At 68.9% G+C, this 445193-nt stretch carries 408 protein-coding genes, 5 tRNA genes, 1 other RNA gene, 9 pseudogenes, 2 riboswitches and 1 other annotated feature (1 of these 426 cut by a window edge); of the genes and pseudogenes, 204 read left to right on the plus strand and 219 right to left on the minus strand.

Features of this window, described 5'->3' with window-relative positions:
• Positions 1-25 precede the first annotated feature (25 nt).
• Genes ACO07H_RS11125 through ACO07H_RS11140 form a run of 4 tightly spaced genes read left to right on the plus strand, consistent with a single transcriptional unit; the run spans position 26 to position 3576 of the window.
• On the plus strand, positions 26-949 hold the full coding sequence (locus ACO07H_RS11125) for a branched-chain amino acid ABC transporter permease (RefSeq protein WP_422014045.1): 924 nt from the start codon (positions 26-28) through the stop codon (positions 947-949).
• A gap of 11 nt (positions 950-960) precedes the next feature.
• Positions 961-2040 carry a branched-chain amino acid ABC transporter permease gene (locus ACO07H_RS11130; protein ID WP_422014047.1) on the plus strand — a complete coding sequence of 360 codons (1080 nt, stop codon included), beginning with the start codon at positions 961-963 and terminating at the stop codon, positions 2038-2040.
• A gap of 13 nt (positions 2041-2053) precedes the next feature.
• Positions 2054-2839 (plus strand): ABC transporter ATP-binding protein, encoded by a 786-nt coding sequence (locus ACO07H_RS11135; RefSeq protein ID WP_422014049.1) that lies wholly within the window; start codon positions 2054-2056, stop codon positions 2837-2839.
• Between the two features lie 14 nt (positions 2840-2853).
• The gene (locus tag ACO07H_RS11140) at positions 2854-3576 is read left to right on the plus strand and encodes an ABC transporter ATP-binding protein (protein WP_422014051.1); all 723 of its coding nucleotides are present in this window, start codon (positions 2854-2856) and stop codon (positions 3574-3576) included.
• A 65-nt stretch (positions 3577-3641) separates the two neighbouring features.
• Here ACO07H_RS11140 and ACO07H_RS11145 read toward each other — a convergent pair whose 3' ends face one another.
• From ACO07H_RS11145 to ACO07H_RS11155, 3 genes are all read right to left on the minus strand, one after another.
• Positions 3642-4697 carry a Leu/Phe/Val dehydrogenase gene (locus tag ACO07H_RS11145; RefSeq protein ID WP_422014053.1) on the minus strand — a complete coding sequence of 352 codons (1056 nt, stop codon included), beginning with the start codon at positions 4695-4697 and terminating at the stop codon, positions 3642-3644.
• Between the two features lie 83 nt (positions 4698-4780).
• The gene (locus ACO07H_RS11150; RefSeq protein WP_422014055.1) at positions 4781-5509 is read right to left on the minus strand and encodes a 2OG-Fe dioxygenase family protein; all 729 of its coding nucleotides are present in this window, start codon (positions 5507-5509) and stop codon (positions 4781-4783) included.
• Positions 5510-5683: 174 nt separating this feature from the next.
• Positions 5684-6706: a CDP-6-deoxy-delta-3,4-glucoseen reductase gene (locus tag ACO07H_RS11155; RefSeq protein WP_422014057.1), complete on the minus strand. Its 1023-nt coding sequence runs from the start codon at positions 6704-6706 to the stop codon at positions 5684-5686.
• Positions 6707-6774: 68 nt separating this feature from the next.
• Between ACO07H_RS11155 and ACO07H_RS11160 the strand changes: the two genes are divergently transcribed.
• Positions 6775-7641, plus strand: coding sequence for an NAD-dependent epimerase/dehydratase family protein (locus tag ACO07H_RS11160; RefSeq protein WP_422014059.1), 867 nt, complete (start codon positions 6775-6777; stop codon positions 7639-7641).
• 168 nt (positions 7642-7809) lie between these two features.
• Here ACO07H_RS11160 and ACO07H_RS11165 read toward each other — a convergent pair whose 3' ends face one another.
• The 4 genes from ACO07H_RS11165 to ACO07H_RS11180 form a co-directional block, all read right to left on the minus strand.
• Positions 7810-8439 carry an ROK family protein gene (locus ACO07H_RS11165; RefSeq protein WP_422014061.1) on the minus strand — a complete coding sequence of 210 codons (630 nt, stop codon included), beginning with the start codon at positions 8437-8439 and terminating at the stop codon, positions 7810-7812.
• 7 nt (positions 8440-8446) lie between these two features.
• Positions 8447-9028, minus strand: coding sequence for a rhomboid family intramembrane serine protease (locus ACO07H_RS11170; protein WP_422014063.1), 582 nt, complete (start codon positions 9026-9028; stop codon positions 8447-8449).
• Positions 9029-9203: 175 nt separating this feature from the next.
• Positions 9204-10013, minus strand: coding sequence for a hypothetical protein (locus ACO07H_RS11175; RefSeq protein ID WP_422014065.1), 810 nt, complete (start codon positions 10011-10013; stop codon positions 9204-9206).
• A gap of 314 nt (positions 10014-10327) precedes the next feature.
• Positions 10328-10735 (minus strand): LysR substrate-binding domain-containing protein, encoded by a 408-nt coding sequence (locus ACO07H_RS11180; protein ID WP_422018631.1) that lies wholly within the window; start codon positions 10733-10735, stop codon positions 10328-10330.
• Here ACO07H_RS11180 and ACO07H_RS11185 point away from each other — a divergent pair.
• Positions 10625-11233 (plus strand): annotated as a pseudogene (locus tag ACO07H_RS11185) (enolase C-terminal domain-like protein); the annotation flags it as partial. The gene ACO07H_RS11180 and the pseudogene ACO07H_RS11185 overlap by 111 nt on opposite strands.
• Positions 11234-11369: 136 nt before the next feature.
• Here ACO07H_RS11185 and ACO07H_RS11190 read toward each other — a convergent pair.
• The 5 genes from ACO07H_RS11190 to ACO07H_RS11210 form a co-directional block, all read right to left on the minus strand.
• A tRNA-Ala gene (locus ACO07H_RS11190) sits at positions 11370-11445 on the minus strand.
• A gap of 48 nt (positions 11446-11493) precedes the next feature.
• On the minus strand, positions 11494-12561 hold the full coding sequence (gene mnmH, locus ACO07H_RS11195; protein WP_422014067.1) for a tRNA 2-selenouridine(34) synthase MnmH: 1068 nt from the start codon (positions 12559-12561) through the stop codon (positions 11494-11496).
• Between the two features lie 28 nt (positions 12562-12589).
• A complete protein-coding gene (locus ACO07H_RS11200; protein ID WP_422014068.1) occupies positions 12590-15187 on the minus strand; it encodes a [protein-PII] uridylyltransferase in 2598 nt (865 codons plus the stop codon).
• Between the two features lie 4 nt (positions 15188-15191).
• Positions 15192-16025: a type I methionyl aminopeptidase gene (gene map, locus ACO07H_RS11205; protein WP_422014069.1), complete on the minus strand. Its 834-nt coding sequence runs from the start codon at positions 16023-16025 to the stop codon at positions 15192-15194.
• Between the two features lie 12 nt (positions 16026-16037).
• Positions 16038-16862 (minus strand): undecaprenyl-diphosphate phosphatase, encoded by an 825-nt coding sequence (locus tag ACO07H_RS11210; RefSeq protein ID WP_422014070.1) that lies wholly within the window; start codon positions 16860-16862, stop codon positions 16038-16040.
• A gap of 125 nt (positions 16863-16987) precedes the next feature.
• Between ACO07H_RS11210 and ACO07H_RS11215 the strand changes: the two genes are divergently transcribed.
• From ACO07H_RS11215 to ACO07H_RS11225, 3 genes are all read left to right on the plus strand, one after another.
• A complete protein-coding gene (locus tag ACO07H_RS11215; protein WP_422014072.1) occupies positions 16988-17623 on the plus strand; it encodes a TetR/AcrR family transcriptional regulator in 636 nt (211 codons plus the stop codon).
• Positions 17624-17676: 53 nt separating this feature from the next.
• Entirely contained in the window at positions 17677-18330 is a 654-nt protein-coding gene (locus ACO07H_RS11220) for a protein-L-isoaspartate O-methyltransferase family protein (RefSeq protein ID WP_422014074.1), read from the plus strand.
• 132 nt (positions 18331-18462) lie between these two features.
• The gene (locus ACO07H_RS11225) at positions 18463-19809 is read left to right on the plus strand and encodes a TolC family outer membrane protein (RefSeq protein WP_422014076.1); all 1347 of its coding nucleotides are present in this window, start codon (positions 18463-18465) and stop codon (positions 19807-19809) included.
• A 76-nt stretch (positions 19810-19885) separates the two neighbouring features.
• Here the strand turns inward: ACO07H_RS11225 and ACO07H_RS11230 are convergent, their stop codons facing one another.
• On the minus strand, positions 19886-20761 hold the full coding sequence (locus ACO07H_RS11230; protein ID WP_422014078.1) for an MBL fold metallo-hydrolase: 876 nt from the start codon (positions 20759-20761) through the stop codon (positions 19886-19888).
• A 24-nt stretch (positions 20762-20785) separates the two neighbouring features.
• Between ACO07H_RS11230 and ACO07H_RS11235 the strand changes: the two genes are divergently transcribed.
• Genes ACO07H_RS11235 through ACO07H_RS11255 form a run of 5 tightly spaced genes read left to right on the plus strand, consistent with a single transcriptional unit; the run spans position 20786 to position 23621 of the window.
• Positions 20786-21109, plus strand: a complete 324-nt coding sequence (locus ACO07H_RS11235; RefSeq protein WP_422014080.1) for a metalloregulator ArsR/SmtB family transcription factor — start codon at positions 20786-20788, stop codon at positions 21107-21109.
• Positions 21106-21528 (plus strand): YeeE/YedE family protein, encoded by a 423-nt coding sequence (locus ACO07H_RS11240; RefSeq protein ID WP_422014082.1) that lies wholly within the window; start codon positions 21106-21108, stop codon positions 21526-21528. Before ACO07H_RS11235 ends, ACO07H_RS11240 begins: the two co-directional genes overlap by 4 nt.
• Positions 21529-21539: 11 nt before the next feature.
• Positions 21540-21962 (plus strand): DUF6691 family protein, encoded by a 423-nt coding sequence (locus tag ACO07H_RS11245; protein ID WP_422014084.1) that lies wholly within the window; start codon positions 21540-21542, stop codon positions 21960-21962.
• A 22-nt stretch (positions 21963-21984) separates the two neighbouring features.
• Positions 21985-22770 carry a peroxide stress protein YaaA gene (gene yaaA / locus ACO07H_RS11250; RefSeq protein WP_422014086.1) on the plus strand — a complete coding sequence of 262 codons (786 nt, stop codon included), beginning with the start codon at positions 21985-21987 and terminating at the stop codon, positions 22768-22770.
• Positions 22767-23621, plus strand: a complete 855-nt coding sequence (locus ACO07H_RS11255; RefSeq protein ID WP_422014088.1) for a 2OG-Fe(II) oxygenase — start codon at positions 22767-22769, stop codon at positions 23619-23621. Before yaaA ends, ACO07H_RS11255 begins: the two co-directional genes overlap by 4 nt.
• Here the strand turns inward: ACO07H_RS11255 and ACO07H_RS11260 are convergent, their stop codons facing one another.
• Together ACO07H_RS11260 and ACO07H_RS11265 are read right to left on the minus strand one after the other, a co-directional pair.
• Complete coding sequence (locus tag ACO07H_RS11260; RefSeq protein WP_422014090.1) at positions 23622-24536, minus strand: DUF3667 domain-containing protein; 915 nt, start codon at positions 24534-24536, stop codon at positions 23622-23624.
• Positions 24533-25096 (minus strand): LuxR C-terminal-related transcriptional regulator, encoded by a 564-nt coding sequence (locus tag ACO07H_RS11265; RefSeq protein ID WP_422014092.1) that lies wholly within the window; start codon positions 25094-25096, stop codon positions 24533-24535. The genes ACO07H_RS11260 and ACO07H_RS11265 overlap by 4 nt, the downstream gene beginning before the upstream one ends.
• 79 nt (positions 25097-25175) lie before the next feature.
• Here ACO07H_RS11265 and ACO07H_RS11270 point away from each other — a divergent pair, with 79 nt between their 5' ends.
• From ACO07H_RS11270 to paoC, 8 genes are all read left to right on the plus strand, one after another.
• Positions 25176-25883, plus strand: a complete 708-nt coding sequence (locus ACO07H_RS11270) for a CoA transferase subunit A (RefSeq protein ID WP_422014094.1) — start codon at positions 25176-25178, stop codon at positions 25881-25883.
• Positions 25884-25886: 3 nt separating this feature from the next.
• Positions 25887-26525 (plus strand): 3-oxoacid CoA-transferase subunit B, encoded by a 639-nt coding sequence (locus ACO07H_RS11275; RefSeq protein WP_422014096.1) that lies wholly within the window; start codon positions 25887-25889, stop codon positions 26523-26525.
• Between the two features lie 222 nt (positions 26526-26747).
• On the plus strand, positions 26748-28514 hold the full coding sequence (locus ACO07H_RS11280; protein ID WP_422014098.1) for a DUF1800 domain-containing protein: 1767 nt from the start codon (positions 26748-26750) through the stop codon (positions 28512-28514).
• Between the two features lie 7 nt (positions 28515-28521).
• On the plus strand, positions 28522-29898 hold the full coding sequence (locus tag ACO07H_RS11285; protein ID WP_422014100.1) for a DUF1501 domain-containing protein: 1377 nt from the start codon (positions 28522-28524) through the stop codon (positions 29896-29898).
• 26 nt (positions 29899-29924) lie between these two features.
• On the plus strand, positions 29925-31661 hold the full coding sequence (locus ACO07H_RS11290; protein ID WP_422014102.1) for a gamma-glutamyltransferase family protein: 1737 nt from the start codon (positions 29925-29927) through the stop codon (positions 31659-31661).
• A 123-nt stretch (positions 31662-31784) separates the two neighbouring features.
• On the plus strand, positions 31785-32429 hold the full coding sequence (paoA, locus tag ACO07H_RS11295) for an aldehyde dehydrogenase iron-sulfur subunit PaoA (protein WP_422014104.1): 645 nt from the start codon (positions 31785-31787) through the stop codon (positions 32427-32429).
• Positions 32426-33385, plus strand: coding sequence for an FAD binding domain-containing protein (locus tag ACO07H_RS11300; protein WP_422014106.1), 960 nt, complete (start codon positions 32426-32428; stop codon positions 33383-33385). Before paoA ends, ACO07H_RS11300 begins: the two co-directional genes overlap by 4 nt.
• 14 nt (positions 33386-33399) lie before the next feature.
• Positions 33400-35598, plus strand: a complete 2199-nt coding sequence (gene paoC, locus ACO07H_RS11305) for an aldehyde oxidoreductase molybdenum-binding subunit PaoC (RefSeq protein ID WP_422014108.1) — start codon at positions 33400-33402, stop codon at positions 35596-35598.
• A 516-nt stretch (positions 35599-36114) separates the two neighbouring features.
• Here the strand turns inward: paoC and ACO07H_RS11310 are convergent.
• The gene (locus ACO07H_RS11310; protein ID WP_422014110.1) at positions 36115-36561 is read right to left on the minus strand and encodes a disulfide bond formation protein B; all 447 of its coding nucleotides are present in this window, start codon (positions 36559-36561) and stop codon (positions 36115-36117) included.
• A 44-nt stretch (positions 36562-36605) separates the two neighbouring features.
• Entirely contained in the window at positions 36606-37073 is a 468-nt protein-coding gene (locus tag ACO07H_RS11315; protein ID WP_422014112.1) for a RidA family protein, read from the minus strand.
• Between the two features lie 137 nt (positions 37074-37210).
• Here ACO07H_RS11315 and ACO07H_RS11320 point away from each other — a divergent pair, with 137 nt between their 5' ends.
• Complete coding sequence (locus ACO07H_RS11320) at positions 37211-39640, plus strand: DNA internalization-related competence protein ComEC/Rec2 (protein ID WP_422014114.1); 2430 nt, start codon at positions 37211-37213, stop codon at positions 39638-39640.
• Positions 39641-39658: 18 nt separating this feature from the next.
• On the opposite strand, the gene mltB is transcribed toward ACO07H_RS11320, so the two are convergent.
• The 5 genes from mltB to ACO07H_RS11345 form a co-directional block, all read right to left on the minus strand.
• On the minus strand, positions 39659-40663 hold the full coding sequence (gene mltB / locus ACO07H_RS11325) for a lytic murein transglycosylase B (RefSeq protein WP_422014116.1): 1005 nt from the start codon (positions 40661-40663) through the stop codon (positions 39659-39661).
• 89 nt (positions 40664-40752) lie between these two features.
• Positions 40753-41835: a hypothetical protein gene (locus ACO07H_RS11330; RefSeq protein WP_422014118.1), complete on the minus strand. Its 1083-nt coding sequence runs from the start codon at positions 41833-41835 to the stop codon at positions 40753-40755.
• A gap of 30 nt (positions 41836-41865) precedes the next feature.
• Positions 41866-43926, minus strand: coding sequence for a transglutaminaseTgpA domain-containing protein (locus ACO07H_RS11335; RefSeq protein WP_422014120.1), 2061 nt, complete (start codon positions 43924-43926; stop codon positions 41866-41868).
• Positions 43923-44897 (minus strand): DUF58 domain-containing protein, encoded by a 975-nt coding sequence (locus ACO07H_RS11340; RefSeq protein ID WP_422014122.1) that lies wholly within the window; start codon positions 44895-44897, stop codon positions 43923-43925. Before ACO07H_RS11340 ends, ACO07H_RS11335 begins: the two co-directional genes overlap by 4 nt.
• Positions 44898-44909: 12 nt before the next feature.
• Positions 44910-45848, minus strand: a complete 939-nt coding sequence (locus tag ACO07H_RS11345; RefSeq protein WP_422014124.1) for an AAA family ATPase — start codon at positions 45846-45848, stop codon at positions 44910-44912.
• A gap of 35 nt (positions 45849-45883) precedes the next feature.
• On the opposite strand from ACO07H_RS11345, the gene ACO07H_RS11350 reads away from it, so the two are divergent.
• The 3 genes from ACO07H_RS11350 to ACO07H_RS11360 all read left to right on the plus strand — a co-directional run bounded on the left by ACO07H_RS11350 (position 45884) and on the right by ACO07H_RS11360 (position 49895).
• Positions 45884-46831: a histone deacetylase family protein gene (locus ACO07H_RS11350; RefSeq protein WP_422014126.1), complete on the plus strand. Its 948-nt coding sequence runs from the start codon at positions 45884-45886 to the stop codon at positions 46829-46831.
• Positions 46832-46903: 72 nt separating this feature from the next.
• Entirely contained in the window at positions 46904-48202 is a 1299-nt protein-coding gene (locus tag ACO07H_RS11355; protein ID WP_422014128.1) for a mechanosensitive ion channel family protein, read from the plus strand.
• 187 nt (positions 48203-48389) lie between these two features.
• On the plus strand, positions 48390-49895 hold the full coding sequence (locus ACO07H_RS11360) for a methyl-accepting chemotaxis protein (RefSeq protein WP_422014130.1): 1506 nt from the start codon (positions 48390-48392) through the stop codon (positions 49893-49895).
• On the opposite strand, the gene ahr is transcribed toward ACO07H_RS11360, so the two are convergent.
• The 4 genes from ahr to ACO07H_RS11380 are packed head-to-tail and all read right to left on the minus strand — an operon-like array spanning position 49896 to position 53890.
• Positions 49896-50909: an NADPH-dependent aldehyde reductase Ahr gene (ahr, locus tag ACO07H_RS11365; protein WP_422014132.1), complete on the minus strand. Its 1014-nt coding sequence runs from the start codon at positions 50907-50909 to the stop codon at positions 49896-49898.
• Positions 50910-50932: 23 nt separating this feature from the next.
• On the minus strand, positions 50933-51790 hold the full coding sequence (locus ACO07H_RS11370) for an alpha/beta hydrolase family esterase (protein ID WP_422014134.1): 858 nt from the start codon (positions 51788-51790) through the stop codon (positions 50933-50935).
• 54 nt (positions 51791-51844) lie between these two features.
• Positions 51845-52303, minus strand: a complete 459-nt coding sequence (locus ACO07H_RS11375) for a GNAT family N-acetyltransferase (RefSeq protein WP_422014136.1) — start codon at positions 52301-52303, stop codon at positions 51845-51847.
• A 48-nt stretch (positions 52304-52351) separates the two neighbouring features.
• Entirely contained in the window at positions 52352-53890 is a 1539-nt protein-coding gene (locus ACO07H_RS11380; RefSeq protein ID WP_422014138.1) for a fumarate hydratase, read from the minus strand.
• A 112-nt stretch (positions 53891-54002) separates the two neighbouring features.
• Here ACO07H_RS11380 and fumC point away from each other — a divergent pair, with 112 nt between their 5' ends.
• Entirely contained in the window at positions 54003-55391 is a 1389-nt protein-coding gene (gene fumC, locus ACO07H_RS11385) for a class II fumarate hydratase (protein WP_422014140.1), read from the plus strand.
• 10 nt (positions 55392-55401) lie between these two features.
• Here fumC and ACO07H_RS11390 read toward each other — a convergent pair whose 3' ends face one another.
• The gene (locus tag ACO07H_RS11390; protein ID WP_422014142.1) at positions 55402-55986 is read right to left on the minus strand and encodes a TIGR00645 family protein; all 585 of its coding nucleotides are present in this window, start codon (positions 55984-55986) and stop codon (positions 55402-55404) included.
• Positions 55987-56104: 118 nt separating this feature from the next.
• Between ACO07H_RS11390 and acs the strand changes: the two genes are divergently transcribed.
• Entirely contained in the window at positions 56105-58066 is a 1962-nt protein-coding gene (acs, locus tag ACO07H_RS11395; protein ID WP_422014144.1) for an acetate--CoA ligase, read from the plus strand.
• Positions 58067-58273: 207 nt separating this feature from the next.
• Here the strand turns inward: acs and ACO07H_RS11400 are convergent, their stop codons facing one another.
• Positions 58274-58570: a c-type cytochrome gene (locus tag ACO07H_RS11400; RefSeq protein ID WP_422014146.1), complete on the minus strand. Its 297-nt coding sequence runs from the start codon at positions 58568-58570 to the stop codon at positions 58274-58276.
• A gap of 60 nt (positions 58571-58630) precedes the next feature.
• On the opposite strand from ACO07H_RS11400, the gene ACO07H_RS11405 reads away from it, so the two are divergent.
• The 7 genes from ACO07H_RS11405 to ACO07H_RS11435 all read left to right on the plus strand — a co-directional run bounded on the left by ACO07H_RS11405 (position 58631) and on the right by ACO07H_RS11435 (position 62690).
• Complete coding sequence (locus tag ACO07H_RS11405) at positions 58631-58891, plus strand: TIGR04438 family Trp-rich protein (protein ID WP_422014148.1); 261 nt, start codon at positions 58631-58633, stop codon at positions 58889-58891.
• Between the two features lie 110 nt (positions 58892-59001).
• Positions 59002-59985, plus strand: a complete 984-nt coding sequence (locus ACO07H_RS11410) for a tetratricopeptide repeat protein (protein ID WP_422014150.1) — start codon at positions 59002-59004, stop codon at positions 59983-59985.
• 103 nt (positions 59986-60088) lie between these two features.
• Positions 60089-60910: a prolipoprotein diacylglyceryl transferase gene (lgt, locus tag ACO07H_RS11415; RefSeq protein ID WP_422014152.1), complete on the plus strand. Its 822-nt coding sequence runs from the start codon at positions 60089-60091 to the stop codon at positions 60908-60910.
• Positions 60911-60912: 2 nt separating this feature from the next.
• Positions 60913-61641 (plus strand): DNA polymerase III subunit epsilon, encoded by a 729-nt coding sequence (gene dnaQ / locus ACO07H_RS11420; RefSeq protein ID WP_422014154.1) that lies wholly within the window; start codon positions 60913-60915, stop codon positions 61639-61641.
• A 32-nt stretch (positions 61642-61673) separates the two neighbouring features.
• Positions 61674-61748: transfer RNA gene (locus ACO07H_RS11425), tRNA-Val, on the plus strand.
• Positions 61749-61848: 100 nt separating this feature from the next.
• Positions 61849-61923 (plus strand) — tRNA-Val (locus tag ACO07H_RS11430).
• A gap of 203 nt (positions 61924-62126) precedes the next feature.
• Entirely contained in the window at positions 62127-62690 is a 564-nt protein-coding gene (locus tag ACO07H_RS11435) for a YSC84-related protein (protein WP_422014156.1), read from the plus strand.
• Between the two features lie 98 nt (positions 62691-62788).
• Here ACO07H_RS11435 and ACO07H_RS11440 read toward each other — a convergent pair whose 3' ends face one another.
• The 9 genes from ACO07H_RS11440 to ACO07H_RS11480 form a co-directional block, all read right to left on the minus strand.
• Positions 62789-63367: a DUF4337 domain-containing protein gene (locus ACO07H_RS11440; protein WP_422014158.1), complete on the minus strand. Its 579-nt coding sequence runs from the start codon at positions 63365-63367 to the stop codon at positions 62789-62791.
• A gap of 5 nt (positions 63368-63372) precedes the next feature.
• The gene (locus ACO07H_RS11445; RefSeq protein WP_422014160.1) at positions 63373-63867 is read right to left on the minus strand and encodes a dihydrofolate reductase; all 495 of its coding nucleotides are present in this window, start codon (positions 63865-63867) and stop codon (positions 63373-63375) included.
• On the minus strand, positions 63864-64679 hold the full coding sequence (locus ACO07H_RS11450; protein WP_422014162.1) for a thymidylate synthase: 816 nt from the start codon (positions 64677-64679) through the stop codon (positions 63864-63866). Before ACO07H_RS11450 ends, ACO07H_RS11445 begins: the two co-directional genes overlap by 4 nt.
• Before the next feature lie 31 nt (positions 64680-64710).
• Complete coding sequence (locus tag ACO07H_RS11455) at positions 64711-65319, minus strand: TetR/AcrR family transcriptional regulator (RefSeq protein WP_422014164.1); 609 nt, start codon at positions 65317-65319, stop codon at positions 64711-64713.
• A complete protein-coding gene (gene adeC, locus ACO07H_RS11460; RefSeq protein WP_422014166.1) occupies positions 65316-66770 on the minus strand; it encodes an AdeC/AdeK/OprM family multidrug efflux complex outer membrane factor in 1455 nt (484 codons plus the stop codon). Before adeC ends, ACO07H_RS11455 begins: the two co-directional genes overlap by 4 nt.
• Before the next feature lies 1 nt (position 66771).
• A complete protein-coding gene (locus ACO07H_RS11465; RefSeq protein ID WP_422014168.1) occupies positions 66772-69921 on the minus strand; it encodes an efflux RND transporter permease subunit in 3150 nt (1049 codons plus the stop codon).
• Between the two features lie 15 nt (positions 69922-69936).
• Positions 69937-71142, minus strand: a complete 1206-nt coding sequence (locus ACO07H_RS11470; RefSeq protein ID WP_422014170.1) for an efflux RND transporter periplasmic adaptor subunit — start codon at positions 71140-71142, stop codon at positions 69937-69939.
• 257 nt (positions 71143-71399) lie between these two features.
• A complete protein-coding gene (locus tag ACO07H_RS11475; protein ID WP_422014172.1) occupies positions 71400-72077 on the minus strand; it encodes a hypothetical protein in 678 nt (225 codons plus the stop codon).
• A 238-nt stretch (positions 72078-72315) separates the two neighbouring features.
• Positions 72316-72855, minus strand: coding sequence for a hypothetical protein (locus ACO07H_RS11480; protein WP_422014173.1), 540 nt, complete (start codon positions 72853-72855; stop codon positions 72316-72318).
• 145 nt (positions 72856-73000) lie between these two features.
• On the opposite strand from ACO07H_RS11480, the gene ACO07H_RS11485 reads away from it, so the two are divergent.
• Both ACO07H_RS11485 and ACO07H_RS11490 read left to right on the plus strand, forming a co-directional pair.
• Positions 73001-73426, plus strand: coding sequence for a PH domain-containing protein (locus ACO07H_RS11485; RefSeq protein ID WP_422014175.1), 426 nt, complete (start codon positions 73001-73003; stop codon positions 73424-73426).
• Between the two features lie 59 nt (positions 73427-73485).
• Positions 73486-74022, plus strand: a complete 537-nt coding sequence (locus tag ACO07H_RS11490) for a CbrC family protein (RefSeq protein ID WP_422014177.1) — start codon at positions 73486-73488, stop codon at positions 74020-74022.
• Positions 74023-74079: 57 nt separating this feature from the next.
• On the opposite strand, the gene ACO07H_RS11495 is transcribed toward ACO07H_RS11490, so the two are convergent.
• Together ACO07H_RS11495 and ACO07H_RS11500 are read right to left on the minus strand one after the other, a co-directional pair.
• Entirely contained in the window at positions 74080-75093 is a 1014-nt protein-coding gene (locus tag ACO07H_RS11495) for an SdiA-regulated domain-containing protein (RefSeq protein ID WP_422014179.1), read from the minus strand.
• A 6-nt stretch (positions 75094-75099) separates the two neighbouring features.
• A complete protein-coding gene (locus ACO07H_RS11500) occupies positions 75100-75795 on the minus strand; it encodes a lamin tail domain-containing protein (RefSeq protein WP_422014181.1) in 696 nt (231 codons plus the stop codon).
• Between the two features lie 230 nt (positions 75796-76025).
• Here ACO07H_RS11500 and ACO07H_RS11505 point away from each other — a divergent pair, with 230 nt between their 5' ends.
• A complete protein-coding gene (locus tag ACO07H_RS11505; RefSeq protein ID WP_422014183.1) occupies positions 76026-76526 on the plus strand; it encodes an endonuclease V in 501 nt (166 codons plus the stop codon).
• Between the two features lie 83 nt (positions 76527-76609).
• Here ACO07H_RS11505 and ACO07H_RS11510 read toward each other — a convergent pair whose 3' ends face one another.
• From ACO07H_RS11510 to mutL, 7 genes are all read right to left on the minus strand, one after another.
• Positions 76610-78415 carry an ABC transporter transmembrane domain-containing protein gene (locus ACO07H_RS11510; RefSeq protein ID WP_422014185.1) on the minus strand — a complete coding sequence of 602 codons (1806 nt, stop codon included), beginning with the start codon at positions 78413-78415 and terminating at the stop codon, positions 76610-76612.
• Positions 78416-78473: 58 nt separating this feature from the next.
• Positions 78474-79526 (minus strand): lipocalin-like domain-containing protein, encoded by a 1053-nt coding sequence (locus tag ACO07H_RS11515; RefSeq protein WP_422014187.1) that lies wholly within the window; start codon positions 79524-79526, stop codon positions 78474-78476.
• On the minus strand, positions 79526-82078 hold the full coding sequence (locus ACO07H_RS11520; protein ID WP_422014189.1) for an FtsX-like permease family protein: 2553 nt from the start codon (positions 82076-82078) through the stop codon (positions 79526-79528). Before ACO07H_RS11520 ends, ACO07H_RS11515 begins: the two co-directional genes overlap by 1 nt.
• 136 nt (positions 82079-82214) lie before the next feature.
• Entirely contained in the window at positions 82215-82868 is a 654-nt protein-coding gene (locus tag ACO07H_RS11525; protein WP_422014191.1) for an ABC transporter ATP-binding protein, read from the minus strand.
• The gene (miaA, locus tag ACO07H_RS11530; protein ID WP_422014193.1) at positions 82865-83824 is read right to left on the minus strand and encodes a tRNA (adenosine(37)-N6)-dimethylallyltransferase MiaA; all 960 of its coding nucleotides are present in this window, start codon (positions 83822-83824) and stop codon (positions 82865-82867) included. The genes ACO07H_RS11525 and miaA overlap by 4 nt, the downstream gene beginning before the upstream one ends.
• A complete protein-coding gene (locus tag ACO07H_RS11535) occupies positions 83791-85122 on the minus strand; it encodes a pseudouridine synthase (RefSeq protein WP_422014195.1) in 1332 nt (443 codons plus the stop codon). The genes miaA and ACO07H_RS11535 overlap by 34 nt, the downstream gene beginning before the upstream one ends.
• 1 nt (position 85123) lies before the next feature.
• Positions 85124-86968: a DNA mismatch repair endonuclease MutL gene (mutL, locus tag ACO07H_RS11540; protein ID WP_422014197.1), complete on the minus strand. Its 1845-nt coding sequence runs from the start codon at positions 86966-86968 to the stop codon at positions 85124-85126.
• 58 nt (positions 86969-87026) lie between these two features.
• Here mutL and ACO07H_RS11545 point away from each other — a divergent pair, with 58 nt between their 5' ends.
• Positions 87027-87674 (plus strand): DedA family protein, encoded by a 648-nt coding sequence (locus ACO07H_RS11545; RefSeq protein WP_422014199.1) that lies wholly within the window; start codon positions 87027-87029, stop codon positions 87672-87674.
• A gap of 1 nt (position 87675) precedes the next feature.
• Here ACO07H_RS11545 and ACO07H_RS11550 read toward each other — a convergent pair whose 3' ends face one another.
• Positions 87676-88350 (minus strand): glycosyltransferase, encoded by a 675-nt coding sequence (locus ACO07H_RS11550; RefSeq protein ID WP_422014201.1) that lies wholly within the window; start codon positions 88348-88350, stop codon positions 87676-87678.
• Between the two features lie 110 nt (positions 88351-88460).
• Here ACO07H_RS11550 and ACO07H_RS11555 point away from each other — a divergent pair, with 110 nt between their 5' ends.
• From ACO07H_RS11555 to ACO07H_RS11570, 4 genes are read left to right on the plus strand one after another with little or no spacing between them, the layout of a single operon-like run.
• Entirely contained in the window at positions 88461-91814 is a 3354-nt protein-coding gene (locus tag ACO07H_RS11555; RefSeq protein ID WP_422014203.1) for a S41 family peptidase, read from the plus strand.
• Positions 91814-92560 carry a hypothetical protein gene (locus tag ACO07H_RS11560; protein ID WP_422014205.1) on the plus strand — a complete coding sequence of 249 codons (747 nt, stop codon included), beginning with the start codon at positions 91814-91816 and terminating at the stop codon, positions 92558-92560. Before ACO07H_RS11555 ends, ACO07H_RS11560 begins: the two co-directional genes overlap by 1 nt.
• Positions 92557-93918, plus strand: coding sequence for a cache domain-containing protein (locus tag ACO07H_RS11565; RefSeq protein WP_422014207.1), 1362 nt, complete (start codon positions 92557-92559; stop codon positions 93916-93918). Before ACO07H_RS11560 ends, ACO07H_RS11565 begins: the two co-directional genes overlap by 4 nt.
• Positions 93919-93928: 10 nt before the next feature.
• Complete coding sequence (locus tag ACO07H_RS11570) at positions 93929-94552, plus strand: response regulator transcription factor (protein WP_422014209.1); 624 nt, start codon at positions 93929-93931, stop codon at positions 94550-94552.
• A 29-nt stretch (positions 94553-94581) separates the two neighbouring features.
• Here ACO07H_RS11570 and ACO07H_RS11575 read toward each other — a convergent pair whose 3' ends face one another.
• Both ACO07H_RS11575 and ACO07H_RS11580 read right to left on the minus strand, forming a co-directional pair.
• Complete coding sequence (locus ACO07H_RS11575) at positions 94582-94953, minus strand: hypothetical protein (protein ID WP_422014211.1); 372 nt, start codon at positions 94951-94953, stop codon at positions 94582-94584.
• A gap of 120 nt (positions 94954-95073) precedes the next feature.
• Positions 95074-95937 (minus strand): aldo/keto reductase family oxidoreductase, encoded by an 864-nt coding sequence (locus tag ACO07H_RS11580; protein ID WP_422014212.1) that lies wholly within the window; start codon positions 95935-95937, stop codon positions 95074-95076.
• A 99-nt stretch (positions 95938-96036) separates the two neighbouring features.
• Here ACO07H_RS11580 and ACO07H_RS11585 point away from each other — a divergent pair.
• From ACO07H_RS11585 to ACO07H_RS11600, 4 genes and pseudogenes are all read left to right on the plus strand, one after another.
• Positions 96037-96921 (plus strand): annotated as a pseudogene (locus ACO07H_RS11585) (LysR substrate-binding domain-containing protein); the annotation flags it as partial.
• 376 nt (positions 96922-97297) lie between these two features.
• Positions 97298-99361 (plus strand): carbon starvation CstA family protein, encoded by a 2064-nt coding sequence (locus tag ACO07H_RS11590; RefSeq protein WP_422014214.1) that lies wholly within the window; start codon positions 97298-97300, stop codon positions 99359-99361.
• Positions 99354-99554, plus strand: a complete 201-nt coding sequence (locus ACO07H_RS11595; RefSeq protein ID WP_422014216.1) for a YbdD/YjiX family protein — start codon at positions 99354-99356, stop codon at positions 99552-99554. Before ACO07H_RS11590 ends, ACO07H_RS11595 begins: the two co-directional genes overlap by 8 nt.
• A gap of 21 nt (positions 99555-99575) precedes the next feature.
• On the plus strand, positions 99576-100259 hold the full coding sequence (locus ACO07H_RS11600) for a phytanoyl-CoA dioxygenase family protein (RefSeq protein ID WP_422014218.1): 684 nt from the start codon (positions 99576-99578) through the stop codon (positions 100257-100259).
• A 362-nt stretch (positions 100260-100621) separates the two neighbouring features.
• Here ACO07H_RS11600 and ACO07H_RS11605 read toward each other — a convergent pair whose 3' ends face one another.
• Together ACO07H_RS11605 and tsaE are read right to left on the minus strand one after the other, a co-directional pair.
• On the minus strand, positions 100622-102031 hold the full coding sequence (locus ACO07H_RS11605; protein ID WP_422014220.1) for an N-acetylmuramoyl-L-alanine amidase: 1410 nt from the start codon (positions 102029-102031) through the stop codon (positions 100622-100624).
• Positions 102028-102504: a tRNA (adenosine(37)-N6)-threonylcarbamoyltransferase complex ATPase subunit type 1 TsaE gene (tsaE, locus tag ACO07H_RS11610; RefSeq protein WP_422014222.1), complete on the minus strand. Its 477-nt coding sequence runs from the start codon at positions 102502-102504 to the stop codon at positions 102028-102030. The genes ACO07H_RS11605 and tsaE overlap by 4 nt, the downstream gene beginning before the upstream one ends.
• Here tsaE and queG point away from each other — a divergent pair, their 5' ends adjacent.
• The 6 genes from queG to ACO07H_RS11640 all read left to right on the plus strand — a co-directional run bounded on the left by queG (position 102505) and on the right by ACO07H_RS11640 (position 109428).
• Positions 102505-103653, plus strand: coding sequence for a tRNA epoxyqueuosine(34) reductase QueG (queG, locus tag ACO07H_RS11615; RefSeq protein WP_422014224.1), 1149 nt, complete (start codon positions 102505-102507; stop codon positions 103651-103653).
• On the plus strand, positions 103650-104252 hold the full coding sequence (locus ACO07H_RS11620; RefSeq protein WP_422014226.1) for a chalcone isomerase family protein: 603 nt from the start codon (positions 103650-103652) through the stop codon (positions 104250-104252). The genes queG and ACO07H_RS11620 overlap by 4 nt, the downstream gene beginning before the upstream one ends.
• 36 nt (positions 104253-104288) lie before the next feature.
• Positions 104289-105254 carry a tripartite tricarboxylate transporter substrate binding protein BugE gene (locus tag ACO07H_RS11625; RefSeq protein ID WP_422014228.1) on the plus strand — a complete coding sequence of 322 codons (966 nt, stop codon included), beginning with the start codon at positions 104289-104291 and terminating at the stop codon, positions 105252-105254.
• Between the two features lie 140 nt (positions 105255-105394).
• Positions 105395-106282: a site-specific tyrosine recombinase XerD gene (gene xerD, locus ACO07H_RS11630; protein WP_422014230.1), complete on the plus strand. Its 888-nt coding sequence runs from the start codon at positions 105395-105397 to the stop codon at positions 106280-106282.
• 98 nt (positions 106283-106380) lie between these two features.
• Positions 106381-108753, plus strand: coding sequence for a TonB-dependent receptor plug domain-containing protein (locus ACO07H_RS11635; protein ID WP_422014232.1), 2373 nt, complete (start codon positions 106381-106383; stop codon positions 108751-108753).
• 72 nt (positions 108754-108825) lie between these two features.
• Entirely contained in the window at positions 108826-109428 is a 603-nt protein-coding gene (locus tag ACO07H_RS11640) for a MarC family protein (protein WP_422014234.1), read from the plus strand.
• 67 nt (positions 109429-109495) lie between these two features.
• Here ACO07H_RS11640 and ACO07H_RS11645 read toward each other — a convergent pair whose 3' ends face one another.
• Positions 109496-109645, minus strand: a complete 150-nt coding sequence (locus tag ACO07H_RS11645; RefSeq protein WP_422014236.1) for a hypothetical protein — start codon at positions 109643-109645, stop codon at positions 109496-109498.
• 35 nt (positions 109646-109680) lie between these two features.
• The gene (locus ACO07H_RS11650) at positions 109681-110232 is read right to left on the minus strand and encodes a GNAT family N-acetyltransferase (protein ID WP_422014238.1); all 552 of its coding nucleotides are present in this window, start codon (positions 110230-110232) and stop codon (positions 109681-109683) included.
• 276 nt (positions 110233-110508) lie between these two features.
• On the opposite strand from ACO07H_RS11650, the gene aceA reads away from it, so the two are divergent.
• Entirely contained in the window at positions 110509-111807 is a 1299-nt protein-coding gene (gene aceA / locus ACO07H_RS11655; RefSeq protein WP_422014240.1) for an isocitrate lyase, read from the plus strand.
• An 81-nt stretch (positions 111808-111888) separates the two neighbouring features.
• Here the strand turns inward: aceA and ACO07H_RS11660 are convergent, their stop codons facing one another.
• Together ACO07H_RS11660 and ACO07H_RS11665 are read right to left on the minus strand one after the other, a co-directional pair.
• On the minus strand, positions 111889-113439 hold the full coding sequence (locus ACO07H_RS11660; RefSeq protein WP_422014242.1) for a methyl-accepting chemotaxis protein: 1551 nt from the start codon (positions 113437-113439) through the stop codon (positions 111889-111891).
• A 162-nt stretch (positions 113440-113601) separates the two neighbouring features.
• The gene (locus tag ACO07H_RS11665; protein ID WP_422014244.1) at positions 113602-114741 is read right to left on the minus strand and encodes an iron-containing alcohol dehydrogenase; all 1140 of its coding nucleotides are present in this window, start codon (positions 114739-114741) and stop codon (positions 113602-113604) included.
• A 110-nt stretch (positions 114742-114851) separates the two neighbouring features.
• Between ACO07H_RS11665 and ACO07H_RS11670 the strand changes: the two genes are divergently transcribed.
• Positions 114852-115796, plus strand: coding sequence for an alpha/beta hydrolase (locus tag ACO07H_RS11670; protein ID WP_422014246.1), 945 nt, complete (start codon positions 114852-114854; stop codon positions 115794-115796).
• The gene (locus tag ACO07H_RS11675) at positions 115793-116650 is read left to right on the plus strand and encodes a YbgC/FadM family acyl-CoA thioesterase (protein ID WP_422014248.1); all 858 of its coding nucleotides are present in this window, start codon (positions 115793-115795) and stop codon (positions 116648-116650) included. Before ACO07H_RS11670 ends, ACO07H_RS11675 begins: the two co-directional genes overlap by 4 nt.
• Positions 116651-116658: 8 nt before the next feature.
• Here the strand turns inward: ACO07H_RS11675 and ACO07H_RS11680 are convergent, their stop codons facing one another.
• Together ACO07H_RS11680 and ACO07H_RS11685 are read right to left on the minus strand one after the other, a co-directional pair.
• Positions 116659-116913: a DUF4936 family protein gene (locus tag ACO07H_RS11680; protein WP_422014250.1), complete on the minus strand. Its 255-nt coding sequence runs from the start codon at positions 116911-116913 to the stop codon at positions 116659-116661.
• A complete protein-coding gene (locus ACO07H_RS11685; protein ID WP_422014252.1) occupies positions 116910-117809 on the minus strand; it encodes a YgfZ/GcvT domain-containing protein in 900 nt (299 codons plus the stop codon). Before ACO07H_RS11685 ends, ACO07H_RS11680 begins: the two co-directional genes overlap by 4 nt.
• 47 nt (positions 117810-117856) lie before the next feature.
• On the opposite strand from ACO07H_RS11685, the gene mltG reads away from it, so the two are divergent.
• The 7 genes from mltG to ACO07H_RS11720 all read left to right on the plus strand — a co-directional run bounded on the left by mltG (position 117857) and on the right by ACO07H_RS11720 (position 122727).
• Complete coding sequence (gene mltG / locus ACO07H_RS11690) at positions 117857-118849, plus strand: endolytic transglycosylase MltG (protein ID WP_422014254.1); 993 nt, start codon at positions 117857-117859, stop codon at positions 118847-118849.
• Positions 118846-119460, plus strand: a complete 615-nt coding sequence (tmk, locus tag ACO07H_RS11695; RefSeq protein WP_422014256.1) for a dTMP kinase — start codon at positions 118846-118848, stop codon at positions 119458-119460. The genes mltG and tmk overlap by 4 nt, the downstream gene beginning before the upstream one ends.
• Positions 119454-120458: a DNA polymerase III subunit delta' gene (locus ACO07H_RS11700; RefSeq protein ID WP_422014258.1), complete on the plus strand. Its 1005-nt coding sequence runs from the start codon at positions 119454-119456 to the stop codon at positions 120456-120458. Before tmk ends, ACO07H_RS11700 begins: the two co-directional genes overlap by 7 nt.
• Before the next feature lie 13 nt (positions 120459-120471).
• A complete protein-coding gene (locus ACO07H_RS11705; protein ID WP_422014260.1) occupies positions 120472-120912 on the plus strand; it encodes a PilZ domain-containing protein in 441 nt (146 codons plus the stop codon).
• A 16-nt stretch (positions 120913-120928) separates the two neighbouring features.
• Complete coding sequence (locus ACO07H_RS11710; protein WP_422014262.1) at positions 120929-121717, plus strand: TatD family hydrolase; 789 nt, start codon at positions 120929-120931, stop codon at positions 121715-121717.
• The gene (locus tag ACO07H_RS11715; protein ID WP_422014264.1) at positions 121714-122376 is read left to right on the plus strand and encodes an ankyrin repeat domain-containing protein; all 663 of its coding nucleotides are present in this window, start codon (positions 121714-121716) and stop codon (positions 122374-122376) included. Before ACO07H_RS11710 ends, ACO07H_RS11715 begins: the two co-directional genes overlap by 4 nt.
• A gap of 129 nt (positions 122377-122505) precedes the next feature.
• The gene (locus tag ACO07H_RS11720; RefSeq protein ID WP_422014266.1) at positions 122506-122727 is read left to right on the plus strand and encodes a hypothetical protein; all 222 of its coding nucleotides are present in this window, start codon (positions 122506-122508) and stop codon (positions 122725-122727) included.
• A gap of 60 nt (positions 122728-122787) precedes the next feature.
• On the opposite strand, the gene efp is transcribed toward ACO07H_RS11720, so the two are convergent.
• Both efp and earP read right to left on the minus strand, forming a co-directional pair.
• Positions 122788-123342, minus strand: coding sequence for an elongation factor P (gene efp, locus ACO07H_RS11725; protein ID WP_422014268.1), 555 nt, complete (start codon positions 123340-123342; stop codon positions 122788-122790).
• Positions 123343-123432: 90 nt separating this feature from the next.
• Positions 123433-124470, minus strand: coding sequence for an elongation factor P maturation arginine rhamnosyltransferase EarP (gene earP, locus ACO07H_RS11730; RefSeq protein ID WP_422014270.1), 1038 nt, complete (start codon positions 124468-124470; stop codon positions 123433-123435).
• A gap of 32 nt (positions 124471-124502) precedes the next feature.
• On the opposite strand from earP, the gene uvrC reads away from it, so the two are divergent.
• The 7 genes from uvrC to ACO07H_RS11765 all read left to right on the plus strand — a co-directional run bounded on the left by uvrC (position 124503) and on the right by ACO07H_RS11765 (position 130474).
• The gene (uvrC, locus tag ACO07H_RS11735; RefSeq protein WP_422014272.1) at positions 124503-126461 is read left to right on the plus strand and encodes an excinuclease ABC subunit UvrC; all 1959 of its coding nucleotides are present in this window, start codon (positions 124503-124505) and stop codon (positions 126459-126461) included.
• Between the two features lie 100 nt (positions 126462-126561).
• The gene (locus ACO07H_RS11740; RefSeq protein WP_422014274.1) at positions 126562-127095 is read left to right on the plus strand and encodes a hypothetical protein; all 534 of its coding nucleotides are present in this window, start codon (positions 126562-126564) and stop codon (positions 127093-127095) included.
• Between the two features lie 68 nt (positions 127096-127163).
• Positions 127164-127730 (plus strand): CDP-diacylglycerol--glycerol-3-phosphate 3-phosphatidyltransferase, encoded by a 567-nt coding sequence (pgsA, locus tag ACO07H_RS11745; RefSeq protein ID WP_422014276.1) that lies wholly within the window; start codon positions 127164-127166, stop codon positions 127728-127730.
• A 176-nt stretch (positions 127731-127906) separates the two neighbouring features.
• Positions 127907-128230, plus strand: a complete 324-nt coding sequence (locus ACO07H_RS11750; RefSeq protein ID WP_422018632.1) for an HU family DNA-binding protein — start codon at positions 127907-127909, stop codon at positions 128228-128230.
• Between the two features lie 29 nt (positions 128231-128259).
• Positions 128260-128335 (plus strand) — tRNA-Val (locus ACO07H_RS11755).
• Between the two features lie 121 nt (positions 128336-128456).
• The gene (locus tag ACO07H_RS11760; RefSeq protein ID WP_422014278.1) at positions 128457-130370 is read left to right on the plus strand and encodes a SurA N-terminal domain-containing protein; all 1914 of its coding nucleotides are present in this window, start codon (positions 128457-128459) and stop codon (positions 130368-130370) included.
• 28 nt (positions 130371-130398) lie between these two features.
• Positions 130399-130474 (plus strand) — tRNA-His (locus tag ACO07H_RS11765).
• 271 nt (positions 130475-130745) lie between these two features.
• Here the strand turns inward: ACO07H_RS11765 and ACO07H_RS11770 are convergent.
• Positions 130746-131420: a hypothetical protein gene (locus ACO07H_RS11770; RefSeq protein WP_422014280.1), complete on the minus strand. Its 675-nt coding sequence runs from the start codon at positions 131418-131420 to the stop codon at positions 130746-130748.
• Between the two features lie 196 nt (positions 131421-131616).
• On the opposite strand from ACO07H_RS11770, the gene ACO07H_RS11775 reads away from it, so the two are divergent.
• On the plus strand, positions 131617-134262 hold the full coding sequence (locus ACO07H_RS11775; RefSeq protein WP_422014282.1) for an ATP-binding protein: 2646 nt from the start codon (positions 131617-131619) through the stop codon (positions 134260-134262).
• On the opposite strand, the gene ACO07H_RS11780 is transcribed toward ACO07H_RS11775, so the two are convergent.
• Positions 134216-134692 (minus strand): Lrp/AsnC family transcriptional regulator, encoded by a 477-nt coding sequence (locus tag ACO07H_RS11780; RefSeq protein ID WP_422014284.1) that lies wholly within the window; start codon positions 134690-134692, stop codon positions 134216-134218. The genes ACO07H_RS11775 and ACO07H_RS11780 overlap by 47 nt on opposite strands.
• A 138-nt stretch (positions 134693-134830) precedes the next feature.
• On the opposite strand from ACO07H_RS11780, the gene ACO07H_RS11785 reads away from it, so the two are divergent.
• The 5 genes from ACO07H_RS11785 to ACO07H_RS11805 all read left to right on the plus strand — a co-directional run bounded on the left by ACO07H_RS11785 (position 134831) and on the right by ACO07H_RS11805 (position 141861).
• The gene (locus ACO07H_RS11785) at positions 134831-137074 is read left to right on the plus strand and encodes an aminotransferase class V-fold PLP-dependent enzyme (RefSeq protein WP_422014286.1); all 2244 of its coding nucleotides are present in this window, start codon (positions 134831-134833) and stop codon (positions 137072-137074) included.
• A 133-nt stretch (positions 137075-137207) separates the two neighbouring features.
• Entirely contained in the window at positions 137208-137642 is a 435-nt protein-coding gene (locus tag ACO07H_RS11790) for a MarR family winged helix-turn-helix transcriptional regulator (protein ID WP_422014288.1), read from the plus strand.
• An 11-nt stretch (positions 137643-137653) separates the two neighbouring features.
• Positions 137654-139201, plus strand: a complete 1548-nt coding sequence (locus ACO07H_RS11795; RefSeq protein ID WP_422014290.1) for a DHA2 family efflux MFS transporter permease subunit — start codon at positions 137654-137656, stop codon at positions 139199-139201.
• 5 nt (positions 139202-139206) lie between these two features.
• Entirely contained in the window at positions 139207-140691 is a 1485-nt protein-coding gene (locus ACO07H_RS11800; protein WP_422014292.1) for an efflux transporter outer membrane subunit, read from the plus strand.
• Between the two features lie 3 nt (positions 140692-140694).
• Positions 140695-141861 (plus strand): HlyD family efflux transporter periplasmic adaptor subunit, encoded by a 1167-nt coding sequence (locus ACO07H_RS11805; protein WP_422014294.1) that lies wholly within the window; start codon positions 140695-140697, stop codon positions 141859-141861.
• Between the two features lie 7 nt (positions 141862-141868).
• On the opposite strand, the pseudogene ACO07H_RS11810 reads toward ACO07H_RS11805, so the two are convergent.
• The 3 genes and pseudogenes from ACO07H_RS11810 to ACO07H_RS11820 all read right to left on the minus strand — a co-directional run.
• Positions 141869-141958 (minus strand): annotated as a pseudogene (locus ACO07H_RS11810) (PEPxxWA-CTERM sorting domain-containing protein); the annotation flags it as partial.
• Between the two features lie 1182 nt (positions 141959-143140).
• Positions 143141-144163, minus strand: coding sequence for an AraC family transcriptional regulator (locus ACO07H_RS11815; RefSeq protein ID WP_422014296.1), 1023 nt, complete (start codon positions 144161-144163; stop codon positions 143141-143143).
• Positions 144164-144182: 19 nt separating this feature from the next.
• Positions 144183-145283, minus strand: coding sequence for an NAD(P)/FAD-dependent oxidoreductase (locus ACO07H_RS11820; RefSeq protein ID WP_422014298.1), 1101 nt, complete (start codon positions 145281-145283; stop codon positions 144183-144185).
• Between the two features lie 65 nt (positions 145284-145348).
• Positions 145349-145429: riboswitch (S-adenosyl-L-homocysteine riboswitch) on the plus strand.
• 12 nt (positions 145430-145441) lie between these two features.
• On the opposite strand from ACO07H_RS11820, the gene ACO07H_RS11825 reads away from it, so the two are divergent.
• Positions 145442-146656, plus strand: coding sequence for an MFS transporter (locus tag ACO07H_RS11825; protein ID WP_422014300.1), 1215 nt, complete (start codon positions 145442-145444; stop codon positions 146654-146656).
• Positions 146657-146724: 68 nt separating this feature from the next.
• Entirely contained in the window at positions 146725-148434 is a 1710-nt protein-coding gene (locus ACO07H_RS11830) for a hypothetical protein (protein WP_422014302.1), read from the plus strand.
• 3 nt (positions 148435-148437) lie between these two features.
• Here ACO07H_RS11830 and ACO07H_RS11835 read toward each other — a convergent pair whose 3' ends face one another.
• From ACO07H_RS11835 to kynB, 6 genes are all read right to left on the minus strand, one after another.
• A complete protein-coding gene (locus ACO07H_RS11835) occupies positions 148438-150255 on the minus strand; it encodes an aminopeptidase P family protein (RefSeq protein WP_422014304.1) in 1818 nt (605 codons plus the stop codon).
• An 85-nt stretch (positions 150256-150340) separates the two neighbouring features.
• Positions 150341-151552, minus strand: a complete 1212-nt coding sequence (locus ACO07H_RS11840) for an NAD(P)H-dependent flavin oxidoreductase (protein ID WP_422014306.1) — start codon at positions 151550-151552, stop codon at positions 150341-150343.
• Between the two features lie 94 nt (positions 151553-151646).
• On the minus strand, positions 151647-151943 hold the full coding sequence (locus ACO07H_RS11845) for a DUF7684 family protein (protein WP_422014308.1): 297 nt from the start codon (positions 151941-151943) through the stop codon (positions 151647-151649).
• A 17-nt stretch (positions 151944-151960) separates the two neighbouring features.
• Positions 151961-152791: a tryptophan 2,3-dioxygenase gene (gene kynA / locus ACO07H_RS11850; RefSeq protein WP_422014310.1), complete on the minus strand. Its 831-nt coding sequence runs from the start codon at positions 152789-152791 to the stop codon at positions 151961-151963.
• Entirely contained in the window at positions 152791-154044 is a 1254-nt protein-coding gene (gene kynU / locus ACO07H_RS11855) for a kynureninase (protein ID WP_422014312.1), read from the minus strand. Before kynU ends, kynA begins: the two co-directional genes overlap by 1 nt.
• Positions 154041-154700, minus strand: a complete 660-nt coding sequence (gene kynB / locus ACO07H_RS11860) for an arylformamidase (protein WP_422014314.1) — start codon at positions 154698-154700, stop codon at positions 154041-154043. Before kynB ends, kynU begins: the two co-directional genes overlap by 4 nt.
• 244 nt (positions 154701-154944) lie before the next feature.
• Here kynB and ACO07H_RS11865 point away from each other — a divergent pair, with 244 nt between their 5' ends.
• The gene (locus ACO07H_RS11865) at positions 154945-156945 is read left to right on the plus strand and encodes an ATP-binding protein (protein ID WP_422014316.1); all 2001 of its coding nucleotides are present in this window, start codon (positions 154945-154947) and stop codon (positions 156943-156945) included.
• 66 nt (positions 156946-157011) lie between these two features.
• Here the strand turns inward: ACO07H_RS11865 and ACO07H_RS11870 are convergent, their stop codons facing one another.
• Entirely contained in the window at positions 157012-157914 is a 903-nt protein-coding gene (locus tag ACO07H_RS11870; protein ID WP_422014318.1) for a LysR family transcriptional regulator, read from the minus strand.
• Between the two features lie 114 nt (positions 157915-158028).
• Between ACO07H_RS11870 and ACO07H_RS11875 the strand changes: the two genes are divergently transcribed.
• On the plus strand, positions 158029-159207 hold the full coding sequence (locus tag ACO07H_RS11875; protein WP_422014320.1) for an acyl-CoA dehydrogenase: 1179 nt from the start codon (positions 158029-158031) through the stop codon (positions 159205-159207).
• Positions 159208-159275: 68 nt separating this feature from the next.
• Entirely contained in the window at positions 159276-159734 is a 459-nt protein-coding gene (locus ACO07H_RS11880; protein WP_422014322.1) for a YybH family protein, read from the plus strand.
• 12 nt (positions 159735-159746) lie between these two features.
• Here the strand turns inward: ACO07H_RS11880 and ACO07H_RS11885 are convergent, their stop codons facing one another.
• Complete coding sequence (locus ACO07H_RS11885; protein ID WP_422014324.1) at positions 159747-160067, minus strand: low molecular weight protein tyrosine phosphatase family protein; 321 nt, start codon at positions 160065-160067, stop codon at positions 159747-159749.
• A 26-nt stretch (positions 160068-160093) separates the two neighbouring features.
• A complete protein-coding gene (locus ACO07H_RS11890; RefSeq protein WP_422014326.1) occupies positions 160094-162007 on the minus strand; it encodes a glucokinase in 1914 nt (637 codons plus the stop codon).
• Positions 162008-162318: 311 nt separating this feature from the next.
• On the opposite strand from ACO07H_RS11890, the gene glk reads away from it, so the two are divergent.
• From glk to ACO07H_RS11925, 7 genes are all read left to right on the plus strand, one after another.
• A complete protein-coding gene (gene glk / locus ACO07H_RS11895) occupies positions 162319-163311 on the plus strand; it encodes a glucokinase (RefSeq protein WP_422014328.1) in 993 nt (330 codons plus the stop codon).
• A 394-nt stretch (positions 163312-163705) separates the two neighbouring features.
• Complete coding sequence (locus ACO07H_RS11900; protein WP_422014330.1) at positions 163706-166516, plus strand: TonB-dependent receptor; 2811 nt, start codon at positions 163706-163708, stop codon at positions 166514-166516.
• Between the two features lie 130 nt (positions 166517-166646).
• On the plus strand, positions 166647-168926 hold the full coding sequence (locus tag ACO07H_RS11905; protein ID WP_422014332.1) for an alpha-amylase family glycosyl hydrolase: 2280 nt from the start codon (positions 166647-166649) through the stop codon (positions 168924-168926).
• Positions 168927-168994: 68 nt separating this feature from the next.
• The gene (locus ACO07H_RS11910; RefSeq protein ID WP_422014334.1) at positions 168995-170509 is read left to right on the plus strand and encodes a tryptophan halogenase family protein; all 1515 of its coding nucleotides are present in this window, start codon (positions 168995-168997) and stop codon (positions 170507-170509) included.
• Between the two features lie 72 nt (positions 170510-170581).
• Positions 170582-171874, plus strand: coding sequence for an alpha-amylase family glycosyl hydrolase (locus ACO07H_RS11915; RefSeq protein ID WP_422014336.1), 1293 nt, complete (start codon positions 170582-170584; stop codon positions 171872-171874).
• Positions 171871-172617 carry a sugar nucleotide-binding protein gene (locus ACO07H_RS11920; RefSeq protein WP_422014338.1) on the plus strand — a complete coding sequence of 249 codons (747 nt, stop codon included), beginning with the start codon at positions 171871-171873 and terminating at the stop codon, positions 172615-172617. The genes ACO07H_RS11915 and ACO07H_RS11920 overlap by 4 nt, the downstream gene beginning before the upstream one ends.
• A 29-nt stretch (positions 172618-172646) precedes the next feature.
• The gene (locus tag ACO07H_RS11925) at positions 172647-173486 is read left to right on the plus strand and encodes a PA4780 family RIO1-like protein kinase (RefSeq protein WP_422014340.1); all 840 of its coding nucleotides are present in this window, start codon (positions 172647-172649) and stop codon (positions 173484-173486) included.
• A 32-nt stretch (positions 173487-173518) separates the two neighbouring features.
• On the opposite strand, the gene ACO07H_RS11930 is transcribed toward ACO07H_RS11925, so the two are convergent.
• From ACO07H_RS11930 to ACO07H_RS11950, 5 genes are all read right to left on the minus strand, one after another.
• Positions 173519-175984: an alpha-amylase family glycosyl hydrolase gene (locus tag ACO07H_RS11930; RefSeq protein ID WP_422014342.1), complete on the minus strand. Its 2466-nt coding sequence runs from the start codon at positions 175982-175984 to the stop codon at positions 173519-173521.
• 7 nt (positions 175985-175991) lie between these two features.
• Positions 175992-176882: a maltose ABC transporter permease MalG gene (gene malG / locus ACO07H_RS11935; RefSeq protein WP_422014344.1), complete on the minus strand. Its 891-nt coding sequence runs from the start codon at positions 176880-176882 to the stop codon at positions 175992-175994.
• Positions 176883-177173: 291 nt separating this feature from the next.
• Positions 177174-178769, minus strand: a complete 1596-nt coding sequence (malF, locus tag ACO07H_RS11940) for a maltose ABC transporter permease MalF (protein ID WP_422014346.1) — start codon at positions 178767-178769, stop codon at positions 177174-177176.
• Positions 178766-179935 (minus strand): maltose/maltodextrin ABC transporter substrate-binding protein MalE, encoded by a 1170-nt coding sequence (gene malE / locus ACO07H_RS11945; RefSeq protein ID WP_422014348.1) that lies wholly within the window; start codon positions 179933-179935, stop codon positions 178766-178768. The genes malF and malE overlap by 4 nt, the downstream gene beginning before the upstream one ends.
• Positions 179932-181053 carry an ABC transporter ATP-binding protein gene (locus ACO07H_RS11950; RefSeq protein WP_422014350.1) on the minus strand — a complete coding sequence of 374 codons (1122 nt, stop codon included), beginning with the start codon at positions 181051-181053 and terminating at the stop codon, positions 179932-179934. The genes malE and ACO07H_RS11950 overlap by 4 nt, the downstream gene beginning before the upstream one ends.
• Before the next feature lie 357 nt (positions 181054-181410).
• Between ACO07H_RS11950 and ACO07H_RS11955 the strand changes: the two genes are divergently transcribed.
• Genes ACO07H_RS11955 through malQ form a run of 4 tightly spaced genes read left to right on the plus strand, consistent with a single transcriptional unit; the run spans position 181411 to position 189680 of the window.
• On the plus strand, positions 181411-183864 hold the full coding sequence (locus ACO07H_RS11955) for a glycogen/starch/alpha-glucan phosphorylase (RefSeq protein ID WP_422014352.1): 2454 nt from the start codon (positions 181411-181413) through the stop codon (positions 183862-183864).
• Positions 183865-183874: 10 nt separating this feature from the next.
• Positions 183875-186067 carry a 1,4-alpha-glucan branching protein GlgB gene (gene glgB, locus ACO07H_RS11960; protein ID WP_422014354.1) on the plus strand — a complete coding sequence of 731 codons (2193 nt, stop codon included), beginning with the start codon at positions 183875-183877 and terminating at the stop codon, positions 186065-186067.
• 8 nt (positions 186068-186075) lie between these two features.
• Complete coding sequence (gene glgX / locus ACO07H_RS11965; RefSeq protein WP_422014356.1) at positions 186076-188172, plus strand: glycogen debranching protein GlgX; 2097 nt, start codon at positions 186076-186078, stop codon at positions 188170-188172.
• A complete protein-coding gene (gene malQ / locus ACO07H_RS11970; RefSeq protein WP_422014358.1) occupies positions 188169-189680 on the plus strand; it encodes a 4-alpha-glucanotransferase in 1512 nt (503 codons plus the stop codon). Before glgX ends, malQ begins: the two co-directional genes overlap by 4 nt.
• Before the next feature lie 105 nt (positions 189681-189785).
• Here the strand turns inward: malQ and ACO07H_RS11975 are convergent, their stop codons facing one another.
• Complete coding sequence (locus tag ACO07H_RS11975) at positions 189786-190886, minus strand: integron integrase (RefSeq protein ID WP_422014360.1); 1101 nt, start codon at positions 190884-190886, stop codon at positions 189786-189788.
• A gap of 1171 nt (positions 190887-192057) precedes the next feature.
• Here ACO07H_RS11975 and ACO07H_RS11980 point away from each other — a divergent pair.
• Complete coding sequence (locus ACO07H_RS11980) at positions 192058-192471, plus strand: hypothetical protein (RefSeq protein WP_422014362.1); 414 nt, start codon at positions 192058-192060, stop codon at positions 192469-192471.
• Positions 192472-192825: 354 nt separating this feature from the next.
• On the opposite strand, the gene ACO07H_RS11985 is transcribed toward ACO07H_RS11980, so the two are convergent.
• Both ACO07H_RS11985 and ACO07H_RS11990 read right to left on the minus strand, forming a co-directional pair.
• Complete coding sequence (locus tag ACO07H_RS11985) at positions 192826-194655, minus strand: glycoside hydrolase family 13 protein (protein WP_422014364.1); 1830 nt, start codon at positions 194653-194655, stop codon at positions 192826-192828.
• Positions 194652-196283 (minus strand): alpha-amylase family glycosyl hydrolase, encoded by a 1632-nt coding sequence (locus tag ACO07H_RS11990; RefSeq protein WP_422014366.1) that lies wholly within the window; start codon positions 196281-196283, stop codon positions 194652-194654. Before ACO07H_RS11990 ends, ACO07H_RS11985 begins: the two co-directional genes overlap by 4 nt.
• 119 nt (positions 196284-196402) lie before the next feature.
• Here ACO07H_RS11990 and ACO07H_RS11995 point away from each other — a divergent pair, with 119 nt between their 5' ends.
• Complete coding sequence (locus tag ACO07H_RS11995; RefSeq protein WP_422014368.1) at positions 196403-199129, plus strand: alpha-1,6-glucosidase domain-containing protein; 2727 nt, start codon at positions 196403-196405, stop codon at positions 199127-199129.
• On the opposite strand, the gene ACO07H_RS12000 is transcribed toward ACO07H_RS11995, so the two are convergent.
• Positions 199093-199866, minus strand: a complete 774-nt coding sequence (locus tag ACO07H_RS12000) for a substrate-binding periplasmic protein (RefSeq protein WP_422014370.1) — start codon at positions 199864-199866, stop codon at positions 199093-199095. The genes ACO07H_RS11995 and ACO07H_RS12000 overlap by 37 nt on opposite strands.
• A 238-nt stretch (positions 199867-200104) precedes the next feature.
• Here ACO07H_RS12000 and ACO07H_RS12005 point away from each other — a divergent pair, with 238 nt between their 5' ends.
• Both ACO07H_RS12005 and ACO07H_RS12010 read left to right on the plus strand, forming a co-directional pair.
• Entirely contained in the window at positions 200105-203623 is a 3519-nt protein-coding gene (locus ACO07H_RS12005; protein WP_422014372.1) for an alpha-1,6-glucosidase domain-containing protein, read from the plus strand.
• A gap of 70 nt (positions 203624-203693) precedes the next feature.
• The gene (locus tag ACO07H_RS12010) at positions 203694-204878 is read left to right on the plus strand and encodes a tetratricopeptide repeat protein (protein ID WP_422014374.1); all 1185 of its coding nucleotides are present in this window, start codon (positions 203694-203696) and stop codon (positions 204876-204878) included.
• Between the two features lie 12 nt (positions 204879-204890).
• Here ACO07H_RS12010 and ACO07H_RS12015 read toward each other — a convergent pair whose 3' ends face one another.
• The 9 genes from ACO07H_RS12015 to ACO07H_RS12055 all read right to left on the minus strand — a co-directional run bounded on the left by ACO07H_RS12015 (position 204891) and on the right by ACO07H_RS12055 (position 215457).
• Positions 204891-205217 (minus strand): YkgJ family cysteine cluster protein, encoded by a 327-nt coding sequence (locus ACO07H_RS12015; protein WP_422014376.1) that lies wholly within the window; start codon positions 205215-205217, stop codon positions 204891-204893.
• A gap of 62 nt (positions 205218-205279) precedes the next feature.
• Positions 205280-206722, minus strand: a complete 1443-nt coding sequence (locus ACO07H_RS12020; RefSeq protein WP_422014378.1) for a bifunctional serine/threonine-protein kinase/universal stress protein — start codon at positions 206720-206722, stop codon at positions 205280-205282.
• Positions 206722-207498, minus strand: a complete 777-nt coding sequence (locus ACO07H_RS12025; RefSeq protein WP_422014380.1) for a metallophosphoesterase family protein — start codon at positions 207496-207498, stop codon at positions 206722-206724. The genes ACO07H_RS12020 and ACO07H_RS12025 overlap by 1 nt, the downstream gene beginning before the upstream one ends.
• A 56-nt stretch (positions 207499-207554) precedes the next feature.
• Positions 207555-209990, minus strand: coding sequence for a spermidine synthase (locus tag ACO07H_RS12030; RefSeq protein ID WP_422014382.1), 2436 nt, complete (start codon positions 209988-209990; stop codon positions 207555-207557).
• Entirely contained in the window at positions 209987-210619 is a 633-nt protein-coding gene (locus tag ACO07H_RS12035) for a putative 2OG-Fe(II) oxygenase (RefSeq protein ID WP_422014384.1), read from the minus strand. Before ACO07H_RS12035 ends, ACO07H_RS12030 begins: the two co-directional genes overlap by 4 nt.
• Positions 210619-211578 carry a HupE/UreJ family protein gene (locus ACO07H_RS12040; protein ID WP_422014386.1) on the minus strand — a complete coding sequence of 320 codons (960 nt, stop codon included), beginning with the start codon at positions 211576-211578 and terminating at the stop codon, positions 210619-210621. The genes ACO07H_RS12035 and ACO07H_RS12040 overlap by 1 nt, the downstream gene beginning before the upstream one ends.
• Complete coding sequence (locus ACO07H_RS12045; RefSeq protein WP_422014388.1) at positions 211575-212405, minus strand: peptidyl-prolyl cis-trans isomerase; 831 nt, start codon at positions 212403-212405, stop codon at positions 211575-211577. The genes ACO07H_RS12040 and ACO07H_RS12045 overlap by 4 nt, the downstream gene beginning before the upstream one ends.
• Positions 212406-212606: 201 nt before the next feature.
• Positions 212607-214886 carry a hypothetical protein gene (locus tag ACO07H_RS12050; protein ID WP_422014390.1) on the minus strand — a complete coding sequence of 760 codons (2280 nt, stop codon included), beginning with the start codon at positions 214884-214886 and terminating at the stop codon, positions 212607-212609.
• Between the two features lie 106 nt (positions 214887-214992).
• Positions 214993-215457, minus strand: a complete 465-nt coding sequence (locus ACO07H_RS12055; RefSeq protein WP_422014392.1) for a copper chaperone PCu(A)C — start codon at positions 215455-215457, stop codon at positions 214993-214995.
• 192 nt (positions 215458-215649) lie between these two features.
• Between ACO07H_RS12055 and ACO07H_RS12060 the strand changes: the two genes are divergently transcribed.
• Positions 215650-216246: a PEP-CTERM sorting domain-containing protein gene (locus ACO07H_RS12060; protein WP_422014394.1), complete on the plus strand. Its 597-nt coding sequence runs from the start codon at positions 215650-215652 to the stop codon at positions 216244-216246.
• Positions 216247-216307: 61 nt separating this feature from the next.
• Here the strand turns inward: ACO07H_RS12060 and argF are convergent, their stop codons facing one another.
• Positions 216308-217270: an ornithine carbamoyltransferase gene (gene argF, locus ACO07H_RS12065; protein WP_422014396.1), complete on the minus strand. Its 963-nt coding sequence runs from the start codon at positions 217268-217270 to the stop codon at positions 216308-216310.
• Complete coding sequence (locus ACO07H_RS12070) at positions 217267-218472, minus strand: aspartate aminotransferase family protein (RefSeq protein WP_422014398.1); 1206 nt, start codon at positions 218470-218472, stop codon at positions 217267-217269. Before ACO07H_RS12070 ends, argF begins: the two co-directional genes overlap by 4 nt.
• 159 nt (positions 218473-218631) lie before the next feature.
• Here ACO07H_RS12070 and ACO07H_RS12075 point away from each other — a divergent pair, with 159 nt between their 5' ends.
• Both ACO07H_RS12075 and ACO07H_RS12080 read left to right on the plus strand, forming a co-directional pair.
• On the plus strand, positions 218632-218961 hold the full coding sequence (locus tag ACO07H_RS12075; RefSeq protein WP_422014400.1) for a DUF3579 domain-containing protein: 330 nt from the start codon (positions 218632-218634) through the stop codon (positions 218959-218961).
• A gap of 111 nt (positions 218962-219072) precedes the next feature.
• Positions 219073-219906 carry an alpha/beta fold hydrolase gene (locus ACO07H_RS12080; RefSeq protein WP_422014402.1) on the plus strand — a complete coding sequence of 278 codons (834 nt, stop codon included), beginning with the start codon at positions 219073-219075 and terminating at the stop codon, positions 219904-219906.
• A gap of 69 nt (positions 219907-219975) precedes the next feature.
• Here ACO07H_RS12080 and rpsT read toward each other — a convergent pair whose 3' ends face one another.
• Positions 219976-220272, minus strand: a complete 297-nt coding sequence (rpsT, locus tag ACO07H_RS12085; RefSeq protein ID WP_422014404.1) for a 30S ribosomal protein S20 — start codon at positions 220270-220272, stop codon at positions 219976-219978.
• A gap of 120 nt (positions 220273-220392) precedes the next feature.
• On the opposite strand from rpsT, the gene murJ reads away from it, so the two are divergent.
• From murJ to ACO07H_RS12135, 10 genes are all read left to right on the plus strand, one after another.
• Positions 220393-221955: a murein biosynthesis integral membrane protein MurJ gene (gene murJ / locus ACO07H_RS12090; RefSeq protein ID WP_422014406.1), complete on the plus strand. Its 1563-nt coding sequence runs from the start codon at positions 220393-220395 to the stop codon at positions 221953-221955.
• A 13-nt stretch (positions 221956-221968) separates the two neighbouring features.
• Positions 221969-222826, plus strand: coding sequence for a SirB1 family protein (locus ACO07H_RS12095; RefSeq protein ID WP_422014408.1), 858 nt, complete (start codon positions 221969-221971; stop codon positions 222824-222826).
• A 33-nt stretch (positions 222827-222859) separates the two neighbouring features.
• A complete protein-coding gene (locus ACO07H_RS12100) occupies positions 222860-223921 on the plus strand; it encodes an AI-2E family transporter (RefSeq protein WP_422014410.1) in 1062 nt (353 codons plus the stop codon).
• An 84-nt stretch (positions 223922-224005) separates the two neighbouring features.
• Entirely contained in the window at positions 224006-224722 is a 717-nt protein-coding gene (locus ACO07H_RS12105; protein ID WP_422014412.1) for an HdaA/DnaA family protein, read from the plus strand.
• Entirely contained in the window at positions 224719-225387 is a 669-nt protein-coding gene (locus ACO07H_RS12110) for an HAD family hydrolase (RefSeq protein WP_422014414.1), read from the plus strand. Before ACO07H_RS12105 ends, ACO07H_RS12110 begins: the two co-directional genes overlap by 4 nt.
• Entirely contained in the window at positions 225384-226979 is a 1596-nt protein-coding gene (gene pcnB, locus ACO07H_RS12115; protein WP_422014416.1) for a polynucleotide adenylyltransferase PcnB, read from the plus strand. Before ACO07H_RS12110 ends, pcnB begins: the two co-directional genes overlap by 4 nt.
• Positions 226976-227503 carry a 2-amino-4-hydroxy-6-hydroxymethyldihydropteridine diphosphokinase gene (gene folK, locus ACO07H_RS12120; RefSeq protein WP_422014418.1) on the plus strand — a complete coding sequence of 176 codons (528 nt, stop codon included), beginning with the start codon at positions 226976-226978 and terminating at the stop codon, positions 227501-227503. The genes pcnB and folK overlap by 4 nt, the downstream gene beginning before the upstream one ends.
• Positions 227500-228615 (plus strand): SLC13 family permease, encoded by a 1116-nt coding sequence (locus ACO07H_RS12125; RefSeq protein WP_422014420.1) that lies wholly within the window; start codon positions 227500-227502, stop codon positions 228613-228615. Before folK ends, ACO07H_RS12125 begins: the two co-directional genes overlap by 4 nt.
• Positions 228616-228746: 131 nt before the next feature.
• A complete protein-coding gene (locus ACO07H_RS12130) occupies positions 228747-229394 on the plus strand; it encodes a DUF47 domain-containing protein (protein WP_422014422.1) in 648 nt (215 codons plus the stop codon).
• 14 nt (positions 229395-229408) lie between these two features.
• Positions 229409-230419, plus strand: coding sequence for an inorganic phosphate transporter (locus ACO07H_RS12135; protein ID WP_422014424.1), 1011 nt, complete (start codon positions 229409-229411; stop codon positions 230417-230419).
• A gap of 116 nt (positions 230420-230535) precedes the next feature.
• On the opposite strand, the gene ACO07H_RS12140 is transcribed toward ACO07H_RS12135, so the two are convergent.
• Both ACO07H_RS12140 and ACO07H_RS12145 read right to left on the minus strand, forming a co-directional pair.
• Positions 230536-230970: a hypothetical protein gene (locus ACO07H_RS12140; protein WP_422014426.1), complete on the minus strand. Its 435-nt coding sequence runs from the start codon at positions 230968-230970 to the stop codon at positions 230536-230538.
• Positions 230967-231515: a GNAT family N-acetyltransferase gene (locus ACO07H_RS12145; protein ID WP_422014428.1), complete on the minus strand. Its 549-nt coding sequence runs from the start codon at positions 231513-231515 to the stop codon at positions 230967-230969. Before ACO07H_RS12145 ends, ACO07H_RS12140 begins: the two co-directional genes overlap by 4 nt.
• A 190-nt stretch (positions 231516-231705) precedes the next feature.
• Between ACO07H_RS12145 and rpsP the strand changes: the two genes are divergently transcribed.
• From rpsP to ACO07H_RS12190, 9 genes are all read left to right on the plus strand, one after another.
• Positions 231706-231966 carry a 30S ribosomal protein S16 gene (gene rpsP, locus ACO07H_RS12150; RefSeq protein WP_422014430.1) on the plus strand — a complete coding sequence of 87 codons (261 nt, stop codon included), beginning with the start codon at positions 231706-231708 and terminating at the stop codon, positions 231964-231966.
• Between the two features lie 6 nt (positions 231967-231972).
• Positions 231973-232563 carry a ribosome maturation factor RimM gene (gene rimM / locus ACO07H_RS12155; RefSeq protein ID WP_422014432.1) on the plus strand — a complete coding sequence of 197 codons (591 nt, stop codon included), beginning with the start codon at positions 231973-231975 and terminating at the stop codon, positions 232561-232563.
• Between the two features lie 10 nt (positions 232564-232573).
• Entirely contained in the window at positions 232574-233326 is a 753-nt protein-coding gene (gene trmD, locus ACO07H_RS12160) for a tRNA (guanosine(37)-N1)-methyltransferase TrmD (RefSeq protein ID WP_422014434.1), read from the plus strand.
• A 144-nt stretch (positions 233327-233470) separates the two neighbouring features.
• On the plus strand, positions 233471-233824 hold the full coding sequence (gene rplS / locus ACO07H_RS12165; RefSeq protein WP_422014435.1) for a 50S ribosomal protein L19: 354 nt from the start codon (positions 233471-233473) through the stop codon (positions 233822-233824).
• 64 nt (positions 233825-233888) lie between these two features.
• Complete coding sequence (locus ACO07H_RS12170; protein ID WP_422014437.1) at positions 233889-234572, plus strand: CoA pyrophosphatase; 684 nt, start codon at positions 233889-233891, stop codon at positions 234570-234572.
• Positions 234573-234605: 33 nt separating this feature from the next.
• Positions 234606-235595: a CobD/CbiB family protein gene (locus tag ACO07H_RS12175; RefSeq protein ID WP_422014439.1), complete on the plus strand. Its 990-nt coding sequence runs from the start codon at positions 234606-234608 to the stop codon at positions 235593-235595.
• 10 nt (positions 235596-235605) lie between these two features.
• On the plus strand, positions 235606-236631 hold the full coding sequence (gene cobT / locus ACO07H_RS12180) for a nicotinate-nucleotide--dimethylbenzimidazole phosphoribosyltransferase (RefSeq protein ID WP_422014441.1): 1026 nt from the start codon (positions 235606-235608) through the stop codon (positions 236629-236631).
• Positions 236632-236635: 4 nt separating this feature from the next.
• Positions 236636-237397: an adenosylcobinamide-GDP ribazoletransferase gene (cobS, locus tag ACO07H_RS12185; protein WP_422014443.1), complete on the plus strand. Its 762-nt coding sequence runs from the start codon at positions 236636-236638 to the stop codon at positions 237395-237397.
• Positions 237397-237936, plus strand: coding sequence for a histidine phosphatase family protein (locus ACO07H_RS12190; protein WP_422014445.1), 540 nt, complete (start codon positions 237397-237399; stop codon positions 237934-237936). Before cobS ends, ACO07H_RS12190 begins: the two co-directional genes overlap by 1 nt.
• Here the strand turns inward: ACO07H_RS12190 and ACO07H_RS12195 are convergent.
• From ACO07H_RS12195 to ACO07H_RS12215, 5 genes are all read right to left on the minus strand, one after another.
• Positions 237911-239923: a prolyl oligopeptidase family serine peptidase gene (locus ACO07H_RS12195; protein ID WP_422014447.1), complete on the minus strand. Its 2013-nt coding sequence runs from the start codon at positions 239921-239923 to the stop codon at positions 237911-237913. The two genes, ACO07H_RS12190 and ACO07H_RS12195, sit on opposite strands and share 26 nt — an antisense overlap.
• Positions 239924-240006: 83 nt before the next feature.
• On the minus strand, positions 240007-240891 hold the full coding sequence (locus ACO07H_RS12200; RefSeq protein WP_422014449.1) for a Tim44 domain-containing protein: 885 nt from the start codon (positions 240889-240891) through the stop codon (positions 240007-240009).
• A 57-nt stretch (positions 240892-240948) separates the two neighbouring features.
• Positions 240949-241665, minus strand: coding sequence for an SDR family NAD(P)-dependent oxidoreductase (locus ACO07H_RS12205; RefSeq protein WP_422014451.1), 717 nt, complete (start codon positions 241663-241665; stop codon positions 240949-240951).
• 80 nt (positions 241666-241745) lie between these two features.
• Positions 241746-242342, minus strand: a complete 597-nt coding sequence (locus ACO07H_RS12210) for a pseudouridine synthase (protein ID WP_422014453.1) — start codon at positions 242340-242342, stop codon at positions 241746-241748.
• A gap of 72 nt (positions 242343-242414) precedes the next feature.
• Positions 242415-243317, minus strand: a complete 903-nt coding sequence (locus ACO07H_RS12215; RefSeq protein WP_422014455.1) for a DMT family transporter — start codon at positions 243315-243317, stop codon at positions 242415-242417.
• 63 nt (positions 243318-243380) lie between these two features.
• Here ACO07H_RS12215 and ACO07H_RS12220 point away from each other — a divergent pair, with 63 nt between their 5' ends.
• A complete protein-coding gene (locus ACO07H_RS12220; protein WP_422014457.1) occupies positions 243381-244370 on the plus strand; it encodes a quinone oxidoreductase family protein in 990 nt (329 codons plus the stop codon).
• Between the two features lie 49 nt (positions 244371-244419).
• Here ACO07H_RS12220 and ACO07H_RS12225 read toward each other — a convergent pair.
• From ACO07H_RS12225 to ACO07H_RS12290, 14 genes and pseudogenes are all read right to left on the minus strand, one after another.
• Positions 244420-244902 (minus strand): annotated as a pseudogene (locus tag ACO07H_RS12225) (FxDxF family PEP-CTERM protein); the annotation flags it as partial.
• A gap of 155 nt (positions 244903-245057) precedes the next feature.
• Positions 245058-246524: an ATP-binding protein gene (locus ACO07H_RS12230; RefSeq protein WP_422014459.1), complete on the minus strand. Its 1467-nt coding sequence runs from the start codon at positions 246522-246524 to the stop codon at positions 245058-245060.
• 38 nt (positions 246525-246562) lie between these two features.
• Positions 246563-247258: a LamG-like jellyroll fold domain-containing protein gene (locus ACO07H_RS12235; RefSeq protein WP_422014461.1), complete on the minus strand. Its 696-nt coding sequence runs from the start codon at positions 247256-247258 to the stop codon at positions 246563-246565.
• Between the two features lie 106 nt (positions 247259-247364).
• The gene (gene lspA, locus ACO07H_RS12240) at positions 247365-247856 is read right to left on the minus strand and encodes a signal peptidase II (RefSeq protein WP_422014463.1); all 492 of its coding nucleotides are present in this window, start codon (positions 247854-247856) and stop codon (positions 247365-247367) included.
• A gap of 94 nt (positions 247857-247950) precedes the next feature.
• A complete protein-coding gene (gene ileS, locus ACO07H_RS12245) occupies positions 247951-250773 on the minus strand; it encodes an isoleucine--tRNA ligase (protein ID WP_422014465.1) in 2823 nt (940 codons plus the stop codon).
• 73 nt (positions 250774-250846) lie between these two features.
• Positions 250847-251875, minus strand: a complete 1029-nt coding sequence (locus ACO07H_RS12250) for a bifunctional riboflavin kinase/FAD synthetase (protein WP_422014467.1) — start codon at positions 251873-251875, stop codon at positions 250847-250849.
• A 22-nt stretch (positions 251876-251897) separates the two neighbouring features.
• Positions 251898-252635, minus strand: coding sequence for a pseudouridine synthase (locus ACO07H_RS12255; RefSeq protein WP_422014469.1), 738 nt, complete (start codon positions 252633-252635; stop codon positions 251898-251900).
• Positions 252632-253174 carry a DUF3617 domain-containing protein gene (locus ACO07H_RS12260; protein WP_422014471.1) on the minus strand — a complete coding sequence of 181 codons (543 nt, stop codon included), beginning with the start codon at positions 253172-253174 and terminating at the stop codon, positions 252632-252634. Before ACO07H_RS12260 ends, ACO07H_RS12255 begins: the two co-directional genes overlap by 4 nt.
• Positions 253175-253190: 16 nt before the next feature.
• Complete coding sequence (locus ACO07H_RS12265) at positions 253191-254318, minus strand: acyl-CoA dehydrogenase family protein (protein ID WP_422014473.1); 1128 nt, start codon at positions 254316-254318, stop codon at positions 253191-253193.
• Between the two features lie 21 nt (positions 254319-254339).
• Complete coding sequence (locus ACO07H_RS12270) at positions 254340-255539, minus strand: acyl-CoA dehydrogenase family protein (RefSeq protein WP_422014475.1); 1200 nt, start codon at positions 255537-255539, stop codon at positions 254340-254342.
• 158 nt (positions 255540-255697) lie between these two features.
• Positions 255698-256654 (minus strand): PEP-CTERM sorting domain-containing protein, encoded by a 957-nt coding sequence (locus ACO07H_RS12275; RefSeq protein WP_422014477.1) that lies wholly within the window; start codon positions 256652-256654, stop codon positions 255698-255700.
• Between the two features lie 135 nt (positions 256655-256789).
• On the minus strand, positions 256790-259597 hold the full coding sequence (prsT, locus tag ACO07H_RS12280; protein ID WP_422014479.1) for an XrtA/PEP-CTERM system TPR-repeat protein PrsT: 2808 nt from the start codon (positions 259595-259597) through the stop codon (positions 256790-256792).
• A gap of 72 nt (positions 259598-259669) precedes the next feature.
• Positions 259670-260320, minus strand: coding sequence for a retropepsin-like aspartic protease family protein (locus ACO07H_RS12285; protein ID WP_422014481.1), 651 nt, complete (start codon positions 260318-260320; stop codon positions 259670-259672).
• A 2-nt stretch (positions 260321-260322) separates the two neighbouring features.
• The gene (locus ACO07H_RS12290; protein WP_422014483.1) at positions 260323-260811 is read right to left on the minus strand and encodes a YajQ family cyclic di-GMP-binding protein; all 489 of its coding nucleotides are present in this window, start codon (positions 260809-260811) and stop codon (positions 260323-260325) included.
• A gap of 71 nt (positions 260812-260882) precedes the next feature.
• Between ACO07H_RS12290 and murB the strand changes: the two genes are divergently transcribed.
• Together murB and ACO07H_RS12300 are read left to right on the plus strand one after the other, a co-directional pair.
• Positions 260883-261953, plus strand: a complete 1071-nt coding sequence (gene murB, locus ACO07H_RS12295; RefSeq protein ID WP_422014485.1) for a UDP-N-acetylmuramate dehydrogenase — start codon at positions 260883-260885, stop codon at positions 261951-261953.
• Entirely contained in the window at positions 261953-262768 is an 816-nt protein-coding gene (locus ACO07H_RS12300; protein ID WP_422014487.1) for a DNA ligase, read from the plus strand. Before murB ends, ACO07H_RS12300 begins: the two co-directional genes overlap by 1 nt.
• 176 nt (positions 262769-262944) lie before the next feature.
• Here the strand turns inward: ACO07H_RS12300 and argG are convergent, their stop codons facing one another.
• Genes argG through ACO07H_RS12315 form a run of 3 tightly spaced genes read right to left on the minus strand, consistent with a single transcriptional unit; the run spans position 262945 to position 265101 of the window.
• On the minus strand, positions 262945-264258 hold the full coding sequence (gene argG / locus ACO07H_RS12305) for an argininosuccinate synthase (RefSeq protein ID WP_422014489.1): 1314 nt from the start codon (positions 264256-264258) through the stop codon (positions 262945-262947).
• 19 nt (positions 264259-264277) lie between these two features.
• The gene (locus ACO07H_RS12310; protein WP_422014491.1) at positions 264278-264544 is read right to left on the minus strand and encodes a GNAT family N-acetyltransferase; all 267 of its coding nucleotides are present in this window, start codon (positions 264542-264544) and stop codon (positions 264278-264280) included.
• Entirely contained in the window at positions 264541-265101 is a 561-nt protein-coding gene (locus tag ACO07H_RS12315) for a YaeQ family protein (RefSeq protein WP_422014493.1), read from the minus strand. The genes ACO07H_RS12310 and ACO07H_RS12315 overlap by 4 nt, the downstream gene beginning before the upstream one ends.
• Before the next feature lie 110 nt (positions 265102-265211).
• Between ACO07H_RS12315 and ACO07H_RS12320 the strand changes: the two genes are divergently transcribed.
• Positions 265212-265877, plus strand: a complete 666-nt coding sequence (locus ACO07H_RS12320; RefSeq protein WP_422014495.1) for a hypothetical protein — start codon at positions 265212-265214, stop codon at positions 265875-265877.
• Positions 265878-265952: 75 nt separating this feature from the next.
• Entirely contained in the window at positions 265953-268085 is a 2133-nt protein-coding gene (locus tag ACO07H_RS12325; RefSeq protein ID WP_422014497.1) for a M3 family metallopeptidase, read from the plus strand.
• Here the strand turns inward: ACO07H_RS12325 and ACO07H_RS12330 are convergent.
• The 8 genes from ACO07H_RS12330 to ACO07H_RS12365 all read right to left on the minus strand — a co-directional run bounded on the left by ACO07H_RS12330 (position 268082) and on the right by ACO07H_RS12365 (position 274472).
• Entirely contained in the window at positions 268082-268447 is a 366-nt protein-coding gene (locus tag ACO07H_RS12330; protein WP_422014499.1) for a YbaN family protein, read from the minus strand. The genes ACO07H_RS12325 and ACO07H_RS12330 overlap by 4 nt on opposite strands.
• 3 nt (positions 268448-268450) lie before the next feature.
• Positions 268451-269221 carry an ABC transporter ATP-binding protein gene (locus tag ACO07H_RS12335; protein WP_422014501.1) on the minus strand — a complete coding sequence of 257 codons (771 nt, stop codon included), beginning with the start codon at positions 269219-269221 and terminating at the stop codon, positions 268451-268453.
• Positions 269218-270345 carry a succinylglutamate desuccinylase/aspartoacylase family protein gene (locus tag ACO07H_RS12340; protein WP_422014503.1) on the minus strand — a complete coding sequence of 376 codons (1128 nt, stop codon included), beginning with the start codon at positions 270343-270345 and terminating at the stop codon, positions 269218-269220. The genes ACO07H_RS12335 and ACO07H_RS12340 overlap by 4 nt, the downstream gene beginning before the upstream one ends.
• A gap of 10 nt (positions 270346-270355) precedes the next feature.
• Positions 270356-271042 carry an ABC transporter permease gene (locus ACO07H_RS12345; protein ID WP_422014505.1) on the minus strand — a complete coding sequence of 229 codons (687 nt, stop codon included), beginning with the start codon at positions 271040-271042 and terminating at the stop codon, positions 270356-270358.
• Entirely contained in the window at positions 271039-271728 is a 690-nt protein-coding gene (locus ACO07H_RS12350; RefSeq protein ID WP_422014507.1) for an ABC transporter permease, read from the minus strand. The genes ACO07H_RS12345 and ACO07H_RS12350 overlap by 4 nt, the downstream gene beginning before the upstream one ends.
• Before the next feature lie 83 nt (positions 271729-271811).
• Positions 271812-272609: an ABC transporter substrate-binding protein gene (locus tag ACO07H_RS12355; RefSeq protein WP_422014509.1), complete on the minus strand. Its 798-nt coding sequence runs from the start codon at positions 272607-272609 to the stop codon at positions 271812-271814.
• Positions 272610-272635: 26 nt separating this feature from the next.
• Positions 272636-273586 (minus strand): alpha/beta fold hydrolase, encoded by a 951-nt coding sequence (locus tag ACO07H_RS12360; RefSeq protein ID WP_422014511.1) that lies wholly within the window; start codon positions 273584-273586, stop codon positions 272636-272638.
• Positions 273587-273734: 148 nt separating this feature from the next.
• A complete protein-coding gene (locus ACO07H_RS12365; protein ID WP_422014513.1) occupies positions 273735-274472 on the minus strand; it encodes a sulfurtransferase in 738 nt (245 codons plus the stop codon).
• A gap of 133 nt (positions 274473-274605) precedes the next feature.
• On the opposite strand from ACO07H_RS12365, the gene ACO07H_RS12370 reads away from it, so the two are divergent.
• The 5 genes from ACO07H_RS12370 to feoB all read left to right on the plus strand — a co-directional run bounded on the left by ACO07H_RS12370 (position 274606) and on the right by feoB (position 283124).
• Complete coding sequence (locus ACO07H_RS12370; protein ID WP_422014515.1) at positions 274606-275769, plus strand: ATP-binding protein; 1164 nt, start codon at positions 274606-274608, stop codon at positions 275767-275769.
• Between the two features lie 10 nt (positions 275770-275779).
• Positions 275780-277024, plus strand: a complete 1245-nt coding sequence (locus tag ACO07H_RS12375; protein WP_422014517.1) for an urea ABC transporter substrate-binding protein — start codon at positions 275780-275782, stop codon at positions 277022-277024.
• A gap of 28 nt (positions 277025-277052) precedes the next feature.
• On the plus strand, positions 277053-280907 hold the full coding sequence (locus ACO07H_RS12380) for a response regulator (protein ID WP_422014519.1): 3855 nt from the start codon (positions 277053-277055) through the stop codon (positions 280905-280907).
• Between the two features lie 92 nt (positions 280908-280999).
• Positions 281000-281263 carry a FeoA family protein gene (locus ACO07H_RS12385; RefSeq protein WP_422014521.1) on the plus strand — a complete coding sequence of 88 codons (264 nt, stop codon included), beginning with the start codon at positions 281000-281002 and terminating at the stop codon, positions 281261-281263.
• Positions 281256-283124: a ferrous iron transporter B gene (feoB, locus tag ACO07H_RS12390; protein WP_422014523.1), complete on the plus strand. Its 1869-nt coding sequence runs from the start codon at positions 281256-281258 to the stop codon at positions 283122-283124. Before ACO07H_RS12385 ends, feoB begins: the two co-directional genes overlap by 8 nt.
• A gap of 149 nt (positions 283125-283273) precedes the next feature.
• On the opposite strand, the gene ACO07H_RS12395 is transcribed toward feoB, so the two are convergent.
• Entirely contained in the window at positions 283274-284233 is a 960-nt protein-coding gene (locus ACO07H_RS12395; protein WP_422014525.1) for a peptidylprolyl isomerase, read from the minus strand.
• 36 nt (positions 284234-284269) lie between these two features.
• Here ACO07H_RS12395 and dnaE point away from each other — a divergent pair, with 36 nt between their 5' ends.
• Together dnaE and ACO07H_RS12405 are read left to right on the plus strand one after the other, a co-directional pair.
• Positions 284270-287824 carry a DNA polymerase III subunit alpha gene (gene dnaE, locus ACO07H_RS12400; RefSeq protein WP_422014527.1) on the plus strand — a complete coding sequence of 1185 codons (3555 nt, stop codon included), beginning with the start codon at positions 284270-284272 and terminating at the stop codon, positions 287822-287824.
• 32 nt (positions 287825-287856) lie between these two features.
• Entirely contained in the window at positions 287857-289155 is a 1299-nt protein-coding gene (locus ACO07H_RS12405) for a patatin-like phospholipase family protein (protein ID WP_422018633.1), read from the plus strand.
• A gap of 13 nt (positions 289156-289168) precedes the next feature.
• On the opposite strand, the gene ACO07H_RS12410 is transcribed toward ACO07H_RS12405, so the two are convergent.
• The gene (locus tag ACO07H_RS12410) at positions 289169-289459 is read right to left on the minus strand and encodes a ComEA family DNA-binding protein (RefSeq protein ID WP_422014529.1); all 291 of its coding nucleotides are present in this window, start codon (positions 289457-289459) and stop codon (positions 289169-289171) included.
• The gene (gene msbA / locus ACO07H_RS12415) at positions 289459-291198 is read right to left on the minus strand and encodes a lipid A export permease/ATP-binding protein MsbA (protein ID WP_422014531.1); all 1740 of its coding nucleotides are present in this window, start codon (positions 291196-291198) and stop codon (positions 289459-289461) included. Before msbA ends, ACO07H_RS12410 begins: the two co-directional genes overlap by 1 nt.
• 193 nt (positions 291199-291391) lie before the next feature.
• Between msbA and ACO07H_RS12420 the strand changes: the two genes are divergently transcribed.
• Complete coding sequence (locus tag ACO07H_RS12420) at positions 291392-292435, plus strand: glycosyltransferase family 9 protein (RefSeq protein ID WP_422014533.1); 1044 nt, start codon at positions 291392-291394, stop codon at positions 292433-292435.
• Positions 292432-293445, plus strand: a complete 1014-nt coding sequence (locus ACO07H_RS12425) for a glycosyltransferase family 9 protein (protein ID WP_422014535.1) — start codon at positions 292432-292434, stop codon at positions 293443-293445. Before ACO07H_RS12420 ends, ACO07H_RS12425 begins: the two co-directional genes overlap by 4 nt.
• Here the strand turns inward: ACO07H_RS12425 and ACO07H_RS12430 are convergent.
• The 18 genes from ACO07H_RS12430 to gyrA form a co-directional block, all read right to left on the minus strand.
• Complete coding sequence (locus ACO07H_RS12430) at positions 293428-294531, minus strand: glycosyltransferase family 4 protein (RefSeq protein ID WP_422014537.1); 1104 nt, start codon at positions 294529-294531, stop codon at positions 293428-293430. The genes ACO07H_RS12425 and ACO07H_RS12430 overlap by 18 nt on opposite strands.
• 1 nt (position 294532) lies before the next feature.
• Positions 294533-295093: a D-glycero-beta-D-manno-heptose 1,7-bisphosphate 7-phosphatase gene (gene gmhB, locus ACO07H_RS12435; RefSeq protein ID WP_422014539.1), complete on the minus strand. Its 561-nt coding sequence runs from the start codon at positions 295091-295093 to the stop codon at positions 294533-294535.
• A gap of 2 nt (positions 295094-295095) precedes the next feature.
• Positions 295096-295851 (minus strand): hypothetical protein, encoded by a 756-nt coding sequence (locus tag ACO07H_RS12440; protein ID WP_422014541.1) that lies wholly within the window; start codon positions 295849-295851, stop codon positions 295096-295098.
• The gene (locus ACO07H_RS12445; RefSeq protein WP_422014543.1) at positions 295848-296357 is read right to left on the minus strand and encodes an adenylyltransferase/cytidyltransferase family protein; all 510 of its coding nucleotides are present in this window, start codon (positions 296355-296357) and stop codon (positions 295848-295850) included. The genes ACO07H_RS12440 and ACO07H_RS12445 overlap by 4 nt, the downstream gene beginning before the upstream one ends.
• Positions 296354-297307, minus strand: a complete 954-nt coding sequence (rfaE1, locus tag ACO07H_RS12450; RefSeq protein WP_422014545.1) for a D-glycero-beta-D-manno-heptose-7-phosphate kinase — start codon at positions 297305-297307, stop codon at positions 296354-296356. The genes ACO07H_RS12445 and rfaE1 overlap by 4 nt, the downstream gene beginning before the upstream one ends.
• Positions 297307-297876 carry a D-sedoheptulose-7-phosphate isomerase gene (locus tag ACO07H_RS12455; RefSeq protein WP_422014547.1) on the minus strand — a complete coding sequence of 190 codons (570 nt, stop codon included), beginning with the start codon at positions 297874-297876 and terminating at the stop codon, positions 297307-297309. Before ACO07H_RS12455 ends, rfaE1 begins: the two co-directional genes overlap by 1 nt.
• A 33-nt stretch (positions 297877-297909) precedes the next feature.
• Entirely contained in the window at positions 297910-298773 is an 864-nt protein-coding gene (locus tag ACO07H_RS12460) for a Kdo hydroxylase family protein (RefSeq protein ID WP_422014549.1), read from the minus strand.
• 10 nt (positions 298774-298783) lie between these two features.
• Positions 298784-299515: a glycosyltransferase gene (locus ACO07H_RS12465; protein WP_422014551.1), complete on the minus strand. Its 732-nt coding sequence runs from the start codon at positions 299513-299515 to the stop codon at positions 298784-298786.
• Positions 299515-300660, minus strand: coding sequence for a lipopolysaccharide assembly protein LapB (gene lapB, locus ACO07H_RS12470; protein WP_422018634.1), 1146 nt, complete (start codon positions 300658-300660; stop codon positions 299515-299517). The genes ACO07H_RS12465 and lapB overlap by 1 nt, the downstream gene beginning before the upstream one ends.
• Positions 300650-300949: a LapA family protein gene (locus tag ACO07H_RS12475; RefSeq protein ID WP_422014553.1), complete on the minus strand. Its 300-nt coding sequence runs from the start codon at positions 300947-300949 to the stop codon at positions 300650-300652. Before ACO07H_RS12475 ends, lapB begins: the two co-directional genes overlap by 11 nt.
• 26 nt (positions 300950-300975) lie before the next feature.
• A complete protein-coding gene (locus tag ACO07H_RS12480; RefSeq protein ID WP_422014555.1) occupies positions 300976-301275 on the minus strand; it encodes an integration host factor subunit beta in 300 nt (99 codons plus the stop codon).
• A 119-nt stretch (positions 301276-301394) separates the two neighbouring features.
• A complete protein-coding gene (gene rpsA / locus ACO07H_RS12485; protein WP_422014557.1) occupies positions 301395-303110 on the minus strand; it encodes a 30S ribosomal protein S1 in 1716 nt (571 codons plus the stop codon).
• Positions 303111-303270: 160 nt separating this feature from the next.
• Positions 303271-305271 carry a bifunctional 3-phosphoshikimate 1-carboxyvinyltransferase/cytidylate kinase gene (locus ACO07H_RS12490; protein WP_422014559.1) on the minus strand — a complete coding sequence of 667 codons (2001 nt, stop codon included), beginning with the start codon at positions 305269-305271 and terminating at the stop codon, positions 303271-303273.
• Positions 305271-306167, minus strand: a complete 897-nt coding sequence (locus ACO07H_RS12495) for a prephenate dehydrogenase (RefSeq protein ID WP_422014561.1) — start codon at positions 306165-306167, stop codon at positions 305271-305273. The genes ACO07H_RS12490 and ACO07H_RS12495 overlap by 1 nt, the downstream gene beginning before the upstream one ends.
• 9 nt (positions 306168-306176) lie before the next feature.
• On the minus strand, positions 306177-307352 hold the full coding sequence (pheA, locus tag ACO07H_RS12500; RefSeq protein ID WP_422014563.1) for a chorismate mutase: 1176 nt from the start codon (positions 307350-307352) through the stop codon (positions 306177-306179).
• Positions 307345-308442, minus strand: coding sequence for a 3-phosphoserine/phosphohydroxythreonine transaminase (serC, locus tag ACO07H_RS12505; protein ID WP_422014565.1), 1098 nt, complete (start codon positions 308440-308442; stop codon positions 307345-307347). Before serC ends, pheA begins: the two co-directional genes overlap by 8 nt.
• A gap of 6 nt (positions 308443-308448) precedes the next feature.
• Positions 308449-309051: a DUF2059 domain-containing protein gene (locus ACO07H_RS12510; RefSeq protein WP_422014567.1), complete on the minus strand. Its 603-nt coding sequence runs from the start codon at positions 309049-309051 to the stop codon at positions 308449-308451.
• A gap of 1 nt (position 309052) precedes the next feature.
• Positions 309053-311707 (minus strand): DNA gyrase subunit A, encoded by a 2655-nt coding sequence (gene gyrA, locus ACO07H_RS12515; RefSeq protein WP_422014569.1) that lies wholly within the window; start codon positions 311705-311707, stop codon positions 309053-309055.
• A 267-nt stretch (positions 311708-311974) separates the two neighbouring features.
• On the opposite strand from gyrA, the gene ompA reads away from it, so the two are divergent.
• The 5 genes from ompA to ACO07H_RS12540 all read left to right on the plus strand — a co-directional run bounded on the left by ompA (position 311975) and on the right by ACO07H_RS12540 (position 315957).
• The gene (gene ompA / locus ACO07H_RS12520) at positions 311975-312631 is read left to right on the plus strand and encodes an outer membrane protein OmpA (protein ID WP_422014571.1); all 657 of its coding nucleotides are present in this window, start codon (positions 311975-311977) and stop codon (positions 312629-312631) included.
• A gap of 84 nt (positions 312632-312715) precedes the next feature.
• Positions 312716-313417, plus strand: a complete 702-nt coding sequence (ubiG, locus tag ACO07H_RS12525; RefSeq protein WP_422014573.1) for a bifunctional 2-polyprenyl-6-hydroxyphenol methylase/3-demethylubiquinol 3-O-methyltransferase UbiG — start codon at positions 312716-312718, stop codon at positions 313415-313417.
• A complete protein-coding gene (locus tag ACO07H_RS12530; protein WP_422014575.1) occupies positions 313414-314091 on the plus strand; it encodes an HAD family hydrolase in 678 nt (225 codons plus the stop codon). The genes ubiG and ACO07H_RS12530 overlap by 4 nt, the downstream gene beginning before the upstream one ends.
• 13 nt (positions 314092-314104) lie before the next feature.
• Positions 314105-314477: a transfer-messenger RNA gene (gene ssrA / locus ACO07H_RS12535) on the plus strand.
• 172 nt (positions 314478-314649) lie between these two features.
• Positions 314650-315957 carry a tyrosine-type recombinase/integrase gene (locus ACO07H_RS12540; RefSeq protein WP_422014577.1) on the plus strand — a complete coding sequence of 436 codons (1308 nt, stop codon included), beginning with the start codon at positions 314650-314652 and terminating at the stop codon, positions 315955-315957.
• A 597-nt stretch (positions 315958-316554) separates the two neighbouring features.
• Here the strand turns inward: ACO07H_RS12540 and ACO07H_RS12545 are convergent.
• Positions 316555-316815 carry a hypothetical protein gene (locus ACO07H_RS12545; protein WP_422014579.1) on the minus strand — a complete coding sequence of 87 codons (261 nt, stop codon included), beginning with the start codon at positions 316813-316815 and terminating at the stop codon, positions 316555-316557.
• Positions 316816-317154: 339 nt separating this feature from the next.
• A complete protein-coding gene (locus ACO07H_RS12550; protein WP_422014581.1) occupies positions 317155-317409 on the minus strand; it encodes a hypothetical protein in 255 nt (84 codons plus the stop codon).
• A gap of 141 nt (positions 317410-317550) precedes the next feature.
• Here ACO07H_RS12550 and ACO07H_RS12555 point away from each other — a divergent pair, with 141 nt between their 5' ends.
• The 6 genes from ACO07H_RS12555 to ACO07H_RS12580 all read left to right on the plus strand — a co-directional run bounded on the left by ACO07H_RS12555 (position 317551) and on the right by ACO07H_RS12580 (position 321407).
• Complete coding sequence (locus tag ACO07H_RS12555; RefSeq protein WP_422014583.1) at positions 317551-318174, plus strand: hypothetical protein; 624 nt, start codon at positions 317551-317553, stop codon at positions 318172-318174.
• A 720-nt stretch (positions 318175-318894) separates the two neighbouring features.
• The gene (locus ACO07H_RS12560) at positions 318895-319323 is read left to right on the plus strand and encodes a single-stranded DNA-binding protein (protein WP_422014585.1); all 429 of its coding nucleotides are present in this window, start codon (positions 318895-318897) and stop codon (positions 319321-319323) included.
• 72 nt (positions 319324-319395) lie between these two features.
• Positions 319396-320274, plus strand: a complete 879-nt coding sequence (locus tag ACO07H_RS12565) for a DUF932 domain-containing protein (protein ID WP_422018635.1) — start codon at positions 319396-319398, stop codon at positions 320272-320274.
• 112 nt (positions 320275-320386) lie between these two features.
• A complete protein-coding gene (locus ACO07H_RS12570; protein WP_422014587.1) occupies positions 320387-320734 on the plus strand; it encodes a DUF7673 family protein in 348 nt (115 codons plus the stop codon).
• A 77-nt stretch (positions 320735-320811) separates the two neighbouring features.
• The gene (locus ACO07H_RS12575) at positions 320812-321093 is read left to right on the plus strand and encodes a YlcI/YnfO family protein (protein WP_422014589.1); all 282 of its coding nucleotides are present in this window, start codon (positions 320812-320814) and stop codon (positions 321091-321093) included.
• A complete protein-coding gene (locus ACO07H_RS12580) occupies positions 321090-321407 on the plus strand; it encodes a type II toxin-antitoxin system RelE/ParE family toxin (protein ID WP_422014591.1) in 318 nt (105 codons plus the stop codon). The genes ACO07H_RS12575 and ACO07H_RS12580 overlap by 4 nt, the downstream gene beginning before the upstream one ends.
• Positions 321408-321998: 591 nt before the next feature.
• Here ACO07H_RS12580 and ACO07H_RS12585 read toward each other — a convergent pair.
• The 3 genes from ACO07H_RS12585 to ACO07H_RS12595 are packed head-to-tail and all read right to left on the minus strand — an operon-like array spanning position 321999 to position 323333.
• Complete coding sequence (locus ACO07H_RS12585; RefSeq protein ID WP_422014593.1) at positions 321999-322379, minus strand: hypothetical protein; 381 nt, start codon at positions 322377-322379, stop codon at positions 321999-322001.
• A 59-nt stretch (positions 322380-322438) separates the two neighbouring features.
• Positions 322439-322681 carry a hypothetical protein gene (locus tag ACO07H_RS12590; RefSeq protein ID WP_422014595.1) on the minus strand — a complete coding sequence of 81 codons (243 nt, stop codon included), beginning with the start codon at positions 322679-322681 and terminating at the stop codon, positions 322439-322441.
• Positions 322682-322700: 19 nt separating this feature from the next.
• Entirely contained in the window at positions 322701-323333 is a 633-nt protein-coding gene (locus tag ACO07H_RS12595) for a Mu transposase domain-containing protein (protein ID WP_422014597.1), read from the minus strand.
• A 107-nt stretch (positions 323334-323440) separates the two neighbouring features.
• On the opposite strand from ACO07H_RS12595, the pseudogene ACO07H_RS12600 reads away from it, so the two are divergent.
• Positions 323441-324228, plus strand: a pseudogene (locus ACO07H_RS12600) (IS3 family transposase); the annotation flags it as partial.
• A gap of 552 nt (positions 324229-324780) precedes the next feature.
• Here the strand turns inward: ACO07H_RS12600 and ACO07H_RS12605 are convergent.
• A complete protein-coding gene (locus ACO07H_RS12605) occupies positions 324781-325410 on the minus strand; it encodes an H-NS family nucleoid-associated regulatory protein (protein ID WP_422014599.1) in 630 nt (209 codons plus the stop codon).
• Between the two features lie 187 nt (positions 325411-325597).
• Here ACO07H_RS12605 and ACO07H_RS12610 point away from each other — a divergent pair, with 187 nt between their 5' ends.
• Positions 325598-325867: a hypothetical protein gene (locus ACO07H_RS12610; protein WP_422014601.1), complete on the plus strand. Its 270-nt coding sequence runs from the start codon at positions 325598-325600 to the stop codon at positions 325865-325867.
• A gap of 282 nt (positions 325868-326149) precedes the next feature.
• On the opposite strand, the gene ACO07H_RS12615 is transcribed toward ACO07H_RS12610, so the two are convergent.
• Positions 326150-326932, minus strand: a complete 783-nt coding sequence (locus ACO07H_RS12615; RefSeq protein ID WP_422014603.1) for an AraC family transcriptional regulator — start codon at positions 326930-326932, stop codon at positions 326150-326152.
• Between the two features lie 102 nt (positions 326933-327034).
• On the opposite strand from ACO07H_RS12615, the gene ACO07H_RS12620 reads away from it, so the two are divergent.
• Positions 327035-327694: an MSMEG_1061 family FMN-dependent PPOX-type flavoprotein gene (locus ACO07H_RS12620; protein WP_422014605.1), complete on the plus strand. Its 660-nt coding sequence runs from the start codon at positions 327035-327037 to the stop codon at positions 327692-327694.
• Between the two features lie 131 nt (positions 327695-327825).
• Here ACO07H_RS12620 and ACO07H_RS12625 read toward each other — a convergent pair whose 3' ends face one another.
• Positions 327826-328605: a LuxR C-terminal-related transcriptional regulator gene (locus tag ACO07H_RS12625; protein ID WP_422014607.1), complete on the minus strand. Its 780-nt coding sequence runs from the start codon at positions 328603-328605 to the stop codon at positions 327826-327828.
• Positions 328580-329023, minus strand: a complete 444-nt coding sequence (locus ACO07H_RS12630; protein ID WP_422014609.1) for a hypothetical protein — start codon at positions 329021-329023, stop codon at positions 328580-328582. The genes ACO07H_RS12625 and ACO07H_RS12630 overlap by 26 nt, the downstream gene beginning before the upstream one ends.
• Before the next feature lie 409 nt (positions 329024-329432).
• Here ACO07H_RS12630 and ACO07H_RS12635 point away from each other — a divergent pair, with 409 nt between their 5' ends.
• Positions 329433-329735, plus strand: a complete 303-nt coding sequence (locus tag ACO07H_RS12635; protein ID WP_422014611.1) for a hypothetical protein — start codon at positions 329433-329435, stop codon at positions 329733-329735.
• A 29-nt stretch (positions 329736-329764) separates the two neighbouring features.
• On the opposite strand, the gene ACO07H_RS12640 is transcribed toward ACO07H_RS12635, so the two are convergent.
• Positions 329765-329995, minus strand: coding sequence for a helix-turn-helix transcriptional regulator (locus ACO07H_RS12640; protein ID WP_422014613.1), 231 nt, complete (start codon positions 329993-329995; stop codon positions 329765-329767).
• A gap of 352 nt (positions 329996-330347) precedes the next feature.
• On the opposite strand from ACO07H_RS12640, the gene ACO07H_RS12645 reads away from it, so the two are divergent.
• Genes ACO07H_RS12645 through ACO07H_RS12655 form a run of 3 tightly spaced genes read left to right on the plus strand, consistent with a single transcriptional unit; the run spans position 330348 to position 334311 of the window.
• On the plus strand, positions 330348-331664 hold the full coding sequence (locus tag ACO07H_RS12645) for an HD domain-containing phosphohydrolase (RefSeq protein WP_422014615.1): 1317 nt from the start codon (positions 330348-330350) through the stop codon (positions 331662-331664).
• On the plus strand, positions 331661-332224 hold the full coding sequence (locus ACO07H_RS12650) for a response regulator (RefSeq protein WP_422014617.1): 564 nt from the start codon (positions 331661-331663) through the stop codon (positions 332222-332224). Before ACO07H_RS12645 ends, ACO07H_RS12650 begins: the two co-directional genes overlap by 4 nt.
• On the plus strand, positions 332221-334311 hold the full coding sequence (locus tag ACO07H_RS12655; protein WP_422014619.1) for a PAS domain-containing sensor histidine kinase: 2091 nt from the start codon (positions 332221-332223) through the stop codon (positions 334309-334311). The genes ACO07H_RS12650 and ACO07H_RS12655 overlap by 4 nt, the downstream gene beginning before the upstream one ends.
• Before the next feature lie 578 nt (positions 334312-334889).
• Here ACO07H_RS12655 and ACO07H_RS12660 read toward each other — a convergent pair.
• Entirely contained in the window at positions 334890-335273 is a 384-nt protein-coding gene (locus ACO07H_RS12660) for a DUF6880 family protein (RefSeq protein ID WP_422014621.1), read from the minus strand.
• 71 nt (positions 335274-335344) lie between these two features.
• Between ACO07H_RS12660 and istA the strand changes: the two genes are divergently transcribed.
• Positions 335345-336880, plus strand: a complete 1536-nt coding sequence (istA, locus tag ACO07H_RS12665; RefSeq protein WP_422014623.1) for an IS21 family transposase — start codon at positions 335345-335347, stop codon at positions 336878-336880.
• Positions 336873-337376: pseudogene (locus tag ACO07H_RS12670) on the plus strand (ATP-binding protein); the annotation flags it as partial. The gene istA and the pseudogene ACO07H_RS12670, both read left to right, overlap by 8 nt.
• A 226-nt stretch (positions 337377-337602) precedes the next feature.
• Here the strand turns inward: ACO07H_RS12670 and ACO07H_RS12675 are convergent.
• From ACO07H_RS12675 to ACO07H_RS12690, 4 genes are all read right to left on the minus strand, one after another.
• Positions 337603-338550: an IS481 family transposase gene (locus ACO07H_RS12675; protein WP_422014625.1), complete on the minus strand. Its 948-nt coding sequence runs from the start codon at positions 338548-338550 to the stop codon at positions 337603-337605.
• Between the two features lie 364 nt (positions 338551-338914).
• Complete coding sequence (locus ACO07H_RS12680; protein ID WP_422014627.1) at positions 338915-341032, minus strand: putative bifunctional diguanylate cyclase/phosphodiesterase; 2118 nt, start codon at positions 341030-341032, stop codon at positions 338915-338917.
• A gap of 404 nt (positions 341033-341436) precedes the next feature.
• A complete protein-coding gene (locus ACO07H_RS12685) occupies positions 341437-341658 on the minus strand; it encodes a transposase (protein ID WP_422014629.1) in 222 nt (73 codons plus the stop codon).
• A gap of 57 nt (positions 341659-341715) precedes the next feature.
• Positions 341716-342369, minus strand: a complete 654-nt coding sequence (locus tag ACO07H_RS12690; RefSeq protein WP_422014631.1) for a BON domain-containing protein — start codon at positions 342367-342369, stop codon at positions 341716-341718.
• Between the two features lie 199 nt (positions 342370-342568).
• Between ACO07H_RS12690 and ACO07H_RS12695 the strand changes: the two genes are divergently transcribed.
• Positions 342569-343045, plus strand: coding sequence for a hypothetical protein (locus ACO07H_RS12695; RefSeq protein WP_422014633.1), 477 nt, complete (start codon positions 342569-342571; stop codon positions 343043-343045).
• A gap of 329 nt (positions 343046-343374) precedes the next feature.
• Here ACO07H_RS12695 and ACO07H_RS12700 read toward each other — a convergent pair whose 3' ends face one another.
• Positions 343375-344664, minus strand: a complete 1290-nt coding sequence (locus ACO07H_RS12700; protein WP_422014635.1) for an acetyl-CoA hydrolase/transferase family protein — start codon at positions 344662-344664, stop codon at positions 343375-343377.
• A gap of 86 nt (positions 344665-344750) precedes the next feature.
• Here ACO07H_RS12700 and ACO07H_RS12705 point away from each other — a divergent pair, with 86 nt between their 5' ends.
• Positions 344751-345164: a universal stress protein gene (locus ACO07H_RS12705; RefSeq protein ID WP_422014637.1), complete on the plus strand. Its 414-nt coding sequence runs from the start codon at positions 344751-344753 to the stop codon at positions 345162-345164.
• A 139-nt stretch (positions 345165-345303) separates the two neighbouring features.
• On the plus strand, positions 345304-345954 hold the full coding sequence (locus tag ACO07H_RS12710) for a GNAT family N-acetyltransferase (RefSeq protein WP_422014639.1): 651 nt from the start codon (positions 345304-345306) through the stop codon (positions 345952-345954).
• A gap of 224 nt (positions 345955-346178) precedes the next feature.
• On the opposite strand, the gene ACO07H_RS12715 is transcribed toward ACO07H_RS12710, so the two are convergent.
• Both ACO07H_RS12715 and ACO07H_RS12720 read right to left on the minus strand, forming a co-directional pair.
• Positions 346179-346457, minus strand: a complete 279-nt coding sequence (locus ACO07H_RS12715; RefSeq protein ID WP_422014641.1) for a hypothetical protein — start codon at positions 346455-346457, stop codon at positions 346179-346181.
• The gene (locus ACO07H_RS12720) at positions 346448-347050 is read right to left on the minus strand and encodes a hypothetical protein (protein ID WP_422014643.1); all 603 of its coding nucleotides are present in this window, start codon (positions 347048-347050) and stop codon (positions 346448-346450) included. Before ACO07H_RS12720 ends, ACO07H_RS12715 begins: the two co-directional genes overlap by 10 nt.
• Positions 347051-347619: 569 nt before the next feature.
• Between ACO07H_RS12720 and ACO07H_RS12725 the strand changes: the two genes are divergently transcribed.
• The gene (locus ACO07H_RS12725) at positions 347620-347814 is read left to right on the plus strand and encodes a hypothetical protein (protein WP_422014645.1); all 195 of its coding nucleotides are present in this window, start codon (positions 347620-347622) and stop codon (positions 347812-347814) included.
• A gap of 424 nt (positions 347815-348238) precedes the next feature.
• Here ACO07H_RS12725 and lexA read toward each other — a convergent pair whose 3' ends face one another.
• Positions 348239-348910, minus strand: a complete 672-nt coding sequence (lexA, locus tag ACO07H_RS12730; protein WP_422014647.1) for a transcriptional repressor LexA — start codon at positions 348908-348910, stop codon at positions 348239-348241.
• Between the two features lie 77 nt (positions 348911-348987).
• Here lexA and ACO07H_RS12735 point away from each other — a divergent pair, with 77 nt between their 5' ends.
• Complete coding sequence (locus ACO07H_RS12735) at positions 348988-349929, plus strand: asparaginase (protein WP_422014649.1); 942 nt, start codon at positions 348988-348990, stop codon at positions 349927-349929.
• Here ACO07H_RS12735 and ACO07H_RS12740 read toward each other — a convergent pair.
• The gene (locus tag ACO07H_RS12740; RefSeq protein ID WP_422014651.1) at positions 349926-350360 is read right to left on the minus strand and encodes an organic hydroperoxide resistance protein; all 435 of its coding nucleotides are present in this window, start codon (positions 350358-350360) and stop codon (positions 349926-349928) included. The genes ACO07H_RS12735 and ACO07H_RS12740 overlap by 4 nt on opposite strands.
• 50 nt (positions 350361-350410) lie before the next feature.
• Positions 350411-350902: a MarR family winged helix-turn-helix transcriptional regulator gene (locus ACO07H_RS12745; RefSeq protein WP_422014653.1), complete on the minus strand. Its 492-nt coding sequence runs from the start codon at positions 350900-350902 to the stop codon at positions 350411-350413.
• Between the two features lie 125 nt (positions 350903-351027).
• On the opposite strand from ACO07H_RS12745, the gene ACO07H_RS12750 reads away from it, so the two are divergent.
• Entirely contained in the window at positions 351028-351390 is a 363-nt protein-coding gene (locus tag ACO07H_RS12750) for a DUF1304 domain-containing protein (RefSeq protein ID WP_422014655.1), read from the plus strand.
• A 148-nt stretch (positions 351391-351538) separates the two neighbouring features.
• On the opposite strand, the gene ACO07H_RS12755 is transcribed toward ACO07H_RS12750, so the two are convergent.
• The 8 genes from ACO07H_RS12755 to queF form a co-directional block, all read right to left on the minus strand.
• Entirely contained in the window at positions 351539-351925 is a 387-nt protein-coding gene (locus ACO07H_RS12755; protein WP_422014657.1) for a hypothetical protein, read from the minus strand.
• 333 nt (positions 351926-352258) lie between these two features.
• A complete protein-coding gene (locus tag ACO07H_RS12760; RefSeq protein ID WP_422014659.1) occupies positions 352259-354193 on the minus strand; it encodes an ATP-binding cassette domain-containing protein in 1935 nt (644 codons plus the stop codon).
• Entirely contained in the window at positions 354190-355050 is an 861-nt protein-coding gene (prmB, locus tag ACO07H_RS12765) for a 50S ribosomal protein L3 N(5)-glutamine methyltransferase (protein WP_422014661.1), read from the minus strand. Before prmB ends, ACO07H_RS12760 begins: the two co-directional genes overlap by 4 nt.
• Entirely contained in the window at positions 355047-356192 is a 1146-nt protein-coding gene (locus tag ACO07H_RS12770) for a PilT/PilU family type 4a pilus ATPase (RefSeq protein WP_422014663.1), read from the minus strand. Before ACO07H_RS12770 ends, prmB begins: the two co-directional genes overlap by 4 nt.
• A gap of 20 nt (positions 356193-356212) precedes the next feature.
• Positions 356213-357037 (minus strand): 2,3,4,5-tetrahydropyridine-2,6-dicarboxylate N-succinyltransferase, encoded by an 825-nt coding sequence (gene dapD, locus ACO07H_RS12775; protein WP_422014665.1) that lies wholly within the window; start codon positions 357035-357037, stop codon positions 356213-356215.
• Positions 357024-358238, minus strand: coding sequence for a succinyldiaminopimelate transaminase (gene dapC, locus ACO07H_RS12780; protein ID WP_422014667.1), 1215 nt, complete (start codon positions 358236-358238; stop codon positions 357024-357026). Before dapC ends, dapD begins: the two co-directional genes overlap by 14 nt.
• On the minus strand, positions 358235-359599 hold the full coding sequence (locus tag ACO07H_RS12785) for a hypothetical protein (RefSeq protein ID WP_422014669.1): 1365 nt from the start codon (positions 359597-359599) through the stop codon (positions 358235-358237). The genes dapC and ACO07H_RS12785 overlap by 4 nt, the downstream gene beginning before the upstream one ends.
• Positions 359600-359668: 69 nt before the next feature.
• Entirely contained in the window at positions 359669-360100 is a 432-nt protein-coding gene (queF, locus tag ACO07H_RS12790; protein WP_422018636.1) for a preQ(1) synthase, read from the minus strand.
• Positions 360101-360276: 176 nt separating this feature from the next.
• On the opposite strand from queF, the gene smc reads away from it, so the two are divergent.
• From smc to ACO07H_RS12805, 3 genes are read left to right on the plus strand one after another with little or no spacing between them, the layout of a single operon-like run.
• Positions 360277-363792: a chromosome segregation protein SMC gene (gene smc, locus ACO07H_RS12795; RefSeq protein ID WP_422014671.1), complete on the plus strand. Its 3516-nt coding sequence runs from the start codon at positions 360277-360279 to the stop codon at positions 363790-363792.
• On the plus strand, positions 363789-364835 hold the full coding sequence (locus tag ACO07H_RS12800; protein ID WP_422014673.1) for a cell division protein ZipA C-terminal FtsZ-binding domain-containing protein: 1047 nt from the start codon (positions 363789-363791) through the stop codon (positions 364833-364835). Before smc ends, ACO07H_RS12800 begins: the two co-directional genes overlap by 4 nt.
• On the plus strand, positions 364831-366129 hold the full coding sequence (locus ACO07H_RS12805) for a hemolysin family protein (protein ID WP_422018637.1): 1299 nt from the start codon (positions 364831-364833) through the stop codon (positions 366127-366129). Before ACO07H_RS12800 ends, ACO07H_RS12805 begins: the two co-directional genes overlap by 5 nt.
• Positions 366130-366147: 18 nt before the next feature.
• Here the strand turns inward: ACO07H_RS12805 and ACO07H_RS12810 are convergent, their stop codons facing one another.
• A complete protein-coding gene (locus ACO07H_RS12810) occupies positions 366148-367692 on the minus strand; it encodes a methyl-accepting chemotaxis protein (RefSeq protein ID WP_422014675.1) in 1545 nt (514 codons plus the stop codon).
• A 64-nt stretch (positions 367693-367756) separates the two neighbouring features.
• Between ACO07H_RS12810 and ligA the strand changes: the two genes are divergently transcribed.
• Both ligA and ACO07H_RS12820 read left to right on the plus strand, forming a co-directional pair.
• The gene (gene ligA, locus ACO07H_RS12815) at positions 367757-369808 is read left to right on the plus strand and encodes an NAD-dependent DNA ligase LigA (protein ID WP_422014677.1); all 2052 of its coding nucleotides are present in this window, start codon (positions 367757-367759) and stop codon (positions 369806-369808) included.
• A 25-nt stretch (positions 369809-369833) separates the two neighbouring features.
• Positions 369834-370658: a substrate-binding periplasmic protein gene (locus ACO07H_RS12820; RefSeq protein ID WP_422014679.1), complete on the plus strand. Its 825-nt coding sequence runs from the start codon at positions 369834-369836 to the stop codon at positions 370656-370658.
• A 13-nt stretch (positions 370659-370671) separates the two neighbouring features.
• On the opposite strand, the gene ACO07H_RS12825 is transcribed toward ACO07H_RS12820, so the two are convergent.
• Positions 370672-371601, minus strand: a complete 930-nt coding sequence (locus ACO07H_RS12825) for a LysR substrate-binding domain-containing protein (RefSeq protein ID WP_422014681.1) — start codon at positions 371599-371601, stop codon at positions 370672-370674.
• A 116-nt stretch (positions 371602-371717) separates the two neighbouring features.
• Between ACO07H_RS12825 and ACO07H_RS12830 the strand changes: the two genes are divergently transcribed.
• The 4 genes from ACO07H_RS12830 (at position 371718) to ACO07H_RS12845 (ending at position 376746) form a co-directional block, all read left to right on the plus strand.
• Positions 371718-372554 (plus strand): pirin family protein, encoded by an 837-nt coding sequence (locus ACO07H_RS12830; RefSeq protein WP_422014683.1) that lies wholly within the window; start codon positions 371718-371720, stop codon positions 372552-372554.
• On the plus strand, positions 372551-373648 hold the full coding sequence (locus ACO07H_RS12835; protein ID WP_422014685.1) for an HlyD family secretion protein: 1098 nt from the start codon (positions 372551-372553) through the stop codon (positions 373646-373648). The genes ACO07H_RS12830 and ACO07H_RS12835 overlap by 4 nt, the downstream gene beginning before the upstream one ends.
• A 129-nt stretch (positions 373649-373777) precedes the next feature.
• Entirely contained in the window at positions 373778-375313 is a 1536-nt protein-coding gene (locus tag ACO07H_RS12840; protein ID WP_422014687.1) for a DHA2 family efflux MFS transporter permease subunit, read from the plus strand.
• Between the two features lie 17 nt (positions 375314-375330).
• Positions 375331-376746, plus strand: a complete 1416-nt coding sequence (locus ACO07H_RS12845; RefSeq protein WP_422014689.1) for an efflux transporter outer membrane subunit — start codon at positions 375331-375333, stop codon at positions 376744-376746.
• Positions 376747-376749: 3 nt separating this feature from the next.
• On the opposite strand, the gene ACO07H_RS12850 is transcribed toward ACO07H_RS12845, so the two are convergent.
• From ACO07H_RS12850 to ACO07H_RS12865, 4 genes are all read right to left on the minus strand, one after another.
• Positions 376750-378201, minus strand: coding sequence for a S41 family peptidase (locus tag ACO07H_RS12850; RefSeq protein WP_422014691.1), 1452 nt, complete (start codon positions 378199-378201; stop codon positions 376750-376752).
• Between the two features lie 21 nt (positions 378202-378222).
• Positions 378223-379500, minus strand: a complete 1278-nt coding sequence (locus ACO07H_RS12855) for a 3-deoxy-D-manno-octulosonic acid transferase (protein ID WP_422014693.1) — start codon at positions 379498-379500, stop codon at positions 378223-378225.
• Positions 379500-380255, minus strand: coding sequence for a tetratricopeptide repeat protein (locus ACO07H_RS12860; protein WP_422014695.1), 756 nt, complete (start codon positions 380253-380255; stop codon positions 379500-379502). Before ACO07H_RS12860 ends, ACO07H_RS12855 begins: the two co-directional genes overlap by 1 nt.
• A gap of 147 nt (positions 380256-380402) precedes the next feature.
• Positions 380403-381800 (minus strand): phosphomannomutase/phosphoglucomutase, encoded by a 1398-nt coding sequence (locus tag ACO07H_RS12865; protein WP_422014697.1) that lies wholly within the window; start codon positions 381798-381800, stop codon positions 380403-380405.
• Between the two features lie 134 nt (positions 381801-381934).
• On the opposite strand from ACO07H_RS12865, the gene ACO07H_RS12870 reads away from it, so the two are divergent.
• Positions 381935-383059: a sensor histidine kinase gene (locus ACO07H_RS12870; protein WP_422014699.1), complete on the plus strand. Its 1125-nt coding sequence runs from the start codon at positions 381935-381937 to the stop codon at positions 383057-383059.
• A gap of 5 nt (positions 383060-383064) precedes the next feature.
• Positions 383065-383820 (plus strand): LytR/AlgR family response regulator transcription factor, encoded by a 756-nt coding sequence (locus tag ACO07H_RS12875; protein WP_422014701.1) that lies wholly within the window; start codon positions 383065-383067, stop codon positions 383818-383820.
• A gap of 27 nt (positions 383821-383847) precedes the next feature.
• Here ACO07H_RS12875 and ACO07H_RS12880 read toward each other — a convergent pair.
• Both ACO07H_RS12880 and ACO07H_RS12885 read right to left on the minus strand, forming a co-directional pair.
• Positions 383848-385083 (minus strand): annotated as a pseudogene (locus ACO07H_RS12880) (methyl-accepting chemotaxis protein); the annotation flags it as partial.
• A gap of 268 nt (positions 385084-385351) precedes the next feature.
• Positions 385352-385879 (minus strand): hypothetical protein, encoded by a 528-nt coding sequence (locus tag ACO07H_RS12885; RefSeq protein ID WP_422014703.1) that lies wholly within the window; start codon positions 385877-385879, stop codon positions 385352-385354.
• A gap of 141 nt (positions 385880-386020) precedes the next feature.
• Between ACO07H_RS12885 and ACO07H_RS12890 the strand changes: the two genes are divergently transcribed.
• Both ACO07H_RS12890 and ACO07H_RS12895 read left to right on the plus strand, forming a co-directional pair.
• Entirely contained in the window at positions 386021-386413 is a 393-nt protein-coding gene (locus tag ACO07H_RS12890) for a helix-turn-helix domain-containing protein (protein ID WP_422014705.1), read from the plus strand.
• Positions 386410-386709, plus strand: coding sequence for a BPSL0761 family protein (locus tag ACO07H_RS12895; protein ID WP_422014707.1), 300 nt, complete (start codon positions 386410-386412; stop codon positions 386707-386709). The genes ACO07H_RS12890 and ACO07H_RS12895 overlap by 4 nt, the downstream gene beginning before the upstream one ends.
• Here the strand turns inward: ACO07H_RS12895 and ACO07H_RS12900 are convergent.
• The 3 genes and pseudogenes from ACO07H_RS12900 to ACO07H_RS12910 all read right to left on the minus strand — a co-directional run.
• Positions 386703-386951: a helix-turn-helix domain-containing protein gene (locus tag ACO07H_RS12900; protein ID WP_422014709.1), complete on the minus strand. Its 249-nt coding sequence runs from the start codon at positions 386949-386951 to the stop codon at positions 386703-386705. The two genes, ACO07H_RS12895 and ACO07H_RS12900, sit on opposite strands and share 7 nt — an antisense overlap.
• The gene (locus ACO07H_RS12905) at positions 386948-387277 is read right to left on the minus strand and encodes a helix-turn-helix domain-containing protein (RefSeq protein ID WP_422014711.1); all 330 of its coding nucleotides are present in this window, start codon (positions 387275-387277) and stop codon (positions 386948-386950) included. The genes ACO07H_RS12900 and ACO07H_RS12905 overlap by 4 nt, the downstream gene beginning before the upstream one ends.
• Before the next feature lie 187 nt (positions 387278-387464).
• Positions 387465-387898, minus strand: a pseudogene (locus tag ACO07H_RS12910) (transposase); the annotation flags it as partial.
• Positions 387504-387620, minus strand: a sequence feature (AL1L pseudoknot). (Overlaps the previous pseudogene by 117 nt.)
• 368 nt (positions 387899-388266) lie before the next feature.
• Between ACO07H_RS12910 and ACO07H_RS12915 the strand changes: the two are divergent.
• The 7 genes and pseudogenes from ACO07H_RS12915 (at position 388267) to ACO07H_RS12945 (ending at position 394591) form a co-directional block, all read left to right on the plus strand.
• Positions 388267-388524, plus strand: a complete 258-nt coding sequence (locus ACO07H_RS12915; RefSeq protein ID WP_422014713.1) for a hypothetical protein — start codon at positions 388267-388269, stop codon at positions 388522-388524.
• An 8-nt stretch (positions 388525-388532) separates the two neighbouring features.
• Positions 388533-392672 (plus strand): RHS repeat-associated core domain-containing protein, encoded by a 4140-nt coding sequence (locus ACO07H_RS12920; RefSeq protein ID WP_422014715.1) that lies wholly within the window; start codon positions 388533-388535, stop codon positions 392670-392672.
• Positions 392662-393126 carry a hypothetical protein gene (locus tag ACO07H_RS12925; RefSeq protein WP_422014717.1) on the plus strand — a complete coding sequence of 155 codons (465 nt, stop codon included), beginning with the start codon at positions 392662-392664 and terminating at the stop codon, positions 393124-393126. Before ACO07H_RS12920 ends, ACO07H_RS12925 begins: the two co-directional genes overlap by 11 nt.
• A 168-nt stretch (positions 393127-393294) precedes the next feature.
• Positions 393295-393618 (plus strand): hypothetical protein, encoded by a 324-nt coding sequence (locus ACO07H_RS12930; protein WP_422014719.1) that lies wholly within the window; start codon positions 393295-393297, stop codon positions 393616-393618.
• 121 nt (positions 393619-393739) lie between these two features.
• Positions 393740-394030, plus strand: a pseudogene (locus ACO07H_RS12935) (DUF4365 domain-containing protein); the annotation flags it as partial.
• A 28-nt stretch (positions 394031-394058) separates the two neighbouring features.
• On the plus strand, positions 394059-394241 hold the full coding sequence (locus ACO07H_RS12940) for a hypothetical protein (protein WP_422018681.1): 183 nt from the start codon (positions 394059-394061) through the stop codon (positions 394239-394241).
• A 2-nt stretch (positions 394242-394243) separates the two neighbouring features.
• On the plus strand, positions 394244-394591 hold the full coding sequence (locus ACO07H_RS12945; protein ID WP_422018682.1) for a hypothetical protein: 348 nt from the start codon (positions 394244-394246) through the stop codon (positions 394589-394591).
• A gap of 3 nt (positions 394592-394594) precedes the next feature.
• Here the strand turns inward: ACO07H_RS12945 and ACO07H_RS12950 are convergent, their stop codons facing one another.
• The 3 genes from ACO07H_RS12950 to ACO07H_RS12960 are packed head-to-tail and all read right to left on the minus strand — an operon-like array spanning position 394595 to position 395993.
• The gene (locus ACO07H_RS12950) at positions 394595-395176 is read right to left on the minus strand and encodes an RES family NAD+ phosphorylase (RefSeq protein WP_422014721.1); all 582 of its coding nucleotides are present in this window, start codon (positions 395174-395176) and stop codon (positions 394595-394597) included.
• A 9-nt stretch (positions 395177-395185) separates the two neighbouring features.
• Positions 395186-395656 (minus strand): hypothetical protein, encoded by a 471-nt coding sequence (locus tag ACO07H_RS12955; protein ID WP_422014723.1) that lies wholly within the window; start codon positions 395654-395656, stop codon positions 395186-395188.
• 19 nt (positions 395657-395675) lie between these two features.
• Complete coding sequence (locus tag ACO07H_RS12960; RefSeq protein WP_422014725.1) at positions 395676-395993, minus strand: hypothetical protein; 318 nt, start codon at positions 395991-395993, stop codon at positions 395676-395678.
• Positions 395994-396283: 290 nt separating this feature from the next.
• Between ACO07H_RS12960 and ACO07H_RS12965 the strand changes: the two genes are divergently transcribed.
• Complete coding sequence (locus ACO07H_RS12965) at positions 396284-397690, plus strand: RES family NAD+ phosphorylase (RefSeq protein ID WP_422014727.1); 1407 nt, start codon at positions 396284-396286, stop codon at positions 397688-397690.
• A 72-nt stretch (positions 397691-397762) separates the two neighbouring features.
• Here the strand turns inward: ACO07H_RS12965 and ACO07H_RS12970 are convergent, their stop codons facing one another.
• Positions 397763-398404: a hypothetical protein gene (locus tag ACO07H_RS12970; protein ID WP_422014729.1), complete on the minus strand. Its 642-nt coding sequence runs from the start codon at positions 398402-398404 to the stop codon at positions 397763-397765.
• 495 nt (positions 398405-398899) lie between these two features.
• Between ACO07H_RS12970 and ACO07H_RS12975 the strand changes: the two genes are divergently transcribed.
• The 5 genes from ACO07H_RS12975 to ACO07H_RS12995 all read left to right on the plus strand — a co-directional run bounded on the left by ACO07H_RS12975 (position 398900) and on the right by ACO07H_RS12995 (position 404369).
• A complete protein-coding gene (locus tag ACO07H_RS12975) occupies positions 398900-400453 on the plus strand; it encodes a DUF4209 domain-containing protein (RefSeq protein WP_422014731.1) in 1554 nt (517 codons plus the stop codon).
• A gap of 118 nt (positions 400454-400571) precedes the next feature.
• The gene (locus ACO07H_RS12980) at positions 400572-401474 is read left to right on the plus strand and encodes a helix-turn-helix domain-containing protein (RefSeq protein WP_422014733.1); all 903 of its coding nucleotides are present in this window, start codon (positions 400572-400574) and stop codon (positions 401472-401474) included.
• Between the two features lie 92 nt (positions 401475-401566).
• Entirely contained in the window at positions 401567-403009 is a 1443-nt protein-coding gene (locus tag ACO07H_RS12985) for an Ada metal-binding domain-containing protein (RefSeq protein WP_422014735.1), read from the plus strand.
• Positions 403006-403494, plus strand: coding sequence for a methylated-DNA--[protein]-cysteine S-methyltransferase (locus ACO07H_RS12990; RefSeq protein WP_422014737.1), 489 nt, complete (start codon positions 403006-403008; stop codon positions 403492-403494). Before ACO07H_RS12985 ends, ACO07H_RS12990 begins: the two co-directional genes overlap by 4 nt.
• Positions 403491-404369: a DMT family transporter gene (locus ACO07H_RS12995; RefSeq protein WP_422014739.1), complete on the plus strand. Its 879-nt coding sequence runs from the start codon at positions 403491-403493 to the stop codon at positions 404367-404369. Before ACO07H_RS12990 ends, ACO07H_RS12995 begins: the two co-directional genes overlap by 4 nt.
• 48 nt (positions 404370-404417) lie before the next feature.
• Here ACO07H_RS12995 and ACO07H_RS13000 read toward each other — a convergent pair whose 3' ends face one another.
• Both ACO07H_RS13000 and ACO07H_RS13005 read right to left on the minus strand, forming a co-directional pair.
• Positions 404418-404810 carry a type II secretion system protein gene (locus ACO07H_RS13000; protein WP_422014741.1) on the minus strand — a complete coding sequence of 131 codons (393 nt, stop codon included), beginning with the start codon at positions 404808-404810 and terminating at the stop codon, positions 404418-404420.
• Between the two features lie 169 nt (positions 404811-404979).
• Entirely contained in the window at positions 404980-407514 is a 2535-nt protein-coding gene (locus tag ACO07H_RS13005; protein ID WP_422014743.1) for an ATPase, T2SS/T4P/T4SS family, read from the minus strand.
• 135 nt (positions 407515-407649) lie between these two features.
• Between ACO07H_RS13005 and pcp the strand changes: the two genes are divergently transcribed.
• Complete coding sequence (gene pcp, locus ACO07H_RS13010) at positions 407650-408300, plus strand: pyroglutamyl-peptidase I (RefSeq protein ID WP_422014745.1); 651 nt, start codon at positions 407650-407652, stop codon at positions 408298-408300.
• On the opposite strand, the gene ACO07H_RS13015 is transcribed toward pcp, so the two are convergent.
• The gene (locus ACO07H_RS13015; protein ID WP_422014747.1) at positions 408301-408495 is read right to left on the minus strand and encodes a zf-HC2 domain-containing protein; all 195 of its coding nucleotides are present in this window, start codon (positions 408493-408495) and stop codon (positions 408301-408303) included.
• Positions 408492-409076, minus strand: a complete 585-nt coding sequence (locus ACO07H_RS13020; RefSeq protein WP_422014749.1) for a sigma-70 family RNA polymerase sigma factor — start codon at positions 409074-409076, stop codon at positions 408492-408494. The genes ACO07H_RS13015 and ACO07H_RS13020 overlap by 4 nt, the downstream gene beginning before the upstream one ends.
• 112 nt (positions 409077-409188) lie before the next feature.
• Here ACO07H_RS13020 and ACO07H_RS13025 point away from each other — a divergent pair, with 112 nt between their 5' ends.
• From ACO07H_RS13025 to ACO07H_RS13040, 4 genes are read left to right on the plus strand one after another with little or no spacing between them, the layout of a single operon-like run.
• The gene (locus tag ACO07H_RS13025; protein ID WP_422014751.1) at positions 409189-409452 is read left to right on the plus strand and encodes a DUF2282 domain-containing protein; all 264 of its coding nucleotides are present in this window, start codon (positions 409189-409191) and stop codon (positions 409450-409452) included.
• A gap of 4 nt (positions 409453-409456) precedes the next feature.
• Complete coding sequence (locus ACO07H_RS13030) at positions 409457-410296, plus strand: DUF692 domain-containing protein (RefSeq protein WP_422014753.1); 840 nt, start codon at positions 409457-409459, stop codon at positions 410294-410296.
• The gene (locus ACO07H_RS13035; RefSeq protein ID WP_422014755.1) at positions 410293-410991 is read left to right on the plus strand and encodes a DNA-binding domain-containing protein; all 699 of its coding nucleotides are present in this window, start codon (positions 410293-410295) and stop codon (positions 410989-410991) included. The genes ACO07H_RS13030 and ACO07H_RS13035 overlap by 4 nt, the downstream gene beginning before the upstream one ends.
• Entirely contained in the window at positions 410988-411470 is a 483-nt protein-coding gene (locus tag ACO07H_RS13040) for a DoxX family protein (protein WP_422014757.1), read from the plus strand. The genes ACO07H_RS13035 and ACO07H_RS13040 overlap by 4 nt, the downstream gene beginning before the upstream one ends.
• Here ACO07H_RS13040 and tolA read toward each other — a convergent pair.
• The 18 genes from tolA to ACO07H_RS13130 all read right to left on the minus strand — a co-directional run bounded on the left by tolA (position 411454) and on the right by ACO07H_RS13130 (position 426221).
• A complete protein-coding gene (tolA, locus tag ACO07H_RS13045; RefSeq protein WP_422014759.1) occupies positions 411454-412299 on the minus strand; it encodes a cell envelope integrity protein TolA in 846 nt (281 codons plus the stop codon). The genes ACO07H_RS13040 and tolA overlap by 17 nt on opposite strands.
• A 38-nt stretch (positions 412300-412337) precedes the next feature.
• A complete protein-coding gene (gene tolR / locus ACO07H_RS13050; RefSeq protein ID WP_422014761.1) occupies positions 412338-412772 on the minus strand; it encodes a protein TolR in 435 nt (144 codons plus the stop codon).
• Positions 412772-413449 carry a protein TolQ gene (gene tolQ, locus ACO07H_RS13055; RefSeq protein ID WP_422014763.1) on the minus strand — a complete coding sequence of 226 codons (678 nt, stop codon included), beginning with the start codon at positions 413447-413449 and terminating at the stop codon, positions 412772-412774. The genes tolR and tolQ overlap by 1 nt, the downstream gene beginning before the upstream one ends.
• Positions 413446-413844 (minus strand): tol-pal system-associated acyl-CoA thioesterase, encoded by a 399-nt coding sequence (gene ybgC, locus ACO07H_RS13060; RefSeq protein ID WP_422014765.1) that lies wholly within the window; start codon positions 413842-413844, stop codon positions 413446-413448. The genes tolQ and ybgC overlap by 4 nt, the downstream gene beginning before the upstream one ends.
• Complete coding sequence (locus ACO07H_RS13065) at positions 413841-415028, minus strand: pyridoxal phosphate-dependent aminotransferase (RefSeq protein ID WP_422014767.1); 1188 nt, start codon at positions 415026-415028, stop codon at positions 413841-413843. The genes ybgC and ACO07H_RS13065 overlap by 4 nt, the downstream gene beginning before the upstream one ends.
• 10 nt (positions 415029-415038) lie before the next feature.
• The gene (nusB, locus tag ACO07H_RS13070) at positions 415039-415539 is read right to left on the minus strand and encodes a transcription antitermination factor NusB (protein WP_422014769.1); all 501 of its coding nucleotides are present in this window, start codon (positions 415537-415539) and stop codon (positions 415039-415041) included.
• Complete coding sequence (ribH, locus tag ACO07H_RS13075; protein WP_422014771.1) at positions 415536-416009, minus strand: 6,7-dimethyl-8-ribityllumazine synthase; 474 nt, start codon at positions 416007-416009, stop codon at positions 415536-415538. The genes nusB and ribH overlap by 4 nt, the downstream gene beginning before the upstream one ends.
• Before the next feature lie 16 nt (positions 416010-416025).
• Positions 416026-417126: a bifunctional 3,4-dihydroxy-2-butanone-4-phosphate synthase/GTP cyclohydrolase II gene (gene ribBA / locus ACO07H_RS13080; protein ID WP_422014773.1), complete on the minus strand. Its 1101-nt coding sequence runs from the start codon at positions 417124-417126 to the stop codon at positions 416026-416028.
• Positions 417127-417150: 24 nt separating this feature from the next.
• Positions 417151-418176: a bifunctional diaminohydroxyphosphoribosylaminopyrimidine deaminase/5-amino-6-(5-phosphoribosylamino)uracil reductase RibD gene (gene ribD / locus ACO07H_RS13085; protein WP_422014775.1), complete on the minus strand. Its 1026-nt coding sequence runs from the start codon at positions 418174-418176 to the stop codon at positions 417151-417153.
• Between the two features lie 33 nt (positions 418177-418209).
• Positions 418210-419511 carry a type IV pilus modification PilV family protein gene (locus ACO07H_RS13090; RefSeq protein WP_422014777.1) on the minus strand — a complete coding sequence of 434 codons (1302 nt, stop codon included), beginning with the start codon at positions 419509-419511 and terminating at the stop codon, positions 418210-418212.
• Positions 419512-419526: 15 nt separating this feature from the next.
• On the minus strand, positions 419527-420834 hold the full coding sequence (locus tag ACO07H_RS13095) for a pilus assembly PilX family protein (RefSeq protein ID WP_422014779.1): 1308 nt from the start codon (positions 420832-420834) through the stop codon (positions 419527-419529).
• The gene (locus tag ACO07H_RS13100) at positions 420831-421583 is read right to left on the minus strand and encodes a PilW family protein (protein ID WP_422014781.1); all 753 of its coding nucleotides are present in this window, start codon (positions 421581-421583) and stop codon (positions 420831-420833) included. Before ACO07H_RS13100 ends, ACO07H_RS13095 begins: the two co-directional genes overlap by 4 nt.
• A complete protein-coding gene (locus tag ACO07H_RS13105) occupies positions 421577-422206 on the minus strand; it encodes a pilus assembly FimT family protein (RefSeq protein WP_422014783.1) in 630 nt (209 codons plus the stop codon). Before ACO07H_RS13105 ends, ACO07H_RS13100 begins: the two co-directional genes overlap by 7 nt.
• On the minus strand, positions 422191-422655 hold the full coding sequence (locus ACO07H_RS13110; protein ID WP_422014785.1) for a type IV pilin protein: 465 nt from the start codon (positions 422653-422655) through the stop codon (positions 422191-422193). Before ACO07H_RS13110 ends, ACO07H_RS13105 begins: the two co-directional genes overlap by 16 nt.
• A 104-nt stretch (positions 422656-422759) precedes the next feature.
• Entirely contained in the window at positions 422760-423308 is a 549-nt protein-coding gene (locus tag ACO07H_RS13115) for a GspH/FimT family pseudopilin (protein ID WP_422014787.1), read from the minus strand.
• A 144-nt stretch (positions 423309-423452) separates the two neighbouring features.
• Positions 423453-423896 carry a transcriptional regulator NrdR gene (gene nrdR, locus ACO07H_RS13120; RefSeq protein ID WP_422014789.1) on the minus strand — a complete coding sequence of 148 codons (444 nt, stop codon included), beginning with the start codon at positions 423894-423896 and terminating at the stop codon, positions 423453-423455.
• A 34-nt stretch (positions 423897-423930) separates the two neighbouring features.
• A complete protein-coding gene (gene glyA / locus ACO07H_RS13125; RefSeq protein WP_422014791.1) occupies positions 423931-425184 on the minus strand; it encodes a serine hydroxymethyltransferase in 1254 nt (417 codons plus the stop codon).
• A 57-nt stretch (positions 425185-425241) separates the two neighbouring features.
• Positions 425242-425367: riboswitch (ZMP/ZTP riboswitch) on the minus strand.
• 8 nt (positions 425368-425375) lie between these two features.
• Positions 425376-426221: a transglycosylase SLT domain-containing protein gene (locus ACO07H_RS13130; protein ID WP_422014793.1), complete on the minus strand. Its 846-nt coding sequence runs from the start codon at positions 426219-426221 to the stop codon at positions 425376-425378.
• A 218-nt stretch (positions 426222-426439) separates the two neighbouring features.
• Between ACO07H_RS13130 and ubiD the strand changes: the two genes are divergently transcribed.
• On the plus strand, positions 426440-427999 hold the full coding sequence (gene ubiD / locus ACO07H_RS13135) for a 4-hydroxy-3-polyprenylbenzoate decarboxylase (RefSeq protein WP_422014795.1): 1560 nt from the start codon (positions 426440-426442) through the stop codon (positions 427997-427999).
• Positions 428000-428143: 144 nt separating this feature from the next.
• Here the strand turns inward: ubiD and ACO07H_RS13140 are convergent, their stop codons facing one another.
• Positions 428144-428935, minus strand: a complete 792-nt coding sequence (locus tag ACO07H_RS13140; RefSeq protein WP_422014797.1) for a YdcF family protein — start codon at positions 428933-428935, stop codon at positions 428144-428146.
• Positions 428936-429034: 99 nt separating this feature from the next.
• Between ACO07H_RS13140 and msrA the strand changes: the two genes are divergently transcribed.
• From msrA to ACO07H_RS13155, 3 genes are read left to right on the plus strand one after another with little or no spacing between them, the layout of a single operon-like run.
• Complete coding sequence (msrA, locus tag ACO07H_RS13145) at positions 429035-429571, plus strand: peptide-methionine (S)-S-oxide reductase MsrA (protein WP_422014799.1); 537 nt, start codon at positions 429035-429037, stop codon at positions 429569-429571.
• On the plus strand, positions 429571-430266 hold the full coding sequence (locus tag ACO07H_RS13150) for an ABC transporter ATP-binding protein (RefSeq protein ID WP_422014801.1): 696 nt from the start codon (positions 429571-429573) through the stop codon (positions 430264-430266). The genes msrA and ACO07H_RS13150 overlap by 1 nt, the downstream gene beginning before the upstream one ends.
• Positions 430263-431456: an ABC transporter permease gene (locus tag ACO07H_RS13155; protein ID WP_422014803.1), complete on the plus strand. Its 1194-nt coding sequence runs from the start codon at positions 430263-430265 to the stop codon at positions 431454-431456. The genes ACO07H_RS13150 and ACO07H_RS13155 overlap by 4 nt, the downstream gene beginning before the upstream one ends.
• Here the strand turns inward: ACO07H_RS13155 and ACO07H_RS13160 are convergent.
• Positions 431428-431856 carry a VOC family protein gene (locus tag ACO07H_RS13160; RefSeq protein ID WP_422014805.1) on the minus strand — a complete coding sequence of 143 codons (429 nt, stop codon included), beginning with the start codon at positions 431854-431856 and terminating at the stop codon, positions 431428-431430. The two genes, ACO07H_RS13155 and ACO07H_RS13160, sit on opposite strands and share 29 nt — an antisense overlap.
• A 125-nt stretch (positions 431857-431981) precedes the next feature.
• Here ACO07H_RS13160 and ACO07H_RS13165 point away from each other — a divergent pair, with 125 nt between their 5' ends.
• Entirely contained in the window at positions 431982-432674 is a 693-nt protein-coding gene (locus ACO07H_RS13165; RefSeq protein WP_422014807.1) for a helix-turn-helix transcriptional regulator, read from the plus strand.
• A gap of 51 nt (positions 432675-432725) precedes the next feature.
• On the plus strand, positions 432726-433208 hold the full coding sequence (locus ACO07H_RS13170; protein WP_422014809.1) for a DUF3299 domain-containing protein: 483 nt from the start codon (positions 432726-432728) through the stop codon (positions 433206-433208).
• Here ACO07H_RS13170 and pdxH read toward each other — a convergent pair.
• On the minus strand, positions 433205-433840 hold the full coding sequence (gene pdxH, locus ACO07H_RS13175) for a pyridoxamine 5'-phosphate oxidase (RefSeq protein WP_422014811.1): 636 nt from the start codon (positions 433838-433840) through the stop codon (positions 433205-433207). The two genes, ACO07H_RS13170 and pdxH, sit on opposite strands and share 4 nt — an antisense overlap.
• Before the next feature lie 133 nt (positions 433841-433973).
• Between pdxH and ACO07H_RS13180 the strand changes: the two genes are divergently transcribed.
• From ACO07H_RS13180 to ACO07H_RS13195, 4 genes are all read left to right on the plus strand, one after another.
• Positions 433974-434597 carry a nucleotidyltransferase family protein gene (locus ACO07H_RS13180; RefSeq protein WP_422014813.1) on the plus strand — a complete coding sequence of 208 codons (624 nt, stop codon included), beginning with the start codon at positions 433974-433976 and terminating at the stop codon, positions 434595-434597.
• Between the two features lie 246 nt (positions 434598-434843).
• On the plus strand, positions 434844-435500 hold the full coding sequence (locus ACO07H_RS13185) for a PEP-CTERM sorting domain-containing protein (protein ID WP_422014815.1): 657 nt from the start codon (positions 434844-434846) through the stop codon (positions 435498-435500).
• A gap of 157 nt (positions 435501-435657) precedes the next feature.
• The gene (locus tag ACO07H_RS13190; RefSeq protein ID WP_422014817.1) at positions 435658-437673 is read left to right on the plus strand and encodes an alkaline phosphatase family protein; all 2016 of its coding nucleotides are present in this window, start codon (positions 435658-435660) and stop codon (positions 437671-437673) included.
• A gap of 7 nt (positions 437674-437680) precedes the next feature.
• Positions 437681-438274 carry a hypothetical protein gene (locus ACO07H_RS13195; protein ID WP_422014819.1) on the plus strand — a complete coding sequence of 198 codons (594 nt, stop codon included), beginning with the start codon at positions 437681-437683 and terminating at the stop codon, positions 438272-438274.
• A gap of 61 nt (positions 438275-438335) precedes the next feature.
• Here the strand turns inward: ACO07H_RS13195 and ACO07H_RS13200 are convergent, their stop codons facing one another.
• Positions 438336-438959, minus strand: coding sequence for a gamma-glutamylcyclotransferase (locus ACO07H_RS13200; RefSeq protein WP_422014821.1), 624 nt, complete (start codon positions 438957-438959; stop codon positions 438336-438338).
• Between the two features lie 136 nt (positions 438960-439095).
• Here ACO07H_RS13200 and edd point away from each other — a divergent pair, with 136 nt between their 5' ends.
• Entirely contained in the window at positions 439096-440925 is a 1830-nt protein-coding gene (gene edd / locus ACO07H_RS13205; protein WP_422014823.1) for a phosphogluconate dehydratase, read from the plus strand.
• A 165-nt stretch (positions 440926-441090) separates the two neighbouring features.
• A complete protein-coding gene (gene eda, locus ACO07H_RS13210; protein WP_422014825.1) occupies positions 441091-441714 on the plus strand; it encodes a bifunctional 4-hydroxy-2-oxoglutarate aldolase/2-dehydro-3-deoxy-phosphogluconate aldolase in 624 nt (207 codons plus the stop codon).
• A gap of 6 nt (positions 441715-441720) precedes the next feature.
• On the opposite strand, the gene ACO07H_RS13215 is transcribed toward eda, so the two are convergent.
• Positions 441721-442140 (minus strand): hypothetical protein, encoded by a 420-nt coding sequence (locus ACO07H_RS13215; protein ID WP_422014827.1) that lies wholly within the window; start codon positions 442138-442140, stop codon positions 441721-441723.
• An 86-nt stretch (positions 442141-442226) separates the two neighbouring features.
• Here ACO07H_RS13215 and ACO07H_RS13220 point away from each other — a divergent pair, with 86 nt between their 5' ends.
• The 3 genes from ACO07H_RS13220 (at position 442227) to ACO07H_RS13230 (ending at position 444395) form a co-directional block, all read left to right on the plus strand.
• Positions 442227-442955: a helix-turn-helix transcriptional regulator gene (locus ACO07H_RS13220; RefSeq protein WP_422014829.1), complete on the plus strand. Its 729-nt coding sequence runs from the start codon at positions 442227-442229 to the stop codon at positions 442953-442955.
• Between the two features lie 293 nt (positions 442956-443248).
• A complete protein-coding gene (locus tag ACO07H_RS13225) occupies positions 443249-443500 on the plus strand; it encodes a hypothetical protein (RefSeq protein ID WP_422014831.1) in 252 nt (83 codons plus the stop codon).
• Positions 443501-443747: 247 nt separating this feature from the next.
• Entirely contained in the window at positions 443748-444395 is a 648-nt protein-coding gene (locus ACO07H_RS13230) for a CatA-like O-acetyltransferase (protein WP_422014833.1), read from the plus strand.
• On the opposite strand, the gene ACO07H_RS13235 is transcribed toward ACO07H_RS13230, so the two are convergent.
• A protein-coding gene (locus tag ACO07H_RS13235) for a DNA topoisomerase IB (RefSeq protein ID WP_422014835.1) crosses the window boundary here: on the minus strand, positions 444392-445193 show its 3' portion. The gene runs 275 nt beyond the window's last position; 802 of the gene's 1077 nt are visible here — the last part of the coding sequence; the start codon falls outside the window, past its right edge; its stop codon occupies positions 444392-444394. The genes ACO07H_RS13230 and ACO07H_RS13235 overlap by 4 nt on opposite strands.

The raw sequence follows: 445193 nt of genomic DNA on the forward strand, positions 1-445193 counted from the left end.
CCAACAAAGCTAAAGAGGGCCCCTCATGGAGACTCTGATTCAACAGATCATCAACGGCTTGGTGCTGGGGAGCATGTATGCCCTCGTCGCACTGGGCTACACGATGGTCTACGGCATCATCAACCTCATCAATTTCGCGCACGGCGAGATCCTGATGGTCGGCGCGATGGTGAGCTGGACGGTGGTGTCGGCGCTGGCCGATTCGGGCCTGCCGGGCTGGGCGCTGATGCTCGTGGGCCTGGCCTGCGCGGTGGTCGTCTGCGCGGTGCTGAACTACTCGGTCGAGAAGATCGCCTACCGGCCGCTGCGCAACGCGCCGCGGCTGGCGCCGCTGATCACCGCCATGGGCATGTCGCTGCTGCTGCAGGTGCTGGCGATGATCATCTGGAAGCCCAACCCCAAGCCCTTCCCATTGCTGCTGCCGACGACGCCCATCGACCTGGGCGGGCCGGTCATCACGGTCACGCAGTGCCTGATCCTGGGCCTGACCGTCTGCATCCTCGCGGCGCTGATGTACCTGGTGAACTACACGCGGCTGGGCCGCGCGATGCGCGCCACCGCCGAGAACCCGCGCGTGGCCGGCCTGATGGGCGTGAAGCCGGACTTCATCATCTCCACCACCTTCGTCATCGGCGCCGCGCTGGCCGCGGTGGCCGGCCTGATGTGGGCCGCCAACTACGGCACCGTGCAGCACACGATGGGCTTCATGCCCGGGCTGAAGGCCTTCACGGCGGCCGTGCTGGGCGGCATCGGCAACCTGGCCGGCGCGGTGGTGGGCGGCGTGCTGCTGGGCCTCATCGAGGCCATCGGCGCAGGCTACCTGGGCGACCTGACCGGCGGCGTGCTGGGCAGCCACTACGCCGACATCTTCGCCTTCGTGGCGCTCATCCTCGTGCTGACGCTGCGGCCTTCGGGCCTGCTTGGCGAACGTGTGGCAGACCGCGCCTGAGGAGACAAGACATGCAAGCCAAGAAACTCATCACCTTCCTCGCCTGCGCCATCGGTCTACTGGTCGTGCCGCTGTTCGCGCAGCAGCTCGGCAACGGCCCCGTGCGCATCATCGACCTGGCGCTGCTGTACGTGCTGCTGGCGCTGGGCCTGAACATCGTCGTGGGCTATGCCGGCCTGCTGGACCTGGGCTACGTGGCCTTCTACGCGGTCGGCGCCTACATGTTCGCGCTGCTGGCCAGCCCGCACCTGAGCGAGAACTTCGAGGCCTTCCAGGCCGCGTTCCCCACGGGCCTGCACTCGCCGCTCTGGCTGGTCATCCCGGCGGCGGCGCTGCTGGCGGCGTTCTTCGGCGTGATGCTGGGCGCGCCAACGCTGAAGCTGCGCGGCGACTACCTCGCCATCGTCACGCTGGGCTTCGGCGAAATCATCCGCGTGTTCCTGAACAACCTGGAATACCCGCTCAACATCACCAACGGCCCGCGCGGCATCGGCCAGATCGACTCGTTCCGCATCTTCGGCGTGGACCTCGGCAAGTCGCTGCAGATCGGCGACTACACGCTGCCGTCGGTGACGCTGTACTACTACCTGTTCCTCGCGCTCGTGGTGGCGGGCGTGGTGATCTGCTATCGCCTGGAGAACTCCCGCATCGGCCGCGCCTGGATGGCCATTCGCGAGGACGAGATCGCCGCCAAGGCCATGGGCATCAACACCCGCAACCTGAAGCTGCTGGCCTTCGGCATGGGCGCCACCTTCGGCGGTGTGTCGGGCGCAATGTTCGCGAGCTTCCAGGGCTTCGTGTCCCCCGAGTCCTTCAGCCTGCAGGAGTCGGTCATGATCGTCGCGATGGTCGTGCTGGGCGGCATCGGCCACATCCCGGGCGTCATCCTGGGCGCGCTGATGCTGTCGGCCCTGCCCGAGGTGCTGCGCTACGTCGCCGGCCCGCTGCAGCAGATGACTGACGGCCGCCTGGACGCCTCCATCCTGCGCCAGCTGCTGGTGGCGCTGGCCATGATCGGCATCATGCTGGCCCGCCCGCGCGGCCTGTGGCCCGCGCCCGAGCACGGCAAGTCGGCTCCGGCAGCCAAGTGAGGGAAGGCACACCATGACCACTCACGACAACATCGTTCTCAACGTCAGCGGCGCGTCCAAGCGCTTCGGCGGCGTGCAGGCCCTGTCCGACGTCGGCATCCAGATCCAGCGCGGCCAGGTCTACGGCCTGATCGGCCCCAACGGCGCCGGCAAGACGACCTTCTTCAACGTCATCACCGGGCTTTACGTGCCGGACGGCGGCAGCTTTGCGCTGGGCGGCACGCCCTACGCGCCGCAGGCGGTGCATCAGGTCGCCAAGGCCGGCATCGCGCGCACCTTCCAGAACATCCGCCTGTTCGCCGACATGACGGCGCTGGAGAACGTCATGGTGGGGCGACACGTCCGCACCAAGTCCGGCCTGTTCGGCGCCGTGTTCCGCACGCCCAAGTTCAAGGCCGAGGAGGCCGCCATCAAGGCGCGCGCCCAGGAACTGCTGGACTACGTCGGCATCGGCAAGTACGCCGAGTTCAAGGCCCGCACGCTGAGCTACGGCGACCAGCGCCGGCTGGAGATTGCGCGGGCGCTGGCGACCGACCCTCAGCTCATCGCGCTGGACGAGCCCGCCGCCGGCATGAACGCGACCGAGAAGGTCGTGCTGCGCGAGCTGATCGACCGCATCCGCAAGGACGGCCGCACCATCCTGCTCATCGAGCACGACGTGAAGCTGGTCATGGGCCTGTGCGACCGTGTGACGGTGCTGGACTACGGCAAGCAGATCGCCGAGGGCACGCCGGCCGAGGTGCAGAACAACGAGAAGGTCATCGAGGCCTACCTGGGCGCTGGCCACAAGCCCCACTGAGAGGGAAGAAGAACATGGCACAACCAAATCAAACCCTGCTCAAGGTCAGCGACCTGAAGGTCGCCTACGGCGGCATCCAGGCCGTCAAGGGCGTCAGCTTCGAGGTGCGCGAGGGCGAACTGGTGTCGCTGATCGGCGCCAACGGCGCCGGCAAGACGACGACGCTGAAGGCCATCACCGGCCTGCAGCCGGTGGCCGCCGGCAGCGTCGAGTACCTGGGCAAGGCCATCAAGGGCCAGGGCGCCTGGGACCTGGCCAAGCAAGGCCTGGTGATGGTGCCCGAGGGCCGCGGCACGTTCACGCGCATGACCATCATCGAGAACCTGCAGATGGGCGCCTACAACCGCAAGGACGGCGAGATCCAGGCCGACATGGACAAGGTCTTCGGCCTGTTCCCGCGGCTGAAGGAGCGCGCCAAGCAGCTCGCCGGCACGATGTCCGGCGGTGAGCAGCAGATGCTGGCCATGGGCCGCGCGCTGATGGCGCGCCCCAAGGTGCTGCTGCTGGACGAGCCGTCCATGGGGCTGTCGCCCATCATGGTGGACAAGATCTTCGAGGTCGTGAACGACATCCACAAGCAGGGCGTGACCGTGCTGCTCGTCGAGCAGAACGCCAGCCGCGCGCTGCAGCTCGCCAACCGCGGCTACGTGATGGAGTCCGGCGAGGTGACGATGGAGGGCGAGGGCAGCGCGTTGCTGAACGACCCCAAGGTTCGCGCCGCATATCTGGGCGAATAAGCGCGCGAGCGCCCATAAAAAACGCCCGGCGGTGCCGGGCGTTTTGCTTTGGAGTCGCAAGAGGTTCAACCCAGGCGAACGAGCTTGGAACGCGCCCAGTCGTCAGCCACGCGGGCCGGCGTGGAATCGGCCGTCTGCACGCGCTGCAGCAGCTCGTCGACCCGCTCGGCGATCTTGCTGACTTCGGCCATCACCTTGGCCTCTTCGCCCTCGCCGCGATACTCGCGGGCCACGCTGATGATGCCGCCGGCATTCACGAGGTAGTCCGGCAGGTAGCAGATGCCGCGGCGCTGCAGCGCGTCGCCGTCGCCAGCGGTGGCGAGTTGGTTGTTGGCGGCGCCGGCAATCAGCTTGGCGCGCACGGTGGGCACGGTCTGCTCGTTCAGCGAGGCGCCCAGCGCGCAGGGCGCCAGCACGTCGACGTCGGCCGCCAGGATCTCCGCGACGTTCGCGGGCACCGCACCGAACTGCGCGATGGCGCGTTCGACCTTGGCCTGGTCTACGTCGGCCACCACCAGCCTGGCGCCGGCCTGGTGCAGGAACTCGGCCAGGTGCCAGCCCACGGCGCCCAGGCCCTGCAGCGCGACGCGCACGCCGTCCAGCGAGGTGCGGCCCAGCACGAGGCGCGCGCCGGCCTGGATGGCCACGAACACGCCCCAGGCCGTCTTCGGGCTGGGGTCGCCGCCGAAAGCGCCTTCGCGCGGGATGCCGCTGACGAAGGACGTCTCGGCCTGCATGCCGCGCATGTCGGCGGTGGTGGTGCCCACGTCCTCGGCGGTGATGTAGGCGCCGTTCAACGACTGCACGGCGCGGCCGAAGGCGGCGAACAGCGCAGCGCGGTCGAACTGGCCTTGCGGCTTCAAGATCACGGCCTTACCGCCGCCGAAGGGCAGGTCGGCCAGCGCGTTCTTCAGGCTCATGCCTTGCGACAGGCGCAGCGCGTCGTTCAGCGCGGCGCCTTCGGATTCGTAATGCCACAGCCGGCAGCCGCCGAAGGCGGGGCCGCGTGCGGTGCTGTGCACGGCCAGGATGGCCTTGAGGCCGGTGGCCGGGTCGGTGGCGAGCAGCACGCGCTCGTGGGCGGCTTGCTCGGGCAGGCCGAAGAGGGAAGTCGGGTTCATGTCGGTCAGGCGCTTGTGGCGCGGCAGTGAAAGAGAAACGGCCGCGCTTGTGGCGCGGCCGTTCGGGATTCTACGGAGCCGCGTCAGGGGCCCTGGAAGCCGCCGCTTCGCAAGGTGATGACCAAGGTATCGCGCCAGCCGCGCTCGCCGCTGGCCAGCGGCTGGATGGGCGTGGTTTCGTGGATGACGCGCTCGTCGTCCAGCAGCAGCGTGGTCCACGGCAGGGTCATCGTGAAGCGCTGGCCCGCCGGGCCATGCGCGTCGAACACGCGGGACTCGCCGCCCTTGATGCCGTGCCGGCCCACGAACAGCACAGCCACGAGGTCCACGCCGTCGCGGTGCGCACCCTCGGGCGTGGGGCGGCCGATGCCGTCGCTGGTGTCGATGCGGAAGGGGTGGGCCTCGATGAACCAGCGCTGCTCACCCTTCAGGGCCGACGCGACCCGGGCCAGACCCAGCAGCAGCGCCTTCCAAGCGGGCGACTCGCTCATCTCCGGCGCCAGCGGCACGAACCAGCGCTGGATGCCGCCGTGCAGTGCGTTGTAGTCCAGGGGCTGCCAGTGGGCGCGGTGGGCGCTGAGCGTCAGCGTGTCGCCGTCTGCCACGAAGCAGCCGTGGCGGCGGAAGCGGTAGCGGCCGCCATCGCGCAGGTAGCCGTCGGGCGGCAGGTCGTTCCAGCAGGACTTGAGCGCGTCGAGTTCGGCCGCCGACACGCCCAGCACGCCCAGCGAGGTCGGCGCCACCACGGCCTCGCCATCGCGCCTGAGCGCATCGACGATCTCGGTGGGCGCGGTCCAGGGGGGTTCGAACATCTCAGGTGTCCATTCCGCAGTTGGTGTTGACGGGCCGAGCGCCGGGCCGCTCCCAAGCCGGCCCGCCATGGCGATGTGCTCGCGGCTCAAAGCCGCGGGCATCGCCGTCCCCTCGGGGGACCGACCAGACACGCCCGCGTTCAGCGAAGCGAGCCTGGGCGAGGGGTCGACGCTTCATGCGTGCTTGTCGGCTTCGGACGTGAACGCGTCGGCGTAGAACTCTTCGGCCGGCAGGTTGCACTGCGACACGAAATCGCGCTGCGCCGACTCGACCATGATGGGTGCGCCGCAGGCATAGACCTGATGGCCCGCCATGCCGGGCAGGTCTTCCATGACCGCGCGGTGGACGAAGCCGGTGCGACCCGTCCAGCCCTCGTCGGGCTCGGACAGCACGGGCACGTAGGTCAGCTGCGGCCACTCGGCAGCGACCTGCGCGGCCCAGCCGTTCAGGTACAGGTCGGCCTGTTTGCGAGCGCCCCAGTACAACACCATGGGGCGCGTGGCGCCGATGTGGCGGGCGCGCTCGATGATGGCCTTGATGGGCGCGAAGCCGGTACCGCTGGCCAGCAGCACGATGGGTTTGTCGCTGTCCTCGCGCAGGAAGAAGCTGCCGAACGGGCCTTCCATGCGCAGGATGTCCTTCTCCTTGAGCGCGCCGAACACATGGTCGGTGAACTTGCCGCCGGGCATGTGGCGGATGTGCAGTTCGATCTGGCCGGGCAGCGCGTGCGGCGCGTTGGCCATCGAGTAGCTGCGGCGCACGCCGTCGCGCAGGATGAACTCGACGTACTGGCCGGCGCGGAACTGGAAGTTCTGGTTGGCCGCGAGCTGCATCGTCAGCACGGCGACATCGGAGGCCGGCCGGGCGATGGCGGCCACGCGCGTCGGCAGCTTCAGCACCGGGAACTCGCCGGCGCCGGGCACCGTGCGCGCCTCGACGACGCAGTCCGTCTGCGGTCGCGCGCAGCAGGTCAGCACGTAGCCGGCGGCTTCCTCTTCGGTGGACAGTGCCTTGGGCTGGTGGCTGCCGTGCACGACCGTGCCTTCGAGCAGCTTGCTCTTGCAGGAGCCACAGGCGCCGTCCTTGCAGCCGTAGGGCAGGCCCACGCCGTTGCGGATGGCGGCGGCGAGCAGGGTGTCGTCGCCCTCGGTCGTGTAGACGCGGCCGGCGGGCTGGATGGTGATCTGATGACTCATGCGCTCAAAAAGCAAGCGGCCCCGCTGCAGAGTCCGGGGCCGTAGACTGGCCGCCATTTTGCCCGACCATGACATCACCCCCACGATTGCTGATCATCGGCTGCGGCGACGTCGGCCTGCGTGTGCTGAAGCTGCTGGCCGGGCGCTGGCGCGTGTTCGCGCTGACCTCGTCGCCTGCGCGGGCCTCGGCGCTGCGGCAGGCGGGCGCCGTGCCGCTGCTGGGCAACCTGGACCAGCCCGCGACGCTGGGCCGCCTGGCCGGGCTGGCTGACCTGGTGCTGCACCTCGCCCCGCCAGCCTTGGCGGGCGCCACGGACGAGCGCACGCGGCACCTGCTGGCGGCGCTCGCCCGCCACCCGCCCACGGCGCTGGTCTACGTGAGCACCACCGGCGTCTACGGCGACTGCGGCGGTGACCGCATCGACGAGACGCGTGCGGTGAACCCTGCGACGGACCGGGCGCGCCGCCGTGTCCATGCCGAGTCGCAGCTGCGCACCTTCGGCCGCCGCCACGGCGTGCGCGCGGGCATCCTGCGCGTGCCCGGCATCTACGCGAGCGACCGCGAGGGCGGCCACCCGCGCGAGCGGCTGGCGCGCGGCACGCCCGTGCTGCGCCGCGAGGACGATGTGTTCACCAACCACATCCACGCGGACGACCTGGCGCAAGCCTGCCTGCTCGCCTTGCTGCGCGGCCGGCCGCAGCGCGTCGTGAATGCCTGCGATGACAGCGAGTTGCTGATGGGCGACTACTTCGACCTGGCGGCCGACCTGGCCGGGCTGCCGCGGCCCGAGCGCATCACGCGCGCCCAGGCCGCCGAGCGCATGAGCCCGATGCAGCTGAGCTTCTGGAGCGAATCGCGCCGGCTGGCCAACAAGCGGCTCAGGCGCGAGCTGCGGCTGAGCCTGCGCTACCCGACGCCGCGAGAAGGGCTGTAGCGGCCCGCGCCGCGCCCCGCGCGACGAGGCGCTTGCCATCGGCCACGCGTTCCAAGCGGCAGCCCGCCCACAGCGGCGGCAGCGCAAAGGCCTCGGCCTGGGCCAGCGCCTCGGGCCACAAGCCGTCGAACTCCAGCGTGCCGCCACCGACGACCAGGCGGCCCGGGTTCAGCACGTTGATGAGCCAGGCCAGCGCCCAGCCCAGCCCAGGTGACGGCCCGCGTCGCGCACGGCGGCATGGGCGTTCGCGTCGCCGGCCGCCAGCGCGGCGGCCAGGTCGGCGGCTTCGAGGCCGGTGCGGGCCAGCAGCGCGCGGCCACCGGCCAGGTCGTTCAGCAGGCGCGGGCCGTCGGGCGTCGGCACGGGCGCGTGGCCCAACTCGCCGGCAAAACCGCCCGCACCCTGCAGCCGCCGGCCCTGGGTCACGAACGCCGCGCCCAGACAACTGCCGACCATGACCATGCCGGCCGTTTCAAACTCGCCCGTGGCGGGCAGTGCTTCGGCGAGTGCCGCGTCCACGTCGTTGAGCAGCGTGACCGGCACGCCGAACGACGGCAGCCAGCCGTTGAGCCCGGGCAGCACGTGGGACAGCACGACGCGGTGCCCGTCCACCAGGCCCGGCACGGCGATGCCGAGGGCGCGCACGGGCGTTGCCTGGCGGTCGATGAAGCTGCGGATCAGCCGTTGTGCGTTGTCAGCATTGAAGGCCAGGCCGGTCGCCGCGGATTGCTCGCCGTCAGCGCTGAGCAGGTGGATGCCGGTGCCGCCGATGTCGACGCCGATGACGCCGGGCGTCATCAGGCGGTCAGCCGCGACGGCGCGGCGAGCGCCAGTGGCGGATCAGTAGCCACGCGCCCAGCATGCCGCCCAGGTGGGCGAAATGGGCCACGCCGCTGCCGCCATTGAAGCCCAGGATCAGCTCCAGGCCACCGTAGATGGCGACGAAGACCTTGGCCTTCATCGGGATGGGCGGGATCAGCGGCACGATGATGCGGTTGGGGAACAGCATGCCGAAGGACAGCAGCAGGCCGAACAGCGCCCCGGAGGCGCCGACCGTCGGCGAGTTGGAGCCGATCACGAACGTGAACGCCAGTTGCACGGCCGCGGCGCTCAGCGTGCTGGCCAGCAGCATCTGCGTGTAGCGCCGCGGGCCCCAGACCCGTTCCAGCTCGCCGCCGAACATCCACAGGCCCAGCATGTTGAACAGCAGGTGCGTGAAGTTGGCGTGCAGGAAGGCGTAGCTCAGCAACTGCCACGGCAGGAACGCGCCAGATTGCACCGGCCACAGCTCGAACCAGAAGGCCAGCGCGGGGAACAGTTCGAAGAAACAGAAGGCACCAACGCAAGCCAGCAGGAAGGCTCTGGTGACGGGAGGCAACGGGGGCATGTGGCGCGGCTGTGCGCCCGGCGAGGGCGTCTGCACCGGAGGGGCCGATGCTTGCCAATCGAGTGTATGCCAGGGGTTTGCCATTGCGCCCGTTGCCCGACTTGGGCTTGGCACGTTCGGCTTTTTCTCGGCCCTTCAGTCTTGACCGGGTGTCCAGAACGCCCGGCGACAGGGTTCAGGGTTTTGCTTCGCAGCTGTGCATCAACCACAGTTCTGTCGGGCTGGTTTTGCCATCTTCGCGCTGAACCAGTTTCGCGGTGAGGGTCGGCAGAGGGCAGCCCAGTTTGGCAAACGTGTCCTGGGCAATGCTTGCGACCTTGGCCGCGGCCGCACGTTCGAAGTCCGTGTTGGCGAAATAGCGGACCTCGTTGGTTTGATTCTTGTTGATACGCTGGGCGCCCGGCGCATTGAAGCCGCTGGCGTTGAGGGCCTGCAGCAGTGGCTTGATGGTCGCGTCCCGGTTCAACGATCCCGCAAACTGCACAAAGACAATCGGCTTGGACGCTTGCGTCAGCTCATCCTTGAGGGCTTGCTTGCCCTTGCCAGGCGCCGCAGGCGACAGTTGCTGAGAGCCGTCGTTGATGTGTCTGACGGTCGTCTGCAATCGAGAGTATTCGTCCGCCAGAAGCGCCTTGCGCGCATCGAGATCAGTGAGCTCCTTCTGCTTCTCTTCGATCTCTGCCGATCGTCTATGGAGCTCAGTCGTCTGCATGGCCAGTTTGTTGGCCTGATCGGTGAGTTCGGCGTTCTTCGCGACCAGCTTCTCGCGCGTGTCGATCAGATCGAGCTGCGCCTTGATCGCCCCGCTACCCACTGCCCAGGACGCGGCGACGATCCCCAGCACAGCGACCGACAGCTTGGCCAGAGACTCGAAGGTCAGGCCTCGCAGCTGGCGGATTTCGCGCTGCAGCTTCTCACGCTGGAGCTCCTTGATCTGATCGTCCAGCGATTTTGCGGGATCGTTCGGCGAAGTCTCTACACCCACACAGCCTCCACGAGCGGCACGTCTGCCAGAGTACGAGGCCGCGTTTTAGGTTCTCTCAGGGTGGCGCGCATCCCTACTATTGCGGTTGAGTCTGCGCTCGTGAGCTCTGAAACGACCGCCGGCAAGGTTATGCGGCGCCTGTCGTGTCGGCAGCCAAGTTATGCCAACGAGGTGCCAGGCTAGCTGTGGTTCTGCCCCCGCTTCGGCTCATGCATGCCTATGTAGATTGGGCGAGCTCGACCTGCGCTCGCAGCGGCATGAACGGAGGACAGGTAAGCCTTTCTACCGGCGCCGCCCGTCGAACTGCACGGCCTTCAACACCAAGAAAAACGCCGGCGATGGTTGGCGCCGGCTCGGGTAGTAGAGGTGGTAGCCGGCGAACGGAGGGCACCAATCCTCGACACGCGCACGAGGCGCCCCTCGTCGATCTGTGAACCCAGTTCGTCCTCCGGCAACAGGGCAACACCGGCACCAGCCAGCGCGGCATCGACCTGAGGCGGGGCGGTATTGAAGATCAAGGGACCGTCCACGCGGACATTGACCTGCTTGCCCTTCTTGGCGAAGTCCCAGACGTACAGCCCGCCTGACGTGGGCATGCGCTGGTTGATGCAGCGATGCATCATCAGGTCGTGCGGAGTCTTCGGGACTGGGTTCACTGCGAAGTAGCCTGGCGAGGCTACGACAGCCATGCGCAGTGGCGGCCCAATGGGCACGGCGATCATGTCCTTGTCGATGGTGTTGCCGAGGCGAACGCCAGCATCAAAGCGGTCAGCCAGCTGCGTTGGATCGGGCCCGACAAGGGCGCCATGCACCTGGCCACCGGCGCGGTGGTGAACGCCGTGTGGGACCTTTGGGCCAAGTCGGTCGGCAAGCCCTTATGGCGCCTGGTGGCTGATATGAGCCCGGCGGAACTGGTGCGTTGCATCGACTTCCGTTACATCACCGACTGCATCACGCCCGAACAGGCGCTGGCCCTGCTGCGCAAGCGCGCTGAAGGCAAGGCTGCGTGTGCGCAGACATTGCTGACCGAAGGCTACCCCTGCTACACGACGTCGGTGGGCTGTGACGACGAGAAGCTGCGCCACCTGTGCCAAGAGGCGGTAGACGCAGGCTTCAACCACATCAAGCTCAAGGTCGGCCGGGACCGGGCCGACGACGTCCGCCGCCTGCGCATCGCACGCGAGGTGCTGGGTCCCGATCGACAACTGATGATCGATGCAAAACCAGGTGTGAGAAGTCTGAAGGGGCTTGGACGTACATCTCGGCGCACGAACTTGGATATGGAGTTGGACATCCCATCTGAGTTGACCGCGCCAAAAAGAAAAGTCCTTGAAGATCAAGGCCTTAGGGCACGTTTGGTGGAGAGGAGGAGGATCGAACTCCCGACCTCCGCATTGCGAACGCGGCGCTCTCCCAGCTGAGCTACCCCCCCACTTGCGCTGGAAGTATAGGCCGGCATCGGTGTGGGTTGCAGACCGGGTCAAACCCTGCTGGCATGCTGCTCCATGAGCTCGCGAGCAACCAGCCGGACGCACGCTGGCGAACCGTTGGCAAGCGTCAGCTCGCGGGCGTGCGCGAGCGCCGGGAAATATCCCCGCAGTGATCGTTCGTAACCTGGGTCGTAGTGCTCGCGCATCAGCTCGGCGAACACGCCGGCCCAGTCGCCCGCATGGGCGCGGGACTGCCAGTCGGTCACGCGCGCACGGCCGCGCAGTTCGATGAGGCCGTCCAGCGCGCGGCAGAAGCCGTCGGGGTCGGCGCTGAAGTGGGCATAGTCCTGCAGCAGCAGCGCCACGCGTTCGGCCTCGGGCATGGCGATCCAGATGCAGTCGCCGTGGCTGCGCATTGCGCCCAGCAGCGCTTCGGTCACGGTGATGCGGCCGATCTTGCGGCTCTCGCTCTCGACGAACACCGGCCGCGCGGTGTCCAGCGCGCGCAGCGCGGCCCACAGCGCGCTGTCGAAGGACTTCTGGGTGGGCTGAGCGGAGCCGGGCAGGGCGCCGAGCACGGAGCCGCGGTGGGCAGCCAGTGCTTCGAGGTCCAGCACCTGGGCGCCTTCGGCGGCCAAGGCGTGCAGCAGCCGCGTCTTGCCGCTGCCGGTGCGGCCGCACAGCACCTGCCAGTTGAAACGCGCGGGCCAGGCGTCGAGGTCGTCGCGCACCTGCGTGCGGTAGGCCTTGTAGCCGCCCACGAGCTGGCGTGATCGAAAGCCGATCTGGCCGAGAAACCAGTGCAGCGACAGCGACCGCTGCCCGCCGCGCCAGCAGTAGACGAGTGGGCGCCAGGTCTTGCCCTTGTCGCCGGTGCGCTCGTCCAGCAGCCGCGACACGTTGCGCGCAACGAGCGATGCGCCCAGTCGCCGCGCGGCCAGCGGGTCTTGCGCGTAGAGCGTGCCGACGATGCGGCGCTCGTCGTCGTCCAGCACCGGCCAGTTCTCGGCGCCGGGGATGTGGTCTTCGGCGAATTCCGCAGGCGAGCGCACGTCGAGGATGGCGTCGAAGCGGCCCAACTGGGCGCTCGCGTCCGCGATGCCGATGGTGTAGTTCATGCGCGCGCCCCTGTCTGCCGTGCGGCGATCATGCGGGCAGCGACACCGCGTCCAGCAGCTCGCTCTCGATCTGCAACTGCGCCTTGTTCTGCTGCAGCGCCGGGCCGTCGAGCAGGAAGGTGTCTTCCACGCGCTCGCCCAGCGTCGAGATCTTGGCGAGCTGCAGGTTGATGCCGTGGCGCGCCAGCACGCGGGCGATGGCGTAGAGCAGGCCGGCGCGGTCGCTGGTGGAGATGGTCAGCAGCCAGGCGGTGGCGCGCTCGTCGGGGCGCAGCGAGATCCGTGGCGAATAGGGGAAGCTCTTGACGCGGCGCGACAGGCGCCCGCGCCTGGGCTCAGGCAGCGGGCCGTCGGCCTGCAGCGCGATGGACAGTTTCTGCTCCACCAGCGGCACCAGGTCGCGGTGGTGCACGTCGGCCTCCGGGCGGATGACCTGGAAGGTGTCGAGCGCGTAGCCGTCGCGCGTGGTGTGGACCTTGGCGTCCAGGATGCTGAAGCCCGCGCCGTCGAAGTAGCCGCAGATGCGGGCGAACAGGTCGGGCTGGTCGGGCGCGTAGACCAGCACCTGCAGCCCCTCGCCGATGGGCGAGGGGCGGGCGCGCACGACGGGCACCGGGCTCTCGACATGGCGCCACAGCGAGCGCGCGTGCCAGGCGAGTTCGGCGCCGTCGTGCCGCGCGAAGTAGCTCAGCGCCAGCTTCTTCCACAGCGGCTCCTCGGTGCCGGGCAGCTGCGAGTGCAGGGCCAGGTCTTGCCGGGCCTCCTGCTTGCGCGCCTCGATCTCGGCGTCGACGTTGATCTTGGCGCCACCCAGCGCCCGCAGCGTGATGCGGTACAGATCCTCCAGCAGCTTGCCCTTCCAGGCGTTCCAGACCTTGGGGCTGGTGCCGCGGATGTCGGCCACCGTCAGCAGGTACAGCGCCGTGAGGTGGCGCACGTCCCCCACCTTGGCGGCGAAGGCGGCGATGACGTCGGGGTCGGACAGGTCCTCCTTCTGCGCCACGCGGGACATCGTCAGGTGGTGTTCCACGAGGAAGACGCACATGGCCGTGTCGGCGGCATTCATCCCGTGCTGGCGGCAGAAGCGCCGCACCTCGGTGGCGCCCAGTTCGGAGTGGTCGCCGCCGCGGCCCTTGGCCACGTCGTGGAACAGGGCGGCGATGTAGAGCAGCTCGGGCTGCGCCCACTGCGAGGCGAGCTGCGAGCAGAACGGGTACTCGTGCGCGTGCTCCGGCACGAAGAAGCGGCGCACGTTGCGCAGCACCATCAGGATGTGCTGGTCCACCGTGTAGACGTGGAACAGGTCATGCTGCATCTGCCCGACGATGGCGCGGAACACCCACAGGTAGCGGCCCAGCACGGACGTCTGGTTCATGAGCCGGAACGCATGCGTCTGACCTTCCGGCGCACGCAGCATGGTCATGAAGGTGGCGCGGTTGACCGGGTCGCGCCGCCAGGCCGTGTCCATCAGGCCGCGCGCGTTGTACAGCGCCCGCAGCGTGCGCGCCGAAAAGCCCTTGATGCCGGGCGTCTGCTGGTAGATGAGGAAGGTGCGCAGGATGGCGTGCGGGTCGCGCTGGTAAAGGTCGTCGCTGGCGACCTCCAGCATGCGGCCGCGGTCCAGGAAGTCCGGCTGGCCTTCGATCTCGCGCAGCAGGTTCTGCTGCGAGCCGTTGATCTGCTCCTCCAGGTTCAGCAGCAGGATCTGGTGCAGCTGCGTGACGGCCTTGGCAGCCCAGTAGTAGCGCCGCATCAGCACCTCGGACGCGCGCTGGGCGACGGTGCTCTTGAAGCCGAAGCTCTGCGCCACCGCCGTCTGCAGGTCGAACACCAGCCGGTCTTCGCGCCGGCCGGCGATCGCATGCAGCCGCGCGCGGATCAGCCGCAGCTGCCCCTCGTTGCGCTGCAGCTGGCGGCTCTCGAACGGGGTGATGAGGCCGCGCGCGCTCAAGGCCTTCCAGGTCTTGCCCAGGCCCGCCGCGCGCGCGATCCAGATCAGCATCTGCAGGTCGCGCAGGCCGCCGGGGCTTTCCTTGCAGTTGGGCTCCAGCGCATAGGGCGTGTCATCGAACTTGGTGTGGCGCTGCAGCATCTCCAGCGTCTTGGCGCGGAAGAAGGCCTTGGCGTCCATGGCCTGCATGAAGCGCCTGGCCATCAGCTTGAACAGCTTCGCGTCGCCGGCCAGCGGGCGCGCTTCGAGCAGCGCGGTCTGTACCGTCACGTCGCCCTGCGATTCGGACAGGCATTCGCCCAGCGTGCGCACCGAGGAGCCGATCTCCAGCCCGACATCCCAGCAGGACGTGATGAAGCCCTCGATGGCCGTCTTGACGGCGCCAGGCACATGGGCCTCGACGCCGTCGGGCAGCAGCACGAGGACGTCCACGTCGGAGTGCGGGTAAAGCTCGCCGCGGCCGTAGCCGCCCACGGCCGCCAGGCACGCGCCCGCAGGCATGCCGTTCTGCTCTGCCTGCACCCAAAGGCCGCGCAGCGTGTCGTCGACATGGCGGGCGAGCCGGCGCAGCAGCGTCAGCGCGCCGGCCTGCGTGGGCCGCGCGGCGAGGAAGTCGTCGATGAGCGTCTGCTTGCCGGCCTTGAACTGCTGGCGGAGCTCGGCGAGCGTTGCCACGGCCTCAGGCCGCAGTGGTGGCAGGGGCCGCCGCCGTCTGCGTGATGAACGCCGGCGGCGGCGGGCTGCCGGCCGACAGCGTCATCACCTCGTAGCCGGTGTCGGTGACGAGGATGGTGTGCTCCCACTGCGCGGACAGCGACCGGTCCTTGGTGACGATGGTCCAGCCATCGCCCAGCTCCTTGATCTCGCGCCGGCCGGCGTTGATCATGGGCTCGATGGTGAACATCATGCCGGGCACCAGTTCGTCCAGCGTGCCGGGGCGGCCGTAGTGCAGCACCTGCGGCTCCTCGTGGAAGACCTGGCCGATGCCGTGGCCGCAGAACTCGCGCACGATGGAAAAGCCCGCGTTCTCGGCGAAGGTCTGGATGGCGTGGCCGATGTCGCCCAGGCGCGCGCCTGGCCTGACCTTGGCGATGCCCTTCCACATGGCTTCGTACGTGAACGCGCACAGCCGCCTGGCGGCGATGGAGCCCTCGCCGACGACGAACATGCGGCTGGTGTCGCCGTGCCAGCCGTCCTTGATGACGGTGACGTCGATGTTGACGATGTCGCCGTTCTTCAGCGGCTTGTCGTTCGGGATGCCGTGGCAGACCTGCGCGTTGACCGACGTGCAGATCGACTTGGGGTAGGGGATGTAGCCCGGCGGGCAGTAGTTCAGCGGTGCGGGGATGGCCTGCTGCACGTGGACGATGTGGTCGTGCGCGAGCCGGTCCAGCTCGTTGGTGGTGACGCCCGGCTTGACGTGCGCCGTGAGCATGTCCAGGACTTCGGACGCCAGGCGTCCGGCGATGCGCATACCCTCGACATCGGCTGCGGTCTTGATCGTGATGGCCATGCCCGAATTATCTCAGTCCGCCCAGATGACCGTACCCGTCGCCCAGGTGATGAGCACGACGATGCCGAAGGCGATGCGGTACCAGGCGAACGGCACGAAGGTGTGGCTGGACACGTAGCGCAGCAGCCAGCGCACGCACGCCCAGGCGGCCAGGAAGCTGACGACGAAGCCGACGATGAACATCGGCGCATCGGCCATGGACAGGGCGTGGCGCTCCTTCCACATGCTGTAGCCGCCGGCCGCCACCAGCGTCGGGATGGCCAGGAAGAAGGAGAAGTCGGTCGCCGCCTTGCGCGACAGGCCCAGCAGCATGCCGCCGATGATGGTGGCGCCCGAGCGGCTGGTGCCGGGGATCATGCCCAGGCACTGCACCAGGCCGACCTTGAGCGCGTCCAGCGGGCTCATGTCGTCCACGCTCTGCACGCGGGGCACCGGCTGGGAGCGCTTCTCGGCCCACAGGATGATGAGCGCGCCGACGATGAAGGCGCCGGCCACCACCGGCGCGTTGAACAGATGCGCCTTGATCATCTTGTAGACCGTCAGGCCCACGAGCGCGGCCGGCAGGAAGCCGATGAACACGTTCGCCACGAAGCGGCGCTGCTTCTCGCTGTGGCCGATGCCCATCAGCGCCTCGCGCAGGCGGGCCCAGTAGACGATGAAGACGGCGAGGATCGCGCCGCTCTGGATGGCGATGTCGAACACCTTGGACTTGGCGTCGGTCAGGCCCAGCAGGCTGCCGGTGAGGATGAGATGGCCGGTCGACGAGATCGGCAGGAACTCGGTCAGCCCCTCGACGATGCCCATGATGGCGGCTTTGATCAGCAGGATGACATCCACGAAACGACTCCGGCGCAAACGAGAAAAATGGCGGCGCAGTGTAGCCAGCGGGGTGGGCGCGCGACTTGCGGGGCGCTGGCCGGCCCCGGTACATTACTGACCCTTCGGTCATTAACTTCGCTCCCTTGGCCACCGCCACCCCCCGCCAACGCCGCAAGGACGCCCGCCCGCAGGAGCTGCTGGACGCCGCGCTGGCGCTGTTCGTCGAGAAAGGCTTCGCCGCCACGCGCAGCGAGGAGGTCGCCGCGCGCGCCGGTGTCGCCAAGGGCACGCTGTACCGCTACTACCCGAGCAAGGAAGAGCTGCTCAAGGCCGTCGTGCACGAGAACCTGGGCGTGCACATCGCCGAGTCGGCCGCGCAGGCGGCACAGCACGAAGGCGCCATTGCGTGCCTGCTGCGCGAGATGATGCAGGCCTGGTGGGCCAAGGTCGGCCACGGCAACGCCGGTGTGGTCTGCAAGATCATGATGATCGAGGCGCGTCACTTCCCGGACCTGGCGCAGTTCTACCTGGACGAGGTCGTCACGCCGTCGCAGAACCTGATCGGCGGCCTCATCGAGCGTGGCATCCGCAGCGGCGAATTCCGGGCCGTGCCCGTCGAGGCGACCGTGCACCTGCTGATCGCGCCCATGCTGCACATGCTGCTGCACGAGCACTCGTTCGGCGAGCACGACCTCTGCCACCACAGCATGAGTGCCGAGGAACTGCTGGACGCCCAGATGTCGCTGCTGTTGCACGGCCTGCTCGCCAACCCGGCCTGACCTCCTAGAATTTTGGTTTTTCAGCCTGCCGCACCGCGCCCCCGGAGAACAAGATGAACCTCGAACAAGCCCGCTTCAACATGATCGAGCAGCAGATCCGCCCCTGGGACGTGCTCGACGCCAGCGTGCTGGAGTTGCTGCACGTCGTCCACCGCGAGGATTTCGTGCCCGAGGCGCACCGCATCCAGGCCTTCGTCGACACCGAACTGCCGTTGACGGCCACGCGCCGCATGCTGGCGCCCCGCGTCGAGGCGCGGCTGCTGCAGGAGCTGAAGCTGCAGCGCCACGAGACGGTGCTGGAGATCGGCGCCGCCACCGGCCACCTGGCCGCGCTGCTGGGCCACAAGGCGCAGCGCGTCATCGCGCTGGAGGCCGATGCGGGCCTGGCCGCGCAGGCGCAAGCCAACCTCAAGCGCGCCGGCGTGCTGAACGTGACCGTGCTGAACCAGGATGGCGCTGCCGGCCTGTCGTCCGAGGCGCCGTTCGACGCCATCCTGCTGTCCGGCTCCGTCGCGTTCGTGCCGCAGGTGCTGCTGGACCAGTTGAAGGTGGGCGGCCGCCTGCTGGGCATCGTCGGCGACGAACCGGTGATGCGTGCCGTGCTGGTCACGCGCGTCGGCGCCAGCGATTTCCAGTCCGTCGAGCTGTTCGACACGGTGGCCGGCCGGCTGCCGGGGTTTGCGGAGTCCCCGGCGTTCAGCTTCTGAAGCAGCCCATCGCCTCAAAACGCCGTTTGCCACCGCCCGGCGTGCAGGTCGTCACATGGCTTCAGTCATCGGGGTGCTTTGCCTCTATAACCTCGGCCGCTGCCTAACTCTCCATTCCAGCCAAGGAATTCCATGCCCTTCGTCACAGCCCCTCGCCTGATCCTGCAACCGCTGGCCGCCGCGGCCTGCCTTCTGCTCGCCGGCGTGGTCCAGGCCCAGAGCCTGCAAGAGCTCTATGACGCCGCCCGGGGCTATGACGCCACCTACCTGGCCACCCGCGCCGCCGCGGACGCGGCCGCCGCCCGCGCCGCGCAGGCCGAAGCGCTGGTGCGCCCCACGCTGGGCCTGTCGGCGTCCGGCACGGCGACGCAGTACGACCCGGCCGCGACCGGCAACTACAACACCCGCGTGCTGTCCGCCGGCCTGCAAGGCAGTTACTCGGTCTTCAACGCGACCAACGGCCCCACCATCGACAAGGCCCGGCGCGGCTATGCCGTCGCGCAGGCGGACCTGGAAACCGCCGAGCAGGACCTCATCGTCCGCCTGGCCACGGCCTATTTCGACGTGCTGTCCGCCAAGGACACGCTGACCACCTCGCAGGCCAACAAGGCGGCCATCTCCGAGCAGCTCGCGTCCGCCAAGCGCAACTTCGAAGTCGGCACCGCCACCATCACCGACACGCGTGAAGCGCAGGCCCGCTATGACCTGGCCGTGGCGCAGGAACTGGCCGCCGACAACGACCTGCGCGTCAAGCGCGTGACGCTGGACCAGTTCGTCGGTCGCGTGGGCGTGGAGCCCAAGAGCCTGGCCGTGCCTGTCGCGCTGCCGGCGCTGCCCAGCGACAACGTGGACACCTGGGTCGCCACCGCCGATGACCAGCACCCCAGCGTGCGCAAGGCCCGCCTGGGCCTGGAAGTGGCGCAGCTGGACACGCAGATCGCGCGCGCCAGCGCGCTGCCCACGGTCAGCGCCAACGCCACGCTGGGGGGGCAGAACCAGCAGAACAGCCTGGGCGGCGCTGCGGCCATCGCGGCCGGTGCCGGCACGGCCAAGACCGCCAGCGTGGGCCTGACGCTGAGCTACCCGATCTACACCGGCGGCCTGACGCAGAACCGCATCAAGGAAACGCTGGTGCTGGAAGACAAGGCCCGCAACGACCTCGACTACGCGCGCCGCAGCGTCGCCGAGGCCACGCGCCGCGCCTTCTTCGGCGTGCAGTCGCTGAAGGCGCAGGTCAACGCCTACGAGGCCGCCGAGTCGTCCACCAAGCTCGCGCTGGAAGCCACGCAGCTCGGCTACAAGGTCGGCGTGCGCGTGAACCTGGACGTGCTGAACGCGCAGACGCAGCTCTACACGACCCAGCGCGACCTGGCCAAGGCCCGCTATGACGTGGTCGTCAACGGCCTGCGGCTGCGCCAGGCTTCGGGCCAGTTGCGCCCGGAGGACGTGGCTGCCGCCAACGCGCTTCTGACGCGCTGAGCCGGCGTCGCGCGCCCCCAGGCCCCCATGCCCCGCTTCGGCGGGGTTTCTTTTTTGGGAGCGCTGCTTGGGGACGCTACAGCGCGTTGATCGGGATGCGAAGGTAGGCCACGCCGTTGCTGTCTGCGGGCGGCAGCTGGCCGGCGCGGATGTTCACCTGCAGCGACGGCAGCATCAGCGCCGGCACGGCCAGCGTGGCGTCGCGCGTGCGGCGCATCGCGACGAACTCGGCCTCGCCGACGCCGTCGCGGACGTGGATGTTGGCGGCGCGCTGCTCGGCCACCGTCGTCTGCCAGCGGGCCTCGCGGCCCACGGGATAGTCGTGGCAGACGAACAGGCGAGTCTCGGGTGGCAGCGCCAGCAGCCGGTGCATGGAGCGGTAGAGCTGGGCCGCGTCGCCGCCGGGGAAGTCGCAGCGGGCACTGCCCAGGTCGGGCATGAAGAGGGTGTCGCCGACGAAGACGGCATCCTCGATGCGGTACGCCATGTCGGCGGGTGTGTGGCCGGGAACGAGCAGGGCGGTGGCCTCGATGCCGCCGATGCGAAAGCGCTCGCCGTCGCCCAGCAGCCGGTCGAAGCCGTCGTCTTGCACCGGCTGGTTGTAGAGCCGGCCAAAGGCGGCCTGCACCTCGCGGATGTGCGCGCCGATCGCGATCAGGCCACCGGCCTGCCGCTGCAGGTGGTGCGCGGCGGAGAGGTGGTCCGCATGGGCATGGGTTTCCAGGATCCACTGCAGCGTGAGGCCCAGCGCCTGCAGGTGGGCCAGCAGCGCATCGGCGCTGCGCGTGGCCGTGCGGCCCGAGGCGAGGTCGAAGTCCAGCACGGGGTCGATGACCGCGGCCTGGCGCGTGGCGGGGTCGTGCACGACGTAGCTGACGGTGCCCGTCACCGGGTCATGGAAGCCTTGGATGGCGATGGGCATGGCGTCGCTGGGTCGATGGGGTGCAGTCATTATATTGATCAATATAATGAGCCCATGTCCCAGCCGCCCGCCCTCGACATCCACACGCTGCGCGAAGCGGCCGGGGAGGCCGTGGCCGCGCTGAAGGCGCTGGCCAACACGGAGCGGCTGTTGCTGCTGTGCCAGATGTCGCAGGGCGAGGTCAGCGTCGGCGAACTGGAAGAGGCGCTCGGCATCCACCAGCCGACGCTCTCGCAGCAGCTCGGCGTGCTGCGCCGCGAGGGCCTGGTCGACACGCGGCGCGACGGCAAGCGCGTCATCTACCGCGTGGCGGACCCGCGGCTGCTGGCGCTGCTGCGTACGCTCTACACCTTGTACTGCCCGACGGAGGACGCATGACGGTGGACTGGCAAGCCTTCACGCCCGCGCCGGCGCTGGCCGGCGGGTTGCTGATCGGCATCGCGGTGGCGATGCTGCTGCTGCTGGGTGGCCGCATCGCCGGCATCAGCGGCATCCTGGGCGGCCTGCTGCGCGCGGGAGACAGGCGCTGGCGGCTGGCCTTCATCGGCGGGCTGCTGGCGTCGCCGTGGGTGCTGGCGCTGGTGAGCCCGGCCGCGCGTGCGTCCATCGACGCCGACTGGGTCACGCTGATCGCGGCCGGCCTGCTCGTGGGCGTCGGCACGCGATACGGGGCCGGCTGCACCAGCGGCCACGGTGTCTGCGGCCTGTCGCGGCTGTCGCCGCGCTCGGCGGTGGCGACGCTGGCCTTCATGGCCGCCGGCTTTGCGACCGTCTTCGTCGTCCGCCATCTGCTGTGAAGGAGGCGCGCATGGCTGCCTGGATCGCCTTCGCCTCGGGCCTGCTGTTCGGCCTGGGCCTCATCGTCTCGGGCATGGTGGCGCCGGCCAAGGTGCTGGGCTTCCTGGATGTCACTGGCGCCTGGGACCCATCGCTGGCCCTGGTGATGGCCGGCGCCATCGCCGTGGCGCTGCCGGCCTTCACGCTGGCGCGGCAGCGGCGTGCATCCCTCGCCGGCCTGCCCATGCAGTGGCCCAAGCAGATCGGCATCGACCGCCGGCTCATCGGCGGCAGCCTGCTGTTTGGCATCGGCTGGGGGCTGGCCGGCCTGTGCCCCGGCCCGGCGCTGGTGGTGCTGGGCATGGGCAGCGTCAAGGCGCTGGGCTTCGTGTTGGCGATGGGCGCCGGCATGGCCCTGCATGCAGGCCTGGAGCGACGCGCCGCCGCAGCTTGAGCCTGGGCCAAAATCCGCGCCCATGCTGTTCCTGCTCTCGCCCGCCAAGTCGCTCGACTACGACACGCCCACGCCACCCGAACTGGCGCCGGCGCTGACCCGCCCGCAGTTCCTCGATGACACGGCTGCGCTCATCGACATCCTGCGCACCAAGACCGTGGCCGACGTGCGCGCGCTGATGGACCTGTCCGAGCCGCTGGCGCAGCTCAACGTGGACCGCTATGCGGCGTACCGCCCGCGCTTCACCGAGCACAACAGCAAGCCGGCCGTGCTGGCCTTCAACGGCGACGTCTACGACGGGCTGGACGCGAAGACGCTGTCGGCCGACGACCTGGCCTGGGCGCAGCAGCGCGTGCGCATGCTGTCGGGCCTGTACGGTCTGCTGCGTCCGCTGGACCGCATGCAGCCCTACCGCCTGGAGATGGGCACGCGGCTGGCCACGCCGGCCGGCGCCAGCCTCTACGACTGGTGGGGCGACCGCCTGGCGCTGCACCTGAACAAGCTGGCCCGTGGCGAGCAGGCGCCGGTCATCGTCAACCTGGCCTCGCAGGAGTACTTCCGCGCGGCGGACCGCCGGGCCCTCAAGCCGCGCGTCGTCGACTGCCAGTTCGAGGACTGGAAGAACGGCGAGTACAAGATCATCAGCTTCTTCGCCAAGCGCGCCCGCGGCCTGATGGCGCGCTACGCCATCCAGCAGCGGCTGGAGGCGCCGGAGAGCCTGAAGGGCTTCGACCTGGACGGCTATCGTTTCGCTCCCGCCGCGTCGTCCGCCGACACCTTCGTCTTCCGTCGCCAAGCATCAGCATGAGCCAGCAAGTCATCACGCCCGAACTCTGTGAATGGATTTCCGAGCAGTCGCGTGCCGGGCATCCGGCCGACAGCATCCTCGCCGCCATGCTGGGCAGCGGCTGGAACGACACCATCGCCCGTCAGGCGCTGGCGCGCGTGCTGGGCCCGTCCGCCGCGCCGACGTCGTCCCCCGGATCGGCGCCTGGCACCACGGCCGGCCTGCCCGAGCCCGACCTGAGTCGCTTCGCGCCCGTCATCGACGCGGGTGACCGCCAGGTCCAGGTGGTGATGGCGCTGCGCCAGCCGCGCGTGGTGGTGTTCGGCAACCTGCTGTCGGACGAGGAATGCGACGGCATCACCGCGCTCGCCGGCCGCCGCCTGGCGCGCTCCGAGACGGTGGCCACCGGCAGCGAGGGCAGCGAGGTGAACGCCGCGCGCACCAGCGACGGCATGTTCTTCGAGCGCGGCGAGACCGACCTGATCCGCCGCATCGAGTCGCGCATCGCGACGCTGCTGCGCTGGCCGCTGGACCACGGCGAAGGCCTGCAGGTGCTGCGCTACCGCCCGGGCGCCGAGTACCAGCCGCACTACGACTACTTCGAGCCCGCCCATGCCAGCACGCCGGGCATCCTCAAGCGTGGCGGCCAGCGTGTCGCCACGCTGGTCATGTACCTGAACACGCCGGTGGCGGGCGGCTCCACCATCTTCCCGGACATCGGCCTGGACGTCGCGCCCGTCAAGGGCAATGCGGTGTTCTTCAGCTACGACCGCCCGCACCCGTCCACGCAGACGCTGCATGGCGGCTCGCCCGTGCTGGACGGCGAGAAGTGGGTCGCCACCAAGTGGCTGCGCCAGGGCGTGTTCACCTGATCAGGCCGCGGTGATGGCGCTGGCGGCGATGCCGGCCGCCAGCAGCGCCAGCCCCAGGCTCAGCAACAGCAGGTAGGCCAGGCTGAGCAGGACGCCGCGCCAGATCGCCGCCCACCAGCCCAGCCCGTAGACGTTGCGCATCGCCAGCAGGCCCTGGCAGAAAACGGCGAGCTGCATCTGGCCGACGGCGTCGGTTGCCAGGGCCAGCAGCAGCGCCAGGAACCACAGGCTGTGGCAGTGCAGCGAAAACACGAAATGCTCGGCATAGCGCCGGCCGCTGCCGGCGAACATGAGCAGCAGCAGGGCCGCGAACACCGGCTGCATGGCCAGCATGCCGTACGGCGCCAGCGCGGTCAGCCGCCCGGTCCACTGCGCGCGGCTCATGGCATTGGCGGCGTGGACGAGGCGGGACAGGAAGGCCTCGGCCGGGCTGCAGTCGGCGCGAGGCGGTGATGCGGCGCAGCGCTCGACCGACTGGTCGAAACTGCGGCGCTCGCCCACCGCTGGCGCGCCGGTCGCGCCTGACGCGGCCGGCTCCGGCTTGTCGAGCTGCACGATGGGTGCGTCACCCATGCTGCCCTCCCAGGGCGAATGCGGCAGCAGATGCGAGCCGACGAAGAACACGAAGCTGGCGCTCAGGTAGACCCGCAGCGGCAGCACGTAGCGGCGCCGCTGGCCGCGGAAGTAGGCATTCGTCAGGTGGCCGGGCAGGCAGACCAGTGCCCACAGCGTGCGCCACAGCGGGCCGTCGAAGGCGACGTAGTGGCCGACGTACTCGGTGAACATCTCGCGCACCGACGGCGGATGCAGGTCGGTCTCCTGGCCGCAATGGCCGCAGTGGACCGGGCGCGGTGTCGCCAGCGTGTAGTGGCAGTTGCGGCAGTAGGGCAGCTCGGGGGCGTGATGGGAACTCATGCGCTCAGCAATTTATGGATCAGTTCGGGCGTGCTGCCCGCCTGGTATTTCTTCATCAGCCGGCCCCGGTAGATGTCCACCGTGCGCGGGCTCACGCCCAGGTTGCGGCCGATCAGCTTGCTGGTCTGGCCCTCGACGAGCAGTGCGGCGATCTCGCGCTCGCGCGGGGTCAGTTCGGCGGTGATCTGCCGGCGCGCCGACAAGTCCTCGAAGCTCCAGATGCCGCGCGCATGCGGGTCGGCCGGATCCAGCGCGCGCCCGGTCACGTGGCACCAGAACAGTTCGCCGCTGCCCAGCCGACGCATGACGCGGTCGTCGGCGTAATTTGCCATGGGGCCTTCCGCGTCCAGGCGGGCGACGATGCGCGCGCCGGTGCGTTCGAACTCCACGGCGCTGGGGTACATGACGGCAAAGCTCTGGCCGACGAGTTGCTCGCGCGTGGCCGAGAACATCTGCAACACCCGCTCGTTGCAGTCCACGATCTGGCGCCGGGCCGACAGCACCAGGCCGATGGGAGCGAGCTGGAAGGCGCTGCGGTAATCGGGGGCGGCAGGGTCCACTTAGGCGAATTCGCGTAATCGACTTCGGAAGGCGCGCGATAGTACCCTTCGCACTTCACCCGAAAAGGCAGGAGACGGCATGAACAAGGTGTACCCGAGCGCTGACGAGGCGCTGCGCGGCGTCGTGAAGGACGGGCAGTTGCTGGCCGTGGGCGGCTTCGGCCTGTGCGGCATTCCGGAGGCGCTGATCGCAGCCCTTCGCGACAGCGGCGTCAAGGACCTGACGGTCATCTCCAACAACGCCGGCGTCGATGGCTTCGGCCTGGGCCAGTTGCTGGAGACGCGCCAGATCAGGAAGATGATTTCCAGCTACGTGGGCGAGAACAAGGAGTTCGAGCGGCAGTACCTGGCCAAGGAGCTGGAGCTGGAGTTCACGCCGCAGGGCACGCTGGCCGAGAAGCTGCGTGCCGGTGGCGCCGGCATTCCGGCGTTTTTCGTGCGCACCGGCGTGGGCACACTGATCGCCGAGGGCAAGGAGGTCCGCGAGTTCGACGGCGAGACCTACATCCTGGAAAAGGCCCTGGTGCCCGACGTGTCCCTGGTCAAGGCCTACAAGGCCGACAAGAGCGGCAACCTGGTGTTCCGCCGCACCGCGCGCAACTTCAACCCGGCCGTGGCGATGGCCGGCAAGCTGACGGTGGTGGAGGTGGAGCAGATCGTCGAGACCGGCGAGATCGACCCCGACGACGTGCACCTGCCCGGCATCTACGTGCACCGCATCGTGCTCAATGCGAACCCCGAGAAGCGCATCGAGAAGAAGACCCTCAGCCCGAAGAAGGAGGCCTGAGCCATGGCCTGGACGCAAGACCAAATGGCCGCGCGCGCGGCCCAGGAGCTGGAAGACGGCTTCTACGTGAACCTCGGCATCGGCATCCCGACGCTGGTGGCCAACCATGTGCCGGCGACGAAGGAAGTCTGGCTGCAGAGCGAGAACGGCATGCTGGGCATCGGCCCGTTCCCGACCGAGGACGAGGTGGACGCCGACCTCATCAACGCTGGCAAGCAGACCGTCACCACCTTGCCGGGCAGCAGCATCTTCGGCAGCCACGACAGCTTCGCGATGATCCGTGCCGGCAAGATCAACCTGTCCATCCTGGGCGCCATGCAGGTCAGCGGCGGCGGCGACCTGGCGAACTGGATGATCCCCGGCAAGATGGTCAAGGGCATGGGCGGGGCCATGGACCTGGTGGCGGGCGTCAAGCGCGTCATCGTGCTGATGGAACACGTGGCCCGCAAGAAGGACGGCACCGAGGACCTGAAGATCATCCCCGCATGCACGCTGCCGCTGACGGGCGTGGGCGTGGTGGACCGCATCATCACGGACCTGGGCGTTTTCGACGTGGTGCCGGAAGGCCTGAAGCTCGTCGAGCTGGCCGAGGGCGTGACGCGCGAATTCGCGCAGAGCAAGACGGGCGTGCCGCTGCTCTGACGGCCCGCGGCAGGCGCCGCCCGGCGCATCGATCAAGGAGCCCCGCAGTGCGGGGCTTTTTCGTTGGGCCGCAGGCGCTGGCTGTCGCTGGGCTTGCGGTCAGCCGTCCAAGCATGTTTCTGCTGGTAAGCGCCAGGGCGTTTGTCACGACTCCGTTGTGACAGCCGCGCCAGCAGGGCCGGGGTTGGCCATCATTCGCGCCGCACCTCACGGACGCCGCCCATGCCCGCTCTTTCCGCTCTGCCCGCTCTTTCCGAACTGCCCGAGTTGTTCAGGGCGCCGTCGCCGCCGCTCCCCGAGCCCGCCGACGCGCTTGCGGCCGGCCTGCCTGCCGCACTGACGCCAGCCGCCGCCGCGCTCTCTTCGGCAGCGCTTCTGAGCGCCTGCGGGGGCGGGGGCGGGGGCAGCAGCGACACCACGCCGGCCTCGCCGCCGCCCGCGCCAACCCCGCCGCCCACGCCAACCGCGGCGCCCACCGACGCCCAGGCCGCGCGCTTCTTGGCACAGGCGGGCTTCGCCGCGCTGCCGGCCGACATCGCCAGCGTCAAGGCCAATGGCTATGCGGCCTGGCTGGACGCCCAGCTGGCCATGCCCGTCACCGACGGCCACTACGACTGGATGGTGGCCAAAGGCTACGCGGTCGAGGCCAACCGCAACAGCTTCGCGGGGCTGGACAACACGCTGTGGCGCAAGCTCATGACCGCGCCTGACACGCTGCGCCAGCGCGTGGTGCTGGCGCTGTCGGAGATCTTCGTCATCTCGATGAACGGGCTGCCGGTGCAATGGCCGGGCTTCGTCGGCGCCGCCTACCTGGACATGCTGGAGCAGAACGCCTTCGGCACCTACCGCGCGCTGCTGGAGGGGGTGACGCTGTCGACCGGCATGGGGGTGTACCTCAACATGCGTGGCAACCAGAAGGAAGACACCAAGACCGGCCGGGTGCCCGACGAGAACTACGCGCGCGAGGTCATGCAGCTGATGTCCATCGGCCTGGTGCAACTGAACGCCGACGGCAGCGCCAAGGTCGGCAGCGACGGCAAGCCGCTGGAGACCTACACGCAGACGCAGATCACCGACCTGGCGCGTGTCTTCACCGGCTGGGACTACGGCGCCGCCACCAGCACCACCGACCCGGCCTATGTCAGGAAGCCCATGGCCAACATCGCCGCGCGCTTCTCCACCGGCGCCAAGCGCGTGCTGGATGTGGACATCCCCGCCAGCGCGGACGGACCGGCTGCGATGAAGACGGCGCTGGACACGCTGGCCAGCCATGCCAACGTCGGCCCGTTCCTCGGCCGGCAGCTCATCCAGCGGCTGGTGACGTCCAACCCCAGCGCCGCCTACGTGGCGCGCGTGTCGGCCGTGTGGGCGAACAACGGCGCGGGCGTGCGCGGCGACCTGAAGGCGGTCATCCGCGCGGTGCTGCTGGACACCGAGGCCCGCAGCGCCGCGACGACGCCGTCCAGCGGCAAGCTGCGCGAGCCCGTGCAGCGGCTGCTGCAGTGGGGACGCAGCTTTGGCGTCACGTCGGCCACCGAGGCCTGGAACATCGGCGATACCAGCAACCCGGCCACGCGGCTGGGCCAGAGCCCGCTGCGCAGCGGGTCGGTGTTCAACTTCTTCCGCCCCGGCTACGTGCCGCCGGGCTCCGCGCTCGGCAGCAGCGGCATCACGGCGCCCGAGTTCCAGCTCTGCAACGAGAGCACGGTGGCGGGCTATCTCAACTTCCTGCAGACGGCCATCGCCAGCGGCATCGGCGAGGTCAAGGCCGACTACACCGCCGAACTGGCCCTGGCCACCGATGCGCCCGCGCTGGTGGCCAGCCTGGCCCTGCGGCTGGGCGGCGGCGGCGTCTCGGCCATCACCGAGAACACCGTGGCGACAGCCATTGCCACCATGAGCGCGAGCACCGATGCCGGCAAGCTCAACCGCGTGCAGGCCGCCATCCTGATGCTGATGGCCTGCCCCGAGTACCTCATCCAGAAGTGACGACGCCATGAAGCTCAACAAGCTCCCCCAACTGCAGCGTCGCGAGTTCCTGCGCCGCGCCAGTGCGCTCGGCGTTGCCGGCACGGCCGCGCCCTGGGCGCTGTCGCTGGCCGGCATCGGCGAGGCGGCTGCGGCCACCGCGCCGGGCGACTACAAGGCGCTGGTGTGCGTGTTCCTGTACGGCGGCAACGACTACGGCAACACGCTGATCCCGTACGACTCGGCCAGCTACACCGCCTATGCCGGCATCCGCCAGTCGCTGGCCATCTCGCGTGACGCATTGGCCGCCACCGCGCTGCCCGTCGCGGCCGGCGGCCGGCAGATGGCGCTGGCACCGCAGCTCGGCAAGCTCAAGGGCCTGTGGGACGCCGGCACGCTGGCCGTGCAGCTCAACGTCGGCACGCTGGTGCAGCCCACCACGCTGGCCCAGTACAAGGCCCAGAGCGTGCCGCTGCCGCCCAAGCTGTTCTCGCACAACGACCAGCAGTCGACCTGGCAGGCCAGCTCGCCCGAGGGGGCCACGTCCGGCTGGGGCGGGCGCATCGGCGACCTGTTCCTGAACAGCAACGCCACGTCCAGCTTCACCTGCATCAACGTGTCCGGCAACGCCGTGTTCATGGCGGGCCGGCAGGCGGCGCAGTACCAGGTGTCCACCAACGGCGCGGTGGCCGTCAACGGCATCACCAAGCCGCTGTTCGGCTCGCAGGCCTGCGCCACCGCGCTGCGCTCGCTGATCACCGCGGACCGCAGCCACTGGATGGAAGCAGAGCTGAACCGCGTCGTGCGCCGCTCGGTGGACGCGCAGGTCACGCTGGGCGCGGCGCTGGCCGGGCTGCCGGCAATGGGCACCGCGTTCGGCACGGCCTCGTTGTCCGCCCAACTGCAGATGGTGGCCAAGCTCATCGCCGCACGGCAGAGCCTGGGCGCGACACGGCAGGTGTACTTCGTCTCCATCGGCGGCTTCGACCTGCACGACCTGCTCGTCGCCCAGCACCCGCTGCTGCTGACGCAGGTCAACGATGCGCTGGCCAGCTTCCACGCCGCCACCGTGGAGCTGGGCGTGGCGCAGCAGGTCACGACCTTCACCGCCAGCGACTTCGGCCGCACGCTGACCAGCAACGGCGACGGCAGCGACCACGGCTGGGGCAGCCATCACTTCGTCATGGGCGGCGCCGTCAAGGGCGGGCGTTTCTACGGCACGCTGCCGTCGGTCAGCGTCAACGGGCCGGACGACGTGGGCCAGGGCCGGCTGCTGCCCACCACCTCGGTGGACCAGCTCGCGGCGACACTTGCGACCTGGATGGGCGTGCCGGCGACCGATTTGCCGACGGTGCTGCCCCAGATCGGCAACTACACGACCCGAGACCTCGGCTACTTCACATGACCTTGCGGCTGCTTCCCGTTGCGCTTTTGTTCGCCCTTCAGGTGCCGTCGGCCGGGGCGGTCGAGCAACCGGAAGCGGCCACCACCCGCACCGCCAAGCAGGGCAGCCTGACAGCGCCGGCCCGGCGCTTCGCCGTGACGGCGGCCAACCCGCTGGCGGTGGACGCCGGCGTCGAGATGCTGAAGGCGGGCGGCTCGGCCTTGGACGCGGCCGTGGCCGTGCAGGCCGTGCTGGGGCTGGTCGAGCCGCAGTCCAGCGGCATCGCCGGTGGCGCCTTCCTGATGCACTGGGACGGCCGGCAGGTGCAGTCCTTCGATGGGCGCGAGACGGCGCCCGCCGCCGCCACGCCGCAGATGTTCCTGAAGCCCGACGGCAAGCCGCTGCCGATGCGCGAGGCCGTCATGAGCGGCCTGTCCACCGGCACGCCCGGCGTGCTGGCCATGCTGGCCGAAGGCCACCGCCAGCACGGCCGGCTGCCGTGGGCGCGGCTGTTCGAGCCCGCCATCCGGCTGGCCGAGCGGGGCTTCGCGATCAGCCCGCGGCTGTTCGAGCTGTTCAGCGCCGAACCCGCGCTGCGCCACGACCCGCAGGCCGCCCCGTACTTCTTCGACGCCGCCGGCCAGCCCAAGCCGGTGGGCACCGTGCTGAAGAACCCGGCCTACGCCGCCGTGCTGCGCGGTATCGCCAGACAGGGCGCCAAGGGCTTCTACGAGGGCCCGGTGGCCGAGGACATCGTGCGCCGCGTGCAGGGCCATGTGCGACCGGGGCTGCTGACGGTCGCCGACCTCGCGGGCTACAAGCCCGTCGTGCGCCCGCCGCTGTGCAACGACTGGCGCAGTTGGCGCGTCTGCGGCTTCGGCCCACCGACGTCCGGGCACCTGACGCTGATGCAGATCCTCGGCCTGCTGGACACCCAGCCCGCCGCCGTCGCCGCCCAGGGGATCACGGCGGACTGGATGCACGCCTATGCCGAGTCCGCCAAGCTCGCATTCGCCGACCGCGCCCAGTTCATCGGCGACCCGGCCTTCGTCACCGCGCCGGGCGGGGACTGGCAGAGCCTGCTTGCACCGGCCTACCTGAAGCAGCGGGGCGCGTTGATCGGCCCCACGGCGATGGGCACGGCCACGGCCGGCCAGCCGGGTGACGTGAAGCAGGCGTGGGCGCCGCAGGCCGCGCAGCTCGAGGCGGGCACCAGCCAGGTCAGCGTCGTCGACGCCCAGGGCCACGCGGTGTCCATGACCACCAGCGTCGAGTCCGCCTTCGGCAACCGCGTCATGAGCGACGGCGGCACGGGCCTGGCCGGCGGCTTCATGCTGAACAACCAGCTCACCGACTTCTCGCTGAACCCGGTGGGCGCCGACGGCAAACCGGTGGCCAACCGCGTCGAGGCGGGCAAGCGGCCGCGCTCCAGCATGGCGCCCACGCTGGTGTTCGACCGCGCCGGCCAGCTCGTGCTGGTGGCCGGCTCACCGGGCGGGCCGGTCATCATCCATTACGTGGCCAAGGTCATCACCGGCGCGCTGGCCTGGGGGCTGCCGGTGCAGCAGGCGGTGGACCTGCCCAACTTCGGCCACTTCAACTCGGGCGTGCTCATCGTCGAGCACGGCACGCTGACGGACGCGCAGCTCGCGGACCTGCGCGGCCGCGGCCACCAGGTCAGCGAGACCGACCTGACGAGCGGCCTGCAGGTGCTGATGCGGGTGAAGGGCGGCTGGGTCGGCGGCGCCGACCCGCGGCGCGAGGGCGTCGTCAAGGGCGAGTAGCCCGCGCGAACCCGGCGGCCGCGGTAACGGTCGAGGCGTCCGGCGCCGCGACGGCACGCTGTCCGACACGGGCTGCGGGGGTGGACCGCCTAGGCTGCATCACCACCAGCTCGGAGCTTTGCCATGGATGATGGGCGGACCAGTCTTTCCCGTCGTGACGTGCTGATCGCCAGCGCGGGCACGGCCACGATCATGGCGGCCGATGCCGCACCACCCGCCGCAACGGCGGCGTCCCGCATGAAGGACAGTGCCATGGGCCCCGTGAGCCTCGAGGTCAACGGCCAGCCGCACACGCTGGACCTGGACACCCGCACCACGCTGCTGGACGCCTTGCGCGAACACCTGCGGCTGACCGGCACCAAGAAGGGATGCGACCACGGCCAGTGCGGTGCGTGCACCGTGCTGCTGGACGGGCGGCGTGTCAACAGCTGCCTGACCTTCGTCGTCATGCTCGACGGTGCCAAGGTCACCACCATCGAGGGCCTGGGCACACCGCAGCGCATGCACCCGCTGCAGGCGGCTTTCGTCGCCCAAGACGGCTACCAGTGCGGCTACTGCACGCCGGGCCAGATCTGTTCGGCCGCGGGCATGCTGGACGAGCTCCTGCGCGGCGTGCCCAGCCACGTGACGGCCGACCTGACCGCCAGGCCGCTGCTGTCCGCCGAAGAGCTGCGCGAGCGCATGAGCGGCAACCTGTGCCGCTGTGGTGCCTACTCCAACATCGCCGACGCGATCACCAGCGTCGGCGTGAACGGCGGTGCCGCATGAAGGCCTTCACCTACGAGCGCGCCCGCACACCGGCCGAAGCGGCCGATGCGGTCGCACGCCGGCCGGACGCCAAGTTCATCGCCGGCGGCACCAACCTCATCGACCTGATGAAGCTGCAGATCGAGGCGCCCGCGCACCTGGTGGACGTCAACGCGCTGGGGCTGGACCGCATCGAGCCCGTGGCATCGAGCGAAGGTGGCGGCCTGCGCGTGGGCGCGCTGGTGCGCAACACCGACCTCGCCGCCGATGCCCGCGTGCGCAAGGACTACGCCGTGCTGTCGCGCGCGCTGCTGTCCGGCGCCTCCGCGCAGTTGCGCAACCGCGCCACCACGGCGGGGAACCTGCTGCAGCGCACGCGCTGCCCCTACTTCTACGACACGCAGCAGCCCTGCAACAAGCGCCAGCCCGGCAGTGGCTGCAGCGCGGTGGGCGGCGTGGCTCGCTCGCTGGCCGTCATCGGCGCCAGCACCGCCTGCATCGCCACGCACCCGAGCGACATGGCCGTGGCGATGCGCGTGCTGGACGCGCAGGTCGAGACCGTGCAGCCCGACGGGCACACGCGCCGCATCCCGATCGCGGACTTCCACCGCCTGCCGGGCGACACGCCGCATGTGGAGAACGCGCTGGCGCAGGGCGAGCTGGTCACGTCGGTCTGGCTGCCGCCGCCGGTGGGCGGCGAGCACGTCTACCGCAAGGTGCGCGACCGCGCGTCGTATGCGTTCGCGCTGGTGTCCGTCGCTGCCATCCGCCAGCGCGACGGCAGCGCACGCGTGGCTTTCGGCGGCGTGGCGCCCCGGCCCTGGCGCGTCGAGGCCGCCGAATCGCAACTCGCCAAGGGCGTGCACACCTTCTTCGCCCAGGCCTTCGCAGGCGCCGCGCCGCAGCACGACAACGCGTTCAAGCTGCAGCTGGCCGAGCGCCTGCTGGGCGACGTCCTCCACCCTGCCCGCAGCTGAAAGGACGGCCGACCATGCGATTCGACAAGCCCGCCACCACCAACCCCATCGACCAGGGCAAGGCCATCGGCCGCGCCACGCCGCGCATCGACGGCCCGATGAAGACCACCGGCACGGCGCCCTACGCCTACGAGCACCACGACGCCACGCCCACGCCCGCGGTGGGCTTCATCGTCGGCGCCGGCATCGCCAAGGGCCGGGTCAAGTCCCTGGACCTGCGCGCGGCCCGCGCGGCACCCGGCGTGATCGCCATCGTCACCGCGCAGAATGCCGGCAAGCTGGGCAAGGGCAGCAAGAACACCGCGCCGCTGCTGGGCGGCCCGCAGGTGGACCACTACCACCAGGCGCTGGCCGTCGTGGTGGCCGAGAGCTTCGAGCAGGCGCGCGCCGCGGCGCAGCTCGTCGAGATCCGCTACGACGCGGCGCCCGGCCGCTTCGACCTGGCCGCCGAGCAGCCGCATGCGCCCCTGGCCAAGGGCGACGGCATGGGCGGCAAGTCGGAAACGCGCGTCGGCCAGTTCGAGACCGCGTTCGCCGCAGCTCCTGTGCAGCTCGATGCCCGCTACACCACCCCCGACCAGAGCCACGCGATGATGGAGCCGCACGCCACCATCGCCGCCTGGGAGGGGCGCAAGCTGACGGTGTGGACGTCCAACCAGATGATCGACTGGGCCGTGACGGACCTGGCCAAGACGCTGGGCATCCCGAAGCAGGACGTGCACGTGAAGTCGCCCTACATCGGCGGCGGCTTCGGCGGCAAGCTGTTCCTGCGCGCCGATGTGGTGCTGGCCGCGCTGGGCGCCAAGGCCGCCGGCCGGCCGGTGAAGATCGCACTGCCGCGCCCCTTCATCTTCAACAACACGACGCACCGGCCTGCCACCCTGCAGCGTGTGCGCCTGGGCGCGGACCGCGACGGGCGCATCACGGCCATCGGCCACGAGAGCTGGTCCGGCGACCTGCCCGGCGGCGGGCCCGAGACGGCGGTGGCGCAGACGCGGTTGCTGTACGCCGGCGAGCACCGCTACACCGCGATGCGCCTGGCCGTGCTGGACCTGCCCGAGGGCAACGCGATGCGTGCGCCGGGCGAGGCCCCGGGCCTGATGGCGCTGGAGATCGCGATGGACGAGATGGCCGAGAAGCTGGGCCTGGACCCCATCGAGTTCCGCCTGCGCAACGACACGCAGGTGGACCCCGAGAAGCCGCAGCGCCCGTTCTCGCAGCGCCGCCTGGCCGAGTGCCTGAAGACCGGCGCCGAGCGCTTCGGCTGGCAGCGCCGCAATGCCAGGCCGGCCCAGGTGCGCGACGGCCGCTGGCTGGTGGGCATGGGCGTGGCGGCGGCGTTTCGCAACAACATGCTGATGAAGTCCAGGGCGCGCGTGCGGCTGGACGCGCAGGGCCGCGTCACCGTCGAGACGGACATGACGGACATCGGCACCGGCACCTACACCATCCTCGCGCAGACGGCGGCCGAGACGATGGGCGTGCCGCTGGCGCAGGTCATCGTGCGGCTGGGCGATTCGGCGTTCCCCGTCTCCTGCGGTTCGGGCGGGCAGTGGGGCGCCAACAACTCGACGTCGGGCGTCTATGCGGCCTGCATGAAGCTGCGCGGCCTGGTGGTCCAACAGGCTGGCCTGGGCGATGACGCGGCGTTCGCCGACGGCCAGGTGCGTGGCGGCGGCAAGGCCGTGCCGTTGTCGTCCTTCGCGGGCCTGGTGGCCGAGGACGGCATCGAGTACGGCGACCTCGACAAGCGTTACCAGCAGTCCACCTTCGGCGGGCATTTCGTCGAGGTGGCCGTGGACGCGGTGAGCGGCGAGATCCGCGTGCGGCGCATGCTGGCGGTCTGCGCGGCGGGGCGCATCCTGAACCCCATGTCGGCGCGCAGCCAGATCATCGGCGCGATGACGATGGGCGTGGGCGCGGCGCTGATGGAAGCGCTGCATGTCGATGTGCGGCGCGGGTTCTTCGTGAACCACGACCTCGCGGGCTACGAGGTGCCAGTGCACGCGGACATCCCGCACCAGGACGTGGTGTTCCTGGACGAGACCGACCCCATCTCCTCGCCGATGAAGGCCAAGGGCGTGGGCGAGCTGGGCATCTGCGGCGCGGCGGCGGCGGTCGCGAACGCGGTCTACAACGCCACGGGGGTGCGGGTGCGGGACTACCCGCTGACGCTGGACAAGCTGTTGAAGGGGTTGCCGGCGGTGGTTTGAGCCACGCTTGGTGGATGGTGAGTGGGGTGCCCTGCGCTGCTCGAACAGCGAGGCCCGCGTGCAACTCGCGCCGCTGCGCTCTGCTCAAACAGTCGCGCGGAGTCAGATGTTGAAGTGCGCTGCACGCACGCCTCGCTGTTCTGCGCTGCTCGGCGGTTTTTAAGGGGAGTTTCTTACCAGCCCAACAGACAAACCCGGAAGCCGGCTGGCGCCGGCTGTTCCTGGGTCCCCCTAGTAGTCCGCCGAGCAGCGGAAGGTCTTGAGGCCGCGAGCGAAGCTCGCTTCAAGAACTGACTTCGCGAAGATGTTTGAGCAGAGCGTAGCGGCGCGAGTTCTTCGCGGGGCCTCAAGACCTGAGCAGCGCAGGGCAGCCCGCTGCGAAGCAAAGGGCCGGGCGGATCGGGGGCGCTTTCTTTGCCTACTTTCGTGTGCGTACAAGAAAGTAGGTCGCCCGCCGGGGCGAACTCCCGGCACCACAGCAGGCGCCAGGCAGGAGTCAATCAAACCACCGTGTCCTCAGCGCTTGCCGAGAACAACAAGCCCAGCCGCGCCAATCGCCACGAACAGCAGCCCGCTCCAGACCTCATACGGCAACCCGATCAACCGGTAAGCCGCAGCTTCCGCGCAGTTCGCCGTGATCATGAACACCGACGGCCATAGCTCCTCCAGGTTCAGCGCCGTGACGATCTGGTCCGCCAGGCCCATCGCACAGGTGGCCGTCTGCGATGCCACCTCATGCTGGAAGACGGCGGCCGCCACGCCCGCCACGCACAGCAGCAGCACGGCGACCACGGCCGACTGACGCAGCGCGCGCGTGGCTTGCACCAGCCAGCCCAGCAGCGAGAACGCCCCGATCAACAGGAAGATGCCCCGCTGCAGCACGCACCACGGGCAGGGTTTCACGCCGAACTGGTGCTGGGCGATGAGGGCGATGCCGACGGCGGCGAAGCTCGCCGCGGCCATGCCTGCCAGCGCGCGGGCCGGCAGCTTGGAAGGCCGCCTGAACATCAGTCGCTGACTTCCGCGATCAACTCGATCTCGACGCAGGCGCCCATCGGGATCTGCGCCACGCCGAACGCGCTGCGTGCATGCTTGCCCGCGTCGCCCAGCACGGCGGCCAGCAGCTCGGAGCAGCCGTTGGTGACGAGATGCTGCTCGGTGAAGTCCGGCGTGCTGTTGACCAGGCTCATGACCTTGACGATGCGCACCACCTTGCCCAGGTCGCCCGTGGCGGCCTGCAGCGTGCCGAGCAGGTCGATGGCGATGGCGCGCGCGGCCTGCTGGCCGGTCGCGGTGTCGGTGTCCTTGCCGAGCTGGCCGACCCAGGCCTTGCCGTCCTTCTTGGCGATGTGGCCCGAGACGAACAGCAGGTTGCCGGTGCGCACGAACGGCTGGTAGGCCGCGGCGGGCACGGCGAGCGGGGGCAGGGTGATGCCGAGCTCGGCGAGCTTGGCCTGGATGGCGGATGAGTTCATGGGAAGGTCTCGGGCTCTGCCCGCCGGGTTCGCCCTGGGGCGGCCCGGCGGGCGCATGCGGGGTCGCGCGGTGGCGCGGGAACAAAACGGCGGCATGCTACACCCCGAGACCCGACCGGATCGGGCAGGGAGGCAAGGTGGCGAAGCGGCCCTGGGGCATGCGCGAGCTGGTGGCGATGGGCCTGGCCTGGCTGGCCGGGCTGGCGCTCGTGCAGCGCTGCGAGCGGCTACCGACGGGGGCCGAATACGCGGCCCTGGCGCTGGCCTTCCTGCTGCTGTGGCTGTGGCGCCGCCGGCACTGGCTGGCGTTGGCCGGCGGCGTGGCGGTGCTGGCCTTCATGCAGACGGCCGTACGGGCCGACCTGCGGCTGATGCCCGAGCTGCATCCGGCCTGGGAAGGCCGCGACCTCGTGTTGACCGGCCGCGTCGATTCGCTGCCCGTGGCGCTGACGGGGCAGGGCGGCGTGCCGGGCTGGCGGTTCGAATTCGCCGTCGAGGGCGTGGGCCCGACCGGCACCGCGCTGCCGCCCGAGGTGCCCGCGCGGCTGATGCTGCTGTCGTACCAGGGCCTGCAGGGGACCCAGCAAACCAGGGACGCACCTTCCATCACGGCCGGCGAGCGCTGGCGCTTCACGGCGCGGCTCAAGCGGGCGCACGGGCTGGCGAACCCGGGCGGCTTCGACGCGGAGCTGTGGCTGTTCGAACAGGGCTTGCGCGCCAGTGGCGTGGTGCGCGCAGCTGAACGGCTGCAGGCCGCGCCGTGGTGGTCCATCGACGCGGCCCGGCAGCGGCTGCGCACGGCCATCCGCGAGCACGTGGCCGACCCCGGCATGGCCGGTGTGCTGGCCGCGCTGACGCTGGGCGACCAGAACGCCATCACCCATACCGACTGGGCGCTGTTCCGTGATACGGCGGTGGCGCATCTGTTGTCGGTCAGCGGCCTGCACGTGACGCTGTTCGCCTGGCTCGCCGCCGCGCTCGTCGCGCCGCTGTGGCGTCGCAGCACGCGGCTGTGCCTGCGTGTGCCGGGGCCGCTGGCCGCGCGCTGGATCGGCGTGGCTGCGGCGCTGGGCTATGCGCTGTTCTCGGGCTGGGGCGTGCCGGCGCAGCGCACGGTGGTCATGCTGGCGGCCGTGGCCGGGCTGCAGACGCTGGGCCTGCGCTGGCCCTGGCCGCTGGTGCTGCTGGGCGCGGCGGTCGTCGTCACGGCCGTGGACCCGTGGGCGCTGATGCAGCCGGGGTTCTGGCTGTCGTTCGGTGCGGTGGGCCTGCTGATGGCCGGTGGTGGCGAGACGGGGCCGACGTGGCGGGCGCGGCTGAAGGCGGCGCTGCACACCCAGGCCATCGCGACGGTCGGACTCGCGCCGCTGGGCCTGATCTGCTTTGCGCAGCTGTCGGCGGTGGGCCTGCTGGCCAACCTCGTCGCCATCCCGCTCATCAGCTTCGTCGTCACGCCGTTGGCGCTGCTGGGCGGCGTGTTCGCGCCGCTGTGGACGCTCGCGGCCTGGCTGATGCACGCCCTGATGGCTTGGCTCAGGCTGCTGGCCTCGCTGCCTGGCGCCGTCTGGTGGCCGCCGGCCGCGCCGCTGTGGGCGCAGGGGCTGGCGTTGCTCGGGGCTGTGCTGATGATCCTGCGGCTGCCGTGGCGCCTGCGCCTGGCGGGCCTCGCGATGGCGCTGCCGTTGCTGTGGCCGGCCGTGACGCGGCCGCCCGCCGGCGAGTTCGAGCTGATCGCGCCCGACATCGGCCAGGGCAACGCGGTGCTGGTGCGCACGCGCGACCATGCGCTGCTGTTCGACAGCGGCCCGGCGTACGCGCCCGGTGCGGATGCCGGCGAGCGCGTGCTGTTGCCACTGCTGCGTCGCCTGGGCGTGCACCGGCTGGACATGCTGGTGCTGAGCCACCGCGATGGCGACCACGTTGGCGGCGCCGTGACGCTGATGCAGGCGCTGCCGGTGGGCGAGTTGCGCAGCTCGCTCGAAGACAGCCACCCGCTGCGACGCGCCGGCCCGCCGGCCCTGCGCTGCGAAGCCGGCCAGGCCTGGGCCTGGGACGGCGTGCGCTTCGAGCTGCTGCACCCGACGCCGGCACACTACGACGCCGCGCTCAAGTCCAACGACATGTCGTGCGTGCTGCGCATCACGTCGAGCGCGGGCCGGCGTGCGCTGCTGGCCGGTGACCTGGAGGCCGAGCAGGAGCGGCGCCTCGTGCGCCGTGAGCCCGATCTGCGCGCCGATGTGCTGCTGGTGCCGCACCATGGCAGCAAGACGTCGTCCAGCGCCGAGTTCCTGGCCGCCGTGCAGCCCCGGGTCGGCCTGGTGCAGGCCGGCTACCGCAGCCGTTTCGGCCACCCGGCGCCGCCGGTGCTGGCGCGCTACCAGGCGGCCGGCGTGCCGGTCGTGGCGAGCCCCGCGTGCGGCGCGTGGCGCTGGCAGAGCGACGCGCCGTTGTCGGCCGCCACCTGCGAGCGCGAGCTGAGTCGCCGCTATTGGAGCGACCGCGTCGCGCCGCCGCTGCCGCAGGCGGAGGTCGCCGGACCCGAGTGGCCGGGCGAAGAGGGCTGGTAGGCGTCGTCGCCGACGGGATCAGCGCTGCGCCTGCAGCCGCCGCGCCCGCACGGCCTGGCCCAGTTCGATGACGGCCAGCGCGTAGTAGGCCGACCAGTTGTAGCGCGTGACGACCCAGAAGTTCTGCGTGCCCAGCAGCACGGTGGTCGGCTTCTTCGGGCCATTCTGCAGCTCGATGACGGCCATGGGACCGTCGTGGTCGCGTGCCGCCTCGGACGGCTGGGCGCCGGCAGTGGTGAGTTCGGCGGCGGTGAAGGTCGGCTTGATGTCGGGTGCCAGCAGCCGCGCGCGCTGCAGCCGGTCCGCCGGCAGGGTCACGCTGTAGTGCGTGGCCTCGCCGGGCTTCCAGCCGTACTCGGACAGGTAATGCGCCACGCTGCCGATGGCGTCCACCGGGCTGGCGATCAGGTCGACGCGGCCGTCGCCGTCGAAGTCCACCGCGTGCCTGCGCCAACTGCCCGGCATGAACTGCGGCCAGCCCAGCGCGCCCGCATAGCTGCCACGCACGTCGGCGGCGTCCAGCCCGTTCTCGCGGCACAGCTTCAGGAACTCGGCCAGTTCATCGCGGAAGAACGCCTGCCGGTCCGCGGCCCGCGGATGCTCGGCGGGGAAGTCGAACGCCAGCGTCGCCAGCGCGTCCAGCACCTTGAAGCCGCCGGTGATGCGGCCGTAGAAGGTCTCCACGCCGATGATGCCGACGATGACCTCGGCGGGTACGCCGTACTGGCTCTCGGCCCGCGTGAGTGCGGCTTCGTGCTCGTTCCAGAACGCGACGCCGGCCTCCAGCCGCCTGGGCTCGATGAAGCGGTCGCGGTAGGCCGTCCAGTTCTTGGCCGTGCCGGTGGCGGCCGGCAGGATCAGCTGCTTCACGCGCGGCAGGTCCAGCGCCTGCGAGAGCTGCTCACGCAGCGCGGCGGCGTCCCAGTTCTGGGCGGCAGCGAGGTCGTCGGCGAAGGTGATGACGGCGGGGCGAGAGCCCAGCGGCTGGGGCGGCGCAGTTGGCTGCGCGGCAGGCTTCGACACGGCCGCATGCCGTTTGGGAGACGCCGCGTGTGATGCTTGGGTGAGCAGCAGGCCGGCGATGACGAGCGCCGGGATCCGGCTGTAACGGTTCATCTGTAGTCGAACTGGAACTCTTGGTGGAACAGATGGTCGCCTGCGCAACGGTAGGTGCCCAGTGTCCGGTACACCGCAGCGCGGAAGAACATGGCGACCTCCGGGGGGACGGCCGGCCTGCTGCTCAACACCGTGATCGCAGCGGCGACGGGCACGCTGTCCTGAACTTCGGCCACCACCTTGAACAACACATTGCCCGACCACTCCAGCGCGCCGATGGCGCCCACATCCGGCCTGGGCATTTGCGCGCAGGTCATGGATTCGCGACTCGCTGCGGCGGGCGGCTGCTCGCGTGGCGGGGTCGGCTTTCGTTCGGGGAACTGCGGTTGGTCAGGCAACTGGCGTGGCGGCCGGGGCTTGGGCAGGTCCTGGATTTCCTTGAGGAAGGCCTGCAGTCGCGGATTGCTGTCGGCCATCAGCGTGTCAAGGAGGTCTTCCGATGCGGCGATCTTCGCGGTCAGCGCAGGATCGCGCCCCGGGCACTGTTCAAGCCAGTAGCGCTTGGCCTCGTCCAGGTCGGGCTTGGCCCCGGCAGACGCCAGCGCCGTGCGAATGCGGTCAAACGGCAGCGGCGACTGTTGCGCGAAGTACGAGATGCGACGCAGGTTGGCGCCCCACAAGCCGACAGCCTCGCGGATCAGCACCTGCGGGTGGCATGCCGCTAGCGTCAGAGGGCGTGCGAACTGGGCCGCCATCCAAGCCGAGAGGCCATCATGGGCTTTCGCGTCGATCGCTCCCTTGACGCTGGCGTCCAACAGCAATGCGTCGACCACCTGCGCATAACCCCGCAAGGCGGCGCGGATCAGCGGTGTCTGTCCTTGTGGGTCGGCAGCGGTCAGTTCTTGCGCATGGGGCGTGGCCACGATCAATTCGCGAATCTTGCGTGCCACATCGGCCTCGGCCTGCCGTTGTGCGGTCCAGTCGTCGGTTGCTCCGGCCTGCGTGGCTGCGCCCAATGAGTCGATGAGCTGGGCAACTGAAGCGGCTTGTGTCTGCGCATGAGACGCCGCGCTGCCAAAAGCCAGCGCTGCCGCCAGCAGGGACGCTTGCGTGAGCCGTGTGTTGATCGTCAATTTCATGACCCGGAAGCTGGTGGAGGAGTGGCGATGCTAACGGTCCGGCGCGAGTGGGCGTGCTGACCGCCGCAGCTCGGCCAGCAGCCGGCGATGCCGGCCTTGATGGCGCTGATGATCCGGCTTGGCGTAGCGGATCTGTTCGAGCCGGTGGAGCACGGCAACCAGGTCTGCGGCGCGAGGGCCGAAGCGCTGTTCAGCCAGCCGCGCCCAGGTCAACGGTGCCTGTGCGGAGGTGGCTGGCAGCCCGATGCGCTGCAACTCCTCGACCGCCGCCAGGCGCAGCCGGCTCCACGCATCACGCGGCCGGCTGCTCCAGCGTATCCACGCCCCGCCCGCCAGCGCCAGTGCCAGGATCACACCCGCCAGCGCCTGCCCCAGCCCCGTCCAGTCGGCGCGTTCGAAGCCCAGGCGCTTGAGCAGGTCGAACTGGTTCTGGCGCGAATAGTTCAGCACCAGTTGCTGCCAGCGGTTGTTGACGGTCTCCCAGCCGTTGCGCATGGCGCGCCACAAGGTCGGGTTGAACTGGCCCAGCACGCCCGGCTGTGGCCGCAGCGCCTGGCCCTGGATGACACGGTTGGGCGCGACGGCCGAGGTGGGGTCGCTGCGCACCCAGCCGCGGCCTTCGACCCAGTACTCGGCCCAAGCGTGCGCGTTGGCGTTGCGCACCACGTAGTAGCCGTCCTGCGGTTCGGCGTCCCAGCCCTGGAAGCCGGTGACGATGCGGGCGGGCACGTCCATGGCGCGCATCAGCACGACGAAGGCGGAGGCGAAGTGCTCGCAGAAGCCCAGGCGGCGGTCCAGCCAGAACTCGTCGATGACGTGGGGCGACTCCACGCCGTAGCGGCCCGGGGTGAGGGTGTAGGTGAAGTCCTGGGTGCGGATGTGCTCCAGCAGCGCGGCCGCCAGGGCTTGCGCGCGCGGCCCTGGGGCCAGGTCGGCAAAGCGCGGCTCGGCGGCCAGCCGGGTGGCCCAGGCGAGCGTGCGCGGGTTGGCGCTGGGCGGCAGGTCGACATCCAGCGCCAGCTGCAGGCGGTTGCGCCGCTCGCCGGCCTGCCAGGCCAGGTGGGCGCTGGTGTTGAAGCGCAGCCGCTCGGTGATGGGCCGCGGCGACAGCCACTGCAGCTCCGTGCCGCGCACGAGCACGAGGTCGGTCAGCGGCAGTTCGCTGCCAACCCTGCCGGGGCTCATCTCCAGCAGCGGCAGCACCGAGATGCGCAGCGGCTCCAGCGTCACCTCGTAGCGCAGCGCGGGTCCGGTGGTGACGAGCTCGTCGCGGCCGAGCAGCCAGCTCTGGCTGGGGCGCGGGTCGGGCGCGCGCCAGGTCTTGCCGTCGAAGCGCGTCAGCACGGGGCCACGGAAGTAGCGCTGGTCGGGCGGCGGCGGCGGGCCGTCGAACTTCAGCCGCATCGCGATGCTGTCGTCGTTGGCGATCTCGTTCATCGCGCCGAATTCGAGCTGGTTGGACAGGCCCGTCTTGCCGATGGCCTCGGTCGGCACGCCCCACAGCGGCGCGATACGCGGGAACAGCACGAACAGCAGCACCATCACCGGCAGGCCCAGCGCTGTCGTGCCCGCGGCGTGTCGGGCGGCGACAGCGATGCTGGGCACGCCCTGGGCTTCGGTGGACGGCATCTGCGCCAGCACCACGGCCGCCAGCAGCCCCCACAACGCGATGAGCGACCACGCGGCCGTCAGCAGCGACTGCGAGTACAGGAACTGCGTCAGCACCAGGAAGAAGCCGAGGAAGAACACGACGAAGGCATCGCGGCGGGCGCGCAGCTCCATCGTCTTCAGCGCCATCAGCATGACGAGCAGCGTGATGCCCGCCTCGCGGCCGACCAGCGTGCGGTAGCTGAGCCAGGTGAGCGCCGTGTACGGCACGACGATGGCGAGCAGCCACCAGCGGCTGGGCAGCGGCCGCTGGCGCCAGGCCAGCAGGCCGCGCCAGCCGAGCACGAGCAGGGTCAGCGCGCTGCTCCACCACGGCAGATGGTCGGCATGCGGGGCGATGACGGCGGCGATGACGCCGAGCAGGAAGAGGCTGTCGCGGGTGTCGCGCGGCAGGCGGCGCCAGCCGTCACCGACGCGGCTCATGCGCCGAACCCCGCGAGCTGCTCCAGGCAGCTTCGGGCATGGGCCGGGCCGAGTGCGGGTGCGGTGTCGCGGCCGCCCAGGCGCAGTCCATAGGGCTGGCCCAGCCGCTCGGCGGCCAGCACCCAGGCGGTCAGCCGGGACAGGCGCGCCTCCACGTCGCGCCCCTGGGTGTCGCGCCAGTCCAGCCACAAATCCCGGGCCATCGGCGCGTCGGTCTCGCGCACCCAGGGCGGCAGGCCCTGGTCCAGCGCGAGCACCGACTTGCGCCACAGGATCTGCTTCATGGCGTCGCCGCGCCGGTAGCTGCGCACGCCCGAGAAGTCCGTGCCGCTGCGCGACTGGCGCGTCGAGACGGCCTCGCCGGCGCCGGCATCCGCCTGCACCGGAAACGGGGCTGTCACGGCCTCGGGCCGGGGATAGATCCAGATGCGGCTGGCGGGCCGCCAGTAGCTCCAGGCGCGGAAGAAGCCGAGCGGGAAGCGCGTCGTGATGACCAGGCGGCGCAGGTCGCGCAGCCCGCGCCGCTCGGCGGGCAGGCGCAGCTTGAGGATGGCATGCCCGAGGGCGGGCACGTCCACCCAGGCGGGCTCGGTCGTGCCGCCGTCCAGCTGGGCGCTGACGGCGATGCCGAAGCGCGCGCGGGCGCTGTTGTGCAGGCGCAGCTCCAGCGTGTAGTCGTCACCCGCATGCACGCCGTCGGGCACGCGCAAATCCATCTGCAGGCCGCGCAGGTTGGCGTGCGTGGTGTGCATGGAGGCCAGGCCGGCGCCGGTCAGCGCGAAGGTGAGGGCGTAGCCCAGGCTCAACTGCTCATTGATGCTGGCCAGCAGCAGCACGCCCAGCGTGCCGCAGAAGGCCAGGCCGGCCAGCGTGGGCACGATGTAGACGTTGCGCTGCGTGGTCTGGTGCGTGTCGGCCTGCGGCTGGCGGCCTTGCCACCAGCGCTGCCAGCGACGTTGGAGGGCAATCATCGGTGCGTGGTGTCAGGGCAGCGGGATGGCCTCGACCATGGCGCGCACCTGCTCGCGCGCGCCCCGGCCCGCACCGGCGCGCGGCTGCAGCCGGTGCGCGATGGTCTGCGGCAGGATGGCCTGCACGTCGTCGGGCGACACGTAGTCGCGCCCCTGCAGCAGCGCCCGGGCGCGTGACGCGCGCAGCACGGCCAGGCCGGCACGCGGCGACAGGCCCTCGACGAACCACTGGCCCGAGCGGGTGGCAGCGATCAGCGCCTGCAGGTAGTCCAGCAGGGGCGGCGCGGCGTGGATCTGGCGCAGCGCGTCGCGGGCCTGCAGCAGTTCGGCCGGCGTCATGACCGGCTGCAGCGCGCGCAGCAGCGCGCGGCTGTCCTCGCCCATCAGCAGCTCGCGCTCCGCGGCGGCATCGGGGTAGCCCAGCGAGATGCACATCAGGAAGCGGTCCAGCTGCGACTCGGGCAGCGGGAAGGTGCCCAACTGCTCGCTCGGGTTCTGCGTGGCGATGACGAAGAACGGCGCCGGCAGCGGGTGGCTGATGCCCTCGATGCTGACCTGATGCTCCTCCATCGCCTCCAGCAGCGCGCTCTGCGTCTTGGGGCCGGCGCGGTTGATCTCGTCGGCCAGCAGCACCTGCGCGAACACCGGCCCGGGATGGAAGGCGAAACCGTTCCTCTCGCGTTCATAGACCGACACGCCCAGCAGGTCGCTGGGCAGCAGGTCGGCCGTGAACTGCAGGCGCGAGAACTTCAGCCCCAGCGAGATCGCCAGCGCGTGCGCGAGCGTCGTCTTGCCGACGCCGGGCAGGTCTTCGATGAGCAGGTGGCCGCCGGCCACCAGGCAGGCCAGGGAATCGGCGATCTGGTCCGGCTTGCCCTTGATGACCGTGCTAATCTGGTTTTGCAGCGCCAGCAGTTGCGCCGCCAGCGTTCGTGATTGGGCTTGCGTCATGAGGCTGGACCATAGCAAGAGACAGACCGCCCTTCATGCCAACCGCGTATTTCAATCCCCCCGAATGCCGCCGCCACGACATGGGCGAGGGCCACCCCGAATGCCCCGCGCGGCTGGCCGCCATCGATGACTGGCTGATCGCCTCCGGCCTGGATCAGGCGCTGGCGCATGTCGATGCCGGCCCCGTGGACATGAAGGACGTGGAGCTGGCGCACACGCACGGCTACGTCGCCGAAATCGGCGCCCGGCTGCGCGACTGCGCCGAGACCGGCGAGCGCTGCGCCATCGACCCCGACACGTCGGCCAATGCGTACACCTGGGCTGCCGCGCTGCATGCGGCCGGTGCCGCGGTGAAGGCGACCGACCTCGTCATCGATGGCGGTGCCGACAACGCGTTCTGCGCCGTGCGCCCGCCGGGCCACCATGCCACGCGCGACCAGAGCATGGGCTTCTGTTTCTTCAACAACGTCGCCATTGCCGCGCGCCACGCGCTGGACGTGCGCGGCAAGGCCGCCGGGATTGAGCGCGTGGCCATCGTCGACTTCGACGTCCACCACGGCAACGGCACCGAGGACATCATCGCCGGCGACGACCGCGTGCTGATGGTCAGCCTGTTCCAGCACCCGCTGTATCCCTACAGCGGCGCCGTGCCCAAGGGGCCGAACATGGTCAACGTGCCGCTGCCGGCCTACACGCGCGGCGGCGAGGTGCGCGAGATCGTCGAAGCCATGTGGCTGCCGGCGCTGGAGCGCTTCAAGCCGCAGATGATCTTCATCTCGGCCGGCTTCGACGCGCACCGTGACGACGAGCTGGGGCAGCTCGGCCTGGTGGAGGCCGACTACGAGTGGATCACGCTCAAGATCAAGGCCGTGGCGGAGCGCCATGCCCAGGGGCGCATCGTCTCGGTGCTGGAGGGCGGCTACGACTTGCGCGCGCTGTCGCGCAGCGTCGCGGTGCACCTGCGGGCCCTGGCGGACGTGTGATCGTTTTTGCCTGAACAATCGGGCCGCCTCCCCTCACGGCCCGCACACAGGGCTGGACAACCGATCTGACACATGCATGAACCTTTGAGCCTGAATGAACTGCAGGCCTTGCTGGGCCGCGCCTTCAGCACCAACGCCTGGGGCGAATGGGCGGTGCTGCTGGGCTGCCTGCTGCTGGCCGCGCTGGTCAGCCTGGGGCTGTCGCGCACGGCGCAGCAGCGGCGCTTCAGCGTGCTGTTCGGCCGGCGCGTCGTCGATGGCGCGCTGTTCCCGCTGCTGGCGGTGGCGTTCGCCTTCGCGGCGCGGCGGCTGCTGCCGCTGTGGGGCATCGCGCCCGCCGTGTTCAAGCTCGTGCTGCCGCTCTTGGTGTCGCTGGCCGCCATCCGGCTGGTGGCGCGGGTGCTGGCGGCGGCGTGGCCCGAGTCGGCCGTCATCAAGGCGGTCGAGCGCATCGGCTCGTGGCTGATCTGGATCGGTGCGGTGCTGTGGATCATGGGCCTGCTGCCGCTGATGCTGGACGGCATGGACGACATCGGCTGGAAGGTCGGCAACGTCCACATGACGCTGCGCAACCTCGTCGAAGGCGGGCTGACGGCCGTGCTGGTGCTGGTGCTGGCGTTGTGGCTGTCCTCCGCCATCGAGGCGCAGTTGCTGCGGCGCGAGTCGCTGGACATGTCCATGCGCAAGATCGCCGCCAACGCGGTGCGCGCGCTGCTGCTGTTCATCGGCCTGCTGTTCGCGCTGTCGGCCGCAGGCATCGACCTGACCGCCCTGGGCGTGCTGGGCGGCGCGCTCGGCGTGGGCCTGGGCTTCGGCCTGCAGAAGCTCGCGGCCAACTACGTCAGCGGCTTCGTCATCCTGGCCGAGCGTTCGCTGCGCATCGGCGACATGGTCAAGGTCGACGGCTTCGAGGGCCGCGTGACGGACATCAAGACGCGCTACACGGTGATCCGCTCGCTGGGCGGCAAGGAAGCCATCGTGCCGAACGAGATGCTGATCACGCAGCGGGTCGAGAACTCCTCGCTGGCCGACCCGCGCGTGCTGTTGTCGACCCTCGTGCAGGTGGATTACGACTGCGATGTCGAGGCGGTCATGAAGGCGCTGGCCGAAGCGCTCGCCGCGGTGCCGCGCGTGTTGAGCGATCCGGGCCCGTCCGTGCAACTGAGCAGGTTCGCCGACAGCGGCCTGGAGCTGACGGTGTATTTCTGGATCATGGACCCGGAGAACGGCAGCGGTGGCGTGCGCTCGGAGGCCAACCTCGCCATCTGGCGCACGCTCAAGCACCTGGGGGTGGACATTCCCTATCCGCAGCAGGTGCAGCGCCAGCCCAAATCGGCGCTTACCGCCCAGGAGAGCCCGCCAGCGTTGTGAACCGGGGCGACGCCGGCCCCTGTGGCTGAGGCGTTGCCGGCAAGTGCAAGTGTCCGGTGCGCCGCAAAATTTTCCCGTTTCCCGTCGTCCACTCGGTGGCGAAGTCAGCATGGTTCTCAGTCAACACCCCTAGCATCCGCCGACTTGGTGTCCTAAGGGGGCGGTGATGGGTTTCATGCGGCGGGTGATGTTGACTCAACTGGTGCCGGCGGGCCTTGTGGCCGTGCTGGGAATCTTCGTGCTGGTGGGGACATCGAGCATGGAGTCGCAACTGGCCAACTACTTCAACAAGCAGGATGCGCTGGCCACCCAGGTGGCGGAGATGTACGCCCAGGGGCTGCAGATGGGCCAGGCACTGCGCAACGTGGTGCTGGACCCGGCCAACAAGAAGGCCTACGAGAACCTCGAGAACGCAGGCACGGACTACGACAAGGCGGCCCGGGCAGCAGCCGAGGCCGCGGACTCCGCCGAGGAGAAGAAACGGCTCGACGCGATGGGCCCCATGCGGGCCAAGCTGGCCCAGGTGCAGGCCGAGGTCGTGAAGCTGACCGCGCAGGACGGTGCGGCGGCCGTACAGCTGCTCAACAAACAGGAAACGCCGGCCTGGCGCGAACTGCGCGGCGCGCTGCTGGAGCTGAAGAAGAGCAGCATCGCCGACAAGGAGGTCGCACGCACCGAGGCGGGTGCGGCCATGGCCAAGGCCCGTTGGTGGGTGATCGGCCTGGTGGCCGTCTGTCTCGTCGTCTGCGCCGTGCTGCTGCAGCGGTTGCGCGTCGTGCTGCGGCGCGAACTGGGGGGTGACCCGGCCGTTGCGCGCAAGGTGTTGCAGCGCGTGGCCGAGGGCGACCTCCTGGCCGAGGTGCCCCTCGCGCCGGGCGACCAGCACAGCATGATGGCGGCGCTGGTGCGCACGCAGGCAGCGTTGCGGGCGCTGGTGGCCGACGTGGGCCAGAGCGCGCAGGCCATCACCGGCGCGACGGGTGAGATCGCGGCGGGCAACCAGGATTTGTCCAATCGCACCGAGCAGCAGGCCGGCAGCCTGCAGCAGACGGCGTCGTCGATGGAGCAGCTGGCCTCGACCGTGCGGTTGAACGCCGACACCGCCGCCGAGGCCAACAAGGTGGCCCAGCAGGCCAGCAGCCTGGCCACCGCCGGCGGCACGGTCGTGCAGCAGGTGGTGCAGACCATGGAAGCCATCAGCGGTCAGGGCCGCAAGATCGCCGACATCACGTCGGTCATCGACGGCATCGCCTTCCAGACCAATATCCTCGCCTTGAACGCAGCCGTCGAGGCGGCTCGGGCGGGCGAGCAGGGGCGTGGTTTTGCCGTCGTCGCCAGCGAGGTGCGGTCGCTGGCGCAGCGCAGCGCCACGGCGGCGCGTGAGATCAAGCAACTGATCGCTGAAAACATCGAGAAGATTTCCGGCGGCAGCCAGCAGGTCGAGCAGGCGGGCCAGACCATGGCCGACCTGGTCCGTCACGTGCAGCGTGTCGGCGGCCTCATCGGCGAGATCTCGACGGCCACGCGCGAACAGAGCGGCGGCATCGGCGAGGTCAGCGACGCCATGGGCCGCCTGGATGAAGTGACCCAGCAGAACGCCGCGCTGGTGGAAGAGAGCACCGCTGCGGCCATGAGCCTGAACGAGCAGGCGGCACGGCTGGAGGGCCTGGTTGGCGTGTTCCGGGTGCGCTGATCAGAAGTCCGCGTCCAGCACCACGCGGTAGCGCGCGCGGCCGCTGCGCAGGTGGTCCAGCGCGTCGTTGACGCGGCTCATCGGGAAGCGCTCCACCTGCGGCAGGATCTGGTGGCGGGCCGCGAACTGCAGCATCGTCGCCAGCACCGACGGCGGCGGCGTGGGCGAGGCCGACAAGCCCTTCTGCCAGCTCAGCAGGCCGCCGCTCTTCAGGCTCAGCGCGTCGGTCACGACGCCCACCAGGTGCATGCGGCCCTTGGGCGCCAGCGTGCCCAGCAGCGCGTCCCAGTTCAGCGCGGCACCGACCGTGATGAGCAGGAAGTCCAGGCTGCCCGCTGCCGCCTTCAGCTCGGCCTTGTCGACGCTGGACACGGTCTTGTGCGCGCCCAGCGCCAGCGCCTCGTCGCGCTTGGACGGCGACGACGTGAACGCCGTCACCTCGCAGCCCCAGGCGCGCGCGAACTTGACGGCCAGGTGGCCCAGGCCGCCGATGCCGACGACGCCGACGCGGTCGGTCGGTTTGACGGCGTGCAGCACGAAGGGCAGGAACACCGTGCCGCCGCCGCACATCAGCGGGCCGGCGGCGGCCGGGTCCAGCGCGTCGGGCAGCGGGATGGCCCAGCTCCAGTGCGCACGCAGCCGGTCGGCAAAGCCGCCGTGGCGGCCGATCAGCGTCGGCTGGCGCTGGCCGCACAGGTGCTGCTCGCCGCCGACGCAGAAGTTGCAATGCGTGCAGCTGCCGGCATGCCAGCCCACGCCCACGCGCTGGCCGATCTGTCGGCCCTTGGCGTGCGGGCCCAGCGCCGTGATGCGGCCCACCACCTCATGGCCGGGCACGACCGGGTAGCTGGCCGGGAACCACTCGCTGTCGATCATGGCGAGGTCGGAGTGGCAGATGCCGCAGTGCTCGACGGCGATCTCGACATCCTCGCTGCCCAGCGGGCCGGGGTCGAAGTCGAAGGCTTGCAGCGGGCCGCCAGCGGTGTGGGCGGCGTAGGCGCGGATGTTGGACATGCGGGTCTCCTGAGGTGTTCGAGCTACTGCAGCGGGTGGGCCTTGAAGAACTGCCAGGCCGTCTCGGCCGCGTCGACCTCGGTGCGTGGCCAGATGTGGCCCATGCCGTCGATGCGCAGCAGCCGCACCTCGGTGCCGGCGCTGCAGCCCGCGTAGCGGAGCATCTGCAGCGGCCCGGGGCGCGCTTCCTGCACCAGCTTGGGCTGGCAATGGTTGTGCGAGGCCCAGCCGGCCAGCGCCTCCGGCACGCTCTCGACCCATTCGGCACCGCGGTCGGCATGGCCTTCGTAGGGGTTGGTCGTGTCGGCCAGGCCGTGGATGGTGAGCACAGGCACGGCGCGACCCGGGCACGGGCCGCTCCAGCGCAGCCCGCCCACCGGCGCGATGGCTGCGATGCGGTGGTTCAGCCGGCAGCCCAGCAGCGACGACATGCGCCCGCCGCCCGAGAAGCCGGTGGCGTAGACGCGCGCCGGGTCGATGCAGACGCGGGCGGCCACGTGGTCGATGACGTCGGACACGTACTGCACGTCGTCGGCGCGGCCGCTCACGACCGGTACGTTCCAGCGTGCGTCCTCGCCCTGCAGCGTGGCGACCGCGAAGCCCTCGCGCGCGGCCAGCGCCTCGAAGCCGCTCTTGCCGGCGCGGCCGGCGGCGTCGCCGCCCGTGCCATGCAGGTCGAAGACCAGCGGCAGCGCCGTGCTGCCGGCAGCGGCCGGTGGCACGAAGAGCCGGTAGGTGCGCGTGCGGCCGCCCGAGGTCAGTTCGCGCATCTCGCCGGCGACCGGCGCGAGCGAGCAGGCGCTGGCCGGCGTCTGTGCCTGGGTGAGCGGCGACAGGGTGCACAGCAGCGACAGCAGGGCGAGGGCAGGGAACAGGCGCACGAGGGTCCTCCAAGGGGCCGCCAGCTTACCGCCGCCGTGCCGGCCATCGCGGCGTCAACCGACGTCGTGCGCGTAGACGATGAAGCCGAAGTGCCGCGCAACCTGGTCGTACAGCGCCCGCGCGGTGGCGTTGCCTTCCTGCGTGTGCCAGTAGACACGCCGCGAGCCGGCGGCCAGCGCGGCGGTGTAGACGGCCTCGATCAGCGCCCGACCCACGCCGCGGCCGCGCGCGGCCGGCGCAGTGAACAAGTCCTGCAGGTAGCAGACCGGTTCGATGCGGTTGGTGCTGCGGTGGAAGACGTGGTGCACCAGGCCCAGCAGCGTGCCGGCCTCATCGACCGCGACGAGCGCATGCAGGGGCTCGTTCGCGTCGAGGAAACGCGCCCAGGTCGTGTCGGTGATCTCGGCCGGCAGCGCGGTGGCGCCCTCGCGGCCGTAGAAGGCGTTGTAGCCGTCCCAGAGCGCTTGCCAGGCGGCGCGGTCGGTGGGCTGGAGGGGGCGGACTTGGATCATGTCGGGGGGGCGGTTGGACCCCCCGATTGTGGCGACCCGCTCGTGCAGTCAGGCCGTGGCAACCGGAATGCCGATGGCCTTGCCCGAGGCGATGCGCTGCTTCCACTCGGCCGGGCCGGTGATGTGCGCGCTGGTGCCGCTGGCGTCCACGGCGACCGTCACTGGCATGTCCACCACGTCGAACTCGTAGATGGCTTCCATGCCCAGGTCCTCGAAGCCCACGACCTTGGCGCCCTTGATGGCCTTGCTGACCAGGTAGGCGGAGCCGCCCACGGCCATCAGGTAGGCGCTCTTGTGGTTCTTGATGGACTCGATGGCCAACGGGCCGCGTTCGGCCTTGCCGACCATCGCGATGAGGCCGGTTTGGCTGAGCATCATGTCGGTGAACTTGTCCATGCGCGTGGCGGTGGTCGGGCCGGCCGGGCCGACGACTTCGTCGCGCACCGGGTCCACCGGGCCGACGTAATAGATGACGCGGTTGGTGAAGTCCACCGGCAGCTTCTCGCCCTTGGCCAGCATGTCCTGGATGCGCTTGTGCGCGGCGTCGCGGCCGGTGAGCATCTTGCCGTTCAGCAGCAGCGTGTCGCCGGGCTTCCAGGTCGCCACCTCGGCCGGCGTCAGCGCGTTCAGGTCGACGCGACGGCTCTTGTTGTAGTCGGGCGCCCAGTGCACGTCGGGCCACAGGTCCAGGCTGGGCGCCTCCAGATAGGTCGGGCCGCTGCCGTCCAGCACGAAGTGCGCATGGCGCGTGGCCGCGCAGTTGGGGATCATCGCGATGGGCTTGCTGGCCGCGTGCGTGGGGAAGGTCTTGATCTTCACGTCCAGCACGGTGGTCAGGCCACCCAGGCCCTGTGCGCCGATGCCCAGGGCGTTGACCTTCTCGTACAGCTCGATGCGCATCTCCTCGAGCTTGTTTTGCGGGCCGCGCTGCAGCAGCTCGTACATGTCGATGTCTTCCATCAGCGCCTGCTTGGCCAGCAGCGCGGCCTTCTCTGCCGTGCCGCCGACGCCGATGCCCAGCATGCCGGGCGGGCACCAGCCGGCGCCCATCGTGGGCACGGTCTTGAGCACCCAGTCGACGATGTCGTCGCTGGGGTTGAGCATGTAGACCTTGCTCTTGTTCTCGCTGCCGCCGCCCTTGGCCGCGACGATGACGTCCACCGTGTTGCCGGGCACGAGGTCCATCTGCACCACGGCAGGCGTGTTGTCCTTGGTGTTCTTGCGCGCAAAGATGGGGTCGTCCAGCACGGACGCGCGCAGCTTGTTGTCGGGGTTCAGGTAGCCCTGGCGCACGCCTTCGTTGACGGCGTCCTCGATGCTGCCGGCAAAGCCCTCCCAGCGCACGTCCATGCCGATCTTGAGGAACACGTTGACGATGCCGGTGTCCTGGCAGATGGGCCGCTTGCCTTCGGCGCACATGCGGCTGTTGGTGAGGATCTGCGCGATCGCGTCCTTGGCGGCGGGCGAGGCCTCGCTCTCGTAGGCGCGGGCCAGGTGGGCGATGTAGTCGGCCGGGTGGTAGTACGAGATGTACTGCAGGGCGGCGCTAACGCTGTCGATGAGGTCTTGCTGGCGTATGGTGGTCATGTGGCGAAGCGGGACGAGATTCGGGCGGCGGGAATTATCGGTGGCCGCACGGATGAGAAGGGTTCTCGCGCTGGCTATGCTGAAAGCCAACCCGACCTTCGTGAGAACCGTCATGAGCAGCACCCGCATCGAACGCGACACCTTCGGCCCCATCGAGGTGCCGGCCGACAAGCTGTGGGGGGCGCAGACGCAGCGCTCGCTGCAGAACTTCGACATCTCCGGAGAGCGCCAGGCGCCCGAGTTGATCCGCGCGCTGGCTCGGGTCAAGCGGGCATCGGCGGTGGTCAACCACGCGCTGGGCCTGCAGGATGCGAAGAAGACGGACGCCATCGTGGCTGCGGCCGACGAGGTCATCAGCGGCCTGCACGTGGACGAGTTCCCGCTGGTGGTCTGGCAGACGGGTTCGGGCACGCAGACCAACATGAACGTCAACGAGGTGCTGGCCAACCGCGCCAGCGAGCTGCTGGGTGGCGAGCGCGGCGAGGGCCGCCTGGTGCACCCCAACGACGACGTGAACCGCAGCCAGAGCAGCAACGACGTCTTCCCGACCGCCATGCATGTGGCTGCGGTGCAGGGCCTGGTGGAGCGGCTGCTGCCGCCGCTGCGCGCGCTGCGCACGACGCTGCAGCAGAAGGCCGAGGCCTATGACGACATCGTCAAGATCGGCCGCACGCACCTGCAGGATGCGACGCCGCTGACGCTGGGGCAGGAGATCTCGGGCTGGGTCGCCCAGCTCAACCACGGCGAGCGCCATGTGCTGGCCGCGCTGCCGCATCTGTACGAACTGGCGCTGGGCGGCACGGCGGTCGGCACGGGGCTGAATGCGCCCAAGGGCTATGCCGAGCAGGTCGCCGCGGAGCTGGCCCGGCTGACGGACCAGCCGTTCGTGACGGCACCGAACAAGTTCGAGGCGATGGCGGCCTGCGACGCCCTCGTGCACGCCCACGGCGCGCTGAAGACGCTGGCCGCCAGCATGAACAAGATCGCCAACGACGTGCGCTGGCTGGCCAGCGGCCCGCGCAGCGGCCTCGGCGAGATTCGCATCCCGGAGAACGAGCCGGGCTCGTCCATCATGCCGGGCAAGGTCAACCCGACGCAGAGCGAGGCGGTGACCATGCTGGCCGCCCAGGTCATGGGCAACGACGTGGCCATCAACATCGGCGGCGCGTCGGGCAACTTCGAGCTGAACGTGTTCCGCCCCATGGTCATCCACAACTTCCTGCAGAGCGTGCGGCTGCTGGCAGACGGCATGGCCAGCTTCAACCGCCATTGCGCGGTGGGCATCGAGCCCAACGAGGCGCGCATCGCCGAGCTGGTGTCGCGTTCACTGATGCTGGTGACGGCGCTGAACCCCCACATCGGCTACGACAAGGCCGCGCAGATCGCCAAGAAGGCCCACAAGGACGGCAGCAGCCTGCGCGAGGCGGCGCTGGCGCTGGGCCACGTGACGGCCGAGCAGTTCGACGCGTGGGTGGTGCCGGGCCAGATGGTCGGGCGCTGACGCCGCGCCGTCAGTGGTGCTGTGCCGACTCCGCCACCAGCTTGTCGGTGTACGCGATGGCCATCGCCGACGCCAGGAAGGCGACGTGGATGATGGTTTGCCACATCAGCGTCTTTTCCTCGTAGTTGGCCGCGTTGATGAAGGTCTTCAGCAGATGGATGGAGCTGATGCCGATGATGGACAGGCCCAGCTTCACCTTCAGCACCGACGCATTCACGTGGCCCAGCCACTCGGGCTGGTCCGGGTGGCGGTCCAGGTTCATGCGCGACACGAAGGTCTCGTAGCCGCCGACGATGACCATGATCAGCAGGTTGGAGATCATGACCACGTCGATGAGACCCAGCACGACCAGCATCAGCACCGTCTCGTTCAGCGACGTGGGTGCGTTCTCGCTCTTGTAGCCGACGTTCTTGACCAGGATCTCCAGTGCATGCGAATTGCCGAAGGCTGCCTCAATGAGATGCACAAGCTCGGTCCAGAAGCTCCAGACGTAGATGGCCTGGGCCAGGATCAGCCCCATGTACAACGGTAGTTGCAGCCAGCGGCTGGCGAAGATCAGGCGGGGCAGGGGGCGGAGCTGGGGATCGTTGGGCATGGCGGCGGGGCGAGCAGAATTGGCGGAAATTCTAGGTGTCGCCAGTGACACCCCGTCGTCAGGGCATCGTCAGACGGCCACAGCACAGTCCGCGCCAAGCAACATCAGGAGACAAGCCATGAGCACGCTGAACACCTACCCGCCCACCGCCGAATGGCTGGCCCACGCGCATGTGAAGGGCGAAGCCGGCTATGCCGCGCTGGTGGCCGAGGCCGAGAAGGACTACGCAGGCTACTGGTCGCGTCTGGCCCGCGAGCTGCTGAGCTGGCAAACCCCGTTCACGAAGACGCTCAACGACAGCGACGCGCCGTTCTTCAAATGGTTCGAGGACGGCAGGCTGAACGTCTCCTACAACTGCCTGGACCGGCATGTGGAGGCCGGCAAGGGCGACAAGGTCGCGCTGATCTTCGAGGCCGACGACGGCACGGTGACCCGCGTGACCTACGCCGAGCTGCTCGCCAAGGTCAGCCAGCTCGCCAACGCGCTCAAGGGCCGCGGCATCCAGAAGGGCGACCGCGTCGTCATCTACATGCCGATGTCCGTCGAGGGCGTCGTGGCGATGCAGGCCTGCGCGCGCATCGGCGCGACGCATTCGGTCGTGTTCGGTGGCTTCTCGGCGCAGTCGCTGCGCGACCGCATCCAGGACGCCGGCGCCGTGGCGCTGATCTGCGCCGACGAACAGATGCGTGGCGGCAAGGCGCTGGCGCTGAAGGCTATCGTCGACGAGGCGCTGGAAGGCGGCGCCTGCCCGACGCTGAAGGACGTCATCGTCTACAAGCGCACCGGCGGCAAGGTCAGCTGGATGGACGGCCGCGACGTGTGGCTGCACGACCTGATGTCGGCAGAGTCCACGAACTGCACGCCCGAGTGGGTGGAGGCCGAACACCCGCTGTTCCTGCTCTACACCTCGGGCTCCACCGGCAAGCCCAAGGGCGTGCAGCACAGCAGCGGCGGCTACCTGCTGCATGCGGCGCTGACGACGAAGTGGACGTTCGACCTGAAGGACGACGACATCTTCTGGTGCACGGCCGACATCGGCTGGGTCACCGGCCACACCTACATCACCTACGGCCCGCTGGCGCTGGGTGGCACCGAGATCGTCTTCGAGGGCGTGCCGACCTACCCGGACGCCGGCCGCTTCTGGCAGACGATCCAGAAGCACAAGGTCAGCATCTTCTACACGGCGCCCACGGCCATCCGCTCGCTGATCAAGGCGGCCGAGACCAACGCTGCGGTGCACCCGAAGAACTACGACCTGTCCAGCCTGCGCCTGCTCGGCTCGGTTGGCGAGCCCATCAACCCGGCCGCCTGGGAGTGGTACTACGAGCATGTGGGCGGCAAGCGCTGCCCCATCGTCGACACGTTCTGGCAGACCGAGACCGGCGGCCACATGATCACGCCGCTGCCCGGCGTGACGACGCTGGTGCCGGGCTCCTGCACGCTGCCCTTCCCGGGCATCACGGCGGCCATCGTCGACGAGACGGGCAACGACGTGCCCAACGGCCAGGGCGGCATCCTGGTCGTCAAGAAGCCCTGGCCGAGCATGATCCGCACGATCTATGGCGACCCCGAGCGGTTCAAGAAGAGCTACTACCCGCCGGAGCTCAAGGGCTACTACCTGGCGGGCGACGGCGCCATCCGCGACGCGGAAACGGGCTACTTCACCATCACCGGCCGCATCGACGACGTGCTGAACGTGTCCGGCCACCGCATGGGCACGATGGAGATCGAATCGGCGCTGGTCAGCTGCACGGAGTTGGTGGCCGAAGCCGCGGTCGTCGGCCGCCCTGACGACACCACGGGCGAGGCCATCTGCGCCTTCGTCGTGCTGAAGCGCCCGCGCCCCAGCGGTGACGAGGCCAAGGCCATCGCCAAGCAGCTGCGCGACCACGTCGCCAAGGAGATCGGCCCGATCGCCAAGCCCAAGGACATCCGTTTCGGCGACAACCTGCCCAAGACCCGCTCGGGCAAGATCATGCGTCGCTTGCTCAGGTCGGTGGCCAAGGGCGAGTCGGTCACCCAGGACACCTCGACGCTGGAAAATCCCGCCATCCTTGAGCAATTGGGTCAGGCTTACTGACCCTGTTGCTCAAGCCGCGCGCAGGGCGGAGGAGGCGAAGCCGACAGCGGGATTTGGGGCGTGCTCATATCGCTTGCGATGTGAGCGAGCACCAGAATCCGGCCATCCTTGAGCAATTGGGTCAGGCGTACTGACCCGCACCTCCCGCCCCAACGAAAAAGGCCCGCTTGCGCGGGCCTTGTCACATCCGGCGGTGCCGGCGCGGCGTCACTTGACCGTCAGCACCCACTTGGCCAGCGTTTCGGCCTCTGCGGGGCTGACTTGGGCATTGGCCGGCATCGGCACCGGGCCCCAGACGCCGGAGCCGCCCTTGACGATCTTCTCGGCCAGCTTCTTGTAGGCGTCCTTGTCCTTGGCGTACTTGGCGGCCACTTCCTTGTAGGCCGGGCCGACGAGCTTCTTGTCGACCGCATGGCAGGCCATGCAGTTCTTCTTCTGTGCCAGCTCCTGGTTGGCGAAGGCGGCCGGGGCGACCAGGACGAGGGCGAGGATCAGGGCTTTCATGCGTACCTTTCAAAGGCGGTGGACTACAGTGATGATAAAGATACCTGAAGGAGAGCCCGGATGGGTTTCGTGTTGATCGGCGTGCTGTGCGTCGTTCTGAAGCTGGGCGGCTGGGTCCAGTTCCACAAGGACGATTTCTGGGCCTGGGTCATCGTGCTCTCGCCCTTCGCGCTGGCCATGGTCTGGTGGGCCTGGGCGGATGCCAGCGGCTTCACGCAGCGCAAGGTGATGCAGTCGCAGGATGCCCGCAAGGCGGCGCGTCGCGAGCAGCAGATGGAGGCCCTGGGCCACATCAAGCCCGGCACAAAAAAGCGTCGCTGATCAGGGCATTCGACTGCTCGTCAGGCCATGCCTGAAGTCACGCCGGGCAAACCCGGGTTTCTGTGAACGTTGCTGCCGCGTTGAGGTTTCACACTTCAGGAACCTGTTGCATGAACTTTCGCCTGCTCCCTCTTGCCCTGGCCCTGCTGGCCAGCGCTGCTCTGGCCGACGTGCTCAAGGACCCGCAGTGGCAGGCCTGGCTCGACACCGGCAAGACCGCGGAGCTCACGCGCGCCGCACGCGCCAAGGGTGACGACGAGCAGGCCACCCTCGCGCTGGCCATGGCGGCCATCGATGACAACGACGCCGCGCGGCTTGAGGCCAGCGTCGCGCCGCTGCAGGCCTGTGTCGACAGGCGTCCCGCGTCGGCGAGTTCGCCCGCCTGCCATTACGCACTCGGGCGTGTCTACGGCCAGCAGGCCATGACCGCCAGCGTCTTCAAGATGCCCGGCCTGGCGGCCAAGACCAAGGAGCAGTTCGTCAAGGCCGTGGCGCTGGACCCGCAGTTCTTCGAGCCGCGCATGGGGCTGGCCCAGTTCTACCTGATCGCGCCCGGCTTTGCCGGCGGCAGCACGAGCAAGGCCAGGGAACTGGCGGCCGACGCGCAGGCGCACCAGCCCGAGCACGCCAAGCTGCTGCGCTTCCTCGTGGCGGCTCAGGCCGACGACCTGGCCGGCGCCGAGCGGGAGTTGGCCAGCGTGAAGCCGGGCGACGACCGCGCACTGCAGCGCGAGCTGCGCAACGGCTGGATGCGCCTGGGCGCGGAGTTCATCGATCAGAAGGCCTTTCCCAAGGCGCGCAGCCTGTTCGAGACCGTGCAGCGCGACAACCCGCAGCATGCGGCCGGACCGTACGGCCTGGCCCGCGTGGCGCTGGAGACTGCCCAGCCCGACGAAGCCGTGCGCCTGCTGGAACGCGCCCGCACGCTGGAAGGCGCCGAGCGCTACCCCATCGACCAGCGCCTGGGACAGGCCTTGGCCGCCAAGGGCGACAAGCCCGGCGCCAGGGCGGCGCTGGAGCGCTTCCTGCAGAACAGGCGTGCCAACCCGCGCAACATCGAGGATGCCCGCAAGCTGCTGGCCAGCCTGGCCTGAGGGCCTGAGCGCGTGAGGGCCTGAGGGTCCGACACCCGGCGCACCCGGGCAGGGCAGGGGCGCTGGCTATGATGCGCGCCGCTTCCGCTTCTCTGCCCGAGACATGCTGGTCCACCCGCAGTTCGACCCCATCGCCCTCCGTCTCGGCCCGCTGGCCGTGCACTGGTACGGCATCACCTACCTGATCGCCTTCGGCCTCTTCATGTGGCTGGCGTCGCGGCGCGCGCGCATGCCGCAGCACGCCGCCGTGGGCTGGACCAGGACCGACGTCGACGACGTGCTGTTCTACGGCGTGCTGGGCGTCGTGCTCGGCGGCCGGCTGGGGTACTGCCTCTTCTACAAGCCGGATTACTACCTTCACAACTTGGCCGAGGTGTTGGCGGTCTGGAAGGGCGGCATGTCCTTCCATGGCGGGCTGCTGGGCGTGCTGTTCGCGCTGTGGTTCTTCGGCCGGCGCCGCGGCCGCGGCTTCTTCGAGGTGTCGGACCTGATCGCCCCCTGCGTGCCCACCGGCATCGCGGCCGTGCGCCTGGGCAACTTCATCAACGGCGAGCTGTGGGGCCGCCAGGCACCGGCCGACCTGCCGTGGGCGATGGTCTTCCCGCAGGCCGGGGACCCCGCCGGCTTCGCGCGCCATCCTTCGCAGCTCTACCAGGCGGCGGGCGAGGGCCTGCTGCTGTTCATCGTGCTGTGGATGTACGCGCGCCGGCCGCGCGCCACCGGCCAGATCTCGGGCGTCTTCATGATGGGCTACGGCGTGCTGCGCTTTGCCGCGGAGTACTTCCGCGAGCCCGACGACTTCCTGAAGGACTTCGCCCTCCGCACCGGTCTGAGCATGGGGCAGTGGCTGTGCGTGCCGATGATCCTGGGTGGACTGGCCATCTTCGTCTGGGCCACGCGGCGCAACGAGCGACCGGCGGGCTGAGCATGCGGCAGATCTTCTTCGACACCGAAACCACCGGCCTGGAGGCCGACAAGGGCGACCGCATCATCGAGGTCGGCTGCGTGGAGATGGTCAACCGCCAGCTCACCGGCAACAACCTGCATCTCTACATCAACCCCGAGCGCGCCAGCCATGAGGACGCGCTGCGGGTGCACGGGCTGACCGAGGCCTTCCTGTCGGACAAGCCCAAGTTCGCCGAGATCGTCGACCAGTTGCTGGCCTTCCTGGCCGGCGCGGAGCTGGTCATCCACAACGCGCCTTTCGATATCGGCTTCATCAACGCCGAGCTCAAGCGCCTGAAGCGCGGCGTGCTGACCGACCATGTCGGCGGTGTGCGCGACACGCTGCTGATGGCGCGCGACCTCTTCCCCGGCAAGGCCAACTCGCTGGACGCGCTGTGCCGCCGCCTGGAGGTGGACAACACCAAGCGCGTGCTGCACGGCGCGCTGCTGGATGCGGAGCTGCTGGCCGACGTCTACATCCGCCTCACGCGCGGCCAGGACGCGCTGCTGATGGACGAGCACGGCGACGCGGCGGGTGGTGACGCGCATGCGCTCGTCGAGGCCGTCGACCTGAGCCGTTTCGAGCTGCCCGTGCTGCGGGCCGACGACGCCGAGGCCGCCGCCCACGCCCGGATGCTGGCCGACCTCGACAAGGCGTCCGGTGGCGCGTGCAAATGGCGTTCTCTGGAGCCACCGCAAGCCGTGGCATAATCGCGGGCTTCCCGGAAACGGGGACGTTTTCAGGGCGGTTAGCTCAGCGGTAGAGCACTGCCTTCACACGGCAGGGGTCGCAGGTTCGAACCCTGCACCGCCCACCAACGACAGGCTTTGAACCAGAGGCTTGCGTTGTCCTTGAAACGTTGCACTGACCGGCCGGCCTCAAGCAGGCCAAGACGGGTCCGAACCCGGTAAAAAATCGGGCGGTTAGCTCAGGGGTAGAGCACGTCCTTCACACGGACGGGGTCGGGGGTTCGAAACCCTCACCGCCCACCAGACACCCACGCAGACCCGGCCTTGTGCCGGGTTTGTCGTTTGCGGGATCGCCTCTCTCTGGCGCTGCGGCCTGCCTTGCTGGACGTTGTTGCCGCGCCTGGCCTGCCCTTGGCACATCGTCTGCGTTCGCTGGCGCACAGACGCCTTGTCGGCCGCTGCCGCAGGCTGTGCCTCGGCAATGGGCCGACTCCAAGGACAACGGTATGACTTCCTCACGACGTGGCATCCACAGGATGCTGTTGGCAACGGCAGCGACGCTCGTGCTCGGCAGCTTCGCCGGCCAGGCGCTGGCGGCGACGGCCGAGGACCTCGCCAAGGACTCCGCACAGGCGCTGCAGGCGCTGTACAAGGTCAACCCCACGGCCGAACTCGTTTCGAAGAAGGCCAAGGCCATCCTCGTCTTCCCCCGGGTGGTGAAGGCGGGTCTCGTGTTCGGTGGCAGCTACGGCGAAGGCGTGCTGATGCGCGGGACCAAGGTCACCGAGTACTTCAACACCGTTTCCGCGTCATGGGGCTGGCAGGCGGGTGCGGAGAGCTACGCCTATGTCGTCTTCCTGATGAGCGACAAGGCCGTCAACTACCTGGCCAAGTCCAAGGGCTGGGAATTCGGTGTCGGCCCGACGGTGGTGGCGGTCAACGAAGGCCTGGCCAAGAACCTGTCGACCTCCACGCTGAAGGACGACGCCTACGCCTTCATCACCGATCAGCAAGGCCTGATGGCGAGCTTGAGCCTGGAAGGCACCAAGATCAGCCGCATCAAGCGCTGAGGGCACGGTCGCGGTCGCCACGAGGAAGGCAGGCGCTGAGAGGCGCCCCGTTCGCGACCCGTTTCATGCCTGTTCATGCGGCGCAACGGGCGCCAGGCTCACCAATGCAGCCAGGCGCCCACGCCCAGCACGACGCCGATGCCGCCGGCGGCGATCGTGGCCCATTCCATCCAGCGCCGCTTGGTCAGCAACGCGATGGCAGCCAGTGCGATGGAGACCTGCAGCGCCGTCGTGGCCTGGGCCCAGCGGTGGTGCATGTGCAGTTGCTCGGCGCTCTGTTCGTCGAAGTGCTTGGACTCCGCCTCCAGCTTCTCCGCCGCAAGCTTGATGTCGGCCTTTTCCTTCTCATAGCGGGCGATCTTGTCCCGGTACTTGGTCTTCTGCTCCTCGCTGGCCGTGAGGTCCAGCGCCAGCTCGGCCAGGTTCTGCTTGCCGCTCTTGGCCTGGTAGTAGTTCCATTGGTTGCCGGCCTCGGTTTTCCTGATGGCCGCGTCGTTCTTCAGGATGCCCGCGTTGGCCTGCGTGGCGCCGCCCATGTACGAGAAGAAGGCACCGACCGTCGCGAGGATGGCGGTGATGACGGCGAGTTTGCCGGCGAAGCCTTTCGGCTCGTGCTGGGCGGCGTGCTCCAGCTCGTGCTCGTGCGGGCCGTGGACGTGGAAGCCGCGGGATGACATGGTGGTTAGTCCTTGCGTAGGTAGTCGACGAAGTCGAAGCGCAGGCCGTTGGCGCTGGTGTGCGCCTCGCGGCGCGCTTCGATGAATTGGTGGCGCGGCCAGGCCGGGAAATGGCGGTCGGCATCTGGGAAGACGACATCCACTTCCGTGAGCGCCAGCCGGTCAGCCTGCGGCAAGGCGAGCGCGTAGATGTCGCTGCCGCCGATGACGCAGATCTCAGGCGCCTGCGCGCAGGCGGTCAGCGCAGCGTCCAGGCTCGGGAACACGTCGGCGCCGTGCAGCTTGCTCAGGCTGCGGCTGACGACGAGGTTGCGCCGCCCGGGCAGTGGCCGGAACCTGGCCGGCAGCGAGTCCCACGTGCGCCGGCCCATCACCACCGGCTTGCCCGCCGTCAGCGCCTTGAAGCGCGCCATGTCCTCGGGCAGGTGCCACAGCAGCGCGTTGTCGCGGCCGATGGCGCCATCGCGGGCCACCGCCGCCACCAGCGTGACGACGCTCATACCGCCACCGGTGCCTTGATGGCCGGATGCGGGTCGTAGCCGCCCAGCTCGAAGTCCTCGAACGCGTAGTCGAAGATCGACGCCGGGCGGCGCTTGATCGTCATGGTGGGATAGGGCCGCGGTTCGCGGGCGAGTTGCGTCTGCACCTGTTCGACGTGGTTGTCGTAGATGTGGCAGTCGCCCCCGGTCCAGACGAAGTCACCCAGGTCCAGGTCGCACTGCTGGGCCAGCATCATGGTCAGCAGCGCGTATGACGCGATGTTGAAGGGCACGCCCAGGAAGATGTCGGCGCTGCGCTGGTAGAGCTGGCAGCTCAGCTTGCCGTCCGCGACATAGAACTGGAAGAACGCGTGGCAGGGCATCAGGGCCATCTTGGGCAGGTCGGCCACGTTCCAGGCGCTGACGATGATGCGGCGCGAGTCCGGGTTGGACTTCAGCGTCTTGACCACGTCGGCGATCTGGTCGATGTGCCCGCCGTCCGGCGTGGGCCAGGAGCGCCATTGCACGCCGTAGACGGGGCCCAGGTCGCCGTCCGGCCGCGCCCATTCGTCCCAGATCGTCACGCCGCGCTCCTGCAGCCAGCGCACGTTGCCGTCGCCGCGCAGGAACCACAGCAGCTCCAGCACGATGGACTTCAGGTGCACCTTCTTGGTCGTCACCAGCGGGAAGCCGGCCGCCAGGTCGAAGCGCATCTGGTGCCCGAACACGCTGCGCGTGCCGGTGCCGGTGCGGTCGCTTTTCTGGACGCCATGCTCGAACACATGGCGCATGAAGTCTTCGTATTGCTGCGGAGGGCGGGGCGGCGTGCTCATGCGCCCCATTGTCCGACAGCCGCCGAGTGCCTCAGGGCGCCAGCAGCACCCTCAGCATGCGCCGCATGACGGGCGCCATCGCCGGCACCTGCTGCGACAGCGCGGGCTGGCGCACGCTCAGCGCTGTCAGGCCGTTGAACAGGGCGGCCAGCAGCAGGGCGCGGCCCTGGATCTCACCCGCTGGCAGCGCGTCCGCCGCGGCGCCCAGACTCTGGCGGACCAGGTCCTGCGCCTTCTGGTTCACCAGTGCTTCGGCCTGGTGCACGACGGCCGCCAGCCTGGGGTTGCGGCTGGCCTCGGCCAGCACCTCCAGCTCCAGTGCTGCGTCCGCCACCTGGGCGGACTCGTCGATGGCCCGCTCCGTCTCGCCCAGCATCTTGTTCAGCACGTCGTCCTCCTGCTGCAGTTCGGCGATGCGGCCCAGCAGGTCCACGCAGTCCCGCTCGACGATGGCCGCAATGATGTCGTCCTTGTTCTCGAACAGGTTGTAGATGTGGCCGGGGCTCATGCCCGCCGTCTTGGCGATCTCGGCCATGCTGGCGGCGTGGAAGCCGCGGCGGCGGAACGCTTCGGCGGCGGCGTCCAGCACCTGCTGGCGGCGCGCGAGGGCGCGGTCTGAAGGATTGGCGGAGAGAGTCACGATGCGGATTGTGTCGCCCGTGCGCCCGTGCCCGAAGCGTCGCCCGGCGCTGGCGCCCCACCGCCCAGCGCCTTGTACAGCGTCACGCGGTTGACCTGTTGCGCCAGCCGCGCGTTGATGAGGCCCTGCTGGGCGCCGTACAGCGAGCGCTGCGAGTCGAGCGTGGCCAGGCGGTCGTCCACGCCTTGCCGGAAACGTGCCTCGGCCAGCCGCAGCGCGTCCTGCGTCTGGGCGACGAGCCGCTGCTGCGACGCCACCTGCTGGCCAATGGTGGCGCGCTGCGCCAGCGCATCGGCCACATCGCGGAACGCAGACTGGATGGCCTTGTCGTACTGCGCCACCGCGATGTCGCGGTCCACCTCGGCCACCTTCAGGTTGGCCTGGTTGCGGCCGGCGTCGAAGATCGGCAGTGTCAGCTGCGGCACGAAGCTCCATGTGCCGCTGCCGGCGCGGAACAGGTCGCCCAGTGCGGGGCTGGCGCTGCCGGCGCTGGCCGTGAGGCTGATGCGCGGGAAGAACGCCGCGCGCGCCGCGCCGATGTTGGCGTTGGCGGCCTGCAGCGTGCGCTCGGCCTGTTGCACATCGGGACGGGTCAGCAGCACGTCGCTGGGCAGGCCGGCCGACAGCTCGGTGAGTTGGCTGACGGGTGCATCGGTGCCGGCCGTGGGCCATTGCGCCGCGGTCAGCGGCTGCCCCACCAGCAGCTCCAGCGCGTTGCGGTCCTGCGCGACCTGGGCCGTCAGGCTGGCCAGATCGGTCTGTGCGGTCTCGGCCGAAATCTCGGCCTGGCGCAGGTCCAGCGTGGACGACACGCCCGCCTGCTGCAGCCGTTGCGTGAGCCGCAGGCCGTCCTGGCGTGCCAGCAGCGTCTGCTCGGCCAGCCGCAGGCGCTCCTGGTCTGCGGCCAGTGTCAGGTAGCTGCCCGCCACCTGAGCGATGAGGCTGATCTGCGCGCTGCGGCGGGCGTCCTCGGTGCCGAGGTATTGCGACAGTGCGGCGTCGCTGAGGCTCCTCACGCGGCCGAACAGGTCCAGCTCGTAGGCGCTGATGCCCAGCGTGGCGGTGTACTGGCGGCTGATGGCGGGCTGGCCCGTCGTGCTCAGCGCGCCGGGCAGGCGCTGCGCGCTCTGGCCGACGCCGGCGTTCACCGACGGCAACTGGTCGGCCCGCTGCACGCGGTACTGCGCCTGCGCGCGCTCCACGTTCAGCACGGCCACGCGCAGGTCGCGGTTGTTGGCCAGCGCCTGCTCGATGAGCTGCTGCAGCTTCGGGTCGGTGAAGAACTCGCGCCAGCCGATGTCGGCGGCCTTTGTCTGCGGCGTGGCCGACTGCGGCACGGGCCACTGGGCAGCGACCGGCGCGGCGGGGCGCTCGTAGGTGGGCGCCAGGCTGGCGCAGCCGCCCAGCGCGAGGCTGGCCGCCAGCACGGTGGGAAGGAAGAACTTGGTCATGTCAGTGGCCCTCCAGGGCTTGGGGCGCGACCGGGACGGCGGGCGCCGGTGACGGCTTCTTGCCCGGGAACCAGCGGCGCACGACGACGAAGAACACGGGCACGAAGAACAGGCCCAGCACGGTCGCGCTCAGCATGCCGCCCAGCACGCCGGTGCCGATGGCGTTCTGGCTGCCCGAGCCCGCGCCGGTCGCGATGGCCAGCGGCAGCACACCCAGGGCGAAGGCCAGCGATGTCATCAGGATGGGCCGCAGCCGCAGGCGCACGGCGGCCAGCGTGGCGCTGATGGCGTCCTTGCCGGCTTCCATCTGCTCCTTGGCGAACTCGACGATCAGGATCGCGTTCTTCGCCGACAGGCCGATGGTGGTCAGCAGGCCGACCTGGAAGTACACGTCGTTGGACAGCCCGCGCAGCGTGGCGGCCAGCAGCGCGCCGATGACGCCCAGCGGCACCACCAGCATCACCGAGAACGGGATGCTCCAGCTCTCGTACAGCGCGGCCAGGCACAGGAACACCACCAGCAGCGAGATCGCGTACAGCATGGGCGCCTGGTCGCCGGTCAGCCGCTCCTGGTAGGACAGGCCGGTCCAGCTCAGGCCCACGCCACCCGGCAGCTTGGCCGCGATCTCCTCCACCGCATCCATCGCCACGCCCGAGCTCTTGCCCGGGGCGGCGCCGCCCAGCACTTCCACGGCGGGCAGGCCGTTGTAGCGCTCCAGGCGGGCCGGGCCCTGCTCCCAGCTGGCGGTGCCGAAGGCCGAGAACGGCACCATCTGGCCCGACGCGCTGCGCACGCGCCAGCTGTTCAGGTCGTCCGGCTGCATGCGGAACTTGGCGTCGGCCTGCAGGTAGACCTTCTTGACGCGGCCGCGGTCGATGAAGTCGTTCACGTAACTGCCGCCCCAGGCGGTGGACAGCAGGCTGTTGATGTCAGCCACCGACACGCCCAAAGCGCCGGCCTTGGCCGTGTCCACGTCCAGGCGCAGCTGCGCGGCGTCCTCCAGGCCGTTGGGGCGCACCGCGGACAGGCGCGGGTCCTTGGCGGCGGCGCCGAGGAACTGGTTGCGCGCGGCCATCAGCGCGTCACGGCCTGTGCCGGACTGGTCCTGCAGGTAGGCGTCGAAGCCGCTGGACGAGCCCAGGCCCGGCACCGACGGCGGCGCGAAGGCGAAGGCCGAGGCGTCCCGGTACTGCATGAACGCGCCCATCGCGCGGCCGGCCACGGCGGTCACGCCCTGGTCCTTGCCCTTGCGCACGCTCCAGTCCTTGAGCTTGACGAAGCCCATGGCCATGTTCTCGCCACGGCCCGCGAAGCTGAAGCCGGTGACGGCGAAGATGGACTCGACGTTGTCCTTCTCGTTCGTCAGGAAATGGTCCTCGACGCGCTTGAGCACGTCCAGCGTGCGGCCCTGCGTGGCGCCGGCGGGCAGTTGCACCTGCGTGAACAAAATACCTTGGTCTTCATCGGGCAGGAAAGACGTGGGCAGGCGCAGGAACAGCCAGGCCATGCCAACGACCAGCGCGCCGTAGACGACCAGGTAGCGGCCCCAGCGGTGCACCATGCGGCCGACGAGGCCCTGGTAGCCGTTGGCCGTGGCGTCGAAGCGGCGGTTGAACGCGCCGAAGAAGCCGCGCGTGGCCGGGGCGCCATGGTCGGGCTTGAGCAGCGTGGCGCACAGCGCCGGCGTCAGCACCAGCGCGACGAACACCGACAGCACCATGGCCGACACGATGGTGATGGAGAACTGGCGGTAGATGACGCCGGTGGAGCCGCCGAAGAAGGCCATGGGCACGAACACGGCCGACAGCACCAGCGCGATGCCCACCAACGCGCCGGTGATCTGGCTCATGGACTTGCGCGTGGCCTCGACGGGCGACAAGCCCTCCTCGGTCATCACGCGCTCGACGTTCTCCACCACGACGATGGCGTCGTCCACCAGCAGGCCGATGGCCAGCACCAGGCCGAACATCGTCAGCGTGTTGATGGAAAAGCCCGCCACGGCCATGACGCCGAACGTGCCCAGCAGCACCACCGGCACGGCGATCGTCGGGATCAGCGTGGCGCGGAAGTTCTGCAGGAACAGGTACATGACGAGGAACACCAGCACGATGGCCTCGATCAGCGTCTTGACGACCTCGTGGATGGACACCTCGACGAACGGCGTGCTGTCGTAGGCGACGACGGCCTTCACGCCGGCGGGCATGAACGGCGCCATGCGCTTCAGGTCGGCCTCCACGGCCTTGGCCGTGGCCAGCGCGTTGGCACCGGTGGCCAGCTTCACGGCGATGCCGGCAGCGGGCTTGCCGTTGTAGCGCGACACCGTGGCGTAGCTCTCCGCGCCCAGTTCCACGCGGGCCACGTCGCGCAGGTGTACGGTGGCGCCGTCCGTGCCGGTCTTCAGCACGATGTTGCGGAACTGCTCGGGTGTCTGCAGCCGGCTCTGCGCCGTCACGGTGGCGTTGATCTGCTGGCCCACGTTGGCCGGCGCGGCGCCGAGCTGCCCGGCCGAGACCTGCGCGTTCTGCGCCTGGATGGCGGTGGACACGTCGGCCGGCGTCAGGCTGTACTGCGCCAACTGGCTGGGGTTCAGCCAGATGCGCATCGCGTACTGCGCGCCGAACAGCTGCACCTCGCCCACGCCTTCGACGCGGCTCAGCGGGTCCAGCACGTTGGTGGACACGTAGTCCGACAAGTCGACCTGCGACTGCGAGCCGTCCTCGGAGACGAAGCCCACCACCATCAGGAAGTTGCTGGTGGACTTGACCACCTGCACGCCCTGGCGCTGCACCTCCTGCGGCAGCAGCGGCGTGGCCGACTGCAGCTTGTTCTGCACCTGCACCTGGGCGGTGTCGGGGTCGGTGCTGGCGGTGAAGGTCAGCGTGATGCTGGCGTTGCCCTGCGAGTCCGACGTGGACGACATGTAGGTCATGCCGTCGATGCCCTTGAGCTTCTGCTCGATGACCTGGGTGACGGTGTCCTCCAGCGTCTTGGCGGACGCGCCGGGGTAGCTCGCGTTGATGGACACCTGCGGCGGCGCGATGCTGGGGTATTGCGAGATGGGCAGCGTGTTGATAGACAACGCGCCGGCCAGCATGATGACGATGGCCAGCACCCACGCGAAGATGGGGCGGTCGATGAAGAAGCGGGACATGGCGGGGGTCTCCGATCAGCGCGCGGCGGCTGATGCTGCCGAAGCTGCCGGCGCGGCTTGCACCGGGCTGCCGGGGCGCAGGCGCTGCAGGCCGTCGACGATGAGCTGGTCGCCCGCGGCCAGGCCCGACGTCACCAGCCACTGGCCGTTGATGGCCGGACCGGTCTGCAGCGTGCGGCTCTCGGCCTTGCCGTCCTTGCCGATGACCATCGCCGTCGCGTTGCCCTTGGCGTCGCGCTGCACGGCCGCCTGCGGCGCCAGGATGGCCTGGGCCTGCACGCCGCTTTGCACCTGGGCGCGCACATACATGCCCGGCAGCAGCTGGCGCCTGGGGTTGGGGAACTGCGCACGCAGCGTGACGCTGCCGCTGGCGGGGTCGACCTGCAGCTCCGAGAACTGCAGCCTGCCTTCCAGCGCGTAGGTGCTGCCGTCTTCCAGCAGCAGCTTCACGCGCGCCTGGCCGCTGGCGTCGCGCTGCAGCCGGCCTTCGGCGAGGTCGCGCTGCAGGCGCAGCAGCTCGGCGCTGGTCTGGGTGACGTCCACGTAGATCGGGTCCAGCTGCTGCAGTGTGGCCATCGCGGCGGCCTGGTTGGCCGTCACCAGCGCGCCGGGCGTGACCGCCGAGCGGCCGATGCGGCCGGCGATGGGCGCGCTGACACGCGTGCGGTCCAGGTCGATCTGCGCGGCGCGCACGGCGGCGGTGGCCGAGGCCACGTCGGCCTGCGCCTGCTTCAGCGCGGCCTGCGTGTCGTCGCGCAATTGCTTGCTGACGGCGTCGATGCCGGCCAGCTCGTCATAGCGGCCGGCCTTCAGCTTGGCCGTCGTCGCACTGGCCTCGGCCTTGGCGAGGGCCGCCTTGGCACTGTCCAGCGCGGCCTGGTAGCTGGCGGGGTCGATCTGGTACAGCAACTGGCCGGCCTTGACGTCGCTGCCTTCGGTGAAGGCGCGCGTCTTGACGATACCGTTGACCTGCGGGCGCACTTCGGCGGTCTGGAAGGCCACGGTGCGCCCGGCCAGCTCGGCGCTGAGCTCCACGCGCTGCGGCTGCAGCGTCACCACGCCCACTTGCGCTGCGACTGGGGCGGCGCCAGGCTTGGCGCCGCCCGGCGTGTCGGCCTTGCCGCAGGCGGTCAGGAAGAGGGCGGCGGCGACGGCGACCACCACGGTCAGCGTGGCGAACGCCGGCATGCTGAGGGAGGGGCGTTGGGACTTGTTGGGCATGGGGCGAACCTCGGCGGGCGGGTGGCCGGGCGGTTCGCAAGCCCGCTGGACTGCATCGCGCTCAACCAGTTGCAAATACTGAATGATCGTTCATTCTATTTGATGGCAGACTGAGGGCAAGAGAAAAGTGAATGACCATTCACTCGTTAGGGGGCATTCGGTCTCGCACGAGGGCGGTCGGCCGGCGACGCGGCACGCACCCTCACCAATCCAATGCGGTCCTCAATGAGCCGTGGGTCGCCCTCGTGGCGAGGCACCTATCGGGAGCTGCAGCCCTTTGCCCGCCGGGCCACGGCCTGCCAGCCGGCGAGCGTCATGCCCAGCAGCAGCCAGACCGGCGGCTCCGGCACCGGGGACGCGGAGAAGGCGACGTTGTCGATCGTGACCGGGTTGAACAACTGCGTCGACGTGTTGATGAACCTGATCTCCGCGCTCTGCCCGGCATACGCGGTGACATCGACGCCGTAGGCGCTGCCGCCCAGCGAAACCAGGGCGCCCGCCGTGCCGTTGATGGTGATGCCGAGCGGGCCGCTGGCGAGCAGTGTCAGCGCCCGGGCATCCGACGGCAGCAGGCCGGTCTGCGACACATGGGCGTTGACCCACTGCGATCCGCTTGCATTGCTGCTGTCGTAGCCGCTGGCAAAGCTCAGCGAATAGGCGCCGGCCAATGGGCCGGCGGGGACCGTTGCGGCATCGGTCAGCAGGAACCACTGCGTCACGCCGACATGCGTGCCGCCGTAGTACACGGCGGACGTGTCCGCGCCGGCGCTGTGGCTCCAGCCCGGAGCCGCCGCGCTCCAATCAATGAAGCTGATGCCGTTGGGCGGCTGGGTGACGGTCGCGGCCTCGAAGTCGAGGTTGGTGAACGCCTGGCCGTGCGCCGAGGTCGAAGCGGCGGTGATCAGGAGCAGCGCGGGAATGAGCTTCATGATCAAGGTCTCCCTTGTGAAAACGGTGAGGTGGCGTTTGTGACCTGACAAGGCGTTTTCCGGCAAATGACCACGCCGGCTAACCGTCGTTTTGTGCGGCATCGAGCGCGTGCAGGAACCAGCGCGCACCCACGCGACTCTGCCAGCCGTGCGAATCCGTTGCAACGGCGGGTTTCACCGGTCAAACGGGCAGTCAGGCCGCATACGGGTGCGACGGATCGGCTTGCGAGCGATGTCCTGAGATTCAAGACGGCGGCGCCGGCAGCGCGAGGCTGTCGCCAACCGCCTTCACGTGCGCCATGGCGTGCAGGCCAAACGCTTCGAATTCGGCGTAGCCCTGGAACGCTCGCGCCGGGATCACCAGCAGCGCTCCGGAACCGAAGCTCATGAACAGGCGCTGGCTGTCGTTCTCGACGGTGACGTCCGGCGTCCAGTAGAGCAGCGTCTTGGCAGAGTCGGTCGTCATCAGCACACCTTCGGCTGTCAGCTCGTAGATCGCGGTGGCCAGGCCTGTCGGCCCCAGCCTGTGTCGCTCGCCGAACTTGTCCTGCAGGAACGACCACAAGAACATCGTGGCGAAGAACGCAATGCCTGCGGGCGCCACCCACTTCACGGTGGTGGCAGGGGCGGGGCTGGAGAAGAGAAACGTCGACAACACGAGGCACCAACTGCCCAACGACAGCGCCCCCATGAGGACGGCGCCGATGGTGAGGATCAGCGCCCGGACGCCGACCGGGCTGTGGCGCGCTGCGACGATGGCCTCGGCCAATTGCACGTCGTCCATGTTGTGCGGCACTGAAATCTTCATGAGCCCTGACGTTGGTCGTCCAGATGGGCCGGCGGGGCGTGCAGACGGTGCCCGGGCGTGTACCGTAGCGCCCAACGGCGGGCCTCGCGTCCAATCCGCCGCGTCAACTCAAAAGTCTGCCATGTCCAGCTACGTCGATGAAGTGCTCGTGCCCGGTGAACGCGTCGTCCACCTGGGCCGCACCAGCCTGTGGTCGGTGTGGCACTGGCTGGCGCTCGGCTTGATCTTGCTGCCGGCGTTCGGGCTGGGGCTGGTCTTCTGGGCGATGGCCTATGTGCGCATCAAGTCCACCGAACTGGCCGTGACGACCAAGCGGGTGATCGTCAAGCATGGGTTCATCCGACGCAGCACCATCGAGATCAACATCAGCAAGGTGGAGAGCATCCAGGTGAACCAGTCCTTGCTGGGCCGGATGCTCGACTTCGGCACGCTGGTCATTGCCGGCACGGGCGCGTCGCATGCGCCCATAGCCGGCATTGCGGAGCCGCTCGCGTTCCGCCGCGCATTCGTCGAAGCGCAGGACGCCGTACAGGCCGGCGCGAACTGACGGCGCCGCCCGCGGGCGCTGAACCCTGCGCCGGCATGGATGTCTGCTAGCGTGCCGGCATGAACACGCCGCTGCCTTCCTTCCGCTACCACCCCGACCCATTGGCCACGGGCGCCATCGAGGCACGCGCCATCGAATGCGCCTGCTGCGGCCAGCAGCGCGGTTTCGTCTACGTGCAGCCGGTCTATGCCACCTGCGACCTGGACGAGCGGCTGTGCCCCTGGTGCATCGCCGACGGCTCCGCGGCCAGCAAGCTGGGCGCGAGCTTTTCGGACCCGCAGCCGCTGCAGAAGGCCGGTGTCGCCCAGGAGGTCACCGAGGAGGTGAGCCTGCGCACACCCGGCTATTCCTGCTGGCAGCAGGAGGCCTGGCTGTCGCACTGCAACGATGCCTGCGAGTTCCACGGCGACGCGCTGGAAGACGACATCGAGGACGCCAGCGACGCCACGAAGGCCGACTGGCGCCAGCACTACGGGCTGACCGAGAAGGACTGGGCCCGTGCCACGAAGGACTACGAGCCCGCCGGCGACAACGCCTTCTACAAGTTCGTCTGCCGGCACTGCGGCGTGGTGCGGCTGGGCTGGGACCACGCCTGACGCACCAGCGCCGAGGGCCTGCCTGCAGACCCTCGGTGACTGCGCAGCGGCGCGGTCTCAGCGCGGGTTGCGGCGGCGCTGCAGCGCCAGGCCGAAGAGGCTCAGCGCGCCGATCGCCATCAGCGTGGCGCTGGCCGGCTCCGGCACCGGCGCCATGGCCGACAGCACGATCAGCTGCGACGCGGCATTGGCGGGGGCGGTGCCGTCCTGGATCTGCTCGGCCACGAGGTAGATCGTGCCGTTCTCGTCGATGGTCACGCCCTCGATGCCGTTGTGCGCCAGCACGTTGGACAGGTCGAAGCGGCTGATGACGTTGCCGCTGCGGTCGGCCTCCACCAGCATGCGCGAGCCCAGGCTCAGGAAGAGCAGGTGATCGGCGGCGGCCGTGCCGGCCAGCGAGTCCACCGTGGACAGCACGGCCACGTCCGAGAGCGTCGCCAGGCCCAGGCGGGCCGGGTCGAACAGCGTCGTCATCGTCGACGTGCCGCCCAGGCTGGCGGCGAAGCTCAGCGTGCCGGCGCGCACGTCCTCCGGCACGTCCTGCTTGACCGAGACGAAGCTGCCACCGTTGCGCGGGTCGTAGGCCAGGCCTTCCAGGCCGTCGTTGCCGACGTTGTCGTTGCTGATCGACACGCCCGCGTTCGCCAGCCGGGCGCTGCCGCCGTTGCCGTAGGTGAACTTGTAGGCGTCGTACAGCCGCTCCTCGCCGACGACCAGCTGGCCGTTGCCCAGGTAGGCCAGGCTTTCGGTGTCGTGCTTGGTGCTGCCGGTGCCGCTCCAGTCGAAGGCCATGGTGCCGAGCGTGCGGCCGGTCAGCGAAATCTCGATGACGCCCGTGCCCTCGTCGCCGACGTAGAACAGCGAATTGCGGTCGCGGGCGTAGGTGACGGCCGAGGCCTCCAGGCCGGAGACGCCGAGGCTGCCGGGGTTGATGTCCAGCGCATACGTGGCCGTGACGCTGTAGTTGCCCAGGTTCAGTGCGGTGCCTGCGGCCTGTGCGGCGCCGCAGCTCGCGGCGGCGGCCAGCGCGATCAGCAACGGCCGGGCGAAGAAGGAGGTGAGCTTGCGCATCGCGGGTCAGGCCTTGCCGTTGGCGCGGCGGCGCGCGACGAGGCCGAGGGCCGACAGGCCGCCGAGCAGCAGCGCGCAGCTGGCCGGTTCCGGCACGGCGGCGATGGCGCCGGGCGAGCCGATCATGGCGCCGTCCGGCGACGCGAACGCGCCGTTCATGCCGACGTTGCTGAGCAGGCTGAGGGTGACGTTGTCCAGGCCTTGCGCGTTGTCGAAGGTCTGCAGCGGCGCGGTGGCGTCGGACGCGCCGAACGACACCTTCGCCTGCAGCACGCCCGCGGCGTTGAACACGGCCACGCCGTCGCCGGAGGTGCTCAGGCCCACGCCGGCGCCGCTGTAGGTGCCGATCTGCAGGCCGGCCGGCAGGACGCCGCCAAACCAGGCGCTGACGAAGTTGGTGACCTCGGTCGAGCCGCCTTCCAGGAAGATCACCGACTCGCCGGCGGCGATGGTCGTGATGCCGCTCAGCGCCACGGCGGAACCGAAGGCGAAGGAGTTGTCGTCCATCTTCCAGCCGCTGAGGGTGAGCGCGCTGCTGCCGGTGTTGGTCAGCTCGAACCAGTCGGCACCGACGCTGGAGCCGCTGCTCCACGGCGCCACTTCTGTGATGCGGACCTGCGCCTGGGTGGCGGTGCTGCCGGCCGTCAGGAGCAGGGCGGCGAGGGCGCCGAGCCAGGTCTTGTGCGTCGTCGAGATCTTCATGGCTTGCCTTTGCGTGCGGTTGCTACCGTCGAATCAGTCGGCGAACGCCGGTGCACCATGCCCCGCCCCGTTCAGCCCGCCGGCAGGTTAGGGATGCAACAAGACGAACTCATGACAAGGGCGTCGCGTCGCTCGCAGGCCGTGCCCGCATTCGAGGGGGGGGCGGCGGCGCCGCGGGCGCGGGCTACCGATGACCGAGACTGCGGCAAGACCGCGACTCACCATCCTTCATGAAATTCGCCATCGCTGTTCATTTCGACGGCGCGCAAGCGCAGGCCGCCGCCGTCGCGTTCGACGCCTGGGACTCGCCGGAAGCGGCCAAGACCTATCTGTCGCACATCGCCCACGTCGAGAAGCCCGCACGCGGAGAACTCGACCTGCGCGCACTGCCTTGCGTGATGCAGCTGCTGCGCGAGCACCAGCTGGCACCCGAGCTCATCCTCATCGACGGCTTCGTCCATCTCGATGCGGACGAAACGCCGGGCCTGGGCCGGCACCTGTTTCACGCCCTGGGCAGCCTCACGCCGGTCATCGGCGTCGCCAAGACGCGCCCACCCGGCCTGTCGGCGCAGTTCGAGGTGATGCGCGAAGAGGAGACCCCGCCGCTGATCGTGACCTGCGCGGGCGTCGACATTGGCGCGGCCAAGGCCCGCGTGCGCGCCATGCACGGCCGCAAGCGCGTGCCCACGCTGTTGAAGCTGGTGGCCCGCCTGGCGAAGGGGGCGGGTTGAACAGAGTGTTTTGTCGGGGTTCGCATGCTCACCCCAACCTACCAGGCCGGCCGCGCGGGGCCGGGCGTGCGAAGTGGCGATGTTTACGCCACGGCGTCCGCGTCCGTCACCAACCCGAACTGCATCGCCGCGAGCTTGGCGTACAGCCCGCCGCGCGCGACCAGTTCGTCGTGGCGGCCGATGTCGACGATGCGCCCGGCGTCCAGCACGACGATGCGGTCGGCTTTCTGGATGGTCGCCAGCCGGTGCGCGATGACCAGCGTCGTGCGGTGCTGCATGGCGGCTTCGAGAGCCGCCTGCACGACGCGTTCGCTCTCGGCGTCCAGCGCACTGGTGGCTTCGTCCAGCAGCAGCAGCGGCGGGTTCTTGAGCATCGCGCGGGCGATGCTGATGCGCTGTCGCTGGCCGCCCGAGAGGCGCACGCCGCGCTCGCCCAGGAAGCTGGCGTAGCCCTCGGGCAACGCGCGGATGAAGTCGTCCGCGAAGGCGGCCTTGGCCGCGGCGATGACTTCGTCGTCCGTGGCCGTGGGGCGGCCGTAGCGGATGTTCTCCATCGCGGTGGTGGAGAAGATGACGCTGTCCTGCGGCACCAGGCCCACGTTGGCGCGCAGGTCGGCCAGGCTGAGCTGCTGCGTCGGCACGCCGTTCAGGCGGATCTGGCCGGACTGCGGGTCGTAGAAGCGCAGCAGCAGCTGGAACACGGTCGTCTTGCCCGCGCCGCTGGGCCCCACGAGGGCCACCGTCTCGCCGGGTTGCACGGTCAGCGACAGGCCGTCCAGCGCCGCCGTCAGCGGGCGTGACGGGTAGTGGAAGCCGATGTGGTCGAACTCGACGCGGCTGCCGCCCGTCGTGGCCGACAGGGCCTGCGGCGCGGCCGGGTCGGCCACCGGTGAGCGCGCCTCCATCAGCTCGATGAGCCGCTCGGTGGCGCCGGCCGCGCGCAGCACATCGCCCCACACCTCGGCCAGCACGGCCACGCTGCTGACCAGCAGCGTCACGTAGACCACCGTCTGGCCCAGGTGGCCGGCGCTGATCTTGCCGGCGACGACGGCCTGCGTGCCCTGGTACAGCCCCCACAGCATGGCGCCGAAGACGGCCGTGATGATGAAGGCCACCAGGAAGGAGCGCACGCGGGTGCGGCTGATGGCGGTGTCGAACGCGGCCTCGCTGGCGGCGGAGAAGCGCCGGCTCTCCGCCGCCTCCTGCGTGTAGCTCTGCACCACCGTCACCGCGTTCAGCACCTCGGCGGCGATGGCCGAGGTGTCGGCCACGCGGTCCTGGCTGGCGCGCGAGAGCTTGCGCACGCGCCGCCCGAAGTACAGCGCCGGGGCGACGACGATGACCAGGATGCCCAGCACCTGGCCCATCACGTAGGGGTTGGTCACCACCAGCATCACCAGCGCGCCCACGCCCATCACCACGTTGCGCAGGCCCATGGACAGGCTGGAGCCGACGACGGTCTGCACGACGGTGGTGTCCGTCGTGATACGGGAGAGCACCTCGCCGGTCTGCGTCGTCTCGAAGAACTCGGGGCTCTGGCGCAGCACGTGCCTGTAGACGGCGTTGCGCAGGTCGGCCGTGACGCGCTCGCCCAGCCAGGTGACCATGTAGAAGCGCGAGGCCGAGAAGATGCCTAAAGCGATGCCCACCCCGAACATCGCGAGGAAGTGCTCGCGCAGCGCCATCAGCCGCTCGCCGGGGTTGCTGGCGCTGAAGCCGGCATCGATGAGGCCGCGCAGCGCCAGCGGGAACGCCAGCGTGGCCAGCGCGGCCATCACCAGCGTCAGCAGCGCCAGCGCGATGCGGCCGCGGTAGGGGCGCAGGAAGGGCGCCAGGCCGCTCAGCGAGCGGGCGTGCTTGGACGCGGGGCGTTCGGTGGTGGAGCTCATCGGGTCGGTGTCTGTGTCGGCGTCGCGCAAGCGGGGGGCATCGGGCGCGGATTGTGAGCTACGCGAGCGGCGCCCGGCCGGCATAGCCGGTCAGCTCCAGGTAACCCGCCCCCAGCGGCCGCTGCCCGGCATCGAACAGCCGCGCCACGCCTTCCCAGTAGACGAGGCCGCTGGCCTGGCGCGCGTCGATCTCCTGCGCGTCGAAGGCGGCGGCCAGCCGCATCTCGCCGGCGGGGCTCTTCAGCCGCCATTCCACGGGCCAGCGCGCGTTCGTGGCCGGGCTGGTCCAGTGCCGCGTGGGCGTCATGGCGACCTCGTCCGGCCCGAAGCTGCGGTCGGGCGCGCCCGGCGTGCGCAGGCTGCCGCCGGCCCAGTGCCGCGTGCCGTCCTGGCGGCGCAGCTGGAACAGGGTCAGTGCGCGGCCGTCGTCCAGGTTGATGCCCAGCCAGTCCCAGCCCACGGCGTCGCCCAGCAGGCTGTCGCTCCATTCATGGTCCAGCCAGGCGCGGCCGGTGAGCGACTGGCGGCGGCCGTCGAGCGTCAGCGTGGCCTGCGTCGCGAGCTGCGGGCGCGTGTAGTAGCGGCTGAACTGCGCAGCGGCCGGGCCTTTGCGCGACATGCCGGCATCGCCCTGCAGCAGCGGTGCGTCCGGCGAGGCGAGCTGCAGCGCCAGCGTGAAGCCGGGGCCGCTGAACGCGGCCTGGTAGCCGTCGGTGCCGCCGGCTGCGCGGCGCTGCAGCGTCCAGTCGCGCAGCCTGACATTGCAGTCGCCCACCGCGGCCTCGACGGCGCCCGGCAGCGTGCGCATCAGGCGCTGCGTGTGGCGCTGGGTGCGCGCGCCCAGGTCCGACAGCGCCACGTGCCCCAGCAGCAGTTGCCGGGCCGCCAGGCCGCTCGGGTGGTCGGCCGGCGCGGGGCCGGGCAGCTGGAAGAACGTCAGCTGGTAGCCGAAGCGCGGCGGCCCGCCGGCGTCGCCCAGCAGGCCCGTCAGGTACCACCACTCGATGCCCTGGCCCGGATGGGCGCCGAAGTCGTGCGGGAAGCGCAGCGCGGCCTGCGCTTGCCGCGGCAGCGGCAGGGCAGCGAGCAGCAGCGCGCGGCGTTGGACCATCAGGCGTCCTCCCGCACCGCGCGCACGGCGTCCGGGCCCAGAGCGCGCCGGCCGGCCAGCAGCGAGGCGCCCACGGCCGCCGCGAAGGCCAGGCCCACCAGCGCGGACAGCCGGGCCACGGGCAGGCTCATGTCCATGCTCCAGTGAAAGCTCTGCGGGTTGACGACGTAGACCAGCACGGCGCTCAGGCCCACGCCCAGCGCCAGCCCCGCCAGCGCGCCCGCGCCGCCCTGCAGGCTGGCCTCGAGCAGCAGCAGCCGCATCAGCTGCCGCCGCGACAGCCCCAGGTGGCGCAGCAGCCCGAACTCGCGCTTGCGCGCCAGTGCCTGCGCCGACTGGCTGGCGATGACGCCGAACAGCCCGACCGCCAGCGCCACGGCCTGCAGCCACACGGTGATGGTGAAGCTGCGGTCGAAGAGGCTCAGCGACAGCGTGCGCAGCTCGCCCGCCGCGGCCATCTCGATGTCGTCGGCATCGGGCGCGGCGGCGCGCACGGCGGCGCGGGCCGCGTCCAGCGCCTGGCCCGGCGCCAGCCACAACGCGACCTCGGTGGCTGCTCGGTCGCCGCTGACGCGGCGGTAGTCGGCCAGGGCCATCCACACGGCGCCGCTCTGACGCGAGTAGTCGCGCCAGACGCCGTGCACCTGCAGCCGCACCGGCCGACCGCTGTCCACCAGTTCGGCCGTGAAGACATGCCCCGGCGCCAGGCCATCGCGGTCGCGTGCCGATTCGTTGACCCACACCGGCAGCGCGTCGGCCGCCACCGCGCCGGTCCAGCGTTCGACCAGCGGCAGCGTGCCGGCGGCCAGCGTGCGGGCGGTCAGCGCCAGCGGGTCGGCGCCCGGCGCCAGGCGCAGCCGCGTGCTGCGCTGCGGCGCGCTGCGGGCGATGGCGGGCAGGTGGTGCAGGGCGTCCGGCAGTGCCGGCGCCAGCGGCGCGGGCAGGCCGTCGGCGCCGCGCAGCGTGGAGCGCAGGTAGAGGTCCGCCGGCAGCGCCTGGTCCAGCCAGCGCTCCAGCGAGTCGCGGAAGCTGCCGATCATCACCGTCATCGCCACGGCCAGTGCCAGCGCGACCAGCACGCCGGCCAGCGCGCGGCGGGCCTCGGTGGCCTGGTCGCGGCTGCGTTCGCGCGCCAGCAGCAGCAGCGGCCCGGCAGGCCAGCGCGACAGCAGCGCCGTCAGCCCGCGCACCAGCGCCGGCACCAAGGCCAGCCCGCCCAGCAGCAGGCACAGCATGGACAGGTAGGCGGCAATGGGCACGTCACCCGCCAGCGGCGGCAGCGCCGCCAGCGCGGTGCCCAGCACGAGCAGGCCCAGCCCGGCAGCCGCCGGCAGCGCGCGGCCCGCCGGCAGGCCCAGGCCCTTGAGCACCAGGGCCGGGGCGATGCGCCGCACCGTCAGCGCCGGCACCAGCGCGGCCACCAGCGCCGCCGTCAGCCCCAGCGCCGCATACACCGCCGCGGGCAGCAGCAGCGGCTGGTTGAACAGCAGCGCCACCGACGACCCGCTGGCGCCGTGCAGGCCCAGGTCGCTGCCCATCAGCGTCAACGCGGCGGCGGCCAGGCCGGTGCCCAGCGCCAGGCCCAGCGCGGTGCCCAGGGCGCCGATGGCCAGCCCTTCGAGCAGCATCAGCCGCCAGCGCATGGCGGCGGACACGCCCAGCACGCCCACCAGCGCCCACTGCGGCAGGCGCTGCGCGGTGGCCAGCGACAGCACCGCGTAGACGAGGAAGCTGCCGGTGAACAGCGCCATCAGCGCCAGCAGGCCCAGGTTGATGCGGTAGGCGCGCGTCAGGTCGGCCAGCCGCGCGGCCTCGTCCTGCGGCGGTGCGGCCTGCAGCCGTGCGGGCAGCGTGGCGGCCCAGGCGGCGGCATCGGTGCCGGCGGCGAGCTGCACATCGAGGCGGTCCAGCGCACCCAGCCGGCCGGACAGCCGCTGCGCCTCGGCGATGTCCAGCACGCCCAGCGGCGCGTTGCCGGCGGCGATGCGGCCGCCGACGGCCAGCGTCACGTCCAGCGGCGCTGCGCCGTCGGGCCGGGGCAGGCGCAGCCTGACCGTCGTCGCACCGGGCGCGAGATGGGCGCGGGCGGCGGCATTGAGGTGCACGGTGCCGGCCGCCAGCAGGCCTTGCCAGCCGCCTTCGACCTGCGGGATCAGGTCGGGCGCCAGCGGGCGGGCGTCGCCGGCGGAGGCCAGCAGCGCGAGCGGGTCGATGCCGACCAGGCGCAGGCTCAGCGTGTGGCCCTGGGCCGCCTGGCCGGGCCACAGCGCCTGGGCCTCCAGGACCGGGCTGGCGATGGCGACGGCCGGGTCGTTCAGCAGCGCGGCGAGGTCGGCGTCGCCGAGTGGGCCCGAGCGGGCCCGCACCACGAGGTCGGGCTGGCCGTCGATGCTGCGCGCGGCGCGCGCGAACTCGGTGAGGGCGGCGCCGTTGAGCAGGTGCACGCCGAAGGCGAGGGCGACGCCGAGCATGACGGCGACGATGGCGAGCAGCACGCGGCCGGGCTGGTCGCGCCAGGTGGGCCAGGTGAGGTGGCGCCAGAGGGTCAGCATGGTCGCGGGGGGCGCGTCGCTTGATGCGGCGCCCGTTCTTTGCCGGAAGTGGTGCCGGGACTTCGCACGGGCGGGCGACCTGCTTGCTTGTGCGCACAAGACCGTTCCACGCTCGCCACTGACCCGCAGCAGCCACTCATGCCGTGTGCAGTCCCGCCACATCCAGCCGCAAGCGCCGGTCGGCGGACTGCGCCGCCACCTCCGAGTGCGTGACGAGCAAACACGCCGCGCCCACCTCCCGCGTGCATCGCCTCAGCAGCGCCAGCACCTCGCCGGCATGGCGCGCGTCCAGGTTGCCCGTCGGCTCATCCGCCAGCACCAGCGTCGGCCGATGCACCAGCGCACGAGCGATCGCGACCCGCTGCAACTGCCCGCCGGACAGCTGCCGCGGCATGCGTGCGGCCAGCGCGGCCAGGTCCACGGCGGCCAGCATCTGTGCCACGCGGCCGTCGTCCCGCTGCCCCAGCAGCCGCAACGGCAAGGCCACGTTGTCCGCCACGCTCAGGTGCGGCAGCAGGTGGAAGGCCTGGAAGACGAACCCCAGCGCCTCGCGCCGCAACGCCGACCGCGCCTCGTCGCCCATCGGCCGCAGGTCGTGACCTGCCAGCGTGATCGAGCCGGCATCGGCTTCGTCCAGCCCCGCCAGGCAGTTCAGCAGCGTGGACTTGCCGCTGCCCGACTCGCCCAGCAACGCGACGATCTCGCCGGGCGCGAGGTCCAGGTCGATGTTGGCGAACACCGGGGTGTCGCCATAGCGCTTGGCGAGGCCGCGCGCGCTCAGGACGGTCATGCGTTCAGCAGTCTCTGCAGACCCGCCAGCAACTCGGGCACGGGCTGCGGCCCGTCGCAGGCGATGACGCGGCGCTTCGGCATGCCACGCAGCCAGGTGACCTGCCGCTTGGCGAGCTGGCGCGTGGCGGCGATGCCGCGCTCGCGCAGGTCGGAGAAGTCATTGGCGTCCAGCGCCTCCCAGACCTGCCGGTAGCCCACGCAGCGCATGGACGGCAGCGCCAGGCTCAGGTCGCCACGGGCGCGCAAGGCCTTCACCTCGTCGACCAGGCCGTCGGCCAGCATCGCGTCGAAGCGTTGCGCCAGCCGCGCGTGCAGCCAGGCCCGGTCGTCGGGTTCCAGCGAGAACAGCGGCCAGTCCACGCCCTCCATGCCATCCTCGCGCGACGCGGCGTGCAGCACGCTCAGGGGCTGGCCGCTCAGGCGGATGACTTCCAGCGCGCGCTGGATGCGCTGGCTGTCGTTGGGCGCGAGGCGCGCGGCGGTCTCGGGGTCCAGCCGCGCCAGTTCGGCGTGCATCGTCGGCCAGCCGCGCTTGGCCGCCTCGGCGTCGATCGCCGCGCGCAGCCCGGCATCGGCCTGCGGCAGCGTGGACAGGCCGTCGAACAGCGCCTTGAAGTACAGCATCGTGCCGCCCACCAGGAGCGGCAGGCGGCCACGCCCGGCGATCTCGGCGGCCAGGCGCTTGGCGTCGCGCACGAACTCGGCGGCCGAGTAGCTCTGCAGCGGGTCGAGGATGTCGATCAGGTGATGCGGCGCGGCGGCCCGTTCGGCGGCGGTGGGCTTGGCGGTGCCGATGTCCATGCCGCGGTAGACCAGCGCCGAGTCGACGCTGATGATCTCCACCGGCAGCACCGCCGCGATGGCCAGCGCCGCGGCCGTCTTGCCGCAGCCCGTAGGGCCGGCCAAGCAGATCGGCGTGTTCAGAACTTTTCCCAAGGTGCGAGGTAGCGCCACTGGCCGACCGGCAGGTGGCCCAGCGGGATGCGGCCGATGCGCACGCGCTTCAGGCCCACCACCTTCAGGCCCACCAGCTCGCACATGCGGCGGATCTGGCGCTTCTTGCCCTCGCGCAGCACGAAGCGCAGCTGGTGCTCGTTCTGCCAGCTGACCTTGGCGGGCTTGAGCGCCTCGCCGTCCAGTTCCAGGCCATGGTTCAGCAGCGCCAGCTTGTTGTGGGACAGCGCCGCGTTGGGCAGCGTGCCCTCGGGCACGGGGTCGCCGCCGGGCAGGCCGACGAACTCGACGCGCACGAGGTATTCCTTCTCCACGTCGGAGTCCTCGCCGATCAGCACGCGGGCGATGCGGCCGTCCTGCGTCAGCACGAGCAGGCCGGTGGAGTCGATGTCCAGGCGGCCGGCGGGTGCCAGGTTGCGGTGGTGGCCGGCGTTGGGCTGGATGCCGGAGGCGTCCTCGGCCCAGCGGTTCGCCGGCTGGAACAGCACGGCCGCCGGCTCGTAGCCGTCCTCGGCCTGGCCGGACACGTAGCCGATGGGCTTGTGCAGCAGCACGGTGACGAGCGAGGCCTGCTGCTGGCGGGCGGCGGGGTCGATGGTGATCTCGACATCCGGGCCGACGCGCTGGCCCAGCACGGCCACCTTGCCGTTCACGCGCACCCAGCCGGCGGCGATCCAGTCGTCGGCCTCGCGGCGCGACGCGAGCTTCAACTCGCCCATGCGCTTGGACAGGCGCTCGCCGTCTTCCGGCGCGACCTCGCGGGCCGGGTTGCGGCGCTGCTGTGGCCGCTGCGGCGGCTCGAAGTGGGGGCCGCGGTGGGCCACGCGGCGCTGGTCCACGCGCGGCGGCCGGTCGTCGCGCGGCCGGTCGCCCGGGCGTTCGTCACGGTGCTCGTTGCGGCGGACCGGCTCACCCCGCTGCGGCGGGCGATCGGGGCTGAAACCGCCCGGACGCGGTCCCGGGCGGCCCTGCCGTTCGTCGCGCGGGCGGTCGGCAGCGTCGGGGCGGCGGAAGGGCTCGCCGCGTTCGCTGCGGTCACCGCGCTGCGGTGGCCGCTCCTGCCTGAAGCCGCCGGCCTCGCGGACCGGGCGGTCGTCGCGCCGCGGCGCGGGCCGTTCCTTGCGCTGCTGCTGCGCCTGCTGGAACTGTTCCTCCCGCTCGGCACGTTCGGCCTTGGCCTTGGCGAGCGTGGTGCGGGGCTTGGAGACGCCCCGGCCGCGCACGGGGGCGCGTTTCTCGCCCTCCGCGTTGCGGGTCTTGGCAGCGGGTTTCTTGTTCTTGAGTGTGAGCGTGGCCATGTCAGCGTCCGCGTAGGAAAAGGGCATCCAGCTCGCGCATGTCGAGCTGGCGCCAGGTGGGGCGGCCGTGGTTGCACTGGTCGGCGCGCTCGGTGGCTTCCATGTCGCGCAGCAGCGCGTTCATTTCGTCCAGCGTGAGCTGCCGGTTGGCGCGCACGGCGCCGTGGCAGGCCATGGTGGCGAGGATTTCGTGCTGGGCGCGTTCCAGCACCGAGCTGGCGTCGAACTGCGCCATCTCGGCCAGCAGCTCGCGGGTCAGCGCGACGAGGTCGCTGGCGGCCAGCAGCGCCGGGCGCGAGCGCACGGCCAGCGTGCGGCTGGACAGCGGCGACACGTCCAGGCCGAGCCTGCTCAGCGTGTCGGCATGCTGTTCGGCGGCGGCCACCTCTTCGGCGGTCGCGGCGAAGCTGACCGGGATCAGCAGCGGCTGGCTCTCGATGGTCGTCGAGCCCAGGCGGGCCTTGAGCCGCTCGTAGACGACGCGTTCGTGCGCCGCGTGCATGTCGACGATGACCAGGCCGTGCCGGTTCTCGGCCAGCACATACACGCCCTGGATCTGCGCGATGGCGCGGCCCAGCGGCCAGTCCTCGTCGGGCAGCGGCACATGCAAGGCAGCGGTCGCCGTGCCCGTGGTGACGGCGGGCGCTGCAGGCGCGGCCTCCCACAGCGTCTCGTGCTGCACCAGCGACAGCCGCACCTGCTCGGCCGTGGCCGGCACGGGGGGTGTGAAGGAGGGCGTGTAGGCCGGACGCGGCTCGGCCACGTAGAGCGTGGCCGGCATGGTCGCCTCGAACGACAGCGGCGCCATGGCCGAGTCGATGCCGGCGGCCTCGGCGCTGCGCGAGGCGGCCAGCGCGTCGATGAAGGCGCGGCGCACGCTCTGGTGGATGGCGCGGCCGTCGCGGAAGCGCACCTCGATCTTGGTCGGGTGCACGTTCACGTCCACCAGCTCGGGCGCGATCTCGATGAAGAGCACGTAGCTGGGCTGGCGCTGGCCGTGCAGCACGTCCTCGTAGGCCGAGCGGATGGCGTGGCTGATGAGCTTGTCGCGCACGTAGCGGCCGTTGACCCACACGTACTGCTGGTCGGCCCGCGAGCGGGCCGCCTCGGGCAGGCCGGCGCGGCCGGTCAGCGCCAGCGGCCCGGCGCTGTATTCGAACGGGCGGCTCTCGGCGGTGAAGTCTTCGCCCAGCACGTCGGCAATGCGCTGCTCGCCGGACGCGGCGCGCCACTGGTCCACCAGCTTGCCTTCGTGCCAGATGGCGAAGCCCACGTCCGGCCGCGCCAGCGCGTGGCGGCGCACGGCCTCCACGCAGTGGGCCAGCTCGGTGGCGTCGGTCTTCAGGAACTTGCGGCGCGCCGGCGTGGCGAAGAACAGCTCGCGCACCTCCACGCTGGTGCCGCGCGAGCGGGCGGCGGCGGTCAGCTCGCCGCTGCGGGCGTCGATGCGGTGGGCGTGCGTGGCGTCGGCGGTGCGGCTGGCGATGGCCATCTCCGACACCGAGGCGATGGCAGCCAGCGCCTCGCCGCGAAACCCCATGGTCGCGACCGACTCCAGCTCGTTCAGCGACGCGATCTTGCTGGTGGCATGGCGCTTGAGCGCCAGCGGCAGCTGCGCGACGGGGATGCCGCTGCCGTCGTCCTCGACGACGATGCCGCGCACGCCACCGGCCATCAGCTTGACCAGCACGTTCTTCGCGCCGGCATCCAGCGCGTTGTCCACCAGCTCGCGCACGACCGACGCCGGGCGCTCCACCACCTCGCCCGCGGCGATCTGGCTGATCAGCTCGTCGGGCAGCTCGCGGATGGCGCGGGGGGCGGGGACGTCGGGCAGGGGCAACTCCATCCCGGGGATTATCGTTTCCCCCAGCCCGTCACGAAGTCGTCCGGATAATGCGCCCCCCATGGACCTGCTGCATTTCCTTCTCGACTTCATCCTGCACGTGGACCAGCACCTGGCCACGTTCGTCCAGGCCTACGGCGCCTGGGTCTATGCGCTGCTGTTCGTCATCATCTTCGTCGAGACGGGCGTCGTCGTCATGCCCTTCCTGCCGGGCGATTCGCTGCTGTTCGTCGTCGGCGCGATGTGCGGCGTCGGGCTGATGGACCTGGGCCTGTCGATGGGCCTGCTGACGGTGGCGGCGATTCTGGGCAACCAGAGCAATTACGCCATCGGCCGCCATTTCGGGCCGCGCGTGTTCCAGTGGGAGAACTCGCGCTTCTTCAACAAGGACGCCTTCATGAAGGCGCACGAGTTCTACGAGAAGTACGGCGGCATCACCATCGTGGCGGCGCGCTTCATGCCCTTTTTGCGCACCTTCGCGCCCTTCGTGGCCGGCGTGGCGCAGATGACGCGCCGCAAGTTCACGTTCTACGACGTGGGCGGCGGCGTGCTGTGGGTGTGCGGCATCACGCTGATCGGCTACATGTTCGGCAACGTGCCCTGGGTGAAGCACAACCTGGACAAGATCATCTGGGCCATGATCCTGATCCCCGGCCTGGTCATCATCGGCGGCGCGTTGCGCAGCCGGTTCAAGGGCAAGGCGGCCTGACTCAGTCGGTCCACTTCGCCAGGTAGGCGTCGTAGTTGCGCCGCCAGTCGGCCGAGCCGGCATTGCCCTTGCTCTGGTGCGTGATGGCGATGGGCCAGGTCGTCAGCCGCAGCCCGGCCTGGCGGGCGCTGCGGCAGAAGTCCATGTCGTAGAAGTGGAAGTCGAAGCGCTCGTCGAAGCGCAGCTGCTTCTCGCGCAGCAGGTCGCGCCGCGCGGCGAGCAGCACGCCGTCCAGCAGTTCGCAGGGCGCGGGCGTCGGGCCGAAGTGCGCCAGCGTGCCGAACGGGTGCTGCGCATGGCCCACCGTGCCGCTGAGGTGGGCGCTGTCGTCCCATTCCAGGCGCGGGGTCGGGAACGCCCAGGACGGCTGCCCCGGCACGCGGCGGCGGTTGCCGGCCACGCCGATGACATCGGCCGCCTCCAGCGCGGCGGTCGTGTGTTCGACGAAGAAATGGTCGTCCAGCCAGACGTCGTCATGGATGAACATCAGCAGCGGCTCGGCGTCCGGTGCGGCAATGCGCTCGTTGTAGACCGCCGGCAGGCCGCGCCGGTTCTCGAAGGCGATTTGCGGTTTCAGGCGGTGGTCGTACGCCAGGCGCCGCAGCGACTGGCCCAGCGCCGAGCGGGTCCAGAAGTCGTGGGCGGTGAGGCGGGTCGCGCAGATCAGATCCAGCATGGCTGCGGCAGTCTAGGGCTCCCGGCGACCGGGCCTGCGGTGACCTTCGTGACCGCGCCGCCCAGCCGATACAGTGCGGGCCTTTCCTATTGCTGCGAACGGAGTTTCCTGTGAGCCGATGCCGTCCTGTCTTCGCGCTGGCGAGCCTTTGGGTCGCGACCAGCCTGGCCTACGCCCAGCCCACGCTGATGCTGCGCCAGCCGGCCGTCTCCAAGGACCACCTGGCCTTCGTCTATGCCGGTGACCTGTGGCTGGCCGACCGCAGCGGCGGCAACGCGCGCCGCCTGACCAGCCACGCGGCCAGCGAATTCGCGCCGCGCTTCTCGCCGGACGGCCAGCGCATCGCGTTCTCGGCCAGCTACGACGGCAACACCGATGTCTACGTGATCGGCCTGGACGGCGGCCAGCCGAAGCGCCTGACCTGGCACCCCAGCGCCGACGTCGTCAGCGGCTGGAGCCCGGACGGCCGGCGCGTGCTGTTCGCGTCGCCGCGCGAGGTGCTGAACAACCGCAGCAACCAGCTCTACGAAGTCAGCGTGGACGGCGGCTACGAGAAGCAGGTCATGAAGGCCGTGGCCTACGAGGGCGCCTGGTCGGCCGACGGCAGGCAGCTCGCCTACCGCCCGTACAACGCCGCGAATGCGGGCGCCAGCGGCTGGCGCCAGAGCCGCGGCGGCAGCACGCCGCCGGTGTGGATCATGGACATGGCCTCGCAGCGCTGGCAGGAGATCCCGCACGTCAACGCGACGGACTCCGCGCCGGTGTGGGCCGGCGGCGAGGTGGTGTTCATCTCCGACCGCGATGGCGAAACGAAGGGCACCGCCAACCTGTTCGCGTTCAACCCGGCCACCCAGGCGCTGCGCCAACTGACGAAGGAGACGCAGTGGGACGTGCGCAGCGTCGATGCGTTCGGCACGACGCTGGTGTACGAGAGCGGTGGGCGCATCAAGCAGATCGAGCTGTCGGGCGGCGCGCCGGTGGCGCTGGACATCCAGCTCGCCAGCATCGCGCCGCAGGCCCGCACGCAGTGGAAGGACGCGAGCAAGTCCATCACGCAGGCGCGCCTGTCGGCGACCGGCAAGCGCGTGGTGGTGAGCGCCCGCGGTGAGGTGTTCACCGTGCCGGTCAAGGACGGCAGCGTGCGCAACCTGACCGAGACGGCCGGCGTGCGCGAGAAGGACGCGCTGTGGAGCACTGACGGCCAGCGCATCGCCTACATCTCCGACGCACCGGGCATGCGCCATGAGCTGGTGCTGCAGCCGCAGAACGGCCTGGGCGCCAAGGAGCGCATCCTGCTGCCCAAGGACGGCTACTTCACGCTGATGGACTGGTCGCCCGACGGCAACACCGTGCTGCTGCAGGACAACCACCTGAACCTCTACAAGCTGGGCTTGAAGGCCGACGCGCAGCGCGGCCAGCTCGTCAAGGTGGCCAACGATGTGCGCCGCCTGGGCGCCTCCGGCTTCGAGGTGTCCTTCTCGCCCGACAGCCGCTGGCTGGCCTACACGACCTCGGGCGACAACTATTTCGGCCGCCTCTGGCTGCACGACCTCGCCACCGGCAAGAACCACGCGGTGACGGACGGCATGGCCCACGCCAGCGGCCCGGTGTTCTCGCCCAAGGGCGACTACCTGTACTTCCTGGCCTCCATCAACGCCGGCCCCAGCCAGGTGGGGCTGGACCTGTCCACGCAGGAGCGCCCGCGCCGCGCCGGCCTCTATGTGGCCGTGCTGGCCGCCGACGGCAAGTCGCCGCTGGCGCCCAAGGCCGGTGACGAAGATGGCAAGAAGGACGACAAGAAGGACGACAAGAAGGACGAGAAGAAAGACGACGCCAGGAAGGACGACAAGAAGTCGGACGGCAACAAGGACGAGCCCAAGAAGGACGAGAAGGCCAAGCCGACCCGCATCGATCTGGACGGCCTGGCCGAGCGCATCGTGGCGCTGCCGGTGGCCGAGCGCAATTACGACAGCCTGGCCGTGGCGTCGGACGGCGCGCTGTACTACCTGCAGCGGCCGCAGCCCGGCGTCAGCAACGAGCTGCCGCAGGCCGAGCGCCGCGCGACGGCCGAGCTGTGGCGCTTCGACTTCGAGGAGCGCAAACCCAAGCTGCTGCGCAGCGGCATCGCCGACTACTCGCTCAGCGAGGACCACAAGAAGCTGCTGGTGACGGTGGCCGGCGGCAAGCTGGAGGTGGGCGACGCCAACGACAAGGCCGACAGCAAGCCGCTGGACACGGCCGGCCTGCGCGCCCGTGTGGACCCCAAGGCCGAGTGGAAGCAGATCTTCGACGACACCTGGTGGATGGAGAAGGAGTTCTTCTACGACCCGGCGCTGCACGGCCTGAACTGGCAGGCCGTCTACGACCGCTACCTGCCGCAACTGGCCTTCGTGCAGCGCCGCGAGGACCTGAACGACCTGCTGGTGCAGATGATCGGCGAGCTGCAGGTGGGCCACAACCGCCTGGGCGGCGGCGACGTGCACCAGGAGACGCCGGTGGCCGTGGGCCTGCTGGGCGCGGACTTCACCGTCGAGGGCGGCCGCTACAGGATCGCGAAGCTGTACGCGGGTGACCGCCTCAGCCCGGGTGTGCGCTCGCCGCTGTCGGTGCCAGGCCTGGGCGTGAAGGAGGGCGACTTCATCCTCGCCATCGGCGGCCATGAGCTGGATGGCAAGACCAACCTCTACGCGCTGCTGGAGAACACCGTCGGCAAGCAGGTGACCGTGGCCGTCGCGCAGGACGCCACGGGCAAGGGCCGCCGCGACATCGTCGTGGAGCCCATCGCCAACGAGCTGCTGCTGCGCCGCTGGGCGTGGATCGACGGCAACCGCAGGAAGGTCGAGCAAAAGAGCGGCGGCAAGGTGGCCTATGTCTACATGCCGGACACGGCGGGCCAGGGCTACGAGCACTTCAACCGCATGTTCTTCGCGCAGGTGGACAAGCCCGCGCTGATCGTCGACGACCGCAAGAACGGCGGCGGCCAGGCGGCCAACTACGTGACCGAGCTGCTGGCGCGGCCGTATCTCGGCAGCTGGAAGGACCGCGACGGACTGGTGTTCGACACACCGGGCGGCGCCATCTACGGCCCCAAGGCCATGCTGATCGACCAGGACGCCGGCTCCGGCGGCGACTTCATGCCCTACGCCTTCAAGCGCGTGGGCCTGGGGCCGCTGATCGGCAAGCGCACCTGGGGCGGGCTGATCGGCATCTCGGTGAATCCGCCGCTGATCGACGGCGGCTTCCTGACCGTGCCGTATTTCCGCTTCTACACGCCGGACGGCGAGTGGCGCATCGAGAACGAGGGCGTGTCGCCGGACATCGACGTGGACCTGGACCCCGCCGCCGTCAACCGCGGTGAGGACACGCAGCTGGACGCGGCGATTGCCGACGTGATGAAGCGGCTGGGCGACTGGAAGCCCGTGCAGCGCAAGACGGCGCCGCCGGCGGCGACGCTGGGCCGCTGATGAAGGCCCGCCGCGTCCTTGCGCTCGCCCTCAACGCGGGGGCGGCGAGCGGGGGGGCGTTCGCCTTCAAGCCGGCGGCGCCGCAGATCATCCAGTGCCCGGGCTCCGATGAAGTCCGCAAGGTCGAACGCATGGCGTCGGGCAACACGTTTGGGCGCCGGCTCTGGACGGATGGTTTCGTGCTGGCGCCGATGCTGCCGTCCTATCCCCGCATCAGCCGATGCGCTGGCAATGGCCCGATGTTCTGGGTCGAGGACCGGGAGCGGCTGGGCGAGCTGCCATTCTGGCCGGAGGACTCTCCACCGGTGCCGCAATCCTGGCGGGTTGCCGAGGCCGTGCGGGCGCTGACCGAGGCCGAACTGCTGGACGCGATTGACCAGCAGATGGGAACGACGCGGGCGCGCCTGCTGCACCTGCGGCAGCAAGCTTGGTGGCTGGCGAACGACAGCGACCGCCGGGTGCGATCCGGCCAGACCGTCGAGCATGTCAGCCGCGTGGACGCCGACCCGCGCGCGAGGGCGAACCTGGAGGCGCTGGTGCTGATGTTCGACGAGTCGGACCGCGCCGAACCGCTGATGAAGGTCGAAGCCTTGCGCGAGCTGGGCCGCCGCGCCGAGGCGTTGGCGCTGGCGGAACGCCTGCACCCCGAGCAACCGGTGTTCGTCGACTGGCTCAACCGTCTGAAAGCCGTCCTTGCCACCGATGACCGGCGCGTGGCCGAAGTGATTGATCGACCGAAGCCGTGAAAAGGGTCGAGCTGTCGCTGCGCGGCCGCTTCCTGCTGCTGGCCCTGCTGCCGCTGCTGGCCTCGCTGCTGCTGATCGCCTTCGCCGTGCGCCAGCAGGAGCGCGACCTCGCCACGCGCGAGCATGCCCTCGTGCGCGCCAGCTACATGGACGCGCGGCGCACCGAGCTGAAGCACTACGTCGACCTCGCCGTCAGCACCGTCAAGCCGCTGCTGGGCCGCCCCGGCGGGGAGCGGCAGGCCTTGCAGCTGCTGTCGTCGCTGGACTACGGCCCCGACGGCTATTTCTTCGTCTACGACCTGCAGGGCCACGTGCTGATGCACTCGCGCCAGCCCGAGCTGATCGGCCAGAACCTATGGGAGCTGCGCGACCCGCAGGGCAGGCCGTCCATCCAGCACCTCATTGCCCAGGCCAAGGCCGGTGGCGGCTATGTGGACTACATGTGGCGCAAGCCCTCCAGCAGCCTGCTGGCGCCCAAGCTGGGCTATGTCGTCGCGATTCCCGAGTGGCACTGGATGATGGGCACGGGGCTGTACCTGGACGGCATCGAGGCGACGATGGCCGAGCTGGAGCGCGGCGCCAGCAAGAACATCACGGCCACCCTGCTGTGGGTGGGCGGCGTGGCGGTGTTCGGCATCGCGCTGATCAGCGCCGGCGCGCTGGCGCTCAACCTCAGCGAGCACCGCACGGCCGAGGCCAAGCTGCGGGCGCTGGCGCGCCAGGTCGTGCGCAGCCAGGAGGACGAGCGCGCCCGGCTGGCCCGCGAGCTGCATGACGGCGTCAGCCAGGCGCTGGTGTCCACCAAGCTGCTGATCGAATCGGCGCAGTCGGACCAGGCTTCAGCCGCGCGCCTGCAGGCGCTGGCGTTGCAGCGCCTGAACGGCACGCTGGCCGAGGTGCGGCACATCTCGCACGCACTGCGCCCGGCGCTGCTGGACACGCTGGGCCTGCCGGCTGCGCTGCAGCACCTGGCGCGTGAGTTCGACGCGGCGGGCGGTACGCATTTCGAGGCGGCGGTGCTGGGCGAGGAGGTCGGGCTGCCTGATGCCGTGAACACGGCGTTGTTTCGCATCTCGCAGGAGGCACTGAACAACGCCGCCCGCCATGCGAAGGCCGCGACGGTGCGGCTGACGCTGCGCTTCGAGCGCGCTGGCGGGCTGAGCCTGGACGTGGCCGACGATGGCAGCGGCTTCGATGCCGACGCCGTGCAGGCCGTGGCGGAGCAGGGGCTGGGCCTGCGCAGCATGCGCGAGCGGGCCGACGCCCTGGGCGCGCGCCTGCGCATGACGACCGCGCCGGGCGAAGGCTGTCGGCTCGCGGTCACACTGTCGGCCTCGGCACTGGCTGCCGCTGCATGACCGATCCCGCATGACCGCTCCCATCCGCATCCTGCTCGTCGACGACCATCCCATGGTCCGGGAAGGCCTGGTCGCGCGGCTGCAGTCCGTGCCGCGCTTCGAGGTGGTCGGCGAGGCCGGCCACCGCTGCGAGGCGCTGGATCAGCTCGCCCGCACGGCACCCGATGTCGTGCTGATGGACGTGGGCCTGAAAGACGTCAATGGCATTGCGCTGGGCGCGGAGATGCTGGCCGCGCAGCCGGCCATCAAGCTGCTGATGTTCAGCATGTACGACAACCCGGAGTACGTGCAGCGCGCCTTGCAGGCCGGCGCGCGCGGCTACGTGCTGAAGGATGCGCCGGCGACCGAGATCGTGTCCGCCATCGACGCCGTCGCGGCGGGCGGCACCTTCCTCAGTGCGGCCGTGTCGGGCCGGCTGTTCCGTGGCCAGAGCCCGAAGCCGGTGCTGACGCCGCGCGAGAGCGAGATCCTGGCGAAGCTGGGGCAGGGCGCGTCCAGCAAGCAGATCGCGCGCGACCTGGATTTGAGCGTGCGCACGGTGGAGGCCCACCGGCAGAGCATCAAGCGCAAGCTGGAACTGGAGGGTCAGGCGGAGCTGATCCGCTATGCCGTGGAGCACGCCAGGGATCAGTGAAACGGGCGGCCGTGGCCGCCCGTTCAGGTTCAGCGCCCGCGGCGCGGGCCCTCGTCGCGATCCCAGCCGTCGCGGCGATCGTGATCGCGGTCACGGCGCCAGTGGCCGCGGTCGTCCCAGCGCGGGCTGCGGTAGGCCGTCTCGTAGACCACGCGCGGCGGCGGGGGCGGGGCGTAGTAGACGTCGCGCGGGTAGTAGCGCGGCGCGGGCACGTAGACCACCGGCGGCGGGGGTGGGGCGTAATACACCGGCGCCGGCTCGGCGTAGTAGCCGCCGTTGGACACCACCACGCCCGGCAGCGGCACATTGATGCCGATGGACCAGTGCGTGCCGGCATGGGCGGCGGTGGCGCCCAGCAACGCGGCGGTGGCGACGGTGGCGGCAAGGATGGAACGAAGCATGGTGAACCTCCTGGGGAGCCCAGCATGGCGCTGGGAATGTCTGAACAACGGCTTGCTGCGGCCGGCGTTGACGAAGCGTGCAGTCCAGAGGTAAGCGGGTGTGAACCCGCCGGGGGCTGCTCATGCGAGGCCGTCCAGCACCGCCAGCGCGTCCGCGGGCAGCTTGAGGCTGGCGCTGGCCAGGTTCTGCCGTAGGTGGGCGAGGGACGAGGTGCCCGGGATCAGCAGGATGTTCGGCGAGCGCTGCAGCAGCCAGGCCAGCGCCACCTGCATGGGCGTGGCGCCCAGGCTTGCGGCCACGCCGTTCAGCGCGCCGGACTGCAGCGGCGTGAAGCCGCCCAGCGGGAAGAACGGCACGTAGGCGATGCGCTGGGCGGCGAGGTCGTCGATCAGTGCGTCGTCGCCCCGGTGCACCAGGTTGTACTGGTTCTGCACGCAGGCGATGCGGGTGATGGACTGGCCCTGGCGCACTTGCGCGGGCGTCGCGTTGCTCAGGCCGATGTGGCGCACCAGGCCGCGCTGCTGCAGTTCCGCCAGCGCGGTCAGCGGCGCCTCGATGTCGCCCTCAGCCGGGCCGTGCACGTCGAACATCAGGCGCAGGTTGACGACGTCCAGCACGTCCAGGTCCAGATGGCGCAGGTTGTCGTGCACGGCGGTGGTCAGCTCGGCGGGCGTGAATGCCGCGTCCCACGAGCCCCCGGGGCCGCGTTTGGCGCCGATCTTGGTGACCAGCGTCAGGTCGTCCCGGTAGGGGTGCAGCGCCTCGCGGATGAGCTGGTTGGTGATGTGCGGGCCGTAGAAATCGCTGGTGTCGATGTGGTTGACGCCCGCCTCGACGGCGTCGCGCAGCACGGCGAGGGCGCCTTCACGGTCCTTGGGCGGGCCGAATACGCCGGGGCCGGCGAGCTGCATGGCGCCGTAGCCCATGCGGTTGACGGTCCTGGTGCCGAGCTGGAAGCTGCCTGCGTGATTGAGATCGGTCATGGCCTGACTCCGTTGGAAAGTGGATGGCGCCACTGTAGGAATTCGACCGGCGCTTGATAATCCGGCGCAATCAACACGGGTCGTGCGGAATTCAGAACAATGGCGGATCTCGAAGACTTGGCGGCGTTCGCCGCGGTGGCGCGCGCTGGCGGCTTTCGCGGCGCGGCGCGAGCCACCGGCACCAGCGCGTCACGCCTGAGCGAAGCACTGCGCCGGCTGGAAACCAAGCTCGGCGTTCGGCTGCTGCACCGCACGACGCGCAACGTCGCACCCACGGATGCCGGCGCGCGGTTGCTGGAGCGGCTGCAGCCGGCCCTGGCCGAGGTCGAGTTGGCGCTTGACGTGGTCAATGGCTTCCGCGAGCGGCCCGCGGGCCGGCTGCGGCTGAACGTGCCCGTCAGCGCCGCGCGGCTGGTGCTGCCCCACATCGTGCCGCCATTCCTGGCTGCGTATCCGGACATCTGCCTGGAGGTGACGGCGGAGGAGCGCTTCGTGGACCTGGTCGCGGAGGGCTACGACGCCGGCATCCGTTACGAAGAGCGGCTGGAGCAGGACATGGTGGCCATTCCCATCGGCCCGCGCCGGCAGCGCTTCGCGACGGCGGCGTCGCCCGACTACCTCGCGCGCCGGGGCCGCCCCGAGCACCCGCGCGACCTGCTGGGCCATGCCTGCATGCGCGGCCGCTTTGCGAACCGGGCCATCAGCGCGTGGGAGTTCGAACGTGACGGCGAGACCGTCAAGGTGGAGCCGGGCGGGCCGCTGATCGTGGGCCTGGGCACGGCGACCGACTTGGCCGTGGATGTCGCGTTGGCGGGTGGCGGCATCGTCTACCTGTTCGAGGACTGGCTGCGCCCCCACCTGGACCGCGGCGAGCTGCTGCCCGTGCTGGAGCCGTGGTGGCCGGGCTTCTCCGGGCCGTTCCTGTATTACGCGGGCCGGCGCCTGTTGCCGGCGCCGCTGAGGGCCTTCGTCGACTTTGTGCGCCGGTGTCCCGGCACCGGCTACGCCGTCCTGATCGGCAGGATGCCTTTCAGCTGGCCATCCGCGGCGCGCGAGATGATCAGCGGGGCGGTGCATCGCGGGTGCGAAGGACAGATGGGTCCGGCGACGATGTTCGTGGACCGATCCATCGCATGGCCGTACCAGTGGTCGATGCCGGCGCGCAGGGCGCTCCAGTCGCCGCGCGCACAGGCTCGACGCGTCCTCAATGCAGCGCGGCGATGCGGGTTGACCCTTAAGTGATGCCGCGCACCTGCGCTGCGTGGCTTGACCGATGCCGGGGCCGGCCTGTTTCCCGAAACTGCCCGCACGGTAGCGCCGCCTCTTTCGACGTGCGCGCCGCGAATCGGAGACAAGCCTCATGAATCTGCGCCGCCACCTCGTGTGGGCGGGCGTCGCGATCCTGGGCGCTGCATCCCTCGCCACCGTGGCCCTGAGCCGCGGCGAGACGATCAGCGCGCTGTGGATCGTCGCCGCCGCCTTGTGCACCTACCTCATCGCCTACCGCTACTACAGCCTGTTCATCGCCGACCAGGTGCTGGGGCTGGACGCGCGTCGCCAGACGCCCGCGTGGAAGTACAACGACGGCCTCGACTACGTGCCCACCAACAAGCACGTGCTGTACGGCCACCACTTCGCGGCCATCGCCGGTGCCGGGCCGCTGGTCGGGCCGGTGCTCGCCGCGCAGATGGGCTACCTGCCCGGTCTGCTGTGGATCCTGGCCGGCGTGGTCTTTGCCGGCGCGGTGCAGGACTTCATCGTCCTCTTCATCTCCACGCGCCGCGATGGCCGCTCGCTGGGCGACCTGATCAAGCAGGAGATGGGCACGGTGCCCGGGCTGATCGCGCTGTTCGGCGCGTTCATGATCATGATCATCATCCTGGCGGTGCTGGCGTTGATCGTCGTCAAGGCGCTGGCGGATTCGCCCTGGGGCACGTTCACCGTGGCCGCCACCATCCCGGTGGCGCTGTTCATGGGCGTGTACCTGCGCTTCATCCGCCCGGGGCGCATCGGCGAGGTGTCGGTGATCGGCTTCGCGCTGCTGATGGCGGCCATCTTCGGCGGCCAGTGGGTCAGCGAGCATCCCACGCTGTCGCACGCCTTCACCTTCACGCCCGTGCAACTGGTCTGGGCGCTGATTGCGTACGGCTTCGTCGCCGCCTGCATCCCGGTGTGGCTGCTGCTGGCGCCGCGCGACTACCTCAGCACCTTCCTGAAGATCGGCACCATCATCGCGCTGGCCATCGGCATCGTCGTCGTCGCGCCGCCGCTGAAGATGCCGGCGTTGACGCAGTTCGCCGCCGGCGGTGGCCCGGTGTGGGCGGGCAGCCTGTTCCCCTTCCTGTTCATCACCATCGCCTGCGGCGCGGTGTCGGGCTTCCACGCGTTGATCTCTTCGGGCACCAGCCCGAAGCTGCTGGAGAACGAGACGCATGCCCGCTACATCGGCTACGGCGGCATGCTGGCCGAGAGCTTCGTCGCGGTGATGGCGCTGGTGGCGGCCTCGTGCATCGAGCCGGGCGTGTACTTCGCGATGAACAGCCCGGCCGCGGTCGTCGGCAAGGATGCCGCCACGGTCGCGCAGACGCTGTCCACCTGGGGCTTCGTCGTCACGCCCGAGATGCTGACGCAGGCCGCCAGCGATGTGGGCGAGAAGACCATCCTGGCGCGTGCCGGCGGCGCGCCGACACTGGCCGTGGGCATGGCCGAGATCCTGCACCAGGTCATCGGCGGCAAGGCCATGATGGCCTTCTGGTACCACTTCGCCATCCTGTTCGAGGCGCTCTTCATCCTGACCGCCGTGGACGCCGGCACGCGCGCCGGCCGCTTCATGCTGCAGGACCTGCTGGGCAGCTTCGTGCCGTCGCTCAAGCGCACCGAGAGCTGGGTGGCCAACTTCATCGCCACCGGCCTGTGCGTGGCGGCCTGGGGCTACTTCCTGTACCAGGGCGTCGTCGATCCGCTGGGCGGCATCAACACGCTGTGGCCGCTGTTCGGCATCGCCAACCAGATGCTGGCTGCCGTCGCGCTGCTGCTGGGCACCGTCGTCATCTTCAAGATGAAGAAGGACCGCTATGCCTGGGTGACCGCGCTGCCGGCGGCCTGGCTGCTGGCCTGCACGATGACGGCCGGCTGGCTGAAGATCTTCTCGCCCGACCCCAAGCTCGGCTTCCTGGCCCATGCCGACAAGTACGCCGCGGCGATCGCCGAAGGCAGCGTGCTGGCGCCGGCCAAGTCGCTGGCGGCGATGGAGCGCGTCGTCTTCAACGACCGGCTGGACGCCGCGTTGTGCGCGTTGTTCATGTTCGTCGTCATCAGCGTGGCGGTCTACAGCGTGAAGGCCATCCTCGCCGCTCGCCGGTCCACCAAGGCCACGGCGCAGGAAACGGCCTTCGTGCCGCTGCCGGCGGGCCAGCATGCTTGAGCGCGGCGACCTGGCGAAAGCCGGTCGCTACCTCACGCAGGGCCTGCGGCTGATGGTGGGCGTGCCGGACTACGGCAGCTACCTGGCCCACCACCAGGCCACGCACCCGGAGCGCGCGGCGATGACCTACGAAGAGTTCTTCAGGGAGCGGCAGGCGGCGCGCTACAGCGCGCGCGTCGGGAAATGCTGCTGATCCAGTGGTAGAACGCCGGCCATGCCGGCTTTCCACGACGATGCCCTCCCTGAAGGCTTCCGCCTGCTGCCGGGCCTGTTGGCGCCGGAACAGCGGCAGTCACTGATCGCTGAACTCTCGACGCTGCCCCCCGGTGCGGCCGGTCAGCGCGAATTGCTGGATCAGCCGTGGTGCCAGAGGCTGGCGCGCTGGCTGAAGGGCCTGCCTCAACTGCAGCCCTATCTGCCGCACGATAGCGTGGCCGTGCAGTGCACGCTGTTCGAGAAATCTCCGGACCGCAACTGGCTGGTCGCGCCGCACCAAGACCTGGCCATTCCGGTGCGTGACCGGGTCGATCACGCCGCGCTGAGCAGCTGGTCCGTCAAGTCGGGCCGGCAGTTCGTGCTGGCGCCAGCGGAACTGCTTCGTCGCATGCTGGCCTTGCGGCTGCATCTGGACGACGCGACCCAAGCCGATGGCGGGCTGCGCTTCGTGCCTGGCTCGCACCGTGACGGCGTACTCGACGAAGCCAGCGCGTGGCAATGGCGCGAGCACTTCGGCGACGTGGCGGCGGATGCGCGGGCCGGCGATGCGCTGCTGATGCGCCCGCTCGTGCTGCACGCGTCATCCAAGGCGACGGCGGCGACGGGTCGCCGTCGAGTGCTGCATGTCCTTTTCGGGCCGAGTGAGTTGCCGTACGGGCTGGGCTGGCGGTGGAAGTTCTAGCGTGAGGCGCAGCGCTCAATGGCGACCGGAATGCGGCGACGTGGTCGCCGGCCTGGCATGCGTCTGGGTCTTGGCAGGCGCCGTCTACTTCGGACTCTGGTCCTGCGGCAATCATGCGTGGAAGTCGGACCTTTTCCGCCTCATGGCCTGCGCGCTCACGTTGGCGGCCGTGGCCTGGCCGGGGCGCCGGCCGAGTACTTTGTCGCGCAGGCTGCTGTTTCCGCTGATTCTTTGGGCGGCGTATGTGCTTCTCGAATCGGCTGTTGCGCCTTTCTATCCAGCCATGCCCGTCAGTTGGCAGGACTACGTCGAGACGTTCAGGGCCGTGTTGGGTGCTGGCCCCTGTCGTTGACGCCCAAGCTTCACAGCGTCGTGCTGCGCTTTCTCGCCATCGGTGGATTTTTGGCAAAGTACTTCGCGATGCCCGACGCCAGCGCGTCCACCAGCTGGTCCTGGTAGGCCGGGTCGCGCAGCTTGCTCTCTTCCTCCGGGTTGGAGATGAAGGCGGTCTCGACGAGGATGCTGGGGATGTCCGGTGCCTTCAGCACGGCGAAGCCGGCCTGCTCGACGCGTGGCTTGTGCAGCTTGCCGACGCGGCCGATCTGCCCCAGCACCTCGCCGCCGAGCCTGAGGCTGTCCTTGATCTGTGCCGTGGTGCTCATGTCCAGCAGCGCGCGCAGCACGTGGGCGTCCTTGGTGGCCGCGCCGACGTTGATGCCGCCGACGAGGTCGGCCGCGTTTTCCTTGTCGGCCATCCAGCGCGCGGCGGCGCTGGTGGCGGCGCCGTCGGACAGCGCGAACACCGAGGCGCCGCGCGCCTGGCGGTTGATGAAGGCGTCGGCGTGGATGGAGACGAACAGGTCGGCCTGCACGCGCCGCGCCTTGCGCACGCGCTCGTGCAGCGGCACGAAGAAGTCGGCGTCGCGCGTCATCAGCACGCGGATGTTGGCGTTGGCCTGCAGCCGTTCGCGCAGCTTCAGCGCGACGGCCAGCACGACGTCCTTCTCGCGCAGGCCCGAGGGGCCGACGGCGCCGGGGTCTTCGCCGCCGTGGCCGGGGTCCAGCGCGATGACGATGAGGCTATCGACCTTGGGCTCGGGCTTTGGCGCTGGCGGCGGCGCGGGCCTGGGCGCCGCCGCGACGGCCACGGGCGCGGAAGCCGGAGGTGCAGGCGGTGTAGGCGGTGTAGGCGGTGTAGGCGGGCGTTCGATCTTCTGGATCAGCTCGCCCAGCGCGTCGTTGACGGCACTGGCCGCGGCCTCGGCGTTCTTCGCGGGGGACGGCGCCGTGGCGGCGGGCGGCTTGTCGCGCTCGTTGACCAGCGCCACCAGCGGGTCGGCCTGGAACTTGGGGTAGAGGTCGAAGACGAGCCGGTGCTTGTACGCGGCCACCGGCGCCAGCGTGAAGATCTGCGGTGCCACGGGTTGGCGCAGGTCCAGCACGATGCGCACGACGGTGGGCGTGTTCTGGCCTACGCGCACGCCGGTGATGTAGGGGTCGTCGGGCTTGACCTTGCCGATCAGCTCGCGCAGGCCCGGGCTCAGCGTCAGCCCGTCGATGTCGATGACCAGGCGGTGCGGCGACTCGACGAGGAAATGCTTGGCCGCCAGCGGCTTGTCGGACTCCAGCGTGACGCGCGTGTACTCCTGCGCCGGCCACACGCGCACGGCGACGATGCTGGCCTCGCCCGCCGACGTGGGCGCGGCCAGCGTGTCGGGGGCCTTCAGCAGCAGCGCGAGCAGGCCCAGCGAGGTGCGGCGCCGCACCGTCATGCCAGCGCCTGCACGAGCCGGCGGGCGCCGACGGCGCGCACGCGGCGGCGGTCATCGGGCATCAGCTCGATGAAAAGCTGCAGATCGGCCGGCGGCAACTGGCCGGCCGCCTTCTCGGGCCACTCGCAGAGCTTGAGGCCGGGCGCGGCGAAGACGTCGCGAAAGCCGGCGTCCTCCCACTCGCGCGGGTCGCCGAAGCGATAGAAGTCGAAGTGGCTGGCCACGCCACCGCCCGAAGCTGCCGGCAGGTCGTAGACCTCCATCACCGCATAGCTCGGGCTCTTGATGCGGCCCTCGACCCCCAGCGCGCGCAGCAGCAGCCGCACGAAGGTCGTCTTGCCGGCGCCAAGCGGGCCGTGCAGTTCGACGACGGCGTTGGGGGAGGGGAGCAATGCCGCCGCCAGACGTTGGGCGGTGGCCTGTGCCGAGGACTCATCCGTCCAGAGCAGTTCGGTTTCTAGAATCGCAGCCAAATGCAAGAGGTCCCGTTCACTGTCGATGCCGCCCTGCTGATGAAGCGTTTGCGCGGCTGGGCTCGTGAGCTGGGATTCTCACAGATCGCCGTGGCCGACGTGGACCTGAGCAGCGCCGAGCCGGGACTGCAGGCCTGGCTGGACGCCGGCCACCACGGCCGCATGCACTACATGGCCGCGCACGGCCTCAAGCGTGCCCGGCCGGCCGAGCTGGTGCCCGGCACGCTGCGCGTCCTCACGGCACGCATGGACTACCTGCCGCGTGACACCCAACCCGGCACCGAGCCCGGCTGGCAGGCCGTCGAGTGGGCCGGGCTGGCTCAGCCGTCGCAAGCGCAGATCTCCCTCTATGCCCGCGGCCGCGACTATCACAAGGTGTTGCGCAACCGTTTGCAAAAACTGGCCGACCGGCTGGCGCAGGAGGTCGGGCCGTTCGGCCACCGCGTGTTCACCGACTCCGCGCCGGTGCTGGAGGTGGAGCTGGCGGCCCGCTCCGGCCTCGGCTGGCGCGGCAAGCACACGTTGACGCTGAGCCGCGACGCGGGGTCGATGTTCTTCCTCGGCGAAATCTTCGTCGACCTCGACCTGCCACTGACCGCGCCCGTCACCGCCCACTGCGGCGAGTGCAGTGCCTGCATCGACATCTGCCCCACGGCGGCCATCACGGCACCCTACCGCGTCGATGCGCGCCGCTGCATCTCCTACCTGACCATCGAGCACGACGGCCCCATCCCGCTGGAATTGCGCCCGGCGCTGGGCAACCGCATCTACGGCTGCGACGACTGCCAGCTCGCCTGCCCGTGGAACAAGTTCGCACAACCGGCGGTGCTGGCGGACTTCGACGCGCGCCCGGGCATGGCGGGAACGCCGATTGCTGTATTGCTGGCTTGGGACGAGACCGAGTTCCTGCGCCGCACCGAAGGCTCGGCCATCCGCCGCATCGGCTTCGCGCGCTGGCGGCGCAACCTGGCCGTGGCTGCCGGCAATGCGCTGCGGCTGCGCGACGACGCCGCGCTGCGCGCCGCGCTGCAGCGGGCCGCGCCGGGTGCCGACGCGTTGGTGGCCGAGCACATCGCCTGGGCCTTGTCCGCGCCGATGCGGCCTGCCGCGTTATCTTCCGAACCGCCTTCCGTTGGAGCCTTCGAATGACCTTGTCCCTGAGTCGCCGCGTCGCCGCCCTCGCCCTGGCCGGTGCCGCCTGCCTGCCTGCCCATGCCGTGCGCTATGAAGGCCAGGAGTTCCCCGACACGCTGCAGCTGGAGGGCGCCACGCTGCAGCTCAACGGCGCCGGCAAGCGGCAGGTGGCCGTGTATCCGCTGTATCTCGCCGCGTTGTACCTGCCGCAGAAGTCCGCATCGCCCGACGCCATCTATGCCCAGGCTGGGCCGAAGCGGCTGGAACTGCGCATCGTCATCCCGCTCGTGAAGGACGTGTCGACGCAGGAGTTTGTCAAGGCCATCGACAAGGGCGTGCAGCGCAACTGCACCGAGGCCGAGAAGGCCGCCTTGGCCGAGCGGGTGCGCCAGTTCAACACCGCCGTCGGCGATGTCGGCCGCGTGAAGAAGGGCGACCTGCTGCGCATCGACTACCTGCCCGAGCAGGGCGGCACCGTGCTCACCGTCAATGGCAAGACCTGGGGCAAACCCGTGGAGGGGCAGGACTTCTACACGGCGTTCCTGAAGGTGTTCCTGGGCGACCGCAACAGCGATGCGCGGCTGCGTTCGGGGCTGCTGGGACAGTCATCCTGAACTAGCATCGGCCTCACAACCACGGAGACCGACCCCATGCAACGCCGTTCCCTGATCCAAGCCGCTGCACTGACCGGGCTGAGCCCGCTCGCCTGGGCCGATGGCTACCCGGCCAAGCCGGTGCGCCTCATCGTGCCGTTCGCGCCCGGTGGCACGACGGACATCATTGCCCGCATCGTCTCGGAACGCATGACCAGCCTGCTGGGCCAGACCATGATCGTGGACAACAAGGCCGGCGGCGGCGGCACGGTGGGCGCCACCGAGATCGTGCGCTCGGCGCCGGACGGCTACACGCTGGGCGTGGCGACCGTGTCCACCACGGCGTCCAACCCCGCGATCAACCCCAAGATCGCCTACAACCCGCTGACCGACTTCACGCCCATCATCAACGTCGCGGCGACGCCCAACATCATCGCCGTGCACCCGAGCTTCCCGGCGCGCGACTACGCGGGCTTCGTCGCCGAGCTCAAGAAGAACCCGGCCAAGCACAGCTACGCGACGTCCGGCACCGGCGGCATCGGCCACATGCAGATGGAGTTGTACAAGTCGCTGGCCGGCGTGTTCGTGCTGCACATCCCGTACCGCGGCGCCGGCCCGGCGCTGAACGACACGGTGGCCGGCCAGGTGCCCATGATCTTCGACAACCTGCCGTCGGCGCTGCCGTTCATCAAGGACGGCCGGCTCATCCCCATCGTCATCGCCGCCCCGCAGCGGCTGGCCGTGCTGCCCAACGTGCCGACGTTCAAGGAAGTGGGCCTGGAGCCCGTCAACCGCATGGCCTACTACGGCATCCAGGGCCCCAAGGGGTTGTCGCGCGAGGTCGTCGACAAGGTGCACAACGCGATGAAGAAGGCGATCGAGATCCCCGAGGTGAAGAAGCGCATCGAGGACACCGGCTCGCTGATCGTGGCCAACACGCCGGAGCAGTTCGCCGCGCAGATCGCGGCGGAGTTCGAGGTCTACAAGCGGGTCGTCGCGACGCAGAAGCTGAAGCTTGATTGATGTGAAGCCCCTCGCCCAAGGATTGCCTTGGCCGGTCCCCCGAGGGGACGGCGATGCTTGCCGGATTGACCGGCAAGCACATCGCCAAAGCGGGCCGGCCTGGGAGCGGTCCGGTGCCCGGCCCGAACTGCAAATGCCGCATGGGCGGTAAAGCCCTTGATCCAGCGATCGAGTCCTTCATCGAGGCGCTCTGGCTGGAAGACGGCCTGAGCGCCAACACGCAGGCGGCCTACCGGCGCGACCTGACCGCGCTGGCGGCGTGGCTGGCGCCTCAGGCGCTGGATGACTGCACCGAAGCCCGGCTCTTCGAGTACGCCGTCGCCAGGCCCGGCGGCAAGGCGACGAGCGCGAACCGGCGGCTGTCGGTGTTCAAGCGCTACTTCCGCTGGGCGCTGCGCGAGGGCCGCATTCATGCCGACCCGACGCTCAAGCTGACGGCTGCCAGGCAGCCGCTGCGCGTGCCCAAGCTGCTCAGCGAGGCCCAGGTCTCGGCGCTGCTCGCCGCGCCCGACGTGGACACCGCGCTGGGCCTGCGCGACCGCGCCATGCTGGAGCTGATGTACGCCAGCGGCCTGCGGGTCACGGAGCTGGTGACGCTCAAGAGCGCCCACGTCGCGTTCAAGGACATGGTGCTGCACGTCACCGGCAAAGGCAGCAAGTCGCGCATCGTGCCATTCGGCGAGCATGCGCGCGACTGGCTGGTTCGCTACGTGCGCGAGGCCCGCGCGGACATCCTGGCGGGGCAGGGGAGCGACGACCTCTTCGTCACCGCGCGCGGCGCGGGCATGACGCGGCAGATGTTCTGGACGCTGGTCAAGCGGCATGCGCTGGTGGCCGGCATCACGGCGCCGCTGTCGCCGCACACGCTGCGCCACGCCTTCGCGACGCATCTGCTCAACCATGGTGCGGACCTGCGGGCCGTGCAACTCCTTTTGGGGCATGCCGACCTGTCCACGACGCAGATCTACACCCATGTGGCGCGTGAGCGCCTGAAGGCCTTGCACGCCCAGCATCACCCTCGGGGCTGACCCCTGTGAGCGGCGCACAACAGACGGTGCTCAGGGGGGGCGGGCGCGGCGGGATCGCGCGCAAACTCCCGCGGCATTGCAAAACCCTCGGAGTTGTCATGTCCGCTTCCCGCCTGCTGCCCATTGCCGCTGCCGCGCTCGGCCTGTTCGGCGCCGCCGCCGTCACGGCCCAGGAGGCCAGCAGCCTGGAACGCGTCACGGTTGTCGGCTCGCGCAAGACGCTGCCCGCTGCGTCGGCCACCGACACGCTGGTGCCGGTGGACATCTACTCGATGGGCAAGGCGGCCGAAGGCGGCGGCCAGTTCGACCTGGCGCAGACGCTGCAGTACCTGTCGCCGTCGTTCAACTCCACGCGCCAGACCGGCGCGGACGGCGCCGACCTGATCGACTCCGCCGCGTTGCGCGGCCTGGGCTCCGACCAGACGCTGGTGCTGGTCAACGGCAAGCGCCGCCACACGGTGGCACTCGTGAACCTGTTCGGCGCGCGCAACCGCGGATCGACGGGCACGGACATGAACTCGCTGCCGCTGCTGGCCATCGACAACGTGCAGGTGCTGCGCGACGGCGCGGCGGCGCAGTACGGCTCGGACGCGATCGCCGGGGTCATCAACATCCAGCTGAAGAAGCGCGTCGGCTGCGAGGCGGTGGCGGGTTTCGGCCAGTACTCGGCAGGTGATGGCAAGAGCTACCTCGCGTCGGCCTACTGCGGCGTGAAGCTGGGGGGCGGCACGCTGGGCATCACGGCCGAGTACCAGGACCGCGGCCGCTCCAGCCGCTCGCGCCCGGAGGACCTGCCGCGCATCATCGGCGACACCCAGGTCGAGAACCAGACGGTCTACCTGAACGGCGAGTTCCCGGTGGCCGGCGACAACAAGGTCTACGTGACGGCGGGCGCGCAGAACCGCGACGCGTCCTCGGCCGCGTTCGCCCGGGGCGGCATCGGCTCCGACGACATCCCGTCGCGCAACTCCGCCGCGATGTACCCGGACGGCTTCGTCCCCTTCATCAACGGCAAGATCGAGGACCGCTACCTCACCGTCGGCTGGAAGTCGGCCATCGCAGGCTGGGACACCGACCTGTCGCAGACCTACGGCGCCAACAAGCTGCGCTACAACATCAGCCACACGCTGAACGCCTCCATCGCCAACAAGGACCTGCTGGCCGGCGGCAAGGGCCTCAGCGCCAGCAGCTTCGACGCCGGCGGCTTCGGCTTCGACCAGTACACCACCAACTTCGACGTCAGCCGCTTCTTCCCTGAGCTGCTGGGCGGCAGCAACATCGCCTTCGGTGCCGAGTACCGCCGCGAGAAGTACAACATCGTCGCTGGCGAGCTGGGCTCCTACAACGACGCCGACGGCGTGGGCTTCGGCGGCAACGCCGGCAGCCAGGGCTTTCCGGGCTTCCAGCCATCGGACGCGACCCGCCGCGCCCGCACCAGCCAGGCGCTGTACGCCGACTGGGAGGCCACGCTGACGCCGTCGCTGACCACGGACGCGGCGATCCGCACCGAGCACTACAGCGACTTCGGCTCCGAGACCACGGCCAAGCTCGCCGGCAGCTACAAGCTGGCGCCCGCGCTGCTGCTGCGCGGCGCGGCCAGCACGGGCTTTCGCGCACCCAGCCTGCAGCAGCTCTACTTCTCGTCCACCTTCACCGACTTCATCAGCGGCAAGGCGCTGGACGTGGTGCTCGCCCCCAACGGCAGCAAGATCGCCAACGCCGCCGGCGTGCCCGCGCTGAAGCAGGAGAAGTCGAAGAACTTCACGCTGGGCATCACCGCCAAGCCCAGCGCCGACACCTCGTTCACGGCCGACCTGTACGAGATCAAGATCAAGGACCGCATCGTGCTGTCCGGCCGCTTCGACGCCGACAACTACCCGGCGCTCGGTGCCATCCTGCAGGGTCTCGGCGTGGGCCAGGCCCAGTTCTTCGTCAACTCGGTCAACACGCGCACCCGCGGGCTGGACCTGACGGCCTCCGCGCGCAACAAGCTGGGCAGCGGTGTGCTGAACACCTTCCTCGCGCTGAACATCAGCCGGACCAAGGTGACCGGCGTCAACGCGCCGGCCTCGCTGAAGGGTTTCGAGGATGTGCTGCTGAGCGAACGCGAGCGCCTCTTCATCGAGCAGGGCGGGCCGCGCGCCAAGGGCACGCTGGGCTTCGAGTACAGCGAAGGCGCCTGGACCGGCGAGGCCAAGTTCATCCACTTCGGTGCCCAGACGCTGGGCACTTTCTCGGGCACCGCGGCTGGCGTGCCGAACGCGTACTACAAGCCCAAGTCCTCGATGGACCTCGGCCTGTCGTGGCAAGCCACGCCGGCGCTCAAGCTCAGCGTGGGCGGCAACAACGTCTTCAACGTGAAGCCCACCAAGCAGGACCCGAACGAGACCGACAACGGCTTCATCTACGACAGCGTGCAGTTCGGCCTGAACGGCGCGTCGTATTTCGCACGGGCCTACTACAAGTTCTGAACCGTGCATCGTGCCCGGCGCGATTCGCACGGGCACGGCTGACGGTCCGCGTAGCGCTGGGACAATGTGGCGATGGACCACAGCTTTCTCTCCGCCCTGATCCTGCTGCTGCTGGTGCTGGACCCGCTCGGCAGCCTGCCCATCTTCATCCCCATCATGCGCGCGGTGCCCAAGGAGCGGCGCACGCGCGTGGCGGTGCGCGAGGTGGGCATCGCGTTCTGCGTGCTGTTCGCCTTCATGTTCGTCGGCGACAGCTTCCTGCAGGTGATGCACCTGTCCGAGCGTTCGCTGGAGGTGGCGGGCGGCGTCATCCTGATGATCATCGCCATCCGCATGATCTTCGGCAGCTCGGGCGATTCGGCCTACGGCCTGGAGTCGGGGCGCGAGCCGCTGATCTTCCCGCTCGCCGTGCCGCTGCTGGCGGGCCCGTCGGCAATGGCGACGGTGCTGCTGCTGGCCTCGCGCCAACCCGACCGAATCTATGAGTGGATCGGAGCCTTGAGTGCCGCGATGCTGATCTCGGGCGTGACGCTGGTGATGGCCGACCGCATCCGCAAGCTGCTGGGTGATTCGGTGGTGTCCGCCATCGAGAAGCTGATGGGCCTGGTGCTGACCGCGATCGCGGTCGAGATGGTGCTGGCCGGCCTGAAGCGCTACTTCGTCGGCGGGCTGTGAGCCCGGCCTGAAGGCCGGCGGCATGCAGGCCGCACGGCATGAATCCGTGGCTGGCCAGCGGCCGGTCTCACTTGCCCTTGAGCTTGGCTTCCTTGCCCTTGGGCAGCACGGCCGTCATCGGCGGGACCGGGCGATCCGAGCCCGCGGCCTTGGCGGGCGCCGTGTCTTTCTTGGGTTTCTTGGCCATCTTGTTGCCGCGCTGCTCTGTGTTCGCCATGGGTGCTCCGTACAAGGGGTTTGAAGAAGGCGTGACTATGCCTCAGCCTCGTACCGCGTCCGTGCCGCGCTGACGGCCCATTGCGCCGCTGTGAGGTCGTAGCGAGCGCAATCCATGTCATACCAGCGGCCGGTGCCGGTGAACGTCATGCCCAGGCGCTGCATGACGGTGGAGGAGGGCGTGTTCTCGGGCTGGCAGACCGCGCAGATCAGCCCGGGCTTCAGGGTTCGGAATGCCCAGCCGACCATGTGGCGCGCGGCTTCGCTGGCGAAGCCCTGGCCCCAGGCGTCCTGGCGCAGCCGCCAGCCGGTTTCCAGCGGACCGCCGGGGTCGCGGTTCAGGTGCTGGATGCAGCCGCTGCCGATCAACTGCCCGTCGTCCTGGCGAATGAAAGCCCACCACGAGTAGCCCAACTCGGCCCAGCGCGCCTTGACGCGGTCGATCATGCGCTGCGTGTCCTCGGGCGTGTCCGGGCGGCCGGTGATGTGGCGCATGACGACCGGGTCGCGGTTCAGCTCATGCAGGCCTTGGAAATGATGGTCATCCAGCGGTTCGAGGCGCAGCCGAGGAGTGAGCAGGACAGACATGGGCTGGAGGTGGGAGTGCCGAGTGGCGGGCATTCTCAGCCGAAGCGCTCTCACGATTCGGAAGTCACTTTTCAAATCATGAAATGGCGCCGTGTTGCAGTGCCGCAATATTTCTCATTATGGTGAATTGAGTTTTGCGATTTGAAAAATTCTCTTTAAGTCATTGTTTTTAAATGACAAAGATTTTTGTCTTGTAGAAGACTGGATGCTGCGCAAACGGCGCGCAGGCCTTAGGCTTGAGCCATCGGTTTTCGATGTCCAGCAAGGAGCTTTTCCATGACCCGCCTCACCCGTGACCAACAGATCGCCGCCCTCGAAAAAGACTGGGCGGAGAACCCGCGCTGGAAAGGCATCAAGCGCGGCTACAGCGCCGCCGACGTCGTGCGCCTGCGCGGCTCCGTCGAGATCGAGCACACGCTGGCCAAGCGCGGTGCCGAGAAGCTGTGGGGCCTGGTCAACAGCGAGCCCTTCGTCAATGCGCTGGGTGCGTTGACCGGCAACCAGGCCATGCAGCAGGTCAAGGCCGGCCTGAAGGCCATCTACCTGTCCGGCTGGCAGGTGGCGGGCGACGCCAACAGCAACGGCGAGATGTACCCCGACCAGTCCCTGTACTCGGTGGACTCGGTGCCCAAGGTCGTCAAGAAGATCAACGCCACCTTCAAGCGGGCCGACGAGATCCAGTGGAGCGAAGGCAAGGACGACATCGACTATTTCGCCCCCATCGTCGCCGACGCGGAAGCCGGCTTCGGCGGCGTGCTGAACGCCTTCGAGCTGATGAAGGCCATGATCGAAGCCGGCGCCTCGGGTGTTCACTTCGAAGACCAGCTGGCCAGCGCCAAGAAGTGCGGCCACATGGGCGGCAAGGTGCTCGTGCCCACGCGTGAAGCCGTCGCCAAGCTGGTCGCCGCCCGGCTGGCGGCCGACACCATGGGTGTGCCCACACTGCTGGTGGCCCGCACCGATGCCGAAGCCGGCGACCTCGTCACCGCCGACATCGACGACAACGACAAGCCTTTCTGCACCGGCGAGCGCACCGTCGAAGGCTTCTACCGCACCCGCAACGGCCTGGACCAGGCCATCAGCCGCGGCCTGGCCTATGCGCCCTATGCCGACCTGATCTGGTGCGAGACCGGCAAGCCCGACCTGGCCTTCGCCAAGGCCTTCGCCGACGCCATCCACGCCAAGTTCCCCGGCAAGCTGCTGGCTTACAACTGCTCGCCCAGCTTCAACTGGAAGAAGAACCTGGACGACGCGACCATCGCCAAGTTCCAGCGCGAGCTGGGCGCTTTGGGCTACAAGTTCCAGTTCATCACGCTGGCGGGCTTCCACAGCCTGAACTACTCGATGTTCGAGCTGGCCCACGGCTACGCCCGCAACCAGATGAGTGCCTTCGTCGAACTGCAGGAGAAGGAATTCGCCGCCGCCGAGAAGGGCTTCACCGCCGTGAAGCACCAGCGCGAGGTGGGCACCGGCTACTTCGATGCCGTGACGACCACCATCGAAGCCAACGCGTCGACCGCCGCGCTGAAGGGCTCGACGGAAGACGAGCAGTTCTTCGACGCCAAGCACGGCTGATTGCCAAGGTCAGACCCTCGATGTTCACGGCCCGCTTCTGGCGGGCCTTTTTTCGTCGGCCGCCGCTGCAGCCGGGCCTGATCAGCGTCGCGCGACCTGGAAGGTGCCGACCGCGCTCGCCAGCGTCCGTGCCTGGTCGCGCAGGCTTTCGGCCGCTGCGGTCGACTGCTCCACCAGCGCGGCGTTCTGCTGCGTGACCTGGTCGAGCTGCGTGATGGCGATGTTGACCTGGCCAATGCCGTCGGACTGCTCGGCCGCCGCGGTCGTGATCTCGCCCATGATGTCCTTGACCCGCTGCACGGCCCCCACGAGCTCTTGCATCGTGCGGCCGGCCTCGGCCACCAGCCGCGAGCCGGCGTCCACGCGCTCGACGCTGCTGCCGATCAGGCTCTTGATCTCCTTGGCGGCGTCCGCGCTGCGGCCGGCCAGCGAGCGCACTTCGCTGGCGACGACCGCGAAGCCGCGGCCCTGCTCGCCGGCACGGGCCGCTTCCACCGCCGCGTTCAGCGCCAGGATGTTGGTCTGGAACGCGATGCCGTCGATGACGCCGATGATGTCGGCGATCCGGCGCGAGCTGGCGTTGATCTCGTCCATCGTCGAGACGACCTGCGCCACCACCTCGCCGCCGCGCTGGGCCACGCTGGCGGCGGATGTGGCCAGCGTGTTCGCCTGGCCGGCGGACGCGGCCGAGTGCTGCACCGTGCCGGTCAGTTCCTCCATCGCGCTGGCGGTCTCCTCCAGGCTGGACGCCGCCTTCTCGGTGCGCGCGCTCAGGTCCTGGTTGCCGCTGGCAATCTCGGCCGACGCGGTGTTGATCGACTCCGCCACGTCGCGGATGCCGCCGATGGTCTCCGCCAGCGTCTCGCGCATGCGCCGCAGCGTCGTCTGCAACCGGCCGATCTCGTCGTCGGTCGCGGCCATGCCCTGGCCCGACCGCATCAGGTTGCCGTCCGCCACGCGCTCGGCGAGTTCGTTCGCGGCGGCCAGCCGCGCGGTGATGTTGCGCGTGATGCGCCACGCCGCCACCACGCCCAGTGCCAGCATCACCACGCCCAGCGCCGCCAGCAGCACGCGGCCGCTGCTGTTGGCCGCGTCGATCTCCTGGCCGGTCTTGTCGATGCTGGCGCGCTGGTGGTCCAGGAAGTCCTGCATCCTGGCCAGATACACCTTGGAGCCCGGCACGAACACTTCGGTCAGCTGCCTGTCCGCGGCTTCGGCCTGGCCGTCCTTCTTCAGCTTGACGATCTCCTCGCGAGAGTCGATGTAGACCTTGCGCGCCTTGGCGACCTCGTCGAACAGCGCGCGCTCTTCGGGCGAGCGGATCAGCGCCTCGATGCGCTTCTGCAGTTCGGAGGATGACTTGGTCGATTGCGCCTGGTCCTCGGCGAACAACTGCACCAGCGACGTGTCGGCACTCTTGGCGATCGCGATCGTGCGGCGCACGCCAGCGTTGATGTTGCGGTTCCAGTCCGAGAGCAGCCGTTCCTTCGTCAACGGCTCGTCCATCATCTGCCGCGTCGCTGCGGCCGTGGAGGCCAGCCGCCATGACGCCAGCGCGATCACGCACGCGGCCAGGGCCAGCACCAGTGCAAAGCCGGCGGCCAGCCGTTTGCCGATGGATAGCTTGATCATGGGAGATCTCCTCGTTGTCTCTCGCTCGTGGTCATCCCGCCCGCCATGGGTGTCGGGCAGCGAACGATGCTAGTGCCGAGGTGTGCCGGCCGTCACCGCAAAACAGGGACTTCGATCACGCTCCAGCGCGAAAAAATCAACGGCGCCCGGCGTCGGTGGGTCTCAGCGCGACGCCGCCAGCATCGCCCGGTAGTCGTCGGCGCTGGCCACGCGCGGGTTGGTCTTGTGGCAATGGTCGAGCAGCGCGTGCGTGACGATGCGTTCGTCCAGATCCGGCCCGGCGCCCATCGCCGCCAGGCCCGCGGGCAGCCCCAGGCGGGCACTCATCGCGCTGATCGCATCGGCCACATCGCCCGCCTGCGTACCGGCCAGGCCCATGGCCTGCGACAGCCGCGCGATGCGGTGTTCGCGCTTCACGCTGTCGGCCTCGGCATTGAAGCGGATGACGGCGGGCAGGAACACCGCGTTCAGCGTGCCGTGGTGCAGCCGCGGGTTGATGCCGCCCAGCGCATGGCTCAGCGAATGCACGGCGCCCAGGCCCTTCTGGAACGCCATGGCGCCGTGCACGCTGGCGCACATCATGTCCAGCCGCGCGTCGCGGTCGCTGCCGTCCCGCGTGGCGCGCTCGATGGCACCCCAGCCGCGGCGCAGGCCCTCCAGCGCGATGCCGTCGGCCGGCGGGTTGAAGGCCGGTGCGAGGAAGGTCTCGATGCAGTGCGCGATCGCGTCCATGCCGGTCGCCGCCGTCAGCGCGGGGGGCAGCTTCAGCGTCAGCGCGGGGTCGCAGATGGCGGCCTTGGGCAGCAGCTCCCAGTTGTGAAAGCCCAGCTTGCGGCCGTCGTCGACGATGAGGATGGCGCCGCGCGCCACCTCGCTGCCGGTGCCCGAGGTCGTCGGCACGGCGATCAGCGGCAGCACCTTGGACGTGATGCGGGTCGAGCCGCCTTCGATGGTGGCGTAGGTGGTGAGCGGGCCGTCATGCGTCGCGGCGATGGCCACGCCCTTGGCCAGGTCCATGCTGGAGCCGCCACCGATGGCGATCAGGCCGTCGCAGTCCGCATCCCTGCACATCTGCACGGCCAGGCGCACGGCGGCCTCCGTCGGATTGGACGGCGTCTGGTCGAACACCGGCGGCTTCACGTCGAAGGCGGCCAGCGCCTCGTCCAGCACGCCGGCCGCGCGCACGCCGGCGTCCGTGATGACCAGCGGGCGCCGCATGCCGACGCGCTCGCATTCGCCCGGCAGCAGGCGGCTCGCGCCGAACTCGATCTCGATGCGGGTCAGGTAGAGGATCTGGGCCATGGGTCGGTCTCCGAGCTGTCTTTGTTTCATCGTAGTGCGCCGCACGCCGCGCCGCCGTCAAGCGCGCGACGTCGGGCCTGGACTTCGGGCCTGTAGACAATGCGGTCCCGATGACCGACAAGAACCCACCGCTCACGCCCCGCATGGCCGAGCTGCTGACGCGCATCCAGCGCGCCAAGCGGCCGCCGTTCCATTCGCTGACACCGCGGGACGCGCGCATCGCCTACCGCATGGGCGCCGAGATCCTGGACCTGCCGCGCGCGCCGCTGCCGCGCGTCGAAGACCTGGTGGTCGCCGGTCGCCCCGCCCGGCTGTATGCGCCCAGCGCCGCCAGGCTGCCGGTCATGCTGTACCTGCACGGCGGCGGCTTCACCATCGGCGACCTGGAGACGCACGACAGCCTGTGCCGCCAGCTCAGCAGCCGCAGCGGCGCGGCCGTGCTGGCGCTGGACTACCGCCTCGCGCCCGAGCACCGCTTCCCGGCGGCCGTGGACGACGCCTGGGCCGCGCTCGACTGGCTGCACGCGCAGGCCGATGCTGCGCTGGGCCTGGACGGTACGCGCCTGGCCGTGGGCGGTGACAGCGCCGGTGGCACGCTCTCCGCGGGCTGCGCCTTCCATGCCCGCGACCGCGGCCTGCCGCTGGCGCTGCAGTTGCTCATCACGCCCGGCACTGCCGCGCAGGCGAGCCACGACTCGCACCGCCGCTTTGCCGAGGGCTACCTGCTCGATGCCAAAGGCATCGAGTGGTTCTTCAGCCACTACATCGACGCGGCCGAGCGCACCGACTGGCGCTTCGCGCCGTTGGAAGCGCAGGACCACAGCGGCCTTGCGCCCGCCGCCGTGCTGCTGGCCGAGGCCGACCCGCTCGTCGACGAGGGCCTGGCCTATGCCGACACGCTGCGCGCGGCCGGCGTGCCGGTGCAGCTCGAACTGACGCGTGGCGTCACGCACGACTTCATCAAGATGGGCCGCAGCCTGCCCGAGGCCCTGACGGCGCTGGACTTCTGTGCCAGCGCCATCAAAGACCATTTCAGGGAACCACCACCACCATGAAACGCCAGGACTTCCACCACCTCGAACCGCTGCGCGTGCGCTGGGCCGAGATCGATGCCCAGGGCATCGTCTTCAACGGCCACTACCTGGCCTATGTGGACACCGCCATCAGCGGCTATTGGCGCGCGCTGGCGCTGCCCTATGCGGACACGATGAAGCACCTCGGCGGCGACCTGTTCGTGCGCCGCGCCGCGCTGGACTACCTGGGCTCGGCCCGCTACGACGACCGGCTGGACATCGGCATCCGCTGCCGCGAGTTCGGCAACAGCTCGATGAAGGTGGACGGCGCGGTGTTCCGCGGCGACCAGTTGCTGGTGCAGGCCGACATGGTCTACGTGTTCGCCGACCCGGTGGCGCAGACGCCGCTGCGCCTGCCGGACGCGCTGCGCGACGTCATGCACGGCTTCGAAGCCGGGCAGTCCGTGGTCAATGTGGAGTTGGGCCCGTGGCGCGAACTGGGCGACGCCGCTGCGGCGATCCGCCAGGAGGTCTTCATCCACGAACAGCGCATCCCCGCGGAGATGGAATGGGATGCCGCCGATGCGGGCTGCCTGCATGCGCTGGCACGCAACCGCCTGGGCGTGCCGCTGGCGACGGGCCGGCTGCTGGAGCATGTGCCCGGCGTCGCCAAGATCGGCCGCATGGCCGTGCGCCGCTCCCTGCGCGGCGGCCAGATCGGCCGCCAGGTGCTGGATGCGCTGATGGCCGAGGCGAAGCAGCAGGGCTACCGCGAGGTGCTGCTGCATGCGCAGCTCGCGGCGGAGAACTTCTACCTGCGGGCGGGCTTCCAGCGGCGGGGCGAGCCGTTCGAGGAGGCGGGGATCGGGCACGTGGAGATGGTGCGCTCGATCTAACCCAGCATCTAACCCAGCATCTCGAAGCGTTCGACTTTGCGCTCGCTGGCGAGGAAATCCTTCATCGCCGCGGCGACCTGCGGCTCGCGGTGTGTCCAGCCGGGCGGGTAGATCTCCATCCACGTCCACTCGCCCTCGGCGCTGGGCTCGGGCCGCTGCAGCAGCTCGATGGGCGCCTCGACACGCGCCTTGCGAAAGGCGATGAGGGCGTCATCGACCTGCGCGGCCGCGACGCGGTAGTAGACGTAGAGCTGCGTGCTCATTCCTGCGGCGGGATCTCGTAGGGCAGGGCGCGCGGCTGCAGTGCGGCGCCCGTGGCGCTGCCCAGGTGCAGGCTGGGGCCGTCCAGCGCCGCAAGCTTGATCTCGGCGGCAATCACCGTGCGGCCGTCGCGCGTGCCGCTGCCAGCCACGACGCCCGCAGGCTGCTCGGGGTCGGCGCTGCTGAAGATCTCCTGCCCGACCGTCGCGGCGCCGTCGCTCTCGAAGACCTGCAGGCGGCGCTTGAGCGTGCCGCGGTACTGGCTGCGCGCGACGATCTCCTGGCCGGGGTAGCAGCCCTTCTTGAAGCTCACACCGCCCAGCACCTCGAAGTTGATCATCTGCGGCACGAAGGCCTCAACAGTGGCGCCGCGCACCCAGGCGATGCCGGCCTGCGCCTCGGCGCCGGCCCAGTCTTCGGGCGTGATCGCCGCACCCGCCGGCGCAGGTGCATCGGCGGCCTGCACGCGCAGCGCGCGGCCCAGCCCAGGGGCCGCGGGCAGGGCAATCTGCACGGCGTCGCCGTCGCGCACCAGCGTCCACGCCTCGGCGGCCGGCACGCCCAGCAGGCCGTAGACGGCGAACTCGGCGCTCGCGTCGGTCAGCTTGCACTTGGCCCGCATCACGAACATCGACAGCCGTTTCAGCGTGGCCGGCAGCGTCTCGGCCGGCAGCGCCAGCAGGAGGTCGTCGTCGCCCTGCTTCCAGCCCACCATCGTGGCCAGCAGCCGGCCCTTGGCGGTGCAGAAACCCGCCAGGCGCGCGTGGTCGCGGTCCAGCCCTGCGAAGTCCTGCGTGAGCTGGCCGTGCAGGAAGCTGGCGGCGTCGGTGCCCTGGGCGCGGATGACGCCCCAGTCGGTCAGGCGGTGCTGGGTGGGGAGTTGGGTCGGTTCGGACATGGCGGGAATTATCATCGGCGCCCTTTTGACGGAGCCTGGGCAAGGGCATGAAGTGGTTGCTGCGGGCGGTGCTCGCCTTGTTGTTGATCGCCGCGCTGGCCGCGGGCGCTGTGTGGCAGTGGCTGCGCAGCCCGCTGAGCCTGGCCGCGCCGTCCGTGGAACTGTCCATCGAGCCCGGCACCACCCCGGCCGAGGTGGCGCGTGCCTGGGTGGCGGCCGGCGTGCAGACGGATGCTCGTTATCTCTATCAGTGGTTCAAGTGGTCGGGCCGCGCCAAGCAGATCCGCGCCGGCAGCTACGAGGTGCATGCCGGCATCACACCGCGCGAACTGCTGGACAAGATGGTGCGCGGTGACGAGGTGCTGGAGCAGTTGCGCCTGATCGAAGGCTGGAACTGGCGCCAGGTGCGCGCCGCGCTGGCCACGGCGCCGGCGCTGAAGGCGAAGACGGCGCAGATGAGCGATGCCGAGGTGATGGCCGCGCTGGGCGAACCCGACCTGCTGCCGGAGGGCCGCTTCTTTCCCGACACCTACGCCTACAGCCGCGGCGTCAGCGACCTGACCGTGCTCAAGCGCGCCCGCGCCGCGATGCAGCGCCGCCTGATGGCCGCGTGGACGGCGCGTGCGCCGGAGCTGCCGCTGAAGTCGCCCGAAGAGGCACTGATCCTCGCGTCCATCGTCGAGAAGGAAACCGGCACCGCGTCGGACCGCAGCAAGGTCGCCGCCGTGTTCGTCAACCGGCTGCGCGCGGGCATGCCGCTGCAGACCGACCCGACCGTCATCTACGGCCTGGGCGAGGCCTTCGACGGCAACCTGCGCAAGCGCGACCTGACCACCGACACGCCCTTCAACACCTACACCCGCGGCGGCCTGCCGCCCACGCCCATCGCGATGCCGGGCCAGGCCTCGCTGCAGGCGGCGCTGCACCCGGCAGCGGTGAAGTCGCTGTACTTCGTGTCGCGCGGCGACGGCAGCAGCGAGTTCAGCGAAGACCTCGCCGCGCACAATCGCGCGGTCAACAAATACATCCGCGGCAAGTGACGGGACGATTCATCAGCTTCGAGGGCATCGACGGTGCCGGCAAGTCCACCCACATCCAGGCCGTGGCCGACTGGTTCCGTGCGCGCGGCGCCGACGTGCAGCTCAGCCGCGAGCCCGGCGGCACGCCGCTGGCCGAGACGCTGCGCGACATCGTGTTGAACCAGCCCATGGGCTCGCTGACTGAGCTGTTGCTGATGTTCGCCGGCCGCCGCGACCATGTGGAGACCGTCATCAAGCCCGCGCTCGCCGCCGGCCGCACCCTGCTGTGCGACCGCTTCACGGACGCCAGCTTCGCCTACCAGGGCGGAGGCCGCGGCCTGCCGCTGAGCGTGCTGGAGCCTCTGGCCGACTGGGTGCAGGAGGGCACCGAGCCCGAGCTGACGCTGTGGTTCGACCTGCCCGCCGAACAGGCCGCCGCGCGCCGCGCGGGTGCGCGGGAGGCCGATCGCATCGAGCAGCTGGACCTGGCCTTCTTCGAGCGCGTGCGCGCCGCCTACGCGGCCCGTGCGGTGCAGGCCCCCCAGCGCATCGTGCGCATCGACGCGAGCGGCACGCTGGCGCAGGTCGGCGCGCAGGTGCTGGCCGTGCTGCCGCAGCGCTATCCATGCTGAACGCCGATCTTCCCTGGCTGCAGCAGCCGCTGGCCGACGCGCTGGCCCGCGCTCGCTCCCACGCGCTGCTGGTGCAAGGCCCGGCGGGGGTGGGGCAGTTGGAGCTCGCCGTCAAGCTCGCGCAGAGCTGGCTGTGCGAGGCCACCGCATCCGACGAACCCGCGTGCGGCCACTGCGCGAGCTGCAAGCTGTTCGCCAGCGGCACGCACCCCGACTTCCAGTTGCTGCTGCCGGAGGCGCTTGAAGCGCCGTCGCGCGAGGCGCTGGGCCTGCCTTATGAGGAGCCCGACGCCAAGGCCGGCAAGGCCAAGCCCAGCCGCGAGATCAAGGTCGAAGCGGTGCGCGGGCTGCTGGCGTTCGCGCAGGCCACGTCGGCGCGCGGCAAGGCCAAGGTCGCCGTCATCTTCCCGGCCGAGGCGCTGAATGGCGTGGCGGCGAACGCGCTGCTGAAGACGCTGGAGGAGCCGTCTGGGCTGCTGCGCTTCGCGCTGGCGAGCTTCGATGCCGCGGGCCTGCTGCCGACCATCCGCAGCCGCTGCCAGCCGGTGCCGCTCGCGTTGCCGCCGCATGACGAGGCGCTGGCCTGGCTGGCGTCCAAGGGGGTGGACGGTGCCGAGGGGCTGCTGGCCGCCACGGGCGGCCGGCCGCAGCAGGCGCTCGACTGGTTCAACGCCGGGCTGACCGATGCGGCCTGGCAGGCGATCCCCAAGCGCGTCGCGCGCGGCGAGGTGGCCACGTTCGCGGACTGGGCGCCGGCGCGTGTCATCGACGCGCTGCAGCGCCTGTGCCACGACCTGCTGCGCCGCCGCCACGGCCAGGCTGGGCAGTTCTTCGCCGCGGCCGCCCTGCCGTCGCCCAAGCGCGCCGCGCCGCTGCTGGCCTGGGAGGCCGAGCTGCGCCGCGCGGCGCGCCACGCCGAACATCCGCTGAACGCAGGGCTGTGGATCGAGGCGCTGGTGGCGCAGACCCAGGCGGCCGTGTCGGCCGCGCTGCGCTGACTACACTGGGCCCATGAGCGACGCCCACTCGAAGTCCGGCCCGAACAGCTTCCAGCCCAGCCAGCTCGGCGGCGCGCTGCCGCTGCCGACCGTCACCGGCGCGGCAGGCTCGGGAGCGCGGCCCAGCGTCATCCAGCTGGTCTTTCGGGAGCGTTCGGCGCTGTACGCGGCCTACATCCCGGCCTTCAGCGAAGGCGGCCTCTTCGTGCCGACCACCCGCGACTACCGGCTCGGCGAAGACATCTACCTGCTGCTGGCGCTGCCCGAGGACAACCAGCGCTACCCGGTGGCCGGCAAGATCGCCTGGCTGACGCCTCCCAACGCGTCGGGTGGCCGCACGCAGGGCGTGGGCGTGCGCTTCCCGGGCGACGAGAAGACCCGGGCCATCCGCATCAGGATCGAGGAAATCCTGGGTACGGCGCTGTCGTCCAGCAAGCCCACGCAAACCCTCTGAGCTCCTGCACCGTTCGATGTTCGTCGATTCCCACTGCCACCTCAGCTTCCCGGAGCTGAAGGCCAGGCTCCCCGACATCCTGGCCGACATGTGCAGCGCGCAGGTGGACCAGGCCATCTGCATCTGCACGCAGATGGAGGAATTCGAGGCCGTGCACGCACTGGCGCTGGAGAACGCGCAGCTCTGGGCCACCGTGGGCGTGCACCCGGATACCGAGGACATGCGCGAGCCCGATGTGGCCGAACTGGTGCGGCTGGCCGCGCTGCCGCGCGTCGTCGCCATCGGCGAGACGGGGCTGGACTACTACCGCCTGAACGGCCGCAGCATCGACGACATGGAATGGCAGCGCGAGCGCTTCCGCACGCACATCCGCGCCGCCAGGCAGGCCGCCAAGCCGCTGGTCATCCACACCCGCGCCAGCGCGGCCGACACGCTGCGCGTGCTGGACGAGGAGGGCGGCGAGCGGGCCGGCGGCGTCTTCCATTGCTTCACCGAGACCGCCGAGGTGGCGCTGGCGGCCGTGGAGCGCGGCTACTACATCTCGTTCTCCGGCATCGTCAGTTTCAAGAACGCACAGGACCTGCGCGACCTCGTGAAGCTGCTGCCGCTGGACCGCGTGCTGATCGAGACCGACAGCCCCTATCTCGCGCCCATGCCGTTCCGCGGCAAGACCAATTCACCGGCCTACGTGCCCTATGTGGCAAAGGCGGTGGCCGACGCCCTGGGCCTGCCCGTGCCGGAGCTGGCGGCGCGCACGACCGCCAACACGCGGCGGCTCTTTGGCCTGCCGGAGGTGGCGGCATGAAGCGCTGGCTTGCCGGCGCGCTGCTGTCGGCGGCGGTCGCCGCCCATGCGGCGCCCATCGACGACTTCGTCATGGCCGTCGAAATGAATGACCCCCGCGTCGTGCTGAGCCTGCTGCTCAAGGGCGTGGACCCCAACCAGCCCGATGCGCGCGGCCGCAAGGCCATCTTCGTCGCCGTGCGCGAGGAGTCGCTGCGCGCGCTGGACAGCCTGCTCGCCTCGCCGCTGCTCAAGGCCGACGAGCCCAACGCCCAGGGCGAGACGCCGCTGATGATCGCGGCCATCAAGGGCTCGCTGCCGGCCGTCAAGGCGCTGGCCAAGCGCGGCGCGGCCATCAACCGCGAGGGCTGGACGCCGCTGCACTACGCCTGCAGCGGGCCAGACCACGGCGTGGCGGCGTGGCTCATCGAGCAGGGCGCGGTGATCAATGCGCGCTCGGAGAACGGCACCACGCCGCTGATGATGGCGGCCCGCTATGGCAACGCCGACCTCATTTCCATGCTCATCAAGGCCGGCGCCGAGCCGCGCGCGGCCAACGAGCAGGAGATGACGGCGGCCGACTTCGCGCAGCGCGGCGGCCGCGACGTGATCGCCAAGGAACTGCGCCGCATCATCCAGGAGCGCCAGCGTGCGGCCGATGCGGCCAAGCCGGCCCGATAAGCGCGACAAAGTTCTCGGGCCAGCGGCCGTGTAGGGAAAAGTCTTACAGCACCTCGCGCGCTGAACCGACTGTTGCGGCAAGACGAGGCTGCCTACAGTGAGTCCATCGACTTTCAACCGAGGCTCACCATGCTGTCCAACACGCCCAATCTGGCCGACCCGTTCGCGATGCTGATCGCGCCCGAGCAGGTGATGCAGGCCGTCGAGCGTTCCGACCGTCTGGCGCGCCTGCAGCGCCGCGTCTACCGCCCGCTGGACCGGCCCTGGATTCCGATGAAGGGCATGGCGGCCGATTTCGACAGCGAGATCGACGCCGAGCCCGATGTGCCGGACCTGTCCGATCTCGAATAAGCCGACCCATAAAAAACGCCCGCTGCTGCGGGCGTTTTCACTTCGAGCTTCGCCGGCGTCTCAGACGCGCTTGCGGTACTCGTGCGTGCGGGTGTCGATTTCGATCTTGTCGCCGTTCTCGACGAACGCCGGCACGGAGATTTCAAAGCCCGTGCCCTTCAGGCGGGCGGGCTTCATGACCTTGCCGGAGGTGTCACCCTTGGCGGCCGGCTCCGTCTCGATCTCGCGCACGACGCTGGTGGGCAGCTCGACCGAAATGGCCTTGCCGTCGTAGAAGGTCACTTCCACGGCCATGCCGTCTTCCAGGTAGGAGATGGCGTCACCCATGTTCTCGGACTCGACTTCGTACTGGTTGTACTCGGTGTCCATGAACACATACATCGGGTCGGCGAAGTAGGTGTACGTGCAGTCCTTCTTGTCGAGGATGATCTGCTCCATCTTGTCGTCGGCCTTGAAGACCAGCTCAGCGCCGGCGCCGTTCAGCAGGTTCTTCATCTTGATGCGCACGGTGGCGGCGCCACGGCCGCCGCGGCTGTATTCGGTCTTCAGGACGACCATCGGGTCCTTGCCCTGCATGATCACGTTGCCTGCGCGGATTTCTTGAGCGAGTTTCATGGTGTATTGCGGGATGAAAGGCCGGGGATTCCGGCTGGCGGCGCACCAGACTCCAAAAGACTCCGTCTTGGTTTGGCGCGGCAAAGCCGGCTATTCTAGCTGGGAAACCCCTAGGAATTGCTGCAGCCGCGTCAGCAGGTCGGGCTGGGCCGCCAACTGCGCACGCCAGCCGACGGCATGCAGAGCGGCTGCATCCAGCGCTGGCAACGCCGGCAGCGACTCGCTCATCCCGTTCCAGCCCCGCCAGACCGAACGCCAGGCGGCAGGCAGGTCGGCGCGGGCCATGAAGGCCTCCAGCTTGGCGTGGTGGGCGTCGTCGTGCTGCGGGTAGATGTGCCAGACAAAGGGTTTGCCGGCCCATTGCGCGCGCACGAACGAGTCCTCGCCGCGGACGAAGTTCAGGTCGCAGGCCCACAGCAGATGGTCGTAGTCGTCCTGTGGCAGGTAGGGCAGCGCGACGTGGCGCAGCCGCGGGCGGTCGGCGATCTGCCCCTGCAGCGGGCCGGGACAGGCCAGCACCAGCGTCGGTTGATCTGCCAGCGCATCCAGCAGCGCCGGCAGGCGCGGGTTGTCGTAGGCGAACAGGCTGACGACCCGCTCGCCGGGCCGCGGCGCCCAGCCACGGCCGGCCAGCCAGGCACGGCCATCGAAGGCAGCCCTGCGCGCCAGCAATCCGGGCTCGCGCAGCAGCCCACCGGTGCGCGGCGTGAAGCCCGGGTAGAAGAAGTGCTTGCTCAACCCCGCGGCCGGGCCGTGGAATTGCGGTGACGCGAGGCCGTGGCTGCGTTCGACATAGTCCTCGGCGCTGAGGTATTCGAGGTTGATCCAGTGCGGCGCAGGCACGTGCGCGGCCATGCGGGCGACGAAGGCCGGGGGAAGTTCGCAGCCGAAGGACTCGATGACGACGTCGCCGGGCCGCACGTCCACATCAGCGTGCGGCCACACGCGGACGTTGATGCCGGGCGGCCGCTGCGGCGCCATCCAGCGCAGCGCCGAGGCGTCGTCCACCCACAGCCTGACCGCCTGGCCTCTTGCGGCCAGATCGCGGGCCAGACGCCAGCAGACACCGAGGTCGCCGTGGTTGTCGATGACCCGGCAAAAGATGTCCCAAAGCGTCGGCGAACTCATGGGTCGATTGTCCCAGGCCAAAATCCGCCGCCATGTCGACCCCGACTCCGATCCCGACCCTGTCCCCCCCCGACCCCGGCGAGCCGCCCCGCGCCGAGATGGAGGCCGCGGCGCGCGAGACGCGCGAGAAGCTGCTGGCCGAGGTCGGCGCGCTGCCGGCCATGCCCGGTGTCTACCGCTACTTCGACGCCAAGGGCGACGTGCTCTATGTCGGCAAGGCGCGTGAGCTGAAGAAGCGCGTCTCCAGCTATTTCCAGAAAAACCACGGTGGCACGCGCATCGGCCTGATGGTCTCGCGCATCGCGCGCATGGAAACGACGGTGGTGCGCACCGAGGCCGAGGCGCTGCTGCTTGAGAACAACCTCATCAAGACGCTGAACCCTCGGTTCAACATCCTGTTCCGGGACGACAAGAGCTACCCCTACCTGAAGATCACCTCGCACGCCTACCCGCGCATGGCCTACTACCGCGGCGCGGTGGACAAGCGGCACCAGTACTTCGGCCCCTTCCCGAGTGCCTGGGCGGTGAAGGAATCCATCCAGCTGATGCAGAAGGTGTTCAAGCTGCGCACTTGCGAGGACAGCGTCTTCAACAACCGCAGCCGGCCCTGCCTGCTGCACCAGATCAAGCGCTGCTCCGGACCCTGCGTGCCGGCGGGCCAGGGCGGCGACTACGCGCTCAACGTCGCCAGCGCCGAGCGCTTCCTGCGCGGCGAGACGGACGAGGTCATGGCCGCGCTGCAGGCGCAGATGATGGCCTACGCGCAAGCTCAGCAGTACGAACTGGCCGCTGAGGTGCGCAACCAGATCCAGGCGCTGTCCAAGGTGTTGCAGCAGCAGGTCATCGAAGAGAGCAGCGCCACCGGCGGCGAACGCGACGTGGACATCCTGGCGGTGAAGGTGCAGGGCGGCCGCGCCTGCGTGAACCTGGCGATGGTGCGCGGCGGCCGCCACCTGGGTGACCGCGCGTTTTTCCCCAAGCACGTGGACGAAGCGACCGCGGTGCGGCTGGACGAAGACGAGGTGCTGTCGCCGGAGCGGCAGGTGCTGGAGGCTTTCATGGCGCAGCACTACCTGGCGTCGCCGGTGCCGGGGCTGGTCGTCGTCAGCGACGCGGTGGACGCGGGCCTGGCCGATGCGCTGGGTGTGCAGAACGGCGGCCGCGTGACAGTGCAAGCCCAGCCGCGCGGCCAGCGGCGCATCTGGCTGGAGATGTGCGTCAAGGGCGCCGAACTGGCGCTGGCCCGCCTGCTGGCGGAAGAGGGCTCGCAGCAGGCGCGCACGCGGGCGCTGGTGGACGCGCTGGACCTGTCCGTCGCCGAGATCGACAGCTTCCGCGTCGAGTGTTTCGACATCAGCCACACGGCGGGCGAGGCGACGATGGCGAGCTGCGTCGTCTTCGAGGGCCACCAGATGCAGAGCAGCCAGTACCGGCGCTACACCATCGAGGGCATCACCGGCGGCGACGACTACGCTGCCATGCGCCAGGTGCTGACGCGCCGCTACAGCAAGATGGCCGAAGCGGCCCAGCTCGGCACCGGACGGCTGCCCGACCTCGTGCTCGTGGACGGTGGCCGTGGCCAGGTGTCGATGGCGCGCGAGGTGTTCGAGGAGCTGGGACTGGACCTGGGGCTGATCGCCGGCGTCGAGAAGGGGGAGGGGCGCAAGGTCGGGCTGGAGGAGCTGGTGTTCGCCGATGGCCGCGAGAAGGTCTACCTGGGCCGTGACTCCGCGGCGCTGATGCTCGTGGCCCAGATCCGCGACGAGGCGCACCGCTTCGCGATCACCGGCATGCGCGCCAAGCGCGCCGCGGCGCGCACGGGCGGGTCGCGGCTGGAGGATGTGCCTGGCGTCGGGCCCAAGAAGCGCTCGCAGTTGCTGCAGCGCTTCGGTGGCGTGCGCGGCGTGGCCGGTGCCAGCGTTGACGAGCTGTGCAGCGTGAAGGGCATTTCGCGCGAGCTCGCAGAAGACATCTACCGCGCGCTGCACTGACGTGCAGAGCACGCGAGCTCGCAGAAGGCATCTGCCGCGCGCTGCACTGACAGCGCTGGCCGGAGATGGCGCGGACAATGCATGCAGGAGGAGATTCAACATGTCCATCGTCGACGGTTGCAAGCGCGCTGCGCACTGGGTGATCACACCGCTGCTGGCCGCCTGTGGCGCCGCGCCTCGCGCGCCCGCGCCGGCCCCAACGCCCAGGCCTGCGCCGGCACCCGCCGTGGCTGCGGCACCGGCGTCCACGTTGGCGCCGGACGCGAGCGCCGCGCTGCCCAAGGCGCAGGGCATGCCGGCGCCCAAGCCCGTGCGCACGCATGATGAGCTGCGCCGCCAGGCCGCCGAACGGCTGGTCATGGCCAACCCCGAGCGCAGCTACATGACGCCGGCGCCCGCGCACCTGCTGACCGTCGTCGTGCTGGACATCGAGGTCAAGGCGGACGGCAGCGTGCGCAAGATCAACGTCGTGCGCCCGCCCAAGTTCGGCCCCGAGACCCTGCAGATGGCGGTTGACGCGGTGAACCGCGCCGCACCGTTCGGCGACGTGCGGCGCATGCCCGAACCGTGGCGGTTCACCGAGACCTTCCTGTTCGACGAGGACCGGCGCTTCAAGCCGCGCAGCCTGGACTGATTCAACCTATCTGCCACAGTCGTGGCCCACCCGCCGGTGCGGCTTATCGGCTTGGGCACAATCCCCGCATGTTCCTGACGCTGCCGACTCTGCTGACCTGGGCCCGCATCGTGGCCATCCCGCTGATCGTCGGGGTGTTCTACCTGGACCTGACGACTGCCCACCAGAACCTGTTCGCGACCGCGCTGTTCATCGTCGTCGCGCTGACCGACTGGCTGGACGGCTACCTGGCCCGCAAGCTCAACCAGACCTCGTCCTTCGGCGCCTTCCTGGACCCCGTGGCCGACAAACTGATGGTCTGCTCGGCCTTGCTGGTGTTGCTGAAGCTGGGGCGCGTCGACGCCTTCGTCGCGCTCGTCATCATTGGCCGCGAGATCACCATCTCGGCGCTGCGCGAGTGGATGGCGCAGATCGGCGCGGCACGCAGCGTGGCCGTGCACATGGTCGGCAAGCTCAAGACGATGGCGCAGATGGTGGCCATCCCCTTCCTGCTGTACGACGGCCAGTTGTTCGGCCTGATCCCGACGCATGCGTGGGGAACCTGGCTGGTCTACGCGGCCGTCGTGCTGACGATCTGGTCCATGGTCTATTACCTGCAGAAAGCCGTGCCGGAGATTCGCGCCAAGGCGCGCTGAAGTCGTGCCGCCGTGACTTGCGGCGGCGATCCGGACACCGAGTTGTATCCGGACTTTTCCCGCCCCGCCGTGGCCTGGGCGCGCGTCTAGAATCCGGTTCCCCGTGCACGCCCTGGGCGCCGTTCAGGCGGCCATTTTCAGGATGAACCGTACGGGACCGACATCCGTTCGCAGTTCTGCGCTATAGCTGTGGGCGCAGGGCACAACAGTCTGTTGAGGGGGCACGAGTGAACAAGTCCGAATTGATCGAGCACATTGCCAAGCAGGCCGACATTTCCAAGGCCGCCGCAGGTCGTGCGCTCGAAGCCGTCATCGGCGGTGTCAAGACGACGCTGAAGAAGAACGGCACGGTATCGCTGGTAGGCTTCGGCACGTTCAGCATCACCAAGCGGGCCGCCCGTGCCGGTCGCAATCCGCGCACCGGCGATACGATCAAGATCAAGTCGGCCAAGGTGCCCAAGTTCAAACCCGGCAAGGCGTTGAAAGACGCTGTCAACTGAGCTCGCTCAGTTCGGGTCCCGGTTTTCCCGGGCGCTTAGCTCAGTTGGTAGAGCACCTCCCTTACACGGAGATTGTCGGCGGTTCGAGCCCGTCAGCGCCCACCACCCGCTCCGCCGGACGGCAGTTGGCCGTCTCGCACTTAGAATGCGGCTCCCCTCGAAGGCGAACCCCGGTTCGCCTTCGTCGCGTTTGATCCGTCGCGTCTGATCCTCAAGGCTTTTCGAGATGTTTGAATTCGTCCGCGCTCACATGCGCCTGTTCCAGGGCATTTTGTTGCTGCTGATCCTGCCGTCCTTCGCCTTCGTCGGCATGCAGGGCTACACCAGCATGATGGGCGGCGCCAACGCGGGCGTGGCCACCGTCGATGGCCGCAAGATCACGCAGGCCGAATGGGACAACGCCTTGCGCGAGCAGACCAACCGCGTCCGCACCCAGAACCCGACCATCGATCCCAAGATGCTGGATACGCCCGAGGTCAAGCAGCAGGCGCTGGAAACCCTGGTCACCGAGCGCACGCTGCAGGCTGCGGCTGCGCATCAGCACTTCACGCCGAGCCCCGAGGCCGTCACGGCGAGGTTCTGGAATGATCCTCAGTTCGCCTTCCTGCGCAACCCGGATGGCACCGTCAACAAGGGAATGCTGGCCGCACAAGGCATGTCGCCTTCGATGTTCCTGGAGCGTCTGCGCCAGGACTATGGGCTTCGCCAGGTGCTGACGCCCGTGGAGTCGTCCACCGTGGCCGGCGCTGTCAACGCCAAGCTCGCGTTCGACGCGTTGCTGCAGCAGCGCGAGGTGCAACTGCAGCACTTCGACATCAAGGACTTCGCCGCCAAGATCAACCCCAGTGACGCCGACATCGAGGCGTTCTACAAGCTGCCGGCGAACGAACCCAAGTTCCAGTTGCCCGAGTCCGCCCAGATCCAGTACGTCGTGCTGGACCTCGAAGCGCTGAAGAAGGACGTCAGCTTCACCGAAGAAGACCTGCGCAAGTATTACGACGAGAACGCCTCGCGCTACGGTGTGCCCGAAGAGCGCCGTGCCAGCCACATCCTCATCAAGGTGGACCGCAGCGCCCCCGCCGCGGAACGCGCCAAGGCCAAGGCCAAGGCCGAGGAACTGCTGGCCCAGGTGCGCAAGAACCCGGCCTCGTTCGCTGAAGTCGCCAAGAAGAACTCGCAGGACGAGGGCTCGGCCGTCAACGGCGGCGATCTCGACTTCTTCGGCCGCGGTGCGATGGTCAAGGAGTTCGACGCCGCGGTCTACGCGATGAAGAAGGGCGAGATCAGCAACCTGGTCGAGACCGATTTCGGTTACCACATCATCGAGCTGACTGGCACCCGCGGCGGCGAGAAGAAGCCCCTGGAAGCCGTGCGGGCCGAGGTCGAGGCCGAGGTGCGCAAGCAACTGGCGCAGCGCCGCTACTCCGAGGCTGCCGAGCAGTTCGGCAACCTCGTCTACGAGCAGTCCGACAGCCTGCAGCCCGCCGCCGACAAGCTCAAGCTGCAGCTTCAGACGGCCAACGTGCAACGCCGAGCCCAGCCCGGTGCCGCCGGCCCCCTGGCGTCGCCCAAGCTGCTGGACGCCGTCTTCAGCGCCGAGGCGCTGCGCAACAAGCGCAACACGGAAGCCGTCGAAACCGGCCCCAACCAGCTCGTTTCGGCCCGCGTGGTGCAATACAGCCCGGCCCGCGTGCCGCCTCTGGCCGACGTGAAGGACAAGGTGCGCGAGCAGCTCATCCTCAAGCTCGCCTCCGAGCAGGCCAGGAAGGCTGGCGAAGCGCGCCTGGCCGCGTTGAAGGCCAATCCGGCCGACACCGCCGGCCTGGACGTCGCAACGACCGTGTCGCGTGCCAAGCCGCTGGGGTTGACGCGTGGCCAACTGGAAGCCGTGCTCGGCGCCGATGCCGCCAAGCTGCCTGCCGTGGTCGGCGTCGCCGCTGATGACGGCAGCTACATCGTTGCGCGCATCAACCAGCTCAAGCCGCGCGACGTGGCAGTCATCGACGACGCGCGTGCCGCTCAGCAGTACAACGGTGCCTGGGCCCGTGCCGAAGGCCAGGCCTACCTTGCAGCGCTGAAGTCCCAGTACAAGGCCGTCGTGAAGGTCGCCGCGCCGGCCTCTGCCGCCAGCGCACCCTGATTTCTGGGTTATACTTTTCGGCTCAGTGGTGGTTGTAGCTCAGTTGGTAGAGTCCAGGATTGTGATTCCTGTTGTCGTGGGTTCGAGTCCCATCAGCCACCCCAGAAATACACCTCATGGCACGCCATGAAGAATCAAAAGCCCCAGGCGCATCAAGCACCTGGGGCTTTTTTCTTGTCAGTTCTCATCACGACCACGCGAGTTACGCGTTCACCGTGCGCGCGAGCTTGATTCACGCTTGCGTGGATGCCGCATTGACAATCACCCTGCGGTCACTTTGACCTGCACCGCTGTTTCGATCCAGAAAATCCTCGACGGAAAACCGTGTCGTGCCTGACTTCCTGATGGGCATGCGTGCCTCCTGGATGTGCGTGTTCAGCGTTCGTCGCAGGTCAAGCTCACCACAGCAGCATCGGCAACCCGTGCACGGGTGCGCCGACCGGCGCGCTTCAGCCAGGTGCCGGCGTGATTGGAGCCACGCGCGGCCGCCCTGGCCAGCCGACGCTTGCGCAGCGTCACGCACAGGCTCAGCAGCGCCGCTCCCACCAGGGCCGGCGCGTCCGGCTCTGGCAGATCTTTGGCCATGAGGGGGGTCACTGTTTCGCCGCTGAATCGGCGGTAGACCGTGCTGGACAGGTCCGAGCCTTCCCAGCCGCCGACCACGGCGACCGTGCCGCCGGCATCGGTGAGGCCGGTGGCGAAGATGAAGTCGATCCAGGGCTGGTCCGCACCGTTGGCGGCCCAGGCCAGCGAATTGCCAATGCCCCACATGTCGATGTGCCAGGCGATGTTGTTGCCATCGGCCGAGTCGTAATGCCGGCTCAGGCCCTGGCTGCCGGCGGTGGTCTGGATGTCGAAGTCGCCGCAAACGCCCCAGGTCTGCTGGTCCACGTTCCACTGGCTCGCGTCGAAGGTGAACCAGCCGCTGGCCGTGCCGCCATCGTTGAAGGTGACGTTGTTCATCGTCCAGGTCACGGGATCGGCCTGGGCGACCAGGGCAGTCAGCGCAAAGCCGGCGGCGGCGATGGATGTGCTGAGCAGCGATGTCATGGGTGAGTCTCGGATGAAGCGCGTTCGCGGAAGCGGTGCACGGATGGCTTGGGAGGCCTGTCGCATGTCGAGGGCGGCCCCGGTGCGGCGGCAGTCTAGGAATGGCGGGTGCTAATCGGCGCTAATCGCCGGCCGCTGCGTCGCCACCCCCGCGAGTGAGGGGCGATGGCGTGGCTTAGGATGCCGGGCCCCAGCCATGACCGACCTGAATCCAGCCACTCGCGTTGCCGATGCGTCCGCCGACGAGGCCGGCTTTGCGCTGCGCTGCGGCGACATCGAGATCGACCGGGCGACGCGGCGGCTGCGCCGGCAAGGCCAGGCGCTGACGCTGGGGTCGCGAGCCATCGACTTGCTGCTGGCGTTGATCGACGGCCGGGCGCAGGTGCAGACGGCCGATGCACTGCGGGCCGCCGTCTGGCCCGATCGCGCGGTGGGCGACAACAACCTGCGTGTACAGATGACGCATCTGCGCCGGCTGCTCGGCGAGCATGCCATCTTGTACCGGTCCGGGCGCGGCTACCAGTTGCTGGCGGCGGTGCACGACGTGGCGCCTCAGCAGGCCGCGCCAGACCTGCGGCCCGGCAACCTGCCCGAGGCCCTGTGGCCAGTGCTCGGCCGCGATGGCTTGCTTGCCGAACTGGCGTTGCGCTTGCGACCGGGCGAGCGTCCGACGCTGGCGGGGCCGGGTGGCGCGGGCAAGACGGCGCTGGCCCTGGCCGCGGCGGCGCACGCAGCAGCGGCCTTTGCCGACGGCACGTGGTGGGTGGACCTCGCCGCGCTGCGTGACAGCAGCCAACTGCCCCACGCCGTGGCCAGCGCCTTGCAGCGGCCGCTGGCCCGCGAGAATGCGATGGAGCACCTGGCCAACGGGCTGGCCGGCCAGTGCCTGCTGCTGGTGCTGGACAACTGCGAGCACCTGCTGGCAGCCGCGGCAGCGCTGTCCGACCGCCTGTTGCACACGGCGCCCACCGTCGCGCTGCTGGCCACCAGCCGCCTGCCGCTGCGCAGCGCCGGCGAGCGGGTGATCGGAGTGCCGCCGCTGTCGCTGCCGCTTGAAGGCGACACCGATGCCGAGTCCGCGCGCGCCAGCGGCGCCGTGGCGGTGTTCGAGGCCAGGGCCCGTGCTGGCGACCCGCGCTTTCGTGTCACGCCGACCAACGCCGGCACGGTGGTGGAGGTGTGTCGCCGTCTTGACGGCCATGCGTTGGCCATCACGCTGGCTGCTGCGCTGGTGCCGGTGCTGGGGCTGAACGCCGTGCGCGACGGGCTGGCCGAGCGGCTGCGCTGGATGCAGCGTGCCGCGCCGGGCAGCGCGGCGCCGCAGCACCTGTCCCTGCAAGGCACGCTGGACTGGAGCTACGAACTGCTGAACCCCGCCGAACAGCGGCTGCTGCGCTGCCTGGGCGTGTTCACGGGCCGCTTTTCACTCGATGCCGTGGCTGCGGTGGCCGGCACCGACGCTGCCGCCTTGGCGAGGCCGCTGGAGTCGCTGATGGTGCACGGCCTGGTGAGCATCGACAGCGCTGGCCTGCTGGGCACGGACGAGGCGGTCGCGCTGCACACCATGCACGAGTCGGCGCGGCTGTATGCCCATCAATGCCTGGTGTCGGCGGGCGAGGCCGATGCTGCACGTGGTGCATTGGGCCGGCACCTGGTGACTCGGTTGCACCAGCCGTTGGCGCACCGGTCGGCCACGCCCACCCATGCCACGAAGACCTTGATGCGCCTGCTGCCCGACGCGCAGGCGCTGGTGGAATGGGCCACCGTTGCCGACCCGCCTCTCGCTGCGCACTTGTGCAGCCGGGGGGCCGACCTGTGGCGGCAGGTCGGCCAGCATGCGCTGGTGCGCCGGCTGGCCGCACCGCTGCTGGCGCGGCCGGTGACCGAGGCTGAGAGGGGCTTGCGCATCGAGCTGCTGCTCAGTCTGTGCCTCGTGGACTTCGAGCTCGAGGACAGGAATGCCGTGTTGGTCGGTGCGGCCGAAGTTCTGACGTTGGTCGGTGCTGCCGATGAAGTTGCCGATCCTGCGCGGCTGACGCAGCGCGGCATGGCGCTGGCCTGGCAGGCCAATCTGCATGCCACCAGCCGCCAGCCGGCGCTGAGCGAAGCGCTGTATGAAGAGTCGCTGGCGCTGTTCCGCCGTGCCGGCAATGCCCGGCGCGTTCGCGAGATGCTGAGCAACCTGGGCTGGGTGCTGCAAGCCCAGGGCAAGTTCGATGCGGCGCGGCAGGTGCTGAACGAGGCGCTGGATCTGGCCGTGGCTGATGGCGACGATTGGGGCCAGATGGTCTGCCACGAAAACCTGGGCGAGCTGGAGCTCGCCTTGCGCAGCCATGCCGCGGCGGCGGCGCATTTCGAGCGTGAGGCCGTGCTGGCGCGGCGCCGGCCGGACATGTTCCGCCTGGCTTACGCCCAGGCCTATCTCGGGTTGGCCTGCGCCGGCAGCGGCGACGGCGCCCGCGCGCTGGCCGCGCTGCACGAGGCGCTGCAGATTGCCACGCGCCACGGCTTTGCGCGCATGCAGGTTGAGGCCTGCTCCGCGCTGGCCGTGGCCTTCATGGGCCTGGGCGAGCCGGCAAAAGGCTATGCCGCGCTGTGTGCGGCACGACGCTGGCGTGCGCGCCACGGCGCAGCGACGAATGAGCTGTTCGATGCGCTGGAGCGCGACGTCGAGCAGCGCGCCCGCCATGACCTGAGCGACGCGGATTGCCGCCGCGCCCAGGCGCAGGGTGAGCTGCTGACGCCGGACGAGGCGACGGCCTGGGCCGCCGAAGGCGGCGGCACGGCGCCGCCCCTCAAGCCGCCTGCACGTAGCCCAGCGGCAGCGCCGTCGTCAACTTGAGTTCCTCCATCGCGAAGCTGGAGCTGACGTCGTGCAGCTGGGTGCCTGAGATCAGGCGCTTGTAGACCTTGTCATAGGCGGCGATGTCCGGCACGACGACGCGCAGCAGGTAGTCCACGTCGCCGCTCATGCGGTAGAACTCGACGACCTCGGGGATGGCCTGTACCGTGGCCTTGAAGGTCTCGAACCAGTCCTGCGTGTGCACGCTGGTGCGCACCGAGACGAACACCGTGACGCCGACGTTCACCTTGCGGGCGTCGACCAGCGCCACCTGGCGCGTGATGACGCCGGCCGCCTTCAGTCGCTGGATGCGCCGCCAGCACGGCGTGGTCGACAGGCCGACCTGCTCGGCAATCTGCGCGACCTGCTGTTCCGCATCATGCTGGAGGATTTCCAGAATCCGAACATCCAAGGCATCCAGTTTCATCATGTCGATTTTTGTGGGAATCTGGTTCCCATTTTGCGCGCCCTTGGCGCCGTGAACGCAAGCCTGTTCTCCACGCCCGTGAGCAGAATTGCCCCTGTCGGCGCCGGTGGTGCCTCATGCCCTACTTTTCACGACCGCCCCATGGAAATCTATCTCGACGCCAATGCCACGACGCCCGTGCTGCCCCAGGCCCGCGAGGCCGCGCTGGCCGCGATGGCCGAGGATTTCGGCAACCCCAGCAGCATCCACAGCACCGGCCTGAAGGCCAGGGCGATGATGGACGGCGTGCGCGCGCGCGCGCGGCGCGTGCTGGGTGCGGGCGGCGGCCGGCTGCTGTTCGTCAGCGGCGCGACCGAGGGCATACAGACAGCCGTGCTGTCGGCCCTGAGCGCGCTGCGCGATGCGGTGCTGAAGCCCGAGCTGCTGCTCTACGGCGCGACCGAGCACAAGGCCGTGCCAGAGGCCATCAAGCACTGGAATGCGCTGCTGGGCCTGAACCTGCCCGTGCTGGCCATCCCCGTGGGCCGCGACGGCCGCCACGACCTCGCCTGGCTGCGCGAGCACGCGCCGCGCGCGGGCCTGGTCTGCACGATGGCGGCGAACAACGAGACCGGCGTCATCAGCGACCTGGACGGCATCGCTGCGGCGCTGGCAGGCAGCCCGGCACTGTGGCTGGTGGACGGCGTGCAGGCGCTGGGCAAGCTGCCGCTGCGCCTGGCCGAGCGCCGCATCGCCTACGCGCCGTTCTCCGGCCACAAGCTCTACGCCCCCAAGGGCATCGGCCTGCTGTACGTGCGCGACGGTGCGCCGTTCACGCCGCTGCTGGCCGGCGGCGGCCAGGAGGGCGCGCTGCGTTCGGGCACCGAGAACATGTCGGGCATCGCCGCGCTGGGCGCCGTGCTGGCGGCGCTGGAGGACGGCCACAGCTTCCGCAGCCACGCCACGCTCGTCGCCTACCGGGACCGGCTGGCCGGCGCGCTGCAGCAGGCCTTCCCCGGCCTCGTGTTCAACGCGGAGCCCGACTTGTGCCTGCCGACGACGCTGAACTTCGCCGTGCCGGGCGTCAGCGCCAAGCTGCTGCTGGACCTGTTCGATGCGGCGGAGCTGCGTGTCAGCGGCGGTTCGGCCTGCAGTGCCGCCAAGGCCCAGCCCAGCTACGTGCTCGAAGCCATGGGCCTGCCGGCGTGGCAGACCGCGTCGGCCGTGCGCCTGTCGTTCGGCCCGGTGGCGGACGACGCCTTCATCGACGAGGCCTGTGCGCGCATCCGCGTTTGCGGCGAGTCGCTGCGCGAAAGCTGCCTGGACCCGAGCGCGCCCGGCCAGGCGCTGCCGGCCGACGGGCTGACCCGCTTCGTCGTCGATGGCGCCTGCTGCTACCTGCTGGCCGACGCCGTCAGCCGGCGCGCCGTCGTCATCGACCCGCTGCCCGAGCTGACGGAGCGCCTCGGCCAGTGGCTGAGCTGCCAGGACTACCAGCTCGCCGCAGTGCTGGACACGCACAGCCATGGCGACCACGCCTCCTCGGCGCATGAGCTGCTGGCCGCCGTGCAGCAGCCGCGCGGCGACGTGGACGGCCTGGGCTGGCCCAGCGGCGCGGACGTGATCGAGCTGGGCGCGCGGACGCTGACCCGCATCGCCATCCCCGGCCACACGCAGGACTCGACGGCCTATCTGCTGCATGACGAGGACGGCTTGCGCCTGGCCTTCGTCGGCGACACCGTGATGCCCGGCGCGCTGGGCCGCAGCGATTTCGAGCAGAGCGCGCCGCAGGCCTATGGCGCGTCGCTGCGTCGCCTGGAACAGGCCGTGGGCCCGCACACGCTGCTGCTGCCGGGGCACGACTACGACGACCGCTTCGCCAGCACGCTGGCCGTCGAGTGCATCGCGCAGCCGCTGCTGGCCGACGTGCTCGGCGGCCGCGTGGACGACGCCGGCTTCGCCGCCGCCAAGGCGCAGCTGGAGCAAGGCCTGGCGCTGACCGAGTACCAGACGGTGGCCTGCGGCGCGCGCATCGACAGCGGCTGCCCGCTGGCGTCCAGCGAACTGGCGCTGGACACGCTGCGCGGCATGATGCAAGAACACCCGGGCCTCGTGCTCGTGGACGTGCGCGAACCTTACGAACAGCGCCTGGGCCAGGCGCCGGAGCTGGGCGCGCAGGTGCGCCGGGAGGCGGTCGCGTTGTCCGGCCTGCCCAACGCGCTGGCGCGCTGGCTGGCCTTGCCGGCCGAGACGCCGGTGGTCTTCTTCTGCCGCAGCGGCAACCGCAGCGGGCAGGCGGCGCAGGCGCTGCGCCGGCTGGGGCACGGGCAGGCCTGGAGCCTGAGCGGCGGCCTGGCGCTGTGGCCGCGCATCGCCACGGCGGCGGACGCGGCGTTCGCCATCTGAGCCCCGGACCCCATCGAACCAACCCCCGCTACGGCGGGTTTTGCGTTTGCGGCGCTTGCAAGACGTCGTGCGTCGCGCCTACAATTAATTAGATATCTAATGATTAGCCAAAGAACAAGTAGCAGGCGAACCCATGGCTTCCACCGACGAGCGCTTTTCCATGGCGCTGCACAACACCGCCCGCATCTGGCGCCAGGCGATTGATCGCCGCCTGAAGGACCTGGGCGTGGGGCAGGCCGGCTGGATGGCCATCGCCAAGATCGCCAAGTCCAGCAGCATGCTGTCGCAGATCGAGCTGGCGAACCAGCTGGGTGTCGAGGGCCCGACGGTCGTCAGCCTCGTGGACCGCCTCGTGAAGGCCGACCTGGTCAGCCGCGTGCCGTCCGAGACCGACCGGCGCATCAAGCACATCGTGCTGACCGAGGCTGGCCAGGCGCTCTATGCCGAGGTCAAGACGGTGGCCGACGCCTACCGCAAGGAGATGTTCGCCGGCATCGACAAGGCGCGGCTGCTGGCCGCCACCGAACTGCTGGAAGAGCTGCAGGCCAAGGTCGAGGCCAGCCTGTGACGACCGCTGCCATGCCGCGTGCCGCAGCGTCGGCGCCCGAACTCAACCGCGTCATGATCACCGCGTCGATCATGCTCGCGACCATCATCCAGGCGCTGGACGGCACCATCGCCAACGTCGCGCTGCCGCACATGCAGGGCAACCTGTCCGCCTCGCAGGACCAGATCACCTGGGTGCTGACGTCCTTCATCGTCGCCTCGGCCATCACCATGCCGCTGACCGGCTGGCTGTGCGACCGCTTCGGCCAGAAGACCATCTTCCTCGTCTCCATCGCCGGCTTCACGGTCGCGTCCGTGCTGTGCGGCATGGCGGGCAACCTGACCGAGATCGTGCTCGCCCGCTTCATCCAGGGCGTGTTCGGCGCGGCGCTGGTGCCGCTGTCGCAGGCCGTGCTGCTGGACATCAACCCGCGCGAGAAGCACGGCCAGGCCATGGCCGTGTGGGGCATGGGCGTCATGATCGGCCCCATCCTCGGGCCGACGCTGGGCGGCTGGCTGACCGACGCCTACAACTGGCGCTGGGTGTTCTTCATCAACGTGCCGGTCGGCGCGCTGGCGCTGTACGGCGTGTGGAAGTACATCCCGGGCCTGCGCGCGGCACGCAAGATGCGCTTCGACGCGTTCGGCTTCGCCACACTCAGCATTGCCATCGGCGCGCTGCAGATGCTGCTGGACCGCGGCGAGCAGAACGACTGGTTCGCGTCCACCGAGACCTGGGTGGAGGCCATCCTGCTGGCCATCAGCTTCGCCTACTTCGTTGCGCACACGGCCCTGCGGCCTGCGGGGCAGTCGTTCTTCGACTACCGGCTGCTCAGGAACGGCAACTACGTCACCGGCCTGTTGTTCATCGCCATCGTCGGCATGGTGCTGTTCGCCACGCGCGCGCTGACGCCGTCGATGCTGCAGGGCCTGATGGGCTACCCGGCCGCGCTCGCCGGCCTCGTCACGGCGCCCAGCGGCCTGGGCACCATGCTGGCCATGCTGGTGGTCGGCAAGCTGGTGGGCAAGGTGGACGTGCGCCTGCTGCTGACGGCCGGCTTCGCGCTGACGGCGTTCTCGCTGTGGCAGATGAGCCAGTACACGCTGGTGCTGTCCCGCAGCGACATCGTCTGGCCCGGCATCATCCAGGGCATCGGCCTCGGGCTCGTGTTCGTGCCGCTGAGCACCGCCACCTTCGCCACGCTCGCGCCCGACATGCGGGCCGACGGCACGGCCATCTACAGCCTGGTGCGCAACATCGGCAGCAGCGTGGGCATCGCGCTGGTGCAGGCCTTCCTGACGCGCAACGTGCAGGTGGCCCACGCATCCCTCACCGAGCACGTCAACATCGCCAACCCCATGCTGCAGGACCCGACCGTGACGGCGGTCTACGGCTCCGGCGGCGTCGCGGGCGCCGCGCTGCTGAATGCCGAGATCACGCGGCAGGCCTCGATGCTGGCCTACATCGACGACTTCTGGATGATGTTCCTCGTCACGTTGGCGGTCATCCCGCTGCTGCTGCTGATCCGCCCGCCCAAGGCCCCACCCGATCCGTCCGCCGCGCATGCGGCGATGGAGTGATGTGCATGCTGTCCCGACTCAATCCCCTCAACCACACCTTCGCCTTGACGGTGGTGATGGCCGCGCTGTCGGCCGTGCTGCTGTGCTCCTGCGTCAGCATCCCGCCCGAGCCGCACGCGGTGGCCGTGCCTGATGCGGCCACGGCCGGGCTGCCCGCCGACATCCGCCTGAACGGCGCGAGCGCCTGGCCCGATGACCGCTGGTGGACGCGCTACGGCGACGCCCAGCTCGACGCGCTCGTGGACCGTGCGCTGCAGGCCAGCCCCACGCTGGAAGCCGCCGCCGCGCGCGTCAACGCCGCGCAGTCGGCCCTGGTCGTCAGCCGCGCCGCCGCGGGCGCCGAAGCCGGCGTGACGGCCGACGCCAACCGCCAGCGCTACTCCGCCAACGGTCTGTTCCCGTCGCCCATCGGCGGCGCCACGGTCAACGACTTCAACGTCAAGCTGCAGGGCCGCTACGACTTCGACCTCTGGGGCCGCAACCGCGCCGAGGTCGCCGCGGCGGCCGGCGAGGAATTCGCCCGCCGGGCCGAGGCTGCGCAGGTGCGCCAGGCGCTGGCCGGCTCGGTCGCCGCCAGCTACTTCGAGCTGCAGAGCCTGTGGGCGCTGGCGGCCAACCTGCGCGAGCAGGCGACGGCGCAGCAGGCCCTGTTGGACGACCAGGCGCGCCGCGTCGCGCATGGCCTGGCCTCGGCCGACGCGCCGCGTGCCGAATCGGCGCGACTGGCCGAGCTGCGCGCCCGCATCGCCGAGGCGGACGCCAGCGCCATCGGCCAGCGCGAGGCCTTGCGCGCGCTGCTGGGCCACGGCGACGACGCGCTCGCCAGCCTGCAGCCCCGTCCGCTGCCCACGGGCCAGGCCGCGCTGCCCCCGCAGCTGGGCTACGAGCTGCTGGCGCGCCGGTCGGACCTGCAGGCGGCACGCTGGCATGTGCAGGCATCGATGAGCCGCGTGGAGGCTGCCCAGGCGGCGTTCTATCCGCAGATCAGCCTGAGCGGCTCGCTCGGCCTGGACGCGCTCACGCTGCCGCGCCTGCTGGAGACGGCCAGCCGCACGTTCTTCCTCGGCCCGTCGCTGGCGCTGCCGCTGTTCAGCACCGGCACGCTGAAAGGCCAGCTGGGCGGCGCCCGCAGCGCCCGCGACGAGTTGATCGCCACCTACGATCAGCGCGTGCTGGACGCCGTGCGCGATGTGGCCCAGGCCGCCGCCGCGCTGCAAGGCCTGGACGCGCAAGCCCGCCAGCAGCACGAGGCCGCCGTGCAGACCGAGGCGCTGCAGCGCAGCGCGCAGGCCCGCCTGCGACAAGGCCTCGCGGACCACGCCAGCACGTTGCAGGCCGACCTGGCCGTGCTGCTTGAGCGCCAGGCCGGGCTGCAGCTGGATCGCCAGCGCCTGCAGACCGAAGTGGCGCTGACGCAGTCGCTGGGCGGCGGCTTCCATGCCGACGCCACGGCCCAGGCCCCAGCCCCCACCCAGATGTCCCGGAACTGAACCATGTCCACGACCGACCCCATCCCGCAACCCCCGCTCGAACGCAAGCGCCGCTGGGCGCTCATCGGCATCACGGCGCTGTTCGTCATCGCCGGCGCGCTGTACGCCGTCTATGCGGCGCTGGTGCTGTCCAAGCGCGAGACCACCGACAACGCCTACGTGGCCGGCAACCTGGTGACGCTGTCGGCCCAGGTGACCGGCAACGTCGCGGAGATCCGCGCGGACGAGACGCAGCTCGTCAACGCCGGCGCCGAGCTGGTGAAGCTGGACCCGGTGGATGCCGAGGTGACGCTGGCCCAGGCCGAGGCGCGCCTGGGCAACGCCGTGCGCCAGCTGCGCGAGCGCTATGCCGGCGTGCCGCAGGTCGAGGCCAGCGTGGAGCTGCGCCGGCAAGACCTGAAGCGTGCCCAGGACGACCTGGCCCGCCGCGCGCCGCTGGCGGCCGACAACACGCTGCCGGCCGAAGAAATCGCCCATGCGCAGCAGGCCGTCAAATCCGCGCAGGCCGCGCTGGATGTGGCGCTGCGCCAGGTGGACGCGGCCCGTGCCGGCGTGCAGGGCGTGTCGCTGGCGCAGCACCCGGCCGTGCTCGCCGCGCGCGCCGACTACATGCAGGCCTGGCTGGCCGTGCGCCGCAACGCGGTGGTGTCGCCCGTGACCGGCTACGTCGGCAAGCGCAGCGTGCAGGTGGGCAGCCGCGTCATCCCGGGCACGGCGCTGATGTCCATCGTGCCGCTGGACCAGCTGTGGGTGGACGCGAACTTCAAGGAGTCCGAGCTGCGCAACATCCGCGTCGGCCAGTCGGCCCTGCTTTCGGCCGACACCTACGGCGGCAAGGTCGAGTACCACGGCAAGGTGCTGGGCCTGTCGCCGGGCACGGGCAGCGCCTTCTCGCTGCTGCCCGCGCAGAACGCGACGGGCAACTGGATCAAGGTCGTGCAGCGCGTGCCGGTGCGCATTGCCTTGGATGCGGCCGAGCTTCGCGCACACCCGCTGCGCATCGGCCTGTCCATGGACGTGACCGTGGACACGCACGACACCGGCGGCCCCATCCTCGGCGCGCCGGCACCGGCCACGCCGGCCTACAGCACGCAGGCGCTGAGCCAGCCGCTGCAGCAGGCGGAGCAGGCGGCGGACGCCATCATCGCGAAGCAGGCCGCCAAGGGTTAGCGGCCGCTCAGGCGGCCGGGCGACGGCGCTTCAGCGCACCGATCGCCGCCAGGCCGCCGAGCATCAGCGCCCAGGTCGTGGGCTCCGGCACGGGCGTGAGCAGGTAGGCGTGCTCGACGCCGTTGAACTTGGCGGTGCCGATGATGAGGCCTTCGTTGGTGATGCCCAGCGCCGCCGCGCTGGTGGTGGTGGTGAAGTTCCAGCCGGCTTCGTTGACGATGACGTCGCCGATCAGGTAGGTCGTGCCGTCTGCGTACAGGAAGGGGTTGGCGTACTGGCCGCCCGAATTGCCCACGGCCCATCCCAGGTCGTTGACGGCGCGCACGCTGCCGTTGCTGCTGATGCCGGGCAGCGGCACGGACACCATGCCCCCGGCCTGCGACCAGATGAAGGCCTGGGAGCCGTTGCCACTGCTGCCGCCTACATAGCCGTTCTCGCTGATGGCGAAGGCCAGCGACGAATTGAACCCGGCGTAGGGCAGGGGGGCGATCTCGGTCATCGCGCCGGTCACGCTGTTGTACGACAGGATGACGTTGCGGCTGTCCGTGCTCACGCCGGTGCCCACGACGATGCCGGCGTCGTTGATCGCCAGCGCCGTCTGCATGAACGAGCCTTGCGACGACAGCGCCGAGATCACCGTCGCGGTGCCGGTGTTGGTGTTGTAGATCGTGGCGATCTCGGACACGCCGGAACCCACCGAGCCCACGGCGATGCCGCCGTTGTTGATGTCGTTGGCGCGGCCGGCGGCCTGGCCGCTGGGCAGCGCCAGCTGGCTGACGGCGCCGTTCTGCCAGACGACCGGCAGCGGCGCGCTGCCAAAGCTCGTGGTGGACGACGTGCCGACGATGGTGCCGACGTTGTTCACCGCATTGGCGACGGCGAAGTTGCGGCTCGCGAGGTTGGGCAGCGCCGTCATGCCGGTACTGGCCGACCACGAGAAGGCCTTGTACTGCGTGCCGGCCGCGCGGCCGACGACGGTGTCGCCGTCGGGCGAGATGCCGAAGCCTTGAGAGGCGGTCGTGCCGCTGAGGACGCCGAGGTCCACGATGCTGTATTGCGGTGCATCGGCCCAGGCGGGCAGGGCGACGGAGGCGGCCAGCAGGCCGGCGACGGTGAGAGCGGACAGTTTCATGCGAGGGGCTCCTGAAAGCGGGACGGGAACAACGGTGCCGCCACCTTAGGCCCGGCGGCCGCGCGGCCACCCAGGGTTACCGCGCAGGCGCGCGCATGTCGCCGTTCCTGGAGCCGGTGTGCCGTTTGCGGGCCATCCCGAAGCGGCTCAGCGGCGCCTGAAGCTGTCCGCGGGCCGCTCGCCGAAGCGCTGCTGGTAGGCCTGGCTGAACTTGCTGGCGTTCTGGAAGCCCCAGCGCAGCGCCACCTCGCGGACCGTGCCGGCGCTGCCCCGCTGCAGTTCCTCGCGTGCCCGGTCCAGCCGCACCTGGCGCAGGAAGGCGCCTGGCGACTGGCCGAGGTGCGCCTGGAACTGGCGCAGCAGTGCGCTCGTGCTGATGCTGGCGGCCTCGGCGATGTCGGCCAGCTCGATGGGGCGGTGCGCGCTGGCGTCGATGAAATCCAGCGCCCGGCGCAGCCGCGCCGGTGGTGCAGCCGCCTCCAGTTGCCTGGCAGGCGAGTTCGCGGGGGCGTGCTCGTCCAGCAGGGTGAGGCCGATCATCTCGGTCCAGCGCCGCAGCAGCACCTGGCCGCTGCGGGCGTCGCGGCCGGCGTGCAGGGCGCTGCCGGCCAGCGCGGCCATGCCGAGCAGGCGCTGCACCAGCGCGGCCGGCAGCAGCGGCGCGAAGCGCGGCGCACCGTCCAGGTCGCCGGGCCGCAGCTCCGCGCTGAGGCTCAGCAGGTTGTGCTTGGGCAGCTGGAACTCGACGATGTGCGAGCCGGCCGTCAGCAGCGTGCGCTCGACGCGCGCCGTGTCGATGATGACGCCCTCGCCAGGCCCGGCAACGAACCGGCCGCCGGGCAGGTCCACGGCCATGCTGCCGCTGAGCACCAGGCCCACCGAGTAGGGCGCGGCCGGGTCGGTGGACGGCTGCCCGCGCACCTCCAGGTCGAAGCTGGTTTCGGCCTCGCCCATGAAGACCTGCCGGTCGCCGGGTGGTGCGACGGCGGCGACGCGCAGGCTGGCCGCCGCGTCGCGGCCCCAGCTCAGGATGCGTCGCTCCGCCAGCGGCATGGCCTCGTTGAGCCGCTGCACGTAGCCTTCGATGAGGTCGCGCGACTCGAAGCGGCTCGCCGGCACCGCGAGCTGGCGGCGGCGGTCGGGCGGGGCAGGGAGCTGGCGCGAAGTCACGGTCGCAGTCTGCCGCATCTCAGGCGCATGCAGCCATCCCGTCGACCATCTTGCCGGCGACATGCTCGGCCAGCGCCAGCGAGGCCGTCAGCCCCGGCGACTCGATGCCGAACAGGCTGACGAGGCCCGGCTGCACGTCGATGCGGAAGTCCGCCGCTTCTTCACCCGGGCCGGTGAGTTTGGGGCGGATGCCGGCGTAGGCCGGTGCCAGTGCGCCCGGCGGCAGGCCCGGCCAGTAGCCGCGCACCTCGGCCTCGAAAGCGGGCGCCAGGGCCGCGTCGACCGCGTAGCTCAGCGCGGCCGGGTCGGTGCCCGCCAGCCATTGCACGTCCGGCCCGAAGCGCGCCTGGCCGCCCAGGTCCAGCGTCAGGTGCACGCCCAGGCCGCCGTCCACCGGCAGCGGGTAGACGAGGTGCGTGAACGGCGCGCGGCCGGCCAGCGCGAAGTAGTGGCCGCGGGCGAAGCGCAGCGGCGGTGCGGGCACGCCCAGCGAGGCGGCCACCTGCGCCGCGAACAGCCCGGCCGCGTTGACGACGCAGCGCGCGCCCAGCTCGAAGTCGCCGACCTGCAGCCGCCAGCCGTCGCCCTGGCGCGCGCCACCGGTCACCGGGCTGGCGAGTGCGAGCGTCGCCCCGGCGTTCTCCGCATCGCCCAGCAGCGCCGTCATCAGCCCGTGGCTGTCGACGATGCCGCTGGAGGGCGACAGCAGCGCGCCGACGCAGTGCAGTGCCGGCTCCAGCGCCAGGGCCTCGGCGCGGTCCAGCAGCCGCAGGTCGGCCACGCCGTTGGCGGCGCCCTGCGCGGCCAGGCGCGCGAGCCGGGGCAGGTCGCCCTCGCGCGTGGCGACGACCAGCTTGCCGCAGCGCCGGTGCGCCACGCCGCGCGCCTGGCAGTAGTCGTACAGCAGCGCCTTGCCGTGCACGCACAGCCGCGCCTTCAGGCTGCCTGCGGCGTAGTACAGGCCGGCGTGGATGACCTCGCTGTTGCGCGAGGAGATGCCGGTGCCGATGGCGCCAGCGGCCTCGATGACGACCACCTCGCGCCCCCGCCGCGCCAGCGCCCGCGCGACGGCGAGCCCCACGACACCGGCGCCGATGACGGCCACGTCGATCTGATCCATGCCGCAAGCCTAATGGCACAGGCGCCTGCCTAGAATGCGGGCCTTGCCGCACCGTGCGGCACGTCCCTGCCGAGGGGTGCTGCGACGAAGGCCACGGGCCTTCGCCACGCTCGGTGGTGGCGATGGAGAAAGGGCGCCCTCTGTGAAGAACGCCCCTCATGCATTCAACGTCAACGTCCGCGTCCATACGCACCATCCTGCCTTTGGCCTTCGTCACGGGCGTCAGCATGGCGGCGATGGACTTGTATCTGCCGGCCGTGCCGGCGCTGCAGCTGGGCCTGGGCATCAGCGTGCCGCTGGCGCAGGCCACGGTCGCCGTCTACCTCGCCGGGCTGGCCGGCGCGCAGCTGCTGTGGGGCGAATTGCTGAACCGCCTCGGCCCGCGGCGCTGCATGGAGGTGGGGTTGGCGCTGCTGGCCCTCACCAGCCTGGGCTGCGCGCTGGCGCCGGGCATCGAGGTGCTGCTGGTGCTGCGCCTGCTGCAAGGCGTCGCCGCGGCGGCGGCCACGGTGGTGGCACCCACCGTCGCGCGCGCCACGCTGGGCGAGGCCGACGTGGTGCGCGGCATCGCCGCCATCTCCATGGTGGAGGCCATCGTGCCCGCCGCCGGCCCGGTGATAGGCGCGCTGCTGCTGCAGGTGACCGACTGGCGCGGCACCTTCTGGGTGCTGGCGCTGCTGTCGCTGCTGGTGCTGCCCTGGGTCGTGAAGATCGCGCCGCGCCGCCTGCCCGGGCTGGACATGGCGCACGACGCCGGCTACCTGGGCGTGCTGCGCAACCGCGTGTTCGTGAGGCTGGCGGCGTCGCACGCGCTGTGCATCGGCGCGCTGCTGACCTTTCTGGCCAGCGCGCCGCAGCTGCTGCAGCACACGCTGGGGCGGGGGACGGCGGCGTTCGCGCTGCTGCAGGTGCTGGGCGTGAGCGCCTTCATGCTGGGCGCCACGCAGTCGGGCCGGCTGGCCGCGCGGCTGGGGCATGCGCGCGTGGTGCAGTGGGGCTGCGGGGTGCAGTTGGCGGTGGCCGCCATCGCGCTGGGCGTGGCGCTGCTCGGTCAGCCGCCGTTTGCCATCGTGGCTGGCTACTGGGTCTGCTTCTGCGGCGCGCTGGCCGTCCGCGGGCCGGCCACGTTCGGCGATGCGCTGGCCGTGCCGCCCGCGCAGATGGGCCGGGCGACGGCGCTGCTGGTGTTGGCGCTGCTGGCGGCCGGTGCGCTGGGCACGCAGCTCGTCGCACCGTTCATGGGCTCTGCGGGCAGCGCCGCGCCGCTGTTCGGCAGCGTGCTGCTGATGCTGCTGGGCAGCGCGGCGCTGGTGTGGCGCTACCCGGCGGTGCCGCGTCCGGGTACGGAGGGCACAGCGGGCGAAGCGACCTAGGCACGCGCCCGATGGCGCGGGCAGGCGGCAGGCCCTAGGCTGGTGGCTCCGTCTTGCGGAGCCCGCGCATGCCCCAGCCTGTTTCCGGTCCTACCCCGTGGCGGTTGAGCCTCGTGCTGCTGTCCGTGCTCGCGTCCTGCTCGGGGCTGCCGTTGCAGGTGGACCGCAGCGCCCGCGCGCCACGGCTGCAGGGCTACGGCAGCGTCGACCTCTCGTTGACGACGCGCTCCGACGAGGCCCGTCGCCTGTTCGGCCAGGGCATGGCGCAGGCCTACGCCTTCAACGAGGACGAGGCGGTGCGCAGCTTCAAGGCCGCGCTGGCGGCCGACCCCGACTGCGCGCTGTGCGCCTGGGGCGTGGCGTGGCAGCTGGGCCCCAACATCAACGCGCCGGACCGTGGCGACCTGGCCGACGCCAGGCGCTACGTGGACCTGGCCGTGCGGCTGCGTGCCCAGGCCACGCCGCGTGAACGCGAGCTGATCGATGCGATGGCGCTGCGCTACGCACACGAGAGCCAGCGCACCGAGGTGGCCTTGGCGACCGCGCCCGTGTGTGGACAAAAAGGCAGCGAGCGCGCCGACCCGCTGGACGTGGCCTATGCCGACCGCCTGCACGCGCTGGCTGACCAGGCGCCGGACGATCCAGACCTGCTATCGCTGTACGCCGAGGCCGAGATGGTCGCCATGCGCGGCGACTGGTGGAACGACGACACCGGCCAGGCGCAGGGCCGCATGGGCGACCTGGCCACGCGGCTGGAGGCTGCAGCGGCGCGCCACCCGCAGCACACCGGCGTGAACCACTACCTGATCCACGCCGTCGACACGCCCACGCAGGCGCGCCGCGCGGTGGGTGCGGCCGAGCGCCTGGGCGGCCTGGCGCCGCAGTCGCCGCACCTGGTGCACATGCCGTCGCACACCTTCGGCCTGCTGGGGCGCTACGCCGATGCCGCCCGCGTCAACGAACAGGCGCTGGCGCTGGACGACGCGCGAGAGGCCGAGCTGGCCCGCCAGGGATTCTCCAAGGGCAAGGACTGGCGCGCCCACAACGGGGCCTACCTGTGGTTCGCGTCGCTGATGCAGGGCCGCGGCGAGACGGCGCTGGCCGCGTCTCGGGCCGGCGCCACGCGCGCCGCGAAGTGGGACAACGAGTACGGCGAGTACGTGCGCAGCCTGCCGCTGCTGACGCTGATGCGCCTGGAGCGCTGGGAGGCCGTGCTGGCCGAGCCGCTGCCGTCCGGCAACCACGGCATGGCCACGGTGCTGGGCCAGCAGGCGCGCGGCGTGGCGCTGGCGCGCACCGGCCGCCTGGCCGAGGCGCGGCAGGCGCTGGCGCTGCTGTCGCCCGCGGCGGACCAACTGGTCGCCAAGCACACCGGTGACGACGACATGGCCAAGGGCGCGCGCAGCCTGGCCCAGGTCGCCAAGGGCCGGCTGGGCGCCGAGGTGGCGCTGGCCGAAGGGCGCGTGGACGCGGCGCTGCAACTGCAGGCGGAGTCCGTCAAGGCGGCGAGGTTCGTGGACCGCACGGAGCCGCCGATGCTGGCCGCCGGTTCGCGGCTGGCGCTGGGCGACATGCAGCTCAAGGCCGCACGCTGGACCGACGCGGAGCAGAGCTTTCGCACCGACCTGGCCGAGCATCCCACCAGCGGCTGGGCGTTGCGCGGGCTGCTGCAGTCGCTGCAGGCGCAGCGCAAGCCCGCGGCGGAACTGGCCGGTCTGAAGACGCAACTGGCCGCCAGCTTCGCGGCGGCCGACCCGGCGTTGAAGCCGGTGCCGTGACCGTCAGGCGGCCAGCGGCTCGGTCCGCTTCAGCAGCCAGGCCAGGGCCGGGCCGCTGACCTTGGGCCGCAGGCGCTCGCGCACCGTCGCGTGATAGCGGTTCAGCCAGGCGATCTCGTCGGCGCGCATCAGGGTCAGGTCGATGGCGTGCATGTCGATGGGGCACAGCGTCAGCGTCTCGAAGCCCAGCATCTCGCCGAAGGCGCCCCCCTCGGGCGTGTCCACGACGATGTTCAGCACCAGGTTCTCGATGCGCACGCCCCAGCGGCCGGGCCGGTACAGGCCCGGCTCGATGGACGTGACCATGCCGGGCTCCATCGCCATGGCGGGCTCGGCGACGGCCTTGGAGATGCTCTGCGGGCCCTCGTGCACGTTCAGGAAGTAGCCCACGCCGTGGCCGGTGCCGTGGCCATAGTCCATGCCGGCGGCCCACAGCGGCGCGCGGGCAATGCTGTCCAGCATCGGGCTGGCCGTGCCGCGCGGGAACAGCTGCATGGACAGCGCGATGGTGCCCTTGAGCACGCGTGTGTAGTCGCGACGGTGCTCGGCCGTGATCTGGCCGATGGGCCAGACACGGGTGATGTCGGTGGTGCCGCCCAGGTACTGGCCGCCGGAGTCGATCAGCAGCAGGCCGCTGCCCTCGATCTGCGCGAACGACTCGGGCGTGGCGCGGTAGTGGGGCAGGGCGCCGTTGGCCTGCCAGCCGGCGATGGTGGAGAACGACAGGCCCACGAAGCCGGGGCGCCTGGCGCGCGCGGCGGACAGGCGGGTGTCCACGTCCAGTTCGCTCCAGCGCTCGCCGCGGGCCAGCGACGCCTCGAACTCGGCGTAGAACTCGCACATGGCGGCCCCGTCCTCGGCCATGGCCTCGCGGATGAAGGCCGCCTCGGCCGAGGTCTTGCGGCTCTTCAGCAGCGTGCTGGGGTTGATCTGCTCGACGATGGCCACGCCGGCCGGTGCGGCTTCACGCAGGCCCAGCGTGACGCGGCGCGGGTCGATGAGCAGCTTGGCGGCGTCGGGCAGTGCGGCGAGCGCCTGGGCGGCCTGGTCGTAGGGTGCCAGCCGGATGCCGTCGGCCGCCAGCCGGGCCGCCACGTCGGCCGGCACCTTGCCGTCGCCGATGAAGAGTTGACCGCCGCTCGCGTCCAGCAGCAGGTGGGCGATGAAGACGGGGTTGCACTCCACGTCGGCGCCGCGCAGGTTCAGCAGCCAGGCCACGTCGTCCACGGTGGACACGAGGTGGTGCGTGGCTTTGACGGTGGCCATCGCGGCACGCACGCGCGCGAGCTTGTCGGCGCGGCTGACGGCGGCCTGCGGCGGCAGGTGCTCGTAGACGGCTGCGGTCGGCAGGCCGGGGCGGTCGTCCCAGGCGGCCTGGACCAGGTCCAGGTCGGTGCGCAGCGTGACGCCGGATCGCGCCAGCGACGTGCGCAGCAGGTGGGCCAGCGCCAGGCCCAGTACCTGGCCGTCCACGGCCAGCACCTGGCCGGGTTGCAGATGCTGGGCGATCCAGTCGATGTACTGCGTGGACGCGCCCGAGTTCATCTTCTCGAGCCGGATGCTGCTGCCGGCGAGCTGCGCCTCGGCCTGCGCCCAGTAGCGGCTGTCGGCGAACAACGCGGCGTGGTCGCGCGTGACGACCAGGCTGCCTACCGAGCCGGTGAAGCCTGACAGGTACTGGCGGCCCTGCCAGCGCTCGGGCAGGTATTCGGACAGGTGGGGGTCGGCGGACGGCACCAGCACCGCGTGCACGCCCGAGGCAGTCAGCGCGTCGCGGATGCGCTCGATGCGCAGGCGGGTTTCGGAGGTGCGGGTGTCCATGGCCAGGACCTTTTCTGAAGCGTCTGAAGCGAAGCCCCGAGTTTAGGTTCCTGCGCCTGTCCTGCCTTGTCAGGGCGAATTGCGCTCAGGCCGGTGCCAGCGCGGCCGGGGTCAGCAGCCGCTCCAGCAGCTCGCGCACGCTGCGGATCTGGTTGCCGAAGGGCAGGCTGCCCGCGCCGCGGAAGAACAGGCCCTTGCGCACATCGCCGCGCAGCGCCGCGGCGAGCTGGTTGTCGATGCAGAACTGGCCCCAGTCCTTCAGGCCGTCGCGCAGGCCGCACTGGGCCAGGCAGTCGAAGGCCTGGGTGCACTGCGCCCGCACGTGGGCCACGGTCTGCAGCCGGGGTGCCAGCTTCAGGTAGGTCTTCAGCCAGGGCGTGGCGACGGCCCGCGCGGGCAGGCCGGCGACGCTGGTGAACTCGACCAGGTCTTCTTCGCGCGCCTCGGCCAGCACGCGCTTGAACTCGGCGTGCGCGTCGCACTCCGCCGTCACGGCGAACGGCGTGCCGAGCTGCACGGCGTCGGCGCCCAGGTCCTGCAGGCGCTGGATGTCCTCGAAGCTGCGCACGCCGCCTGCGGCGATCAGCGGGATGTCGCGCTCCAGGCCGGCCTGGCGGAAGAACGCGCGGCAGGCGGGCAGCACCTGGTCGAAGTCGAAGCGTGGGTCGCCCAGGTCCGCGATGCGCGACGCCCCCAGGTGGCCGCCGGCCAGGCGCGGGTGCTCGATGACGATGGCGTCGGGCAGGCGCCGCTTGCGCTCCCATTTCTTCACCACGAGCTGCACGCCGCGCGCGTCGCTGAGGATGGGGATGAGCAGCGCCTTCGGGTGGTCCTGCGCCAGGTCGGGCAGGTCCAGCGGCAGGCCGGCGCCGACGACGATGGCGTCCACGCCCGCGGCCAACCCGCGCTTCACCGACGCCGCGTACTCGCCCACGGCCCGCATCACGTTCAGCGCGACGAGGCCGCGGCCCTGCGCGCGCTCGCGCGCCCCGGCGATCTCGCGGTCCAGGGCTTCGAGGTTGGCGGCATCGATGTGCGCCTTCGCATCGGCGCGATCCTCGCAGCCGCGCGTGGCGGCCATCAGGTCGGGATGATGGCGGCGCAGATCCACGGAACTGATCGTGCCCATCCCGCCCTCCGCTGCCACCGCGCCGGCCAGCCGCTGCGCACTGACGCCGACGCCCATGCCGCCCTGCACGATGGGCAACAGCTCCCGGCCGCCGAGGCGCAGCGGTTTCAGGCCGGTGCGGGCGAGCAGGGCGGCGAGGTCGGGCGAGATGTGGCGGGACGAGGGCATGGCGGCGTCAAGGTGAGCGGACGCCGGAGGTTAGGGAGCTCAGGACCTTCCTGCCTTGATGCAGGTCAGGTTCCGCCTGATCTGCAGACCTCGTCTATCGAGCGATCTTCACGACCTGCACCGGGCCTTCGTAGTCGCCGACGAATCCTTCGGCAAACTCGATGACCTCTGCAAGCGAGTCGTTCGGATGGGACGACGTCAGGATGAAGTGGCGCTCTGGAGATCCCGCGGCGACTGCAGCGTTGTCGACCGTGTCTTCGATCTCGCGGCATGACGGACCGACGATCGCAACCATCTTGACGCCATCGGCCACGAATTGCTGCGCGAGTTCTTCCATGGCGGCCGGGATGCCGTTGGGGCAGTGCAGCACGAGTTTGGGCGCGAAAGGCATGCGTTCCGCCGTGTGACTCACAGCTCCGTCCGCAACGCCCACAACTCCGGGAACAGCACCACGTCCAGCATCTTGCGCAGGTAGCTGACGCCGCCCGTGCCGCCGGTGCCGCGCTTGAAGCCGATGACGCGTTCGACCGTCGTCACGTGGCGGAAGCGCCAGAGGCGGAAGGCGTCCTCCAGGTCCACCAGCTCTTCGCCCATCTGGTAGAGGTCCCAGTGGGCCTGAGGCTCGCGGTAGACGGTCAGCCAGGCCTGCTTGACGCCTTCATCGACGACGTGCGGCTGCGTCCAGTCGCGGTCCAGGTGGGCCGCAGGCACCGGGATGCCACGCCGGGCCAGCAGCTTCAGCGCCTCGTCGTACAGCGACGGCGCCTCGTAGGCCTGCTGCACCTGCGCGAGCAGGTCGGGGCGGTGCTCGTGCGGCTTGAGCATGGCGGCGTTCTTGTTGCCCAGCATGAACTCGATGCGTCGGTACTGCGCGCTCTGGAAGCCGCTGCTCCTGGCGAGATACGGCCGGATGGCGCTGTATTCGGGCGGCGTCATCGTCGCCAGCACGTCCCAGGCGTGCACGAGCTGCTCCATGATGCGCGACACGCGGGCCAGCATCTTGAAGGCCTCGGGCAGCCGGTCGGCGGCGACATGGACGACGGCCGCCTGCAACTCGTGCAGCATCAGCTTCATCCACAGCTCCGACGTCTGGTGCTGCACGATGAACAGCATCTCGTTGTGGTCGGGCGAGAGCGGTGTCTGCGCGCTCAGGATGGCGTCGAGCTGCAGGTAGTCGCCGTAGCTCATGTCCCGGGAGAAGTCGAGCTGGGCGCCGTGGTGCTGGATGGGATCGGTCATCAGGTCACCGCACTGCGTTTCTGGAATTCGGGTGCGCGCCAGGATTCGGCCGCGAGCACATCGACCAGGATGCCCACCGCATCCACCACGTCCACGAAGCGCGTGTACAGCGGCGTCAAGCCGAAGCGCAGCAGCGCGGGCTCGCCGGCGCGGAAGTCGCCGATGACGCCGCGGGCGATCAGCGCCTGCATGACGGCGTAGCCGTCCACGTCCGCCGGCAGCGAGATGGACACCTGCGAACCGCGCAGTGACGCGTCGCGCGGCGTCGCCACGTTGGCGGTGGGCACGCGCGCGTCGATCTCGGCGATGAAGGCGTCCGTCAGCGCCAGCGACTTCCTGCGCAGCGCGGCCATGCCGCCGAGCTTGTGCGCCTCGTCGAACACATCCAGCGACGTGTCCAGCCCCGTCATCGCCAGCACGGGCGGTGTGCCGCACTGGTACTGCTGGATTCCGGCCGCGGGGCGGTACTCGGCGCTGAACTCGAACGGTGCCGCATGACCCAGCCAGCCCGTCAGCGGCTGCCACACCTGGCCCTGGTGGCGGGGGTGCATCCACACGAAGGCGGGGGCGCCGGGGCCGCCGTTGAGGTACTTGTAGCCGCAGCCGATGGCGAAGTCCGCCGCCGCGCCCAGCAGGTCCACCGGCACGGCGCCGGCGCTGTGCGCCAGGTCCCACACGGCCAGCGCGCCGGCCTGGTGGGCCCAGCGCGTCAGCAGCGCCATGTCGTGCATGCGGCCGCTGCGGTAGTTCACATGCGTCAGCATCAGCACCGCGCAGCGCTCGTCCAGCAGCGGCGGGATGTCCTCGGGCGTGTCAACCAGCACCAGTTCGCCGCCATGCGCCCGCACCACGCTCTGCGCGATGTAGTTGTCGGTCGGGAAGTTGCTGCGCTCGCTGACGACGAGCTTGCGCTTGCCCTGCTGCAGCTGCAGCGCGGCGTGCAGCACCTTGTAGAGGTTGACGGAGGTGGAGTCCGCCACCAGCACCTCGCCCGGCCGCGCGCCGATCCAGGGCGCCAGCCGGTCGCCGAGCGTCCTCGGCAGCGCGATCCAGCCGGCGTTGTTCCAGCTCGCGATCAGGCCCTGACCCCATTCCTGTTCGACCGCCCTGGCGATGCGCGCTGGCGTGGCCTTGGGCAAGGCGCCCAGCGAGTTGCCGTCCAGGTAGATGACGCCGGGCGGCAGCGTGAAATGCTCGCGCAGGGCGCTGAGCGGGTCTTGCGCATCGAGTGCGAGGGCTTCTTCTCGGGTCATGGCAGTTCTCGGAGGATGGCGCGCACGGGGGAGGCGCAGGCGCCTTGCAATTTCAGGGGCAGGGCGATCAGCTCGTAGTCACCCGCGGGCACGTCGTCCAGCACCAGGTTCTCCAGCACGCGCAGGTCGTGGCGGCGCAGTTGCTGGTGGCTGTCCAGCACCTTGGAGTCGGCGGGGTCCACGCTGGGCGTGTCGATGCCGATCAGCCTCACGCCGCGTGCCGCCAGCCACTCGATGGCTTCGGGCGCGTAGGCGGTGAAGGCGGGGTTCCAGGTGGTGTCGGCGCGTTGGCAGACGCGCACCAGCACGCGCGGTGGCAGCTCGTGTTCGGCATGGCGCAGGTGCTCGACCGTGATCAGCGGCGCGGTGCCGAGGGCGTGGATGACGCGGCAACGGCCGAGGTAGGTGTCCAGCGGCACGTCGGCTATTGCCCGCCCGTCGTTGGCGTAGTGCAGCGGCGCATCGGCATGCGCGCCCACGTGGGGGCTCATCGTGAGGGCGCTGAGGTTGACGGGGCAGCCGGGCGAGAGCTGCGCCGTCCAGCGCAGGCTGTAGGGCTCGTCGCCCGGGAAGATGGGCGAATCGGGCGCGACGGTGGGGGAGATGTCCCAGAGGCGGGGCGTCTGCGCGTGGGAAGGGGCGGTGGAACGGCTCATGGCGGCGGCACCATAGCGTCGGGCTGGGAGCCGTGGTGTCGGTTAATTCCAACTGTCTGTCAATCTCCAGCCGCCCGGCGCAAGGGAGCGCATCGCGGCTTGCCGGCGTCAAGGCGGGTACGGCCATCAGCAGTCAATTCACAATCGGCCACACGCCGATTCCCGCATGGACATGCCAGCCGCTCGCCCCAACCTCCCTTCGCCGCCGGCCTTTCTCCTCGGGGGCGGTGAAATGGGCGCCCTGATGCGCAGCCACGACTGGGCCAGCTCGTCCATCGGCCCGCCGCAGACCTGGCCGCAGCCGCTGCGCACGATGGTGCGGCTGATGCTGAACACGGGGCACCCGATGTACATCTGGTGGGGACCGGATGGCGCCTGCCTCTATAACGATGCCTACCGCGAGTCCATCGGCCCGGAGCGCCACCCGGGCTCGCTGGGCCGGCCGGCGCGTGAGGTGTGGGAAGAGATCTGGCCCATCATCGGCCCACAGATCGAGCAGGTGCGCGAAGGCCGCGGCGCGACATGGCACGTGAACCAGTTGGTGCCGATCACACGCCACGGCCGGCGCGAAGACGTGTACTGGACCTACAGCTACAGCCCCATTGACGACGAGGACGCGCCCAACGGCATCGGTGGCGTGCTGGTGGTGTGCACCGAGACGACCGCGCAGGTGCTGGCGAACCAGCGCATGACCGCGGAGCGCGACCAGCTGGGGCAGCTCTTCGAGCAGGCGCCGACCTTCATGACGCTGCTCAGTGGCCCCCAGCACCGGTTCGAGATCGCCAACCCCAGCTACCTGAAGCTGGTGAACCGCCAGGTGGTCGGCAAGACGCTGGCCGAAGCGATGCCGGACGCCGTGGCGCAGGGTTACGGCGCGCTGCTGGACCGCGTGTACGAGACGGGCGAGGCCTACATCGCCCGCGGCGCGAAGTTCATTTCGCAGGCACGCCCGGGCTTGCCCATGACGGAGCGCTACGTGGACTTCGTGTACCAGCCGATCAAAGGTGCCGATGGCCACGTGACAGGCATCTTCGTGGAGGGCGCCGATGTGACGGACCGCGAGGTGGCCGATGCCGCGCTGCGGGCGAACGAGGCGAGGTACCGCGAGCTGTCGCATGCGCTGGCCGCGTCCAACCGCGCCAAGGACGAGTTCCTGGCCACGCTGGCGCACGAGCTGCGCAACCCGCTGGCGGCCATCCGCAACGCGCTGGCGCTGCAGCGCCACGGCAGGCACGATGAGCGCATCCTGGCATCCAGCCGCGACATCATCGATCGCCAGGTCGTGCAGATGGTGCGGCTCATTGACGACCTGCTGGACCTGTCCCGGCTGACGCGCGGCATCGTCGAACTCAAGCGCATGCCGCTGTCGTTGATCGGCGTCGTGCAGCAGTCGCTGGAGACGAGCCGGCCGGTGGTGGAACAGGCGGGTCAGCGGCTGACCGCGCATCTGCCCGATCACGACTGCATCGTCGATGCCGATGAAACGCGGCTCATCCAGGTGCTGTCCAACCTGATCAGCAATGCGGCCAAGTTCACGCCGCGCGGCGGCCATGTTGCGGTGACTCTGCGGTGCGAGGGCGCGATGGCCGCGCTGTCGGTGCGCGACGACGGCATCGGCATCCCGGGGGACATGCTGGACCGCGTGTTCGACATGTTCACCCAGGTGCAGCGCTCGCATGCGCACGTGGGCGGCGGACTGGGCATCGGCCTCACGCTGGTGCGGCAGTTGGTGGAGCGGCACGGCGGCAGCGTCGAGGCCCGCAGCGAGGGCGTGGGGCAGGGCAGCGAGTTCGTCGTGCGGTTGCCGCTGGCCGAGCTGGCGCTGCCGTCACCGGCCGTGGCACAGGCGGGGCCTGCCGCGCTCGCGGCCTCGGGCCTGCGCGTGCTGGTGGCCGACGACAACGCGGACGCCGCCGCCAGCCTGGGGTTGCTGCTCGAGCTCAGCCACCACCAGGTTCGCACGGCGATGAACGGCGCCGAGGCATGGGTGATCGCGCAGGCGTTCGAGCCGCAGGTGATGCTGGTGGACATCGCCATGCCGGGCCTCGACGGCCACGCGCTGTGCCGCCAGGTGCGTGAGGCGGCGTGGGGGCGTGGCGTGCTGATGATCGCGACCAGCGGATGGGGCCGGGCCGAGGACCGGCGCCTGTCCGCCGAGGCGGGCTTTGACCATCACCTCGTGAAGCCGGTGGCGTACGAGGCGGTGGATGCGCTGCTGGCGGCGTGGGACCGCGGCGGTCATTGAGGCGCGGTCGGTCCAGGCCAGGCGTCGGGCTGCGCATTGACGCCGGATCAGGCCACGCGGCGACGGTCACCCCGCGGGCCGGGCCGCCAGGAAGCTGTGCCTGAGCACGCCCGCCGAGCCGCTTTTCCACGTCGCGAACACGGCCGAATCGGCGATTCGCTCGGCCAGAGGCCTGAACATCGCGCCCTGGACGCCCGCGCGCTCGAACGCCGCCGGCACGATGGACACGCCCAGCCCCTGCGCCACCAGCGACACGACCGACAGCCAGTGCCGGCCCTCGTGCTGCAGCCGCGGGTAGAAGCCGTGTTCTCGGCAGATCTCGACGATGCGGGCGTGGTAGTCCGGCGAGCCCTTGCGGGAGAAGAGGATGAAGGGTTGGTCGCTCAGGCTCGCGAGCGGGATGGCTTGCAACGCCGCGAGCGGATGGCTGGCCGGCAGGCAGGCGACGAAGGGTTCGCTGTAGAGCGGCACCGACACCAGGGCCGGCGGCAGGCGGTCGGTGTGGATGAGGCCGAGGTCCAGTTCCTCGCCGATCAGTGCGTCGATCTGGTCCTGCGAGTTCAGCTCCACGACGACCACCTCGACCTTGGGGTGGCCGGCCTGGAAGGCCTGCAGCCAGCCCGAGAGCCCGTTGAACAGCGTGGAGCCGACGAAACCCAGCCTGAGGCGTCCCACCTCGCCGGCCTGCACCTCGCGGGCCAGCGCGCAGGCGTCCTCGGCGCGGTCCAGCAGGCCCTGGGCGCTGGCGCGAAACGCGGCACCCGCGGGCGTGAGGCGCACGCCCTTGCTGTCGCGGTCGAACAGCCGGGCGCCGACGCTGGCCTCCAACTGCTGGATGGCCACCGACAGAGGGGGCTGCGACATGGCCAGGCGCTGTGCGGCCCGGCCGTAGTGCAGTTCCTCGGCCAGCGCGAGGAAGTAGCGCAGGTGGCGGAACTCCATCGCTGCACGGGTGGTTTCGATAGGCATGGCGAATCGTCGAAGTCGTTTCTTGAATTGGACACGAATCGGCAGGCGGTGCAACACTCGTGGTCATCCGCGCCCGTCGCTTCCTGCCGGGCGCTTGCGCATTCAGGAGACACCATGGCCCACAAGGCGAGCTTTCACTGGGATGACCCGCTGCTGCTCAACGAGCAGCTCGGCGACGACGAGCGCATGGTGCGCGACGCGGCGGCGGCCTACTGCAACGACCGGCTGCGCCCGCGCGTGCTGGAGGCGTTCCGCCACGAGCAGACCGACGCGACGATCTTCCGCGAGATGGGCGAGCTGGGGCTGCTGGGGCCGACCATCCCGGCCGAGTACGGCGGCGCCGGCCTGAACTACGTCAGCTACGGGCTGATTGCCCGCGAGGTGGAGCGCGTGGACTCCGGCTACCGCTCGATGATGAGCGTGCAGTCGTCGCTCGTCATGGTGCCGATCTTCGAGTTCGGCAACGAGGCGACGAAGCAGAAGTACCTGCCCAAGCTGGCCAGCGGCGAGTGGATCGGCTGCTTCGGCCTGACCGAACCCAACCACGGCTCCGACCCGGGTTCCATGATCACCCGCGCCCGCAAGGTGGCGGGCGGCTACGAGCTGACGGGCAGCAAGATGTGGATCACCAACAGCCCCATCGCCGACGTGTTCGTCGTCTGGGCCAAGGACGACGACGGCGCCATCCGCGGCTTCGTGCTGGAGAAGGGCGCCGTCGGCCTGGGCGCGCCGGCCATCCACGGCAAGGTGGGACTGCGCGCGTCCATCACCGGCGAGATCGTCATGGACAAGGTGTTCTGCCCGGAGGAGAACGCCTTCCCCGACGTGCGTGGCCTGAAGGGTCCGTTCACCTGCTTGAATTCAGCCCGCTACGGCATCGCCTGGGGCGCTTTGGGCGCGGCCGAAGACTGTTGGCACACGGCCCGCCAGTATGTGCTGGACCGCCAGCAGTTCGGCAAGCCGCTGGCGGCCAACCAGCTCGTGCAAAAGAAGCTGGCCGACATGCAGACCGAGATCACGCTGGGCCTGCAGGGCTGCCTGCGCCTGGGCCGCATGAAGGACGAGGGCACGGCGGCCGTCGAGATCACGTCCATCATGAAGCGCAACTCCTGCGGCAAGAGCCTGGACATCGCCCGCACGGCGCGCGACATGCTGGGCGGCAACGGCATCTCGGACGAGTTCGGCATCGCCCGCCACCTCGTCAACCTGGAAGTGGTGAACACCTACGAGGGCACGCACGACATCCATGCGCTGATCCTGGGCCGGGCGCAGACGGGCATCGCGGCGTTCTGACGACCCGGTGACTTGTGGCAAGGCCGGGGCGGCCCGGCATGCTGGCGGTCTCGCCACAGGAGACCGTCATGACCACGCGCCGCCACGCCTTGCTTGCCGCCGCCAGCCTGCCCGCTGCGGCGCATGCGTCTGCCGAGAGCTGGCCGGCGGAGGATGACATCAACCGCCGAGTCTCTGAGGTCACGGCCATCGAGATGGCGTTCGCGGCGCGCATGAAGCATCGCGACGCGACGGGGTTCAAGCGCTTTCTCGCGCGCGACGCGATTTTCATCAACGGCAAGACGCTGCTGCGCGGGCCGGACGCGGTGATGGCCGCGTGGCAGAAGTTCTTCGACGGCCCGAAAGCGCCGTTCGCGTGGGCGCCGGACCTCGTCGTCGTGCTGCCCAGCGGCGACCTCGCGCAGAGCAGCGGGCCGGTGACCGACGCCGACGGCAAGCTCGTCGCGCGCTTCCAGTCCGTGTGGCGGCGCAAGCCGGCCGGCGGCTGGGAGATCGTGTTCGACCAGGGCTCGGACGTGTGCCGCTGAGCGGCCGAGGCCTCAGCCCAGGCCCAGCAGCGGCGGCACGGCCGCCTCCAGCAGCTCGACCAGCGCCGGGTCCATGAAGCGGTAGTCGTCCGGGATGTCGAGCACATGCAGTGGCTTGCCCGCCAGCGCCCCGGCATGGTCCTGCAGCAGACGCGCCTTGTGCCGGTTTTCCATCGCGATGACGACATCGGCCCAGGCCAGGTCGGCCTCGCCCACGCGGCGCCTTGCGCTGGCACTGGTGCCGGCCGAACGCACGGCAAGCGCCGGGTGGCGGCGGAACACCTGCTCGGCCGTCGGGCTGCGCCACTGGTTGCGGCTGCAGACGAACAGCACGCGCAGCTTCTCGCCCGCCCGCCGCGTCACCGGCTGTGCGAGGTCAGCCGCGACAGCGGCGAGGCCAGGCTGATGCCGGGCGCCGCCGTGCGGGCGCCGCGTGCGGGCTTGGCGTCTTCGTCGTCCACGGCGGCGACCACGCTCAGCGCGGCGACGCTCTCGGGGTTGCGCCGCATGGCGATGCCCACGGCCAGGATGTCGATGACCAGCAGCGCCAGGATGCGGCTGACCATGGGCAGGTGGGTGGCCACGTCCTCGATGTGGTCGACGATCAGCGCGGCGTCGGCCTTCTTGGCCAGCGGGCTCTGGCTGGCGGTGATGGCGATGACCTTGGCGCCGCGCTCCTGGGCCTTTTCCACCACCTGCAGCAGCTCGGGCAGCCGGCCGCCGCTGCTGATGACGACCGCGACGTCGCCCGCGCGCAGCACGTCGGCCGCCAGCAGCTGCAGGCGCGGGTCGGTGTAGGCGCCGCACGGCATGCCGAAGCGCAGAAACTTGAACTGCGCGTCCAGCGCGACGACGCTGTAGTGGCCCAGCGCGAAGAACTCCACCCGGCCGGCGGCGATCAGCATCTCGACGGCGCGGGCGATGGTGTCGCGGTTCAGGTGGCTGCGCACCTGCAGGATGGCGCTGGCCGTGTTGCCCAGCACCTTCGCACCCAGCTCCAGCATGGAGTCGTTCGTCGTCACCTGCGTGTGCGTGATGGGCACCGTGCCGGTCAGGCCCGACGCCAGGCGCAGCTTGAAGTCCGACAGGCCCTCGCAGCCCAGCGACCGGCAGAAGCGGATGACCGTGGGCTGGCTGACGCCGGCCGCGCGCGCGATCTCGACGATGGGGTCGTTCAGCACCGAGCGCGGCTGCGCCAGCACCAGGTCGGCCACGCGCAGCTCGGCGGGCGACAGCTCGCTGCGCGCACGGCGGATCTGGCCCAGGATGGCCGAGCCGGGCGAGGCCTGCAGGTTGCGCAGCTGGTTCTCGAGGATGGACGAGGCGCCCTTGAAGGTGGCGTGCTCGGCCGTGATGACGAAGGTGGGGATGGCCGAGACGTAGTCGCTGAAGCGCCCCTTGTCCTCGAAGCGCGCGCGAAAAGGGCTGCGGTCGAAGTACTCGCCCAGGCGCGGCACGATGCCGCCGCCGATGTAGATGCCGCCCAGCGACCCCAGCGTCACGGCCAGGTTGGCGGCGGTGGTGCCCAGCAGGCCGCAGAAGACGTCCAGCGTCTCCAGGCAAAGCGGGTCGCCATCGTCCAGCGCACGCTGGGTGATGGCGGGCGCCAGCAGCGGCGTGACCTGCATGCCGTGGCGGTCGGCGAGCGCGCGGTAGATCAGCTCCAGCCCGGGGCCCGACACCAGGCGCTCGTAGGAGACGTGGTCCAGGCTCTTCCAGGCGTAGCGCAGCAGGTCCAGCTCGCGTTCGTCGCGCGGGCCGAAGTTGGTGTGGCCGCCCTCGGTGCCCAGCGCGATCCAGCCTTCGCCGGCCGGGATCAGCCCCGACACGCCCAGGCCCGTGCCGGCGCCCAGCAGGCCGATGACGCTGGGCCGGCGCGCCTGGCCGCCGCCGACCTGGCGCACGTCGGCCTCGGCCAGGCGGGGCAGGGCCATCGCCAGCGCGGTGAAGTCATTGACGACGACCAGCGTATCCAGCCCCAGGCGCTGGCGCATTTCGTCGATGGAGAACTGCCAGTGGTAGTTGGTCATGCGCACCTGGTCGCCCTCGACCGGGTTGGCGATGGCGATGGCCGCGTGGGCGATCTGCTGCGCGCCACCGTCCTGCCAGGTCAGCCCCTGCAGGTAGGCCTGCACGGCGGCGTGGAAGTCGGCATGGTCGGCGCAGCGCAGCGAGGCCATCTGCGTGAACTCGCCGGGGCCGGTCTCCAGCGCGAAGCGGGCGTAGGTACCGCCGATGTCGGCAAGCAGGCGGGGGCTGTCGAAGCGGGGCATGGGCAATGAACCAGGCGGCAGGATGGACGAGGATTATCGGCAGGCACGGAGCCACAGAACGCCAGTGGGACGAGCCGGCCGGGTGTAGCTTCACTACACCCCTGCGATCACCGGTTTTCTGCAGAGAAAATGGCGGCGTTGGCGCGGCTGGCTGGCCGGCAGCTGACGGTCCGGGTGAGCGTCTATTGTCGGGGGGGTGTAGTTTTGCTACCGTCCGCCGCGACCGAAATTTCACCTGCCCAGCCCGTGCCTGTCTTTGCCTGCCTTCTGTCCTTTTGCGTGCTCCTGCCCACCGTTGCGGGAGTGGGGGCATGAGCGCCGCCTATCCCTGGCTGGTGGCCGACATCGGCGGCACCAATGCCCGTTTCGGCACGGTGGCCGGCCCCGGCGCGCCGGTGGCGGATGTGCGCGTGCTGCCGGTGGCCGGGCATGCCGGCCCGGCGGCTGCGGTGAAGGCCTACCTGACCGGTCAGGACCCGGCGCATCCGGCGCCGAAGAGCGCAGCCTTCGCGCTGGCCACGGCGCTGGATGGCGACCAGATCGAACTGACCAACGGCGCATGGAACTTCTCGCGTGCCCGCACGCAGGCCGAACTGGGCCTGCAGACGCTGCTGTGCCTGAATGACTTCGAGGCGCTGGCCTTGTCGCTGCCGCGCTTGAGCGGCGCGCAACTGCGCCCCTGGGCCGCGGCGCCCGACCTCGGCGGCCCCGTGCCGACAGGGACCGTGCTGGCCGTCATCGGCCCGGGCACGGGGCTGGGCGTGGCCGGTGTCGTGCGTGCGGGCGACCGCTGGCTGGCGCTGCCGGGCGAGGGCGGGCACATGACGCTGGCGCCGGCCGACGACTTCGAGAGCGCCGTGCTGGGCGAGGCGCGCCAGGCCTTCCCGCATGTATCGGCCGAGCGTTTCCTGTCGGGCATCGGCCTGCCGGTGATGTGCCGCGCCGTCGCAGCCGTCATGGGGCAGGGCGAAGACGTGTCGGCCCTGTCGACCGAGCAGATCGTGGCGCGCGGCCTCGGCGGCGAATCGCCGGCCTGCGTGCGCACGCTGGACCTGTTCTGCGCGCTGCTGGGCGGCTTTGCCGGCAACGTGGCGCTGACCCTGGGTGCGCGTGGTGGCGTGTTCATCGGCGGCGGCATCGTGCCGCGGCTGGGGGAGCGCTTCTTCCAGTCGGCGTTCCGCCGCCGCTTCGAGGCCAAGGGGCGCTTCCAGTCCTATCTGGCCGGCATCCCCACGGCCCTCATCACCGACACGCTGGCCGCCCTGGCCGGCGCGGCCCAGGCGCTGGACCAGGCCGACGCCTGACGCGCGGCGGGCTGCGGCCCGCGCCATGCCCGCTGAACCTTGCTCAGCCCCGCCTCCCGGCGGAGGGCGCAGCCTTGCCCATCGCGCATTCGGTCATCGGATCGGGAAGCCGGCGCATTGATGTGTAGTTGAGCTACAAATTGGCGGTGTTTTGTAGTGTCGATAGCGACGCTCCGGCGCCTTGATGTCGGTTAAATACTGGCAAACCCTTGGTATTGGCCTGAAACCAGGTCGCTTTGCTGCAACGTCTAGGGTTTACGCAGGGATGCTGATAAATCTAGTTTTGATACAAACACCTCTGAGACGTTGGGTTCTAGCCCCTGAGACGAGCGCCAACAACGCTGGCGACCGGCTTGAGGGCAGGCCGTTTTCCAATGAGACAGAGGAGACAAACATGACCATGAACAAGGGCAAGCGCGCCGCTGCGCGCGAGTTCCGCATCAGCCCGGTGGCGGTGGGCTGCACGCTGCTGATCGTGTCTGCGGGCGCGCTGGCGCAACAGGCGCAACAGGCGCAGCAACTCGAGACGGTGACCGTCACCGGCATCCGCAAGGGCATCGAGGCCGCGATCTCGGTGAAGAAGAACAGCGACTCCATCGTCGAGGCGATCTCGGCGGAGGACATCGGCAAGCTGCCTGACGCCAGCGTGGCGGAGTCCGTGTCGCGCCTGCCCGGCGTGGCCATCCAGTTGAGCCCCGTCACCGGCCGTGCCCAGCAGGTCAGCGTGCGCGGCATGTCGCCGGACTTCAACGGCGGCCTGCTGAATGGCCGCGAGCAAGCGTCCACCGGCACCGGCCGCGGCGTCGAGTTCGACCAGTACCCGGCAGAACTGCTGGGCGGCATCGTCATCTACAAGACGCCGGACGCGTCGCTGGTGGGCCAGGGCCTGTCTTCGACCATCGACCTGCAGATGGTGCGGCCGCTGAACTTCGCCACGCGCACGATGGCGGTGAACTACCGCAAGGAACACAACACCAAGGCCGAGAACCTGCCGGGCTTCACGACGGGCAGCGGCGACCGCGCGGCGTTCTCGTACGTCGACCAGTTCGCCGACCGCACCTTCGGCGTGGCGCTGGGCATCACCAAACACAAGTCCAACGGCGGCGGCCGTCCGAACTTCAACACCTGGGGCGGCTGGGTGGCGGACGTGCCCTACAACGGCGGCACCGTGAAGACGCCCGGCGGCTTCACGACGGACATCGAGACGACCGACTTCGACCGCAAGGGCGCGATGGCGGTGCTGCAGTTCCGGCCGAACAAGGACTTCGAGTCCATCGCCGACATCTTCTATTCCAAGGGCGACTTCTCGGTCAAGAAGCGCGGCCTCGAAGGCCCGCTGGGCGGCCTGTCCGCCGGCGCGAACGACCAGGGCGGCACACTGATCAACGCGACGGTGTCCAACGGCATCGCGACGTCGGGCACGTTCACGAACTGGAAGGGCGTCATCCGCAACCACAACGAGGACTACACCGACGAACTGAAGTCCATCGGCTGGAACAACCGGCTGAATGCGGGCGCCTGGACGCTGAAGGCTGACCTGTCGTACTCGGGCGTCGACAAGCACTCGGTGCGCTACGAGACGACGGCCGGCCTGCCGGGCAACACGGTCAACAACGCGGACACGATCAGCTTCTCCGGCTTCGACGGCTCCAACCTGGCCGACGTGAAGTACACCAGCGGCCTGAACTACGCCGACCCCAAGCTCATCAAGCTGACCGACGTGCAGGGCTGGGCCGGTGCCACGGGCGTGCAGGATGGCTTCTACGCCAACCCCACGACCAAGGACAAGATCAAGGCCGCGCGCCTGTCGGGCAAGACCGACGTGTCCTGGGGGCCGGTGGCGGCCGTCGAGGTGGGCGGCAACTTCACCCGCCGCACGAAGGACCGCGTGGCCGTCGAAGGCGCGCTGGCCGTCAAGAGCGCACTGAATGCCGACGGGACGTTGAAGGACCGCCTGGCCTTTGCCGACATCCCCAACCCGACCGTGGGCGTGGGCGGCCTGACCGGCATTCCGACGCTGAACTGGAACCCGGCCGGCTCGCTCGGCTCCGTCTACACGCTGATCCCGTGGACCGTGCTGGACATTGCCAGCAAGAGCTGGGGCGTGTCCGAGAAGGTGGGCACCGCCTACATCAAGGGCGACATCGACGGCAAGATCGCGGGCCTGGACGTGCGCGGCAACATTGGCCTGCAGATCCAGCACACGCAGCAACGGTCGACAGGCTTTCGCGTCGACCAGGCCACCTGCGTGGAGGCCACCAAGAGCTGCTCCTACATCGGCATGGCCGACGGCCACAGCTACAACGACTTCCTGCCCAACCTGAACCTGACCACGCAGCTGACCAACGACAGCCTGCTGCGTTTCGGCCTGGGCCGCGTGCTGGCCCGGCCGAACATGGAAGACATGAAGACGTCGCTGGAGCTGTCGCTGAAGACGGACATCAGCCCGCAGCGACTGAACGCCACCGGCGGCAACCCGAAGCTGGAGCCGTTCCGCGCCGATGCGCTGGACCTGTCCTATGAGAAGTACTTCGGCAACAAGGGCTACCTCAGCGCTGCCGGCTTCTACAAGAACCTGAAGACCTACATCCTGAACGTGGGCCAGCCGTTCGACTTCAAGCCCTACGTGACGCCCAGCACGACGCTGCCGCCGGGCGGCAGCACCGTGGGCGTGTTCACGCAGCCGGTGAACGGCTCGGGCGGCTCCATCCGTGGCGCGGAGCTGGCGGTGAACGTGCCGCTGTCGCTGGCCACGAACTGGCTGGACGGCTTCGGCGTGGCGGTGAACTACTCCTACACCGACAGCGCGGTCGAGCTGGACGCCTCGGGCTTCGCGACGCAGAACGTCAAGACGACCAAGATCCCGCTGCCCGGCCTGTCCAAGCAGGTCACCAACCTGCGCTTCTACTACGAGAAGTACGGCTTCCAGATCGCCGTCGCCGCGCGCAAGCGTTCGGACTACCTGGGCTCGATCAACGACTACCAGGACCGCAACCAGCTCGTCTACATCAAGGGCTCGACCGGCGTCGACTTCCAGACGTCCTACGAGTTCAGCAGCGGCTGGCTCAAGGGCCTGTCGCTGATGGCCCAGGGCAGCAACATGACCAACCCCTGGTTCTCGTACTACGACGCGTCCAACGGCCAGACCACGGACCGCAAGAAGTTCGGCAAGTCGTACCTGCTGGGCCTGAGCTACAAGCTCTGAGTCCATCCCCGGCACCCGGGGCTCGTGAAGCCTCGGGTGCCCTGTCTTCCCGCCCCCCAACGTATCTCTACCGCAGCGCGGATGAGCCGCGCAGCCGTTCTCTCGTCAACCCAACCGACAGGAGCTGGACATGGATCTGAGCGTTTTCAATCTCTCGCGGCGCACGCCCGCAAGCTGGGGCCGTGTGCTGGCCCTGAGTTCCTGCATCGCCTTCGCGCTGGCGCAGCCGGCCGACGCGGTCACGGCCAGCGGTGCGCTGGGGCCGGTGACGCCCAAGGACGTGGTCTACCAGATCATCACCGACCGCTTTGCCGACGGTGACACCAGCAACAACGTGCCCAGCGGCTTCGACCCGACGCTGTACGACGGCACCGGCGCCGACCTGAAGCTCTACCAGGGCGGCGACTGGCAGGGCATCATCGACAAGATCCCCTACCTGAAGAACATGGGTGTCACGGCGGTCTGGATCTCCGCGCCTTACGCCAACCGCGACACGGCCATCCTGGACTACCAGCCCGGCGGCGGCATCGACCGCTGGACGAGCTTCCACGGCTACCACGTCCGCAACTACTTCGCGACCAACAAGCACTTCGGCAACCTCGCCAAGTTCAAGGCCTTGCGGGATGCGCTGCATGCCCAGGGCATGAAGCTGGTCATCGACTTCGTCACCAACCACACCAGCCGCTGGCAGAACCCGACGGCCGGCTTCGTCGCCGAGGACGGCAAGCTCTACGAGCCCGACAAGGACGGCAGCGGCAACTACTGCTTCGACGCGGGCGGCGAGCCCTACAACTGCTCCGGCTCGTCGGCGGTCGAGAACCTGCTGGCCGACCCGAACAACGACGTCAACGGCTGGTTCCACGGCCTGGGCGACCGCGGCAGCGACAGCAGCCGCTTCGGTTTCCGCCACAAGGAACTGGGCTCGCTGGCCGACTTCTCGCAGGAGAACACCAACGTCGTCGCGCACCTGGAGAAGGCCGCCGCGTTCTGGAAGGCGCTGGGCGTGGACGGTTTCCGCCATGACGCGACGCTGCACATGAACCCGGCCTTCGTCAAAGGCCTGAAGGACGCCATCGACTCGGCGGCGGGCGGCCCGCTGGCCCACTTCGGCGAGTTCTTCATCGGCCGGCCCGACCCCAAGTACGACGAGTACCGCACCTTCCCCGACCGCACCGGCGTCAACAACCTGGACTTCGAGTACTACCGCGCCAGCACCAACGCCTTCGGCAACTTCAGCGAGACCATGACCCAGTTCGGCAACATGATGTTGCAGACCTCGGCGGACTACATCTACGAGAACCAGGCCGTCACCTTCCTGGACAACCACGACGTCACGCGCTTTCGCTACGTCCAGCCGAACGACAAGCCCTTCCACGCCGCCATCGCCACGCTGATGACGGCGCGCGGCACGCCCAACATCTACTACGGCACCGAGCAGTACATGTCGTCGGTCAACGCCAGCGACATCGCCGGGCGCGGCTTCATGCAGGTGGCGGCACCCGCCTTCAGCCAGACGACGACGGCCTACCAGACCATCAAGAAGCTCGCCGCGCTGCGTGCGTCCAACGAGGCGCTGGCCTATGGCGAAACGTCGGTGCTGTACTCCAACAACGACGTGCTGGTCTTCTCGCGCAAGTTCTATGACAAGCAGGTCGTCGTCGCGGTCAACCGGCATCCGAGCACCAGCTACACGGTGCCGGTGCTGGCCACGACGCTGCCCGGCGGCAGCTACAGCGACGTGCTGACCGGCACGCTGTCCGGCGGCACGGCCACCGTCAGCGGCGGGCAGATCGCCAGCTTCGTGCTGGGCGGCGGTGCCGTCAGCGTCTGGTCCTACAACCCGTCGCTGGGCACCACCCTCCCGCGCATCGGCGACGTCGCCTCCACCTCGGGCCGTGCCGGCAACACGGTCTATGTCTACGGCACCGGCCTGGGCGGCACGCCCACCGTGAAGTTCGGCACCGCAACGGCCAGCGTCGTGTCGGCGAGCGACACGCTCATCGAGACCACCGTGCCCGCGACCGCCGTGCCCGGCGTGTTGAACATCACCGTGCAGAAGGGTGCCAACACCAGCAACACCTTCCGCTACGAGGTGCTGTCGGGCGACCAGGTCCAGGTCATCTTCAAGGTCAATGCGGCGACGACCGTGGGGCAGAACGTCTACGTCGTCGGCAGCATCCCCGAACTCGGTTCGTGGGACCCGGCCAAGGCCTCCGAGGTGATGATGAACCCGAACTATCCGCAGTGGTTCCTGCCCGTCAGCGTCCCCAAGGCCACGCAGTTCGAGTTCAAGTTCATCAAGAAGGACGCCAACGGCACGGTGGTGTGGGAAGGCGGCAGCAACCGCGTCTTCACCTCGCCGTCGAGTTCGACGGGCACCGCCGACACGGCGGTCTACAACTGGCAATAATCGCCGCCGAGGCCGGCAGGGCACCCTGCCGGCCGCTCGCATGACCATCCGCTGACGGACCCCATCCTGTGCACGCCTCGCCCCTGAACAACGTGACCATCGTCGGTGGCGGCACCGCAGGCTGGATGACGGCGGCGGCCCTGGCCACCGTGCTGAAGGGCCGCTACCGCATCAGCGTCGTCGAGTCGGACGAGATCGGCACCGTGGGCGTCGGCGAGGCGACGATCCCGATGATCCAGCGCTTCAACCAGCTGCTGGGCATCGACGAGGACGAGTTCCTGCGCGAGACGCATGGCAGCTTCAAGCTCGGCATCGAGTTCGTGAACTGGGGCCGCCTGGGCGACCGCTACATGCACGGGTTCGGTCGCATCGGCCGCGAGCTGTGGCCGGTGGGCTTCGAGCAGTACTGGCTGCGCATGCGCGCGCTGGGCCGCGCCGCGCCGCTGGAGGCCTACTCCATCGCGCGCATGGCGGGCAAGGCCAACCGCTTCATGCCGCCGCGCCACGACATCGAGGATTCGCCGCTCGGCGAGATCACCTACGCCTACCACTTCGACGCCAGCCTCTATGCCCGCTATCTGCGCCGGCGCAGCGAAGCGCTGGGTGTCGTGCGCGTCGAGGGGCGCATCATCGACACCGTGCTGCGCGCCGAAGGGCCGCAGGCCGGCCATGTCGAGGCCGTCGTGCTCGACGGCGGGCAACGCATCGACGGCGACCTGTTCATCGACTGCTCGGGTTTTCGCGGCCTGCTGATCGAGCAGGCGCTGCAGACCGGCTACGAGGACTGGACGCACTGGCTGCCCTGCGACCGGGCGTGGGCCGTGCCCTGCGAATCCGCCGGGCCGCTGACGCCCTACACGCGCTCGACCGCGCACCGCGCGGGCTGGCAGTGGCGCATCCCGCTGCAGCACCGCACCGGCAACGGCCACGTCTACAGCAGCGCCCACATGAGCGACGACGAGGCAGCGGCTGTGCTGATGGCCAACCTCGACGGCGCCGCACTGGCGGAGCCGCGCATGATCCGGTTCAAGACCGGCATGCGCCGCCTGGCCTGGAACCGCAACGTGGTGGCCATCGGCCTGTCCAGCGGCTTCCTGGAACCGCTGGAATCGACCAGCATCCACCTGATCCAGTCCGCCATCCAGCAGCTGATCGACTTCTTCCCCGACCGCGGCTTCGAGCCCGCGGACATCGACGAGTTCAACCGCCAGGCGCGTTTCAACGTCGAAAGCGTGCGCGACTTCGTCATCCTGCACTACCACCTGAACCAGCGCGAGGATTCCGAGTTCTGGCGGCAGTGCGCGCACATGGACGTGCCGGCCACGCTGGCGGAGAAGATCCGGCTGTTCCAGAGCCACGGCCGCATCGTGCGCTTCAACAACGAGCTGTTCAGCGAAGTCGGCTGGCTGCAGGTCATGGAAGGCCAGAACCTGCGCCCGAGGCGCTGGCATCCCATGGTCGAGCTGCAGTCCGACGACGCCACGCAGGCCTACCTCGAAAGCGTGCGCGAGGTCATCGCGAAATGTGTCGCCGTCATGCCAGACCACGCCGCCTACATCGCCCAGCACTGCCGCTCGACCTGAGGGCCGGGCGCGGCGCCGCTTCCGCCACTGCGCGGCAACCGACTTTCCACAGGCCCTCCCATGCGCTTGCCGTTGCGACGCCGCACCCTGCTGGCCGCCACCTCGTCGCTGGCCTTGCCCGCCATGAGCTTCGCCGCCGACATGCCCCACACGTCCTGGAGCCGCCAGGCCGTCCTCTACCAGGTCAACGTGCGCCAGTTCTCGGCCGAAGGCACGCTCAAGGCCGTGCAGGCGCAACTGCCGCGGCTGCGCCGCATGGGCGTGGACATCCTGTGGCTGATGCCCATCCAGCCCATCGGCCGGCTCAACCGCAAGGGCACGCTGGGCAGCTACTACTCGATCAGCGACTACACGGCCGTCAACCCCGAGTTCGGCACGCTGGCCGACGCCCGGGCCTTGGTGGCCGAGGCGCACCGGCTGGGTTTCAAGGTCATCCTCGACTGGGTGGCCAACCACACGGCCTGGGACCATCCCTGGGCCACGGCGCACAAGGACTGGTACAAGCTCAACGCCCGGGGCGAGGTCTATGCCGTGACGTTCAACGAAGGCCAGCCCGGCGAGGAGCACTGGGACGACGTCGTCGCGCTGGACTACAAGAGCGACGCGCTGCGCACCGCGATGATCGACGCGATGGCGTTCTGGGTGCGCGAGGTGGGCCTGGACGGCTTTCGCTGTGACGTGGCCCGCCTGGTGCCCACCGACTTCTGGGTGCGCGCCCGCCAGGCGCTGGACGCGGTCAAGCCCCTGTTCATGCTGGCCGAGTCCGACGCCATCGAACTGCACACCAGCGGCGCGTTCGACATGACCTACTCGTGGGACCTGGCGGACCAGGTCTTCAAGAAGATCGGCAAGGGCGAGCCGGGTGCGCCGTTGCTCAAGGCCTGGCTCGCCAAGCAGCCGGCCGGCTACCCGCCGCAGGCCTACCGCATGCGCTTCACGGCCAACCACGATTTCAACTCCTGGCACGGCACCGATGCCGAGCTGTACGGCGATGCCTACCAGGCCCTGGCCGTGCTGACGTTCACGCTGCCCGGCATGCCGCTGATCTACAACGGCCAGGAGTCGCGGCTGACGCAGCGGCTGGCGTTCTTCGAGAAGGACCCCATCGCCTGGAAGACCCACGAGCTGGCCGACTTCTACGCCGGCCTCGCGGCGCTCAAGCACAGTCACCCGGCGCTGGCCGCGGGCCAGTACGGCGCGCCGGTCACGCTGCTGGACGGCCCCGCCGACGTGGTCGCCTTCGAGCGCCGGCTCGGGCCCGACGTGGTGCGCGTGGCGGTCAACCTGTCCGCAGTCGCGCAGACCTGGCAGGGCCGGGTGCTCAAGCCCTGGGGCTGGCAGGTGCTGGCAAGCGCGGCGGCATGAAGATCCTCATCACCGGCCTGAACGGCACGCTGGCGCCCCGGCTGGCCGAGGCCGCGCGGTCGGCGGGCCACACCGTCATCGGCTGGGATCGCCACGCGGTGGACCCGGACGACGAGGGCGTGTCGGCCGCGTGGCTGTCCGCGCAGTCGGTGGACGCCGTCGCCCACCTGGGCATGGGGTCGGCGCGCTTCGCCGGCTGGCTGGCATCGCGTTGCCCCAACTTCCTGTTCACCAGCACGGCGATGGTGTTCGACGCCGCGCCGGGCGGCCCGCACGACGTGGCCGACGCGCGCACGGCCCGCGACGACTACGGCCGCTACAAGATCGACTGCGAAGACGCGGTGCTGCTGGCCAGCGAGCGGCCCGTCATCGCCCGCATCGGCTGGCAGATCGACCCGAGCCGGCCGGGCAACAACATGCTGATGGCGCTGGACGACCAGCAGCGGCGCGACGGCCGCGTGGCAGCGAGCCGCGCGTGGACGCCGGCCTGCTCGTTCATGACCGACACGGCCGCGGCGCTGCTGACGCTCATCGAGCGGCCTTTGCCCGGCGTGCACCACCTGGACAGCAATGCCGGCGAGGCCTGGCGCTTCGATGAGGTGGCCCGTGCGTTGGCAAGCGAGTTCGGACGCGACTGGCGCGTCGACACGAACGACGATTACCGCCACGACCAGCGCCTGGTGGGCGGCGCGAGCGGCATGCCGCCGCTGTCGGCCCGGTTGCCCGGCCTCACCCGCGCCTGACGGCAGGCCGCCTCGCCGACAATGGCGGCATGAAAGCACCCGCGCGCCTGCAGGCATTGATGGACGAAGGCCTGATCGACAGCGTCGTGCGGCAGCTCAAGAGCGGCAAGGAGGCCGACGTCTACGTCGTGCGCGTGGGCGACGACACCTGCGCTGCCAAGGTCTACAAGGAGGCCAACAAGCGGGGCTTCCGCCAGGCGGTGGACTACACCGAGAACCGCAAGGTCCGCAACAGCCGTCAGGCGCGCGCGATGACCAAGCGCACCGCCTACGGCCGCCAGCAGCAGGAGGCGGCGTGGCAGAGCGCCGAGGTCGATGCGCTGTACCGCCTGGCCGCGGCCGGCGTGCGCGTGCCGCGGCCCGACAACTTCCATGAAGGCGTGCTGCTGATGGAGCTGGTGGCCGACGCCCATGGCGACGCCGCACCGCGCCTGAACGACCTGAGCTTCACCGAGGCCGAGGCGCGCCAGCACCACGCGACGTTGATCGGCGAGGTGGTGCGCATGCTTTGCGCCGGCGTCATCCACGGCGACCTGTCCGAGTTCAACGTGCTGCTGGCGGCGGACGGCCCGGTCATCATCGATCTGCCGCAGGCCGTGGACGCTGCCGGCAACAACCACGCGCCGCGCATGCTGCTGCGCGACGTGGACAACCTGCGCAACTTCTTCGGCCAGTACGCGCCGGCCCTGCGGTCCACGCAGTACGGGCCGGAGATCTGGTCGCTGTACGCGGCCGGCCTGCTGGTGCCGGACATGCCGCTGACCGGCCGCTACGAGCACAAGCCCGGTGCGGTGGACTTGTCCGGCGTGCTGCGCGAGATCGAGGACGCGCGGCTGGAGGAAGCCGCGCGCGTGCTGCGCATGGGCTGACCGCCGGCGGGGGTGGCGCCACCCTGGCGCGATCAGGGCGTGACGAGCACGCGGCCGAACAAGGCGGGCACGGTCAGCCGGATCCTGCCGTCGCGCACGGCCACGGCCTGGCCGCCCAGCGCATCGCGCAGGTGCTTCGCCGCGAACGGCAGCCGCACGGTGACCGTGCGCGCCTTGGTGCTGTTGTTGGTCGCTGTGATGGCCCAGGTCTTGCCGTCCTGGCGGGCCAGCACGACGACGTGCTCGTCCACCAGCAGCGGGGCGCTCAGGCTGCCGTGGCGCAGCACGGGCAGGTCGTGGCGCAGCTGGGTCAGCCGCTTGAAGTCCGCCAGCAGCGTGCGGTCGGGTTGACCGCCTTCGTCGGCCCAGGGGTAGGGCGCGCGGTTGTAGGGGTCGTCGCCGCCACCCAGTCCCACCTCGTCGCCGTAGTAGATGGTCGGCGAGCCGGGGTAGGTCATCTGGAAGAACACGGCCAGGCGCAGGCGCTGCTTGGCGAGCTTGAGCGCGTCGGCGTCGCCATCGTCCTGGGCCGCGCCGGGCCGCCCCAAGCTGCCCGGCTCCCCTCGGGGGACGGACGCCGCATCGCGGCGGCCCAGGGGCTCCGTGTAGCCGAAGTGGAAGAGGGCGCGGGCCTGGTCGTGCGTGGACAGCAGGTTCATCAGCGCGTAGAGCGCCTGCGGCGGGTAGGCCTCGCGCAGCAGCTCCAGGTTGGCGTAGGTCTGCTGCGCGGACTTGCCGGCCGCGTAGTCCAGCACCGCGTTGCGGAAGATGTAGTTCATCGTGCTGTCGAACATGTCGCCCAGCAGGAACTTGGAGGCGTCGAACCAGGTCTCGGCCACCGTCAGCGCGTCAGGCTTCTTCGCCTTCACGGCCTGGCGCCATTCGCGCCAGAAGTCGTCGGGCACCCAGGGCGCCACGTCCATGCGCCAGCCGGCCGCGCCGCGGTCCAGCCAGTAGTGGGTCACCGAGTCGGGGTCGCGGTAGGCGTAGGCGCGAAAGGACGGGCTGTCCTTGTCGATCTCGGGCAGGTCCTTCACGCCCACCCAGCCCTGGTACTGCTTGTCCGGATCGGTCTCGTCAGGCTTGAACTTGAACCAGTTGGCGTAGGGCGAGGCGGGGTTGATCTTGCCGTTGTCGAACGCGCCACCCGCTGGGAAATTGCCGAAGCGGTTGAAGTAGGGCGAGTCCGAGCCGACGTGGTTCAGCGAGGTGTCGGGGATCACGCGGATGCCCAGCTTCGCGGCCTCGGCGCACAGCCGCACGAAGTCCTCGTTGCTGCCGAAGGCCGGGTCGATCTGCTTGTAGTCGGCCGCGTCGTACTTGTGGTTGCTGGGCGCGCGGAACACCGGCGTCAGGTAGATCGCGTTGGCGCCCAGGTTCTTGATGTAGCCCAACTTCTCGATGAGGCCGGCGAGGTCGCCACCGAAGAAGTCGTTGTTGTAGAGGGCGTCGGAGCCGTCGCCGGTGCCCGGCTTGAACGGCTGCTCGTTCCAGGTCGCATGGCGCTCCACGTCGCGGTCCTGGTAGCGGTCCTGCGGCCGGCCGCCGCCGGGGCGCGGGTCGTTGGTCTTGTCGCCGTTGCGAAAGCGCTCCGGGAAGACGTAGTAGTACACGACGTCGCGCGCCCAGTCGGGCACGGTGAAGCCGGGCGCGTAGACCGTCTGGCGGTAGCGGCGCACGCGGCTCAGGTCGCCGGGCAGGCGCTCGATGCTGGCTGCGCCCATCGAGCCCTTCTCGCGCGTCCAGTAGACCGTGTCCTTGTTGTTCTGCAGCGCATAGCGGCCGCTGGCGGTCTCCAGCTCGAACCAGTAGCCGTAGACGCCGATGTCGTCGAAGCGGTACGTGGCCGAGAAGCCGCCCCCCTGGCCGCGTGGTGCGGGTGTCATCGCGACGCGGGCCAGCGGCTCGTAGGCCAGTTGCTCCTGGTTGCCCGTCAGGCGGCGGCGCTCGATGACCAGCGTGGCGCGTTGCAGGCCGGGCACGTCGCTGCCGATGCGGAAGGTGAATTCGCGGCCGGCCGGCTGGGCGCCGAAGGGGGACTTGAAGGCGCTGCTGCGCGAGTCGAAGCGAGCTGCGAGTGCCGCGCGGTCGGTGATGGGCTGCACCGGCGTGGGCGAGAAGCTTTTGGGCCCGACCTCCAGTTGCGGTGGGCCGGCCGCGTCGAAGCTCAGGCGCAGCGTGTGCTCGCCGCTGAAGTCGCGCTTCAGGTTGCCGTTCGCGCCGCGCGTCAACCGGCCCTGCGCGTCGGCGCCGAAGGTGAGGTGGGCGGTCCAGGACTCGTCGGCCAGCTTGAACTCCTGGGCACCCTGGGCGCTGAGGTTCAGGTAGTAGGCGTCGCAGCGGTATTCGAAGGCCTGTTCGTCCTGCGCCACCCATTGGTTGAGGTTGCCGCGCAGGTAGAGCGTGGCGTCGCCCAGCGGCGCGGGCTGGCAGTCGGCGGCCTGGCTCATCGGGGCGAATGGAAGCAGCGCTGCGCACAGCGCGAGGGATCTGAGCATGTGAACCTCAACCTTTCACACCGCCCGCCGTCAGGCCGGACACGATCCAGCGCTGGGCGAACAGGAAGACCGCCGTGATCGGCAGGCCGGACAGCACGGCCGCGGCGGCGAAATCGCCCCACAGGAAGCGCTGGTCGTGCAGGAAGTATTTGGAGCCCACGGCCAGCGTGAGGTTGCCTTCCTCGCGCAGCAGGATGGAGGCGACCGGGTACTCGATGATGGTGCCGATGAAGGCCAGCACGAACACCACCATCAGGATGGGAATGGCCATGGGCAGCAGCACGCGGGAGAAGGCCTGCCAGTGCGTCGCGCCATCGACCTTGGCGTTCTCCTCGATCTCGACGGGGATGGTCTCGAAGTAGCCCTTGATGGTCCACACATGGGTGGCGATGCCGCCCAGGTAGGCCAGTACCAGGCCGGCGTGGGTCTCGATGCCCAGCGCCGGCACATAGCTGCCGATGGTCTCGAAGATCGCATAGATGGCCACCAGCGCCAGCACCGGCGGGAACATCTGCAGCAGCAGCATGCCGTTCAGGATGGGCTTGTCGAAGCGGAACTTGAGGCGCGCGAATGCGTAGGCAGCGGTCGTGGAGATGCCGACGATGAGGAACGCCGAGATGGTGGCGATCTTGATGGAGTTCCACAGCCAGCTCAGCACGGGGAAGGGCGGCTGCACGAGGCTGCCATCCGCGGCCTGGTAGGGGATGCCCAGCGCCAGCTTCCAGTGCTCCAGGCTGATCTCGGTCGGGATCAGGCTGCCGGTGGCGAAGTTGCCGGGCCGCAGCGAGATGGACACGACCGCCAGCAGCGGGAAGAGGGTGATGGCGATGAACACCCACATCACGGCGTGGCCGGCGAGGGTGCGCCAGCGGGCTTGTTTGCCGAGGACGATGGCCATTTCTATGAACTCCGAATGCTTGGTTGGGAGGGGATCAGGCCGGGTGGGCGGTCTGCTCCGTGTCCCTTCTTTGCCTGCCCTGAACGGGCGGCAAATTCATTCCTTTACCTGCGCAGCCCACCCACCCGGCCTGATCCGGCCAGCGCTGTTCTGCTTGTCGCGAAAACGCAGTGGCACCCGTTGGTGAGCGAGGTGGCCGAGGGGCGAAGGTAAAGGAGGAGACCGCGCAGCAGGCGGGGGACACGAAGCCCCTCGGCTGCCGCGCTTGCCAACGCCCACGCGTGGTCCCCGTCATTTCTGTGCCTTCGCGGACAACCGCAGATTGACCAGCGAAAGCGCCGCCACCAGGAAGAAGATCAGCGTCGAGATCGCCGCGGCCAGGCCGAAGTCGGAGCCCGAGTCCTTGAACGCGATGCGGTAGGTGTAGCTGACGAGGATGTCCGTCTGGCCCGCGGGGAGCTTGGTGGACAGGAAGTCCGGCCGGCCGTCGGTCAGCAGCGCGATCAGCACGAAGTTGTTGAAGTTGAATGCGAAGGCGCTGACCAACAGCGGCGCCAGCGGCTTGATGATGAGTGGCGCGGTGATCTTGAAGAAGTTGGTGAACGGGCCGGCGCCGGCCAGCGCGGAGGCTTCGTACAGGTCTGCCGGGATGGACTTCAGCAGCCCCGAGCACAGGATCATCACGTAGGGGTAGCCCAGCCAGACGTTGACGATGACCAGCATGGTCTTGGCCAGCAGCGGGTCGGCGAACCACGCGGGCTTGACGCCGAACAGCGCGTCCAGGATGGCGTTGATCTCGCCGAAGTTCTGGTTGAACAAGCCCTTGAAGACGAGGATGGAGATGAAGCCCGGCACCGCGTAAGGCAGGAACAGCAGCGTGCGGTAGGTGGTGCGGTACTTCATGCCCTCCCAGTTCAGCAGCACGGCGAACAGCATGCCGATGCCGGTGGAGAACAGCACGGTCAGCGCCGAGAACACCACCGTCCACGAGAAGATGGCCAGGAACGGCCCGCGGAACTCGGCGTCGAACAGCATGCGGGTGTAGTTGCCCACGCCGATGAAGGCCTTGAAGCCGGGTTGCAGCACTTCGCCGCTGGCCGACTCGAAGAAGCCGGTCTCGCGGTTGGCCTTGAAGACGGCGCCGTCCGCGGCGCGGGTCAGGCTGGCGTCGGCATTGGCGGTCCACGTCGGCTTGATGGGGCCGAACTCGCGCAGGCCGAGGTAGTGCAGCTCGGTCTTGTCCGGCAGCACGAGCAGCAGCTGGGCGAGTGCGTCGCGGTGCTTGATCAATTCGGGCAAGGGCAGCGCGGCCTGCAGTGGCGCGGTGAGGGGCAGGCGCTCCGCGTCGGTGGTGCTCAGGTCCACGCGCAGCTCGCGGCTGACGCTGCGCAGCGCCAGCGGCGGCGACACCCAGCGCGGGCTGGCCTCGCCGTCGGCGCGCAAGGCGAGGCGGAACTCGGCGCCGTCGGCATGCAGGCTGTAGGCCAGCACTTTGTCTTCCACCGCGTCGTGCTGCTCCAGCAGGTACTCGCGCACACGGCTTTCGCTGAGCAGGTGGGTGCTGGAGTAGTTCGTGAAGCCGATCTGCGCCGTGTAGACCAGCGGGAAGGCGATGAACACCAGCATGCCGGCCAGGCCGGGGAAGAGGTAGCGCCAGGCCACGCCGCTGCGGCTCAGGTAGATGTAGAAGCCGGCCGTGAACAGCACCAGCAGCCCCGCCGCCCAGGCGGCCTGGCCCGTCGTGTAGACGGCGAAGACGAGGGACAGCGCCGCGAGGATGGCGGCAGCGGCCAGCGGCCAGCGCAACCAGGCCGCCAGCTTGGCGAGCAGGGTGGGTGGCAGCGTCGTGTAGGCGCCCTGGCCCAGGGATGAGGACAACGTGTTCATTTGTTCAGCAGCATCCGTGCGGCCGCGCCGTCCAGCGCGGCCTTGGGCGACTGCAGGCCGTTCGTGATGGCTTCCAGCGCCGCGTCCATCGCGGTCCAGAAGCGGCCCACCTCGGGGATGTTGGGGATGGGCGCACCGTTGCGCGCATTGGTCATGCTGGCGGCGATCAGCGGGTTGACGGACAGCTCGGCGTAGAAGGCCTTGTTGGCGGGCACGCCCAGGGCCACGTCGGCGTCCAGCACCTTCAGCGCCTCGGGGCGCATCAGGTGGTTTTCGATGAACTCCTTGGCGAGGTCCTTGTGCTTGCTGGGTGCCGAGATCATGCAGCCCAGCACGCCGACGAAGCTCTTGCTGGGCTTGCCGGCGATGACGGCCGGGATGGCGGCCACGCCGAAGTCGATCCCGGCTCGCCTGGCGTTGTCCCAGGCCCAGGGGCCGGAAATCATCATGGCCACCTCGCCACGGGCGAACGCCGATTCCATCTCCGCGTAGCGTGCGCCCCGGGGCATGTGGCCGTCCTTGATGAGGCGCTCGATCATCTGCGCGCCGGCCAGTGCACCGGCGTTGTTGACGTCCACCTGCTTCGCGTCGAAATCGCCCTGCGCATCGCGGCCGAAGATGACACCGCCGGCGCCGGCCAGCATCGGCCAGCTGAAGAAGCTCTTGTTGTAGTCCCACAGCACGGCGCGCTTGCCCTGGGCCTGCAGCTTCCTGTCGATGGCGATCAGCTCGTCCCAGGTCGCCGGCGGCGTGGGCACCAGCGCCTTGTTGTAGATGAGGCCGGTGGTCTCGATGGCCAGCGGGTACCCCCAGATGCGGCCGCGGTAGCTCATGGCCGCCCAGGCCTGGTCTTCGACCTCGGCCTTGAGCCGGGCGGATGGGCGCAACGGCGTCAGCAGGCCGGCCTTGGCCCATTCGCCGACGCGGTCGTGCGGCCAGCAGAAGATGTCCGGGCCCTTGCCGGCACCGGCCGCCTGCTGGAACTTGTCGGTCGCGTCCACCGGGTGCTCCACGACGACCTTGACGCCCGACGCCTTCTCGAAGATGTCGCCGACCTTCTGCAGGCCGTTGTAGGCCTTGTCGCTGTTGATCCAGACCAGCAGCTTGGGCGAGTCGGCCAGCGCGGGCGCTGTGACCAGGGCCACCACCAGGGGCAACCACCTCATGCCGAGAGCTCCGGCGCGGCCAGCCGGCGCAAGGCCTTGCCGCTCACGTCGAACACATACAGCGCCTCGGCCGGCAGGTGCAGGGTCAGCGCCTGGCCGCTGCGCAGCCGGTCGGCGCCGTTGCGCCCCTCGAACTGGCAGGTCAGCGCCTCCTCGACGCCGGGGTAGGGGCAGTACGCGAAGGTCACGCCCCCCAGCGACTCGACGAAGGCCACCGTGCTGTGCAGCTGGTTGCCGGGGCCGTCGGTGCGGATGTGCTCCGGCCGCACGCCCAGCGTGACCTTGTCGCCCACCCGGGCCGCGCTGCCGTCCACGCGCGCGCGCAGCACCACGGCGCCGCCGGCGAGCTTCACGTCGACGTGGCCGGGTTCGATGGCGGCCAGCTCGCCCTCGATGAAGTTCATCTTCGGGCTGCCGATGAAGCCTGCCACGAACAGGTTGCGCGGATGCTCGTACAGCTCCAGCGGCGAGCCGACCTGCTCGATCCGGCCGGCCGACAGCACCGCGATGCGGTCGGCCAGCGTCATGGCCTCCACCTGGTCGTGGGTCACGTAGACCATGGTGGTCTTGAGGTCCTCGTGCAGCTTGGCGAACTCGTAGCGCATGCGCACGCGCAGGGCGGCGTCCAGATTGGACAGCGGCTCGTCGAACAGGAAGACCTCGGGCTTGCGCACGATGGCGCGGCCGATGGCCACGCGCTGGCGCTGGCCGCCGGACAAGTCCTTGGGCTTGCGGTCCAGAAGATGTTCGATGTGCAGGATCTTGGCAGCGGCCCGCACGGCCGTCTCGATCTCGGCCTTGGGCACCTTGGCCAGCTTCAACCCGAACGCCATGTTGTCGAACAGGTTCATGTGCGGGTACAGCGCATACGACTGGAACACCATCGCGATGCCGCGTTCGCTGGGCGGCACGTCGTTGACGACGCGCCCGCCGATCTTCAGCTCGCCGCCGGTGATCTCTTCCAGGCCGGCGATGGAGCGCAGCAGCGTGGACTTGCCGCAGCCCGAGGGCCCCACGAACACCATGAACTCGCCGTCGCGGATCTCCAGGTCGATGCCGTGCAGGATGCGGACGTCGCCATAGGCCTTCTCCACGCCGGTCAAGCTCACGTCTGCCACATCGAACCTTTCAGCGCCGGCGGCGCAGCGCGGCCGGCTTGTCTCGCAGTTATCAAGAGCGCAAGTTCCTGCCCTGCGCCTGTTTCTGTAGACAATATACAGCTCTGAACCGTACAGAACAACAGGATTGGCCCGATGTGGATTCCATGAATTCCATGTGAATCAACGGGTTGGCTGCAAAACCGGGTTTTCCCGATGTAGTCAAACTACACAATGCCGTCCCGCTGCCCGATACTTTGGCCCGCGCTGCCGCTCGGGTAGCATTCTTGCCCTCGTCGCCGGGGGCTGGCACTGATGAACACCCCAACCCTTCTCGGCTCCGCGCAGTCTCGCTCCCGCAAATCCAAGGCCGCCGCGATGAAGCCCTCCGCAGTCACTCCCGAAGTCCAGGCGCTGCGCGCTGCTTTCGAAGCCGCCTATGAGCGCGAGCTGTCGCAATCCAGCCAGGGCGCGACGCCGCAGGCCGCGCTGCATGCCGCGGCCATCGCCTGCCGCGAGACGCTGGCGCGCCGCTGGGCCGCCACGCAGGCGGCCGACGCGAAGCGCGGCGAGGCCGCGCCGGTGCGCCGCGTGCACTACCTGTCGATGGAATTCCTGATGGGCCGCGCGCTGTCGAATGCGCTGGCGGCGCTGGGCCTGGTCGAGCCGCTGCAGGCCAAGCTGGCCCAGCACGACCTGGCCCTGGGTGACGTGCTGGAGCGCGAGCCCGACGCGGCGCTGGGCAACGGCGGCCTGGGCCGCCTGGCGGCCTGCTTCCTGGACAGCTTCGCCGAACTGGAGCTGCCGTCCTTCGGTTACGGCCTGCGCTACCGCTACGGCACCTTCGCGCAGGTCATCAGCCAAGGCCGCCAGATGGAGCAGCCCGACGACTGGACGCGCGACACGCCCGCGTGGGAGCTGTCGCGCCACGACCTGCGCTACGCGGTGGGCTTCGGTGGCCGCGTGGAGGTGGACGACGCCGGCGTGCGCCGCTGGATGCCCGCCGAGCGCATCGAGGCGCAGGCCTTCGATTTCATCGTGCCAGCCCACCACAGCGAGCGCGTCTCCACGTTGCGCCAGTGGCAGGCCACCGCGGCGCCCATCGCCTTCAAGCCGTTTTGCGAGGGTGACTACCCCCGCGCCGCACGGCACCAGGTGCTGGCCGACGCGATCAACTGGGTGCTGTACCCGGACGACTCCACCGAGCAGGGCCGCGAGCTGCGGCTGAAGCAGGAGGCCTTCCTCGTCAGCGCGTCGCTGCAGGACCTGATCGCGCGTCACCTGCGCGAGTTCGGCAGCCTGCACAACCTGGGCCGAACCAACGCCATTCACCTGAACGACACGCACCCGGCGCTGGCGCCCGCCGAGCTGATGCGCCTGCTGCTGGACGAGCACGGCCTGGGTTGGGACGAGGCCTGGAAGATCACGCGCCAGGCCGTGGCCTACACCAACCACACGCTGATGCCCGAGGCGCTCGAGACCTGGCCCGTTCGCATGTTCGAGAACCTGCTGCCGCGCCATCTCGAACTCATCTACGAGATCAACCAGCGCTTCCTGAACGAACTGAAGGCCCGCTTCCCCGGTGACGACGGTCTCGCGGCGCGCGTGTCGCTGATCGACGAGGGCGCCCATGGCGGCGAGCGCCGCGTGCGCATGGCGTCGCTGGCGCTGGTGGCGTCGCACCGCGTCAACGGCGTGGCCGCGCTGCATTCCGAGCTGATGGTGCAGACCATCTTTGCGGACTACGCGCGCATCTGGCCGGACCGCTTCCACAACGTCACCAACGGCGTCACGCCGCGGCGCTGGCTGCAGCAGGCCAACCCGCAGCTGTCCGGCCTGCTGGATGCGCACATCGGCGACGGCTGGCGCCAGGACCTGTCTGAGCTGACAAAGCTCAAGCCGCTGGCCGCCGACCCGGCGCTGGGCCAGCAGTTCCTGGCCGTCAAGCGCGCCAACAAGGAGCGCCTTGCCGCGCTGATCCGCCGTGAACTGGGCATCGCGGTCGGCGTGGACAGCCTGTTCGACATCCAGATCAAGCGCATCCACGAGTACAAGCGCCAGCTGCTGAACCTGCTGCACGTCATCAGCCGCTACCAGGCCATCTGCGAGAACCCTGGCGCTGACTGGGTGCCGCGAACGGTCGTCATCGCCGGCAAGGCGGCGTCGGCCTACCAGATGGCCAAGAGCATCGTGCGCCTGGCGCACGACGTGGGTCGCGTCATCAACAGCGACCCGCGCGTGGGCGACAAGCTCAAGCTCGTCTTCCTGCCCAACTACGGCGTCACGCTGGCCGAGACCATCATCCCGGCCGCCGACCTGTCCGAGCAGATTTCGACGGCCGGCACCGAGGCGTCCGGCACCGGCAACATGAAGTTCGGCATGAACGGCGCGCTCACCATCGGCACCTGGGACGGCGCCAACATCGAGATGGCCGAGGCCATGGGGCCGCAGAACATGTTCGTGTTCGGCCTGCGTGCCGACGCGGTGGCCAAGATCAAGCAACTGGGCTACGACCCCAGGCTCTACGTCGAAGAGAATCGCCAGCTCAAGCGTGTCGTCGAGCTGATCGCATCCGGCGCGTTCAGCAACGGCGACACCGACCGCTACCGAAGCCTCGTGGACAGCCTGCTGAGCCGCGACACCTACCTGCTGATGGCCGACTTCGCCGACTACGTGGCCACGCAGGCGAAGGTGGATGCGCTCTTTGCCGACCGCGCGGCCTGGGCCGAGCGCGCGCTGCTGAACATCGCGGGCATGGGCCCGTTCTCGTCCGACCGCACCATTGCGGAATACGTCGATCGCGTCTGGTCCACCCAAAGCCTGAAGAACTGACACCCTCCCGATGATCCAGGACGCCGACGTCGACGCATTGCTGGCCGGTCGCCACAGCGACCCCTTTTCGCGCCTGGGCCTGCATGCGGACGACGCCGGCAAGCTGTGGGTGCGGGTGCTGCTGCCGGGTGCGGACGCGGTCGTGCTGCACGATGCCGCCAGCGGCAGGCAGATCGTCGAGCTGGCACATCGCCGCGGCGGCTTCTTCGAGGCGGCCGTGCCGCGCCGCAAGCACCGCTTCGACTACCGGCTGGCCGTGCGCTGGAGCGGCGGCGGGGAGGGCGTCTACGCCGACCCCTACAACTACTACCCGCAGCTCGGTGACGACGAACTGCAGGCGCTGGCCGAGGGCCGGCACCCGCGCCCCTATCTGAGCCTGGGCGCGCACGTCGTGCAGCATGGCGACATCAGCGGCGTGCGCTTCGCCGTCTGGGCCCCCAACGCACGTCGCGTCAGCGTGGTCGGCAGCTTCAACAACTGGGACGGCCGCCGCCACGCGATGCGGCTGCGCCATGTGGCCGGCGTGTGGGAGATCTTCGTGCCGCATGCGGCACTCGGCGACCTGTACAAGTTCGAGATCATCTCGGGCAGCGGCGCGCTGCTGCCGCTGAAGGCCGACCCCTACGCACGGCGTGCGCAGTTGCGGCCCGACAACGCCAGCATCGTCGCGGCCCTGCCCGAGCCCACGCCGCTGCCGCGCCAGCGCGAGCGCGCCAACCGGCGCGAGTCGGCCATCAGCGTCTACGAGGTGCATGCCGGCTCGTGGCGGCGCGGCGCGGACGGCGGCTTCATGACCTGGGACGAGCTGGCCGCGCAATTGCCTGCCTATGCCGCCGACCTGGGCTTCACGCACCTGCAGCTGATGCCCGTCAGCGAGCATCCGTTCGACGGCTCCTGGGGTTACCAGACGCTGGGCCTGTACGCCCCCAGCGCCCGCTTCGGCCCGCCCGAGGGCTTCGGCCGCTTCGTCAAGGCCTGCCACGACCAGGGCCTGGGCCTGCTGCTGGACTGGGTGCCGGCGCATTTCCCGGTCGACGCCTTCGGCCTGGCCGAGTTCGACGGCACGCATCTCTACGAGTACGCCGACCCCAAGGAAGGCTTCCACCGCGACTGGAACACGCTGATCTACAACTTCGGCCGCACCGAGGTGCGCCAGTTCCTGGTCGGCAACGCGCTGTACTGGGTGGAGCGCTGGGGCGTGGACGGCCTGCGCGTGGACGCCGTGGCCAGCATGCTCTACCGCGACTACTCGCGGCCCGAAGGCCAGTGGATTCCCAACGCCCGCGGCGGCCGCGAGAACCTGGAAGCCATCTCGCTGCTGCGCGAGATGAACGAGCGCGTCGGCGAGGTGGAGGGCGCCATCACCGTGGCCGAGGAGAGCACCAGCTTCCCCGGCGTCTCCGCACCCACCTACGCCGGCGGCCTGGGCTTCCACTACAAATGGAACATGGGCTGGATGAACGACACCTTGCGCTACATGGCCGAGGACCCGATCAACCGCCGCTGGCATCACGACAAGATGACCTTCGGGCTGATCTATGCGTTCAGCGAGAACTTCATGCTGCCCATCTCGCACGACGAGGTCGTGCACGGCAAGGGCAGCATGCTGGCCAAGATGCCGGGCGACCCGAATGATCCGAACTTGTGGCAGAAGTTCGCCAACCTGCGCGCCTACTACGGCTTCATGTGGGGCCACCCGGGCAAGAAGCTGCTGTTCATGGGCCAGGAGTTCGCGCAGGGCCACGAGTGGCGGCAGGACGAGAGCCTGCCCTGGGGCCTGCTGCACGACGAGCGCCACGCCGGCGTGCAGCGCCTGGTGCGCGACCTCAACCGCCTGTACCGCGACCGCCCCGAGCTGCATCGGCTGGACAGCGAGTCCGGCGGCTTCGAGTGGATCAGCGCGCATGACGCCGAGCATTCCATCTTCGCTTGGGTGCGCCGCGATGGCAGCGGCCGCATGGTGATCGTCGTCTGCAACATGACGCCGGTGCCGCGCGAAGGCTATGTGCTGGGCGTGCCCGACGGCGTGACTGCCTGGCGCGAGGCGCTGAACACCGATTCGGTCTATTACGGCGGCAGCAACCTCGGCAACGGCATGGCTGCTGCCGGCCTGCCTGTGCAGGACCGTCCGGCGCATGGCCGGCGGCTGTCGATCACGCTGACGTTGCCGCCGCTGGCGACGGTCTTTTTGGTGCCTATCTGAACCGTTCGATGGCTCACCTCCCCGACCTGCAACCCGGCTGGCACGAGCCCTTGGGCGCGCTCGCCCGCGACGGCGGCGTCAATTTCGCCGTCTTCAGCGAGAACGCGACGCGCATCGAGCTGTGCGTGTTCGACGGCGAAGGCCAGCGCGAGCTGCGCCGCTACACGCTGGACGGCCCGCACGACGGCGTCTTCCATGGCTTCCTGCCCGGCGTTGGCCCCGGCCTCGTCTACGGGCTGCGCGCCCACGGCCCCTACGCGCCGGAGCGGGGCCACCGCTTCAACCCGCACAAGCTGCTGCTGGACCCGTATGCGCGTGAGATCGTGGGCCACTTCGGCTGGCGTGCCGAGCACCACGGCTACGAACTGGGCCACCCCGACGGCCCGCGCTCGCAGGACACGCGCGACAACGCGACGCAGGCGCTGAAGGCCAGGGTGGCGCCGCCACCCGAACCGGGTGTTCGCCTGCACCATGCCCGCCGCGCGCCGGCCGACGTGGTGTTGTACGAGGTCCACGTGAAGGGCTTCTCGAAGCTGCTGCCCGGTGTGCCCGAGGCGCTGCGCGGCACCTACGCCGGCCTGGCCCATCCGGCGTCCATCGCGCACTTCAAGCGGCTGGGCGTGACGACGCTGTCGCTGCTGCCGGTGCAGTACTGCATCGACGAACCACACCTCGCCGAGCGCCGCCTGCGCAACTACTGGGGCTACAACACGCTGGGCTTCTTCTGCCCCGACCCGCGGCTGACTCAAGGCCAGCACCGCGGCGACCCGAGCGCCGTGACGGCGGAATTCCGCGCGATGGTGGACGCGCTGCACGCGGCCGGCCTGGAGGTGGTGCTGGACGTCGTCTACAACCACACGCCCGAGGGCAACGAATTCGGCCCGACGCTGAGCTGGCGCGGCCTGGACAACAAGACCTGGTACCGCCTCGTCAGCGGCGACTGGAGCCGCTACGAGAACCTGACCGGCTGCGGCAACACCGTGCACTGCTCGCACCCTCGCGTCACGCAGTTCGTGCTGGATTCGCTGCGCTACTGGGTCGGCGAGCTGGGCGTGGACGGCTTCCGCTTCGACCTGGCGCCGGTGCTGGGTCGCAGCTCGCACGGCTTCGACCCCAACGCCGCGTTCTTCACGGCGCTGCGGCAGGACCCGGTGCTGGCCGGCGTGCATCTGATCGCCGAGCCCTGGGACGCGGCCTACGACGGCTACCAAGTGGGGCGCTTCCCGGGCCGCTTCCTGGAGTGGAACGACAAGTTCCGCGACGCGGTGCGCGGCTACTGGCTGCGCGCCGGCGCGCACGGCGTGGGCCGCGGCGAGCTGGCGCGGCGCTTCATGGCGTCCAGCGACGTGTTCCACCACGGCCAGCGCCTGCCGAACGCATCGATCAACTTCGTGGCCGTGCATGACGGATTCACGCTGGCCGACCTGACCAGCTACTCGGCCAAGCACAACCAGGCCAACGGCGAGGACAACCGCGACGGCCGCGACGGCGAGCTGTGCGCGAACTTCGGCGCCGAGGGGCCGGCCGACGACGCTGCCATCAACGCCACCCGCGACCGCGTGCGCCGGGCGCTGCTGGCCACGACGCTGCTGGCGCAGGGCACGCCCATGCTGTGCGCCGGCGACGAGATCGCCCACAGCCAGGGCGGCAACAACAACGCCTATTGCCAGGACAACGCGACGACCTGGCTGAACTGGGACCGCGCCGATGGCGGCCTGACCGAGCTGGTCGCCCAGCTGCTGGCGCTGCGCGCCGCCGAGCCGCTGCTGCGTCACCCCCGCTGGTTCGCAGCGGGCGCCGGCATGGCGGGTGACGCAGGCATCGGCTGGTACGCCCCGAGCGGCCACGAGATGAGCCCCAACGACTGGCACGACGCCGGCCAGCACGCCTTCGGCGCACAACTGCGCGAGGCCGGTGCCAGCAGGCCGAGGCTGATGATCGTCTTCAACCCCGATGCCACGCCGCTCCCGTTCCTGTTGTGCAACGGGCCGTGGCAACTGGTGCTGGACAGCAGCGGCGAGTCCGCGCTGGACTTCGTGCCCGCCGGCCAGCCGCTCGGCGTGCCGGCCCGATCCCTCCTTGTGTTGCGACAAGCCTCGCCATGAACCTGAATCAACGCGCCTCCGGTGTGCTGCTGCACATCACCTCGCTGCCCGGCCCGCACGGCATGGGCGACTTCGGGCCCGACGCCTACCGCTTCGTCGACTGGCTGCAGGCCGCCGGCCAGTCCATCTGGCAACTGCTGCCCACCACGCCCATCGGCCCCGGTGACAGCCCTTACCAGGGCGTGTCGGCCTTTGCCGGCAGCCCCTGGATGGTGGCGCTGGAGCCGCTGGTCGCCAAGGGCTGGCTGCAGCAGCCCGATGTGCCGGCCTTCGACGGCGCGCTGGTCGACTACGGCGCGGTCACGCCCTGGCGCGAGCAGCAGCTGCGCGCCGCCGCCGCCGGCTTCTTCGCCCGAGCGACGGCCGACGACCGCGCTGCCTTCGCTGCCTGGTGCGTGGCCCAGCAGAGCTGGCTGGACGACTACGCGCTGTTCATGGCCATCCGCTCGCCGCTGAACGGCCAGCCGTGGTGGACCTGGGAGGACGGCCTGAAAAAGCGCAAGCCCAAGGCGCTGGCCGAGGCGCGCAAGACCTACGCTGACGAAATCGCCTTCTGGCAGTTCGTGCAGTGGCAGTTCGACGTGCAGGTTGGCGCGCTGAAAAGCTATGCCAACGCGCGCGGCGTGCACCTCATGGGCGACCTGCCCATCTTTGTCGCGCACGACAGCGCCGACTGCTGGTCGCGCCCCGACCTGTACCACCTCGACAAGGACTTCCAGACCACGGTCGTCGCCGGCGTGCCGCCCGACGACCTCGGCCCGATGGGCCAGCGCTGGGGCAATCCGCTGTACCGCTGGGACAGGATGGCCGCCGAAAACTACGCCTGGTGGACCGCGCGCGTGCAGCGGGCACTGAGCCAGGCCGACGTGTTCCGCATCGACCATTTCCGCGGGTTTGCCGGCTACTACGAGATCCCCGCCAGCAGCCCGGACGCGAAGCAGGGCCGCTGGGTCGCCGGCCCGGGCATCGCCCTGTTCGACGCCATCAAGCAGGCGCTGGGGCCGCTGCCCATCGTGGCCGAGGACCTGGGCTTCATCACCGACGACGTGCACGCGCTGCGCGACGGCTGCGGCTTCCCCGGCATGAAGATCCTGCAGTTCGGCTTCGGCGCCGAGGCCGACCACGAGTTCCTGCCGCACAACTGGTCCCGCACCGCCGTGGCCTACACGGGCACGCACGACAACGACACCGTGCGCGGCTGGTGGGACCGGGCCTTGCCGCGCGAGCGCCAGTTCGCCGGCTCCTACCTGCCGTGCAACGAGCAGGACGTGCACTGGGCCATGATCCGCGCCTGCGCCAACTCGGTGGCCAACATGGCCGTCTACCCGCTGCAGGACGTGCTGGGGCTGGGCAGCGAACACCGCATGAACGTGCCCGGCGTGCTGGGCGGCAACTGGGGCTGGCGCTTCCAGTGGGATTGGCTGGGCGCCGAGCCGACCCGCGTGCTGGGGCTGATCACGGCGGCGGCCGGGCGGGGGCCGTTCGAGCTGTTGAAGCTGCCGGGCTGAGCCGCCGGTCGGCGGGGAGGGTTGCGAACCCTGGCGCCCACCGCACCGCGGCGGCGGCCGCGGCCGCCAAACGCACCCCCCACCTGTTCGCCGCCGGCAAGCGGCTCAGAGCGCGTCGAGCGGGCTGCGCACCGCACCGCCACCGAGCTTGAGCACGTGGGTGTAGATCATCGTGGTGGCCACATCGGCATGGCCGAGCAGGTCCTGCACCGTGCGGATGTCGCTGCCGGCCTGCAGCAGATGCGTCGCAAAGCAGTGGCGCAGGGTGTGCGGCGTCGCGGCCTTGGCGATGCCGGCCGCGTGCACCGCACGCTTGAAGGCTCGCTGAAAGGTCTGGTCGTACAGGTGGTGGCGGCGCACGACGCCGCTGCGCGGATCGGTGGCGTGGTGATCCTGCGGAAAGACCCAGAACCAGGGCCACGAGGCCCCGGCGCGCGGGTATTTGGCATCCAGCGCGTGCGGCATCTCGACCCCGCCTCGGCCGCCGGCCTGGTCGGCCAGCCACAGGTCGTGCGAGCGCGCGAGCTGCTCGCGCAGCCCGCAGACGAGTGCCTGGGGCAGCATCACGATGCGGTCCTTGCCGCCTTTGCCCTCCCGCACCACGATGGCGCTGTGGGCGAAATCCACGTCCTTCACCCGCAGCTGCAGCCCTTCGCTGATCCGCAGCCCGGTGCCATACAGCAGCTGCGCAAACAGCCGATGCACGCCGTCGAGTTGACGCAACACGGCCGACACCTCGCCGTGGCTGAGCACCACGGGCAGACGCTTTTTCACCCGGGGGCGGCCAATGTCCTGCATCCACGGCAGGTTCACGCCCAGCACCTTGGCGTAGAGAAACAGCAGGGCCGACAGCGCCTGCTTGTGCGAAGCCGGCGCAAGCTGCCGCTCGCCGGCCAGCCAGGTCAGGAACGCCTCGACCTGCGGCCCTCCCAGGTCCTTGGGATGCTGGCAGCCATGAAATCGGATGAAGGCCTTGCACCAGTGCACATAGGCGTCCTCCGTGCTGCGGCTGTAGTGCAGCAGCCGGATGCGCTCGCGCAACTGATCGAGAAGCCGGGGTGCCTGGAGCGGCGGTAGAGTCGGTGGCGCTGCTGGCGGCGATTGCCGCCGTGAGCCCGAACCACCCACCGGCTGCGCGGTGCTCAGCGGCATTGCCATGCACACCTCCAAACTCGGGTTAACCCTTGTCTTCTCCGGCTGCGACACGTGCTGCTTTTGTCGGATGGATAAGACTGTATGAAAAAACAGTCTATGCGTCGGCAGGCCAGGCTTCAAGCGCCCGCGATGGCCACGGTCCCCTCAGAGTTATGGAGACCGGGGCCGGCAAAACCGGCAAAACTGTCGCCCCATATCAATAGTTAGGCCGCACATGTCGAGCGCCGCCCTGCCGTCGTCAGTTGCCCAGGATCTTGGCGCCCTCGTATCTAAGCTGGAGGCGCGGGGCGCTTTCCCAGTTCGCTGCGAGCAATCGGATTCCTTTGGCAACTTCGAGGTCACCTTTGCTTGCAAGTCGTTCACCTTCTCTGTCGTCCGCGACCGCGGTCAGTTTCACACTGGTCAAACCGATCGTGAGCTTCTCGAGGCTGCAGGGCTCTGGCGCAGCTTCAGCGGCGTTCAGTCGCTGGTCGGTCCACTATGCGCATGGGTTGAGTCGCAGAATGCGGCCTAACCAGTCGCTCGAGCCGACTCGCGTCGGCAAGCCGCCGCTCGCGGCTCAGCTTCAACGTTGGGCGGCATAGAGATGCTTAGAACCGCTTTAGCAAGTCTGGCCCTTTTAGCCGCGGTGTCGGCCCAGGCAGTTGAGCTTTCGGTCGTCACAACGAAAGGGTACGTCGCGTTAGCGGTACCGGACGATTGGCGCGTGCTCTCCACCCAGACCAGGCCACCCATCTCGGCGATGGCCTTTCAAATTTTCAACGCCGCCGATGAAGGGACGCAGCACTCTACAAACGTCGCGGTCTCCTTTTTCCACGTCGACTTTGATCGAGGCAGGCAGGCCGCCGAGGCGCCGGTACGTGCCTACGGCGAAAGAGAACCTACCGTGGAAGCTGTGGGTGGCTGGACAACCTACTCACAGGAGGCGACGCAGGGCGGCGTGAAGTACGTGATAGTTGACGCAAGGCGTCCTTTCGCGGACGTAGTAGCGGCGGTGCGCATTGCGTGGCCAAAATTGGCGGGGAACCCACCGGACTACGACGTGCGCATGCGCTCCGCGTTCGACACGCTTCTCAGGTCTGTGTCGGGCGGCCTTGGTCCATTGCCTCAAAAGGAAGGCCAAGTCATACGTAGGCCGGTCCAATGACGCCCAACCCTTCGCTGCAGCGGACGGCTCCGCAGCCCGCTGAACTAAGACGTTAGGCCGCAGGAAATTTAGCTCATGTACGACGAACGCTGGACTACCGGAACTGTGGCAGTAGTGATCTCCGCCAACGAGCTGCCACGCTTCTACTCGATTCAGGAGGACCTGCATTCAGAATTACTGCTGAATGGTGAGGCGTTTACAGATTCGGGCTCAGGAGATTGGCTAGGGTTCTATGACTGGTTAAGAACGAAAAGTGATGAAGTTATTGGCGTGAGGATCTGGGTAGATAAACCAAACCGCCATTTGAGCAATGCCGCGCGTTGTCTTAACGTGGCTTCTGCGAAGAATAACTTTCCCTTTGTTATTTATTTCAGCAGCGATCGCGAATTCGAGGACATCAAATCTTGTGATCAGGAATTTGGTTCTAATATGTTATTTCTCAGTTCTGAAAAATTTGCGTTCACGTTTAGTTCTCCCCGCACATCATGAGCATTTCAATTGAACTGGCGGTGAAGGCTCGGGAACTGCGGCCTAACCGGTCTACAGGGACTTCCCGGTTAATCAACCGTTTCGGTATTAGCTGCTTTCGATACGTGCCTTTGCTGTTTTCCCTCAAGACCTGAGTTCTGGTTCGATGCGGCTTCGCAGAGAACAGACTGCACATCTACAGGCGGCCTTGTTGCACTCGGGTTTCGGTGCGGGCCCAGATACCAACCGCTCAGCAGGGCTCCATTCACTCGCCGCCGTCGCCACCATGGGCGCAGCACAGGGTTAGTCGAGCTTGCCTGCTGCCGGTCTGACCTGTGTGAGTTCACGGCCGCGCTCAGGCCTTGACGGCCCAGCTCAATGCTCGAACTCCAGGATCAACGGCCCGCGCGGCGGCACGGTCAGCCGGTCCGCCAGCGTGAACGCCTGGCCGCTGAGCACGTCGCGCGCGCGCGTGCCGGCGGCCACGCGCTCCGGGAACCGGGAGAGCGGCAACGCTACCGTCTTGTCCGTCTTGTTCAGCACCACCATCACCGAGCGCCCCACGTCGTAGCGGAAGAACACATAGCAGCCACCCACCGGCGCGTACTGCATCAGCGCGCCGTCGTGGATGACGGTCGTGCGCTTGCGCCAGGTGAACAGCCGCCGCACCCAGTCCTGCATGTCGCGCTGCTGGGCCGTCAGGCCCGCGCCGGTGAAGGCGCTGACGGCATCGCCGGACCAGCCGCCCGGCATGTCAGCCCGGACGCGGCCGTCGTCGCGTTCCACGGGGCTCTGCATCAGGATCTCGGTGCCGTAGAACACCTGCGGGATGCGCCGCGTCGTGGCCAGATAGGCCAGCGCGATCTTGGTCAGGCCTACGTCGTTCTTCAACAGCGAGAACAGCCGAGGCGTGTCGTGGTTGCCTTCGAACAGCACGAGGTTGGCCGGGTCGGCGTAGACGAAGTCGTGGGCCAGCCCTTCGTACAGCCGCGTGATGCCGGAGAACGGGCCGTCGTCCTCGGTCAGCGCGGCCAGCAGGTGGGATTGCAGGGGGAAGTCCATCAGGCTGGGTGTGTGGGACACGTAGCCGTCGTGGTTGCGCTTGCCGCGCTGCCAGTAGGCGACGACGGCCGGGTGCGGGCTCCATTCCTCGCCGACGATGTTGAGCTTCGGGTACTCCTGCATGACGCGGGCCGACCAGCGGGTCAGGAACTCGCGGTCGGAATAGCTGTAGGTGTCGGTGCGCAGGCCCGACAGCCCGGCGCTTTCTATCCACCACAGCGTCATCTGCGTCAGGTAGGTGGCCAGCTCCGGGCGGCGCTGGTTCAGGTCCGGCATGCCGGGGGTGAACCAGCCGTCGGTGAAGCGCTTGCGGTCGCTGGGTGCGGCGTAGGGGTCCTGCAGCGTCATGCGCGCGTGGTGGGTCTCGGTGTAGCCCTGGGGCCACTGGTTGAGCCAGTCGGGCGCGGGCAGGTCGGCCATCCACCAGTGGTCGCTGCCGATGTGGTTGAGCACGATGTCCTGGATGATGCCCACGCCCAGCGCTTTCGCTTCGGCGGCGAAGGCGCGGAAGTCGTCGTTCGTGCCGAAGCGCGGGTCCACCTGGTAGAAGTCGGTGGCCGCGTAGCCGTGGTAGCTGTAGGTCGCGCTGTCGTTCTCGACCAGTGGCGTGGGCCAGACCTGCGTGAAACCCAGGCCGGCGATGTAGCCCAGGTGCCGGCGCAGGCCGGCCAGGTCGCCGCCATGGCGGCCACCGGGGTCGGCGCGGTTGACGCCTTGCTTCATGCCGCCTTGCCGGCCGCTGCCACCCTGCGCGAAGCGGTCGGGCACGACGAGGTAGATCGCGTCCCTGGGGCCGAAGCCCTGGCGCTCGGCCGAGCCCGGCGCGCGGGCCTGCAGCGGGTAGCGCAGCGTGGTGCCGGCCACCGTCAGCACCAGCTCGCCCGGTTGCGCGTCGGCGCCGATGTCCAGGTCCACGAACAGGTAGTTGGCGCTGTCCGCGCGGTGGCTGGCAACGAGCCTGACGCCGGTGTAGGGCGCCAGCTCGGGCGTCGCATCGGCGATGCCGGGCGCGTGCAGCATCAGCTGCAGCGAGGTGTTGCGCATGCCCACCCACCAGTTCGGCGGTTCGACATGCTGAAGGCCGGCGGCCATCGTGTTCAGGCTCATCAGAAGGCTGGTGACAAGGGTGATCAGGGGCTTCATCGCGCGTCCAGGCGGTACACGCGCAGCGACAGCGGCGGCAGCGTGAGGCGTGCACCGCCGGCGGCATCGGCCTTCAGTGCGGTGCCCCCGGCGGGATAGGCCGCCTTGGCGCGCGCCGCGGGCGGCAGGCCGGCCAGGGTGACGGTGGCCGGCTGGTCGCCGTAGTTGATGGCGACGACGCTGCGCTCGCTGCCCTGCACGCGCTGGAAGCTCCACACCGGGCCGTCGACCTGGCCGGCCTCGTAGCGGCCCAGGGCCAGCGAGGGCTGCGAGCGGCGCAGCTGGATGAGCGTGCGGTAGAAGTTGAACAGCGAGCCGGCGTCGCGCATCTGGCTGGCGGCGTTGTGGCTGGTGCGGTTGGGCGACAGCGGCCGGAAGGGCGCGTCGCTGGTGGTGAACCCGCCGGCCGGCGTCCAGCTCATGGGCGCGCGCAGCGGCTCATCGCCTGCGCCGTCGATGCCGGCCTGGCCGATTTCCTCGCCGTAGTAGACGAAGGGCGTGCCGGGCAGCAGCAGGTAGCTGGCCGCCGCGAGCCGGTAACGCGCCTCGTCGCCAGCCAGTTGGTCCCACAGGCGTCGGCCGGTGAAGATGTCGTGGTTGTGCAGGAAGGTTGCCATCGTCGGCGACATGGTCTGGTAGTAATCCGCCACCTTCTGCACCGCCGCCGCGTCGCCCTGCGCGGCCTTGACCATCTCGTAGTTCAGGTTGAACGCGAACGCGCCGCCGCACAGCGCCGGGTCGCCGTAGGCGATGGGTTCGGCCGTGGCCTCGCAGACGACGTAGCGGTTGGGATAGCTCTTGATGAGGTCCTGGAACTGCTTGGTCAGCCGGCGGCTTTCGGGCTGGTCGTTCCAGTCGCGGGCGTTGTTCTCGATCAGGTGCGGCACGGCGTCCAGCCGGTAGCCGTCCAGCCCGCGGTTGAGCCAGAAGCGCAGCGAATCCTCGTGGTACTGCACGACGGCCGGGTTGCGCAGGTTGAAGTCGGGCATGTGCGGCCCGAAGGTGCCGAAGAAGGTGTCGGGCGTGCCCGGCTTGGGCGGGGCCAGGTCTTTCAGCTCGCCCGTGTAAGTCCAGGGCGCGGTCGCGGCGTCGTACCAGGGGTACTTGCCCCAGATGTCCCATCCCGGGCCGGGGTCGGCGTTCCAGACGAACCAGTCGCGCCAGGGGCTGCCGCGGTCCTTCAGCGCCGCCTGGAAGGCCGGGAAACGGTACGACGCATGGTTGACGACGTAGTCCATGACGATGCCGATGCCGCGCTTGTGGGCCTCGCGGACCAGCGCGTCGAAGTCGGCCAGCGTGCCGTACTGCGGCTCGATGGCGCGGAAGTCGGTCGTCGCGTAGCCGTGGTCGTGGTCGGCACTGGCCGTGATGGGCATCAGCCACAGGCCGCTGACGCCCAGCTTTTGCAGGTAGTCCAGCCTGCGCGTGAGCCCGCGCAGGTCGCCGATGCCGTCGCCATCACTGTCCTGGTAGCCGCGCACGAAGATTTCCATGAACACGCCGTGCTGCCAGTCCGCTGGCAACGTGCTCGGTCGCGGTTGCGCGGGCACCGGGCGCGTGTCGACCTGCGCCTGTGCGGTGAGCGCTGCGGCGAGCAGCAAGCGGGTCAGCAGCTTGGGTGTGTTCATGTATTCAAACTACTTTGCCTTGGGTGAAGAAGCATATCGGCATGGTCGAATCGGTCGCCATAGGAGGTTTCGATAAATGTAGTTTTGCTACTATTTGATGAACAAGACAGGAGATTGCTATGCCCGCTCGCCATGCGCTGCTCGCGCTGCTGGGCCTGATGCTGGCGGCCGGCGAGGTCCGCGCCGGCGATCTGGACGATTGCAACGCCCCGGTGCCGATGCCAGCGCCTGCGGCAAGGCCGGCGGCCGAGGCGTACTGGCTGAGCGCCGGCACGCTGCAATGGCCGGGGCTGACCCTGCAGCCGGGCGAGCGTGTGCGGCTGCACCATGCGCGCGATGCGGGCATGCGTGCCACTGCAGGTGGGCCGGTGGCGGGTGCGGACGGTGCGGTCGATTTGCTGCCGAGCGCGGCGGCGCTGCCGCCGAACTTCCGCTTCATCGGCGACGGCCCGCGCTTTGCCATCGCCGGCGCCGACGTGAAGGCGCTGCTGCGCGAGCAACTGCTGCTGGTTCACGAGGCCGCGGACGGTCGGGTCATCGCGGCCACGGGCGTCCAGTTGCCGGGCGCGCTGGACGATCTCTACGCCGCCGCCGAGCGGGTGGCCGACCTCGGTGCGCACCCGGCCAACGCGCAGACGGTCTTCGCCGTCTGGGCGCCGACCGCGCAGCGCGTGCTGCTGTGCCGCTACGCGGGGCCGGAGTCGCCCGCCATCGCCGCCGATGCGATGCAGCTCGACCCGTCCACCGGTGTCTGGCGTGCCGGGTCGCCTGGCAACCTGAGCGGTCAGGCCTACCGCTACCTGGTCGACGTCGTGACGCCCACGCATGGCCGGGTGCGCAACCTCGTGACGGACCCGTACTCGGTGGCGCTGACGGCCGACTCGCAGCGCAGCCTCGTCGCCGACCTGGCGGCCCCGGCGCTGAAGCCGCGCGGGTGGGACGCCGCACGGCGGCCCACCCGGGTGAAGGTGGCGACGGACCAGGTCATCTATGAACTGCACGTGCGCGACTTCTCCATCAACGACGCGACGGTTCGCCCGGCCTGGCGCGGCAAATACCTGGCCTTCACCGAGGGCGGCTCCAACGGCATGAAGCACCTGAAGGCGCTGTCGAAAGCCGGGCTGACCGACGTGCACCTGCTGCCGGTCTTCGACCTCGCCAGCGTGCCTGAGCGCGGCTGCAAGACGCCCGTGGTGCCTGCCGCGCCGGCCGACAGCGACGCCCAGCAGGCGGCCGTGATGGCCGTTGCCGCGGACGACTGCTTCAACTGGGGCTACGACCCCTGGCACTTCAATGCGCCGGAAGGCAGCTATGCGACCGATCCGCTCAAGCGCGTGGTGGAGTTCCGCCAGATGGTCATGGCCCTGCACGCCGCCGGCCTGCGCGTGGGCATGGACATGGTCTACAACCACACGACCGCGGCCGGCCAGCATCCGAAGTCGGTGCTGGATCGCCTCGTGCCGGGCTACTACCAGCGGCTCAACGCCAGGGGCGAGGTGGAGCGCTCGACCTGCTGCGACAACACGGCCACCGAGCACCGCATGATGGCCAAGCTGATGATCGACTCGGCGGCGCTGTGGGTGCGCGAGTACAAGATCGATTCGATGCGCTTCGACCTGATGGGCCACCAGCCGCGCGAAGCGATGCAGCGGCTGCAGGCGCGCGTCGATGCCGAGGCGGGCCGGCCGGTGCAGTTGCTGGGCGAGGGCTGGAACTTCGGCGAGGTGGCCGACGGCGCGCGCTTCGTGCAGGCGTCGCAGCTGTCGTTGAACGGCAGTGGCATCGGGTCGTTCAGCGACCGGGGCCGGGACGCGGCGCGCGGCGGCGCGGCGGGCGAGCGCGGCGACGACAGCGTGCGCCGCCAGGGCTGGCTCAACGGGCTGGTCTACGCGCCCAACGCGCTGGCCAATCCAAAGCCGGAAGAGCTGCTGGCGGCTGCCGACATGATCCGCGTCGCCCTGGCCGGCTCGCAGCGCGACGTCGAGCTGACGACCTGGCGCGGCGAGACGCGGCGGCTCGACCAGATCGCCTACGGCGACCAGCCGGCGGGCTTCGCGTCGCAGCCGTCAGAGGTCGTCAACTATGTCGAGAACCATGACAACCAGACGCTGTTCGACGTCAATGCGCTGAAACTGCCGCTGGCCACCAGCCGCGCCGACCGTGCGCGCGTGCAGATGCTGGGCGCCGCGCTGGTCGCGTTCAGCCAGGGCATCGCCTACTTCCATGCCGGCCAGGACATCCTGCGCAGCAAGAGCCTGGACCGCAACAGCTACGACTCCGGCGACTGGTTCAACCGGCTGGACTGGACGTATCGCAGCAACCATTTCGGCACCGGCCTGCCGCCGAAGCAGGACAACTTCGGCCAGGACGGTCGCGACTGGGCGCTGGCGCGCGAGCGGCTGGCCGACCCTGGCATCGCACCCGGCCCGGCCGAGATCGCATGGGCGCGCGACGTGTTCCGCGACCTGCTGAAGATCCGTGCGAGCACGCCGCTGTTCCGGCTGGCGAGCGCGGCCGAGGTGAAGGCGCGCGTGAGCTTTCCCGGCAGCGGCGCGGGCCAGAACGCGGTGCTGGTGGGCGTGCGCATCGACGGCCGGGGTCTGCCAGGCGCCGGGTTCGAGGCCGTGCTGGCGCTGATCAACGTCGCGCCGACCGCGCAAGTGCTGGCGCTGCCCGAAGAAGCCGGCACGCGCTGGACGCTGCATCCCGTGCACCAGCGCGGCGCCGACGAGCGCGTGAGCCGCGAGGCGCGAGCCGAGGCGGGCCGCTTCGAGGTGCCGGCGCGCAGCGCGGTGGTGTTCGTCGTGGATCAGCGCAGGTCTTCAAGCCTGACCTTCAGGCCATAGCGCTTGAACAGCCGTTCGATGCTGCCGTCGGCCAGCATCGCGTCGTGTGCCTCGTTCAGCCGTGCCACTTCCGCGTCGGTGATGCCGCCCTGGGCGGCCAGCCAGACGTCGGCGGATTCCAGCGCCAGGCCCGCCTGCAGCTTCGCCGGGTCGCGGCCGGCGCGCCGCCAGGCATCGGTGTGGATGATCTCGCTGCCGTACACCGCATCGACCAGGCCGCGTTCCAGCGCGCGGTGCATATCGGAGATGCTGGTGGCCGGGTAGATGCGGTCGGCAAGGATGCCCTGCTGCTGCAGCTTGCCGAGGTTGGAAGAGCCACGCAGCCCGCTGACGCGCAGCGTGCGCAGCTGCGCGGCGTTCTCCACCCGCGGTTTGCCGGCCAGCGTCAGGAAGACGAAGTGCTGCGCATACAACTTCACCAGCCACTGGAACCTGCCCTCGCGGTCCGGCGTGCGGTTCAGCGGCAGGATGAGGGTGCGCGGCTTCTCGGCGGCCAGCAGCATCGCCCGCGCCCAAGGGTAGAACTCCACCTGCGCCGCCAGCTCGCCCCGCTTGAGCATGGCCTCGACCAGGTCGACCAGCACGCCGCGCTGGCCGGGTTCGCCGGGCATCGCCATCGGCGGCAGCTCGCCAGTCACCAGCCGCAGCGGCGGGGAGGGGGTCTGGGCCTGCGGGCCGGTCGATGGCCAGAGCAGGGCGGGCAGCGTGGTGAGGGCGAGTCGTCGACTTGGTTGCACCGCAGCATCGTCTCAGCCCTCGGCGCCGGCTGCAAGCATGGTTCTCGCCACTTTCAAGGGTGCTATTCACGACCAGCGGTTTCGCCCTCGAGGCCGCACCTGGCGACACGGCCCATGTCGCTACTTCAGTGGGCGTACTGGAGTTTTGCTCCGGGAAATTACTAGATTTATGTGTAGTTTTACTTCATAAGATCAGGTCAAACATCCCCGCGACGACGGGGCGCATGACGGAGACACCATGCAGACCTTGCGAAACAGCTTCTGGACCCTTGCTCTGGTCGTGGCCCTGACGGCGTGCGGCGGCGGTGGCGGCAGTCAGCCGTTGAGTGAGGCCATGCCGCTCGCTGCGGCACCGGAGGCGGGCATCGGCAACGAGGCGGCCTTCCAGAAGATCCTGTCAGCGCAACCCGCGAGCCCTGCGGCGGACGTGCCGGCGACGACGTTGACCATCCACTACCGGCGAACTGCTGGCGACTACGCCGGCTGGCAGCTGCACCATTGGGGCGCTGCGGCCGGCGTCGACTGGAACGCCGGGCGCAATGCCGACGGCAGCGACGCCTTCGGCGTCTACTACAACGTGCCGCTGGCCGCGCAGACCGGCACGGTGGGCTATCTCTTCCACAAGGGCGACGACAAGGACCATGGCGGTGCCGACCAGAGCTATGTGCTGAAGGCCGGCAAGAACGAGATCTGGCGCATCCAGGGCGACGGCACCACCTACGCGAGCAACCCGCTCGGCAACCCGGCGCCCGACATCACGACGGTGCGCGTGCACTACAGGCGCTTCGACGGTAACTTCGCCGCCTGGGGACTGCATCTGTGGAGCGGCAGCGGCCTGGACGCCGGCCGCGTACCGGCCGGCGTCGCCATCGGCGAATGGGGCAACCCGGTGGCCTTCAACAAGATGCCCAACGACGCAGCGGCCAGCGCCGGCGAGGTCGTCTTCGACCTGCCCGTGCTCAACCCCAGGGACGACGCGTCACGCAAGTCGCTGGAGTTCATCATCCACGGCATGCCGCCCAACCAGGACAACAAGGACGGCCGCCCCGACAACATCCGCGTGGACTACGGCGCGTTGACCCTCCAGAACCAGGTCGGCGAGGTGTGGATCGTGCAGGGCGACGCGCAGGTCTACGTCGCGCCACCGGACACCCGCAGCGTGTCCACGACCGATGCCAGGGCTTACTGGCTGACGAAGCAGCTCATCCAGTGGCCGCAAGTCGACTCTGGCGGCGTCTTCAAGCTCTACCACTCGGCCAACGCGCAGATCACCGCCGTCAGGGACGGCAAGGTCGCCGGTGCCGACGGTGCTCTCGTGCTGGACCGTTTTGCCGGCAGCGTGCCGGCGGCGGCGGCCCTGCGCTTCAAGTTCATCGGCAGTGGCGTCGTGCTGGCCGTGAAGGACGCCGATCTCGCCCAGTTGGGCGAACTGCACAAGAAGCAGTTGCTGCTCGTGCAGGAAGACGCCGGCGGCAACGTGCAGAACGCGACCAGCGCACAGGCACCCGGTGCGCTGGACGACCTCTACGCTGCCGGCGCCAATGTCAACGACCTGGGCGTCAAGGTGGCCGACGGCCGGACCACCTTCAAGCTGTGGGCACCCACGGCGCAGCGCGTGCTGCTGTTCACCTACGACAGCGGCACGGCCGATGCCGAGGGGTTCGATGCGATGAGCTTCGATGCCGCCACCGGCGTGTGGAGCGTGGCGAAGCGGGGCGACCTGTCCGGCAAGTACTACCGCTTCGCCGTCGAGGTGTTCGTGCGCGGCGTGGGCATCGTGCGCAACCTCGTCACCGACCCCTACTCGGTCAGCCTGACGACCGACTCCAAGCGCAGCTACATCGCCGACCTCGGCGCCGCCGGCCTCAAGCCGGCCGGCTGGGACAGCGCGCCGATCTCGTCCAAGGTCGCCGCGCCCACCGACATGGCCATCTACGAGCTGCACGTGCGCGACTTCTCGGCCAACGACATGAGTGTCAGCGCCGCCAACCGCGGCAAGTACCTCGCCTTCACGGAGGCCGGCTCCAACGGCATGAAGCACCTGAAGGCGCTGGCCGACGCCGGCCTGACCGACGTGCACCTGCTGCCGGTGTTCGACATCGCCAGCGTGCCCGAGAGCGGCTGCACGACGCCGTCGCCCGCCGGCGCGCCGGACGGCGAGACGCAGCAGGCTGCCGTGGCGGCGACGGCGGCCGGCGACTGCTTCAACTGGGGTTATGACCCCTGGCACTACAACGCGCCGGAAGGCAGCTACGCCAGCTCGGCCGCCGACGGCGCACGGCGCATCGTCGAGTTCCGCCAGATGGTGCTGGGCCTGAAGAACGCCGGCCTGCGCGTGGGCATGGACGTGGTCTACAACCACACCACCGCCTCGGGTCAGAACGAGAAGTCGGTGCTGGACCGCATCGTGCCCGGCTACTACCACCGGCTGGACGCGGCCGGCAAGGTCACCAACTCGACCTGCTGCGACAACACCGCCACCGAGAACCTCATGATGGCCAAGCTCATGAGCGACTCGGTGCTGCAGTGGGCGCGGGACTACAAGATCGACTCCTTCCGCTTCGACATCATGGGCCACCAGCCCCGCGCGGTCATGGAGGCGATGAAGGCGCGGCTGAAGACCACGCTGGGCCGCGACATCCAGCTCATCGGCGAAGGCTGGAACTTCGGCGAGGTGGCCGACGGCGCCCGCTTCGTGCAGGCCACGCTGTACAGCCTCAACGGCTCGGGCATCGGCAGCTTCAACCCCATCATCCGCGACGCCGTGCGCGGCGGCGGCTGCTGCGACAACGGCACGGCGCTGGTCAGCAACCAGGGCTGGGTCAGCGGGCTGTACTACGACCCCAACGAGCTGGGCGGTGGCCGCTCCCGCACCGAGCTGATGTGGCTGGGCGACCAGATCAAGGCGTCGCTCGCCGGCAGCCTCAGGAGCTACCAGTTCACCACCCACTGGGACGAGCTGCGCACGGCCGAGAGCCTGGGCAACTTCATCGGCTGGAGCACCCAGCCGGACGAAGTCGTCAACTACGTCGAGAACCACGACAACCTGACGCTGTTCGACACGCTGGCGCTGCGCCTGCCGACGGCCACCAGCCGCGAGGACCGCGCCCGCGTGCAACTGCTGGCCAATGCGCTGAACGCCTTCAGCCAGGGGGTGGCCTACTTCCACGCCGGCACCGACTTGCTGCGCAGCAAGAGCCTGGACCGCAACAGCTACGACAGCGGCGACTGGTTCAACCGGCTGGACTGGCGCTACGAGGACAACGGCTTCGGCGCCGGCCTGCCGCCGCAGGGCGAGAACGGGGCCAACTGGTCGCTGATCCAGCCCTTCCTGGCCAACGCGTCCATCAAGCCCGCGCCGGGCGACATCGCCTGGATGCGCGATGCCTTCCGCGACCTGCTGAAGATCCGCGCCAGCTCCACGTTGTTCCGCCTGCGCACGGCTGACGACATCCAGGCGCGGCTGAAGTTCCTGAACACCGGCTCGGCCCAGAACCCGGTTGTCATCGCCGCGGCGCTGGACGGCGCGGGCTATGCAGGCGCCGGCTTCAGGCGCGTGGTCTACCTCGTCAACACCGACAAGGCCGAGCAGACGCTGACGGCACCCAGCGAGATGGGGCTGGCGCTGGAGCTGCACCCGGTGCACCGGGCCGCAGGCGCGGCCGACCAGCGGGTGGCCACCGGCGCGCGCTTCGACAGCGCGGCGGGCCGCTTCACGCTGCCGGCGCGCTCGGCGGCCGTTTTCGTGCAACGCTGAAATCCCGGGGGCATGACCGGCGATATCCCGGCGCAGGCGCACTAAGCTTGGGACGAGGAGGCAACCCGCCATGACCCTTCGCTCCTTGCTCGCCATCGTCGGTTTCGCCGGCCTTGCCGGCTGCGCCACGGCACCGCCAGGCGCCATGCCGTCGCGCGACGGCCTGTTCCAGGATTCGGCCTTCAAGCCGCCCACCGTGCGCATCGTGCCCGGCGATGCGATCGCCATGAGCCCGGAAATGCAGCGGTTCGCGGATGGTCAGGCGCGCAGCGAGATCCACCAGAAGGGTCTGCGTGATGGCCTGATCAGCGCGCTGTACAGCAAGGGCCAGTTGCAGCTCGAGTACGACAGCGCCCGCACGCGCAACGCCGCCGAGGCGTTCGATGCCAAGCGCGGCAACTGCATGTCGCTGGTGCTGATGACGGCGGCGTTCGCGCGCTACTACAGCCTGCCGATGACCTTCAACAGTGTGTACATCGAGGAGATGTGGACGCGCTCAGGCGGCCTGTATTTCGTCGCCGGGCATGTGAACGTCACGCTGGCGCGCATCGCCACGCCGACCAACAGCTTCGTGTGGGGCAGCGACAACCTGCTGACCATCGACTTCCTGCCTCCCGGCATCATGCGCGGCCAGCGCAGCCGCCCGGTGGAGGAGGCCACCATCATCGCCATGTACCTGAACAACCGCGCGGCCGAGGCGCTGACGGAAGGCGACATCGACAACGCCTACTGGTGGGCGCGTGCCGCCATCGAGACCGACCCGCGCTGGCTGGCCGCCTACAACACGCTGGCCGTGCTGTACCGGCGCAAGGGCCTGGGCGACCACGCCGAGTCCACGCTGCGCATGGTGCTGGAGCGCGAGCCGCTGAACGTGCAGTCGCTGTCCAACCTGGCGCTGGTGCTGAACGACGCGGGCCGGCACGCCGAGGCCCAGGTCTTCACGGAGCGGCTGGCGCAGATCCAGCCGATACCGCCGTATCAGTTCTTCGACCAGGGCCTGGCGGCGCTGCGGGCCGGCGACTTCGCCGCCGCCCGCGAGCTGTTCCGCAAGGAGATCGCCCGCGATGCCTATGTGTCCGAGTTCCACTTCTGGCTGGGCGTGGCCAGCTATCGCATGGGTGACGTGTCCGCCGCGAAGGGCGAGATCACGCGCGCGCTGCAGAACAGCGCGACCGTGAAGGACAAGGCGCTGTACGGCGCGAAGCTGGCGTGGTTGAACGAACAGCGCCGGCAGAGTGTGCTGGAGCGCCGGTAGCGGGCGGGCCGGTCAGATCGGCGCCAGCCCGTGCCGGGCGCGGGCCCGCGCGCAGGCGTCGTCGCCCAACCCCATCGGCGCCCGTTCGCCAAACTCGCGGCAGGGCGAGGGCCGCCATTCATGGATGCCGCAACTCGCCTTCTCGCCAATCCGGCCGCTGAGTGCCGCGCAGCGCGGTGGCGCATGGTCGGTGCCACGCATGCGCACGAGGCTTGCGGTGAGTTCCACCGCCAGTCCGTCCGGCACGCGGCCGCCTTCGCTCTGCAGCTCGCTGCGGTCGAAATCGACGCGAAAGCAGGCGCAGCAGGCGCCGCAGGTCAGACAGGGGTTGTCGCTCATCGCGCCAGTCTAAGCAGTCTCAGTGCGCCCTGCGGCGCCCGCGATGACCAGGCTGCCACCGGTCACGCCGCGGGCTGGCGCACCACGGTGACCGTGCAGTCCGACTCGGCCACCACCTGGCCCGACACGCTGCCGAGATACCGCCGCAGCGCCGACGCACCGCGCGCGCCCATGACGATGTGGTCCACGCCGTTGCGGTGGGCGAAGTCGATGAGGGCGCCGGCCGCGTCGGGTGCCTCCAGCACGTGGAAGGTCAGCCGGCCGTCGGCCAGGTCCAGCGCCTTGCTGATCGGGTGCGCCCAGTGCTTGAGCGCGATGAGCTGCTTCACGTGCAGGCTCTGGCCGTGCTTGTCGGTCAGCTCGTCGATGCCGATGCGGTTCACGCGCATGACGGACACGCAGGCCAGCCGGGCGCCGGCCTCGGTCTGCACGATGCGCCGTGCCGTCTCCTGCAACTGGTTCAGCAGCTCGGGCGTCGCGTGGTCCACATCCACCGCGGCCATGACGATGGGGCTGCGCGCGAGCTGCTCGCCGCCTGGTGGCACGGGCGTGGGCTCGGCGCCGAGCGCGAAGAACCAGCGCTTGAGCCGGCGCATGACGCCGCTGACCTGCAGCTTCTCGGCGCGCGACGTCAGCGGCACGCCCTCGGGCTCGCGCAGGTCCAGCGCGAGCTGTGCGGCACTCTGGTAGCGCCGCTCAGGTCGCACCTCCAGGCAGTGCAGGATGACCTCCTGCAGCCATTTCGGCAGCTCGGGACGGAGGGCGCGCGGCGGCACGGGCTCCACGTACAGCCGCCGCCGCAGGCCGCGCACCGAGTCCGGCTGGCCGAACGGCCGCTCGCCGGTGGCCAGGTGGTAGAGCATGACGCCCAGCGCGAACAGGTCGCTGCGCGGATCGTTGCGCACGAACTGCACCTGCTCGGGGCTCATGTAGGGCCCCGTGCCCATGGGCAGCGTGAACTCCTCTTCCAGCAGGTCGGGCAGCTGCTCGTGGCGGCTCAGGCCGAAGTCCACCAGCACCGCGGTGCCGTCGGGGCGGAACATGATGTTGCTGGGCTTGATGTCCAGGTGCACGACGTGCTGGCGGTGCAGCGCGGCCAGCGCCGTGGCCACGCGGGCGCCGATGTCGGCCACCTCTTCGGGCGGCAGCGGCGCGTCGTCCAGCCGCGGGCGCAGCGTGTCGCCCGGGATGTGCTCCATGACGATGTAGGCCTGGCGCGTCCAGTCGCCGCGCGCGATGTAGCGCGGCACATGCGGGCCGCTGAGCTGCGGCATCAGCATCTGCTCGACCTCGTAGCCGACGATGGTGGCCGGGTCCTCGCCGCCCTTGATGCGCGGCACCTTCATCAGCAGTTCGCAGCCGTCGTCCGTCCCGTCGGTGCGGCTGACACGCCAGAGGTTGGCCATGCCGCCCTGGTGCAGGCGCGCCTCCAGCCGGAAGCCGTCCAGCACCTGGCCGGCCTGCAGCGGCGCAGCAGGCGCGGGTGGCGACGCGGCGGCCATCATCACTGCCCCAGTGTCAGCCGGCGCGCCAGGCGTTCGGCGATCTGCGGCGGCAGGTCGCTGGCGCGCAGGGCCGCGCTCGCGGCCTCCACGTCATAGGCCACGCGCCGGAACGTGACGCGGGCATCGTCGTGCTCGGCGGCACCGGGCTCCAGCAGCGCGTAGCAGGCCGCGGGGTTGCCGTCGCGCGGCTGCCCGCAGGACCCGGGGATGATGAGCCACTGCCGGTGCTCGGGCAGCGGCATGGGCACGTCGGCCACCGGTTGGAAGTCTCCGGCCTTGCCGGTGCCCGACAGGTGGAACAGCATGGGGTCGTGCATGTGGCCGCAGGCCTGGATGCGCGCCGGGTGGGCGTGCAGGCTCTTCACCGCCTCGGCGCGGCCCTGCACGTAGTCCCAACCGGGCGGGTCGAAAGCGTTGGCATGCACGAACAGGCAATGTCCTGGCTCGCCCTGCGCCTGCAGCGGCAGCCGGCTCAGGAAGCGCAGCTGGTGCTCGTCGAGCTGGGCGCGCGTCCAGTCGATGACCGCGCGTGCATCCGGGTGCATGGACGGCGAGCCGCCGCCGGCCACGGCCTCGTCGTGGTTGCCCTGCACGGCCAAAGCGCCGTCCGCCACCAGCGCCATGACCTGGTCGACCACCCAGGCCGGGTCGGCGCCGTAGCCGACGAAGTCGCCCAGCAGCGCATGGCGCGTGGCGCCTTGCGCGCGGGCGTCGGCCAGCACGGCCTCGAAGGCCTGCCGGTTGGCATGGATGTCGGTGATCAGGGCCCAGCGCATGACGGCAGCTTGCCACGACGGACTGACACCGGGCCAACAGCGTCCGGCTGTTAACCCTAGTTGTGCGTGGGGCGGATGCGGGCGAGCGCGTCGAGCAGCTCGCGCGCCGCGGCCGGGTCGCTGGGGGCCAGGGCTTGCGCCAGGCGGCGCAGCGGCTCGGCGGCGGGCTGGAAGTCGGGGCTCTGGCGCAGCACGGCCAGCAGCGGCGCGCCGACGCGGGCCAGCATCACCGCGGGGTCGGCGCTGGGCGTGGTGCGGCGGCCCAGGTCCAGGTAACTGCGGCGAGCTTCGGCATAGGCCGTTACGCGCGCAGCCAGCGCGGCATCGGGCGTGACGAGCAGCGCCGAAGCGTCGAGGTGAAGTTCACCCAGCAGCGCCAGCAACCGGTCGCGCGGCGCGGAGTCCGGCGCGTAGGTGATGCGCGGCGCGCGGTAGGCCACCCAGGGGCGGTCGTCGCTGTTCAGCGGCGCACCGGCCGCAAAGCGTCGCAGCGCGCTCGCGTCGGCAATGAAGCTGCCCAGGCGGGCCATCTCATCGGCGAGGCCGAAGCGCGCGGCCAGTTCGGGCGCCGGCCGCCCCGGCTGGAATCGCGTGCCGCCCGCGCGTGCGACCAGGCCCACGGTGGGCGTGTCCAGGCTGTTGCTGGCCAGCACGGCCGCGCCGTCCGGAAAGGCCGCCAGGAACGCGGCCGTGATGCTGCGCAGCGTGTCCCGGTCCAGTTGGTGCAGCGGCAGCCATTGGCAGAACAGGCCCTGCGCTGCCAGCCGTTCGCGCACGGCACGGAAATGCTCCACCGTGTAGAGCGCACCCGAGCCGCTGCGCGCCGGGTGGAAGTTGTCGGACACGATGACGTCGTAGCGCTGTGCGGTGGTGCGCACGTAGCGGCGCGCGTCGGCGGCATGCAGGGCGGGCGCTGGCCCGTCACCCAGCGCGGGGCGAAACAGCGCGGAGGCCGAGATCACGTCGGGCAGCAGCTCCACCGCATCGACCTGCAGACCCGGCAGCCGCGCCGCGACGCCGGCCGTGATGCCCGAGCCCACGCCGAGGAACAGCGCGCGGTGCGGTGCCGGGTGCAGCAGCAGCGGCAGCAGTGCCTGGCGTCCGTCGACCAGCAGCGTCGCGCTGCTGCCTTCCTGCTGGCGGTTGTTGATGCGCAGCCGGGCCACGCCTTGCACGTCCTCGACGACGCTGACAGCGGCCATCACGCCGTCGCGGTAGCTCAGCAGGTGGCTGCCCTCGGGCACGTCGATGAAGGCCAGAGGCGGCGCGAACATGGCGATCACCGCCGCCGCGCCGGCCGGCAACCACCAGCCGGCACTGCGCCAGGCCGACGTCAGCAGCAGGTAGCCGGCCAGCACCGCCAGCAGCGCGAACTTCGGCCCCAGCAGCGGCGCCAGGCCCACGCCGAAGACGGGCGCCGCCAGCATCGCACCCAGCGTGTTGACGCCCAGCGCACGGCCGAGGGGCTGGCCGGCCTGCGCCGCTTCCGCGCAGAGCTGGCAGAACAGGGCGCCCATGACGAAGGTCGGCAGCGCGAATGCGGCCACGGCCAGCAGCGCCTCGACGGCCAATGCACTGGCCAGCGTCGCGGGCAGTGCGGCCAGCAGCGCTTGCTTGATCGCCTCCGCGCCCCACAGCGCCGCCAGGCTGGGCAGCAGGCTGAGGGCAAGTGCCTGCAGAAGCCGTGGCCTGCCCCGCAGGCGTCGCCAGCGCACGTAGGCCGCCGCGCCCAGTGCGCTGCCGCCCAGGTAGACGGCCAGCAGCAGCGCGAAGCTGTAGACCGTGTCTTCCATCACCTGGCTCAGCACGCGCACCACCAGCACCTCGTAGCCGACGCCCAGCAGGCCGGTCGCCGCCAGCAACGCGAGCGGCCGTGCCGACGTGGGCCGTGTCGGCGGCTGCGCCGGCTGCGCGCGCAGGGCCATGCCCGCCAGCAGCGCGCAGCCGAGGTTGAGTGCGACGCACAGGCCGGCGCTGCGCGTGAGCCCCCAATCCGGGATCAGCCACAAGGCCGTGACCAGCACGCCGACGACCGCGCCCAGCGTGTTGGCGGCGTACAGCGGCGCGACGCGGGCCGTGCCCAGCCGCGCCATGGCCGGCAGCGTCGCGCCCATGGCGGCCGTGGCGGGCAGCAGCAGCATGAGGCTCGCGCCGAAGGCCACGCCCCATTGCCGCGCCGGGGTCGCGTCCGGCCCCATCAGTGCCAGCGCCGTGCCGCTGGCCGCCGGCATCGTGGCGATCAGCACCAGGCCCCAGCTGCCGATCACCGCCTCGCAGCCGGCGTACCAGCGCAGCGGCCGGTCGCTGGCGGCGATGCGCCGACCCAGCGCCAGCGCGCCCAGCGACAGCCCGCCGAAGAACGCCGCCACGACGGCCAGCACCGCCGCCGACTCGTGGCCCAGCACCAGGCCCAGCTGCTGCGTCCAGACGATCTGGTAGCCCAGCCCGGCAAAGCCGGACGCGGCCATCAGCACCAGGGCCAAGGCCCTCAAGCGTTGAAGCTCAGTGTGTAGCCCCAGCTCTCCAGCCGCGTCGGGATCGCGTTGAAGGCCAGCGAGATGCGCCGCCCGCCAGCGTTGGGCGGCACGGCGTGCATCAGGTAGCTGGGGAACAGGACGAGGTCACCGGGACTGGGCGCGGGGCTGACCCACTTCTCGGCGTTGTAGGGGCCGGTGGTCACGCCGGCATGGTCGTTCTTCAGCGCGAAGTCATGGCCGCCGGGCGACTTCATGAAGACCGTGCGGGCCGAATCGTCGGTGCCTGTCAGGTAGACCACGCCGGACGCGAAGCTGTTGGCGTGGTTGTGCATGGCCTGGCGGCCGCCGGTGTCCAGCACGTTGACCCACATTTCCTTGATCGCCCAGCCCAGCGGTTCGCCGAACAGCAACTGGCCGAACTGGACGATCCTGGGCGTTAGCAGCGCCGCGGCCTGCACCAGCAGCGGGCTGTCGGTCGGCTGCAGCATGCGGGTGTGCGACAACGCGTCGGAGCTGTTGTTGGCCTCCAGCGCACGCGTCGTGAAGTGGTCCACCAGCGCGTTGACGAGCGGCAGCGGCAAGGCACCCGGCGCGCGCAGCAGCGGCGTCGGAAAAAGGCCGATCACTTCATCAGCGGCTGCCATCAGGGCACCAGTGCCGCGATGCGCAGCCACGACCAGTACGCCGCCACGCTGCCGATCAGGTACAGCAGCACCGTGCGCAGCCGCTGTGCGGCTGGCCAGCGGGCGCTGACGCGCCACAGGCACCAGCACACGCCCACCGTCATCAGCTGGCCGACCTCCACGCCGACGTTGAAGGTCAGCAGCGCGACGAACAGGTGGTTGTCCGGCAGGCCGATCTCTTTCAGCGCGCCGGCAAAGCCCAGGCCGTGGACCAGGCCGAACAGGAAGGCCACCAGGGCCGGCCAGCGGCGCGCCAGGGTTTCGCGCTTGTGCAGCGCCTCGCCGGCCACCAGCACGATGGACAGCGCGATGGTGGCCTCCACCGGCGGCGGGCGCAGCACCAGCCAGCCCAGCGCGCTGCTGGCCAGCGTCAGGCTGTGCGCGGCGGTGAAGGCGGTGATGGTCCAGATCAACCGTTTGTTGAAGCCGACCAGGAACAGCAGCCCGATGACGAACAGCAGGTGGTCGATGCCGCTCAGGATGTGCTCCACGCCCAGCAGCGCGTAGGCGCTGGCGATCTCGCCCATGCCGCGTGGGTCGTCGGCCGCACCGTAGAGCTGCACGATGGGCTGTCCGGAGGTCAGCGTGTAGACGCGCGTCTGCCCGTCGAGCCAGAACACCTTGACGAGCACGGCCGAGTAGCGCTCGCCGACGCCCTTGATGGACAGGTTGCCGGAGAGGCCGTGCTCGCCGCAGCGCAGCACGTTGGACTCCGTCGTGCAGCCTGCGGGCCAGACGGGCGTCAGGTCTTGTGCGGCCGGGCGTTTCTCGGTGGCCATCCACTGCCACGTGAACTCGCCGCGCTGCATCTCGCGCAACTGCATCTCGGCCATGCTCATCTCGTGGGCGCGCGAGGGCAGGGCGTTCAGCGCCAGCGCGATCAGCAGGGCCGCACGCAGCCAGAGGGCCAGGCGCGTCATTGCGCGGGCACCTTGATGACGTACTTCTTGGCGAGCGCCGCGACGGCAGCGCTGCGCTGCTCGGCCATGGTCGCGTCCGTCCAGTCCTGCAGCACCACGCCGCGCAGCACTTCGAAGTTGCCGGGCCTGGGTGGCGTGGCGGCGTCCAGCCGCACGGCGCGCCAGCCTTCGCGGCTTTGCAGCGCCAGCCACTGGCCGGGCGTGGCGCTTTCAAGCGCCCTGGCGAAGTCGGCGCCGTAGCTCTGCAGCAGGTTGCTGTGCGGGCGGCCCTTGAAGACGCGCAGGCCGGCCTTGGCGTCGCCCGGTGCGCCGGCGTTCAGCGCGTCGACGAAGGCGCGCACGGCCGCCTCGCCGGTCTCACCCGACAGCACGGCCTCCTGGAAGTCGAAGCGCGCGGGTTCGTCGTACTTCTCGCGGTGCGTCTCGAACCAGCCGCGCAGCAGCGTGTCGTCCACCGGCGGCAGCTTGGTGCCGGTGTCGACGACGCTGAGCGCCTTGAAGATGACGCGTTCGCGGATGGCGGTGTCGCCCTTGTCCAGCTGCAGCGCCAGGCCTTCGCGGTACAGCACCTCGTTGTCCAGCCAGACCTTGCGCAGTGCGGTCAGTTCCTCGGCATTGGGGTCGCGGTTGCGCGTGGCCTTGAAGAGCTGGCGGGCCTCTTCGTCCACCTCGGTGCCGATGACGATTTCGTTGGCATCGCTGCTGCCGCGGTTGGCGACGTGGTCGATGCCGAACAGCAGCGCGCCCAGCAGCAGGAAGTGCAGCAGCGGCTCGCGCGTCCAGGCAGGCAGTGGCTTGGCGGGCGGTGCTTGGGTGGACGAGGTCAAGGGCAGTGGGGCGGACATGGATCAGGCGGGACACGGGGACAGGCGGCGGATGCTATCGACGCTGCAAGACAGAATGACGACAAGCCGCGGGGCGGCGGCGAGCGGGGCTGAGCCGGCCCGGCGCGTCATCGTGGCCGCGCCGCGCGAAACAAAAAGGGGCGCCACGTGGCCGTGGCGCCCCCTTCAACCCGGCAGCGCGGTTTACTTGACGCCGGCGACGGCGACCGAGTTGGCCACTTCGACGTAGATCGGGTTGCTGTAGAACCACAGGTCCGACCAGGCGGCCACGTCGTAGGCGACGTACTTCTGGCCGGACACCGTGGGCAGGTGGGCCGGGCAGCCGTTGATGGCGTCACCGGTGAGCACCGTGCCGACGGTGTTGCAGGGGATGCGCAGCATGGTCGTGTCGTTGGCGTTCGTGAAGATGTCGGCCAGCGGGTTGCCGCTCGCGTCGGTCTCGAACGGCACGGCCGGCGGCAGGTTGCTGCCGCGCAGGCGCACGTATTGCGAGGCCTGCACCGCGGGGATGCGCAAGCTCATCTTCAGGAACTTGGTGTTGTCCACGCCGGACTGCACCGTGACCCAGGGCGTGGCGCCGTTGCCGTTGAAGGTCTTGATGACGGCGGCCGTCGTGTTCTTCGCGGCGGCGGGCACCACGGAGAGGTCGGCGGTGGTGCCGTCGGCCCTCAGCCAGGCCGTGTTGCGCGGCCATTCGCCCGAGTAATCGGCCGCGCCCGGGGCCTTGTAGCCGCTGACCAGGCCGCGCACGACGTCCACGTGGTCCAGCACCGGCTTGTTGATCGGCTGGGTGATGCCGACCTGGGCCAGCGACGGGTTGGGGAAGGTGTAGGGCGAGTAGTTCGCGCCTTCCGGGTCACGCAGCGCGACGGCCACGACGATCTCGGCGCCGGCCCGCACCTGCAGCTTCTCGCCCATTGTGGCGCAGCCGGTGGTGTCGATGTCCGTGCCCTTGGTGGCGGCAGCCACGGCGATGGCTTCGACGGCGGCGTTGGTGCGCGCGCTCGGGCCGGGATAGGACACGCAGGCGACGAAGGCCAGGCGGTCGATCAGCTGGCCCGTGGTGGACCAGGCGTTGCCGCTGCGCAGGCCGTCGACGATGGCCTGCGGGCGCAGCTTGTCGGTGCCATTGCGGGCCAGGATGTAGGTGCGCTGGTATTCGCCGGGGTAGAAGTCCTGCGTGGAGCGGCGGTCGTCCGGGCCGAACATGCCGCGGTTGTGCCAGTCGGAGCTGGCGAAGAACCACCAGTTGCGGCCTTCGCCCAGCAGCGCGTCCCACACGCCGCCCACCTGGCCGGCGTAGACGCCCGTGCCGCCGTAAGTGGTGCCGCCGACGGAGTCGGTCAGCACGCCGGCGATGCTGTTGCGCTTGACCTGGTATTCGCCGCGGTTGCTGGATGCGCCGTGGCCGGGCTGCGACTCGAAGCCGAAGGCGACGTTGGGCGCCGCGTTGTTGAAGTTGCGCAGGTGCTCGATGTTGAAGCCGTTGTTGCCGTCGGGGTTGAACGGGCCGGCGCGCTCCAGGTGGGCGGGCACGTAGTAGCTGGCGTTGGGGTGGAACTTGGCCATCCACTTCAGCGCCTCGACGGTCTTCAGGTGACCCTTGCTGCCGGTGCCGGTGCCGCCGGGCTGCATCAGCTTCTTGGCCGCGTCGGTCCAGCCCAGCGTGGCGGACGTGGAGTCGGCGCTGTCGGGGTTGGCGCAGTTCCAGTTGTTGCCCACCGTGGAGCCGGTGGTGTTGCCGCGGCTGGTGTCGGTGTCGCCGCGGTCGAAGCAGTAGGACCACTGGGCCAGCGCGTTGGCATTGCCCAGCGCCGTGTAGCCGGGCGTGGTGGGCAGCGTGGCGTTGTCCATGGACGCGGGCATCTGGCCCGTGATGACGGACATCGACGTGTGCTCGTGGCCGGCCACGACGGACTCCATGCCGATGAACAGCGGCACGTTCTTGTACGCCGCCAGGTATTCCAGCTGCGGGTACTGGTACTCCTGGATGGACTGCCAGCGCCACATGTTGCCGTTGCCGCCCACGCCGCCGTTCAGGCCCTTGAGGTTGGCGGCACCGATGCTCTGTGCCCAGGTCGTGGCCGGGCCGGCGTATTGCGAGGGCGATTGCCCGGTGCCGGTGTTGAAGGGCGTGTTGCCGCTCAGGTAGGGGTAGGCGGGCGTGGCCAGCGTGGCGTCTTCGGCCAGCGTGCAGTTGCGGTTGCCGTTGCCGCCGTGGCCGGCTTGCACGAACCAGTCCAGGCCCCAGGGCGTGTCGACCTTGTCGGTGGCCTTCTTGACCAGCTTCTGCATGGAGATCGCGCCGTCCGAGCAGGTGGTGTGGTTGTGGAAGTCGCCGGCGACGTATTTGCCGGCGGTCTTGCCGGCGGCGGTCGCGAAATTGGGCGCGATGACCGCGGCAGCGCCAAGCGCCGCGACGGCGGCCAGGGCGATCTGGCTCTTGCTGAAGATGTGGTTCATGAAGGCTGCTCCAGGGGTGTGTGGGCGGGGCTGAAAACGGGCGGATGCTAGGAAGCGGGCGTGACCTTGGCGTGACGGCTCTGTGGCGGTTTGGCGCGGGTGTTGTTCAGCGCAGACCGGCGAAGTCCACGTTGAGCTGCGCGTTGACCGCATCGCCCGACGCGAACAGCAGGCGCAGCGGAAAACTGCGGCCGATCTGCAGCGGCTGCTGCAGGTCCAGCAACTCGATGTGCAGGCCGTCTTCGGTGAGGGTCAGCTCCTGCCCCTCGCGGATCAGCAGGTCCACGCCCTTCACCTGCGCATCTGTCTTGGGGCCGGCCAGGCGTGCGCCGCCGCACACGGGAGACTCGACGCCGATCAGGCGGTCGGTCTTCTGCACCTCGTCGAATCTCATGCACAGCGTGGCGGTGTCGGCGTCCACGCGCGTCGCGCGCGTCCATGGGTGCCAGATGCGCAGGCGCGAGCTGAAGAAGTCACAGGCCTGCGCGGAGCGTGACCAGCCGGTGAGGCCGGCGGCAGCGGCGGTGGCGGCGACCAGCAGGCGGCGGCGGGGCAGGGGGGTGGAATGCATGCGGGCCTCGGCGGAAAAGCCCGGACCATCACCGCCGCGCGTGACAGCGCCATGAAACGGCGACCGGTGGCGGGAGACATGGCGCTGCCTTATTTGCGTCACGCCGCTGTCGTCTTTGCCGACCACACTGCGCCCCGAAATCAGACGCAGCGGCTGCGGCCGCCCCATCCTTCCTGCCCTGGAGTTCTGCCCATGAAGCTCGCCACCCTCGCCCTGGCCCTCGGCCTGTCCGCACCGGCCTTCGCATCCACCACCTTCACGGTGGACTTCGAGAAGAGCTGGGACTACGGCCAGATGGTCGACGCCAGCTACGCCGCCAGCGGCGTGACGTTCACCAACGTGATGGGCCTGTCCAACGGCGACGGCCTGGGCAGCCTGCCTGACGGGGCCTACTACGCCGGCGCACCGTCGCCGCAGGGCGTGGGCTTCGTGCAACTGGACGGCGTCGTCAACACGGCCGCCTACATGAACGTGGCCGGCGGCGTCGAAGGCGGCCTGCGCTTCTTCTACTCGTCGCCCAGCGACGTGAGCTTCGCCATCAGCGCCTACTCCGGCCTGAACGGCACCGGCACGCTGCTGGGCACGATCAACCTGACCGCCAACTCGGCCGACTACACGACCTGGACCCAGGCCGTGCTGACGTTCGGCGGTGTCGCGCAGTCGTTCGACCTGACCGGTGCGGCCAACGTCGTCGGCCTGGACAACATCTCGGCCGTGCCGGAACCCAGCAGCGTCGCGATGCTGCTGGCTGGCGCGACGCTGCTGCTGGCCCGCCGTCGCCGCGGCTGATCGGCAAACGCACATAGAAAAAGCCGGCGGTGAGGCCGGCTTTTTTCTGCAGAGGTGGCGGTCAGCCGATCCGGCCGAGCAAAAGGTACTCCATGAGTGCCTTTTGCACGTGCATGCGATTCTCCGCCTCGTCCCACACGACGGACTGCGGCCCGTCGATGACGTCGGCCGCCACCTCCTCGCCGCGGTGCGCCGGCAGGCAGTGCATGAAGAGCGCGTCCGGCTTGGCGCGCGCCATCATGTCCCGGTCCACGCACCAGTCGGCGAACGCCGCCTTGCGGGCCTCGTTCTCGGCCTCGTAGCCCATGCTGGTCCAGACGTCCGTCGTCACCAGGTCGGCGCCGACGCAGGCCTCGCGCGGGTCCTTGAACACGCGGTAGCAGTTCGCGTCCTGGATGCCGGCCACGGCCGGATCGATCTCGTAGCCGCCGGGTGTGCTGACGTGCACGGTGAAGCCGAGGATCTCCGCCGCCTGCAGCCAGGTGTTGGCCATGTTGTTGCCGTCACCCACCCAGGCCACGACGCGGCCCTTCAGGCAGTCCATGTCGATGGCGCCGCGGCGGTCCATGCAGCGGTTCTCGATGAAGGTGAACAGGTCGGCCAGGATCTGGCAGGGGTGGTACTCGTTCGTCAGGCCGTTGATGACCGGCACGCGCGAATGCGCCGCGAACGCTTCGATCTTGCTCTGTTCGAACGTGCGGATCATGACGATGTCGACCATGCGGCTGATGACGCGCGCCGAGTCTTCCACCGGCTCGGCGCGGCCGAGCTGGCTGTCGCCGGTGGTCAGGTGCACGACCGAGCCGCCCATCTGGTACATGCCCGCCTCGAAGCTGACGCGCGTGCGGGTGGACGCCTTCTCGAAGATCATCGCCAGCGTGCGGTCCTGCAGCGGCTGGTAGCGCTCGTAGTTCTTGAAGCGCCGCTTGATGATGGCGGCGCGGTCGAACAGGTGGGCGTATTCCTCGGCGCGCAGGTCCTTGAACTGGAGGTAGTGGCGCATCAGAGCATCCCCCGGCTTCATGGCTTGGGCTGGGCCAGCAACGCCTTCACCAGCGGCACCAGGCGGTGGGCGATCTCGCGGGCCTCGTCGTGCGTGAGGATCAGCGGCGGCACCAGGCGGATGACGCGTTCGGCCGTCACGCTGAACAGCACGCCGGCATCGATGCCCTGGGCCAGCAGCGCGCCGCAGGCGCGGTCCAGCTCGATGCCCAGCATCAGGCCCTGGCCGCGGATCTCGACGACGCCGTCGACGCCCGCCAGCCCTTCGGCCAGCGCCTGGCGCAGCGTCTCGCCGACGGCCGCGGCGTTGGCGAGCAGGCCGTCTTCTTCCATGATCTTCAGCGTCTCGACGCCGGCACGCATGGCCAGCGGGTTGCCGCCGAAGGTGGTGCCATGGTTGCCGGCCTGCAGCACGCCCGCCGCGCGCGGGCCGCAGACGACGGCGCCCACCGGCACGCCCGAGCCCAGGCCCTTGGCCAGCGGCATGACGTCAGGGGTGATGCCGGCCCACTGGTGGGCGAACCACTTGCCGGTGCGGCCGATGCCGCACTGCACCTCGTCCAGCATCAGCAGCAGGTCGCGCTCGTCGCAGATGCGGCGCAGCGCCTGCAGGAAGTCGATGCGGGCTGGGTTGATGCCCCCCTCGCCCTGGATGGTCTCCAGGAAGATGGCCGTGATGTGGGGGTGGGCGTCCAGCGCGGCCTCGACGGCGGCGGTGTCGTTGAGCTTCACGCGCACGAAGCCGGGCACCAGCGGCGCGAAGCCGGCCTGGATCTTGGGGTTGGCCGTGGCCGACAGGGTGGCGAGCGAGCGGCCGTGGAAGGCGCCCTCGAACACCATCACGGCGGGGTTGGTGTTGCCGCGGTCATGGCCGAACTTGCGGGCGATCTTCAGCGCCGCCTCGTTCGCTTCGAGGCCGCTGTTGCAGAAGAAGACGTTGGCCAGCCCCGAGATCTCGCAGAGCTTGGCGGCGAGCTGCTCCTGCAGCGGCACGTGGTAGTAGTTGCTCGTGTGGATGAGCCGGCTGACCTGCTCCTGAAGCGCCGGCACCAGGCGCGGGTGGTTGTGACCCAGCGTGTTGACCGCGATGCCGGCCAGCCCGTCCAGGAATCGTCGGCCCTGCGTGTCCCAGACCCAGCAGCCCTGGCCGTGCGAGAGCGCAACGGGCAGGCGGCCGTAGGTCGGCATCACATGGGGCTCGGACGAGGAGGGCACAGCGTTCATCGGGTCTCCAAAGGTTCCTGGAAAGGTTGAGGAAAAGTGGGCTTTTGATTCTAGGGTTGATGCGAAGACATTTGTTGCGCCGCAGCAGATAAGCGCCTGCCGAGGCACAATAGGGGTCTTTGTCAGCGGCGCTCCGCTGTACCGCAAAACGCCCGTTTCATGACCGTTGCCCCCCCGCCGCGCGAAGTCTTCATCCAAGGTGTGACCCTGGATGGAAAAACCTTCCGCCCGAGTGACTGGGCGGAGCGGCTGGCAGGCGCCATGTCGTGTTTTCGCCCGGGCGGCGTGCGCCCCGGCATCGGCGCCCACATCGGCTACTCGCCGCTGTGCGTGCCCACCGTCATCAACGGGGTGAAGTGCGTCATCGTCAACGAGGAGCTCAGGCGCCTGGAGCCGATGGCCTGGGACTTCGTCATGAACTTTGCCCGCGACAACAACCTGCAGGTCGCCGAAGCCTGCCTGCTGCCGGATGGCAAGCCGGCCGCCTGAAGCGGCACGCCTATCGACATCCCCATGGCACATGGCCTGGGGCCACCGGTATCCTTTGCAACGTTGGGCCATGTGTCGATGACTACCCCTGCTGCATCACTCCCGGTTGACTTGCCGCGCACGGCACTGCCCGAGTCTGCGCGCGCGTTGACGCCGACCTGGGTGTTGCTGCGCGGGCTGTCGCGGGAGAGCGGGCATTGGGGCGTCTTCCCGGACCACCTGCTGCGCGAACTGCGGGGGCTCCAGCCGGCGTCGCGGCTGCTGATGCAGGACCTGCCCGGCACCGGCACGATGCGCCGCCAGGCCAGCCCCACGCAGGTGTCGGCCATCGTCGAAGCCTGTCGGGCCGATCTGCGGCAGCGCGGCATCCAGGGGCCGGTGTCGCTGGTGGGCATGTCGCTCGGCGCGGCGGTGCTGACGGACTGGGCCAACCGCTACCCGGACGAGATCGAGGCCGGCGTGCTGATCAATCCCAGCCTGCGGCCGTTCAGCGAGTTGTTCCGCAAGCCGCGGCCGCTGAACTACCTCGGTCTGCTGCTGCTGTCGCTGAGCCGCTTCAGCGCCCGCATGCGCGAGGAGCGCGTGCTGAGCCTGACGACACGGCTGACCCCCCCGCACGCCGTCATTGATCGCTGGCTGGAGTTGCAGCGCCAGCATCCGCTCGGCGTGCGCAACACGGCGCGCCAGCTGCTGGCCAGCATTCGCTACCGTGCCAGCCGCACACGCCCCGCTGCACCGATGCTGCTGCTGTGCAGCAAGGCCGATGGCCTGGTGGACTGGCGCTGCTCGCAGGCGATCAGCCGTGCCTGGGGGGCGCCGCTGCGGCTGCACACCAGGGCCGGCCACGACTTGCCGCTGGATGACCCGCAATGGGTGGCCCGTGTCGTCGCCGAGTGGCTGCGCGATCGCAGCATCCAGGGCGTGGTGCCGGGCGAGTGGCATTGAAAATCCCGTCCTGGAATGCAAAAGGCCCGCTAGAGCGGGCCTTTTGCTTGCACCAGAGCTGGATTTGAATCAGGCCGCGAGAGCCTTGATCTTGGCGGACAGGCGGCTCTTGTGACGAGCAGCCTTGTTCTTGTGGAAGATGCCCTTGTCGGCGACAGAGTCGATGACGGCTTGGGCGCTCTTGAACAGGTCGGCGGCCTTGGCCTTGTCGCCGGCCGTCACAGCCTTTTGCACGTTCTTGACGACCGTGCGGAATTTGGAGCGCAGCGCGGTGTTCGCGGCGTTGAGCTTGACGTCCTGGCGGGCGCGTTTGCGACCCGACGCCAGGCGAACCGTCTTCTTCTTGGCTTTGGAGCTGGTTGCCATGCTGTTTGTATACCCAGTTGGTGCAAAGACCATGAGTCTAGCATGACAACAGGGTTTCAGCCAAGTATCCCGCCAGAGTTCTGGAAAAGCCTCCCGAAGGCGGCACAGATAATCCTGCGCATGAATCTGCTGCGCGCTGCGTCGACCATCTCCCTGCTGACCCTGACCTCGCGCATCACCGGCCTCGTTCGTGAACAGATGGTGGCCGGCCTGTTCGGCGCCACGGCGATGACCGATGCCTTCCTGGTGGCGTTTCGCATTCCCAACCTGCTGCGCCGGCTGTTTGCCGAGGGTGCCTTCTCGCAGGCCTTCGTGCCGCTGCTGGCCGGCACCCGGGCGAAGGAGGGCGAGGAGGCCACGCACCGCCTGATCGACGCCGTCGCGACGGTGCTGCTGTGGGCGCTTGTGGCGACGTCCGTGGTGGGCATCGCCGCGGCGCCGGTGCTGGTCTGGCTGCTGGGGTCGGGCCTGTCGACCGGGGCGTTCGACGCCTCCGTCGTCATGACGCGCTTCATGTTCCCCTACATCGGCTGCATGTCGCTGGTCGCGCTGTCGGCGGGCATCCTGAACACCTGGCGGCGCTTCGTCGTGCCGGCGGCCACGCCGGTGCTGCTGAACCTGAGCGTCGTCGCCGTCGGCTGGGCGCTGGCCGGGCCGTTGCAGCGCGCCGGCTACCCGGGGATCTATGCGATGGCTTTCGGCGTCATGCTGGGCGGCGTGCTGCAGTTGCTGGTGCAGTGGCCGGCGCTGCGGGCCATCGGTGCGATGCCGCGCCTGAGCCTGAGCTGGCGTGGCTTCAAGGCCTCGCGTGCCCACCCCGGCGTGGGCCGGCTGCTGCTGAACATGGGGCCGGCGCTGCTGGGCGTGGGCGTGTCGCAGCTGTCGCTGATGATCAACACGCAGATCTCCAGCCACCTGGCTGAAGGGGCGACGTCCTGGCTGAACTATGCGGACCGGCTGATGGAGTTCCCCATCGGTCTGCTGGGCGTGGCGCTCAGCGCGGTGCTCACGCCGCAGCTCTCCGCAGCGCAGGCCTCGGGGGAATCCGGCCGCTACAGCCGGCTGCTGGATTGGGGCCTGCGCATGGTGATGCTGCTGGCGCTGCCCTGCGCCGTCGCGCTGCTGGTGTTCGCCGAGCCGCTGACGGCGGTGCTGTACCACCGCGGCGCCTTTCGCGCCTCCGACGTCGCGCACACCGCGCAGTCGGTGATGGGGTGGGGCGTGGGCCTGCTGGGCCTCATCGCCATCAAGGTGCTCGCCCCCGGGTTCTATGCGCGCCAGGACACCGGCACGCCGGCCAGGATCGCCGTCGCCGTGCTGGTGCTGACCCAGTGCTTCAACCTCGTCTTCGTGCCCTGGATCGGCGTGGCCGGCCTGGCGCTGTCCATCGGCCTCGGTGCGCTCGTCAACGCGACCTGGCTGCTGGTCGGCCTGAAGAAGCTGGGCAGCTATCGCCCGGAGCCCGGGTGGGCTGCCTACGTCCTGCGCGTGGGCCTGGGCTGCGTGGCGATGGGCCTGCTGCAGTGGCAGCTCGCCGCCCGGCTGGACTGGATTGCACTGGGTGCCCACGAAATGCAACGCGCGCTGTTCATGGCCGCGAGCCTGGCCGGCAGCGCCATCGTCTACTTCGCGGTGCTGATGCTGGCCGGCATGAGGCTCCGGGCGCTGGCGCGCCCGACCTGAGGTGCACCCGACCATGCAGTACGCCGTACCCACCCCGCTGGACTACTTCGCCACGCTGGTGGCGCAGGACCAGGGCTTGAACCTGCTCGAAGCGGCCGTCAGCCTGGCGCAGGACGAGCACCCACGGCTCGACGTGCAGGCCGTGCTGGCCGGCGTCGATGGCCTGGCGCGCCGGCTGCGCGAGCGCACGGCGATGGACGCCTCGCCCGCCCACAAGCTGAGCGTGCTGACGCGTTTCTTCCACGGCGACCTGGGGTTCGCCGGCAACCTGAACAACTACTACGCCGCCGACAACAGCTTCATCCACCGCGTGCTGGAAACGCGCCGCGGCCTGCCGATCTCGCTGGCCGTGCTGATGCTGGAGCTGGCCGAGCACATCGGCCTGCGCGCGTCGGGCGTCGCATTCCCGGGCCACTTCCTCGTCAAGTGCAGGGTCGGCCTGGGTGACGCCGTCATCGACCCGTTCACGGGCGAGTCGCTGTCGCTCGCGCGGCTGGACGAGCGGCTGGCGCTGTACCGCCAGGGCAGCGGCCTGCCCGACGACCTGGAACTGCCGCTGGAATTCTTCCTGCGCGCCGCAACGCCCCGGCAGATCCTGGCCCGCATGCTGCGCAACCTGAAGGAAATGCACCGCGCCGAGCAGGATTGGCCGCGGCTGCTGGCGGTGCAGCAGCGTCTGGTCGTGCTGCTGCCCGACGACCCGACCGAGCGCCGCGACCGCGGCCTGGTGCTGGATGCGCTGGGGGCTGGCGCCGCGGCGGCCGACGATCTGGCCGCCTACCTGGCCGAGTGCGGTGACGCGCCCGACGCGCCCGCGCTGCGCGCCCGCCTGAGCATGCTGCTGGACCGCGGCCGGCCGCCGCTTCAGTGACAATCCCGCGCCCATTGCCCGACAACTGCGCCGATGATCACACTCAGCAAGCACCAACGCATCGGCCTGGCCTGGGCCGGCGTTGCCGCTGCGCTGGGCCTGCTGCTGTGGCTGCTGGCGCCGGTGCTGGCGCCCTTCATCATGGCCACGGTGCTCGCCTATGCGCTGGCACCGGCTGTGCAGGCACTGGCGGATCGGCGCGTGCCGCGCATCGTGGCCGTGCTGGTCGTCGAGTTGCTGTTCGTGATGGCTGTGCTGGCGCTGCTGCTGCTGGTGCTGCCCATCCTGAACCAGGAGATTCCGGCACTGCGCGAGCAGGTTCCGGCGCTGGCCACTGCGGCCAACCAGAAGTTAGTCCCTTGGCTGTCGGCACACGGCATCCACCTTCAACTGGACCCGGCCAGCATCAAGGCCTTCATGCTGAAGTACCTCGACGCCAACCTCGAGGACTGGCTCAGCACGGTGCTGAGCTCGGCCCGCATCGGCGGCAGTTTCCTGCTGGCGCTCATCGGCAACGCGGTGCTGCTGCCCGTCGTGCTGTTCTACCTGCTCCACGACTGGCCGCAGTTGCGCATGCGCGCGTGGGCACTCGTGCCGCCGGCGGCGCGCGGGCCTGTGGGCAGCTTCCTGACCGAATGCGACGCCATGCTGGGGCAATACCTGCGCGGCCAGTTGCTCGTCATGCTGGTGCTGGCGGCGTACTACAGCGCAGGGCTGTCACTCGCCGGCTTTGACCTCGCGCTGCCCATCGGCGTGTTCACAGGCCTGGCCGTCTTCATTCCCTACCTGGGCTTCGGCCTGGGCCTGCTGCTGGCGCTGCTGGCCGGGCTGCTGCAGTTCGCCAGCGTCTACGGCGTCGTCGCCGTCGCCGTCGTGTTTGGCGTCGGTCAGTTGCTGGAGGGCTTCGTGCTGACGCCGCGCTTCGTCGGCGAACGCATCGGCCTGAGCCCGCTGATGGTCATCTTCGCGCTGCTGGCCTTCGGCCATCTGCTGGGTTTCATCGGCGTGCTGATCGCGTTGCCGCTGTCGGCGCTGGCCGCCGTCGCGGTGGGCCGACTGCGTCGCGCCTACCTGGCGAGTGCGCTGTTCCGCTGAGTTCACCATGTCCCCACGTTCATTCCGTTCACTGGCCCCTCAGGGGGCGTCCCAGGGCCCTCGGGCGGCCGCGCAGCGCTGACGATGAGGCAGATCCCGCTTGCGCTGCTGGCGCCGCCGACGCACAGCTTCGACAACTTCCTGCCCGGCGCCAATGCCGAGGCCTTGGCCTATCTGCAGGCGCTCACGCCTGGCGGCCCACCGGTGCTGCTGTGGGGCCCGGCCGGCTCGGGCAAGACCCATCTGCTGCATGCGCTGGCCGAGCGCTGGCAGGCCGCAGGCCACCGCGTGGCGTGGTACGACGCCGACACCGCCTTGCCCTGGGAGCTGCCGGCGCACGAGAGCCTGCTGCTGCTGGACGACTGCCAGCGCTTCGACGCCGGCCAGCAGCACGCCGCTTTCGCGCTGTTCGTCGCGTCGGCCGGGCAGGGCTACACCGTCGTGGCGACGGCCGATGCGCCGGCCATCGACCTGGCGTTGCGCGAGGACTTGCGCACCCGGCTCGGATGGGGCCCCAGCTTTGCGCTCGGGCCGCTGCGCGAAGCCGAGATGCGCGCGGTGCTGCGCCGCGAGGCGGACCGCCGCGGGCTGCTGCTGGGCGAGGACGTGCTGTCCTACCTGCTGACCCGCTTCGAGCGCAACCTCAAGGGGCTGATGGCGTTGCTGGAGCGGCTGGACGAGTTCGCGATGGCCAGCAAACGCGCGCTGACGCTGCCGCTGCTCAAGGCCATGCTGGCCGACGAGGCGGGCGAGCCCGGCGAAGGCGGCAAAGAGACAAATGACCCTGACCCCATTTTATGAATCTGACCTTGTTTGACCTCGACGGGACGTTGATCCCGGTGGACTCCGACCATGCCTTCGGCAGCTTCATGGTCGAGGTGGGCTGGGTGGACGGTGCGGCGTGGGGGTCGCGCAACGACGAGTTCTTCGCCCAGTACAACGCCGGCACGCTGGACCTGGCGGCCTACATCGATTTCGCGACGTCGGCCTGGCGGTCGCGGCCGCTGGACGAGGCGCTGGCGATGCGCGAGCGTTTCATGGCCGAAGTGATGCGGCCGGCGCTGCGGCCCGAGGCGGTGGCGCTGGTGGAGCAGCACCGCGCGGCCGGCGACCTGATCGCGGTGGTCACGGCCACCAACGCCTTCGTCACCGCGCCCATCGCGCAGGCCTTCGGTGTGGAGCACCTGATCGCCGTCAACCTGCAGCGCGACGCCGAGGGGCGTTACACGGGCGCCATCGACGGCATCCCGAGCTTTCGCGAGGGCAAGATCGCCCGCGTGGAAAGCTGGCTGCGGGGCCTCGGGGCACAATGGCACGATTTCGAGCGCGTGCATTTCTACAGCGACTCGACCAACGATCTCCCGCTGCTCGAGCGCGTCAGCCACCCGGTGGTGACCAATCCCAGCCCGGCGCTCGCCCTCATCGCCGCGGAACGCGGCTGGCCCCAGATCCAACTCTTCGCATGATCAAGAAGTTCATCGACAAGCTGTTCAGCAAGACCGCGGCGCCCGCCTCCAAGAAGACACCGCTGGGCAAGCGCGTCGAAATCCCGGCCGAGGTGCACGGCATCGACCCCGACCTGCTCGACGAGCGGGCCGTCAAGGTGGTCAAGACGCTGACCGACGGCGGCTTCGAGGCCTACATCGTCGGCGGCGCCGTGCGCGACCTGCTGCTGGGCATGCGGCCCAAGGACTTCGACGTCGCCACCAACGCGACGCCCGAGCAGGTCAAGGGCCTGTTCCGCCGCGCCTTCATCATCGGCCGGCGCTTTCGCATCGTGCACGTCGTCTACGGCCGCGGGCGCGAGCACGAGGTCATCGAGGTCTCGACCTTCCGCGCGCTGCCCACGGACGCCGAAGCCGCTGGCGCCGTGTCGGGCAACGAGAAGACGTCCAAGAGCGAACTGGAAGGCAAGTCCCACGCGGTGGATGCCAGCGGCCGCGTGCTGCGCGACAACGTCTGGGGCCCGCAGATCGAGGACGCCGCGCGCCGCGACTTCACCGTCAACGCGATGTACTACGACCCGCAGCGCCGCCTCATCGTGGATTACCACGGCGGCCTCGCCGACGCCAAGGCCAAGCTGCTGCGCATGATCGGCGACCCCGACACGCGCTACCACGAGGACCCGGTGCGCATCGTGCGTGCCGTTCGCTTCGCCGCCAAGCTGGGTTTCGAGCTGGAGAAGAAGACGCTCGCCCCCGTGCAGGCCTGCATCCCGCTGCTGGCGAATGTGCCGGCCTCGCGCCTGTTCGACGAGATGATCAAGCTGCTGCAGACCGGCCACTCGCTGGCCAGCCTCGCGCAGTTGAAGAAGCTGGGCCTGGTGGGGCAGGGCGGCAAGGTGTTCGCCGTGCTGGACGCGATGCTGACCGACGCGGGCGACCTTCACGACGGCGTGCGCGGCAACTTCGTGCGCCAGGCGTTCGAGGATACCGACCGCCGCGTCAACGACGGCCGCGGCGTCAGCCCCAGCTTCATGCTGGCCTGCATGCTGTGGCACGAGGTGCTGGACCGCTGGACCAAGATCCGCAACGGCGGCGAGCCGCCCGTGCCGGCGCTGGCCCAGGCCATCGACGCCGTCTTCGACGCGCGCATCGGCGACATCTCCGGCCGCGGCAAGCTGGCGGGCGACATGCGCGAGATCTGGATGATGCAGACCCGCTTCGAACGCCGCAGCGGCTCGGGCGTGTTCAGCCTCATCGAGCAGCCGCGCTACCGCGCCGGCTTCGATTTCCTGCGCCTGCGCGCCGACGTGGGCGAGGTCGACCCGGCGCTGGCTGACTGGTGGGAGGACTTCGCGCTCGGCAGCGACGACGACCGGCAGGCCCTGCTGGCCGACGTGCGCGCCTCGCAGCAGAAGGCACCGCGCGTCGTGCGCGCCCCTCGCGCCGACGCGCAGGCGCCGGCCGGCGATGAGGCCGATGAAGACCATGCCGTCGCCGAGCACGGCTCGGATGCGCCGGCCAAGAAGCGCCGCCGTCGCCGCCGCAAGCCTGCGGGCGCAGGCGGTCCGACGGGCAGCGAAGGCACTTCGGCAACCCCATCCAGCGACGCGTGATTTCGCGCGCCTACGTTGGCCTCGGTGCCAATCTCGGCGCCGACCTGTCCGCCACGCTGACGCAGGCGGCGCTCAGCCTTGAGGCCTTGCCGGGCGTGCGCATGGTGGCGCGGTCCAGCGTGTGGCGCAGCGCACCCGTGGACGCTGGCGGCCCGGATTTCCTCAACGCCGTCGTGGCGCTGGACACGACGCTCGCGCCGCTCGAACTGCTGGATGCGCTGCAGGCCGTCGAATCGGCCCATGGCCGCGAGCGACCCTACCGCCATGCGCCGCGCACGCTGGACCTGGACCTGCTGCTCTACGCCGATCTTGTGCTCGACGCGCCGCGCCTGACGCTGCCCCACCCGCGCCTGCATGAGCGCGCTTTCGTGTTGAAGCCGCTGCTGGAGATCGCGCCGGCACTGGCCCACTTGGCGCATGGTGAAGGCTGGCAATCCCAGCGCATCGAGCGCCTGGGCCCGCTTTCACGCGGACCCGCAGAGCATGTGAAGTCAACCCCGGACGGCTCTGACGCATGGCCATGAAGTTCCTGCTGCAACGTGCATGGCGTGGCTTGCGCCACGACCGTTTTTTCCAATTGCTGCTCGCCGTTCTGGTGGTGCTCAGCCTGCTCGCGCCTGCGCGCATCCCCACCTATGCGTCGCTGGTTGACTGGTCGACGATTGCCGCGCTTGCCGGCCTGCTGCTGCTGACCAAGGGGCTGGAGCTCAGCGGGGCATTGCATCGCCTGGGCCGCGTGTTGGTGATGTCGATGCGCACCGAACGTGCCGCCGCGCTGTGCCTGGTGTCGGCCGCAGCCCTGCTGTCCACCGTGCTGACCAATGACGTGGCCTTGTTCGTGGTGGTGCCCCTGACGCTGGGCGTGTGCCGGCTCACGCAGATGCCGGCGACCCGGCTCATCGTGTTCGAGGCGTTGGCGGTGAACGTCGGCTCGGCGCTGACGCCGATCGGCAACCCGCAGAACCTGTTCATCTGGCATCTCTCGAACGTGTCGTTCGGCGAGTTCGTGTGGCACCTGCTGCCGTTGGTGGGCATCCTCATGGCCGCACTGCTTGCGCTGACGGCGGCGGTGTTCGGCAATCGGCCTGTCCAGGTGCGTGACGAAGGTCCGTTGCCGCTCGACCGGGTGCTGCTCGGCGTATCGCTCGCGCTGTATGCCCCGTTCCTGATCGCGACCGACCTGCACCACGCCGGTTGGGCCGCGGTCGCTGCCATGGCGGTCTTTCTGCTTGTCCGCCCGGCCGCACTCGCGCAGCTCGATTGGGGGCTGCTGCTCGTCTTCGTGCTCATGTTCATCGACCTGCGCCTGCTCGCGGGGCTGGACGCGGTGCGCCACGTGATGCTGGGTCTCGGACTCGATCAACCGGTGAACCTGTATTTCGCGGGCATCGGCGCCAGCCAGATCGTCAGCAACGTGCCGGCAGCGATTGCATTGGCGGAGTACTCCAAGGACTGGCGGGTGATCTCCTACAGCGTGAACGTCGGCGGCTTCGGCGTGATGGTCGGCTCGCTGGCCAATCTCATCGCGCTGCGCATGACCGGGGACGCCAACGCGTGGCGGAGTTTTCATGCCTACGCGATACCGGCGCTGTTCGTGGCCACCGCTGTGGGGTATGCGCTGCTGTTCATGGCCTGAGCGCGGGGCTTCGCCCGGTACGGGACCGCTCGGTCCGTCCGGGTGGCTACTTCATCTTCCCGTCGGCCTGATGACGAATCCATGACGGCGGCCGGTAAACTGCGCGCCTTCCAAGAAATCCAAGGACGCCCATGCTGTTTGGCAAGCTGCTGCCCCGCGAGGGCAATTTTTTTGAGCTCTTCAATGAGCACGGCGGCTTTATCGCGGAAGGCGCGCGCGCCTTCCTGAAGATGATCGAGAACTACGCCGACCCGGCGCTGCGCCAGCAGTACGCGGACGACGTCGACAAGGCCGAGCACGCCGCCGACCGTGTCACGGCCGAGGTGAACCGGATGCTGCACCGCACCTTCATCACCCCCATCGACCGCGAGCAGATCCACAGCCTGATCAACGCGATGGACGACATCGTCGACCTGCTGCAGGACTCCTCCGAGACGCTGCAGTTGTACGACGTGCGGGCGGTGCCCGAGCAGGTGCTGCAGCTCGCCACGCTGTCCGTGCGCTGCTGCGAGCGCGTGCAGCACGCCGTCACGCTGCTGCCCAACCTCAGCAAGCCGGCCACCACCGAGGCCGCGCTGAAGACCTGCGAGGAGATTGATCGCCTCGAATCCGATGCCGACCGCGTCATGCGCTCGGCGATGTCGCGCCTGTTCCGCGAGGAGGCCGACGTGCGCGAGCTGATCAAGCTCAAGGCGATCTACGAACAGCTGGAGTCCATCTCGGACCGTTGCGAGGACGTGGCCAATCTGATCGAGGGCATCGTCCTCGAGAACTCCTGATCCCCGGAGCGACCATGCCTCACGCAGAAATCGCCTTCTGGGTGGTGGCGCTGCTCGTCGTGCTGGCGTTGCTGTTCGATTTCATGAACGGCTTCCACGACGCGGCCAACTCCATCGCCACGGTCGTCTCCACCGGCGTGCTCAAGCCCCAGCAGGCCGTGCTGTTCGCCGCCTTCTTCAACGTCCTGGCCGTGCTGGTGTTCCAGCTGCACGTGGCGGCCACGATAGGCAAGGGCATCGTCGAGCCCGGGGTGGTCGACCACCATGTCATCTTCGGCGCGCTGATGGGCGCCATCGCCTGGAACTTCATCACCTGGTACTGGGGCATCCCGTCCAGCTCGTCGCATGCGCTGATCGGCGGCATTGCCGGTGCGGTCGTCGCCAAGGCCGGCCCGCAGGCCCTGATCGCCGGCGGCATCTGGAAGACCGTGGCCTTCATCGTCATCTCGCCGCTGCTGGGGTTCGTGTTGGGCTCGCTGATGATGGTGATCGTGGCCTGGGTGTGCCGGCACAAGTCGCCGCTGCGCATCGACCGCTGGTTCCGCCGCCTTCAGCTCGTGTCGGCCGGCCTGTACAGCCTCGGGCATGGGGGCAACGATGCGCAGAAGACCATCGGCCTGATCTGGATGCTGCTGATCGCAGCCGGCATGGTCGGCGTCGGCGAGCATTCGCCACCGACCTGGGTCATCGTCTCCTGCTACATCGCCATCGGCATGGGCACCATGTTCGGCGGCTGGCGCATCGTGCAGACCATGGGGCAGCGCATCACCAAGCTCAAGCCCGTGGGCGGCTTCTGTGCGGAGACGGGCGGCGCGATCACGCTGTTCGTCGCCACGGCGCTGGGCGTGCCGGTGTCGACGACGCACACCATCACCGGCGCCATCGTCGGCGTGGGATCGGTGCAACGGGCCTCGGCGGTGCGCTGGGGCGTGGCCGGCAGCATCGTCTGGGCGTGGATCTTCACGATTCCCGCCGCAGCGCTGATGTCCGGCGTCTGCTACTGGATCAGCTTCGCCATTTATTGACGCGCCCCTTATGGCCTGACGGTCGCCCCCCCGCAACGGGGTCACGCCCGACGGCCCGGCAAAGCCGGATCGATGGGCGTCGCTGGAGGGGCCGCCGCGCTGCGTGCGCGGCGAATTCAGGGCGTGTCGGCGACCTGCGATTCGAAATATCGTTGGGCGCTGAAGGCGATCGTCGCCATCAGCGTCGTGCCACCGATCAGCAGGCACAGCACGACGCCGATGATGGCGGGCCAGCCGCCTGCTGACGCGGGGCGGCCGGCGTTGAAGCGGGCGTTCCAGCGCTCGTCCGGCGTCAGCCCGTAGATGATGCCGCTCAGCAGCGCAGCGACGAGGCTCACGCCCAGCAGCGGGATCAGCGCCCAGGCCAGGCGGTCATCCTGGCCCAGATGTTCCATGCGCTGCAGGCCGATGAAGCCCAGCAGCGTCGGCAGCGGGAACAACCAGCCCCAGCGGTCCTTCAGCCCGTGCAGGTAGAAGCGGTGGACGCCGAACACGCCCACCAGCAAGGCCAGCCACGTCGCGACGGCCTTGTGCTTGATGTCGTGGTTCATTCGCTGGCCGCCGCGCTGTCGCCCAGGCCGAGCGTGCGCTGCATCAGCACGACGTCCAGCCAGCGACCGAATTTCCAGCCGGCGCTTTTCAGCACGCCGTTGTGCTCGAAGCCCAGCGCGGTGTGCACGCCGATGGAGCCGGCGTTCGCGGCATCACCGATGACGGCCAGCATCTGGCGCGCACCGGCCGCCTCGCAGCGCGCCATCAACTCGGCCAGCAGCAGCCGGCCCAGGCCCTGGCCCTGCGCGGCTGGCGACAGGTAGATCGAGTCCTCGACGCAGAAGCGGTAGGCCAGGCGAGGGCGGAAGTAGTTCGCATAGGCGTAGCCCAGCACCACGCCGCCCCGCTCGGCGACCAGCCACGGCAGGTGGCGGCCCAGCACCTCCTGGCGACGGCGGCCCATTTCCTCGACGCCGGGCACTTCGGTTTCGAAAGTGCCGGTGCCTTTGAGCACCGCCTGGCCGTAGATGGCCTGGATCGCGGGCACGTCGGCGTCGGTGCTCGGGCGTATCGTCAAAGGGGCGTTGGCAGAGGGCTGTGACATTTGCTGTGGGGGAACGACTTGAACTGGTTCGCGTCCAGTTTATAATGCTGGGTTTGGCGCTGGTCGCTGCTCTTTCAAACAGGGCTGCGGCGTATCTACAGTGTCTCCCTTGGCAGAGGGTTCCTGCTACTCGACTTGCTCGCCCTGAGTGTCTCCTCGTGCGGTGGTCACCCAATTTTTAGGAAACATCATGGTTGTGATTCGTTTGGCCCGCGGCGGCTCCAAGAAGCGTCCGTTCTACAACATCGTCGTGTCGAACAGCCGCCAACGTCGTGACGGCCGCTTCATCGAGCGCGTCGGCTTCTACAACCCCATCGCTTCCGGCGCCGCCGAGAAGCTGCGCGTCGCGCAAGACCGCATCAGCTACTGGACCGGTGTCGGCGCCCAGCTGTCGCCCACCGTCGCCCGTCTGGTCGACGACGCGAAGACGGCTGCTGTCGCTGCCGCCTAAGCACGCGTGGCAGGCAACAAGCCTCAGCAAGACGGCGCTTCGGCGCCGTCTTTTGCTTCCTGGCCCGAAGATCTGCTGCCGGTAGGGCGCATCCTGGATGCCTGGGGCATCAAGGGCGGCCTCAAGGTGCAGGCCTACTCGACCGATGCGGACGCGCTGTTCAGCGCCAAGCGCTGGTACCTGGTGTCCACCGGCCCCAAACCGGCGCAGTCCGTGCTGGTCGTACGCTCCGTGCGCGAGCAGGGCGAAGGCATCGTCGCCACGGCCGAGGGTGTGGACGACCGCAATGCCGCCGAGGCGCTGCGCGGCCATGAGATCCACATCCCGCGCAGCGATTTCCCACGCACGCCCGACGGCGAGTACTACTGGGTGGACTTGATCGGCCTCGATGTCCTCAACCGCGAGTCGCAGCCGCTGGGCCGCGTCATCGGCCTCATCGACACCGGCCCGCACGCGGTGTTGCGCATCCTGCCGCCCGGCGTGCAAGAGCCGGCCAAGCCGGACCAGGAACGCTTGATTCCCTTCGTCGCGGCGTTCGTCGATGACGTGAGCCTGGAAGCCAAGCAGATCCGCGTCGACTGGGGCCTCGACTTCTGAGGCTGGCGCCGTGCGCTTCGACGTCCTGACGATCTTCCCGGAGCTGTTCGCGCCGCACCTGGCGCACGGCGTCACGCGGCGCGCCTTCGAGAGCCGGCAGGTCGACGTGCGGCTGTGGCCGCTGCGCGATTTCGCGGACGACAACTACCGCCGCGTCGACGACCGAACCTATGGCGGCGGACCGGGCATGGTCATGCTGGCCGAGCCGCTGGAGAAGGCGCTGGCGGCCGCGAAGGCCGAACGCATGGCGGAGCACGGCGAGGCCGAGCCCGCCGTCATCCACTTCACGCCCACCGGTGCGCGCATCGACCAGGCGCGCGTGCAGCAACTGGCTGCCGGCCCCGGCGCCATCCTGCTGTGCGGCCGCTACGAAGGCATCGACCAGCGCGTGCTGGACCGCCATGTCACGCTGGAACTGAGCCTGGGCGACTTCGTGCTGTCCGGCGGCGAACTGCCGGCGCTGGCACTGCTGGATGCCGTCGCGCGCCTGCAGGACGGCGTGCTGGGCGATGCGCAGTCCCATCTGCAGGACAGCTTTTCGGACGGCTTGCTGGACTGCCCGCACTACAGCCGGCCGGAGCTGCTGGCAGATGGCCGCGCGGTGCCGCCCGTGTTGTTGTCCGGGCATCACGCCGACATCCGGCGTTGGCGCCGCGAGAAGTCCCTGGCGCTGACCTTCGCGCGCCGGCCCGATCTGATCGCCGCCGCGCGTGCTGCCGGCCTGCTCAGCAAGGCCGATGAGGCCTTTCTGGCCGGGCTCTAGGCGAAAACCGCGGTCCGCGCTACACTAGCGGGCTGTCCGATCCTCTGGCGGGTCGAGTGGCTGGTGTTCACGATGAAAGAAGCGTGAAGGCCAGTTGCAAACATCCCGATAAATAGCGGCACCGCCAAGATCCCAGGAGTACAGATGAACCTGATCCAAACCCTTGAGCAAGAAGAAATTGCTCGCCTGAACAAGGCCATCCCGGCTTTCGCCCCCGGCGACACCGTGATCGTCAGCGTCAACGTCGTTGAAGGCACCCGCAAGCGCGTGCAGGCCTACGAAGGCGTCGTCATCGCCAAGCGCAACCGCGGCCTGAACAGCAGCTTCATCGTCCGCAAGATCTCCAGCGGCGAAGGCGTCGAGCGCACGTTCCAGCTCTACAGCCCGCTGATCGCGACCATCGAAGTCAAGCGCCGCGGTGACGTCCGCCGCGCCAAGCTGTACTACCTGCGCCAGCGTTCGGGCAAGTCGGCACGTATCAAGGAGAAGCTGGCTTAATCAGCCTGCTTTCGGCACGCAAGCCGCCCGGAGCCTACGCTCTCGGCGGCTTTTGTCTTTTCGCATGAAACGCCCCGCCATCACCCAACCCCAGCTCGCACCGGTCATCGGCGTCGACAGCCACCTGCCGGCTGTGCCCGCCGCGGCCTTGCTGCCCCAGGCGATTCGCGCACGGCTGCAGGCGCAGCACGACTGGACCCCTGAGTTCGCCGGTGATGGCGGCCTGTTCGCCGACCGCGCGCCCGCGGGCGCCGCCGTGCTGGTGCCCCTGGTGCGGCGCGAGGCCGGTCTGAGCCTGCTGCTGACCCGCCGCACCGACCACCTGCGCGACCACGCCGGCCAGATCAGCTTTCCGGGTGGACGCGTCGAGCCCGAAGACGATGGGCCCGTGGCGACCGCGCTGCGCGAGACCGAGGAAGAGATCGGCCTGGCGCGCCGCTACATCGACGTCATCGGCCAGTTGCCCATCTACTCGACGGTGACGGCCTTCCAGGTGACGCCCGTCGTGGCGCTGGTGGAGCCCGGCTTCACGCTGCAGCTCGACCCGGTCGAGGTCGCCGAGGCCTTCGAGGTGCCGCTGGCCTTCCTGATGGACCCGGCCCACCACCAGCACCACCGCTTCGAGTTCGCCGGCACCGAGCGGCGCTTCCTGTCCATGCCATGGCAGGGGCCGCAGCGGGAGTACTTCATCTGGGGCGCGACGGCAGCGATGTTGCGCAACCTCTACCGATTGCTCGCCACTGCCTGAGCGAGGCGCGTGGCGCCACTATCATCCCGGCCCATGAATTTCTTTGCGGTGCTGCTGGCCCTGTTGTGTGAACAACTCAAGCCCCTGAGGCATGGCAACCGCGTGCACCAGTCGGTCATCGGCTGGGTGCGGTGGACGGGGCGCAACTTCGATGCCGGCGACGAGCACCATGCGGTCGTCGTGTGGGCCATCACGGTGCTCGTGCCAGGCCTGGCCATCGCGCTGCTGTACTGGGCGCTGCGCCACTTCAGCGTGCTGCTGGCGCTGGCGCTGGATGTGCTCATCCTGTACCTGACGCTGGGTTTCCGGCAGTTCAGCCATTACTTCACCGACATCCGCGACGCGCTGGAGCGCGGCGACGACACGACCGCGCGCGGCCTGCTGGCGGAGTGGCGCCACCTCGACGCGAGCGAGCTGCCGCGCACCGAGCTGATCCGCCACGTCATCGAGCATTCGCTGCTGGCCGCGCACCGCCATGTGTTCGGCGTGTTCTTCTGGTTCATCGTCTGCTCGACGATAGGCCTGGGCCCGGCCGGTGCGGTGCTGTACCGCATGGCGGAGTTCGCCAGCCGCTACTGGGCCTTCAAGAGCCGCACGCTGGATGCGCCCACCAACCCACGCCTGCTGGCGCTGGCGCGACAGGCCTTCGTCCTCATCGACCATGTGCCCGCGCGTCTGACGGCCACAGGCTTTGCCATCGTCGGCAACTTCGAGGAGGCCGTGAACGGCTGGCGTCGCGATGCCAGCCTGTGGCTGCATCCCAACGAAGGCATCATCCTCGCGTCCGCCGCGGGCGCCGTGGGCTTGCAGCTGGGCGGCGCCGCCGCGCCCGGCATCACGCCGGACCGCAGCAAGACCTTCGACGCCGGCTCCGAGCCCGAGGCCACCGGTGCGGCGGGCTCCACGGCCGGTGCACTGCCGCAACTGGGCCATCTGCAGAGCGTTGTGGGCCTGGTCTGGCGCTCGGTTGTGCTGTGGATGCTGCTGCTGGCCCTGCTGACGCTGGCCAACCTGGTTGGCTGATCTCTTCGCCATGAACTTTCCCGACCTGCCGGCGCTGGCCGAGCCTGACCTCGCCGTGCAAGTGCAGCACGCGCTGGATCACAAGACCAAGCCGTTGGGCGCGCTGGGCCGCATCGAGGCGCTGGCGTTGCAGCTGGCGTTGATCCAGGGCGTCGAGCGGCCTTCCTTGCGGCAGCCGCAGCTCGTCGTCTATGCGGCCGACCATGGCCTGTCCCGGCGCGGCGTGTCGGCCTACCCGCGCGAGGTCACGCCGCAGATGGTCGCCAACATGCTGGCCGGCGGCGCGGCCGTGTCGGTGCTGGCGCGTCAGCAGGGCCTGGCGCTGACGGTCGCGGACTGCGGCGTCGATGCGCCGCTCGCTGCGGGCGCCGCCGACCTGCGCATCGCGGCCGGCACGGCCGACGCCAGCGCCGGCCCCGCGATGACGATGGCGCAGGCCGAACAGGCGCTGCGCAAGGGCATGGTGCTGGTCGAGCGGCTGCCGGGCAATGCGCTGCTGCTGGGCGAGATGGGCATCGGCAACACGTCGTCCGCGAGTCTGCTGATGCAACGCCTCACGGGCCAGCCTCTCGCCGATTGCGTGGGCCGCGGCACAGGATTGGACGATGCCGGCCTCGCGCGCAAGCTCGCGGTGCTGGGCGAGGCGCTGGCGGCAAACGCCGCGGCGCAGACGCCGCTGGAGATCGCCGCGGCGCTGGGTGGCTTCGAGATCGTCACGATGGCCGGCAGCGTCATGGCGGCCGCAGCGCAGCGGCGTGTCGTCGTCGTCGACGGCTTCATCACGACGGCTGCCGTGGCGCTGGCCGACGCGCTGCGGCCCGGCGTGCTGGCCGCCTGCGTGTTCGCGCACCGCTCGGCCGAGGGCCCGCATGCGCGCTGGCTGCAGCAGTTGGGCGTGCGCCCGCTGCTGGACCTGGATCTGCGTCTGGGCGAGGGCAGCGGTGCCGCGCTGGCTTGGCCGCTGCTGACGGCCGCCTGCGCGCTGCTGGCCGACATGGCGAGCTTCGAGAGCGCCGGCGTCAGCAACCGGGACTGACGCGGTGCGGCTGTTCCTCGTTGCGCTGCAGTTCCTGACCCGGCTGCCGGTGCGGCTCAACCGCTTCGAGCCGGCGTGGCTGAACGACTGCGTGCGCCACTTTCCGCTGGTCGGCGCGCTGGTCGGCGCGGTGGGCGCTGCCGTGTTGATCGGCGCGACGCAGCTCTGGCCCCCTGCGGTCGCGGCCGTGCTGGCGTTGACGGTGACGGTGGCCTTGACGGGGGGCTTCCACGAAGACGGCCTGGCCGACACCTTCGATGCGCTGGGCGGCGTCGTCGGCCGCGACAAGGCGCTGGCGATCATGAAGGACTCGCGCATCGGCAGCTACGGCGCGCTGGCGCTGGGGCTGACGCTGCTGCTGCGCGCCGCGTTGCTCGGGGTGCTGGCGTCACGCCCGCTGTGGGTGCCGGTTGCGGCGCTGGTCGCCAGCCATGCCTTCGCGCGCGCGGCGGCCGTGGGCGTCATGGTCAGCCTGCCGTATGGCGGTGACGTCGAGCACGCCAAGGCCAAGCCGCTGGCGCTGGCCGTGGCGCCGCGCAACTTCTTCATCGCATTGGCCTGGTGCGGGCTGATCATGGGCGCGTTGCTGGCGCTGGGTGCCTACCTGCCGCGCCTGATCGCAGCGCTCGCTGCCGCGACGCTGGCCGCGCTGCTGATGCGCCAGTGGCTGAAGCGCCGCCTGGGCGGCTACACCGGCGATGGCCTGGGCGCCACGGAGCAACTGGCCGAGATCGCCGTGCTGCTGGCGTTCGCGGCAGCGCTCTGATGCCAGCCTTCACGATCTGGCGCCACCCCAAGCCGCAGGGGGCGGCGGGGCGCTGCATCGGTGCGCGCACCGATCTGCCCGTGGACCGGCGCAAGGCCAAGCGCCTCGCGCACCGCATCCGCGCGCATGCCCGCCGCCATGGCTTGCCGCGGGAGGTCGTCACGTCGCCGCTGGCCCGCGCCGCCGATGTGGGCCGTTGGCTGAAGCGCTGGGGCTTTTGCTGGCGGGCCGATGCGGCGCTGGCCGAAATCGACTTCGGCGCCTGGGACGGCCGGCGCTGGGCCGACATCCCGCAAGCCGGGTTCGACCGCTGGATGGCGGACTTCGCCGCTTTCGATTTCGAGGGCGGTGAGTCCCTGAACGGTCTGCTCGGGCGCGTGACCGCCTGGCAGCCCAGCTGCGCGCTCGCCGTGGGGCACGGCGGCTGGATCAACGCTCGCCTGTGGCGGCAGCAGTGCGCCGGCGAGCGGCCGGCGCCCGCCACCTGGCCAGCGCCACCGGCCTATGGGCGGGCTACTTCAATACCGTCTGCTGCATGAACAGCACGGTGGCGTAGAACTGGTAGTCCTGGTTTTCCTTCTTCTGGAAACCATGGCCCTCGTTCTCGGCGCGCAGGTACCAGACCGGCGTGCCGCCCTCGCGCACCTTGGCGACGATCTGCTCGGCCTCGGTGTAGGGCACGCGCGGGTCGTTCTTGCCCTGGATGACGAACAGCGGCTTCCTGATCTTCGCGGCGTTGGTCAGCGGCGAGATCTTCTCCAGGTGCTCGCGCATGGCCGGGTCCCGCTCGTCGCCGTACTCGACGCGGCGCAGGTCGCGGCGGTAGCTCTCGGTGTTCTTCAGGAAGGTCACGAAGTGCGAGATGCCGACCACGTCGATGGCGCCGGCGATGCGGTCCGCGTAGTTCGTCGACACGGCCAGCGTCATGTAGCCGCCGTAGCTGCCGCCGGTGACGAGCACGCGCGACGCGTCCAGGTCGGGCTGCGTGGCGATCCAGTCCAGCAGCGCGCCGATGTCCTTGACCGAGTCCTCGCGCTTGAAGCCGTTGTCCATCGCCAGGAAGCTCTTGCCGTAGCCGGCGGAGCCGCGCACGTTGGGCTGGATCAGCGCCATGCCCAGTTCCTGCACGAAGTAGGCGCTGCGCCCCAGGAAGCCGAACGTGGCCTGGCCCTCGGGGCCGCCGTGGATGGAGATCAGCACGGGCCGCTTGCCGGAGAACTTGGCCGCCGGCGGCTTGGTCATCAGGCCGGAGATGGCCGTGCCGTCGAAGCTCTTCCAGCGCACGATCTGCTGCTCGGCGAACGTTGACGTGTCCAGCCCCGCGGGTGCGGCGGCGCGCGTCCACTGCTGCACGCGGCCATCGGTGCCCAGCGAGTAGATCTGGCTGGGCCCCTGGGCGTTGCTGATCGAGAAGGCCAGTTCACCGCGCGACGTGTTGTAGCGGGCCGTGCCGACGTTGCCGTTGGGCAGCACGGCGGGCGCGGGCAACTCCTGGCCCGTGGCGGGGTCGAAGAAGCGGATCTCGTCGCGGCCGTCGACGTTGAACTGCGCGGCCATGCGGCTGCCGTCCTCGGTCATCGTCACGCCGCTGACGTCCCACGGGATGTGGCTGCTGACGCGGTCGATGCGGCTGCTGGCGAGGTCCAGCTTCATCAGCTCGCGGAACTCGCCGGCGCGGTCGCTGGCGATCCACAGCGTGCGGCCGTCCGGCGACCAGCCGGCGGGTGCGTAGCTGGCCTTGGGTTCCTGGCTGCCCACGGCCGGCACGACCTGCCTGGCCACGCCGCTGGCGGCGTCCATCATCCAGATCTGCGATTCGTTGGCCGACAGGTAGCGCGTCAGCGGGATCTGCCGCTCGTCGGGCGACGGCCGGCCCGTACCCCAGCCGCCGCCGTCCAGCTCGGCGAGCTTGCGCCGCGCCTCGGGCTTCTCCGGGTCCATCAGCCACAGCGTCGTCGCGATCTTCGCGCGTGAGCCGCCTTCGGCCGTGCGGTCGATGGGCACCGACGAGTAGATCAGCTGGCCGCTCTTGCGCAGCCAGGTGTTCACCGCGTGGCGCTCGTTGGGGCTGGTCAGCAGCACGGGCAGGGCGCCGGGCTGGCCCAGCGCCAGGCGGTAGATCTGCGCGACCTCGTTGCCGCCGGTGGCGCGCTCGAAGACGATGTAGCGGCCCTCGCGCGGCTCGTAGCTGGCGCGCACGACGGGGTCGATGCCGTCCGTCAGCTGCTCGCCTTCAGCCAAGGGGGAGGTCACGCGGAACAGCTGCGCCGTGTCGGCCCCCGCCTTGCGGTGGCTGACCAGCATCTCGCGCTTCGTCGGGTGCCAGTCGGTGAAGCTGTGGCCGCGGAAGTCGTTGTAGCGGCCGACCGTGTCGGCCAGGCTCTGCGGCACGGGCGGGATGCCCTGCACGACGAGGTTGGCGTTGGGCTGGACGACCGGTGCCGGTGCCGGCGTGGACGCGCAGGCGGCCAGCAATGCGGTGGCCAGGGCGCAGACGGAGAAGCGCAGCGGAGTGAGATGGATCATGGGGCCTCAAAAGGAAATGGGCGCTCGAAGAGGCGCCCATTCTCATGCGGGCCGGACTCAGGTCCAACCCGGTGTGTCGTCGGTCATGCCGTCTGCTGGATGCCGGCGATCAGCCAGCCTTCACCCGATTTGGCCAGGTGCCAGACCTCGTCGAAGTCCTGCGCGGCCAGGTCGCTCGCCTCGCGCACCAGGCCCGAGAAGCGCACGGAGACGATCTGCTCGCCGTTCTCGGTGGCGACGTCCACGACGTTGGCGTCCAGCTGCAGCACTTCGGTGCGTTGCACCTGCGTGCCGCGCTCCAGCAGGTCGTGCTGGATGCTGGCGTACATCTGCGGCGTCGTGAAGCGGCGCAGGTCGGCCTGGTCACCGGCATCGTTGGCCGCCTGCAGGCGGATGAACACCTGCTTGGCGATCTTCTCGAAGCCGGCGGCGTCGAAGTCGGCGGGCAGGGCCGAAGCGAGCGGCGCCGCGACGGCCGCAGCCGTTGCGGCGGTGCCGGTGGCGGGTTGCGCGTTCCAGGCCGGCTGCTGCGGCTGCGCGTCGAAGTTCATGCCATTGGCAGCGGCCAGTTGCGGCGACTTCGGCGCCGCGAAGCGGCGCATGACGAAGCGGATGACGAAGAACGCCGCCAGGGCCAGCAGCACCATGGTCATCAGGTTGGCCAACTCACCGCCGAGACCGAAGTGGCTGGCCAGCGCGGCCAGGCCCAGACCGGCGGCCAGGCCGGCCAGCGGGCCCATCCACGAGCGCTTGGGCGCGGCAGCGGCAGCCGGTGCCGCGGCGGCCTGCTTGCCCGGCGCGGCCTGTTGCGGCGCGGCGGGTTGCTGGGCCGGCGGCGTGTTCGGCGTGGTTTGCGCAGGCACGCTGCGCTTCATGCCGCCGCTGCCCAGGCGCTTGGCCTCGGCATCGTGGGCGGGCAGGGCGAAGGCCAGCAGGGCGGCCAGGCTCACAGCGAGGATGCGGTTCACGTGAAGTCTCCAGAAAGTGTGGGAGCGGACCCATAGATGGCGCTCGACGCGTGATTTTCAAGCATCCCGGATGTCCGAGACGATGGTTTTTCCGAAGTCTGGCCGCATGAGAAACCGAACAATGGCGGCGGCAGTCTCGTCCGCCGTCTGCAGCTGGCCGCCGTCCTTGAGACCCTGGAAGCGCGCCTGCTCCGGGAAGCTCTTCGGGTCGGTGCCGCGCAACTGCACCTGCATGTCGGTGTCGATGACGCCGGGCGCCAGCGACACGATACCCACGCCCGGCTCCTCCAGCGCGAGTGCGCGGCTGAGGTGGTCCAGCCCGGCCTTGACGGCGCAGTACGACGCCGCACCGGCCATCGCGCGCCGGCCCAGGCCGGACGAGATGTTCAGGATGCGCCGGGTCGGGACGCCCGCGGTCCCGGCGAGAAAGACGCGGCTCAGCAGCGTGGGCGCCTCCAGGCCGACGCGCAGCGCCGCCGACAGGCTGTCGAGGTCGGTGGCGGCCAGCGGGCCGGGCGCGCTGAGCAGCGCGGCGTTGTTGATCAATGTGGCGCTGTCCCAGCCGCGGTTCGCGTCACGGTGGGCGTGCAGCCAGGCCTGCAGCCGCTGGGCGGCAGGCAGTGGATCGGCCAGGTCCAGCGTCCACTGCTCGGCCTGCAGCGCCGGATTCTCGCGGCGCGCGATGCCGATGACGGTGTGCTCGGGCGCCGTGAGCTGCTGCACGAGCGCGGCGCCCAGGCCGCGGGAACTGCCGGTGACGATGTAGAGATGCATGGCTTGCGCGCTGGGCCGTCCCGAGCGCGAGGGCGCCCCCTCGGGGGGCAGCGAGTGAAGCGAGCGTGGGGGTTGCATGTCTAGAAGTCCGGTGGGCAGAAGAAATGATGCCCGGCCACGTGCAGCTCGCTGGCATGCAGCAGCAGGCGCGGGCTGGCGGCGGCGATGTCTGGCGCAGCGTACAGCGTGTCGCCGAGGATGGCATGCCCGAGTGAAGCCAGATGCACGCGTAATTGGTGCGTGCGGCCGGTCAATGGTTCGAGCGCGACGCGCGTGTGGGGGCCCTCGCGGGCCAGCACGCGCCAGCGCGTCTGCGAGGGCTTGCCCAGGTCGACGCTGACCTGTTGGCGCGGCCGGTTCGGCCAGTCGGCCGCCAAGGGCAGGTCGATCAGGCCTTCGCCGTCGAGCGTGCCGCCGACGATGGCGATGTACGCCTTGCCCACGCGTCGCGCAGCGAACTCGGCGCTCAGGTCGCGCTGGGCTTGCGCGCCGCGCGCGAACAGCAGCAGGCCGGACGTGGCCTGGTCCAGGCGGTGCACGACGAGGGCGTCCGGGTACAGCGTCTGCACACGGGCGCTGGCGCAGTCCGCTTCGATGCGGCCCGGCACGCTGAGCAGGCCGGCGGGTTTGTCGATGACGACCAGCCGGTCGTCGGCGTGCAGCACGCGGATGTTCATCGCCGTTCCCACGGGGACGGACCGGACTTGCCAGCGTTCAGCGAGGCAAGTTTGGGCGAGTGGCTCACCATCTCATCGCGACGACACGACGATGCCCGCCACGATCAGCGCGAAGGCCACGCCGTGGTACCAGGCCGGCGCGATGCCCAGCAGCGCGGCAGAGATTAGGGCGGCGAACACCGGCGTCAGGTTGACGAAGAAGCCGGCCACCGCCGGCCCGGCCTCCGCCACGCCCAGGCCCCAGCAGCGGTAGGCGATCAGCGACGGCCCGATGGCCACGTAGACCAGCGCCGCGACGAGCGCCGGGCTCCACTGGATGGCCGTCGGCACCACGACCTGTTCTGCGCCCGCCGCGACGGCTGAGAACACGACACCGAACATCAGTTGCGACATCAGCGACTCGGCCCAGTTCCAATCCGGCGTCTCGCCGGGCCGCAGCCCCCTCATCGGCCGGGCCAGCATCCACGAATACACCGCCCAGGTGAAGATGGCCAGCAGCATCAGCAGGTCGCCCGGCACGAAGCGCACCGCCAGCAGCGCGCCAGGTTCGCCGCGTGCGATGACCAGCGCCACGCCCAGCAGCGACAGCCCGGCGCCCGCCGCCTGGCGGCGCGTCGGCTTCACGCCGTAGGCCAGCGCACCTACGCCCAGCATCCACACCGGCATGCTGGCGGTGATCAGCGTCACGTTCAGCGGCGACGAGGTGTGCAGCGCCAGGTACTGCAGCGCGTTGTAGCAACCCATGCCGAGAAAGCCCAGCCAGGCCAGGCTGCGCCAGCGCTTGAGCGCCTCCCGCGGGTCGGCCAGCAGGCGGCGCGCCAACGGCGCGAGCAGCATCGAGGCGAGCAGCCAGCGCAGCGCGTTCAGCGTCATCGGTGGGATGGCGTCGCGCACTGCTCGGCCGACGACGGCGTTGCCGGCCCACAGCAGGGGCGGCAGCGTCAGCAGCAGAGCAAGTCGTGGGGTCAGCTTCATCACCGGTCGCGCGGCGGGCAAAGGGCTGGCACGATAGCCGACAACTCAACCAGGAGATGCGTGATGACTGAAAAGGCCGTGGTGATCGAAGCCCCGGGCGGCCCGGAGCAGTTGAAGCTGGTGGCGGTGGACGTCGGCGAGCCCGGCCCCGGTGAAATCCGCATCCGCCACCAGGCCTGCGGGCTGAACTACATCGACGTCTACCACCGCGACGGCACCTACCCGATGCCGCTGCCCGCGCGCCTGGGCATGGAGGGCGCGGGCGTCGTGGAGGCCGTGGGTGAGGGTGTTACGCACCTCAAGGCCGGTGACCGTGCCGCCTACGCCAGCCAGCCGCCGGGCGCCTACGCCACGGCGCGCGTGATGCCGGCCAAGGCCGTGCTGAGGCTGCCCGACGACATCGCGTTCGACACCGCGGCCGGGATGATGCTCAAGGGCCTGACCGTGCAATACCTGCTGCGCCGCACGCTGCCGCAGGATGGCCTGAAGGCGGGCGATTTCGTCGTCTTCCACGCAGCGGCCGGCGGCGTCGGCCTCATCGCCTGTCAGTGGGCCAGGGCGCTGGGCCTGCAGTTGATCGCGACCGCGGGCAGCGACGAGAAGTGCCAGCTCGCGCTGGACCAGGGTGCCGCACACGCCATCAACTACCGGCGCGAGATGGATTTTGCGGCGAGGGTGCGCGAGATCACGGGCGGGCGCGGCGTCAAGGTGGTCTACGACTCGGTCGGTGCCGACACCTGGGAGGGCTCGCTGAACTGCCTGGCGCCGTTCGGCCTGATGGTCAGCTTCGGCGGCGCCTCCGGGCCGGTGCCGCCGTTCAGCGTCGCGACGCTGGCGGCCAAGGGGTCGATCTACGTGACCCGGCCGACGCTGTTCACGCACATCGCCACGCGCGGGGCGGCGCAGGCGATGGGCGACGAGCTGTTCGCGATGGTATCCAGCGGACAGGTCAAGATCCGCATCGACAAGCGCTACGCGCTGGCCGACGCGGCCGAGTCGCATCGCGACCTGCAGGCGCGCCGCCTGCTGGGCAGCGCCGTGTTGCTGCCCTGAAAACGACAAGGCCGGCGCAGTGGCCGGCCTGGTTTGGAGCGGGGTCCGTTCAGCGCGCGTTGCTGCGGCGGCGGGCGATGGCGCCGATGGCGGCCAGGCCGGCGAGCATCAGCGCATAGCTTTCGGGCTCCGGCACCGGCTGCGCCTGGATGTTGAGCGAGCCGGTGAAGCCGACCGAGCCGCCGATCAGGTTGCCGGTGACGACCAGCGTGTGCAGCGTGGGCGTCAGGCTGGTGGCCGCATAGGTCCACACATCGACGCCGATGCCGCCGGGGAACGAGGTGTTGACGTCGGCGCTGAACGGGTTGCCGTCAAAGGTCACGCCCGTCACGTCGAAGCCGCTGCCGGCCGCGAAGTTGGCGGTGATGACGGCGTTCAGGTTGATGCTGGTCAGCGCGGCCAGGCTGCTCAGGTCCAGCGTGAACGTGTTGGCGCCACTGACGGCGGCCGAGAAACTGCCCGACCACTGGTTGGGGCCCGTGGTGGTCAGCGTGATGGGCGTCGACGCGGACGCGATGGTGCTGGCGAGCAGCAGACCGGCGGAGATCAGAGCGGGCTTGAGCATCATGGTCGGACTCGTTGGCGGAAATAGGTTATGGCCTTGAGTATGGCATCCCTAGGATGACAGCTGAACGACACGCCTCGCAACACATCCCGCAGCTGCGGGTGGTGAAAACCCGGTGGTGCTCAGGCGATACGGCGCAGCACGACCTCGAAGCTGAACGAGGAACCGACCCCGGGCTCGCTTTCGACGGCGATGCTGCCGCCCATCAAGGCGATGAGGCGCTGCACGATGGTCAGCCCCAGGCCCGTGCCGCCGTAGCGGCGCGTGATGCTGCCGTCGGCCTGGGTGAAGGGGTCGAAGATCTGCCCGATCTGGTCCCGCGTCATGCCGATGCCCGTGTCGCTGACGGCCATGCGCAGCCGCAGCCGCTGCGGCGGATCGTTGTCATGGGCGTCGGCCAGCGCGATCTCGACCCGCACCTCGCCGTGCTCGGTGAACTTCAGCGCGTTGCCGACTAGGTTGATCAGCACTTGGCGCAGCCTCAGCGCATCGCCCACCAGCCAAGACGGCACGCCGGCCTGGACTGTGGTGTTGAGCTGGATGCCCTTGTCGTGCGCCTGCAGCAGCAGCGGCTGCATCGATTCGCCCAGGCAGTCGTGCAGGCTGAACGGGTGCGCGTCGATGACGATCTTGCCGGCTTCGATCTTCGCCACGTCGAGCAGGTCGTTGATGATGGTCATCAGTCCCTTGGCGGAGTCGTGGGCCATCTCGATGAAGCGGCGCTGGCGCGCGTTCAGCTCGGTCTGCAGCACCAGTTCGGTCAAGCCCAGTACGCCGTTCATGGGCGTGCGGATCTCGTGGCTCATGTTGGCGAGGAAGGCGCTTTTGGCGTGGCTGGCCGATTCCGCCGCCTCGCGTGCGGCCACGAGTTCGGCCTGGCTGGCCTTCAGGTCGGCGATGTCACGGGCATTGAAGAGCATGACGGTGTCGCCCGTGACCGGGTCGCGCATGGGGCGGGCGTCCAGCGCATGCCAACGCCGGCCGTCCAGTGTCTGCAGTTCGACGTCCTGGCGGCAGGTGTCGCCACGCAGCACGCGGCAGAGGATGCTGTCGGCATCGGCGCCATGGGCGAACAGGCTGCCGAACTCGGTCTGGCCGGCGGCCGGTGGCGTGTCGCCGAAGGTCAATGCGGCGGCCGGGTTGCGCATCAGCAGATCGCCGCGCTGCAGGCCGAAGACGGCGATGCGCACCGAGGTGTGCTGCAGCGCCTCGACGCCACGCAGCATCGACAGGTCGGCATCGCCGCCCAGGGAATCGGCCGCGAACAGCATGACCTGGCGGCGATCCGGCGTGCGCATGCCGCGCGAGACCAGCATCACCGTGGTGGGCTCGCCCTTGGGGTACAGGGTCCACTGCTCGCGCACGATCCTGCCCTGGGCGTGGTCGGCGGCCGTGACGGCCAGGCGTTCGCGCACGGCATCGCCATGCTCGGAGAAGTCGCGCGAGAGGAATTCTTCGGCGCTGTCGGCGTGCCAGAAGCGAAGGGCCGCAGCGTTGGCCCAGAGGTTGCGCTGTTGTTCGGGGTCGAAGACCCACAGCGGGACATCGAGCCAGTCGTAGTGGCTCAGGCTGGCAAAGTCGAGAAGCATCGGCGGCGGGGAATCAACCCCGCATTGTCGGCGACGCTTCAGGCGCGACGGCGGCGCAGCAGTGCGAAAAGACCGATACCTGCCAGCGCCAGCACGCCCGTCGCCGGTTCCGGCACGGGCGAGGCGAGGTTGGCGACCTGGCTGGCGGTGAGCGCCGTGTCGTAGATGCGCAGGTAGTCGATGCTGCCGGCGCTGGCCTCGCCGCTCACCGCGTTGTCATCGCGGAAGAAGTAGGCGATCTGGTTGGCGCCGCTGAACTGCGACAGGCCAGCCGTGTCGTTGAACTGGAACTGCAGCACGCCGTTGACGTAGCCGGTCAGCAGGCCGGCAGCGTCGCGGGTCAGTGTGACGCGGGCGTCCGTGGCGATGGCGAACACGCTGTCCGGGCCGGTGGCCTCGTTGTAGAACTTCAGCTGGCTGCTGTAGTTGTACAGGCCGGTGTCGGAAGTCAACGCCTTGAAGTCGATCAGGCGGCGATAGCCACTCACCAGGTCGAAATTGAAGACGAAGTCAATCGTGTAGACGCTGGCATTGACGGCGTTTTCGAGCGAGAGGCCCTGGTTGGCGCCAAAGCTGTAGCGGCCGGCCTGGGTGGTGAAGTCACCGCCCAGCGTCGTCAACGCGGGGCCGCCGAGCAGGTCGCTGGCGTCGTTCATCAGGTACACGTGGCTGGCGGTCTGGGCCTGGGCCAGTGCAGCGGCGGACAGGGCGAGGGTGGCAACGAACAGGCGCATGGCAGCAGTCTCCGGAGTTGACCGGCAGCGTAGCCGAGGGGTGCACCGGGCGCCTCCCCCCAAGGCAAGGGAGGTGCAGGTGTCCGGTTGCCTGTTCGGCCGGCGCTCAGCCGCGGCGTACGCGGCGCAGTTCGTCCAGGATGAGCAGCACGGCGCCGACCGTGATCGCGCTGTCGGCCACGTTGAACGCCGGGAAGTACCAGCCGCCGGCATGCACCTGGATGAAGTCGACGACGTAGCCGTGGATGGCGCGGTCGATGACGTTGCCCAGCGCGCCGCCCAGGATCAGCGTCAGCGCCCAGGCGAACAGCCGCTGCTGGCCGTGCCGGCGCAGCATCCAGACGATGACGGCGGCGGCAACCACGCCCAGCGCCAGGAAGAACCAGCGCTGCCAGCCCGAGGCGCCGTGCAGGAAGCTGAAGGCAGCGCCGTAGTTGTGCGCGCGCACCAGGTTGAAGAAGCCGGTGACGGGGCGCACGTCGCCGAGCTGGAAGGCGCCCAGCACCAGGATCTTGGTGAACTGGTCGGCCAGGATGATGAGGGCGGCGATGAGCAGCCACTGGGCGAGGCCGGGCGCGGCGGAGGAGTGCTTGGGCATGGTCGGCGAGGCCGGAGCGGGGTGATCAGGCAGAGGGGCGCAAATGTACCCGGGCCGCGCGCGACGGCGCGCGGCCCGCCGGGCGGTGGGGCGCTCAGGCGACGGTACGGGTTTCGCCCGTGCCGTGCAGGTTGCTGTCGCAGCGGCCGCAGATCGTCGGATGGGCCGGGTTCTGGCCGACATCGGCGCGGTAGTGCCAGCAGCGTTCGCACTTGGCGTGGCTGCTGGGCGTGACGAGCACGCCCAGTTCGCCTGCCGATGCGAGGCGCACCGACGACGTGATGAACACGAAGCGCAGGTCGTCGCCCAGGCTGGCGAGCAGCATCTGGTCCTGCTCGTTCACCTGGAGTACCAGCTCCGCCTGCAGCGACGCGCCGACGGCGCCGGTCACGCGCACGGCTTCGATGGCCTTGTTGACCTCGTCGCGGATCTCGTGGATGCGGTGCCACTTGGCCAGCAGCGCGGCGTCCGTAATGCCGAAGTCCCAGTAGGTTTCGGTGAAGATGCTGTCGCTCTTGCCGAACAGGGCCCAGGCTTCCTCGGCCGTGAAGCTGAGGAAGGGCGCCATCCAGCGCAGCATGGCGTGCGTGATCTGCCACAGCGCCGTCTGCGCCGAGCGGCGCGCCAGGCTCTTGGGCGCGGTCGTGTAGAGGCGGTCCTTCAGCACGTCCAGGTAGAACGCGCCCAGGTCCTCGGAGCAGTAGACCTGCAGCTTGGCGACGACCGGGTGGAACTCGTAGCGCTCGAAGTGGGCCAGGATATCGGCCTGCAGCTCGGCGGCGCGGGCCAGCGCGTAGCGGTCCACTTCCAGCAGGTCCTCGGGCGCGACAGTGTCCGTCGCCGGGTCGAAGTCGCTGACGTTGGCGAGCAGGAAGCGCAGCGTGTTGCGGATGCGGCGGTAGCCGTCGACGACGCGGTCCAGGATCTTCTTGTCCCCGGCGATGTCGCCGGAATAGTCCGAGGCCGCCACCCACAGGCGGATGATCTCGGCGCCCAGCTTCTCGCTGACCTCCTGCGGCTGGATGCCGTTGTTCAGCGACTTGCTCATCTTGCGGCCCTGGCTGTCCACGGTGAAGCCGTGGGTCAGCAGGCCGCGGTAGGGCGCGCGACCCTGCAGCGCGCAACTCAGCAGCAGCGAGCTGTGGAACCAGCCGCGGTGCTGGTCATGGCCTTCCAGATAGAGGTCGGCCTCGGGGCCGGTCTCATGCGCCGCGCCCTTGTGGCTGCCCTTGAGCACGTGCTGGAAGGTGGAGCCGGAGTCGAACCAGACGTCCAGGATGTCATTGCCCTTGGTGTACTGCGCGGCCTCGTCACCGAGCCAGTCGCGCGCGTCGAGTTGCGACCACGCCTCCACGCCGCCCTGCTCGACGATCTGCGCGGCACGCTCGATGAACTCCAGCGTGTTCGGGTGCGCGTCGCCCGTGTCCTTGTGCAGGAACACCGGCAGCGGCACGCCCCAGGAGCGCTGGCGCGAGATGCACCAGTCGGGCCGGCCCGCGATCATGTCGTGCAGCCGGGCGCGGCCGTTTTCCGGGTAGAACTTGGTGGCCGCGATGGCGGCCAGCGCGGTGTTGCGCAGGGTCTCGGGCGCTTTGTCGGTCGTGAAGACGCCGTCGCCCTCGTCCATGCGCACGAACCACTGCGCGGCGGCGCGGTAGATGACCGGCGACTTGTGGCGCCAGCAGTGCGGATAGCTGTGCGTCAGCTTGCTTTGCGCCATCAGACGGCCGTTGTCGAGCAGCGTCTGCGCGATAACGGGGTTGGCCTTCCAGATGTGCTGGCCGCCGAACAGCGGCAGGTCGGCCGCGTAGGTGCCGTTGCCTTGCACGGGGTTGAGGATGTCGTCGAAGGCCAGGCCGTGCGCGACGCAGGAGTTGAAGTCGTCCAGGCCGTAGGCGGGCGCGGAGTGGACCACGCCGGTGCCGTCGTCGGCGGTGGCGTAGTCGGCCAGGTAGACCGGGCTCTCGCGGTCGTAGCCCGGATGCACTGCGCTAAGCGGATGCTTGAACTTCAGCAGCGCCAGCGCGCGGCCGGGCACGACGGCGACGACGCTGCCTTCCAGTTGCCAGCGCGCCAGGCACTTCTCGACCAGCGCCTCGGCGACGACGAAATAGCCCTTGGGCGTGTCGACCAGCGCGTAGGGCAGCTCGGGGTTCAGGTTCAGCGCCTGGTTGGCCGGGATGGTCCAGGGCGTCGTCGTCCAGATGACGGTGAATGCCTCCTTGGCCAGCGGTGCGACGCCGAAGGCGGCGGCGAGCTTCTCGGGCTCGGCGCTCAGGAAGGCCACGTCGACGGCGGGCGAGTGCTTGTCAGCGTACTCGATCTCGAACTCGGCCAGCGACGAGCCACAGTCGAAGCACCAGTACACGGGTTTGAGGCCGCGGTAGACGAAGCCACGCTCGAACAGCCGCTTCAGCACGCGGATCTCGCCGGCCTCGTTGACGAAGTCCATCGTCTTGTACGGGTGGTCCCAGTCGCCCAGCACGCCCAGGCGCTTGAAGTCCACGCGCTGCTGGTTGATCTGCTCGGTGGCGTAGGCGCGGCTCTTGGCCTGCACCTCGTCGCGCGGCAGGCCGCGGCCGAAGGTCTTCTCGATCTGGTTCTCGATGGGCAGGCCGTGGCAGTCCCAGCCGGGGATGTAGGCCGCGTCGAAGCCCGCCAGCTGGCGCGCCTTGACGATCATGTCCTTCAGGATCTTGTTGACCGCATGACCCATATGGATCTGGCCGTTCGCGTACGGCGGGCCGTCGTGCAGCACGAACTTGCGAGCGCCGCAGCGGGCGTCGCGCAGGCGCTTGTACAGGCCTTGCTCGTCCCAGGCCTTGACCCAGCCCGGCTCGCGCTTGGGCAGGTCGCCGCGCATGGGGAAGGGCGTGTCGGGCAGGTTGAGCGTGGAGCGGTAGTCCGGGGTGGTCATGGCGTGCGGCCAGGCGGCGGGCCTGGCGGTCAGAAGGCGAAGGAGGCGGAGCGAAGAGCGGCGGGGAGCCGCTTCAAATTCGGTCGCGCGTGGTCTGGCGGCTGACCTGGGCGTGCAGCGAAGCGTGGGTGGCCAGGAAGGCGCGGGCTGCCTCGGTGTCGGCCGCGATGGCGGCCGTGAGCGCCGCCAGCCCGTCGTAGCGGGCTTCGTCGCGGAGTTTGTGCAGCAGTTCCACGCGGGCGAGTTTACCGTAGCCCCCCTCCACGCCGAGCGGCCATCGCAGGCAATGCACTTCCAGCAGCACGCGGCCGGCATCTTCCACGGTCGGCCGGCGGCCCAGGCTGGCGACGCCGGGCAGCGGCTCGGGTGCGAGGCCATGGACGAGCACCGCAAAGATGCCCTGCGCAGCGGGCTTGTCGTGCGTGAAGCGCAGGTTGAGCGTGCGAAAGCCGTCGGCGGCGCCTGGGGTCGATTCGCCGAGCTGGCGACCGAGCTTGCGGCCGTGCGTGACGTGCCCGGAGATCGCGTAGGGCCGGCCCAGCAGCGAGGCTGCGGCACTCATGTCGCCCGCCGCGAGCGCCTGTCGCACGGCCGAACTGCTGACGCGCAGGCCGTGCACCTCATAGCTCATCATGCGGGCGACGTCGAAGCCGCGCGCCTTGCCCGCGGCATCCAGCGTCGCGTAGTCGCCCTGGCGCTTGGCGCCGAAGCGGAAATCGTCGCCCACCAACACGTAGCGCGCACCCAGGCCGTCGCCGAGCACCTGGCGGATGAAGTCCTGCGCCGGCAGCGAGGCGAGGGCTTCGTCGAAACGCAGGATGACGACTTGATCGACACCGCACCGTTCCAGCTCGACGAGCTTGTCGCGCAGGTTCGCGATGCGCGCCGGTGCCAGCTCGGGCTTGGCCGATTTGGCCGCGAAGAAGTCGCGCGGATGCGGCTCGAAGGTCAGCACGCAACTCGGCAGGCCCCGGTGGCGGGCCTCGGACCGCAGCAGCGCCAGCATGGCCTGGTGGCCGCGGTGCACGCCGTCGAAGTTGCCGATGGTCAGCGCGCAGGCGGGCGCAATGCCGGGATGGTGGAAGCCTCTGAACACTCGCATCGGGTTCATTGTCCCCGCTGCGTCATTGGCCCCAGACCTCCGCGGGGCTGGCAACCCAGCGCCATTCGCCCGGCTTGAGCTCGGCGGGCAGCGTCAGTGCACCGAACTGCGGCCGGTGCAGGGCTTCGACCCGGTTGCCCACGGCGGCCACCATGCGTTTGACCTGGTGGTACCTGCCCTCCAGCAGCGTGAGGCGCAGCAGCGTCTCGTCGACGATTTCGGCACCGTATGCCCGCGTCATTTCAGGCGGGCGCTGGAACTTGGCTGGCGGCTTGGTCTCCGGCTCGCGAAGTTCGACGCCCGCCAGCAATTGCCCGACCATCTCGGCCGTCAGCGGATGCTTGCAACGCGCCTCGTAGACCTTGGGCACATGGTGCTTGGGCGAGGTCAGCTTGTGGATCAGCGCGCCGTCGTCGGTCAGCAGCAGCAGGCCGGTGGTGTCTTCGTCCAGCCGGCCGATGGGCTGCACGCCCCGTTCGCGCAGCGGCGCGGGCAGCAGGCTCAGCACGCTGGGGTGGTGCTTGGGCTTTTGCGAGCACTCGTAGCCTGCCGGCTTGTTCAGCAGGACCAGCGCCTTGTCGACGACAGGCCACTCGCGGCCATCGACGGTGAAGCGCAGGCCCTCCGTCTCGAACAGCGTGTCCGGCTCCTCGACGACCTGCCCGTTGACCGTGACCTCACCGTGCCACACCAGCCCCGCGCACAGGCGACGCGTGCCAAAGCCCTGGCTGAACAGGATCTGCGAGAGCTTCTGCTTCACTTGGCCAGGGACTTCATCGGCTGGATGTCGCCGCAGTCGGCCCCGAGCCAGCGGCCTTCACCGCTGACCTTGGTCGTTTCCGTCTTGCCCTGGCGCTGGTGGCGGATGGTGACGTCGTTGCTGAACGCGTCGTTGCCGCGCAGCGTGACCGTCGCATCGCCTTCGGACGCCGGGTCGGTGCAGACGAAATGCGTCTGGATGACGCTGCCGCTGCGCTTGACGTCCTGGGTGCAGTTGCCGTGCTGCGCGACGGGCGCCATGTTGCGCTCGGCCTGTTCCTTGGTGATGCAGGCCTTGATCGTGATCGAGCCGCCCGCCATGTTCACGTTGACGCCCTTCTGGGCCATCATCTGCTCGATCATGGCGCGTCGCTCGGGCGGCATGCTTTCCATGGCCTTCTGCGCTTGTGCCATCTGGGCCTGGCGGGCGGGATCGAGCTGGGGCGTCTGTTTGAACTCCCACAGTCCGGGCTTCATGGTCTGGGCGTGGGCAGCGCCAGCGGCGAGGCCGGCGAGCAGCAGAGCGGCGGTGAACTTCATCGGGCGACCTCCGGGGTCAGGCAAACACCCCCGCAGTGTCCTGCATCCTGGCGCTGACCTCGCCGAGGTGGTGCATCGTGTCGCCCCATTGCATCTCCATGACGGTCAGCCGTTTGAAGTAGTGGCTGCCGGCGTACTCGTCCGTGACGCCGATGCCGCCGTGCAGTTGCGTGCACTGCTGGCCGACGAAGCGCATGGCGTTGCCGAGTTGCACCTTGGCCTGCGACACCGCGCGGCGACGCACGGCGGGCGTGTCGGCCAGGCGCAGCGTGGCGAAGTAACTCATCGAGCGGGCCAGTTCGAGCTGCATCTTCACGTCGGCGATGCGGTGGCGCAGCGCCTGGAACGTGGAGATGGCGACGCCGAACTGCTTGCGCGTGTTCATGTATTCGACGGTCAGCGCCAAGTATTTCTCCATGACACCCACGGCTTCGGCCGCCTGCGCGGCGATGCCGATGTCCGCGGCCAGTTCCAGCAGCGCCAGCCCCTGGTCGGGGCCGGCGATGAGCTGGCCGGGCGTGCCGTCGAAGTGCACTTCGGCGGCGCGTGAGCCGTCGTGCAGCGAATAGGCCCGCGTGTGCACGCCGGCTGCGCTGCGCTCGACGAGGTAGAGGGCAATCCCATCCGCCGCGTCGTCCGCACCGGCCACGCGGGCGGGCACGATGAAGGCGTCTGCGATGTCCCCGACCGGCACGAGGCTCTTCACGCCGGTCAGCTTGCCGTCCACGGCACGCGTCGTCACACGGTTGAGGCGGTAGCGCGACTTGGCTTCCTGGTGAGCCAGCACGACCAGCGCTTCGCCACCCGCGATGCGCGGCAACCAGGCCGATTGCAATTCGTCTGACGCGTGGCCCAGCAGCGCCGGTGCGATCAGCGCAGCCTGGGCCACGGGCTCCAGCACCAGGCCACGGCCGAGTTCTTCCATGACCACCATGGCTTCCACGGCGCCGAAACCCAGGCCGCCATGAGCCTCGGGCACGGCCAGCGCCGTGAGGCCCAGGCCCGCCAGGCCGTCCCAGGCACTGCGGTCGAAACCGCCAGCGCGCTCGATCCGCGTGCGGCGCTCGAAGCCGTAGTCCTTGTCGACGAAGCGGCGCACGGCGTCGCGCAGGGCTTGCTGGTCTTCAGTGAAATCGAAATCCATCTTGTCTGTCTCCTCGCCGCTTCAGCCCAGCACCGTCTGCGCGACGATGTTGCGTTGCACTTCGTTGGACCCGCCGTAGATCGTCGTCTTGCGCACGTTCAGGTAGGAGCCGGTGACCGGAATCGCGTAGTCCGCGCCGCCCATCCAGGCGCCACCCAGCCACTGGTCCCCCTGCCAGCCGGCCTCCATGGCCTCGTGCACATGAGGCAGTGCCAGCGGGCCACCGGCCAGCATCATCAGCTCGGTGTAGCGCTGCTGCAGTTCGCTGCCGCGGATCTTCAGGAGGCCTGCGACGTCCAGCGGCTGCTTGCCGGTGCGTTCACCGGACAGCACGCGCAGCACCATCATCTCCAGCGCGACGACATCCACCTCGCACAGCGCGATCTGGTCGCGGAAGCGCTGGTCGTCCATGAGGCCTTCGGCCTTGGCGATGCGCTTGAGGCGCTCCAGCTCGCGCTTGGCACGGTTCACATCGGCGATGTTGGTGCGTTCGTGCGACAGCAGGTGCTTGGCGTAGGTCCAGCCCTTGTTCTCCTCGCCGATGAGGTTCTCGGCCGGCACCTCGACGTTGTCGAACCAGACCTCGTTCACCTCGTGTTCGCCGTCCAGCATGATGATGGGCTTGACGCTGACGCCGGGCGACTTCATGTCGATCAAGAGGAAGGAAATGCCGGTCTGCGGCTTGCCTTCGCTGGAGGTGCGCACCAGACAGAAGATCCAGTCGCCGTACTGGCCCAGCGTCGTCCAGGTCTTCTGGCCGTTGACGATGTATTTGTCGCCCTTGCGTTCGGCGCGGCACTTCAGCGAGGCCAGGTCGGAGCCCGAGCCGGGTTCGCTGTAGCCCTGGCTCCACCAGACCTCGCCGCTCATGATGCCGGGCAGGAAGCGCTGCTGCTGCTCCGGCGTGCCGAAGGCCATGATGACCGGCGCCACCATGACGGGACCGAAGGGCACGATGCGTGGCGCGCAGGCGAGGGCGCATTCCTCTTCGAACAGGTGGCGCTGCACCGCGTTCCAGCCCGGGCCGCCGAACTGCTTGGGCCAGGCCCAGCCATGCCAGCCCTTGGCGCCGAGGATCTTGGCCCAGCGTTGCAGGTCGTCCTTGTGCAGGCGCTGCGCATGGCGCACCTTGTGGGCGATGTCGGCGGGCAGGTTGGCGCGCACCCATTCGCGCACCTCGGTGCGGAAGGCCAGCTCCGCATCGGTGAAATTGAGGTCCATGTCTCGCTGTGTGCTGATTGGAATGCCAGGCGTTTTAGCACGGTCGTTCGCTTCTTGGCTGTCCGGCCAGAGACAGGCAAACAGGCCGCGGCGCCAAAAAACAAAAGGCGCCCATTGGGCGCCTTCAGACGGCATCAGATGACCCGCGACGAAGCTACTCAGGCAACCTTGGCCTTGCGACGGCGCAGGCCAAACATGCCCAGCAATGCAACGCTGGTCAGTGCCAACGAGGCCGGTTCCGGCACGCCAGCGCGGCCCACGTCGCAGGTGCCGCTGGAGGTGACGTTGCCCGAGCACTTCGTGCCTTGCACGCCAAGCAGCTTGAAGTAGTCGTTGCCGTTGTCAACGTTGGCCGCGCCACTGACACCTGCCAAGCCTGAGTTGTAGGCCGTGATCAGCCACCAGCTCGACGTCTTGCCCGCCGCATTGATGACGTTCTTGTCATAGGTCGGCGCCGCGTCGGTGCGGGCATCGCCGAGGACGCTCACGAGCTCCCAGCCCGACATCGTGCCGGCAGCCGTGCCTGTCAGCGTAGGCGCCGCCGTGCCTGTCCAGCGATACACCGCCAGATCGACCGTCACGGTGGCTGCGGCCGTGTCAGCCTTGTAGCAGCTCGAGTCGGTTGAAACTACGCAATTGCTCGTGGTGCCGTTGGACGTGAAGCCCAGGCCGATGCTGGTCAGCGTCACCTTGGAGCTGCCGAAGTTCAACAACACGCCTTCCGTGTTCTGGCTGTTGTCCACCGCATGGTAGGGCGAACCATTGTCCGAACCGGTGTACATGCCGATGCCGTAGGCGCCGTTGCTCGTCACGCCGTAGCTGGAGTTTGCGTTGCCGGACGTGCCGACATTGCCGGCAGAAGAGGCCCAGTTGCCGGAGGCCACGCCGGTGCTGGCGTTGTTGGCGACGTAGAAACCGGTCAGCGACACCGTGGGGTCGCCAGCGGTGGAGCCGTTGTAGGTGTACGTGCTGCTGTTGCCGGTCGAATCGAAGGTCCACGCTGCTTGAGCGCTCGTCGTCGCCAGCGCGGCGGCGGCACCCAGGGCCATCAAGCTCCAGCGGACATTGCGAATGTTCATTGTTGTTCCTCGATTTACACGCCAACAGGGCGTCAAGTATTTGCAAATCGTTGAGCAAGCTTTATGCCAATTGGCGAAAAACCTTGCAATTCAATGACTTGGCAAATGTTGCTTCTATCCGTCCGATAAATTGTAAGAAACCCTGACAGCGTGCCAAGGGGTGTCGCCCCCTCAGTTAAGGGTGGAAAGGAGCTGCTTGGCTTCGCCGGCCGTGGCAAATGTCGCGTTGGCGCGTAGCGCGGCGTTCAGTTCGTCCTTGGCTTCGCCCTTGCGGCCGGCTGCGGCGAGCACCGCCGCGAGGTGATAGCGGACATCCGGGTTGTCCGGTGCCCGCAGCCGTGCCTCACGCATCAACTGCAGAGCGCGGTCGGTCTTGCCTGCACGATGGTTGGCCCATCCCGCCGTGTCCAGCAGCGTCGGGTTGCTGTTGTCGGCCTTGAGGCCGCGCTCAGCCACCTCGACGGCGGCCGGATCCTTGAGCTCGATCAGCACGTTGGCGAGGTTGTTGAGCACGCCCGCGTCGGACGGCGCGGTCTTCAGGATGGCTTCATATTGCTTGCGCGCGGCCGCGTAGTCTTTCGAGCGCACGTGCAGTTCGGCGAGGGCATTGCGCACGCCGTTGTCTGCCGGGTTCTTCCTGAGCCAGGTGTCCGCCAGTTCGACAGCCCGCTTCTGCTCGCCCTGGACGGCCAGCGTACGCACCAGCCGCGTCAACGTCAGGGAAGACTTTTCAATGTCGTAGGCCTTGCGCAGTGCGTCCAAGGCGACGGCGTGTTGGCCGCGGCGCATGGCGACCTCGGCCAGCAGGTTGTAGCCCAGCGCTGACTTGGGCGCCGCTTCGATGATCTGCCGCGCCCGTTGCTCGGCTTGTGCGTGGTTGCCCTGGGCGAGTTCGACGCTCGACAGCATGGCGATGGCCGCAGGATCGTTGGGCGTGCCGCTGAGCGCCTTCTCCAGCGTGTAGGCCGCCCCCTTCAGGTCCTGGGCAGATACCTGCTGGCGTGCGACCTCGACAAGGCGCGGCGTGTCGAAGGCGGCACGCCGTGCGGCATTGGTCAGCGTGGCGCGGGCGCCGGCAGCGTCGCCGTTGGCCAACTGGGCCGCCGCATAGGCCTGCAGGGCTTCAACATCTTCGGGGAGTTTGGCCAGCAGCACCTTGGCCGCATCCACGGCCGCCGCAGGTGAGCCTTTGCGCAGATGCCAGGCGACGAGCGCGAAGTTGGCCCGCGTCTCGCGAGGTCCGCTGGCGGAAACCGTGCTGTCCAGCCACTTCAGCGCCTCGTCGTTCTTGCCCCAGAGCTCGTTGAGCAGGGCGAGCTCGAACAGGATGTCAGGGTTGCGCTCGTCTTCCTTGAGCGCGGCCCTCAGGCGCTTGTCGGCGGCCGCGAAATTCCCGGTGACGGTGTCGATGCGCGCGAGGCCGACCTTGGCTTCGGTCTGGCGAGGAGCGAGTCGAAGCACCTTCTCGTAACCCGCCCGCCCGCCGGCATAGTCGCGTGCCTGGGTTTTGGCATAGGCCTGCACCATCAGCACGGTGGCGTTGCTCGGGTTGGCCCGAGCCAGCGTTTCGGCAACGTCCAAAGCCTTGGCGGTCTGCTTGTCGCGCAGATAGATGGTGACGAGGGCGAGGCCGGCATAGGTCTGCTTCGGGTCCGCCTTGTACGCCCTGGACAGCTGGTCTTCCGCCATGGAGGCCTGTCCCGACTGCAGCAACGACAGCCCGAGCGCCGTGCGGTACTCCGCCGAGTCCTTGGCCTTCAAGGCATCCTGCATCAATTGCACGGCGCGCGCATGACGGCCTTGCCTCATATGGGCCGAGGCCAGCATCAGCAGGGCCTGACCGTCGCCCGGGCGGGCCTTCACGTAGCCTTCCAGCAGTTCGATGGCCCGGCTCACATTGGGTTCCGCCAGCGCAATCTGGGCCAGCAGCTTGACCAAGGGGCTGCCCGGCTGCTGGCGCGCGGCCAGTTCGAGGTAGGGCTTGGATTTCTCCAGTTCGCCGAGGCCGTAGTGAGCCAGGCCATTGAGCATCAGGAACTGCGTGCGGTAGCGGATGTACTCGATGGGGACGGGATCCAGCAAATCGGTGATCTGCTTCAGGGCGGTCTTGGCGCCCGCAGTGTCCTTGGCGCGCTCCGACAGCAGCGATCGCAGGTAGGCGCCGCGGGGGTCCTTGGGCTTGATCTGCTGCAACTCGTTGATGGCCGCCAGCGCGTCTGCATCCCGGTTCAAGTCGACGAGCAGGCCGGCACGTGCCAGATGCGATTCGGCGTGCCTGGGGTCTGCCTTGAGTGCCCGTTCGTAGCCGGTGAGGGCCTGGGCGACCTGTCCGCTGGCGTGGTAGACCGATGCTTTCTGATAGAGCGCCTCGGCATTGTCGGGAGCGAGCTTGACGGCCTGATCGGCGGCCGCCATGGCCTCGGTGAACTGGTTGGCGCGAACGCGCAGCGGGACCTCTGCGAGCCAACTGCCGGCATCGGCCGGATTGAGGGTGCGGGCGGCTTGCACCGAGGCCATCGCCGCCTTGCCGTCACCGATGTCCGATTGGGCCGATGCACGTTCCAGGATCAACTGCTGCTGGATGCCCGGCGGCAGGCCGGCGGGCTGCAGGCGCGGGTCGTCCAGCATTTGCGGTTGCTTGCCTTGGGCACTGAAAGCCGCGGCGAGCGGCACGGCCACCTCCGCGCGGTTGACGCCCAGGCGAATGGCCTCGCCGAACTCGAACTCCGCGGCCGCCGGCTCGCTGTTGGCCAACAAGGCCTTGCCCAGCAGCACGTGAACCGGCAACTGGCTCTTGTCCGCCTGCAGTGCGTTCTTCAGCTGGATGATGGCGCCGGGAATGTCCCGGTTCTCGTAGCGCTTGAGCGCGTCCTCGTAGAACTTGGCGGCCTTCGCCGAATCCTGCGCAAAGCCTGCGACACAGGCGCAACTCAGCAGGGCGGCAAGCAGGACGGGGCGCAGGGCGATACGGAATGTCATCAAGAGCGAGCCAGCGGAAAGGACGCCAATTCTTGCAGACAGGGCGCTCGTTCCCCGCGTGCGAACTGCGCATCAGTGGCGCAATTCGAGCGTCATCTGGTCGGTATCGCGCTTCATCAGGAAGCGGTTCAGGAAGCTGTTGCCCAGCAGCACATGGCTCATGGGGCCGGGGATGACGATGGCCTCCACGTCGCGGATCTCGACCTCGCCGATGCGCAGGCTGGCCAGTTCGATCACGTAGGCCGGCACGACGCCGTTGGCCGTCTGCGTGACGATGCGCTTGCCGTAGAGGTAGCGCAGGCCGAGCTTCTCGGCATCGACCTGGCTGATGGAGACGCTGGTCGCACCGGTGTCCACGAGCAGACTGGCCGGCTGGCCGTTGATCATGCCGATGGTCGTGAAATGCCCGCCCGGCCCGATGGGCAGCACGATCTGGCGCGGCGGCAGCTTGGCGGCGTTGCTGACGATGCGGCCGGGCTGCGCGCCCAGGGTCAGCGTCTGCCGGCGCCCACCGAACTCGACGACGGCGCGGCCATCCTCCAGCGCGATGAGGCGCACGCCCTTGGCGGTGGCGCCGATCTCGACGGTGCGCGGTTCGCCGTCGATGAGCAGCAGCGCGGCCTTGCTGCCCAGCGTCCCGTTGAGCTGGACCTGGGCGGGCGGCGCGGGCTGGGCCAGCGCCGCCGTGCCGGCAGCCAGGAGCGGCAGCAGCCAGTGGCGCATGCTCAATCGCGGAAGTTGTTGTAGGTCAGCGGCGTGTCGCTGAAGCTCTTCTTCAGGTGGGCAATCGCCGTCTGCAGGTCGTCGCGGTTCTTGCCCGTCACGCGCACCGCGTCGCCCTGGATGCTGGCCTGCACCTTGAGCTTGCTCTCCTTGAGCGAGTTGACGATCTTCTTGGCCAGCGTCGCCTCGATGCCTTCCTTGATCTTGTAGACCTGGCGCACCTTGTCGCCACCGAGCTTCTCGATCTTGTCGACCTTGTCGAGGAAGCTGATGACGACGTCCTGCTTGGTCAGCTTGCCGTAGAGCACGGCCTCGATCTGTTCGAGCTGGAAGTCGCTGTCGCCGGTGGCGTGGATTTCCTTGTCCTTGAGCTCGACCTTGGCGCCCGTGCCCTTGAAGTCGAAGCGGGTGCCGATCTCCTTGATGCTGTTGTCCACGCCGTTGCGGATCTTGACGTGGTCGGGTTCGAGAACGGTGTCGAAGCTGGGCATATGCGGTCCGGGAGAGGTGTCTGCGAAAATTTTGCTGCCTGCGCGCCGCGCAAGGCGTCCAAAAGTGTCCCATGCCTGCCACGCTCCCGACCCCCTCGAACGAAGTTTGCGGTCTCCACATCGAGACCGACGTCAATCTCAAGCCCTACAACACCTTCGCGCTCCCGGCGGTCGCGCGCCGCCTGGTGCGCATCCGCGAGGCGGCCGATGTGCGCCGGGTCGTGGACCATGCCGAGCTGGGCCGGGCGCCCAAGTTCGTGCTGGGCGGCGGCAGCAACCTGGTGTTGACCCGCGATGTCGAGGCCGTCGTGCTGAAGGTGGAAATCCCCGGCATGCGGCTGCTGGAGGAGCGGGCCGACGCCTGGATCGTCGAGGCCGGCGCCGGCGTCGTCTGGCATGAACTGGTGAGCTGGGCGCTGGACCATGGCTATCCGGGCCTCGAGAACATGGCGCTGATCCCCGGCACCGTGGGGGCGGCGCCCGTGCAGAACATCGGCGCCTACGGCATCGAGGTGAAGGACCGGCTGGAGGCGGTGGAGGTGATGGACCTCGTCACCGGCCGGCCGGCGCTGCTGCCCGCCGAAGTCTGCAGGTTCGGCTACCGCGACAGCGTGTTCAAGCAGAGCGACTTCGGCGGCCTGGCGGGCAAGAGCGTGATCACCCGCGTCCGCTTCCGGCTGCCCAAGCCGTGGCAGCCGGTGCTGGGCTACCTGGAACTGGAGCGCAAGAGGGCCGAGACGGGCATCACGGCGCCAGACGCGCGGCAGATCTTCGACTGGATCGTCGCGGTGCGCCGCGCCAAGCTGCCCGACCCGGCCGTCATCGGCAACGCGGGCAGCTTCTTCAAGAACCCGGTCGTCACGGCCGAGCAGTGCCGCGACATCATCGGCCGCGACCCCGGCATCGTTCACTATCCCATGCCTGATGGAAGCGTGAAGCTGGCGGCCGGGTGGATGATCGACGCCTGCGGCTGGAAGGGGAAGACGGTGGGTGGAGCGGCGGTCTACGAGAAGCAGGCCCTGGTGCTGGTCAACAAGGCGGACGCGCGCGGCGCCGAGGTCGTCACGCTGGCGCGGGCCATCCAGGAGAGCGTCTACGGGCGTTTCGGCATCCGGCTGGAACCGGAACCGGTGGTGGTGTGATGCTGACCCGGCGCGCGCTGCTGGCCCTGCTCGGTTCGACCGGGCTGCCGGCTGCGGCGCTGGAGCCGCTGCTGGCGCGCCATGCGCCGGCCGGCCTTGACCCGACGCCTTATCTGGTCAGCGAGAAGCTGGACGGCGTGCGGGCCTTGTGGGACGGGCAGGTGCTGCGGTTTCGCAGCGGGCGCGCGGTGGCGGCACCGGCCTGGTTCCTGGCCGCGTTGCCCGCGGTGCCGCTGGATGGCGAGCTGTGGCTGTCCCGGCGCAGCTTTGATGCGTTGTCGGCCACCGTGCGGCGGGCTGAGCCCGTCGACGCCGAGTGGCGCCGCGTGCGCTATTGCGTGTTCGAGCTGCCGTCAAGCGAGGGCCCGTTCGAGCAGCGCGCCGCGAAGCTGCAGGCGCTGGCAGGCCCTGTCGTCATGCCGGTCGAGCAGTGGCGGCTGGCGTCTCATGCCGCGCTGCGCGACAAGCTCAAGGCCGTCGTCGCAGCCGGCGGCGAGGGCCTGATGCTGCACCGCGCCGACGCGCCGATTGCGTCAGGCCGCAGCGACCTGTTGCTCAAGCTCAAGCCGCTGGCCGATGCCGAAGCCCTCGTCATCGGCCACGAGCCCGGCAAGGGGCGCCTTGCTGGGCAGATGGGTGCATTGCACCTGCAGACGCCGGACGGCGTGCGCTTCAAGCTGGGCACGGGCTTCAGCGACGCCCAGCGGCGCGATCCACCGCCTGTCGGCGCCACCGTGACCTACCGCTACCGCGACATCACACCTGGCGGCAAGCCGCGTTTTGCGAGCTTCGTGCGGGTGGCCGAGGACTTCTGACCACCCGGCCCTGCGGCGCTCAAAGCCAGCTCAACAGTCGCCGAACCCACTGGGGCAGCGGGCGGCCGGGGATGTAGTTCTGGCGGTAGGGGCTGTGCATGTCAGGTTCCTCAGATTGAATACTGTGAATTTATACAGTATTCAATCTGTCCTGGCCAGCGACCTCGGGAAAGTGCTTATTCGAGCCGCGGCAGTCCGCCGCCTGCAAGCAGACCCACGTCGGTGTAGACGCCCAGCTTGGCGCGCGTGTCGCTGATGTCCAGATTGCGCATCGTCAACTGGCCGATGCGGTCGGCCGGGCTGAAGGCGCCTTCCACCTTCTCCATGCTCAGGCGTTCGGGCGCGTAGGTCAGGTTGGGGCTGCGGGTATCCAGCAGCGAGTAGTCATTGCCGCGGCGCAGCTCGATGGCGACCTCGCCGGTGATCGCCCGCGCCACCCAGCGCTGCGCGGTCTCGCGCAGCATGATGGCCTGCGGGTCGAACCAGCGGCCCTGGTACAGCAGGCGGCCGAGCTTGCGGCCGTTGCTGCGGTACAGCTCGATGGTGTCCTCGTTGTGGATACCGGTGACCAGGCGCTCGTAGGCGATGTGCAGCAGTGCCAGGCCCGGGGCCTCGTAGATGCCGCGGCTCTTGGCCTCGATGATGCGGTTCTCGATCTGGTCGCTCATGCCCAGGCCGTGGCGGCCGCCGATGACGTTGGCCTCGGCCAGCAGGGCCACCGGGTCGCGGTACTCGACGCCGTTCAGCGCGACCGGCATGCCTTCCTCGAAGCGCACCGTGACGGCTTCGGTCTTGACGGCCACGTCATCGCGCCAGAACGCCACGCCCATGATGGGGTTGACGATCTTGATGCCGCTGTTCAGGTGCTCCAGGTCCTTGGCCTCGTGCGTGGCGCCCAGCATGTTGGAGTCGGTGGAGTACGCCTTCTCCGCGCTCATCTTGTAGGCGAAGCCCTTTTCGGTCATGAAGGCCGACATCTCGGCGCGGCCGCCCAGCTCGTCGATGAAGGTCTGGTCCAGCCAGGGCTTGTAGATGCGCAGCGACGGGTTGGTCAGCAGGCCGTAGCGGTAGAAGCGCTCGATGTCGTTGCCCTTGTAGGTCGAGCCATCGCCCCAGATGTTGACGCCATCGGCCTGCATCGCGGCGACCAGCATCGTGCCGGTCACGGCGCGGCCGATGGGCGTGGTGTTGAAGTAGGTCACGCCCGCCGTGCTGATGTGGAAGGCGCCGGCCTGCAGCGCGGCGATGCCCTCATGAACGAGCTGCGCGCGGCAGTCCACGAGGACGGCTTTCTCGGCCCCGTACAGCATGGCCTTGCGCGGGATCTCGTCGTAGTCCGGCTCGTCGGGCTGGCCCAGGTTGGCCGTGTAGGCGTAGGGCAGGGCACCCTTCAACTTCATCCAGTGCAGCGCGGCCGAGGTGTCGAGGCCGCCGGAGAAGGCGATGCCGACCTTTTGGCCGACGGGGACGGATTGCAGGATCGTGGACATGCTGGTGTGGGCTCTTGACTTAGGCGACGAGGTTCTGCCACTCGGGGTGGCGCTGGATGTAGAGGTGAACGTAGCTGCAGGCAGGCACGACCTTCAGGCCCTGGTCGCGGGCCCAGGCGAGGCCGGCCTCGACGAGCCGGGCGGCCAGGCCCTGGCCTTGAAACGCGTCCGGCACGCCGGTGTGCGTGAAGACGACGCGGCCACCGCTCAGCTCGTAGTCGAGCACGCTGATGGGCGTCGTCGCGAGCGTGAAGCGCCGGGCCTGGCTGTCGTGCTCGGGGGTCATGCGGTGGCCACTTTCAAGGCGACCGGTTGGATCTCGACCGACGCGTTGGCGGTCGACACGTAGATGCTGCCGTCCTGGATGCTGACCTGCAGCTGCATGCTGCGCTCGGCCAGTGCCGCCAAGGCCTGCGACTGCTCGGCCGGAATCTGCCAGACCGCCAGGCGCGGCGCGCGTGTCAGCTTGGTCTCGATGCCGCTCCACCACACTGGCGTGCTGGATGCGAAGCTGTAGACGCTGACGCGGCGCGCGCGGCCGTGGGCCTTCATCAGGCGGCGCTCGTCGGGCTGGCCGAGGTCGATCCAGTGCTGCACCTCGCCGGTCAGGTCGAGCTGCCAGAGGTCGGGCTCGTCCACGTCGGACAGGCCCTTGGTGAACTCGAGCCGGCCGTTGAGGTCGTCGGCCGTCACGTTCAGCGCGTAGGCCAGCACGCGGATCATCATGCGTTCGTCGGTCTCGCTCGGGTGGCGGGCAATCGTGAGCGCATGGTCGCCGTACACATGGCGGTCCATGTCGGCGATCTGGAGCTGGGCTTTGTGGATGGTGGCTTTGAGCGCCATGCAGGGGAGTGCCTGTAACGAAGAGCAGCCTTGGATTATCGCGGCGAAGGCTCGTGGCATCATTGCCGACTTCCGTTTTGAACCTTCGCAACCCTTGTTGCGCGCCAGACATGAAACGCATCCTTCTCCCGCTGACCCTGGTCCTCGCCGTCGCCGCCCAGGCGCAAGTCACGACCAACCCCAAGGCCAAGGTCGACCCGAAGAACAACAAGGTGTCCAACCCGGTCGTCGAGAAGCCCAAGCCCAAGCTGATGACGCGCGACGAACTGCGCGCCTGTCTCGACCTGCAGGAGGCCAACACCAAGGAAGCCGAGGCGATCAAAGTCGAGCAGGCTGCCTACAAGGCCAACGCCGAGAAACTCAAGACTGAGAAGCCAGCGCTGGAGGCAGGCGAAGTCGAGTTGGGCAAGCAGGTCGATTCGATCAAGGCCGAGAAGGAGTCCATCCTGAAGGATCACGAAGCATTGACCGCTGAGGCGCCCAAACTGAGCAAGGCTGACCTGAAGGCTCGCAACGAGGCCTATACGGCCCGCGCTGAGGCCTTTGGCACGAAGGTCGACGCGCTCAAGGCCGCCGACGTCGAACAAGGTGCCAAGCGCAAGGCGTTCTCGGAGAACATCGACGCGCTGGACGCTCAGTTCAAGGGCATTGAAGAGCGCATGGAGAAGCACTATGACGCCACGGACAAGTGGAAGGCCCAGTGCACCAACAAGTCGTACGACGAGAACGACGAGAAGGCCATCCGCAAGGAAAAGGCCGCCGCAGCTGGCAAGTGATCGGCCGCCCCCTTTGAACCCGCGACGGGCCGCCTCCGGCAGGAAGCGGCCCTTTTTGTTTGCCAGGACTTCCTCATGAGCAACCCCTTGCTTCAGGACTGGGACGGCCCGCACGGCCTGCCGCCTTTTGCTGCCGTCAGCCCCGCGCACTTCCAGCCCGCCTTCGAGGCGGCGCTGGCGCAGCACCGCGCCGAGGTGGACGCCATCGCCGCGCAGGCCGAGGCGCCCAGCTTTGCCAACACCATCGCGGCGTTCGACGCCAGCGGCCGCCAGTTGACGAAGCTGGAACACCTGTTCTACACGGTCGCCGCTTCGGCCACGTCGCCTGAGCTGCAGGCCGTGCAGCGGGCGATGGCCGCGCCGCTGGCCGAGCACGGCAGCGCCGTCTACATGCACCAGGGGCTGTTCGGCCGTGTCGAGGCCTTGTTCGAGCAGCGCGAGCAACTGGGCTTGGGCGCTGAGCCCCTTCGCCTGCTGGAGCGCATGCACCTGGACTTCGTGCGCGCCGGCGCGCGGTTGGCGCCCCAGGCGCGGGAGCGTTACGCCGCCGTCATGGCGCGGCTGGCAGAGCTGAACACGCGCTTTGCCCAGAACGTGCTGGCCGCGGAAAACGGTTACCAGCTACGACTCAGCACCGACGCCGAACTGGCCGGGCTTCCCGCCTTCGTGCGTGCCGCCGCGCGCCAGGCCGCCATCGACCGGGGCCTCGATGAAGGCGTCCACGTCATCACGCTGTCGCGCTCGCTGATCGTGCCCTTCCTGTCCTTCAGCGCCCGCCGCGACCTGCGCGAGCAGGCCTGGCGCGCCTGGGTCGGCCGCGGCGATGGTCAAGGGGACGACGGCGGCGCGACCGACAACCGCAGCATCTGCCGTGAGATCCTCGAACTGCGCGCCGAAGCCGCGCGGCTGCACGGCCACGCCTGCTACGCCGATTTCGCGCTGGAGGACACCATGGCACGCAGCCAGGGCGCCGTCATGGACCTGCTGGAGCGCGTCTGGCACCCGGCGCTGGCCGCACAGGCGCGCGAGCGCGAGGCCGTGCTGGGCGCGATGGCTGCTGCGGGCGCCACCCATGCGCTGGAGCCCTGGGACTGGCGCTTCTACGCCGAGCACGCCCGGCGTGCCCGCTTCGAGCTGGACGAAGCCGAGGTCAAGCCCTACTTCTCGCTGGACCGCATGGTGGCGGCGATGTTCGACTGCGCCAGCCGCCTGTTCGGCCTGCAGTTCAAGGCGCGACCCGACATCGCCGGCTACCACCCCGACGTGCGTGCGTACGACGTCTTCGATGCCGACGGTCGCCTGAGCGGCCTGTTCCTGCAGGACAACTTCGCGCGGCCCGCCAAGCGCAGCGGCGCCTGGATGAACGCGCTGCGCAACCAGAGCCGCGCGCTGGGCGCCACGCCCATCATCCTGAACAACAACAACTTCGCCCGTGGCCAAGAACGCCCCCACGGCCGGGCGGTGCCCGGCCTGCCCCCCGAGGGGGACCAGGCAACTTGGGGCGGCCCGGCGTTGCCTGAGGCCGGCGAGCCCACGCTGCTGAGCTTCGACGACGTGCGCACGCTGTTCCACGAGTTCGGCCACGGCCTGCACGGGCTGCTCTCCAACGTGGAGCACGAGCGACTGGCCGGCACGCAGGTGCTGCGCGATTTCGTGGAGTTGCCGTCGCAGCTGTACGAGCACTGGATGGCCGAGCCCGAGGTGCTGAAGACCTTCGCCCGCCACTGGCAGACCGATGAACCGCTGCCCGACGCGCTGCTGGCCAAGCTGCAGGCCGCGCGCCAGTTTGGCCAGGGCTACGAGACGCTGCGCTACACGGCCAGCGCGCTGGTCGACATGGCGGCGCACGCGTTGCCCACGGCACCGGCCGACGTCGTCGCCTTCGAGCGCGACACGATGGCGCAGTGGCGCCTGCCGCACGAGGTGGGCATGAACCACCGTCTGACGCATTTCCAGCATCTGTTCAGCAGCGCCGGCTATGCCGCAGGCTATTACGTCTACCTGTGGGCGGAGGTGCTGGACTGCGACGCGTTCGACGCCTTCGTCGAGGCGGGCGACCCCTTCGACCCGGCCGTCGCCGCGCGGCTGCGCGAATGCATCCTGTCGGCCGGCAACAGCCGCGAGCCGGGCGAGGCCTTCCGCGCCTTCCGCGGCCGCGACCCGGTCGTGGAGCCGATGCTGAAGGACCGCGGGCTGCTGACCACCTAGGCCTCAGGCCGGCGCCACAGCCAGATCGCGACGCCGGCCATCACGGCCGGCACGCCGATCTTGACGGCCATGGGAGCGGGCGACAGCGCCAGCATCACGGCGCTGCCGGTCATCATGACCGTGGCCAGCCATTTGGCCCGGCGCGGCACCGCGCCGCGCTCGCGCCAGCGGCGGATGCCGGGGCCGAGGTGCGCGTGGTTCAGCAGCCAGTGCTCCAGCGCCGGCCAGCCCTTGCCGCCGGCCCATGCGGCCAGGATCAGGAAGGGCACGGTGGGCAGCACCGGCAGCACCGCACCCAGCGCGGCCAGCACCAGCGCCAGCACCGCCAACGCACGCCACGCCAGCCGGGCGGCCTGTCTCACGGGCTACTTCAACCCGCCGCTGAGGAACTGCTGCAGCCGCTCGCATTGCGGGCGCAGCAGCATCTCCTTCGGATTGCCTTCTTCCTCGACCTTGCCCTGGTGCAGGAACAGGCAGTGGTTGGACACCTCGCGCGCAAAGCCCATCTCGTGCGTGACGACCACCATCGTGCGGCCCTCGGCCGCCAGATCGCGCATCACCTTCAGCACCTCGCCCACCAGCTCCGGGTCCAGCGCTGAGGTGGGCTCGTCGAACAGCATGACCTCCGGGTCCACCGCCAGCGCGCGGGCGATGGCCACGCGCTGCTGCTCGCCGCCCGACAGCTGCGCCGGGTAGACATGCGCGCGGTGAGACACGCCGACGCGCGCCAGCAGGGCCTGCGCGCGCTCGACAGCCTCCGCCCTGGGCTTGCGCAGCACGTGGATGGGCGCCTCGATGACGTTCTGCAGCACCGTCATGTGGGCCCAGAGGTTGAAGTTCTGGAACACCATCGCCAGCCGCGCGCGCCAGCGCTGGAGCTGCGGCGCATCGGCGGCCTTCAGGCTGCCGTCGCGGTCGCGCACGAGCTTGAGCGCTTCGCCGCCCAGGCTCAGCGCGCCCTCGTTCGGCTGCTCCAGCAGGTTCAGGCAGCGCAGGAAGGTGCTTTTGCCCGAGCCCGACGAGCCGATCAGCGTGACCACGTCGCCGCGGCTGGCGGCAAGCGAGACGCCCTTGAGCACCTCGCGCTCGCCGAAGCGCTTGTGGATGTTGGCGGCCTGCAGCTGGAAGTCGCTCATCGGGCGCCCAGCAGTTTGCCCGTTCGCAGCGCTTCGCGGCCGGCGACCTTGGCCACGCGCATGCCCGCGTTGGCGAAGCGCAGGAAGTCGCGCGCGAAGAACAGGCCGTCCACGGGGCTTGTCAGCTCGGTGACCTGCGCCGTGATGGGGTCGATGACATGGGCCAGCACGTCGCCCGTCTTCACGTCGGCGCCGACGTCCTTCAGGAAGGTCAGCACGCCGGCCACGGGCGACTTGATCGGCATGCTGCCGGCCAGCGGGCGGGCATCGCCGACCGCCTCGGGCACGGCCGGCCTGTCGCCGCCAATGAGGCCGCGCCAGCGCAGGAAGTCGACGATGTGCTTGGCGTCGGCCGCGGCCAGCTCGTGCGACACGTCGGTCGCGCCGCGCAGCTCGACCGTGACCGACAGGCAGGCCTGCGGGATGGGGAATCGTGCGCCCTGGCCGTTGAAATGCCGGTCCCACTTCCACCAGACCTGCGAGCAGGCCTCGTCGAAGGGGTTGTCGCCCGAGTCCTGGGCCAGCAGCGTCAGCCGCGCGCCGAGGAAGCGCGCCAGCGGGTCGCAATCGGGCCAGCAGGGTGTCTCGGTGTAGAGATGCATGACCGCCTGCGCGTCGCAGTGCAGGTCCAGCACGATGTCCGCGTCGCAGGACAGGCCCATCAGCGTGCGGCGCTGCGACTGCAGCTCGGTGTCGACCGGTGCGGCCAGCACGGCGGCCTTCAGCGCGCGGCGCAGCGTGGTGACGTTGGCGGTGGCGTCGGCGCCCAGTTGCGGCTCGACCGCGGCGGCCACGGCGGCGATCTGGTCGGGGTAGTGGCGGTTGAAGTTCTCGCCCGTCATCAGCTCGAAGCGGCCGAGGTGGGCGTGCAGCACGAACTGGCTCAGGCCGATGGGGTTGGCCATGGGCACCAGCACGACCTCGCCGGTGATCTGGCCGGCCGCCTCCAGCGCGTCCAGTTGCAGGCGCAGGTGGTGGGCGACCAGCATGCCGGGCAGTTCGTCGCCGTGCAGCGAGGCCTGAATGTAGGCCTTGGGGCCGCCTGGCTGGCCGTAGTGCAGCGACACCAGCTCGCGCTGGGTGCCCGGGGCGGGGGAGAGCAGGGGGTGGTGGACAACTTGCATGGGTGGGCGTCTAGCGGCTCATCATCGGCTTGAGCCAGCGGTGCTCGGCCCAGCGGAACAGGCCCACGAGGGCCAGCGTCAGCACGAGGTAGAACGCGCCGGCCGTGAGGAAGGCCTCGAAGGGAAGGTAGTACTTGGCGTAGACCTGCTGGGCCGCGCCGGTCACGTCCAGCAGCGTCACCGTGCTGGCCAGCGACGTGCCGTGCAGCATGAAGATGGCCTCGTTGCCGTAGGCCGGCAGCGCGCGGCGCAGCGCGGCGGGCAGCACGATGCGGCGCAGCATCAGGCTGCGGCTCATGCCCAGCGCCTTGGCCGCCTCGATTTCGCCGGCCGGCAGCGCGCGGATGCTGCCGGCGATGATCTCGGTCGTGTAGGCGGCCGTGTTCAACGTGAAGGTCAGCCAGGCGCAGAACGTGGCCGACGACAGCCAGGGCCAGGCCCAGCTGTCACGCACGGCGTCGAACTGCGCGGCGCCGTAATAGATGAGGAACAGCTGCACCAGCATCGGCGTGCCGCGGAAGACGTAGGTGTAGACCCAGACCAGCCGCGACGGCCAGCCCAGCAGCACCGTGCGCACCACCGCCAGCGGCACGGCCAGCACCAGCCCGCCGGCCAGCGACAGCAGCAGCAGTTGCAGCGACATGACCAGCCCGGTCAGGTACAGCGGCAGGTTCTCGGCGACGGCGTCGAAGTTCACAGCTTGCCCGCCCGCGTGCCGATGGCCAGCCGGCGCTGCGCCCACGCAAAGAACAGCTCCGACACGCTGGTGAAAACGAGGTAGATCAGGCCCACGGCGAGGAAGAAGGTGAAGGGCTCGCGCGTGGTGCCGGCCGCCTGCTTGCCGCGCGTCATCAGGTCCGACAGGCCGATGACCGAGACGATGGCCGTGCTCTTGACCAGCACCAGCCAGTTGTTGGAGATGCCCGGCAGCGCGTGGCGCAGCATCTGCGGCAGCGTGATGCGCCACAACACCTGGCGCGGGCTCATGCCGAAGGCCAGGCCCGCCTCGCGCTGGCCCGGCGGCACGGCCAGGAAGGCGCCGCGAAAGGCCTCGGTCAGGTAGGCGCCGAAGATGAAGCCGATGGTCAGCACGCCGGCGACGAAGGGGTCGATGTCGATGTAGTCCTCGTACCCCAGCATGGGTGCGACCGAGTTGACGGCGAGCTGCCCGCCGTAGAAGACGAGCAGCATCAGCACCAGGTCGGGCACGCCGCGGATCAGCGTCGTGTACGTGCCGGCCACGCCGCGCGCCAGGCGCGAGCGCGACAGCTTGGCCAGCGCGCCCAGCAGGCCCAGCACGGCGGCGATGGCGAGCGACGACAGCGCCACGGCCAGCGTCACGGCTGAGCCCTGCAGCAGGCTGGGGAGGAATCCGTGCAACATGGGGTGTGCCGGTCAGCGCAGGCGGCGGGCGCCGTGGTCGTGGGCGCGAAAGGCTCCCGCGCCCGGGGCAGTTCGTCGGCAGGTCACTGCTTGGTGCGCGGCGCGATGTCGTAGTCGAAGTACTTGTCGGCCAGCTTCTTGAACGTGCCGTTGGCCTGCACGGCGTCGATGGCGGCGTTGAACTTCTTGCCCAGCGTCGCCTCGTCCGCACGGCGCATGCCCACGCCGGTGCCGACACCGAAGATCTTGTCGTCCAGGATGGGGCCGCCCGCGAAGGCGAAGCCCTTGCCCTCGGGCTTCTTCAGGAAGCCGAAGTCCGCCGCGGGCGAATCCATCAGCGTGGCGTCGATGCGGCCGGACTTCAGGTCCAGGAACACCTGGTCCTGGCTGCTGTAGCGCACGATCTCGCTCTGCTTGAACGTGGCGGCGGCGTAGGTCTCGTGCGTCGTGCCGCGCTGCACGCCGATCTTCCTGCCCTTCAGGCCCGCGGCCGTGGGTTCCAGCTTGGCGCCGGCCTTGGCGACGAGGCGTGCCGGCGTGTTGTAGTAGGGCTTGGAGAAGGCCACGACCTTCTGCCGCTCCTCGGTGATGGAGACGCTGGCGAAGATGGCGTCCACCTTGCGTGACTGCAGCGCGGGGATCAGGCCGTCGAAGTCCTGCTGCACCAGCGTGCACTGCGCCTTCATCTCGGCGCAATAGGCCTGCACCAGCTCGATCTCGAAGCCCTTGAGCTTGCCGTCCGCACCGATCTCGGAGAAGGGCGGGTAGGCGCCTTCGACGCCGATGCGGATCTTCTTCCACTCGGGCGCCTGGGCCTGCGCGAGCGGCGCGACCATCGAGGCGGCCAGCAGGGCCAGCGCAAGCAGGGAGCGTCTTTTCATGTCGGAACTCTGTTGGAGAAGCGGGTTCAGCGGGCGACCTGCGGCAGCCAGTCGCGCAAGGCCGCAAGCGTAGCAGCCGGGTCTTCCTCCTGAGGCACATGGCCCAGCTTCGGGAAAACCACCAAGCGGCTGTCGGGGATGGCCTTGTGGAACGCCTGGCCCCAGGCCGGCGGGATCAGCCGGTCCCTGCCACCCCACAGGATCAGCGTGGGCACCTTGATCTCGGGCAGCCGCTCGACCGGGCCGGGCGCGAGCTGCGCCAGGCGCTGCATCAGGGCGACGCGGTTGCCCTCGCGCAGCGTCAGCTCGTAGTAGCGGTCCACCAGCGCGGTGGTCACGCGGCCGGGGTCGCCGTAGACGTCGGTCACGCTGTCCTCGATGGCCCGGCGCGGCAGCACCCAGCGCATGCCTTCGCGCAGCACGGGCGTGCGGGCGATGCGAAAGCCCAGCGGCACGGATTCGGGCACGAAGTCGTGGCCGGCGGCGTCCACCAGCACCAGCCCGGCCACGAGCGCCGGATCGGTCAGCGCCAGTTGCCAGGCGATCTCGCCGCCCAGCGAGTTACCGGCCAGGATGGCGCGGCCCACGCCCAGCCGCGCCAGGAACTGGCGCACGAAGGCGATGTAGCGCGCATCGCTGTAGTCGCCGTCGGCGTTCGGCCCGGTCAGGCCGAAGCCGGGCAGGTCGAAGCTGATGACGCGGCGCGTGCGCGCCAGCTCGGCCGCCCAGCCTTCCCAGGTGTGCAGGCTGGCGCTGGTGCCGTGGATCAGCACCAGCGGCACGGGGTCGCTGCTCGGGCCCTGGTCGCGGTAGTGCACCAGCAGGCCGTCCAGGTCCAGGAAGTCCGACGGCGGCGGCGCCCAGCGCGGCACCAGGCTCTCCAGAGAACGGTCCGGCGCCTTGCTGACCGCAAAGCCCAGCGCCGCCAGCATCAGCAGGATGCCCAGCGCCTTCAACGAAAAATCGCCGAACTTCATTGGCATTGCGGGCCGAGCGCCGGGCCGCTCCCAAGCCGGCCCGTCAGGCGGTGTGCTCGCGGCTCGATGCCGCGAGCATCGCCGTCCCCTCGGGAGACCGACTGGGCGCGCGCGCGTTCAGCGTCGCGAGACTGGGCGAGGGGCAGATTCACGTCGGGCTCAGGTCGGCGTTGACGCCGCGACGGTCGTCGAAGACGAAGCAGTTGCCGTGGTAGTGCCTGCCGCCGGTGTCCTCGAAGTACTTCAGGATGCCGCCGTCCAGCTGCCAGGCGATGAGGCCCTGCTCCTGCAGCACCATGGCCGCCTTTTCGCAGCGGATGCCGCCGGTGCAGTAGCTGACGACCGTCTTGCCGGCGAGCGCGTCGCGGTGGGTGGCCAGTGCGTCCGGGAAGTCGCTGAACTTGTCGAGCCGCCAGTCGATGGCGCCGTCGAAGGCGCCCTGGTCGACCTCGAAGCCGTTGCGCGTGTCCAGCAGGATGACCTCGCGGCCGTCGTCGTCATGGCCCTGGTCCAGCCAGCGCTCCAGCGTGGCCGGCGCCAGCGCGGGCGCACGGGGCGCCTGGTCGGGGCGCACGGCGGGCCGGTTCATGCGGATGATCTCGGCCTTGACCTTGACCTTCAGGCGCTGGAAGGGCTGGACGTCGCTCCAGCTTTCCTTGGGCGTCAGCGTCTCGAACCGCACGTCGGCGCGCACCTCGGCGACCCAGGCGCGCACGGCCTCGGCGGGGCCGGCGAGGAACAGGTTGATGCCTTCCTCGGCGAGCAGCACGGTGCCTTTCAGGCCCAGGGCGTCGGCCCGCGCGTGCAGGCGGTCGCGCAGCGCCGCCGTGTCGGGCAGCGAGACGAACAGGTAGCAGGAGATGTTGAGGATGGTGCCGGACTGCATGAGGCCGCGGATTATCGGGCCGGCTGGATCGGCCCAGGCTGGCGTCGGGCGCATCGGCAACGTCCCACGCTTGGGGAAAGCCCCGGGACGGCCTCCGGCATGACGCCAAGGCCAGCGGTTATCCTGGCTCGCCATGCCGCTGATCCTCGTCGTCGACGACCAACCCGCCAACATCCACGCGCTCTACCAGTTGCTGGTGGAGGAGAGCGAGGTGTCGATGGCCACCAGCGGCGCGGAGGCGCTGGCCTTCTGCGCCCAGCAGCTGCCCGACCTGATCCTGCTCGACGTGCTGATGCCGGAGATGAGCGGCTACGAGGTCTGCGACCGGCTCAAGGCCGACCCGCGCACCCGCGGCATCCCCGTCATCTTCGTGACCGTGCAGGGCGGCCCGGCCGACGAGGCCGAAGGCTTCGCTCATGGCGCCGTGGACTACATTCCCAAGCCCTTCGTCGACGTCGTCGTGAAGGCGCGGGTGCGCACGCAGCTGGCGCTGAAGCTGGCGTCCGAGAGCTTTGCGCGCTCGCAGATCGAGCTCTTCCAGCGCGACAAGCTGGCCTCGGTGGGCCGCACCATCGCCGGCATCGCGCAGGAGCTGAGCTCGCCGCTGGGCAATGCGCTGATCTCGGCCTGCACGCTGCAAGATGACCTGGCCCAGCTGCGCGGCATCGTGCACGGCGGCACGCTCAAGCGCAGCGACCTGGACAAGCACCTGCGCGTCAGCGAGGAGAGCGTGGGCCTGGTGCTGTCCAACCTGCAGCGCACGCTGTCCATCGTCGACGCCTTCCTGCAGTCCACGGCCGACAACTTCGGCGACCAGCGCCGCAGCTTCTCGCTGCTGGAGCTGGTGCACGAGGTCGTCGCCGGGCTGGCGCCGGCGCTGGAGGCGCACCTGGTGCGCTGCGAGCTCGATGCCGACGACGACCTGCACCTGCTGAGCTTTCGCGGCGCGCTGGCCAAGGTGCTGACGACGCTGGTGCAGAACGCCATCAAGCATGCCTACCGCGAGGCCGGCGGCGAGGTCCACATCCGCCTGCGCCCGCTGGGCACGGACCAGCTCACGATCACCGTGCAGGACCACGGCGTGGGCATCCCGCCCGGCATGCTGGGCCGCGTGTTCGACCCGTTCTTCTCGACACGTTTCGGCCCCAACCGCAGCGAACCGGGCCTGTACATCGTGCGCAACCTCGTGACGTTTGCGCTGGGCGGGCAGATCCAGGTCGAATCGACGGCCGGCGTGGGCACCACGGTGCGCCTGACGCTGCCGATGATTTCTCCCGAGGCCCGCCGGGCCGGCTGAACCGATGCGGATGCCGGAGTTCCTGCGGGGCCGGCTCGCGCTGCTGGGCAGCCTGATCGTGCTGCTGGCGCTGGGGCTGGCGGCCTACGTCATGCAGCGGCCGGCCAGCGGCACGCCGCGCGCGCCCATCGTCATCGGCCTGCTGCAAGCCCTGACCGGATCGACGGCCAGGAGCGAGGCGCCGCTGGTGGCGGCCGTCAAGCTCGCCGTGGAGGAGATCAACGCCGGCGGCGGGCTGCTGGGCCAGCGCGTCGAGCTGAAGATTGCCGACACCGCGGGCAACCCGAGCCTGGCGGCCGACGGCGCCGAGCGACTCATCGAAAGCGACCGCGCGGCAGCGCTGTTCGGCTGCTGGTCGTCCACCTGCCGTCAGGTGGTGAAGGCCGTGGTCGAGGCGCGCCGGCACCTGCTGTTCTATCCGCTGGCCTACGAAGGCATGGAGCAGTCGCCCCACATCGTCTACACCGGCCCGACGCCCAACCAGCAGGTGCTGCCGGCCACCGACTGGCTGATGAACGGCTTCGGCAGGCGCATCTACCTGGTCGGCACGGACGGCGCGTACCAGCGCCGCGTGCACGCCGTGCTGCGCGACTTCATCGCGCTCGGCGGCGGCCAGGTGCTCGGTGAGCGCTACGTGCCGCTGGGCGGCGCGGACATGGGCGCCGTCATCGCCGACCTGCACAAGCTGCAGCCCGACGCCGTCATCAGCACCATCAGCGGCGAGAGCAACGGCGCCTTCTTCGATGCGCTGGTGACCCAGGGCGTGGCGCACCTGCCGCTGCTGTCCCTGCGCGCCGCCGAGCCCGAGATGCGCGCCTTCGGCGGCGGCCGGCTGGACCGCCACTTCACGGCCTGGAGCTATCTGCAGTCCTTGCCGGGGCCGGCGAACGAGGCGTTCCTGTCACGGCTGCGGCGCAGCCAGGGCGACGCAGCCCAGGCCAGCGACCCGGCCGTGTCGGCCTACGTCGCCGTGAAGCTCTGGGCTGCCGCGGTGCGCGAGGTGGGCAGCGCGCAGACCGACGTGGTCAACGCCAACGTGGTGGAGCAGGCCGTCACCGGGCCGCAGGGCTTCGTGGCGGTGGACGGCCCGTCGCGCAACCTGTGGCGGCCGCTGCGCATCGCCCAGGTCAGGCCCGACGGCGACTTGGGCGAAGTGCTGCTGCTGCCCCGCCACATCAAGCCCGAGCCCTGGCCGGCCTTCCGCTCCACCGAGCACTGGCTGACCGAACTCGCGCGCGCCGAGGTGACGCCATGAGCGCCGGGTGGCCGAAAAGGGTTCATCCGTGAGCGCCGATGTGCCGGCGGTGGAGTCGACGCGCATGGCCTGGCGCATCGGGCCGGCGCTGCTGCTGGGCTTCATCGTGCTGTCCATGCTGCCGCTGGGCCTGGTGGGCCTGTGGCAGCTCGCGAGCTTCGAGCGCAGCCTGCACGACACAGTGACCGACGGCCTCGTCGCGATCTCGCGCAAGAAGGTGCACGAGATCAACGAATACCTCGGCGAGGTGGAGATCGACGGCCGGCTGGTCGCGCAGTCATCCGACACGCGGGAACTGCTCGCGCAGCGCCGCGACTTGCTTGCGACGCGCGTCTCCCCCGCCAGCCGCGCGTTCTTCGAGCGGCTGTATGACACCGGCAAGTACCTGAACCTGCTGCTGGTGCAGCCCGATGGCCGCATCAGCTTCTCGATGAAGCCGCTGGCCGGCTTGGCACCGGCGCGGCTGGACGGCGCGGCCTTCGAGGGCAGCGAGCTGATGGCGCTGCACCGCCGCGCCCTCGGCCACCTGGACCCGCAGCTGAGTTCGACGCACAGGCACGGCGATGGCGGCCCGCCGACGTTGTTCCTGGCGCACCCCGTCGTCGATGGCGACCGGGTGCTGGGCACCGTGGTGCTGCAGCTGGATCTGTCGCGGCTGGTGCGCGTGGCGACCGAGCGCTCGGGCCTGGCGCTTACGGGCGAGACGGTGCTGGTGCAGCGCGACGGCGGCAAGGCCGTGTTCGTCAACGACGTCAAGCGCTCCCAGCGCCCGGCGTCGGCCCTGAGGGAGGACCTGGCTGCGCCCGAGCCCTCGCCGGCGCTGCGTGGCCTGCGCGGCGAGACTGGCCGTGGCCTGGCACGCGACGACGGCGGCGTGGAGGTGGTGTCGTCCTGGCACTACCTGCCGGCGCTGGACTGGGGCATCGCCGTCAACATCGATGCGGCCGAGGCCTTCGCACCGGCGCGAGCGCTGCGCGACCGGCTGCTGATCGCGCTGGGCCTGGCGCTGCTGCTGGCGCTCGGGCTGGGCCTGCTGATCGGGCGCCGCCTCGTCGAGCCGGTGCAGTTCCTGAGTCGCGCGGTGGCGCGCATCGCCGGTGGCAACCTGGGTGAGCGGGCGCCGGTCTGCGGCTTCAGCGAGCTGCGCGAGCTGGCCCGGGGCTTCAACCACATGACCGAGCAGTTGGTCGTCGAGAAGCAGTTGCTGGAGGCGCGCGTGGAGCAGCGCACGCGCGCGCTGAACGACAGCGAGCAGCGCTTTCGCGGCGTGTTCGAGCGTGCCCAGGTCGGCATCGCCCTGTGTGACGCGCAAGGGCTGATCCTCGACGCCAACACGTCGCTGACGGCCATGCTGTGCCGCGAGGTGGCGGATCTGCGCGGTGCCAAGCTGGCCGATCTGCCGGATTTCCGCCCGGGCCGTCTGGCCGGCGGCGAGCTGGCGCGACTGACCGCCGGGCGGCTGGACCATGTGCGCTTCGAGCGCGGTTTTGCGCTGCCTGGCGGCAGCGAGCTGTTCGTGGACGGCAGCGCCAGCGCCATCCGCGACCGCCGCGGGCGGCTCGTCAACATCGTGCAGATGCTGGTGGACGTGACGGAGCGCCACCGCGCCGAGGTCGAGCTGGTGCGCGCCCGCGTCGCGGCTGAGGCGGCCAGCCAGGCCAAGAGCGACTTCCTGGCCAACATGAGCCACGAGATCCGCACGCCCATGAGCGGTGCCCTGGGCATGCTGAACCTGCTGATGCGCACCGAGTTGCAACCCCGCCAGCACGACTACGCCAGCAAGGCGCGCACGGCGGCGCAGGCGCTGCTGGCCGTCATCAACGACATCCTGGACTTCTCCAAGGTTGAGGCCGGCAAGATGGAGCTGGATCCGCACCGCTTCGCGCTCAGCGACTTCATGCGCGAACTGGCCGTCATCCTGTCGGCCAACGTCGGCCAAAAGGACATCGAGGTGCTGTTCCGGCTGGACCCGCGGCTGCCGCCGGCGCTGGTGGGCGACGCCACGCGGCTGCGCCAGGTGCTGCTGAACCTGGCCGGCAATGCGCTGAAGTTCACCGAGCGCGGCGAGGTCGTGCTGGCGCTGACGATGCTCGGCGGGCCCGCGGGCGCGGCGCGCATCCGCTTCGAGGTCAGCGACACCGGCATCGGCATCGCGGCCGACAAGCTGGAGCACATCTTCGCCGGCTTCAGCCAGGCCGAGCAGTCCACGTCGCGGCGCTACGGCGGCACCGGCCTGGGCCTGGCGATCAGCCGCCGGCTCGTCGCGCTGATGGGCGGCGAGCTGCGCGTGGACAGCCGCCCGGGCGAGGGCAGCCGCTTCCACTTCGAGCTGAGCCTGCCGGCGGCGCCCGCCGAAGCGGACGCGCCGCAGCCGCTGCGGCCCGGCCTGAAGGTGCTCATCGTCGACGACAACCCGATGGCGCGCGAGGTGCTGCACGGCATCGGCGAGAGCCTGGGCTGGGACTGCGACGTGGCCAGCAGCGGCGAGCAGGCGCTGGCGCTGGTGCACGAGGTGGCCGTGCGCGGCGAGCGGCCCGATGTCGCCCCCCAGGGCCAGGCTGCGCCCAGCCCGCACCCCGGGGGGGTGCAGCCATCTCGGGGCGGCCCGTCGATGCCTTACGACCTCATCCTCATGGACTGGCGCATGCCGGGGCTGGACGGCTGGGAGACGTCGCGGCGCATCCGCGACAGCCACGAGTCCGACGCGCCGGTCATCATCATGGTGACGGCGCACGGCCGCGAGCTGCTGGCCGAGCGCAGCGAGCAGGACGTGCAGAGCCTGGGCGGCTATCTCGTCAAGCCGGTGACGGCCTCCATGCTGCACGACGCCGTCGCCGAGGCCACGCGCGGCGGGCCGCCGCTGCGCCGCGCCGAGGTCGGCGAGCCGCGGCTGCCGGGCATGCGGCTGCTGGTCGTCGAGGACAACGCCTTCAACCGCCAGGTGGCGCAGGAGCTGCTGGAGGGCGAGGGCGCCGTCGTCACGCTGGCCAGCGGCGGCGTGGAGGGCGTGCACCTGGCGCTGGTCGCCGAGCGGCCGTTCGATGCCATCCTGATGGACCTGCAGATGCCAGACATCGATGGCTTCGAGGCCACGCAGCGCATCCTGGCGCGCCGCCCGGACGCGCTCGTCATCGCCATGACCGCCAATGCGCTGGACGCCGACCGCCAGGCCTGCCTGGCCGCCGGCATGCGCGACCACATCGCCAAGCCGGTGGACCTGACGCAACTGGTCGACTGTCTGCGCCGCCACGTCGGCGAGGTGGCGGCCTCCGCCGCGCCCGCCGAGTCCGCCGCCACGCCAGCACCACAGGCCCCGCTGCTGGAGCGCGATGCCGCCGTGCAGCGCCTGGGCGGCCGGTTGGCGCTGTACGACAGACTGGTGCGGTCGTTCGCCGACGATGCGCCCGTCGAGATGGCGGCGTTGCGCCAGCACGCCGGCCAAGGCAGCGTGGCCGACACGGTCCGCGTACTGCACACGCTGCGCGGGCTGGCAGGCGCGGTCGGCGCGAGCGCGCTGGCGGCGCTGGCCGGGCACCAGGAGCAGGCCGTGCGCGCCAGCGGCGACCTGTCCGGGCTCGACATCGACGCGCTGCAGGGCCTGCTCGCGACCAGCCTGGCGGCGTTGGGCCAGGACCTGCCGGGCCAGCGCCCCGCGCCGGCCGAGCCCGAGGCGGGCAGCGCGCTGGACGGGCTGCGGCGGCTGCGCGTGCTGCTGGTGGAGCGCAACATGCGTTCGGTGACGGCCTGCGAGCAGATCGCGTCGGCCCATGGCGCCGCGCTGGGGGTGGAATTCGCCGCGTTGTCCGCCGCCGTTGCGCGGCTGGATTTCGCGAAGGCGCTGAAGGCCTGCGACCAGCTGCTGGACCGCCTCAATCCCCGCTGATCCGCACGTCGCTCGCGTCCACGAGGGTCCGCGCCGCGCGTACAATGAGAATCATTCTCATCAATCAAGCTCGATCCTTCGAGCGCCCCGTCATGCCCTTGTCGCCGTCGTCCAGCCTGGCTGCCGCCCCTGCCGGCCAGGCGCTGATCGTCCAGCGGGTCTGTGCCCCCGAGCACGCGCCGGAATGGGCGTCTTGGCTGTCGGACCTCGGCTTCCTGCCGGGCGAGGCCGTGCGCGTGCTGCGCCGCGGCGCCCGGCGCACGGGCAACCTGGTGGTGCGCGTGGGGCAGTCGACGTTCGCGTTGCGCCATGCCGAGGCCGAATGCATCGCCGTGACGCCGCGCACCCATGGCTGAGTCCGTCATCCACGTCCACCCCGGTGGCAAGCTGGTGGCGCTCGTCGGCAACCCGAACTGCGGCAAGACGGCGCTGTTCAACGGCCTGACGGGCAGCCACCAGAAGGTGGCCAACTACGCCGGCGTCACCGTGGAGCGCAAGGAGGGCCGGCTCGTCACCGCGGCCGGCAAGGTGCTGCGGCTGCTGGACCTGCCGGGCACCTACAGCCTGCACCCGCGCTCGCCCGACGAGCGCGTCACCTGCGACGTTCTGGCCGGCCGTGCCCGGGGCGAGAAGACCCCGGACCTGGTCGTCTGCGTGCTGGACGCCACCAACCTGCGCCGCAACCTGCGCCTGCTGCTGGCCGTGCGCCGCCTGGGCCTGCCGGTGGTCGTGGCGCTGAACATGGCCGACCTGGCCGCCCGGCGCGGCATCGTCATCGACCCCGCGGCGCTGGGCCGGGCGCTGGGCCTGACGGTGGTGCGCACCGTGGCCATCCACAAGGAAGGCCTGGACGAGTTGCGCGAGGTGCTGGACCGGCCCGAGGTGTGGGCCTCGGCACCGCTGGAAACGCCCGTGCAGGACGCCGACGACCATGTCGTCGTCAAGCAGCTGCTGACCGGGCTGAACCTGAACGAGGAGCTGCCGCAGCTGCCCAGCGACCGCGTGGACCGCGTGCTGCTGCACCCGGTCTACGGCAGCGTCATCCTGGCCGTGATGCTGTTCTTCCTGTTCCAGGCCGTGTTCTCGTGGGCCGAGGCGCCCAAGGCGTGGATCGAGGCCGGCATGGGCTGGCTGGGCGACATGGTGGGTCACTGGGTGCCCGAGGGCTGGTTCCACAGCCTCATCGTCGACGGCGTCATTGCCGGCGCCGGCGGCGTGCTGGCCTTCCTGCCGCAGATCCTGATCCTGTTCTTCTTCATCCTCATCCTGGAGGAGTCCGGCTACCTGCCGCGCGCCGCGCTGCTGCTGGACCGGCTGATGGGCAACGTGGGCCTGTCGGGCCGCAGCTTCATCCCGCTGCTGTCGAGCTTCGCCTGCGCCATCCCGGGCATCATGGCCACGCGCTCCATCGCCAACCCGCGCGACCGGCTCGTGACCATCATGATCGCGCCGCTGATGACGTGCTCGGCACGCCTGCCGGTGTACGCGCTGCTGATCGGGGCCTTCATCCCGCAGCGCGAGGTGGCCGGCCTGGAGCTGCAGGGGCTGGTGCTGTTCGCGCTGTACCTCGCGGGCATCCTCGGCGCGCTGGCCGTCGCGTGGGTCCTGAAACGCTTCACCGACGCCGGCCGCCTGGTGCGCCCGCTGATGATGGAGCTGCCGAGCTACCACTGGCCGCACCCGCGCAGCATCGCCATCGGCCTGTGGCAGCGCGCCATGATCTTCGTCAAGCGCGTGGGCGGCATCATCCTGGTCTTGACCATCGCGCTGTGGCTGCTGTCCAGCTTCCCCGGCCCGCCGGAAGGCGCCACGGGCGCGCCCATCCAATACAGCATCGCCGGCTGGCTGGGCGCGGGCCTGGCCAAGGTCTTCGCGCCCATCGGCTTCAACTGGCAGATCAGCCTCGCGCTGGTGCCGGGCCTGGCGGCGCGCGAGGTGGCCATCAGTGCGCTGGGCACGGTCTACGCGTTGTCGGCCACCGGTGACGACGCCGCGCAGGCGCTGTCGGGCCTGATCGCGCAGAGCTGGAGCCTGGCGACCGCGCTGTCGCTGCTGGCCTGGTACGTGTTCGCGCCGCAATGCCTGGCCACGCTGGCCGCGGTGAAGCGCGAAACCGGCGGCTACAAGATGCCGCTCATCATGGCCGGCTACCTGTTCGGCCTGGCCTACCTGGCGTCGTTCATCACCTACCGCGTCGCGCTGGCGCTGGGCGCGTGAGGCCGGCGCATTTCGGGCCGAGTGCTGGGCCGCTCCCGAGCCGGCCCGTCAGAGGCTGAGTGCGGCTCCATGCCGCAAACGGCCTCGTCCACGCGGGGGACCGGCTGCGCTCGCCCACGTTCAGCGGGAGCGAGACCGGACGAGGGGCTTCAGGGAATGGGCCGCGTCGGCACGCCCGCGCTGCAGATGTCGGTGTGCGCCGGGCTGTGCACGTACCAGCCGCCGCGGTAGCGGCGCGCGTCCAGCAACTGCTGCCAGGTCGCCGAGCCGGTCTTCAGCACCTGCAGCGCGGGGCGTTCCGCGGCCGGCACTTCGGCCAGCAGCCGCACCCGCTGGATGCCGGTGCGCTGTTCGGGCTTGTCGTAGAAGCCCATCGCCGTCGCGCCGCGGGGCAGGGCGGACAGCAGCTCCATGCCTTTGAGCACGCGCCCGACGACGGTGATGTTCAGGTCCAGCCCGCGCGGCGCATGGCCGATGACGACGTAGAGCTCGGTGCCGTTGCTGGAGTCCACCGCGTCGCCGCGCCCCGCACCCACCATGCCGTAGCAGTGCGCCAGCCAGGCCTTGCCGGTCTTGGGATCGGCCGCGACGGGCATGCCGTCGGCAAAACCGGCGCGCGGCGCCCAGCCGTCCACGTCGGGCAGCCGGACGAAGCCCGCCGTCTTGCCGACCTGGTCCAGCGGCACCGAGAACTCGGCGGGCAGCTTGGCATTCACGCCGGCCGGCAGCGGCCTGGCCTTGGCGGCGTCGTCACCGTCGGGGTCGCCCCACTGCGTGACGAAGTTGTCCTGCACGCGCAGGATGGCCAGCCCGTCCCAATAGCCGCCGCGGGCCAGCGCGCGGATGTTGGCCGCGTGCGCCGGCGCGAAGCGTGGTGCCAGCTCGATGACGACCTGGCCCGTGGCGAGCTCCATCAGCAGCGTGTTGTCCGGGTCCAGCGCGCGCCAGTCGCCGGCGGGGCTGTCCTTGAGCACGTCGGCGGCGGATTTGGCGGATTTGGCGGGTTTGGCGGCCTTGGCCGTCTTCGCGGGGGCAGCGTTGGCCGCGTGGGCGCCCAGGCTGAGGGCCAGCGCCGCGAGGCAGGCGAGCGGGGTGAGGGTCGGTGTCATGGCGGGGCAGCTTAGCCGGCTTCCTACAATGCCGCGATGCCTGTCTCCCCCGATACCGACCTGTCCGCACTGCCCTTCGTCCACCTGCGCATGCACACCGAGTTCTCGGTCGTGGACGGCACGCTGCGCACCGACGACGCCGCCGACGCGGCCGCATCGGACGGTCAGGTGGCAGCCGCCATCACCGACCTGGCCAACCTGTTCGGCGGCATCAAGTTCTACAGCGCGATGCGCAAGAAGGGCGTGCAGCCCATCCTCGGCGCGGACTGCTGGCTGGAGACGGACGCCACGGACAAGCCGCCCACCCGGCTGCTGCTGCTGGTGCAGAACAGCCAGGGCTACCTGAACCTCAGCGAGCTGCTGTCGCGCGCGTGGATTGACAACGTGCAGCGCAACCAGGCCTGTCTGAAGTGGGAATGGCTGGCGGAGCTGGGCGAGGGGCTGATCTGCCTGTCGGGCGCGCAGCATGGCGCGGTCGGCATCGCGCTGATGCAGGGCGACAAGGCACGGGCACGGGATGCCGCGCTGCGCTATGCCCAGACCTTCCCGGGGCGCTTCTACATCGAGCTGCAGCGCGCCGGCCTGCCCGGCCAGGAGGCGCTGGTGCAGGCCAGCGTGCCGCTCGCCGCCGAGCTGGGCCTGCCGGTGGTGGCCACGCACCCCATCCAGTTCCTCGCCGAGGAAGACTTCGAGGCGCACGAGGCGCGCGTCTGCGTGGCCGAGGGCGAGACGCTGGCCAACCCCAAGCGCATCAAGCGCTTCCTGCCCAGCCAGTATTTCAAGACGCAGGCGCAGATGCGCGAGCTGTTCAAGGACATCCCCAGCGCCATCCGGAACACGGTCGAGATCGCGCGGCGCTGTTCGCTGACGCTGGTGCTGGGCAAGCCGCAGCTGCCCAACTTCCCGACGCCGTTGATGGACGACGGCACGCCCATGCCCATGGACCGCTACTTCCGCGAGCTGAGCCACGAGGGGCTGGTGGGGCGGCTGGCGCACCTGTTCCCCAACGAAGCCGAGCGCGAGAAGGAGCGGCCACGCTATGTGGAACGGCTGGAGTTCGAGCTGAACACCATCATCAAGATGGGCTTCCCCGGCTACTTCCTCATCGTGTCGGACTTCATCCGCTGGGCCAAGGCCAATGGCTGCCCGGTGGGCCCGGGCCGGGGCTCGGGTGCGGGCTCGCTGGTGGCCTATGCGCTGCTCATCACGGACCTGGACCCGCTCAAGTACAACCTGCTGTTCGAGCGCTTCCTGAACCCGGAGCGGGTCTCCATGCCCGACTTCGACATCGATTTCTGCCAGGGCAACCGCGACCGCGTCATCGACTACGTCAAGGACAAGTACGGCCGGCCGGCGGTCAGCCAGATTGCGACGTTCGGCACCATGGCCGCAAAAGCGGCCTTGAGGGACATCGGCCGAGTTTTGGGCATGGGCTTCGGCCATGTGGACAGCATCGCCAAGCTGATCCCGGCGCCGCCGGGCAAGACGGTGACGCTGGCCAGGCTGCCGCCCAACTTCGACCCCGACAAGGCCAAGATGATCTACGCGCGCCACGAGGCGCCGGAGCTGGAGGAGCGCGAGAAGAGCGACGAAGAGGTGGCCGAGCTGCTGAAGCTGGCTGCCAAGGTCGAGGGCATGGTGCGCAACATCGGCATGCATGCCGGCGGCGTGCTGATCGCGCCGGGCAAGATCACCGACTTCTGCCCGCAATACCAGCAGCCCGGCTCCAACTCGGCCGTCAGCCAGTTCGACAAGGACGACGTGGAGGCCATCGGCCTGGTGAAGTTCGACTTCCTGGGCCTGGCCACGCTGACCATCCTGGAGCTGGCCAAGGACTTCATCGTCGCCCGCTACCCGGACCGCGCCGGCTTCGACTGGGCCAACGTGCCGCTGGTCGACAAGAAGGTGTTCGACCTGTTCGGCAAGGGCTTGTCCGAGAGCGTGTTCCAGTTCGAATCGCCCGGCATGCAGCGCCTGTTGAAGGACGCCAAGCCCTCGCGCTTCGAGGACCTGATCGCGCTGGTGTCGCTGTACCGCCCGGGCCCGATGGACCTGATCCCGTCGTTCGTCGCGCGCAAGCACGGCAAGGAAGTCATCGAGTACCCGCACCCGCTGCTGGGCCAGGTGCTGGAGGAGACCTACGGCGTCTTCGTCTACCAGGAGCAGGTGATGCAGGCGGCCCAGGTGCTGGGTGGCTACAGCCTGGGCGGCGCCGACATGCTGCGCCGCGCGATGGGCAAGAAGAAGGCCGAGGAGATGGCCATGCACCGCGAGATCTTCCGCAAGGGCGCCGCGGAGAAGGCCATCGACCAGGCCAAGGCCGACGAGGTCTTCGACCTGATGGAGAAGTTCGCAGGCTACGGCTTCAACAAGTCGCACGCCGCGGCGTACGCGCTGCTGAGCTACCACACGGCCTGGCTCAAGACGCACTTCACGGCCGAGTTCTACGCCGCGAACATGACCATCGAAATGGACGACACCGACAAGCTCAAGGTGTTGCTCAACGACGCCAAGATCTTCGGCATCGAGTTCCAGTCGCCCTGCGTCAACAAGGGCGTCTACCGCTTCGAGCCCATCACCAACCGCCTCGTCAACTACGGCCTGGGCGCCGTCAAGGGCACGGGCCGCGGCGCCATCGAGGCGATCATCGCGGCGCGCGAATCCGGCGGACCGTTCCTGAGCTTCTACGACTTCTGCCTGCGCGTGGACCGCAAGGCCGTCAACAAGCGGGCGGTAGAGGCGCTCATCAAGGCCGGCGCCTTCGACAGCATCAACCCCGAGCGCGCCAGGCTGCTGGCCAGCGTCGCGCGCGGCTACACGCATGCCGAGACGCAGGAGGCCAACGCCGACCAGGGCGGCCTGTTCGACTTCGGCGACTCGCATGCCGCTTCGCACGTCGAGCCCGACCTCGTCGACGCGCCGGTGTGGAGCATCAAGGAGCGGCTGTCGCTGGAGAAGACGGCCATCGGCTTCTACCTGTCGGGCCACCTGTTCGACCAGAGCGGTGCGGAGGTGCGGCGCATCGTCAAGCGCCAGGTCGCCGACCTCGTGGACAGCCGCGAGCCGACGCTGGTGGCCGGCATCGTGTCGGACCTGCGCGTCATCAACGGCCAGCGCGGCCGCGTGGCCATCTTCAAGATCGACGACAAGAGCGATGCCATCGAGGCCGTGGCCAACGAGGAGCTGCTGAACGCGAACAAGGAGCTGCTGGCCGAGGACGAACTCGTCATCGCCCAGGGGAAGGTGCAGAACGACCGCTTCTCCGGTGGGCTGCGCATGAACGTGCAGGCCCTGTGGAGCCTGCCCGCCGCGCGTGCCAAGTTCGGCCGGCATCTGCTGCTCGGCAACGCCGGTGCGGCGGGCCTGCTGCACGAGCTGGTGCAGCGCTTCCCGCCACGCCAGGTCCAGACCGAGGAAGGCCTGGCGCGGCCGCAAGGCCTGGCCGTGCGCGTCGCCCTGCGCGCCGAGCCCGAAGGCGAGCGCGTGGGCGCGCGCTGGGCCATGGACCTGGGCGAAGCCAGCCGCTTCTGGCCCGCGGACGAGGCGCTTGCCAAATTGGGCACGGCCGCTGAGGTCATCTACGAGGGCTGAAGCACGTCCGCATCGGCGATGATTTCGCCTTGATGCTGCAAGCCGTGCCCAAGCCTTCAATGCCGTTGACGGTATCGAACCGCGCGCCGCCCGTCACGGGACTGATCCTGACGGGCGGCGGCGCGCGTGCGGCCTACCAGGTGGGCGTGCTCGCGGCCATCGCGCAGTTGCGCCGCGACGCGGGTGCCACGCAGTCCAACCCCTTCCCCGTCATCAGCGGCACATCGGCCGGCGCGATCAATGCCGCCACGCTGGCCTGCCACGCCGACGACTTCGACGGTGCGGTGGACGGCCTGCTGCACCTGTGGCAAGGGCTGCACGTGGAGGACATCTACCGTGCCGATGCCTTCCAGGCCGTGAAGAGCGGCGCGCGCTGGCTCAGCATGCTGAGCCTGGGCTGGGCCCTCGCGCGCTGGACGCGCACCCGGCCGCGCAGCCTGCTGGACAACATGCCGCTGCGTGAGCTGCTGATGCGCTACCTGGACATGGGGCGCATCGACACCATGCTCGACGGCGCCCATCTGCGCGCGCTGGCGCTGACCGGTTCCAGCTACACCTCCGGCCAGCACGTCACGTTCTTCCAGACCCGCCACCACATCGTGCCCTGGCTGCGCGAGCAGCGCATGGCCGTGCAGACCCAGCTTACGCAGGCGCACCTGATGGCGTCGTCGGCGATCCCGTTCATCTTCCCGGCCGAGAAGCTGGATTTCGACGGCTCGCGTGAGTGGTTCGGTGACGGTTCCATGCGCCAGAGCGCGCCGATCTCGCCGGCGGTGCACCTGGGTGCCGAGCGCGTGCTGGTCATCGGCGCCGGTCGCATGAAGGAGCCCGAGGGCCGGCGGCTGGCGTCGGCGCAGGACCATCCCAGCATGGCGCAGATCGCCGGCCACGCGCTGTCCAACATCTTCCTGGACGCGCTGGCTGTGGACGTGGAGCGGCTGCGCCGCATCAACCGCACGCTGGCGCTGCTGCCGCGGGAAGCGCGGGCGGCGACGGCGCTGCGCCCCATCGACCTGCTCGTCATCGCGCCCAGCCGGCGGCTGGACGACCTGGCCGGCGAGCACCAGGCCAGCCTGCCGCCATCGGTGCGCGCGATGCTGCGCGCCGTCGGCGTCAGCGGCAAGGGCCAGGCCACCAGCGGCGCGGCGCTGGTGAGCTACCTGCTGTTCGAGCCCAGCTTCGTCGGCGAGCTGATCAACCTGGGCATGAGCGACACGCTGGCCAAGCGCGCCGAGGTGCAGCGCTTCTTCGGCTGGCCGGCCAAGGCGCCGCAGATCGACCCGGCCTTGCTGCGCAAGGGGCGCTCGGCGGGTTTCGCCGCCAGCGCGTGACGGGTCAGCGGGACTAGACGCCCGCCACCGGGAACGGCTGCGCGCCGACGCGCAGGCCGGCGGCCGACAGCTTGCGGGCCGTGGCGGCCTTCACGCCCGGCACGCGGCGCATCAGGTCGGCCCAGTCGCTGAACGGCCGCGCGGCCAGCAGGCGCTGCACCAGCGCCGGACCCAGGCCGGGCAAGGATTCGAGCTGCGCACGCGTGGCCGTGTTGGCGTCCACCTCGGCCTGCGCCTGGGCCAGTGCCAAGGCCGGCAGCGCCGCCCACAGCAGCCCCGCCCGCAGCCCATCCCGCCGTCGCATCAGCCTTCGCCCGCCTGTGCCCGCACCATGGCCGCGTAGGCGCCGTCACGCGCCAGCAGCTGCGCATGCGTGCCGGTCTCGACGAGCTTGCCGGCGCCCAGCACGTGGATGGCGTCGGCATCGCGGATGGTGGACAGGCGGTGCGCGATGACGATCAGCGTCTTGCGGCCCGTCCAGGCCTGCAGTGCCTGCTGCACGGCACGCTCGCTCTCGGTGTCCAGGGCCGAGGTGGCCTCGTCGAAGATCCAGATCGGCGCTTCCTTGTACAGCGCCCGCGCGATCGCCAGCCGCTGGCGCTGGCCGCCGGACAGCTTGCTGCCATTGGCGCCGACATGGGTCTGCACGCCCTCGGGCAGCGTCTGCACGAAGTCCCACAGGTGGGCGGCGCGCAGCGCCGCTTCGAGCCGTGCCTCGTCGCGCGGCTGGGAATAGGCGATGTTGTTGGCGACCGAGTCGTCGAACAGCACGATGTCCTGCGACACGACGGCGAACTGGCGGCGCAGCGACGCGCGTGTCAGCTCGTCGATGCTGACGCCGTCCAGTTCGATGCGTCCCGAGTCCGGGCGGCCGAAACCCAGCAGCAGGTGGATGATGGAACTCTTGCCGGCGCCCGAGGCGCCCACCAGCGCCGTCGTGCGGCCGGCGGGGAAGGCCAGGCTCAGGCCGTCCAGCGCCGGGACGGACGCGCCGGGATAGGTCAGGTGCACGTCGGCCATGACGATGTCGCCGCGCGCCGGGGCGCCGAGTTCGCGCGAGCCGGTGTCGACCTCCTTGGGCGCATCCATCAGCTCGAAGCAGCCGCGTGCGATGACGGCGGCGCGTGTCAGCGGCGCCGCCAGGTCGGTGAGGTGGCGCAGCCGCGACGTCAGCAGCAGCAGCGCGGTGACGAACTCGAAGAAGGCCTGCGCGCTGGTGCCCGTGGAGCGCGCCTGCCACAGCGCCACGCAGATGATGAAGGACAGCCCGACGCTGGCCACCAGCTGCGACAGCGGCTGCGCCAGCGCGCCGGCCGTGACGGACTTCAGCGTGTTGCGCCGCACCTCGTGCGACACCGCCTGGAAGCGCTCGCGCTCGTAGTCGCCCGCGCCGAACTGGCGCACGACGCGCCAGGCACGGGCGATGTCGTCCACCTTGTTGATCAGCACCAGCTGCGAGTCGTAGGAGCGCGAGGCCATCAGCCGCATGCGCTGGTTGACCTTCTTCATGACGAAGGCCATCAGCGGCGTGACGATGAGGCTGAGCAGCGTCAGCTGCCAGTTCAGGTAAAACAGGAAGAACAGCATCGCGATCGCCGGCAGGCCGTCGCGCAGCAGGCTGATGCCCACGTCGGCGACAAGCTGCAGGATCTGCTGCGGGTCGTTGACGATCTTGCTGACCGCGGTGCCGGTCTGCATGCGCGTGTGCACCTGCGCGTCCAGCCGCAGCAGTGCGTTCAGCAGCGCCGCGCGGAAGTCCATCACGCTGCGCGTCAGCGTCCAGTTGAACAGGTACTGGCCCGCGAACGAGAACACGCCGCGGATCAGGTACAGGCCGATCAGCACCACCGGGATCATCCACAGCGGGAAGGCGTCCTTCGTGAAACCCTCGCCGAAGGCGTAGCCGATCAGCTTGGGCAGCATGGGCTCCGTGGCCGCGGCACCGATGTAGGCCAGCACGGTCAGAACGACACCCCAGCGGTGCGGGTGAACGAAAGGGTAGAGCCGCTTCAGGGGCAGCGGCGCATTCGGGTCGGAAGACATGGGGCGTGATTGTCGTTCGTGTTTTCGGCGGTGCCTGCCGTGGTGCGGCCCGTCCCCGCGTCATGAGACATTGCGCTGCGACAGTGGCTGTTTTGAGGGCGGCCCGCAGGTGTCGCCACCCTAGAATTGCCGCCGCCAAAGCTTGCGCCGCCCGATGCCCCTGACACCGTTTTCGCCTGTGCCTGCGAGCCCCGTGCTGCAGACTGGAACGCCGCCCGGCACCGAGCCCTCCATGGGCGTGGACACGCGCCCGCGCACCGCAGTGATGCTTCAGTGGGTCGGCATGGGCGACCTGGTCTGGCACGTCCCGTACTTCCGGCGAGTGGCGCTGACCAGCTTCGGGGGGCAGGCCTCGCTGATTGCCTCGCCCACCGTCTTTGCGCAGCAACTGGTGGGTCATGAGCCCTGGGTCGGCGACATCATCGACTTCGACCGCCATCCGCGCCGCCACGAGGGCCGCCAGGGGCGCCACCGCGGCGTGCTGGGGCTGTTTCGCATGGGATTCGAGCTGCGCGAGAAACGGTTCGACCGCATCGTGCTGTTCACCAACTACACGAACCGCTCGCTGGTGGCCGTGGCCGCTCAGATTCCCGAGCGGCTGGGTTACGGCACCCGCTGGCTGCAGCGTCGGCTGCTGACGCACGGCCCGTGGATCGAGCGCTACACCGGCCCCGCCGTCGGCGCCTACGAAGACGCGACGATGTTCGCCATCGCCCACGGCTGGTGCGACGCCCCCATCGTGCCCAACCTCGTCGTGCGCGCGGAGGCGCTGGCGCGCGTGCGGGCGCGCGTGCAAGGCCTGCCGCAGCCGCTGCATGCGCTGTGCATCGGCTCGTCGGAACCGTACAAGCAGTGGGGCACCGGCAACTTCACGGCGCTGGCCGCCGAGCTGGCCCGCGCCGGCCATGGCGTGCTGCTGATCGCCGGCCCGGCGGAGCGCGAGATGGCCCAGGCCATCCTGCGGGGCGTGGAGCCGGCCTTGCGCGCGCGCATCCTCGACGCCACCGACGGCTCGGTGTCGGACACCGTGGCCGCGATGTCGCTGATGCGCACCTGCCTGGGCAACGACACGGGCGGTGTGCAGATCGCCGCTGCCGTCGGCACGCCGACCTGGGTCATGCTAGGCCCGCGCCCACGGCTGGAGCACGATCCCGGCAAGCTGCACATGCTGACGGCGCCCAGCCTCGCCGACATCCAGCCCGGCGACGTCGCCCGCATCGCACTCGCGCAGGCATGAGCGGCATCGACACCCGCCCGCTGACGGCGGTGCAGCTGCAGCTCAATGGGATGGGCGACCTCGTCTGGCATGCGCAGTACTTCCGCTGTGTGGCCGAGCACAGCCGCGACGGCCAGATCAGCCTCGTTGCCGCGCCGACGACGATGGCGCGCGAGCTGATCGGCCACGAGCCCTGGGTGCGCGAGGTCATCGATTTCGACCGCCGGCCGCGCCGCAGCGAGCGCCGCAAGGGCCGGCACAGCGGCCTGTTCGGCCTGCTGCGCTTTGGCGCGGAGCTGGCGCCCAAGCGCTTCGACCGCATGGTGCTGTTCTCCGACCACCCGGGCCGCGCCATCATCGTCTGCTGGCGTGCCGGCATCCGCACCATCCTCGGCTTTGGCGACACCTGGCTGCAGCGCCTGTTGCTGACCCAGTCGCCATGGATCAGCCGCTATCGTGGCCCCGCCGTGGCCGGCTACAAGGACGCGACCAACTTCGCCATCGCCCAAGGCTTCTGCAGCGCGCCCATCGTGCCGCGCCTGAGCGTGCGGCCCGACGCACTGGCGCGGATGCGTGAGCGCTTGGCACCGATGTCCCGGCCGCTGCACGCGTTGGCCATCGGCGCGTCCGAGCCGTACAAGCAGTGGGGCGAGAGCCATTTCGTCGAGCTGGCGAACCGGCTGACCGCGCGCGGCCACGGCGTGCTGCTGCTGGCCGGGCCGGCGGAGGCGGCGCTGGCGCAGGCCATCCAGTCGCGCGTTGAGCCGGCCTTGCGTGGGCAGGTGGCGGTGATGACGGACTGCACGGTGGCCGAGAGCGTCGCGGCACTGTCGCTGGTGCAATCCTGCATCGGCAACGACACCGGCGCCGTCCAGTTTGCTGCCGCGGTGGGCACGCCGACCTTCGTCGTGCTCGGCCCGCGCCCGCCGCTGGAGCACGACCCCGAGCACGTGCACCTGCTGCAGGCCGCCCAGCTGGCGGACATCAGCGCGGCAGACGTCGAGGCCCGCCTGTCAGCCGTGCTCGGCTAGCACTTCCCGCCACACCGCCAGCGTGCCGCGCGCAGTGGCTTCCCAGGTGCGCGTGCGGGCGTAGGCGAGGGCGGCCGTGCGTTGCGCTTGTGGCATGGAGACCGCAGCCGCGATGCCGGCGGCCAGCGCGTCCACGTCTTCCGGGTTGGCGATGACGGCATGGCCGGCGGCGGCCTCGGGGCAACTGCCGCGGTCGCTGGTGAGTACGGGCGTGCCGCTGGCCATCGCTTCGAGCACGGGCAGGCCGTAGCCTTCGTACAGCGAGGGGAACAGGTAAGCCGCGGCACCGGCGTACAGCGCGGGGAGGTCGGCGTCGCTCACGAACCCGATCGCAAGCACATGGGCGGATACGCCCAGCGAGGCGGCGTGTGCAGCCAGAGCAGCCTGCGCCTCAGGCGTGTGCTGGCCGCAGACGACCAGCGCAAAGTCCTGGCCGAACCGGCCTGCTGCGAAGGCCTGGACGACGCGCTCCAGGTTCTTGTTGGGCGTGGCGCCGATGAACAGCAGGTAAGGGCGTTCCAGGTTCAGCCGCAAGCGCACTGCGTCGATTTGGTCGGGGTCATGGGGCCGGAAGAGCGGCGACACGCCGGGATACACGACCGTGAACCGCGCAGGATCGCCGCCCACGAAGTGCAGGAAGTCCTGGCGCGTGTTCTCGCTGACGCAGATCAGCCGCGCGCAGGTGTCGCGCAGGTGCTCGTAGTGGCGCAGCTTGTGCAGGCGCTTCTTCTCGCTGGGCTGGTTGATGTCGAGCGCCGCGTAGAGGTCGTGCACGGTGGCGACGACGGGCACGCGCCAGGGCGGCTGGCGCTCGTCGGGCACGTGCATCAGCGCGCAGTCCGGCCGCGGCAGCGGCCACACCGGGCCCCACCAGCAGGCGCTGGACAGGCGGGGGCCGTGGGCCAGCCGCTCGCGCAGCGGCCAGCGCGACCGCTTGCACATCTGCAGCAGGTTGAACTCCTGCTCGGATGGCACGTCCAGCACCGACAAGGCCTCGATGAGCTGGCGCGTGTAGCGGCCGATGCCGGTGCTGCGCTCGTCGGTGAGGTTGGTGGCCTCGATGGCGAAGACGGGGGGGCGGGTCATGTCAGGCGATGCCCAGCGCGTCCAGCGCCTGTGGCAGGTCGGGGTGGTCCACCGGCGACGCGCCGGGCTGACCATTCTTCGCGAGCCGCAGGCACCGCCCCACGCCGGCGGCGCGGCCGGCTTCGATGTCCGACGCCTTGTCGCCGAACATCAGCGAGGCAGCGAGGTCGATGCCCAAGGCCCGGGCGCTGCGCAGGATCATGCCGGGCGCGGGTTTGCGGCAGTCGCAGTCCAGCGCGTAGCGGGGCAGCTGCGCGTCGGGCAGGTGAGGGCAGTACTCGATGGCGTCCAGCGTGACGCCCTGCCGGCGCAGGTGCTCGCGCAGCGCGTCGTGCAGGCGCTGCACCGCGGCTTCGTCGTAGTAGCCGCGCGCCACGCCAGACTGGTTGGTCACGATGACCAGCGCGTAGCCCGCGGCCTGCAGGCGGCGCAGCGCATCCACAGCACCGGGCACGAAGGCGAAGTCCTCCCAGCGCACCACATAGCCGTGGTCGATGTTGATGACGCCGTCGCGGTCCAGGAAGGCCGCCTTGCGCCCGGGGCTCTGCGTGTCGGCTGGCATGTTCAACCCGCCAGCGCGGCGCGCAGCGTCCGCGAGTAGCGCCATTGCGGGTGCTCCACCTGGGTCACGAAGTCCGCATCCGCCGGGATGGGCTGCCAGAACATGTCCCAGTGCCGCATGAACAGCCCATCGAACTTGCGCGAGCGCAGCATGCCGCGGCGCCGCTTCATCTCGGAATACCGGTCGCCCTTGAAGTCCTTCACGACCTGGGTGAAGGGCAGCACCAGCTCCGCGGGCTTGCCGTCGTGGGCCTGCCAGCGTCCGTCGCCGAATCGGGCCAACGCGTCGAACTGGTCTTCGCAGATCACCTGGATCGCGGTTTCCGGCATGGCGTGGAAGTCGCACCACAGCACCGTCCAGCCGCTGTCCAGCGAGCCGATGTAGCTGCGCAGGCGCGGCGACAGCACGAAGGCATCCGACTCGACGTGGATCAGCTTGGCCGCCCCCCGTGCGCGCGCCACCTTGACGGCATGCGTGAAACTGCGCCACCAGCCGAAGTAGGAGAACCGGCTCGCGCGCCCCAGCCGGCTGGCGAAGCGCAGCACCTGCGTCCGGTGCGTGGCCTGGGCCAGGCCATGCTCCGCGTCCAGGCAGGGCGGCAGACCAGGGGCCGACAGGCCGGGCGACGCGTCGTCGATGAGGAACAGCTGGCTGGCGCCCATGTCATGGCGCTGGTAGTGGTCCACCCAGCGCGCATAGCGGTCGGTCCAGTCCTGCGCGTCGCGGATGTAGCTGGTGCAGAACAGCAGCGACTTCATGCGCCCGGCGCCTCGTCGCGGATGCGCCTGACCAGCGCCGTCGTCGAGTAGCCGTCGACGAAGGGGATGGCCCGCGCGTCGCCGCCCCAGGAGCGCACCAGGCGGGTCTCTGCCAGCGTTTCCATGTCGTAGTCGCCGCCCTTCACGTAGAGGTCGGGCTTCACGCGCGCCAGCAGTTCGCAGGGGGTGCGCTCGGCGAAGAACGTGACCGCGTCGACGGCCGTCAGGCCGGCCAGCACCAGCGCGCGGTCGATGTCGCGGTTCAGCGGCCGGTCCGGGCCCTTGCCCAGGCCGCGCGCCGAGGCGTCGGTGTTGACGGCCACGATCAGGCTGGCGCCTTGCTGCCGCGCGGCGTGCAGGTAGGCGACATGGCCGCGGTGCAGCACGTCGAACACGCCGTTGGTGAACACCAGCGGGCGGGGCAGTGCGGCCAGCCGCGCGGCCAGCGCTGCGTCGTCCAGCGCGGCCGCGTCGAACAGCTTGTCGTCCAGCGAGGGCGCGCTCATGCGGCCAGTTCCTCGTAGCTGGCGGTTGCGGTGCCGAACTTGCCGACGACGATGCTGCCGGCCTTGTTGGCCAGGCGCATCGCGTCCGGCAGCGGCAGGCCGGCACCCAGCAGCGCGGCCAGCGTGGCGATGACCGTGTCGCCGGCACCGGTCACGTCGAACACCTCGCGCGCCCGCGCCGGCTCGTGCGTGACGCCGCTGTCGTCGAACAGCGTCATGCCTTCCTCGGAGCGCGTCAGCAGCACCGCGCCCACGCCGATGTCGGCCCGCAGCGCCTCGACCTTCTTCAGCAGGTCGGCCTCGCCGCGCCAGGCGCCCACGACCTGCGCCAGCTCGCTGCGGTTGGGCGTGATGACGCTGGCGCCGGCGTAGCGGCGGTAGTCGCTGCCTTTCGGGTCCACCAGCACCGGGCGGCCGGCGGCGCGGGCCATCTCGATCATGCGCGGGATGTGCGTGAGGCCGCCCTTGCCGTAGTCGGAGAACAGCACGACGTCGTGCTGCGGCAGCTGCTCGGCGAAGGCGTCCAGCATCTGCCCCAGCACCTCGTGATCGGGCTCGTTCTCGAAGTCGACGCGGATCAACTGCTGGGCGCGGCCGATGACGCGCAGCTTGACGATGGTGTGCAGCTGCTTGTCGTCCCGCAGCACCGTCTCGATGCCCTGCTGGTGCAGCAGCTCGCGCAGCCGGCGGGCGGGCTCGTCCTGGCCCACGACGGTCAGCAGCGTGGCGCGGGCGCCCAGCGTGCGCACGTTCAGCGCGACGTTGGCGGCGCCACCCAGGCGCTCTTCCTCGCGTTCCACGCGCACCACGGGCACGGGCGCTTCGGGCGAGATGCGGTCGACGGCGCCGTACCAGTAGCGGTCCAGCATCACGTCGCCCACCACCAGCACGCGGCGGGCGGCCAGCAGCTCGCGGGCAGGAAGCGCGGGCGTGGGCGTGCTCGTGCTCATCAGGCCAGGCCCAGTTCGTCCTCGATCAGCCCGCACAGCGTGTGGCCGATGAGGATGTGCGCTTCCTGGATGCGCGCCGTGACGCCGTGCGGCACGACGATGGCGTCGTCGCACAGGCCGGCGAGCTTGCCGCCGTCGCGGCCCAGCAGGCCCAGCGTGTAGATGCCCAGGGCCCGGGCCGCCTCGACGGCGCGCAGCACGTTGGCCGAGTTGCCGGAGGTGGAGATGGCCACCAGCCCGTCGCCGGCGCGGCCCAGGCCCTGGAGCTGGCGGGCGAACACGTCGTCGAAGCTGTAGTCGTTGGCGATGCAAGTCAGCGCCGAGCTGTCGGTACTCAGCGCCAGGCCTGCCAGCGGCCGGCGGTCCTTGATGAAGCGGCCGGTCAGCTCGGAGGCGAGGTGCTGGCTGTCGGCGGCCGAGCCGCCATTGCCGCAGAACATCAGCTTGCCGCCACTGCTCAGCACGCCGGCCAGGCGTTGACCCACGGCCAGCACCTGGCTCTCCAGCGCCGGCAGCAGCGCCATCAGCTGCTGGTGTTCATCGAGATTGCGCAAAAACAGGGAAGTCATGACAGGCCTCGGCAAGCGGCAAATGATCGGTGTCTAGACCAGCGGCCGGCCGGTGATGCGGCGCAGGATGCCCAGCGGGCTGGCCGCCGGGTCGCTCTGCGCCTCGGCGGGCAGGTGCAGCGTCTGCTCCATCATGAACTGGCCGGACATGACGGCGTGCGAGGCCTGGTCGGAGTAGCAGACCCAGGTGGAGCCGGGCGGGAAGGGCATCGTCACCTGCGGGCTGGTCTGCTGGTAGTCCAGGTCCGACTTCATGCCATCGTGCAGCTGCAGCATCAGGTGGTCGTACTCGGTGCGCAGCGACTTGGTGACGTGCAGCGCGCGCAAGACCTTCGCCTGCCAGGCCACGTAGGGCTTGGCGCGCGGCACGAAGCGGCGGGCGATGTCCTCGAAGGCCTCGCCGACGCGCCAGGTGCGCGCCTCGCCGTGGGGGTTGAGGTTGGTGAACACGCGCAGGATACGCTCGCCGCGGTTGGGGCGCGACGGGAAGGCATCCACGTGCAGGCGGCGGTCGTCGGCGCGCCAGGACTGCACGCGCGACTCGACCTGCGTGGGCCGGTAGCTGGTGGGCGCCAGGCGCAGCGCCGGCTTGTAGGCCGGTGCGATGGCGTCGATGAGCGAACAGGCCTGGGTGCGAAAGCGCCCGATCATCGCGGCCAGGCGCGCCTGCTCCTCGCCCTGCACGGCGGCGCCGGCCAGCACGCCGTCCAGGCGCAGGCTGATGTTGCGGGACTTCTCGTCGCGCACATCGGCGCGCAGCAGCAGGCGCTCCTCGGGCGACAGCGCGAAGCGCAGCTCCGGAAAGAACAGCACCTTGCCGGCTTCCAGCTCGGGCACCAGGCCCTGCAGCGGCTGCGACCAGTCGCGGCTGTCGACGATGACGATGCGCTCGCTCATGACCGGGTCCTCACTCACGCCAATGCTCGGCGATCCAGGGCGCAGGGCGGGCATGGCGCCAGTTGCCTTGCGAGCGGCCGACCAGCGCGTCCGGTGGGTTCATGACACCATGGAAGACCAGCACGCGCGCCCCCTCGGGGATGAAGGGGTCGCGCCAGTAGCTGGTGGGCCACAGCGGCAGGCAGTGGTACTTGTAGCTGGCGCACCAGTCTGCGGGCCAGTAGCCCAGCTTGCCCTGGTCGTGCAGGAAGTGACTGAGGTATTCCTGTTCGTTGCGGTACTTGGCCCGCACCTCGTCCTGGTGGGCGATGAAGTGCGCCAGCACGTCGGCATGCGCACCGATGCGAAAGCGGTAGACGGACGAGTTGCCGGTCACCCGCCAGGGGCGCTTCCAGTCCTTGATGATGAGGAAGTCGCCGGGCACGTCGAAGAACTCGGTCAGGTCGCCGACGATGACCACGTCCAGGTCCAGGAACAGCGCCGTGCCCTTCAGGCCGAACAGGTCCGCCTGGTAGGTGCCGAGCTTCCTCCAGCCGCCATCGCGCTTGCCGGGGCTGGCCTGCGTTTCGGGCAGCGGCAGGCATTCGACGTCCTCGCGGATGCCGTTCGTGTCATCCGTGAAGCAGACGAAGCGGAACGGGCCGCGCAGATGGCGCACCGCCATGCCGTACAGCCGGTTGACGTATTCGGGCCCGTACTTGGTGCCCCATTTCATGCAGATGACGAAGCGGTCTTCGCTCATCAATTGAGCTCCTCGATGGGTTGGGGCGGGTAGCTGTCCCAGTTCAGGCAGGCCGGGCATTGCCAGAAGTAGTGCGCGGCCTCGAAGCCGCAGGCCGCGCAGCGGTAGCGCTGCAGCGGCTTGGCCGCCTTTTCCAGCGCCTGGATGATGGGGCCGGCTTCGTCCGCGGGCAGGGCGGGCGCGTTGAGCTTGAGCAGGTCGGTCGCGGCCGACAGCACCGGCTGTTCGCGCAGATGGGTGGCCAGGCGCTCACGCTGCGGCCCCGGCTGCAGGCTGGCCAGCGCGCGCAGCAGGTGCATGCTGGGCGCGCGGTGGTATTGCTCGCCCAGCAGGGCGACGGCGCGTTCCGGCTGGCCCAGCAGCTTGGCCGCCGCTGCGCAATCGGCCGCGACGAGGTTGAAGGCGGGCGGGTTGACGGCCAGCAACGTCGTGAACGCCGCCAGCGCCGCTTCGGGCTGACCTGCCTTCAGCAGCATCTGGCCCTGCAGCACATGGGCGCGCGCGGCTTCGGGGGCGCGGCGCTGCGCCTGGCCCAGCAGCGCTTGCGCCAGGTCGGCATGCCCGAGGGACTGCGCCACCAGGGCCTGTTCGCACAGGTAGTGCGCGATGCGGACCGAGAAGGAGCCTGTGCCGGCCGTCTCCAGTTCGGTGGCGACTTCGGCGGCCTTGGCCCAGTCGCGCGAGCGCTCATACAGCGACAGCAGGGCCAGCCGCGCCTCGCGCTCGAAGGCGGTGCCACGCAGCTCGGCGTAGGCGGCTTCGGCGCGGTCGAACAGGCCGGCCTTGAAGAAGTCCTGCGCCAGCTCGTGCTGGGCGCGGTCGCGGTCGGTCTTGGGCAGGTCGCCGCGGCGCAGCAGGTGCTCGTGCACGCGCACGGCACGCTCGGTCTCGCCACGGCGGCGGAACAGGCTGCCGAGGGCGAAGTGCAGCTCGGAGGTGTCGGGGTCGTTCTGGACGGCTTCGATGAAGGCGTCGATGGCCTTGTCCTGCTGCTCGTTGAGCAACAGGTTCAGCCCCTTGAAGTAGGCCTTGGGCGATTCGCGCTGTTCGAGCTTCCATTGCCGCGAGTCGAGCTTGGAGGCCAGCCAGCCCAGCACGAAGACGACGGGCAGGACGAACAGCAGCCAGCGCGGATCAAACTCCATCTTGGTGGGCAGCGAAGGGAACAACGGGCGCATCGGGCGCCGGGGCAGGGGCGGCAGGCGGCGGCTCGGCCAGTTGCGCGGCGCGTCGGTGGCGCCACCAGGCCGGCACCATGGCCAGCACGCCGAAGGCCGCGCCGAGGCCGAAGGCCAGCAGCACGATGATGACCTGCGGCGCGCGCCACTCGTGGCCGAAGAACCAGCGCACGACGGCCTCGTGGCTGTTGTTCAGCGCGAACGCGAACAGCGTGAAGAAGAGCAGGGCCCGCAGGAGCCAGACGAGGGTGCGCATGGCCCCGGATTTTGCGTCAGGTCAGCTCAGGCGTCGGTGACGGGCAGATGCATGTCGACCGCTTCGCGCAGCGCCTTGCCGGGCTTGAAATGCGGCGCCAGCTTCTCGGGAATCATGACCTGCTCGCCGCTGCGCGGGTTGCGGCCCACGCGGGGCGGGCGGCGGCTGATGGAGAAGCTGCCGAAGCCGCGGATCTCGATGCGGTGGCCGCGCGCGAGCGCATCGCTCATCGCGTCGAGGATGGTCTTGACCGCGAACTCGGTGTCGCGCTGGGTCAACTGACCGAATCGTTCGGCGAGCACGGCGACGAGGTCGGAGCGGGTCATGGTGGCAGCTTCTGCAGAACTGGAAATTGAAACAGGCCCGCTGGCGAGGCCGGCGAGCCTGTGGGGAGCATACCCGGCCCCAGCGCTAGTTGCTGGAGGCCGGGCAGTCAACCGAGAGCTTAGTTGCCCTGGTTGTCCAGCTTGGCGCGCAGCAGGGCGCCCAGGCTGGTCGTGCCGGCGTTTTCGCGCTCGCTCGTCTGGCTCAGGCGCTGCATCGCTTCCTGCTGGTCGGCGTTGTCCTTGGCCTTGATCGACAGCTGGATGTTGCGGGTCTTGCGATCCACGTTGACGATGACGGCGGTGACTTCGTCGCCTTCCTTCAGCACGTTGCGGGCGTCTTCCACGCGGTCGCGGGAGATTTCCGAAGCGCGCAGGTAGGCCATCACGCCGTCAGTCAGCTCGATCTCGGCGCCGCGCGGGTCGACGGTCTTGACCTTGCCGGTCACCGAAGCGCCACGGTCGTTGATCGTGGTGAACGAGGTGAAGGGGTCGCTGTCCAGCTGCTTGATGCCCAGCGAGATGCGCTCGCGCTCGACGTCCACGGCCAGCACGACGGCTTCGACTTCCTGGCCCTTCTTGAAGTTGCGCACGGCGGTTTCGCCGGACTCGTCCCAAGACAGGTCGGACAGGTGCACCAGACCGTCGATGCCCTGGGCCAGGCCCACGAACACGCCGAAGTCGGTGATGGACTTGACCGGGCCCTTGACCTTGTCGCCGCGCTTGACGTTCTCGGCGAACTCTTCCCACGGGTTGGCCTTGCACTGCTTCATGCCCAGGCTGATGCGGCGCTTGTCTTCGTCGATTTCCAGGACCATGACTTCGACTTCGTCGCCCAGCGAGACCAGCTTGCTGGGGGCGATGTTCTTGTTGGTCCAGTCCATCTCGGAGACGTGCACCAGGCCTTCGATGCCCGGCTCGATCTCGACGAACGCGCCGTAGTCGGCGATGTTCGTGACCTTGCCGAACAGGCGCGTGCCGGTCGGGTAGCGGCGGGCCACGCCGAACCACGGGTCGTCGCCCAGCTGCTTGATGCCCAGCGAGACGCGGTTCTTCTCGGCGTCGAACTTCAGGACCTTGGCGGTCAGTTCCTGGCCGACCTGAACGACTTCGCTCGGGTGGCGGACACGGCGCCAGGCCATGTCGGTGATGTGCAGCAGGCCGTCGATGCCGCCCAGGTCCACGAACGCACCGTATTCGGTGATGTTCTTGACCACGCCGTTGACGATGGCGCCTTCGGACAGCGTTTCGAGCAGCTTGGCGCGCTCTTCACCCATCGAAGCCTCGACCACCGCGCGACGCGACAGCACAACGTTGTTGCGCTTGCGGTCGAGCTTGATGACCTTGAATTCCATGGTCTTGCCCTCGAACGGGCTCATGTCCTTCACCGGGCGCGTGTCCAGCAGCGAGCCGGGCAGGAAGGCGCGGATGCCGTTGACCAGCACGGTCAGGCCGCCCTTGACCTTGCCGGAGACGGTGCCGGTCACGAAGTCGCCGGACTCCAGGGCCGTTTCCAGGCTCAGCCACGAGGCCAGGCGCTTGGCCTTGTCGCGCGACAGGATGGTGTCGCCGTAGCCGTTTTCGATGGCGTCGATGGCCACCGACACGAAGTCGCCGACCTGGACTTCCAGTTCGCCCTGGTCGTTCTTGAACTCTTCGATGGGCACGTAGGCTTCGGACTTGAGGCCTGCGTTGACGACGACGAAGTTGTGTTCGACACGAACGACTTCAGCCGAGATCACTTCGCCGGCGCGCATGTCGGAGCGCTGCAGCGACTCCTCGAACATGGCGGCGAAGGAATCCATGCCGGAGGCTTGGGCGGTTTGGGTTTGGGACATGGTGATGGATCCTGTGCGCCAGGGAGCCCCGGCGCGGCGTGCAGACGAGCTGCGGGTTAAGTTGTTGAGATCGCCGCACTCGTGAACTGGCGTTCGGAGGGGAGTGCGGCGGCCACTGGCTTCTCAGGCCGGGGCCGAATCCATTCGTCGCGATGACGGGTCAGAACGGCCTGCGCGCCTGCCACCAATCCAGCAACTGTTCCACCGAGGCTTCGACGGTCAGCGCCGAGTTGTCGAGCAACCGCGCGTCCTGCGCGGGCTCCAGTGGCGACGCCGACCGGGATTTGTCCCGTTCGTCGCGCGCCTCCAGATCTTTGCGCAAGCCCTCGATATTAGCCGAAATTCCTTTGGAAATCAATTGCTTATACCGCCGCTCGGCGCGCGTCGCGGCACTGGCGGTGAGGAAGACCTTGAGCGTGGCGTCCGGGAAGATGGCGGTGCCCATGTCGCGGCCGTCGGCGACCAGGCCGGGCAGGCGGCGGAAATCCAGCTGCAGCTGGTGCAAGGCCGCGCGCACCTCGGGGTGGGCGGCAACCTGCGAGGCGAGCAGACCGGTCGCTTCGGCGCGCAGCCGGGCGCTGACGTCCTCCTGGCCGAGGAAGACATGGCCGTCGCTGAAGCGCAACTGCAGCGTCGGCACGATGGCCGCGACGGCCTGGCCGTCATCCAGGTCCAGGCCGGCGCGGCGTGCGGCCAGCCCGGTCACCCGGTACAGCGCGCCGGAGTCCAGCACGCCGAAACCCAGCGCCTTGGCCGTTTCGTCGGCCAGCGTGCCCTTGCCGGACGCGGTCGGGCCGTCGATGGTGATGACGGGGATGTCGGCGGCGCGCGCCGTCACGACGCCAAACAGCGTCTCGAAGTAGTCCGGGAAGGTCTTGGCGACGCAGTGCGGCTCCAGCATGCGCACCGGCACGGGCTCGTCGGTGACCAGGCCGTTGAAGGCCGCCAGCGAGAAGCACATCGCCACACGGTGGTCGTCGTAGGTATGGATGGCCGCGGCTTTCCAGTGGTGCAGCGGCTGCACGCGGATCCAGTCCGGGCCTTCATCGACAGTAGCGCCCAACTTGCGCAGCTCGGTCGCCATGGCGGCGATGCGGTCAGTTTCCTTGACGCGCCAGCTCGCGATGTTGGTCAACGTCGTCGGGCCGTCCGCGTACAGCGCCATGACGGTCAGCGTCATGGCGGCGTCGGGGATGTGGTTGCAGTCGAGCGTCAGGCCCTTGAGCGGCCAGTCGCCGCGGCGCACTTCCAGCCAGTTGGGACCGGCCTGCACCTGCGCGCCCATGGCGGCGGCAGCCTCGATGAAGCGCACATCGCCCTGCAGCGACTCGCTGCCGACGCCTTCGATGCGGATGGGCGCATCGGTCGCCGCGATGGCGCCCAGCGCGACGAAGTACGACGCCGATGACGCATCGCCCTCGACGAACACCTCGCCCGGCGAGCGGTAGCGGCTGCCGGCAGGAATGGTGAACGCCTGCCAGCCGTCGCGCCGCACGGCGATGCCGAAGCGCGCCAGCAGCGCCAGCGTGATCTCGATGTAGGGCTTGGAGATCAGCTCGCCGACGACTTCGATGCGGATGTCCCGCTCGGCCACCAGCGGCAGCGCCAGCAGCAAGGCGGTCAGGAACTGGCTGGACACGTCGCCGCGCACGCGCACCGGCGCGTCCAGTGCCAGTGTGGACGGGCCGCGCAGGCGCAGCGGCGGGAAGCCGGCGTGGCCCAGGTCGTCGATGGCGCAGCCCAGGCCGCGCAACGCATCGACGAGGTCGCCGATGGGCCGCTCGTGCATGCGCGGCACGCCCGAGACCTCGAAGCGGCCGCCTTGCGTGGCAGCCAGCAGGGCCAGCGCGGCGGTCAGCGGGCGCATCGCCGTGCCGGCGTTGCCGAGGAACAGTTGGGCCTGCTTCGCGTGCAACCTGCCGCCAAGGCCCACGATGCTGACAGTGTCGCCGTCCTGGGCGACGCCGCAACCCAGCGCGCGCAGCGCATCCAGCATGACGGCCGTGTCGTCCGAGGCCAGCAGGTCGCGCACGATGGTGCGGCCTTCGCTCAAGGCGGCCAGCAGCAGCACGCGGTTGGAAATGCTCTTGGAGCCGGGCAGGCGCACCGTGCCTGCGGCGCCGCGCAGCGGCGGCAGGTCGAGAAAGGGAATCTTGAACATCACTTAGCCGCAGGGCGGCCGGGAGGGACTGCAGGGGAGGACAGGTTCCACGCCGCGCGGCCTTCGGCGATGGGCCGCAGCGCGGCCTCCAGCGCCGCGGCGTCGCCGGCCTCGATCAGCGCTTCGAGCTGGTCCAGCATCGTGCGAAAGCGCTTGGACTGGGCCAGCACCTCGTGCTTGTTGGCCAGCAGGATGTCGCGCCAGACGGCTGGCTCGCCGGCGGCGATGCGCGTGAAGTCGCGGAAGCCCGGGCCGGCCAGGCTCAGGTAGTCGCGCGCAGCGGGCTGCTCGGCGATGGCCTGGAAATAGGCGAAGGCCAGCAGGTGAGGCAGGTGGCTGACAGCGGCGAAGGCGGCGTCATGGTTGTGCGGCCGCATCTTCAGCACGGTGGCGCCCAGCGCCGACCAGACGTCGGTCGCCCGCTGCACGAGCTGCGGGTTGGTGAACGGCTGCGGCGTCAGGATGACCTGGCGGCCCTCGAAGAGCGTGGCTTCGGCGTGCTGCACGCCGCCCGACTCCTTGCCGGCGATGGGGTGGCAGGGCACGAAGCTGGCCGCACGCTCCCCGAGCGCGCGGCGCGAGGCCTCGATGACGTCGCACTTGGTCGAGCCGACGTCCATGAACAAGACGCCCGGGTTCACCATGTGACGGATGGCCTTCAGCGTGCTTTCGGTGGCCGACACCGGCACCGCGATCAGCACGATGTCCGAGCCCGACACAGCCTGCAGCGCCGACTCGGCTGCCACGTCGATGACGCCCAGCTTTTTGGCCTGCTCGGTGGTGGAGGGCGACTTGCTGTAGCCGACGACGCGCTTGACGAGGCCGGCCTTCTTCATCGCCAGCGCAAAGCTGCCGCCCATGAGGCCGCATCCGATCACGCCAAGCTGCTGGAACATGGGTCGCGCCTAAGCCTTGACCGGGTAGGCGCCCAGCATCTTGAAGAAGGCGCAGGACTCGCGCAGTTCTGCGAGTGCGGCCGCGACGTTCGGCTGGCTGGGGTGGCCGTCCAGGTCGATGTAGAAGTAGTAGTCCCACTGGCCGGTGCGGGCCGGGCGGGACTCCAGGCGGGTCATGGACACGCCGTGCGTCTTCAGCGGCACGAGCAGGTCGTGCATGGCGCCGGGCCGGTTGGGCACGGAGACGACCAGGCTGGTGCAGTCGCGGCCGCTGGCCGGCGGCGTGGCCATGGTCTGTGGCAGGCAGATGACGGCGAAGCGCGTGCGGTTGTAGGCCTCGTCCTGGACGGCGTGGGCCGTGATGTGCAGGCCGAACAGTGTCGATGCGCGCTCGCTGCCCAGTGCCGCCCAGGCCGGGTTGGTGGCGGCCAGGCGCGACCCCTCGGCATTGCTGGAGACGGCGCGGCGCTCGACGTCGGGCAGATGCTTGTTCAGCCAGTTCTGGCATTGGGCCAGCGCCTGCGGATGCGCCAGCACGGCCTCGATGCCGTGCAGTCCCTGGCCCCCAGGCGCCGGCGTACCGGTGCCGCCCCCCGAGGGGGCTGGGCCAGCTTGGGAGCGGCCCGGCACTGGCCCCGGCTCCTTGCGCATCAGGTTGTGACGGATCAGCAGCGACACCTCGCCGACGACGTGGCAGGGCGTGTGCAGGAACAGGTCCAGCGAGCGCGTGACGACGCCCTCGGTCATGTTCTCCACGCCCACGACGCCGAACTGGGCGCTGCCGCTGGCGGTGGCGTGGAAGACCTCGTCGAAGTTGGCGCAGTAGGTCATGTCGGCCGCGCCGCCGAAGTACTCGAGGGCGGCCTGCTCGCAGAAGGTACCGACCGGGCCGAGCACGGCCACGCGCTGGGGTGACTCCAGCGCCAGGCAGGCGGACATGATCTCGCGCCAGATGGCCGCCACGTGCTCGCCTTTCAGCGGGCCGGGGTTGGCGGCGCGAATTTTCTCGATGACTTGTGCGACCCGGTCGGGGCGGAAAAAGGGCGTGCCTTCGGCGCGCTTGATCTCGCCGACCTGCTCGGCCACGTGCGCACGCTCGTTGAGCAGCGCCAGCAGCTGCTTGTCCAGCCCGTCGATCTGGTCGCGCAGCGCCAGCAGCGCCTGGGAGGCGACCGGATCAACCATGACGGGCCTCGAAATCCTGCATGAACGACACCAGCGCCTGCGCGCCTTCGAGCGGCATCGCGTTGTAGAGGGAGGCGCGCATGCCGCCCACCGACTTGTGCCCCTTGAGCTGCAGCAGCCCGGCGGCCTTCGCGTCGGCGAGGAAGCGGTCGTTGAGCGATTCGTCCTTCAGGAAGAAGGGCACGTTCATGCGCGAACGGCAACTGACGTCCACGCGGTTCTCGTACAGGGCGGACGAATCCAGCGCGGCGTAGAGCAGGGCGGCCTTGTCGATGTTGCGCTGCTCGATGGCCGCGAGGCCGCGCTTGCCCGCGTACTCGAAGCCCTTGAGCCACTGGAACACGAGGCCGGCGACATAGATCGCGAAGGTGGGCGGCGTGTTGTACATGGACTGCGCCGCGGCCACGGTGGCGTAGTTGAAGGCGGAGGGGCAGATGTCGAGCGCGTGGCCCAGCAGGTCGTCGCGCACGAACACCAGCGTGAGGCCAGCCGGGCCGATGTTCTTCTGCGCGCCGCCGAACGCCAGGCCGACACGCCGCCAGTCGATGGGTCGCGACAGCAGATGAGACGAGCAGTCGATCACCAGCGGCGCGTCGCTGCCCAGCGCGGCCAGGTCGGGCAACTCGTGGAACTCGACGCCGTCGATGGTCTCGTTGGTGCAGACGTGGACGTAGGCTGCATCGCCGCGCAGCTGCCAGCCCGGCGGGATGGCGCGACCGTTGCCTTCGGCGGCGATCTGCACGTCCGCATACCGGCGCGCCTCGGCCGCGCTCTTGCGTGACCAGGAACCGGTCACGACGACATCGACCTTGCCGCCGCGGCTCAGGTTCAGCGGCAGAAAAGCGTTCTCGCCCAGGCCGCCGCCCTGCATGAACAGGATGTGGAAGTTGGTCGGTACCGCGAGCAGTTCGCGGAGATCGGCCTCGGCCCGTTCGTAGATGGAGATGAATTCCCTGCCGCGGTGGCTCATCTCCATGACGCTCATGCCGCTGCCCTGCCAGTCCAGCATCTCGGCCGCCACCTGGCGCAACACGGGTTCGGGCAGTGTGGCGGGGCCGGCGGAGAAGTTGAACGGGCGGGGATCGGTCATCAAGGGTCAGGGCTGCTTCTTGGGCGCGGGTGCGGAACCAGCCGGCTTGGCTGCGGCCGCCGGCGCGGTGCCAGGGACCGGCAGGCCCAGTTGCTTGGCCAGGTTGGCCTGCAGCGTCTTGAGGCGGCCCTCCAGCGTCGGAGCGGCTTCGGCCATCACCTTTTGAGCGATGGCCTTTTGCAGCTCGACGCTGGCCATGCCGAACTTCTGGCTGACGGGCGATTCTGCCCAGGCCAGGACCTGCTTCAGTTCGTCCTCGTTGAAGCGTTCATCCAGCAGCGCCGAAGCCGTGCCGGGCACCGCCTTGGAAATCTTGTCCTTCAGGTAGGGCACGTTCTCCTCGACGAACTTCTTCACGTCGGCTTCCATGGCCTTGGCCGTGGCTTCGCGCTTTTCGGCGGGCACCTGCTGCAGTGCGGCGCGTCCGGCCTGCATCAACTGGCCCAGCGGTGCCTGCACGATGTTGGCGGACAGGCCTTCGGCCAGACCTTGCTGTTGCAGCGCGACGATCTTGTCGATCAGCGCCTTCTTGGCAGGCGACGGCTGCGCCATCGAGGTGCCAGCGGCCAGGGCCAGGGCGAGGGCCAGGCCCAGCTTGCGAGAGGTCATGTCAGTCCTTGGGGGCTTCAGGGTTGTCGGCGGCGTCGCCGGGTTCGGCGGCGCTGTCGGTTTCGTGGGCTTCATTGGCATCGTTCTCGACGATGCGTTGCAGGCCCGACAGCTTGCTGCCATCGTCCAGCGCGATCAGTGTGACACCCTGCGTCGCACGGCCGAGTTCGCGGATCTCGCTGACGCGGGTGCGCACGAGCACGCCCTTGTCGGTGATCAGCATGATTTCGTCTTCCGGGCGCACCAGCGTGGCGGCCACGACGCGGCCGTTGCGCTCGCTCTGCTGGATGGCGATCATGCCCTTGGTGCCGCGGCCGTGGCGCGTGTACTCGACGATGCTGGTGCGCTTGCCGTAGCCGTTCTCGGTGGCAGTCAGCACGCTCTGCGTCTCGTCCTCGGCCACCAGCATGGCGATCAGGCGCTGGTCGGGTTCGAGCATCATGCCGCGCACGCCGCGGGCGGTGCGGCCCATCGGGCGTACGTCGTCCTCGTCGAAGCGCACGGCCTTGCCGCCGTCGCTGAACAGCATGACGTCGTGGCGGCCATCCGTCAGCGCGGCACCGATCAGGTGGTCGCCTTCGTCCAGGTCGACGGAAATGATGCCGGCCTTGCGCGGGTTGCTGAAGTCCTTCAGCGAGGTCTTCTTCACCGTGCCCATGGCGGTCGCCATGAAGATGAAGTGATCTTCGGGGAAGCTGCGGAACTCGCCGGTCAGCGCCAGCACAACGGTGATCTTCTCGCCGGCCTGCAGCGGGAACATGTTGACGATGGGCTTGCCGCGCGAGTTGCGCGAGCCCTGCGGCACCTCCCACACCTTGAGCCAGTAGACGCGGCCGCGGTCTGAGAAGCACAGCAGCCAGTCATGCGTGTTGGCGATGAAGAGCTGGTCGACCCAATCGTCGTCCTTGGTCTGCGTGGCCTGCTTGCCGCGGCCGCCGCGTTTTTGCGCGCGGTATTCGCTCAGCGCCTGGCTCTTGATGTAGCCGGTGTGCGAGAGCGTGACGACCATGTCGGTCGGCGTGATCAGGTCCTCGGTGCCGAGTTCCTGCGCGTTGTGCTCGATGACGCTGCGGCGCGCGCCGAGCTTGGTCTGGCCGAACTCGGTCTTCAATTGCGTCAGCTCGTCGCTGATGATGCTGGTCACGCGGGCCGGCGTGGCCAGGATGTCCAGCAGGTCGGCGATCTGCGACATCACCTCCTTGTACTCGCCGACGATCTTGTCCTGCTCCAGCCCGGTCAGGCGTTGCAGGCGCATCTGCAGGATCTCGCTGGCCTGCGAGTCGGACAGGCGATACAGGCCGTCCGCCTGCATGCCGTACTCGGGTTCCAGGCCTTCCGGCCGGAAGGCGCTGCGGCCGCCGGGCGTCTGGCCTTCGGCGCGGGTCAGCATCTCCCGCACCAGCGACGAGTCCCAGCTCTTGGCCATCAGCGCCGCCTTGGCGACCGGCGGCGTGGGCGAGGTCTTGATGGTCTCGATGAACTCGTCGATGTTGGCCAGCGCCACGGCCAAGCCTTCCAGCACATGGCCGCGCTCGCGCGCCTTGCGCAACTCGAAGATCGTGCGGCGGGTCACCACCTCGCGGCGGTGCTCCAGGAACACGATGACCATGTCGCGCAGATTGCACAGCTTGGGCTGGCCGTCCACGAGCGCGACCATGTTCATGCCGAAGCTGTCCTGCAACTGGGTCTGCTTGTACAGGTTGTTCAGCACCACCTCGGGCACTTCACCGCGCTTGAGCTCGATGACCACCCGCATGCCCGACTTGTCGGACTCGTCCTGGATGTGGCTGATGCCCTCGATCTTCTTCTCGTGCACCAGCTCGGCGATGCGTTCGAGCAGCGTCTTCTTGTTGACCTGGTAGGGGATCTCGTCAACGATGATCGACTGGCGCGAGCCCTTGTCGATGTCCTCGAAATGCACCTTGGCGCGCATGACGACACGGCCGCGGCCGGTGCGATAGCCGTCGCGAACGCCCGCCAAGCCATAGATGATGCCGGCGGTCGGGAAGTCCGGCGCCGGGATGATTTCCATCAGCTCGTCGACCGTGCACGCCGGGTTCTTCAGCGCGAACAGGCAGGCGTCGACGACCTCGTTGAGGTTGTGCGGCGGGATGTTCGTGGCCATGCCGACGGCAATGCCCGACGAGCCGTTCACCAGCAACTGCGGCAGCCGGGTCGGCAGCACCAACGGTTCCTTGTGGCTGCCGTCGTAGTTGGGTCCGAAATCGACGGTTTCCTTGTCGATGTCGGCCAGCATCTCGTGGGCGATCTTGTCGAGGCGAATCTCGGTGTAGCGCATCGCCGCGGCGTTGTCGCCGTCGATCGAGCCGAAGTTGCCTTGCCCATCGATCAACATGTGGCGCAGGCTGAACGGCTGCGCCATGCGCACGATGGTGTCGTAGATGGCCGAGTCGCCGTGCGGGTGGTACTTACCCATGGTCTCACCCACCGCCTGCGCCGACTTGCGGTACTTGGCGTTGTAGGTGTTGCCCATCTCGTTCATCGCGTACAGCACGCGGCGATGCACGGGCTTCAGGCCGTCCCGCGCATCGGGCAGGGCCCGTCCGACGATCACGCTCATCGCGTAGTCGAGGTAGGAGCGGCGCATCTCCTCCTCAAGGCTGATCGGCAGGGTTTCCTTGGCGAACTGAGTCATGCAGGTTTGATCTCGCGTGCGCTACACGTGCGCGGCGTCGTCAGGATGTAGGTGAAAGGCGCAAATTCTAAGCGGCGCGCCCCATGTAGCAGCAGCGCAACATCGTCACCATGCCTACGAACGTAGGCCGCCACAATGCATCTGTCTCGGTGCCCCCATGGCACAATCGTCGAGTCCCTAGGAGAAACCCTAAAGTCTCTCCTAAGGTTTAGAGGTACGAGCACTGACTCTCGCAGGGCAACTGCGGCATTCCTTGAGAGGAGAATCATGAAGAAACTGAATCGCGTGGCGTCGCTGTTTGCGGTAGCCGCGGTCGCTGTTGCTGCGTCCGGCGCATCGGCACAGACCATCGACAACTGGCGCGCCACCGACGGCACGGTCTGGAAGAACGGCACCAACGAATACTGCTGGCGCGACAACTTCTGGACCCCGGCCACTGCTGCCAAGGGTTGCGACGGCGAAATCAAGCCGGCACCCAAGGTCGAGCCGCCGGCACCGGTCGCTCCGCCGCCCCCGGCGCCCGCTCCGGAAGCACCGAAGCCCGTGCCCCCGCCGCCCGCTCCGGTCAGCGAAAAGGTCACCTTCGCCGCTGATGCCTTCTTCGACTTCGACAAGTCGACGCTCAAGCCCGAAGCCACGGCCAAGCTGGACGACCTGGTCAGCAAGACCAAGGGCATCAATCTGGAAGTCATCATCGCCGTCGGCCATACCGACTCGGTCGGTAGCGATGCTTACAACCAGAAGCTGTCCGTGCGCCGCTCGGAAGCCGTCAAGGCCTACTTGGTGAGCAAGGGCGTCGAGCCGAACCGCGTCTACACCGAAGGCAAGGGCGAAAAGCAGCCTGTCGCCGACAACAAGACCGCCGAAGGCCGCGCCAAGAACCGCCGCACCGAGATCGAAGTCGTCGGTACGCGCAACAAGTAAGGTCCAGGCGCCTTCGGGCGCCCTGTGAAGCCTTCAAGCCCCGCACGGTCCGCCCGTCGGGGCTTTTCCTTTTCTGCATCCGTCATGATCAACGCCGACCCTCAAGAACTCGCCAAGTTCGGCGAGCTGGCCCACAGGTGGTGGGACCCCGAGAGCGACTTCAAGCCGCTGCACGAGATCAACCCCTTGCGCCTGGGCTGGATCCAGAGCCTTTGCCCGCTCGCAGGCAAGTGCGTGCTGGACGTGGGTTGCGGCGGGGGCATTCTCAGTGATTCCATGGCGCGCGCGGGCGCCCAGGTGCTGGGCATCGATTTGTCGACCAAGCCGTTGCGTGTGGCCGAACTGCACGCGATGGAGGCCGGCACCCCAGGTGTGGAATACCGCGAGATCGCCGTCGAGGCGCTGGCGGCCGAGCAGCCCGCCGGCTTCGATGCCGTTACCTGCATGGAAATGCTGGAGCACGTGCCCGATCCGGCCTCCGTCGTCCATGCCCTGGCCACGCTGGTCAAGCCGGGCGGCTGGGTGTTCCTGTCGACGCTGAACCGCAACGCCAAGGCCTTCGTGCTGGCCATCGTCGGTGCCGAATATGTGCTGAACATGCTGCCCAAGGGCACGCACGAGTACGCGCGTTTCCTGAAGCCTTCCGAATTGGCGCAGTTCTGCCGCGACGCCGGGTTGGAGCTGCAGGCCAGTCGTGGCCTGACCTACAACCCGCTGACGCAGCGTTACACGCTGGGCAGTGACACCGACGTGAACTACCTGCTGGCTTGCCGTCGCCCGTTGTGAAGCCGCTGGTGCCGCGCTGGTCGCATCTGCGGGCCGTGCTGTTCGACCTGGACGGCACGCTGATCGACAGCGCCGGGGATCTGGCCCGCGCGGCCAACGCGATGCGTCGGGATCGCGGGCTGCATGCGCTGCCCCTGGCGCAGTACCGTCCGCATGGCGGATCGGGCGCGCGCGGCATGCTGGCGCAGGCGTTCGGCGTCGCGCCGGGCGACCCGGCATACGACGGGCTCAAGCGCGAGTTCCTGGATCGCTACGAAACGCTGATGTTCGACAGCACCTCGCCTTTCGCCGGCGTCCAGGCAGAACTGGCCGGCTTGGCGCAGGCGGGGCTCGCCTGGGGCATCGTCACGAACAAGGCCGAACGATTCGCGCTGCCGCTGGTGGCCGCACTTCGGCTCGACGCTGCAGTGGTTGTGGGCGGAGACAGCACCGCTCACACCAAGCCGCATCCCGCGCCATTGCTCGAAGCGGCGCGCCGCCTGGGCTTCACGCCGCAAACCTGTCTCTATGTCGGCGACGATGAGCGGGACATCGTTGCCGGCCGGGCCGCAGGCATGTCCACCGCGGTGGCGGCCTGGGGATACCTGGGGCAAGACGCCGAATTTGCGCACTGGCAGGCTGATCTCGAACTGGGCAGCCCCGGTGAACTCTTGAAATCCCTGGGCTTGGCCTAAGATAGCGTTCTCTGGGGCCGACTTGGTTTCGACGTGGGTGCGGATCCGGAGTAGGGCATGCCGAGCACCAGTTCGCTCGTAAAACCACTGGAAACAAAGTAACTGCAAACGACTCTACGTTCGCACTCGCCGCTTAATTGCGGATGAGCTTCTCAACGGCAGGCCGATGGGCCGGGCTGAGTTCCGCAAGGAGCAAGGCTGAGAAGTCACTCACATCGGCTGGTCATTTGCTGGGTCACTCAGCAAGTGGCGAGATCAAGTGACTGGCGGGAAAGCTAGCGTGCCACTGCGCGAGTTGACCGTGAGATTCAAATCAGCCGGCTAAGCATGTAGATCTGCCCGGTGATGGCTTGCGGACGGGGGTTCAATTCCCCCCGGCTCCACCATCTCAGAGTTCAGTGAAGTCCGCTGAAATGCAAAAGGCCCAAGTCCACCAAGGACTTGGGCCTTTTTTCTTGTCCATTGCGGTCCGCTGAGGTCCGGGGAGTTCCTGCGTGGCTTGCAGGAACCGGCGCAGGAACCGCAGAATCCTCCTCAATCCACAAGGAGAGTTCCTGCATGTCGCGCAACCTCATTTCTGGCGACTTGGCATTGAAGGCCAAGCTGAAGGCCATGACCGGGGCCAACGCTACGCGAATCAGCGATGGCGATGGCCTGTACCTGCGCCCGTATGTCAAAGGCGGTTCGCATGGCTGGCGCTTCGACTACACCCGCCCAACGGGCAAGCGAAATACGCTGAGCCTGGGGACGTACCCCGATACGGGCCTAGCGCTGGCGCGACAAAAGGCCCAAGACGCTCGCGAGCTACTCGCGCAGGGCCTCGATCCTGCCGCAACACGAGAGGCGGCGCGGGCGATTCGCGCCGCTGCCGCGTTGGCCGCTGAGCGCGAGTCACAGGGGCTAGCGCCAGCCGGCTCATTTGAAACCGTGGCTCGGGAATGGCTAAGCACTGTCCATGCCGTCAAAGTCAGCCAAGGTCATCACGACAGGACGCGCATTCGTTTCGAGCAAGACGCGTTCCCTTGGATCGGCCGGCGCCCACTGGGGGAGATCGACGCGCCCGAACTGCTTGCAGTGCTGCGCCGTGTGGAGGCGAGAGGGGCTATCGAAACTGCGCACCGCATCAAAGATGCATGCGGGCAGGTGTTCCGGTATGGCATTGCCGCTGGCGCCTGCACTCGCAACCCTGCCGCTGATCTGCGCGACGCGTTGCGCCCCGTTCAGACTCGCCACCACTCGGCCATTACAGAGCCCGCTGAAGTAAGCAAGCTCATGCGCGCCGCCGTTGATTACGGTGGGCAGCCCGTCACCCGCGCTGCGCTGCTGCTGTCGCCGCTGCTGCTGCTTAGGCCGGGAGAACTGCGTCACATGGAGTGGGCTTGGGTGGACCTTGAAGGGGCTACGCTTACAGTGCCTGGCAGCGTCATGAAGCGCACAAAGGTAGACAAGGCAGATGGTCCGCCGCACGTCGTCCCGCTGGCTCGCCAGGCGGTCGAACTGCTGGCCGAGCTACAAACTCTGACCGGCGAAGGGCGCTTTGTATTCCCTGCCCTTACGTCGCGCCATCGCTGCATGAGCGAAAACACCGTTCGCAGTGCGTTGCGCAGGCTTGGCTATGGCAACGACGACATGACCGCTCACGGCTTTCGCGCAATGGCTCGCACCATGCTGGCGGAGCGCTTGAACACCGCACCTGAGGTCATCGAGGCTCAGCTTGCTCATGCAGTGTCGGACAGCTTGGGTCGGGCCTACAACCGGACCCAGTACCTTGAGCAGCGCCGCACGATGATGCAGTCGTGGGCTGACTATCTGGATCGCCTTCGGAAGGGTGCGGAAGTAGTTTCGTTGGGTAGCCGGATAGCTTAAAGATTGGCTCTTTGCGCATTAGATGTTGCTGGCTCGCCTAGTGAGCCAGCGGCCACGGAGACTGGCTGGGACGGCCTCGGTGGACGAGGCTCAAGGGGGCAGTCATGCGCAGTCGAAAGGTGGAGACGTTGCTGGCACAGGCGTCGAAGCTGACGCCGTCGCAGAAGCGACAACTGCTGTCGGTCCTTGGCGAGACCGACGAAGCGGCTCGGGTGGTGGAAATGCTGGAGTGCTATCCACACACAAAAAAAGTTCACAGGCAGGAGTGCTGCGCTTTAGGGGCACGGAAGGGACTCAAAGTCCTTGGCATTCGCTCGCGGTGGTCGTGGACGTCGCGGTGCACGACGCGCTCGCTGTCGAACTGGATCACCTCCGCATGTTGGTGCGCTGCCATGGTTCACCAGACGGTCTAGAACCGTCATCGGCTGCAGCGAAAGCGCCCGACGCTCGTTAAATATCAGTTCGCCACCGCCAAAGACCTGACGATGACGGACCACGGCCCGCCCATCGAGCAACGCGCCATAGTGATGACACTGTCGCAGGTTCAGCAGCAACAGAATGGACTGGCACTTCCCACACCGGGCTTCAGCCCAGCCGTCAGGATCCGATCTTTTTCTGGACGCTCTGGATCCACTTCTTGGTGCTGTCCTGCATCTTGTCGCCGGGCTTTCCCGAGCCATGCCCGGGAGCCTTCTCCTTTGCAAAACCGTTGTCGATCATCCACTGCACCATGTTCTTTCGTGTGGTCCTCTCGTTGCCGTCGCTCGCGATGCACTTCTTCTCGAGCTTCTTGAAGGAATCCTTGGCGTAGGTCTGCAGCACGCCGAGGTTCTCGCCAGCTATGTCTCTATCGCCCATGTCACTTCCTTGGAGGGGTTGATCGGAAGGCACCCATCTGGATGGATGCAAGGCAGGGTGCCACGCCATGGCGAGAAGCTCATCCCCAGCGTTGAGGGTGTCAGGCGCCATCACCGCCGCTCTCACCTTGGCATGCACGACGCGCCGGGGCGCGGACCATCGCCATCACTGCTTGAGCCTGTGCTCGGTGAGGGCCAGGTGGTTGCAGAACTGAGCCCTGAGGCGGCCCTGCGAGGTCAGCCGTCTCACACACACGACGCATGTGGCCGGGCTGCGCAGGTCCTTACCGGAAAAACGAAACCCGCCAGCGGCGGGTGTGGGGCTGACGGCAACGAGGGTTCAGATCAACGGCACTGCCATCGAGGTCGAAGCCACTGTCACGTCGCTCCGCGCGGCGCTGCGCCCTCCAATCACGACACGTGGCAGCTTCGCGATCACGGCCGCGTCCGCCCGCTTGCCGACCACGACTACTCGCTCCAGCTTCACGATCTCAGGTGCTGGTGCGGCTGTGCGGTTGGCCAGGCTCACCCCAATGGCAGCACAGGCAGCGACAGCGACGAGCGCGATGACGAAGGTGTTGGCAGCAGTATTCATGGTGGGCTCCGGCGGGTGCTTTGTGTCAGTGATTGCAGTGTCTGCAGGAGCTACTGCCGCTGCGAGCGCCGGGCGACGGATTGCTGGCAGGAGCGGATGACCTGCAGATTCACTGGACGAAAGGTGGCCGAGGGTGCGTGGTTGACCGCGCATCGCACCCTGGCGGCCCGTGCCGTCATGCTGGACCGGCCGGACGTGGCGCTGACCGCGCTGCTGCATTGCCTCGTGCAGCGGCTCTCGCGCGACACCTGCGGTGCGACGCCCTCCGCCGTTCGGTTGATCGCCAATGCGCCGGACGCGGGCTTGTTGCCCAAGGCCGGCAGCACGCTCGCCGAGGCCCGGGCAGCGGCTGTCAACGATAGCGCACGCGAACGCTGGGGCGAGCGTATCCCGGGCGACCCTGACCGGTTGTTGCCCTGGCTGGCCGGCCTGGCCGACGCCGAACGGATGGAACTGCTGACACTGTGTGTCGCGGTCAACCTCAATGATGTGCACGACGACGAGAAGGCCGGCCTGCTCGATCCGTTGTGCGCGATGCTGGGCCTGGACATGGCCGACTGGTGGGAAGCCAGCGAGAGGACCTACTTCCAGCGAGTGACCAAGGATCAGATCAGTCGGGCCATCTCGGAAGCGGCAGGGCCGGATGTGGCCGCGCGCTACAAGGGCGTGTCCAAGAGCGAACTGGCGCGCGTCGCTGAGCGCGACTTGAGTGGCAAGCGCTGGGTTCCGTCGCCACTGAGGGGCCAAGCTGCCAGCGCGGCCTGACGGGCCGGCACAACGGGGCCGCCTTGCTTAGGTCTTCTCGCGGTGTCCTTGGCGGTCCTGGTGCCCCCTTTTATGGGGGGCGTTTGACCTTTTGCGCCGGCGGCCCAAGCCGCCGGCTGAGCGGCCCTCCCGTGCACCGGGACCGCGGGCCCGATCCTTCGCGCCCGGCGCGAACGGCCCGCTTGGCGAACAGGCCGGTTCTGACGGACTGCGCTGCGCGCCATGCCGGCCAGATCGCCCCCTCGCGCACCCGCCACGCCCGGAGCCGGGCCGCTGTGGGGTGATCGCAGTGGCTCGCCCGTCGTGCCAGTCGCTGCGCTTGGTGTCACGCCGTCCGCGGGGCCGCCGCCGCTCATGGGATGGTGTGGGCATCCTTCGCTGCAGGCGCTGCGCCAGGCGAGCTGTCACATCGCCCGCTGACGCTGCGTCGCCCGTGAAGGGGCAGCCTGTGCGCCAGTCGTCCCACCGCGCTCCCCCCACAACCCCCGTCCCTGGGTGAGGGGGACTTGTGGGGGGATCTTCGTAGCGGTGGGCCGGGAAACCGGCGCACTGCTTCGGCTGCGAGGTCCAAACATCCATCCCCAACCCCTTCCCGCCGGAAGGGGCCATGCCCACCCCCCGCCCGCCCGTGGGCGGGAGCGAGGAAGTCCGAGCGAGAGGATCAGATTTCAGGGAACCCAGTCCGGGGCCCGGCTGACCTCTCACGCAAGGAGATTGGTCATGGCCAACGTTCAAGTCATCCAGCGCAATGCGCACCTCGCCGGTCCGGTCAAGCTCGAGTTCGTGTCGGGCCGCGAAGGTCGGATTGCCAAGGCGACGCTGACGGCGATCAGCAACAACGTGCGAGGTTCGGGCGAAGCGCGCGAGCAGCAATCCACGGCGATCCAGTGGACGCTGTGGGGCGCCCAGGCCGAAAACGCAGCCGAGTACCTCGGGCGCGGTTCGCACGTGAACATCGTCGGGCGCCTGCGCAACAACAACTATTTGAGGGACGAGGAGACGGTCTACGGCTGGGACTTCGCCGTTGAGGAGATCGACTACCTGGACAGCCGTGCCGAAGGCGAAGCACGCCGGGGCGCTGCGCAGGGTGCGGACGGGGCGGGCGCCAAGGCCGGCGCGACGCGGCGTCCTGCTCGCGCGCAAACCTGAACCCAGCCGGCGGTCGTGGCCGAGCAGGCCATGCCCGCTGTCGACCTCATCCAACGTTCGAAGGAGTCCATCATGCATGCCACCCATCCCACGCTCGCGGCTCGCTTTGCCGGCCGCACCACCCACGTCATCCGCAGCGACGAGCCGCTCGGAGAAGACCAGATGCGCGCGGCGGCACCGTCCATCTTTGCCGAGGGCAAGCACGCGAGCCGTTCCGACCGATACACCTACATCCCGACCATCGAGGTCCTGCGCGGGCTGCGCAAGGAGGGCTTCGAGCCCTTCATGGTGGCCCAGGGCTCCAGCCGTGTGGAGGGCAAGGCGGAGTTCACGAAACACATGATCCGCATGCGCCATCACCGCGACAGCAGCGGCCAGGTCCAGACCAAGCCCGAAGCCAACGAGATCATCCTCATCAACAGCCACGACGGTGCGAGCTCGTACCAGATGCTGGCCGGCGTGTTCCGCTTCGTCTGCTGCAACGGCCTGGTGGTTGGCGACGTGGTCGAAGACATCCGCATCCCGCACAAGGGCAACATCCAGGGCGAAGTGATCGAGGGCGCGTTCAGGGTGCTGGACGAGTTCGAGGCCGTGGGCGCGCATGCCGAGGCGATGAAGGCGCTGCAGCTTGACCCACGGGAGCAGATCGCGTTCGCGACATCGGCGCTGGCCCTGCGTTTCGGCGAACGCCGGGGGGAGGGGAGTGAACTTCGTCCAGCGCCCGTGACGGCTGAGCAGCTTGTGCAGGCGCGGCGGGTCGAAGACGCCGGGCACAGCCTGTGGTCCACGTTTCAGCGGGTCCAGGAGAACGTGATCCGGGGCGGCCAACCGGGCCGCAACGCGCAGGGCCGCCGCATGCACACGCGAGCGGTGCAGAGCATCGACCGGGGCGTGAGCCTCAACAGGGCGCTGTGGATGCTCGCCGAGGAGATGCGCAAGCTCAAGGCGTGAGCTCGCCGCGCGCTGGATTCGGTCCCGAATCCAGCGCTTCAGCGGGGCGCTGCCGGCCCGACGATCGACAGCAGCCGGTGACCGTTCCGCGCCATCCCATCAGGAGAACGCCATGGGTGCTTCGACCGTAGAAATCCTGGCCAGCCATGCCGGGCGTGCACAGCAGGCAACCGACGTGGGGGGTCAAGCCTTTGCGCGGCTGCTCAAACATGCCGAGAGCGGCGACAGCGGCCAGCAGCGCCGGGCCGCGTTGTTCATTGCCGCGACGTACAACGGCCGCGTTCATTCGTTTGACCTCTTCGAGTTGCGTGCCGTCGATGTCGACATCAGCGATGCGATGCTCAGCTGCTTGGACGCGCTGCGCTGGGGCCGCTCAGACCTCTATCGCCTCGTGCCCCACGGCGAGCAACGCGTGCGCGGCGTGATCCGTCAATGGGGCCTCGGTGCTGCGCGTGATTGAGACCCACGGATCACCGCCTGAACTCCCACCCGGGGCTGCCGCAAGCCATTGCATCGCAAATGCGCTACATTGGCGTCATGAAGACCGCCAACATTCCGTCTGTGCGCGTGGAGCCCGAGCTCCGCGCCGAAGTGGAGTCCATGCTCGACGAGGGCGAGACGCTTTCCGAGTTCGTCGAGGCGTCGATCCGCGCTCAGGTGGAACGCCGCCGGTTCCAGGCGGAGTTCCTCGCGCGCGGGCTGCGCTCGCGCGACGAGGCCCGCCGGACCGGCGAGTATGTGGATGCCGACGTCGTCCTCGCCAAGCTGGAACGCAAGCTGCAAGCAGCTCGCGCGCAGATGGCGGCGAAGCACAAGTGACCTTCAGGGTCCGGCTCACTCGGGATGCCGAGGCGGACATCGAGCGCCTGTTCGACTTCGTCCTTGAGCGCGAGCTCGCCCGAGATGGCGGCGACCTCTTGCTCGCGCAGGATGCCCTCTCGGCCATCCGCGCCGGCATCGCCACGCTGACGGTTTCGCCGTTCACCTGCCGCAAGGCGGGGCTCAGCCCCTTCCTGCGCGAGCTTGTCATCTCGTTCGGAAGGTCGGGCTATGTCGCGCTGTTCGAAGTCGAGGACGCTGCAAACGTCGTGATCGTTGCAGTGCGGCATCAGCGCGAGGACGATTACCACTGAGGACGGCCTTCAGCCGTCGTAAGGTTCGCAGGCATCGCAGCGAGCTGTGGACCGCCACACCCTGGGCGCGCGTACAGGAGCCATGGTCGCTCGGCAATGGGGTGTCATGGCGCCCTGCCAGGATCGGGGCACGGTGCAGGCTGGCGCGCCGGTGGCCTGCACAACGCCGGCAGTGCGGCGAACGTCCATCTGATCGGCCCGCCCGTGGCCGGGAACGCGGGCCTGATGCTTCCCGCTGCGCGCGAAGGCCCCGCCTGGCAACCAGTCCGGTTCAGACATGCTGAGCTTCGCGCGTGCCCGGTCAGATTGCCACCCGGCCACCCGCCACGCCCGAAGCCGGGCCGCTCAACAGCCAACTGTCCTGACGAGCCTGCGGCTCGTGGCGAACGGCTCCGCTGGCTTGTGCGCAAAGCGGGTTGGAGCGCATGCCCGGATCTTCCGCCGGCGCTGGCCCGGTTCGGCGCGTGTGGTCGCTGCGCGACCACTCCGGGGCGTCCTGCGGACGCGCCAGGCTGGTAGCCGTCCGCCTTGTGGACCGCTGTCAAGGCCGGCTGATCGAGGAGGGGCTGGCGTCAAGGGACGTTCGGCGACTCAGAACGTCATGCTCGCCCAGGTGGCGATCGATGCGGCGGCGCAAGCTGCCAGATGCGACCCAAGGAGCGCCTTCCATGTCAGCGCGAGGCCGCCGGACCTATCCCGCGTCTGCTGCCGCAGCGTGGCCGCCAGCTCCTGCCTGAACACTGCTCGTGCCGCGGCAGACATCCGCACGACCTCCGCGTCCCTGGCATGTCGCATTGCCTGCGCGGCGTAGCCTGAGATGTGCTTGACGGCATGGCCCTTGGCGGCCTCAGAAAGTGCCAGGATGCGTTGTTCCGCGCCGTCAGCCTGCTCTCGCATCCGCTCGCTTGCAGCCTGTGCTGCGTCACCGGCTGCCTGTAGGGCCGGGACCGTCGCTTCCACGCGGTCCAGCATGCGTCCGAGTTCGCCGAGTGCCTCCGCGAGAAGGGCCTCGCGGGTCGACGCCGGGCCTGTCACAGCAGACCCCTCGCTTCGGCTGGCGGCGCTGGCTCCGTCAGTGCGAGCGCTGCGAAGCAGGCGTCGAGTTCCGGGATGACGCCTGTCGCCAATCGACGGATGGCGAGCCGCTGCGCCAGCGCGACCTTCTCAGTGGTGTCGGCGGCCTTCGCGATCAGCGCCTTGTAATCGGTCATGTCTGCCGCTAGGCCGGCCAGGTCGATGCTGAGCCCCTTGACCCTCTCGTAGACCTCGTTCACCCCGATTCGGCAGGCGAGGTCAGCCGTCGCCACCGGGCAACCTGCCAGGAATGCGAGGAGGGGGCTGAAGGCCTGGGCCGGTGGGACGTCGTCGTCCACCATGTTGAACACGACCCTGACCTTGTCCGCGGGCACACCGAGGTTTGACAGCTCGACGAGGGTGGCGATGGCTGGCGATCTCGGCCGCGCCGTCGAACACGCGCACACGCGCCTCGTCGGCCAGCACGGCCAAGGTGCGTCGCACATAGGTGTGCGGCACCGAGTAGTCATTGAGCTGAAAGCGCACGTAGGGCGTCTTGCCCACCTGCACGGCCGCGCGTTCGCCCAGCGGGTAGTCCTGCACGGGCAGTGCCAGCAGGCTGGCGCGCTCGACCTCGAACGCCTGGCGCACGCTCAAGAGCCCGTCCTCGGGCCAACGCCGGTCCGAGGCCAGGCCCTCGCACCACTGGCGCGCCTGAGCATTGAGGTCGCCCAGGTCGGTGAACTCGCGCGCGGCGAAGAAGCTCTCGCGCACATAGCGGATCGCCCGTTCCACGCGACCCTTCTCATTGCCGAGCGCCACCGCCACCGGGCGCGCCTCGAAGCGATGGTGGCAGGCGAACTTGATCAGCTCGGGATTGAACCGGATGGCGTCACCCACGCGCTCGAGCACAGCACTCTTGAGGTTGTCGCAGAGCAGGACGCGGGCACAGCTGACCTGCAACCCGTCATCCGTACCAAGGCAATAGAGAAGAATCCGCGCAACCGAGAGGAAGCGCGATGCGCAAGAGCAGATTCACAGACGAGCAAGTCATCGGGTTCATCAAGCAGGCCGACGCCGGCATGAGCGTGGCGGACCTGTGCCGCCGAGAGGGATTCAGCTCGGCCACGTTCTACAAGTGGCGGGCCAAGTTCGGCGGCATGGAGGCCAGCGACGCCAAGCGGCTGCGCGACGTCGAAGTCGAGAACAACCGGCTCAAGAAGCTGCTGGCCGAGGCCGTGCTGGACAACGAGGCGCTGAAGGTGGCCTTCGGCGTAAAGCGCTGAGCCCACCGGCGAAACGGCGCGCGGTGGGCACCATGTTGGAAGCGACCTCGATCAGTGAACGGCGCGCCTGCGCCTTGGTGGGCCTGTCGCGAGACAGCTGGCGCCACCCGCCCCAGCGGGCGCAGCACGACCAGACGACGAGCCAGCGCATCGTCGAGCTGGCGCACGAACGGCGGCGCTTCGGCTACCGGCGCATCGCCGACCTGCTGCGCGCCGCCGGCACCCAGATCAACGACAAGCGCGTGTACCGGCTCTACAAGCTGGCCGACCTGTCGGTGCGCAAGCGCCGCGGCAAGCAGCGCCTGAAGCTCGAACGCGTGCCGTTGCACGAATGCCAGACCGTCAACGAGGTGTGGAGCATGGACTTCGTCAGCGACAGCCTGGCCAGCGGTCGGCGCATCAAGTGCCTGACCGTGACCGACGACTTCAGCCACGAGTGCGTGGACATCGCCGTCGATCACGGCATCGGCGGCGAGTACGTCGTGCGGGTGCTGGATCAGGTGGCGCGGTTCCGCGGCTATGGGGGACACCTCGCCAGGCGAGGAAGAGAGAGGCGGACAAGCCGACCAGGCTGCCACCAACGATAAGGACGGGTGTGTGTTGCATGTTGACCTCGAAGCAGAACCAGAACGCGCTTCAAGCGCGCATGTAAACGCACGAGGTATCTGTCGATTGCAGCAAATCCCTAGGCAAGGACTGCGGACGCCAGCAACTTGCCGGCTCCCACCATCGAACAGAAAACGACGCACGTTCGCCTTCTGTCGTGGTCCGCGACCCTTTCGGGTTGGATTGAGGCTCAATGCCTTGCAGGCACAGAGCTGACCGGGGCTCACCGGAACCGGTCCACCATTTTCGACAAAGAAATTGTAGCCAAGTCGTCAGCGCCGCGGCGCGAAGTGCGGCGTGATGCCGGTGACGTGATGCGGCTCACCAAGCAGTCCGCCGCGCGTGTCGCAACAACTTGGCGCTTCAGCGTTGCATCGTGCCGCCGCTGACCGGCCGGCTTGCCGCGTGGCGGGGTGCCCACCGACCTGCCCAGCAGGGCGTCATGCGCAGACGTCCCCGCGTGAGCGTCAATTCGACGTTTGAGTAGCGTCAGCGGGCGAAGCCGCAATCTTGGCCTTGGGTGTGTTTTTGATGGGGGCCTTCTTTGCCGCAGCAGGCCTGGCAGCCTTCTTCGCGGGCGCTTTGCTGGCGGCTTTGGTGGCTTTCACCGCCTTCGCTGCAGCAGGTGCCTTGGTGGTCTTTGCCGCTTTCTTGCCAGCAGCGGTCTTCTTCGCGACCGCGCGCTTCTTTTGTGCTTTTGGTGCGACCTCTGCTGCCACGCGTGCCTTCTTGGCTGCCGGGCTGGCCTTCTTGGCGCCGACCAGGAAGTCGGCCAGGGATTGACCCGCGTTCAGAACATCGTGGATCCACTGCGGACGCTTGCCGATGCCATGCCAGGTGTTCCCCTGGCCATCGGCGTACTTCGCAGGCTTGGCGGCGCCAGCCGTCTTGGTGGCGCGCGTCTTGGTGACCTTCGAGGCTCTCTTTGTGCTGCTCGTGTCGCCGCTGTCACTCGCAGCACCGAACAGGTGCTCCGAGGTGAGCCCGTGCTGGGCGATTTCCCTTTTGATTCGCGCGATGACAGTGGACTGAATCGAGTGAGCTTCCTTCTGAAGCTTTGCGATCTGCTCGTTGATCTTCGCGAGGGACTTTGCCATTCGGTGACTCCGGGAGGGGGTGAAGGCAACAGTCTATCGATTGCGATCACGGTCTGGATGACGAGTCACGGTTCTTGGAGAGAATGATGGTGCGCTGGATTCTTCACGGACAAACACTGTCGATCTCGCCGTACCACCCGGCCACCTGTCGAAGGCGATTGCCGACCTGGATGAGCTGGTACAGGCGATGCTGTCATCCGTCCCGCAGGCCAAGCCCTGGCAACGGCAGCTTCGTGCTTGCCTCGCTCAGGTGGATCGCGAAGTCCAGATCTTTCGCATGACGATCAGTCTGCGTCGCGGCGAGCAGGAGCTGAGGGGTGCACGGGACTCGTTGCAGCGCTCGCTCCGCGCCATGAACGGCTACGTCGCTGTCGGCCGGGCAGACATGGGAACCCGGGCTGCTGTCCGATTGGCGCTCGAGTTGGGGCTGAAGTTGCACCAATTGTCGGCCGGCTGAGGCCGTTCGAACCGCAGGTCTGCCGGCAGCCAAACCGTGATGGGCGCCACGCGCCCAACGGACGCAGCGCCTTTGTGCTCCAAGTACCGTTCCATGTGTTGACACGCGCAGCCCGATAGCTCGGCTGCAGCTGGACAGGCCGCAAGCATTGGGTGAAGCGACGCCTGCCGTGGCGCTGCAGCCGAGCGGACGAAGTCTTGGCCCTGCGTGCGCCGCGGACTCAACGCCCCCGCAGGATCCGGAAACTGGATCCCGCGTTGCTGCGCTGCTTCGCCGCAGCGATCATGGCTGGAGTCGAAGCCGGTAGGCGGCAGGGGTCTCGGCGAATGTGCGACGGAACAGCGCGATGTAGGCGCTGGCCGTCGAGTAGCCCAGGTCGAGCGCAATCGCGGTCACCGGCATGCCAGCCGCGAGCATCTCAAGCGACCGCATCAGTTTCGCCCGCTGACGCCACGCAGTGAAATGGAAGCCGGTTTCCGCGACGAATCGCCGGCTCAGGGTGCGGGAGCTGACCGAGGCCCACGCGGCCCAGCGTTCCAGGTCACGGTCGTCGGCAGGGTTGGCGACCAGGGCCCTGGCGATCCGCTGCAGACGCGGCTCGCGCGGGAACGGTAGGCCCAGGGGCTCGACCGGGAGCGTCCGGATTTCATCGAGGATGACTTCGGCCACGTGCTGCATCTGCTTGTCGAACACGCCGGACGGCCACTGGCTCGCGCGCAGCACCGCCTCGCGAAGCAAACCCGAGGTGCGCACTGCGCAGGGATGCCGAGGCAAGTTGTCGCACGCGGACTCGGCAACGTAGGCACTCCAGCCATGGAACGGGCCGTTCGTTCTACCCCCGTGTCTGTGATGGGGCGGGATCCAGACGGCATGAATCGCTGGAACGATCCACACGCCTTCGTCGAGTTCCACGTTCAAGAGGCCCCGAAGAGAACCGAACAGTTGTCCGCGCGCGTGCTGATGCGGCTCGGTGGCGAGCTCCTCCTCGCCATGGCCAACCGCCACGAACACGGCGGGCCCATTCGAGCTGTCACGCGCATTCACGTCGAACTTCAAGTCGCCCATGGCGGGATTTTGATACTCATTGTCCTCGTCGCTGTACAGCTGCCAGGCCGTGATGCCTATCCTTCGCTGACCACCCGCGATACGCGTAGAGGAGATTGACCGATGACCGAGAACGTGACCCGCCAAGAGAGCCGCGGCGACCAGCGTCCAAACCTGGATGCGCTCTACGATCCGCCGGCGGAGAGAATCCAGAAAGCCGTGCTTGATCACCTCGTTGGCTTTCATGTCGAGTACCTGAAGGCGGCGACGTTCTTCTGCCTTGCGACCGGCAGCGAGCGCGGGTTCGACGCATCGCCGCGCGGCGGTCCGCCTGGGTTCGTCCGCGTGCTGGACAGCCGAACCTTGGTTTACGCCGACTGGCCTGGCAACAATCGCATCGAGTCACTGCGCAATCTTGAGAACGACGACCGCCTGGGCCTGCTGTTTCTGTTTCCGGGGCTGGAAATCTTCATGCGCATCAACGGGCGAGGCCGGATCTCGACGGATCCCTCGCTGCTGGCCACGTTGAAGGAAGGTGAACGGATCCCCAAGACGGCCACCGTCGTGAGCATCGATGAGGTGCTGCTGCATTGCGGCAAGGCCATCAACCGAGCAAAGCTCTGGGAGGAGCACTTCCGCATCGACCGCGATACCCTGCCGACGGTCGGCCAGATGCTGGCGGAGGTGGCTCGGTTAGGCGACGCGAAGGCCAGCATGAGCGAAGATCAGATTGCGCAAGTCAATGCGCATTACCAACATGGGGTGCGCAACGACCTCTATTGAGCCGGCGTGTCGGGGTCCTTTGCAACGAGGCTCACGCCGTGACGGGCAGACGCTCCAGGCGGAAATCGTGGCGCGCAGCACTGCGCATCTTCCCTGCGGAATTGCGAAGGAATGAACTCCTCGTGTCGTCGTCACAGCAACCCGTACAGCCGTGCAATCCGCGCGGCCGTCCGCCGGTCGGGTGCTTCCAGTTTTGCGCTCAGCCGCTGGAATCTGCAGTCGACGGTCTTGGGTTCGATGTGCAGCGCTGCGCCGATCATCTTGCTGGTGTGCCCGGCCTCTTCATGCCGAAGCAGATCGAGTTCAGCGGCCGTGATGCGCGACAGGGTCAGCAGCTCCTTGCGGATCGCCTGCAGCAGCCAGCGGTGCAGTTCCATCGCGAGTGCCTTGGCAATGACCCGAACCAGCCGGTAGCCCTCATCCTCGAAGAACCCCACGTTGTGCGACCCGAGGGTCAACACGCCGACGCGTGACGTGCCGGCGCAGCTCGGTGCTGGGGCGACCACCGCAGATGCGAAGCCAAGGCTTGCCGACGTGGTGACGAAGGCTTCCTCATCCGGTCGCACATCGAGCGCTGTGCCGAGGGTCGGCTCCTCGCTGCGCAAGGCGTGCCGAAGCCATGGGTCGCAGTCGTGCCAACCGTGCTTCACGTACTCGACGGCCCACAGCGGATCGCAAGCGAGCACCGAGCGGTAGGTCGTCCGCATGGCGTCGTCCCGAATGACGCTCTGAAACACGCCTGCGTCTGCGCCGATCAACTGGAGGGCGCGTTTGAACAGGCAGACCGCCGCCTCAGCGTCGGGTGCTTCGCTGATGCTTGGCAAGAACTCCAGAATCCTCGCGCCGTAGTCGGATGCCCTCGTCAGGTCAGCGAGGCTGGAGCACTCACCCGGCGCTGTTGAGGGCTTCATGGCCTTCGCGCCGTAGCTGGCGGTGCAGCAGGGGGTCACTGAACCGGACGGGCTCCAAATCGCACCATCGGTCAAACTCGACGGCGCTGTCGAACGCCATCGTCTGCACGGTTCGCTTTCCGCTCGATGCGTAGTGACTTCGCTCGACCATGAGGCCCGTCTTCGTCGGCAAGACGGTGAACGCCAGCGTCCCGTCTGCTGACGTGAAGACCTGTCCTCTGGGGCGGGCTGCGGAACCGGTCAGCCCTGCGCGCCAGACAGAGGTGAACTGCCGGTGCTTCTGCGAGAACAGCGCGGACCGCTTGGATCCCAGCGGTCGCGGCGGGCTGTCTGGCGGATCGAGCTTTCTGACGGCGTTCGGCCGGGGGCACTCTGCGGACGGCTGGTCTTCGCAGGCACGATTCTGATCGGCATCCATCCCTGCTCCTCAGGCTACGTATGCTGGCGACCCTCAGACGGCGGCTTCTCCACCAGCAAAATGAAGTGGCTGCCCCGAACGTATTGCGCACCGTTTTCGTTCGCACGTCTAGAGAGAGAACCGCGCCCGGGTTACCCGGGTTCCGCCACGCGCCGTCTGCGGACGTGGTCGACTGACCGCTGGAAACCCGAACGTTTTGAGCGATATGTCGTTCGAGATTCAGAGGTGGGTGGTTCTCTCGTCAGCCAGAGTTGAAGAAATTTCCCGGTCTCGAACGTCCATGTACTGGCTGGCTTGCTCGGCATGTGATTGCTCTTACAAACTGTTTCCATGCCGTACCTATGCGGCGTTAGCTCGTGGTTCCATTTCTGCTGTCATGGGCGTGCACGGCGCTTGGAAAGGGGGCCCTATGTTTGTCTTGATCGTGAGGGAAGCACGGCCGGACGCGCCAGGTTGGCCGGGACGACGGGCTCTTGCTCTCGTCGACGCCCTGGCCTGGCCCGTCGTGTGGGCCTTGCTGGCATGGCACGCGCCGATGCCAGGCGCGCTGATCTGGTTGGTCACAGCGTTTGCGGTGCTCATCGCGCCGCTCAGGGCCTATACCGCGCTGTTCGCAAATCATCGGTATTGGTTCACGACGTGGCTATGCGCGCGTGTTCTTGCCGTTTTGATGCTGGTTGCCACCGTGCTCAAGGTGGCGATGGCGCTCTAGGCAGAGGCAGAGACATCGCCAGCGGTACCTCAATGGGCTGTTCTTGGGCGCGCTGCCAGCCACGCGTCGATGTCTGCCTTGTGCCAGCCGACGGCGCGAGGAGCCAGTTGCACCGCGCTCGGGAAGAGTCCCTGCGACATCAGGCGATAGATGGTCGAGCGACCCAGCCCCGTGCGCTGTCGGACCTTGGGTAATCTCAGCGTGTCGGAAGGTTCTGCGTCGCCAGCTGCAACTGGGCTGTGAGGCAGCGGTGTTTGCATATCTCGGCTCCGGTGAACGATTGAAGAAATCTAGGTTGGCTTACGTAGAACGTGTCTGCTGGATTTGGGCCGTGATGCGGCTGCCTTCCGCAACGACTAGCTATTGCAGCACCGCTGGCCGCCACCAGCCTGACGCCACCTCCCTTGACGCGCTCGTCAGTCGTGTCCAGCAACCGCCTACGTCTCGTTGACGTGAAAGTTCCGCGCGCCTAGCCTCGCAAAGCCAAGCGTTTCCTGAGACTATTAGGCGGAGTCACGTCCATCTGTCGCGAAACCCGTGCGCTAGGGTCGGCCTGTTCGGTGTCGATCGTGCAGGGCGGGTGCTGTGGCGCGTCGTCGAAGGGAGCAAAACATGATTCCAGACGCGAAGGCTTTGCCGGTTGTGCTGTTCGTCGATGACGAACCCTCCATCCTCAGCGCGCTGCGTCGATTGTTCCGGCCCCAGGGCTATCGCGTCCTATTGGCCGAGAGTGGCAAGGCAGCCTTGGCGGTGTTTGAGACCGAGCCCGTCGACCTTGTCGTGTCCGACATGCGAATGCCGGAGATGGACGGTGCCAGCCTGCTGGAGCAGGTGCATCAACGGTGGCCGATGGTCGGACGCGTCCTGCTCACCGGTTATGCCGACATTGGCTCCACCGTAGCGGCGATCAACCGCGGCCAGATTCATCGCTACGTGTCGAAGCCCTGGGATGATCGCGAGTTGCTGATGTGCGTTCAGGATGCCTTGGAACGGCGCCGATTGGAACAGGAAAACCGGGAATTGCTGCAGCTCACCCGAACGCAGAACGAGGAGTTGCAGACACTAAACACCAACCTCGCTGCGCGGGTCAAGGCCCGGACCAGCGAGCTTGAGCAGGTCAACGCGATGCTTGAGACCTCCTTTGCCCAGCTGCAAGAGAACTTCCTGCTATCGATCAATGTGTTTTCTGGTCTCATTGAGTTGCGCGGCGGCGGCATGGCAGGCTATTCACGCGAGGTCGCGGATTTGGCGCGGCGCACGGCGCGCCGGCTCAATGTCGGCGCGCAGCTGGAGCAGGATGTCTATATCGCTGGGCTTCTGCACGAAGTGGGCAAGATCGGCTTCCCCGACGCGATGCTACGCAAGCCCCTGTCGGCCATGGCAGGCGACGAGCTGGCGCTGTATCGCCGCCACACGCTCAATGGCGAAGCCGCGCTGTTGCCGCTCCGCCAACTGCAGCGCGTCGCCCGCTTCGTGCGTTCGCACCATGAGCGCATCGACGGCAAGGGTTTCCCGGACGCGATCAGCGGCGACGAAGTGCCGCTCGGCGCGCAGATCCTCAGCGTCGCCAGCGACTACTACGCGGCCCAGTCGGGACGAATGTCCCTGAAACGCTACTCTGCCGCCGAGGCGCACTCGCTGATCCTCGGAGGAGCCGGCACGCGCTATGAGAAGTCGGTCGTGGAGGCTTTCGAGCTGGCCCTGAAGGATGAACCCACAGAGAAGCCGCGCGACCGCCAGTTGCAGGCGCATGAAGTGATGCCTGGCCTGGTGCTATCACGCGACCTGCTGTCGCCGCAGGGTACGCTGCTGCTGGCGGCGGGTTTCGTCTTCGACGTGCGCGTCGTCAAGCAGCTGCGCGAATTTGCAAGCCGCGAAGGTGTGAAGCTGACTGTCTTCGTGAAGCTGCCCGAAGGAGGTGCAGCATGAGCGAGCGCGTCCTGCTCGTCGACGATGAGCCCCACATCCTCAGCGCACTTCAGCGCCTGCTTCGCAAAGGGCTGAGGGACACGGCCGGGGTACGCTATGAGGTGGAGAGCTTCACGGACGCGTCGCAGGCGCTGGCATGCGCGCGCGAACGCGCTTTCGCCTTGGCCATTTCAGACCAGCGCATGCCAGGCATGTCGGGTGTTGAATTCCTGAGTGAACTGCGACAGGTGCAGCCGGACTGCGGCCGCATCATTCTGTCGGGCTACGCCGACCTCAGCGCGCTGGTGGCCGCCATCAACGAGGCAGAGATTGCGCGTTTCATCTCCAAGCCCTGGGTGGACTTCGACCTTCTCAGCGCCGTGCGCCAAGTGCTCCGCATCCGCGAGCTGACCCTAGAGAACCAACGGCTGGCTGACCAGGTGCGTCAGCAGACAGGCGTACTCAGTGCCCAAGAGGCTGAGCTTCGTCGCCTGGAGCGCCTTGAGCCCGGCATCACTCACGTCAAATGGGGTAGCGATGGCTCTTTCATCCTTGAGGACCCAGGCGAGGTGGAACGTTGATTTCGCTGGCAGCGGTTGCGGACTTTTGCAGGGCACTGCAGGCCGTGAGCGCGGCGACTTTGGTGCACGACGCAGGGCGTATCCTGTTCGCCAATGCAGCGATGGAGCGCCTGCTCGGTTATGACAAACAAGTGCTCCTGGGGATGACTCCGCATGGTTGGGCGGCCGAGGGGTTTTCCGACGAATTGCAGCGCTATGGTTTCCTTTGCCTCGCCGCAGACGGCGAACTGCCCTCGATCGAGGTTGAGGCCCTGACGGGCAGCGGCGCACGACGTGTGCTTGAGATCAAGGCCCAGCGGGTGATGCTCGATGGCCAGCCCTGCGCGGTGCTGACGGGGCAGGATCTCAGCGACATCCGCCACGTGCAGACCAGCCTGCTCGACGTTGGCCGCGTGCTTTACCAGATCGTCGAGAACAGCCCGGTACCCACCTTCGTCATCGACAAGTCCCACCGGATCACACATTGGAATGCAGCCTGCGCCCACCTGACTCAACGCGAAGCGGTCGACATGATGGGGCGAGATGACACCTGGCGCGCCTTCTATCCTGAGGCCCGACCGCTGCTGGCCGACCTGATCCTGGATGGCCGAGTCGATCAAGAAGGGGAACATTTGTATGGCAAGCGTTGCAACCCCTCTCCCCACGCAGCCCACGCGTACGAAGTTGAGGGCTACTTCCCGAATTTCGGTGCATACGGCTGCTGGCTCTACTTCACGGCGGCACCGCTCGTCGATTCACATGGCAGGGTCGTCGGTGCGATTGAGACGCTTCAAGACGTCACGCGCCGGCGCCAGGCAGAGGACGAACTGCGCCGCCACCGCACCGAACTAGAGAACATGATTGCCGACCGTACGGCTGAACTGCTGACTACGCACCACGAGCTGGAGGCCTTTCTGGAGAACGCATCGGTGGGCATCATCGCGACCGCCAATCAACGCATCCAACGTGGCAACAAGAAATTTGCGGAGATGTTCGAACTCGGAGATGCCTCACCCCACGGCCTGCAAACGCGTGATTTCTTCACATGCGAAGCGGACTTCGAAGCGCTGGGCCGCACCGCCTATCCAGTGCTGTCGCAGGGCGGGTCGCTGCTGCACGAAATGGAGATGTGCACGCGGGCAGGTCGCACGCTATGGGTTCAGCTCATCGCCTATGTGGCCAACCCGACCGAGCCGACGGCTGGCACGTGGTGGCTGCTGCAGGATCGCACCGAGGTCCGTCAAGCGCAGCGCGAACTGGAGCTGAACTATGAGCGCCTCAAGCTTACAAACAGCCGGTTGGAAGACGCTCAGAACCAACTACTGCAATCCGAGAAGATGGCGTCGATTGGTCAGCTCGCCGCTGGCGTGGCTCACGAGATCAACAATCCCATCGGCTTCGTCAGCTCCAATCTGGGCTCGCTGCGCGGCTATGTAGAGCCCATCTTCAGCCTGCTGGCTCTACTTAGGGAGACGCCGGGCGAGGATCTGCCGGATGCGGTGCGCAGCGAACTGGCGCGAATCGATGCCGCAGTTGATCTCACCTTCGTGCAGGAAGACCTGCCGCAGTTGCTCAACGAGAGCGAGGAAGGATTGTCACGGGTCAAGAAGATCGTGCAGGACCTGAAGGACTTCTCGCGTGTCGATCATGCCGATTGGCAGGACGCCGATCTCAATGCCGGGCTGGATTCGACGCTCAATGTCGTCATGAACGAGGTGAAGTACAGGGCTGACGTGCGCAAGGACTACGGCGCGCTGCCGCCGGTGCGCTGCATTGCCGCCCAGCTCAACCAGGTCTTCATGAACCTCATCGTGAATGCGGCGCACGCGATTGCCGAACGCGGCACGATCACGCTGGCCACACGCGTCGAGGATGACTGGATTTGCATCGAGGTCAGCGACACCGGCAGCGGCATGAGCGAGGAGGTCAAGCGGCGCATCTTCGAACCCTTCTTCACGACCAAGCCAGTCGGCAAGGGTACGGGTCTTGGGTTGTCGCTGTCGTTCTCAATCGTGCAAAAGCACGGCGGCCGCATAGAAGTGGACTCCGAGCTCGGTTCCGGGACGCGCTTTCGCGTCTGGATCCCGGTACGCGGCGCTCAAGCATAGTTGCCCGATCCCGATCGTCAGGTCGTCGCTGCCCGGCATGGCGCATGCGGATCATGTGCTTCGTGTACGCCGCCCAGCCCTTCATCCGGCTGGAGCCCTGGGCCACCGTGAAGGCTCGATACCCTCCCTGAGAAGGCCGCGCAAGACGTCGATGGTCGGGATGTAGGTGTGCCGCACCGGACGCCTGCAATGCTTGCCCGCCGCGAAGATGGTCGAACGCAGCCGAAGCAGTGCGCCGGTTCCGCGGCCCACGCTAGAAGATCTCCCGCAAGTCCCTCTCACCCAGGGGCGGGGTTGTGGGGGAGCACGGTGGGACGGCTGGCGCGACGGTCGAGCCGTTGCGATCACTTCAAGAGCGGGCCGGCTTCGGGTTTGGCGGGCACCTGGGGTGGCGATCTGGCCGGCCAAGCGCGAAGCGCAGCCGATCAGGACCGGCCAGTTCACCAATCAGTCCGTTCTCGCGCAGCGGGAAATGCAGGACTACGAGCCCCGGGTGCGTGAAGGGCCGCGATGTGTCGTTGACCCCAGACGCGCCATGCGCCTGCGCAGCAAGCTGTATCAGAGGTACGAAGAACAGTTCAGGCGCCGCCGACCAGTGACCAGAATGCTGTCTTGCGCCCGTGCTTGCTGCGCAGGTGCGCTACGAAGTTTCCGTGCGGCTGCAACGGTGCGAGGTCCTCTGACCCCAGCAACTCCAGGCTCTGCAGATACCGGGCCGCGTGGCCATAGGCGCGAGCGTTGGCTCGTTCCAGGATGTTGAGCAGCAGGGCCCTGTAGATGGCTGTAGCCCCCTTGCGACTTCCCTGTTCGGCCAGAGCCGTCGCCAGCGGTCGCAACGCAACATAGTCCGCGCCATCAATGGCTGCCGCCTTGTCGACGAGGACGGCTTCAGCGTCGGTCTTACGAAGAAGCTCGATCAGAAGTCGCGCTGTTGATTTCCTCCGAAACCTGACCCACCTCACACACTGATTTCCGTTCAAACCTGACCCACGTATCAACCTAGCCTGCCGCAATTTGCGGCAGGAGCACTGGAGTGATTGACGTGGCGACACTGAGTGTCATCAGGCGGTGGGCCCTGCGAGAGCAGCTGTCCATCCGCGAGATAGCCCGACGCACCGGCCTGTCTCGCAACACCATCAGGAAGTACCTGCGCAGCGGCGACCAAGAGCCGACCTACGCCAAGCGGGCCAGCAAGAGCCGGCTCGACCCGTTTGCCGAGAAGCTGGCCCACTGGCTCAAGACCGAGGCCGGCAAGACCCGCAAGCAGCGGCGCACCTTGAAGCAACTGCATGCCGAGCTGGTCACGCTCGGCTACGACGGCTCCTACAACCGCGTGGCGGCCTTCGCGCGCGACTGGGCCCAGAAGCGCCAGGAAGCCAAGCAGACGACGGGGCGCGGCACCTTCGTGCCGCTGGTCTTCGACGCCGGCGAGGCCTTCCAGTTCGACTGGAGCGAGGACTGGGCTGTGCTGGCCGGCGAGCGCACCAAGCTGCAGGTGGCGCACTTCAAGCTCAGCCACAGCCGGGCCTTCTACGTCCGGGCGTACCTGCTGCAGACCCACGAGATGCTGTTCGACGCGCACAACCACGCCTTCCGCGTGTTCGGCGGCGTGCCCAAGCGCGGCATCTACGACAACATGAAGACCGCCGTGGACAAGGTCCTGAGCGGCAAGGCGCGCGACGTCAACGCGCGCTTCGCCGCGATGGTCAGCCACTACCTCTTCGAGGTCGAGTTCTGCAACCCGGCCTCGGGCTGGGAGAAGGGGCAGATCGAGAAGAACGTACGCGATGCGCGGCATCGGCTGTGGCAACCGGTGCCGGCGTTCCCGAGCGTCGATGCGCTCAACGTCTGGCTGGAAGAGCGCTGCCTGGCGCTGTGGAAGGAGATCTCCCACGGCCAGCAGCCCGGGACCGTGTTCGACGTGTGGCAGTTGGAGAAGCCCACGCTGATGCAGCTACCGAGGCCCTTCGACGGCTTCGTCGAGCACACCAAGCGCGTCTCGCCGACGTGCCTGATCACCTTCGAGCGCCCACGCTACAGCGTGCCGGCGTCGTACGCCAACAGGCCGGTGAGCCTGCGCGTCTACGCCGACCGCCTCGTCGTCGCGGCCGAGGGCAACCTGATCTGCGAGCACAAGCGGGTCATCGACAGGCGCCACGACACCGGCATGGGCCAGACGATCTACGACTGGCGCCACTACCTGGCCGTGCTGCAACGCAAGCCGGGCGCCCTGCGCAACGGCGCGCCGTTCACCGAGCTGCCCGTGGCCTTCAAGAAGCTACAGGCCGAGCTGCTCAAGAAGCAAGGCGGCGACCGGGAGATGGTCGAGGTGTTGGCCCTGGTGCTGCACCACGAGGAGCAGGCGGTGCTCGCGGCCGTCGAGATGGCGCTGGAGGTCGGCGTGCCGACCAAGATGTACGTCATCAACGTGCTGCACCGACTGCTCGATGGCAAGGCCGATCCACCACCGGTGGACGCGCCACAGGCCTTGCGTCTGACGACCGAACCCCAAGCCAACGTGACGCGCTACGACGACCTGCGCAATGAAAGGAAGGTGCGCCATGCGTGACACCAAGATCAACGCGCTCGTCGTGGCACTGCGTGAGCTGAAGATGTTCGGCATGGCCCACGCGGTGGGCGAGCTGGCCGAGCAAGGTGCACCGGCCTTCGCGGCCGCACAGCCGCTGCTGGCGCAGTTGCTCAAGGCCGAGACCGCCGAGCGCGAGGTGCGTGCCGTGGCCTACCAGCTCAAGCAGGCGCGCTTCCCGGTCTACCGCGACCTGGCCGGCTTCGAGTTCGCGCACAGCGAGGTCAACGAAGCGCTGGTGAGGCAACTGCACCTGGGCGACTTCATGGACCGGGCTGAGAACGTCGTGCTCGTCGGCGGTCCAGGCACGGGCAAGACCCACCTGGCCACGGCCATCGGCGTGCAGGCGCTGGAGCATCACCGGCGGCGCGTGCGGTTCTTCTCCACGGTCGAGCTGGTCAACCAGCTCGAGCAGGAGAAGCTCTGCAACAAGACCGGCCAGATGGCGCACCGGCTGGCCCACATGGACATGGTCGTGCAGCGGCGATCGCGCCCGCCGCGACGCAGAACGAGAGTCCGAGCACGAGACCGTGTCGCGCAAAGCAGCCATGTCGCATTGCTTGCTCCCTGAGCTATTCGAGAACTTGCTGACACGCAAGACGCGCCGCCATCTACGTATGGCCATCGGCCGACAGCCATCTTCTGACGGCCTTGAAGGCTAGGCTCGCGCGCGCCAGAAGGCATCCTCAATGCGGATGAGGCTGCTAGCTGCAGTTTCTCAGGACGTTGTTCCCGTCGAAGCCGAGTCTGGAGGCGGGAGGATTGTGGGAGACGGCGGAGTGCGGGCGGCTGAAGTTGTAGTGCTGCATCCAGGGCTGCAACTCAGCGGCACGCACGTCTGAGCTGGGATACCGATAGGCATAAGCCCATTCGCGCAGAAGCGTCTGGATGAAGCGCTCAGCCTTGCCGTTGGTACGCGGCGTATAGGGCCGCGTGCGTTTGTGCTTGATGCCGAGCCTGCGCAACAGCTTGGCAAAGCGCCTGGACTTGTAGGCCGAGCCGTTGTCGGTCATGACGGCCTGGACCGGCACGCCGAGCTTGCAGTAGTAGCGCAGCGCCGCGATCAGGAAGTCGCAGGCGCTGCGGCTGGTCTCGTCGCTGAGAACCTGGCTGAAGCCGACCCGGGAGTGGTCATCAATGGCCACATGCAGCGCCTGCCAGCCCGCACGGGGCGTGTTGCGCGTGCGGTCGCCCGTCACGCGATGCCCGGGCTGCTCGAAGCAGCCCAGCTTCTTCATGTCCAAGTGCAGCAGCTCGCCGGGGCGGTCCTTCTCGTAGCGGCGCACGGGGACGCTGTCTTGCACCGACGGCAGCTTGGCCAGGCCGGCTTGCACGCAAACGCGTCCCACTGTGCTCTTGGACACGCCCACGCGTTCGGCGATCTGTGCGTAGCCCAGGCGCTGATGGCGGCGCAAGCCTTCGATCCGCTCGGTCTTGTCCGCGCTAATGCGCATAGGGCTACGGTGCGGACGAGAACTGCGATCCTGCAGACCGGCGACGCCTTCGAGCTGATGACGCCGCTTCCAGCGCGATGCGGTGCGCGCGCTGACGCCCGCAGCGTCGGCCGCCTTCCTGGTGCCCTGTGCGGCGATGTTTTTGACCAAGTTCTCGCGGCCACGCGGCGTTAATGAGGCATTCTTATGGCTGTTCATCCGAGGTTGTTTGGGTTGATGGTTTGGCTTGAGAACCTCCATCTTCCCCGACTACTTCGGGTGAACAACCTCTTGGGAAACGACAGCTAGCCCTCTCGGGAATACAGCCGAGGCGCCTTCCCCACGTGGCGGCTGAAGGCCGTGCTGAACGTGATCGTGGAGGCATAGCCGACGCGCTTATCGAACACCCGAGCTGGCTTATGAGGTCGGGTGCTCAGACCCAGTCACTGGTGTGACCATATGCTCGGAGCTATGTTTCCAGACGAGTTGGAGGCAGCCGCTTTGTGAACCATCGCTCCGCGAGGTGTGTGTTCAATGCATGGTTGTAGTCGGAGGGACAAGCCCGATGTCGCAGCGCATGAGCTCAGACCATCGTCGGATCGAACCTGATCTCGAGGCCCGTGAGCGACGCAGCGGATTGCGAACAAATCGCGCCGCCCTCGGCCTGGCACCGCAACATGTCTTCAAGCTCACCGGCCGGCACGCCGGGACTGAAAAGAAAGCCCTGCAGCAGATCACAGCCAATCTCACTGAGCACTTGCTGCTGGGCTTCCGTCTCCACGCCTTCCGCGACCACATGGAGCCGCAACGTTCGAGCCATCCGTGTGATGGCATGGGCAATTGCCCGATCGTCAGCGTCTTCGGCGATGCCGCGTACGAAGCTGCGATCGATCTTCAGTGTGTCTACCGGGAACGCGCGCAGTTGCGACAGCGAGGAATAGCCGGTACCGAAATCGTCCACGGCCAAACGTATGCCAAGCCGCTTCAGGTCGTAAAGCATTTCGACGGTGCGGGCTGCATCCTTCATCAACATGCTCTCGGTGATCTCCAGCTCAAGCATGTGGGGAGCGACGCCAGTCAGTGCCAACACATCCCCCACGTCTGCAAGCAGCCCGGGGTCGCGGAATTGGCCCGGTGACAGATTGATGGCCATGCTGATCGAGGGGAGGCCCTGGCGCTGCCATTCAGCCAGTTGCTCACACGCCTTTTTCATCACCCAACGGCCGAGGGGCACGATCAATCCCGTCTCTTCTGCGATAGGGATGAATTTCATCGGCGGGATGTTGCCCAGTCGCGGATGTCTCCAGCGCACGAGTGCTTCGACACCTTCGATCAATCCGGTTCTGGCCGAGACCTTGGGTTGGTAGTCAACCGCGAGCGATTCGGTCTCGATCGCCTGGCTCATTGCTGCTTCAAAAGCCAGCCGCTCAACGGAATGGTGGTTCAGCTCGTCACGGTAGATGGTGAACGTATCGCCACCTTCTTCCTTTGCGTGATGCAACGCGATGTCCGCATGGCGCATCAGCGTTTCCTCGTCGCCGCCGTCCTTGGGGAAGATCGCGACACCGATGCTGGCACTCATGCGCAGTTCATTTCCTCGGACGCGGCAGGGACTTCCCACGACGTCGATGAGCTTGCGAGCGATTGCACCCACAACCTGTGGATCGACTTGAATCATCAGCAAGGCGAATTCGTCGCCACCCAGTCGGACAACCACCTGATGCGTCCCCGCGGATGTCTTGAGTCGCTGGCCTATCATGGAGAGCAGTTCGTCACCTATCGAATGTCCGAGCGAATCGTTGACCTTGCGGAAGCGATCAAGTCCCAGCATCAACAGCGAAAAGCCACGCTCTGAATCTGCGGCAGCTTCAATCTCATGGGCGAGTAGGCGAGACAGCGAGGCACGGTTGGCTAGTCCTGTGACAGGGTCCGTGTAGGCAAGCCGCTCGACCTCCAGGGCTGCGGCCCTTGCAATCTCGCCCTCCCGCTGGAGTTCAGATGTCCTTTCCTGCAAGGCTTCGGCCATTGTGTTGAACGCAGCGCCCAGCGCTGCCACCTCGGCGGTGCCCGCTGGCACCAGACGTGTGTCCATTCGTCCACGCGCGAAGGACTCCACGCCGTGCTGCAGATTCTGAAGGGAGTCCGACAGTCGGTGCGTAAGCTGAATCCCTCGGATGGCGATGGCGAGGAGTATCGACATGCCGAATAGTGAAAGGGCATACAGGCACGATGTGCTCTCAGAGAACAACTGGTCTGACAGACGGCTGTACTCAAGTGCAAGCACTCCCTGGATGGCGGCCCCAGGCGCTGCCGAGGCGCGTATGGGTACAGCGACAAAGCGCGCCCCTTGCGGGTGCTGATTGCTGGTTTCAGTGAAGTTGCGGGGGATGCCATCGCGAAGCACCTGGTCGATCTCGATGGAATGGTCATTGACATAGACCGTGCCGACCTCGGCTGGCAGGATGCTTGAGAGGGTAAGCCTCCCCTGATCCAGGACGAAGATGTCGCGCTTGTCGACACCATGACTGCCCGGCAAGAAATGCAGAGTGTGGCTTGTAGACGCGGAAAGCGTCTGAGCCAATGACAGCGCGAGGTTGCGGGCTTCGATCTGGGCAGCGTCGTCGAGGGAACGCCATTGCAATGCCACCGCCGCGCCGGTGATCAACACCACGGCGGCGCAACCGGTGACAACCAACCCCATCAGCCGACGCTGTATCCCTCGCGGTTGACCAAACATCCGATGCAACAGTTGATGAGGAGCGCCCGAAGTGGCATGTCGTTCTTTTCGGAACGACGAGTGGTTCTGCATACGGAGTACGTCTTGCGGCATTGCGGCCTCATGGAAGCGAGCATCGATGCGATCGATTGTTGTGGCCCGACTCCGCGACGGCCAGCCACAAAACCTTGCAATGCCTGTAGGTAAATTGCCGACATGAACTCGCCACCCCTTCGCGCCACACATCAGCGGGCAGCGCGCATCCTCTCGCTCTCCACCAGACCGGCCGATAGGTCGCCCTGCACAAGTACGGGCGAGGTCGCCGTCTGCATGTGCTTCGGTCACCGGAAAGGGCTGGAGATGATGCGCGAGTGCGCTGCATCGATTTGTCAACAACTCCGGTGCCGGTGCGATTCAGTGCCTCCACTTGATCTGGGGCAGTTCTGATCAGCCAGGATCCTGTTCTCCAGCTCCAGGGCCTTCAGTCGTTTGAACTCAACCACTTCAAGCTGGCCGAAATGCTTGCGCCAGGCGTAGATCGTGGGCTCGCTGACCTGGTGCTTCTTGACCGCTAGCTCGCCAGATAGCCGCCCTCCAAAGGATGTAGGCACCGGTCCCGAACGTTTAGCGCCCGGGAGACAGCCTGCGACGCAGATCGTCGGCGGGCGTCAGTAGGACAACGTCATCTCGTCGATCACGTTGCGCACACCCGGTGTTCCCCAGGCCGAGTTGGTCGCGGTGGCGCGCTCGTCCCAGCTGTGGACCCAGCCCGACAGCGTGACATCGCTGCCATCGACCGCAACCGAGATCTTCTTGGCATCCGCAATCGATGTTCGCTTCAGCGCGGCTTCGATGTCCGACTTGACGGCAGTGGCCGTTACCGACGGCTTGATGCTGATCTGGTCGCTGACGCCCGTCACGCCCATCAGGAAGCGCACGCTGTCGGTCGCGGCTTGCCGCTGGTACTGCCAGTCGACGGCGCCGGTCAGCGTGACCCAGCCGCTCTCAACCATCACCTTGATGGCGCCGGCGGGCAGCGACGACGTCCACTCAAGCACGTTCTCGGCCGCTTCCGCGATGTCGGCGTCCGTGCGCTTGCTCAAGCTGGTGAGATGTACCTTCAGCTCGGTGGTCAAGGCCTTGACGCCGGTCACACGCAGGGCGGCGCGCTCGGCATTCCACTTTTCGGAATAGCTGTCGACCTGGCCGGCCAGCGTGACGACCCCATTCTTCGCCGCGACGCCGATTCGCGCGGCGTAAACCGAGGGTTCCCATTTGAGTTCTGCACTGACGTCCTGTTGCAGTTGGCTGTCGGTCTTCATGGTGGCTATTCCTGGCTGTCTGTGGGGAACGCCAGCTTGGCTTGCTGCGCGCAACGGGTCTGTGCGTCTGCGCACGCCCAACAGACCTGTTTGGGCGCGTGAACTCGCAGGTCAGCAGATGCCGGGGGTGTTGATGGCAGGCGATGACCTGCCTGTTCCGGGTATGGCTGCGGCCCGGGCGCCGGACACTGTTTTTGCCATGCCCCAGCCCAACGCCATCCCCACACCACCCAGCCAGCCCGCATGGGACATCACCGTCACGCTACTGACGCGTGCCCTGCGACCGCAAGTCGAGTCCTGTGCGTTCTATCTGGCTCGCCGCTTCCAGGCCATCGGCCTGGGTAGTGACGTGCAGGTCCAGCAAACGCCGCGCGGGCTGTCGACCTTCCTGGCCCTGGTGGGTCAACGGGGCTTGATCTGCATCGTCGACATGACGTTGGTCGATGGCATGGCGGTGGGCCAGGGGCCCTGCGCCTCGCTGGACATCCGCCTGCTCGACGCCTGTGGCGATGTGGCGGCGGAGGGTCTGGCCAGCGGCGTGCTCGGCCACGGCTGTCACGAGACTTCGGTCGCTGAGGTGCTCAGCCCGGAAAACTTGGATCATGCAGCGACTGCGGTCTATGTGGCGACACTGGCGCAGTTCGATCTGTTGCGGCAGGCGGCCCGGCATACCTGAATATGCAGCACAGCGTCGCCAGGCACTTGACCACTCGCGGGCCCCCTCTGGCCGCCGAGCCGACTCACTAGTCGCAAAAGTCGTTGCGGAGAATCCCGCGGTGCGGTGCTCTGGCAGGTGTTGAACGCTGAAGCTCAAGGTGCGATCTGCCCCAGGCGAGGTCATGGTGCTGCTGGCGCCGGCGGAGATCCGCGGCAGCGATGATCTTTCACGGAGATCTTCTCCATGCATTTGCAAGCGGCGGTGCTGCCCCAAGAGCGTTGAACTGGCTCATCCCTCACGAACTGAGTGGAACTCGCTGCTTGCAACCTGCGTCAGGCTGTTCACTGCTAGGGCAAGCGCCCAGCATGGCGGGCCAACTCGGCACGAAAGTCCGGATGTGTGATCGCGATCAACTCAGCCGCCCGTTGCCCGGCGGACTTGCCACGCAACCGGGCCACGCCGTACTCGGTGACGACGTAGTCGATGTCGTTCTTGCTCGTCGTGACGTGCGTGCCCGGCGACAGCACCGGCACGATGCGGGAGAGGGTGTCGCCTTTGGCCGTGGCGGGCAGGACGATGATGGCTTTGCCACCGCGCGACCGATTCGCAGCGCGCACGAAATCGGACTGCCCACCCGTGCCCGAGTAGGGCGCGGGGCCGAGGCTTTCGGATCCGCATTGCCCGAGCAGGTCGATCTGCAAGGTGGCGTTGATGGCGACGAGGTTGTCGTTCATCCCGGCCAGCGCCGGGTCGTTGGTGAAGTCGACTGGGTGCATCTCCAGCGCAGGGTTGCGGTCCATGAAGCGGTACAGCTTGTTGGAACCCAGCGCGAAGGTGGCCACCATCTTGCCTGGCAGGTAGTTCTTGCGCCGGTTCGTGACCGCGCCGCATTCCACGAGGGTCAGGATGCCATCGCCGATCATTTCGGTGTGGATGCCGAGGTCGCGCTTGCGGGTCAGCTGCATTACCACGGCGTCCGGAATGCCGCCGTAGCCGATCTGCAGCGTCGAGCCGTCGTCGATCAGCTCGGCAACATACTTGCCGATGGCTTCTTGCACCGGGCCTATCTTGGGCAACCCGACCTCGAACACTGGAGCATCGCTTTCGGTGAGTGCGGTCACCTGCGAGATGTGCACCCGGCAATTGCCGTAGGCAAAGGGCACGTTCGGGTTGACCTCGAGCACCACGGCGCGAGCCTTGGCGATGGCGGCCATCGTGTAGTCGGCCGCCAGGCTGATGGCGAAGTAGCCCTGCTCGTCCATCGGCGACGCCATCGAGAACACGACGTCGGCCGGGATCAGCCCGCGCTCAATCTGGCTGGGCAGCTCTGAGAAGCAGTTGGGGATGAAGTCGATCCAGCCCGCCTGACCGCCTGCGCGCGTGGCGCCGCCGTAGAAGAAGGCCACGTGGCGGACGTGCTCCACCGTTGCAGGGTCGATGTAGTCGTACTTGCGCACCGCCAGGATCTGCGCGACCTTCACGCCGAGCAGGTCGCGTCGCTTGTCCGACAGCGCCGTCAGAAGGCTCGGCGGCTCGCCCACCCCTGTGGGCACGATGATGAAATCGCCATCGCGCACCACCCCGATGGCGTCGGAGGCCGGCATTCGCTTGCTTCGGTACACGGCTTGGGTCGACATGGGGTCTCCGGGGTTGTCGCGCACAACAAGTTTGCGTTCGATGTATTGCTCAGATGGCACTGAACTCACCGTGCGCCGACGCACAGATGATCGGCTTGCTTGCTTGCTTGCTTGCGCAGACGCTTGACGGTATTGGCGCCACCGCACCGTCTGGGCTGAGCTCACCAGGGCACTCGCATGAAGATCATCTTGGCCGCCGACGACCCGCGCGTGCGGCCCATATGTTCCGCGCCACGGTTATTCAGGAGTATTACCTCGATGAGGCGAACAAGGTGATCGAGCCGGTCAGGACGTTCCTGGACCGGCACCCGATTCGTTATCGATGCGAGCGGGTTGTCGGCTCAGCAACAGCAGAAGTCGTTGGTTCCCGTCAGCGCGAGAAGGCCCAAATGATCCTGATGGGGACCCACGGGCGAGGCCTGCTCGTCCGGGTCGTGATGGGCAGCGTGGCGCAGCACATAGCGGCAGATTGCGATGTGCCGGTATTGCTGGTCAAGTGATGTGCCAGTGTGCCCGGGTGTAGGAGTCGTGCCGTTGAGACCTGAGACGGCTGGCAGTCGCGCCGATGTGCGCCGCCGAACAGACCGCTAGCCGCAGACAGGCCAGGCTGCTCGACATCAAATCAATCCGAGTTCAGGCATGCAGACGGACGCTCAATTGCACAAGGATGTCGCCGCCGTGGCGGACATGGCGTTCGCTCACGGAGCGGTTGCCGCGCCCAAGGACGGGGCTGACGTGGTTCTGCGCGACGGTACTCATGTTTTCGTGCGTTCTATCCATGCCGACGACGTCGAGCTCGAGCGGCGATTCATCGAGGGGCTCTCTCCAAGCTCTCGTCGCTTCCGATTTCTCGAAACCATGCGTTCGCCGAGCGATGCCCTGCTGAAGCAGATGACGGTCATCAACCCTTCCACCGATGCCGCCTATGTGGCACTTGTCGAAGAAGGAGGCGATGGTCAGCAACGCGCGGTTGGCGTGGCCCGCTTCAGCGCGCGCGCCGATGGGCACGACTGCGAGTTTGCCGTCACCGTCAGCGACGACTGGCAGAACAAGGGGCTGGGCAGCCTGCTGATGGCGCGTCTGATTGAGGTGGCACGGGCCAGAGGCATTGATGAGATGCATTCGAGCGACGCAGCAGACAACACCCGCATGCGTCAGTTTGCCGACTACCTGCACTTCCGGCACAAGACCGACCCCGATGATGCAACCTTGGTGCTGTATAGCGTGGACCTGAAGGCGAGTGCCGTGTCGAGCGAAGCGAAGGTCAGGCCGGCAACGATGGCAACATGAAGTCTATGCAAGCGGTAGCAGCGCGTAGCTTGTCCGAGCCTTGGGACCCTAGCCAGGCGCCTCACGCCGCTGGGTAGCTGATTGCGCGTGTCGGGTTTGGGCACAGACCTCGCTGTGCGAGGGCGATCAGGGCACAAAAAAGGGCTTGCGGCACGAGGCAGCAAGCCCAATGCCATCGGGTCAGTGGGACCCATGACAACTGCGGGGTGCGTGTGAATGCCAGCTCAGGCGGCCGTGGCCAGCTCCTGGTGTCTCAGCTGCAGCGAGCTGAGGCTGTCGTTCCGGCTGGCCATCGCCGCGTCGTGGTGAAGCCGTCGCGCGTTGGATAGCTCAAGCACCCGTGTCAGCTCGGGATGTGTAGCGATGCGGTGGCGCGCTTCGATGATGGCCGGTGCGAACTCGGGGCTGACCCGCATCTTGTGTGAGAGGTAGGCGTCGTGGCGTTCTGGGAGGACGGTCCACCAGGCCACGATGCTGTCGGGATCGCTGAGGTTCAGAAGCATGGCTGCGCTCCTTTGGTGTCGTGGCTGGCGAGGTGGGCCCGCTGTTTGACGGTGCGGAGGCTGTCGGTGCGTGCCGGCTCGTAAGGCTGGGTCGGTGCGCACCGGCGTCGGATCTCCTGGTCCGCCGCGGCGATGGGGCAGGCCCCGGGCGCGATGGCCAGCCAACGGCTGCCTGCGAGTTTGGCCTCGTCGTGAGAGTCGCAGTGGTCGCTCATGCCGAAGTGGGCCGTGAACACGTCCAGCCACTGGCTGGGGGTGTAGGCGTAGTGAGCCGCGGCGAGAACGTCGATGCTGGCAACACTCAACCGTTCGATGTCTTCAATCAAGGATTGGCGCGGTGGCTCTGCCTGGAGGGCAGCATCGACGGCTTGGTATGTGGCGATCGTCCAGTGCGTGATGGCCGGTGGATAGATGCCTTGCCAGTACGCCTGCAGCCCGCCGGCGTCCTCGAATGCGGCCTTGGCAGCCAGCACGCGGCAGGCGCCACCCAGCCGGCTGTCCAGCGCTGCGCGGGCCGCTTTCATGGCCTTCTCTGGCATGGCATCCCCATACGGGTTGATGGGGAAGTAGGCAACGTAGAAGCGGGCGTACATGTAGGGTCCCTATGCGAATGGCTGAGCCACCAGGCGTGGGGACGGATGTCGCCTGGTTGGCCGCGCACCGGATCGGCGGCGGCCGCGAAAAGCTGTTCATATATACAGCACCTCACCTGGCGCCTCCTGTCGAGGCGTTTAAAGCCTTCTGCTGACAAAGCCTGCGAGCGAGTCGGGACACATTGCGTCCCGAACGGGCGCTCTCGGTTCGCGCCTGGCGCTCGTCTGCGCAATACGCGGACTTGCTGCGCAGCCCTTCCGATCCCATCTCGTCGGCGCCTGGCGGCGCTGAAGTGCACCGCTGCGCGGTGAGGGTGCGCCGCTGGCTGCCGCGCAGTCCTGCGGCGCGCAGTCCTGCGGCGCGCGGCTGGCGTTGCTGCGGTTGGCGAGGGTAAACCCGTCCGTCTTGCTCCCGGTTGCGGGTCGGTGGTGGCCTGCTTCCTGGGCCGTCCCTTTCTCGACGGGTAGCGCAGTGCGCACCGAACGCAACGGTGCAGCTGCGCTCCTGGTCCGCCGAGACGGCTCCAGGAAGCGGGTTTTCCCACCACCAACGCAGAAAGGCGTGAACCATGAGCAAGACCGACACCCTCACCACCCGCAACGGCGGCAGCCTCGGGGCGGACGTTCCCTCCTCACCTCCCGAGACTCACCAGGAAGCAGACATTGCGCTGCGCGCGGGGTCAGATGAAGCAAACCTCCGACGCGAGAAGTTCCTCGAACACCACACCGCACGAGGGGCATGTTCCTGGCGCCGCTGTGTCTGACGGCTGCCGACTGTACTCACACTTCGGGCAATGGATGATCACGAGGCTCGCCCTAGTTTTTAGGGAATGTATCTCCGCCTTCTAGTTCTCAAACCCCTCGCTCTCGTGTTCGCGTAGGCTGTACGGATGGCCGGCATGGCAACGCGCGAAACCGACAGCCGCCGCCAAAACCTATGACCCTCTCTGAGGCCGTCAGGTTCGTGCGTCAGTTGGTGGGAAGCTGGGTTGAGTACGACCGGCCACGCCCGAAGCCGACGCAGTAACTTTTGCAGGAACTCATCGTCCAGCCTGCATAAATTCCAATGTTCATGCGGGTTGGCGGTTAGTTTTTGGGTGACCCCGGCCCATCTCAAACGAAAGCCCGATCTAAAACAGATTGGGCTTTTTCTTTTTTCGCCGGGAAATTTGTTCCCGCGTGTGAGATTCAGTTGAATCCCTGTCCACGAATCAATCCGACGGCGAGGCCTTCGATGGCGAAGCCGTCGCTGTTTTCGGTGACGAGAATCGGCTGGAATTCGGAATTCTCCGGCAGCAACTGAATGCCTTCGGGGCCACGCTTGAATCGCTTCACGGTCACTTCGTCACCCACGCGTGCGACGACGATCTGGCCGTTGCGTGCGTCCTTGGCTGATTGCACGGCCAGCAGGTCGCCGTCGAGGATGCCGATGTCCCGCATGCTCATGCCCTTGACGCGCAACAGGTAGTCCGGCTTCCTGGCGAACAGGCCGGGTTCGACGGCATAGCTTTGCTCGACATGCTCCTGCGCCAGGATGGGCGCACCGGCGGCGACGCGGCCGACCAGTGGCAGCGTCAGCTGGGCGAGGCTGGGAATGGGCAGGCTGAACTGGCGGGCGCGGTTGACGGCGCCCAGCACATCGGATTTCAGCCGGATGCCGCGCGAGGTGCCGCCGACGAGTTCCAGCATGCCTTTGCGCGCCAGCGCCTGCAGATGTTCCTCGGCAGCGTTGGCCGATTTGAAACCGAGTTCGGCGGCAATTTCGGCGCGGGTCGGTGGCGCGCCGGTGCTTTCGATCGCGTGGCGGACCAGCTCGAAAATCTGCTGCTGGCGGGCGGTAAGCTTGGGTCGGTCTTGCACGGGCGGCCTTTGTCGAGTGCGTATCGGTGGCTGGCGATTTGTCCAGCACCTGTATTTTCATCCAGGAAACCAGCAAATTGCAAACTGCAGCCGATCTGATCGTCATTCTGGGTACCGGCGGCACCATTGCCGGCACGGCCAAAACCGCCAGCGACGGTGTCGGCTACACGGCCGCGCAGCTGCGCGTCGAGGACCTGCTGGCCGCGGTGCCGGCGCTGGCCGGGCGTTCGTTGGAAGCGCTCCAGGTTGCTCAACTCGACAGCAAGGACATGGATTTCTCGACCTGGCAGCGGCTGGCGGCCGCGGTGCACGCGCAGCTGGCGCGGCCCGAGGTGCGCGGCGTGGTCATCACGCACGGCACGGACACGCTGGAGGAAACGGCCTACCTGCTGCACCGCGTGCTGGCGCCGGCCAAGCCGGTGGTGCTGACGGCCGCGATGCGGCCGGCCACCGCGCTGGCGCCCGATGGACCTCAGAACCTGTTCGATGCGGTGCAGGTGGCCGCGGCGCCGGGCGCGGCGGGCGTGGTGGTCGCGTTCGCGGGCCGCGTGCATGACGCGACGCAGGTGCGCAAGACGCACAGCTACCGCGTCGACGCCTTCGAGTCGGCCGACGGCGCACTGGTGGCTCGTGTGGAGGAGGGGGCCGTTCGCCTGCTGGGCCGCTGGCCGGCGGGCGAGGCGCTGGGGCTGGCGCGCATCGAGCGGCCGGCCGATGCGTGGCCGCGCGTGGAGATCGTCATGAACCACGCGGGCGCCGATGGCCGCCTGGTGCAGGCGCTGCAGACCCAAGGCGTCGACGGGTTGGTGGCCGCTGGCACCGGCAACGGCACGCTGAGCCGCGCGCTCGATGCCGCGTTGCGCGACGCCGAGGCGGCGGGCGTGAAGGTCTGGCGCAGCACGCGCTGCGATGCCGGGCCGGTCATGGACCTGCCTGGCCTGTTGCCCAGCGCGGGCGCGCTGAGCCCGGTCAAGGCCAGGATCGAGATGATCCTGGCCTTGCTCGGCGAAACGTCTTAGACGACCGTCAGCGACACGTCGACGTTGCCGCGTGTGGCGTTGGAGTACGGGCAGACCTCGTGGGCGGTCTTCACCAGTTCTTCCAACTGGGCGCGGTCCATGCCGGGGACCGAGATCTTCATGTCGACCTGGATGCCGAAGGCGCCCGGCTTGTTGGCGTGCGGGCCGATGGCGACGTCGCTCGTGATCGAGACCTCGGCGGGCAGGGCGATCTTCTGCTTGCCGGCGACGGCCTTCATCGCGCCGATGAAGCAGGCCGAGTAGCCGGCCGCGAACAGCTGCTCGGGGTTGGTGCCCGGGCCGCCCGCGCCACCCAGTTCCTTCGGGGTGGACAGCGTCACGTCGATGGCGCCGTCCGACGACTTGGCGGTACCGGCGCGGCCGCCGGTGGCAGTGGCGGTGGCGGTGTAGAGGGCTTTTTCGATGGCCATGGTGGGCTCCTTTGGGGTGGTCAGGGTGGTGGAACTGCGGGCGGCGGCGGTCAGTCGGCCGCCGTCGATGCGGCGGCCGAACTCAACTGGCCGCGCAACTGGTGAAGCCGCTGGGTTAGGGCGGTCAGTTCGTCCAGGTCGCAGGCGCTGGCGCAGGCGAGCTGGGCGGGAATGTCGAGGGCCTGCGCGCGCAGTGCGCGGCCGGCCGGGGTCAGCAGGATGTCAACGCGGCGCTCGTCGTCGCGGGCACGCACCCGCTCGATGTGGCCCAGTGCTTCCAGGCGCTTGAGCAGCGGGGTCAGCGTGCCCGAATCGAGGAACAGGCGCTGGCCAAGCTGCGACACACTTAGCCCGTCAGCCTCCCACAGCACCAGCATGACGAGGTACTGCGGATAAGTCAGCCCCAGCGGCGCGAGCAGCGGCTTGTAGATCTTGGTCATGGCCAGCGAACTGCTGTACAGCGCGAAGCACAGCTGCCGGTCCAGCCGGAGCCACTGCTCTCGGGGATCGCTCGCGGTGCTGGAGGACTTGCTGCGTGCCATGGCTGCAAATGTAGTTGGCAATTTAATTGCACACAAGTTAAATGGTCTTTTGCGCGACACGGCAGGCTAGGGCGATCTGAGACGATGCGCCACCCCTACCCACTACAACAACGAGGAGAGAAGCCATGCTGATGGTCGCAACCGTGCTGGCCGCGCTCGTGGCGCTGCTGCACCTGTACTTCCTGGTGCTGGAAATGTTCTTCTGGACGAAGCCCCTGGGCCGCAAGGCCTTCGGGCTGGACAAGGACTTCGCCGAGAAGAGCAAGGCACTGGCCGCCAACCAGGGGCTCTACAACGGCTTCCTGGTGGCGGGCCTTGCCTACGGGCTGATGCTGGGCGGCAGTGGCGCGGGCAAGCCGTGGTTGGTGTTCTTCCTCGGATGCGTCATCGTCGCCGGCGTGTTTGGCGCGGTGACGGTGTCGCGCAAGATCCTGTTCGTGCAGGCCGTCCCGGCACTGCTGGCGCTCGCGGCGCTGATGCTCATTTGAGAGGCGTACGCCGCCGGTCACCGACCGACGGGCATCGCCGACTCGCCGGCCGCGAACGCTACCCGCCTGCAAGGCGGGTGGCGCCTCCAGGCGGCCTGCCGGTGCCGTGCCCGGCTGTCGCAGATCCGGGATGCGCGACGCGGGCGGCTTACTTGCGGCTGAGCTTCATGGTCCGGCCGTCCTTCAACGTTGACTGCAGCGTCTTGCCGTCAACGAACTTGAGGGTCGCGGTCTCGTCAAAGCAGCCCTTCAAGACTTTCGCGCCCTGGATCGCAATGACCATCTCGGTCGCCGTCTGAGACTTCACGGAAACCGGAAGGTCCCGGTTCGCACACTGATCGATGGTGGTGTAGTTCACCTTCTGCTCGTATCGCATGGTGCCGCTGCCCTTCGCAATCGTCAGATCGACCTGAATGTCGCCCGCGCTGGGGCTCGTCGCCGGGCCACTCCACTTCCCATCAAATGTCGACTGCTGTGCAAACGCAGACGACGCGAAGAGCACCAGGAGCGAAGCCAATTTTGCTGAGGTACGCATGTGATCTCTCTTTGGTTGGTAGGAACACATCGCCAGGCTTGAATGCCCGACAACTGAGGACCCAAGCTTTCGACTTGGGCGTCTTCAGCGGAAGCGTCGAATGCGAGTTCGCCACCTACCGCCACCCGTTGGCCGCGACCGGCCGGAATGATGCGGATGTTGCTCTCTCGTTCAGACGCAGGCAAGGCTCACGCTTCCTTCGTCCGCCCGGCGTGTGCCGCCGTCAGGCGCACGGTATCGAAGGTGGCGCGCCTGCCCGGACGGACCCAAGGCCCGGCGCCGGTGTTCGGTGGGAATGGAAAAGCGCCCCGCGGGGCGCTTCCTGGGCTCGCCTCAGGCGCCCATCACCTCGATCTGCTCGCCCAGTTCAAGCCAGCGCATCTCGTCGGCTTCCAGCTGGTCGTGGATGGCCTTCAGCCGCTTGCCCATCTCGGCGATCGCCGACGCGGCCGCGCCCTCGGCGAGTTGAGCCTCGATGCCGGCGCGCTCCTCGGCCAGCGCGTGCATGCGCTTGTCGATGGCCTCCATCTCCTTGCGCAGGGGCCGCGTCTGCTCGGCCACCTTGGCGCGCGCCTGGCCCGAGGCTTTGCGGTCTGCAGGCGTTGCGGGTGCGGGCGCGGCCTTGGCCGCAGCCACTGGAGCGGGCGCCGCCGCCGGCTGCTTCTTGGCCGCCCGTGCGGCTTCCTTGCTCTGGTCGAGCAGCCAGCGCTGGTAGTCGTCCAGGTCGCCGTCGAAGGGCTTGACGACGCCATCGGCCACCAGCCAGAACTCGTCGCAGACCTCGCGCAGCAGCGCGCGGTCGTGGCTGACCAGCATGACCGTGCCTTCGAACTCGTTCAGCGCCATCGACAGCGCCTCGCGGGTGTTCAGGTCCAGGTGGTTGGTCGGCTCGTCCAGCAGCAGCAAATTGGGCCGCTGCCACACCAGCATCGCCAGCACCAGCCGCGCCTTCTCGCCGCCGCTCAGGCTGCCGACTGCCTGGTTGACCATGTCGCCGGTGAAGCGGAACTGGCCGAGGAAGTCGCGCAGCTCCTGCTCGCGGCCGGCCGGGCCGACCTCGCGCGCCAGCCGCACCATGTGCTCCAGCGGGCCTTCGTCCAGGCGCAGCACGTCCAGCTCCTGCTGCGCGAAGTAGCCGATGGACAGGCCCTTGCCCTGCGTCATCTTGCCGGCCAGCGCAGGCTGGGTGCCGGCAATGGTCTTCACGAGCGTGGACTTGCCCTGGCCGTTGGCGCCCAGGATGCCGATACGCTGACCGGCCAGCACGGAGCGGTCGATGTCGCGAACGATGGTGGTGGTGCCGTAGCCGGCCGACATTTCGTCGAACATCAGCATCGGGTTGGGCAGGTTCAGTGGCTCGCGGAACTCGAAGTTGAAGTCGGCCGACGCCAGCACCGGCGCCAGCCGCTCCATGCGCTCCAGCGCCTTCACGCGGCTTTGTGCCTGCTTGGCTTTGCTGGCCTTGGCCTTGAAGCGGTCGATGAACTTCTGCAGGTGGGCCACGCGGTCCTGCTGCTTCGCGAAGGCCGCCTGCTGCAGCACCATGCGCTCGGCGCGCTGGGTCTCGAAGCTGGTGTAGTTGCCGCCGTAGCGCACCAGCTTGCCCTCGTCCAGGTGCAGCGTGACCTTGGTGATCGCGTCGAGGAACTCGCGGTCGTGGCTGATGACGATCAGCGTGCCGTCGTAGCGCTGCAGCCAGGCTTCCAGCCAGACCAGCGCGTCCAGGTCCAGGTGGTTGGTGGGCTCGTCCAGCAGCATCAGCTCGGCCGGGCACATCAGCGCGCGGGCCAGCTGCAGGCGCATGCGCCAGCCGCCGGAAAAGCTGTTGACGGGCGCGTCGAGCTGCTCGGTCTTGAAGCCCAGGCCCATCAGCAGCGCCTGGGCGCGGGAGCGGGCGTCGAAGGCGCCCACGTCGGCCAGCAACGCATGCGCGTCGGCCATGGCATGGCCGTCGTTGGCCGCCTCGGCGGCCTCGAGCGCGGCGCGGGCCTCCATCAGCGGCAGGTCGCCTTCGAGCACGTAGTCGGTGGCGCCGTCCTCGGTTTCGGGCATGTTCTGCGCGACCTCGGAGCGGCGCCAGTGCTTGGGCACCTCGACCTCGCCGCGGTCGTTGCCCAGGCGGTGCGTCAGCAGCGCGAACAGGCTGGATTTGCCGGCGCCGTTGCGGCCGACGAGGCCGATCTTCTCGCCCGGTTGCAGCGTGGCGGACGCGTTGTCCAGCACCACCTTGACGCCGCGGCGCAGCGTGATGTCGCGCAGCGTGATCACAGCAGGTTCTCCTTGGTCACGAGCAGCACCTGATCGGCGCCGGACGAGGTTTCCAGCCAGACGACTTCGAGCGCCGGGAACGCGGCTTCGAAGTGCTCGCGCTCATTGCCGATCTCCAGCACCAGCACGCCTTCGTCGTTCAGCGCGGCGGGCGCGGCGCGCAGCAGCTCGCGGATGAAGTCCATGCCGTCGCTGCCGCCGGCCAGCGCCAACTCGGGCTCGGCGCGGTACTCGGCGGGCAGGGCGGCCATGCTGGCGCTGTTGACGTAGGGTGGGTTGCAGAGGATGAGGTCGTAGGCGCCTTCGGCCCCTGCAAGGCCGTCGCCCTGCAGCAGGCGCACGCGCAGCACCAGGTTGTGGCGCTCGATATTCAGCTTGGCGACGGCAAGCGCGTTCGTGTCGATGTCCAGTGCATCCACCGCCACGTCTGGCCACGCCATCGCCGCCAGCACGGCCAGGCTGCCGTTGCCGGTGCACAGGTCCAGCACGCGGCGGCTGTCCGGGCTCAGCCAGGGGTCGATGCTGGCGTCGGCGATGAGCTCGGCGATGAAGCTGCGCGGCACGATGGCGCGCTCGTCGATGGTGAAGGGCACGCCCTGCAGCCAGGCCTCGCCCGTCAGGTAGGCGGCCGGCTTGCGGCTGGTGATGCGCTCCTCGACCAGCGCTTCGGCGGCGGACTGCTCGGTCTCGGTCAGCTCGCGCTCGGCGTGCTCGTCCAGCGCGTCCAGCGGCAGTTGCAGGCTCCACAGCACCAGCCATGCGGCCTCGTCGAAGGCGTTGGTCGTGCCGTGGCCAAAAAACAAGCCCGCCTGGTCGAGGCGGGCAGCTTGGGTGTCAATGCAGGTGATCAGTTTCAAGGGCCGCGTACGTCCAGGGTGATTTCGGTGAAGCTGGCCTCGTCGCCGGCCTTCTCTTCCTTGCGCGGCGCGCTGCTGAGACGGGCGCCGGGCGCGTCGTTCTGCAGACGCCACAGCAGGTTGGTCGGCGAGTCGGCGAAGGTCAGGCCTTCCTCGCGGGTGATGGTGCCGTCGTTGATGAGCTTGGCGAAATGCTCTTCGTAGGTCTGCGAGCCCTCGGCGATGGATTTCTCCATCGCCTCCTTCACGCCGGCGAAGTCGCCGTTCTCGATCAGCTCGGACACCAGCTTGGTGTTCAGCAGGATCTCGATGACCGGTACGCGGCCGCCGGCAACGGCGCGAACCAGGCGCTGCGACACGATGGCCTTGAGGCCCGCCGCCAGGTCGTTCAGCAGCGCCGGGCGGGATTCCGGCGTGTAGAACGACAGGATGCGGTTGAGCGCGTGGTAGGTGTTGTTGCCATGCAGTGTGGCCAGCACCAGATGGCCCGACAGCGCGTAGCTGATGGCCGCCGTCATCGTGTCGCGGTCGCGGATCTCGCCGATCAGGATGCAGTCCGGCGCCTGTCGCAGCGCGTTCTTCAGCGCGATCTGCAGCGACGCCGTGTCACGGCCGATCTCGCGCTGGTTGACCACCGAGCGCTTGTTGCTGAACAGGTACTCGATCGGGTCCTCGATGGTCAGGATGTGCCCGGTCATCGTCTGGTTGCGCATCTCCAGCATGGACGCGAGCGTGGTGCTCTTGCCCGTGCCGGTGGCGCCCACCATCAGGATGAGGCCGCGCTTCTCCTTGATCATCTGGCCGAGCACCGGCGGCAGGTTCAGGCCTTCCAGCGACGGGATGCTGTGCGGGATGTGCCGGAACACGCCGGCGATGGAGCCCCGCTGGCGAAAGCCCGACAGGCGAAAGCTCCCCACGCCGCTGACCGACACGGCCATGTTCAGCTCGCCGGTGGCGTCCAGCTCGGCCAGGCTGCCGGGATCGATGACCTCGGCGATGAGCTGGCGCGGCTGCGGCGGCGTCAGGAGCTGGTCCGACAACTGCACCGTCTGGCCGTTGATGCGGATCAGCACCGGCATGTTGGCCGACAGGTAGCAGTCCGACGCGCCCTTGTCGGCCATCAGCCGCAGGATGCGCTCCATGTTGCCGCCACCGCTCATGGTCAGGCCCGCAGCAGTTCGTTGATGCTGGTCTTGGAGCGCGTCTGCGCGTCCACGCGCTTGACGATGATGGCGGCGTACAGGCTGTAGCGCCCCCCGTCCTTGGGCAGCGAGCCCGAGATGACGACGGAGCCGGCCGGGATGCGGCCGTAGCTCACCGTGTCGGTCGCGCGGTCGTAGATCGGCGTGCTCTGGCCGATGTAGACGCCCATCGAGATGACCGAGTTCTCCTCGACGATGACGCCCTCGACCACCTCGGAGCGCGCACCGATGAAGCAGTTGTCTTCGATGATGGTCGGGTTGGCCTGCAGCGGCTCCAGCACGCCGCCGATGCCCACGCCGCCCGACAGGTGCACGTTCTTGCCGATCTGTGCGCAGGAGCCCACGGTGGCCCAGGTGTCCACCATCGCGCCTTCGTCCACGTAGGCGCCGATGTTCACGTACGAGGGCATCAGCACGACGTTCTTGGCCTGGAAGCTGCCGCGGCGCGCGACGGCCGGCGGCACGACGCGCACGCCGCTGGCGCGCAGCTGCTCGTCGCTCCAGCCGGCGTACTTGGTCGGCACCTTGTCGAAGAAGGTCAGGTCCTTGTCGCCCATCAGGCGGTTGTCGTTCAGCCGGAACGACAGCAGCACGGCCTTCTTGACCCACTGGTGCACCGTCCATTGGCCCACGCCCTCGCGCGTGGCCACGCGCAGGCGGCCGGCATCCAGTTCGGCGATGACATGCTCCACCGCCTGCCGCAGCTCGGGGGCGTTGGTCGGGTCCAGGGCCGCGCGGTTGTCCCAGGCGAGGTCGATCAGGCTTTGCAGGTCAGCGGTGTTCATGGGAGAGATTCGTGAAGGAAACGATGCGGCGGGCGGCTTCGAGACATTCGGCCTCGTCGGCGACCAGCGCCAGCCGGATGCGGCCGGCGCCGGGGTTGACGCCGTGGGCCTCGCGGGCCAGCAGGCTGCCCGGCAGGACGGCGAGATTGTATTGAGCGAGCAACCCTTGAGCGAAGGCGATGTCGTGACCGCCTGGTACAGCGGCCCACAGGTAGAAGCCGGCGTCGGGCAGCGCCACGTCCAGCACGTCCGCCAGCAGCGGCGTCACGTCGGCGAACTTTTGGCGGTAGCGCGCACGGTTCTCGACGACATGCGCCTCGTCCCCCCAGGCCGCGATGCTGGCGGCCTGCACCAGCGGGCTCATCGCGCTGCCGTGATAGGTGCGGTACAGCAGGAACTTCTTCAGCAGCGCGGCGTCGCCGGCCACGAAGCCCGAGCGCAGGCCCGGCACGTTGGAGCGCTTGGACAGTGACGTGAACGAGATCAGGTTGCGGAAGTCGCTGCGGCCCAGCTTGGCCGCGGCCTCCAGGCCGCCCAGCGGCGGCTCGTCGCGGAAGTAGATCTCCGAGTAGCACTCGTCGGACGCGATGACGAAGCCATGCCGGTCACTCAGCTCGAACAGCGCCTGCCATTCGGCCAGCGGCATCACCGCGCCGCTGGGGTTGCCGGGCGAGCAGACGTAGACCAGTTGCGTGCGCGCCCAGGTCGCGTCGTCGATCTGGCGCCAGTCCACGGCGAAATTGCGCGCCGGGTCGGCGTTCGCAAAGGCCACGCCGGCACCGGCCAGCAGCGCCGCGCCTTCGTAGATTTGATAGAAGGGGTTGGGGCAGACCACCGTGGCGCCAGGGCGGCTGGCGTCGACGACCGTCTGCGCGATGGCGAACAAGGCCTCGCGCGAGCCGTTGATGGGCAGCACCTGCGTCAGCGGGTCCAGCGAAAGACCGTAGCGGCGCGCCACCCACGCGGCCATGGCCTCGCGCAGCGCCGGCGTGCCGGCCGTGGCGGGATAGCTCGACAACCCTTTCATCGCGCCCTTGATGGCCTCCTCGACGAGGGCCGGTGCGGCATGGCGGGGCTCGCCCATGCCCAGCGAGATCGGCGCGTAGTCGGCATTCGGCGTGATGCCGGCGTTGAGCGTGCGCAGGCGCTCGAAGGGATAGGGCTGCAGCAGATCGAGCCGCGGATTGGCGAAAACACTCATGGCGGAATGATAGGTGGCGGGTGGGCTCCGGCGACTGCAACGGTGATGCCGGCAAGCTTCAGGAAGTCGTCAAACCGCGGGTCGGCCCGCCACGCGTCGAAGGCCGGGTCCACGCCCGCGCAGACGAGGTTGAAGTCGTGCAATTCGGCGGCGCATGCCAGCCAGTGCAGGCAGCCATCCACGTCGCCCAGCCGGGCGCTGACCATCGCAAGCTGGTAGGGCGGCGCGCGGCCTGCGTCGAAGTCGGCCCGCAGCGCGGTGAATGCCCGCATCGCCCCCGCGCGGTCGCCGGCCAGCGCCAGCGCCTGCGCCATGCCGCAGCGGCCGATGCTCAGCGCGGGCAGGCGCTCGGCCAGGTCGCGAAAGGCGGCCAGGCCCGCGTCGACGCGGCCGGCGTACAGATGCAGCGAGGCGGCCAGCGACTGGGCCACGAGCAGATGCGGCGACACGCTGAGCACGTCGTCGAAGACCCGGGCGGCGGCGGCGTAGCGGCGGGCGTACAGCTCGATCAGCCCTTCATGCGCGCGGTAGTGAAGCGACACCGGGTCCAGCGCGCGCGCCTCGGCATAGGCCGCCCGCGCGGCGTCGAAGCGGCCGCAGAACATCAGCATCCAGCCGTGTCGGGCATGCAGCCCGGCGGTGGGCGACAGTGCCAGCGCGCGCTGCACCTGGGCCAGCGCCTCGGGCCAGTGGCGGTCGTGGCTGAAGGCGATGGTGGCGAGCAGCCCGTGGGCCTCCGTCCGCTCGGCCAGAGCGAGCGACGGGTCCTTGAGCGCCGCATCGGCCGCCTCGCGGGCCGTCGGCATCACGCCCGGCGCGGGCAGCGCGGTCAGGCCGACGGAGAACACCAGGGCCGAGGCCTTCAGCACCAGCGCCGCGCCCAGCGCGGGCCGCAGCGCCAGCGCCTCGTCGGCCAGTTGCTGCGCGCGCTGGCTGCCGTCGACCGAACCCATGGCCAGCGCGGCCCGGCCCAGGCTGACCCGCTCCATGGCCGGCGCCCGGGCCGGGTCGGCCGGTGCGGCCCGCGGCTGCATCTGCAGCGCATAGCTGCCCACCGGCAGCGAGAACACCAGCTGCGCCTCGCGGCCTTCAGCCTCGTAGTAGGCCGCCAGCTTCTGCCGCAGCCGCCGCGCCTCCACGCGCACGATGGTGTCGCTGCGCGGGTCGAACAGGTCCGCGCGGCGGTGGAACACAGCCACGCCCAGCGCCATCTCGCGCTGGCCCGCCGTGTCGCCCGCCTGGGCCAGCTGGATCAGGTGGCGCAGGAAGCGCAGATGCCGCACGGCCCGCCGGAACGGGCCGCTGGCCGCGAGGCGTTGCAGCTCGCGCTCGATCAGCTCGGCGTCAACGGCGTGGGTCATGGCGGTCGGGAGTCGGCAGGCTTGGAGCATGCACCAAGCGGCCGGCTTGCGAACGCCGCCGGCGTCGGATCAGCCCAGCATGCCCGACTCGAACCCGTGGGCCGGCAGGTCCACGCGCGGCGCCGGCGTCCAGCCCGGCTTGCGGTGCTCGGCCACCACATTGGTGTAGATGCCGCCGCGCACGTACCACTTGGCCGTGATGCGGATGAAGCGCGGGTCGGTCACCTTGACGATGTCGTCGAGGATGGTGTTGGTGACCTTCTCGTGGAAGGCGCCCTCGTTGCGGTAGCTCCAGAAGTACATCTTCAGGCTCTTGAGCTCGACGCAGAGCTCATCCGCGATCATGTCGATCGTGAAGTGCGCGAAGTCGGGCTGGCCGGTCAGCGGGCAGTGGCAGGTGAACTCCGGCACCTGGAACTGGATGGTGTAGTCCCGCTCCGGGTTGGGGTTCGGGAACACCAGGATGTCCTTGCTGGGCTTGCTGGGCGGATTCGGGGGCATCTCGCGCATCTTGGGCTTCTTCTTGGGCGCGGGGGCGGCGGCGGACTTCTTGGTAGCCATGACGGCGAGCTTTCTGAAGCAATTTGACAGTAGGCGAATGCTATCATCCGGCCCCGTCAAAGCGCCATTGAAAGGCGCTTTTCTTTAGCCAAATCAAGGGCTTACGTCCAAGCTACATGCGGCTGAACTCGATCAAGCTCGCCGGCTTCAAATCCTTTGCAGAACCCACCACGTTCCAGTTGCCCGGGCAACTGGTCGGCGTCGTGGGGCCCAACGGCTGCGGCAAGTCCAACATCATGGACGCGGTGCGCTGGGTGCTGGGTGAGAGCAAGGCCAGCGAGCTGCGTGGCGAGTCCATGCAGGACGTCATCTTCAACGGCTCCGGCAACCGCAAGCCGGCCGGCCGCGCCAGCGTGGAACTGGTGTTCGACAACACCATCGCGCGCGCTGGCGGGCCTTGGAACCAGTTCACCGAGATCGCTGTCAAGCGCGTGCTGACGCGCGACGGCACCAGCAGCTACTTCATCAACAACCAGCCGGTGCGCCGCCGCGACGTGCAGGACGTGTTCCTCGGCACCGGCCTGGGGCCGCGCGCCTACGCCATCATCGGCCAGGGCACCATCTCGCGCATCATCGAGAGCAAGCCCGAAGAACTGCGCCTTTTTCTGGAAGAAGCGGCCGGCGTGTCCAAGTACAAGGAGCGCCGCCGCGAGACCGAGAACCGCCTCAAGGACACGCGCGAGAACCTGACCCGCGTCGACGACATCCTGCGCGAGCTCAACGCCAACCTGGAGAAGCTGGAGCGCCAGGCCGAGGTGGCGGCGAGCTATCGCAGCCTGCAGGACGCTGGCACGCTGAAGCTGCACCAGCTGTGGTTCCTGAAGGCGCGCGACGCCGGTACCGAAGCCGCGCGGGTCAAGGCGGCGCACGCTGAAGCCGTCAACGCGCTGGAGTCGCGCACGGCCGAATTGCGCGCCGTGGAGGCGACGCTCGAAGAGGTGCGCCAGGCGCACTACGCCGCGGGCGACGAGTTGCACAACAGCCAGGGCCGCTATGCCGAAGCCCAGCTCGAAGTGAGCCGGCTGGAGGAGCGCATCCGCTTCGTCGTCGAGAGCCGCACGCGTGCCCAGGCGCGGCTGGCCGAGCTGCACGCGCAGGACGGCCAGTGGCGCGAGCGCATCGAGCAGTCCACCGCCGAGCTGGAGGGCATCGCGGAGCAGATCGCCGGGGCCGACGAGCAGAGCGAGATCCTGAGCGCGCAGGCCGAGGAGCAGCAGGCGCAGCTGCCGCTGACGGAAGACGCCGTGCGCGCCGCGCAGGCGCGCGCCAACGAGCAGCGCACGCAGGTCACGCAGGTGCAGCAGCAGATCCAGGTGCTGGCCGCCGAGAGTCGCAGCGTGGACGAGCAGGCCAGGGCGCTGCGACAGCGCGAGGACCGGCTGACAGCCGAATCCCGCGCGCTGGGTGCGCCCGACCATGAGGCGCTGGAAGCGTTGAAAAGCCGCAGCGCCGAAGCCGACGAGGCGCGCGACCTGGCCGACGCCCGGCTGCAGGCGCTGGCCGAGCAACTGCCGCAGCTCGAAGACCAGCGCCGCACGCTGCAGCAGGACGCCAATGCGCAGCTCGCGAAGCAGTCCGACCTGACCGCCCGGCTGGAGGCGCTGAAGGCGCTGCAGGACAAGGTGCAGACCGAGGGCAAGCTCAAGCCCTGGCTGGCCAAGCATGGCCTCGATGGCCTGCAAGGCCTGTGGACCCGGCTGCACATTGCCCAGGGCTGGGAGAACGCGCTGGAAGCTGCGCTGCGCGAGCGCATGGGTGCGCTCAGCGTGGGCCGGCTGGACACGGTGCGGGCCTTCGAGTCCGACGCACCACCCGCGCGGCTGGCGTTCTATTCGACGCCGCCCGGCGCGATTGCGAACACGCACGAGACGCTGCCCAAGCTGTCCGCGCTGCTCAAGCTCGACGACGCCGGCCTGCTGGCGCTGCTGAACGACTGGCTGGAAGGCATCTACACCGCCGGCACGCTGGACGAGGCGCTGGCCGCGCGCGGCCGGCTGACCCACGGCGAGCTGATCCTGACGCCGGCGGGACATGCCGTCGGCCAGTTCTCGGTGACGTTCTACGCGCCGGACTCCGAGCAGGCCGGCCTGCTGGCGCGCGCGCAGGAGATCGAGCAGTTGACGCTGGCGCAGAAGGCGCAAGGCCTGATCGCGGAGGAAGCGCGGCTGGCGCTGGTCCGCATCGAGCACCAGTTCAACGACGCGAACGGGCGCCTGGCGACGCTGCGCCGCGAGGCCAGCGAGGCGCAGACGCGCGCGCACCAGATCCAGGTCGAACTGCTGCGCCTGACGCAACAGGCCGAGGCCAGCCAGCAGCGCCGCAGTGCACTGGATGCCGAGCTGGCCGAGATCGCCGGCCAGCAGGAGGCGCTGCAGGAGCGTCGCGCGGTCGGCGAGGCGCGCTTCGAGGAGCTGGACATCCAGCTCGGCGACGCGCAACAGCGCCATGCCGAGCTGGAAGACGGCACCATCGCCGCCGAGCGCAAGCTCAGCGATGCGCGCGAGCAGTTGCGCGCGCTGGAGCGGCGCGCGCAGGAAGCGCGCTTTGCGACGCAGGCACTGGCCGCCCGCCGCGGCGAACTGCAGCGCGGCATCGAGACGGCGCAGGCGCAGGTCACGCAGGTGGCCGCGTCGGCGGCCAGCCTGCAGACCGAGCTGGACACGCTGAACGACGCCGCCGCGCAGGCCGGCCTGCAGGACGCGCTGGCCTTGAAGGTCGAGCGCGAGCAGGCCTTGTCTGCCGTGCGCGCCAGCTACGACGACCTCTCGCTGCGCCTGCGCAAGGCCGATGAGCAGCGCATGACGTTCGAGCGCAGCCTGGACCCGCTGCGCGACGCCATCACCAAGCTGCAGCTCGAAGAGCAGGCCGCGCAGCTGGGCGGCGCGCAGTACCGCGAGCAGCTCGAAGCAGCCGCCGTGGACCTGGACGCGCTGGCGAAGTCGGTCGAGGAGAACAACGTCAAGCTCTACGGCCTGCAGGGCGAGATCGACCGCATCAACCGCGAGATCGCCGCACTCGGTGCGGTCAACCTGGCGGCGCTGGACGAACTGACGACGGCGCGCGAGCGCAAGACCTTCCTGGACTCGCAGTGCGCCGACCTGAACTCGGCCATCGGCACGCTGGAAGACGCGATCCACAAGATCGACCTGGAAACGCGCGACCTGCTGGGCGCGACGTTCAACCAGGTCAACAGCCACTTCGGCCGCATGTTCCCGGAGCTGTTCGGCGGCGGCGAGGCCCGGCTGGTCATGACCGGCGACGAGATCCTGGACGCCGGCGTGCAAGTCATGGCGCAGCCGCCGGGCAAGAAGAACAGCACCATCCACCTGCTCTCGGGCGGCGAGAAGGCGCTGACGGCGATTGCGCTGGTGTTCGCGATCTTCCAGCTCAACCCTGCGCCGTTCTGCCTGCTGGACGAGGTGGACGCGCCGCTGGACGATGCCAACACCGAGCGCTATGCCAAGCTGGTGTCGCAGATGAGCGCCGGCACGCAATTCCTCTTCATCTCGCACAACAAGATAGCGATGGAAATGGCTGAACAACTGATTGGCGTGACGATGCAGGAGCAGGGCGTGTCGCGCATCGTCGCGGTGGACATGGACAAGGCGCTGGCCCTGGCGGACGCCGCATGATGACCACCTCCCTGACCACGCTCCTGGCCATCGTCGGCGGCCTGGTGCTCGCCGTCATCATTGCGCACGGCGCCTGGACGGCGCGCAAGGCCGGCCCCAAGCGCGCGTTGCCGCCGCTGGAGGAGCCGCATTTCGATGCGCCGGCCACCGCCGAAACCGCGGCGGACGCCGACTCGCTGGAAGCGACGCTGCCCGCCGTCGGCCGCCCGATGCGCCGGCCTTCCGCCCGCATCGACGCGCTGATCGACGCCATCGCCACCATCACCGTCGAGCAGCCGGTCTCGGGCGAGTTGGCGCTGCAACACCAGCCCGGCAGCCGCCGCGCCGGCACCAAGCCGTTCCAGATCGAAGGGCTGAACGCCGCCACCGGCGACTGGGAGCTGCCCGCGCCGGGCGAGCGCTATGGCGAGTTCCAGGCCGGCCTGAAGATGGCCAACCGCAGCGGCGCGCTCAACGAGATCGAGTACTCGGAGTTCGTGCAGAAGATCCAGGCCTTTGCAGACGGCGTGGGCGGCTTCGTGCAGTTCCCGGACATGCTGGACGTCGTCGCCCGTGCGCGCGAGCTGGACCAGTTCGCCGCCGGCCACGATGCCCAGCTCGCGCTGCTGCTGCGCGCCCGGGGCGCCGCGTGGACGCCGGGCTTCGTGCAGCAGGCGGCCGGGCGCCATGGCTTCGTGGCCGGCGCGCTGCCGGGCCGGCTGGTGATGCCGTCGAGCGAGGAGGGCGCGCCGCCCGTGCTGACGCTGCAGTTCGACGCGCAGGCGGCGCTGGCCGAAGACCCCGAGGCCTTGTCGCTGCGCGAGCTGACGCTGGCGCTGGACGTGCCGCAGACACCGGCCGACGCCGAGCCGTTCGCCGCCTGGCAGGAAGCCGCGCGCGCGCTGGCCCGCGACCTGGAGGCCGAGGTCTGCGACGACCGCGGCCAGGTGCTGGGCCTGCACGCGTTCGCGGCCATCGACGTGGAGCTGAAGAAGCTCTACCAGGCGCTCGCCGAGCGCGACCTCGCAGCCGGCTCGCCCGCGGCCCGCCGCCTGTTCGATTGACATGGCGACGAGCCTGCTGCTGATCGGCCTGCTGATCCTGGGCAGTGCGTTCTTCTCGATGGCCGAGCTGTCGCTGGCCGCGTCGCGCCGGCTCAACCTGCAGCAGCGTGCCGACGCGGGTGACGCCCGCGCGGCCCGGGTGCTGGGCGTGCAGGCGCATCCGGGCGACTACTTCACCGTTGTGCAGATCGGCGTCAACACCGTCGCCATCCTGGCCGGCATCGTCGGCGAGGGCGCGTTCACGCCGCATTTCGAAGCCGCGCTGCGCCTGGTCGTGGCGCCCGAATTGGCGGCGACGCTGGGGTTCGCGGCGTCGTTCATCAGCATCACGTCGCTGTTCATCGTGCTGGCCGACCTGGTGCCCAAGCGCCTGTCGATGAGCGAGCCGGAGCGCGTCGCGATGGCGCTGGTGGGGCCGATGCTGCTGCTGTGCCGCCTGTTGCGGCCGCTGGCCTGGGCATTCAGCAGCCTCACCGAAGGCCTGATCCGCCTGCTGGGCCTGCCGGCCAAGCGCGACGAGACCATCAGCCACCGGGACATCCTGGCGCTGACCGAGGCGGGCTACCAGGCCGGCGTGGTGGCCGACGAGGAGCAGCAGGTCATCGCCAACGTGTTCGAGCTGGACACGCGCACCGTCGAGACGGTGATGACCCGCCGCGAGCGCATCGTGTTCTTCTCGCGTGACGACGACGACCCGCTGATCCGCACGCGCATCGCCGAGACGCCGCACTCCACCTACCTGGTGTGCGACGGCGAGATCGACCAGGTCGTGGGCTATGTGGACGCGACGGACCTGTTCCAGCGCGTGCTGCGCGACGAAGCCATCTCGCTGCGCGACCTCGCGCCGCTCGTGAAGAAGGTGCTCATCGTGCCGGACCGGTTGACGCTGTCCGAGATGCTGATGCAGTTCCGCGAGGCGCACGAGGACTTCGCCGTCATCGTCAACGAGTACAGCCGCGTCGTCGGCGTCGTCACGTTGAACGACGTGATGAACACCGTCATGGGCAGCCTGGTGGCCCCGAGCGACGAAGAGCAGATCGTGCGCCGCGAGGACGGCAGCTTCCTGGCCGACGGCATCACGCCCATCCCCGACGTGGAGCGCTCGCTGGGCATCGAGACCTGGCCGAACGCCGGCACCTACGACACGCTGGCCGGCTTCCTGATGGTCATGCTGCGCCGCATCCCGCGGCGCACCGACTGCGTGGAGTGGGAAGGCTGGCGCTTCGAGGTGGTGGACGTTGACAGCCACCGCGTCGACCAGGTCATGATCACACCGGTGGCGCCGCGGAATTGAGCGGCACCCGGGCCTGCTTCAGGCCCGCCTCAACCTGAACCTTGCGACGACCTCGGCCAGCGCTGCGGCCTGACTCTTCAGCGCCTCGGACGCGGCGGCGGATTCCTCCACCAGCGACGCGTTCTGCTGCGTCATCGTGTCGAGCTGCGTGACGGCCGTGTTGACTTCGGCCAGGCTCTGGGTCTGGTTCTGCACGCCGGCGCTGATCTCGGCGATGACCTGCGTCACGCGCTGCACCGCCGCCACCACCTCCTGCATGGTCGCGCCGGCATCCGCCACTTGGCGCGAGCCGGCCTCTACATGCGCGACCGAGCCGGAGATCAACGTCTTGATCTCGCGCGCCGCCTGGGCGCTGCGCTGCGCCAGCGTGCGCACTTCGGCGGCCACGACGGCGAAGCCGCGTCCCTGCTCGCCAGCACGGGCGGCCTCGACCGCCGCATTCAGCGCCAGGATGTTGGTCTGGAAGGCGATGCCGTCGATGACGCCGATGATGTCGGCGATCTTGCGCGAGGACTGCTGGATGGCGTCCATCGTGCGGATGACCTCGCCCACCGCCACCCCGCCGCGTGCGGCCACGCCGGAGGCGCCCGAGGCCAGGCGGTTGGCCTCGCCGGCCGAGCTGGCGTTGGCCTGAGCCGTGTCGGTGATGTGGTGCATGGCCGCGGCGGTCTGCTCCAGGCTGGCTGCCGCTTCCTCGGTGCGGGTGGACAAGTCCAGGCTGCCCGCCGAGACCTCGCCGCTGGCCGTGGCGATCGCGTCGGCGCTGCTGCGCACCGTGCTGATGGATTCGTGCAAGGCCTGCTGCATGCGGCCCAGGCCGCGCAGCAGGTCGCCGAGTTCATCGCCAAGGCTGCTGTGGACATCGGCCGTCAGGTCGCCACCGGCAATGCGCTCGGTCGCGGCGGCCGCTTGCTGCAGCGGCTGGGTGACGGAGCGCGTCATGCGCCAGGCCACCAGCGAGCCGAGAGCCAGCGCGACGGCCACCATGCTCCAGATGCCCCACAGCACCGCGCTGTAGCTGCCCATCGCGTCGGCGCGGGCCTGCCGGGCGCCGGCACCGTTGATGTCGATGAGCTTGTGCACTGCCTCGGTGCTGGCCCGGAACTGCTTGCGCGAGTCGCCGCGGATCACAGCCACGGCTTCGTCGGACTTGCCCGCGCTGACCAGCGCATTGATCTTGGCCTGGCCCGCCCTGTAGGCCTCCAGCGTGCCTTGAAAGGTCTGGAAGGGCAGCTTTTCATCCGCGCTCAGCAGCGCGCTGTAAGCCTTGAGCAGCGGCGCCAGCACCTCCCATTGCTGGGCGATGCGCTGCTGCTCGGCGGCCATCTCGTCGGCCGAACCGCCCAGCGCCAATTGCAGCTCCGCGCGGCGCATCTGGTTCAGCGCCTCGTTCATGCCCGCCAGTTGCTGGGTGCTGGCCAGCCAGTTGTCCGCCAGGTCCAGCACATTGGCCTGCACCCGGGCAACACGGCTGGTGGCAAAGCCGCCCATGAGCAGCATCAGCGCCAGCAGCACCCCGAAACCGACGGCCATGCGCGGCCCCACCCGAAGATTCGACAGCATCGCGCTCTCCCTTCGACCCGACCCAGGCCGCGAGCCATCATGGCAGCTGTGCCCTGACGAGACAATGCCGCTCATGAGCTCCGCACCAAAAGATCGCGCCGCCGAGCTGCGCGCCCAGCTGAACCACCACGCCCACCTGTACTACGTGCTCGATGCGCCCGAGCTGCCGGACGCGGAGTACGACAAGCTTTTTGCCGAGCTGCAGGCCATCGAGGCCGCTCACCCCGCGCTGCTGACGCCCGATTCGCCCACGCAGCGCGTCATCGGCGCCGTGCTGCCGGGCCTGACGCCGGTGCGTCACATCGTGCCCATGCTGTCCATCACGACCGAGACCGACACGACGGAAGGTGGCGCCATCGCCTTCGACGCCCGCGTGCGCCGTGAGCTGGGGCTGACCGAGGCCGACCCGCCGGTGGAGTACGCCGCCGAGCTGAAGTTCGATGGCCTGGCGATGAACCTGCGCTATGAGCACGGCGTGCTGGTGCAGGCCGCGACGCGCGGCGATGGCGAGACGGGCGAGGACGTCACGCAGAACGTGCGAACGATCGGCCAGATCCCGCTGCGGCTGAAGGGCGCCAACGAGGACACGCCCGCGGTGCTGGAAGTGCGCGGCGAGGTCTACATGCGCCGCGACGACTTCGAGAAGCTCAATGAGCGCCAGCGCGAGCGCGGCGACAAGACCTTCGTGAACCCGCGCAACACGGCGGCCGGCGCGATCCGCCAGCTCGACCCGGCGCTGGTGCGCCAGCGGCCGATGTCCTTCTACGCCTACGGCCTGGGCGAGGTGCAGGGCTGGGACATCCCCGCCACGCACGCCGGGCTGCTGGACGCGCTGGCCGCGTTCGGCCTGCCGGTCAACGCCGACCGTGTCGTGGCCCAGGGCGCGCGCGGCCTGGTCGAATTCCACCAGGCCATGGCCGCCAAGCGCGACCAATTGCCTTTCGACATCGACGGCGTCGTCTACAAGGTCAACTCGCGCGAGCTGCAGGCGCGGCTGGGGTTCAAGACCCGCGAGCCGCGCTGGGCCGTCGCGCACAAGTACCCCGCACAGGAGCAGGTCACCACGCTGCTGGCCATCGACATCCAGGTCGGCCGCACGGGCAAGCTGACGCCGGTGGCGCGGCTGGAGCCAGTGTTCGTGGGTGGCACCACCGTCAGCAACGCGACGCTGCATAACCTGTTCGAGATGCGCCGCAAAGGCGTTCGCGTGGGTGACCAAGTCGTCATCCGCCGCGCGGGCGACGTGATCCCGGAAGTGGTAGGCCGTGTGCCCGGCGAGCGCGCCCACTACGTGCCCAACTTCCGCATGCCGCGCGCCTGCCCCGTCTGCAAGAGCGCCGCGGTGCGCGAGCGCGGCGGCATGGACTACCGCTGCACGGGCGGCGTGTTCTGCCCGGCGCAGCGCAAGCAGGCCCTGCTGCACTTCGCCGGCCGCCGCGCGATGGACATCGAGGGCCTGGGCGACAAGCTGGTCGAGCAGCTCGTGGACGCGGGCATCGTGCAGAGCCTGCCGGGGCTGTACAAACTCGGCGTCGCCAAGCTCGCGGCGCTGGACCGCATGGCCGAGAAGAGCGCGCAGAACCTGGTCGATGCGCTGGAGAAGAGCAAGTCGCCCACGTTGGCCCGCTTCCTGTTCTCGCTGGGCATCCGCCAGGTCGGCGAGACGACGGCCAAGGACCTGGCCCGCCACTTCGGCACGCTGGACAAGCTGATGAGCGCCAGCGTGGAGCAGTTGCTGGAGGTGCCCGACGTGGGCCCCATCGTCGCGGCCAGCATCCACACCTTCTTTGCCCAGCCGCACAACGTCGAGGTCGTCGAGCAGTTGCTGGCCGCCGGCGTGGCGCCCAAGGAAAGCGAAGGCGAGGGCGACGACCGGCCGCGCCCGCTGCTGGGCAAGACGCTGGTGCTGACCGGCACGCTGCCCACGCTGTCCCGCGACGAGGCGCAGGCGCTCATCGAGGCCGCGGGCGGCAAGGTCAGCGGCTCGGTGTCCAAGAAGACGAGCTACGTCATTGCCGGCGAAGAGGCCGGCAGCAAGCTGGAGAAGGCCCGCACGCTCGGTGTTACCGTGCTGGACGAAGCGGGGCTGCGGACGCTGCTCCAGGATCAAGGCTGAGTCACGATCTCCAGGAGCGCCGACGATGAAGATGCCGCCGATCTGCCTGCCACGCTGGCCCCTGGCGCTGGTGCTGCTGCTGCCGCTGGCGGCGTGGGCGCAGGTCCAGACGCCGCCAGCGCCGGCGGTTGCCTGCAGGCAACTGGTGGCCTCCGGCAACCCGCAATACCCGCCCTACCTGTGGCGCAGCGCCGAGAACGAGAACCGGTTGGTCGGCGCCAATGCCGAGATGCTGGCCTGGCTGTCCAAGGAACTGGGGCTGGCCATCGAGTCGCGCTACGTGGGGCCCTGGGGCCGGGTGCAGGAGGAGATGCGCGCCGGCCGCATCGACCTGATCGCCGGTGCCTTCCTGACGATGGCGCGCACCGAGTACATGGATTACTTCTACCCTGCGCTGCGCGAGACGCGCTCGGTGGTGCTGGTGCGCGACGGCAGCCGCCTCGATTACCGGCGCTGGAGCGACCTGGCGTCGCTGCAGGGTGTCACCGTCATTGGCAACAGCTTCGGCGAGGACTTCGACCGCTACGCGCGCGACCACCTGAACATCTCCCAGGTGGCGAGCCTGGAGCGGGCGCTGCAGATGCTGCAGCGCTCGCGCGTCGACTACCTGGTCTACGAGGACAGCCCGGCCGCCGCCTACCAGGCGCGGTTGAACATCGACGGCATCAAGCCGCTGCAGGTTGCCGTGGCCAGCGAGCCGCTGTACCTGACGCTGTCGCACCGCTCGGCCTGCAACACGCCGGAGATGCGCGGCCGCATCGCCCGCGCCATGTTCACGCTGGCGCGCCAGGGGCTGATGAATGGCTGGGTGGAGAAAAGCATCCAGCTCTGGAAGCGGACGAGCCCCTGAGCGGCGCGCGTCGTCAGCCGCCGCGGCTTGCCGGCCGGGGCTGCAGCAGGTCGGACCGGGCCCAGTCGGGCTTGGTCTCGAACAGGTGGTCGATGAAGGCGCGTGTCTTGGCCGGCATCAGCCGGCGGCTGGCCGTCAGCAGGTGCACGGGCAGCGGTTCGTAGCGCCAGTCGGGCAGCACCGGCACCAGCGTGCCGGCCTCCAGGTCCGAGGCCACCATGCCGTACGGGAAGCTGCCGATGCCACCGCCGGCCCGCGTCAGCGCCAGCACCAGGCCGATGGAATTGGCCTCCAGCGGCCCGTTCAGTTCGATCTCGATGGTCTGGCTGCCGTTCTGCAGCCGGCGCTTGTGCGCGTCCTTGGCCTGCGTCATGACGACGAAATCGTGCCCGGCCAGGTCGGCCGGCGTCAGCGGCGCGGGCCGGGCCTGCAGGTACACGGGGCTGGCATACAGCCCGCGCTCCATCGTCATGAACTGTCGCGCCACCAGCTCCGGCTCGTCCACGGCGCCCATGCGCACGGCCACGTCGTAGGGCTCGTTGAAGAGGTCCACGCGGCGCGGCGTGGTGTCGACCTCCAGCGCCACCTTCGGGTAGCGGCGCACGAAGCGGGCGAAGCTCTCGGCCAGCAGCAGCATCGCGAACTCCGCGGGCACCGACACGCGCAGCCGGCCCTGTGGCGTGGTCTCGCGAGCGGCCAGCCAGTCGCGCGTCTCGGCGATGTCCTCGTCGTGGCGGCTGGCGCGCTCGGCGAGTTGTTCGCCCAGCTCCGTCAGCGTCATGCGGCTGGCGCCGGGCACGAACAGTCGCGCACCCACGGACGTCTCCAGCGCCGCCAGGCGCCGGCTCAACGTGGCCTTGGGCAGGTCAAGCTGGCGCGAGGCCGCGGACAGCGAGCCCGCGCGCCGGACCTGGGCCAGCAGGAGGAGGTCGTCGATCTTCATGGGTGGATGGTCGCGTTGGATGTCGTTTTATTCCGTTTCGTTTCCGGAACGGTGCGTTTGAATTTTGCGGCTATTCACCGGAAATGGAACTCTCTACAGTCGCGGCCATCATGTCAATGCCCCGTCTGCTCCAGCCGCAACGGCACCGCATCGGCGCCGGCTTCCAGGCCGAGGGCTGGCGCGAGCCGCTGGCGCTGCTCGACCCGTTCATCATGGTCGACCACTTCCGCATGAGCGAGGCGACGTTCGCGCCGCACCCGCACGCGGGCTTCTCGGCCGTGACCTACCTGTTCGACGACTCGGCCACCGGCCTGGTCAGCCGCGATTCCCTGGGGGGTGAACACGCCATCCCGCCTGGCGGCCTGCACTGGACGCTGGCTGGCCGCGGCCTCATGCACGACGAGTTCCCCGCCGAGACCGGCCGCGAGGCCCATGGGCTGCAGATCTTCGTGAACCTGCCGGCCGAGCAGAAGCTGCGTGCGCCCGCCGTCATGCACCTGGCGCCGCAGCAGATGCCGCGCCGCGTGGGCGACGGCTGGCAAGCCGTGCAGGTGTTCGGCGGCACTGCCGAGCTGGCGCTGCCCTGGCCCACGGCGCTGGCCATCGTCGATGTCGAGGCCGGTGCCACGTTCGACTTTGTCTTGCGCGATGGCGAGCAGGGCTTCGCCGTCGTCATCCACGGCAGCGGCGAGAGCGGCGGCCTGCCACTGTCCGGCGGCCGCGCATTGAGCCTGCCGCTGGCGGGCCGCGCGCCGATCGTCGCTGACGAGGCGCTGCGCCTGGCCTGCTTCGCCGGCCGGCCGCTGCAGGAGTCCATCGTGCGCCACGGCCCCTTCGTCATGAGCGACGAAGGGCAGGTCGTGGCCGCGCTCCAGCGCTTCCAGTCGGGCGGCATGGGCCGCCTCAGCCCCAGAACAATCCCAAGCACTCACAACAAGGACACCCTGTCATGAACGCTCCGCAACAGAACGCCGCGCCCAAGCCTGCTGACACCGGCAAGAAGAGCGGCCCGCCGCTGCCGCTGCTCGTCATCGGCGCCGTGCTGCTGATCGGCGGCATCGGCCTGGGCGGGCGCATGTGGTGGCGCAGCCAGCACTTCGTCGAGACCGACAACGCCTTCGTCTCCGGCCGCATCCACCCGGTCGCCACGCGCGTGGCCGGCGTCGTCACCGAGATGCGCATGCAGGACAACGCGGTCGTCAAGACCGGCGACGTGCTGCTGCGCCTGGACCCGGCGGACGCGGCCGTGCAGGTCGAGCGGCTGAAGGCGCAGATCGCGCAGGCGGACGCGGCCATCGCCACCAGCGCCGCGCAGATCGCCCAGGCCAGGGCCCAGGCTGCCGCGACCGGCTCGCAGGTCACGCAGGCCGAGGCCGTGCTGGCCCGCACCGAGCTGGAGGCCAAGCGCAGCCAGGCGCTGTTCGGCGCCGAACTGCGCGCGACCAGCAAGCAGGAACTGGATGCCTCGCTCGCCGCGCGCGACGTGGCCCGCGCCGACCTGGCCGCCCGCAAGGCCAGCTCCGCCGCGGCCCGGGAGGTCATCGTCGCCGCCGAGAGTACGCGCCAGTCCGCCAACGCGCAGAAGACGGCCGCGCAGGCGCAGCTGAAGGACGCGCAGAACCAGCTCGGTTACGTGGAGCTGCGCGCGTCCAGCGACGGCCGCATCGGCAAGCGCACGGTGGAGGTGGGCCAGCGCGTGCAGGCTGGCCAGCAGCTCGCGGCCATCGTCGAGCCCGAGGTCTGGATCACCGCCAACTTCAAGGAGACGCAACTCTCGCGCATGAAGCCGGGGCAGCGGGTGCACGTGAAGGTCGACGCCTTCCCGGGCCAGGACTTGATCGCCAAGGTCGACAGCTTTGCGCCGGCCTCGGGCGCCAGCTTCGCGCTGCTGCCGCCCGACAACGCCACCGGCAACTTCACCAAGATCGTGCAGCGCGTGCCGGTCAAGCTGGTGTTCGAGCCCGAGAGCCTGAAGGCGCTGGGCGAGCAGGCGTCGCGCATCGTGCCAGGCCTGTCGGTGCAGGTCGAAGTCGAGATCGCCGAATAACATGAATCGGCCCCCACGCTCTCTTCGTTCGCTGCCCCCCGAGGGGGCGTCAGCGGCTTCGGACGGCCGTGCGCCGCTTGCGCCATGAGTCCCGTTCAACTGCCCCCGCCGCCCGGGAGCAAGGTGCCCATGCGCACCTGGCTGGCCGTGCTGGCCAGCCTGCTCGGCGCCTTCATGGCGGTGCTGGACATCGCCATCACGAACTCGTCGCTCAGAGACATCCTCGGCGCGCTGTCCGCCACGCAGGAGGAGGGCTCCTGGATCTCCAGCGCCTACCTGGTGGCCGAGATCGTCGTCATCCCGCTGGCGGGTTTCCTCGCCACCGTGTTCTCCACGCGGCTGTACCTGACGGTCAACGTGCTGCTGTTCCTGATGTTCAGCACGCTGTGCGGCATGGCCTGGAGCCTGGAGAGCATGATCGTCTTCCGCGCGATGCAGGGCTTCACCGGCGGCGTCATGATCCCGATGGCGATGACGCTGGTCACGCGCAAGCTGCCGCTGAACAAGCGGCCCATCGGCCTGGCGCTGTTCGGCATGACCGCCACGCTGGCGCCCACGCTGGGCCCGACGGTGGGCGGCTACCTGACCGAGCTGTACGGCTGGCCCAGCATCTTCTACATCAACTGGGTGCCGGGCATCCTGCTGATCCTGGGCGTGAGCTGGGGCCTGGACAAGGAGCCGCTGCAGCTGGACCTGCTGAAGAAGGTCGACTGGCTGAGCGTCGCCGCCATGGCCATCGGCCTGGGCTCGCTCACCGCGATGCTGGAGGAGGGCAACTCCAAGGACTGGTTCCAGAGCTCCTTCATCATCACGGCCGCCGTGCTGGCGGTGGGCGGCATCTACGTCTGGGCCTGGCGTGGCCTGACGCGGTCCAACACCTTCATCGACCTGCACATCTTCGGCCGGCCCAGCTTCCTGATCGCGGCGGTCATCGCGTTCACGACCGGCATGGGCCTGTACGGCTCGGCGTTCATCCTGCCGCTGTACCTGGGCCAGATCGCCAACTACACGCCCATGCAGATCGGCCTGGTCATCATGTGGATGGGCCTGCCGCAGCTGTTCATCATGCCGTTCGCGGCCAAGCTGTCCACCAAGCTGGACAACCGCGTGATGATGAGCCTGGGCCTGGCGCTGTTCGCGGCGTCCTGCTTCATGAACACCCACATGAGCGCCGACACCGCCGGCCCGGAGCTGATCGCCGCGCAGATCGTGCGCGCACTGGGCCAGCCGCTCATCATGATCACGCTGACCAACTTCGCCATCAACGGCATCCCGCCGCAGCTGCTGCCCAGCGCGTCCGGCATGTTCAACATGATGCGCAACCTGGGCGGCTCGGTCGGCATCGCCACGCTGGCCACGCTGCTGACCAACCGCGAGCACCTGCACAGCAACCGCATCGGCGAGGCCGTCAGCCTGTACGACCCCGCCACGCAGGCGCGGCTGGACGCACTGGCGCAGAACTTCGCCGCCAAGGGGGCCGACCTGGCCGCCGCGCAGGACATGGCCTTGCGCGCGCTGGACGGCACCGTGCGCCGCGAGAGTTTCATCATGGCCTACAACGACGCCTTCCTGATCCTGGGCATCGCGCTGTTCGCCTGCGTGGGCATCGTGTGGCTCAGCAAGAAGGTCCTCGGCGGCGCGGGCGCGGCCGAAGCCGCCCATTGAATTCGGGAGATCGACAAATGATCCAACTCAAGACTGTCCTCACCCTCGTCGCCACGGCCGCATTGGCTGCCTGCACGACGCTGGGCCCCAACTACCAGGCGCCCGCCGCCAACGCGCCCGCCGCCTACCGCGCGGCCGCCGCGGTGGCCGGTGCCGAGCTGCAACGCGACTGGTGGCTGATGTTCGGCGACGCGCAGCTCAACGCGCTCCAAGCCCAGGCGCTGCAGGCCAGCCCCACGCTGGCCGCCGCGCTGGCGCGTGTGGAACGCGCCAAGGCCGTGTACGGCGCCACGCGGGCCGACGAGCTGCCGCGCCTGGACGTCACGGCCGGCGAGACCGGCCTGCGCACGTCGGCCAAGTCCGTCACCACGCCGGTGCTGGGCGGCCAGGCCATCACCTTCGAAGGCTGGCAGACCACGCTGCAGGCCAACCTGAGCTGGGAGATCGACCTCTGGGGCCGCGTCAAGCGCCAGGCCGAGTCCGCCCAGGCCCAGCTGGACGCGTCCACGCTGGACGCCGCCGCCGCCCGCGTCGCGCTGACGGCCGACGTGGCCGCCGCCTACTGGCAATGGCGCGCGCTGGCCGACGAAGCGGCGGCCCTGCAACGCCTGCGCGACAGCCGCGCCAAGGCCTTCAAGGTCGCGCAGACCCGCTTCGACGCGGGTTCGTCCACCACGCAGGACCTGGAGCGCGTGCGTGCCGAGCTGGCCTCGGCGGACGCCGACGTCGCCGACCTGCCGCGCCGCCAGGCGCTGGTGGCCAACCAGATCGCCGCGCTGACCGGCCAGGCCGCGGCCGAGCTGAAGCTGCAAGCGGTGCCCATGGCCGCCCCGCCCGCCATCCGCGCGGGCCTGCCGTCCGAGCTGCTGCAGCGCCGCCCGGACCTGGCCCAGAGCCTGGCGCAACTGCATGCTGCCACGGCGCAGGTCGGCATCGCCGAAGCGGCGTTCTACCCGTCCATCCGCCTGACCGGCAGCTTCGGCTACCAGAGCAAGGACCTGAGCGACCTGATCTCGGCCCCCGCGCGCCTGTACAACTTCGGCCCCGGCATCTCGCTGCCGATCTTCGAAGGCGGCAGGAACAAGGCCAACCTGGCCGGCGCCAAGGCGCAGGTCGACGAGTCGCTCGCCGCCTTCCGCGGCCGCATGCTGCAGGCGCTGCGCGAGGTGGACGACGCGCTCGCCGAACTGCAGGGCCGCGCGAATGTCGTGGACGCCCAGAACCGCACGCTGGCCTCCAGCGGCGAGGCGCTGAAGGTGGCCAAGAGCCGCTACGACCAGGGTGCCGTCAGCTACCTCGACGTGACCGAGGCCGAGCGCACGCCGCTGGCGACCGAGCGCGCGCTGGCTCAACTGCGCGGCGCGCAGTGGGCGGCCACGGCGCAGTTGGTGAAGGCGCTGGGGGGCGGGTGGACGGCCGTCAGCGGTGGTTGAGCGTCAGTGCGGTTTCGGCACGGCATGGCAGCGGGCTGCCAGCCACGCCGCAGCGGCCGATATGGAAGCCTCCAGCGAGATGCGTTCGTCAGGCACCAGCCGGCCTGTGTAGGTACGGCCGGCCGCATCGGCGAACCTGCTCGTCTCAAGCATCAGCGTGCTGCCGTCCCGCAATTTCACGGGTTTGTTGGCCGTCGTCAGGCCCGCTGTGGGCTGACCGAAGAATCGGACTCCGGGCACGGACTTCAGCGCGATGGCCACGGCCTCACCGGAACTGGCTGTGCTGGGACCAATGACCACGGCCACAGGAAGTTTGATGGCGCGCTGAGCGGTACGCAGAGGGAGCTTCATAGACTCACCGCCCGACGAAATGCGGTCACGATTCCGGATCCACGGCGTTGATTGGTCGACCCTGTCGATGAATTGGCCAATGGTGCCCTCGGGAAGCAATTCCGCCATGGCGGCCAGCATGGGCCACATGTTGCCGCCGGAGTTGAAGCGCAAATCGATGATCCAGCCGCATTGGGGCTTTGCGCGGCGCAACGCCTTGGCGCCGGCAGCCGCGTAAATGTTGGAATCGCTCTCGGTTGCCGAGCCGAATGGCGGCAATGCCAGCACCGAAACCTCGCGAGAGAGCGTGTGCAGTTCGGGCTGCGGAAATGATGCGACCGTCGGCCTGACCTCCGCTGCATCCCTTGGCGGCGCGGGCATGAAGGTGCTGTGCTGGTCGCCCAGGCGATGCAGCATCAGCTTGCCGATGGCACGGGCTTCGTTCGGATCATCGGAGTTGCGCTCCGGGCTCTGGCTGATGATTTCCTGCAGCATGGGCTCCGATGAGGGGGTGTAGCGCAGAGACTCCGCCTGAATCGCCGCCATGATTTCGGCGAGCAGGGGTGAAATCGGTGCCGCTGCCTGTGCTGCAGTCGCCTGCGGGAGTTCGAGCTGCATCTGCCCGGCCTCCACGGTTGCACTGCCCGAAATCAGCACGCCCACGCGCAACCGGACGGCATCGTTCGGGATGTAGAGGCTGATCTTGTGCTCGCGCCAGGGGCTGGTTGCGGTCACCCGGTGATCGGCCATGTTTTCCAATGAGAGGGTGTTGCCCTGCGCGTCATCTGCGCGAAGCCAAAGGCCTACGCTGTGCGGCTCGTCGCCAGTCACCTTCAGCCAGCCGTGCAATCGCATGACTTTGCCTCGGTAGTCCTGGGCATCCACGAACTGCAGAATGCCACCCAGGCCGCTGCGGTTGCGGACGATGGCTTTGGCAGGCATGCCTTCGGGCAGTTCCTCGTCGCTGCGAATGGCACTTGCAACCGCGGGATCGCCAAACAGCCGCCAGGGGGCGATGGATGCGCCAGAGGACGCGGAAAAATCATTGTTGCGAAGCCCCGCACCATGAGCCAGTGCCACCAGCACAGTGAAGGCAACTCCGGCCAGCAGGTGTCGATTCCGCATGACGCTCCTTGTGGGTATGCCTCAGCAGGCGAGCAATGCCTGGGCCATCCGCGCCGCCGCACCGCGATGCTCAGCGGAAAACTTGAGAGCACGTTGATTCATCGTCTGACGTATGAAGGCGCCGCCACACAGCACCACGCCCCTGGCGACGGCGTCTTGCATCGATGCACAGCGTTCCGCCGCGCCTGCCGCCACCGCCAGCTCCGTCGCCTCGGCGAAGTTGAACGTGTGCGGCCCCGCCAGCACCGGGCAGCCGCAGGCCGCCGCCTCGATGAGGTTCTGGCCGCCCAGCGGCGCGAAGCTGCCGCCGAGCAGGGCGACGCTGGCAAGGCCGTAGTACAGCGGCATCTCGCGCATGGAGTCGCCCAGCCAGACGTCGGCCGCGCACGCGGAGGCGGGCGGTTCGTCGGCCCAATCGCTGCGCCGCGCGAGCGTGAGGCCCGCGCCTTCGACCAGCGCGGCCACCTCGTCGAAGCGCTGCGGATGGCGCGGCACGAGGGCCAGCAGCGGGCGAGGAGCCGGCTGCTTCACCCATTCGGCCAGCAGTGCGGCTTCCTCGCCTTCGCGGCTGACGGCCAGCATCAGCACCGGCCGGCCGACCTGCGCCGCCCAGGCCTGGCCACGGGCGATCATCGCGGGGTCCACGGCGATGTCGTACTTCAGGTTGCCGGCCACCTCCACGCGCGTGGCGCCCATCGCGCGGATGCGGGCAGCGTCGGCCTCGGTCTGCGCCAGCACCAGGCGCATGCGGCGCGCGGCGGGGCGCATCAGCGCGGCCAGCCGCAGGCCTTGCCGCAGGCTCTTCTCCGACAACCGCGCGTTCGCCAGCACCATGGGCAGGCGGGCCAGTTCGGCCTCGCGCTGCAGCACCGGCCACACCTCGGTTTCCATCAGCACGCCGACGCGCGGCTGCCAATGGCGCAGGAAGCGTCGCACGGCACCAGGCGTGTCGTAGGGCAGCCAGGCCAGCGCGTCGCCCTGGCCCAGGCTTGGCAGCAGCGCCTGCGCCGCCTCGCGGCCGGTGGCGGTGGAGTGCGTCAGCAGGATGCGCAGCGACGGCTCGCGCTCGCGCAGCGCTTGGATGAGCGCACTGGCGGCGCGCGTCTCGCCCAGCGACACGGCATGGATCCACAGCCGACCGCGCGCCGGGCGGGGGCCGGCGTAATAGCCCAGCCGTTCGCGCAGCGCCTGGCGGTACAGCGGCTCCCTGTCGCCACGCCGCCACAGCCGCAGCAGGTAGAAAGGAGTCAGCAGCCACAGCGTGGCCGCGTACAGGGCCAGCGCCAGGCCTGCGGGCATCAGCCGTTCTTCCTCGCCAGTTGCTGCGCGGCGCGCAGGCGTCGCATGACGGGCTCGTTGAGCTGGCGGGCGGCCGGTGTCCACAGCCGCACCTGGCGGTCGATCTCGGTCTGCAGCCGGGCGGCCGTGGCAGCGTCGTCGATCGCCAGCGCCCACATCAGGTACTCGGCGTTGGCCTCGAAGCTGGCGTAGCGGCCCACCGCGGCCTCGAAGCTTTCACGCGCTTCGGCCGTGCGGCCGGTGCTGGCGTAGGCGCGGGCGAGCAGCAGCAGCACCTGGTCGGCCCGGAAGGTTGGCCGCTCGGCCTTCAGCATTTCCAGATGCGGCAGCGCGGCGTCGAAACGGCCGATCTCGACATAGGCACGCGCCGCGCCGAAGCGGATGTCCGGGTCGCTGGCGAACGGGCCCTGCAGCGCTGCCTCGTAGGCCTGTGCCGCCTCGGCGGCCTCGCCGGCGTTGAGCAGCGCCTCGGCCAGGCGCATCTGGTTCTGCGCCGACGGCGACACGTCGAAGGCGGCGCGTGCCTCGCGCACGTCGCGGCCCGGGTCCATCGCCCGAGCCGCCACCGTGACGGCCCGGCGCGCGCCGCGATCCAGCCGCGAGTTGGGCAGGTAGATGGCGAAGAAGTACACCACGCTGCCCAGCAGCGGGAACATGAACAGGATGAACAGCCAGTACAGTGGCTGGCCGCTGCGCACGACGTGGACCGCGCACAGCAGCGCGATCAGGATGTGCAGGCCTCCGATCAACGGCATGTCAGTTTCTCCGCATCGCTGATTTCGGGCCGAGCGCCGGGCCGCTCCCAAGCCGGCCCGCGCTGGCGATGTGCTTGCGGCTCGATGCCGCAAGCATCGTCGTCCCCTCGGGGGACCGGCCAAGGTACGCCTTGGACGAGGGGCTCATCAGTGCCCGGCGGCGAAGGTGGCGTCCGGCTTCACGCGCTTGAGCTGCGCCAGCACGTCGTGCTGAATGCGTTCCAGCGCCTCGGGCGTGTGGCCCTCGAAGCGCAGCACCAGCACCGGCGTGGTGTTGGACGGGCGGATCAGGCCGAAGCCGTCGGGGAACTCGATGCGCAGGCCGTCGATGGTGACGATCTCGCTGGCGCCGGGGAAGTCGGCCAGCGTGACCAGGGCCTTCAGGTTCTTCACGACCTCGTGGTGCTCGCCTTCGGCGCAGGGCACGTTGATCTCGGGCGTGTTGAAGCTGTTGGGCAGGGCCTTGAGCACGGCGCTCGGGTCCTTGGCCCGCGACAGGATCTCCAGCATGCGGCCGGCCGTGTACATCGCATCGTCGAAGCCGTACCAGCGCTCGTTGAAGAAGATGTGGCCCGACAGCTCGCCGGCCATGGGCGCGCCGGTCTCCTTCAGCTTGGCCTTGGCCAGCGAGTGCCCCGTCATCCACATCAGCGGCTTGCCGCCGTGCTTCTTGATCCACGGCGCCAGGCGCTGCGTGCACTTCACGTCGAAGATGATCTGCGCGCCCTTGCGGCGCTTCAGGATGTCGGCGGCCAGCAGCATGATCTGGCGGTCCGGCATGATCATCTCGCCGTCACGGGTGACGATGCCGAGGCGGTCGCCGTCGCCGTCGAAGGCCAGGCCCAGTTCGGCGCCGGTGGCGTGCACGATGCGCTTGAGGTCTTCCAGGTTCTCGGGGCGGCTGGGATCGGGATGGTGGTTGGGGAAGTCGCCATCCACCTTGGAGAAGATGTCGATGACGTCGCAGCCCAGCGCACGCAGGATGGCGGGCGCCGACGCACCGGGGATGCCGTTGCCGCTGTCCACGACGATCTTCATCGGCCGGGCCAGCTTGCAGTCGTTGACGACGCGGGCCGTGTACTCGGGCACCACGTCCATCTTGGCGACGCGGCCGCGGCCCTTGGCGTAGTCCTCGGCCTCGATGCGGCGCTGCAGGCCCTGGATCTGCTCGCCGTAGACGGCGGCGCCCTTCAGCACCATCTTGAAGCCGTTGTAGTCCTTGGGGTTGTGGCTGCCCGTGACCATGATGCCGGAGCTGCAGCCGTGCTGGCCGCGCGTGGCGGCGACGTAATAGAGCATGGGCGTGGTCACGGCGCCGATGTCGACGACGTCCAGCCCGGTGCTGCGCAGCCCGCGGATCAGCGCGGCGACCAGGGCAGGGCCCGACACGCGGCCGTCGCGGCCCACGGCCACGGCCTTCTCGCCCAGCGCCTTGGCCTCGGTGCCGAACGCGCGACCCAGATGTTCGGCAAGCGCCTCGTTCAAGGTCTGGCCGACGACGCCGCGGATGTCGTAAGCCTTGAAGATGGACGCGTGAACCTGCATGGATGCCTCGGTGGATAGGGTTTGAAAGCGCGCGGATTGTAGGCAAGCCGCCCGCAGCGCCATCCATCGCGCCGGCTGTCGATCCGTCGCTCGCCCCGGCGCCGGCCGCCGGCCCGTTTCTACACTCCCGCTTCATGACATTCACCGAGGAATTCGCCCAGGCGCTGCGCCACCAGCGCATGCTGATGAAGCACCGGCCCGACCGGCTGCGCGTGCGGGCGCTGATCTACCTGGTGTGGCTGGTCGGCTTCGGCTTCCTGTTCGCCATCATCAACGGCGTGCAGAGCGGCCGGCTCGGCTCGGCCAACTGGTGGCGGGGCGACCTGCCGGGCCACATGCTGGTCAGCCTGTGCGTCACGGTGTGCTTCTTCATCGGCTTCCGCGGCTTCGAGCGGCTGGCGCCGCAGCGATGGCTGGACATGATCACGGGCTGGCGCGACTGGCGCTCGGGCGCCTTCTTCTCGACGCTGTCCGTCACCTGCTCGCTCACCGGCGTCGTCATCGGCTTCGCCGCCGTCGACCGCATCTGGCAACAAGAGGGCATGCTCAGCCGGCTGCTGGCCAAGCCCGGCTTCTGGGCCCAGTTCCTGGCGATCTCCGTCATCGTCACGGTCATCATCGGCCTGCGCTACCGCGCGCGCTGGAAGCAGGAGATGCTGCAGGCCCGCGTCACCGAGGCGCAGCTCAAGCTGCTGCAGGGCCAGATCGAGCCGCACTTCCTGTTCAACACGCTGGCCAATGTGCAGAGCCTCATCGATTTCGACCCCGAGCGGGCCAAGCGGATGCTGGAGCGCTTCACCGACTACCTGCGCGCCAGCCTCGGCCAGTTGCGCGGCGAGTCGACGACGCTGGCCCAGGAGTTCGCGATGCTGGAGGCCTACCTGGCGCTGATGCAGTTGCGCATGGGCGAGCGGCTGCGCGTGCAGCTGATGCTGCCGCCGGAGCTGGCTGGCATCGAACTGCCGCCGCTGCTGGTGCAGCCGCTGGTCGAGAACGCCATCCACCACGGCCTGGAGCCCAAGATCGCCGGCGGCGAGGTCCGCGTCACCGCCTGCCGCGAAGGTGGTGCGCTGATCGTCGATGTCGAGGACGATGGCCAGGGGCTGGATGCGCCGAAGCGCCGCGCCGGCAACGGCATGGCCTTGGGCAACATCCGCGCGCGCCTGACGGCCCGCTGGGGCCCCACCGCCACGCTGGAACTGCAGCCCCGCGAAGGCGGCGGCACGCGTTCCCGCATCCGCATTCCCTCTGCTGCCTGACACCCATGACGACTGCCCTCATCGCTGACGACGAACCCCACCTGGCCCAATACCTGAAGGCCCAGCTCGCCCAGGCCTGGCCCGAGCTGCAGATCGTGAAGACCGCCGCCAACGGCGTCGAAGCCGCCGAGGCCATTGCCGAGCTCGAACCGGACCTGGCCTTCCTGGACATCCAGATGCCCGGCCTGACCGGCCTGGAGGTGGCCCAGGGCATCGAGGGCGGCACGCGCGTCGTCTTCGTGACGGCGTACGACCAGTACGCTGTCGAGGCCTTCGAGGCGCGCGCGGTGGACTACCTGCTCAAGCCGCTGAAGACCGAGCGCCTGGCCGCCTGCGTGGCCCGCCTGCGCGACGCCGCGCCCACGGTCGGTGACGACGGCGCGCTGGCCGAGACGCTGAAGCGCCTGCTGCCCACCGCCGGCGCGACGACGCAGCCGAAGTTGCGCTACATCCGCGCGGCGCAGGGCGAGCTGATGCACCAGATCGCCGTCGACGACGTGCTGTTCTTCCACGCCGACGACAAGTACACCATCGTGCAGACGGCCACCGCCGAGCACCTGATCCGCACGCCCATCTTCGAGCTGGCCAGCCAGCTGGACGGCGAGCGCTTCTGGCAGGTGCACCGATCCACCATCATCAACCTGGACCACCTCGCCGGCACGCGGCGCGACGAGCAGAGCCGGCTTTTCGTGCGCGTGAAGGGCCAGCCGCGCGAGCTGCCCGTCAGCCGCGCCTACGTGCACCTGTTCAAGGCCATGTAGCCTGCGCTGCCGGCCGACGCATCCCGCTCAGGACTGCAACGCCCTGTCGCCTGACAGCCTGAAGACGGAGACGGTCTCCACCAACTGGCGGGCCTGGCCCTTCAGGCTCTCGGCCGCTGCGGCGCTTTGCTCCACCAGCGCCGCGTTCTGCTGCGTGACCTGGTCCATCTGCATGACGGCTTGGCCCACCTGGCCGACACCGGCGCTCTGCTCACTGCTGGCGGTGCTGATCTCGCCCATGATGTCGGTCACGCGTCGGATCGAGGTCACGATCTCGCTCATGGTCACGCCGGCCTGGTCCACCAGCTGCGAGCCATGCGCCACGCGTTCCACGCTGGCGGAGATCAAGGTCTTGATCTCCTTGGCGGCCTGCGCGGACCGTTGCGCCAGGCTGCGCACCTCCGCCGCCACGACGGCGAAACCGCGGCCCTGTTCGCCGGCCCGGGCGGCTTCGACGGCGGCGTTCAAGGCCAGGATGTTGGTCTGGAAGGCGATGCCGTCGATGACGCTGATGATGTCGGTGATCTTCCTGGACGAGTCGTTGATGCCCTTCATGGTGTCCACGACCTGGCCCACCACCGTGCCGCCCTTGGCGGCCACCTCCGAGGCGCCCAGGGCCAGTTGGTTGGCCTGCCTGGCGTTGTCGGCGGTCTGGCGGACGGTGGAGCCCAGTTGCTCCATCGACGCCGCCGTTTCCTCCAGGCTGCTGGCCTGCTCCTCGGTGCGCTGGCTCAGGTCCAGGTTGCCCTGGGCGATCTCGGCGCTGGCGGTGGCGACCGACTCGGCGTTCTCTCGCACCGACTGCACCACCCGGGTTAGCGAGTCCTGCATGGCCGACATCGACTGCAGCAAGGGGCTGAACTCGTCCAGCACCGCGTCTTGCACCGCGACCGTGAAGTCGCCCCGCTGCACCCGGTCGGCCACCTGCTGCGACGCCAGCACGCGACCGCGCAGCGTGCGGGCGATGTACCAGGAGAACGCCAGCAGCGCCACCGCGACGGCGGCCACGAGCGCGCACAGGTAGACGCGGATGCTGTCGGCGGCGGCGCCGATGGCTTGCACCTTCTGGCTCAGCTCCTTGCCCTGGCCATTGCGTGCGGTGACCAGCCACGACTCCATGGCGGCATAGGCCGGGATGGTCTTGCCGATCAGCATGGCCAGCGCCGCGTCGCTCTTGCCCTCGCGGATCAGCTGGATGTTGGCCTCGGCGACCGGCCAGGTCACGGCCTGCAGCTGCAGCCAGTCGCGCTGGAATGCGTCCCGGCTTCCCGCAATCCCGCTGACTGCGGAAGTTCCGCATGGAGCGGGAACGTGCGGATTTCATGGGCGAGGTCGGCAGGCTGCAATACGAGATGGCGCTCTATAGCAAAACTTCTTGAGGCAAATTTCCTCATCCCATCAAAGGGTTAGGCCATTTTTTGGAGGAAATTTCCAGGATCCCGGCCAACCCTCATGAACGGCTGTGCCTCGACCGACGGCGCGTCCCTCTCGTTCGCGAAGCTGACCACGACATTCCCCGGCTCGCTGCGGCTCACGCCTCGCTCTTGCGTGCGCTGGCGCGGCGGCTGCGGCGGTTGCCCGTTGGCGGGGTCTTGCGCCGGCTGTGTGGGCGGCGCCGGGGCTTGGCCGGCGCGACGCGCAGCACCAGGTCCTTCTTGAGCGGCTCCACGTGCTCCGGCACCAGACCGCAATCGAACTCCTCGCCGGCGGGGTCGACCAGCAGCACGCTCTGGCCGGCCGGGGAACTGCACATCCAGACTTCACGGACCTCCTTCGACGACCATTGGCCGTTGGGCGACGCCCACGCCGGCATCATGCAGACGATCCCGAGGACAGTTTCAGGATCGAGCCCGCGCAGCACTTCGGCCAAGTCATAGTCCCAGGCGATGCAAATGGTCCGGCTCATGCTGCAGTCGAGCATCTCGGCGTCGAAGATCTCCACGGTCAAAAGGAACCACGGGGCATGCAAGGTCAGTTCGACCATGCGCCAGTGCTGGGAGCCGGGCTGCTCCAGGTCGGGCGGAAACGGGAATTCGTATTGCGGCTGGGACACGAACATTGGGTGCAGTGCCGCGAACAGCTAAGGGTTCAGCGGCCGGATTGTTGAACTCCAATCAATTGTTCGGATCACGCGGCCATATCAAAACTTTTGATATGGAATCGACTCAGCTACGGTGCGAGGCTGAGAACCATCGCGTCCATGTCCAAAGTCCTGCACAGCCGCCACAACAAGATCTTCCTGGACAAGCTTCGCAAGCTGAGAGAGTCCCGCCAGCTGCGGCAAGCCGACCTCTGCAAGATGCTCGGCCGCAGCCAGGGCTGGGTCAGCTACATCGAGTCCGGCCAAACCACCCTGCACATCATCGAGCTGCGGCAGTGGCTCGCCGCGCTGGGTGTCGAGTTCCTGGATTTCCTCAACGAGCTGGACGCCGAACTGCGTCTGCTCGAAGCCATTTGCCAGCGCGCCAAGCCGCCGCGGCGCCTGGCGCGCAACGCGCTCAGCCAACTCGTGCAGGCCGGCCTTTCCATGGACACGGTCTCGGTCGCGCCTGCCCAGGCCACCAAGCCCGCCAAACGACAGGTGCGCCGGTGACGACGCCCCACGAGAGGCGGCGCAACCTGATCTGGGGTCGGGAGGCGCTCGAAGAGCAGTCGGCCGATGCGACGCTGCCCCAGGAGTGGCGTGACAAGTCGGCCGAGCTCCTGAGCGGGTACCCGTCGCTGGCCTCGATCAGGGACAGCAGCGACCACGGCCTGGAGCCGCTCCAGATCCAGCACGCCACCGTGCTGGCGGCCATCAGGGACCTGTTCCAGCGCATGCGGGTCAGCCGGGCTATCACCGAACAGCGCAGGTACAGCCTGCTGGTGATCCTGCGGCACTTCTACTGAACGGTGCGCGCTTGCAGGCGCCGGCCAAACTCTTCGAGGGTCGATTTGCAGGCGAAGGCCCAGCGCTGCAGTTCCACCACGCCCACGCGGCGGGTGCCGGCTTCGCCGCGCGTCACGGCGCTTTCCTTGACACCCAGCCGCTCCGCCAATTCCAGCGGACTCAGTCCGGCACGAATGCGTAGCCCGACCAGCTCTTCAACGAATACAGCGTGGGCCAGCCCGGAATCGGCGGGGACAGTCATCGCGCAGGCCGGCGCCTGTCACGCCGGCCGAGGCTCAGGTCCTTGAACGATGCAATCTCATCCTTCACGCTGGCTATCAGGCGCTCCACTTCAGCCGGCGACCCCTTGTTGCAGAACGCCAGCGTCAGCAGCGTCAGAGGATGGGTGCCCATGAGCTGGGCCAACTGAACGATCTTCGAAAGCGACGGGTCGGCCCCGTTGTTTTCGAGCCGGCTGACGTAAGTGCGCCCCGAAACCTCGTAGAAGTCTTCCTGGGAGAGGTCGCGTTCCAGCCTCACGGCGCGCAGCGCCTTGCCGAAGTCGGGAGCGGAAGCCTTGGTACTCATTGCGGGCATCAATCGGCCCGCATTGGCTCATTACGCACCTTAAAGGACTACACCTTATAAGGTGCGTTCACAAGGCAGCGCCCGATCCACGAGCGACGCCTGTGGCTTGACCTGCTGCGACCCAAAAACTGCCGATCGGCATGCTGAAGCCGTACGCCTCGTACCGGCCGCAGGGCGTCAGCGGCACCGGGTTGCGCCGACGAGCCGCATGGCGCCAATACGCCGACGGGGCGATCTGCAAGACGCTGCAGATCGACTCGACCCCGAACTCCTGGCGATGCTGGTCGACGAAGGCCTTCAGGACTTGATGCGGCGGTCGAGCTCCGCCTGGGCGAAAAACGCGCTGGCCAGCTTCAGAATCTCGTTGGCCTTGCGCAGTTCACGCACCGCGCGCTCGAGCTCCTTCACGCGTTGGGCCTCGCTGGTCGTCACGCCCTCGCGAACGCCAGCATCGACCTCCGAACGCTTGACCCATTCGTTCAGCGTCTGCGGCACGCAGCCGATCTTGGGCGCGATGGACTCGATGGCTGCCCACAGCGACGGGTACCCCCCTCGGTGCTCCTGCACCATCCTCACCGCGCGCTCACGCACCTCGGGCGAGAACTTGTTCGACTTGCTCATGGCTCAATCCTCTCAGAGTGTTGAGCCTCCTCGAAACCCGGGGCGATTCAAGCCTGAATCGCGAGAGGACCTCGGCCAGCGTGCTCCCCCACACCTGGAACGCGCAGGTGCCTTTCACTAAATCGCTCTTTCTTTTGTCAGAGGACCGCCGTAGCCCTCACGACAGTTGCGCAAGGCCACGCTCAAATCAATAGGCCCCCGCAGTTGCCAGCACCCTACACAAACCCTATTAGCACAAACCCTCCTGGCAAGGTTGGCAGTGGTCGGATCGCTGCAATTTAACTACAAGACGCATCAGCAGCATCGCGCGAAGTACGCAACGCGACTATTTCGACTACTTCAAAGACAAACAATTTTAGGGACGGCAAATGCCAAAAATATCAATGCTTCCATTTCGGAATATCACTTCAAAACCGATTTTGACCCTTCTTAGGTCAGTTGCCTTTATGGGTTTGCTGTATGCCAGCAGCGCACAAGCAAGAATTCAAATATGCGGAGCTGCCGTGCCGGCAGGCAATTTTGTAGGAGACAACGGCGCCGTAGGTGTGGCTGGCACGCGCGATGTTTTTGGATTGAAGATGGATCAGGAGGCGGAAGTAGCAATTTCGGCGGACGAGAAGATCTAGGAGGGGCTTTGCAATCCCCCATTCCGCAAAGCAATAGCGGCATTATCCGGTGCGCGCCAGCAAGTCCTTCAACCGACTATCCAGTAGTAATTGCAACTGGAGAAAAATGGCTGCCGCAGCCGGACTTCGAATCTTACGGACTGAACGGCCTATCGTTCGGACGTACTTACCGCAGCATAGCGCGGTCCGGTTACAAATATATGTTTGGGCCTAACTGGCATTCATCGTATGACTACGGGAAACTGGATAAAACTTCAGGAGGTTGCACTACGGCTCCAGGCGAAACAGTATGCGTGCCGAAGACAGTAGTTATCAATGACCCCGACGGAACAAAGTATGTGTACAAGCGAAGCGGGTACACATATTATTATTTTGCGAATGGTGTGCGCTCAGACGTAGATTTCGTGTACTGGACCGCTGGAGATACCGCTGGACGTGGAAGTGCATCTCACGAAAAAACAAAATTGGTTCAGCGTCCTGTTCCAGGAGACCCTGACCCAAATACAGAATGGACCCGCGTAACCAAACGAACTACCACTGTTTATTCTCCTGGCGGATATCTGACCAGTATTGTCACCCAACCTTTGCAAGGTCCTCAGCGAACGATATTTGTGAATCGCGATGCGGCAGATGAGAGCAAGGTATTGTCGGTGACTTCTGGCGGTCAAACAATAGTTTTCACGTGGACAGGCAATCACGTAACAACCGTCCGCGAACCCGGCGGTCAGATTTGGACCTATGGATATGACGGCTCCAATCGCCTGCAGTCTGTAAAACCGCCCGGCGCATCAGCGCCGACAACTCTGTATGGTTACGATGCTAGTCTTTCAGTCGCGCTAACTAACGTTACCGTCGACGGTGTGCTTAAGGGGCAATTCCAATACTACTCAGATGGAAAAATAAAGGAAGTAAATTGGGGTTCTGGTGAAATCAGGGATCAATTTGTTTACGCCGTCGTAGATAGTTCTACCAGTACCACGACAGTCACGAACGCGGCCGGGTCCGCGACAACATATACGTTCAACCAGTCTCCAACCTTCGGCAAACAACTCGTGTCCACATCTCGCGCAAGCGGGGGAAGTTGCGAAGCTGCGGTGGCTAGCGCTCTATATGATCCCAATACGGGTTATCGCCTGTGGTCGAAAGATTGGAATGGAAATGTCACCAACTATGTGTTTGACAGCAGTGGTCGTTCGGGGACGACGGCAACTGCAGCTGGAACGGCTAATCAAGTGTCTACTACTGATACGTGGGATGCAGATGATTTAAAGCAGACCGAGTATAAGGATGCTAGTGGCGTAACCTACTTGCGCTATCAGCGTGGCTATTTCCCCGCCTCGAGCGGCAGCAAGGCATATCGCTTGCAATCGGAAACATGGACTGATTTACGCACCGGCCAAGTCAGAGGTGTCACGTATGACTATTTACTCGGCTCTACAAACACCATCACTGCTACGCGCGCCCTTCCAGGAACAACAGCGGTCAGCACTTCTGTCTACGATAGCGCGGGAAATCTAGCAAGCGCAACCAATGCACTGGGCCATGTTATTCAATTTCAAAATTACAATGGCCGTGGTCAACCCGCGATAGTCGTAGATGCCAATAATGTTGGTACAAATTACCAATATGATCCGCAAGGAAATCTTTACTCGACCACGACGGCTGGCCTTCAAACCGTTTACACATATGATAGCGACCGACGGATTACTCAGATCAATCAGCCGAGCGGCCAGATAACCAAGTACGCATATAGCGGAGCAGATCGAATGGCAGGAGTAGCCAACGGTCTAAACGAATGGATTTTATTTCCAAGAACTGTTTCCACGACGACGTCATCAAACACAGTTTCTCAGGCCTCTGATCGTTGGTTGCCGACGCAGAGCGGAAGCATTCCAAGCGGCTTTCAAAGCGGCCAGTTTAGTAAGACAACATGCCTCGACTGCCTCGGCCGAGCATCTGTGATTAAGGGCAATGCCGGACAATCCATCACTTATGTCTACGACGGCAACGGCAATCAGACGAGCGCCACCGATGCAATTGGGCGTCAGACGTTATGGTATTACGACGAACAGAATCGGATCAAACAGATGACGGCGCCTGACGGGGGGCAAACGTACTTCAGCTATGACGCCACAGGCAAACTGCACACGGTCACAGATCCGCGCGGAAACGTCACCACCTATACGCTGAATGGCTTTGGTGAGGCAACCGTCCTTACAAGCCCAGACACCGGAACGACCAATTTCACTGTTGATATAGGCGGACGAGTTCAGAGTGAAACTCGCGCCGACGGCACAACAATTAACTATGGTTGGGACAAATTGGATCGGCCGACATCTCGGTCAAGCGGCGGGGTAACTGAGACATTCGGTTACGATTCAGGAACAAATGGGAAAGGTCGACTGACCTCCATAACAGACGCTTCCGGAAACAGTAGTTTCTTGTATAACAGTTCCGGTCAACTTGCAACTCAGACAAACACCATAAGCGGTCAAACATTTACGACAACCTGGGGTTATGACGGACAAGGCCGTTTAGCCAGTATGAGCTACCCCCGCGATGGACTGGCGCTAGCCTATTCATATGGCGCAAACGGCCGACTGAGTTCGATTAGTGCTTCAATTAATGGAGGCTCAACGTTTTCTTTGGTGGATAGTATTCTTTACCAACCGGCTATTGAGCAGCCGTATGCTTGGCGCTTTGGCAATGGATCCAAGCGCCTCCTTTCTTTTGATACCGACAGCCGTCTGAACGACATTAATGGCACGATCGCTCAACACTTGTCTTACGAATGGACGGCCAATCTGAACAGTATCAAACAAATCACCGATGCGGTATATGGCGGAATGTCGGCGAGCTTCTTCTATGACGCCAACGATCGGCTTGGTAGTGCATCGCGATCCGGTGATAACGAACAAATCTATTGGGACACAGTTGGAAATCGCAAAACTATCGATCACGCGGGCGCCACTTCTACGTTCACCACCGCTACAGGCAGCAATCGATTAGCTTCTGTTTCTGGTGCAAATTGGCGTAATTTTGCGTACAACAACGTCGGCAGTGTCGCTAGCGAAAGTCGTTGGGATGGTAGTCGTACGTACTACTACGACTCGTTCGGACGAATGAACGGCGTTGACATAAATGGTGCGCGCGCAAATACATTCATGAATAATGCGCAAAATCGCCGAGCCATGAAAACGCAGAGCGACGTGTCGACTCGGTTCGTATATGACCGTAATGGTCAAATGCTAAGTGAAAGCGTAACTGGAGGTTCAGTAGCGAGCTCCACTTCCTATGTGTGGTTCGGCGGTGAACTTTTAGGTATGCTGCGAAATGGGCAATTTAACTATGTGCACAATGATCACGTCGGCCGACCAGATGTTCTGACAAATAGTGCCGGTGCAGTAGTATGGCGCGCGGAGAACTTTGCCTGGGGACATCGTAATGTAGTAATTGATACTATTGGCGGGCTCAACATTGGTCTTCCGGGCCAGTATTACGATAGTGCGACGGGCCTTTGGTACAACTGGCATCGGTATTATGATGAGCAGTTGGGGCGCTATCTGCAGTCTGACCCCATCGGGCTCGACGGCGGAATTAACACTTACGCATACGCGGGCGGAAGTCCTTTGAGCGATGTTGATTCTTCAGGTTTAGAAGTGAAAGGTGTTTTTGATCGAGCCGCAGGCACAGTGACGCTGACGGACGTTCAAACAAAACAGTCGGTGACGTTCTCAGCGTTCTCTGGAAACGGCTCATGGGCAAATGATCCAATGTCGCAATCTCTTACTGGTCGGGGGCCGTTGCCAAGCGGGGAATATCTAATTGGGAATGGTTATAGCAAGCCTGACCATCCTGGGGACAATTGGTGGTACAAGCTTTATGGCCCAGACGGATCCGGCGGCTATAGCTACGACGAAGTCGTCGCCACAGATCCAAAAACTGGGAAAGTGACAAAACGTGGCCAGTTCAATCTACATACCGGTCGTGAAAGCGATGGATGTATTACCGTGCGATCTGATGTTGCTCGAGGGCAAGAAAACTACCCGCACAGCACTGCTTTTGATGGCGCCAAGAAACTCTTGGACAAAACTCGGCCAATGATTTACAAAGGCTCAACCTACAGAGGCACCTTAATTGTTAAATAAGGCATTAATATTATTTTGTCTGTTCATTTTTCTTTTCAGCGAGACTGGCTTTGCGTCTGCTGAAAAAGTTGTAACTTTGAAACGCCTACATGATGTAAATGGCGAACTACTGAAGATTGCGGAACGACAAAAGCTACCTGACCAGCGTGACCACGCTCGCGATTATTCAGAAATAAAGCAAATACTCGCTAGCATTAACGAAGTTGAATTGCTTGAGCGTTTGGCAATTTCCAGTCGAAACAATAGATTTCCTGGTCGTGCAGAAGACAGTCAGGTGGACGATGTTATGGACGAAGCTTGGCGTTTGTGTATCAGCGAAATCGAACAAAGAGGAGGTCAAGCTGCAATCGAATCGCTTGAGAGGATTCAACGGCGAGAACACTTGGATGGGGCGGATTCGCTGCTCGTCAGACAAGGACTCAAGAAACTTAAGAGTAAGAAACACACGCGCTGAGCGGTCGAGTATGCCGTTCAGCCGTCCGTGTAAGTGAACTGCAGTTCCCACTGATTTGGCTATGGTTGCTTTGGAAGGCTTGGGCGTCGGTCAATGACTTTCCGATGCTGGAAGAGATTCACGAGAACGTTGCCGCCCTGAACTCACTCGGCGGAAAATTGGCTCCGGATGGCTAGCGACGCGGGGGCATCCGCAGAGTACGCGACCGCCCAAAAGAAACTCGCCAGGCTGGGCGATGTTGACAGCCTAAGAGAACTGGTGCGCGGCGTGACGCTGAGCTTCGGACTCGCATTCAGCGCGATGCTTGCCGCGATCTACGTGCCCGCCTTGCTGGTCCTGCGTGAGATGGTGGAATCGCGCCAACGCTCGCTTCCGGCCAACGAGCCGTCGGGCACTGAGTCCGTCGATCCCGTGACGAAGATCGGGGCCGTCGTTGCCACACTGAGCCCTTTGCTTGCTGGCCTGGTAACGAACGTACTGGCTTCGAAGTAGTGGCCGGCACGCGCAACGCATTCCGCTGCGCCCACCAATCGCTCAAAGCTCTGCCCGCCGACGCCTTCCGGGATCCGGAATGGCGGAAGATGCCCTCACGTAGCCAAGCCGCGAGGGGACTATGAAAGCGCGTCAAACAGAGCGTCTCGGCGTGGCCGCGCTCGCATCCTTCTTCGCCAAAGTGGAATGGGTGTTTCGCGAGCAGACCGTCCTGGACTACGGCATCGATGCCCACGTTGAGATCGTCGATGGCGATCGTCCAACGGGGAAACTGATTGCGCTGCAGATCAAGAGCGGACCTAGTTTCTTCAAAGAAGAGACTGACGCTGCGTTCATTTTTCGGTCGGACGACAAGCACATCGACTATTGGATCGGCCATTCGATGCCCGTCATCGTCGCGATCTACGACCCCGATAGCCGTCACGCCGGTGTACGGTGCGGTGGACGAAGACCCAGCCCAGCAAGCCTGGACGCTGCAGCTGCAGTCGGCCGACGTCTACGACCTGGACCGCGAGATGCGGCGGCGCGTGGGCCAGAAGGCCTGGGACCGTGTCCACGAACAGGGCTGGAACCTGTGCGTGGAGATGGGCTACGTGGCTCCGCTGAATGGAACGGTCCACTGACCATGGCGAATCGCAGTCAATCCGCATCGACAACCGAGTCGGTCGAACTCGACCCGGCGTCGTGGCCGGCCGCGTGGCGCGGCGACTGGGAGGTCAAGGAAGACGGCATGCAGGCGGCCCGGGCGTGGCATCGCAGCGGCCTGTGCTTCTTCTTCGAGTTCGAGCAGGTCGACGAACATGGCAGTTGGTCCTGGGTCGTCTACAACGACGACATCTCAGAGAGTCGCCTCTTCGAGTTGCAGGGGGAGATCGGCGAGGAAGCCTTCAACGCCTACTCCCTGCTGCTGGGCCGCCAGGCCAAGGTGCTCTGGCAGGAACTGGGCCATGTCGACTTCAGGCTGGGGCGTTGACCCTCAGGGCACCAGCGGCACCTGGGAGCCTTTGATCGCGGCGGCCAGGACTGCGTGAAGGTTGCCTGTGCCTGGCTCGGTCAGGCGCTCAGCCCAGACGGCGCGCATGCCGGCCAGGGCGTCATCGAAGATCGCGTAGCAGTCCATGTTGTGCTGCTGAGCCGAGCAGTAGACGACGCCGGCAAAGCCTTGGGCGTGAGCCTCGGCGGCCAGTTCTTGCGTGTGGCTGAGACGCAGCGACTGCAGCACTGGCCAACTGCTCGCATGCATGCGCAAGTCCAGCAGCACCAGGGGCTGGGTCGTCTGGACGCACAGCAATGTGCGCATCGCAGCCGCCTGCACCGAGACGGCCGTCGCCTCGCGCCGGCAGAGGGATTCGTAGACCGCTGTCTCCGGGGCTTCAGCGAAGTAGCCCACCGGGACGTCGGCGACGTCAAAGCGGCCGCTCAGCAGATGGGACGGCGGCAGCAGGATGCGCCCGACCCGCTGGGAGCCACGTCGTGCGCGGGCGCGCTGGATGCGATAGAGGACGGATGGGGCTGGGAGATCAAAGCTGGGAGCGAATTCAAGGTCGGCGAGCTTCATGCGGATCGATCAAGTGCCCTCCGCCGATGCAAGCTCGAGCACCCTTGACGTGTCGCCTTGTTCGATCGCCTGGCGAGGGGTCCTGCCGTTGAGGCCGCCGAGCGGCGTCTCCAGAAACGACAGCAGGGTCCAGCCTTCGCTGGTGCCCAAGGCCTTGGCGAGTTCGGGGATCGCGTCCCAAAGCCCGGGCTCGAACTGCCACTTCGGCAGCCGAAAGCCCCGGCGGGTCTGGGTGAGCCCAATGGCTCGACCCTTGGCGATCCAGGCGTTGATGGTCACGCGGGTAGTGCTTGCGAGCTCGGCGGCCTGCTCCGTGGTCACCATGTCGCCGGCCTGCAGCCGTTCCGTCCGGGCAGCGAGGCTGCCGGCAAGGAGGGAACGGGTCTGGGCTGCGGAGACATAGGGCGATGGGCGCTGGGGGGCACGGGTGGCGCGCGCCGAGCTTCGTGCGGAAGTGGGTGTGGTGGAGGCGGTCTTCATGGCTGATTGATCGACTGCTTCAGGGAGCGTTGCGCGCGTTGACCTTGGTCGCGCCAAAGAACCCCCGGAGTTCACGCACACGGCCGAGGGCCAGCTTGATCGATGGCCGCACGATCTCCTGAACGACGGGCGGCAGCACCGGCACCACGGGCAGCAAACGCATCAGCATCGGTTGCGCGCGCCTGAGCTGCATGTAGTCCTCATAGGCAGACGCCTTGCGGCGCGAGCCGATGATCACTCTGTCGAGAAGCGGCAGCGTGTGACACGTCTCCACGATGCCGCTGATCGCTTGGAGCGCGGCGAGCACCTGGTCTTGTGGGGCCTTCAGGACGATCATTCAATCCTCTCGTTTGGCAAGTTCGTTAAGTTCGATTATGCCAAAGCAGTCCGGCACGCGGCCTCTCAGCTGGCGGGACGGCAGGACGGCAATGCCTGGATTTCCATTCGTTGATGCAGTTTTCCCAAGTCAATGACTGCTTTTCCAGTCATTGCCGGGTAGCGTTTTCTGGGGTGAATGCGGCCTTGGCGCTAGCCTGCCGATCCTGCGCGGCCTCCATCATCAGCACATCTTCGGCGGGAGGTATTCCCGCTGACATGGCACGGCGGGCATTGGCATCATGGCCGCCCATGAACTACGTGTGCCTTACCTGTCTGACCGACGACTACCTGCGCCGCAACCTGGCGCATAGCCAAAACGCCTGCGACTTCTGCCAGGACCCGGGCCCCAGCGTCTTGCTGGACGAAGTCAGCAAAGCTTGCGAAGGTGTCCTCGCCAACCTCTTCTTTGTCGTCCATGAAACCTGGCCCAAGTCGCGCAAGCGCTGGCAGCCCAAGCTGGGCTTCTCGCTGACCGATGTCGTCCAAAAGCTGGACGCGGTGGGCCCGCAGGCCCTGCAGGCGCTCGGCGCCGCCACTCTCGAGCGTTGGGGCCAACGTGTGTCCAAGGGGCCTTACACCGACGAGAACCAGCCTTGGTTCCACATCCGCAATGACCTGCACGCACCCGTTAGCGTCGCCTGGACTGAGATGGAGCGCAGCTTGCGCGAGGAAGCTCGCTACCTGAACCCACACGCGCAGCGCGTATTGACCTCGGTGCTGGGCGGCATCCACCACGATCGCGACGAGAACGGCAAGCCCGTCGTCATCGAGGCAGGTCCCGGCTGTGAGATCCACCGGTTGGTGCGTGCCCGCGTTTTCGAGTCGCAAGAGGCCATCGCCGAGGCGCTCAGCCAGCCAGCCAAGTTTCTTGGCCCCCCGCCTCCTGGCAAGGGCAAGGCTGGCCGGATGAACGCCAAGGGCCAGCCTGCCTTCTACGGAGCCACCGACGCACGGGTGGCGCTGGCCGAAGTAAGGCCGCCCGTAGGGGCCTGGGTTGTGACGGCCGCGTTCGAGATCACCCGTAGGGTAAAGCTGCTCGACCTGCGCGGCCTGGCCGGCCTGGAGTACGCGTTCGGCAAGAGCCTGTTCGACCCGGCGACCCAGGAGGCTGCGCGCCGGCAGGCATTTCTGCGCATGCTGGCGCATCGCCTGATGCTGCCGGTCTTGCCCGAGTTCGAGGAGCGGGACTACTTCATCACCCAGGTGATCGCCGACTACTTGGCGATGCACGGCGACGAGCCCATCGACGGCATCGTCTACCCATCCGTCCAGGCGATCCAGGAGGGTGGGCCGCTGCCGCAGGGTGCACGGCCCACGACCGGCATCAACGTCGCCTTGTTCCCTAGGTCCACCAGGGTGGAGGGAGCGGACGGCGGGCCGATGTTCATCGTGGACGCCTGGGATGAGCAGGAGGGAGGCCGCTTCCTGATGCCGCTGTTGTCGCGCCTGCCGCCTGCGGAACTACCTGTGCAGGCGCCTGAACGAGCCGCCACGGCGACGACGCCCACCACGGGCGGTTGGAACGATAGGCCCTACACGTTGCGACTCGATGTCGAGGGGCTGCGGGCACACTGGATCCGTGGCGTCCAAGTCCACGACTTCACCGATGACCTGGTCATCATGCCTGCGGAATACGGCGGCTGGGAGCCCCCCTGACAAGACCGGCGCCGTAGCGGCCCGCGGCAGCACGGTGGCTCAAGTCGTCAAAGAGCAACAGCCAGTCTGAAACTACCGGGCGTAGATCTGCTCCTGCAGCCAGTCAGCAAGGATTTCTACCTGCTCAGTGGCCCGCAGCAGCTTGTCGCGGTCAACGTGCACCCAGTCGACCAGGAAGTTGTCGAGGCCGGAGGGCGCACTGTCCGGGCCGTCGGGCCGGGTGAAGAACGGTCGTGGGTACTTGGCGCGGGTCTTGGCGTCGTGCTCGACTGTGTTCGTGACGAGATTGCCGTTGTGCTGGGCGCTGTTCCGCGCAAGGACGACCTGCTCGATGACGTCGAGATCGGCCGGGCAGACCGGGGCTCCAAGTTGATCGGTGTAGTGCTCAACATAGGCCCGCACGAAACCCTTGGAGCCCATTGCCTTCTCGGCCGCCGGCGTGAGCGGCACCCACCGCTCCCACCCGTGGAGGTAGTGCTTGATGCTTTCAGACAGCATCGTGATGCACGCGCGGCCGACCAGTTCCAGCTCGACATCGGCCTGCAGCCATTCTTCGAGGTAGGCCGGCTCGCCGCTCTCGTCATAGGGCGGGTCATGAAACGGCGGCTCGACGGCCTCGATCAGGCGTCTAGTCTCGATGAAAGGCGCCGAGGCTGCGTCGTAGAAATGCCGGATCAGCGCTGTGCGCTCGCGGAGGAAGTAGGCCAGATCCATGGCAGAAGTGTGCGCCTTCGGTGCGGCGGATCGGGCTTGTCCGGATGCGCCGGCGCGGCGCGCTGCCTAGGCTGTGAGTAATAAAAACCTGAGGGAGGGACAGATGGCAGAAACGACACGCAGATTCTTCTTGCTGAGCTTGCTTGCGGCCGGGACGGTCGCAGCGGCGGACGCGCATGCCAAGGGCGGCCGATCTGGTCGACGAAGTGGCGGCAGTCGCGGCAAGCGTGGCAGCGGCGGTGGCGGATATGCCGGCAACGGTGGCGGCGACTCGGGCTGTGGTTCGCGAGGCGACCCCGGCGGACCCCGTGACGCCAACGGCAAGTGCCCTGGTTGGAAGAAGTGACTGCGGTCCCTTACACGGGCGGTTGAGGCCCTTGAGCCATCCTTTGACGATCCCGAACACGGGCGGCGGCTGATGCGTGCACTTCTGGTTGCGCTGAGCCTGGCCATCGCTGCGTCGTCGCCCGCTGACGCACTGCCCAGGTCTCCGCCGTGGCCGAGGCCATCGATCACCATGTGCTGCGCGCGCGCCTGTCCGACATCGCTTGGCTGGGGGCCAAACCCCGGAAGATCGCCGATGCACTGCGTGCCATCGACGCCTACACGGCGAGCCCGCCCGAAGGGGAAGACTGGGTCAATTCGATGCAGGGATGGGGCCGCGCCATCAGCCTGTGCCTGCAGCTGCGCAAGGGCGCCGACGATCGCCTGGACAAGATCGAGGCGGTGCTGGCGGGCATCGTCGCGACCTCCATCGGCGGCGAGGGTGGCCTGGGGCTGGCCGCGGCGCAGCTGTTGTTTGACCGGCACCTCTCTCACGACCGGAGCGCCACGCTCGCTGAACTGATCGCAGCCAGTGGCCAGGCCAAGCACGAAGCCGGCAACGACTTCTGGCGAGCGAGGTCGCACTTTGTCCTGGCCGGTGCTTGGTTCCAGCGCCGGGGCGATCTGGAACGCGCCGCTGACATGACGCTCAGCATCGCGGTTAGCTTCGAGGCGGAGGCAGAACACCGCATCGCCTTGGACGCGATGCAAGGACATCTGGTTGCGGCTTCGTTCTACGAGGACGCGATCCAAGCCTTGCGCAAGATCCCGAAGGCGCAGCGTCCGAACCGCGACATCGAAGCCCACCTTAAGCGGCTCCTGCACCTCGTCACCGAGTCAGGTGAAAAGGCGGTCAACGCCTTGCCGCTCATCGAGAGCGGAAGGACTGACATCACCGAGTTCGTGCGTGGGTCAGAGGAGGCTGTCACCGGCAAGCCGCTGTTGGAAGCGCTGCTCGTGTTGACGCACCTGCACTCGGGGGCCAGCGCTGCGAGCATGCGGAAGAACGCCGAGAAAACCCTTCGCGAGTTCCCGATCACAACGATGTTCGGTTCCACGCACATGAGCCTCGATGGCCGGACCATCGCCAAGACGCAAGGCGGGTCGCTCGACGGGGCCGAGGACGAGAACGAGGACAAGCTCTGGGAAATCATGATGCGCCACTACGGCATGGACATCGAGCTGGTCTGCAAGGCCCAGATCCTGCCTGCGCTGCACGTCATCGTGAGAGAGCACTGGGTGCGCAAGGCCGACCTGGCACATCTCATGTCCATGTCGCCGGTCGTGCCGCCCGATCGCTCCGAGCAGTTCGCCAAGGGCCTGTGGGAGGCGTTCGAGTACGACTTCGCGACCGCGACCTACTTGTTGGCGCCCCAGATCGAGCACCTGGTGCGCTGGCATCTGAAGCAGGCCAGCGTCAAGACGACCAACCTCGACAAGGAAGGCATTGAGAACGAGGTCGGGCTGAGCACGCTAGTCGAGTTGCCCGAGACCAAGGCGATTTTTGGCGAGGACCTGGCCTTCGAACTCAAGGCCTTGTTCTGCAACGCACTGGGGCCCAACCTGCGTAACGGCGTTGCGCATGGCCTGCTGGATGCCAACCACTGCCACTCGCCCGGCGCGATCTACGCCTGGTGGTGGGTCCTACGGCTGACCATCAGGAGTTTCTGGCAGGCCAGGCGCGCCGCGACTCAGGCGCCGCCGCCCAACCCGTCGGAGGCCTAGGCGCCTGGTTCGCGCAACGGCGGGCGGGCACGCGCGCGCAGGCCCAGCAAGCCCAAGCCGGCCAGCAGAGTCGCCAGCGCGGACGGGGCTCGGGCACGGCGGCAGTCGTCAACCAGACATGCCCGTAGCCAAGGTCGGCGAATTGCAGGAAGACACCGTCGTAGTAGTACTGGCCGCCCTGCAGCGCGGTCACCTCATAGCTGGTGTGGTACTGGGTGAAGGAGATGGCGCTGCCGGCGGCCAGGTAGCTGCCGATGAAAAGTGGGCCGATGTGGGCGGCGCCATCAGTCTGTGTGCCACGCGAGAAACCCATTACATGCTCGCCGGCGGCATTGAACAGGTCGAGCGTGGCGTTCACGATGGTGAAGTTGCTGCCGTTGGGCGGCGACAGCTCGTAGTCGGGATAGAGCCAGCCCGAAAAAAACTGCTGCCCACCGATGGACTCCATCGTCAGCACCTGGCCAGGCGCGAACCTCACCGTCATGTCACCCGGCCCGCCGATGCGGCCGGTTATGAGGCCTTCTATGGCTGCCCGGTTCGCTTCGGCAGCCTGAGGAATGCGCTGCACACGCAGCCGGCCTGGTGCGCCTTTGCCTTGCCCTGGGCCAACGGCGCGGCCACCCGGCTGTCGACGCAACTGCTGCGGCGAGAGGTCGAGCGGCTGGACGCCGGGCCTGCCATCGGCTTCAGCGTGGCGCGGTCCATCCGACGGCGGTTGCCCGACGTGGCGCTGCTGGGCCAATTGGCGGCTTCACTCAATCTGAGCGAACGCACGCTGCGCCGCCAACTCGCCCAGGCCGGTTTGAGCTATCGCCAACTGCTCGACGAGGGTCGAAAGGCGAGGGCCTTCGAACTGATGGCCGCCGGCCAACGCAGCCTGGGCGAGATCGCCGCTGCCGCGGGTTTCTCTGATGCCCGGGCGTTCACGCGAGCCTTCAGGCGCTGGACCGGCCATGCCCCGACGGGGGAGCGCGGACTTGCCGCCTCGGCCGTCCATCCCTGGGTACCCGGCCTGGATTGAGCGCCAGGAGGCACCGCGAGCCGCGCCGCCCATCGCAGGGGCATGTCCGAAAACTGCCAGGATCTGGCGATGCCGGCCCCTAGACTGGCCGCATGCCCTCCGCCGCCCTGCCACCCGACGCCGCGTACGCCGCGCTTGCCGCCCGTGATGCGCGCTTCGACGGGCGGCTGTTCGTCGGCGTCACGTCCACCGGCATCTACTGCCGGCCGGTGTGCCGCGTGCGCCTGCCCAAGCGCGAAAACTGCCTTTTCTTCTCGACGGCCGCCCAGGCCGAGGCGGCTGCCTTCCGGCCCTGCATGAAATGCCGGCCCGAACTGGCGCCGCGTGCGCTGGCCTGGACGACCATGGACGCGTCGCGCACGCTTGCAACCCAGGCCGCCGCCTGGCTGGACGCCTGTGACGACGCCGAGGCCAGCGTCGAGCAACTGGCCGCCCACCTGGGCATCACGAGCCGGCACCTGCGCCGCATCTTCCAGGCCGAGCATGGCGTGTCGCCGCTGCAATATCTGCAGACCCGGCGCCTGCTGCTGGCCAAGTCGCTGCTGACCGACAGCGCCCTGCCGGTGCAGGAGATCGCTTTTGCGGCGGGCTTCGCCAGCCTGCGCCGCTTCAACGCGGCGTTTGTGGAGCACTACCGCATGCAGCCGACGGCCTTGCGGCGAGAAGGGGGCAGCGGCCAAGCGCCGTCGCGGTTGCGGCTGGCCTATCGCGCGCCCTACGACGTGGCGGGCGTGCTGGCGTTCCTGGCGCCGCGGGCCGTGGCCGGCGTGGAGACGGTGGGGGAGGGCGTCATCACGCGCAGCCTGGCGCTGACGCATGCCGGTGTGCGCCGCGCCGGGTGGGTGCGGGTCGGTTTCGAGCGCGCCGGTGAGGTGAGCGTCGAGCTGGCGCCGTCGCTGTGGCCGGCGGTCGGCGTGCTGCTGCCGCTGCTGCGCGGGTGGCTGGACCTGGATGCCGACCCCGAGGTCATCGCCACGGCGCTTGGGCCGCACGCCGTGCCCGGGCAGCGCCTGCCCGGCTGCGTCGACCGCTTCGAGCTGGCCGTGCGGGCGGTGCTCGGCCAGCAGGTGACGGTGGCCGCCGCGCGCACGCTGGCGGGCCGCTTCGTCGAGCGTTTCGCAGAGGTGCTGGCGGACGCGCCCGAGGGCTGCGGCCGCCTGTTCCCGACACCCGAGCGCATCGCCCGTGCCACCCGCGACGACATCGCCTCGCTGGGCATCATCGCCCGCCGCGCGGACAGCCTCATCGCGCTGGCCCAGGCCTGGCCCACGCTCGCGTTCGCGCGCCGCGACGGCTCGCCCGAGGCTGCCCTTGACGAACTGCAACGCATCCCCGGCATCGGCCCCTGGACCGCCAGCTACATGCTGATGCGCGGCTGGAGCTGGCCCGACGCCTTTCCGCCCGGCGACGTCGTCCTGCGCCGCGCGCTCGGTGGCGCTGCGCCGCCGCTGAGCCCCAAGGCCTATCTCGAAGCCGCCGAGCGCTACCGGCCCTTCCGCAGCTACGCCGTCCTGCACCTCTGGAGACACGCATGAACCACCACATCCTGCAGCGCCGCATCGCCACGCCGCTGGGCCCGCTGACCGCCACCCGCAGTGCCCTGGGCCTGTCGGGCCTGTGGTTCGACGGCCAGAAGCACCATCCCGGTCCGCTCGCGCTGCCCGAGGACGATGGCAGCGATGCGGTGCTCGGCGCGGCCGAGACCGCGCTGGCGGACTATTTCGCCGGCCGGCCGTTCACGCGGCCGCCGCTGGACCCGGCCGGCACCGAGTTCCAGCGCCAGGTCTGGCAGGCGCTGCTGGCCATCACGCCCGGCGAGGCCACCAGCTATGGCGCGCTGGCCCGGCGCCTGGGCCGCGAGCGCGCGGTGCGCGCCCTGGGCGCGGCGGTGGGCCGCAACCCGATCTCGGTGCTCATTCCCTGCCACCGCGTGCTGGGCGCCGACGGCAGCCTCACCGGCTATGCCGGCGGGCTGGCGCGCAAGCGCGCCTTGCTGGCCCTGGAGGGGGCGCTGGCATGAAGGCCTTCGACCTGACGGAGCTGATCCTGCTGGCCGCGGTCTGGGGCGCGTCCTTCCTGTTCATGCGACTGGGTGCCGGCGAGTTCGGGCCGCTCGTGCTGGCCGCCGTGCGCGTCGGCCTGGCCAGCGTGCTGCTGATCCCGCTTCTGGCGTCGCAGGGCGGCCTCGGCGAGCTGCGCCGTCACTGGCGCGGCCTGCTGCTGGTGGGCGCGCTGAACAGCGCCATCCCCTTCGTGCTGTTCAGCTTCGCGGCGCTGTCCATCACGGCCGGCCTGTCCAGCATCGTCAACGCGACGACGCCGCTGTGGACGGCCATCGTCGCGTTCGTCTGGCTGCGCCAGGGTCTCACGCCGCTGCGCGTGGCCGGCCTCGTCATCGGCTTCGCCGGCGTGGCCTTCCTGGCCTGGGACAAGGCCAGCTTCAAGCCGGGGGCCGACCATGCGGGCTTCTGGGCCGTGGTGGCGTGCGCGGCGGCCACGCTCTGCTACGGCGTGGCGGCCAATGCGACCAAGCGCTTCCTCGCGGGGGTGTCGCCGCTGGTGGTGGCGACGGGCAGCCAGTTCGCCGCGGCGTTGCTGCTGGCGGCGCCGGCCGTGTGGCTGTGGCCCGCCACCATGCCGGGTGCCGTCGCGTGGGGCAGCGCGCTGGCGCTGGCCGCGCTGTGCACGGCGCTGGCCTACGTCCTGTACTTCCGGCTGATGAGCCGCGTGGGGCCGACGAACGCGGTGTCCGTGACCTTCCTGATCCCGCTGTTCGCCATGCTGTGGGGCGCGCTGTTCCTGCAGGAGGCCATCACGGCGCAGATGGTGGCGGGCGGCGCCGTCGTGCTGGTGGGCATCGCGCTGGCGCTGGGGCTGGTCGGCCGGCGCGGCTGAGGCCGTGCTTGGGACCGTGGGGCAGGCCGGCGTGGCCGGCTCGCGCCCTCAGGAGATGCCGGTGGCGGTGAAGGTGGCCGTGGCGGCCTTGCCGTCGAGCGATTGCGTCAGCGTGCAGGCCACGGTGTTGTTCGCCGTGATGGCGGCCTGCGTGATCGCATAGCCGGCCGGCAGCGCGGTGCCGGCATGCAGCTTCATCGTCTTGGCCACGTCGGCGCAGTCGGAGACGGCCACGCCCTGGGCTTCGTTCTCCTTGCGCAAGGCGTAGTTGATGGCGGAGCCGGAGCTCAGCGAACTGGCGATTTCCTTGAGCGCGGAGCCCCGGGACTCGGCATCGGCCCGGACGACCTTGGGCAGCACGACCGTGGCCAGCACGCCGATGACGACGACGACCATCGCCAGTTCGACCAGGGTGATGCCGATTTGCCGCGACTTGTTCATGGGTGCCTTCCCGCGCAGGGCGCTGTGATTCCGGGGTGGCATGACTATCTGCCGGCGCGGCGTGCGCACCCAGTGAAAAGCGCACGGTGCCCGCCCGGCCCGGCGCGCAGGCCGGGAATCCGTTGCATGCGTCACGCCTGCGACGCGGGTGGCCGCCGGCGCGGCCCGCTCAGGCGTTGCTGGTCGCGTGGACCTCGGAGATCGTCGTGACGCCTTGCAGCACCTTGACGATGCCGTCCTGGCGCAGCGAGCGCATGCCCTCGGCCAGCCCCGCGTGCTGCAGTTCCTCGGCACGGGCGCCGGTCTGGATCATGCGGCGCAGGTTCTTGGACACGCTCAGCAGCTCGTGCAGGCCGGCGCGGCCCTTGTAGCCGCTGTGGCCGCAGGTCGGGCAGCCCGGACTCGTGAACTTCATCAGCCGGCCGTTCCTGCCGTGCTGCTGCACCCATTCGGCCGCCAGCGCGAAGCGGTCCGGACGCGTGCCTTCCGGGAAGACATGCAGGTAGTCGTCCAGCAGTTCGTCGAGCTCGGCGTTGGTCAGCGGCTCGGACGTCTGGCAGGCCGTGCAGGCGCGCCGCACCAGGCGCTGGGCCAGCACGGCCAGCAGCGAGTCGGCGAAGTTGAACGGGTCCATGCCCATGTCCAGCAGCCGCGTGATCGTCTCGGGCGCGCTGTTGGTGTGCAGCGTGGACAGCACCAGGTGGCCCGTCAGCGAGGCTTCGACGGCGATCTCGGCGGTCTCCTGGTCGCGGATTTCACCGACCATGACGACGTCCGGGTCGGCGCGCAGGAAGGCGCGCAGCGCCTTGGCGAAGGTCCAGTCGATCTTGGCGTTGACCTGCACCTGGCGCAGCCCGGCCTGGGTGATTTCGACCGGGTCCTCGGCGGTCCAGATCTTGCGGTCCGGCGTGTTGATGTGGGCCAGCGCCGAGTGCAGCGTGGTCGTCTTGCCGGAGCCCGTGGGGCCGACGCACAGCACCATGCCGTACGGACGCGCGACGGCCGTCTGCAGCGCAGCGAGGTTGGCCGGCGACAGGCCGATGCGTTCCAGCGGGATGGGCTTGCTGGAGGCCAGCAGCCGCATGACCACGTCTTCGAGGCTGTTGTTGGTCGGGATGGTCGCCACGCGCAGCTCCAGCCGGTGCTGGGGCGAGTACTTGGCGAAGTTGATCTTGCCGTCCTGCGGCTTGCGGCGCTCGGAGATGTCGAGGTCGCACATGATCTTGATGCGCGCGATCATCGCGTTGCGGTAGGTGTGCGGCAGCTCCAGGTAGGGCTGCAGCACGCCGTCGCGGCGAAAGCGGATCTTGAGCTTTTCCTTGCCGGGGTAGGTCTCGATGTGGATGTCGGACACGCCCTGGGAATGCGCCTCGATGATCATCGTGTTGATGAGCCGCACGAGCGAGTTGTCGCTCTGCTCGATGGGCGCGTCGTCTTCCTTGGCCGAGCGCTCGCTGCTGTCGCGCTCCAGGCTCTCGATGAGCTTGTTGGAGGTGTCCAGCGGAAAGTCGGGCTGGAAGTCCGGCAGCGGCGAATCGGTGCGGGCGGCCGTCTCGGCGCCGTAGCGCTCGAAGGCCCGCGGAACGGCGAACTGCAGCGTGCCCAGCTTGGTCAGCGTCGGCACGACCTTGAGCTGCGTGATGAACTCGATCTCGTCAATGGCGTCGCGCCGCGTCGGGTCCTCCATCGCGACGACCAGGCGCCCCTCGCGCAACACCAGCGGCAGCACCTCCAGGCGCTTGGCGACCGCCATCGGCAGCTTGCGCACGGCGTCGGGCTCGACGGCGAAATGCTCCACGTCGACGACCGGATAGCCCATCTTGCGCGCCAGCGCCGACTGCAGCTGCGGCCGCGTGATGACGCCCTTGCGCACCAGCAGCTCGCCCAGCGGCACGGAGCGGTCCTCGCGCTGCTGCGCGAGCGCCTGGTCGAGCTGCGCGGCGGTGATCAGCTCCAGCGCCAGCAGCGCCTCGCCGATGCGCACCATCGGCATCTTGGCCTGCTGCTCGACGGCCTGCATGAGCTGATCGGTGGTGACGATCTGCTGGTCGACGAGGATGTCGCCGACACGCTTCTGGCGCAGCCCCGTCTGCTCGACGGCGGCGGCCGCCACCTGCTCCTGCGTGACCAGCTTGTCCTTCAGCAGCAGGTCGCCGATGCGCTCGCCGATCTCGAAATGCTGCAGCACCTCGCGCGGGATGAACACGCGGCGCACCGAGTCGTCGGTGGCGGACAGCGGCGGGAACAGGAACAGGCCGAGGTGGTCGTGGTGGTGGCCGATGGTCACGCCCTTGAGCTCGTCGCCGCCGTTGAAGACGATGCGGAACTCGGTGCGCGGGCGCTGGTCCACGCTCAGCGGCGAGTTCAGGTCGCTCTGGTCGCGCGGCGGCACGCTGAGCGGGCGCATCAGCTTGACGGCGCGGAACTGGCTGAACTTCAGCGGCATGCTGTTGCGTGCCGGCGGGACGTTGATCTGCGCGATGCGCTCCGCGGCATTCACCTGCAGCAACTGGCCCGCGCTGCGGCTGTTGTTCAGCCCGAGCAGTTCGCAGACTTCGGGCGCGCGTTGCGCCTGGGGTTGCGGGTAGGCCGCGTAGGGCGGGCTGGGCCACAGGAATCCCGACACCTGGGCGCCTGGCCCGGCCGCGGCGGTGGAGTCGGCGTCGCCGTGAGGCCAGGGCAGGGGCTGAGACGGGTCGGTCATGGGCTCAAGCAAGAAGGATTGCCGGCGATTATGGAGGCCGCCAGCCGCCCCATCTGTCTGGAATTACACGGTGTCGGCAGGCCTGATGGGTGCGTCCGCCCGCATGCGCGAGGCGGGTTCTGGAGAATGGCGGCCATGAATGTTCTGCTCACCGGCTTCGAGCCTTTCGGCGGCGACGGCATCAACCCGTCCTGGGAAGTGGCGCGTTCGCTGCACGGCCAGGTGATCGCCGGCGCCCTGGTGCAGTCGCGCTGCCTGCCCACGACGTTTGCCGAGGCGCCGCGGGCGCTGGCCGACGCGCTGGCCGTCGTGCGGCCCGGGCTGGTCATCGCACTGGGCCTGGCCAGCGGCCGCGCGGACATCTCCATCGAGCGGGTGGCCGTGAACCTGATCGACGCGCGCATCCCGGACAACGCGGGCGAGCAGCCGCGGGACGTGCCCGTGCGGGCCGACGCGCCGGCCGCCCACTTCTCGACGCTGCCGGTCAAGGCCATGCGCGACGGCCTGCGCGCGGCGGGCCACCCCGCCGGGCTGTCGCTGTCGGCCGGCGCCTTCGTCTGCAACCAGGTGTTCTACGAGCTGCAGCACCAGCTGGCCGGCCGGGGGCTGTGCAGCGGCTTCATCCACGTGCCGGCCCTGCCCGAGCAGGCGGCGCGCAGCCAGCCCGCGGTGCCGAGCATGGGCCTGGCAGCGCAGATCGACGCCATCAAGCTGGCCATCGCGATCGCGTTGTCGGGCGACGCGCCACTGGCGCCGCTGCCGGATGAAGGCGCGCCGGTCAGCTGATCACTCGCCGCTGTAGTGCCGCCAGCGCGCGCTGGCCTCGCGCATGAGCCGCACCTGCCGGGCAAAGCGGCGGCAGTTGCTGCAGACGCGGTGATGCAGGCGCAGCGACAGCCGCTCGCCCAGCGGCAGCGTGCGGTCCTCGGCCTGCAGCGTGATCTTCGTGGCATCTCGGCAGGTGATGCTCAGCTTCATCATCGGTTGGCGTCTCCAGCGTCCGGTGTGCCGAACCAGCCGGCCTGCAGGCACTCCCTGAGCCTGAGCCGGGCCCGGTGCAGCATGACCCAGAGGTTGGTCGGCGTGATGGCCAGCGCCTTACAGATCTCGTCGGACTCCAGTTCCAGCCACTCGCGCATCATGAACAGCCGCCCCTGCTGGCCGGGCAGTTTCTCGACGCAGGCCTCCAGCACTTTCATGAAGTCCAGTTGCCGCAGCACGGCCTCGGGGTCGCCCCAGTCGTGCGGCGACTCGCGCCAGTGGCCGTTGGCGGAGAACAGCAGGTCGTCCAGGTCCTCGCCGTCCTCGGTGCTGGCCGTGGTGGACAGCTCGCGGCTGTTCCTGCGGATCTGGTCGATGAGCTTGTGCTTGAGGATGCCGATGAGCCAGGTCTTGAGCTGGCTGGCGCCCGCGAAGGCCTGCGGCTTTTCAAGCGCCGCGAGCAGCGTGTCCGACACCGCGTCCTCGGCCCAGGCCGGGTTGCGCAACTGCAGCCGCGCGTACTTCAGCAACGCGGGGCGCAGGCCTTCGAGCTGGCGGGCGAAGTCGGGGGGAGCGGTCATGTCGTGGGCGAACTCGGCCGGCAGTGTAAGGATGGGCGCGGGGCTTGCGACAGCCACGGAGCCGCCGCATCATCGGCCGCCTTTGTTGTTTCAACCTTTTGGAGACCTTGCCATGAAGACCACCACCGTCGTGTCCACCGCCCTTGCCGCCGCCCTGTCGCTGGGCCTGGTTGCCCAGGCGCAGGCCCAGGCCGCCGCCAAGGAGAAGTGCTTCGGCATCGCCAAGGCCGGCAAGAACGACTGCGCCTCGGCCAACGGCAGCCACTCCTGCGCCGGCGAGGCCAAGACGGACAATGCGCCGACCGAATGGAAGTACGTCGCCAAGGGCACGTGCGAAAAGGAAGGCGGCATGACCAAGGCGCCCGCGAAGAAGTGATCCGTTGACATCGAACCCGGCCCCGTGCGTGGGCATCGGCTGGCGCCACGCCCATTACGAGAGCCTGCTCGAACAGCGGCCGGCGCTGGACTTCATCGAGGTCCATTCGGAGAACTTCTTCGCCGACGGCGGCATCACGCTCGCCGTGCTGGACGCCGGCCGCGCCGCCTATCCCGTCAGCCTGCACGGCGTGGGCCTGGGCCTGGGCTCGGCCGCCGGGCTGGACGAGCGGCACTTGGAGCGCCTCGCGCGCCTGGTGCAGCGCGTGCAGCCGGCATGGGTGTCTGACCATGCCTGCTTCGCACGCGTGGGCTCGGGCCTGCATGCGGCCGACCTGCTGCCCATTGCCTTCGACGACGAATCGCTGGCCGTGATGGCGCGGCACGTCGAGCAGGTGCAGTCTCGCCTGGGCCGCCCCATGCTGGTCGAGAACATCAGCGCCTACGTGGGCTGGGGCGGCGGCACCTGGGCCGAACCCGAGTTCTTCAACGCACTGACGCAGCGCAGCGGCTGCGGGCTGCTGCTGGACGTCAACAACCTCTTTGTCAATGCGCGCAACGACGGCCTGGCGCCAGACGCTGCCGTGCAGGCCGCGATGCGCTGGGTGGATGCCGTCCGCCCCGGCAGCGTCGGCGAGATCCACCTCGCCGGGCACTGTGAACGCGCGGACGGCCTGGTCATCGACGACCACGGCAGCCGCGTGCGCGAGGCCGTCTGGCAGGTGTACGCCCATACGATCCGCCGCCTGGGTCCGCTGCCGACGCTGATCGAATGGGACACGGACGTGCCCGCGCTGGACGTGCTGCTGGCCGAGGCCGGGCGGGCGAGGGCGGTGTGCACATGAAGGCCCGGCAACAAGCCCTCGTCGATGCCTTGCTGGGCCGCGGCGAGCCGCCGCCGGAACTGGCTGCCAGCGGGCGCGGCCTGGCTGCCTATCGCCACAACCTCCAGGCGCTGTCGGCCCGGGCGCTGGCCGAGACTTTCGAGCGCGTGCACGCGGCACTCGGCGAGGACGACTTCGCGTCGCTGGCCTGGACGTTCTGGCGCGCGTGCCCGCCCGTGCATGGCGACCTCGGCGAGTGGGGTGGCAAACTCGAAGCCTTCCTGATCGAACGCGCGGGCGAGGCGTCCGGCCTGCCGGACCTGGCGCGGCTGGACTGGGCGCTGCAGCGGGCGGAGCGGGCGGAAGACGTTGAGCTCGATGCCGAGTCGCTGAACCTCATGGGCACGACGCCACCCGAGGCGCTGTGGCTGCGACTACGACCCGGCGTGGCCTTGCTGGCGCAGCACAGCGGCCCGGTGCTGGTCTGGCGCCGTGGCTGGCGCGGTGAATCGCAGGGCCTGTCGGCCGGCGAGGCGGCATTCTTGGCGGCCGTGCTGGCCGGCGCGAGCCTCGCCGCGGCGCTCGAAGCCGCCGAAGTGAAAGGTTCTGCGCCCGAACCCGACTTCGACTTCGGCGCCTGGCTGCAAGCCGCGCTGCACAACGCCTGGCTGCATGCGGTCAGGTCAACGCCAACGCACGGGACCCCGACGCCATGAATGCCTTCCTCCGCGCCGCGCTGCGCACCTGCACCGACCCGGGCCTGCCGCCCACGCGCCTGCCGGCACCGCTGGACATGGCCGTCAGCCACCTGCAATCGCTGGCGCTGCTGGCCGCACGGTTGTACGTGGCCCACATCTTCTTCAAGTCGGGCCTGACCAAGCTGCACGACTGGTCGTCCACGCTGGCCTTGTTCAACGACGTCTACCAGGTGCCGCTGCTGCCGCCCACGCTGGCCGCCTACCTGGGCACGGCCGGCGAGCTGGTGCTGCCGGTGCTGCTGGTGCTGGGCCTGGCCGGGCGGTTTGCCGGCGCGGGCCTGTTCGTCGTCAACCTGATGGCGGCGCTGTCGCTGATGGCCGACGACTTCTCGCCCGCCGCCCAGGCGCAGCACACGCTGTGGGGCGTGCTGGCGCTGATGATCGCGCTGTGGGGTGCCGGCCGCTGGTCGGCCGACCGGTTCATTCGCGCGGTCTGAAGTTCAGGATGATGACCGGCGGCACGCGGCCGTCGGTGTCGCGCGGCAGCATCTCGGCCTTCTCGACGGCGCGCAGCACGGCGCGGTCCCAGTCGGCATCGCCGCTGGCCTTGATGACCTTGCTGCCGAGGATGCGGCCGTCAGGTGCCAGCGCCACCTGCACTTCCGCGGTCGGGTTGGCGGCGCCATCGTCCGAATAGATGATCAGCGGGCGGATCTTGCCCTTCACGCGGCCCACCCAGCCGGCCGACGGCGCGGCGCTCTGCGCGGCCGCGCCGGTCGAACCGGGCGTGCCGCCGGCCATGCCCTGGATGCGGCGCAGGTTCTCCTGGCGCTGCGCCTCGCGGCGGGCGTCGGCGTCCTTGGCTTCCTTCGCCTCTTTCGCATCCTTGGCCGCCTTGACCTTCTTGCGGTCCTGCTCTTCCTTGTCTGCCTTGTCTTTCGCGGCCTTGTCCCTGGCTTCTTTGTCCTTGGCCGCCTTTTCCCGTTCCTGCCGTTCCAGGCGCTCCTGCCGGGCGGCGTCTTCGCGGGCCTTGTCTTCCTTGCGCTTTTTTTCCTTGGCGATGGCGATGTCGGCCTCGCGCTGCTGCTGCTGCTGCTCGGCAGCGGCTTCTTCGGCGGCGCGCTGCTGGGCCTGCAGGTCGGGCTTGGGCGCCTCGGGCTGCGGCTCGGGCGGCGCTTCCTCGCGCGGCGCGGCCACCTGCGGCACGGACGACCACAGCTCGGCCTCGAAGGCCGGCGACGAGTCGCTGTGCCAGTTGACGCCGTAGCTGAGCGCGAGGAGCAGCAGGCCGTGGGCCAGCAACGCGAACGCCAGGCCGCGGCCCATGCTCGCGGCTTCTGGCGGGCGCAGCGTTGCCGTGCTCATCAGTTGCCGGAGGCGCCGCTCTTCACCGCCAGGCCCACGCGCTGGATGCCGGCGCGCTGCAGCACGTCCATGACTTGCACGACGGCCTCGTACTTGACGGCCTTGTCCGCCGAGATGACGACCGGGCTGGTCGCGTCCTTGCCCTGCGCCTTCTTGACGCGCTCGGCCAACCGGTTCGCCGGGATGGACTCGGGCTCCAGCTGGTCGACCTTGATCGTGAGCTTTTCGTCGGTGCCGACGATGACCTGAATGACGTGCTCGGGCTGCTGGCGGCTTTTGCCCACGCTGGGCAGGTCGACCATGCCGGTCGTGATCAGCGGTGCGCTGACCATGAAGATGATGAGCAGCACCAGCATGACGTCGATGAACGGCACCATGTTGATCTCGTTCATCGTGCGGCGCCGGCGGCCGCCACGGGAGGAGATGGCCGCCATCAGTGCTGCGTCGTCGCGTTGCGTTGCAAGATGTTGGAGAACTCCTCGATGAAGGTCTCCAGCGTGATCGCGCTGCGGTCGATCTGGCGGGCGAAGCGGTTGTAGGCCAGCACGGCCGGGATGGCCGCGAACAGGCCGATGGCGGTCGCGACCAGCGCTTCGGCGATGCCCGGCGCCACGGTGGCCAGCGTCACCTGGGTCAGGTTGGACAGGCCCACGAAGGCATGCATGATCCCCCAGATGGTGCCGAACAGGCCCACGTAGGGCGACACCGAGCCGACCGACGCGAGGAAGGACAGGTTGCTCTCCATCGCGTCCAGCTCGCGGTGGAAACTCGCACGCATCGCGCGGCGGGCGGCTTCGAGCAGCGCGCCGGCATCGGTCACGCGCTTGTCGCGCAGCTTCATGAACTCGCGCATGCCGGACGCGAAGATGCGCTCCAGCGGCGCGCCATCGGTGCGGTTGCCGACGGCCTGGTACAGGTCGTTGAGGTTCTTGCCGCTCCAGAACTCGGCCTCGAAGGCGTCGTTGCGGCGCTTGATCTGCCCCAGGCCGATGAGCTTGCCGAAGATGACGCTCCAGCTCGCCAGCGACACGAGCAGCAGCCCGGCGATGACGAGCTGCACCGCGAAGCTGGCATGCAGGATCAGGGAGACGATGGAGAGGTCTTGGTTCATGCGGTGATCGCTGCCACGACCGGGTCGGGCAGGCGTTGGGGTTTGAGGTCGTCGGCGCGCACGCAGCCGATGCGGATCTCGCCTTCGGCCAGCAGCGTGTCGCCCCGCAGCGCGCGCTGGCGCACGACGAGGCTGGCACGGCCGGCGGGTTGCGGCTCCACGGTGATGGTCAGCAGGTCGTCCAGCCGGGCCGGCGCAAGATAACGCAGGCTGGTGGCGGCGACGACGAACATGACACCGGTCTGCTCGCGCAACGCCTGCTGCTCCACGCCCGCCGCGCGCAGCCACTCGGTGCGGGCGCGCTCGAAGAACTTGAGGTAGTTGGCGTAGAAGACGATGCCGCCGGCGTCGGTGTCCTCCCAGTAGACGCGCACGGGGAATTCGAACGTGCTCATCCCAGCACCTCGCGCAGCCGGCGCACGGCTTCCTGCAGGTCGTCCATGGACGAGGCGAACGACAGGCGCATCCAGCGCTGCGGGTCGGCCAGGCCGAAGTCGCGGCCCGGTGTCAGCGCCACCTGCGCGCTTTCCAGCAGTTCGTGGGCGAAGGCCCAGCTGTCGGCGTGGTGGCGGCTCACGTCCATCCAGGCATAGAACGCGCCGTCGGGTGCGACCGGCACGGTCAGCCCGAGCTCGTTCAACGCCGGCACGATGAAGTCGCGGCGCTCGCGCAGCACGGCACGGCGGCGTTCGAACTCGGCGATGGATGCGGGCTCGAAGCAGGCCAGCGCCGCCTGCTGCGCGATGGTGGAGGCGCAGATGTAGTGGTTCTGCGCCAGCCGCTCGATGGCCGGCACCAGCTCGGGCGGCAGCACCAGCCAGCCCAGCCGCCAGCCGGTCATGCCGAAATACTTGGAGAAGCTGTTGACGGTGACGACGTCGTCGCCCAACCCGCCAGGCAACCCCAGCGCGCTGTGGCCGAAACGCTCGTCGTAGCTCAGCGGCAGGTAGATCTCGTCCACCACCGTCACGCCGCCGCGTTCCCGCACAAAGCCGGCGATGTCGCGCAGCGCCTCGGGCGCGATGGACGTGCCGGTGGGGTTGCTGGGGGAGGCCAGCAGCACGCCGCGCGAGGCGGGCGTCCACGCATCGCGCACCTGCTGGGGCGCCAGCTGGAAGCGCTCGGCCGCGCCGGTGGGCAGCAGGCGCGGCGTGGCATCGGCCGTCGTCACGAAATGGCGGTTGCAGGGGTAGCAGGGGTCCGGCATCAGCACCTCGTCGCCGCGCTCGAAGAGCGCCAGGCAGGCGAGCTGCAGGCCGGCCGACGCCCCCGCGGTGATGGCGATGCGCTCGGGCGCGATGGCCAGGCCGAAGCGCTGGGCATACCAGCGCGAGATCGCCTCGCGCAGCGCGGGCAGGCCCAGGGCCGGCGTGTACGGCGTGTTGACGAGGGCAGCCGCGGCGGCTTCGCGCACGCGCGGCGCGGCACCGAAGTCGGGCTCGCCGATGTTGAGCAGGATCATGCGCCGGCCGCCGCGGGCCGGATCGCACAGCGGACCGGCGGCGATGCGCTGCGCCGCCTTGCCCAGCTCCATCACGTAGAAGGGCTCGATGCGGTCGAGCCGCGCGGCCAGTTTCATCAGCGGTGCATCAGCGCTTAGCTGCGACCTCGGCGGGCCGCAAGTCGCCGGCCGCGCGGTCCAGCACGCCGTTGACGTACTTGTGGCCGTCGGTGCCGCCGAAGGACTTGGCCAGCTCGACAGCCTCGTTGATGGCGACGCGGTAGGGGATGTCCACGCAGTGCTTGAGCTCGTAGGCGCCGATCATCAGGATGGCGTGCTCGATGGGCGACAGCTCGGTGGTCTTGCGATCCACGTGGCGCGACAGGATGGCGTCCAGGTCAGCCGCCTCGTGCATGCAGCCGCCCAGCAGCGCGTCGTAGTGCTTGACGTCGAGCTTGGCGTAGCCGTCCTGCTCGCGGCCCAGCGCGACGATGGCGCCGATGTCCTCGCCGGTCAGCAGCCACTGGTAGAGGCCTTGCAGCGCGGCTTCGCGCGAGCGGCGGCGGGCCGACTTGGCGGGTGCCTTCTTGGCGGGCGGCTTGCCGGCAGGATGGGCGGCCGTCTTGGGTGCGGTCTTGGGGTCGTTCACTCGATCTCTTTCAACAGGTTGGCCATCTCGACCGCGACGCGGGCGGCGTCGCGGCCCTTGGGCTCGGCACGGGCCCAGGCCTGGGTCTCGTTCTCGACGGTGAGGATCGCATTGGCGATCGGGACGCCATGGTCCAGGCCGACGCGCGTGACGGCCGCACCGCTCTCGTTGGCGACCAGCTCGAAGTGGTAGGTCTCGCCGCGGATGACGCAGCCCAGCGCGATCAGCGCGTCGTAGTTGTTCGTCTCGGCCAGCGCCTGCAGCGCCAGCGGCACTTCGAGCGCGCCGGGCACGGTGACGTGGCGGATGGCCTCGGCCGGCACGCCCAGCACCGACAGCTCGGCCAGGCAGGCGCTGGCCAGCGCGGAGGTGATGGCGTCGTTGAAACGCGCCTGGACGAGCGCGACCGTCAGCTCGCGGCCGTCCAGAGCGCCCTCGAAGCCGGGCCGGCCTTGTTCGGAGTCTTGCATCGCGGGCCTCGGGGTGTCAGCAGTTGGGGGGAGCGAGAAAGCCGGTCACTTCCAGACCATAGCCGGTCATGCTCGGCATGCGGCGCGGGCTGCCCAGCAGCCGCATGCGGTTCACGCCCAGCGCCTTCAGGATCTGCGCGCCGACGCCATAGGTGCGCAGGTCCATGGCGCCCCTGCTCGTCGGCGCGGCCACGTTGTCGGGTTGCAGTCGGGCCAGCAGGCCGGCCGCGTCGTCGCCGCAGTTCAGCAGCACCGCCACGCCGGCCGGGCTGGCCTGGATGGCCGCCAGCGCCGCAGGCAGGCCCCAGGAATGGCCGCAGGAGCCGGCTTCGAGCAGGTCCATGACCGACAGCGGCTCGTGCACGCGCACCAGCACGTCGTCCGCCGTCGTCCACTGACCATGGCTGAGGGCCAGGTGGGTGCCGCCGGTGCGGTCGGTGAAGACCTGGCAATCGAACTCGCCCTGCGCCGTGTTCAACCGGCGCTGGATGACGCGGGTGATGAGGCTCTCGTGGCGGCTGCGGTACTCGATGAGGTCGGCGATGGTGCCGATCTTCAGGCCGTGCTCCTTGGCGAAGATCTCCAGGTCCGGCAGCCGGGCCATGGTGCCGTCGTCCTTCATGATCTCGCAGATCACCGACGTGGCCGACAGGCCGGCCATGCGGGCCAGGTCGCAGCCGGCCTCGGTGTGCCCGGCGCGCATCAGCACGCCGCCGTCCTGCGCCTGCAGCGGGAAGATGTGGCCCGGCTGGACGAGGTCGCTGGCCTTGGCGTCCGCGGCGACGGCGGCCTGCACGGTGCGGGCGCGGTCGGCGGCGGAGATGCCGGTCGTGACGCCGGTGGCCGCCTCGATGGACACGGTGAAGGCCGTGCCGTGCTGCGTGCCGTTGCGCCGGGTCATCGGCGGCAGCTGCAGGCGCTCGCAATGCTCGCGCGGCAGCGTCAGGCAGATCAGGCCACGGCCGTGCCTGGCCATGAAGTTGATGGCCTCCGGCGTGACCAGGTCGGCGGCGAAGACGAGATCGCCTTCGTTCTCGCGGTCCTCTTCGTCCACCAGGATGACCATGCGGCCTGCCGCCAGCTCGGCCACCAGCTCGGGAATGGGGGAAATGGGCATAGCCGTCGATTGTAGGTGGCGACCCTAGGTGGCCCGCAGCCGCAGGCGCAGATCAGGGCCAATCGGTGTGGCTTCCACAAGGCGCCAGCGCCGGGCTTCGCCCAGGTCCGCCAGCGGCGCCAGCGTGGCGAGCGGGCGGCCCGCGCCGACCAGCATCGGCGCCTGGTAGACCAGCAGTTCGTCGACCAGGCCGGCGTCCAGCAACGCGCCGGACAGCGTCGGGCCGGCTTCGACATGCAGCTCGTTGACGCCTTGCGCGCCGAGCTGGGCCAGCAGCGCGGGCAAGTCGGCGCGGCCCGGGCCGATGACGCGGGCGTCGCCGGGCGGCAGCAGGATGCGCGCCGAGGCGGGCATGCGGCCCTGCGGGTCCAGCACCAGGCGCAGCGGCTGCGTCGCCGTGGGCACGAGGCGCACGTCCAGACGTGGGTCGTCGGCCAGCACGGTGCCGATGCCGGTCAGCACGGCGCCGGCGCGGCGACGCCAGGCGTGGCCGTCCGCGCGGGCGGCTTCGCCGGTGATCCACTGGCTGCGACCGTCGGGCAGCGCGCTGCGGCCGTCCAGCGAGATGGCGGACTTCAGCCGCACGAACGGGCGGCCGCGCTGCATGCGCGAGAAGAAGCCGATGTTGAGCTCGCGCGCCGCATCGGCGATGGCGCCATCGGCCAGTTCGACCGCGATGCCCGCCGCCCGCAGGCGGGACAGGCCCCGGCCGGCGACTTGCGGGTTGGGGTCTTCAACGGCGACCACGACGCGGGCGATGCCAGCGGCGATCAGCGCGTCGCAGCAGGGCGGGGTGCGGCCATGGTGGGAGCAGGGCTCCAGCGTGACGATGGCCGTGGCGCCGCGCACGTCGTGCCCGCGCGCGGCGGCGTTGCGCAACGCCATGATTTCGGCATGCGCCTGGCCGGCGGCCTGCGTGTGGCCGGCGCCGAGTTCACGGCCGTCCGGCGCGAGGAGCACGCAGCCGACCCGAGGGTTGGGGTCGGTGTGGCCGATGGCCTGCTCGGCCAGGGCCAGGGCGCGTTGCAGCGCTGCGGGAATGTCGGGCATGCCGGCAGTCTAGCCAGCAGCAAGCCCCGAGGCTCACGGTGTGGGCTGGAGCTGCAACGTCGAGTAGTCGAGGAAGACGCCGGCGGCGGGGTCGACCGCGGGTGCTGCCGGGCAGGCCACGTCGCCGCGGACGACCAGGAAGTTCTGCCGCGTCAGTGAGTAGCTCACGCCGCGATAAATGTCTGGATGTTCCTCGTTGTCGATCTTGAACGTGGTCACGGTGCCGTTGACGATCTGCTGGTAGGTGTAGCCGTTGCCGTTGTAGTCCGCGCTGTATCGGCACACCTTGAACTGGGCCGCCGAGGTGCCGACATCCAGCCCGTTCAGCAGCACACGACCCCACCAGTTCCGCGGCGTCTGGCTGTTGGGATAGACGATGCAGTTGTAGTTGACGAAGGATTGCGTCGCGCTGGCGCTCAGCGGGGCGTCGCTGAAGCACTCGTAGGGCGGCGAGACCGAGTACGCGCCGCCGGGCGCCAGAACCAGGGCGCCGGATCGATCCCTGACCTTGAACTCGCTGGGCGTCAGTGCCATGTAGACACCCAGCGGCATGGCCATCGTGTCAGGCGCGCTGGGGTTGGCGGTGGCGCCGGTGGAAAAGCGCACCGTGCCGCTGATCAGGTATCCGACCGTGTTGTTGCTGCAGGAGTCGACGTCGGCCGCCGTGATCACCGTGTTCACCGGGATGGAGCACTTGCCGACAACGACACCGGTCAGGTTGTTGAACACCCACACCGTGCTGCCATTGGCGTCGGGCCGGAAGGCGCTGACCTTGCCGTCCAGGTCCTTGGCATTCATCGGCACGGCCGGATTGCGGTTACCCGGCGAGCGCAGGCCGTACACCGGTGGCGCGATGCCCAGCGCGCCGGAGAACGCCGGATCGATGCGTGCGATTACGCTGTTGAGCACCAGTTGCTCGGCCTGGCCTGTGCGATCCGTCCAGCGGACCGTGACCTGCACCGTCTGAGCCTTGGGTTCGGACTGATCCTTGACCAATGGCGTGACGGTTCTTTCCAGCGTGAACGTCGCATTGGTGTCCCGCAGCGTGAACGGCGAGGCGCTGAGATTGCTGATGTCCGTGTCGTAGTCTTGCACGCCGGGCGCGCTGCCGGCCGGCTTGGTGAGAAGCGAGAAGGCCCTCAGGTTGGCGAGGTCGGCCTGCGCGATGCGCATCGCGTCGCTGCGCTGCTTGGCGACGTCCGTGGTGCGCCGCAGGTTACTCATCAGCCCCACCAGCGCCACCATGCCGAAACTCATGACGAGCAAGGCGACGAGCGCTTCGATCAGCGTCACGCCGCGCTGGGCTTTCATGACGGGGCGGTGGTTGTGCTTCACGCTTGCAGCCTGTCGTCAGTATTGGCCGTCGATCCAGCCGCCGGGCGCCCGCACATAGCTGCCCATGCGGTTGCGCAGGTGATCCGCAATCTTCTGCTGGTAGGCAATGTGCATGAGGCCGTTGGTCCGCAGATCGCCGGTGACCAGCACGATGCCGTTGACCAGTGACGACAGGCCGCTGTTGTTGGCCCAGTCCAGGTCGCCGATGCTGACCAGCATGCCGTTGAGCTGGAAAGGCCCGGACAACTGCACCGCGCCGTTGGCGATGACCAGCATCGGGTCGTCCGGGTTGCCCAGGACCTTGTTGCTGCTGATGGTGAGAGTGCCGTCCACCCAGAGGATGCGCTTGCCGGCCTTGTAGGCGGCTTCAAGTGCGCCGGCGCAGTCGCCATTGCACTGGACCACCCGCAATGCGGGATGCTGCTTGTAGCGGGCAGCTGCTGCACCCATGAACATCTTGAATGCATCCGCATCCACCGCGGCCAGCGTGGGCTCATGGTCAATGCGCGCCTGTACCGACGGGGTGCCGGGCACGCTTTCCAGCAGGCTTTCGTTGAATGGCGTCGTCCAGGTCCCGCCGGCCACGACAAGCAGGCCGGCGGACTTGGCATCGGTGTTGTGCAGGCCCAGGCCTGTTCCCGTCATGCTGATGTTGCCCTTGACGGTCAGCGGTGCCGCCGGTGGCGTCCGCACCGCCCCTACCAGGCCGACGGTGGCGTAGTAGAAACTGCCGGCCAGCAAGTTCTGGCTGTTGCCTGCCTCGGTGGCTACTGCGGAGCATTTATCCACCACGCTGTCGTTGCAACCGCGGGAGGTGATCTTCAGTGTGCCAGGACGCTGGCCGCCGGCGATGACGATGCCGAAGCTGGGCACCAATCCTGCCCCGGCGATGGGGGCGGGCGGCACGCGCGCGGCCAAGGCAGCCGCTGCGGGGCAGCGACAGGTCCAACCGTCTATGGCTGTGTTTCGGGCGCAGTCCAATGCGATGCCCGACGGGGAAGCGCCGAGCGACCCGATGACGCGATCAGGCAACGAGAACTTCAGATATCGATCCGCGAAGCGTTCGCCGCCGTCATCGACGGGCTTGCAGGCGCCATCGATGGCCGTGCCGTTCAGTTGCGCCAGCGTCCAGTCGATGCCGGCTTCCGCGGCCTCCTGGGAGACACTGGCCCGGTAGTAACTGCCTGACAGCCGCTGCTCGAACATGAGGGAGCGGTTGGCATACGCGGCCAGCAGCGCCATCACGAGGAACAGCATCATCACGATGACGAGCGTCGCGGCACCGCGCTGTCGGTGGCGGCGCAAGAGGTGCAGCGCGGTCATGTCGGGCAGGCCCCGTCGATCTTGTCGGCACGCACCCGCTCAGTGCCCGTCAAGGTGCGCACGACGTTTCTGTCGTGGACGGCCTGCCCCCGGATCGTGAATCGGATCTCCCGCACCTGCAGCGTGGGGCAGGTGGTCAGTCCGACGCAGGAGCGATCGCAAAAATCCGCCAGGCTGATGTCCGGCTGCGCGAGCGACTCCACATCGAAGTTGATGATTTCAATCGTGGCCGGGTCCGTGATGGGCTGCCAATTCGGACTGCCATCCGCCTGGTAGCCCAGTTGAAGCCGCAGTTCCATCTTGTCCTTGCGCCACTGGACGCCAAAATTCTCGTTGCTTAAAGGCGAGGCGCCGGTATTGAACGAGCCATCTGGCTGGGTCTTTGCGTAGGCGTAAGCAATGACCCGGTCGATCGCGCCGTCGGACACCTGGAGTTGCCTGTAGGCATTGGGCGTTGAATCCGCGACCGCAGTTTCCTGAAGACTGCCGACGTTGGACGCCGGCGCCCACACACCGCGCTCCGCGTTGCCGCGGAAACCGGCGCGGCGCAGGTCTTGCTGGATCAGGTCGGCGGCAACGCGCAAATCCTGCTGGATCTGTGTCTCGAGCGTCAGGCGACGGTGCTCGTTGATCTGGCTCACGGCGACCATGGCAGCGCCTGCCGTCACGATCAGGCCGACCGTGATGCCCACCATCAACTCGATCAGGCTGAGGCCGCGCTGGGCCCTGATGGACGCACGCGTCAGCATGAGGGATACCCGCTCATGGAACCGCCGGGTGAGCAGGTCCGCACCCGCCCGGCATCGTTGTATTCCACCCGCAACCTCGCACCCGAGCGCGGCCCGACGACGGTGATCGCCACCCCCTTGATGTCCGAGAAAAACGTGTTCCTCCCGAAGGTCACCACATAGGTGTCGGCCATCCAGACATCGGCCGACGCATCGAAATACACCTGACCGGCGCCACGGGGCAGAAAGAACTGGCGCAGCAGCGGGCTGACACTTCCGGTTGCGCAGTTGTTGGTGGCATGTTCGTAGCATGTGCACGAATCAAAGTTCGTCCTCACGCTGAGGCTGGCACAGCTGACGCGCCCCGAGGGGTCGGGCTCCATGTGGAGGTTCAACTTGCCGTTGGTCGTGCCCACGGCATTGACTTCGGACTTGGCGTACATCATCAGGTTGGCGAGTTCCCCCGCGGCAGCAATCACCCGTCGCCGCTCCAGGAAGTCGGACATCGACGGTGCCGCCATGGCCAGGATGACGCCAAGGATGGCGACGCCCACCATCAGCTCGACCAGCGTCACGCCGCGGGTGACAGTGCGGCGCGTGGTGACGAGTTGATGCAGCCGGCTCATGCTCATCGCGGCCAGCACTTGGTCGACGTGTCCTGGTCGGCACTGCTCTTTGAGGAGTAGTCCAACTGGGCGCCCGCCAACGTGACGATCAACTGCCTGCAATCAGTGTCCTGCCGCTGAGGGCTGCCCTCCTTGGCCTCTGCTGTCGCGATGTAGCCGCTGACGAAACTCGGCGTTGCGCCGACGCCCGCCAGACTCAAGCGGTAGTGCGGGGTGATCTTGGTGTCGTCAATCTTCAATCCGTTGTCACCCAAGTCAGCGGCGTAGCTTCCGTTGTTGGAGCGATAGCGTTCCTGCGCCTGCACGACGGCCGTCAGCAGGGCGGTGGCATCTGCACGCCGGCTGCGCTGCAGGTGCGAGGTCATCGCCGGGTAGGCAACGGCGGCCAGGATGCCGACCACCGCCAACGCCACCATCAATTCAACGAGCGTGAATCCGTGGCTGCGTTTGACGAGAAAGTGGTGCATGGCGCCATTCTCGGCAGCGGCTCCGGACGGGCTGCTTGAGGGCCGACCGTTCATCCCTGCCTGGAGGCCGCCGGTCGGCAGTCCACCTGAATGAGGGAGGGGGCTCAGACGCACTTGGGCAGGCCGGCCACTCGCTGGTTGACATAGCAGCTGCGGGCGCGGCCGGTGACGGCGATCACCTGCCGGACGGTCGGACCATTGTCGAGGCTGAGGTCGATGCTGCCCGTCGGCGTGACCAGCCCCTGGCCACGCTGAAACTGCAGGGTCTCGACGTTGCTGCTGATCCGCACCGGCTGGCTCGCCGGCAACCAGCCGGCCTTGATGATCTGGCTGGACGACGTGCTGCACCGGGCCCGTCCGCCGCTGCAGTCGCAATCGTTCTTGGCGCCCGTGTGAAGCACGTAGCAGGCTTGTGCGCCTCGGCCGCTGACGCGCACGAACACGGCGCTGTTCAGCCGGACGGCTTCACCACGGGCGAAGCGAATGTCCGAAGCGAGGGACATGGCCTCGGCGCGAAGCTTCTGCTCCTGCTGCAGCTTGGTCATGGCCGGCACCGCCTGACCGAGCAACGCAGCGCCGATGCCAACGCTGGCGCACAGTTCGACCAAGGTGAAACCCAGCTGGGCACGGCGGGCAGAGGTGGTGCGGTTCATGACGCTTCCCTGGGTTCGTTGGGGATGAACGAACTTTAGGAAGCGGCCCCTGCGGCGTCTTTCCCCCTTAAGGCGGGGCGAAGAGGGGGGAGGGCGGCTGGCATCCCCCACGCATCCCTCCGAAGGGGGTGGGGTCAACCCGGATCAGATCTCGCGGATCAACTGCCGGAACTCGTCGACGTCCTCAAAACTGCGGTAGACGGACGCGAAGCGGACGTAGGCGACCTTGTCGATGCGCTTGAGCTCGCGCATGACAAGCTCCCCCAGCCGCGTGGAGGCAATCTCGCGCGCCCCGCTGCCGAGCAGCTTTTCCTCGATGCGGGTGATGGCCGCGTCGATCTGCTCGACGCTGACCGGTCGCTTGCGCAACGCCAGCTGCATGGAGGCCCGGAGCTTGGCAGGGTCGAAATCTGCCCGCCGCCCATCCTTCTTGACGACGGAGGGCATGGCGATGTCGGCCCGCTCGTAGGTCGTGAACCGCTTGTCGCACGACAGGCAGCGCCGCCGGCGCCGGACGACGTCGCCCTCGTCCGATTCCCGGGTCTCGGAGACCTGGGTTTCGGTGTGGGAGCAGAACGGGCAGCGCACGGCGGGGGCGGACTAACCGTCGATCAACTGCGGATCAGCCGCGGTAGACCGGGAAGGCGGCCGTCAGCGCGGCGACCTTCTCGCGCACCGCGGCCAGGTTGGCCTCGTCATGCGGCTTGTCCAGCACGTCGGCGATCAGGTGGGCCGTGGCGCGCACCTGCTCCTCCTTGAAACCGCGCGTCGTCATGGCCGGCGTGCCCAGGCGGATGCCGCTGGTGACCATGGGCTTTTGCGGGTCGTTGGGGATGCCGTTCTTGTTGCAGGTCATGTGGGCGGCGCCCAGGATGGCCTCGGCTTCCTTGCCGGTCAGGTTCTTGGGGCGCAGGTCCACGAGCATGACGTGGCTCTCGGTGCCGCCGGAGACGATGCGCAGGCCGCGCTCGATCAGCGTGTCGGCCAGCACCTTGGCGTTCTTCACCACTTGTTCCTGGTAGGCCTTGAACTCGGGCGTCAGCGCTTCCTTGAAGGCCACGGCCTTGCCGGCGATGACGTGCATCAGCGGGCCGCCCTGGATGCCGGGGAAGATGGCCGAGTTGATCTTCTTGGCGATGTCTTCCTTGTTCGTCAGGATGATGCCGCCGCGCGGGCCGCGCAGGCTTTTGTGCGTGGTGGACGTGACCACGTCGGCGTGCGGCAGCGGGTTGGGGTAGACGCCCGCGGCGATCAGGCCGGCGTAGTGGGCCATGTCCACCATGAAGTAGGCGCCGATCTCCTTGGCGATGCGGCCGAAGCGTTCGAAGTCGATGCGCAGCGAGTAGGCGGACGCGCCGGCGATGATGAGCTTGGGCTTCTTCTCGCGGGCGAGGGCCTCCATCGCGTCGTAGTCGATGGCTTCGTTCGCGTCCAGGCCGTAGCTGATGACGTTGAACCACTTGCCGCTCATGTTCAGCGGCATGCCGTGCGTCAGGTGGCCGCCTTCGGCCAGGCTCATGCCCATGATGGTGTCGCCGGGCTGCAGCAGCGCGAAGAACACGCCCTGGTTGGCCTGGGAGCCGGAGTTGGGCTGCACGTTGGCGTACTCGGCGCCGAAGAGCTGCTTCAGCCGGTCGATGGCGAGCTGCTCGACGACGTCCACGTACTCGCAGCCGCCGTAGTAGCGCTTGCCGGGGTAGCCCTCGGCGTACTTGTTCGTGAGCTGACTGCCCTGGGCCTGCATGACGGCCGGCGAGGTGTAGTTCTCGCTGGCGATCAGCTCGATGTGGTCTTCCTGGCGGCGGTTCTCGTTCTGGACGGCGGTCCAGAGATCGGGATCGACCAGGGCGAGGGTGGAGGTGGTGCGGTCAAACATGCGGATGTTCCGATGATCAGGCGATGAATCCCCGGCGCGCACGGCTGGCGTGGTGTCCGGGGCTGCCCAGGCGAACGGCTGGCAGCGGTTGCGCTGTCGATGCAGTGCAACCGCCTCACGCTCCCCGGTGGTGGCCCACCTCGGGTCAGCTCGTGACCCTGATCGCCAGTCGCGTGAACAGGCAGTGTAGTTCAGCGCAGCAGCGCGACCTGGGCGGATTCGCCGGACGGCGCCGATGCCGCCTCGCGCAACGGGCGCGCCGTCGCACCCGCGGGAACCACGCGGCCGGAGGCCACGGCCTTGAGCATTTCATGCTCCGCCATCACGCGCGCCGCGTAACCGGTGTCGTCGGCCAGGTTGGCGGCGCCCACGTAGTAGCGCAGCCCCTCTTCCAGGCCACCCGCCCGCTGGATGCACTCCTTGAGCACCTGCACGCCCACGCGCAGGTTGGTCACGGGGTCAAACGCGGCCAGCGTGCCCCCGAAGGCCTCGTACTTCTCGTCGTGGACACGGGTCATGACCTGCATCAGCCCCTGGGCGCCCACCGCACTCTGCGCGAACGGGTTGAATCGCGACTCGATGGCGATGATGGCCAGGATCAGCGTCGGCTCGACCTTGGCGCGCTGGCCCACGGCCCAGGACTCCTGCACCAGCCGGCTGACGGGCTCGGGCGCCACGCTGTAGCGGCGCGCCAGCCAATGTGCGACGGCGGCCTGCTGGCGGCTGAGTTCCTTGGGATCCGTGGCGGTGGCACGGCTGATGGCATCCGGCTCGGCGGAGGCCATCAAGGTGTTGCCCTCGGCCTCGGCGCGAGCCTCCTGGCGGGCGTGCAACCATCCCAGCGTGGCGGATTCCAGCTTCTCCCGCAGGCCCGCCTGGCTCGTGAACACCAGCAGCACCGACACCACCGTCAGCCCGACGAGGGCCAGCGTGTTGTGGCTGACCACGAGCAGGCCGTTGCCGATGTCCTGGACGAACAGCGACGCCGAATCCCGCGTGTGGCGAGCCAGGCTGATGAGGTCTTGACGTGTCGTCATGCGACTCCTGTGTGTCGCGGCCCGCCGCGGGCTGCCGGCAAGCGGCGGTCTGCGCGGGGCGACGGTGATAATTTCCCGGCTATTGCTCTGGGCCTGTGGCGCTTCTGCGCCCGGAGGACCCAGCCGAGGCGGGTTCAGTGGAAACCCGAAGCGGCGGATTTTACGGGGCAAAAATAACCCGTCAAGGCTGTTTTGCTACGTCCAAACTACTTTTGGTTATGAAATACAGAGATCTCCGCGACTTCATCGCCGGCCTTGAAGGCCTGGGCGAGCTCAAGCGCGTGCGTGAAAACGTCTCGCCGGTGCTGGAGATGACGGCGCTCAGCGACCGCGTGTTGCGGGCCGGCGGACCGGCGCTGCTGTTCGAGGCGCCGACCGGCTTTTCCACCCCTGCGTTGACGAATCTTTTCGGAACCACACGCCGCGTTGCATTGGGCATGGGCGCTGAGTCTCTGGCCGATTTGCGCGACGTGGGCCGGGTGCTGGCCAGCCTCAAGGAGCCCGATCCGCCCAAGGGCCTGAAGGACGCCGGCAAACTGTTGCAGATGGCCAAGGCGTTGTGGGACATGAAGCCCGCCGTGCAGCGGCGCGCGGCCAGCCAGGAGGAAGTGCTGCAGGGGGGCGACATCGACCTCGGCCGCCTGCCCATCCAGACCTGCTGGCCCGAGGACGCCGCCCCCCTGATCACATGGGGTCTCGTCATCACCCGGGGGCCGACACGCACCCGCCAGAACCTCGGCATCTACCGCCAGCAGGTCATCGCCCCTCGCCAAGTCATCATGCGCTGGCTGGCGCATCGTGGCGGGGCGCTGGACTTTCGCGACTTCGCACTGGCCCACCCGGGCGAGCCATTCCCCATCGCCGTGGCGCTGGGCGCCGACCCGGCCACCATCCTGGGCGCCGTGACGCCGGTGCCGGACTCGCTGTCGGAGTACCAGTTCGCCGGCCTGCTGCGCGGTTCGCGCACGGAGCTGGTCAACGCGGGCGTGGGCCACGGCCAGCCGCTGCAGGTACCGGCCTCGGCCGAGATCGTGCTGGAGGGCCACATCCCGCCCGCGGCACCCGGCTTCACCGGCGTCAGCGCGCACGGCGTGCCGCTGAAGGAAAAGGGCGGCTATCTGCATGCGCTGGAAGGCCCTTTCGGTGACCACACCGGCTATTACAACGAGCAGGACTGGTTCCCGGTCTTCGAGATCGCCCGCCAGACGCAGCGCAGGCAGCCGATCTACCACTCGACCTACACCGGCAAGCCGCCGGACGAACCGGCCATCCTGGGCGTGGCGCTGAACGAAGTGTTCGTGCCCATCCTGCAGAAGCAGTTCCCGGAGATCGTCGACTTCTACCTGCCGCCCGAGGGTTGCAGTTACCGCATGGCCATCGTTGCCATCAAGAAGTCGTACCCGGGCCACGCCAAGCGGCTGATGTTCGGCATCTGGAGCTTCCTGCGCCAGTTCATGTACACCAAGTTCATCGTCGTCGTCGACGACGACATCGACACGCGCAACTGGCAGGAGGTCATCTGGGCGATCACGACGCGAATGGACCCGGTGCGCGACACCACGCTGGTGGACAACACGCCCATCGACTACCTCGATTTCGCCTCGCCCGTCAGCGGGCTGGGCGGCAAGATGGGGCTGGACGCCACCAACAAGTGGCCCGGCGAGACCAGCCGCGAATGGGGCCGAGGCATCAGCCTGCCGCCAGAAGTCAAGACCCGTACCGAGACCTTGTTTGCGCAACTCTTCTTGAACAACCCCGGCGGCTCGCCTACTGTCTGAAGGCCTTTTGAGGCAAACCCTCTGGCGCAATCTTTGCGCGCCAGGAGCCCCTCGGCACATGGCCTTGGAGCCCCAAGGTGGCCTGGCCACCCGACCCCGCCCGGCCGTCAAGCCCGGCGGGGTTTCTCTATGGGGTCGCGCGGTTCAGCGGCCGGCCCACCAGGCCAGCGTTTCGTAGACGTGGTAGCGCACGCGCTCGAAGCCGTCGGTCGACGGACACCAGTCGCTGACGCTCGTGAGCCCGTCGTCCAACAGCCCGGTGGGCGCGGGCAGGATGCGCAGGCCCAGCGGTGCGGCCTCGGCCTCGAAAGCGCGCATCGCCCGCCGCATGTGGGCTTCGTGCGTGACCAGCACGATCTGCTTCACGCCGGCTGCGGCCAGCAGCGGCAGCGTGTGGGCCGCGTTTTCACGCGTGTCGCGCGAACTGCTTTCGGCCCAACGCAGCGGCAGGCCGTAGTCTTCAGCGGCCACGCGGGAGACGATCTCCGCCTCGGGCTGCCGCAGTTCGGTCGCCGTCCAGCCGATGCCGCCCGTGAAGGCCAGCGGCCAGCCGCTGCGCCGGGCGATCCACACGCCATAGGCCAGCCGCCGCGCCGTGATGCGGGTGGGCGCCCCGGCGCCGAACTCCGGAACATGCCGGTTCACGCCGCCGCCCAGCACCAGCACGGCACCGTCGCCGTGCCCCTTCAGGGCATCGACGGCCGCCGGGGACAGCAAGGGCGGTGGGCCGATCGAGCGGCTCAGCAGTTCGCCCACCGCCTCGGTCGCCGACAGCCAGGTGGCGAGCAAGGACACCCCCAGCACCCAGCCGCCCCAGCACCTGCCGCGCTTGAGCCGCCAGCCGCCCCAGGCCGCGAGCAACAGCATCGGCACGGGTGGCAATGCGATGACCAGCAGCAGGGATTTGAAACCGGAATAGTCGAGGGGCAGGCTCACGGCGGTCATCATCGCCGACAACAATAATGCGCACGCCTTGCGACGGCCTGCCTGCGCCCCCATGTCGGGACGTCAATCGTTGCTCATTGAAAGCCTTCCATGTCTGACACGAATCTCGAACGCATCACCCTGGCTGGCGGCTGCTTCTGGTGTCTGGAGGCGGTCTATGAGCGCGTGCGCGGCGTGCACCGCGTCGAGAACGGCTACAGCAACGGCCAGGGCCCCACGCCCACTTACGAAGCCGTCTGCGGCGGCAACACCGGCTTTGCCGAAGTGGTGCGGCTGGATTTCGATCCGGCCGAGGTGTCGCTGCGCGAACTGCTGGAAGTCTTCTTCACCATCCACGACCCCACGACGCTGAACCGCCAGGGCGCCGATGTCGGCACGCAGTACCGCTCCGGCATCTACTGGCATACCGAGGCGCAACGCCAACTGGCCGCCGAAGTGATCACCGAAGCCAACGCGGCCCACGGTGGCCGTGTCGTCACGGAACTGCAGCCCGAGGCCAACTACCACCCCGCCGAGGCCTATCACCAGCACTACTACGCCCGCAACCCCGAGCAGGGCTACTGCGCCTTCGTCGTCGCGGGCAAGGTGGACAAGTTCCTGGCCAGCTTCAAGCGCCTGGTCAAGTGATGCTGGCCTGGCACGGCCTGACCTACCGCTACGCCGACGCGCCTGAAGCGATCTCTTACGCCGACTTCGAACTCGCACCAGGGCAGCATCTGCTGCTGCGTGGGGCCTCGGGGTCGGGCAAGTCGACGTTGCTGGCCCTGCTGTCCGGCCTGCTGCGCGTGCAGCAGGGCACGCTGACGGTGGCGGGCATGTCGCTCGCCGCACTGAGCCCGCGCGCTTTGGACGCCTGGCGCGGCGCGACGCTGGGCGTGGTGCCGCAGCGCCTGCATCTGAGCGACGCGCTGACGGTGGCCGAGAACCTCGCGTTGCCGGCGCTGGCGGCCGGGCAGGGTGCCGATGAAGCCCGCGCCACGGCCCTGCTGATGGCGCTGGGCATTGCGCCACTTGCAAGCCGCAAGCCCCACCAGCTCAGCGTGGGCCAGGCGCAACGCGTCGCGCTGGCGCGTGCGCTGATGCGCCGACCGCGGTTGCTGCTGGCTGATGAACCCAGCGCGAGCCTTGACGATGCGCATACCGCGCAGATGCTTGCGCTGCTGCTGGACGCTGCGGCACGCGAGGGCTGCACGCTGGTCATCGCCAGCCATGACGGCCGTGTCATCGACGCGATGGCGCGGCAGACCAATGTGACCGAGGTGGTGCTGGGCGAGCCCGCCGCGGACCGGGCGACGCCAGCGCCGACCCAGGGGCGGACATGATCCGCCTGGCCTGGCGCTATCTGTGGTCCAACCCGCTGACGGCGGCGCTGAACCTGCTGCTGCTGACGCTGGGGTTCGCGGCCGTCACCTTCGTGCTGCGCACCAGTGCGCAGGTCGAAGCCGGGCTCAAGCGCGACCTCGCCAGCATCGACCTCGTCGTGGGCGCCAAGGGCAGCCCCATGCAGATCATGCTGGCCGGCGTCTTCCACCTGGACGCGCCGACAGGCAACATTCCGCTCAAGACGCTAGACCTGCTGAAGCAGCAGCCGCTCGTCGCGCAGGCCGTGCCGCTGTCACTGGGCGACTCCTTCCACGGCTACCGCATCGCCGGCACGACGCCGGACTACCTCGACCTCTACGGCGCCAAGCTCGGGCAGGGCTCGATGTGGGTCAAACCCATGCAGGCGGTGCTGGGCGCCGAGGTGGCGCGCACCAGCGGGCTCAAGGTCGGCGACCGTTTCGCCGGCAGCCACGGCCTGGCCGAGGGAGGGGGGGCGCATGGCGACCATCAGTTCCAGGTCGTCGGTGTGCTGGCCGATTCCGGCAGCGTGCTGGACCGTCTCGTGCTGGTCGACCTGGCGTCGGTGTGGGCCGTGCACGAAGACCACCATGCTGGCGAGCTGCATGACGAGGCGGACGAGACGCGTGAAATCACGCTGGCGCTGGTGCGCTACCGCAGCCCGCTGGCCGCCGTCATGCTGCCGCGCTGGGTGAATGCGCAGGACGGCCTGCAATCCGCCGCACCGGCGCTGGAAACCGCGCGGCTGATGCGGCTCGTCGGCGCCGGCACCGAGGTGCTGCGCGGCTTCGGCATCGTGCTGTTGGCCGCTGCCGGCTTGTCGGTGTGGGTGGCGCTGCTGCACGCGGTGCGCGCACGCCAGGGCGACCTGGCCATGCTGCGCATGCTGGGCGCGCCGGCCTCGCGCGTGGCCGCGCTGATCGCACTGGAGGCGCTGCTGCTGGCCGGCCTGGCCGCCGTGCTGGGGTTGGCCGCCGGCCACGGCCTTGTCGCGTTGCTGGAGCGGCTGCTCGCCGAGCGGCAGTCGCTGCGCCTGGGCCCGCTGGGTGTCAGCGACGCCGAATGGGGGGTGCCGCTGCTGGCCGGCGGCCTAGCATTGCTGTCGGCCGCCTGGCCGGCGTGGCGGGCCTACCGGCTCGACGTCACGACGCTGCTGCAGGCGCCGCGCTGACGTTGACGACCCAGATCACGCCGAACTTGTCCTTCAGCATGCCGTAGAGCGGCGCCCACGGCGCCGGTACAAGCGGCTGCAGGATGCTGGCGCCTGCGCTGAGCCTGGCCCAACGCGATGTCGCTTCGTCGGCGGTGCTGCAGCCGGCGCAGATGAAGTACGCGTGCTCGCCTGACTGCCAGGCGGTGTCGGTGGGCACGTCGTAGGCCATCACCTGGAAGCCGTCGGCCGCACGCACCTGACCCCACATGACGCGGTCGGCGTCCTGTGGGTCGCGCACGGCGTGGGCATCGCGGTAGGTCATCGCCGTGATTTCTCCGCCGAAGACGGATTGGTAGAACTGCAGGGCTTCGCGCGCCTGCCCGCGCAGGTTGATGTGGGGAACGACGGAAACGGTCATGAGTGGCTTTCTTGGAAGGGATGGAAGCGTCTTCATCGCCCCAGAGGAGGGCGCCCGGCGATGAGTTGACGGCTGCTACTCTAGGCAGCTCTCCTGCCAGTTTTCGGCAGCTGCCGCCCTGACCCATGTCGCGCCCAGAACGCCTGTTCCGCCTGCTCCAAGCCCTGCGCACCCTGCCGTCGCCCGTCACGGCGGCGCAACTGGCGCGCGAGACCGGGGTGTCGGTTCGCTCCATCTACCGCGACATCGAAAGCCTGCGCATGTCCGGCGCCGAGATCGGCGGCGAACGCGGCCTGGGCTATTGCCTCATCGAGGACGGCACGCTGCCGCCGCAGACCTTCACGCGGTTGGAGATCGAGGCGCTGGTGCTGGGCCTGGCCGAGGTGCGACACATCGGCGACCCGGCGTTGGCCAAGGCCGCGGCTTCGGTGCTGGCGAAGGTGGTGGCCACGCTGCCGTCGGTGGGCCAGCAGCACATCCAGCACGCGGTGTCGCAGGTGCACCGCTTCAGCGAGCGCCCGCCGCCTTCGGCAGACATCGAGCTGATCCGGGAAGCCTGCTGGCGCGAAGAGGCACTGGGCCTGCGCTACGTCGATCGCGACGGCGCGGCCACCGATCGCAAGATCTGGCCGCTGGGCCTCGTCTACATCGACCGGTTGCTGGTCTTGCTGGCCTGGTGCCGCCTGCGGCAGGGCTTTCGCATGTTCAGGCTGGAGCGCATGCAGCAGGTGGAGAACCTGGGCGAAACCTTCCGCCCGCGCCGCGCTGCGCTGCTGCGCCAGTACCTGCAGCAGCTCAAATCCCCGTCAGAGGCCTGAAATGCGGCGGCGTCACAATGACGCCCTTGCCGCCTGCACTGCCCCACCACCATGAAGTACTTCGCTGCCGCTGCTCTGCTCGCCACCACCGCCGTCTTCGCACAGACCGCGCCCGGCGTCGGCCAGGGTCCGGGCTATCACGACCCGCGCAGCCCGTTCAAGCCGCTGGAGGAACGCTCGGACATCGTGTCCTGGAAGCTGCTGTCTCAAGTGACGGCCAGGGCCGAGAAGAAGAAGATCATCCCGACCTTCCCCGCCGCCGTGCAGGCGCTGGACCGCAAGACGGTGAAGGTGCAGGGCTTCATGATGCCGCTGGAGGCGGGCGACAAGCAGCAGCATTTCCTGCTGTCGTCGGTGCCGACGACCTGTTCCTTCTGCGTGCCGGCCGGCCCCGAGGGCCTTGTCGAGGTGCGCACGAAGAAGCCGGTGCGCTACACGCTGGAGCCGGTCGTCGTCGAAGGCCAGCTGGCCGTGCTGAACGACGACCCGTACGGCCTGTACTACCGCGTCGAAGACGGCAGCGCCGTCAACTAGGGCGCCAGCCTTTCGCGCAGCCAGCCGCCGGCGTCGAGCCGGTAGCGCAGGCGGTCGTGCAGCCGCGAGCGGCGGCCCTGCCAGAACTCGAAGCGGTCCGGTACCAGCCGGAAGCCACCCCAGTGCGGTGGCCGTGGCGGATTCAGGCCATGCTGCACGGCCGCCTTCGCCGCATTCGCGACCAGCACCGCCCGCGAGCTGATGACGTGGCTCTGCGGCGAGGCCCAGGCGCCCAGGCGCGAGTCCAGCGGGCGGCTCTTGAAGTAGTCGTCCGATTCCTGCACCGAGGTCTTCTCGACGCGGCCTTCGATGCGCACGACACGCTCCATCTCTACCCAGTGGAACTGCAGCGCCGCAAAGGGGTTGATCGCCAGTTCCTCCCCCTTGCGGCTTTCGTAGTTGGTGAACCAGACCATGCCGGACTCGTCGCAGCCCTTGAGCAACACGACGCGTGTGGACGGCCGGCCGTCCGCGCCGACCGTCGCCACGGTCATCGCCGTGGGCTCGGACACGTCGTGTGCGATCGCCTCGTCCATCCAGCGCTGGAACAGCGCCAACGGCTGCGAGGTGGCTTCGGATTCGTCCAGCTCCCCCAGTTCATAACTTTTCCGGAATTCGCTCAGCTTGCTCATGGGCTGAAGTATGCAGACCTTCCCTTAAGTGAACGTCCCAGTTTCAAGCGGGTGGGCACTGGGCATGCTTGTGGCACCGCAGCAAACGGTGCCCGCCGTTGCGCGCAAGGGTTTGGACAAGGACGAAGAACAGATGACGAAACGACGCCCCGCCGTCGTCGTGCTGGCCGCCGGCCGCGGCTCGCGCTTTCGCGGCCCGGGCCACAAGCTGGAGCAGCACCTGGGCGGCCCCGCTGGCGCCGACACCTTGCTGGCCAGCAGCCTGCGCCACGCGCTGGCGACGCAGTTGCCCGTCGTCGTCGTCACCACGCCAGCGCTGGCGGCTGCCGCGCACCGGCTCATCGCCGCCCGGGACGTCGTCACGCTGACGGATCACGACGCCCAGGGCCGGCCGCAGCCCATCGGCATGGGGCACTCCATCGTGGCCGGCGTCAGCGCCACGGGCGATGCGGACGGCTGGCTCATCCTGCCCGCCGACATGCCGCTGGTGCAGCCCGCGACCATCCTGGCCGTCGCCGAAGGGCTGGAGCGGTTTCCCGTCTGCTACGCCCAATACCGCGGCATGCAAGGCCACCCGGTCGGCTTCGGCACCGAGTTGTACTCGGAGTTGATGGCGTTGCAGGGCGACGAGGGCGCGCGCCGCATCGTTGCGCGCTACGCGGCCCAGCCCATCGCGGTCGACGACCCGGGCATCCATGTGGACGTCGACACCGTGGAGGACCTCGCGCGGCTGCGCGAGCGACCCCGCGCCGTCTGACGCGACCGTGTCCCCTCCAGGGACAAGAAACCCCTCCCCCTCAAACGCGGGGGAGAGCGAGGTGTCCTACGAAACTTTTCCCTTATGTTCCGGCTAACCGCTTTTCCAAGCGGCGAAGCGGCATCGGGTGAGGGTGAAGGCTGCGAACACAGTTCCGCGGCGGCTGCCTTTGACGCTCGGAACGGCTTTGCTGGAGCGGTCTGAAAGTGTCGCAACCCTCACCTTCAAACACCCATGACCCACTCCATGCCCAAGACCCTCGAGCCCTCCTCGATCGCCGCTCGCCTCGGCCTGTGCGCCGCAGCGCTCGCTGGGACGGCCGCCACGGCCACCAACGCGAACGCCACGGTCATCACATCGACCACGCCGATCAGCATCCCGAACACGGTGGATGGCGTCTACATCAACTTCCTGACCGGGGGGACCGGTACCAGCTCGTTCAGCGGCTGGGACTTCAATCCCTACGCTGGCGGCAGCCTGCTGTTCTACTGGGGCGGCACCGGCTCGTCGAGCGGCGGCGTTGCCAGCACCACCACCGGCCCTTACATCGATCTGGGCGCCGGTTCGGTGATCTCCAGCGCTTCAATCTTCAGCCTGTCGGCGAACGGTGCCAACAATGAGACGGCAGCCTTCTTGAGTTCCGGGACCCACATCCTGGGCTTCAAGTTCTTGAACGAGGCGACTTCGACGATCAACTACGGTTACCTGTCGATCACGACGACCGGCACCACCGGCTTCCCGGCCGTCATCAATGGCTGGTCGTACGAAAACTCCGGCGGCGCGATCACCGTGTCTGCCGTGCCGGAACCCGAGACTGCCCTGATGTTCTCGCTGGGCGCGCTGGCGCTGGGCGCCGCCCACATGCGCCGCCTGCGCCGCGAGCGCAAGCAGCAGCTGAGCTGATCGCGGGCGCTCATCGCGCCTTGATCCGGGGGCCTGGGACGGCCCCTTTTTGCGTCCTGCTGCCGGCCGCGCCGCCGGCAGGGCGCAGTCCTCCCCCTCATGATTGACGCCTTGGCCGCTTTGCAGCCAAGGCTCCCTTTTCTCGCCCGACGCCGCCATGACCGAACCGCTCGCCCGAAAACTCCTGCTCGTGGGGTGGGATGCGGCCGACTGGCAGATGATGCATCCGCTCATCGACGCGGGCCGCATGCCGCACCTGAAGCGCCTCGTCGAGCACGGCACCATCGGCAACCTCGCCACGCTGCAGCCCATGCTGTCGCCGCTGCTGTGGACGTCCATCGCGACGGGCAAGCGTGCCTACCTCCACGGCGTGCACGGCTTCGTCGAGCCGACGCCCGACGGCACTGCGCTGCGCCCCACGGCGAGCACGACACGCCAGTGCAAGGCGCTGTGGAACATCCTGGCGCAATCGGGCAAGCGCTGCCAGGCGCTCGGCTGGTTCGCCAGCCACCCGGCCGAGAACATCAACGGCGCCTGCGTTTCCGAGCTGTTCCATGTCGCACCCGCGTCGGCCACGCCGGATGACTGGCCGCCGCAGCCCAACGCGGTATTCCCGGCGTCGCTCGCCGACGATCTCGCGGAGCTGCGCCTGCATCCCGCCGAGGTCACGGCGTCGATGCTGCTGCAGTTCATTCCCAAGGCTGCGCAGCTCGACCAACGCGACCCGGAGGTCCAGCGGCTGCTCTCCACGCTGGCCCGCCGTCTGGCGGAGTGCATCTCGCTGCACTCGCTGACCACCGCGCTGATGGAAGAGCAGCCCTGGGAGTTCTGCACGGCCTACTACGACATGATCGACCGTGTGGGCCATGACTTCATGGCCTTCCACCCCCCGCGCATGGCGAATGTGCGCCCCGATCTCTACGAGCCGCTCTGCGGCGTCATGAACGCGGTCTACGAGTTCCACGACCAGATGCTGGGCCGCTTGGTGGAGCTCGCCGGGCCGGACGCGCACGTGATGATCGTCTCCGATCACGGCTTCCTCAATGGGGCCTCCCGTCCGACCCAAACGATCAGCCCCGAGCAATGGCATCGCCCGTTCGGCACCTTGCTGCTGGCTGGCCCCGGCATCCGCAAGGACGCGACGCTGCCGGGCGCCACCTTGCTGGACATTGCGCCGACCGTGTTGACGCTGTTCGGGCTGCCGGTCGGGCGCGACATGGAAGGCCGCGTGCTGGTCAACGCCTTCGAGAAGCCGCCAGCCATCGAACGCATCGATTCCTGGGAGGCCGTGCCGGACCCGGTGTACGACGCACGCGTCCGCGAGGCCGCCGCCGAAGACCCGGCCGCTGCCGCGGCCTCGATGCGGCAGATGGTGGAGCTGGGCTACATCGAGGCGCCGGGCGAGGACGTCGAACGCGACATCGTGCGCGCCCGCGCCGCGCAGAAGTTCAATCTCGCCTGCACCTGCCTCGATGGCCGGCATGCGGGCCGTGCGCTGGCGCTCGCGCTGGAGCTCGCGGCGCAGTTCCCGCAGGAGCCGGCCTACCGTGTCTTCGCGGGCCAGGCGGCCATCGCCGCCGGTGACGGTGCCGCCTTGCTGGGCATCGCGGACGATCTGGAGCGCTTGCAGCCCGGCCACCCGCAACTGCCGATGTTCCGCGCCTTCCAGCACTGGATCGCAGGCGACGCCGCCACCGCCTTGCGCCACTTCGAGCAGGCCGCGCGGGACGGGCATGACAACGCATGGCTGCAATGCCGCATCGGTCGTGCCTGCCTGCGGCTGCGACAGTGGGCGCAGGCCGAGCAGGCCTTCAGGAGGGCTCTCGAACTGGACGCCAACAACGCCGAGGCGCACTACGGACTGAGCGTCGCGCTGCCGCGCCAAGGCCAGGTGGAAGAGGGCGTCCAGAGCGGCCTGCGCGCCATCGCGATCCAGCATGACGACCCGCTCGCGCATTTCCAGCTGGGCGCCGTGATGTCGCGGCTGGGCTGGTACGAACGCGCGCTGCAGGCCTTCGACATCAGCCTGACCATCCTGCCGAATTTCGCGATCGCGCATCGCTACGTCTCGCAGATCTGCCTTCGGCTGAAACAGTACGACCGGTCGCTGCGGCATCGCGAGATCGCCCGGCGCGTGCTGGCCGAAGGCCTGCCGCAACCCACCCTCGATTGAGCCCGTCATGGAACGCGACTTCGTCACCGTCGTCAGCGGCCTGCCCCGTTCGGGCACATCGCTGATGATGCAGATGCTGCATGCCGGCGGTCTGCCCACCGTCAGCGATGGCATCCGCCGGCCTGACGACAGCAACCCGCGCGGCTATTTCGAGGACGAGCGCGTCAAGCGCCTGCGCAGCGACCGCTCGTGGCTGCCGCAGGCGCGCGGGCGGGCTGTCAAGATCATCCACCTGCTGCTGCGCGAACTGCTGCTTGACGGCTCGCTGCACTACCGCATCGTCTTCATGGAGCGACCGCTCGATGAAGTGCTGGCGAGTCAGCGGTCCATGCTGTTGCGAGGCGGTGCGAAGCCCGCCGACGAAGCGCTGGTGCGCAAGGCGTTTGAGACCCAGCTGTCGCAGCTCCAGGCGTGGATGGCGACGCAACCGCTGCTGACCGTGCTGCGCATGCCCTATCACCAGGTGCTGCGTGAGCCGGGCGTCGCTGCGCAGGCGCTGGATGGCTTTCTCGGCGGCGGCCTCGACAGGGCCGCGATGGCTGGCGCCGTCGAGCCGGCCTTGCATCGTGAACGCACCGACGCCGCGAACGGCACTGGCTGACCGGGTCGTCCGGGCCGCCTGCGGACAGGGCAAGCGCCCCGAATCTGCGCGGGCGGGGTGGCTAGAGTGGCGCGCAAAGGCCGTGATGGGCCGCGAGGTGCACCTGACGCTCCAGTTCCGCGTCGCGGATGCCGTGCTCGCGCAGCCCCTGCACCGTGCGCAGCAGGTAGTCCAGCGTCGTGCCGTAGCGGCCGCTGGCATGGCGAAAGATGTGCACCAGCTCCGGCTCGTGCAGCGGCCCGGTCCAGTTGGGGCTCTGGCGCGACAGCGTGAACGCCAATGCGCGCAGCCGCCCGCTGGCGGTGTCGCAGTTCAGCCAGCGCGGCTCGTAGACGCCGTTGGGCATCTCGCGGGCCCACAGCACCGGCAGCACGTCTTCCCCGAGGGCGCGCGGGATGCGGTAGACCAGGCCGCGGCAACTGCCACCCGAGATCAGCGCCAGCACCAGGCCCGGCTGCTGCGCCGAGCCGCGGTTCACGCGGGAGCGCATGCGCAGCACGCGGTGAAAGCCCAGCACCTTGGCGGGCAGCGCCTCGACATACGCGAACTCGGGCCGCCAGATCAGCGATCCGTAGGCGAACAGCAGCAGGTCGTCCTCGCTGGCACGCCATTCGCCCAGCGTTCGCTGCAGCAGGTGGGCGCTGCGCGCCGGGCCATGGGGAATGTTCGATCCGTGTGAAGACATGGCTTGGCATCTTGGCATGTCGGTACCCGGCCCGTAACCCGCCGGCCGCATGCCGAAGTAATATGGTTACCTAAATTTCTAAAAGTTGGTTACGAACGCGGCCCACCGCGCCAGGATCGACTGCAGGAGAAACCGAATGAATTCCCAACTGATCGACGTCACCGAGCGCATCCGCGAACGCAGCGCCAAGCTGCGCGGCGACTACCTGGCCCGCCTGGCCAAGCTGGGCGGCCGCCAGCGTGGTTTCGAGCGCATGGGCTGCGCCAACGTGGCCCATGCGGTGGCCGCGCTGCCGTCCAACGACAAGCTGCGCATCGTGGCCGAGCGCGCACCGCACCTGGGTGTGGTCACGGCCTACAACGACATGCTGTCGGCCCACCAGCCCTACGAAACCTACCCCGACCAGATCCGCGCCGAAGCGCACCGCCTGGGCGCCACGGTGCAGGTGGCCGGCGGCGTGCCGGCCATGTGCGACGGCGTGACGCAGGGCCTGCCGGGCATGGAGCTGAGCTTGTTCTCGCGCGACACCATCGCGATGGCCACCGCCATCGCGCTGACGCATGACGTGTTCGACGCCGCGCTGCTGCTGGGCATCTGCGACAAGATCGTGCCGGGCCTGCTGATCGGCGCGCTGCACTTCGGCCATCTGCCCTGCGTGTTCGTGCCGGCAGGGCCGATGAGCTCGGGCATTTCCAACAGCGACAAGGCCAAGGTGCGCGAGCTGTATGCGCAGGGCAAGGTCGGCCGCGACGAACTGCTGAAAAGCGAGCAGGCCGCCTACCACGGCGCCGGCACCTGCACCTTCTACGGCACCGCCAACAGCAACCAGATGCTGCTGGAGGCCATGGGCCTGCACGTGCCCGGCAGCGCCTTCGTGCATCCGCATGACGACCTGCGCACCGCCCTGACCCGCGAGGCCGTCGGCACGGCACTGGACATCAGCGGCCGCGTGCAGGGCCGGCCCGCCAAGCCCATCGGCCAGCTCGTGGACGAGCGCTGCATCGTCAACGCGATGGTGGCGCTGCTGGCCACCGGCGGCTCCACCAACCACCTGATCCACTGGGTCGCCGTCGCGCGCTCGGCCGGCATCCTGATCGACTGGAGCGACTTCGCCGCGCTCTCGGCCATCGTGCCGCTGCTGGCCCGCGTCTACCCCAACGGCAGCGCCGACGTGAACCAGTTCCAGGCCGCAGGCGGACCGGGCTTCGTCATCCGCGAGCTGCTGGACGCCGGCCTGATGCATGAAGACGTGCTGAGCGTCGCCGGCGGCAGCCTGCGCCCCTACACCTTCACGCCGCAGGCGGTGGGGCAGGGCGGCCAGGTGCTGCGCGAGCCGCTGCCAGAAGGCAGCCGCGACGACGGCGTCGTGCGCACGGCCGCCGCTCCCTTCAGCGCCACCGGCGGCCTGAAGCTGCTGACCGGCAACCTGGGCCGCGCCGTCATCAAGGTCTCGGCCGTGCCGCAGGACCGCCACACCGTGCAGGCGCCGTGCCGCATCTTCACGACGCAGGAGGCCATGCTCGACGCGTTCAAGAACGGCGAGCTGGAGCGCGATGTCATCGTCGTCGTGCGCTTCCAGGGCCCGCACGCCAACGGCATGCCCGAGCTGCACAAGCTGACGCCGCCGCTGGCCGTGCTGCAGGGCAAGGGCTTCAAGGTGGCGCTCGTCACCGATGGGCGCATGAGCGGCGCGTCCGGCAAGGTGCCGGCCGCCATCCACGTCAGCCCCGAGGCGCTCGCCGGCGGCCCGCTGGCGCGGCTGCGCGACGGCGACATCGTCCGCGTCTGCGCGCAGCACGGCACGCTGCAGGCCCTGGTCGACGAGGCTGACTGGGCTGCCCGCGATCCGGCCACGCTCGACCCCGCCGAGGCCGACGTCAACGCCCACGGCCTGGGCCGAGACCTGTTCGCCGGCCTGCGCCGCAACGTCTTGAGCGCCGAAGAAGGCGCCATCACCTGGTTGTGACATGAGCCCCTCGCCCAGCCTGGCAGCGCTGGACGCGCGCCAACCTGGTCGGTCCCCCGAGGGGACGCGGCCGCCTGCGGCATCGAGCCCCCGGCGTCGCCAGGCAGCCCGGCCCGGGCGCTGCCCGGCGCCGGGCCCGAACACCTCGGTTTCATGGAGAACGAAATGATCGACACCCTCAGCCTGGCCAGCCACGGCCCCGTCATTCCCGTCATCGTCATCCAGCGCCTGGAAGACGCCGTGCCGCTGGCCGAGGCGCTGGTCGCCGGCGGCGTCAAGGTGCTCGAAGTGACGCTGCGCACACCGGTCGCGTTGCGGGCGATGGAAGCCATGGCCCAGGTGCCCGGCGCCATCGTCGGCGCCGGCACGCTGCGCAGCCCGCAGGATGTGGCCAACGCGAAGAATGCCGGCTGCCAGTTCGGCGTCAGCCCCGGCTTCACCGAGGCCATCGCCGAGGCTTGCCAGGCCCATGGCCTGCCGCTGCTGCCCGGCGTGTCCACGGCCTCGGAAGTCATGCGTGCCAACGCGGCTGGCTACGGTTTCCTGAAGCTGTTCCCGGCCGTCGCGGTGGGTGGCGTGACGCTGCTGAAGGCGCTGTCGGGGCCGTTCCCGGACGTGGCGTTCTGTCCCACCGGCGGCATCTCGCTGGAGACTGCGCCGCAGTTCCTGAAGCTGCCCAACGTCAAGGTCTGCGGCGGTTCATGGCTGACGCCTCAGGACGCCGTGGACGCCAGGGACTGGGCGCGCATCACCCGTCTGGCACGTGAGGCCGCAGCGCTGCGCGCGTAAGCCTCGTCAGGCAGCCAGGCGCTGCACCGGGTGGGCGGCGCGGCGCAGCGACTGGCCCACACCGCGCAGCGTGTCGAGCACCGGCCCCTGCCAGGGCAGCAGGTAGACGAGCGTGGCCAGCGTCGTGCGCCGGCGCGACGACAGCAGCGGCCTGTCCCGCTCATCCAGCAGCAGCACGTTGGAGCGCACGTTGAGCGGATCGGCCTGCACCACCGTGCCTTCGGCCATCTCGACCCAGTCCCACTCGATCCAGGCGCAGACATCGGCATAGCAGCGCTCCCAGCGCGTCGAGCCGCCGACCGGGTGCCCGTCGTGACGCACGCGATGCACGCGGGTCTGGGCATGCATCACATCCTGAGCAGCGCTCGACAGCGCGGCGGCGGGCCAGCAGACGCTGCCTTGCGGCAGTCGGATCAGGGTCGACATGAAGCACCTTTGAGGTCGTGTGATTTGGACGGGATCGCAGTCTCCGGTCACGACGGATGCCGAACAAGCTGGCAGACTTGACAGGTATGGGTGCGCCCGAAATCAACTATCAACAACTGATCGATGTCGGCCTGAGCGACGACTTCGCCGGCTTCGAGCGCCGCCTCGTGTCCACTGCGCAGGCGCTCGGCTTCCCGATCATTTCCGGCGTGCTGATGCGTGGCCGCCTGAACGACGCGGATGTCCAGATCACGTCGCTGGGCAACACCCCCGAGGGTTATCTGGAGGTGGCCAAGGACCTGGGCGAGGCGCGCCGCGACCCGGTGATGGCCAGGCTGATGGAGCAGTCCGTGCCGGTCGTCTACGACCAGAGCACCTACGTCGCGGCCAACGCCGGCGAGGTGTGGGAGGCCCAGGCGCCGTACGGCTACAAGACCGGCATCGCGGTGAAGCTGCACCTGCCGGGCGACAAGCATTTCCTGCTCGGCGTTGATCGCGACGAGCCGCTGCCCGGGTCGAGTGCGCAGCTGATGCAGATGGTCGCGGGGCTGCAGTTGCTGGCCGCGCATGCGATCACGGCCGCCGACCGGCTGCTGAGCGCGAAGATCACGCAGGGCAGCCTGCCCAAGCTGACCCGGCGCGAACTCGACGTGCTGAGCTGGACCTCACAGGGCAAGACGGCCTGGGAGGTCAGCGTCATCCTCGGCATGAGCGAGAAGACGGTGAACTTTCATCTGGGCAACGCGATGCGCAAACTGGAGGTGACGTCCAAGCACCAGGCCGTCCTCAAGTGCGTCGCTGCGGGCATCCTCTGACAGGGAAGTCCCCTGCAACCTGGAAGACTTGCTAGGTTCCTAGGGGGGCAAAAACCGACAAAGTTCGGTTCAACGGATTCCCGCCAACTTTTCCCAGGAGCCCCCATGAACTTCAGCCTCATCGACCTCATCTGCGAACTGCTTGCGCTGCCCAAGCTGGGCGGCTGACCTGCCACGGCGGGCACCCACACAGGGATGACGCTGCACGCAGCCGCCGACAAGAGCGACTCGCTGCGCACCACGGGCTTTGAAAGCCACCCCCTTTGCAGCCCACACCTCATCGCGGAACCCCCGTGTCCATCTCCGCCGAAACCTACAGCCGGTTGCTCAGCCTCGCCGATCAGGCGCCCATCGACTGTCTGCCGCTGACGTCGCGCACGTTGGCCCAGGCCAAGACACTGGGCTACAACCAGATCGGCCAGATCCGCAGCGCGCCCGCCGGCCGCCTGCTGGCCGACCTCGGCGCGGACCGTACCGAAGAATTCAAGCGGGCGCTCTATGACTTCGGCATGCGCCAGCCCGGCGCCGCCGAGGTGAATGACTGACTCGTTTGGGCGGCGTAATGCCACATTGCTGGCAGATCGCACCATGACCTTGGCCAGGCCGCGCATCAACGCATGTGCCCCCTGGCAACGGTCAAGATGGTGTGTCGCCCTGATGGACGATGTTGCCGGTGAGCCCATGGGGCGCCCGAGCGACTGATGGGTTGCGGCGCATGCGTGAGAGCATGCGGGCCGCAACCTCTCATTCCTCGACCTGCCGCGAGCGTGCCGACGCCGCGCCCAGCCCGCCATGCCCGACCGCGACATCCCCCTTGAATCCTGGCCACGCCGCGCGGCGCTGGTGCATTTCCGGACCATGGCGCAGCCGGCCTTCAGCGTCACCGCGCCGGTGGACGTGACCGGCCTGCGCGAGCGCGCCGCCCGGCACGGCGCCACGCCCTGGCTGGCCTACCACCACGCCGCGCTGGAGGCGGCCAACGACGTCGATGCGATGCGCCAGACCATGGTCGACGGCGGCCGTGGCGTGCACGAGTTCGCCGTCATCCACGCCAGCACCACGGTGCCGCGCGAGGACGGCAGCTTCGGCTTCCTGACGCTGCCGCGCGATGCGTCGCTGCAGCGTTTCGCCGAGCGCGGCAAGGCCCACCTGGCCCAGGTGCGCTGCTCTACCGGCGCGCTGTTCTCGGGCGACGACCCGGGCGACGTGCGCGAGGAAACGCTGGTGCACATGACCGCGCTGCCCTGGTTCGCGTTCACGGCCTTCACGCATGCGCGCAGCGCGGGCGACGACCGGCCCAAGGTCGCGTTCGGCCGCTTCAAGGAAGAACACGGCCGGCTGCTGATGCCGGTGGCGGTGGACGTGCACCACGCGCTGTGTGACGGCGTGCACGTGGGTCGCTTCTTCGAGCGGCTGCAGAGCCACCTGGACCAGATCTAGCGCGGGCGGCCTGCACGGCGCAGCAGCGCTTGCAGCCGTTGCTCGGCCGCCGACAGCCCGGCGCGCCGGGCAGGCGAACTGGCCCAGCGCTCCGCCGCCAACTGCGTGCGGCCCGCCTCGTCGCCCAGCCGGCCTACCAGCGCCAGCACGTCCGGATGGATGTAAGACTTGCGGCAAACCGCCGGTGTGTTGCCCAGGCGCCGGGCGGTGGCCTTCAGCACGTCCTGCACGCCGCAGCGCTCGGCGCCGGCACGGCAGGCCTGCAGCAGCCGCTCCAGCGCGCAGACGCTGCCATGCCAGGTGCGGAACACCTTGGCCGTGATGCCCGGGCCGGTTGCCTCGGCCAGCCAGGCGTTCACGTCGGTGGACGTGATGGCGTGGGGCTGGCCGTCCTCGCCGACGTACTGGAACAGCTCCTGGCCGGGTAGGTCCATGCAGCGCCGCACGATGCGCGCGACACGGCGGTCCGACAGCGTGCCCTGCTGCGGGATGCCGCCCTTGCCGATGAAGCTCAGCACCAGCTTGCCGCCCTGCAGCCGTGCATGCCGGTTGCGCAACGTGCTCAGTCCGTAGCTGCGGTTGCTGCGCGCGTAGGTGTCGTTGCCGATGCGCAGTTGCGTGGCGTCCAGCAGCCGCACCAGCGTGGCGATGACCGCATCGCGCCCCGGCGGCGTGCGCGCCCGCGCGGCGTCGTCCAGCACGCGCTGCACGCGACGGCGCAGCCGCGGCAGCGCCTGTGCGAAGGCCAGCAACTGGTCGAACTTGACGCTGCCACGATGAGCCTGCCACTGCGCGTGG

This window comes from Roseateles sp. (genome assembly GCF_965229315.1).
Lineage (GTDB): Bacteria > Pseudomonadota > Gammaproteobacteria > Burkholderiales > Burkholderiaceae_C > Pelomonas.

Bases quoted from the DNA above. Each gene is read 5' to 3' on its own strand.
- ACO07H_RS11125 (WP_422014045.1), top strand. From the start codon at position 26: ATGGAGACTCTGATTCAACAGATCATCAACGGCTTGGTGCTGGGGAGC.
- ACO07H_RS11130 (WP_422014047.1), top strand. From the start codon at position 961: ATGCAAGCCAAGAAACTCATCACCTTCCTCGCCTGCGCCATCGGTCTA.
- ACO07H_RS11135 (WP_422014049.1), top strand. From the start codon at position 2,054: ATGACCACTCACGACAACATCGTTCTCAACGTCAGCGGCGCGTCCAAG.
- ACO07H_RS11140 (WP_422014051.1), top strand. From the start codon at position 2,854: ATGGCACAACCAAATCAAACCCTGCTCAAGGTCAGCGACCTGAAGGTC.
- ACO07H_RS11145 (WP_422014053.1), bottom strand. From the start codon at position 4,697: ATGAACCCGACTTCCCTCTTCGGCCTGCCCGAGCAAGCCGCCCACGAG.
- ACO07H_RS11150 (WP_422014055.1), bottom strand. From the start codon at position 5,509: ATGTTCGAACCCCCCTGGACCGCGCCCACCGAGATCGTCGATGCGCTC.
- ACO07H_RS11155 (WP_422014057.1), bottom strand. From the start codon at position 6,706: ATGAGTCATCAGATCACCATCCAGCCCGCCGGCCGCGTCTACACGACC.
- ACO07H_RS11160 (WP_422014059.1), top strand. From the start codon at position 6,775: ATGACATCACCCCCACGATTGCTGATCATCGGCTGCGGCGACGTCGGC.
- ACO07H_RS11165 (WP_422014061.1), bottom strand. From the start codon at position 8,439: ATGACGCCCGGCGTCATCGGCGTCGACATCGGCGGCACCGGCATCCAC.
- ACO07H_RS11170 (WP_422014063.1), bottom strand. From the start codon at position 9,028: ATGCCCCCGTTGCCTCCCGTCACCAGAGCCTTCCTGCTGGCTTGCGTT.
- ACO07H_RS11180 (WP_422018631.1), bottom strand. From the start codon at position 10,735: ATGATCGCCGTGCCCATTGGGCCGCCACTGCGCATGGCTGTCGTAGCC.
- mnmH (WP_422014067.1), bottom strand. From the start codon at position 12,561: ATGAACTACACCATCGGCATCGCGGACGCGAGCGCCCAGTTGGGCCGC.
- map (WP_422014069.1), bottom strand. From the start codon at position 16,025: ATGGCCATCACGATCAAGACCGCAGCCGATGTCGAGGGTATGCGCATC.
- ACO07H_RS11220 (WP_422014074.1), top strand. From the start codon at position 17,677: ATGAACCTCGAACAAGCCCGCTTCAACATGATCGAGCAGCAGATCCGC.
- ACO07H_RS11225 (WP_422014076.1), top strand. From the start codon at position 18,463: ATGCCCTTCGTCACAGCCCCTCGCCTGATCCTGCAACCGCTGGCCGCC.
- ACO07H_RS11230 (WP_422014078.1), bottom strand. From the start codon at position 20,761: ATGACTGCACCCCATCGACCCAGCGACGCCATGCCCATCGCCATCCAA.
- ACO07H_RS11235 (WP_422014080.1), top strand. From the start codon at position 20,786: ATGTCCCAGCCGCCCGCCCTCGACATCCACACGCTGCGCGAAGCGGCC.
- ACO07H_RS11240 (WP_422014082.1), top strand. From the start codon at position 21,106: ATGACGGTGGACTGGCAAGCCTTCACGCCCGCGCCGGCGCTGGCCGGC.
- ACO07H_RS11245 (WP_422014084.1), top strand. From the start codon at position 21,540: ATGGCTGCCTGGATCGCCTTCGCCTCGGGCCTGCTGTTCGGCCTGGGC.
- yaaA (WP_422014086.1), top strand. From the start codon at position 21,985: ATGCTGTTCCTGCTCTCGCCCGCCAAGTCGCTCGACTACGACACGCCC.
- ACO07H_RS11255 (WP_422014088.1), top strand. From the start codon at position 22,767: ATGAGCCAGCAAGTCATCACGCCCGAACTCTGTGAATGGATTTCCGAG.
- ACO07H_RS11260 (WP_422014090.1), bottom strand. From the start codon at position 24,536: ATGAGTTCCCATCACGCCCCCGAGCTGCCCTACTGCCGCAACTGCCAC.
- ACO07H_RS11270 (WP_422014094.1), top strand. From the start codon at position 25,176: ATGAACAAGGTGTACCCGAGCGCTGACGAGGCGCTGCGCGGCGTCGTG.
- ACO07H_RS11275 (WP_422014096.1), top strand. From the start codon at position 25,887: ATGGCCTGGACGCAAGACCAAATGGCCGCGCGCGCGGCCCAGGAGCTG.
- ACO07H_RS11280 (WP_422014098.1), top strand. From the start codon at position 26,748: ATGCCCGCTCTTTCCGCTCTGCCCGCTCTTTCCGAACTGCCCGAGTTG.
- ACO07H_RS11285 (WP_422014100.1), top strand. From the start codon at position 28,522: ATGAAGCTCAACAAGCTCCCCCAACTGCAGCGTCGCGAGTTCCTGCGC.
- paoA (WP_422014104.1), top strand. From the start codon at position 31,785: ATGGATGATGGGCGGACCAGTCTTTCCCGTCGTGACGTGCTGATCGCC.
- ACO07H_RS11300 (WP_422014106.1), top strand. From the start codon at position 32,426: ATGAAGGCCTTCACCTACGAGCGCGCCCGCACACCGGCCGAAGCGGCC.
- paoC (WP_422014108.1), top strand. From the start codon at position 33,400: ATGCGATTCGACAAGCCCGCCACCACCAACCCCATCGACCAGGGCAAG.
- ACO07H_RS11310 (WP_422014110.1), bottom strand. From the start codon at position 36,561: ATGGCCGCGGCGAGCTTCGCCGCCGTCGGCATCGCCCTCATCGCCCAG.
- ACO07H_RS11315 (WP_422014112.1), bottom strand. From the start codon at position 37,073: ATGAACTCATCCGCCATCCAGGCCAAGCTCGCCGAGCTCGGCATCACC.
- ACO07H_RS11330 (WP_422014118.1), bottom strand. From the start codon at position 41,835: ATGAAATTGACGATCAACACACGGCTCACGCAAGCGTCCCTGCTGGCG.
- ACO07H_RS11335 (WP_422014120.1), bottom strand. From the start codon at position 43,926: ATGAGCCGCGTCGGTGACGGCTGGCGCCGCCTGCCGCGCGACACCCGC.
- ACO07H_RS11340 (WP_422014122.1), bottom strand. From the start codon at position 44,897: ATGATTGCCCTCCAACGTCGCTGGCAGCGCTGGTGGCAAGGCCGCCAG.
- ACO07H_RS11345 (WP_422014124.1), bottom strand. From the start codon at position 45,848: ATGACGCAAGCCCAATCACGAACGCTGGCGGCGCAACTGCTGGCGCTG.
- ACO07H_RS11350 (WP_422014126.1), top strand. From the start codon at position 45,884: ATGCCAACCGCGTATTTCAATCCCCCCGAATGCCGCCGCCACGACATG.
- ACO07H_RS11355 (WP_422014128.1), top strand. From the start codon at position 46,904: ATGCATGAACCTTTGAGCCTGAATGAACTGCAGGCCTTGCTGGGCCGC.
- ACO07H_RS11360 (WP_422014130.1), top strand. From the start codon at position 48,390: ATGTTGACTCAACTGGTGCCGGCGGGCCTTGTGGCCGTGCTGGGAATC.
- ahr (WP_422014132.1), bottom strand. From the start codon at position 50,909: ATGTCCAACATCCGCGCCTACGCCGCCCACACCGCTGGCGGCCCGCTG.
- ACO07H_RS11375 (WP_422014136.1), bottom strand. From the start codon at position 52,303: ATGATCCAAGTCCGCCCCCTCCAGCCCACCGACCGCGCCGCCTGGCAA.
- ACO07H_RS11380 (WP_422014138.1), bottom strand. From the start codon at position 53,890: ATGACCACCATACGCCAGCAAGACCTCATCGACAGCGTTAGCGCCGCC.
- fumC (WP_422014140.1), top strand. From the start codon at position 54,003: ATGAGCAGCACCCGCATCGAACGCGACACCTTCGGCCCCATCGAGGTG.
- ACO07H_RS11390 (WP_422014142.1), bottom strand. From the start codon at position 55,986: ATGCCCAACGATCCCCAGCTCCGCCCCCTGCCCCGCCTGATCTTCGCC.
- acs (WP_422014144.1), top strand. From the start codon at position 56,105: ATGAGCACGCTGAACACCTACCCGCCCACCGCCGAATGGCTGGCCCAC.
- ACO07H_RS11400 (WP_422014146.1), bottom strand. From the start codon at position 58,570: ATGAAAGCCCTGATCCTCGCCCTCGTCCTGGTCGCCCCGGCCGCCTTC.
- ACO07H_RS11405 (WP_422014148.1), top strand. From the start codon at position 58,631: ATGGGTTTCGTGTTGATCGGCGTGCTGTGCGTCGTTCTGAAGCTGGGC.
- ACO07H_RS11410 (WP_422014150.1), top strand. From the start codon at position 59,002: ATGAACTTTCGCCTGCTCCCTCTTGCCCTGGCCCTGCTGGCCAGCGCT.
- lgt (WP_422014152.1), top strand. From the start codon at position 60,089: ATGCTGGTCCACCCGCAGTTCGACCCCATCGCCCTCCGTCTCGGCCCG.
- dnaQ (WP_422014154.1), top strand. From the start codon at position 60,913: ATGCGGCAGATCTTCTTCGACACCGAAACCACCGGCCTGGAGGCCGAC.
- ACO07H_RS11435 (WP_422014156.1), top strand. From the start codon at position 62,127: ATGACTTCCTCACGACGTGGCATCCACAGGATGCTGTTGGCAACGGCA.
- ACO07H_RS11440 (WP_422014158.1), bottom strand. From the start codon at position 63,367: ATGTCATCCCGCGGCTTCCACGTCCACGGCCCGCACGAGCACGAGCTG.
- ACO07H_RS11445 (WP_422014160.1), bottom strand. From the start codon at position 63,867: ATGAGCGTCGTCACGCTGGTGGCGGCGGTGGCCCGCGATGGCGCCATC.
- ACO07H_RS11450 (WP_422014162.1), bottom strand. From the start codon at position 64,679: ATGAGCACGCCGCCCCGCCCTCCGCAGCAATACGAAGACTTCATGCGC.
- adeC (WP_422014166.1), bottom strand. From the start codon at position 66,770: ATGACCAAGTTCTTCCTTCCCACCGTGCTGGCGGCCAGCCTCGCGCTG.
- ACO07H_RS11465 (WP_422014168.1), bottom strand. From the start codon at position 69,921: ATGTCCCGCTTCTTCATCGACCGCCCCATCTTCGCGTGGGTGCTGGCC.
- ACO07H_RS11470 (WP_422014170.1), bottom strand. From the start codon at position 71,142: ATGCCCAACAAGTCCCAACGCCCCTCCCTCAGCATGCCGGCGTTCGCC.
- ACO07H_RS11480 (WP_422014173.1), bottom strand. From the start codon at position 72,855: ATGGACGACGTGCAATTGGCCGAGGCCATCGTCGCAGCGCGCCACAGC.
- ACO07H_RS11485 (WP_422014175.1), top strand. From the start codon at position 73,001: ATGTCCAGCTACGTCGATGAAGTGCTCGTGCCCGGTGAACGCGTCGTC.
- ACO07H_RS11490 (WP_422014177.1), top strand. From the start codon at position 73,486: ATGAACACGCCGCTGCCTTCCTTCCGCTACCACCCCGACCCATTGGCC.
- ACO07H_RS11495 (WP_422014179.1), bottom strand. From the start codon at position 75,093: ATGCGCAAGCTCACCTCCTTCTTCGCCCGGCCGTTGCTGATCGCGCTG.
- ACO07H_RS11500 (WP_422014181.1), bottom strand. From the start codon at position 75,795: ATGAAGATCTCGACGACGCACAAGACCTGGCTCGGCGCCCTCGCCGCC.
- ACO07H_RS11505 (WP_422014183.1), top strand. From the start codon at position 76,026: ATGAAATTCGCCATCGCTGTTCATTTCGACGGCGCGCAAGCGCAGGCC.
- ACO07H_RS11510 (WP_422014185.1), bottom strand. From the start codon at position 78,415: ATGAGCTCCACCACCGAACGCCCCGCGTCCAAGCACGCCCGCTCGCTG.
- ACO07H_RS11515 (WP_422014187.1), bottom strand. From the start codon at position 79,526: ATGGTCCAACGCCGCGCGCTGCTGCTCGCTGCCCTGCCGCTGCCGCGG.
- ACO07H_RS11520 (WP_422014189.1), bottom strand. From the start codon at position 82,078: ATGCTGACCCTCTGGCGCCACCTCACCTGGCCCACCTGGCGCGACCAG.
- ACO07H_RS11525 (WP_422014191.1), bottom strand. From the start codon at position 82,868: ATGACCGTCCTGAGCGCGCGCGGCCTCGCCAAGCGCTATGGCGACACC.
- ACO07H_RS11535 (WP_422014195.1), bottom strand. From the start codon at position 85,122: ATGGCCACGCTCACACTCAAGAACAAGAAACCCGCTGCCAAGACCCGC.
- mutL (WP_422014197.1), bottom strand. From the start codon at position 86,968: ATGGAGTTGCCCCTGCCCGACGTCCCCGCCCCCCGCGCCATCCGCGAG.
- ACO07H_RS11545 (WP_422014199.1), top strand. From the start codon at position 87,027: ATGGACCTGCTGCATTTCCTTCTCGACTTCATCCTGCACGTGGACCAG.
- ACO07H_RS11550 (WP_422014201.1), bottom strand. From the start codon at position 88,350: ATGCTGGATCTGATCTGCGCGACCCGCCTCACCGCCCACGACTTCTGG.
- ACO07H_RS11560 (WP_422014205.1), top strand. From the start codon at position 91,814: ATGAAGGCCCGCCGCGTCCTTGCGCTCGCCCTCAACGCGGGGGCGGCG.
- ACO07H_RS11570 (WP_422014209.1), top strand. From the start codon at position 93,929: ATGACCGCTCCCATCCGCATCCTGCTCGTCGACGACCATCCCATGGTC.
- ACO07H_RS11575 (WP_422014211.1), bottom strand. From the start codon at position 94,953: ATGCTTCGTTCCATCCTTGCCGCCACCGTCGCCACCGCCGCGTTGCTG.
- ACO07H_RS11580 (WP_422014212.1), bottom strand. From the start codon at position 95,937: ATGACCGATCTCAATCACGCAGGCAGCTTCCAGCTCGGCACCAGGACC.
- ACO07H_RS11590 (WP_422014214.1), top strand. From the start codon at position 97,298: ATGAATCTGCGCCGCCACCTCGTGTGGGCGGGCGTCGCGATCCTGGGC.
- ACO07H_RS11595 (WP_422014216.1), top strand. From the start codon at position 99,354: ATGCTTGAGCGCGGCGACCTGGCGAAAGCCGGTCGCTACCTCACGCAG.
- ACO07H_RS11600 (WP_422014218.1), top strand. From the start codon at position 99,576: ATGCCGGCTTTCCACGACGATGCCCTCCCTGAAGGCTTCCGCCTGCTG.
- ACO07H_RS11605 (WP_422014220.1), bottom strand. From the start codon at position 102,031: ATGACGGTGCGGCGCCGCACCTCGCTGGGCCTGCTCGCGCTGCTGCTG.
- queG (WP_422014224.1), top strand. From the start codon at position 102,505: ATGCAAGAGGTCCCGTTCACTGTCGATGCCGCCCTGCTGATGAAGCGT.
- ACO07H_RS11620 (WP_422014226.1), top strand. From the start codon at position 103,650: ATGACCTTGTCCCTGAGTCGCCGCGTCGCCGCCCTCGCCCTGGCCGGT.
- ACO07H_RS11625 (WP_422014228.1), top strand. From the start codon at position 104,289: ATGCAACGCCGTTCCCTGATCCAAGCCGCTGCACTGACCGGGCTGAGC.
- xerD (WP_422014230.1), top strand. From the start codon at position 105,395: ATGGGCGGTAAAGCCCTTGATCCAGCGATCGAGTCCTTCATCGAGGCG.
- ACO07H_RS11635 (WP_422014232.1), top strand. From the start codon at position 106,381: ATGTCCGCTTCCCGCCTGCTGCCCATTGCCGCTGCCGCGCTCGGCCTG.
- ACO07H_RS11640 (WP_422014234.1), top strand. From the start codon at position 108,826: ATGGACCACAGCTTTCTCTCCGCCCTGATCCTGCTGCTGCTGGTGCTG.
- ACO07H_RS11645 (WP_422014236.1), bottom strand. From the start codon at position 109,645: ATGGCGAACACAGAGCAGCGCGGCAACAAGATGGCCAAGAAACCCAAG.
- ACO07H_RS11650 (WP_422014238.1), bottom strand. From the start codon at position 110,232: ATGTCTGTCCTGCTCACTCCTCGGCTGCGCCTCGAACCGCTGGATGAC.
- aceA (WP_422014240.1), top strand. From the start codon at position 110,509: ATGACCCGCCTCACCCGTGACCAACAGATCGCCGCCCTCGAAAAAGAC.
- ACO07H_RS11660 (WP_422014242.1), bottom strand. From the start codon at position 113,439: ATGATCAAGCTATCCATCGGCAAACGGCTGGCCGCCGGCTTTGCACTG.
- ACO07H_RS11665 (WP_422014244.1), bottom strand. From the start codon at position 114,741: ATGGCCCAGATCCTCTACCTGACCCGCATCGAGATCGAGTTCGGCGCG.
- ACO07H_RS11670 (WP_422014246.1), top strand. From the start codon at position 114,852: ATGACCGACAAGAACCCACCGCTCACGCCCCGCATGGCCGAGCTGCTG.
- ACO07H_RS11675 (WP_422014248.1), top strand. From the start codon at position 115,793: ATGAAACGCCAGGACTTCCACCACCTCGAACCGCTGCGCGTGCGCTGG.
- ACO07H_RS11680 (WP_422014250.1), bottom strand. From the start codon at position 116,913: ATGAGCACGCAGCTCTACGTCTACTACCGCGTCGCGGCCGCGCAGGTC.
- ACO07H_RS11685 (WP_422014252.1), bottom strand. From the start codon at position 117,809: ATGTCCGAACCGACCCAACTCCCCACCCAGCACCGCCTGACCGACTGG.
- mltG (WP_422014254.1), top strand. From the start codon at position 117,857: ATGAAGTGGTTGCTGCGGGCGGTGCTCGCCTTGTTGTTGATCGCCGCG.
- ACO07H_RS11700 (WP_422014258.1), top strand. From the start codon at position 119,454: ATGCTGAACGCCGATCTTCCCTGGCTGCAGCAGCCGCTGGCCGACGCG.
- ACO07H_RS11705 (WP_422014260.1), top strand. From the start codon at position 120,472: ATGAGCGACGCCCACTCGAAGTCCGGCCCGAACAGCTTCCAGCCCAGC.
- ACO07H_RS11710 (WP_422014262.1), top strand. From the start codon at position 120,929: ATGTTCGTCGATTCCCACTGCCACCTCAGCTTCCCGGAGCTGAAGGCC.
- ACO07H_RS11715 (WP_422014264.1), top strand. From the start codon at position 121,714: ATGAAGCGCTGGCTTGCCGGCGCGCTGCTGTCGGCGGCGGTCGCCGCC.
- ACO07H_RS11720 (WP_422014266.1), top strand. From the start codon at position 122,506: ATGCTGTCCAACACGCCCAATCTGGCCGACCCGTTCGCGATGCTGATC.
- efp (WP_422014268.1), bottom strand. From the start codon at position 123,342: ATGAAACTCGCTCAAGAAATCCGCGCAGGCAACGTGATCATGCAGGGC.
- earP (WP_422014270.1), bottom strand. From the start codon at position 124,470: ATGAGTTCGCCGACGCTTTGGGACATCTTTTGCCGGGTCATCGACAAC.
- uvrC (WP_422014272.1), top strand. From the start codon at position 124,503: ATGTCGACCCCGACTCCGATCCCGACCCTGTCCCCCCCCGACCCCGGC.
- ACO07H_RS11740 (WP_422014274.1), top strand. From the start codon at position 126,562: ATGTCCATCGTCGACGGTTGCAAGCGCGCTGCGCACTGGGTGATCACA.
- pgsA (WP_422014276.1), top strand. From the start codon at position 127,164: ATGTTCCTGACGCTGCCGACTCTGCTGACCTGGGCCCGCATCGTGGCC.
- ACO07H_RS11760 (WP_422014278.1), top strand. From the start codon at position 128,457: ATGTTTGAATTCGTCCGCGCTCACATGCGCCTGTTCCAGGGCATTTTG.
- ACO07H_RS11770 (WP_422014280.1), bottom strand. From the start codon at position 131,420: ATGACATCGCTGCTCAGCACATCCATCGCCGCCGCCGGCTTTGCGCTG.
- ACO07H_RS11775 (WP_422014282.1), top strand. From the start codon at position 131,617: ATGACCGACCTGAATCCAGCCACTCGCGTTGCCGATGCGTCCGCCGAC.
- ACO07H_RS11780 (WP_422014284.1), bottom strand. From the start codon at position 134,692: ATGATGAAACTGGATGCCTTGGATGTTCGGATTCTGGAAATCCTCCAG.
- ACO07H_RS11785 (WP_422014286.1), top strand. From the start codon at position 134,831: ATGGAAATCTATCTCGACGCCAATGCCACGACGCCCGTGCTGCCCCAG.
- ACO07H_RS11790 (WP_422014288.1), top strand. From the start codon at position 137,208: ATGGCTTCCACCGACGAGCGCTTTTCCATGGCGCTGCACAACACCGCC.
- ACO07H_RS11795 (WP_422014290.1), top strand. From the start codon at position 137,654: ATGCCGCGTGCCGCAGCGTCGGCGCCCGAACTCAACCGCGTCATGATC.
- ACO07H_RS11800 (WP_422014292.1), top strand. From the start codon at position 139,207: ATGCTGTCCCGACTCAATCCCCTCAACCACACCTTCGCCTTGACGGTG.
- ACO07H_RS11805 (WP_422014294.1), top strand. From the start codon at position 140,695: ATGTCCACGACCGACCCCATCCCGCAACCCCCGCTCGAACGCAAGCGC.
- ACO07H_RS11820 (WP_422014298.1), bottom strand. From the start codon at position 145,283: ATGGATCAGATCGACGTGGCCGTCATCGGCGCCGGTGTCGTGGGGCTC.
- ACO07H_RS11825 (WP_422014300.1), top strand. From the start codon at position 145,442: ATGCATTCAACGTCAACGTCCGCGTCCATACGCACCATCCTGCCTTTG.
- ACO07H_RS11830 (WP_422014302.1), top strand. From the start codon at position 146,725: ATGCCCCAGCCTGTTTCCGGTCCTACCCCGTGGCGGTTGAGCCTCGTG.
- ACO07H_RS11835 (WP_422014304.1), bottom strand. From the start codon at position 150,255: ATGGACACCCGCACCTCCGAAACCCGCCTGCGCATCGAGCGCATCCGC.
- ACO07H_RS11840 (WP_422014306.1), bottom strand. From the start codon at position 151,552: ATGCCCTCGTCCCGCCACATCTCGCCCGACCTCGCCGCCCTGCTCGCC.
- ACO07H_RS11845 (WP_422014308.1), bottom strand. From the start codon at position 151,943: ATGCCTTTCGCGCCCAAACTCGTGCTGCACTGCCCCAACGGCATCCCG.
- kynA (WP_422014310.1), bottom strand. From the start codon at position 152,791: ATGACCGATCCCATCCAGCACCACGGCGCCCAGCTCGACTTCTCCCGG.
- kynU (WP_422014312.1), bottom strand. From the start codon at position 154,044: ATGACCCGAGAAGAAGCCCTCGCACTCGATGCGCAAGACCCGCTCAGC.
- kynB (WP_422014314.1), bottom strand. From the start codon at position 154,700: ATGAGCCGTTCCACCGCCCCTTCCCACGCGCAGACGCCCCGCCTCTGG.
- ACO07H_RS11865 (WP_422014316.1), top strand. From the start codon at position 154,945: ATGCGCAGCCACGACTGGGCCAGCTCGTCCATCGGCCCGCCGCAGACC.
- ACO07H_RS11870 (WP_422014318.1), bottom strand. From the start codon at position 157,914: ATGCCTATCGAAACCACCCGTGCAGCGATGGAGTTCCGCCACCTGCGC.
- ACO07H_RS11875 (WP_422014320.1), top strand. From the start codon at position 158,029: ATGGCCCACAAGGCGAGCTTTCACTGGGATGACCCGCTGCTGCTCAAC.
- ACO07H_RS11880 (WP_422014322.1), top strand. From the start codon at position 159,276: ATGACCACGCGCCGCCACGCCTTGCTTGCCGCCGCCAGCCTGCCCGCT.
- ACO07H_RS11890 (WP_422014326.1), bottom strand. From the start codon at position 162,007: ATGCCCCGCTTCGACAGCCCCCGCCTGCTTGCCGACATCGGCGGTACC.
- glk (WP_422014328.1), top strand. From the start codon at position 162,319: ATGAGCGCCGCCTATCCCTGGCTGGTGGCCGACATCGGCGGCACCAAT.
- ACO07H_RS11900 (WP_422014330.1), top strand. From the start codon at position 163,706: ATGACCATGAACAAGGGCAAGCGCGCCGCTGCGCGCGAGTTCCGCATC.
- ACO07H_RS11905 (WP_422014332.1), top strand. From the start codon at position 166,647: ATGGATCTGAGCGTTTTCAATCTCTCGCGGCGCACGCCCGCAAGCTGG.
- ACO07H_RS11920 (WP_422014338.1), top strand. From the start codon at position 171,871: ATGAAGATCCTCATCACCGGCCTGAACGGCACGCTGGCGCCCCGGCTG.
- ACO07H_RS11925 (WP_422014340.1), top strand. From the start codon at position 172,647: ATGAAAGCACCCGCGCGCCTGCAGGCATTGATGGACGAAGGCCTGATC.
- ACO07H_RS11930 (WP_422014342.1), bottom strand. From the start codon at position 175,984: ATGCTCAGATCCCTCGCGCTGTGCGCAGCGCTGCTTCCATTCGCCCCG.
- malG (WP_422014344.1), bottom strand. From the start codon at position 176,882: ATGGCCATCGTCCTCGGCAAACAAGCCCGCTGGCGCACCCTCGCCGGC.
- malF (WP_422014346.1), bottom strand. From the start codon at position 178,769: ATGAACACGTTGTCCTCATCCCTGGGCCAGGGCGCCTACACGACGCTG.
- malE (WP_422014348.1), bottom strand. From the start codon at position 179,935: ATGAGGTGGTTGCCCCTGGTGGTGGCCCTGGTCACAGCGCCCGCGCTG.
- ACO07H_RS11955 (WP_422014352.1), top strand. From the start codon at position 181,411: ATGAAGCCCTCCGCAGTCACTCCCGAAGTCCAGGCGCTGCGCGCTGCT.
- glgB (WP_422014354.1), top strand. From the start codon at position 183,875: ATGATCCAGGACGCCGACGTCGACGCATTGCTGGCCGGTCGCCACAGC.
- glgX (WP_422014356.1), top strand. From the start codon at position 186,076: ATGGCTCACCTCCCCGACCTGCAACCCGGCTGGCACGAGCCCTTGGGC.
- malQ (WP_422014358.1), top strand. From the start codon at position 188,169: ATGAACCTGAATCAACGCGCCTCCGGTGTGCTGCTGCACATCACCTCG.
- ACO07H_RS11980 (WP_422014362.1), top strand. From the start codon at position 192,058: ATGTACGACGAACGCTGGACTACCGGAACTGTGGCAGTAGTGATCTCC.
- ACO07H_RS11985 (WP_422014364.1), bottom strand. From the start codon at position 194,655: ATGAAGCCCCTGATCACCCTTGTCACCAGCCTTCTGATGAGCCTGAAC.
- ACO07H_RS11990 (WP_422014366.1), bottom strand. From the start codon at position 196,283: ATGAACACACCCAAGCTGCTGACCCGCTTGCTGCTCGCCGCAGCGCTC.
- ACO07H_RS11995 (WP_422014368.1), top strand. From the start codon at position 196,403: ATGCCCGCTCGCCATGCGCTGCTCGCGCTGCTGGGCCTGATGCTGGCG.
- ACO07H_RS12005 (WP_422014372.1), top strand. From the start codon at position 200,105: ATGCAGACCTTGCGAAACAGCTTCTGGACCCTTGCTCTGGTCGTGGCC.
- ACO07H_RS12010 (WP_422014374.1), top strand. From the start codon at position 203,694: ATGACCCTTCGCTCCTTGCTCGCCATCGTCGGTTTCGCCGGCCTTGCC.
- ACO07H_RS12015 (WP_422014376.1), bottom strand. From the start codon at position 205,217: ATGAGCGACAACCCCTGTCTGACCTGCGGCGCCTGCTGCGCCTGCTTT.
- ACO07H_RS12020 (WP_422014378.1), bottom strand. From the start codon at position 206,722: ATGATGGCCGCCGCGTCGCCACCCGCGCCTGCTGCGCCGCTGCAGGCC.
- ACO07H_RS12025 (WP_422014380.1), bottom strand. From the start codon at position 207,498: ATGCGCTGGGCCCTGATCACCGACATCCATGCCAACCGGCAGGCCTTC.
- ACO07H_RS12035 (WP_422014384.1), bottom strand. From the start codon at position 210,619: ATGGCAGCCGCTGATGAAGTGATCGGCCTTTTTCCGACGCCGCTGCTG.
- ACO07H_RS12040 (WP_422014386.1), bottom strand. From the start codon at position 211,578: ATGACGCGCCTGGCCCTCTGGCTGCGTGCGGCCCTGCTGATCGCGCTG.
- ACO07H_RS12050 (WP_422014390.1), bottom strand. From the start codon at position 214,886: ATGAACCACATCTTCAGCAAGAGCCAGATCGCCCTGGCCGCCGTCGCG.
- ACO07H_RS12055 (WP_422014392.1), bottom strand. From the start codon at position 215,457: ATGCATTCCACCCCCCTGCCCCGCCGCCGCCTGCTGGTCGCCGCCACC.
- ACO07H_RS12060 (WP_422014394.1), top strand. From the start codon at position 215,650: ATGAAGCTCGCCACCCTCGCCCTGGCCCTCGGCCTGTCCGCACCGGCC.
- argF (WP_422014396.1), bottom strand. From the start codon at position 217,270: ATGAAGCCGGGGGATGCTCTGATGCGCCACTACCTCCAGTTCAAGGAC.
- ACO07H_RS12070 (WP_422014398.1), bottom strand. From the start codon at position 218,472: ATGAACGCTGTGCCCTCCTCGTCCGAGCCCCATGTGATGCCGACCTAC.
- ACO07H_RS12075 (WP_422014400.1), top strand. From the start codon at position 218,632: ATGACCGTTGCCCCCCCGCCGCGCGAAGTCTTCATCCAAGGTGTGACC.
- rpsT (WP_422014404.1), bottom strand. From the start codon at position 220,272: ATGGCAACCAGCTCCAAAGCCAAGAAGAAGACGGTTCGCCTGGCGTCG.
- murJ (WP_422014406.1), top strand. From the start codon at position 220,393: ATGAATCTGCTGCGCGCTGCGTCGACCATCTCCCTGCTGACCCTGACC.
- ACO07H_RS12095 (WP_422014408.1), top strand. From the start codon at position 221,969: ATGCAGTACGCCGTACCCACCCCGCTGGACTACTTCGCCACGCTGGTG.
- ACO07H_RS12100 (WP_422014410.1), top strand. From the start codon at position 222,860: ATGATCACACTCAGCAAGCACCAACGCATCGGCCTGGCCTGGGCCGGC.
- ACO07H_RS12105 (WP_422014412.1), top strand. From the start codon at position 224,006: ATGAGGCAGATCCCGCTTGCGCTGCTGGCGCCGCCGACGCACAGCTTC.
- ACO07H_RS12110 (WP_422014414.1), top strand. From the start codon at position 224,719: ATGAATCTGACCTTGTTTGACCTCGACGGGACGTTGATCCCGGTGGAC.
- pcnB (WP_422014416.1), top strand. From the start codon at position 225,384: ATGATCAAGAAGTTCATCGACAAGCTGTTCAGCAAGACCGCGGCGCCC.
- ACO07H_RS12125 (WP_422014420.1), top strand. From the start codon at position 227,500: ATGAAGTTCCTGCTGCAACGTGCATGGCGTGGCTTGCGCCACGACCGT.
- ACO07H_RS12130 (WP_422014422.1), top strand. From the start codon at position 228,747: ATGCTGTTTGGCAAGCTGCTGCCCCGCGAGGGCAATTTTTTTGAGCTC.
- ACO07H_RS12135 (WP_422014424.1), top strand. From the start codon at position 229,409: ATGCCTCACGCAGAAATCGCCTTCTGGGTGGTGGCGCTGCTCGTCGTG.
- ACO07H_RS12140 (WP_422014426.1), bottom strand. From the start codon at position 230,970: ATGAACCACGACATCAAGCACAAGGCCGTCGCGACGTGGCTGGCCTTG.
- ACO07H_RS12145 (WP_422014428.1), bottom strand. From the start codon at position 231,515: ATGTCACAGCCCTCTGCCAACGCCCCTTTGACGATACGCCCGAGCACC.
- rpsP (WP_422014430.1), top strand. From the start codon at position 231,706: ATGGTTGTGATTCGTTTGGCCCGCGGCGGCTCCAAGAAGCGTCCGTTC.
- rplS (WP_422014435.1), top strand. From the start codon at position 233,471: ATGAACCTGATCCAAACCCTTGAGCAAGAAGAAATTGCTCGCCTGAAC.
- ACO07H_RS12170 (WP_422014437.1), top strand. From the start codon at position 233,889: ATGAAACGCCCCGCCATCACCCAACCCCAGCTCGCACCGGTCATCGGC.
- ACO07H_RS12175 (WP_422014439.1), top strand. From the start codon at position 234,606: ATGAATTTCTTTGCGGTGCTGCTGGCCCTGTTGTGTGAACAACTCAAG.
- cobT (WP_422014441.1), top strand. From the start codon at position 235,606: ATGAACTTTCCCGACCTGCCGGCGCTGGCCGAGCCTGACCTCGCCGTG.
- ACO07H_RS12190 (WP_422014445.1), top strand. From the start codon at position 237,397: ATGCCAGCCTTCACGATCTGGCGCCACCCCAAGCCGCAGGGGGCGGCG.
- ACO07H_RS12195 (WP_422014447.1), bottom strand. From the start codon at position 239,923: ATGATCCATCTCACTCCGCTGCGCTTCTCCGTCTGCGCCCTGGCCACC.
- ACO07H_RS12205 (WP_422014451.1), bottom strand. From the start codon at position 241,665: ATGCATCTCTACATCGTCACCGGCAGTTCCCGCGGCCTGGGCGCCGCG.
- ACO07H_RS12210 (WP_422014453.1), bottom strand. From the start codon at position 242,342: ATGAACATCCGCGTGCTGCACGCCGACGACCGGCTGGTCGTCATCGAC.
- ACO07H_RS12215 (WP_422014455.1), bottom strand. From the start codon at position 243,317: ATGAAGCTGACCCCACGACTTGCTCTGCTGCTGACGCTGCCGCCCCTG.
- ACO07H_RS12220 (WP_422014457.1), top strand. From the start codon at position 243,381: ATGACTGAAAAGGCCGTGGTGATCGAAGCCCCGGGCGGCCCGGAGCAG.
- ACO07H_RS12230 (WP_422014459.1), bottom strand. From the start codon at position 246,524: ATGCTTCTCGACTTTGCCAGCCTGAGCCACTACGACTGGCTCGATGTC.
- ACO07H_RS12235 (WP_422014461.1), bottom strand. From the start codon at position 247,258: ATGCGCCTGTTCGTTGCCACCCTCGCCCTGTCCGCCGCTGCACTGGCC.
- lspA (WP_422014463.1), bottom strand. From the start codon at position 247,856: ATGCCCAAGCACTCCTCCGCCGCGCCCGGCCTCGCCCAGTGGCTGCTC.
- ileS (WP_422014465.1), bottom strand. From the start codon at position 250,773: ATGACCACCCCGGACTACCGCTCCACGCTCAACCTGCCCGACACGCCC.
- ACO07H_RS12250 (WP_422014467.1), bottom strand. From the start codon at position 251,875: ATGCGAGTGTTCAGAGGCTTCCACCATCCCGGCATTGCGCCCGCCTGC.
- ACO07H_RS12260 (WP_422014471.1), bottom strand. From the start codon at position 253,174: ATGAAGTTCACCGCCGCTCTGCTGCTCGCCGGCCTCGCCGCTGGCGCT.
- ACO07H_RS12265 (WP_422014473.1), bottom strand. From the start codon at position 254,318: ATGGATTTCGATTTCACTGAAGACCAGCAAGCCCTGCGCGACGCCGTG.
- ACO07H_RS12270 (WP_422014475.1), bottom strand. From the start codon at position 255,539: ATGGACCTCAATTTCACCGATGCGGAGCTGGCCTTCCGCACCGAGGTG.
- prsT (WP_422014479.1), bottom strand. From the start codon at position 259,597: ATGACATTCCGTATCGCCCTGCGCCCCGTCCTGCTTGCCGCCCTGCTG.
- ACO07H_RS12285 (WP_422014481.1), bottom strand. From the start codon at position 260,320: ATGCGCCACTGGCTGCTGCCGCTCCTGGCTGCCGGCACGGCGGCGCTG.
- ACO07H_RS12290 (WP_422014483.1), bottom strand. From the start codon at position 260,811: ATGCCCAGCTTCGACACCGTTCTCGAACCCGACCACGTCAAGATCCGC.
- murB (WP_422014485.1), top strand. From the start codon at position 260,883: ATGCCTGCCACGCTCCCGACCCCCTCGAACGAAGTTTGCGGTCTCCAC.
- ACO07H_RS12300 (WP_422014487.1), top strand. From the start codon at position 261,953: ATGCTGACCCGGCGCGCGCTGCTGGCCCTGCTCGGTTCGACCGGGCTG.
- argG (WP_422014489.1), bottom strand. From the start codon at position 264,258: ATGTCCACGATCCTGCAATCCGTCCCCGTCGGCCAAAAGGTCGGCATC.
- ACO07H_RS12310 (WP_422014491.1), bottom strand. From the start codon at position 264,544: ATGACCCCCGAGCACGACAGCCAGGCCCGGCGCTTCACGCTCGCGACG.
- ACO07H_RS12315 (WP_422014493.1), bottom strand. From the start codon at position 265,101: ATGGCGCTCAAAGCCACCATCCACAAAGCCCAGCTCCAGATCGCCGAC.
- ACO07H_RS12320 (WP_422014495.1), top strand. From the start codon at position 265,212: ATGAAACGCATCCTTCTCCCGCTGACCCTGGTCCTCGCCGTCGCCGCC.
- ACO07H_RS12325 (WP_422014497.1), top strand. From the start codon at position 265,953: ATGAGCAACCCCTTGCTTCAGGACTGGGACGGCCCGCACGGCCTGCCG.
- ACO07H_RS12335 (WP_422014501.1), bottom strand. From the start codon at position 269,221: ATGAGCGACTTCCAGCTGCAGGCCGCCAACATCCACAAGCGCTTCGGC.
- ACO07H_RS12340 (WP_422014503.1), bottom strand. From the start codon at position 270,345: ATGCAAGTTGTCCACCACCCCCTGCTCTCCCCCGCCCCGGGCACCCAG.
- ACO07H_RS12350 (WP_422014507.1), bottom strand. From the start codon at position 271,728: ATGTTGCACGGATTCCTCCCCAGCCTGCTGCAGGGCTCAGCCGTGACG.
- ACO07H_RS12355 (WP_422014509.1), bottom strand. From the start codon at position 272,609: ATGAAAAGACGCTCCCTGCTTGCGCTGGCCCTGCTGGCCGCCTCGATG.
- ACO07H_RS12360 (WP_422014511.1), bottom strand. From the start codon at position 273,586: ATGAAGTTCGGCGATTTTTCGTTGAAGGCGCTGGGCATCCTGCTGATG.
- ACO07H_RS12365 (WP_422014513.1), bottom strand. From the start codon at position 274,472: ATGCAGTCCGGCACCATCCTCAACATCTCCTGCTACCTGTTCGTCTCG.
- ACO07H_RS12370 (WP_422014515.1), top strand. From the start codon at position 274,606: ATGCCGCTGATCCTCGTCGTCGACGACCAACCCGCCAACATCCACGCG.
- ACO07H_RS12375 (WP_422014517.1), top strand. From the start codon at position 275,780: ATGCCGGAGTTCCTGCGGGGCCGGCTCGCGCTGCTGGGCAGCCTGATC.
- ACO07H_RS12385 (WP_422014521.1), top strand. From the start codon at position 281,000: ATGCCCTTGTCGCCGTCGTCCAGCCTGGCTGCCGCCCCTGCCGGCCAG.
- feoB (WP_422014523.1), top strand. From the start codon at position 281,256: ATGGCTGAGTCCGTCATCCACGTCCACCCCGGTGGCAAGCTGGTGGCG.
- ACO07H_RS12395 (WP_422014525.1), bottom strand. From the start codon at position 284,233: ATGACACCGACCCTCACCCCGCTCGCCTGCCTCGCGGCGCTGGCCCTC.
- dnaE (WP_422014527.1), top strand. From the start codon at position 284,270: ATGCCTGTCTCCCCCGATACCGACCTGTCCGCACTGCCCTTCGTCCAC.
- ACO07H_RS12405 (WP_422018633.1), top strand. From the start codon at position 287,857: ATGCTGCAAGCCGTGCCCAAGCCTTCAATGCCGTTGACGGTATCGAAC.
- ACO07H_RS12410 (WP_422014529.1), bottom strand. From the start codon at position 289,459: ATGCGACGGCGGGATGGGCTGCGGGCGGGGCTGCTGTGGGCGGCGCTG.
- msbA (WP_422014531.1), bottom strand. From the start codon at position 291,198: ATGTCTTCCGACCCGAATGCGCCGCTGCCCCTGAAGCGGCTCTACCCT.
- ACO07H_RS12425 (WP_422014535.1), top strand. From the start codon at position 292,432: ATGAGCGGCATCGACACCCGCCCGCTGACGGCGGTGCAGCTGCAGCTC.
- ACO07H_RS12430 (WP_422014537.1), bottom strand. From the start codon at position 294,531: ATGACCCGCCCCCCCGTCTTCGCCATCGAGGCCACCAACCTCACCGAC.
- gmhB (WP_422014539.1), bottom strand. From the start codon at position 295,093: ATGCCAGCCGACACGCAGAGCCCCGGGCGCAAGGCGGCCTTCCTGGAC.
- ACO07H_RS12440 (WP_422014541.1), bottom strand. From the start codon at position 295,851: ATGAAGTCGCTGCTGTTCTGCACCAGCTACATCCGCGACGCGCAGGAC.
- ACO07H_RS12445 (WP_422014543.1), bottom strand. From the start codon at position 296,357: ATGAGCGCGCCCTCGCTGGACGACAAGCTGTTCGACGCGGCCGCGCTG.
- rfaE1 (WP_422014545.1), bottom strand. From the start codon at position 297,307: ATGAGCACGAGCACGCCCACGCCCGCGCTTCCTGCCCGCGAGCTGCTG.
- ACO07H_RS12455 (WP_422014547.1), bottom strand. From the start codon at position 297,876: ATGACTTCCCTGTTTTTGCGCAATCTCGATGAACACCAGCAGCTGATG.
- ACO07H_RS12460 (WP_422014549.1), bottom strand. From the start codon at position 298,773: ATGAGCGAGCGCATCGTCATCGTCGACAGCCGCGACTGGTCGCAGCCG.
- ACO07H_RS12465 (WP_422014551.1), bottom strand. From the start codon at position 299,515: ATGAGCGAAGACCGCTTCGTCATCTGCATGAAATGGGGCACCAAGTAC.
- lapB (WP_422018634.1), bottom strand. From the start codon at position 300,660: ATGGAGTTTGATCCGCGCTGGCTGCTGTTCGTCCTGCCCGTCGTCTTC.
- ACO07H_RS12475 (WP_422014553.1), bottom strand. From the start codon at position 300,949: ATGCGCACCCTCGTCTGGCTCCTGCGGGCCCTGCTCTTCTTCACGCTG.
- ACO07H_RS12480 (WP_422014555.1), bottom strand. From the start codon at position 301,275: ATGACCCGCTCCGACCTCGTCGCCGTGCTCGCCGAACGATTCGGTCAG.
- rpsA (WP_422014557.1), bottom strand. From the start codon at position 303,110: ATGTCCCAAACCCAAACCGCCCAAGCCTCCGGCATGGATTCCTTCGCC.
- ACO07H_RS12490 (WP_422014559.1), bottom strand. From the start codon at position 305,271: ATGTTCAAGATTCCCTTTCTCGACCTGCCGCCGCTGCGCGGCGCCGCA.
- ACO07H_RS12495 (WP_422014561.1), bottom strand. From the start codon at position 306,167: ATGTTCCAGCAGCTTGGCGTGATCGGATGCGGCCTCATGGGCGGCAGC.
- pheA (WP_422014563.1), bottom strand. From the start codon at position 307,352: ATGGTTGATCCGGTCGCCTCCCAGGCGCTGCTGGCGCTGCGCGACCAG.
- serC (WP_422014565.1), bottom strand. From the start codon at position 308,442: ATGACCGATCCCCGCCCGTTCAACTTCTCCGCCGGCCCCGCCACACTG.
- ACO07H_RS12510 (WP_422014567.1), bottom strand. From the start codon at position 309,051: ATGACCTCTCGCAAGCTGGGCCTGGCCCTCGCCCTGGCCCTGGCCGCT.
- gyrA (WP_422014569.1), bottom strand. From the start codon at position 311,707: ATGACTCAGTTCGCCAAGGAAACCCTGCCGATCAGCCTTGAGGAGGAG.
- ompA (WP_422014571.1), top strand. From the start codon at position 311,975: ATGAAGAAACTGAATCGCGTGGCGTCGCTGTTTGCGGTAGCCGCGGTC.
- ubiG (WP_422014573.1), top strand. From the start codon at position 312,716: ATGATCAACGCCGACCCTCAAGAACTCGCCAAGTTCGGCGAGCTGGCC.
- ACO07H_RS12540 (WP_422014577.1), top strand. From the start codon at position 314,650: ATGTCGCGCAACCTCATTTCTGGCGACTTGGCATTGAAGGCCAAGCTG.
- ACO07H_RS12545 (WP_422014579.1), bottom strand. From the start codon at position 316,815: ATGGGCGATAGAGACATAGCTGGCGAGAACCTCGGCGTGCTGCAGACC.
- ACO07H_RS12550 (WP_422014581.1), bottom strand. From the start codon at position 317,409: ATGAATACTGCTGCCAACACCTTCGTCATCGCGCTCGTCGCTGTCGCT.
- ACO07H_RS12560 (WP_422014585.1), top strand. From the start codon at position 318,895: ATGGCCAACGTTCAAGTCATCCAGCGCAATGCGCACCTCGCCGGTCCG.
- ACO07H_RS12565 (WP_422018635.1), top strand. From the start codon at position 319,396: ATGCATGCCACCCATCCCACGCTCGCGGCTCGCTTTGCCGGCCGCACC.
- ACO07H_RS12570 (WP_422014587.1), top strand. From the start codon at position 320,387: ATGGGTGCTTCGACCGTAGAAATCCTGGCCAGCCATGCCGGGCGTGCA.
- ACO07H_RS12575 (WP_422014589.1), top strand. From the start codon at position 320,812: ATGAAGACCGCCAACATTCCGTCTGTGCGCGTGGAGCCCGAGCTCCGC.
- ACO07H_RS12585 (WP_422014593.1), bottom strand. From the start codon at position 322,379: ATGCTGGACCGCGTGGAAGCGACGGTCCCGGCCCTACAGGCAGCCGGT.
- ACO07H_RS12605 (WP_422014599.1), bottom strand. From the start codon at position 325,410: ATGGCAAAGTCCCTCGCGAAGATCAACGAGCAGATCGCAAAGCTTCAG.
- ACO07H_RS12610 (WP_422014601.1), top strand. From the start codon at position 325,598: ATGCTGTCATCCGTCCCGCAGGCCAAGCCCTGGCAACGGCAGCTTCGT.
- ACO07H_RS12615 (WP_422014603.1), bottom strand. From the start codon at position 326,932: ATGGGCGACTTGAAGTTCGACGTGAATGCGCGTGACAGCTCGAATGGG.
- ACO07H_RS12620 (WP_422014605.1), top strand. From the start codon at position 327,035: ATGACCGAGAACGTGACCCGCCAAGAGAGCCGCGGCGACCAGCGTCCA.
- ACO07H_RS12625 (WP_422014607.1), bottom strand. From the start codon at position 328,605: ATGAAGCCCTCAACAGCGCCGGGTGAGTGCTCCAGCCTCGCTGACCTG.
- ACO07H_RS12630 (WP_422014609.1), bottom strand. From the start codon at position 329,023: ATGGATGCCGATCAGAATCGTGCCTGCGAAGACCAGCCGTCCGCAGAG.
- ACO07H_RS12635 (WP_422014611.1), top strand. From the start codon at position 329,433: ATGTTTGTCTTGATCGTGAGGGAAGCACGGCCGGACGCGCCAGGTTGG.
- ACO07H_RS12640 (WP_422014613.1), bottom strand. From the start codon at position 329,995: ATGCAAACACCGCTGCCTCACAGCCCAGTTGCAGCTGGCGACGCAGAA.
- ACO07H_RS12645 (WP_422014615.1), top strand. From the start codon at position 330,348: ATGATTCCAGACGCGAAGGCTTTGCCGGTTGTGCTGTTCGTCGATGAC.
- ACO07H_RS12650 (WP_422014617.1), top strand. From the start codon at position 331,661: ATGAGCGAGCGCGTCCTGCTCGTCGACGATGAGCCCCACATCCTCAGC.
- ACO07H_RS12675 (WP_422014625.1), bottom strand. From the start codon at position 338,550: ATGAACAGCCATAAGAATGCCTCATTAACGCCGCGTGGCCGCGAGAAC.
- ACO07H_RS12680 (WP_422014627.1), bottom strand. From the start codon at position 341,032: ATGGGGTTGGTTGTCACCGGTTGCGCCGCCGTGGTGTTGATCACCGGC.
- ACO07H_RS12690 (WP_422014631.1), bottom strand. From the start codon at position 342,369: ATGAAGACCGACAGCCAACTGCAACAGGACGTCAGTGCAGAACTCAAA.
- ACO07H_RS12695 (WP_422014633.1), top strand. From the start codon at position 342,569: ATGCCCCAGCCCAACGCCATCCCCACACCACCCAGCCAGCCCGCATGG.
- ACO07H_RS12700 (WP_422014635.1), bottom strand. From the start codon at position 344,664: ATGTCGACCCAAGCCGTGTACCGAAGCAAGCGAATGCCGGCCTCCGAC.
- ACO07H_RS12705 (WP_422014637.1), top strand. From the start codon at position 344,751: ATGATCGGCTTGCTTGCTTGCTTGCTTGCGCAGACGCTTGACGGTATT.
- ACO07H_RS12710 (WP_422014639.1), top strand. From the start codon at position 345,304: ATGCAGACGGACGCTCAATTGCACAAGGATGTCGCCGCCGTGGCGGAC.
- ACO07H_RS12715 (WP_422014641.1), bottom strand. From the start codon at position 346,457: ATGCTTCTGAACCTCAGCGATCCCGACAGCATCGTGGCCTGGTGGACC.
- ACO07H_RS12720 (WP_422014643.1), bottom strand. From the start codon at position 347,050: ATGTACGCCCGCTTCTACGTTGCCTACTTCCCCATCAACCCGTATGGG.
- ACO07H_RS12725 (WP_422014645.1), top strand. From the start codon at position 347,620: ATGAGCAAGACCGACACCCTCACCACCCGCAACGGCGGCAGCCTCGGG.
- ACO07H_RS12740 (WP_422014651.1), bottom strand. From the start codon at position 350,360: ATGGCCATCGAAAAAGCCCTCTACACCGCCACCGCCACTGCCACCGGC.
- ACO07H_RS12745 (WP_422014653.1), bottom strand. From the start codon at position 350,902: ATGGCACGCAGCAAGTCCTCCAGCACCGCGAGCGATCCCCGAGAGCAG.
- ACO07H_RS12750 (WP_422014655.1), top strand. From the start codon at position 351,028: ATGCTGATGGTCGCAACCGTGCTGGCCGCGCTCGTGGCGCTGCTGCAC.
- ACO07H_RS12755 (WP_422014657.1), bottom strand. From the start codon at position 351,925: ATGCGTACCTCAGCAAAATTGGCTTCGCTCCTGGTGCTCTTCGCGTCG.
- ACO07H_RS12770 (WP_422014663.1), bottom strand. From the start codon at position 356,192: ATGGAGCGCATCCTGCGGCTGATGGCCGACAAGGGCGCGTCGGACTGC.
- dapD (WP_422014665.1), bottom strand. From the start codon at position 357,037: ATGAACACCGCTGACCTGCAAAGCCTGATCGACCTCGCCTGGGACAAC.
- dapC (WP_422014667.1), bottom strand. From the start codon at position 358,238: ATGAGTGTTTTCGCCAATCCGCGGCTCGATCTGCTGCAGCCCTATCCC.
- ACO07H_RS12785 (WP_422014669.1), bottom strand. From the start codon at position 359,599: ATGACCCACGCCGTTGACGCCGAGCTGATCGAGCGCGAGCTGCAACGC.
- queF (WP_422018636.1), bottom strand. From the start codon at position 360,100: ATGCCCCCGAATCCGCCCAGCAAGCCCAGCAAGGACATCCTGGTGTTC.
- smc (WP_422014671.1), top strand. From the start codon at position 360,277: ATGCGGCTGAACTCGATCAAGCTCGCCGGCTTCAAATCCTTTGCAGAA.
- ACO07H_RS12800 (WP_422014673.1), top strand. From the start codon at position 363,789: ATGATGACCACCTCCCTGACCACGCTCCTGGCCATCGTCGGCGGCCTG.
- ACO07H_RS12810 (WP_422014675.1), bottom strand. From the start codon at position 367,692: ATGCTGTCGAATCTTCGGGTGGGGCCGCGCATGGCCGTCGGTTTCGGG.
- ligA (WP_422014677.1), top strand. From the start codon at position 367,757: ATGCCGCTCATGAGCTCCGCACCAAAAGATCGCGCCGCCGAGCTGCGC.
- ACO07H_RS12820 (WP_422014679.1), top strand. From the start codon at position 369,834: ATGAAGATGCCGCCGATCTGCCTGCCACGCTGGCCCCTGGCGCTGGTG.
- ACO07H_RS12825 (WP_422014681.1), bottom strand. From the start codon at position 371,601: ATGAAGATCGACGACCTCCTCCTGCTGGCCCAGGTCCGGCGCGCGGGC.
- ACO07H_RS12830 (WP_422014683.1), top strand. From the start codon at position 371,718: ATGCCCCGTCTGCTCCAGCCGCAACGGCACCGCATCGGCGCCGGCTTC.
- ACO07H_RS12835 (WP_422014685.1), top strand. From the start codon at position 372,551: ATGAACGCTCCGCAACAGAACGCCGCGCCCAAGCCTGCTGACACCGGC.
- ACO07H_RS12840 (WP_422014687.1), top strand. From the start codon at position 373,778: ATGCGCACCTGGCTGGCCGTGCTGGCCAGCCTGCTCGGCGCCTTCATG.
- ACO07H_RS12845 (WP_422014689.1), top strand. From the start codon at position 375,331: ATGATCCAACTCAAGACTGTCCTCACCCTCGTCGCCACGGCCGCATTG.
- ACO07H_RS12850 (WP_422014691.1), bottom strand. From the start codon at position 378,201: ATGCGGAATCGACACCTGCTGGCCGGAGTTGCCTTCACTGTGCTGGTG.
- ACO07H_RS12855 (WP_422014693.1), bottom strand. From the start codon at position 379,500: ATGCCCGCAGGCCTGGCGCTGGCCCTGTACGCGGCCACGCTGTGGCTG.
- ACO07H_RS12860 (WP_422014695.1), bottom strand. From the start codon at position 380,255: ATGCCGTTGATCGGAGGCCTGCACATCCTGATCGCGCTGCTGTGCGCG.
- ACO07H_RS12865 (WP_422014697.1), bottom strand. From the start codon at position 381,800: ATGCAGGTTCACGCGTCCATCTTCAAGGCTTACGACATCCGCGGCGTC.
- ACO07H_RS12870 (WP_422014699.1), top strand. From the start codon at position 381,935: ATGACATTCACCGAGGAATTCGCCCAGGCGCTGCGCCACCAGCGCATG.
- ACO07H_RS12875 (WP_422014701.1), top strand. From the start codon at position 383,065: ATGACGACTGCCCTCATCGCTGACGACGAACCCCACCTGGCCCAATAC.
- ACO07H_RS12885 (WP_422014703.1), bottom strand. From the start codon at position 385,879: ATGTTCGTGTCCCAGCCGCAATACGAATTCCCGTTTCCGCCCGACCTG.
- ACO07H_RS12890 (WP_422014705.1), top strand. From the start codon at position 386,021: ATGTCCAAAGTCCTGCACAGCCGCCACAACAAGATCTTCCTGGACAAG.
- ACO07H_RS12900 (WP_422014709.1), bottom strand. From the start codon at position 386,951: ATGACTGTCCCCGCCGATTCCGGGCTGGCCCACGCTGTATTCGTTGAA.
- ACO07H_RS12905 (WP_422014711.1), bottom strand. From the start codon at position 387,277: ATGAGTACCAAGGCTTCCGCTCCCGACTTCGGCAAGGCGCTGCGCGCC.
- ACO07H_RS12915 (WP_422014713.1), top strand. From the start codon at position 388,267: ATGCCAAAAATATCAATGCTTCCATTTCGGAATATCACTTCAAAACCG.
- ACO07H_RS12930 (WP_422014719.1), top strand. From the start codon at position 393,295: ATGGCTAGCGACGCGGGGGCATCCGCAGAGTACGCGACCGCCCAAAAG.
- ACO07H_RS12945 (WP_422018682.1), top strand. From the start codon at position 394,244: ATGGCGAATCGCAGTCAATCCGCATCGACAACCGAGTCGGTCGAACTC.
- ACO07H_RS12950 (WP_422014721.1), bottom strand. From the start codon at position 395,176: ATGAAGCTCGCCGACCTTGAATTCGCTCCCAGCTTTGATCTCCCAGCC.
- ACO07H_RS12955 (WP_422014723.1), bottom strand. From the start codon at position 395,656: ATGAAGACCGCCTCCACCACACCCACTTCCGCACGAAGCTCGGCGCGC.
- ACO07H_RS12960 (WP_422014725.1), bottom strand. From the start codon at position 395,993: ATGATCGTCCTGAAGGCCCCACAAGACCAGGTGCTCGCCGCGCTCCAA.
- ACO07H_RS12965 (WP_422014727.1), top strand. From the start codon at position 396,284: ATGAACTACGTGTGCCTTACCTGTCTGACCGACGACTACCTGCGCCGC.
- ACO07H_RS12970 (WP_422014729.1), bottom strand. From the start codon at position 398,404: ATGGATCTGGCCTACTTCCTCCGCGAGCGCACAGCGCTGATCCGGCAT.
- ACO07H_RS12980 (WP_422014733.1), top strand. From the start codon at position 400,572: ATGCCCGTAGCCAAGGTCGGCGAATTGCAGGAAGACACCGTCGTAGTA.
- ACO07H_RS12985 (WP_422014735.1), top strand. From the start codon at position 401,567: ATGCCCTCCGCCGCCCTGCCACCCGACGCCGCGTACGCCGCGCTTGCC.
- ACO07H_RS12990 (WP_422014737.1), top strand. From the start codon at position 403,006: ATGAACCACCACATCCTGCAGCGCCGCATCGCCACGCCGCTGGGCCCG.
- ACO07H_RS12995 (WP_422014739.1), top strand. From the start codon at position 403,491: ATGAAGGCCTTCGACCTGACGGAGCTGATCCTGCTGGCCGCGGTCTGG.
- ACO07H_RS13000 (WP_422014741.1), bottom strand. From the start codon at position 404,810: ATGAACAAGTCGCGGCAAATCGGCATCACCCTGGTCGAACTGGCGATG.
- ACO07H_RS13005 (WP_422014743.1), bottom strand. From the start codon at position 407,514: ATGACCGACCCGTCTCAGCCCCTGCCCTGGCCTCACGGCGACGCCGAC.
- pcp (WP_422014745.1), top strand. From the start codon at position 407,650: ATGAATGTTCTGCTCACCGGCTTCGAGCCTTTCGGCGGCGACGGCATC.
- ACO07H_RS13015 (WP_422014747.1), bottom strand. From the start codon at position 408,495: ATGATGAAGCTGAGCATCACCTGCCGAGATGCCACGAAGATCACGCTG.
- ACO07H_RS13020 (WP_422014749.1), bottom strand. From the start codon at position 409,076: ATGACCGCTCCCCCCGACTTCGCCCGCCAGCTCGAAGGCCTGCGCCCC.
- ACO07H_RS13025 (WP_422014751.1), top strand. From the start codon at position 409,189: ATGAAGACCACCACCGTCGTGTCCACCGCCCTTGCCGCCGCCCTGTCG.
- ACO07H_RS13035 (WP_422014755.1), top strand. From the start codon at position 410,293: ATGAAGGCCCGGCAACAAGCCCTCGTCGATGCCTTGCTGGGCCGCGGC.
- ACO07H_RS13040 (WP_422014757.1), top strand. From the start codon at position 410,988: ATGAATGCCTTCCTCCGCGCCGCGCTGCGCACCTGCACCGACCCGGGC.
- tolA (WP_422014759.1), bottom strand. From the start codon at position 412,299: ATGGGCCGCGGCCTGGCGTTCGCGTTGCTGGCCCACGGCCTGCTGCTC.
- tolR (WP_422014761.1), bottom strand. From the start codon at position 412,772: ATGGCGGCCATCTCCTCCCGTGGCGGCCGCCGGCGCCGCACGATGAAC.
- tolQ (WP_422014763.1), bottom strand. From the start codon at position 413,449: ATGAACCAAGACCTCTCCATCGTCTCCCTGATCCTGCATGCCAGCTTC.
- ybgC (WP_422014765.1), bottom strand. From the start codon at position 413,844: ATGAGCACGTTCGAATTCCCCGTGCGCGTCTACTGGGAGGACACCGAC.
- ACO07H_RS13065 (WP_422014767.1), bottom strand. From the start codon at position 415,028: ATGAAACTGGCCGCGCGGCTCGACCGCATCGAGCCCTTCTACGTGATG.
- ribH (WP_422014771.1), bottom strand. From the start codon at position 416,009: ATGCAAGACTCCGAACAAGGCCGGCCCGGCTTCGAGGGCGCTCTGGAC.
- ribBA (WP_422014773.1), bottom strand. From the start codon at position 417,126: ATGCCCATTTCCCCCATTCCCGAGCTGGTGGCCGAGCTGGCGGCAGGC.
- ribD (WP_422014775.1), bottom strand. From the start codon at position 418,176: ATGCCCGACATTCCCGCAGCGCTGCAACGCGCCCTGGCCCTGGCCGAG.
- ACO07H_RS13095 (WP_422014779.1), bottom strand. From the start codon at position 420,834: ATGACCGCGCTGCACCTCTTGCGCCGCCACCGACAGCGCGGTGCCGCG.
- ACO07H_RS13100 (WP_422014781.1), bottom strand. From the start codon at position 421,583: ATGCTGACGCGTGCGTCCATCAGGGCCCAGCGCGGCCTCAGCCTGATC.
- ACO07H_RS13110 (WP_422014785.1), bottom strand. From the start codon at position 422,655: ATGCACCACTTTCTCGTCAAACGCAGCCACGGATTCACGCTCGTTGAA.
- ACO07H_RS13115 (WP_422014787.1), bottom strand. From the start codon at position 423,308: ATGAACCGCACCACCTCTGCCCGCCGTGCCCAGCTGGGTTTCACCTTG.
- glyA (WP_422014791.1), bottom strand. From the start codon at position 425,184: ATGTTTGACCGCACCACCTCCACCCTCGCCCTGGTCGATCCCGATCTC.
- ACO07H_RS13130 (WP_422014793.1), bottom strand. From the start codon at position 426,221: ATGACGACACGTCAAGACCTCATCAGCCTGGCTCGCCACACGCGGGAT.
- ubiD (WP_422014795.1), top strand. From the start codon at position 426,440: ATGAAATACAGAGATCTCCGCGACTTCATCGCCGGCCTTGAAGGCCTG.
- msrA (WP_422014799.1), top strand. From the start codon at position 429,035: ATGTCTGACACGAATCTCGAACGCATCACCCTGGCTGGCGGCTGCTTC.
- ACO07H_RS13150 (WP_422014801.1), top strand. From the start codon at position 429,571: ATGCTGGCCTGGCACGGCCTGACCTACCGCTACGCCGACGCGCCTGAA.
- ACO07H_RS13155 (WP_422014803.1), top strand. From the start codon at position 430,263: ATGATCCGCCTGGCCTGGCGCTATCTGTGGTCCAACCCGCTGACGGCG.
- ACO07H_RS13160 (WP_422014805.1), bottom strand. From the start codon at position 431,856: ATGACCGTTTCCGTCGTTCCCCACATCAACCTGCGCGGGCAGGCGCGC.
- ACO07H_RS13165 (WP_422014807.1), top strand. From the start codon at position 431,982: ATGTCGCGCCCAGAACGCCTGTTCCGCCTGCTCCAAGCCCTGCGCACC.
- ACO07H_RS13170 (WP_422014809.1), top strand. From the start codon at position 432,726: ATGAAGTACTTCGCTGCCGCTGCTCTGCTCGCCACCACCGCCGTCTTC.
- pdxH (WP_422014811.1), bottom strand. From the start codon at position 433,840: ATGAGCAAGCTGAGCGAATTCCGGAAAAGTTATGAACTGGGGGAGCTG.
- ACO07H_RS13180 (WP_422014813.1), top strand. From the start codon at position 433,974: ATGACGAAACGACGCCCCGCCGTCGTCGTGCTGGCCGCCGGCCGCGGC.
- ACO07H_RS13185 (WP_422014815.1), top strand. From the start codon at position 434,844: ATGCCCAAGACCCTCGAGCCCTCCTCGATCGCCGCTCGCCTCGGCCTG.
- ACO07H_RS13190 (WP_422014817.1), top strand. From the start codon at position 435,658: ATGACCGAACCGCTCGCCCGAAAACTCCTGCTCGTGGGGTGGGATGCG.
- ACO07H_RS13195 (WP_422014819.1), top strand. From the start codon at position 437,681: ATGGAACGCGACTTCGTCACCGTCGTCAGCGGCCTGCCCCGTTCGGGC.
- ACO07H_RS13200 (WP_422014821.1), bottom strand. From the start codon at position 438,959: ATGTCTTCACACGGATCGAACATTCCCCATGGCCCGGCGCGCAGCGCC.
- edd (WP_422014823.1), top strand. From the start codon at position 439,096: ATGAATTCCCAACTGATCGACGTCACCGAGCGCATCCGCGAACGCAGC.
- eda (WP_422014825.1), top strand. From the start codon at position 441,091: ATGATCGACACCCTCAGCCTGGCCAGCCACGGCCCCGTCATTCCCGTC.
- ACO07H_RS13215 (WP_422014827.1), bottom strand. From the start codon at position 442,140: ATGTCGACCCTGATCCGACTGCCGCAAGGCAGCGTCTGCTGGCCCGCC.
- ACO07H_RS13220 (WP_422014829.1), top strand. From the start codon at position 442,227: ATGGGTGCGCCCGAAATCAACTATCAACAACTGATCGATGTCGGCCTG.
- ACO07H_RS13230 (WP_422014833.1), top strand. From the start codon at position 443,748: ATGCCCGACCGCGACATCCCCCTTGAATCCTGGCCACGCCGCGCGGCG.